General features: G+C 70.6%; 370 protein-coding genes, 3 tRNA genes, 1 other RNA gene and 1 pseudogene (1 of these 375 only partly in view). 166 read left to right on the forward strand and 209 right to left on the reverse strand.

Annotation, left to right across the window (positions count from 1 at the left end; genetic code table 11):
• Positions 1-113: 113 nt before the first annotated feature.
• Genes NR792_RS11965 through NR792_RS11975 form a run of 3 tightly spaced genes read right to left on the reverse strand, consistent with a single transcriptional unit; the run spans position 114 to position 2,962 of the window.
• Positions 114-1,775, reverse strand: a complete 1,662-nt coding sequence (locus NR792_RS11965) for a DUF6178 family protein (protein ID WP_375760179.1) — start codon at positions 1,773-1,775, stop codon at positions 114-116.
• Between the two features lie 39 nt (positions 1,776-1,814).
• Positions 1,815-2,435, reverse strand: a complete 621-nt coding sequence (gene yihA / locus NR792_RS11970; protein WP_375760180.1) for a ribosome biogenesis GTP-binding protein YihA/YsxC — start codon at positions 2,433-2,435, stop codon at positions 1,815-1,817.
• Between the two features lie 11 nt (positions 2,436-2,446).
• Positions 2,447-2,962: a multiheme c-type cytochrome gene (locus tag NR792_RS11975; RefSeq protein ID WP_120525928.1), complete on the reverse strand. Its 516-nt coding sequence runs from the start codon at positions 2,960-2,962 to the stop codon at positions 2,447-2,449.
• A gap of 135 nt (positions 2,963-3,097) precedes the next feature.
• Between NR792_RS11975 and NR792_RS11980 the strand changes: the two genes are divergently transcribed.
• From NR792_RS11980 to NR792_RS12005, 6 genes are all read left to right on the forward strand, one after another.
• A complete protein-coding gene (locus NR792_RS11980) occupies positions 3,098-3,580 on the forward strand; it encodes a hypothetical protein (RefSeq protein ID WP_375760181.1) in 483 nt (160 codons plus the stop codon).
• A 3-nt stretch (positions 3,581-3,583) separates the two neighbouring features.
• Positions 3,584-4,180, forward strand: a complete 597-nt coding sequence (gene coaE, locus NR792_RS11985; protein WP_375760182.1) for a dephospho-CoA kinase — start codon at positions 3,584-3,586, stop codon at positions 4,178-4,180.
• 23 nt (positions 4,181-4,203) lie between these two features.
• On the forward strand, positions 4,204-5,373 hold the full coding sequence (locus tag NR792_RS11990) for an SDR family oxidoreductase (RefSeq protein ID WP_375760183.1): 1,170 nt from the start codon (positions 4,204-4,206) through the stop codon (positions 5,371-5,373).
• 544 nt (positions 5,374-5,917) lie between these two features.
• The gene (locus NR792_RS11995) at positions 5,918-10,780 is read left to right on the forward strand and encodes a myxosortase-dependent M36 family metallopeptidase (RefSeq protein WP_375760184.1); all 4,863 of its coding nucleotides are present in this window, start codon (positions 5,918-5,920) and stop codon (positions 10,778-10,780) included.
• Between the two features lie 99 nt (positions 10,781-10,879).
• Positions 10,880-11,275: a MaoC family dehydratase gene (locus NR792_RS12000; RefSeq protein ID WP_375760185.1), complete on the forward strand. Its 396-nt coding sequence runs from the start codon at positions 10,880-10,882 to the stop codon at positions 11,273-11,275.
• 2 nt (positions 11,276-11,277) lie between these two features.
• Positions 11,278-11,760: a MaoC family dehydratase N-terminal domain-containing protein gene (locus NR792_RS12005; RefSeq protein ID WP_375760186.1), complete on the forward strand. Its 483-nt coding sequence runs from the start codon at positions 11,278-11,280 to the stop codon at positions 11,758-11,760.
• Positions 11,761-11,778: 18 nt separating this feature from the next.
• Here the strand turns inward: NR792_RS12005 and NR792_RS12010 are convergent, their stop codons facing one another.
• The 11 genes from NR792_RS12010 to trmFO all read right to left on the reverse strand — a co-directional run bounded on the left by NR792_RS12010 (position 11,779) and on the right by trmFO (position 25,870).
• Positions 11,779-12,555: a hypothetical protein gene (locus tag NR792_RS12010; protein ID WP_375760187.1), complete on the reverse strand. Its 777-nt coding sequence runs from the start codon at positions 12,553-12,555 to the stop codon at positions 11,779-11,781.
• A 3-nt stretch (positions 12,556-12,558) separates the two neighbouring features.
• Positions 12,559-14,406: a molecular chaperone DnaK gene (dnaK, locus tag NR792_RS12015; RefSeq protein ID WP_375760188.1), complete on the reverse strand. Its 1,848-nt coding sequence runs from the start codon at positions 14,404-14,406 to the stop codon at positions 12,559-12,561.
• Between the two features lie 18 nt (positions 14,407-14,424).
• Positions 14,425-15,744: a tetratricopeptide repeat protein gene (locus tag NR792_RS12020; protein WP_375760189.1), complete on the reverse strand. Its 1,320-nt coding sequence runs from the start codon at positions 15,742-15,744 to the stop codon at positions 14,425-14,427.
• Between the two features lie 93 nt (positions 15,745-15,837).
• Entirely contained in the window at positions 15,838-17,067 is a 1,230-nt protein-coding gene (locus NR792_RS12025; protein WP_375760190.1) for an aspartate aminotransferase family protein, read from the reverse strand.
• 58 nt (positions 17,068-17,125) lie between these two features.
• Complete coding sequence (gene hslU, locus NR792_RS12030; protein ID WP_375760191.1) at positions 17,126-18,523, reverse strand: ATP-dependent protease ATPase subunit HslU; 1,398 nt, start codon at positions 18,521-18,523, stop codon at positions 17,126-17,128.
• A 12-nt stretch (positions 18,524-18,535) separates the two neighbouring features.
• Entirely contained in the window at positions 18,536-19,063 is a 528-nt protein-coding gene (gene hslV, locus NR792_RS12035) for an ATP-dependent protease subunit HslV (RefSeq protein WP_120527843.1), read from the reverse strand.
• 80 nt (positions 19,064-19,143) lie between these two features.
• Positions 19,144-19,533, reverse strand: coding sequence for a DUF1801 domain-containing protein (locus tag NR792_RS12040; RefSeq protein WP_375760192.1), 390 nt, complete (start codon positions 19,531-19,533; stop codon positions 19,144-19,146).
• 8 nt (positions 19,534-19,541) lie between these two features.
• Positions 19,542-20,444, reverse strand: coding sequence for a tyrosine recombinase XerC (locus NR792_RS12045; protein ID WP_375760193.1), 903 nt, complete (start codon positions 20,442-20,444; stop codon positions 19,542-19,544).
• Between the two features lie 62 nt (positions 20,445-20,506).
• On the reverse strand, positions 20,507-22,783 hold the full coding sequence (locus NR792_RS12050; RefSeq protein ID WP_375760194.1) for a kinesin: 2,277 nt from the start codon (positions 22,781-22,783) through the stop codon (positions 20,507-20,509).
• A 103-nt stretch (positions 22,784-22,886) separates the two neighbouring features.
• Positions 22,887-24,509, reverse strand: coding sequence for a gliding motility protein (locus NR792_RS12055; RefSeq protein WP_375760195.1), 1,623 nt, complete (start codon positions 24,507-24,509; stop codon positions 22,887-22,889).
• Positions 24,506-25,870, reverse strand: a complete 1,365-nt coding sequence (gene trmFO / locus NR792_RS12060; protein ID WP_375760196.1) for a methylenetetrahydrofolate--tRNA-(uracil(54)-C(5))-methyltransferase (FADH(2)-oxidizing) TrmFO — start codon at positions 25,868-25,870, stop codon at positions 24,506-24,508. The genes NR792_RS12055 and trmFO overlap by 4 nt, the downstream gene beginning before the upstream one ends.
• 231 nt (positions 25,871-26,101) lie before the next feature.
• Here trmFO and NR792_RS12065 point away from each other — a divergent pair, with 231 nt between their 5' ends.
• Positions 26,102-26,494, forward strand: a complete 393-nt coding sequence (locus tag NR792_RS12065) for a TraR/DksA family transcriptional regulator (RefSeq protein ID WP_375760197.1) — start codon at positions 26,102-26,104, stop codon at positions 26,492-26,494.
• Positions 26,495-26,558: 64 nt separating this feature from the next.
• On the opposite strand, the gene NR792_RS12070 is transcribed toward NR792_RS12065, so the two are convergent.
• The 8 genes from NR792_RS12070 to pgeF all read right to left on the reverse strand — a co-directional run bounded on the left by NR792_RS12070 (position 26,559) and on the right by pgeF (position 35,448).
• Positions 26,559-27,134, reverse strand: coding sequence for an ExbD/TolR family protein (locus tag NR792_RS12070; RefSeq protein ID WP_375760198.1), 576 nt, complete (start codon positions 27,132-27,134; stop codon positions 26,559-26,561).
• Positions 27,135-27,136: 2 nt separating this feature from the next.
• Positions 27,137-27,664, reverse strand: coding sequence for an ExbD/TolR family protein (locus NR792_RS12075; RefSeq protein WP_375760199.1), 528 nt, complete (start codon positions 27,662-27,664; stop codon positions 27,137-27,139).
• Positions 27,665-27,692: 28 nt separating this feature from the next.
• The gene (locus NR792_RS12080; RefSeq protein ID WP_375760200.1) at positions 27,693-28,448 is read right to left on the reverse strand and encodes a MotA/TolQ/ExbB proton channel family protein; all 756 of its coding nucleotides are present in this window, start codon (positions 28,446-28,448) and stop codon (positions 27,693-27,695) included.
• Between the two features lie 166 nt (positions 28,449-28,614).
• Entirely contained in the window at positions 28,615-31,209 is a 2,595-nt protein-coding gene (topA, locus tag NR792_RS12085) for a type I DNA topoisomerase (protein WP_375760201.1), read from the reverse strand.
• Positions 31,210-31,232: 23 nt separating this feature from the next.
• Complete coding sequence (locus NR792_RS12090; RefSeq protein ID WP_375760202.1) at positions 31,233-32,363, reverse strand: DNA-processing protein DprA; 1,131 nt, start codon at positions 32,361-32,363, stop codon at positions 31,233-31,235.
• A 142-nt stretch (positions 32,364-32,505) separates the two neighbouring features.
• Complete coding sequence (locus tag NR792_RS12095; protein ID WP_375760203.1) at positions 32,506-33,723, reverse strand: LysM peptidoglycan-binding domain-containing protein; 1,218 nt, start codon at positions 33,721-33,723, stop codon at positions 32,506-32,508.
• A 26-nt stretch (positions 33,724-33,749) separates the two neighbouring features.
• Positions 33,750-34,607 (reverse strand): tol-pal system YbgF family protein, encoded by an 858-nt coding sequence (locus NR792_RS12100; RefSeq protein WP_375760204.1) that lies wholly within the window; start codon positions 34,605-34,607, stop codon positions 33,750-33,752.
• An 82-nt stretch (positions 34,608-34,689) separates the two neighbouring features.
• On the reverse strand, positions 34,690-35,448 hold the full coding sequence (gene pgeF, locus NR792_RS12105; protein WP_375760205.1) for a peptidoglycan editing factor PgeF: 759 nt from the start codon (positions 35,446-35,448) through the stop codon (positions 34,690-34,692).
• A 228-nt stretch (positions 35,449-35,676) separates the two neighbouring features.
• On the opposite strand from pgeF, the gene NR792_RS12110 reads away from it, so the two are divergent.
• Positions 35,677-37,602 (forward strand): diguanylate cyclase, encoded by a 1,926-nt coding sequence (locus tag NR792_RS12110; RefSeq protein ID WP_375760206.1) that lies wholly within the window; start codon positions 35,677-35,679, stop codon positions 37,600-37,602.
• A 36-nt stretch (positions 37,603-37,638) separates the two neighbouring features.
• Here the strand turns inward: NR792_RS12110 and NR792_RS12115 are convergent, their stop codons facing one another.
• From NR792_RS12115 to NR792_RS12130, 4 genes are all read right to left on the reverse strand, one after another.
• A complete protein-coding gene (locus NR792_RS12115; protein WP_375760207.1) occupies positions 37,639-38,232 on the reverse strand; it encodes an SGNH/GDSL hydrolase family protein in 594 nt (197 codons plus the stop codon).
• Between the two features lie 63 nt (positions 38,233-38,295).
• Positions 38,296-39,792 carry a trypsin-like peptidase domain-containing protein gene (locus NR792_RS12120; RefSeq protein ID WP_375760208.1) on the reverse strand — a complete coding sequence of 499 codons (1,497 nt, stop codon included), beginning with the start codon at positions 39,790-39,792 and terminating at the stop codon, positions 38,296-38,298.
• A gap of 102 nt (positions 39,793-39,894) precedes the next feature.
• Positions 39,895-41,484, reverse strand: a complete 1,590-nt coding sequence (locus NR792_RS12125) for a glycoside hydrolase family 57 protein (protein WP_375760209.1) — start codon at positions 41,482-41,484, stop codon at positions 39,895-39,897.
• A gap of 26 nt (positions 41,485-41,510) precedes the next feature.
• A complete protein-coding gene (locus tag NR792_RS12130) occupies positions 41,511-43,958 on the reverse strand; it encodes a DUF4912 domain-containing protein (protein WP_375760210.1) in 2,448 nt (815 codons plus the stop codon).
• A 135-nt stretch (positions 43,959-44,093) separates the two neighbouring features.
• On the opposite strand from NR792_RS12130, the gene NR792_RS12135 reads away from it, so the two are divergent.
• Both NR792_RS12135 and NR792_RS12140 read left to right on the forward strand, forming a co-directional pair.
• Positions 44,094-46,907, forward strand: coding sequence for a glycosyltransferase (locus tag NR792_RS12135; RefSeq protein ID WP_375760211.1), 2,814 nt, complete (start codon positions 44,094-44,096; stop codon positions 46,905-46,907).
• Positions 46,908-47,006: 99 nt separating this feature from the next.
• Positions 47,007-51,593, forward strand: coding sequence for a response regulator (locus NR792_RS12140; RefSeq protein WP_375760212.1), 4,587 nt, complete (start codon positions 47,007-47,009; stop codon positions 51,591-51,593).
• A 126-nt stretch (positions 51,594-51,719) separates the two neighbouring features.
• Here the strand turns inward: NR792_RS12140 and NR792_RS12145 are convergent, their stop codons facing one another.
• Entirely contained in the window at positions 51,720-51,947 is a 228-nt protein-coding gene (locus NR792_RS12145; protein ID WP_375760213.1) for a hypothetical protein, read from the reverse strand.
• Between the two features lie 191 nt (positions 51,948-52,138).
• Between NR792_RS12145 and NR792_RS12150 the strand changes: the two genes are divergently transcribed.
• The 7 genes from NR792_RS12150 (at position 52,139) to NR792_RS12180 (ending at position 59,647) form a co-directional block, all read left to right on the forward strand.
• Positions 52,139-53,080 (forward strand): AAA family ATPase, encoded by a 942-nt coding sequence (locus NR792_RS12150; RefSeq protein ID WP_375760214.1) that lies wholly within the window; start codon positions 52,139-52,141, stop codon positions 53,078-53,080.
• Positions 53,081-53,203: 123 nt separating this feature from the next.
• Positions 53,204-54,154 (forward strand): branched-chain amino acid transaminase, encoded by a 951-nt coding sequence (locus NR792_RS12155; RefSeq protein WP_375760215.1) that lies wholly within the window; start codon positions 53,204-53,206, stop codon positions 54,152-54,154.
• Between the two features lie 59 nt (positions 54,155-54,213).
• Positions 54,214-55,551 (forward strand): AAA family ATPase, encoded by a 1,338-nt coding sequence (locus NR792_RS12160; RefSeq protein WP_375760216.1) that lies wholly within the window; start codon positions 54,214-54,216, stop codon positions 55,549-55,551.
• Positions 55,552-55,672: 121 nt separating this feature from the next.
• Positions 55,673-56,512: a Fic family protein gene (locus NR792_RS12165; RefSeq protein ID WP_375760217.1), complete on the forward strand. Its 840-nt coding sequence runs from the start codon at positions 55,673-55,675 to the stop codon at positions 56,510-56,512.
• Between the two features lie 27 nt (positions 56,513-56,539).
• Positions 56,540-57,373, forward strand: coding sequence for a deoxyribonuclease IV (locus tag NR792_RS12170; protein WP_375760218.1), 834 nt, complete (start codon positions 56,540-56,542; stop codon positions 57,371-57,373).
• A 13-nt stretch (positions 57,374-57,386) separates the two neighbouring features.
• Positions 57,387-58,508 carry a bifunctional oligoribonuclease/PAP phosphatase NrnA gene (locus tag NR792_RS12175; protein ID WP_375760219.1) on the forward strand — a complete coding sequence of 374 codons (1,122 nt, stop codon included), beginning with the start codon at positions 57,387-57,389 and terminating at the stop codon, positions 58,506-58,508.
• Positions 58,505-59,647, forward strand: a complete 1,143-nt coding sequence (locus tag NR792_RS12180; RefSeq protein WP_375760220.1) for a cysteine desulfurase family protein — start codon at positions 58,505-58,507, stop codon at positions 59,645-59,647. Before NR792_RS12175 ends, NR792_RS12180 begins: the two co-directional genes overlap by 4 nt.
• On the opposite strand, the gene NR792_RS12185 is transcribed toward NR792_RS12180, so the two are convergent.
• From NR792_RS12185 to NR792_RS12195, 3 genes are all read right to left on the reverse strand, one after another.
• Positions 59,648-59,821 (reverse strand): hypothetical protein, encoded by a 174-nt coding sequence (locus NR792_RS12185; RefSeq protein ID WP_375760221.1) that lies wholly within the window; start codon positions 59,819-59,821, stop codon positions 59,648-59,650.
• Between the two features lie 108 nt (positions 59,822-59,929).
• On the reverse strand, positions 59,930-60,925 hold the full coding sequence (locus tag NR792_RS12190; protein WP_375760222.1) for a serine/threonine-protein kinase: 996 nt from the start codon (positions 60,923-60,925) through the stop codon (positions 59,930-59,932).
• Entirely contained in the window at positions 60,922-61,914 is a 993-nt protein-coding gene (locus NR792_RS12195) for a type IV pilus biogenesis/stability protein PilW (protein ID WP_375760223.1), read from the reverse strand. The genes NR792_RS12190 and NR792_RS12195 overlap by 4 nt, the downstream gene beginning before the upstream one ends.
• A gap of 159 nt (positions 61,915-62,073) precedes the next feature.
• Between NR792_RS12195 and ssrS the strand changes: the two genes are divergently transcribed.
• The 3 genes from ssrS (at position 62,074) to tyrS (ending at position 64,275) form a co-directional block, all read left to right on the forward strand.
• Positions 62,074-62,266, forward strand: a non-coding RNA gene (gene ssrS / locus NR792_RS12200) — 6S RNA.
• A gap of 19 nt (positions 62,267-62,285) precedes the next feature.
• Entirely contained in the window at positions 62,286-62,918 is a 633-nt protein-coding gene (locus tag NR792_RS12205) for a 5-formyltetrahydrofolate cyclo-ligase (RefSeq protein ID WP_120526503.1), read from the forward strand.
• Between the two features lie 94 nt (positions 62,919-63,012).
• Positions 63,013-64,275, forward strand: coding sequence for a tyrosine--tRNA ligase (tyrS, locus tag NR792_RS12210; protein ID WP_375760224.1), 1,263 nt, complete (start codon positions 63,013-63,015; stop codon positions 64,273-64,275).
• 27 nt (positions 64,276-64,302) lie between these two features.
• On the opposite strand, the gene NR792_RS12215 is transcribed toward tyrS, so the two are convergent.
• Positions 64,303-65,127 (reverse strand): SDR family NAD(P)-dependent oxidoreductase, encoded by an 825-nt coding sequence (locus tag NR792_RS12215; protein ID WP_375760225.1) that lies wholly within the window; start codon positions 65,125-65,127, stop codon positions 64,303-64,305.
• Positions 65,128-65,213: 86 nt separating this feature from the next.
• Between NR792_RS12215 and NR792_RS12220 the strand changes: the two genes are divergently transcribed.
• Positions 65,214-66,359, forward strand: a complete 1,146-nt coding sequence (locus NR792_RS12220) for an EndoU domain-containing protein (protein ID WP_375760226.1) — start codon at positions 65,214-65,216, stop codon at positions 66,357-66,359.
• Positions 66,360-66,406: 47 nt separating this feature from the next.
• Here NR792_RS12220 and NR792_RS12225 read toward each other — a convergent pair whose 3' ends face one another.
• Both NR792_RS12225 and NR792_RS12230 read right to left on the reverse strand, forming a co-directional pair.
• On the reverse strand, positions 66,407-72,460 hold the full coding sequence (locus NR792_RS12225) for an alpha-2-macroglobulin (protein WP_375760227.1): 6,054 nt from the start codon (positions 72,458-72,460) through the stop codon (positions 66,407-66,409).
• Positions 72,461-72,511: 51 nt separating this feature from the next.
• Positions 72,512-73,150 (reverse strand): SAM-dependent methyltransferase, encoded by a 639-nt coding sequence (locus tag NR792_RS12230; protein WP_375760228.1) that lies wholly within the window; start codon positions 73,148-73,150, stop codon positions 72,512-72,514.
• A gap of 79 nt (positions 73,151-73,229) precedes the next feature.
• Between NR792_RS12230 and NR792_RS12235 the strand changes: the two genes are divergently transcribed.
• Positions 73,230-73,637, forward strand: a complete 408-nt coding sequence (locus NR792_RS12235; RefSeq protein WP_375760229.1) for a hypothetical protein — start codon at positions 73,230-73,232, stop codon at positions 73,635-73,637.
• A gap of 46 nt (positions 73,638-73,683) precedes the next feature.
• Positions 73,684-73,971 (forward strand): hypothetical protein, encoded by a 288-nt coding sequence (locus NR792_RS12240; protein ID WP_223742259.1) that lies wholly within the window; start codon positions 73,684-73,686, stop codon positions 73,969-73,971.
• Here the strand turns inward: NR792_RS12240 and NR792_RS12245 are convergent, their stop codons facing one another.
• Positions 73,972-75,111, reverse strand: coding sequence for an acyl-CoA dehydrogenase family protein (locus NR792_RS12245; protein ID WP_375760230.1), 1,140 nt, complete (start codon positions 75,109-75,111; stop codon positions 73,972-73,974).
• 333 nt (positions 75,112-75,444) lie between these two features.
• Between NR792_RS12245 and NR792_RS12250 the strand changes: the two genes are divergently transcribed.
• The 4 genes from NR792_RS12250 to NR792_RS12265 are packed head-to-tail and all read left to right on the forward strand — an operon-like array spanning position 75,445 to position 81,462.
• Positions 75,445-76,545, forward strand: a complete 1,101-nt coding sequence (locus tag NR792_RS12250) for an efflux RND transporter periplasmic adaptor subunit (protein ID WP_375760231.1) — start codon at positions 75,445-75,447, stop codon at positions 76,543-76,545.
• A gap of 35 nt (positions 76,546-76,580) precedes the next feature.
• The gene (locus NR792_RS12255; RefSeq protein ID WP_375760232.1) at positions 76,581-79,733 is read left to right on the forward strand and encodes an efflux RND transporter permease subunit; all 3,153 of its coding nucleotides are present in this window, start codon (positions 76,581-76,583) and stop codon (positions 79,731-79,733) included.
• Positions 79,733-80,296 carry a MarR family winged helix-turn-helix transcriptional regulator gene (locus tag NR792_RS12260; protein ID WP_375760233.1) on the forward strand — a complete coding sequence of 188 codons (564 nt, stop codon included), beginning with the start codon at positions 79,733-79,735 and terminating at the stop codon, positions 80,294-80,296. The genes NR792_RS12255 and NR792_RS12260 overlap by 1 nt, the downstream gene beginning before the upstream one ends.
• Before the next feature lie 53 nt (positions 80,297-80,349).
• Complete coding sequence (locus NR792_RS12265; RefSeq protein ID WP_375760234.1) at positions 80,350-81,462, forward strand: hypothetical protein; 1,113 nt, start codon at positions 80,350-80,352, stop codon at positions 81,460-81,462.
• 22 nt (positions 81,463-81,484) lie between these two features.
• Here NR792_RS12265 and NR792_RS12270 read toward each other — a convergent pair whose 3' ends face one another.
• The 9 genes from NR792_RS12270 to NR792_RS12310 form a co-directional block, all read right to left on the reverse strand.
• Positions 81,485-83,236 (reverse strand): AMP-binding protein, encoded by a 1,752-nt coding sequence (locus NR792_RS12270; RefSeq protein WP_375760235.1) that lies wholly within the window; start codon positions 83,234-83,236, stop codon positions 81,485-81,487.
• 25 nt (positions 83,237-83,261) lie between these two features.
• Positions 83,262-84,179, reverse strand: coding sequence for an alpha/beta fold hydrolase (locus NR792_RS12275; RefSeq protein ID WP_375760236.1), 918 nt, complete (start codon positions 84,177-84,179; stop codon positions 83,262-83,264).
• On the reverse strand, positions 84,176-84,625 hold the full coding sequence (locus tag NR792_RS12280) for an acyl-CoA thioesterase (RefSeq protein WP_375760237.1): 450 nt from the start codon (positions 84,623-84,625) through the stop codon (positions 84,176-84,178). The genes NR792_RS12275 and NR792_RS12280 overlap by 4 nt, the downstream gene beginning before the upstream one ends.
• Before the next feature lie 39 nt (positions 84,626-84,664).
• A complete protein-coding gene (locus NR792_RS12285) occupies positions 84,665-85,030 on the reverse strand; it encodes a holo-ACP synthase (RefSeq protein WP_375761605.1) in 366 nt (121 codons plus the stop codon).
• A complete protein-coding gene (locus NR792_RS12290) occupies positions 85,030-85,989 on the reverse strand; it encodes a ferritin-like domain-containing protein (RefSeq protein ID WP_375760238.1) in 960 nt (319 codons plus the stop codon). Before NR792_RS12290 ends, NR792_RS12285 begins: the two co-directional genes overlap by 1 nt.
• Complete coding sequence (locus tag NR792_RS12295) at positions 85,986-86,282, reverse strand: hypothetical protein (RefSeq protein WP_375760239.1); 297 nt, start codon at positions 86,280-86,282, stop codon at positions 85,986-85,988. The genes NR792_RS12290 and NR792_RS12295 overlap by 4 nt, the downstream gene beginning before the upstream one ends.
• A gap of 147 nt (positions 86,283-86,429) precedes the next feature.
• Entirely contained in the window at positions 86,430-87,608 is a 1,179-nt protein-coding gene (locus NR792_RS12300) for a CaiB/BaiF CoA transferase family protein (protein WP_375760240.1), read from the reverse strand.
• 92 nt (positions 87,609-87,700) lie between these two features.
• Positions 87,701-88,030, reverse strand: a complete 330-nt coding sequence (locus NR792_RS12305) for an SCP2 sterol-binding domain-containing protein (RefSeq protein ID WP_375760241.1) — start codon at positions 88,028-88,030, stop codon at positions 87,701-87,703.
• A 98-nt stretch (positions 88,031-88,128) separates the two neighbouring features.
• Complete coding sequence (locus NR792_RS12310) at positions 88,129-88,491, reverse strand: response regulator (RefSeq protein WP_375760242.1); 363 nt, start codon at positions 88,489-88,491, stop codon at positions 88,129-88,131.
• 220 nt (positions 88,492-88,711) lie between these two features.
• Here NR792_RS12310 and NR792_RS12315 point away from each other — a divergent pair, with 220 nt between their 5' ends.
• Entirely contained in the window at positions 88,712-89,764 is a 1,053-nt protein-coding gene (locus NR792_RS12315) for a sensor histidine kinase (protein ID WP_375761606.1), read from the forward strand.
• Positions 89,765-89,842: 78 nt separating this feature from the next.
• Positions 89,843-90,079, forward strand: a complete 237-nt coding sequence (locus tag NR792_RS12320; protein WP_375760243.1) for a twin-arginine translocase TatA/TatE family subunit — start codon at positions 89,843-89,845, stop codon at positions 90,077-90,079.
• Between the two features lie 170 nt (positions 90,080-90,249).
• Here NR792_RS12320 and NR792_RS12325 read toward each other — a convergent pair whose 3' ends face one another.
• From NR792_RS12325 to folE, 5 genes are all read right to left on the reverse strand, one after another.
• Positions 90,250-92,121, reverse strand: a complete 1,872-nt coding sequence (locus NR792_RS12325) for an AMP-dependent synthetase/ligase (protein ID WP_375760244.1) — start codon at positions 92,119-92,121, stop codon at positions 90,250-90,252.
• Positions 92,118-92,858, reverse strand: a complete 741-nt coding sequence (locus NR792_RS12330) for a tetratricopeptide repeat protein (protein WP_375760245.1) — start codon at positions 92,856-92,858, stop codon at positions 92,118-92,120. Before NR792_RS12330 ends, NR792_RS12325 begins: the two co-directional genes overlap by 4 nt.
• A gap of 143 nt (positions 92,859-93,001) precedes the next feature.
• Complete coding sequence (locus NR792_RS12335) at positions 93,002-93,742, reverse strand: RNA polymerase sigma factor RpoD/SigA (RefSeq protein ID WP_375760246.1); 741 nt, start codon at positions 93,740-93,742, stop codon at positions 93,002-93,004.
• Between the two features lie 228 nt (positions 93,743-93,970).
• The gene (locus tag NR792_RS12340) at positions 93,971-95,398 is read right to left on the reverse strand and encodes an FAD-binding oxidoreductase (RefSeq protein ID WP_375760247.1); all 1,428 of its coding nucleotides are present in this window, start codon (positions 95,396-95,398) and stop codon (positions 93,971-93,973) included.
• A complete protein-coding gene (gene folE, locus NR792_RS12345; protein ID WP_375761607.1) occupies positions 95,395-95,964 on the reverse strand; it encodes a GTP cyclohydrolase I in 570 nt (189 codons plus the stop codon). Before folE ends, NR792_RS12340 begins: the two co-directional genes overlap by 4 nt.
• A 341-nt stretch (positions 95,965-96,305) precedes the next feature.
• On the opposite strand from folE, the gene NR792_RS12350 reads away from it, so the two are divergent.
• From NR792_RS12350 to NR792_RS12375, 6 genes are all read left to right on the forward strand, one after another.
• Positions 96,306-96,725, forward strand: coding sequence for a hypothetical protein (locus tag NR792_RS12350; RefSeq protein ID WP_375760248.1), 420 nt, complete (start codon positions 96,306-96,308; stop codon positions 96,723-96,725).
• A 103-nt stretch (positions 96,726-96,828) separates the two neighbouring features.
• Positions 96,829-98,202 carry a zinc-regulated TonB-dependent outer membrane receptor gene (locus NR792_RS12355; protein WP_375760249.1) on the forward strand — a complete coding sequence of 458 codons (1,374 nt, stop codon included), beginning with the start codon at positions 96,829-96,831 and terminating at the stop codon, positions 98,200-98,202.
• Between the two features lie 22 nt (positions 98,203-98,224).
• Positions 98,225-99,148 (forward strand): metal ABC transporter substrate-binding protein, encoded by a 924-nt coding sequence (locus NR792_RS12360; RefSeq protein WP_375760250.1) that lies wholly within the window; start codon positions 98,225-98,227, stop codon positions 99,146-99,148.
• Between the two features lie 4 nt (positions 99,149-99,152).
• A complete protein-coding gene (locus tag NR792_RS12365) occupies positions 99,153-100,025 on the forward strand; it encodes a hypothetical protein (RefSeq protein ID WP_375760251.1) in 873 nt (290 codons plus the stop codon).
• 13 nt (positions 100,026-100,038) lie between these two features.
• Positions 100,039-100,833 (forward strand): metal ABC transporter ATP-binding protein, encoded by a 795-nt coding sequence (locus NR792_RS12370; protein WP_375761608.1) that lies wholly within the window; start codon positions 100,039-100,041, stop codon positions 100,831-100,833.
• Positions 100,814-101,686 carry a metal ABC transporter permease gene (locus NR792_RS12375; protein WP_375760252.1) on the forward strand — a complete coding sequence of 291 codons (873 nt, stop codon included), beginning with the start codon at positions 100,814-100,816 and terminating at the stop codon, positions 101,684-101,686. The genes NR792_RS12370 and NR792_RS12375 overlap by 20 nt, the downstream gene beginning before the upstream one ends.
• A gap of 26 nt (positions 101,687-101,712) precedes the next feature.
• On the opposite strand, the gene NR792_RS12380 is transcribed toward NR792_RS12375, so the two are convergent.
• The 6 genes from NR792_RS12380 to NR792_RS12405 all read right to left on the reverse strand — a co-directional run bounded on the left by NR792_RS12380 (position 101,713) and on the right by NR792_RS12405 (position 106,355).
• Positions 101,713-102,261, reverse strand: a complete 549-nt coding sequence (locus NR792_RS12380) for an isochorismatase family protein (RefSeq protein ID WP_375760253.1) — start codon at positions 102,259-102,261, stop codon at positions 101,713-101,715.
• A gap of 73 nt (positions 102,262-102,334) precedes the next feature.
• Positions 102,335-104,074: a hypothetical protein gene (locus NR792_RS12385; RefSeq protein ID WP_375760254.1), complete on the reverse strand. Its 1,740-nt coding sequence runs from the start codon at positions 104,072-104,074 to the stop codon at positions 102,335-102,337.
• Between the two features lie 10 nt (positions 104,075-104,084).
• Complete coding sequence (locus tag NR792_RS12390) at positions 104,085-104,696, reverse strand: hypothetical protein (RefSeq protein ID WP_375760255.1); 612 nt, start codon at positions 104,694-104,696, stop codon at positions 104,085-104,087.
• An 18-nt stretch (positions 104,697-104,714) separates the two neighbouring features.
• On the reverse strand, positions 104,715-105,098 hold the full coding sequence (locus tag NR792_RS12395) for a hypothetical protein (protein ID WP_375760256.1): 384 nt from the start codon (positions 105,096-105,098) through the stop codon (positions 104,715-104,717).
• 38 nt (positions 105,099-105,136) lie between these two features.
• Positions 105,137-105,631, reverse strand: coding sequence for a hypothetical protein (locus tag NR792_RS12400; protein ID WP_375760257.1), 495 nt, complete (start codon positions 105,629-105,631; stop codon positions 105,137-105,139).
• Positions 105,632-105,917: 286 nt separating this feature from the next.
• Entirely contained in the window at positions 105,918-106,355 is a 438-nt protein-coding gene (locus tag NR792_RS12405; RefSeq protein WP_375760258.1) for a hypothetical protein, read from the reverse strand.
• A gap of 180 nt (positions 106,356-106,535) precedes the next feature.
• Here NR792_RS12405 and NR792_RS12410 point away from each other — a divergent pair, with 180 nt between their 5' ends.
• Entirely contained in the window at positions 106,536-107,993 is a 1,458-nt protein-coding gene (locus tag NR792_RS12410) for a hypothetical protein (protein ID WP_375761609.1), read from the forward strand.
• A 74-nt stretch (positions 107,994-108,067) separates the two neighbouring features.
• Entirely contained in the window at positions 108,068-108,784 is a 717-nt protein-coding gene (locus NR792_RS12415; protein WP_375760259.1) for a Bax inhibitor-1/YccA family protein, read from the forward strand.
• A gap of 61 nt (positions 108,785-108,845) precedes the next feature.
• Here the strand turns inward: NR792_RS12415 and NR792_RS12420 are convergent, their stop codons facing one another.
• Positions 108,846-109,181, reverse strand: a complete 336-nt coding sequence (locus tag NR792_RS12420; RefSeq protein ID WP_120530529.1) for a ferredoxin — start codon at positions 109,179-109,181, stop codon at positions 108,846-108,848.
• Between the two features lie 581 nt (positions 109,182-109,762).
• Here NR792_RS12420 and NR792_RS12425 point away from each other — a divergent pair.
• On the forward strand, positions 109,763-112,570 hold the full coding sequence (locus NR792_RS12425) for a vitamin B12-dependent ribonucleotide reductase (RefSeq protein WP_375760260.1): 2,808 nt from the start codon (positions 109,763-109,765) through the stop codon (positions 112,568-112,570).
• Between the two features lie 72 nt (positions 112,571-112,642).
• Here the strand turns inward: NR792_RS12425 and NR792_RS12430 are convergent, their stop codons facing one another.
• The 3 genes from NR792_RS12430 to NR792_RS12440 form a co-directional block, all read right to left on the reverse strand.
• Positions 112,643-116,827 carry a hypothetical protein gene (locus NR792_RS12430; RefSeq protein ID WP_375760261.1) on the reverse strand — a complete coding sequence of 1,395 codons (4,185 nt, stop codon included), beginning with the start codon at positions 116,825-116,827 and terminating at the stop codon, positions 112,643-112,645.
• 100 nt (positions 116,828-116,927) lie between these two features.
• Positions 116,928-118,322: an undecaprenyl-phosphate glucose phosphotransferase gene (locus NR792_RS12435; protein ID WP_375760262.1), complete on the reverse strand. Its 1,395-nt coding sequence runs from the start codon at positions 118,320-118,322 to the stop codon at positions 116,928-116,930.
• A 220-nt stretch (positions 118,323-118,542) separates the two neighbouring features.
• The gene (locus tag NR792_RS12440; protein ID WP_375760263.1) at positions 118,543-119,673 is read right to left on the reverse strand and encodes a glycosyltransferase; all 1,131 of its coding nucleotides are present in this window, start codon (positions 119,671-119,673) and stop codon (positions 118,543-118,545) included.
• Between the two features lie 95 nt (positions 119,674-119,768).
• Between NR792_RS12440 and NR792_RS12445 the strand changes: the two genes are divergently transcribed.
• From NR792_RS12445 to NR792_RS12460, 4 genes are all read left to right on the forward strand, one after another.
• A complete protein-coding gene (locus tag NR792_RS12445; RefSeq protein ID WP_375761610.1) occupies positions 119,769-120,827 on the forward strand; it encodes a glycosyltransferase family 4 protein in 1,059 nt (352 codons plus the stop codon).
• The gene (locus tag NR792_RS12450) at positions 120,824-121,081 is read left to right on the forward strand and encodes a hypothetical protein (protein WP_375760264.1); all 258 of its coding nucleotides are present in this window, start codon (positions 120,824-120,826) and stop codon (positions 121,079-121,081) included. The genes NR792_RS12445 and NR792_RS12450 overlap by 4 nt, the downstream gene beginning before the upstream one ends.
• Positions 121,082-121,089: 8 nt before the next feature.
• On the forward strand, positions 121,090-123,384 hold the full coding sequence (locus NR792_RS12455; protein ID WP_375760265.1) for a patatin-like phospholipase family protein: 2,295 nt from the start codon (positions 121,090-121,092) through the stop codon (positions 123,382-123,384).
• 70 nt (positions 123,385-123,454) lie between these two features.
• Positions 123,455-124,549: a hypothetical protein gene (locus NR792_RS12460; protein ID WP_375760266.1), complete on the forward strand. Its 1,095-nt coding sequence runs from the start codon at positions 123,455-123,457 to the stop codon at positions 124,547-124,549.
• A 207-nt stretch (positions 124,550-124,756) separates the two neighbouring features.
• Here NR792_RS12460 and NR792_RS12465 read toward each other — a convergent pair whose 3' ends face one another.
• Complete coding sequence (locus NR792_RS12465) at positions 124,757-125,542, reverse strand: hypothetical protein (protein WP_375760267.1); 786 nt, start codon at positions 125,540-125,542, stop codon at positions 124,757-124,759.
• A gap of 188 nt (positions 125,543-125,730) precedes the next feature.
• Between NR792_RS12465 and NR792_RS12470 the strand changes: the two genes are divergently transcribed.
• Positions 125,731-127,128 (forward strand): hypothetical protein, encoded by a 1,398-nt coding sequence (locus NR792_RS12470; RefSeq protein ID WP_375760268.1) that lies wholly within the window; start codon positions 125,731-125,733, stop codon positions 127,126-127,128.
• 111 nt (positions 127,129-127,239) lie between these two features.
• Here NR792_RS12470 and NR792_RS12475 read toward each other — a convergent pair whose 3' ends face one another.
• From NR792_RS12475 to NR792_RS12485, 3 genes are all read right to left on the reverse strand, one after another.
• Positions 127,240-128,097: a GNAT family N-acetyltransferase gene (locus NR792_RS12475; RefSeq protein WP_375760269.1), complete on the reverse strand. Its 858-nt coding sequence runs from the start codon at positions 128,095-128,097 to the stop codon at positions 127,240-127,242.
• A 30-nt stretch (positions 128,098-128,127) separates the two neighbouring features.
• On the reverse strand, positions 128,128-128,814 hold the full coding sequence (locus NR792_RS12480; RefSeq protein ID WP_375760270.1) for a DUF3472 domain-containing protein: 687 nt from the start codon (positions 128,812-128,814) through the stop codon (positions 128,128-128,130).
• A 166-nt stretch (positions 128,815-128,980) separates the two neighbouring features.
• Positions 128,981-130,258, reverse strand: coding sequence for an O-antigen ligase family protein (locus tag NR792_RS12485; protein ID WP_375760271.1), 1,278 nt, complete (start codon positions 130,256-130,258; stop codon positions 128,981-128,983).
• 163 nt (positions 130,259-130,421) lie between these two features.
• Here NR792_RS12485 and NR792_RS12490 point away from each other — a divergent pair, with 163 nt between their 5' ends.
• From NR792_RS12490 to NR792_RS12500, 3 genes are all read left to right on the forward strand, one after another.
• Entirely contained in the window at positions 130,422-131,891 is a 1,470-nt protein-coding gene (locus NR792_RS12490) for an MDR family MFS transporter (RefSeq protein ID WP_375760272.1), read from the forward strand.
• A gap of 165 nt (positions 131,892-132,056) precedes the next feature.
• On the forward strand, positions 132,057-134,417 hold the full coding sequence (locus NR792_RS12495; protein ID WP_375760273.1) for a phosphoketolase: 2,361 nt from the start codon (positions 132,057-132,059) through the stop codon (positions 134,415-134,417).
• Entirely contained in the window at positions 134,414-135,589 is a 1,176-nt protein-coding gene (locus tag NR792_RS12500; protein ID WP_375760274.1) for an acetate/propionate family kinase, read from the forward strand. The genes NR792_RS12495 and NR792_RS12500 overlap by 4 nt, the downstream gene beginning before the upstream one ends.
• A gap of 93 nt (positions 135,590-135,682) precedes the next feature.
• On the opposite strand, the gene NR792_RS12505 is transcribed toward NR792_RS12500, so the two are convergent.
• From NR792_RS12505 to NR792_RS12560, 12 genes are all read right to left on the reverse strand, one after another.
• The gene (locus NR792_RS12505) at positions 135,683-136,801 is read right to left on the reverse strand and encodes an LptF/LptG family permease (RefSeq protein WP_375760275.1); all 1,119 of its coding nucleotides are present in this window, start codon (positions 136,799-136,801) and stop codon (positions 135,683-135,685) included.
• Positions 136,798-137,910, reverse strand: coding sequence for an LptF/LptG family permease (locus NR792_RS12510; protein ID WP_375760276.1), 1,113 nt, complete (start codon positions 137,908-137,910; stop codon positions 136,798-136,800). The genes NR792_RS12505 and NR792_RS12510 overlap by 4 nt, the downstream gene beginning before the upstream one ends.
• On the reverse strand, positions 137,907-139,166 hold the full coding sequence (purD, locus tag NR792_RS12515; protein ID WP_375760277.1) for a phosphoribosylamine--glycine ligase: 1,260 nt from the start codon (positions 139,164-139,166) through the stop codon (positions 137,907-137,909). Before purD ends, NR792_RS12510 begins: the two co-directional genes overlap by 4 nt.
• A 1-nt stretch (position 139,167) precedes the next feature.
• On the reverse strand, positions 139,168-142,212 hold the full coding sequence (locus tag NR792_RS12520) for a zinc-ribbon domain-containing protein (RefSeq protein ID WP_375760278.1): 3,045 nt from the start codon (positions 142,210-142,212) through the stop codon (positions 139,168-139,170).
• 4 nt (positions 142,213-142,216) lie between these two features.
• Positions 142,217-143,761: a bifunctional phosphoribosylaminoimidazolecarboxamide formyltransferase/IMP cyclohydrolase gene (gene purH, locus NR792_RS12525; RefSeq protein WP_375760279.1), complete on the reverse strand. Its 1,545-nt coding sequence runs from the start codon at positions 143,759-143,761 to the stop codon at positions 142,217-142,219.
• A gap of 106 nt (positions 143,762-143,867) precedes the next feature.
• On the reverse strand, positions 143,868-144,359 hold the full coding sequence (locus tag NR792_RS12530; RefSeq protein WP_120525520.1) for a sigma factor-like helix-turn-helix DNA-binding protein: 492 nt from the start codon (positions 144,357-144,359) through the stop codon (positions 143,868-143,870).
• A 57-nt stretch (positions 144,360-144,416) separates the two neighbouring features.
• Positions 144,417-144,941, reverse strand: a complete 525-nt coding sequence (locus NR792_RS12535) for a MerR family transcriptional regulator (protein WP_120525521.1) — start codon at positions 144,939-144,941, stop codon at positions 144,417-144,419.
• Positions 144,942-145,092: 151 nt separating this feature from the next.
• The gene (locus NR792_RS12540; RefSeq protein WP_375760280.1) at positions 145,093-147,063 is read right to left on the reverse strand and encodes a serine/threonine protein kinase; all 1,971 of its coding nucleotides are present in this window, start codon (positions 147,061-147,063) and stop codon (positions 145,093-145,095) included.
• Positions 147,064-147,071: 8 nt separating this feature from the next.
• Positions 147,072-149,966, reverse strand: coding sequence for a protein kinase (locus NR792_RS12545; RefSeq protein ID WP_375760281.1), 2,895 nt, complete (start codon positions 149,964-149,966; stop codon positions 147,072-147,074).
• 101 nt (positions 149,967-150,067) lie between these two features.
• Positions 150,068-150,376, reverse strand: a complete 309-nt coding sequence (locus NR792_RS12550) for a hypothetical protein (protein ID WP_375760282.1) — start codon at positions 150,374-150,376, stop codon at positions 150,068-150,070.
• A gap of 205 nt (positions 150,377-150,581) precedes the next feature.
• Positions 150,582-153,536: a choice-of-anchor D domain-containing protein gene (locus NR792_RS12555; RefSeq protein ID WP_375760283.1), complete on the reverse strand. Its 2,955-nt coding sequence runs from the start codon at positions 153,534-153,536 to the stop codon at positions 150,582-150,584.
• Between the two features lie 208 nt (positions 153,537-153,744).
• Positions 153,745-154,398: a CDP-alcohol phosphatidyltransferase family protein gene (locus tag NR792_RS12560; protein WP_375760284.1), complete on the reverse strand. Its 654-nt coding sequence runs from the start codon at positions 154,396-154,398 to the stop codon at positions 153,745-153,747.
• Between the two features lie 140 nt (positions 154,399-154,538).
• Here NR792_RS12560 and NR792_RS12565 point away from each other — a divergent pair, with 140 nt between their 5' ends.
• Positions 154,539-157,121: an acylase gene (locus NR792_RS12565; RefSeq protein ID WP_375760285.1), complete on the forward strand. Its 2,583-nt coding sequence runs from the start codon at positions 154,539-154,541 to the stop codon at positions 157,119-157,121.
• A 370-nt stretch (positions 157,122-157,491) separates the two neighbouring features.
• Entirely contained in the window at positions 157,492-157,944 is a 453-nt protein-coding gene (locus NR792_RS12570; RefSeq protein ID WP_375760286.1) for a DofA protein, read from the forward strand.
• A gap of 68 nt (positions 157,945-158,012) precedes the next feature.
• Here the strand turns inward: NR792_RS12570 and NR792_RS12575 are convergent, their stop codons facing one another.
• On the reverse strand, positions 158,013-158,846 hold the full coding sequence (locus tag NR792_RS12575; protein WP_375760287.1) for a ThiF family adenylyltransferase: 834 nt from the start codon (positions 158,844-158,846) through the stop codon (positions 158,013-158,015).
• Positions 158,847-158,858: 12 nt separating this feature from the next.
• The gene (locus tag NR792_RS12580) at positions 158,859-159,575 is read right to left on the reverse strand and encodes a class I SAM-dependent methyltransferase (protein ID WP_375760288.1); all 717 of its coding nucleotides are present in this window, start codon (positions 159,573-159,575) and stop codon (positions 158,859-158,861) included.
• Between the two features lie 439 nt (positions 159,576-160,014).
• Between NR792_RS12580 and NR792_RS12585 the strand changes: the two genes are divergently transcribed.
• The gene (locus NR792_RS12585; RefSeq protein ID WP_375760289.1) at positions 160,015-161,391 is read left to right on the forward strand and encodes a hypothetical protein; all 1,377 of its coding nucleotides are present in this window, start codon (positions 160,015-160,017) and stop codon (positions 161,389-161,391) included.
• Positions 161,392-161,425: 34 nt separating this feature from the next.
• Here the strand turns inward: NR792_RS12585 and NR792_RS12590 are convergent, their stop codons facing one another.
• The gene (locus NR792_RS12590; protein WP_375760290.1) at positions 161,426-163,219 is read right to left on the reverse strand and encodes a sigma 54-interacting transcriptional regulator; all 1,794 of its coding nucleotides are present in this window, start codon (positions 163,217-163,219) and stop codon (positions 161,426-161,428) included.
• A 617-nt stretch (positions 163,220-163,836) separates the two neighbouring features.
• Between NR792_RS12590 and NR792_RS12595 the strand changes: the two genes are divergently transcribed.
• Both NR792_RS12595 and NR792_RS12600 read left to right on the forward strand, forming a co-directional pair.
• Positions 163,837-165,057 (forward strand): heparin lyase I family protein, encoded by a 1,221-nt coding sequence (locus NR792_RS12595; protein ID WP_375760291.1) that lies wholly within the window; start codon positions 163,837-163,839, stop codon positions 165,055-165,057.
• A gap of 79 nt (positions 165,058-165,136) precedes the next feature.
• Complete coding sequence (locus tag NR792_RS12600; protein WP_375760292.1) at positions 165,137-165,706, forward strand: hypothetical protein; 570 nt, start codon at positions 165,137-165,139, stop codon at positions 165,704-165,706.
• Positions 165,707-165,713: 7 nt separating this feature from the next.
• Here the strand turns inward: NR792_RS12600 and tesB are convergent, their stop codons facing one another.
• A complete protein-coding gene (tesB, locus tag NR792_RS12605; protein ID WP_375760293.1) occupies positions 165,714-166,583 on the reverse strand; it encodes an acyl-CoA thioesterase II in 870 nt (289 codons plus the stop codon).
• 106 nt (positions 166,584-166,689) lie between these two features.
• Between tesB and NR792_RS12610 the strand changes: the two genes are divergently transcribed.
• Entirely contained in the window at positions 166,690-168,201 is a 1,512-nt protein-coding gene (locus NR792_RS12610) for an ArnT family glycosyltransferase (protein ID WP_375760294.1), read from the forward strand.
• A gap of 160 nt (positions 168,202-168,361) precedes the next feature.
• On the forward strand, positions 168,362-171,925 hold the full coding sequence (locus NR792_RS12615) for an endopeptidase (RefSeq protein ID WP_375760295.1): 3,564 nt from the start codon (positions 168,362-168,364) through the stop codon (positions 171,923-171,925).
• 78 nt (positions 171,926-172,003) lie between these two features.
• Here NR792_RS12615 and NR792_RS12620 read toward each other — a convergent pair whose 3' ends face one another.
• Complete coding sequence (locus tag NR792_RS12620; RefSeq protein ID WP_375760296.1) at positions 172,004-172,405, reverse strand: VOC family protein; 402 nt, start codon at positions 172,403-172,405, stop codon at positions 172,004-172,006.
• A 221-nt stretch (positions 172,406-172,626) separates the two neighbouring features.
• On the opposite strand from NR792_RS12620, the gene NR792_RS12625 reads away from it, so the two are divergent.
• Positions 172,627-172,968, forward strand: coding sequence for a hypothetical protein (locus tag NR792_RS12625; protein ID WP_375760297.1), 342 nt, complete (start codon positions 172,627-172,629; stop codon positions 172,966-172,968).
• A 297-nt stretch (positions 172,969-173,265) separates the two neighbouring features.
• Entirely contained in the window at positions 173,266-175,311 is a 2,046-nt protein-coding gene (locus NR792_RS12630) for a M20/M25/M40 family metallo-hydrolase (RefSeq protein WP_375760298.1), read from the forward strand.
• Positions 175,312-175,382: 71 nt separating this feature from the next.
• On the opposite strand, the gene NR792_RS12635 is transcribed toward NR792_RS12630, so the two are convergent.
• Positions 175,383-178,382: an ATP-binding protein gene (locus NR792_RS12635; RefSeq protein WP_375760299.1), complete on the reverse strand. Its 3,000-nt coding sequence runs from the start codon at positions 178,380-178,382 to the stop codon at positions 175,383-175,385.
• A gap of 236 nt (positions 178,383-178,618) precedes the next feature.
• Here NR792_RS12635 and NR792_RS12640 point away from each other — a divergent pair, with 236 nt between their 5' ends.
• The 12 genes from NR792_RS12640 to NR792_RS12695 all read left to right on the forward strand — a co-directional run bounded on the left by NR792_RS12640 (position 178,619) and on the right by NR792_RS12695 (position 193,255).
• On the forward strand, positions 178,619-179,686 hold the full coding sequence (locus NR792_RS12640; RefSeq protein ID WP_375760300.1) for a putative zinc-binding metallopeptidase: 1,068 nt from the start codon (positions 178,619-178,621) through the stop codon (positions 179,684-179,686).
• 2 nt (positions 179,687-179,688) lie between these two features.
• Positions 179,689-180,726, forward strand: a complete 1,038-nt coding sequence (locus tag NR792_RS12645) for an ATP-grasp domain-containing protein (protein ID WP_375760301.1) — start codon at positions 179,689-179,691, stop codon at positions 180,724-180,726.
• Between the two features lie 103 nt (positions 180,727-180,829).
• Positions 180,830-183,061: an FUSC family protein gene (locus tag NR792_RS12650; protein WP_375760302.1), complete on the forward strand. Its 2,232-nt coding sequence runs from the start codon at positions 180,830-180,832 to the stop codon at positions 183,059-183,061.
• Between the two features lie 53 nt (positions 183,062-183,114).
• Complete coding sequence (locus NR792_RS12655) at positions 183,115-185,007, forward strand: RICIN domain-containing protein (protein WP_375760303.1); 1,893 nt, start codon at positions 183,115-183,117, stop codon at positions 185,005-185,007.
• 181 nt (positions 185,008-185,188) lie between these two features.
• Positions 185,189-186,313: a hybrid sensor histidine kinase/response regulator gene (locus NR792_RS12660; RefSeq protein ID WP_375760304.1), complete on the forward strand. Its 1,125-nt coding sequence runs from the start codon at positions 185,189-185,191 to the stop codon at positions 186,311-186,313.
• A 23-nt stretch (positions 186,314-186,336) separates the two neighbouring features.
• Positions 186,337-187,962: an RAD55 family ATPase gene (locus tag NR792_RS12665; RefSeq protein WP_375760305.1), complete on the forward strand. Its 1,626-nt coding sequence runs from the start codon at positions 186,337-186,339 to the stop codon at positions 187,960-187,962.
• Positions 187,959-188,315, forward strand: coding sequence for a response regulator (locus tag NR792_RS12670; RefSeq protein ID WP_375760306.1), 357 nt, complete (start codon positions 187,959-187,961; stop codon positions 188,313-188,315). Before NR792_RS12665 ends, NR792_RS12670 begins: the two co-directional genes overlap by 4 nt.
• 119 nt (positions 188,316-188,434) lie before the next feature.
• Positions 188,435-189,817 carry an MATE family efflux transporter gene (locus tag NR792_RS12675; protein ID WP_375760307.1) on the forward strand — a complete coding sequence of 461 codons (1,383 nt, stop codon included), beginning with the start codon at positions 188,435-188,437 and terminating at the stop codon, positions 189,815-189,817.
• Positions 189,818-189,979: 162 nt separating this feature from the next.
• A complete protein-coding gene (locus NR792_RS12680) occupies positions 189,980-191,203 on the forward strand; it encodes a glutathione-independent formaldehyde dehydrogenase (protein ID WP_375760308.1) in 1,224 nt (407 codons plus the stop codon).
• Between the two features lie 59 nt (positions 191,204-191,262).
• Positions 191,263-191,646 carry a two-component system response regulator gene (locus NR792_RS12685; protein ID WP_375760309.1) on the forward strand — a complete coding sequence of 128 codons (384 nt, stop codon included), beginning with the start codon at positions 191,263-191,265 and terminating at the stop codon, positions 191,644-191,646.
• A 111-nt stretch (positions 191,647-191,757) separates the two neighbouring features.
• On the forward strand, positions 191,758-192,786 hold the full coding sequence (locus NR792_RS12690; RefSeq protein WP_375760310.1) for a hypothetical protein: 1,029 nt from the start codon (positions 191,758-191,760) through the stop codon (positions 192,784-192,786).
• Positions 192,787-192,862: 76 nt separating this feature from the next.
• Complete coding sequence (locus NR792_RS12695) at positions 192,863-193,255, forward strand: hypothetical protein (RefSeq protein WP_375760311.1); 393 nt, start codon at positions 192,863-192,865, stop codon at positions 193,253-193,255.
• Between the two features lie 66 nt (positions 193,256-193,321).
• On the opposite strand, the gene NR792_RS12700 is transcribed toward NR792_RS12695, so the two are convergent.
• The gene (locus NR792_RS12700) at positions 193,322-194,884 is read right to left on the reverse strand and encodes a carboxylesterase/lipase family protein (protein ID WP_375760312.1); all 1,563 of its coding nucleotides are present in this window, start codon (positions 194,882-194,884) and stop codon (positions 193,322-193,324) included.
• Positions 194,885-195,379: 495 nt separating this feature from the next.
• Here NR792_RS12700 and NR792_RS12705 point away from each other — a divergent pair, with 495 nt between their 5' ends.
• From NR792_RS12705 to NR792_RS12715, 3 genes are all read left to right on the forward strand, one after another.
• Entirely contained in the window at positions 195,380-197,563 is a 2,184-nt protein-coding gene (locus NR792_RS12705; RefSeq protein WP_375760313.1) for a methyl-accepting chemotaxis protein, read from the forward strand.
• A gap of 33 nt (positions 197,564-197,596) precedes the next feature.
• On the forward strand, positions 197,597-197,815 hold the full coding sequence (locus NR792_RS12710; protein WP_120529436.1) for a hypothetical protein: 219 nt from the start codon (positions 197,597-197,599) through the stop codon (positions 197,813-197,815).
• A gap of 276 nt (positions 197,816-198,091) precedes the next feature.
• Positions 198,092-198,730: a hemolysin III family protein gene (locus NR792_RS12715; protein WP_375760314.1), complete on the forward strand. Its 639-nt coding sequence runs from the start codon at positions 198,092-198,094 to the stop codon at positions 198,728-198,730.
• On the opposite strand, the gene NR792_RS12720 is transcribed toward NR792_RS12715, so the two are convergent.
• Entirely contained in the window at positions 198,727-199,743 is a 1,017-nt protein-coding gene (locus NR792_RS12720) for an SDR family oxidoreductase (protein ID WP_375760315.1), read from the reverse strand. The genes NR792_RS12715 and NR792_RS12720 overlap by 4 nt on opposite strands.
• 294 nt (positions 199,744-200,037) lie before the next feature.
• On the opposite strand from NR792_RS12720, the gene NR792_RS12725 reads away from it, so the two are divergent.
• Both NR792_RS12725 and NR792_RS12730 read left to right on the forward strand, forming a co-directional pair.
• Entirely contained in the window at positions 200,038-200,796 is a 759-nt protein-coding gene (locus tag NR792_RS12725) for an SRPBCC family protein (protein ID WP_375760316.1), read from the forward strand.
• A 20-nt stretch (positions 200,797-200,816) separates the two neighbouring features.
• Complete coding sequence (locus NR792_RS12730; protein ID WP_375760317.1) at positions 200,817-201,986, forward strand: zinc-dependent alcohol dehydrogenase; 1,170 nt, start codon at positions 200,817-200,819, stop codon at positions 201,984-201,986.
• A gap of 10 nt (positions 201,987-201,996) precedes the next feature.
• Here NR792_RS12730 and NR792_RS12735 read toward each other — a convergent pair whose 3' ends face one another.
• Entirely contained in the window at positions 201,997-202,332 is a 336-nt protein-coding gene (locus tag NR792_RS12735) for a hypothetical protein (RefSeq protein ID WP_375760318.1), read from the reverse strand.
• A 261-nt stretch (positions 202,333-202,593) separates the two neighbouring features.
• Here NR792_RS12735 and NR792_RS12740 point away from each other — a divergent pair, with 261 nt between their 5' ends.
• The gene (locus NR792_RS12740) at positions 202,594-203,019 is read left to right on the forward strand and encodes an OsmC family protein (protein ID WP_375760319.1); all 426 of its coding nucleotides are present in this window, start codon (positions 202,594-202,596) and stop codon (positions 203,017-203,019) included.
• 19 nt (positions 203,020-203,038) lie between these two features.
• Here NR792_RS12740 and NR792_RS12745 read toward each other — a convergent pair whose 3' ends face one another.
• Positions 203,039-203,302 carry a hypothetical protein gene (locus tag NR792_RS12745; protein ID WP_375760320.1) on the reverse strand — a complete coding sequence of 88 codons (264 nt, stop codon included), beginning with the start codon at positions 203,300-203,302 and terminating at the stop codon, positions 203,039-203,041.
• A 104-nt stretch (positions 203,303-203,406) separates the two neighbouring features.
• Here NR792_RS12745 and NR792_RS12750 point away from each other — a divergent pair, with 104 nt between their 5' ends.
• The 6 genes from NR792_RS12750 to NR792_RS12775 all read left to right on the forward strand — a co-directional run bounded on the left by NR792_RS12750 (position 203,407) and on the right by NR792_RS12775 (position 208,842).
• Complete coding sequence (locus tag NR792_RS12750) at positions 203,407-203,982, forward strand: RNA polymerase sigma factor (RefSeq protein ID WP_375760321.1); 576 nt, start codon at positions 203,407-203,409, stop codon at positions 203,980-203,982.
• 3 nt (positions 203,983-203,985) lie between these two features.
• Positions 203,986-204,783 carry a hypothetical protein gene (locus tag NR792_RS12755; RefSeq protein ID WP_375760322.1) on the forward strand — a complete coding sequence of 266 codons (798 nt, stop codon included), beginning with the start codon at positions 203,986-203,988 and terminating at the stop codon, positions 204,781-204,783.
• On the forward strand, positions 204,780-206,426 hold the full coding sequence (locus NR792_RS12760) for a caspase domain-containing protein (protein ID WP_375760323.1): 1,647 nt from the start codon (positions 204,780-204,782) through the stop codon (positions 206,424-206,426). The genes NR792_RS12755 and NR792_RS12760 overlap by 4 nt, the downstream gene beginning before the upstream one ends.
• Positions 206,426-207,154: a carboxypeptidase-like regulatory domain-containing protein gene (locus NR792_RS12765; protein WP_375760324.1), complete on the forward strand. Its 729-nt coding sequence runs from the start codon at positions 206,426-206,428 to the stop codon at positions 207,152-207,154. The genes NR792_RS12760 and NR792_RS12765 overlap by 1 nt, the downstream gene beginning before the upstream one ends.
• A 170-nt stretch (positions 207,155-207,324) precedes the next feature.
• A complete protein-coding gene (locus tag NR792_RS12770; RefSeq protein ID WP_375760325.1) occupies positions 207,325-207,837 on the forward strand; it encodes a hypothetical protein in 513 nt (170 codons plus the stop codon).
• Between the two features lie 75 nt (positions 207,838-207,912).
• A complete protein-coding gene (locus NR792_RS12775) occupies positions 207,913-208,842 on the forward strand; it encodes a DUF4382 domain-containing protein (protein WP_375760326.1) in 930 nt (309 codons plus the stop codon).
• 12 nt (positions 208,843-208,854) lie between these two features.
• On the opposite strand, the gene NR792_RS12780 is transcribed toward NR792_RS12775, so the two are convergent.
• Positions 208,855-209,403: a YceI family protein gene (locus NR792_RS12780; protein ID WP_338261230.1), complete on the reverse strand. Its 549-nt coding sequence runs from the start codon at positions 209,401-209,403 to the stop codon at positions 208,855-208,857.
• A gap of 148 nt (positions 209,404-209,551) precedes the next feature.
• Between NR792_RS12780 and NR792_RS12785 the strand changes: the two genes are divergently transcribed.
• Positions 209,552-210,457 (forward strand): LysR substrate-binding domain-containing protein, encoded by a 906-nt coding sequence (locus tag NR792_RS12785; RefSeq protein WP_375760327.1) that lies wholly within the window; start codon positions 209,552-209,554, stop codon positions 210,455-210,457.
• Positions 210,458-210,565: 108 nt separating this feature from the next.
• On the forward strand, positions 210,566-211,261 hold the full coding sequence (locus NR792_RS12790) for a pirin family protein (RefSeq protein ID WP_375760328.1): 696 nt from the start codon (positions 210,566-210,568) through the stop codon (positions 211,259-211,261).
• Between the two features lie 69 nt (positions 211,262-211,330).
• Here the strand turns inward: NR792_RS12790 and NR792_RS12795 are convergent, their stop codons facing one another.
• The 9 genes from NR792_RS12795 to NR792_RS12835 form a co-directional block, all read right to left on the reverse strand.
• Positions 211,331-212,863 carry a fibronectin type III domain-containing protein gene (locus NR792_RS12795; protein ID WP_375760329.1) on the reverse strand — a complete coding sequence of 511 codons (1,533 nt, stop codon included), beginning with the start codon at positions 212,861-212,863 and terminating at the stop codon, positions 211,331-211,333.
• A 42-nt stretch (positions 212,864-212,905) separates the two neighbouring features.
• Positions 212,906-213,448, reverse strand: coding sequence for a DUF2378 family protein (locus tag NR792_RS12800; RefSeq protein ID WP_375760330.1), 543 nt, complete (start codon positions 213,446-213,448; stop codon positions 212,906-212,908).
• A 149-nt stretch (positions 213,449-213,597) separates the two neighbouring features.
• Positions 213,598-214,140 carry a DUF2378 family protein gene (locus NR792_RS12805; RefSeq protein ID WP_375760331.1) on the reverse strand — a complete coding sequence of 181 codons (543 nt, stop codon included), beginning with the start codon at positions 214,138-214,140 and terminating at the stop codon, positions 213,598-213,600.
• 173 nt (positions 214,141-214,313) lie between these two features.
• On the reverse strand, positions 214,314-215,150 hold the full coding sequence (locus NR792_RS12810; protein WP_375760332.1) for a metallophosphoesterase: 837 nt from the start codon (positions 215,148-215,150) through the stop codon (positions 214,314-214,316).
• A gap of 168 nt (positions 215,151-215,318) precedes the next feature.
• Entirely contained in the window at positions 215,319-218,576 is a 3,258-nt protein-coding gene (locus NR792_RS12815; RefSeq protein WP_375760333.1) for a lantibiotic dehydratase, read from the reverse strand.
• 136 nt (positions 218,577-218,712) lie between these two features.
• Entirely contained in the window at positions 218,713-218,895 is a 183-nt protein-coding gene (locus NR792_RS12820) for a hypothetical protein (protein WP_375760334.1), read from the reverse strand.
• Positions 218,896-219,218: 323 nt separating this feature from the next.
• Positions 219,219-219,401: a hypothetical protein gene (locus NR792_RS12825; protein ID WP_375760335.1), complete on the reverse strand. Its 183-nt coding sequence runs from the start codon at positions 219,399-219,401 to the stop codon at positions 219,219-219,221.
• 113 nt (positions 219,402-219,514) lie between these two features.
• The gene (locus NR792_RS12830; protein ID WP_375760336.1) at positions 219,515-220,420 is read right to left on the reverse strand and encodes an MsnO8 family LLM class oxidoreductase; all 906 of its coding nucleotides are present in this window, start codon (positions 220,418-220,420) and stop codon (positions 219,515-219,517) included.
• A 3-nt stretch (positions 220,421-220,423) separates the two neighbouring features.
• A complete protein-coding gene (locus NR792_RS12835; protein ID WP_375760337.1) occupies positions 220,424-221,692 on the reverse strand; it encodes a lanthionine synthetase C family protein in 1,269 nt (422 codons plus the stop codon).
• A gap of 199 nt (positions 221,693-221,891) precedes the next feature.
• Here NR792_RS12835 and NR792_RS12840 point away from each other — a divergent pair, with 199 nt between their 5' ends.
• Positions 221,892-222,785, forward strand: coding sequence for an efflux RND transporter periplasmic adaptor subunit (locus NR792_RS12840; RefSeq protein ID WP_375760338.1), 894 nt, complete (start codon positions 221,892-221,894; stop codon positions 222,783-222,785).
• A 90-nt stretch (positions 222,786-222,875) separates the two neighbouring features.
• Here NR792_RS12840 and NR792_RS12845 read toward each other — a convergent pair whose 3' ends face one another.
• The 12 genes from NR792_RS12845 to NR792_RS12900 all read right to left on the reverse strand — a co-directional run bounded on the left by NR792_RS12845 (position 222,876) and on the right by NR792_RS12900 (position 242,557).
• Positions 222,876-224,276: an MBL fold metallo-hydrolase gene (locus NR792_RS12845; RefSeq protein WP_375760339.1), complete on the reverse strand. Its 1,401-nt coding sequence runs from the start codon at positions 224,274-224,276 to the stop codon at positions 222,876-222,878.
• 4 nt (positions 224,277-224,280) lie between these two features.
• Entirely contained in the window at positions 224,281-226,494 is a 2,214-nt protein-coding gene (locus tag NR792_RS12850) for a peptidase domain-containing ABC transporter (protein WP_375760340.1), read from the reverse strand.
• Positions 226,487-227,434: an efflux RND transporter periplasmic adaptor subunit gene (locus NR792_RS12855; protein WP_375760341.1), complete on the reverse strand. Its 948-nt coding sequence runs from the start codon at positions 227,432-227,434 to the stop codon at positions 226,487-226,489. Before NR792_RS12855 ends, NR792_RS12850 begins: the two co-directional genes overlap by 8 nt.
• A 366-nt stretch (positions 227,435-227,800) precedes the next feature.
• A complete protein-coding gene (locus NR792_RS12860) occupies positions 227,801-228,514 on the reverse strand; it encodes an immunity 52 family protein (RefSeq protein ID WP_375760342.1) in 714 nt (237 codons plus the stop codon).
• Between the two features lie 12 nt (positions 228,515-228,526).
• On the reverse strand, positions 228,527-229,801 hold the full coding sequence (locus tag NR792_RS12865; protein WP_375760343.1) for a Tox-REase-5 domain-containing protein: 1,275 nt from the start codon (positions 229,799-229,801) through the stop codon (positions 228,527-228,529).
• Between the two features lie 516 nt (positions 229,802-230,317).
• A complete protein-coding gene (locus NR792_RS12870) occupies positions 230,318-235,291 on the reverse strand; it encodes a DEAD/DEAH box helicase (RefSeq protein ID WP_375760344.1) in 4,974 nt (1,657 codons plus the stop codon).
• A gap of 567 nt (positions 235,292-235,858) precedes the next feature.
• A tRNA-Leu gene (locus tag NR792_RS12875) sits at positions 235,859-235,940 on the reverse strand.
• Between the two features lie 85 nt (positions 235,941-236,025).
• A complete protein-coding gene (gene secG / locus NR792_RS12880) occupies positions 236,026-236,430 on the reverse strand; it encodes a preprotein translocase subunit SecG (protein ID WP_375760345.1) in 405 nt (134 codons plus the stop codon).
• An 84-nt stretch (positions 236,431-236,514) separates the two neighbouring features.
• Positions 236,515-237,276 carry a triose-phosphate isomerase gene (gene tpiA, locus NR792_RS12885; protein ID WP_338278787.1) on the reverse strand — a complete coding sequence of 254 codons (762 nt, stop codon included), beginning with the start codon at positions 237,274-237,276 and terminating at the stop codon, positions 236,515-236,517.
• 39 nt (positions 237,277-237,315) lie between these two features.
• A complete protein-coding gene (locus NR792_RS12890; protein ID WP_375760346.1) occupies positions 237,316-238,509 on the reverse strand; it encodes a phosphoglycerate kinase in 1,194 nt (397 codons plus the stop codon).
• 57 nt (positions 238,510-238,566) lie between these two features.
• On the reverse strand, positions 238,567-239,580 hold the full coding sequence (gene gap, locus NR792_RS12895; protein ID WP_375760347.1) for a type I glyceraldehyde-3-phosphate dehydrogenase: 1,014 nt from the start codon (positions 239,578-239,580) through the stop codon (positions 238,567-238,569).
• A gap of 97 nt (positions 239,581-239,677) precedes the next feature.
• On the reverse strand, positions 239,678-242,557 hold the full coding sequence (locus tag NR792_RS12900; RefSeq protein ID WP_375760348.1) for an N-acetylmuramoyl-L-alanine amidase: 2,880 nt from the start codon (positions 242,555-242,557) through the stop codon (positions 239,678-239,680).
• Between the two features lie 80 nt (positions 242,558-242,637).
• On the opposite strand from NR792_RS12900, the gene NR792_RS12905 reads away from it, so the two are divergent.
• The gene (locus NR792_RS12905; RefSeq protein ID WP_375760349.1) at positions 242,638-243,282 is read left to right on the forward strand and encodes a diacylglycerol kinase family protein; all 645 of its coding nucleotides are present in this window, start codon (positions 242,638-242,640) and stop codon (positions 243,280-243,282) included.
• 120 nt (positions 243,283-243,402) lie between these two features.
• Here NR792_RS12905 and NR792_RS12910 read toward each other — a convergent pair whose 3' ends face one another.
• The gene (locus tag NR792_RS12910; RefSeq protein WP_375760350.1) at positions 243,403-243,618 is read right to left on the reverse strand and encodes a hypothetical protein; all 216 of its coding nucleotides are present in this window, start codon (positions 243,616-243,618) and stop codon (positions 243,403-243,405) included.
• Between the two features lie 331 nt (positions 243,619-243,949).
• On the opposite strand from NR792_RS12910, the gene NR792_RS12915 reads away from it, so the two are divergent.
• From NR792_RS12915 to NR792_RS12935, 5 genes are all read left to right on the forward strand, one after another.
• On the forward strand, positions 243,950-245,545 hold the full coding sequence (locus NR792_RS12915) for an NAD(P)/FAD-dependent oxidoreductase (RefSeq protein WP_375760351.1): 1,596 nt from the start codon (positions 243,950-243,952) through the stop codon (positions 245,543-245,545).
• A gap of 46 nt (positions 245,546-245,591) precedes the next feature.
• Positions 245,592-245,966: a hypothetical protein gene (locus tag NR792_RS12920; protein ID WP_375760352.1), complete on the forward strand. Its 375-nt coding sequence runs from the start codon at positions 245,592-245,594 to the stop codon at positions 245,964-245,966.
• Positions 245,967-246,093: 127 nt separating this feature from the next.
• On the forward strand, positions 246,094-247,233 hold the full coding sequence (locus tag NR792_RS12925) for a class I SAM-dependent rRNA methyltransferase (protein ID WP_375761611.1): 1,140 nt from the start codon (positions 246,094-246,096) through the stop codon (positions 247,231-247,233).
• A 54-nt stretch (positions 247,234-247,287) separates the two neighbouring features.
• Positions 247,288-248,787, forward strand: coding sequence for an HD domain-containing protein (locus NR792_RS12930; protein ID WP_375760353.1), 1,500 nt, complete (start codon positions 247,288-247,290; stop codon positions 248,785-248,787).
• Between the two features lie 5 nt (positions 248,788-248,792).
• The gene (locus NR792_RS12935; RefSeq protein ID WP_375760354.1) at positions 248,793-250,757 is read left to right on the forward strand and encodes an HD domain-containing phosphohydrolase; all 1,965 of its coding nucleotides are present in this window, start codon (positions 248,793-248,795) and stop codon (positions 250,755-250,757) included.
• Here the strand turns inward: NR792_RS12935 and NR792_RS12940 are convergent.
• The 3 genes from NR792_RS12940 to metG all read right to left on the reverse strand — a co-directional run bounded on the left by NR792_RS12940 (position 250,744) and on the right by metG (position 254,700).
• Positions 250,744-251,520, reverse strand: coding sequence for a TatD family hydrolase (locus tag NR792_RS12940; protein WP_375760355.1), 777 nt, complete (start codon positions 251,518-251,520; stop codon positions 250,744-250,746). The two genes, NR792_RS12935 and NR792_RS12940, sit on opposite strands and share 14 nt — an antisense overlap.
• The gene (locus NR792_RS12945) at positions 251,517-252,491 is read right to left on the reverse strand and encodes a HEAT repeat domain-containing protein (protein WP_375760356.1); all 975 of its coding nucleotides are present in this window, start codon (positions 252,489-252,491) and stop codon (positions 251,517-251,519) included. The genes NR792_RS12940 and NR792_RS12945 overlap by 4 nt, the downstream gene beginning before the upstream one ends.
• A 79-nt stretch (positions 252,492-252,570) precedes the next feature.
• Complete coding sequence (metG, locus tag NR792_RS12950; RefSeq protein WP_375760357.1) at positions 252,571-254,700, reverse strand: methionine--tRNA ligase; 2,130 nt, start codon at positions 254,698-254,700, stop codon at positions 252,571-252,573.
• 110 nt (positions 254,701-254,810) lie between these two features.
• Here metG and NR792_RS12955 point away from each other — a divergent pair, with 110 nt between their 5' ends.
• Complete coding sequence (locus NR792_RS12955) at positions 254,811-255,605, forward strand: NRDE family protein (protein WP_375760358.1); 795 nt, start codon at positions 254,811-254,813, stop codon at positions 255,603-255,605.
• A gap of 19 nt (positions 255,606-255,624) precedes the next feature.
• On the opposite strand, the gene NR792_RS12960 is transcribed toward NR792_RS12955, so the two are convergent.
• The 5 genes from NR792_RS12960 to holB all read right to left on the reverse strand — a co-directional run bounded on the left by NR792_RS12960 (position 255,625) and on the right by holB (position 261,760).
• Positions 255,625-256,539 carry a patatin-like phospholipase family protein gene (locus tag NR792_RS12960; RefSeq protein WP_375760359.1) on the reverse strand — a complete coding sequence of 305 codons (915 nt, stop codon included), beginning with the start codon at positions 256,537-256,539 and terminating at the stop codon, positions 255,625-255,627.
• Between the two features lie 164 nt (positions 256,540-256,703).
• Positions 256,704-258,602, reverse strand: coding sequence for a M4 family metallopeptidase (locus tag NR792_RS12965; protein WP_375760360.1), 1,899 nt, complete (start codon positions 258,600-258,602; stop codon positions 256,704-256,706).
• Between the two features lie 335 nt (positions 258,603-258,937).
• Complete coding sequence (locus tag NR792_RS12970) at positions 258,938-259,387, reverse strand: hypothetical protein (RefSeq protein WP_375760361.1); 450 nt, start codon at positions 259,385-259,387, stop codon at positions 258,938-258,940.
• Between the two features lie 25 nt (positions 259,388-259,412).
• Complete coding sequence (gene holA, locus NR792_RS12975) at positions 259,413-260,729, reverse strand: DNA polymerase III subunit delta (protein WP_375760362.1); 1,317 nt, start codon at positions 260,727-260,729, stop codon at positions 259,413-259,415.
• Positions 260,726-261,760: a DNA polymerase III subunit delta' gene (gene holB / locus NR792_RS12980; RefSeq protein WP_375760363.1), complete on the reverse strand. Its 1,035-nt coding sequence runs from the start codon at positions 261,758-261,760 to the stop codon at positions 260,726-260,728. The genes holA and holB overlap by 4 nt, the downstream gene beginning before the upstream one ends.
• 83 nt (positions 261,761-261,843) lie before the next feature.
• Between holB and NR792_RS12985 the strand changes: the two genes are divergently transcribed.
• The 8 genes from NR792_RS12985 (at position 261,844) to nadE (ending at position 270,560) form a co-directional block, all read left to right on the forward strand.
• Positions 261,844-263,334, forward strand: coding sequence for a cyclic nucleotide-binding domain-containing protein (locus NR792_RS12985; RefSeq protein WP_375760364.1), 1,491 nt, complete (start codon positions 261,844-261,846; stop codon positions 263,332-263,334).
• 133 nt (positions 263,335-263,467) lie between these two features.
• Positions 263,468-264,334 carry a hypothetical protein gene (locus tag NR792_RS12990; RefSeq protein WP_375760365.1) on the forward strand — a complete coding sequence of 289 codons (867 nt, stop codon included), beginning with the start codon at positions 263,468-263,470 and terminating at the stop codon, positions 264,332-264,334.
• Between the two features lie 3 nt (positions 264,335-264,337).
• Positions 264,338-264,880 (forward strand): acyltransferase, encoded by a 543-nt coding sequence (locus NR792_RS12995; protein WP_375760366.1) that lies wholly within the window; start codon positions 264,338-264,340, stop codon positions 264,878-264,880.
• Complete coding sequence (locus tag NR792_RS13000; RefSeq protein WP_375760367.1) at positions 264,877-265,473, forward strand: acyltransferase; 597 nt, start codon at positions 264,877-264,879, stop codon at positions 265,471-265,473. Before NR792_RS12995 ends, NR792_RS13000 begins: the two co-directional genes overlap by 4 nt.
• A 103-nt stretch (positions 265,474-265,576) precedes the next feature.
• Positions 265,577-265,825, forward strand: coding sequence for an acyl carrier protein (locus tag NR792_RS13005; RefSeq protein WP_375760368.1), 249 nt, complete (start codon positions 265,577-265,579; stop codon positions 265,823-265,825).
• A gap of 7 nt (positions 265,826-265,832) precedes the next feature.
• Positions 265,833-267,803, forward strand: a complete 1,971-nt coding sequence (gene asnB, locus NR792_RS13010; protein ID WP_375760369.1) for an asparagine synthase (glutamine-hydrolyzing) — start codon at positions 265,833-265,835, stop codon at positions 267,801-267,803.
• Between the two features lie 160 nt (positions 267,804-267,963).
• Complete coding sequence (locus NR792_RS13015; RefSeq protein WP_375760370.1) at positions 267,964-269,562, forward strand: class I adenylate-forming enzyme family protein; 1,599 nt, start codon at positions 267,964-267,966, stop codon at positions 269,560-269,562.
• 2 nt (positions 269,563-269,564) lie between these two features.
• Positions 269,565-270,560 (forward strand): NAD(+) synthase, encoded by a 996-nt coding sequence (nadE, locus tag NR792_RS13020; RefSeq protein WP_375761612.1) that lies wholly within the window; start codon positions 269,565-269,567, stop codon positions 270,558-270,560.
• 7 nt (positions 270,561-270,567) lie between these two features.
• Here nadE and NR792_RS13025 read toward each other — a convergent pair whose 3' ends face one another.
• Positions 270,568-271,617, reverse strand: coding sequence for a lipase secretion chaperone (locus NR792_RS13025; RefSeq protein WP_375760371.1), 1,050 nt, complete (start codon positions 271,615-271,617; stop codon positions 270,568-270,570).
• A 20-nt stretch (positions 271,618-271,637) separates the two neighbouring features.
• The gene (locus NR792_RS13030) at positions 271,638-272,564 is read right to left on the reverse strand and encodes a lipase family alpha/beta hydrolase (RefSeq protein WP_375760372.1); all 927 of its coding nucleotides are present in this window, start codon (positions 272,562-272,564) and stop codon (positions 271,638-271,640) included.
• Positions 272,565-272,754: 190 nt separating this feature from the next.
• Between NR792_RS13030 and NR792_RS13035 the strand changes: the two genes are divergently transcribed.
• A complete protein-coding gene (locus NR792_RS13035; protein ID WP_375760373.1) occupies positions 272,755-273,540 on the forward strand; it encodes a hypothetical protein in 786 nt (261 codons plus the stop codon).
• Positions 273,541-273,552: 12 nt separating this feature from the next.
• Here NR792_RS13035 and NR792_RS13040 read toward each other — a convergent pair whose 3' ends face one another.
• Positions 273,553-274,305: a pyridoxal-phosphate dependent enzyme gene (locus NR792_RS13040; RefSeq protein ID WP_375760374.1), complete on the reverse strand. Its 753-nt coding sequence runs from the start codon at positions 274,303-274,305 to the stop codon at positions 273,553-273,555.
• Between the two features lie 142 nt (positions 274,306-274,447).
• Here NR792_RS13040 and NR792_RS13045 point away from each other — a divergent pair, with 142 nt between their 5' ends.
• The gene (locus tag NR792_RS13045) at positions 274,448-275,476 is read left to right on the forward strand and encodes a lipoate--protein ligase (protein WP_375760375.1); all 1,029 of its coding nucleotides are present in this window, start codon (positions 274,448-274,450) and stop codon (positions 275,474-275,476) included.
• A 25-nt stretch (positions 275,477-275,501) separates the two neighbouring features.
• Here NR792_RS13045 and NR792_RS13050 read toward each other — a convergent pair whose 3' ends face one another.
• Positions 275,502-276,827 carry a hypothetical protein gene (locus NR792_RS13050; protein ID WP_375760376.1) on the reverse strand — a complete coding sequence of 442 codons (1,326 nt, stop codon included), beginning with the start codon at positions 276,825-276,827 and terminating at the stop codon, positions 275,502-275,504.
• A gap of 116 nt (positions 276,828-276,943) precedes the next feature.
• Here NR792_RS13050 and NR792_RS13055 point away from each other — a divergent pair, with 116 nt between their 5' ends.
• The 5 genes from NR792_RS13055 to NR792_RS13075 all read left to right on the forward strand — a co-directional run bounded on the left by NR792_RS13055 (position 276,944) and on the right by NR792_RS13075 (position 282,420).
• Complete coding sequence (locus tag NR792_RS13055) at positions 276,944-278,773, forward strand: sensor histidine kinase (RefSeq protein ID WP_375760377.1); 1,830 nt, start codon at positions 276,944-276,946, stop codon at positions 278,771-278,773.
• Positions 278,770-279,495 (forward strand): response regulator transcription factor, encoded by a 726-nt coding sequence (locus tag NR792_RS13060; RefSeq protein ID WP_375760378.1) that lies wholly within the window; start codon positions 278,770-278,772, stop codon positions 279,493-279,495. The genes NR792_RS13055 and NR792_RS13060 overlap by 4 nt, the downstream gene beginning before the upstream one ends.
• A gap of 117 nt (positions 279,496-279,612) precedes the next feature.
• Positions 279,613-280,374: an energy transducer TonB gene (locus tag NR792_RS13065; RefSeq protein WP_375760379.1), complete on the forward strand. Its 762-nt coding sequence runs from the start codon at positions 279,613-279,615 to the stop codon at positions 280,372-280,374.
• 191 nt (positions 280,375-280,565) lie between these two features.
• On the forward strand, positions 280,566-282,053 hold the full coding sequence (locus NR792_RS13070; RefSeq protein ID WP_375760380.1) for a phytoene desaturase family protein: 1,488 nt from the start codon (positions 280,566-280,568) through the stop codon (positions 282,051-282,053).
• A gap of 112 nt (positions 282,054-282,165) precedes the next feature.
• Positions 282,166-282,420 carry a hypothetical protein gene (locus NR792_RS13075; protein WP_375760381.1) on the forward strand — a complete coding sequence of 85 codons (255 nt, stop codon included), beginning with the start codon at positions 282,166-282,168 and terminating at the stop codon, positions 282,418-282,420.
• A gap of 14 nt (positions 282,421-282,434) precedes the next feature.
• On the opposite strand, the gene eutB is transcribed toward NR792_RS13075, so the two are convergent.
• The 7 genes from eutB to NR792_RS13110 all read right to left on the reverse strand — a co-directional run bounded on the left by eutB (position 282,435) and on the right by NR792_RS13110 (position 291,453).
• Positions 282,435-284,690 carry an ethanolamine ammonia-lyase subunit EutB gene (gene eutB / locus NR792_RS13080; RefSeq protein WP_375760382.1) on the reverse strand — a complete coding sequence of 752 codons (2,256 nt, stop codon included), beginning with the start codon at positions 284,688-284,690 and terminating at the stop codon, positions 282,435-282,437.
• 126 nt (positions 284,691-284,816) lie between these two features.
• Complete coding sequence (locus NR792_RS13085; protein ID WP_375760383.1) at positions 284,817-286,193, reverse strand: hypothetical protein; 1,377 nt, start codon at positions 286,191-286,193, stop codon at positions 284,817-284,819.
• Between the two features lie 53 nt (positions 286,194-286,246).
• Positions 286,247-287,401, reverse strand: a complete 1,155-nt coding sequence (locus NR792_RS13090; RefSeq protein WP_375760384.1) for a hypothetical protein — start codon at positions 287,399-287,401, stop codon at positions 286,247-286,249.
• Positions 287,398-289,353, reverse strand: coding sequence for an ATP-binding protein (locus NR792_RS13095; RefSeq protein ID WP_375760385.1), 1,956 nt, complete (start codon positions 289,351-289,353; stop codon positions 287,398-287,400). Before NR792_RS13095 ends, NR792_RS13090 begins: the two co-directional genes overlap by 4 nt.
• 77 nt (positions 289,354-289,430) lie before the next feature.
• Positions 289,431-290,360, reverse strand: a complete 930-nt coding sequence (locus tag NR792_RS13100; RefSeq protein WP_375760386.1) for a TIGR02757 family protein — start codon at positions 290,358-290,360, stop codon at positions 289,431-289,433.
• 58 nt (positions 290,361-290,418) lie between these two features.
• Entirely contained in the window at positions 290,419-290,886 is a 468-nt protein-coding gene (locus tag NR792_RS13105; RefSeq protein ID WP_208752328.1) for a molybdenum cofactor biosynthesis protein B, read from the reverse strand.
• Positions 290,887-291,138: 252 nt separating this feature from the next.
• The gene (locus tag NR792_RS13110) at positions 291,139-291,453 is read right to left on the reverse strand and encodes a Rieske 2Fe-2S domain-containing protein (RefSeq protein ID WP_120526926.1); all 315 of its coding nucleotides are present in this window, start codon (positions 291,451-291,453) and stop codon (positions 291,139-291,141) included.
• A 66-nt stretch (positions 291,454-291,519) separates the two neighbouring features.
• Here NR792_RS13110 and polX point away from each other — a divergent pair, with 66 nt between their 5' ends.
• Genes polX through mrtX form a run of 3 tightly spaced genes read left to right on the forward strand, consistent with a single transcriptional unit; the run spans position 291,520 to position 294,633 of the window.
• The gene (polX, locus tag NR792_RS13115) at positions 291,520-293,280 is read left to right on the forward strand and encodes a DNA polymerase/3'-5' exonuclease PolX (RefSeq protein ID WP_375760387.1); all 1,761 of its coding nucleotides are present in this window, start codon (positions 291,520-291,522) and stop codon (positions 293,278-293,280) included.
• Positions 293,281-293,299: 19 nt separating this feature from the next.
• Positions 293,300-293,911: a serine protease gene (locus NR792_RS13120; RefSeq protein WP_375760388.1), complete on the forward strand. Its 612-nt coding sequence runs from the start codon at positions 293,300-293,302 to the stop codon at positions 293,909-293,911.
• Positions 293,908-294,633, forward strand: coding sequence for a myxosortase MrtX (gene mrtX, locus NR792_RS13125; RefSeq protein WP_375760389.1), 726 nt, complete (start codon positions 293,908-293,910; stop codon positions 294,631-294,633). The genes NR792_RS13120 and mrtX overlap by 4 nt, the downstream gene beginning before the upstream one ends.
• A 7-nt stretch (positions 294,634-294,640) precedes the next feature.
• On the opposite strand, the gene NR792_RS13130 is transcribed toward mrtX, so the two are convergent.
• Positions 294,641-295,474, reverse strand: coding sequence for a class II glutamine amidotransferase (locus tag NR792_RS13130; RefSeq protein ID WP_375760390.1), 834 nt, complete (start codon positions 295,472-295,474; stop codon positions 294,641-294,643).
• 213 nt (positions 295,475-295,687) lie between these two features.
• On the opposite strand from NR792_RS13130, the gene dnaK (NR792_RS13135) reads away from it, so the two are divergent.
• The 3 genes from dnaK (NR792_RS13135) to NR792_RS13145 all read left to right on the forward strand — a co-directional run bounded on the left by dnaK (NR792_RS13135) (position 295,688) and on the right by NR792_RS13145 (position 300,760).
• Positions 295,688-297,295 (forward strand): molecular chaperone DnaK, encoded by a 1,608-nt coding sequence (gene dnaK / locus NR792_RS13135; RefSeq protein ID WP_375760391.1) that lies wholly within the window; start codon positions 295,688-295,690, stop codon positions 297,293-297,295.
• A 1,338-nt stretch (positions 297,296-298,633) separates the two neighbouring features.
• Positions 298,634-299,974 (forward strand): DnaJ domain-containing protein, encoded by a 1,341-nt coding sequence (locus NR792_RS13140; protein WP_375760392.1) that lies wholly within the window; start codon positions 298,634-298,636, stop codon positions 299,972-299,974.
• A gap of 21 nt (positions 299,975-299,995) precedes the next feature.
• Positions 299,996-300,760, forward strand: coding sequence for a CvpA family protein (locus NR792_RS13145; RefSeq protein WP_375760393.1), 765 nt, complete (start codon positions 299,996-299,998; stop codon positions 300,758-300,760).
• On the opposite strand, the gene clpX is transcribed toward NR792_RS13145, so the two are convergent.
• Positions 300,750-301,826, reverse strand: a complete 1,077-nt coding sequence (gene clpX / locus NR792_RS13150) for an ATP-dependent Clp protease ATP-binding subunit ClpX (protein ID WP_375760394.1) — start codon at positions 301,824-301,826, stop codon at positions 300,750-300,752. The genes NR792_RS13145 and clpX overlap by 11 nt on opposite strands.
• Positions 301,827-302,062: 236 nt before the next feature.
• Here clpX and speA point away from each other — a divergent pair, with 236 nt between their 5' ends.
• Complete coding sequence (gene speA, locus NR792_RS13155) at positions 302,063-304,069, forward strand: biosynthetic arginine decarboxylase (RefSeq protein WP_207056084.1); 2,007 nt, start codon at positions 302,063-302,065, stop codon at positions 304,067-304,069.
• Between the two features lie 13 nt (positions 304,070-304,082).
• Here the strand turns inward: speA and NR792_RS13160 are convergent, their stop codons facing one another.
• The 3 genes from NR792_RS13160 to NR792_RS13170 form a co-directional block, all read right to left on the reverse strand.
• Entirely contained in the window at positions 304,083-304,610 is a 528-nt protein-coding gene (locus tag NR792_RS13160; protein ID WP_375760395.1) for a hypothetical protein, read from the reverse strand.
• Positions 304,611-304,733: 123 nt separating this feature from the next.
• Positions 304,734-305,162 (reverse strand): OsmC family protein, encoded by a 429-nt coding sequence (locus tag NR792_RS13165; protein ID WP_375760396.1) that lies wholly within the window; start codon positions 305,160-305,162, stop codon positions 304,734-304,736.
• 44 nt (positions 305,163-305,206) lie between these two features.
• Positions 305,207-306,430: a deoxyhypusine synthase family protein gene (locus NR792_RS13170; protein WP_207056078.1), complete on the reverse strand. Its 1,224-nt coding sequence runs from the start codon at positions 306,428-306,430 to the stop codon at positions 305,207-305,209.
• A 196-nt stretch (positions 306,431-306,626) separates the two neighbouring features.
• Here NR792_RS13170 and NR792_RS13175 point away from each other — a divergent pair, with 196 nt between their 5' ends.
• Positions 306,627-307,457: a PHP domain-containing protein gene (locus tag NR792_RS13175; RefSeq protein WP_375760397.1), complete on the forward strand. Its 831-nt coding sequence runs from the start codon at positions 306,627-306,629 to the stop codon at positions 307,455-307,457.
• Position 307,458: 1 nt separating this feature from the next.
• On the opposite strand, the gene NR792_RS13180 is transcribed toward NR792_RS13175, so the two are convergent.
• The gene (locus NR792_RS13180) at positions 307,459-309,003 is read right to left on the reverse strand and encodes a methyl-accepting chemotaxis protein (RefSeq protein WP_375760398.1); all 1,545 of its coding nucleotides are present in this window, start codon (positions 309,001-309,003) and stop codon (positions 307,459-307,461) included.
• Between the two features lie 258 nt (positions 309,004-309,261).
• On the opposite strand from NR792_RS13180, the gene NR792_RS13185 reads away from it, so the two are divergent.
• Together NR792_RS13185 and NR792_RS13190 are read left to right on the forward strand one after the other, a co-directional pair.
• Positions 309,262-309,630, forward strand: a complete 369-nt coding sequence (locus NR792_RS13185) for an NADH-quinone oxidoreductase subunit A (protein ID WP_014398096.1) — start codon at positions 309,262-309,264, stop codon at positions 309,628-309,630.
• Positions 309,631-309,639: 9 nt separating this feature from the next.
• A complete protein-coding gene (locus NR792_RS13190) occupies positions 309,640-310,203 on the forward strand; it encodes an NADH-quinone oxidoreductase subunit B (RefSeq protein WP_120528387.1) in 564 nt (187 codons plus the stop codon).
• 83 nt (positions 310,204-310,286) lie between these two features.
• On the opposite strand, the gene NR792_RS13195 is transcribed toward NR792_RS13190, so the two are convergent.
• Together NR792_RS13195 and NR792_RS13200 are read right to left on the reverse strand one after the other, a co-directional pair.
• Complete coding sequence (locus NR792_RS13195) at positions 310,287-310,763, reverse strand: PaaI family thioesterase (RefSeq protein ID WP_375760399.1); 477 nt, start codon at positions 310,761-310,763, stop codon at positions 310,287-310,289.
• Entirely contained in the window at positions 310,750-312,828 is a 2,079-nt protein-coding gene (locus NR792_RS13200; RefSeq protein ID WP_375760400.1) for a sulfatase-like hydrolase/transferase, read from the reverse strand. Before NR792_RS13200 ends, NR792_RS13195 begins: the two co-directional genes overlap by 14 nt.
• A 157-nt stretch (positions 312,829-312,985) precedes the next feature.
• Here NR792_RS13200 and NR792_RS13205 point away from each other — a divergent pair, with 157 nt between their 5' ends.
• The 8 genes from NR792_RS13205 (at position 312,986) to NR792_RS13240 (ending at position 321,968) form a co-directional block, all read left to right on the forward strand.
• Positions 312,986-314,260: an adenylate/guanylate cyclase domain-containing protein gene (locus NR792_RS13205; protein ID WP_375760401.1), complete on the forward strand. Its 1,275-nt coding sequence runs from the start codon at positions 312,986-312,988 to the stop codon at positions 314,258-314,260.
• Positions 314,261-314,433: 173 nt separating this feature from the next.
• Positions 314,434-314,952 carry an NADH-quinone oxidoreductase subunit C gene (locus NR792_RS13210; protein WP_120527536.1) on the forward strand — a complete coding sequence of 173 codons (519 nt, stop codon included), beginning with the start codon at positions 314,434-314,436 and terminating at the stop codon, positions 314,950-314,952.
• A gap of 13 nt (positions 314,953-314,965) precedes the next feature.
• A complete protein-coding gene (gene nuoD, locus NR792_RS13215; RefSeq protein WP_375760402.1) occupies positions 314,966-316,225 on the forward strand; it encodes an NADH dehydrogenase (quinone) subunit D in 1,260 nt (419 codons plus the stop codon).
• Positions 316,222-318,111, forward strand: coding sequence for a 2Fe-2S iron-sulfur cluster-binding protein (locus tag NR792_RS13220; protein WP_375760403.1), 1,890 nt, complete (start codon positions 316,222-316,224; stop codon positions 318,109-318,111). Before nuoD ends, NR792_RS13220 begins: the two co-directional genes overlap by 4 nt.
• Before the next feature lie 2 nt (positions 318,112-318,113).
• Positions 318,114-319,556: an NADH-quinone oxidoreductase subunit H gene (locus tag NR792_RS13225; RefSeq protein WP_375760404.1), complete on the forward strand. Its 1,443-nt coding sequence runs from the start codon at positions 318,114-318,116 to the stop codon at positions 319,554-319,556.
• Between the two features lie 27 nt (positions 319,557-319,583).
• Positions 319,584-320,348 (forward strand): NuoI/complex I 23 kDa subunit family protein, encoded by a 765-nt coding sequence (locus NR792_RS13230; protein ID WP_375760405.1) that lies wholly within the window; start codon positions 319,584-319,586, stop codon positions 320,346-320,348.
• 172 nt (positions 320,349-320,520) lie between these two features.
• Positions 320,521-320,883 carry a ferredoxin gene (locus NR792_RS13235; protein WP_375760406.1) on the forward strand — a complete coding sequence of 121 codons (363 nt, stop codon included), beginning with the start codon at positions 320,521-320,523 and terminating at the stop codon, positions 320,881-320,883.
• A 17-nt stretch (positions 320,884-320,900) separates the two neighbouring features.
• Positions 320,901-321,968, forward strand: coding sequence for an alpha/beta hydrolase family protein (locus NR792_RS13240; RefSeq protein ID WP_375760407.1), 1,068 nt, complete (start codon positions 320,901-320,903; stop codon positions 321,966-321,968).
• Positions 321,969-321,988: 20 nt separating this feature from the next.
• Here NR792_RS13240 and NR792_RS13245 read toward each other — a convergent pair whose 3' ends face one another.
• Positions 321,989-324,595 carry a CHASE2 domain-containing protein gene (locus tag NR792_RS13245; RefSeq protein ID WP_375760408.1) on the reverse strand — a complete coding sequence of 869 codons (2,607 nt, stop codon included), beginning with the start codon at positions 324,593-324,595 and terminating at the stop codon, positions 321,989-321,991.
• 108 nt (positions 324,596-324,703) lie between these two features.
• On the opposite strand from NR792_RS13245, the gene NR792_RS13250 reads away from it, so the two are divergent.
• Positions 324,704-325,570, forward strand: coding sequence for a hypothetical protein (locus NR792_RS13250; protein ID WP_375760409.1), 867 nt, complete (start codon positions 324,704-324,706; stop codon positions 325,568-325,570).
• Positions 325,571-325,576: 6 nt separating this feature from the next.
• On the opposite strand, the gene NR792_RS13255 is transcribed toward NR792_RS13250, so the two are convergent.
• The 9 genes from NR792_RS13255 to NR792_RS13295 form a co-directional block, all read right to left on the reverse strand.
• Positions 325,577-326,524: a hypothetical protein gene (locus NR792_RS13255; RefSeq protein WP_375760410.1), complete on the reverse strand. Its 948-nt coding sequence runs from the start codon at positions 326,522-326,524 to the stop codon at positions 325,577-325,579.
• A gap of 100 nt (positions 326,525-326,624) precedes the next feature.
• Positions 326,625-328,724 (reverse strand): MopE-related protein, encoded by a 2,100-nt coding sequence (locus NR792_RS13260; RefSeq protein ID WP_375760411.1) that lies wholly within the window; start codon positions 328,722-328,724, stop codon positions 326,625-326,627.
• Positions 328,725-328,829: 105 nt separating this feature from the next.
• Positions 328,830-329,138 (reverse strand): hypothetical protein, encoded by a 309-nt coding sequence (locus NR792_RS13265; protein ID WP_375760412.1) that lies wholly within the window; start codon positions 329,136-329,138, stop codon positions 328,830-328,832.
• Positions 329,139-329,191: 53 nt separating this feature from the next.
• Positions 329,192-329,572 (reverse strand): hypothetical protein, encoded by a 381-nt coding sequence (locus NR792_RS13270; RefSeq protein ID WP_375760413.1) that lies wholly within the window; start codon positions 329,570-329,572, stop codon positions 329,192-329,194.
• Positions 329,573-329,599: 27 nt separating this feature from the next.
• Positions 329,600-329,794, reverse strand: a complete 195-nt coding sequence (locus NR792_RS13275; RefSeq protein WP_120527523.1) for a hypothetical protein — start codon at positions 329,792-329,794, stop codon at positions 329,600-329,602.
• A 54-nt stretch (positions 329,795-329,848) separates the two neighbouring features.
• Positions 329,849-330,079 carry a DUF3618 domain-containing protein gene (locus tag NR792_RS13280; protein WP_207056058.1) on the reverse strand — a complete coding sequence of 77 codons (231 nt, stop codon included), beginning with the start codon at positions 330,077-330,079 and terminating at the stop codon, positions 329,849-329,851.
• Entirely contained in the window at positions 330,069-330,542 is a 474-nt protein-coding gene (locus tag NR792_RS13285) for a phage holin family protein (RefSeq protein ID WP_375760414.1), read from the reverse strand. Before NR792_RS13285 ends, NR792_RS13280 begins: the two co-directional genes overlap by 11 nt.
• A 166-nt stretch (positions 330,543-330,708) precedes the next feature.
• Positions 330,709-331,473: an endonuclease/exonuclease/phosphatase family protein gene (locus NR792_RS13290; RefSeq protein WP_375760415.1), complete on the reverse strand. Its 765-nt coding sequence runs from the start codon at positions 331,471-331,473 to the stop codon at positions 330,709-330,711.
• Positions 331,474-331,489: 16 nt separating this feature from the next.
• Positions 331,490-332,002 carry a hypothetical protein gene (locus tag NR792_RS13295; protein WP_375760416.1) on the reverse strand — a complete coding sequence of 171 codons (513 nt, stop codon included), beginning with the start codon at positions 332,000-332,002 and terminating at the stop codon, positions 331,490-331,492.
• Positions 332,003-332,317: 315 nt separating this feature from the next.
• Here NR792_RS13295 and NR792_RS13300 point away from each other — a divergent pair, with 315 nt between their 5' ends.
• On the forward strand, positions 332,318-333,376 hold the full coding sequence (locus NR792_RS13300) for a peptidoglycan DD-metalloendopeptidase family protein (RefSeq protein ID WP_375760417.1): 1,059 nt from the start codon (positions 332,318-332,320) through the stop codon (positions 333,374-333,376).
• Between the two features lie 38 nt (positions 333,377-333,414).
• Here the strand turns inward: NR792_RS13300 and NR792_RS13305 are convergent, their stop codons facing one another.
• The 10 genes from NR792_RS13305 to NR792_RS13350 all read right to left on the reverse strand — a co-directional run bounded on the left by NR792_RS13305 (position 333,415) and on the right by NR792_RS13350 (position 346,549).
• Complete coding sequence (locus NR792_RS13305) at positions 333,415-334,191, reverse strand: TetR/AcrR family transcriptional regulator (RefSeq protein WP_375760418.1); 777 nt, start codon at positions 334,189-334,191, stop codon at positions 333,415-333,417.
• A gap of 153 nt (positions 334,192-334,344) precedes the next feature.
• Positions 334,345-334,695 (reverse strand): helix-turn-helix domain-containing protein, encoded by a 351-nt coding sequence (locus tag NR792_RS13310; RefSeq protein ID WP_014398120.1) that lies wholly within the window; start codon positions 334,693-334,695, stop codon positions 334,345-334,347.
• 64 nt (positions 334,696-334,759) lie between these two features.
• On the reverse strand, positions 334,760-337,459 hold the full coding sequence (locus tag NR792_RS13315; RefSeq protein WP_375760419.1) for an LPS-assembly protein LptD: 2,700 nt from the start codon (positions 337,457-337,459) through the stop codon (positions 334,760-334,762).
• 51 nt (positions 337,460-337,510) lie between these two features.
• The gene (locus tag NR792_RS13320; RefSeq protein ID WP_375760420.1) at positions 337,511-339,037 is read right to left on the reverse strand and encodes an AMIN domain-containing protein; all 1,527 of its coding nucleotides are present in this window, start codon (positions 339,035-339,037) and stop codon (positions 337,511-337,513) included.
• A 98-nt stretch (positions 339,038-339,135) separates the two neighbouring features.
• A complete protein-coding gene (locus tag NR792_RS13325; protein ID WP_375760421.1) occupies positions 339,136-340,407 on the reverse strand; it encodes an alpha/beta hydrolase in 1,272 nt (423 codons plus the stop codon).
• Positions 340,408-340,416: 9 nt separating this feature from the next.
• The gene (locus tag NR792_RS13330) at positions 340,417-341,742 is read right to left on the reverse strand and encodes a bifunctional folylpolyglutamate synthase/dihydrofolate synthase (RefSeq protein WP_375760422.1); all 1,326 of its coding nucleotides are present in this window, start codon (positions 341,740-341,742) and stop codon (positions 340,417-340,419) included.
• Positions 341,743-341,761: 19 nt separating this feature from the next.
• Complete coding sequence (gene accD, locus NR792_RS13335) at positions 341,762-342,613, reverse strand: acetyl-CoA carboxylase, carboxyltransferase subunit beta (RefSeq protein WP_375760423.1); 852 nt, start codon at positions 342,611-342,613, stop codon at positions 341,762-341,764.
• 72 nt (positions 342,614-342,685) lie between these two features.
• A complete protein-coding gene (locus NR792_RS13340; RefSeq protein WP_120527169.1) occupies positions 342,686-343,441 on the reverse strand; it encodes an MBL fold metallo-hydrolase in 756 nt (251 codons plus the stop codon).
• Position 343,442: 1 nt separating this feature from the next.
• Positions 343,443-344,093 (reverse strand): Crp/Fnr family transcriptional regulator, encoded by a 651-nt coding sequence (locus NR792_RS13345; protein WP_375760424.1) that lies wholly within the window; start codon positions 344,091-344,093, stop codon positions 343,443-343,445.
• 89 nt (positions 344,094-344,182) lie between these two features.
• Positions 344,183-346,549, reverse strand: coding sequence for a CHASE2 domain-containing protein (locus NR792_RS13350; RefSeq protein WP_375760425.1), 2,367 nt, complete (start codon positions 346,547-346,549; stop codon positions 344,183-344,185).
• A gap of 85 nt (positions 346,550-346,634) precedes the next feature.
• Here NR792_RS13350 and purM point away from each other — a divergent pair, with 85 nt between their 5' ends.
• The 3 genes from purM to NR792_RS13365 are packed head-to-tail and all read left to right on the forward strand — an operon-like array spanning position 346,635 to position 348,975.
• Positions 346,635-347,672: a phosphoribosylformylglycinamidine cyclo-ligase gene (gene purM, locus NR792_RS13355; RefSeq protein WP_207056035.1), complete on the forward strand. Its 1,038-nt coding sequence runs from the start codon at positions 346,635-346,637 to the stop codon at positions 347,670-347,672.
• On the forward strand, positions 347,669-348,334 hold the full coding sequence (gene purN, locus NR792_RS13360; RefSeq protein WP_375760426.1) for a phosphoribosylglycinamide formyltransferase: 666 nt from the start codon (positions 347,669-347,671) through the stop codon (positions 348,332-348,334). The genes purM and purN overlap by 4 nt, the downstream gene beginning before the upstream one ends.
• On the forward strand, positions 348,331-348,975 hold the full coding sequence (locus NR792_RS13365; protein ID WP_375760427.1) for a DUF523 domain-containing protein: 645 nt from the start codon (positions 348,331-348,333) through the stop codon (positions 348,973-348,975). Before purN ends, NR792_RS13365 begins: the two co-directional genes overlap by 4 nt.
• A gap of 24 nt (positions 348,976-348,999) precedes the next feature.
• Here the strand turns inward: NR792_RS13365 and NR792_RS13370 are convergent, their stop codons facing one another.
• On the reverse strand, positions 349,000-350,073 hold the full coding sequence (locus tag NR792_RS13370; protein WP_375760428.1) for an enoyl-CoA hydratase/isomerase family protein: 1,074 nt from the start codon (positions 350,071-350,073) through the stop codon (positions 349,000-349,002).
• A gap of 83 nt (positions 350,074-350,156) precedes the next feature.
• Here NR792_RS13370 and NR792_RS13375 point away from each other — a divergent pair, with 83 nt between their 5' ends.
• The 6 genes from NR792_RS13375 (at position 350,157) to NR792_RS13400 (ending at position 356,167) form a co-directional block, all read left to right on the forward strand.
• Positions 350,157-350,846 (forward strand): HAD family hydrolase, encoded by a 690-nt coding sequence (locus tag NR792_RS13375; protein ID WP_375760429.1) that lies wholly within the window; start codon positions 350,157-350,159, stop codon positions 350,844-350,846.
• 97 nt (positions 350,847-350,943) lie between these two features.
• Complete coding sequence (locus NR792_RS13380) at positions 350,944-352,452, forward strand: NAD(P)-binding protein (RefSeq protein WP_375760430.1); 1,509 nt, start codon at positions 350,944-350,946, stop codon at positions 352,450-352,452.
• Between the two features lie 105 nt (positions 352,453-352,557).
• Positions 352,558-352,749, forward strand: a complete 192-nt coding sequence (gene rpmB, locus NR792_RS13385) for a 50S ribosomal protein L28 (protein WP_014398134.1) — start codon at positions 352,558-352,560, stop codon at positions 352,747-352,749.
• Positions 352,750-352,772: 23 nt separating this feature from the next.
• Positions 352,773-353,720 carry an N-acetylmuramic acid 6-phosphate etherase gene (gene murQ, locus NR792_RS13390; protein ID WP_375760431.1) on the forward strand — a complete coding sequence of 316 codons (948 nt, stop codon included), beginning with the start codon at positions 352,773-352,775 and terminating at the stop codon, positions 353,718-353,720.
• Between the two features lie 141 nt (positions 353,721-353,861).
• On the forward strand, positions 353,862-355,025 hold the full coding sequence (locus tag NR792_RS13395) for an anhydro-N-acetylmuramic acid kinase (RefSeq protein ID WP_375760432.1): 1,164 nt from the start codon (positions 353,862-353,864) through the stop codon (positions 355,023-355,025).
• On the forward strand, positions 355,022-356,167 hold the full coding sequence (locus NR792_RS13400) for an ATP/GTP-binding protein (RefSeq protein WP_375760433.1): 1,146 nt from the start codon (positions 355,022-355,024) through the stop codon (positions 356,165-356,167). The genes NR792_RS13395 and NR792_RS13400 overlap by 4 nt, the downstream gene beginning before the upstream one ends.
• A gap of 47 nt (positions 356,168-356,214) precedes the next feature.
• On the opposite strand, the gene NR792_RS13405 is transcribed toward NR792_RS13400, so the two are convergent.
• Entirely contained in the window at positions 356,215-357,300 is a 1,086-nt protein-coding gene (locus NR792_RS13405) for a DUF4388 domain-containing protein (RefSeq protein ID WP_375760434.1), read from the reverse strand.
• Positions 357,301-357,332: 32 nt separating this feature from the next.
• On the opposite strand from NR792_RS13405, the gene NR792_RS13410 reads away from it, so the two are divergent.
• The 3 genes from NR792_RS13410 to NR792_RS13420 are packed head-to-tail and all read left to right on the forward strand — an operon-like array spanning position 357,333 to position 362,382.
• Positions 357,333-358,268 (forward strand): metalloenzyme, encoded by a 936-nt coding sequence (locus tag NR792_RS13410; protein WP_375760435.1) that lies wholly within the window; start codon positions 357,333-357,335, stop codon positions 358,266-358,268.
• Positions 358,269-358,279: 11 nt separating this feature from the next.
• Positions 358,280-359,251 carry a hypothetical protein gene (locus tag NR792_RS13415; RefSeq protein ID WP_375760436.1) on the forward strand — a complete coding sequence of 324 codons (972 nt, stop codon included), beginning with the start codon at positions 358,280-358,282 and terminating at the stop codon, positions 359,249-359,251.
• Positions 359,252-359,289: 38 nt separating this feature from the next.
• Positions 359,290-362,382: an alpha amylase C-terminal domain-containing protein gene (locus NR792_RS13420; RefSeq protein ID WP_375760437.1), complete on the forward strand. Its 3,093-nt coding sequence runs from the start codon at positions 359,290-359,292 to the stop codon at positions 362,380-362,382.
• Here the strand turns inward: NR792_RS13420 and NR792_RS13425 are convergent.
• The 3 genes from NR792_RS13425 to NR792_RS13435 form a co-directional block, all read right to left on the reverse strand.
• Positions 362,379-364,064 carry a TldD/PmbA family protein gene (locus tag NR792_RS13425; protein ID WP_375761613.1) on the reverse strand — a complete coding sequence of 562 codons (1,686 nt, stop codon included), beginning with the start codon at positions 364,062-364,064 and terminating at the stop codon, positions 362,379-362,381. The two genes, NR792_RS13420 and NR792_RS13425, sit on opposite strands and share 4 nt — an antisense overlap.
• A 152-nt stretch (positions 364,065-364,216) precedes the next feature.
• Positions 364,217-365,536, reverse strand: a complete 1,320-nt coding sequence (locus tag NR792_RS13430; RefSeq protein ID WP_375761614.1) for a nucleotide sugar dehydrogenase — start codon at positions 365,534-365,536, stop codon at positions 364,217-364,219.
• Positions 365,537-365,608: 72 nt separating this feature from the next.
• Complete coding sequence (locus NR792_RS13435) at positions 365,609-367,684, reverse strand: alginate lyase family protein (protein ID WP_375760438.1); 2,076 nt, start codon at positions 367,682-367,684, stop codon at positions 365,609-365,611.
• A gap of 280 nt (positions 367,685-367,964) precedes the next feature.
• Between NR792_RS13435 and NR792_RS13440 the strand changes: the two genes are divergently transcribed.
• Positions 367,965-368,915, forward strand: a complete 951-nt coding sequence (locus tag NR792_RS13440) for a histidine kinase dimerization/phospho-acceptor domain-containing protein (protein WP_375760439.1) — start codon at positions 367,965-367,967, stop codon at positions 368,913-368,915.
• Between the two features lie 64 nt (positions 368,916-368,979).
• Here NR792_RS13440 and NR792_RS13445 read toward each other — a convergent pair whose 3' ends face one another.
• Positions 368,980-369,318: a hypothetical protein gene (locus NR792_RS13445; protein ID WP_375760440.1), complete on the reverse strand. Its 339-nt coding sequence runs from the start codon at positions 369,316-369,318 to the stop codon at positions 368,980-368,982.
• Here NR792_RS13445 and NR792_RS13450 point away from each other — a divergent pair.
• Together NR792_RS13450 and NR792_RS13455 are read left to right on the forward strand one after the other, a co-directional pair.
• A complete protein-coding gene (locus NR792_RS13450; RefSeq protein WP_375760441.1) occupies positions 369,281-369,679 on the forward strand; it encodes a hypothetical protein in 399 nt (132 codons plus the stop codon). The genes NR792_RS13445 and NR792_RS13450 overlap by 38 nt on opposite strands.
• On the forward strand, positions 369,676-369,882 hold the full coding sequence (locus tag NR792_RS13455) for a hypothetical protein (RefSeq protein WP_375760442.1): 207 nt from the start codon (positions 369,676-369,678) through the stop codon (positions 369,880-369,882). Before NR792_RS13450 ends, NR792_RS13455 begins: the two co-directional genes overlap by 4 nt.
• Before the next feature lie 91 nt (positions 369,883-369,973).
• On the opposite strand, the gene NR792_RS13460 is transcribed toward NR792_RS13455, so the two are convergent.
• Genes NR792_RS13460 through NR792_RS13485 form a run of 6 tightly spaced genes read right to left on the reverse strand, consistent with a single transcriptional unit; the run spans position 369,974 to position 377,255 of the window.
• On the reverse strand, positions 369,974-372,517 hold the full coding sequence (locus NR792_RS13460) for a response regulator (protein ID WP_375760443.1): 2,544 nt from the start codon (positions 372,515-372,517) through the stop codon (positions 369,974-369,976).
• A gap of 16 nt (positions 372,518-372,533) precedes the next feature.
• Positions 372,534-373,115 (reverse strand): chemotaxis protein CheW, encoded by a 582-nt coding sequence (locus NR792_RS13465; RefSeq protein ID WP_375760444.1) that lies wholly within the window; start codon positions 373,113-373,115, stop codon positions 372,534-372,536.
• A gap of 11 nt (positions 373,116-373,126) precedes the next feature.
• Positions 373,127-373,540 (reverse strand): two-component system response regulator, encoded by a 414-nt coding sequence (locus NR792_RS13470; protein ID WP_120526595.1) that lies wholly within the window; start codon positions 373,538-373,540, stop codon positions 373,127-373,129.
• A complete protein-coding gene (locus NR792_RS13475) occupies positions 373,537-375,123 on the reverse strand; it encodes a methyl-accepting chemotaxis protein (protein ID WP_375760445.1) in 1,587 nt (528 codons plus the stop codon). Before NR792_RS13475 ends, NR792_RS13470 begins: the two co-directional genes overlap by 4 nt.
• Before the next feature lie 60 nt (positions 375,124-375,183).
• Positions 375,184-376,695, reverse strand: a complete 1,512-nt coding sequence (locus tag NR792_RS13480) for a CheR family methyltransferase (protein ID WP_375760446.1) — start codon at positions 376,693-376,695, stop codon at positions 375,184-375,186.
• Positions 376,692-377,255, reverse strand: coding sequence for a chemotaxis protein CheW (locus tag NR792_RS13485; RefSeq protein WP_375760447.1), 564 nt, complete (start codon positions 377,253-377,255; stop codon positions 376,692-376,694). Before NR792_RS13485 ends, NR792_RS13480 begins: the two co-directional genes overlap by 4 nt.
• A 251-nt stretch (positions 377,256-377,506) precedes the next feature.
• On the opposite strand from NR792_RS13485, the gene NR792_RS13490 reads away from it, so the two are divergent.
• Positions 377,507-379,567: a TonB family protein gene (locus NR792_RS13490; RefSeq protein WP_375760448.1), complete on the forward strand. Its 2,061-nt coding sequence runs from the start codon at positions 377,507-377,509 to the stop codon at positions 379,565-379,567.
• A 34-nt stretch (positions 379,568-379,601) separates the two neighbouring features.
• Here the strand turns inward: NR792_RS13490 and NR792_RS13495 are convergent, their stop codons facing one another.
• From NR792_RS13495 to NR792_RS13510, 4 genes are read right to left on the reverse strand one after another with little or no spacing between them, the layout of a single operon-like run.
• The gene (locus NR792_RS13495) at positions 379,602-380,321 is read right to left on the reverse strand and encodes an HAD family hydrolase (protein ID WP_375760449.1); all 720 of its coding nucleotides are present in this window, start codon (positions 380,319-380,321) and stop codon (positions 379,602-379,604) included.
• 9 nt (positions 380,322-380,330) lie between these two features.
• The gene (locus NR792_RS13500; RefSeq protein WP_375760450.1) at positions 380,331-381,296 is read right to left on the reverse strand and encodes a myxosortase-dependent metalloprotease, MXAN_2677/MXAN_2678 family; all 966 of its coding nucleotides are present in this window, start codon (positions 381,294-381,296) and stop codon (positions 380,331-380,333) included.
• Positions 381,293-382,204: a myxosortase-dependent metalloprotease, MXAN_2677/MXAN_2678 family gene (locus tag NR792_RS13505; protein ID WP_375760451.1), complete on the reverse strand. Its 912-nt coding sequence runs from the start codon at positions 382,202-382,204 to the stop codon at positions 381,293-381,295. Before NR792_RS13505 ends, NR792_RS13500 begins: the two co-directional genes overlap by 4 nt.
• Entirely contained in the window at positions 382,204-382,785 is a 582-nt protein-coding gene (locus NR792_RS13510) for a hypothetical protein (protein ID WP_375760452.1), read from the reverse strand. The genes NR792_RS13505 and NR792_RS13510 overlap by 1 nt, the downstream gene beginning before the upstream one ends.
• A gap of 88 nt (positions 382,786-382,873) precedes the next feature.
• On the opposite strand from NR792_RS13510, the gene gltX reads away from it, so the two are divergent.
• The 4 genes from gltX to NR792_RS13530 all read left to right on the forward strand — a co-directional run bounded on the left by gltX (position 382,874) and on the right by NR792_RS13530 (position 385,072).
• On the forward strand, positions 382,874-384,325 hold the full coding sequence (gene gltX, locus NR792_RS13515) for a glutamate--tRNA ligase (RefSeq protein WP_375760453.1): 1,452 nt from the start codon (positions 382,874-382,876) through the stop codon (positions 384,323-384,325).
• 46 nt (positions 384,326-384,371) lie between these two features.
• Positions 384,372-384,782 (forward strand): hypothetical protein, encoded by a 411-nt coding sequence (locus NR792_RS13520; RefSeq protein ID WP_375760454.1) that lies wholly within the window; start codon positions 384,372-384,374, stop codon positions 384,780-384,782.
• A 66-nt stretch (positions 384,783-384,848) separates the two neighbouring features.
• Positions 384,849-384,919 (forward strand) — tRNA-Gln (locus tag NR792_RS13525).
• 81 nt (positions 384,920-385,000) lie between these two features.
• Positions 385,001-385,072, forward strand: a tRNA-Glu gene (locus NR792_RS13530).
• Between the two features lie 152 nt (positions 385,073-385,224).
• Here the strand turns inward: NR792_RS13530 and NR792_RS13535 are convergent.
• Entirely contained in the window at positions 385,225-386,193 is a 969-nt protein-coding gene (locus NR792_RS13535) for a response regulator (protein ID WP_375760455.1), read from the reverse strand.
• 72 nt (positions 386,194-386,265) lie between these two features.
• On the opposite strand from NR792_RS13535, the gene NR792_RS13540 reads away from it, so the two are divergent.
• Positions 386,266-386,838 (forward strand): hypothetical protein, encoded by a 573-nt coding sequence (locus tag NR792_RS13540; protein WP_375760456.1) that lies wholly within the window; start codon positions 386,266-386,268, stop codon positions 386,836-386,838.
• Here the strand turns inward: NR792_RS13540 and NR792_RS13545 are convergent.
• Both NR792_RS13545 and NR792_RS13550 read right to left on the reverse strand, forming a co-directional pair.
• Positions 386,816-387,973, reverse strand: coding sequence for a sensor histidine kinase (locus tag NR792_RS13545; RefSeq protein WP_375760457.1), 1,158 nt, complete (start codon positions 387,971-387,973; stop codon positions 386,816-386,818). The genes NR792_RS13540 and NR792_RS13545 overlap by 23 nt on opposite strands.
• A gap of 148 nt (positions 387,974-388,121) precedes the next feature.
• Entirely contained in the window at positions 388,122-388,382 is a 261-nt protein-coding gene (locus tag NR792_RS13550) for a DUF2795 domain-containing protein (RefSeq protein WP_375760458.1), read from the reverse strand.
• Between the two features lie 196 nt (positions 388,383-388,578).
• Here NR792_RS13550 and NR792_RS13555 point away from each other — a divergent pair, with 196 nt between their 5' ends.
• Positions 388,579-388,785, forward strand: coding sequence for a hypothetical protein (locus NR792_RS13555; RefSeq protein WP_375760459.1), 207 nt, complete (start codon positions 388,579-388,581; stop codon positions 388,783-388,785).
• Between the two features lie 64 nt (positions 388,786-388,849).
• Here NR792_RS13555 and NR792_RS13560 read toward each other — a convergent pair whose 3' ends face one another.
• From NR792_RS13560 to NR792_RS13590, 7 genes are all read right to left on the reverse strand, one after another.
• Positions 388,850-390,490 carry a pyruvate dehydrogenase complex dihydrolipoamide acetyltransferase gene (locus NR792_RS13560; protein WP_375760460.1) on the reverse strand — a complete coding sequence of 547 codons (1,641 nt, stop codon included), beginning with the start codon at positions 390,488-390,490 and terminating at the stop codon, positions 388,850-388,852.
• Positions 390,491-390,496: 6 nt separating this feature from the next.
• The gene (locus NR792_RS13565; RefSeq protein ID WP_014398167.1) at positions 390,497-391,483 is read right to left on the reverse strand and encodes a pyruvate dehydrogenase complex E1 component subunit beta; all 987 of its coding nucleotides are present in this window, start codon (positions 391,481-391,483) and stop codon (positions 390,497-390,499) included.
• Positions 391,484-391,537: 54 nt separating this feature from the next.
• Entirely contained in the window at positions 391,538-392,665 is a 1,128-nt protein-coding gene (pdhA, locus tag NR792_RS13570) for a pyruvate dehydrogenase (acetyl-transferring) E1 component subunit alpha (RefSeq protein ID WP_120529933.1), read from the reverse strand.
• A 132-nt stretch (positions 392,666-392,797) separates the two neighbouring features.
• On the reverse strand, positions 392,798-393,565 hold the full coding sequence (locus NR792_RS13575; protein ID WP_375760461.1) for a hypothetical protein: 768 nt from the start codon (positions 393,563-393,565) through the stop codon (positions 392,798-392,800).
• A gap of 45 nt (positions 393,566-393,610) precedes the next feature.
• Positions 393,611-395,206: a hypothetical protein gene (locus NR792_RS13580; RefSeq protein WP_375760462.1), complete on the reverse strand. Its 1,596-nt coding sequence runs from the start codon at positions 395,204-395,206 to the stop codon at positions 393,611-393,613.
• Between the two features lie 100 nt (positions 395,207-395,306).
• Complete coding sequence (locus tag NR792_RS13585) at positions 395,307-396,776, reverse strand: MFS transporter (RefSeq protein ID WP_375760463.1); 1,470 nt, start codon at positions 396,774-396,776, stop codon at positions 395,307-395,309.
• A gap of 82 nt (positions 396,777-396,858) precedes the next feature.
• Positions 396,859-397,539: an NUDIX hydrolase gene (locus tag NR792_RS13590; protein WP_375760464.1), complete on the reverse strand. Its 681-nt coding sequence runs from the start codon at positions 397,537-397,539 to the stop codon at positions 396,859-396,861.
• 187 nt (positions 397,540-397,726) lie between these two features.
• On the opposite strand from NR792_RS13590, the gene NR792_RS13595 reads away from it, so the two are divergent.
• The 3 genes from NR792_RS13595 (at position 397,727) to NR792_RS13605 (ending at position 403,677) form a co-directional block, all read left to right on the forward strand.
• Positions 397,727-400,066, forward strand: coding sequence for a bifunctional metallophosphatase/5'-nucleotidase (locus NR792_RS13595; RefSeq protein ID WP_375760465.1), 2,340 nt, complete (start codon positions 397,727-397,729; stop codon positions 400,064-400,066).
• Positions 400,066-402,048: a hypothetical protein gene (locus NR792_RS13600; RefSeq protein WP_375760466.1), complete on the forward strand. Its 1,983-nt coding sequence runs from the start codon at positions 400,066-400,068 to the stop codon at positions 402,046-402,048. The genes NR792_RS13595 and NR792_RS13600 overlap by 1 nt, the downstream gene beginning before the upstream one ends.
• A gap of 96 nt (positions 402,049-402,144) precedes the next feature.
• Complete coding sequence (locus NR792_RS13605; protein WP_375760467.1) at positions 402,145-403,677, forward strand: hypothetical protein; 1,533 nt, start codon at positions 402,145-402,147, stop codon at positions 403,675-403,677.
• 67 nt (positions 403,678-403,744) lie between these two features.
• On the opposite strand, the gene NR792_RS13610 is transcribed toward NR792_RS13605, so the two are convergent.
• The 7 genes from NR792_RS13610 to NR792_RS13640 all read right to left on the reverse strand — a co-directional run bounded on the left by NR792_RS13610 (position 403,745) and on the right by NR792_RS13640 (position 411,772).
• A complete protein-coding gene (locus NR792_RS13610; protein ID WP_375760468.1) occupies positions 403,745-405,583 on the reverse strand; it encodes a GspE/PulE family protein in 1,839 nt (612 codons plus the stop codon).
• Entirely contained in the window at positions 405,580-407,346 is a 1,767-nt protein-coding gene (locus tag NR792_RS13615) for an MYXO-CTERM sorting domain-containing protein (RefSeq protein ID WP_375760469.1), read from the reverse strand. The genes NR792_RS13610 and NR792_RS13615 overlap by 4 nt, the downstream gene beginning before the upstream one ends.
• A gap of 71 nt (positions 407,347-407,417) precedes the next feature.
• Positions 407,418-408,179 (reverse strand): uroporphyrinogen-III synthase, encoded by a 762-nt coding sequence (locus NR792_RS13620; RefSeq protein WP_375760470.1) that lies wholly within the window; start codon positions 408,177-408,179, stop codon positions 407,418-407,420.
• Positions 408,180-408,189: 10 nt separating this feature from the next.
• The gene (gene hemC / locus NR792_RS13625; protein ID WP_375760471.1) at positions 408,190-409,131 is read right to left on the reverse strand and encodes a hydroxymethylbilane synthase; all 942 of its coding nucleotides are present in this window, start codon (positions 409,129-409,131) and stop codon (positions 408,190-408,192) included.
• Entirely contained in the window at positions 409,128-410,471 is a 1,344-nt protein-coding gene (hemA, locus tag NR792_RS13630) for a glutamyl-tRNA reductase (RefSeq protein WP_375760472.1), read from the reverse strand. The genes hemC and hemA overlap by 4 nt, the downstream gene beginning before the upstream one ends.
• A gap of 2 nt (positions 410,472-410,473) precedes the next feature.
• A complete protein-coding gene (locus NR792_RS13635) occupies positions 410,474-411,286 on the reverse strand; it encodes an inner membrane protein YpjD (RefSeq protein WP_375760473.1) in 813 nt (270 codons plus the stop codon).
• 45 nt (positions 411,287-411,331) lie between these two features.
• Positions 411,332-411,772, reverse strand: coding sequence for a hypothetical protein (locus NR792_RS13640; RefSeq protein ID WP_375760474.1), 441 nt, complete (start codon positions 411,770-411,772; stop codon positions 411,332-411,334).
• 110 nt (positions 411,773-411,882) lie between these two features.
• Here NR792_RS13640 and trxA point away from each other — a divergent pair, with 110 nt between their 5' ends.
• Together trxA and NR792_RS13650 are read left to right on the forward strand one after the other, a co-directional pair.
• Positions 411,883-412,209, forward strand: coding sequence for a thioredoxin (gene trxA, locus NR792_RS13645; RefSeq protein ID WP_375760475.1), 327 nt, complete (start codon positions 411,883-411,885; stop codon positions 412,207-412,209).
• Between the two features lie 437 nt (positions 412,210-412,646).
• Positions 412,647-412,988 (forward strand): hypothetical protein, encoded by a 342-nt coding sequence (locus NR792_RS13650; RefSeq protein WP_375760476.1) that lies wholly within the window; start codon positions 412,647-412,649, stop codon positions 412,986-412,988.
• A gap of 18 nt (positions 412,989-413,006) precedes the next feature.
• Here the strand turns inward: NR792_RS13650 and NR792_RS13655 are convergent, their stop codons facing one another.
• Genes NR792_RS13655 through mreC form a run of 5 tightly spaced genes read right to left on the reverse strand, consistent with a single transcriptional unit; the run spans position 413,007 to position 418,217 of the window.
• Positions 413,007-413,642, reverse strand: a complete 636-nt coding sequence (locus NR792_RS13655) for a PilZ domain-containing protein (RefSeq protein WP_375761615.1) — start codon at positions 413,640-413,642, stop codon at positions 413,007-413,009.
• Between the two features lie 22 nt (positions 413,643-413,664).
• A complete protein-coding gene (gene rodA / locus NR792_RS13660; protein ID WP_375761616.1) occupies positions 413,665-414,792 on the reverse strand; it encodes a rod shape-determining protein RodA in 1,128 nt (375 codons plus the stop codon).
• A 7-nt stretch (positions 414,793-414,799) separates the two neighbouring features.
• Complete coding sequence (gene mrdA, locus NR792_RS13665; protein WP_375760477.1) at positions 414,800-416,860, reverse strand: penicillin-binding protein 2; 2,061 nt, start codon at positions 416,858-416,860, stop codon at positions 414,800-414,802.
• On the reverse strand, positions 416,857-417,357 hold the full coding sequence (locus NR792_RS13670) for a hypothetical protein (protein ID WP_374261540.1): 501 nt from the start codon (positions 417,355-417,357) through the stop codon (positions 416,857-416,859). The genes mrdA and NR792_RS13670 overlap by 4 nt, the downstream gene beginning before the upstream one ends.
• Positions 417,354-418,217, reverse strand: coding sequence for a rod shape-determining protein MreC (gene mreC / locus NR792_RS13675; protein WP_375760478.1), 864 nt, complete (start codon positions 418,215-418,217; stop codon positions 417,354-417,356). The genes NR792_RS13670 and mreC overlap by 4 nt, the downstream gene beginning before the upstream one ends.
• A gap of 230 nt (positions 418,218-418,447) precedes the next feature.
• On the opposite strand from mreC, the gene NR792_RS13680 reads away from it, so the two are divergent.
• Positions 418,448-420,025, forward strand: a complete 1,578-nt coding sequence (locus tag NR792_RS13680; RefSeq protein WP_375760479.1) for a SurA N-terminal domain-containing protein — start codon at positions 418,448-418,450, stop codon at positions 420,023-420,025.
• On the opposite strand, the gene NR792_RS13685 is transcribed toward NR792_RS13680, so the two are convergent.
• On the reverse strand, positions 420,026-421,126 hold the full coding sequence (locus NR792_RS13685; RefSeq protein ID WP_375760480.1) for a GGDEF domain-containing protein: 1,101 nt from the start codon (positions 421,124-421,126) through the stop codon (positions 420,026-420,028). It abuts the gene before it with no gap.
• Positions 421,127-421,190: 64 nt separating this feature from the next.
• Between NR792_RS13685 and NR792_RS13690 the strand changes: the two genes are divergently transcribed.
• Both NR792_RS13690 and NR792_RS13695 read left to right on the forward strand, forming a co-directional pair.
• Complete coding sequence (locus tag NR792_RS13690; RefSeq protein WP_375760481.1) at positions 421,191-421,784, forward strand: Maf family protein; 594 nt, start codon at positions 421,191-421,193, stop codon at positions 421,782-421,784.
• A complete protein-coding gene (locus NR792_RS13695; RefSeq protein WP_375760482.1) occupies positions 421,781-422,452 on the forward strand; it encodes a YggS family pyridoxal phosphate-dependent enzyme in 672 nt (223 codons plus the stop codon). The genes NR792_RS13690 and NR792_RS13695 overlap by 4 nt, the downstream gene beginning before the upstream one ends.
• A gap of 31 nt (positions 422,453-422,483) precedes the next feature.
• On the opposite strand, the gene NR792_RS13700 is transcribed toward NR792_RS13695, so the two are convergent.
• Positions 422,484-422,705: a hypothetical protein gene (locus NR792_RS13700; protein WP_375760483.1), complete on the reverse strand. Its 222-nt coding sequence runs from the start codon at positions 422,703-422,705 to the stop codon at positions 422,484-422,486.
• A 292-nt stretch (positions 422,706-422,997) separates the two neighbouring features.
• Between NR792_RS13700 and NR792_RS13705 the strand changes: the two genes are divergently transcribed.
• The 3 genes from NR792_RS13705 to NR792_RS13715 are packed head-to-tail and all read left to right on the forward strand — an operon-like array spanning position 422,998 to position 426,536.
• A complete protein-coding gene (locus NR792_RS13705; RefSeq protein WP_375760484.1) occupies positions 422,998-423,804 on the forward strand; it encodes a DUF3108 domain-containing protein in 807 nt (268 codons plus the stop codon).
• Between the two features lie 34 nt (positions 423,805-423,838).
• Entirely contained in the window at positions 423,839-425,524 is a 1,686-nt protein-coding gene (locus NR792_RS13710) for a DUF4091 domain-containing protein (RefSeq protein WP_375760485.1), read from the forward strand.
• 25 nt (positions 425,525-425,549) lie between these two features.
• A complete protein-coding gene (locus NR792_RS13715; RefSeq protein WP_375760486.1) occupies positions 425,550-426,536 on the forward strand; it encodes a DUF3108 domain-containing protein in 987 nt (328 codons plus the stop codon).
• Positions 426,537-426,596: 60 nt separating this feature from the next.
• On the opposite strand, the gene NR792_RS13720 is transcribed toward NR792_RS13715, so the two are convergent.
• The 7 genes from NR792_RS13720 to cysS form a co-directional block, all read right to left on the reverse strand.
• Positions 426,597-426,947, reverse strand: a complete 351-nt coding sequence (locus tag NR792_RS13720) for a hypothetical protein (RefSeq protein ID WP_375760487.1) — start codon at positions 426,945-426,947, stop codon at positions 426,597-426,599.
• A 202-nt stretch (positions 426,948-427,149) separates the two neighbouring features.
• The gene (locus tag NR792_RS13725; RefSeq protein WP_375760488.1) at positions 427,150-428,766 is read right to left on the reverse strand and encodes a hypothetical protein; all 1,617 of its coding nucleotides are present in this window, start codon (positions 428,764-428,766) and stop codon (positions 427,150-427,152) included.
• A gap of 60 nt (positions 428,767-428,826) precedes the next feature.
• On the reverse strand, positions 428,827-429,345 hold the full coding sequence (locus NR792_RS13730; protein ID WP_120527258.1) for a DUF507 family protein: 519 nt from the start codon (positions 429,343-429,345) through the stop codon (positions 428,827-428,829).
• Positions 429,346-429,483: 138 nt separating this feature from the next.
• The gene (gene uvrC, locus NR792_RS13735; RefSeq protein WP_375760489.1) at positions 429,484-431,424 is read right to left on the reverse strand and encodes an excinuclease ABC subunit UvrC; all 1,941 of its coding nucleotides are present in this window, start codon (positions 431,422-431,424) and stop codon (positions 429,484-429,486) included.
• 8 nt (positions 431,425-431,432) lie between these two features.
• Complete coding sequence (gene uvrB, locus NR792_RS13740) at positions 431,433-433,589, reverse strand: excinuclease ABC subunit UvrB (RefSeq protein WP_375760490.1); 2,157 nt, start codon at positions 433,587-433,589, stop codon at positions 431,433-431,435.
• A gap of 79 nt (positions 433,590-433,668) precedes the next feature.
• A complete protein-coding gene (locus tag NR792_RS13745) occupies positions 433,669-435,345 on the reverse strand; it encodes a M28 family metallopeptidase (protein WP_375760491.1) in 1,677 nt (558 codons plus the stop codon).
• Between the two features lie 45 nt (positions 435,346-435,390).
• A complete protein-coding gene (gene cysS / locus NR792_RS13750) occupies positions 435,391-436,860 on the reverse strand; it encodes a cysteine--tRNA ligase (protein ID WP_375760492.1) in 1,470 nt (489 codons plus the stop codon).
• Between the two features lie 128 nt (positions 436,861-436,988).
• Here cysS and NR792_RS13755 point away from each other — a divergent pair, with 128 nt between their 5' ends.
• Positions 436,989-438,656 (forward strand): FHA domain-containing protein, encoded by a 1,668-nt coding sequence (locus NR792_RS13755; RefSeq protein ID WP_375760493.1) that lies wholly within the window; start codon positions 436,989-436,991, stop codon positions 438,654-438,656.
• A 260-nt stretch (positions 438,657-438,916) separates the two neighbouring features.
• Here the strand turns inward: NR792_RS13755 and NR792_RS13760 are convergent, their stop codons facing one another.
• Positions 438,917-439,411, reverse strand: coding sequence for a CarD family transcriptional regulator (locus NR792_RS13760; protein WP_014398206.1), 495 nt, complete (start codon positions 439,409-439,411; stop codon positions 438,917-438,919).
• A gap of 338 nt (positions 439,412-439,749) precedes the next feature.
• Between NR792_RS13760 and NR792_RS13765 the strand changes: the two genes are divergently transcribed.
• Together NR792_RS13765 and NR792_RS13770 are read left to right on the forward strand one after the other, a co-directional pair.
• On the forward strand, positions 439,750-442,062 hold the full coding sequence (locus NR792_RS13765; protein WP_375760494.1) for a DNA internalization-related competence protein ComEC/Rec2: 2,313 nt from the start codon (positions 439,750-439,752) through the stop codon (positions 442,060-442,062).
• A complete protein-coding gene (locus NR792_RS13770; protein ID WP_207055954.1) occupies positions 442,062-442,322 on the forward strand; it encodes a hypothetical protein in 261 nt (86 codons plus the stop codon). The genes NR792_RS13765 and NR792_RS13770 overlap by 1 nt, the downstream gene beginning before the upstream one ends.
• Positions 442,323-442,331: 9 nt before the next feature.
• Here NR792_RS13770 and NR792_RS13775 read toward each other — a convergent pair whose 3' ends face one another.
• Positions 442,332-443,537 (reverse strand): carbohydrate-binding family 9-like protein, encoded by a 1,206-nt coding sequence (locus NR792_RS13775; RefSeq protein WP_375760495.1) that lies wholly within the window; start codon positions 443,535-443,537, stop codon positions 442,332-442,334.
• A 186-nt stretch (positions 443,538-443,723) separates the two neighbouring features.
• Between NR792_RS13775 and NR792_RS13780 the strand changes: the two genes are divergently transcribed.
• Positions 443,724-444,359, forward strand: a complete 636-nt coding sequence (locus NR792_RS13780; RefSeq protein WP_375760496.1) for an outer membrane beta-barrel protein — start codon at positions 443,724-443,726, stop codon at positions 444,357-444,359.
• A 127-nt stretch (positions 444,360-444,486) separates the two neighbouring features.
• Positions 444,487-445,323 (forward strand): FHA domain-containing protein, encoded by an 837-nt coding sequence (locus NR792_RS13785; RefSeq protein WP_375760497.1) that lies wholly within the window; start codon positions 444,487-444,489, stop codon positions 445,321-445,323.
• 10 nt (positions 445,324-445,333) lie between these two features.
• Here the strand turns inward: NR792_RS13785 and NR792_RS13790 are convergent, their stop codons facing one another.
• The 6 genes from NR792_RS13790 to NR792_RS13815 all read right to left on the reverse strand — a co-directional run bounded on the left by NR792_RS13790 (position 445,334) and on the right by NR792_RS13815 (position 456,455).
• Positions 445,334-445,774, reverse strand: a complete 441-nt coding sequence (locus NR792_RS13790; RefSeq protein ID WP_375760498.1) for a PH domain-containing protein — start codon at positions 445,772-445,774, stop codon at positions 445,334-445,336.
• A gap of 63 nt (positions 445,775-445,837) precedes the next feature.
• Positions 445,838-446,743, reverse strand: a complete 906-nt coding sequence (locus tag NR792_RS13795; RefSeq protein WP_375760499.1) for a tetratricopeptide repeat protein — start codon at positions 446,741-446,743, stop codon at positions 445,838-445,840.
• Positions 446,744-446,799: 56 nt separating this feature from the next.
• Complete coding sequence (locus NR792_RS13800; protein ID WP_375760500.1) at positions 446,800-448,110, reverse strand: adenylosuccinate synthase; 1,311 nt, start codon at positions 448,108-448,110, stop codon at positions 446,800-446,802.
• A 12-nt stretch (positions 448,111-448,122) separates the two neighbouring features.
• Positions 448,123-451,791, reverse strand: a complete 3,669-nt coding sequence (locus NR792_RS13805) for a UvrD-helicase domain-containing protein (protein ID WP_375760501.1) — start codon at positions 451,789-451,791, stop codon at positions 448,123-448,125.
• Positions 451,788-455,033 carry a PD-(D/E)XK nuclease family protein gene (locus tag NR792_RS13810; RefSeq protein WP_375760502.1) on the reverse strand — a complete coding sequence of 1,082 codons (3,246 nt, stop codon included), beginning with the start codon at positions 455,031-455,033 and terminating at the stop codon, positions 451,788-451,790. Before NR792_RS13810 ends, NR792_RS13805 begins: the two co-directional genes overlap by 4 nt.
• Positions 455,034-455,558: 525 nt before the next feature.
• Positions 455,559-456,455 carry an alpha/beta fold hydrolase gene (locus NR792_RS13815; RefSeq protein WP_375760503.1) on the reverse strand — a complete coding sequence of 299 codons (897 nt, stop codon included), beginning with the start codon at positions 456,453-456,455 and terminating at the stop codon, positions 455,559-455,561.
• A 258-nt stretch (positions 456,456-456,713) separates the two neighbouring features.
• Here NR792_RS13815 and NR792_RS13820 point away from each other — a divergent pair.
• From NR792_RS13820 to NR792_RS13835, 4 genes and pseudogenes are all read left to right on the forward strand, one after another.
• Positions 456,714-457,088 (forward strand): annotated as a pseudogene (locus NR792_RS13820) (LysR family transcriptional regulator); the annotation flags it as partial.
• Positions 457,089-457,155: 67 nt separating this feature from the next.
• A complete protein-coding gene (locus NR792_RS13825) occupies positions 457,156-457,623 on the forward strand; it encodes a LysR substrate-binding domain-containing protein (RefSeq protein ID WP_375761617.1) in 468 nt (155 codons plus the stop codon).
• Positions 457,624-457,680: 57 nt separating this feature from the next.
• A complete protein-coding gene (locus tag NR792_RS13830) occupies positions 457,681-458,577 on the forward strand; it encodes a phosphatase PAP2 family protein (protein WP_375760504.1) in 897 nt (298 codons plus the stop codon).
• 161 nt (positions 458,578-458,738) lie between these two features.
• Positions 458,739-461,373: the 5' portion of a response regulator gene (locus tag NR792_RS13835; protein ID WP_375760505.1), read on the forward strand. It continues 848 nt past the right edge of the window; only the first 2,635 of its 3,483 coding nucleotides appear in the window; its start codon is at positions 458,739-458,741; its stop codon lies beyond the right edge, outside the window.

The following is a 461,373-nucleotide window of genomic DNA, read 5'->3' on the forward strand; positions in this document are numbered from 1 at the left end:
GCGGGCGAGGGGCAAAGCAGCGCGCGTGCCAGGGGATGGCAGCGAAAGAGGCCTGTGTCTTCGGGCGGTTGCGAGGCCGCCCTGGACCGCCGGGCCGGGCAAGGCTGAAAAAGCTACGGGACCGGCGCGCTCTCCATCGGTAGGACCGCGGAGGCGATCACATCCAAGCGCCCCTCGCGCAGCCACGCCGGGCCCAGCTCCGACAGCAGCCGCGCCAGCGTGCTGTTCACCACCCGACGCAGCTCCTCGCGAGCCGCTTCCGGCACCGCGGGGGACAGCGCCGCCACCGCGCGCTCCGCCGCGCTCGCCCTGAGGCGCGGGGACTCCGGGGGGCCCTCGAAGAGGCGCTGCCCCAGCTCCGCCGTGCGCCCCAGCGGCACGGGCCGCACGTCCACGCGCTCCTCCAGCACGGCCATGGACACGCCCGCCGCCCACAGCCGCTCCACGCCCAGCACGTCCAGCGACACGCCGAAGCGCGCCAGCACGGTGCGCGCCGCGTCCTCGTTGCCGCCCAGCAGCGCGCCCAGCGCCGCCACCTGGCCTTCCGCGCGCGCGAGCAGCACCTCCGAGCCGGCCACCTCCCGGAGCGAGCGGAACGGCACGGCCTCCGCGCCAGGGACGCGCAGGGCCCTGCGGGGACGCTTGCGGCGGAGGGCCTCCAGCGCGGCGGCCTCCTCCGGGAGCACCAGCGGCACGTCGTCCAGCTTCACGAAGGGCGCCTTGAAGAGGCGGTCCGCGCGGTACTTGAGCTGGAGCGTCAGCGTGAAGCCCACCTGGAAGACGCGGCGCAGGGGCGTGTCGCGCAGCACCTCCGGCGCCTTCGCGGGGTCCGCGCCCGTCAGGTGCTCCAGGCCCAGCGACAGGTAGTCGCGCACCCACTCGCCCACGCGGCGCACGGCGTCCAGGTCGCCCGGGTCGCCCAGCTCCGCGACGAGCACCGCGTTGGCCACCTCCCGCAGCTCGTCCTCCGCGTTCATCCGCTCCACGTCGGACAGGTCGCGGAAGGCCGCCTCCAGGTAGTCCACGTGGCCGCCCGCGGCGGTGAGCGCGGGCGTCCCGGCCCCCTTGGGGCGCGGCGGCACGTCCACGCGGCTGAAGAGCGTCAGGGCGTCCTCCAGCGAGGGGAAGCCCAGGTCGGACAGGCGCGCGCGGCGGAACTGGAACGCGGTCTCCTCCAGCTCGGAGGGAATCTCCCAGCGCACGGCCTCGAAGAGGCGCACGGCTTCGAAGGGGTTCTCCGCGATGAGGTCGTTGAGGAGCGCGCGCATGGCGGACATCTCCACGCCCTCCACCTTGATCTCCACCAGGTAGCGCCCTTCCGGGGTCTCCAGCGTCATGCCCTGCGGGTTGACGTCCGGGTTCTCCTCCAGGTCGTGGACGACGGTGAACTCCTTGAGGAGCGTCTCCACCACCTCCAGGTCCACCGCGTGCACCTTGCGCAGGAAGTCCTCCTGCTCGTCCCCGCGCGCGGCGCGCAGCCAGGTGAGCACCGCGTGCGGCTCCAGCTTGTCCTTCGCCCAGCCGCCCAGGTCCACGAAGGTGCGGAACTGCGCGGGGGAGGCCAGCTGCACGAGCTCCGTCGTGTCCGCCAGCCCCACCTCCTGGATGGTGACGTAGAGGTCCTCCGCCGGCAGTGAGCGCACCAGCGCGGCCGTGTCCTCCGCGTCGAAGAGCGCCGCCACCCGCTGGCGTGGGGACAGGCGCATCAACCGCTGACGCTCCTCGCGGGGCGCGAGGGGCGAACCACCACCATTCGTCTTGCCGTTCTGGGACACGCCGGGGGTGCTACCACAGCGCGCCCGGCCCCGGCAGCCTCAGACGCGGGTGGCCTTGCCGAAGGTGTCCAGCAGCGTGCCCCACACCTCCTCCACGCCCAGCTTCTCCGTGGAGGAGAACGGGATGACCGCCTCGCGGGGCAGCTCCAGCTGCTCCGCCAGCTTGTGCAGCCGGGGCTTGCGCTGCGCCTTCGTCAGCCGGTCCACCTTGGTGGCCACGACGAGGATGCGGCGGTTGTGCTCCTGGAGGTAGTCCAGCGTCTGCATGTCCTCCGGCGTCGGGCCCACTTCCGCGTCGATGATGCTCACCACCACCTCCAGCCGGTGCCGGTTCTTGAGGTAGGTGGTGATCATCTCCTGCCACTGGGCCTTGTCCGCCTTGCTCGCCTTGGCGAAGCCGTAGCCGGGCAGGTCCGCCAGGCGCACCGTGTGGCGCACGCCGTCGCGGTCCAGGTCCACGTCGAAGAAGTTGAGCGTGCGGGTGCGCCCCGGCGTGTTGGACACGCGCACCAGCTTCCGCCGGTTCGTCAGGGCGTTGATCATGGACGACTTGCCGACGTTGGAGCGGCCGACGAAGGCCACCTCCGCGGCGTGGTCCGTGGGCAGGCCCTTGAGCTCCACGGCGGTGGTGACGAAGCGGGCGTCGATAATCTTGATCAAGCGGGGGTCACTTACTTCTTCGCCGTGGCGGGAGCCGGCGTCGTGGGGGCAGGGGTCGCGTCCGCGCGGGTCTGCTTGCGGGCACGTTCGGCGGACCAGTGGTCGATGGCCTTCAGCGCTTCCTTGAAGTCGAACGGACGCAGGGACGGCGACGAGGCGTCATGGCAGGTGCGGCACTGCTTCTCCGACGGGTCCACCAGGCCCACCAGCCGCGCCAGCTCCGGGTCCTTCATCACGTAGGACGGAGAGTAGTACTGCCCGCCGCCGTGGCACGTCTCGCAGGTGACGGCCGACAGCTGCTGCTCCGCCTGGTCCGGCGCGTGGCAGGACAGGCAGCGCGCGTCCTTCTTCTGCCCTTCCGCCAGCGTCTCCGTGGCGCGGGCGTGCTTGGACTTCATCCACGCGTCGTACGCCTCCGGGTGGCAGCCCTTGCAGCTGTCGGGACCCGTGAAGTCCGCGGCGCCAGCGAGGCCACCACACACGGCGAGCAGGAGGGCGGAAAAGACCCGGAAGGCACGAGAAGACATGCCTTGAGCACGTAGCAGAGGCCCCTGGAGGGGGCAAGGCGTCTCGTTCGTGATTGAATACCGGGTGGACAGGTGCGTGGCTTGAGGTAACGGACCTTGAGACGTGCCTGCCTGATCCGCTAGGGAGGAGTCGAGATGCGGACCCCCGTGATTGCCGTCCTGTTCGCCGTTGCCGTCGCTGTCGTCTCCCTGCCTGCTTCCGCCAAGCCGTGGCAGGGCATCGAGCCCGGGTCCTCCAAGAAGGAGGACGTGGTGAAGAAGTTCGGGGAGCCGTCCCGGACCATGAGCCAGGACGGCAAGGAGATATTGGCCTACTTCGCCAAGGAGGCCATCAAGGGCACCACCCAGGCCCAGTTCAAGGTGGACCCGGCCACCCAGCTGGTGGAGCGCATCGACGTGTTCCCCGCGCCCGTCATCGAGAAGGACACCATCGAGAACAGCTACGGCCCCGCGTGCCCGGCCGGCGCCATGCCCGCCACGCCCTGCTACCTGCGCAAGCTCACGGACGACTTCCGCACCTACTTCCTCTACGTGAAGCTGGGCGTGGCCATCTTCTTCAACGAGGACGGCAAGACGGTGCAGTCCTTCGTCTTCACCACGCCCAAGGCCGCGAAGTAGCCCGTGCACGTCTTCGGCCTGACGGGCGGCATCGCCTCCGGCAAGAGCACGGTGAGCCGGATGCTGCGGGAGCTGGGCGCGCGCGTGCTGGACGCGGACGTGCTCGCCCGGGAGGTGGTGGAGCCCGGCACGCCCGGCCTCCAGCGCATCTCGGAGCGCTTCCCCGGCGTGGTGGGCCCCGACGGCCGCCTGGACCGGGTGAAGCTGGGCGCGCACATCTTCGCGGACCCCGCGGAGAGGGCCGCCCTCAACGCCATCGTGCACCCGGAGGTGCGCGCCCTCTTCCTCCAGAAGCTCCAGGCGCTGGAGGCCGAAGGCGTCACCCACGCCGTCTACGACGTGCCGCTGCTGATTGAAACCGGGCTGCACGCGGCGATGGCGGGCGTGGCCGTGGTGTGGGTGCCGCGCGAGGTGCAGAAGGCGCGGCTGATGGCGCGCGACGGGCTGGACGCGGCCCAGGCGGAAGCCCGCCTCCAGGCGCAGATGGCGCTGGATGACAAGCGCGCGCACGCGACGTGGGTCATCGACAACAGCGGCGCTCCAGAGGCCACCCGCCCGCAGGTGGAGGCGGTGTGGCGGGCGATGCTCGCGCACGGCTGACGGGCGGTTATGCTGCGCCGCGCATGAGCGAGACGTCGAAGACGCGGCACGACAGGCCTGGCACCTACTTCATCACCGGCTACCCGGGGTTCATCGGCAAGCGGCTGGTGGAGCACATCGCGCGGGAGGACCCGAAAGGGCACATCTACGCGCTCGTGCAGCCCAAGGCCTTCAAGGAGGCGCAGGCGCTCGCGGCGAAGGTGCAGGGCGCGCGCGTGGAGCTGCTCACCGGTGACGCGGTGGACATGCACCTGGGCCTGTCCGGCGAGGAGTACCAGCGCCTGTGCGAACAGGTGACGGACATCTTCCACCTGGCCGCGGTGTCACAGCTGGGCGTGCCCAAGGAGACCGCGTGGCGGGTGAACGTGGACGGCACGCGCAACCTGCTGGAGCTGGCGCGCGACTGCGAGAACCTCTCCCGCTTCAACTACTTCTCCACCTGCTACGTGTCCGGCGACCGCGTGGGCGTCATCGCCGAGGACGAGCTGGACCGGGGCCAGTCCTTCCGCAACGCGTACGAGGAGACGAAGTTCCAGGCGGAGCGGCTGGTGCAGCGCGCGGCGGCCACCCTCCCCGTCACCATCTTCCGGCCCTCCAGCGTGGTGGGCGACTCGCGCACGGGAGAAATCGACCGCTTCGAGGGCCCCTACTACCTGGGCATCCTGCTCGTCACCTCCCCGCTGGTGGTGCCGCTGCCCCTGCCGGGCAACGGCGTCGCGCCGCTCAACGTCGTGCCGGTGGACTTCGTGGTGGAGGCCGTGTGGCGGCTGTCGCGTGACGCACGCGCCCAGGGGCGCACCTTCCACCTGGTGGACCCCAACCCCATGAGCGCGCGGCGCGTGTACGAGCTCATCGCGGAGAAGGCCCACAAGCGGCTGCCGCGCTTCAACCTGTCCGCGCGCGCCGCGGACGTGATGCTGCGGCTGCCCGTGCTGGAGAAGCTGGCGCGGCCCCAGCGCGCCGCCATCAGCTACGTGAACCACCTGGCCATCTACAACTGTCACAACACGCTGGAGCTGCTCGACGGCACCGGCGTGCGCTGCCCGCCGCTGTCGTCGTATCTGGATCAGCTCGTCGCCTACGTGCGTGAGCAATACAAGCAGCGCAAGGAAGGCGCGGAGGTGGAGGATCCGCTCGACCACGGACCGCTGCCTTCACAAGACGAAGTATCAGCGCCCCGCTCGCGCCGCTGAGCAGGGTTTGAACCCGGGCGCAAGGTGCGGCGCGGCGCCCGTCGCGCGCTCGCGCCCGCCCGGCTGCTACGGCTTATTCCAGACTGACAATTGTTACTGGGTTGCTAACGCAAAGTTGCAGGGGCCCCCTCTTTTCAACGAAACAGTGTCCTGGTTAGCATGCGCTCCCACTGAACCTGGCGCGGTGAACACAACCGTGGCCGGAAGAGTGGGTTGGAGCGCAGCGCTTGCCGGTGACCGTTGACAGTCGATTCGAGTGGGCCCTCCCGGGTTCGGGTGTGGCGCCACGGCTGTCCGGCCTGTCGAAGCGCTTCTCACCCACGCTGTTCGTGTTTCACGTCCAGCCATTCCACGCGGGTCCCCGCCTTCGCGTCGTCCATGCGACCTCTGGCGTTGGGAAGCGTTCCCTATCGGGCTGTCGTCCATCCACGGCCCACCATCCGTAAGGCGAGGCCCGCCGCCCCCGGCGGTCCTCTCCTCGTGCAGTCGTCGTCTCTCGCAGTCCCCTCGTCCGGAAGTTCATCACCCCCAAGAAGGAAGGCGCATGCGTCTCAGGGAAAAGCTGTTGACCAGCCTGCTGCTGGTGCCCGTCGCGGGTACCAGTGCGTGGGCCAAGGAGCGGTCGAACTTCGACGCGTTCCTGGAGCAGCGGGAGTCCCGCCCGCTGTCCGTGGATTCCGCCGCGGCGGCGTCGCGCGGTCTGCGCATCGAGCAGACCGAGCAGCGGCTCGGCGTGCCCACGTTCGCGTGGGCGGCCCAGGACGGTGCGCAGTCCAAGTCGGTCATCCGCTCCGGCATGACGGCGGAAGCCGCGGCGCGCGCGCACCTGAAGACCGTGGCGGACAGCTACCGGCTGACCAGCACGGACGTGGCGGGCGCCACGCTGCGCTCGGTGCATGACACGGGCAAGGGCGCGGTCGTCGCCACGTTCCACCAGACGGTGAACGGCATCCCGGTCTTCCGCAACGAGGTCAAGGTCATCATGGGCCGCGACCAGCGCCTGGTGGCCGTGAGCGGCTACCTGGCCCCGTCCGAGCTCACGCAGGTCGCCCGCGCCAAGTCCCGCACCGGCGCCTTCCGCCTGGGTGCCGCGGACGCGGTCTCGTCCGCGTTCAAGGACCTGACGGGCTCCAGCGCGCCGGCGGCGTCGTTCGTCAACGCCGGCACGAAGGGGGACCACACCTTCTTCTCGCTGAGCCCCTCCGCGAAGGCCGCGCTGCCGCAGGACCTGGTCTCCCCCGCTCGCGCCCGCCAGGTGTTCTTCACGATGGCGGACGGGCTGGAGCCCGCCTGGTACGTGGAGGTCAACGCCGGCCCCAAGGCCGCGCGCTCCAGCGACTACTACGGCTACGTCATCTCCGCGTCCACCGGCCAGGTGCTCTTCCGCAACAACCTGACCGCGGACGTGGCCGCCGAGCCCTTCACGTACAAGGTCTACGCGGACGCGGCGGCGCCGTACGTGCCCGAGGACGGTCCCCAGGGCAACGACATGACGCCCCACCCCACGGGCCTCCCGGACGATTCGCAGGGTCCGCTGGGCCGCGCGGCGAAGGACATCAAGATCACGAACGTGCCGTTCGCCCTCAATGACCCGTGGCTGCCCAACAACGCCACGGTGACCACGGGCAACAACGTGGACGCGTACGCGGACCTGGAGCTGCCGGACGGCTACCAGCCTGGCTCCAAGGACATCCGGCCGACGGTCACCTCGGAGCGGACCTTCGGGTACGTCTACGACACCTCCCTGGCCCCGGACGCGAACGCCACGCAGGCCAAGGCGGCGGTGGTCAACCTCTTCTACGTCAACAACTTCCTGCACGACTGGTTCTACGACGCCGGCTTCGACGAGGCCTCGGGCAACGCCCAGTCCGTCAACTACGGCCGTGGCGGCGTGGAGGGAGACCCCATCCACGCGCAGGGCCTGGACAGCAGCGGCCGCAACAACGCGAACATGAGCACGCCGTCCGACGGTGCTTCGCCGCGCATGCAGATGTTCATCTTCGATGGTACGCCGGAGCTCTCCGTGAAGTCCCCGGAGGCCATCAAGGGCATCTACGAGGCGGCCTCGGCCAGCTACGGCTCCAAGTACTACGACGTCACGGGGGACATCCAGAATCCCCCGGACACGAACGCGCTCGGCTGCGACCCGTTCCCCGCGAACTACTTCAAGGGGAAGGTTGCCCTCATCGATCGCGGCTCGTGCAACTTCGTCGTGAAGTCGTACAACGCCCAGAAGGCGGGCGCGCTCGCCACCATCATTGGCAACAACACTGCTGGCAGCCCCATCCCCCTGGGCGGCAACGGCGTGGACGACGCGTTCATGGAGACGCCGTCGCTGATGATCACCCAGCCCGCGGCGGCGGCCTGGCGGGCGCAGCTGGCGAACGGCGCGGTCACCGTGACGCTGCGCAAGTTCGCCAAGGACGACCACGACGGCACGCTGGACAACGCGGTCATCGCGCACGAGTGGGGCCACTACATCTCCAACCGCCTCATCGGCAACGCGGCCGGCCTGTCGAACAACCAGGGCCGCTCCATGGGCGAGGGCTGGGGTGACTTCACCGCCCAGCTGATGCAGGTGCGCGACGAGGATCGCAACAAGGCCGGCAACAACCAGTTCCAGGGCGTCTACGGTGACGCGGGCTGGGCCAGCAGCAGCAGCAGCAAGCAGGGCTACTACTACGGCCTGCGCCGGCTGCCCTACACGACGGACCTGACCAAGAACGCGCTGTCGCTGCGGCACATCTCCAACGGCATCGAGCTGCCCGAAAACGCGAACGTGAGCGAATCCGACCTGCTGGGCGCACGCAACAGCGAGGTCCACAACGCCGGTGAGATCTGGGCCTCCATGCTGTGGGAGTGCTACGTGAGCCTCCTCAACGCCTACCCGTTCCAGGAGGCCCAGGACCGGATGAAGCGCTACCTCGTCGCCTCGTACAAGGCGACGCCGAACGCGCCCACCTTCCTGGAGGCGCGCGACGCCCTCCTCGCGGTGGCCCAGGCCGGCGATCCGGCCGACTACAGCCGCTTCGTGGCGGCCTTCGCCAAGCGCGGTGCGGGCTTCGGCGCCAAGGTGCCGGACCGCAACTCGTGGGACCACTTCGGCGTGGTGGAGAGCGCGGTCACGGGCAACACGATCGAGGTCACCGACGTGCGGCTGGATGACAGCCGGTCCGGCTGCGACAAGGACGGCGTGCTCGACGTGGGCGAGGAGGGCCTGCTGCACCTGACCGTGCGCAACGTGGGCGGCGGCGCGCTGGGGTCCTTCACGGGCACCCTCAGCTCCACCAGCACCACCGCGACGGTGGCCTTCTCGGGTGGCCAGACGGCGACCGTGACCGTGCCGGCGCTGGCGCGCGGCGCGGAGGCGAAGCTCACCGTGCCGGTGTCCCTGACGGCCGTGTCCGGAGCGGGTGCCACCGCCGGGCTGAAGATCGTCTTCGACGAGGCCAGCCTCCCCGAGGCGGCGAAGACGGTGGTGTTCAATCCGCGCGTCAACTACGACGACGTGCCGACGTCCGGCACGACGGAGTACTTCAAGTCCGGCCTGAGCGCGTGGACGGTGTCGGAGAACTTCAACGCGGGCGGTGACTGGAAGGTCATCCAGGAGGATACCGACAGCATCGCGCACGCTGACGACGCCAACGCCCCGGGTGAGATGACGCTCACGAGCCCCTGGCTGACGCTGAGCGCCACGGAGGGCTTCTCCTTCACCTACTACTTCCGCCACTCCTTCGAGACGGACTACACGGCGGCCGCGACTCCGTTCGACGGCGCCACCGTGGAGTACAGCACCAACGGCGTGTCGTGGGCGAACCTGAACACGCTCACCGCGAAGGTGCCGACCGTCGCGCCGAAGTACCACACGGTCGCCATCTCCACGGGCGGCGGCAACCCCATCGAGGGGCAGCGCGCCTACGCCCGCGCGTCGGCCGGGTTCCCCGGCTTCAACGTGGAGAAGTTCGACTTCAAGGACTTCTTCCAGAAGCAGGGCATCATGCGCGTCCAGCTGCGCATCCGCGTGGGTTCTGACGCGGGCCAGGGCGCGTACGGCATCGACATCGCGGAGCCCAAGTTCACGGGCGTGACCCCGGTGTTCTCGTCGCAGGTGGATCAGCCGGCGACCGCGGGCGAGTGCAACCAGCGTCCGGTGGCGCACGCCGGCGTCCCGCAGGTGGTGCCCGAGTTCACGACCGTGAACGGCCAGGTGCAGCGCACCACGGTGACCCTCGACGGCACGGGCAGCTTCGACCCGGACGCCGCTTCGGGTGACGCGCTCACGTACCAGTGGACGCAGGTGGGCGGCCAGGCTCCGGTGACGCTGACCGGCGCCACCACCGCCACGCCGACCTTCGTGACGGACGTCGCCTTCACCCAGTACCTCACCTTCCAGCTGGTGGTGACGGACGCGCAGGGCAAGACGAGCCTCCCGAAGACGGTCGACATCGGCGTGAACAACATGAACCGCGCGCCGGTCGTCGTCGCCACCGCGACGGAGTCGGTGAACGAGGGCGGGACGGCGGAGCTGGACGCCTCCGGCTCCACGGATCCGGACGGCCAGGCGCTCACCTACTCCTGGGCGCAGACCGCCGGTGACGTCACGGCGACGCTGACCAACGCCACCGCGGCCAAGGCCACGTTCACGGCCCCGGAGGTGACGGAGGACACGCAGCTGACCTTCACGGTCACGGTGTCCGACGGCACGGCCTCCACCAAGAAGTCCGTGGCGGTGACGGTGAAGAACGTCAACCGTCCGCCGGTGGTGGACGCGGGCGCGGATCAGGAAGTGGCGGCCCGTGCGGAGGTGACGCTGTCCGGCACCGCCACGGACGCCGAGGGTGACGCCATCACCTACGCCTGGACCCAGGTGAGCGGCACGCCGGTGACGCTGTCCGGGGCCGACACGGCCACCGCGAAGTTCACCGCCCCCAACGTGGTCGCGGACGAGGAGCTGTCGTTCCGCCTCACCGTGACGGCCGGTGGCGAGTCCGCCTCCGACCTGGTCAACGTGAAGGTCAGCGTGGACAACCGCGCCCCCACGGTGTCCGGCACCACCAGCACCGCGACCGAGGGCGACAAGGTGAGCATCACCACCAACGCCAAGGATCCGGACGGTGACGCGCTCACCTACGCGTGGACCCAGACGGGCGGCCCGTCCGTGAGCCTCACGGGCGCCAGCACGGCCAGGCTGGAGTTCACCGCGCCGGACGTGAAGTCCGACACGGACCTCACCTTCAGCCTCACGGTCACGGACACCCACGGCGCGTCCGCGGGCCCTGCGACCTACACGGTGAAGGTGAAGAACAAGGGCGGCGGCTGCTCGTCCACGGGCGGCTCCGCGGGCGGCATGGCGCCGCTGATGGCGCTGTTCGCGGCGATGGCGCTCGCGCGCCGTCGCAAGGCGTAAGCCGGCGCTTCGTCCTGAAGCCCTGAAGTGACGGGGGCGGTCCTCACGGCAAGTGGGGGCCGCCCCTTCTTCGTTTCCTGCGGTAGGCTCGCGCGCCTCATGGCACGCACGTTCCAGGTGGGAGACACCTTCACCCACGTCCGCCAATGCGACCGGCTGCGGCCGGTGTATTACGCGGGCGCTTCCGGGGACTACAACCCCATCCACATCGACCCGGAGGTGGGACGACAGGCCGGCTTCAACGGCGTCATCCTCCAGGGGCTCTGCACGCTGGGCTGGGCCGTGGAGGCCGTGGCCGTCTTCGTGGGAGACCCGGGCCTGGTGCGCCGCGTGAAGGTGCGCTTCTCCCGGCCGGTGCTCCCTGAAGACACCGTCACCTTCCAGGGCCGCGTCACCGCCGTCGCGGACGGCCGGCTGACGACGGAAGTCACCGCCACCAACCAGCGCGGCGAGCCCGTCCTCCGGGGCGCCGTCGTCGAAACCTCGCTCGGATAGCCATGGCCCTGGACCCCAAGTTCGTCGGCCGTGCCTACGGCCCCTTCACCTACGAGATTGGCCGGGAGAAGCTGCGCGAGTTCTCCCTCATCCTCGGCGGCTCCGTGCCCTCCGCGGGCACCTTCGGCGAGCCCCCGGAGCACGTGAGCCCCCTGCTCTATTCACAGGAGGCGGCGCAGGCCGGGCCCTACGGCGACGTCATCGCCTTCCCCAGCTTCGCGGTGGTGTTCGCCATCCGCCCCTTCAGCGCCGCCATCGCGGACCCGGAGCTGGGCGTGGACCGCGTGCGGCTGGTGCACGGGGAGCAGGAGCTGGAGTTCCTGGGCGTGATGCGCCCCGGGGACGTGCTCACCACCACGGGCCAGATTACGGAGCTGTACCGCAAGGCCGGGATGGACTTCCTCGTCGTCACCACGGAGACGCGCAACGCGAAGGGCGAGCCGGTGGTGCGCGGCGTCTGGACGGCCGTCATCCGCCCCGCGTGACACGAAGCAGCGCGGCGCCTACTCGCCGGGGGCGATGATGCCCTCGTCGAGCAGCTGCGCGAGGATGCGCGCGGTGTCCAGGCGCGACATGCCCGACAGCGCGAAGAGGTCGTCGAAGCTCACCGCGCCGTCAATCTGGGCGAGCACGAAGCCCGCGCGGTGGTCCAGGTTGAGCCAGATGATGTCGTCCGGCTGCAACCGCACGCGCGGCATGCGGTTCAGGTCCCCCAGCCGGGCCTCCAGCATGGACACCAGGATGCGCTCGCTGCGGTCCCGCAGCGCCTCCACGCGCGGGTTCTCCGGCGCCAGCGACTGCGCCCGGCGCAAGAGCTCCACCGCGCCGGAGTGATCATCCAGCGCCAGCAGGTCCTCCGCGCCCCGCAGCAGGCTCTCCACCTCCGAGCCCTCCGGCAGCCCGCCCGCCGGGGTGAAGGTGTCCGGCAGCCCGTACTCCTGCGTGCGGTGCGCCTCCGCGATGAGGTCCAGCGCGTCGCCGCGCATCCCCGTGCCCTCGGGCAGGTTCACGGACTCGCGCAAGGGGGCCTCCACGGGGCCCGGCGTGGAGGGACCGGCCCAGGCGCCCCAGTCCACCTCCTGGTCGGGGTTCGCCAGGTTCCACGCGGTGTCGCCGCCCTGCTCCCCCGGGCCGTCCCGCCCCAGCAGCCGGCGCGCGCGCGCGTTGCCGGGGTCCAGCTCCAGGGCCCTCGCGAACAGCTTCTCCGCGCCGGCCATGTCGCCACTCAGTCGCAACAGCAACCCGGCTTCGACCAGCGCCTTGGCCCGGAGCGCGTTCATGGGCTACCTCCCCGGCGTTCCGCGCGGTCCCGCCGAGCGCAACAGCGGCAGGCTCTGGGCCAGGGCCTCGCAGGCCCGCGTGAGCGCGCCCACGTCCTCCGCGCCGCGCGCCTGGCGCGCATGGTCCAGGGCCGCTTCCGCGCGGGCGACGACGTCCGGTGACAGGCCTCCGGCCCCGGGCATGAGCCGCACGCGGGAGAGCGCGTCCACCAGGTCCCGGGCCAGGGTGTCCAGCTCCACGCGCTTGGACTTCAGTTCCTCCGTGTTGCGCGCCGCCACCAGCCAGTCGCGCTGCTCCTCCATGATGCGGCGCAGCTCTTCCTCGGTGAGGCCGCTGGAGGCGGTGACGGTGATGGACTGGCGCAGGCCCGTGTCGCGGTCGCGCGCGGACACCGACACGATGCCCTCCGCGTTGATGTCGAACGTCACCTCGATTTCCACCTGTCCGCGCGGCGCCTCGCGCAGGCCGGTGAGGAGGAACTCGCCCAGGAGCTCGTTGTGGTGGGCCAGCTCGTGCTCGCCCTGGAGCACCATGATCTTCACCGTGCGCTGGAAGTCCTTGGAGGTGGCGAACACCTCCGTGGCGGACGTGGGCACGGTGGTGTTGCGCGGAATCAGCCTGCGCACGTAGCCGCCCGCGATGGCCACGCCCATGCTCTGCGGCGTGACGTCCAAAAGGAGCAGCTCGCTCTCCTGCCCCACCAGCGCGTGCGCCTGGATGGCGGCGCCCAGGGCGACGACCTCCTCGGCGTGCACGCCCTTGCAGGGCTCGCGGCGGAAGTACTGGCGCACCTGTTCGATGATGCGGGGCATGCGCGACATGCCCCCCACGAGGATGACCTCCTTCAGCTCCGAGGGGCGCACCTTCGCCTCGCCCAGGACCTCCGAGGTGATGCCCACCAGGCGCTCGCCCAGGTCCGCGGTGAGCTCCTCCAGCTTCTCGCGGGTGAGCGTGGACTGCAGGTGCAGCGCGGCGCCTCCGCCCGGCGGCGTGCAGATGAAGGGCAGGTGCACCTGCGTCTCCTTCACCGACGACAGCTCCACCTTCGCCTTCTCCGCGGCGTCCTTCAGCCGCTGCAGCGCCATGCGGTCCTTGCGCAGGTCGATGCCGTGCTCCTTGGCGAAGCTGAACACCATCCACTCGATGATGCGGTGGTCCCAGTCCTCGCCGCCGAGGAAGGTGTCCCCGCCGGTGGCCACCACGTCGAAGATGCCGTTGTTGATCTCCAGCACCGACACGTCGAAGGTGCCGCCGCCCAGGTCCAGCACGGCGATCTTCCCGTTCACCGTGCGCCCGAAGCCGTAGGCCAGCGCCGCCGCGGTGGGCTCGTTGATGATGCGAAGCACCTCCAGCCCCGCGATGCGGCCCGCGTCCTTGGTGGCCTGGCGCTGCCCGTCGTTGAAGTAGGCCGGCACGGTGATGACGGCCTGGGTGACGGGCCGGCCGAAGTGCGCCTCCGCGTCCGCCTTCAGCTCCGCCAGGATCATGGCGCTGACCTCCGGCACGGCGAGGTCGCGGCCCGCCAGCCGGATGCGCACGTCGTCGTGCTGGCCGCACACCACCTGGTACGTGAGCGCGCGCATCGCGTCCTGGACCGGGTGCGAGGAGAACTTGCGGCCGATGAGGCGCTTCGCCGCGGACACCGTCTCCTGCGGGTTGGTGATGGCCTGCCGCTTGGCGATGCCGCCCACCAGCCGCTTGCCGTTCTTCGACACCGCCACCACGGACGGGGTGAGGGGCTGGCCGGTGCGGTTCTTGATGATGATGGGCTGACCGTCCTGCACCGTGGCGACGAGGCTGTTCGTCGTCCCCAGGTCGATGCCGATCAGCGGTTCGGGCTCAGCAGCCATGGGGACGCGTGCACCTCATCACGTGAACGTCCAGCGCAGCTTCTTGAGGCCAGCGCGAGCGTCTGCGTTGTCCGGATCCAGGCGCACGACCTCCTCGAAGTGGTGCTTGGCCTGCTTCTTCTGCCCCGCAACCAGGAGCAGCTGGGCCAGCAGGAGCTGGTAGTCCGCCCTGCCCGGCTTCAGCTCCACCGCGCGCTGCGCGAGCTTCAGCACCTCCTGCGGGTCCTGCGCCAGCTCCCGCCCCACGCGCGCCGCCTGGAAGGCCGCCTCCGGGTTGTCCGCGTTGAGCGACACGGCCAGCCGGTAGGCCGCCTGCGCGCCGGCGAAGTCGCCGCGCATCTCCAGCTCCTGGCCGCGCGTCACCTCCGTCTGCGCGCGGTGCAGGTCGTGCTTGCGGCGAGCCTCCACCAGCAGCTGCGCGACCTCGCGGTTCTTCGGGTCCAGGCCCAGCACGTGGTTGAAGTCCTGGTAGGCCCGCTCGAAGTCCCCGCGCGCGGTGGCCGCCTTGCCCCGGGCAATGAGCTCCGTGAGCTTGTGGCTGCGCGCCATGTACGGGTGGCGCGCGAGGCGGGCCTGGCGCTCGGCGCGGCGGGCCTCGGACTCCGGATCATCCGCGGGCGCGGCGGCGGGAGGCGGCACCGCGGCGAAGGCCCCCGACGGCGGACGCGCGCCCGTGGAGGAAGGCTGCGTCACCGCGGCGAAGGTGCCGGACGGCGCGCGCGGGGCCGGAGCGGCTGGCGGCGGGGTGACGGGAGCGCGCGCGGCCGGGGGCGCGGCGGCGGGAGCGCGCGGCGGCTCCTGGCGGCTGAGGGCGTTGTGGGCGTCGGTGAGGCGCTTGAAGATGCGCTCCAGCCGGGCGCGGAAGCTGCCCAGGTTCTTGCCGAAGTAGCGGTCCGGGTGGAAGCGGCGGGAGGCGTTGTAATAGGCCTGCTTCACCTCCTGGGGGCTGGCGCCCCGGGCCACGCCCAGCACCGTGTGGTGGTCCATCCCGTCCAGCGAGCGCTCCATCTCGATGATGTCGCGCTTCTGTTCAGGGTCGAGGTCCACCTCCTCCGCCATGGCGGCGTCCACCACCGGGGCGGCGGGAGGCGCGCGCTGCACCACCCGGGCGGGCACGATGGCCCCCTTGGCGCGCAGCGACAGCAGCACGGCGATGGTGCGCGCCTCGCCCAGCGAGGAGCGGGACAGGACGGCGTCGATGCGCTCGACGCGGCCCACCAGCGCCAGCACCGAGCCCTCCTCCGGGCTGAGCTGGAGTCGGGCCGGGTCCAGGTGGGGCACCGTCGCGATGTGGTCGGTCCTGCCCCCCAGGCCGACGATGGGGTTGGGCGCGCTCAAGGTGTCACGTTCCGCGGGCTGGCGAATCCCCGAGTGTAGGTGTCCGGGAAGAGGGGCGTCAAACTTCCCGGGTCCGAGGGGCCCCTCCCCCTTTTACAGCGTGGAGAGGACACGCTGGAGGATGCCCAGCGCTTCGTCCAGTTCCTTCTGGGAGATGATGAGGGGCGGGGCGAAGCGCAGCGTGGTGTCCCCGGCGGCGTTCACCAGCAGGCCGGCCTCGCGCAGCTTCGCGATGACGGGGGCGACCTCCCGGTCCAGCTCGACGCCCAGGAGCAGCCCCTGACCGCGCACGGCCTGGATGCGGCCTTCGGGCAGCGAGGCCTGGAGCGCGCGCGCTCCGGCGAGGAAGTGCTCCCCCTTCGCCTGCACGTCCGCCAGGAAGCCGGGCTGGCGCAAGAGCCGCATCACCACATTGCCCGCGGCGGCGGACACCAGGTTGCCGCCGAAGGTGGAGCCGTGGGTGCCCGGGGAGAGGCTCACCGCCAGCTCCTCGCGGCACAGCATGGCGCCGATGGGCAGCCCGTTGCCCAGCGCCTTGGCCAGGCTGATGGCGTCCGGCCGGATGCCGTGGTGCATGAAGCCGAAGGGCTGGCCGGTGCGGCCCATGCCCGTCTGGACCTCGTCCACGAGCAGCAGCAGGCCCCGCTCGTCACAGAGGGCGCGCAGGCCCTGGAAGAAGCCCGGGGGCGCCAGGCGCACGCCGCCCTCGCCCTGGATGGGCTCCACCAGGATGGCGGCGGTGTTGGGGCCGACGGCGCGGCGGACCGCGTCCACGTCACCGTAGGGCAGGTGCCGGAAGCCCTGGGGCAGCGGCTCGAAGCCGGCGTGGTACTTCGGCTGGCCGGTGGCGGTGACGGTGGCCAGCGTGCGGCCGTGGAAGCCCTTCTCGAAGGAGAGGATCTCGAAGCGCTCCGGCGTGCCGCGGTCCTTCATCACCTTGCGCGTCAGCTTGATGAGGGCCTCGTTGGCCTCCGCGCCGGAGTTGCAGAAGAACGCGCGCGGCAGCCCGGCCCAGGCGGTGAGCTGCTCGGCCAGGTCTATCTGCGGCTGCGAGTAGAAGGCGTTGGAGACGTGCCACAGCGTGTCCAGCTGCGCCTTGGCCGCCGCGACCACCTCCGGGTGGCAGTGGCCCAGGGCGCAGACGGCGATGCCGCCGATGCAGTCCAGGTAGCCGTTGCCATCCGCGTCCCACACCCGGGTGCCCTGCCCTCGCACCAGCGCGATGGGTTGCTGCTTGTAGTTCTGCAGCAGGTGCTGCTTCGCCTTCTGGATGAGGGGCGCGTTGCCAGGGGCGGAGGCGGGGGACGGCGGCGGTTGCGACAAGGTGGTGTACCTCTCTCTTCGGATGACGAGGTGGGCCAACGCGGCGGACCCTAGCGCGCTAGAGGATGTAGCGCGACAAGTCCTCGTCCTGGACGATGGCGCCCAGCCGCTCGCGCACGTAGGCGGCGTCCACCTGGAAGTCGCGAGGGCCCAGCTCGCTGGCCGTGAAGGACACCTCGTCCAGCAGGCGCTCCAGCACGGTGTGCAGCCGCCGGGCGCCGATGTTCTGCGTGCGCTCGTTGGCCTGCTGGGCGATGCGGGCGATCTCCGCCACCGCGTCGTCGGTGAAGGACAGGCGCACGCCCTCCGTGGCGAGCAGCGCGGTGTACTGGCGCATGAGCGAGTTCTTGGGCTCGCGCAGGATGCGCACCAGGTCCTCGCCGGACAGCGCCTCCAGCTCCACCCGGATGGGGAAGCGGCCCTGGAGCTCCGGGATGAGGTCCGACGGCTTGGAGACGTGGAACGCGCCCGCGGCGATGAAGAGCATGTGGTCCGTCTTCACCTGGCCGTACTTCGTGTTGACGGCCGAGCCCTCCACGATGGGCAGGATGTCGCGCTGGACGCCTTCGCGCGAGACGTCCGGGCCCCCGCCGCCCTTGCCGCCCTCGCGGCTGGCGATCTTGTCAATCTCGTCGATGAAGACGATGCCGCTGGACTCGGCGCGCGCCACGGCCTCGCGCTGGACGCGGTCCGGGTCCACCAGCTTCTGCGCCTCCTCCGCGCGCAGCACCTGGAGCGCCTCCGGCACGCGCAGCTTGCGCTTCCGGGTGTTCTTCATGCCCGGCATGTTCTTGAAGAGGTCCTGGAGGTTGACGCCGATCTCCTCCATGCCCTGGCCGCTGAAGTTGCGCATGAAGGTGGGCGAGCTCTCGCTGGTCTCCACCTCCACGGTCTGATCATCCAGCGTGCCGGCGCGCAGCTGGGCGCGCAGCTTCTCCCGCTCGCTGTCGCCCAGCGGCGAGGGCGCGGGGGTGGGCGGGGGCGAGAAGCCGAACGGCGGCGACGTCGTCGTGCGCGCCTGCCCGCCGTTCTTGATGAGGTCCATCAAGCGGTCCTCGGCCAGCTCCTCCGCGCGCGGCTTGACCTTCTCCGTCTCCTCCTCGCGCACCAGCGCGATGGCCGCCTCCACCAGGTCGCGGATCATCGACTCGACGTCGCGGCCCACGTAGCCCACTTCCGTGAACTTGCTGGCCTCCACCTTCACGAACGGGGCCTGGGACAGCTTCGCCAGGCGGCGGGCGATCTCCGTCTTCCCCACGCCGGTGGGGCCAATCATGATGATGTTCTTCGGGTAGATCTCATCCCGCAGGTCGTCCGGCACCTGCTGGCGGCGCCACCGGTTGCGCAGCGCGATGGCGACGGCGCGCTTGGCGTCGTTCTGCCCGACGATGTAGCGGTCCAGCTCGCTGACGACCTCGCGAGGCGTGAAGGCGGACAACTTGCGCGATTCGGCCAAGGGGCGGTCCTCTCAGAGCTCTTCGTAGGTGACGTTGGAGTTCGTGTAGACGCAGATGTCCGCGGCGATGGCCATGGCCTGCGTGCAGATGTCCCGCGCGGACAGCTGCGAGTGCGCCTGGAGGGCGCGCGCGGCGGCCAGCGCGTAGTGGCCGCCGGAGCCCACGGCGGCGATGCCGTGGTCCGGTTCGATGATGTCGCCCGCGCCGGAGAGGATGAAGGTCTTCTCCTTGTCCGCGACGATGAGCAGCGCCTCCAGGCGGCGGAGGAAGCGGTCGGTGCGCCAGTCCTTCCCCAGCTCCACGCAGGCACGGGCCAGGTTCTTCTGGTGCTCCTTGAACTTGGCCTCGAAGCGCTCGAAGAGCGTGAACGCGTCCGCGGTGCTGCCCGCGAAGCCGGCGATGACCTGACCGTCGCCGATGCGGCGCACCTTGCGCGCCGTGTTCTTCATGATGGTCTTGTCGAGACTGACCTGACCGTCGCCCGCGATGACGACCTTCCCTTCGCGGCGGACGCAGAGGATGGTGGTGCCGTGGAACATGACCGGGGGTTTAACAAGCCGGACCGCTCCGGACTTGGAAAAACCGCCCGGCTGTCCGCTCCCTCACCCTGGGGACGCGCTCAGGTCGCGGTCGCCTTCATCCAGCGGCCCACCAGCTTCACCAGGGCGGCCTTCTTCGCCTTCACGGTCTTCGCGTCTGGCAGCGTCACGACGCCCCGGTCCGGCGCCAGCCACTCCACCAGCCCCGAGTCGTCCTCGAAGGCGAAGCCCTTCGTGTCCTTCACCTTCGCGCCCCGGTGGAGGATGACCTGGAAGATGCCCTTGGGGGCCAGGCGGAACGTGACGCGGTCATCGCCCGAGTGGACGAAGCTGGGCGCCTTCCACTTGATGCGCTCGGTGATGCTGGCGTCGGAGGCCAGGATGGCCGTGCGCACGGCGGCAATCTCCGCCTTCAGCGGGTGCTCGAGCTCGGCCATGAACTGTTCGACTTCGTCAGCGCGGTTCGTCATGCCCTGCCTCACGCGCGCGGGTGCGCGGCGTCGTAGACCTCTTGCAGCTGTTCGAAGGTCACGTGGGTGTACTTCTGCGTGGTGGACAGGCTCGCGTGGCCCAGCAGCTCCTGGATGCTGCGGATGTCCGCGCCGCCGCCCAGGAGGTGCGTGGCGAACGAGTGGCGCATCGCGTGCGGGCTCACCTTGCGCGCCAGGGCCAGCTTGAGCACGTACGCGTCCAGGTGCCGCGCGATGCTCCGGGGCGTGAGGCGCCCGCCGCGGAAGTTGAGGAACAGCGCCTGCGGATCCTGCCCGTCATGCACCTTCGCCAGCAGCTCGCCGCGCCGCTTCAGGTACGCCTCCAGGGACTGGATGGCCTTCGCGTTGAGCGGCACCAGCCGCTCCTTGCTGCCCTTGCCCATCACCCGGACGATGCGGCTGCCGCGCTCCACGCCCAGGAGGTCCAGGCCGCACAGCTCGCTGATGCGCAGGCCGCCGCCATACAGCATCTCCAGGATGGCCTTGTCGCGAAGCCCCAGCACGGTGTCCACGTCCGGCATGTCGAGGATGGCGAAGACCTCCTCCACTGGCAGCACCTTGGGCAGCGACTTCGGAAGCTTCGGGCTCTTCACCAGCTTGGCGGGGCTGGCGGACAGGAGCTTCTGCCGCACGAGGTACTTGTAGAACGACTTGATGCTGGCCAGCCGCCGCGCGCGGCTGGAGGGCGCGTGGTCCACGCTGAGCGTGCCCAGGTAGCCGCGGATGGCCGCGTGCGAGCCCGCCAGCAGCGACAGCTTCATCCGCTCCACGAGGTAGCGCTCGTAGTCCACCAGGTCGATGAGGTAGTTGCGCACCGTGTGAGGGGATGCGCCCTTCTCGCCTTCGAGGTGGTCCTTGAACTGCGCCAGCAGCGGGGACAGGGTCGACATGGTCGGGGAAGCCTAGGGGCCTCCCCGAGCCTCGCAAGATTCGCGTCGCTCCGCGAGCCCGCCTACTTCGCGGGCGCCGGAGCGGGCGTGACGGGCACCACGGGAACGGCCCCCGCCGGCAGCTCGGTGGGCACCAGCTTGGGCAGGAGCACGCGGCAGGCGTCCTCGGACAGCCAGTGGTACGTGCACAGCCACTCCGTGACGGGCACGCGCACCTGCCAGCCCAGCACGAAGAGGATGAGCAGCGTGAGGCCCAGGCGGGCCCCCAGCGACATGCGCTCGGCCTCGTCGTCGTCCTGCGTGTGGCGCAGCGCCCCGCGCACCAGGTCCACGTGGTCCACGCGCGCGCCCTTGGGCAGCTTCGGCTTGCGGGTGATGAGCGTCGCCACGCCCCGGGTGAGCATCAGCCGGTCGTTGAGCGCCCAGCCGGAGCCCTCCAGCAGCAGCGCCAGGTTGCGCCGGCGCAGCTTCAGCCACCCGAGCAACCCCGCGGGCGCCATCACCACGATGGCCAGGATGGTGGCCGCGGTGATGACGTCCACCAGCGTGAGCGACTTCACCTGCGTGAGGATGAACGCCAGCGACGACCCCAGCGCCGCGAACGCGATGCCGCCCGCCGCGAGCACGCCCGCGATGCCGCCACCCGCCGGAGCCGCCGAGGGCGCCGCACCCGCGGGAGCCGGGGCCGGAGCTGAAGAGGGCGGAGGCGCGGTCACCGTCTGCTTGTAGCCGGACTCCAGCGAGGCATCGAAGTCCTTCTCACCGGAAGCGGCCAGCCCCTCCACCTTGCTGGTGATGAACGCGCCGATGCGCATGAACGGCATGGTCATCGACTCCCAGAGCGACACGGGCTGGCGGACGACCTGCGTGACGATGGCGTCGCTCTCCTTGCCGTCCACGTCGTAGAACACGCCGCGCTTGCCCACGACGAGCTCCGTGCTGCGCCCGGCGGTGACGGGCACCGCCACCTCGTAGGCATCCGCCGCGTCCCGGGGCATCACCTTCACGTAGAGGATGCAGGTGGTCCCCTGCCCCGTCAGCGCCGAGTGCGCCGCGCGGTCCGTCACCAGCACGGACAGCGTGTACTTGCGCCCCGCCAGGATGAGCGTGCCCTTCTCCATCAGCGCCCGCCGCTTGGGCAGGTACAGGCTGGGCATGCTGATGAAGTTGTTGGAGAACACCAGCAGCCAGCGCTGGTACAGCACCAGCCGCTCCAGCTCCGCGATGACGTCCAGCGTGGGCTTGAGCGACAGGTCCTCGCGGCTCACCGCTTCAATCGCGTCCAGGTCCTCGTCGGACACCGCGCCCAGCGTGTCCGCCACCGCGTGCAGCGCGCTCGCGTCGCGCTTCGCCTGCCAGCCGAGGATGGCCTCCGCCTTCGCGGACAGCTCGCGCCAGGCCGTGTCCGTCAGCTTCACGCCGTCGCCCAGGAGCGGCGTCGCCACCTCCTGGTGGAAGGCCTCCAGCTTCTCGTAGCCGGCGCCGCGGTACAGCCGCGCCCACACCAGCACGCCAGAAGGATCCGGCGGCGCGATGGGCAGCTCGTTCGCGGCCTTGCCCATGGCGCCCAGGTCGCCCAGCGCGCCCTCCACGCGGTCCGCGCGCAGGCGCAGGCTGGCGGCGGCCTCCGGCTGCGCGGCCACCAGCCGGCACTGCACGAAGTAGCCCTCCAGGAGCGGCGCCACGTCGTGGACGCGCTTCGCCTGCTCCAGGCTCGCCGTGCCCCAGGTGAACACGGCGTCCCGGCCGCCCAGGTGCGTGAGCAGCGCCGCGCGCTCCTCGCGGAAGCGCTTCACCAGGCCCACGTCCACGCCCGCCAGGCCCGCGCGGTTCGTCAGCGGCGGGAAGGCCGCGATGATGGACTGGGCCAGGGGCCGCAGCCGCTCCGGCAGCGACACCGGCGCGATGATGCCGTCGCCGTTCTTGCCCGCGTCGCGCAGCGCCTTGTCGCTGGTGCGCAGCTGCTCCAGCGACAGGCGCGTGGTGTCCGGCGCGTTGAGCGTGCGCAGCACCAGCTCCGCCGCGCCCTTGAGGTTGGATGCCGTGTCGGAGAGCGCCGCCAGCTCCAGCACGTCGCTGCCCGCGTCCGCGCCCTTGCGGTCCTTCAGCCGCGCCGCCGTCCAGTCCACCGCGGCGCGCAGCTCCTCCACCCGGATGCGGCGGTTGCCGTCCGCGTCCATCAGCGCGAGGAAGCGCGGATCACACGCGATGCCCTCCATGGGGCACGCGAGCGCCATCCACTGCGTGGCGGGAATCCTCACCGCTTCGGTGAGGGTGTTGAAGTCGGGGATGTCGACCTGGAGCGAGCCGCCATAGCGGCGATAGACGAGCTGTGCCATTCAGCGCGCGAAGACAGCACACCCCGTCCGGGTGTGCACGCCTCAACGTCCGGCCACTCCCGGGAAGGAAGGCCTCGCGGCCCTCCCTTCCCTGGGTCAGCCCCTACTGCGCGGCGGCGACGGCGCTGTACACGCCGGGGTTCTGCCCCTGGCCGATGATGTAGACGGCCCGCGCGTCGTCCTTGCCCGCGAAGTACACGGGCACCTGCACGCCCTGGTCGAGCGTCTTGCGCGCCCCCGACTTCACGTCGTACACGGCCACGTCGTAGGTGTCCGAGTCCATGCGCGCGTACGTCGCGAGCACGCGAGCGCCGTCCTCGGAGATCTTGTAGCTGAAGATGCCCTGCAGCCACGTCTTCGCCTCGGCCTGCTTCTCGCCCAGGGCCACGGCCTTGAAGTCACACGCGCGGCCGTTGCGGATGCAGTTGGTGCGGAACACCACCGCGCTGTTGTTCGGCGCGAAGCCGTAGCCGAACACGCCCGGCTGCACCTTCTCCGCCTTCTCCTGGCCCAGCGCGTACAGCATCAGGTCCACGGAGAACACCGGCTTCACGAAGCGCGACAGGAACGCCACGTAGCGGCTGTCCGAGCCCCACACGAAGTTGGGCACCCGGTCCCCCACGCGCTTGGGCGCGCCGTCCGGCAGCGACGCCACCGCGAGGAAGCCCGCGCGCGACGGCTGGTCGTACTTCTCCAGGAAGGCCACCGCCTTGGAGTCCGGCGCGAACGCCATCTCCTCCACGGCCTCGCCCACCTTGCGCCCCGGGCCTCCGGACGCCGGGCCCACGTGCAGGTCCCCCAGCTGCTCCGGCTTGCCGTTCTCCGTGCGCGCCAGCCACTGGCCATCCGGCGAGAAGCCGAAGTTCTTCGTGCCCGTCGCCAGCTTCGTGCCCTTCAGCGCGGGCACGTCCGCGAGGTACAGGTCATACATCCCGCGCACGGCCTCGCTGCGCACCTGGTAGGCCACGTGCTTGCCGTCGGAGGACACCTGGTAGTCGCCCACCTGATCCGCCAGCTTGCGCGGCGGCTCGTTGGAGCCCACCGTCACCGCCGCCAGTCCGCCCGCCGCCGACAGCCGGCGCTTGAAGAGCAGCGTCTTGCCGTCCGGCGTGAACTGCGCGGTGCTCACCTCGCCCGCCACGTCCTGGAACGGCCCCTGCGGCAGCTTGCCCAGCTTCAGCGTGCCCGCGTCCACGAAGGCCACGTGCAGGCCATCCGGGGACGGCAAGAGGTAGCTCACCGCCGTGCCCAGCTTCACCGGCTCCGCGGCCATGTCCGCGAGCGACAGCACGTTCAGCTCGCCGGACTGCGAGGCCGGGTTGTAGCCCGTCACGTACAGGAGGTGCTTCGAGTCCTGGGAGAACAGCAGGCTGCCCGGCACGTTCGTCACGCCGTCGCCCAGCGCGCGCACGTTGCCGCCCGTCACCGGCACGACGTACAGCGAGCCCACCAGCATCTGCGGCGGAATGCCGTCCAGCCGGGGCTTCTGCCCGTTGAGCAGGAACGAGGCGTACTGCCCGTCCGGCGACAGGCGCAGGTCCGCCGCGCGCCCCGGCACGAGCAACTGCCCCTGCCCGCCCACCACCGAGGTGCCCTTCGCCGCGCTGCGGACCGTGTCGCCCTGCGCGGCGCTGCGCTGGGAGGGCGGCGCGTTGTTGTCCTCGCCCTTCTTGCACCCCGACAACGCCAGCAGGGCCAGCAGGCCCACCATCCCAGGTCGCTTCATGCGCTCGTCTGTCCTTCCGTCTGGGCGACAACGCCCGCGAGTGGCAGCCAGGCCGCCAGGTCCTGCTTCGCCCGCGCCGAGTAGGCCGCGCGCTTGTCCGCCTTCTTCATCCGTCCCGACAGGGGCGGGAACAGGCCGTAGATGACGTTGGTGGGCTGGTGCGGATGATCCGGCGGGTGCGCTTCCCCGGTGAGGTGCCGGTACAGCGACCCCAGCGCCGTCGTCGCCGGGGGCGGCACGAACGGGGTGCCCGTCAGCCGCGCGTGCACCGCCAGCGCCACCATGTAGCCGCACGCCGCGCTCTCCACGTAGCCCTCCACGCCCGTCACCTGTCCCGCGAAGAACACCCGCCGCTCCGTCTTCAACGACAGGTCCTCCGCCAGCAGGCGGGGCGAGTCGATGAACGTGTTGCGGTGGATCTGCCCCATCCGCAGGAACTCCGCATTCTGCAGGCCCGGGATGCACGTGCTGAAGATGCGCTTCTGTTCACCCCACGTCAGACGCGTCTGGAAGCCCACCATGTTCCAGGCCGTGCCCGCCCGGTCCTCCATGCGCAGCTGCACCACCGCGTACGGGTCCGTCCCCGTGCGCGGGTCCTTCAGCCCCACCGGCTTGAGCGGCCCGAAGGCCAGCGTGTCGTCTCCGCGCTCCGCCATCACCTCGATGGGCAGACACCCTTCGAAGTACTTCGGTTCCTCGAAGCTGTGCGGCACCACCTTCTGGCCGGCCTTCACCTCGTGGACGAAGCGGTAGTACTCGTCCTTCGTCATGGGCAGGTTGAGGTAGTCATCCCCGCCGCCCTTGCCGTAGCGGCTCTGGCGGAAGGCGATCTCCATGTCGATGGAGTCCCCGGACAGGATGGGCGCGATGGAGTCGTAGAAGTAGAGCTTCGTGCCCACGTGGCGCTCCAGGTCCGCCGTGAGCGCCTCCGAGGTCAGCGGCCCCGTCGCCACCACCACCACGCCATCCTCCGGCAGCTTCTCCACCTCACCGCCCAGGAGCTCCACGCCCGCGCCGGACACGAGCCGGGTGGTGATCTCGCGCGAGAAGCCCTCGCGCTCCACCGCCAGCGCGTCGCCCGCGGGCACGCGGTGCAGGTCCGCGCTGGAGAGCACCAGCGAGCCCAGCGCGCGCAGCTCCGCGTGCAAGAGGCCAATGGCGCTCTCCGGGTTGTCCGAGCGCAGCGAGTTGCTGCACACCAGCTCCGCGAGGGTGTCCGACTTGTGCGCGGGGGAGCGCTTCTGCGGCTTCATCTCCCGCAGCACCACCGGCACGCCGCGCCGCGCCAGCTGGAACGCGCACTCCGTCCCCGCCAGGCCGCCGCCAATCACCGTCACCCGCTGCTGCTTCACGTCCGACATGCATGCCTCCGGGCCCCCTCGTACCGGGTGCCCAAAGGGCCCTGTTAGCAGAGAGGCCACGCCCTTTCACGTCCGCCCGCCTGCCCTGCGTCCCACCATGCGTGCGGAATGGGAGGCGAGGTTTCCCCACCCCGGATCCAACCCTAGGTTTCTCGCGGTCTTCGCTCGGGACGAGGAAGCGTCCGGGCGAGCGCCCTTCAACCGCGAATCCGGGATGGGAGTGACGCAGCCATGAGCCGAACCCAAGACTTGCTGAAGATCCGAGGCCTGCTGCAGGAGCGCCGCAGGACGACCGAGACCGCCCAGGCGGGCGCCCGCCGCGAGCTGGCCGCGCTGAAGGATCAGGAGCGGGACCCCGAGTACGAGGAACAGGCGCAGGCGGAGCTGGCGGACTACACGTTGTCCACGCTGATTGAAGCGCAGCGCCGGGAGATCATGCTCATCGACGCCGCCCTGAGCCGCATGGACAACGACGTGTTCGGCGAGTGCGTGGACTGCGGCAACGAAATCTCCCTGGACCGGCTGGAGGCCATGCCCTTCGCCATCCGCTGCGAGGAGGACGCCGCCCTGCACGAGCAGGAGACGCGCGAGGCCGCGCGCCACACGGGCAGCCTGTCCCTCTAGAGCGAAGCCGTCAAAGCCCTCCCCCGTGCGTCCATCCCGCGCGGGGGAGTCGTGTGTCCGGCGGCTACTCGCTGTCGCGCTGGAGCACGATGAAGCGGTAGTTCTGCAGCTCGTTCTCGCCCGCCGTGTAGAGCACCGTGAGCAGCAGGTCGTACGGGACCATCTTGTCCGCGATGACCGACAGCTCGTGGGTGAAGGGCGCCGCCGGGTTGCGCTCTTCGATGTACTTGAGCTTCTGCACTTCCTTCTTCAGCTGCGCGTCCAGCCCCGCCACCAGGCGCCCCTGCAGCTGGGACTCCGGGATGCGGCCGTCCTTCAGCCGCACCACCTCTTTGTCCCCCACCAGGATGTTCTTGGGGGTGATGGTGATGGCCACCGTGTCCTTGGGCGTGGCGCGCGTGGAGGACACCGGCGGCCGGACGTCTTCCGACGCGGTGATGGCCGCCGAGGACGACGCGAAGGACTTCAGGAGGAACACCAGGATGATGGTCATCATGTCCATCATCGCGGTGATGTTGAGCTCCTTCACCTCGCTGGCGGCCTCGCGCTCCTTGCGCTTCTTGCGCGTGAGGGCCCGGCGGTAGCGCATGCGCGCGAGCTGCTCGGCTTCTTCGGCGGACAGGGGCGCGGTTTCGGCCATGGCTAGAGGACGCCCAGGGTGACGTCGGGGAAGAGCAGCTTGCGCTCGGCGACGGTGCCCGGCGTCTCACGCAGGGCGTCCATCGTCTGGATCAGCGCCTCGTAGGGGATGTCCGGATCCGCCGCGACAATGACCTTCGTCTCCCGCGGGAAGGCGGCCTTGAGCTTCACCATCCGCTCGGTGAGCGCCGCGTAGTCGTGCGTGCCGTCCGCGCGCACCGGCACCGTGGGCGCCCCACCCTCCGCGGGCGCGGCCTCCGGGCTGTCGCCCCGGACGAAGAGCCCCTTGTGGGAGATCAGCACGGACAGGTTCAGCTTGGGGGCGTCCGCGTCCCCCTGCCCCGCGCCCGCCGTGGCGCCGTAGCTGGGCGCGTTCACGTTGAGCGCGCCAAAGGCGGTGAGGCCGGTGATGGACAGCAGCATGAAGATGATGAGGTTCATGAGGATGTCGAGGTACGGGACGATGTTCAGCTCGCCCCCCTCTTCCTCTTCCCTCGGCTTCAGCTTGCGGCGCGAGTAGTGGAACGCCATGGCGGGTCCGGTGCCCTTGCGGCGGCGCTTACGACGCGGCGCGGACGTCGGAGTCCGCGGGGACGACTTCCAGCGAGCCCCGGCGCGACAGCAGGTTCTCCAGCTTCAGCGCGTTGAGCTCCACCAGCTCCACCATGTTCTTGGCGTAGTTGCTGAAGAACAGGTGCGCCACGATGCAGAGCACCGCGATGGAGAGGCCGAAGCCCGTGTTGTACATGGCCTCCGAGATGCCGTTGGAGAGCAGCGCCTGCTTCTGCTCCGCCGGCACGTTGCCCAGCGCGCGGAAGGTGCCGATGAGGCCCACGATGGTGCCCACCAGGCCCACCAGCGTCGCGATGTTCGCGAGCGACCACAGCCACTGCACGCGGCGCGAGACGTGCGGCGTGTACTCCGCCAGCGCCTCCTCCACCGCCTTGGCCACCTCCAGCTCACCGCGGTTCGCGTTGATGAGCCCCGCGCGGATGACGCGGGCCAGGGGCGAGCGCGGCGCCATGCCGCAGAACTTCACCGCGCGGTCCAGGTTGCCGCCGCGGACCATCTTGTGGACCTGCTCGATGAACGCCGTCGCGTTCAGGCGGTAGCGGAAGAGCAGCGTCACCGCGCGCTCGCCGATGACGGCCACGGACGCGGCCAGCCAGAACAGGTTCACGAACATGAACGGGCCGCCGGCCTTGAACGCGCCGACGATGAAGTCCCCCAGGCCTCCAGAAGAAGCATGGCCCGCCGCGGCGGGGGCGGCCTCGGCCACCACCACGCGCAGCAACTCGTTCAGGGAGGGAATCATCGCGGGACCGCGTCCTTTCGCTGCCCCCCGCGCGCACCCCTGCCGCCAAGCGGGCAGGAGGCTGCGATCACGGGCCGGGAGCAATCCGGACTTCTAGGGCTTCGCCCGCGAGGGTGTCAAGCCAGGGGGCCGAGCGTACCCCCCTGGAATGACTGGGCTTTTGCGCTCAGGCTTCCACGGTGGGCGTGGGAGCAGGCGCGGCCTCCACGGAAGCCCCCGGAATGGCTGGCTCCACCACCTCGCGGCGGTAGTCGCACTCCTTGTTCGGGCAGGCGATGTAGGCGCCATCCCGCTTGGAGAACTTCTGGAGGAGGTAGGGCGACGCGCACTGCGGGCAGGCTTCCGCGAGCGGCCGGTCCCACGCGGCGAACTTGCATTCCGGGTACCGGTTGCAGCCGAAGAAGATCTTCCCGCGTCCGCTGCGGCGCTCGGTGAGGTAGCCCACCTTGCACTCCGGGCAGTTGACGCCGATGGAGATGGGCTTGGACGTCTTGCAGTCCGGGTAGCCCGAGCACGCCATGAAGCGCCCGAACCGGCCGCGCTTGATCACCATGGGCTTGCCGCACTTCTCGCACTTCTCGTCCGTGGTCTCCTCCTCCACGATGACGATCTTGCCTTCGGCGTCCCGCTTGAAGTCCTTGGTGTTCTTGCAGTCGGGGTAGTTCGAGCACGCGAGGAAGTGACCCATCTTCCCGAACTTGATGACGAACGGGTTGCCGCACTTCTCGCAGGCGATGTCGGTCTTGATCTCCTCGCGCTTGACGTCGCGCATCTCCGCTTCGGCCTTCTCCAGGGTCTCCTTGAAGGGCCCGTAGAAGTCGTGCAGCACCGTCTTCCAGGACGCGCCGCCGTCGGAGATCTGGTCCAGCTTCTCCTCCATGCTGGCCGTGAAGGACACGTCCAGCTCATGGGGGAAGTGCTTCACCAGGAGCTCGTTGGTCATCTGGCCCAGGTCCGTGGGACGGAAGCGGCTCTCCAGCTTCTCCACGTACTTCTTGTCCTGGATGTTGGAGAGGATGGCCGCGTACGTGGACGGACGCCCGATGCCGCGCTCCTCCAGCTCCTTCACCAGCGTGGCCTCGCTGAAGCGCGGGGGCGGCTGGGTGAAGTGCTGCTCGTTGAGCAGCTTGTCCAGCGTCAGCACCTCGCCCTCGTTGAGCGGGGGCAGCTCGCCCACCACGTCCTCGGCGCCCTCTTCACCGGCGGCCTTGGCCTTGTCGCGCTCGGACTCCTCTTCCGGCGTGAGGCCGGCGCCGTAGACGCCCAGGTAGCCGGGGAACTTCAGGGTGCTGCCGGACGCGCGGAAGGTGGCGCGGCCCGCGGTGATGTCCGCGGCCGTCTGGTCATACACGGCGGGCTTCATCTGGCACGCGACGAAGCGGTTCCAGATGAGCTCGTAGAGCCGGAACATGTCCAGCTCGTCCATGGCGTCGAAGAAGGGACGCACGCGCTCGGGCGGGTACTCCAGGGACGTGGGCCGGATGGCCTCGTGCGCGTCCTGGGCGCTCTTGCGGCTCTTGTAGACCATGGGCTCCGGCGGCAGGTAGTCCGCGCCGTACTTCTGGCCAATGAACTCGCGCACCTGCGTCACGGCGTCGTCGGACAGACGCGTGGAGTCCGTGCGCATGTACGTGATGAGCGCCGTCTGGCCCTCCTCACCCAGCGGCACGCCTTCGTACAGCTTCTGCGCCAGCGTCATCGTCTTCTTTGCGGTGAAGTGCAGCCGGTTCGCCGCCTCCTGCTGGAGCTTGGAGGTGATGAAGGGCGCGGGCGCGTTGCGGCGCCGCTCCTTGCGGTCCACCTTCGTCACGGTGAAGGGGGAGTCCTTCAGCTCCGCGACGAGCGCGTCCGTGGTGGCGCGGTCCTTGAGCTCCACCTTCTTGCCGTCCACGCGGGACAGCTTCGCCTTGAAGGGCGGCGGCCCCTGCGGGCCCTGCACCAGCGCGTCCAGCGTCCAGTACTCCTCCGGCTGGAAGGCCTTGATCTCCGCCTCGCGCTCCACGATCAGGCGCACCGCGACGGACTGCACGCGGCCGGCGGACAGGCCGCGGCGGATCTTCTTCCAGAGCAACGGCGAGATTTGATAGCCGACGAGCCGGTCGAGGATGCGGCGGGTCTGCTGCGAGTCGTAGTTGTCCTGGTTGAGCTCACGCGGCTGCGCGATGGCGTCCTGCACGGCGCGCTTGGTGATCTCGTTGAAGGTCACCCGGAGCGAGTCCGGGTGGCCCAGCTCCTCCTTGATGTGCCAGGCGATGGCCTCGCCCTCGCGGTCGGGGTCCGTCGCCAGGAAGACGCGGTCCACCGTCTTGGCCATCTTCTTCAGCTCGTTGAGGACCTTCTCCTTGCCCTTGATGACCGTGTACTCGGGCTTGAAGTCGTCCTCCACGTCGACGCCAATCTTGCTCTTGGGCAGGTCCTTCACGTGCCCCACGGACGCCTTCACCGTGTAGCCGGAGCCCAGGTACTTCTTGATGGTCTTCGCCTTGGCGGGAGACTCCACCACCACCAGGTAGTGCGGGCCCTTGCCACGACGCTCGGGCACTTCTTCTTCCGCGTCCGCATCCGCGTCCACGGTGGGCAGTTCGTCGCCGTCCGCGCCACGGCGGCGGGCCGCCGTCTTCTTCTTGGCGGTGGTCTTCTTCGCCGCCGTCTTCTTCTTGGCGGCCTTCTTGGCCGCCGGCTTCTTCGAGGCCGCCTTCTTGGGCGTCTCCTCCGCCGTCGCGTCCGTCTGCGCCGCCTGTGTCTTCTTCCGCGTGGCCATGGCTCTCCTACCTCGAACTGCCTCTAAACCTTCTCGTACCGTTTACCCGGGTGCTGGACCACCAGCCCCGACAATTCCAACTCCACCAGGGCGCTCGTGAGCGCCGCGGGCGACAGCGGGCTTGCGGCGAGCACCTCGTCGAACGAACGGGGAACCCGGTCCAACAGCCCATAGGCCCCGCGCGCTTCCACCGACAGCGCCTCCCACCACCCGGCATCCCGCCCCGCTGGCACCGCACGGACCGGATGAACGCCCACCACCGCACAGATCGTTTCAGCGGACGTGCATGCGCGGGCCCGCCCGTCCGCCAGCAGGGCGTTGCAGCCCGCCGCGGCCGGCTGCCAGACGTCCCCGGGCAGCGCGAACACCGGCCGGCCCTGCACCCGCGCGGCCTCCGCCGTGTACAGGCTCCCGGAGCCCTCCCCGGCCCGCATCACCAGCACCGCGTCCGACGCGCCAGCGATGAGCCGGTTGCGCCGGGGGAAGGTCGTCGTGCTCGCCCGGACCCCGGGCGGCAGCTCGCTGAAGTACACCCCGCCCCGCTCGAGGAAGTGGGGCAGCAGCCGGGCCTGGGCGGGGTCCAACGCGTCCAGCGCGGAGCCCAGGAAGGCCCACGTCTCCCCGCCCACGTCCAGCGCGCCCCAGTGGCACGCCCGGTCCACGCCCTCCGCCGCGCCCGACACCACCCCCACCCCGGCCTCCGCCACCCTCCGGGCGAAGGTGCGCGCGAACGGCAGGAAGCCCTGGTCCGGGTGGCGGCTGCCCACCATGGCCAGCCTGCGCCGGGGAGGCCCCGGGTCTCCCAGGTGGAACAGCAGCGGCGGCGCGTCCTCCACCCCCACCAGCCGGGCGGGATAGGCCGGCGAGCCCGCGAAGGCCACCTGGAGTCCCGCCCGGGCACAGGCCTCTTCCGTCCGGGACGCCAGGGTGTCCAGCGATGCGACGGCGGCCAGCCGCTGGCGGACGGTGGAAGGCACCGGCACGTCGGCCACCCAGTCCCGCACGGGTGTGGACGCAAGTCGGGCCAGCGCTCCCCCGGCGAACGCACGCACGCCGGCCAGCGTCCGGGGCCCCAGGCCGGCAATGGCCCAGAGCGCCAGGGTGGCGCGCTGCTCGTCCCAGGGTGGGTTGATGTCCGTCGCTGTGTCCGCCATGCCGTCCCCGCCTGTTTCCCACCTATATAGAGGTGGTCCCGGGAGGGGCGTGACACATAACACCGGAACTTCGGGGGTCAAGCGACCCGCCCTTCCCGGGCGGGCCGGAATGCAGCATTCCTGCCGTTCGCCGCCTGCGTCCTCAGCGGCTGGCGGTGGGCGTTCCGTCCTTGCGCATGGTGGCGCGGTCGCCGGCGGAGACCTCCACCAGGGAGCGGGTCAGCAGGCAGTTGGAGGTGCGCTCACGCACTTCGGTGACCATGCACTGGGCCACGGCCTCCCAGGGGTAGGCCTTCTGGCCCTTGCCGGCGTCTCCCATCTTGTAGTCGCTGCGGCCGAGCACATCCAGGCTCGGGTCGCCGCGGCGCTCGATGGTGAAGGTGTTGCCCACCTGCACGCCGTCCGCGGTGCCGCGGTCCACGACGACGAAGTTGTGCTCGCCCAGCAGCGTCTGGCCCGGCGTCATCGGCGTGAGCACGTAGCCGGGGATCTCCTTGCTGTTGGGCTTGGGGGCGACGCGCTCCGACAGCTTCTCGCTGGAGGGGCCCACCAGGTCCCCGCGGGAGATGGGGTCCCACGTCTCCGTGATGCGCGCGGTCACCACGTCGTTGTTGATGGCGACGACCTGCACCGTGCCCAGGAGCTCCGTGAGGTAGCCCGTGCGCGCGTTCGTCACCGGGTGCTTCACCTCTTCCACGGTGTGGAAGATGACGTAGCGGTCGCCCAGCTTGGCGGCGCCGCGCTTCTTGAAGGACAGGTAGACCTTCTCCGGGGCGGAGAGCATCAGCGCCTCGGAGGCCGAGCCGTCGATGCGGCCCGCCTCGTCCAGCTCGCGCGTCGTCACGAAGCCCTTGGTCGTCACCGGGCGCGCGTTGGCGGGGTCGTAGCCGATCTTGCCGACCACGGACACCAGGCTGCCGCCGCTCACGTCCGTGGGCGCCGCCACGTCGTCGGAGGGCAGGTCGCCCCCTTCCACGCGCGCGGGGACCTCCTCGCCGCCGGGGAAGAACTTCACGTTGTTGCCCGGGTAGATCCAGTGCGGGTTGGCGATCTGCGGGTTGTAGGACCAGACCTTGGGCCAGTACCAGGGGCTGCCCAGGTAGCGTTGGGACAGGTCCCACAGCGTGTCGCCGGTCTCCACGGTGTGCACCTGGCCGGGCGCGCTCTCACGGCCCTGCGGGGCGCCGGGCGGGAGCGTGACGGAGGTGGGGCGCTGCTCCACGTCGTCGGAGATGTCCTGCCCTTCCGTCTCCGTGGAGGCCGGCTGGGGTTCCTCCTCCTGCGCGTCCTGGGCGAAAGCCGTCCATGCCGGCGCGACGGTGAGGGGCACGAGCAGGGAGGCGAGGATCCGGGAGCGCATCGGACGACGTCCTTTCACAAAAGGTCTCAAGGCGAGAGCGCGGCGAGCCGCTGCTCCGCCTGCGTGGCGGCGGCCGTCCCCGGGAACTGGGTGACGACGCGGGTATAGAGGGCACGGGCATCCACGGCCTGGTTCAGCCGCACCCGGCACTCCGCGAGCCGGAGCATGCCGTCCTGGACGGCATCCCCAGCGGGGTAGTTCTTGATGAGCTTTTCGAACGTCTTCGCCGCGCCGGCCGCGTCCTTGAGCCCCATCTGGCCCAGGCCGCTGAAGTACAGGGCGTTGTCGGCGCGGGGGTGGCGCGGGTTCTCCGCCGCGAAGCGCGTGAGCGTCTCCACGCCGCCCTCCACGTTGCCGGTGCGCAGCATGGCCACCGCGCGCTCGTACTCGGCGTCGAGGATGTCCGGATCCTTCTCCGGCGGCTCCATGCGAGTGGGAGTCGCGGAGCCCGTCGAGCCCGAGGAGCCCTCCACCGGGGAGATGAACATCTCCATCTGATCCGGATCCGGCTCCACCACCGCCACCGCCGTGTTGATGCGCGGCGCGGGGTCCTTCTTCGGCTTGAGCCGCACCACCGTCAACTCCGCCGGGGCCATGCCCAGCGCCTCGCCGCCTTCAGGCGAAGCGGCCTCCGGCTTCGCGCTGGCGGCGGTGGCCGGGGACGCGGTGGGGGCCGGGGAGACGGAGCGGGCGCGGGAGACGGCGTCGCGGTTCTCCAGCCGCTCCAGGCGCTCCACGAGCGACGCCTGGGCGGCGCGCAGCGTGCGCACCTCCGCCTCCAGCCGGCCCACTTCCGTCTGGGAAGCGGCGGTGGTGGCGCAGGCGGTCGGCGCGGACAGCGCGACAGCGGCAAACAGGCGGAAGAGGAAGGGACGCACCGGCACGAGCCTGGACGGAGGGGATTCCAGGTCGAGGATAGGAAGGCCGGTCGGAGACCGTCAAGAAAACGACCCTGACGGGCCTCCGCTAGAAGCGATGCAGCACGAAGTTGAGGTGACGTCCGGTGCGTCCCGCGTCCCGCCGGTGGGAGAAGAACCGGTCGCGCTCACACGCCGTACAGGCCTGTAGCACGTCCACGTGCTCCGGCTTGAGGCCCGCCTTCAAGAGGGAGGACTTCACCGCGCGTGGCAGGTCCAGGTGCGGCTTGTCCCCCGCGCGGACGACGTCCGGACCGAAGCGCGCGCGGAAGCGGTCCCCCAGCTCCGGCGACACCTCGTAGCAGCACGCCTGGATGCAGGGGCCCACCGCCGCCAGCAGGTCCTCCGGCCGGCTGCCCCGCGCCACCAGCGTCTCCACCGTGCGGGCGCTGATCTCCAGGTCCGTGCCCTTCCATCCGGAGTGCACCGCCGCCACGCGCCGGCCGCGTGGATCAACAATCAGCACCGGCACGCAGTCCGCGGTGCCCACCGCCACCCAGCTCCCCTCCCCTTCCGTCCACAGGGCGTCGGCCTCGCCCAGCGTCGGGCGCAGCACCTCGTCGGCTTCGCCGCGCGCCTCCAGCACCGTGTCGCCATGCACCTGCGACACCCGGCAGAGCGCGCCCAGCTTCGCGCCCGCGGCCTGGGCCAGGCGGCGGTGGTTCTCCTCCACGCGCGAGCGCTCGTCGCCCACGGAGAAGCCCAGGTTCAGGGACGCGTAGGGCCCTTCGGACACCCCACCCGCGCGAGTGGCGAAGCCGTGCGGCACCGGCAGCAGCGCGGACGTGAGGAACTGGGGCGTGGACATGGGCGTACTTCCTAACCCCGGGCGGACTTCCGGGCGCGGTCTTCAGGAGGGCGTCCACCGTGCCATGGGTGCAGCCCCTGAAAACAGGAACACGCTGGGGAACCACACTCCAGGTTCAATATTTCGACGCCAATGCGTTTGACAGGGCGTGTCATGCCCCTGACAATTTTCAACACTCCAGCACTCGCGGACAGAACGCGAAGGCCCGGAGCACACTGCGCCCCGCACATGGCCCTCGGTTCCGAGACGATTGGCAGGAAGCTCTTGTGGAGCATCGCCCTGCCCGGGTTGGTGGTGGCGCTCCTGGGCGTGGGTCACTTCTCACGCGAGGCACGACAGGCGGTGCGCGAAGGCACGCACCTGGAGGCGCTCGCGCTGGCGGAGTCCGTCGCCTCCACCTTCACGCTGCCGCAGGCGCCGGGCGCGGCTCCGCATGGCGCGGTGGCGGACGTGCTGTCGTCGGACACGCGGCTGTTCCGCTCCGTGGAGGACCTGCGGGTGCTGACGCCGGACGGGCGCATCCGCTGGAGCCGGCGGCCGGCCGAGCAGGGCCATCCGCACCCGGAGGCCGCGCGGCTGTCCGCGACGGGGCCGGAGACGGCGCGCTCCAGCGCGCACGGCACGGAGGTGGTGCGGCCCCTGGGCGGCCCGGAGTGCTCCGGCTGTCACACCGGCGAGGCCGCGCAGCGCATGGGCGTGCTCCAGGTGCGCCTGGGCGAGCCCGCGCTGCACCGCCAGCTCCAGACGGTGTTCCAGGACGCGCTGGGCGCGATGGTGTTCTTCGTGGGCATCCTGGCGCTCGTCACCTGGCTGTCGCTGCGCTTCGTGCTCACCGCGCCGCTCAAGCGGCTGAGCGAGGCCATGGGGCGCGCGGCGGACGGCGACCTGCTGGTGCGCGCCGAAGCGCGGGGCACGGATGAGATTTCGCGGCTGGGCGCGGCCTTCAACCAGATGCTCGCGCGGCTCACCTCCATGAAGGTGGAGGAGATCGACACGCACCGCGACCTCCAGCTGGTGAAGGAGAAGCTGGCGCTGAAGGACGAGCTGGAGGAGCGCCTGCGGGAGCTGTCGCTGCTGTACGACGTGGCGCGCTCGCTCAACACCACGCTGGAGCTGGACGAGCTCCTGTCGCGCATCACGCGCATGGTGGTGGAGCGGCTGCACATCCCCGACTTCTCCATCATGCTCCTCAACGAGGAGGGCCTGCTGGAGGTGAAGCACGCGTGGCCGCAGGGCCGGGGCCTGGAGGGCCACACCTTCGCCGTGGGCGAGGGCGCATGCGGCCGGGCCGCCCAGACGCGCAAGGCGGTGTACCTGCCGGACCTGTCGGACGGCACCAGCATCTTCGCGCGGCGCGGCCTGCGCGGCGGCTCCGAGCAGGGCACGCTCCTGGCCGTGCCCATCGTGCACGCGGAGACCCTGCTGGGCGTCATCAACTTCCAGCGCCCGGAGACGGCGAGCATCTCCGCGGAGGAGATCGAGCTCTTCACCGCCGTGGCGGACCAGGCCGCGACGGCGGTGACGAACGCGCGCCTGCACGCGGAGACGGTGAAGCTCACGCTGACGGACTCGCTCACGGGCGTGCCCAACCGCCGCCACCTCTTCCAGCGGCTGGACCTGGAGCTGGCGCGGGCCCAGCGCTTCGGCGTGCCGCTGGCCCTGCTGATGGTGGACGTGGACCACTTCAAGCGGCTCAACGACCTGGCCGGCCACCGCGCCGGAGACGAGACGCTGCGCCGGGTCTCCGACGTGCTGCGCACGCGCGCGCGCAAGGTGGACACGCTGGGGCGCTACGGCGGCGAGGAGTTCGTGCTGCTCCTGCCGCAGGTGTCCAAGGCCACGGCGGTGGAGGTCGCGGAGACGCTGCGCCGCGCGGTGGCGGACGCCGTCACGCTCAACCGTCCGGGGCTGCCCGGTGGGCACGTCACGGTGTCCATCGGCGTCTCGCACTTCCCCACGGACGCGACGTCGCAGGACATGCTGGTGGACTGCGCGGACTCGGCGCTCTATTGCAGCAAGCGGACGGGGCGCAACCGGGTGACGGCCTTCGAGCCCGGCATGGAGGTGCACCCCGGCCGCGAGCGCAGCATCACCGCGCCGCCCACGGACGCGCCCACCACGCCTCCCGCGCCCCCGGGCATCGCGAAGGCCTGAGCGCAGGGCTTGGGAAGCGCCCTGCCCCGCTGACGCCTACCGCTGCACGAGCGTGCGGACCACCGGCAGCATCAGGTCCGCCCACTCGTCGTAGCCCGCCGAGGACGGGTGGAAGCCGTCCGAGCAGAAGAAGTCCGGCCGCCGGGGGATCATCTCGCGGCTGGCCTCGTAGAGGTCCACCAGGTGCAGGCCGTGCGCGCGGGCCACCGAGGCGATGGCTTCGTTGAACGGCTCGATGCGCCCTTCGTACAGCGCGCTGGGCACCATCTTCGCGATGGGCGCGAGCGCCATGTCCGCGATGTTCACCACGACCATGGACGCGCCGGTCTGCTTCAGCCGCCGGGCGATGCGGTCCAGGTCGTCCTGGAACTCCGCCACCTCGGTGCCTCGCCAGATGTCGTTGGTGCCCACGCCCAGGGTGATGAGCGTGGGCTGCAACGCGATGACGCGCTTGAGGGCGTTGTTGACGACGTCGCGCACGCGCGCGCCGCTCTGCCCCAGGTTGGTATGGCCCACGGGGAGGCCGCCCTGCCGGAGGCGGGAGGCGAGCCGGTCGGGATAGCCCCCGCCCTGTGACGCCCCCACCCCCACCGCCGTGCTGTCACCCAACGAGACGTAGTTGATGCTCATCGACGTTCGTCCACCCCCGTGTTCAAGCCGCTGTCGTGAATCCAGAAGCCCTGCCGTCCGGCCTCAGGGCACCGTCAGCGCGCGCAGCAGGCGCCCGCCGCCGGGACCGGCCACGCGCAAGAGCAGCGTGCTGCCCTTGGGCGCGGCGCGGATGGCGGCGGCCAGCTCCTTCGCGCTGGCGATGGGCTTGCGGTTCGCCTCCACCACCAGCATGCCCGGGGCCAGCTGCGCGCGGTCCGCGGGCGAGCCCGGGACGATGTCGGTGATGAGCGCGCCGGCGCGCTCGGTGAAGCCCGCCTGGGACGCCGTGCGGGCATCCAGGTCCTGGAGGGACACGCCCACGCGGCGCGAGCTGTCCTGCTCGTCGGCGGCCTCCGGCTTCTTCTTGGTCAGCCCCTCCAGGTCCGGCCGGGTGCCCATCGTCACCTTGACGTCCTGCTTCTTGCCGTCGCGGTAGAGGCTCAGCGTCGTGACGCTGTTGGGCTTCTTGAGCGCCACGGTGCGGGTGAGCTCGCTGTCGGAGCGCACGGGCTTGCCGTCCACGGCCACCACCACGTCGTCCGCCTTGAGCCCGGCCTTCGCCGCGGGGGAGCCGGGGTTGATCTGCGTGAGGATGGCGCCCTCGCTCACCGGCAGCTTCAGCGCCTGCCCCAGCTCGCGCGTGAGCGGCTGGATGCCCACGCCCAGCCAGCCGCGCGTGACGGAGCCCTCCTTCTCCAGCTGCGGCAGGAGCGCCTTGATGAGGTTGCTGGGCACGGAGAAGCCGATGCCCGTGCCGCCGCCGACGATGGCGGTGTTGATGCCCACCACCTCGCCCTTCATGTTGAAGAGCGGGCCGCCGGAGTTGCCGGGGTTGATGGCCGCGTCCGTCTGCAGGAAGTCGTCGTACACGCTGGCGCCAATCTCCCGGGCGCGCGCGGACAGGATGCCCACGCTCACGCTGGAGGCCAGGCCGAACGGGTTGCCGATGGCCAGCACCCAGTCACCGACGCGCACGGCGTCGGAGTCCCCCAGCTTCACCGAGGGGAGCTGATCCACCTTCTCCTTCACCTTCACCACGGCCACGTCGGTGAGCGGGTCGCGCCCCACCACCTCGCCCGTGAACGAACGGCCGTCGTCCAGGCGGATGGTGATGGTGACCGCGTCCTCGATGACGTGGTTGTTGGTGAGCACCAGGCCCTTGGGGTCGATGATGAAGCCGGACCCGGCGCCCTGGCGGATCTGCTCGCGATCGCCGCGGCCGCGGCCCCGCCCGTTGCCCCCGAAGAAGCGGTCGAAGAGGGGGTTGTCCTCCATGCCCTCGGGCACTTCGGGACGGGCCTGCACGTCCACGTTCACCACGGCGGACTTCACCGACTCCACCAGCGGCGCCAGCGAGGCCAGCGACTGGGCCTCACGCGTCGCGGGCTGGAGGTTGCCGGCCTGCCCGGAGGCCGCCTGCTGCGTCTTGGGCGCGGACGGCTGGGGAGCGGGGGCCTGCGCGAGCGCGAGCGTGGGTGACACCAGCACCAGCACGGCGGCCACGAGCTTGCGACGGAACGGAGGGAGCGTGTGGGTCATGGGTTCCTTCAACCTAAAGCGGAAACGAAGCCCCGCAACCGGAACGACATTGCCCGGTGGCGCCAGGTGAACGCCCGGCCCGGCCGCCTGTTCCCGGAGCGTTCAAACGGGCCGGTAGACGCGGTAGTCCAGCTCGGGGAACAGGTTGTCGCGGGCCTCCACGTGGGATAGCCAGGCCTCGTCGACGGTGCCGGCGCGCACCTGGTCGTGCAGGCGGAGGAAGCGCTGCAGGTGCTCCTTCGTGCGGCGCACGGCGTAGTCCACCATGGTGCCGGTCTTCATGATGAAGGCCCAGTCGGAGGACTGCGCGAGGAGCAGCTCGCGCGCGGCCTGGTTCAGGGCCCGGCGCTTGAGGGACGACGCGTCCGGGAAGTCCCGGGCCAGCTCCACCATCTGCCGCGCGGCGTGGTTCAAGTGCCGGTAGATCCAGTCGTTGGTCCCGTCCAGCCACATGTTCGCGTAGCCGCCCGCGCCCCAGGACGACATGGGCGGCGTGGCCACCTGGTTCTCCGGGTGCTCGCGCAGGTCGTCCAGCGGGCTGATGAGCTGGAAGCGGCTGGGGTTGCGCGCGGCCTGGCGGATGAGCGCGTCGATGAAGTGGGGACCCTCGAACCACCAGTGGCCGAAGAGCTCCGCGTCATACGGCGCGACGACCACGGGCTTGCGGCCGCCCATGCGCGACGCGAGGTATTCGAACTGGCGCTCGCGGTTGAAGAGGAAGTTGCCCGCGTGGACCCAGGCGCGCTCGCGGGCCGCGGCCGGGTTGTAGGGCTGCTTGTCGTTCGTCTTGCCGGTGATGCGGAAGTACTTGAAGCCCGTGTTCTTGCGGTCGCCGGTGGGCTGGATGAAGGGCCGGATGTAGTCCAGGTCCAGGTCCCAGCCGATGTCCCGGTAGAACTCGCGGTAGACGGGGTCGCCGGGGTAGCCGTGCTCGGTGCTCCACACCTGCTGGCTGCTCTCCGGATCTCTCGCGAAGGCGGCGACGCCGGGCTCCGTGAAGACGGGCGCGTAGGGGCCGTGCAGCGGACGGGGCGTGGCGTCCGTGAGCGCGTGCGTGTCGACGAAGAAGTAGCGGATGCGCTCGGCGGAGAGGACGCGCTCCAGGCCCGGGTAGTAGCCGCACTCGGCCAGCCAGATGCCGGCGGGGTCGCGGCCGAAGTTCTGGCGGTAGTGGTTCGCCGCGACGGTGACCTGGGCGCGCACGGCCTCCGGCGTCTGCTGCATCAGCGGCAGGAAGCCGTGGGTCGCGTTGCAGGTGAGGATGTCCAGGTGGCCCGCGTCCTGGAGCCTGCGGAACGCGGCCACGAGGTCGCGCTTGTAGTGGTTGTGGTACGCGAGGCGCAGCGATTCGAAGTGGTCGCGGTGGAAGACGGCCAGCGGGTGGAAGGTGGCGTCGTCGCGGGTGCGGTGCACCTCGCGGGCGCCCAGCTCGCAGAGCAGGTCCAGCCGCCGGGCGTAGCGCTCACGCAAGAGGTCGTCGTTGAGCATCGACACCAGCGTGGGCGAGAGCGTCATCGTCACCCGGAAGGGGACGCGGTCCTCGACCAGCGTGTCGAACACGCGCAGGAGCGGCAGGTACGTCTCGGAGATGGCCTCGTAGAGCCAGTCCTCCTCGAGGAAGTCCTCGTACTCAGGGTGGCGGACGAACGGCAGGTGCGCGTGAAGGACCAGCGCGAGGGAGCCCAGGCTCATAGGTCGGTCGGAGAAGCCGTGCGGGTTCACTTACGTCCACGGCGTGAGGGCCGGGACTTGGAGGAGGACTTGGAGTCCGGAGACTTGGGCTCCGAAGGGTTCTTGGCCGCCTTCGGAGGCGCGGCGGAGGAAGCGGGCTCGGAGGCCTTGGAGGCGGCTGGCGTCGAGGGTGCTTCGGCCTTGGCGGGAGCCTCGGCCTTCGCGGGCACAGGACTCGCCGGAGGCACGGAGGCCGGTGCGGCCCTTCGCGCTGCCTCGGCGGCCTCACGGGCCCGGTCGAGCGCGCGCTGTTCGGACGCGGTGGGGCCGCGCGCCACGCTCAAGGCCCATGGGTCCTTGGGAGGCTCGGGCTCCGAGGGCCGCCACGAATCCGTGGAGCCCGCCGCCGGAGCAGGTGCACCGGAGGAGAACGAAGTCTCGGCGCCCGCCGGAGTCGGAGTCGCCACGGCGTCGGGACGCGACACCGGCAGGTCCCGCGCTTCCAGCACCTCGCCCTGCGACGAGGTCGCGGCCACCTGCGCGCGCGGCTCCTCCAGATAGCGAGCGTCCGAAGCCCCGGCCGCTCGTGGCACCGTCAGGTACTGCTGATCCGACGCACCCGTCGCGCGATCCACGGACAGGTAACGCTGATCCGAAGCGCCCGCCGCCCGGGGCACGGTGAGGTACTTCTGATCCGAGGCCCCCGTCACACGATCCGCGGACAGGTAGCGTTGATCCGAAGCCCCCGCGGCCCGGGACACGGTCAGGTACTGCTGGTCCGAAGCGCCCGCTTCCCGGGACACGGTCAGGTACTGCTGGTCCGAAGCTCCCGCCGCGCGCGGCACGGTCAGGTACCGCTGATCCGAAGCCCCCGGTGCACGCGGCACCTCCAGATACCCCTGCCCTGCCGCCCCCTCCACGTACCGCTGGTCCGAAGCGCCCGGCGCGCGCGGCACCTCCAGATAGCGGTACTCCGACACGCCGCCCGGAAGCACCTTCTGCCCGTACCGCTGATCCGAAGCGCCCGGCGCACGCGGCACCTCCAGATACTGGGGCCCCGCCACCTCCCCGCCCTGCCCGTAACGCTGGTCCGAAGCCCCCGGAGCCCGCTCCACGGACAGATAGCGCTGATCCGAAGCGCCAGGTGCGCGCGACGGGGCCAGCACCGCGCCCTCACCGAGCGTCGCCTCCCCCATGCGCGCGTAACGCTGATCCGAAGCGCCAGGCGCACGCGGCGCGCTCTCCAGATAGGCCTCTTCCGCGTAGCGCTGGTCCGAAGCCCCCGGGACACGCGGCGCATCGACATAGGCCTCGTCGCGCTCGCGGTGGACCTCCGGCACGTCCACCATGCCCGCGCTGCCCGGCAGCTTCACCCGGCGCCAGGTCACGTACTCGCGCTCCTCCACCCGGGGGACGCGCGCGGTCGCCGCCGAGGGAACCCCCTCCGGGCGCAGCCGGTCCACCACGGGAGGCGGCGGCATGCGCAGGAACCGGATGGACGTGTCCTCCGAAGGCCCGGCGGGCGGCAGCGTGGCCCGATTGGACGAATGTCCGATGCGGCGCGAGCGGCCATCCGAACCGACGAAGTGCGCCTCCACCCGGTACGTGCGCCCGGGCGTCATGCCCTGCAGGTAGAAGCTGCGCGACTCCAGCGCGAAGTCCACCTCGCGCGACACGCCCTCGCCGTCGAACACCTTCATCACGGCGCGCGGCGACGGCAGGTCGTCCAGCGCCCGGTTGCGGCTCGCGTCGCTGAAGTCCCAGAAGACGAAGAGCGTGTGCGGATCCCGCGCGAGCAGCACCATCGCGTCGTCCTGGTAGTCCAGGGGCAGCATGCCCAGGTGCTCGTCCCGCTCGGGCGACGCATCCGCGGGAGGCAGGCGCGGCGCCTGCTCCTCCAATAGGTGGTGGCGGCGCGCTTCCTTCTCCCCCGCCATCTTCGTCACGAAGAACCCCTCGACCAGGGGCTCGGCGGCATGCGGGGGCTCGCTCGCGGGCGCGGGCTTCGCGGCGGCGGGCACGTCCCCCTTGGGCGCGCTCGACGGGCGCGGCGTCGGCGCATCCGGAGCCAGGGGCTGCGTGTCCTCGTCGTCCGGGTCGCGGCGCGCCTTGCCCCGGGCGGGGAACGTCACCACCCGCGCGGGGCGCGTCTTGGGGCCACCGGGCTCCGTGATGGGCTCCTCGGAAAGTTCCCGTGCCTGTGATGCGGCGGAGCCCTCAGGCGAAGGCAGGGGCACGGTCTCGGGGGCCGGTTCGGGGACGGGACGTGAATCCGCCCGGCCGGAATCCAGCGCCCGCTCCTCGCCGCCCACGTCACCGGAGCCGCGCCGGGACGTCGCCAGCCCGGCCATGCGCGCGAGCCGCCCCAGGGCGGGAATGCGCTCGGTCAGCGAGGTGACGAACTCCCGCCCGCGGGACGCGCCAGCCCCATCCCGGAGGTATTTCCGGGCCAGCTGCCGCAGGTAGCTCACGGTGACGCCCTTCCGCTCATCCATGGACACCTCGCCTCGTTATGACGCGGCATACAGGGGGTCAACGCATCCGTCACGGGATGTGTTGTTCCGCCGACCCCCTTCAACTTCGTTCACGCCCGATGACACCTCACCCCTGTCCAAGTATCCTGCGGCCGCTTGAGTGACCTGCCCAGACTTCTCCTGTGCAGCTTCGATGTCATCCCCGGCCCGTCTGGCTCCTCACGCCGACTGACCGAGTATCTGAAGGCGTTGCCTGATCGCTTCTCCGTGGTGGTGCTGTCGGCGAAGACGCCCGACCACTCCCATATCGAGAAGTACCAGGGCGCCCGGCTGCTCCGCGTCCCGGTAGGCTCCGGGGACCTGGCGTCGCGCATCCAGTCCTTTGAACGGGCCGTGCGCCGGCAGCTCGAGAGCGAGGACTACGCCCTCGCCCACTTCACGGACCCCTTCGGCGGCTACGCGCTCTGCGAGCTGAAGGCGGACTACGGCTACCGCCTCATCTATGAGGCGCAGACGTTCCCCTCGCAGGAGCTGCGCTACACCCATCCGCAGACGGACGGGGACCGCCGCTTCCTGTCGAAGATCCGCCGCCAGGAGCTGTTCTGCCTGATGAACGCGGACCTCGTCGTCACCGGCTCCCAGACGACGCGCGCGTACATCCAGGGGCTGGGCGCGGCGGAGGACCAGCTGCGCACGATTCGCGCGCCGGTGGACCTGAAGCCGTACGACCCGGAGGTGCTCGGCGCCCCGGACGGTTCGCCCCTGCGGATGATGTACCTGGGCAGCCACGTGGGCTGGCAGGGCCTGCCCACCCTGCTGCGCGCCACCGCGCTCGCGTCCCAGCAGGTGGACGTGCGCCTGACGCTGGTGGGCGCGCACCACCCGGACTGGAAGCCCCACCTGGAGGACCTGGTCAACGACCTGGGCATCAAGGAGAAGGTCGACTTCCAGCCGCCCGTCGCGCACGACGACCTGGTGAAGGTGCTGGCGCTGGCGGACGTGGGCGTGCTGCCGCTGGACGACTCGGAGCGCAACCGGCTCCAGGGCGGACCGCTGGCCAAGGTCTCCGAGTACCTGGCCGCCGGCCGGCCGGTCATCGCCGCGGACCTGCCCGTCACCCGCGAGCTGATTCCGAAGGACGCGGCCGTCTTCTTCCCCCCGGGCGACAGCCGCGCCCTCTCCGAGCGCATCCTGGACCTGGCGCGCGACGTGCCCCGCCGCGTGGCGCTGGGGAAGGCCGGGCGTGCGTTCGCGGAGAAGGTGCTGGACGCGGGCCTCATCCGGGGCCAGCTGCTGGACCTCTACGACTCGCTCCTGGAGAAGCGCGGCCACGTCCCGGTGGAGGCCGCCAGCGAGCCGCCCGACGTCACGATGACGGGCACGCCCACGAACCGGCTCGCGAACCTGGGCATGCCGGAGGCGTCCAAGCCCGCGCCGGCCCCCAAGCCGCCCGCGCAGGCCGCGCCCGAAGAAGCCGCCGCGCCCCCCGCGAAGGAAGGCGCGGAGGACCCGCCCGTGGTGATGGGCATGGCCCTGGACGACGGGATGGACACCCGGCTGGTCAAGACCGAGCCGGACATGCGGCCCGACGAAGTCCCCATGGTCATGGGCCTGCCGCTCCGGGAGTCCACCGCGCCCGCGGGTGAGGAGGCCGCGTCCCCGCAGGAGCCCGCGGCCGCATCCAAGCCGGCCGACGACACCGCGAGGACCGCTGGCCCCACGAAGCAGGAGCAGGAACCCCTGGGAGGCCGAGGCTCGGAGCCGACTCCGCCCACCGAGATGGTGACGAGCCCCTCCGCGAAGCCCCTGGCCATCGCCATGGCCATGAAGGAGGCCGCCAGGGACGACGCCGGGGCTTCCGACCCGCGGGAGGGCGCCTCTGCCGAGGATGCCTCCTCCTCTGGAGCGACGGCGGTCGTGCGCCGGCCGGCCTCCCCTGAAGAGGAGGAGCGCGCCCCCACCCCGGTGGTCCGCCGCCCCCCGTCGCCGGAGGACGAGTCCCCCGCGGCCACGCCCATCGTGCGCCGGCCCACGTCCCTCACGGAGGACGAGGAGCGGGCCCCCACGCCCGTCGTGCGCAGGGCCGGGGTCATGCGTGAGGAGGAGGAGTCCCCCGCGCCCACGCCCATCGTGCGCCGCCCCTCCGTCCTGACCGAGGACTTCCCGGAGCCGCCGGCCCCCACCCCCATCGTGCCCATGCGCTCCCTGCTCAACGGGGCGCGGAGCACGGGCTCCGGCCGGGCGCAGCGTCCACAGGAACCGGCCCCGACGGAACCTCCCCGCCTCTTCCCCACCCCTCCCATGGCCGACGCGGACAAACCGCCCATCCGTGGCGGCCTCGCCGCTGATCCGGGCCGGCCCGCCTCCTCCCGTCCCCCGGTGCTCACGGAGTCCGACAAGCCGCCCATCCGTGGGGGGGCCCTCTCCGACGCGGAGAAGCCGCCCATCCGAGGGGGCTCCGTCTCCGAAGCGGAACGCCCGCCGCAGCTGCCGCCCCGCGCCGCCGCGCCGCCGCCCGTTCCGCGCCAGGGGCCGCCCCGGCTGAGCCCCACGCCGCCCGTGTTGAAGCCGTCCTCGGCCGCGTCCCCGGACGACGAGCCGGAGGAGATCGCCGCCGACGAGGCCCAGTCCCTGGACGACGACGCCGGGCATACGCCGGCCCGCGCCAGCGCGGCCCTGGACGAGGCGGAGGAGATCGGCAGCGACGAGGTCCACGACGCGGACTCGCTGGACATGGAGGCCGCGGACGCGGTGGAGGCCGTGGACGAGGGGCCTCCGCCCGCGCCGCCCGACTCCGCCCTCAACCCGTGGTTCGCGCAGCTCGCGCACGGCTACTGCCCCCCCGAGGGCGCCCGCTTCGCCCGGCACACCCCGCCCACCAACTTCCCCGGGCGGGATCCGGACTCGGACGCGTCCCCCGGGTCGGGGCCCCCTGTCGGACAGGGAGCGGTTCGCGGCAAGAACTCGTGAGGCAGCCGACCGAGCGCTGCTCGGAAACTTCCCAAGCCTTGTGCGCGCCCGATAGGATGTGGCGGTTTTCACTGCACTTTTTGCTGGGTGAAGGGCTTCATGGAGCGTCGCGTCCTCATCGTCGAAAGCCAGAACGACTTCGCACTCAGCATGGCCTCCGTGCTCAAGAGCGCGGGCTACAACACGGCCATGGCCACCACTGCGTCAGACGCGCAGCGGGAGCTGGAGAAGCGCCGACCGGACCTCGTGGTCGTGCGCGCGGAGCTGCCGGACCAGTCCGGCTTCGCCCTCTGTGGGCAGATCAAGAAGGGCAAGTGGGGCCAGAACCTGAAGGTCCTCCTGCTCTCCTCGGACTCCGGCGTGGAGGGTCTGAACAAACACCGTGAGACGCCCGCCGCCGCGGACGGCTACCTCGTCATCCCGTTCGAGATGGGCGAGCTCGCCTCCATGAGCGCGGGCATCGTGCCGCCCGGCTCCGACGAGACGGACGCGGACCTGGACGCCGCGCTCTCTGGCGCACCGCGTGAGGCCCCGCCGCCCATGCCCGGCGTGCGCACGGGCGCCCCGCCCAAGCTGCCCAAGCGCGAGCGCCGCAGCGCGATGACGGACGAGGACAAGGCCTTCATGGACCGGGCCTTCACGTCCATCGCGGACCGCAAGGCGGAGCTCCTGGCGGAGTCGCGCCAGTTGAAGCGCCCGCCCCCGCGCCGCGAGCTGATGGGCACGCCCGAGGGCAAGATTCAAATCCTCCGGGACGAGCTGAAGACGCGTGAAGCCCAGCTCGCGCGCCTGTCCGAAATCTGGAGCGTCCGCGAGCGCGAGCTGCTCTCCGTCGAGGACCGCCTCCACGAGAAGGACGTGGAGCTGCAGGGCCTGAAGATGCAGGTGGACGACCTGCTCAGGCGCTTCAACGACGCGCAGCAGTCCATCGTCCAGAAGGAGCGCGAGCACGGCGCCACCGTCGACGACCTGCTCCTCCAGAAGTTCTCCTCGGAGAAGGACCTCATCGAGGTCGTCGCCTCCAAGGAGAAGGACATCAACGTCCTGCGCAAGGAGGTCAACCTCCGCGACGAGGAGCTGTCCCGGCGCGGCGCGGACCTGGAGAACTGGCGCAACGAGTTCGACAAGCTGGAGAAGCACCTCGGCGTCGTCACGCTGGAGTTCGAGGTCAAGGAGCAGAAGCTCCAGGACACCGTCCGCGCCAACGAGACGGAAATCCTCCAGCTGCGCGAGCGCGGCGACCAGTTCGAGTCCGAGCTGTCCCGCACCGTCAGCGAGCGCGACCAGCGCTACGCGGAGCTCGACGGCGAGCTGCAGGCCCTCCAGGAGCGGCTGACCCAGACCGAGCAGGAGCGCGACGCCACCGTGCGCGGCCTGGAGGCCCGGGCCACCACCGCGGAGGAGCACGCCAGCCGCTCGGACGCGGAGATCGAGCGCCTCAACGCCGAGCGCGCCGCCCTGGAGCAGCGCCTCACGCAGCAGGTGGCGGACCTGGAGTCCGACATCGCGCGCGTCACCGGCGAGCGCGACCAGCTCCGGCTGGACAAGGACGCCCTCGAAGCGGACCTCACGCAGCGCGTGGAGGAGCGGGACACGAAGATCTCCGCGCTCGACCGCGAGCTGCAGGAGACCATCGCCCGCAACGAGAACAGCGAGGCGGAGCTCAACGCCACCATCCAGCAGCACCGCGAGCGCATCGGTGAGCTGGAGGGCGAAGTCGAGGCCGTCAAGACGCACCTGGAGGACCGCGAGAACGAGCTGAACGGCGAGCTCCAGGCGCTCCAGCAGGCCAAGGACGCGCTGGAGCAGGACCTCACCAGCCAGCTGGAGGACCTGCGCGCGGCGAAGGACGCCCTGGAGGCGGACCTCAACGGCCAGATTCAAGCGCTCACCGAGCAGCTGGACGCGGCCCAGCGCCAGGGCGAACAGCTCTCCGCGCGCGTGGCCTCGCTCGAGGACACCGTCGCCCAGCGCGACGGCACCATCGAGGGCCTGCAGACCGACGTCGCGGACCGCGACGCGCGCATCTCCGAGCTGACCGGAAACCTGGAGGCCACCAGCCAGCAGCTCACCGAGACGCAGGGCACGCTCTCCAGCACGGAAGCCACCCTCGCGGAGACGCGCGGCGAGCTGGAAGCCACCAGCCAGCAGCTCTCCGAGACGCAGAACACGCTCTCCAGCACCGAGGGCACGCTGGCGGAGACGCGCGGCGAGCTGGAAGCCACCAGCCAGACCCTCGCGGACACCCAGTCCCGGCTCGCCCAGACGGAGGAGACGCTCTCCACCACGCGCGGTGAGCTGGAGGCCACCAGCCAGACGCTGGCCACCACCGAGGCGACGCTCGCGCAGACGCAGGACACGCTGGCGCGCACGGAAGGCACGCTCGCCGACACGCAGGGCACCCTCGCCAGCACCGAAGGCACGCTGGCGGAGACCCGCGGCGAGCTGGAGGCCACCAGCCAGACCCTCGCGGACACCCAGTCCCGGCTCGCGCAGACGGAGGAGACGCTCTCCACCACGCGCGGTGAGCTGGAGGCCACCAGCCAGACGCTGGCGGACACGCAGGCCACGCTCTCCAGCACGGAGGGCACGCTCGCGGAGACGCGCGGTGAGCTGGAGGCCACCAGCCAGACGCTGACGGAGACCCAGTCCAAGCTCGCGCAGACGGAAGGGACGCTCGCGTCCACCCTGAGCGAGCTGGAGGTCACCAGCACGACCCTCGCGCGCACCGAGGCGACCCTCGCGGACACGCAGGGCACGCTGGCGCGCACGGAGGGCACGCTCGCCGACACGCAGGCGACGCTGTCCAGCACGGAAGGCACGCTCGCGGAGACGCGCGGTGAGCTGGAGGCCACCAGCCAGACGCTGACGCAGACCCAGGAGACCCTGGAGACGACGCGCGGCGACCTGGCGAAGGTGACCTCGCACCGCGACGAGCTGGACGCGGAGCTCAACGAGACGCGCGACATCCTGCAGCAGACCAACGGCCTCCTCGCCCGCACCACCGAGGAGCGCGACGCGCGCATCGCGGAGCTGCAGGCGCTCCATCAGGCCAAGGACGCGCTGGAGCAGGACCTCACCGGCCAGATTGGCCAGCTGCGCGCGGACCTGTCCGAGACGCAGGGGCTCTACGACGCGGAGCGCACCGCCCACGCGGCGCTCGCGGAGGAGACCACCGCGCGCATCAACGCCCTCACCGGCGAGCGCGACAACCTGTTCGCGGAGCTCAACGCCACGTCGCAGCAGCTGGCCGACACGCAGGGCCAGCTCGCCAGCACCCGCGACGCGCTGGCCCGCGAGGAGCAGGCCCACGCGCAGTCCCGCCAGGCCGCCGCCAGCGCCCAGGCGGAGCTCACGCGCCAGCTCACCGAGGCCCAGGCCAACGGCGAGGACCTGGCCGAACAGCTCATCGTCACCAAGCACGAGCTGGGCACGCGCGTGTCGGAAGTCACGCAGCTGTCCTCCACGCTCGCGCAGACGGAGGACGCGCGGCACAACCTGGAGGACCGCCTCCAGACGCTCACCCACGAGTCGCAGCGCCGTGAGGAGCTCCTCCAGAACGAGGTCGACACCAAGGGCAAGGAGCTGTCGGACACGCTCCGCAAGCTCACGCACGTGACGCAGGAGAAGATGCGTCAGGCGGAGGTGCTCAACCGCGAGGTCTCCACCCGCACGGAGCAGGTCAAGCAGCTGGAAGGCCAGCTGGAGGCCCGGGCCGCCGAGGCGAAGAAGCAGGCGGACGCGCTCAACCAGCAGCTCGCGAACGTCTCCGGCGAGCTGGACGGCGCGCGCAAGGCCATCGCGGACCGCGACTCGCAGCTGCAGCAGGCCGCGCAGCAGCAGAAGAAGCTCACCAGCGAGCGCGACGGACTGGCCGGCCAGCTCCAGCAGGCCCAGGCCCAGGCCCAAGCGCAGGCCCAGCAGGCGCAGGCCGCCGCCGCCGAGGCGAAGAAGCAGGCCGACGACCTGTCCTCGAAGCTCGCGAAGGCGGAGCAGCGCATCGCGCAGCTCTCCCAGGAGGCCCAGAAGTTCGCCGCCGACACGGAGGCGAAGCTCAAGGAGGCCCAGGCCCAGCTGCAGGCCCGCACCAAGAAGGCCCAGGACCTGGAGCTGGCGCTGGAGAACGCCCAGAGCACCCGCGCCCGCGCGGAGAAGGACCTCAACGCCCGCGTCGCCGCGGCGGAGACCAAGGCCAACGAGGCGGCCGCGAAGCTCGCCAACGCGCAGAAGGAGCGCAAGGACCTGGAGGCCCGTCAGGCCAAGGAGCTGGAGGACCTCAACGCCAAGCAGAAGGCGGAGCTCGAGCGCCGCGAGTCCATCAAGGCCCAGGAGGTCGCCCGCCTCCAGACGTCCGTCCAGGAGAAGAGCAAGGCGCTCAAGGTCGCGGAGCTGGAGCTGGCCCGCTACAAGAGCAAGGCCCCCGCCGCCGCCGCGCCCGCCGCGAAGGGCGCCAAGGCCACCGAGGACGAGCACCTGGCCGCCACCGTCCAGGCGAACCCGGTCATCCCGGCCGCCGCCAAGCCCCCGGCGAAGGCCGCCGCCAGGCCCGCCGCGAAGAAGGCCGCCGCGGCCCCCGTCCCCGTGGACGAGGAGGCCCCGGAGCGCACCATGGTGATGCAGCTGCCCACCGCCCCCGAAGGCGGCGAGGACGACTGGACGGCGCTCGTCGACGAGCTCGACAAGTAGCCTCCGCCCCCGCCCTCCCCTCTCCCGGGAGGGCGCGTCCGCGGAAAGCAGCCGGAAACGACAAGGGCCCGCGCACTCCCAGGGAGTGCCGGGCCCTTCGTCCCTCTCAAGACGGGTGCTGCCGGCTTAAAGCGCCGTGGCCGCCCGCGCCTCACGGATGAGGTCCCGGAAGTGCAGCGCGCCCACCACGTCCCGCACCACTGACACCGGCCGCCCCTCTTCCCGGGCCAGCGCCTGCGCCTGCCGCCAGCGCTCCAGCAACGTCCGCGTCGCGATGTACGCCAGCACGAGGGGGAAGCCCCCCGGCATCACCACCACCAGCACCGCCATCGCCAGCTTCAGCCACGCCCACATGACCCGCGACCTCGTTCGTCCTGAGATTCGCCCGCATAGATGCACGGTGCATGCCCACGGTGCGAAAATATTTACGCACTCTGATTCCGCGGGGTTACAGCTCCCAAGGCCCTCAAGAGTGCGGACGGCGCCCCCACAACCCTGGCATTTTTGCCGCAGTCGGCGGGAAACCGTCGGTTAAGTTGACGGGTGTGAGCCCCCCTCAACTGACTCCGGAGATTCGCTCGTTCACCAGCGTGGAGGACGCGGCGCGTCGCCTGGAGGCGGTGGGCTACCTGTCGTCTCCCGAGATCGCCACCGCCGTGTTCCTGGCGGACCGGATGGGCAAGCCCATCCTGGTGGAGGGCCCGGCGGGGGTGGGCAAGACGGAGCTGGCCAAGGCCCTGGCGCAGGCGCTGGACCGGACCTTCCTCCGCCTCCAGTGCTACGAGGGCCTGGACGAGGCGAAGGCCCTCTACGAGTGGGAGTACGCCAAGCAGCTGCTCTACACGCAGCTGCTCAAGGACAAGATTGGCGAGCTGACGCAGGGCACGTCCACGCTGGCGGAGGCCGCGGACCGGCTCGCGTCCGGCGACGCGGTGTTCTTCTCCGAGCGCTTCCTCCTCCCCCGCCCCATCCTCCAGGCCCAGCTGTCGGACACGCCGGCCCTGCTGCTGGTGGACGAAATCGACAAGGCGGATCCGGAGTTCGAGGCCTTCCTGCTGGAGGTCCTCTCTGACAACGCTGTCACGGTGCCGGAGCTGGGCACCATCCGGGCGAAGCACGTCCCCCGCGTCATCCTCACCAGCAACAACGCCCGCGAGCTGTCCGACGCGCTCAAGCGCCGCTGCCTGCACCTGCACATCGACTTCCCGGACCGCGAGCGCGAGCTGAAAATCGTCCGCTCGCGCCTGCCGGAGGTCCCCCAGGTGCTGGCCGAGCAGGTGGTGGAGGCCGTGGCCGCCATCCGCGCGTTGGATTTGAAGAAGGCCCCGTCCATCAGCGAGACGCTGGACTGGGCGCAGAGCCTGGCGCTGCTCAACGCCGAAGCGCTGAGCTCGGACGTCGTCGCCGCCACGCTCAACCTCGTCCTCAAATACGAGGGCGACATCGAGAAGGCCCGCGCCAACCTGCCCACCATCGCCCAGGCCTGACGCAGGGCGCCGCGCGGGAAGCGTCATGGAACGCCATTCGTTGGCGTTTCACGCTTTGAGTCCCCAGGGTGCCTGGGTACAAGGCCCAGGCCGTCCCACCCCTAGCCCGAGAGGAACTTCCCGATGAGCTCGACCTCATCCACCGTGCTGCGCGCCGAACACATCTGGCTCGATGGGAAGCTGATGAAATGGGACGAGGGCAACGTGCACGTGATGACGCACGCCCTCCACTACGGCCTGGGCGTCTTCGAGGGCATCCGCGCCTACAAGACCCACGATGGCCGGCTCGCCGTCTTCCGGCTGCGCGAGCACATCCGCCGCCTGCTCGACTCCGCGCACATCATCATGCTGCAGATGCCCTACAGCGAAGACGAGCTGGTGGAGGCCACGCTGGAGCTCCTGCGCAAGCAGAAGGCACAGTTCGCCAACGGCGCCTACCTGCGCCCGGTGGCCTTCATGGGCGACGGCGCCATGGGCCTGGGCGCGGTGAACCCCACCCGCGTGGGCATCACCGCCTGGGACTGGGGCGCGTACCTGGGCGACAAGGGCATCAAGGAAGGCATCCGCGCCAAGGTCAGCTCCTTCACGCGCAACCACGTGAACGTGAACATGGTGCGCGGCAAGATCACCGGCCAGTACGTCAACTCCATCCTCGCCAAGCGCGAGGCGGTGCTCGCCGGCTACGACGAGGCCATCCTCCTGGACATCAGCGGCTTCGTCGCGGAGGCCTCCGGCGAGAACATCTTCATGGTGAACAAGAAGGGCGTCATCAAGACCCCGCCCCTCTCGTCCCCCGTGCTGGACGGCATCACCCGCGACACGGTGCTGAAGCTGCTGCGCGACGCCGGCCACACCACCATCGAGGAAGTCACGGTCACCCGTGACGCCCTCTACATCGCCAACGAGGTCTTCTTCACCGGCACCGCCGCGGAGATCACCCCCGTGCGCGAGGTGGACAACCGCCAGATTGGCGACGGCAAGCCCGGCCCCATCAGCCGGTTCGTCCAGGACATGTACTTCCGCGTCGTGCGGGGCCAGGAAGCCCGCTATGCGGACTGGCTGACCTACGTTTGAGGACAGTCGGCGGACGTGAAGTCCCGGCGGACGGGGGAATCGGGTAGAACCCGTACCCGATGCCTCCCGCCGGCTACGCGTACGAAGACAATCCGTTCAAGCTGGAGAACCCGTCCGTCCTCGACATCGCTCCCTCGGAGCCGAAGTCGCTGGAGGACACGGGCCTGAGGATGGGTCTGCTCGCGGACCTGGGCCTCAAGTTCCTCTACTACGCCGGCACCGGGACGGGCGTGGCCATCGCGGAGAGCATGTGCCTGCCCTGGTCCGGCGTGGTGGAGCACGTGGTGGACTTCCTCGCCGCGGAGAAGCTCGTGGACCTGCGCGGCGGCAAGGGCTTTGGCCGCGCCTCCGTGGAGTTCGCCCTCACGGAGAAGGGCCGCGAGTACGCGCGTGACGCCCTCACCCGCTCCACCTACGTGGGCCCCGCCCCGGTCCCCATCGAGCAGTACAACGCCCTCATCAGCAGCCAGACGGAGGAGACGCCCGTCGTGGGCCAGGAGGACCTGGTCGCCGCCCTGGGCCACCTCACCGTCCCCGCGGAGCTGATGGACAAGCTGGGCCCGGCCGTGAACTCCGGCCGCTCCCTCTTCCTCTACGGCCCACCGGGCAACGGCAAGACGAGCCTCGCGGAGGCCATCTCGCACATGTTCGGCGGCGAGGTCTTCGTCCCGCACTGCCTCGAGATCGACAACCAGATCATCAAGGTCTTCGACCGGATCATCCACACGCCCGTGTCGCTGGAGATCGGCCGCGACGCCAACGGCCGCCGGCAGACCTTCGAGATGGACAAGCGCTGGTCGCTCTGCCGGCGCCCCGCGGTGGTGGTGGGCGGCGAGCTGACGCTGGAGACGCTGGATCTCATCTACTCGGAGAGCACCCGCTTCTACGAGGCGCCGTTCCAGGTGAAGGCCAACGGCGGCATGCTCCTCATCGACGACTTCGGCCGCCAGAAGGTCCACCCCACGGACCTGCTCAACCGCTGGATTGTCCCCCTGGAGAAGCGGGTGGACTTCCTCACCCTGCACACCGGCAAGAAGTTCGAGATTCCGTTCGATCAGCTCCTCGTCTTCTCCACCAACCTGGACCCCAAGGAGCTGGTGGACGAGGCCTTCCTGCGGCGCATCAAGTACAAGATTGAAGTGGGCAACCCGGACGAGGAGTCCTACCGGGAGATCTTCCGCCGGGTGTGCGAGGCGGCGGGCATCCCCTACGTGGACCAGGCCATCACCTACCTGGTGGAGCACTACTACAAGCCGCGCAGCATGGAGATGCGCTCCTGCCACCCCCGCGACCTCGTGTCGCTCATCCGGGACGCGGCCCGATACCGGCAAATCCCGCCAGCCCTTTCAAAAGACCTGCTCGACCAGGCGTGCGAGGTGTTCCTGGTGAATCTCTAGTCGGGTTTTATTTGTTCCAACCGCGCGGAATTTCTAGACTCCGCGTGCCGTTGTACCTCCCGGCGCAGCCTCTTGAGAATCAGCGCCCGGGGCGGGCCGGAGCGAGAAGGAGCCGCAGTCCGTGAAGGAACGCTACCAGGACATCGACGAGAAGAACGAGCAGCTGCGCGAGTACCTTGAGATCTACAAGGACAAGCAGCCCGCGCGTGAGTTCCTCGACCGCTTCGAGATGTCGTGGATCTACCACGACGCCGCGCTCGAAGGCGTCGTGTACACGCACCAGGAGCTGATGGCCGCGCTCTTCCCGGAGCGCACCGCGGCGGAAGCCTCCATGATCCCGGTGGTGCTGGAGATCCGCAACCACAAGGCGGTGGCGGACTACATCCGCGAGGAGGCCGCGGGCGCGAAGAAGCAGTCGCAGCTCACGCTCACCACCATCAAGCGGATGCACGACCTCTTCCTGGGCAACACGCCGGAAGCCCTGGCCGAGCGTGCGCGCATGGAGCGCCGCGAGCGCACGGAGAAGGAGCTGGCCAAGGAGCGTGACCGCGCGGGACTGCGCAAGGACATGCCCCTGCACCGCACCTACTTCCACGACATCACCCAGCCCGCGAAGATCCAGGCGCGGCTGGAGAAGCTCGTGGACCACACCGCCAGCGCGGAGTTCCGCGAGTTCCACCCCATCAAGCAGGCGGCGGTGGTGCAGCACGAGTTCCTGCAGATCTTCCCCTTCACCGAGCACAGCGGGAAGGTGGGGCGCATGTGCAGCAACCTCATCCTGCTGCGCAACGGCTACATGCCCGCGGTCATCCACTCCATCGACCGGCAGCGCTACTACGAGTCCTTCCGCGCGCCCGTGGCCACGTTCCGCACGGTGCTGATGGACGCGATGGAGAACTCGCTCGACAACGGCGTGAAGTACTTCCGCGACCTGGGTCGCAAGTACAAGACCGTCGAGTAGCGGCAGAAGAGAGACGAAGTCGAAGCCGTGCGCATCGGGGCTCATGAATCCATCGCTGGCGGCGTGAGCCAGGCCTTCCAGCGAGCCGAAGCGCACGGCGCCCGCGCCCTGCAGATCTTCACGAAGAACGCGCGGGGCTGGAGCGCCCCCGCGCTGACGGACGCGGAAGCCCAGGCCTTCCGCGCCGAGGCCCGCCGCACGGGCCTCCCCGTCATCGCCCACGGCAGCTACCTGGTGAACCTTGCCGGCGAAGTGCCGGAGGCGCGCGAGAAGTCGCTCGCGTGCGTCACCGAGGAGCTCACCCGCTGCGAGCGCCTGGGCATCCCGCTGCTCATCCTCCACCCCGGCTCGCACCCGGATGAAGCGCGCGGCCTCAAGCGCATCGCCGAAGCGCTGGACGAGGTGCACCGCCGCTGCCCCGGCTTCCAGGCCCGCGTCTGCCTGGAGGTGACCGCGGGCCAGGGCAACGCGCTGGGCTGGCGCTTCGAGCACCTCGAGGAGCTGCTCTGCCGCGTCGCGGACGAGGCGCGGCTGGCGGTGTGCCTGGACACGTGCCACCTGTTCGCGGCGGGCTACGACCTGCGGACGCCCAGGGGCTACGCGGCGGTAATGGACGAGTGCGACCGCCGGGTGGGCCTGGACCGCGTGCGCGCCTTCCACCTCAACGACTGTAAGAAAGACCTGGGTTGCCGGGTGGACCGCCACGAGGAACCTGGCAAGGGAGCAATCGGACTGACGGCCTTCCGCTGCCTCATGAAGGATGCGCGGTTCGTCGACACCATTGGGGTGCTGGAAACACCCTTTCCGGAACGTTATGGGGAGAACATCCGACTTCTCGAATCCCTGTGCCGGAGGAAGTAAAAGAAGAGTCCCCATGCCTTTGACCCCGTCCCTCCAAAGCCGCCGCGCCCAGCTTCCCGCCGGGAGCGAGCTCACGGAGCCTCCGCCAGCGCGTCTGGCGAAGCTGCCGGCCGCCGACAAGCTGGGCCGCTTGCTCCAGGTGGCCAAGGGCCATCGCCGGGCGCTCATCCTGACGCACGACAACCCGGACCCCGACTCCATGGCGGCGGCGGTGTCGCTCGCCCACCTGCTGGAGCGCAAGGCCGGCATCGAGGCCCAGGTGGGCTACGGCGGCATCATCGGACGCGCGGAGAACGTCGCGTTCGTGCGCGTGCTGCGGCTGCCGGTGTCGCACGTGTCGCAGCTCGACTTCAGCCAGTACGACCTCTTCGGCCTGGTGGACACGCAGCCGCCGGTGCGCAACCACTCGCTGCCGGCGCGCTACCGCGCGGACCTGGTGGTGGACCATCACCCGCTGCGCGAGGAGAGCCTGCTGGCCCCCTTCGCGGACGTGGGCGGCGACTTCGGCGCCACCTCCACGATGCTGGTGGAGTACCTGCGCGCCGCCCGGCTGGAGCCGTCCGTGGAGATCGCCACCGCGCTCTTCTACGGCATCAAGGCGGACACGCGGGACCTGGGCCGTGAGACGACCCAGACGGACGTGGACAGCTACCTGTGGCTGTTCCCCCGCTGTGACAAGCAGCTGCTGGGACAGATTGAGCACCCGGAGCTGCCCGCGCGCTTCTTCCAGCTGTTCCACACGTCCATCGAGAAGGCGAAGGTCTACGGCACCGCCATCATCACCGACCTGGAGGAGGTCTACTCCCCGGACATGGTGGCGGAGGTCGCGGAGCGGATGATGTACCTCGAAGGGATGAAGTGGTCCCTGGCGTACGGCACGTTCCGCAACCAGCTCTTCCTGAGCCTGCGGGTGAAGGACCGGCGCATGAACGCGGGCCGCCTCATCCGCGAGCTGTGTGACGACCTGGGCGGCTCCTCCGGCGGCCACGGCAGCATGGCGGGCGCGCGGCTGCCGCTGTCCGGCAGCGCGAACAAGCGCAAGGCGCTCAAGCGCGAGGTGGTGTCGCGCTTCCTCGAGGCCTTCGGCGTCGCCGAGGAGCGGCCGAAGTCGCTGCTGTCCGCGCAGGACACGTGATCTACCTGGATTACAACGCCGCCGCGCCGGTGCGCGCGGAGGTGGGCGCGTTGCTGGCCCGGGCCTTCACGGAAGGCGGCTTCGGCAACGCGTCCAGCGTGCACGGCGGAGGGCGCGAGGCCCGCGCCCGGCTGGATGCGGCACGGGCGAAGGTGGCGCGCGTGCTCGGCTGCGAGCCGAAGGAGATCACCTTCACCGCGTCAGGCAGCGAAGCGGATGCGCTCGCGCTGGTGGGCGCCTACGCGGCCCGGCCCGTGAAGGACCGCCGCCGCGTGGTGTCCACCACGGTGGAGCACCCGTCGGCGCTGGGGGCGCTCACGCAGCTGGAGAAGGACGGCGCCCAGGTGGTGCGGCTCTCCCCCGCTTCCGACGGCCGCGTGCCGTTGGAGGCGGTGCTGGAAGCGCTCACGCCGGACACCGCGCTGTGTTCGTTGATGTGGGCCAACAACGAGACGGGCGTGCTGCAGCCGGTGGCGGAGGCCGCGCGCGCGTGCCGTCAGCGCGGCATCCTCTTCCACACGGACGCCGTGCAGGCCGCGGGCAAGGTGCCGCTCTCCCTGCGCGAAGTGGACGCGGACCTCCTCTCCCTCTCCGCGCACAAGTTCGGCGGCCCGCAGGGCGTGGGCGTGCTCGTGGTGCGCAAGGGCGTGGACGTGCGGGCGCTGACGCCCGGGCACCAGGAAGGAGGCCGGCGAGGAGGCACGCAGAACGTGCCCTACGCGGAGGCCCTCGCCCTGGCCCTGGAGCTGGCCACGGCGGAGCAGTCCCAAGCCGCCGCGAGGGTCGCGGCCCTCCGTGACACCTTCGAGCAGCAGGTGCTCCAGCGGCTGCCCGGCGTGACGGTGAACGGAGCCCAGGCCCCCCGGGTGCCCAACACCAGCAACCTGCGCTTCGACGGCGTGGAGGGCGAAGCGCTGCTGATGGCGCTGGACCTGGAGGACATCCGCGTCTCGTCGGGAGCGGCCTGCGCGTCCGGCACGCTGTCCCCGTCCCACGTGCTGCGCGCCATGGGCCTCTCGCCCGCGCAGGCGCGCGGAAGCCTGCGCTTCAGCCTGGGCCCCTCGACCACGAGCGCCGAAGTGGAGCGCGTGGTGGAAGCGCTGTGCACGCACGTCCCCCTCGTGCGCGCGCTGGGCTGATCACCACTTCTGCTCGGGCAGGTTCTTCTCGCGCACCTCCGGGTCGGGCTGTCCGTAGCCGGGCATCCCCTCCTTGGCCTCGTCGGCCTTGGGCGGAAGTCGCTCGTCACCGTGCCGCGTCTCGCGGGCGGGCCGGTCCTGCTCGGGCTGCTGCTGCTTTCGCTCGGTCGCCATGGATTCCTCCCGGTGCATGTTCGCGGGAGGAAAGGTCATCATCCGGGGCATGCGCCGCAGCGGGCTCCACCGTCCGGGAGCCCGCGTGCCGGGGCCCTGCCCGCCCGGCTACCCGTTGCCGTCGGAAGAGGAGCCGTTGGGCGGAGCGCCCCGGTACACGGGCATCTCGTCCGTGGTGCCGAAGAGGCCGCGCACCACCGCCGCGATGGCCAGGGGGGTGCCCACGCGCTCGTCGAAGTGCGGCGACAGGGCCTTCGCGTACTCTTCCGCGGACGGGAAGCGGTCCTCGGGGTTCTCCGCGAACGCTCTCGCCAGCACCGCGTCCAGCGCCTCCGGGATGTCCGGCCGCACCGAGCTCAGGAGCCGGTACTTGCGCGACAGGATGCCCGCGAAGACCTCTTCCGGCGTCGTGCCCACGAAGGGCCGGCCCAGCGTGAGCAGCTCATAGAGCACCACGCTCGCGGCCCACAGGTCCGCCTCCGGGGTGACGGCGCCCTGCAGCGACTCCGGGGACAGGTAGTACGGCTTGCCCAGCACCTCGCCGCCCTGGAGCTTCCCGTCCACCAGCACGCGCGACACGCCGAAGTCGCCCAGCTTGATCTCCCCCACCCGGGAGATGAACAGGTTGGACGGGGACACGTCGCAGTGGACGATGCCCAGCGGCTTGCCGTCCGGCCCGGTGGCGGTGTGCGCGTACGCGAGCGCCTCCAGCAGCACCTTCGCCAGGTACACCGCGAAGTCGACGGGGAGCGGAATCCCGCGCGCCTTGCACCGGCGCAGGATGTGGCCCAGGTCGCGCCCGTCCACCAGGTCCATCACCAGGAAGGACACGTCGTCCAGCATCCCGGCGTCCAGCACCTTCACGATGTTCGGGTGGTCCAGCTGGCGCGACAGCTGCGCCTCGCGGCGGAAGAGGTCCACCGACGCCGGGTCGCGGGTGAGCGCGGGCAGCAGCCGCTTGAGCGCGACCGTCCAGCCTTCGTAGGGACCGGAGCGCACGCGCGCGCGGTACACCTCGGCCATGCCGCCCTTGCCCAACAGCGACAGGATTTCGTAGTTGCCGAAGACCCGGACGGGCTTCGACACGGAGTTCGGCGCGTTCACGGGCTGGCGCTGCCAGCTCCTTGCGGCTCACGGCCCTGGACCCGCTTGCGGCCGCGGGCCTGCTTCAACAGCAACTCGTACTCCGCTCCCTCATTGGCGAACTGCTGGAGCTCGCGCTCCACCAGCGCGTTGTTCTCAGGCGCGGACCATCCACCCTGCACCGCCTGGCGCAGCGCGAGCTGGGCGAACCCCGACTCCTGCGCCGCCCGCTTCACGCACGCCGTCCAGAAGAAGGCCTCCGCCCGCGCCGCGCCGCTGCCCACGTTGCGCGCCTGCTCCAGGTACTTGAGCGCCTCCGGGTGCTGCTTGCGCAGGTAGTGCGCCACGCCCATGCCCGTCAGCGCCCAGGCGTTGTTCTTCTCCTTCTCCTGGGCCAGCACCAGCTGGAACTGCTGCGAGGCGGCGATGGGGTTCTGGGCCAATAGGGACTGCCCCTGCTTCAGGGTCGCCGCCACGTCCAGCGGCTCCAGCCGGCGCTGCGCCGCCACCTGCGCGGCGCCACCGGACGGCGGCGGCGGGGCGGGGGCCTGCGCCTGACGCTGCTCGGTCGCCGGCGCCGCCGCGGGCGTCAGGGCCGCGCCCTGCTCGGTCGCCCGCAGCACCAGCATCCCGTTCCGGGGCAGGGCCGGGGACTCGCAGCCGCCCTCCAGCTTCACCACGCCCGCCAGCGCGCGCTCCTCCACGTTGTAGACGAGCATCAGCGGGAAGCTCCGGGACGGGGTGCAGGTGTCGCCCGTCTGACAGAGCGTGATCTCCCCCAGGAAGACGTTGCCCTGGAAGTCTCCGGTGAGGATCTGCTCGGCGACCGGGCGCTGGCAGGGCCCCCCGGCCGGCGCGGTGCCGGTCAGATGTTCCCCGTCCGAGCGCAACTCGATGGGGCCGAAGGCATCTCCCTGGTAGGTACTGTTCAGCTGCGGACCCGCCCAGGCGAATCCGGAGGCGAGGCAGGCTACCGCCGCGAGAGCCAATGTTGGGGTCGGGGGCGACATGTCGGGGACCCGGGCATCATAGAAGTCCACGGGGCGGCTTGTAAACGCGCGAGGACGGCTTGACCGCACGCTTCTCCATCCTTATCATTTTCCCAGAACGCCCTGGGATTTTCCCAGTGATTCTAAGGACTTGTAGCGAGATTTGAGCAGTAAAAGGTCTGTTCCCTGCGGGGTGCGTGATGCCCAGCAGAAATTCGAACCGATACGTCCATTCCGGGGTCCGTTTCGGTCGCCATGTGCAAGCCCTCCCCCTTCACCGGGGATGAGGGAAGCCTGCGGTGACATGATTTCGGTCCCCACCTGGCTTCTAAGGGTTCAATGGACGCTGGACACACGGCTCGGCGGGGGACTCTTTCTTTGGAGCGGCGGCGGTGAGCGAGACGGCGGCGGATACGGTGGCGGCGGCGGCGGAAAAGAAGGTCACGCTTCGTGAGGAACTGACGGCGCGCCGCAAGGCGATGACCAACGACCTCATCGACGAGCGGGGCCTCAAGGTCCAGTCTCGATTCCTGGCTTCGCCCTACTATCAGAAGGCACGGACGGTGGCCCTCTACGCCCCCATCCGGGGCGAGGTGCCCACCCGGGACATCCTCATCGCGGCGCTGCAGGACGAGAAGATCGTCTGCTACCCGCTGTCCCACGTGCATGGGCGCATCCTGGCCTTCCGGGCCATCAAGTCGGAGAGCGAGCTGGAGCCGGGACGCCTGGGCGTCCGTGAGCCCACGAACTCCTCGGACCTGATTGCGGTGGATCAGATCGACCTGTTCGTGGTGCCCGGTCTGGGCTTCAGCCCGGACGGCAAGCGGCTGGGGCGCGGCGGTGGCTACTACGACGCCACCCTCAAGGCGGCCAGCTCGCGCAGCCGCCGGGTGGGTCTGGCCTTCAACGACCAGATCGTCCAGGCGCTGCCCACGACGAGTGACGACGTGGACATGGACCAGATCGTCACGGAGAGCCAGACGCTGCGCGGCCTGTGCCGCAGCTTCGACTTCCTGGACACCTGAGTCGTCAGGCTGACGACCGGACCTTCACGGGTGGGGCGGACTGGAGAAGTCCCGCCCTGCCCGTTGTCTTTTTTGGGCTAGTGTCCGCGGCGCCATGAACCCGGACGCACTGCGCAAGGCGACCCCCGAAGAGCAGTTCGAAGAAGTCACTCGCGGCACCGTGGACCTCCACGTGCCGGAGGACCTGAAGAAGAAGCTCCAGCGCTCCTATGAGAAGGGCAAGCCGCTGGTCATCAAGGCGGGCTTCGACCCCAGCCGTCCCGACCTGCACCTGGGCCACACGCTGCTGCTCACGCGCATGCGGCGCTTCCAGGAGTTCGGCCACACGGTGGTGTTCCTCATCGGTGACTTCACCGCCCTCATCGGCGACCCCTCCGGGAAGAACGCGGCCCGTCCGCCGCTCACCCGCGAGCAGGTGAAGGTCAACTCGGAGACGTACAAGCAGCAGGTCTTCAAGGTCCTGGACCCGGACAAGACGGTGGTGAAGTTCAACTCGGAGTGGCTCGACGCGCTGGGCACCGAGGGGATGATCCGCCTGGCGGCGCGCTACTCCGTGCAGCGCATGCTGGAGCGCGACGACTTCAAGAAGCGCTACAAGGAGAACACCTCCATCGCCATCCACGAGTTCCTCTACCCGCTCCTGCAGGGCTACGACTCCGTGGCGCTGAAGGCGGACGTGGAGCTGGGCGCGACGGATCAGCTCTTCAACCTGCTCGTCGGCCGGCAGCTGATGAAGGAAGAGGGCATGGAGCCGCAGGTCATCATGACCGGCCCCATCCTGGAGGGCCTGGACGCGAAGCTGGTGGACGGCGTCATCACCGGCCCCAAGATGTCCAAGAGCCTGGACAACTACGTGGGCATCGACGAGCCGGCGGACAGCATCTTCGGCAAGTTGATGAGCATCACCGACGACCTGATGTGGCGGTACTACAAGCTCCTCTCCTCCATGCCGCTCAAGCAGGTGCTGGAGCTGGAGGAGAAGACGAAGTCCGGCGCCGCGCACCCCAAGGCCGCGAAGGTCGCCTTCGCGCAGGAGATGGCCGCGCGCTTCCAGGGCGAGGAGGCCGGCCGCAAGGCGGCGGAGGACTTCGAGAAGCGCTTCGCCAAGAAGGAGCTGTCAGCGGACGAGCTGCCCCTCGTGGAGGTGTCGCTCGCGGGCGCGGAGAAGCTGCTGGTGACGAAGCTGCTGCCGGAGACGAAGCTCGTGGCCTCCGCCACGGAGGCGCGCAAGCTGATGACCCAGGGCGGCGTCCGGGTGAACGGAGAGAAGGTCACCGACCCCAAGGCGGAGCTGGGGGCCGGCGAGTACACCGTGCAGGTCGGCAAGCTGAAGGCGGCGCGGGTGAAGGTGGCCTGAGGCCGTGGTGCACCGCCCGCGCTGACGTCACGGCGCGGGCGGCTCCTTCGGCAGCGCGCCTTCGTACAGCGCGGCCGAGCGCCCCATCAGGAAGCCGTGGGGCAGGAGCTTCATCATCGTCGCGAGGAAGCGGTTGAGGACGCCGGGCACGGAGAGCTCGCGGCGGTGCACGAACGCCTCCACGGCGGTGCGCGCGCAGGCCTCCGCGGACATGATGCCCACGTCGCCCGCCTTGAACTTCCGGTCCAGGCCGGACACCGACAGCATCTCCGTGGCGATGCCGCCGGGCGCGAAGACGGTGACGGACACGCCCGCCTTGCGCAGCTCATAGGCCAGGCCGCGCCCGTAGCTGATGACGAACGACTTCGTCGCCGCGTAGGCCGTCTGGTACGGCAGCGGCGCGAAGCCCGCGGTGCTGGCGACGAGCATCAGCGCGCCTCCCCCGCCCCGCTTCGCGAAGTGCGCCCCGAAGCGCTGGGCCATGCGCACCACGCTGGTGATGTTGGTGGCCAGCATCGCGTCGAAGGACTCGGGCTGCTGCTCCAGCGCGTGGCCGAAGTAGGTGACGCCGGCGTTGAGGATGACGCCGTCGACGGTGCGGCCCGCCGTGGCGGTCTCGAAGACGCGCTCGGCATCGCCGGGCCGGGTGAGGTCCGCGGACAGGGGCAGCACCTGCACGCCGTGCGCGGACTCCAGCTCCGCCTTGAGCGCGGTGAGCCGGTCCTCGCGCCGGGCGACGGCGATGATGTGGGCGCCATGCTCCCTGGCGAGCAGGCGGGCCATCTCCAGCCCCAGGCCGGACGACGCGCCGGTAATGAGCACCCAGCGGCCTCGGAAATTCATCGGTTTCATGTCGGGCGCTCTTATTTCGCGGCGCGGCGCCGGGCGCAACCGGGGAACAGCGGGCTTGCGGCACCCCTGTTAGAGTCCCGCGCACCATGCGCCTCTCCGGGTCGCTCGCCTGTTTCTTCCTGGCCATTTCCATGGCCCCCTCCGCCGCCCTCGCGGGCAGCGGCGTCTTCGTCACCGAAGAGTCCGTGGACGCGGTGGAGCAACCCGAGTCCTCCAAGGTCGTCTTCGCCGTGGAGCCGGGCGTGTCCTATCCGCTCGTGAAGAAGGGCGGCCCCGACCGCGCGTGGTGCAAGCTCCAGGGACCGAAGGCCGAGGGCTGGGTGCTCTGCGATGGCACGCCCACGGACGCCGTCCAGAAGGCGCCCAGCGCGGACGCGCTCGTGCGCGCGGACCGTGAGAACACGCGCCAGCAGCAGGCGGCCCGGGGCGGCACCGCCTCCGCAGCCGCGAGCAGCGCCGAGGCCTCCGACGACGAGGAGACCACCGTGGCGGTCCGTGCGCCCGCGGGCCGCGCGGCGGCTCCGCCTCCGGCTCCGGACGATGCGGCGGCTTGCGCGAGCACCTGTGACCAGCCGCCCCTCTTCGCCAAGGCGCCCGCGCTGTCCGCGCTGGACCGCGAGGTGCTGGACCTGTGCCCCGCGCGTCCCGACGCGAGCGTGAGCGCCGGGGACGTGCAGCGCTTCTTCGCGAAGCACTACGACGACGCCCGGGTGCAGCGCGCGCTGTCCGCGGCGGGCCGGCCGGGTGCGCGACAGGCGAACATCGAGTGGCTCACGAGCCTCTGGGTGAGCACCGGCCCGCGCAACGCGTTCACGCACGTCTTCTGCGGCGATGACTGGCAGCGCGGCCCGATTGGCGGCCTCCACTTCCTGCCTCGCTACGCGCAGCTCGAAGCGGAAGGGAAGGTCTGCTACCAGGGCCCGGCCAAGGGCGAGGAAGCGGTGCGGGGCGAGCAGTACCTCATCCGCTTCAAGGGCCTGGCGCCCTGGTCGTGCGGCGTGAAGCGGATGGGCGGATTCTCGACGTCGCAGGACGCGGTCTCCATCGCCGCCATCGGAACCCGCGCGTTCGCGCGCTGCTGTGCGCGCGGCGGGGCGAAGAAGGAAGGCGGCGTGTACTCGGCGCCGGACATCGGTGGCGGCAACTGGCGCATCTGGTGCGGCACGCGCAACGGCACCTACGGCATCGCCACGCTGCACCCCACCGAGGAAGCCGCCACCTGCGCGGAGTAGGAAACCCGCGTCCATGAAGGACACGGGCCCCCTGCCCCGCTGACGGCCTACGGTGCCCGGTCCACCGTGAGCACCGTGCCGGTGGAGTACGCGGTGAACTCCGGCGCGTACATGGACTGCACCGTCGCCGGGCCCACGCGGAAGGTGCCCGCGAGGTTCGCGCGCAGCCGGTACTTGAACGTGTACTCGCCCACGGGCAGCGCCTCGAAGAAGAAGTTCGTCCCCGAGTCGCGCGTCTCCTCGTACCAGACGATGCCCAGGTCCCACTTGTGGCGGGACTGCGCGTTCTCCGGCTCCAGGCCCGCGGCGCGTGGGTCGCGCAGGTGCACGTACTCCGCCGCGTGCTTCAGGCGCAGGGACAGCTGCACCTCCACCTCGTCACCGGGCCGCAGCGTCGCGCCATCCGACAGCGGGCGCAGCAGCGTCTGGGTGCCCTCGCGGATCCGCACGAAGTAGCGGCGCGACACCTGGAAGAAGTCCCCGCGCTCCTCCTTCGGCAGCTCCTCCGTGGAGAAGTGCCACGTCGCGGACGCGATGGCGAAGCCCGGCGTCGTCTTCTCCACCACCGTGGTCGCCGTGTCCGCGTTCACCTCCCGCCCGGTGAGGACCACCTGGTTCTTCTTCCCCGTGTACACGTCGGGCGAGAAGGACATGGGCACCACCTTCGAGCCCACCGTCACCTTCAGCTCCTCGCGCACGGACAGCGAGCCCTCCGCCTCCATGTAGTTCACCAGCGCGTAGAGCGCCTCCGCCGTGGCGCGCGTGGACTTCCAGTGGCCCAGCTTCTTGTCCAGGAGCAGCCACAGCGCCAGGCCCGAGCGGCGGGGGTCCTTCGGGCGCAGCTCCGACAGCGTGCGCAGCGCGAAGGCGTGCGTCTCCGTGGTGTCGTTGTACCAGAGCCAGCCGCGGTCCTCGGGCGCCCAGGACGTGCCCTGGTCCTGCGTCGTCTTCGCGGAGTCCATCACGCTGTCCCAGACCTTCAGCGCGTCCTTGTTGCGCTTCGCCCGGTTCAGCGTGAGCGCCAGGTACCCCTTGAGGTACGGCGAGTGCTTCTTCCAGTGCTTGTAGGAGAAGTCGAGCATGCGCTGCCGCTCGGCCGCCGTGAGCGCCTCGCCCGTGTAGCGCGCGTCCGGATACGCCGACGCCACGAAGTTGAGGAACGTGAGGAACTCCCAGCCCAGGTCCTTCTTCATCAGCCGGTTCGAGTAGTCGCTCCGGAAGTGCGTGGCCAGGTAGCCCCACGCTGGCTCCGTCATGGCGGGTGACACCTCCACCCCGTGCTCCATGGCGCGCGACAGGCCATGCAGGATGTAGAGCGTCATGTACGGCGACGACGGGCCGCCCGGCCACCAGGGGAAGCCACCGTCCGCGTTCTGCGCCTTGCGCAGCTTCTCCTGCGACGACTCGCGCTGCGCCTGCGCCACCTTCGGGTCCAGCACGCGCAGGAGCGCGTCGTTGGACTCCGCTCCGCCCTTCGCCTCGTTGAGCCAGGGCGTCTCCTCCAGCGCCATCTTCCGGTTCGGGTCCACGTCGTCAAAGGTCTCGAAGCGCGTGCTCCGCTGGCTCAGGTCCCTGGCCACCTTCGCCACCGCCGGGTACTTGTCGAAGAGGCTGGAGACGATGCCGGTGGACACGAAGCGGTTGAGCGTCTGCTCCGTGCACTCATAGGGGTAGTCCACCAGGTACGGCAGCGCCTGGAGCACGGAGTAGAACAGCTGCGCGTCCACCGTCACGACGAGCTGCTCGTTCACCCGCGTGGGGTCGTTCGCGCTCTTCAGGTCCTCGAACGTCAGCGTCCTGCGGTCCTGGTCGCGCAGCGTCACGGTGCGCGACTGGGCCAGGTGCATGCGGCCGGGCAGCACCGGCACGGGCCGCAGCTCACCGTCGCTGAAGGCCCCCGCCTTGGCGACGACACGGAAGGCCACCGGCCCCACGCGCGCGGGCGCGGTGAGGGGGAAGCGCAGGTGCGTGCCCTTCCCCGCCGCCACCGTGAAGGCCTGCGTGGCCGTCTTCACGCCGAAGTCCGCGAGCAGGCTCTTCTGCGTGTCCGGATCCACGATGTCGAGCGTGAGCTGCCCCTGCTGCGTCTGCGCCCCCGCGTTGTTCACCACGACCTCCAGCTCCGCGCGATCTCCCTCGCGCAGGAAGCGCGGCAGGTAGGGGCGTACCATCAGCTCCTTCACGCTGCGGGTGGAGCGCTGCGCGGAGCCGCCTCGCAGGTCTCGCGTGAGCGCGTGCACCCAGACGTCCCAGGCCGTCACCGAGTCCGGCACCGTGAACTCCAGCACCGCGGCGCCGTCCGGTCCGGTGAGCAGCTGCGGAATCCAGAACGCGGTCTCCGCGAAGTTGGAGCGCAGCGGTTCCTCCGACGCTCCCGGTTCCGGGGCGCCGGGGGCTCCCTTGATGATCTGGATGATCTCACGCCGCTTCTGCTCCAGCACCGGTCTTCCCGACGCGGAGCGGGACGGAGCGGGCGGCGGGGGCGGAGGAGGCGCTGCGTCCGCCGATTCCCGCTGCACGGCCCCGGGCTTCGCGGCCATGACACGGCGGCGCTCGCCGAAGTAGCGGCGGTTGCGGTAGCCCGGGCCGCCCAGCCCGTAACCCTCCCCGAACTTCAGCGTGTCTCCGGAAGGTTCTGGCGGGGAGGTCCGGCGCTGGTCGAGCTCGTCGAAGAGCCAGTCCCCGCCGAAGCTGCCCCCGGACGACCGGAAGTCCACGTACACCGTCTGCTGCGGGTACAGCTGCGCCACCTGCGGCGGCGTGTGCGGCCCGAAGACGTTCAGCGACTGATCGTACATGTACGCCAGCAGCTCCGCGGCCCCCGCCTCCAGCTTCGCGCCCTTCGGTCCCTTCACCGTCACGCGGAAGGTCTCCTTCGCGCCGGGCCGCAGCGTGTCGCGGAACGTGGCGAACTCCAGGCTCAGCTCCTTGTCGTCGAAGGGCACGGCCACCGTCTGCTGGAAGCTCATCGACTGCCAGTCACGCACCAGCGTGAGCACCACCGTGAAGCCGCCGCGCAGGGCCTCCGTCACGGGGAGCTCCACCACCGCGCGCCCCTGCCCCGCCGTCAGCTGGCGCTGCTCGACGCGCTGGCGGCCCTGGTACACGTCCATCACCAGCGGCTGGCCCTCGAAGCCGGAGGCCACCAGCAGCCGCGCCACCTCGCCCACGCGCACGGAGGTGCGCTCCGCCTCCAGCACCGCCGGCAACCCCGCCGGAGCCCGGGCGCCCGCCACCAGGAAGTCCCGCTGCGCGAGGGCCTTCTGGCCGAACGCATCCGTCGTCTCGTAGCGCAGGCGGTACGCCCCCGCGCGCAGCGCCGGCAGCTTCACCGTGGCGACGCCGTCCGCGCCATGCGTCACCGCCGCCTGCGCGACCTCCGCGCCGTCGTCCCAGCGCCGCAGCGTCTGCTCCACGTCGAAGGCCGTCTCCCAGCGCGGCTTGAGCACGTCACCCGGCGTGGGCGACGTCTCCTTGCGCTCCTGGGCGTCCGCGTCCAGGGGACGGGGCTTCTCCACCGACACCTCCGAGGGCAGCAGCGGGCGCCCGGGGGCCTTCAAGGCGATGAGCCGCCAGCGCCCCGGGCCGGCCTGCGGAGCGCCATCCAGGTTCGAGCGGACGAGCCGCACCTCCGACGGGAAGTCCTCGCGCACGAAGCCCACGTCGGACTCCACGCGGCCCTCCACCGACACGAAGCCCAGGCGGAAGGAGCGGCTCGCGGAGCGCGTCTCGCCGCCCTCGTCCGTCAGGTCCGCCTCCACGCGGTAGCGCCACGACATGCCCTGCGCCTTCGCGAGCCGCTCGTCCGCCTCCGGGGTGAACGCCACGGTGAAGCCACCGTCCTCGCCCACCGTGGCCGTACCGGAGGCCACCAGCTCCGACGTGGCCGCGATGCGCTCCCAGAACCACCAGGGCGGCAGCACCGGCTCACGCGACACGCGCCACTTCACCGCGCCGCGCGTCACCGGCAGGCCGAAGTAGTAGCGCGCCTCGCCCTGGAACGTGGCGCGCCGGTTGAGCCGCAGCGCCTCGGGGGCGTCCTTCAGCGTCACCTCGAAGGTGGGCCGCTTGTACTCCTCCACGCGCACGCTGGCGTAGCCGTGGGGGCTCGTCCGCACGGTCCACTGGCCCAGGGGCCGTCCCGCGGGCAGGTCGAACTCGCCGGCCACCGAGCCGAACGTGTTGGTGCGCGCCTCGCGTTTGGCGACCTCCTGGCCGTTGGGGTCCATGAGCGACACCGTCACCGGCGAATCCGCGAGGACGCGGTACCGCTTCGACGCCTCCTCCGGGTGGTAGGCCACCACCTTCCAAAGCAGCTTCTGCTGGGGGCGGTAGACGGCGCGGTCCGTGTAGATGAGCGCCTGGTCCTGCGGCGTGGAGGTGTAGGACGGAGACAGGTACACCGAGCCCGGGAACACCATCGCGCCCCGGCCCCGGCCCACCACCAGCATCATGTTCTCGTAGCGGTCGGAGTCCGCGCCCTCCACCCGCAGGTCACCGTTCGCGTCGGTGCGGCGGCTGACGATGCCGAAGCGGCGCGTGCGGTAGTCCGGCTTCACCAGCCGCACCTCCACCTGCGGCGCACCCGCCCCCGTGGCGCCGTCCACCACGCGCAGCTCCACCTGGTTGGAGTGGGCCTTGCGCACCGTCACCGCCCAGGGCGACACGGACATCGGCAGGGAGACGAGCTTGCTGTGCTTCTTCGCGAAGTCCTCGCGCGTGGACAGCACGATGATGTACGTGCCCGGCTTGAGCGGCGGCGGGGTCACGAAGGTCTGGTGCCGCTGGAAGTCGGGCGTGGGCGGCAGCGCCGTGCTCCACGCGGCGTCCGGCTTGCGCGCCGCGACCAGGCGCAGCACCTCGTCACCCGCGGCGAGCAGCGACAGGTCCGCGTCCGGCTTCGCGAGCCGCGCCTCCACGTCCAGCGCGTACGCCCGGAAGTACACCGTGCCCAGGTTGCGGTGCTGCACCGCGAGGGAGCGCCGGCCCGGCCCGTCCACCTGCATCACCGAGGCGTACACCTCCGGCGCCTCCAGCCTCGCCACCAGCGCCGCGCACTGCGCGCCTCCCACCGACTTCGGCCACGCCTCCGCGCCCGCCTTCGCCAGCGCGTGCGCGGTGATGGCGCGGCCCGCCCGCTCCTCCAGCTCCGCGAGCTGGCGCTGCCCCGTGGACCACCACGGCACGTCCCGGAAGCCCTTCAGGTGCGCGGCCAGGTGCTCCCGGATGCGCCGCTGATCCGCGGCGTCCGTGAACGACCGCGTCAGGACCTCGTAGCGCCGCAGCCGCGCCTCCAGCGCCGCCTCGCGCCGGCCCGCCGCCAGGTGCCACGCCTCCAGGTCCCCCAGCACCGCCGCCACCTTCGTCAGCGGATGCGCGGACGGGTCCTTCAGCTCCACCTTCGGCGTGCCCTCCAGGAGCGCGCCCAGGTCCAGCCGGTACACCCCCTGCTCCTGCTCCGGGCGCCACAGGTCCGTGGCCTCCAGCGACGCCACCCACAGGTACGTCACCGCGTCGCGGATCGTGGAGCGGATGCCCTCCGGGTACGTGTTGGGCTGGAGGTACTCGGACAGCGCCTTCACCGGCTCGGTGCCGAACTTCTGGCGCTGCTCCCAGACGGCGGCGTACGCGCGCTGGAGCTCCGCCGTCAGCTGATCCTTCGTCCACGCCTTCAGGTCCACCGGCCCGGAGGACACCACCTGCTCGCGCCGGCCAATCTCGTAGCCGTACTCGCGCACGTAGTTCGCGAGCACCGCCGCGTAGAACAGCTGGAGCGTGGCCTGCTGCCGCGGCCCCTCCGGCCAGGGCTGCTCCTTCAGGAAGCGCACCGTCGTCTCGTAGCCGTGAAGCCGCGTGCGCAGCTGCACCGTGCGGATCAGCGCGCGCGTCCACTCGTCCGCGTCCCCCTGGGCCTTCGCCGCGGCGAGCCGGGCCTCGGCCCCCTGCGCGGCGGACTCCACCTTGTCCTCATCGACGAGCGCGTCGATGGCCTTCCACGTCGGGGGCGCCTTCGCGGGGGCCGCCACGGACACGGAGGACAGCAGGAGACACAACAGGCACGACACGACGGCCAGAATGCGCGGGCGCGGAGGAGAAGACATAGGGGCGGCACTCTAGACGCCGCCCGCGCCCCTGGCGTTCCCTTCGCTGTTTCAGGGAGTGGCGGCGGGCCCCCGGCGCCGCAGCCCCACCACGTAGACCTCCATGCTGGCGCCGCGCGTGGCCTCCGGCCGGACGATCTTCACCTCCTCGAAGTGCTGGCGCACCTCGTCACGGAAGGCCTCGAAGTCGCCGCCCATGAAGACCTTGGCCACGAACGTGCCCCCGGGCTTGCCGCGCGCCGCGGCCACCTCCAGCGCCTTGCCCGCCAGCCGCAGGCTGCGCGCCTCGTCCGTGCCCTTGATGCCGGACGTCTTGGGCGCCATGTCGGAGATGACCGCGTCGTAGGGCCCGTCGTACATCGCGGCCAGCTTCGCGTCGAAGTCGTCCGCGAGCACGTCCAGCACCGCCGTCGTCACCCACTTCTGGGAGAACGGCCGGATGGCCACGATGTCCACGCCGATGACGCGCCCGTGCATGCCCACCGCGTCCGCCAGGATCTGGAGGAAGCCGCCCGGCGCCGCGCCCAGGTCCAGCACCGCCGCGCCCTTCTTCACGGACGTAGGAAAGCGCTTGAGGATCTCGTCGACCTTGAAGGCCGAGCGCGCTCTCAGTCCCTCTTGCTTGGCTTTCTGGAAATAGTGGTCTTTAGGACGGTAGGGCTTGCCCATGTCAGAAGCCGTCCCTAGCATCCGCTACTGTCTTCGGAAAGCCGGAGCAGTCGCGGCCTGTTCATTGGCCGCGCCATCGGATATCCGGAGGGTTGGTGGCATGGGCACCCGGAGCGTGACAGCGGCCTTGTGCATCTCCCTGTTCTTCGCGGGCGGGGCTGCGTTCTGCTACGCGCGGGCGGAAGGCCTCCAGGCGGAGGGGCGCTGGCTGATGGCCCGGGGCAGCGCCCAGGCCACCGACTTCGCCCAGAAGCTGGACGGCTCCTCCGTGGATGCCCAGCTCAAGACGTTCAAGGAACGCCGCGGCGTGATGGAGCAGGCCCACCGCTGGCAGCGCGGCATGCTGCTGGGCATCATGGCCGCCGTCCTGTCCGCCCTGTCCGCCTACGTCCTCTTCCTCCTCAAGCGGCTGGACGACCAGCTCCTGGACGCCACCGGCGAGCTGCGCCGGCCCCAGGAAGCCTCCTCCCTGCCCGCCCCGGCGTTCGCGCCCAGCGTCCAGCGCTAGGAGTCTGGCAGGATGCGCCCCGTTGTTGTCTGACGGGGAGGACGCCATGCCCGGCTGCGCGCACTGCGGACGCACGCTCGACATCATCGCGAATCAAGTCGGCCGGCGCGACACGTGCCCCGGCTGTGAGGAGGACCTGCGCTCGTGCCGCAACTGCCGGCACTTCGACGAGTCCGTGGCCAAGGCCTGCAAGGAGCCCTTCGCGGAGGTGCCCCGCGACAAGGACGAGGCCAACTTCTGCGAGCTCTTCCAGCTGGGCGAGGGCGGCCTGCACCAGAAGGACTCCCGCGACGCGATGCTCAGCGCCGCGGAGGCCCTCTTCGGCAGGAAGTAGCTAGAAGCCGTACAGCTTGGAGATGATCTCCTTCATCACCTCGGAGGTGCCGCCGCCGATGGTGATGAGCCGCACGTCGCGCCACATGCGCGCGATGGGCGTCTCCTCGATGTAGCCCATGCCGCCGAAGAACTGCTGGCAGTCGTAGGCCACGCGCTGGGCCAGGTCCCCGGCGAAGAGCTTCGCCATGGAGATCTCCTTCACCGGGTTCTCCTTCCGGTCGTAGAGGTCCACCGCGTGGTAGTTGAGCCGCCGCGCCGCCTCCACCGCCGTCAGGTGCTCCACGAACTTGTGGCGCCACACCTGGAACTTGATCAGCGGCCGGCCGAACGCCTCGCGCTCGTTGCCGTACTGGAGCGCGTCCTCCAGCATCCGGTCCATGCCGCCCACCGTGGTGATGGCGCCCACCAGGCGCTCACCCTGGAAGTTGGTCATGATGTGGTAGAAGCCCTGGTTCTCCTCGCCCAGCACGTAGCGCGCGGGGATGCGGCAGTCCTCGAAGTAGAGGATGGCCGTGTCCGAGGACAGGTTGCCCACCTTGTCCAGCTTCTTGGAGACGCCGAACCCCTTCACGTCCGTGGGGAACGTCACCAGCGAGATGCCGCCGTAGCCCTCCTCCCCCGTGCGCACCGCCAGCGTGATGAAGTCCGCGCGCGTGCCGTTGGTGATCCACATCTTGGAGCCGTTGATGACGTAGTCGTCACCGTCGCGGCGCGCCGTCGTCTTGATGCTCGCCACGTCGGAGCCGCAGCCCGGCTCGCTCACGCCCAGCGCCGCGATTTTCTCGCCCTTGAGCGCGGGCTCCAGGAACTCGCGCTTCTGCTCGTCGGTGCCAATCTCGTTGATGATGGGCGTGGCCATCTGGCTCTGCACCAGGAGCGCCATGTTCACGCCCGCGTTGCGGCTGCGCGACAGCTCCTCCGCGAACGCCGTCACGTACCAGTAGTCCAGGCCGCTGCCGCCGTACTTCGGGTCGTGGTTGATGCCCAGGAAGCCCAGCTCGCCGCACTTCTTGAACAGCTCGCGGGGGAAGATGCCCGCCCGGTCCCAGTCCAGGCCATGGGGCGCCATCTCCTTCTCCACGAAGGCACGCACCGACCTGCGAAACGCCTCGTGCTCCTCGGTGAACGGGTTGAGCATCGCGAGTCCTCGGGGGTTGTCCCGCTGTGGGTTGATTCGCGAGTCAATAGCAGGCGCCCACCGTCAGCCACAAGCGACGCCCCCCGTCCCTGCCGCCCGCGACGCCCGCCTCCCTGGTGACGCAGCGCACGGGTGACGGTGTTGTGAAGAAGTCTTGAGGGCCGGGGGGCAGGCAGCCAAGCCCGCAGGATGACTGGGGAGTGGATAGTCCGCACTCCGGAGTATCCTCTTGACAGATAATCGAGTGTCGGTAATTTCTAGCCCACAAAGAAATTAGCCGGAGCAGGTGCCAGGGCGGGTGTCCCGCCGGCGAACCGGCAGGAGTTCGGACGCGTGAATCAGCGAATCTTGGCTGCCGTGGTGGCCGTGGCGGTGTCGACGGCGGGGTGCTCGAAGGCGGGCGCGGAGAAGGCGCAGCTGCCGACGCAGCAAGAGGGCTCCACCGCACTGGGAGTCAAGGCGATCACGCCGGCCACGGAGCTGGAGCAGAACGTGACGCGCGTCACCGGCCAGGTGCGCTCCAAGCAGGAGGCCGTCCTGGGTCCCCAGGCGACGGGCACGCTGGCGAAGGTGAACGTCCGGGTGGGCGACAAGGTGAAGAAGGGCGACGTGCTGGCGCAGCTGGACACGTCCAACGTGAGCATCGCGGTGGACCAGGCGAAGGCGGCCAAGGACATGGCGGACGCCGCGCTGCAGCTGGCCTCCAGCAACCTGGAGCGCATGCGCAAGGTGGCCGAGTCCGGCGGCGTCGCGGCCAACACCCTGGAGCAGGCGGAGATCGGCCAGAAGCAGGCCGCGGCCCAGGCGGCCCAGGCCGGCGCGGCGTACCGGCTGGCGGTGGAGAACCTGCGGGACCACTCCATCATCGCGCCCTTCAACGGCATCATCACCGCGCGCACGAAGAACGTGGGTGACTCGGTGGCGATGACGCCCTCCACCCCGGTGTTCTCCATCGTGGACGCGGACGGGCTGGAGATCCGGATGCTGGTGCCGGAGTCCGTCATCGACAACGTGGCGCCGGGCACCGTGACGCCGGGCACCGTGAACCCCAGCGGCATGCGCTTCGAGGCGAAGGTGGCCAACGTGGGCGCCGTCATCGACGCGCAGAGCCGCACCGTGGAGGTGCTGGCGGACGTGACGGGCACCCCGGAGCGCCCGCTGCGCCCCGGCGCGCTGGTGGAGATGGACTTCTCCAAGGCCGCGGGGGACGCGGGCAACGGCCTGTTCCTGCCGGCGCAGGCGGTCAGCAGCAAGGGCCAGGACGGCTTCGTGTGGGTGGTGCAGGACGGCACCGTGCGCAAGCGCGACGTGCGCGTGCAGCGGGTGCTGCCGGGCTACGTGAAGGTGCTGCAGGGCCTGACGGCGGAGGAGCGCGTGCTCGCCGACGCCTCGTTGGACGTCAAGGAGGGAACCGCAGTGCGCGTGGCGCAGTAGCGGTTCCCCCTCTCCTCTTCTTTCTGGGTATCTGAATGCTCAAGACCTTCATTTCACGGCCCATCTTCACCGCCATGCTGATGCTGGCGGTGGTGGTGTTCGGCCTGTTCGCCTATCCGAAGATCGGCGTGGACCAGTTCCCCGACGTCGACTTCCCCGTCGTCACCGTGACGACCGTCCTCCCGGGCGCGGACCCGGAGTCCATGGAGAAGAACGTCTCCGACCCGCTGGAGGAGGCGCTCAACACGCTCAACGGCGTGGACACGCTCAAGTCCATCAACCTGGAGAGCGTTTCGCAGATCGTCGTGCAGTTCAAGCTGTCCACCAAGGTGGACGTCGCGGCGCAGGACGTGCGCGACCGCGTCCAGGCCACGCTGAGCAAGCTGCCGGATGAGGTGGAGACGCCCGTCGTCGAGAAGTTCGACATCGGCGCCGCCCCCATCATCACGCTGGCGCTCGCGGGCGCCCTGCCGGTGGAGGAGCTGACGCGCGTCGCGGACGACATCGTGAAGCCGGCGCTCCAGCGCAACCCGGGCGTGGGCAGCATCGACATCGTCGGTGGCCGTGAGCGGGAGATCCAGCTCGTGGTGGACCCGAACCGGCTGCGCGGCTTTGGCCTGGCCATCAGCGACGTCAGCCAGGCGCTCAAGGCCCAGAGCCTGGACGTCCCCGGCGGCCGCAGCATGGACAGCGGCCGTGAGCGCGTGGTGCGCCTCACCTCCGAAGCCAAGAGCGTGGAGGACATCCGCAACATCATCATCACCAGCACGGGCGGCGCGCCGGTGCGCGTGCGCGACATCGCGGAGGTGGTGGACGGTCCCGCCGAGCAGCGCTCCGGCGCGAAGAGCGGCGAGCGCAGCGCGGTGGCGCTGGTGGTGCGCAAGCAGTCCGGCTCCAACACGGTGCAGGTGGCGGACCTGGTTCAGGAGTCGCTGGCGGAGATCAACAAGACGCTGCCCGCCGGCGTCCAGGTGGAGACGGTGACGGACAACGCGCGGTTCATCCGCTCGTCCATCCACGCGGTGCAGGAGGACCTCATCCTGGGCGGCGTGCTCGCGGTGCTCATCGTGCTCGTGTTCCTGCGCAACCTGCGCTCCACCATCGTGGCGGCCATCGCGCTGCCGGTGTCCGTGGTGGGTACGTTCGCGGTGATGGCGGCGCTGGGCTTCACCTTCAACATGATCACGATGCTCGCGCTGACCCTGTCCATCGGTCTGCTCATCGACGACGCCATCGTGGTCATCGAGAACATCGTCCGTCACATGGAAGAGGGCGCCTCGCCCATGCAGGCCGCGCTGGAGGGCGCCGGACAGATTGCCCTCGCGGTGCTCGCGGTGACGCTGGCCATCGTGGCGGTGTTCATCCCGGTGGCCTTCATGGACGGCATGATCGGCAAGTTCTTCTACCAGTTCGGCGTCACGGTGGCGGTGGCCACGCTCATCTCCTACGTGGTGTCCATGACGCTCACGCCGATGCTGTCCTCGCGCCTCCTGCGTGAGCACGGCCACCCGACGGGCATCTCCGCCAAGGTGGAGAAGGTGCTGGTGGGCATGGAGACCGGCTACCGGAAGATCCTGGGTGGCATCCTGCGGCACCGCCTCATCACGATGATCGTCGCGGTGGGCGTCCTCGTCCTCACCTTCGGCATGATGCGGTTCCTCAAGTTCACGTTCATCCCGGAGCAGGACAACGGCAACATCAAGCTCACGGTGGAGCTGCCCATCGGGTCCACCATCCAGGAGACCCAGGCGCAGCTGGACACCTTCGCGACCCAGGTCCAGGCGCTGCCGGGCATCGCGTCCACGTTCACCACGGCGGGCGGCGGCGTGCAGGAGGAGGTCCACAAGGGTGAGGTCCTCATCAACCTGAAGCCGGTGAGCGAGCGTGAGTTCAAGCAGAGCGACCTGAAGGCCTACCTGCGCCAGACCATCAAGGCGCCCCCGGGCGTCGTGGTGGCCGTGCAGGACGTGGCCGCGGTGTCGGGTGGTGGCGCGCGGTCGCAGCAGGTGCAGTTCAACCTGCGCGGCGACAACTGGAAGGAGCTGACGGAGTCCGCGGAGAAGATGCGCCAGGCGATGCTCAAGAACCCGGGCCTCACCGACGTGGACATGACGTACCGCTCCGGCAAGCCGCAGTACGACGTGCAGGTGGACCGCGACCGCGCGGCCACGCTGGGCGTGCCGGCCGCGTCCCTGGGCGCCACCCTGCGCGCCTACCTGGGCCGGGACAAGGTGCTGGACTACCGCGAGGGCGGTGAGACGTACGAGGTGAAGCTGCGCCTGCCGCCGGCGACGCTGGCCTCCGCGGACGCGCTCGGTCAGCTGGCCGTGCGCGCGCCGTCCGGGCAGCTGGTGGAGCTGCGCAACCTGGGCCGCATCGTCCCCGCGGAAGGGCCGGTGCAGATCGACCGTCAGGCGCAGCGGCGGCAGATCACCATGCTGGCGAACCTCAAGGAGGGCTACGCGCTCTCCGACGCCATCACCTACATGCAGGGCTACGCTTCCACGGAGCTGCCCAAGAGCGTCGTGGGCGAGCTGGAAGGCAACGCGAAGGAGCTGGGCAAGTCGGTGGCCGCGTTCGGCACGGCGCTGCTTTTGGGCATCATCCTCATCTACATGATCCTCGCGGCGCAGTTCGAAAGCCTCATCCACCCGTTCACGATCATGCTGTCGCTGCCCTTCGCCTTCATCGGGGCCATTGGCGGCCTGCTCCTCACCGGCCAGTACATGTCCATGTTCGCCCTCATCGGCGTCATCATGCTCATGGGTCTGGTGGTGAAGAACGGCATCCTCCTGGTGGACTTCACGCTGCAGGTCCGTGAGAAGGGCCGCACGGCGCACGAGGCGCTCCTCGAGGCCGCCCCGGTCCGTCTGCGCCCCATCCTGATGACGACCATCGCGATGATCGCCGGCATGATCCCGGTGGCCATCGCGAAGGGCGACGGCGCGGAGACGCGCGCGCCCATGGCCATCACCATCATCGGCGGCCTCATCACCTCCACGTTCCTCACGCTGGGCGTGGTGCCGGTGGTGTACTCGCTGATGGATCAGCTGGCCGCGCGCTTCAAGCGCAAGAAGGGCAGTGACGCGGGCTTCGCGGGGGGCTCGGGCACGGAGCATGGCCCCGTCAACCAGGACCGCGAGCGGGAAGCCGCCGCGGCCGCCGCGGCGCGGGTGGAGACGGCTTGATGCGTCGCCCCACCTCCATCACCTCCCCCTCGGAGTCCGAAGCGCGCTCCGAGGGGAAGGACGAGGCCGCCGAAGAAAAGGCCGCGATGGAGCGCCTGCTCCAGGAAGGGGATCAGTCCACGCCGGACTCACGCCGCTTCATGGGGCTCATCCGGGAGCTGGCCCACTTCCGCTCCCTGAGGGATCCGCTGGCGAGCCTCTGCGACGACATGCGGCTGACCCCCACCCAGGTGCACGCGCTTGGGTGGCTGGGCATGGATGGCCCCATCCAGGTGGGAGTGCTGGCGCAGCGCATCGGCATCACCAAGAAGACCATCACCGGGGTGGTGGACCGCCTGGAGGACATGGGCATGGTGGAGCGCGGCCGGGACGCGGAGGACCGCCGCGCCGTCACCGCGAAGCTCACCGACCGGGGGTGTGAAATCTACAAGGTCATCCAGCTGATGACGGACGCAGGCATCCGCCGCCTGATGGGCCTGCTCCCCGAGGACGACCGCGAGGCGCTGTTCGGCATCATCGAACGGATGCTCGCCCGCATGAAGGCCAGCGCCCCGCCGCGCTGAAGAGGGCACGGCAGGTGCGTGGAGGGGCGCGGGCTGCGACACTGCCCGCGCCCATGCTCCCCTCCTTCGTGGCCCTGCTCGGGCTTGGCCTGAGCGCCGCTCCCCCACCCTCCCCCGCCGCCCCTTCCGCGTCCGCGGTGCTCCACGCGCAGTGCCGCGTGCACGCGGCGGACCCGTCCCGTCCCTGGGCGCTCGCGCACGGCATGGACCTGGACGGGAAGGCCTTCCGCGCACGCGACGGCCGCCCCGCCTCGGACGCCATCGTCGCGGGCTTCCTGCGCCGCGACGCCCCGGACGCGGGGGCCTCGGCCCGCTACTTCTTCGACGCCTTCACCCCGGACGGCACGCCCGTGGAGCCGCACCCGGCGCTCCAGGTGAAGACCTTCGTGCTCGCGGGATACCCTCGCTCGCACACGTTCCGCACGGCGTGGGGCAAGGTGACGCTGCGCGAGCTGGTGGCGTCGCTCCAGCACGACTTCCGTCCCGCGCTCGCCGCCTCACCGGAGGGGGCGTGGGCGCTGGACGCGCTGTCGCACGTGCTGGAGCCCGGGGGCTCGTTCGTCAACGGCGCGGGGGAGACGGTGCGCATCGACGCGGTCATGGACACCGCGCTCTCCACGCTGGAGGCCGCGAACGCGGAGCTGGCCCGGGGCCTGAAGGCGGGCCTTCCCCAGGTGCCCAAGAACAAGCAGGGCATCTACGCGCACCCGTGTGGCGGGCTCCACTTCTTCCAGGCCGTCGCGGGCTGGGCGCGCTTCCCCGCCGTGCGCAAGGCGTGGGGCTCGCGGCTGGACGCGCAGGTGGACGTGCTGGTGTACCGGCTGGGGTCGGAGACGCGGCAGTACGAGGCCGCGCTCACCGCCGCGCCCGCGTACCGCGTCCCGGTGCTGGTGCAGATGATGAAGTTCCACGGCCACTTCCTGGAGGCGCTGGGGCGCTACCGGGACGAGACGGGCTGGAAGCCCACGCCCGCGCAGGCCCGCGCGGTGGCGGCGGCGAAGGCCGCGCTGGAGAGCGCCACGCTCCGGCTGGAGGCCACGGGCGCCTTCCGCGACACCGGGGCCCTGGCCCGGACGCAGCCCCAGCTCGCCCTGGACCTGGTGGGCGACGCGTGCCACGCGGCGCGCGGCTGGGACCTGTGGGCCCCCTCCGCGAAGCCCCGGTGAGCCGCGAACGTCGACCCGAGCTTCAGGGCCCGTCCTGACGCTGTCCGCCCGGCCGCAGGCGCTGGAGGCCCGCGGAGAGCGCGGCCTTCCCGGAGGCCATCCACCGGCGGCCCCGCTGCCGCGCGACCATCACCGAGCCCAGCACGAGCCGCTGGGCGCGCATCTGGAGCAGGTCCGCGCGCAGCTCCATGGGCGTCACGGTGCGGATGCGGCCCTGCTCGTAGGCCTCCGTGATGGCGCGGCGCTGGAGCTTGCCGCTGCTCGTCTTCTGGAGCTGGCCGTAGCGGATGAAGAGGACGTCCTCTTGCGCGAGCGTGACGCCCACCGTCTCCAGCACCGACTGGCAGACCTGCTTGCGGCTGTCCTCCAGGCGCTCCAGCGCGGACGGGTGGTTCACCTCCGCCAGCACCACGAGGCGCCCCTTCACCTGGATGACGGCGGTGCGGCCCGGGCGGATGAAGGCCAGCCGCTCCACGGCCTGCTCGAAGTCCGCGGAGAAGAAGCTCTGGCCGTTCACCTTGATGCGGTCGTTGATCCGCCCGGTGATGAAGAGCTCGCCGCCCTGCTGGAAGCCCAGGTCGCCCGTGGCGTAGAAGCCCTCCTCGCCGCGCAGGGGCCGGTCGTCCAGGAAGTACGACGGCGCGAGGCTGCCGCCGCGCAGCTCGATCTCGCCCATCTCGCCCTCGCCGCACACGCGGCCGTCCTCCGCGCGCAGCCGCACCTCGAACTCCGTCAGTGGCTGGCCCACGGAGATGGCGGGCTGGCCATTGGGCGCCGTGATGACGCGCACCGTGCGGCCCGGCGGCACGCTCGCGACCAGCAGCACCGTCTCCGCCATGCCGTAGCAGGGCATGAACACGTCGCGCCGGAGGCCGCACGGCGCGAGGATGTCCAGGAACTGCTCCAGGTTGGGGATGTTGATGGGCTCGCTGCCCAGGTAGATGCTGCGCACGCGCGACAGGTCCAGCCGCTTCAGGTCGTCCGCGTCCGCCGACTTGAGCGTCTTGAGCGCGTAGTCGATGGCGAAGTTGGGGATGACGGAGCCCATCACCTTCTCGGAGGAGATGAGCTCCAGCCAGCCCAGCGGATCCATCAGGAACGAGGCGGGCTGCGACAGGAGCAGGTCATTGCCCACCGCGATGCAGGTGAGCAGCCCGCCGATGAGCCCCATGTCGTGGTACAGCGGCAGCCAGCTCGTCACCCGGTCCTCGGACGTGCGGCCGTCGTGCCGGGTGATCATCCGCAGGTTCGCGGCCAGGTTCTCCTGGGTGATGGGCACGCCCTTGGGGAACGACGTGGACCCGGACGAGAACTGCACGAACGCCAGCTCACCGGGCGCCACCTCGCGCAGCTTCGCGCCCGCGCGCTTCGCCCCCGCGGGCGGCAGCGACAGCCGCTCCAGGGGCAGCTCCAGCCCGGCCAGGCTCGGCGCGTCCAGCACGAGCGAGGCGCCGTAGCGCTCCCGGATGCGCGCGAGGAAGTCCCGGTAGGGCCCCTTCGGCGTGCTCAGGATGTACGGCTTCACGGACAGGGGCACCGCGCCCAGCTCCATCAGCCCCAGGAACGAGAAGATGACGGCCGTGGAGGTTTCGAACGGCAGCACCACGCGCGTGCCCGGCGCGATGCCGCGCGCGCGGAAGTGCTCCGCCGCCCCGGCCACCCGGGAGGCGAACTCCCGGTAGGGCACGAACTCCGGCGGTCCGACGAAGTCGTCGTAGAGAAACAGACCGCGTCGCGGATCCACCGCCTCCAGCCGCTGGATGATGTCGAGCATGCGGACCTCCCCTCCTCGTGGTTCTTCAGTGCGCGGGCGCCACCTGGCGCATCCACGCGAGTACGCGGGGCAACACCTCGGCGCGGGCGCGCTCTCCGCGCACCACGTCGAAGTGGCCCGCCTCCCAGCTGAGCCCCTGCGCGCGTCCCAGGACGGCCAGCTCCTTGCGAGCACTGCCCAGGTGGGCCACCAGCTTCTGCGCGCGCGGGGGCGACGCGTGGAACATGTCCGCCGCGCCCACGCCCGCGAACACCGGCAGCGTCACCCGGCCCAGCGCGCTCCAGTAGTCCGTCGCGCCGTCCGCGCTGCGGAACGCGCCCGTGGGCGCCCAGTCCGTGAACTGCCGCATCACGCCCGCGGGTTCGTCCCAGGGTCCCTGCTTCAGCGCCTTCGCGGGGAAGCGCCCCAGCACTCCCGCCACCGCGGAGGAGAAGCCCAGCTGGAAGCGCTTCTTGAACCCGCCGTCGGTGTAGTCGTTCACCGCCGAGGACAGCGTGCACACGCCGGTCAGCGACGCCTGGAGCGAGGGGTCCACCCCCAGCGCCGCCAGCGCCGCGTAGCCCGCCATGCTGTGGGCCAGCAGGAACAGCGGCCCGGGGTGGCGCGAGCGCACGGCCCGCACCAGGTCCGGGAGGTCGTGGCGCACGTACGTGTCGAAGCTCCAGTCGTACGCCCGCTTCGCGGGCCAGCGGCTCCTGCCATGGCCGCGCAGGGACGCGACGTAGGCCACGCAGCCCTCGTCCACGAAGTAGCGCGCCGGTCCGTCACCCTGCCCGCCCAGGAAGAAGCGGCCGTCGGAGAACAGACCCGGGACGAAGAGGATGCCGGGCGCGGAAGGAGGCGTCGCGGACGTGCGCGCCTCCACGACGTGCAGCGCGTGCTCCTGGGACGTGGGGACCCAGAACTCCTGCGAGGCGAACTCCGGCTTCGCGTTCGTGCTCATGGGCGCGGTTCCCCGGCGGCGGTGGCCACCGGGACGCGCGCGGCGTCCAGGAACTGCTGCAGCGACGCGAGCGACCGGGCCCGCGCGTCCAGGAAGGCCACGCTCACCAGGGCCTCCACCGCCAGCGGCCCGTCCGCCGCCAGGAACACGCGCTGCCGGAAGCGCGCGCGGTAGTTGAGGCCGTCCGCCTCCAGCTCGTCCGCGGCGGGCGACTCCAGCTCCGTGTGCACCACCACGTCCCCGGGGGGAATCTCCCGGCGGTAGTCCACCTCCACGCGTGACACCACGGCCACCACCGGCCCGCCGCGCGTCAGCCCCTGCCGCTCCAGCCAGGCCCAGCGGCCGGCCTCCAGGTACTCCAGCGTGGTGGCGTTGTTCACGTGCCCCAGGACGTCCAGGTCGTTGGGACGCACGCGCAACGTGAGGGAGGACTCTTCGAAGTGCACGGGGGATGTCCTTCTGGCTGCCGGGGGGTGGCAGCGACTTCAGGGGGACGGAGCGCGCGTCACGAGGACCACGGACGAGACGAACCCTCCGCTATGCGACAGCGATACAGCGACCTGCAGGCCCTCGCGCGTCAGGTGCGCCGCGAGCGTGCCGTGGAACCGGAAGCGCGGCGCGCGCCGCGCGTCGTGGACGAGCTCCGCGTCCGTCCAGAACCAGCCGTCCACGGCGGGCAGCGCCTTGAAGAGGGCCTCCTTCGCGCTGAAGCCCGCCGCCAGGCTCTCCACCGGGTTCGCCGCGCGCTCGAAGTGGGCGAGCTCCGCGGCGGTGAAGAACACGTCCGGCTCCCGAAGGGCCCGTGCGGCCTCCAGCTCCGTGACGGCCTGGAGGTCGTGGCCCAGGCCCATCAACACCCGACGAGGTCCATCCAGGTGTCCTCCACCTCCTCGCGCGACGTCACCGTGATGCCGGTGATGCGCTTGAGGGCGTGGAAGATGAGCTGCTCCTTCTTGCGCAGCGCGTCCGGCGCGTAGAAGCCCTCGCGGTGCTCCAGCTGGTCCCACCAGTTGACGTGGGTGTCGCGGGATTCCACGCGCTCGCGCTTGCTGCCGTGCACCTCGCCGCCGTCGCGCAGGAACAGGTGCGCCACGGCGAAGGCCTCCTTCGCCTTGTACGCGCCGCTGTCCACCAGCGCCTTCGCGAAGGCGATGAAGTAGTTCATGTGCTGCACTTCGTCCGCCGCCACCTGCTTGAACAGCGCGCGCAGGCCCGGGTCCTGGACCATCTGCGAGCACTGGCCGTAGTCCACCGCCGCCACCACTTCGGAGATGGACAGCAGCGTGAGCGTGCGCAGCATGTCGTCGTCGGGGAACACCTTGCGGAACTCGATGAAGGTGGCGTCGGTGATGGGCTCCAGCCGCAGCACCGTGGACAGGCGGTTGAACGCCGTCTCGTGGTGCGCCTCCTCCTCGTTCCAGTAGCGGCTCCACGTGCCGCACGCCTGCATGATGGCGGCGACCGTGGGGTCCTTCTCCTGCCACCGGCGGCACTCCACGTCCGCCAGCCGCTCCAGCCGGTCCGCGCCCGGCTTCGTCGTCAGCTCCGCGCGCCCCGCGTTCCACACCAGGTGCCGGTCGGCTTCACCAATGTGCGTGAAGTCCACCGCGGAGAGCAGCTCCACCACGCTCCAGCGCCGCGATTCATGCAGCCGCTGCTGCTCCCAGGTGATGTCCACCAGCGACAGGCCGCGCTGCGTGAGGGCTTCGTACAGCTCCGCCATGATGGCCGGACGGCCTTCGGACGGGGTGACGCGGGGGGAGGTGACGGTCGCTTCTTCGTGCTCAAGGCTTCGCGCCAGGACACTCATGCCGACTTCCGCTCCGGGTTCGTGACTTCGCCCATGAACACCGACAGGACCTTCGACACGGGGGTATCCAGGGACAGCGCGGGCAGGCGCACCCGCAGTCCAAAGTCCTTGCGCAGCCCGTTGGACGTACGGGCAAAGGCTTCCATCAAGTCCACGCTGTTGGTCATGCGCTCGGAGCGCGTGATGAGCGCCGAGAGGGTCAGGTCTTCGGAGAACAGCTCGGCCTCCGTGAGACCCACGTTTTCCGCGAACTTCCTTCGGATGTATGACTCGAGCTCCTGCGCGTCGGGCACGGGGGACCTTCCTTCCCAGGGCTTGAAAGTCGATTTCCCAGTCAGAAAACAGGAAAGATCTAACTGTGGCTCCAGAGCTGTCAATCAGCAACGGGTCACTTTGGATCCGCGTGCGAAGCCGCCTTCGCGGGTCGTTTCACGCGTCATTCATGCAATCAGGCGCGAGATTTCCTCAGCGGTGAAACCCGCGTCCTCCAGGATGACGCGCGAGTGCTGTCCCAGCGTGGGCGGTGGACGCAGTGCGACGTCGCCCATGCGCAGCGGCGTGAGCAGGTGCGTGACGCGGATGCCGCGCTGCGCGTCCTCCGCCTCCACGAAGAGGCCGCGCGCGCGCAGCTGCGGATCCGCCATCACCTCGTCCCCTTCCGCCACCGGCTCCACGCAGAACTCCGCGCCGGAGAGCTGCTCGCGCCAGTGCGCCAGGGGCTGGGACTCGAAGATGCGGGTGAGCTCCGCCTTCACGCGGGCGCTGGCTTCACCGCCGGTATACGCGTCGTCCAGGAGCTCCGGGCGGCCCAGCTTCGCGCAGAGCGCGCCGAAGAACTTGGGCTCCAGCGCGCCCACCGCGAGCCAGCGGTCGTCCGCGGTGCGGTACAGGCCGTAGCTGGGGTAGCCGCCATTGAGCGCCTCGCTGCCGCGCGCAAGCGGCGTGCCTTCCGCGCCCATGAACAGGCGCGAGGCCAGGTGCAGGTGGAGGAACGCCAGCGCGCCGTCCGTCATGGACACGTCCACGAAGCGGCCCACGCCGGTGCGCTCGCGCTCGTGCAGCGCGGCCAGGATGCCCACCACCGCGAAGAGGCTCCCCCCGCCGATGTCCGCCATCTGCACGCCCGGGAACGCGGGCGCGCCGCCGGCCTGCCCGCCGTAGCCCAAGAGCCCCGCGCGGGCCACGTAGTTGAGGTCGTGCCCCGCCTTGAGCCGGTCCGGCCCCGTCTGGCCGTAACCGGAGATGGCGCAGTAGATGAGCCGCGGGTTCTTCTGGCGCAGCACCGCTTCACCCACGCCCAGCTTGTCCATGACGCCGGGGCGGAAGCTCTCCACCAGCACGTCGTAGTGGGACACGAGCCGCAAGAGCGCGTCGCGCCCCTGCGGCGCCTTGAGGTTCAGCGTGAGCGAGCGCTTGTTGCGGTGCAGCCCGTAGTAGAGCGCGCCCTCGCCGTCGCGGTGCGGCGGCATGTGGCGGGTGGCGTCCCCCACGTCCGGGTCCTCCACGGTGTCCACGGTGGCGCCCAGGTCCGCCAGCACCAGCGTCGCGTACGGGCCGGGCAACAGGCGCGACAGATCCAGCACCCGCAGGCCCGCGAGGGGGGAAGACGACTCAGGCATGGAAGGGGGCTCCAGGGGGAGGTGGAGACATGCGGACGGCGCGTCCCCGCGAGGGTGACGCGCCGTCGGTACGACACGCTACGAAAGAGGCTTCAGCCCAGCAGCTTCGCCAGCTTCATGGCGAGGCCCATGTCCATCGGCTTGAACTTGAGCTTGCCCTGCATGGCGGCCATCTGAGCGTTCAGCTTGCCCTCGCGGATCTTCACGAAGTCGTCGTTGCTGACGGTGACCGTCATCTTCGACGCGCCGTTGAGACCCTCGGACACCCAGCCCTCGGGCTTGGTGGTGTCCAGCGTCCACTTGCCGCCACCCTCACCGGAGACGTCGAAGTGGATGATGGCGTTGATCTCCTTCGCCAGCTCCGGCTTCTCCTGCAGCTTGCCGGGGATCTGCGTCTCGATGATGTCCTTCGCGGTCGCCATGACTCGCTCCTTGTTTTCAGCGTTGATTGGTGAATCAAGCCTGCGCGGACCGTAGTGTCGCCCCACCGTCGGGTCAAGGGCGGCGCCCCGCGGCACCCTCAGACGCGCGAGGTGTCCACCGGGGGGCTGAGTGACTGTCGCACCATCGACAGCAGGTCGTTGAGCTCGAAGGGCTTGGCCAGGTGGCCCATGGCGCCAATGTCCTTCGCCTTGCTGCCGACGTTGCGGTCCGCGCTGAGGACGATGATGGGGATGCCCGCGAAGTCCGGCTTCTGGCGCATGCGCTGGGCGAACTCCCAGCCGTCCATCACCGGCATCATCAGGTCCAACAGGATGAGGTGGGGAGGGTCCGGCTCCAGGCGCTCCAGGGCCTCCTTGCCGTTGCGGGCCCGGCGGATCTCGAAGCCCTCGGCTTCGAGGATCTCCGAGAGGGCCTCCAGGATGTCGGGATCATCGTCCACGACCAGGACTACGGGTGCGCCAGTGTGCTGTGCGTTGAGCGAGGTCAGAGGTGTCTCCTCGATACCGCTACCAAGGGGCGATCATCCACCATCAGCGGCCCTCCTGGCGCAAGAAATTAAGGGCGCTCCGCACGGAGCGGGAGCCCGTTGCAAAACCGACAGTCACTGCCCACCCTTCCGATGATTCGAGGCACGGACAGGGGAGGTCCGCGTGACGTGGATGGGGGAGACACCTGGGGGCAACGAGGCGGCGCCGGGGCTCGCGCTGCTGCCCCGCCAGGGGACGCCACGCCTGCTCGGTCCCCTGCTCCTGGACTACCTGGGGCTGGAGGCCCTGCCTCCCGCGCCGGGCGCGGCGGGCATCGCCGGGCTGATGGCCGCCGCGGGCTTCCGCCGGCGCGAAGGTGAACGCAACCTGTGGGAGCGCGAGGACCGCACCCTGCTGGTGGGCGAGGAGCCGCTGGAGGACGGCGGACGGCTGGTGTGGGCGCTGCCGGTGCCCTGGGGCGCGGGCCAGGCCTCGTCGTCCCAGACGTCCGGGGCCTCGACGACCGGCGAGCGCGTGGCGGACCGCGTGCGCTACCTGTCGCTCGCGTCGCATGACCTGCGCGGGTCGCTGGCCAACATCCGCTCGTACGCGGCGCTGCTGCTCAACGGGCGCATCCCGCTGGAGCCCAAGGCGCAGCGCGGGCTGGAGACCATCCTGCGCAACGCGGACCGGGCGCTCTCCTTCGCCCAGGACTTCTTCGACTCCAGCCGCGCGGACCTGGGCGCGCTCGCGTGTGAGCGCGAGCGCCAGCCGCTCTTGCCCATCCTGGACGCCGCGGTGGAGCGCACGCAGGCCGCCGCCTCCGCCGCCAGCGTGGGGCTGGTGCTGGACGAGCTGCCGGAGCTGCCCGACGTGGAGGTGGACGCGGGCCGCATCCAGCACGCGGTGGAGGCCTTCGTGCACCACCTGCTGGGCCGCGCGCAGCCGGGCGAGTCGCTCCACGTGCGCGCCGCGCGCCTGGGCCATCAGGTGCGGGTGGAGGTGCGCCGCGACGGCGCGGCCGTTCCGGAAGAGGACATCTCCGCCGTCTTCCAGTGCGAGGAGCGCGCCTTCCGCGAGCGCAAGCTGGAGGATCCGCTGCGCGTCTTCCTGGCCCGGCAGGAGGTGGAGGCCCACGGCGGCCAGGTGGGTGCCCAGGCGGACGTGGGCGGCACCACCCTCTTCCTCACGCTGCCGGTGTCGTTGTCGGAAGAACTCGGGCATCCAGCGGGCTGGCAGGCGTGAGCCCTGGCCGCCGGAGTTGCTAGCGCGACCCACCTCCCACCGGTATGCTCCCCCGCGCATTTCGCGAGGAGCGAAGCCATGGGTTTGAAGCTTCCTGAGATTCTTCTGATTTTCGCGGCGCTGCTGCTGCTGTTCGGCGGCTCGCGGTTGCCGCAGCTCGGCTCGTCCCTGGGCAGCGCGCTCCGCAACTTCAAGCGCGGCTTCTCCAGCGACGAGGACAAGGACGACGCCAGCGACAAGAAGCCCGGCACCCTGTCCGCGTCCACCACCGTGGACAAGGACGTCGCCGCCAAGTCGCCCAGCCACAACGCCTGACGCCGTCCGGGTGGGCCTGCTTCCGCGCCCATCCCCCTGACATCGCGCCGGTCGCCCCTGACGCCCGTACCGTGGACCGCTCGCAAGCGGCGACGGACGGGCGTCGGGCGTTTGAGGCGGCCGTGCTCCCCGCGACCCTTGAGTCACGGGGAGCTGCGGCGTGGGGGACGTCAGTCCCCGCCGCCCTTGCCGCTCGCGTACATGCCGTCGATGAGCTTCATGTACTTCTGGCTGGCGACCTTGCGCTTCACCTTGAGGGTGGGCGTGAGCTCGCCGGACTCCTGGGTGAAGTCCGCCTTCATCACCTCGAACTTCTTGATGGTGGAGTACGGAGGAATCTCCGCGTTCACCTTCTTGAAGATCTCGGCGATGGCCTCGCGGATCTCCGGACGCTGGGAGTTCTGCTCGTAGCTGCCCACCGCGACGCCCTTGTCCTCCAGCAGCTTGCGCGCCGGCTCCTCCGACACGGTCACGAGCGCGACGAGGTACGGCTGCTTGTCGCCGTACACCATGGCCTGGCTGATGAGCGGGAAGGTCTTGAGCGTGTTCTCGATGTTCTGCGGCGCCACGTTCTTGCCGCCCGCGGTGACGATGATGTCCTTCTTGCGGTCGGTGATGCGCAGGTAGTTGTCGGAGTCCACCTCGCCGATGTCACCGGTGTGGAACCAGCCGTCCGGATCCAGCACCTCCGCGGTGGCGGCGGGGTTCTTGTAGTAGCCCTTCATCACGCAGGGGCCACGCACCAGGATTTCACCGTCCGCGGCGATCTTGATCTCCGTGCCCGGCACCGGCGGGCCCACGGTGCCGATCTTGATCTTCTCCACGCGGTTGGCGTTGCACGGAGCGCTCGTCTCCGTGAGGCCGTAGCCCTCCAGCACCTTGAGCTCGAGCAGGTCGAAGAAGTAGGCGATCTTCCGGGACAGCGGCGCGCCGCCGGAGATGAAGATGCGCATGTTGCCGCCGAGCTTCTCGTCCAGGGTCTTGCGCACCTTGGAGAACACCAGCTTCTTCGCCAGGCTGAACTGGAGCGAGCTGTACTCGCGGCCCTGGCCCTTGGCCTCGGCGTACTCGTCGAAGAGGCCGAAGGCCCACTTGAAGAGCTTGCCCTTCACGCCGGGCGCGGCGGAGCCGTTGGCCACGACGTTGTTGTAGACCTTCTCGAACACGCGCGGCACGGACGGCAGCACCGTGGGGCGCGTCTCCGCCAGGTTCGCGAGCAGCTTGTCCACCGACTCCGCGATGATCAGCCGGAAGCCCATGGACAGCCACGCGGCCTTCACCACCTGGGCGAACACGTGCGCCAGGGGCAGGAAGAGCATGACGGAGTCGTCCGGCTTCATCATGCCCATGGCCTGGGTGGCCTTCGCTTCGTAGGCCCAGTTGCCGTGGGTGAGGATGACGCCCTTCGGGTCGCCCGTGGTGCCGGAGGTGTAGACGAGCATGTTGGTGTCGTCCAACTTCACCTGCGACACGCGCTCGGTGAACGCGGACTCGGCGGCCTGGGGCTGGCCCTTGCCGGAGGCCACCATGTCCGCGAGCGACATCTCCTTGTCGCCGGAGACGGGGCCCTCGAAGACGACGATCTTCTGCAGCGTGGGGATGTCCCCCAGCTTGGAGCGCACGCGGGACAGGCGGCCCGCCTGCTTGGCGTCCTTCTCGTCGTTGTCGACGAGCAGCAGCTTCGTCTCCGAGTGGTTCAGGACGTAGCGGCACTCATCCGGCGTGTTGGAGCCATAGATGGGCACCGTGATGGCCTGGGCCGCGCTGATGGCCAGGTCCGCGATGATCCACTGCAAGCTGGTATTGGCGAAGATGGCGACCCGGTCCCCGGGCTGGACGCCCTGGGCGATGAGGCCCGCCGCCTGCGCCTTCACGTCCTCCAATACCTGCGCGAACGTGACGTCCTGCCAGCGCCCGTCCTTCTTGTGGGTGACGCCTACCTTGGAGGCGTTCTGGGCCCGCTGGACAAGCAACTGGACGAGGTTCTGCTCCTGCGTCCCGCTCGCCGCGGGAGCCGTCGTGACCTGACTCTCTGCCCTCACTTGAGCTCCTCCTGGATGTCGGCATCCACCTTCTTGGCCCACTGCTGCACCCGTTGCCCCTCCGCGGGGTTGTACGCGGTGCTTCCCTGCTTGACCTTCTCGATGGCCGCGCCCGCTTCCTTCGCCTTGCCGTCCTTCAGCAGCGTCTCGGCCAGGTAGTAGTGCGCGCGCAGCGACTGCGGAAACTTGGCGATGGCCTTCTGGTAGTACTCCGCGGACTTGCCCAGGTCGCGCTTCGGCCAGGGCAGCTCGTAGAAGTATCGCCCCTTCACCAACCAGGGACCGCCGTACTCGTACGTGGGGTCGAGTTTCAGCGCGGTGTCCAGGCGCTCGTTGAACTTGCCCTCCAGGCCGTCACCCAGCGCCTTCATGATGCCCACGGCCTGCGAGTAGGAACCGATGCCGCAGGCGGCGAAGTAGTAGCCCTCCACGCGCGCGGGCTGGAGCTTCGCGGCCTTGTCCCCGGCCTCCCACGTCTGCTTGCCCAGGACCATCTTGAGCTTCTTCTCCGTGGCGCCGTCCGCCTGCCACTGGAGGATGCGGGCCTTGCGCCACGCGAGGTCGAAGTCGTCCGGCGTGGCCTTCAGCGCGTCCGACAGCCCCGTCTCCAACACCTTCACGGATTCCGCGTCGCCACGTTTCGCGTACAACGCGTCGAGTTGGTCGAGCAGCGCGGGATCCGCGGCGTTCGCCGGCAGAGCCCAAAGCACCCAAAGGGCAAGCAATTTCAAGCGCATCGAAATGGCTTAGCACGCACGCTTGCCTACCATCAACCGAACGCGCTAGACGCGGCGCGGCAAAAAAGAAGACGGGGCCAGCAAGGTGCGAACACCCCGCCAGACCCCGTCACCGGTGCAACAGTTGCTGCGGTCCTGCCGCTTCAGGCCGCGTCGGCCGTGGCGGTGTGCTCCTCGTTCTCGTTGAACGCGATGAGGTAGCGCTCCAGGAAGTTCTTCGTCTTCAGCTCCACCTGGCGCACGCGCTCGCGCGACACGCCCCAGCGCTGGCCCAGCTCCTCCAGCGTCAGCGGCTTGTCCTGCGTGAGGCGCTCCTGGAGGATGTCCCAGCCCAGGTCGCCAATGCGCTTGCGCACCTTGGCCAGGGCCTCCTGGATTTCGGTGTCCTGCTCGCGGGAGAGGAACGACTCCTGCGGGGAAGGACCGCCGTCCTCGATGCGGTCGAGGAAGGTCGTCTCACCCTCCTCGTCGATGGTGGCGTCCAGCGAGAAGTCCACCATGCTGCCGCGCTCCGCCTCACCGCCGCGCACCTGGCTGCGGTTGTCCTTCAGGTAGCGGGTGATGTAGGCGCGGATCCACCACACGGCATAGGTGGCGAAGCGCACGTTCTTCTTCGGGTCGAAGTGCTCGATGGCCTTCATGAGGCCGACGTTGCCTTCCTGGATGAGGTCGTCCAGGCGGGCCCCGCGGTTGGCGAACTTCTTCGCCACGGCGACCACGAAAGCGAGGTTGGAGCTGGCGAGCGTCTGTCGGGCGCTCTCGTCACCCTTGCGGGCCTGGCGGGCCAGCTCGTACTCCTGTTCACGCGTGAGCTGCTGGTGCCCGCCCAGGTGACGCAGGTAATGCGAAAGGCCCTCTGCCGCGTACTTCGTCGAGTTGGCCATGATTTCCCGTCCTTCCGTTCGTAACTGCCGGACGCGATGAATCCCCCGACGAACCGCGTCCACCTGTCACTAGGACGCGCAACGACGGAAAGGGTTTCTCATTCCTTCCAAGAAGGGCATTTCGCCCGCTTACCCTTGTCAAAAGCCCGTCACGCCCTCGCCCTTTCGGGCTTTTAAGAGCGCGATGTGACGGGTGGGACAGCACCTACGTTTCCGGCCACGAAGCTTTCAACGCTTGGGCGCGGGGAAGATTTTCTCGGGGTTGAGCAGGCCTGATGGATCAAAAAAGGTCTTCAGGCGGCGCTGCAGCTCCAGCAGCGCGGGAGCCTGCTCCAGCGCCAGATATTCCCGCTTCGCATGTCCCACGCCGTGTTCACCGGTGATGGTGCCGCCCAGCTCCACGGTGAGCATCAGCATGCGGCGCAGCGCCTCGTCGACGAGGGGGCGCTGGGCGGGGCCGTCGTAGAGGATGTTGGCGTGCAGGTTGCCGTCGCCCGCGTGGCCATACGTGGCCACGGTGAGCCCCAGCTCCGCGCCCATCTTCTTCAGCCGCTCGATGATTTCGGGAATTTTCGAGCGGGGCACCACGATGTCCTCGGAAATCTTGGCCGGCTTGAGCGCGCGCAGGGCCGGGGAAATCACGCGCCGCGCGGCCCACAGCTTCTCGCGCTGGGACTCGTCCTGCGCCACCAGGGTCTGCGTGGCCCCGTGCTGATTGCAGCGGTCCCCCAACAGTTGGAGCTCCGCGAGGACGCCTTCGGGGGTGTTGCCGTCGACCTCGGCGATGAGGGCCGCGCCCGCGCCCGGGGGGAACTGGAAGCTGCCCCGGTGCACGATGGCCTGGACGGCGACCTCGTCGATGAGCTCCAGGCAGCGCGGCAGGATGCCGGCGGCGAGCACCGCGGAGACGCCGCGCGCCGCCTCCAGGACGGAGGGGAACACCACCAGCGCGGTCATCACCTGGCGGGGCAGCGGAATGAGCTGCACCGTGATTTCGGTGGCCACGCCGAGCGTGCCCTCGGAGCCGACGAACAGCCCCACCAGGTCATAGCCGGCCACGCCCTTGATGGTGCGCCGGCCCACGCGCAGCACCTCGCCATCCGGCATCACCCACTCCAGCCCGATGACGTAGTCGCGCGTGACGCCGTACTTCAGGGCGCGCGGGCCGCCGGCGTTCTCCGCCACGTTGCCGCCCAGGGTGCAGAACTCCCAGGAGTTCGGGTCGGGCGGATAGAAGAGGCCCTGGGCCTCCACCGCCTTCATCAGGTCGCCCGTCACCACGCCGGGCTCCACCACCGCGGTGAGGTCCTCCGTGGAGATGGAGCGGATCCGGTTCATGCGCTCCAGGCTCACCGCCATGCCGCCCCTCAGGGGCAGCGAACCGCCGCTCTTGCCGCTGCGCGCGCCGCAGGGGGTGAAGGGCACGCCGTGCGCCTGGCAGGCCTTGAAGATGGCGGACACCTGCGCGGTGGTCTCCGGGAGGAGGACGGCGTCGGGCCGGTAGACGCCGCTGTCGGACTCGTCGCGCGCGTAGGCATCGAGCGTGTCCGCGTCCCGCCTCACCTGGCCTTCGGACAGCACGCCCGCCAGGGCCTCCAGCACCTCCGCCACGCGCTCGGGCGCCACCCGCTCGAAGCGTTGGGAGGCGGGGTTCATCTGCCGGCCCCCGTGCGTGCGCCCAGCCGGGCCCACAGCTCGCGGCGCAGGGGGCCGTCGCGGCGCAGGCGCCCTTCATAGGCCTCCGCGTGGGTGACGGCGTCGCGCTGGTGGTCGGCCCTCAGCCGCAGACACGCCTGCTCCGCCTCCAGGATGCAGGCCGTCGCGGGGCTGTCGAGCACGCGGGCGAGCGAGCGCGCCACCTGCCGGGCCAGGTCCTCCTGGAGGATGAGCCGGTGCGCGAAGGAGTCCACCAGCGCCCCGATGCGCCCGAAGCCCACCACGCGTGAACCCGGCACGTAGGCCACGTGCGCGCGGCCGGTGAAGGGCAGCAGGTGGTGCGGGCACATGGAGTGGAAGCGCAGGTCCGTCACCACCACCAGCTCCCCGGAGGAGTCCGCGGGCGCGGGGTAGGTCTTCCCGAGCACCTCCTCGGGCGTGCGGCCGTAGCCGTCGAGGAAGCCGTTCGCCCACACGTCGGCCACGCGCGTCGGCGTGTCCACCAGGTTCACGTCCTGGAGGTCGAGCCCCGCGGCGGTGAGGAAGTCGCGGACCGCCCGGGCCATGGCGGCGGGATCGGGGCGCACGGCGCGAGGGGCCGGGGCCTTGGCGGCGGGGGCGCGGCGGCGGGGGCGGGAGGGAGGCACGGGCGGCGGAACTCCTGGCGCGGGGACGGTGACGGTGGAGCGCACCCAACCTAACCGATGCGGCCAGGAGGGACGTCCGGAATGAAAACAACGTTCCCTTGTCATCGTGTTCGACGGCGGCCCGCGCAACGCAAGGTTCGCGCACCGGCGTTGAATCGCCGCACTGCTTCATCGTCCGTGCCGGGGTACCCCGGGGACGGACGCACCCTGCCTGCCTTGACACTCCCGGGGGGCGACAGTAAGCCAGCCGGGACCCTCTGATGCTCTCGCGCGCCCACACCCTTGCCCGCCTCACCGCGCTGCTGCTCGTCGCGCTCTGGGGTGCCCAGCCGCTGGGTCTGGCGCTGCACGTGGAGCAGCACGCGCACCGGTTCTGTCCGCAGCACCAGACGTTCGAAGAGGACGCACGGCGCGCGAACCCAGCGCTGTCCCGCTTCACCGAGCGCGCCCCCATCATCGCGTCCGTTCCGCCCGCGGTGGCGGATGCGACGGGCCTCAACCACGAGACGTGCCCGCTGCTCACGGCCGCCCCGCAGGCGGAGGCCCTCCAGGGCGCCGCCGTCGCCTCCGCCTCGGCGTGCGTGGAGAGCAACCACCCGGCCACCGCGCCGCCCCGCTCGTTCGCGCCGCTCGCCGTCCTCGACATCGCGCCCAAGGCCTCGCCTCCCACGCACGCGTAGTGCCCCGCGTGTCGTGTCGTGAAGCAGGTCATCAGGTCGACGGTCGTCGTGGGGCGCGCATGCGCGTGCTCCCCGATGGGCCGGTTCCGAGGAGCCATCACCCGTGTCATCCCTTCCGCGCAGGCCTCCCCGCGCCCTCGCCGTCGTGCTCGCCGCGCAGCTGTCCGCGACCGCCGCCTGGGCCCAGCAGCCATCCCCCCCCGCCACCGCGTCTCCGCCCCCTTCCGGGTCCCCTGCCCCGGCCCAGGCCGCGCCCGCCGAGGACGCGCCCGCGCTGAGCCCGGAGGAGATGGAGGAGCTTCAGAGGGCGCTGGACGCGGATGCGAGCCAGAAGGCGCGTCCGTCCGGTGACACGTCCCCGGCGTCCCCCACCGCGACGAACGACTCCGGCGTGACGCCGCTCAAGCTGCCCAACGCCATCTCCGGCGGCACGAACTTCCTCAACCTGAGCTTCATCCTGGACATGGCCCTGGCGGCCTTCTCCAGCAAGGAGCCCCTGCAGGGCGGCGCGCACGACCCGACGAAGAACGGCTTCAACCTCCAGCAGCTGGAGCTGTCCATCGGCTCCGTGGTCGACCCCTACTTCCGCTTCGACAGCAACATCGTCTTCAGCCAGTTCGGCGTCGAAATCGAGGAGGCGTACGTCACCACGCTGGACCTGCCCGCGAACCTCCAGGTGCGCGCGGGCCAGTTCCTCACCCGCTTCGGCCGGATCAACGCCACGCACCCGCACGCGTGGGACTTCGTGGATCAGCCCTTCGTCATGAGCCGCTACTTCGGCGCGGAGGGCAACCGTGGCCTGGGCGTGGAGGGCTCCTGGCTCACGCCCCTTCCCTGGTACGTGGAGGTCATTGGCAGCGCCACCGACGCCGCGGGCGAGGCCACCGCGCGCAGCTTCTTCGGCGCCTCCGCCGAGCGCGTGCTGTCGCCGCTGGACTTCCAGCTCACCGGCGCGCTGAAGCAGTTCTTCCCGCTGTCGGACGACCTGTCGCTCCTGTGGGGGCTGTCCGCCGCCACGGGCCCCAACCCCACGGGCTACCGCAACCACACCAGCATCTACGGCACGGACGTCTACCTGAAGTTCCGGCCCATCACGACGCAGAGCTCCCAGCAGCTGGTGCTCCAGGCGGAGGTGCTCTACCGCCGCCGGCAGGTGCCGGGGGACATGCTGTCGGACTGGGGCGGCTACGCGCAGACGGTGTGGCGCTTCTCCAACCGCTGGGCCACGGGCGTGCGCTACGAGTTCGGCACGGCCGCGAAGACGCAGGAGGGGCGCGTCGCGAATGATCCGCTCGACCCCGAGTGGATCTCCGACCGGCAGCGCATCACCGCGTCGCTGACGTACTGGCCCACGGAGTTCTCCCGCCTGCGCCTGCAGGCCGCCACGGACCGCGTGGGCTGGCGCGAGTCGCCGGACTACTCGGCCTTCCTCGCCCTTGAAGTCGTGACCGGCGCCCACGGTGCCCATGCGTTCTGACCTCAGCTTCCGGAGCCCTTCCATGCGTTCCCTTCGCCTGTTCGCGGCCGTGTGCGCCGCCGTCGTCAGCCTCACCGCCGTTCCCGCCCGCGCGGACCTGAAGGTCGTCACCACCCTCCCGGACCTGGCCGCGCTGGCCAAGGCCATGGGCGGGGACAAGGTGGACGTCACCGCGCTCGCGCTGCCCACGCAGGACCCGCACTTCGTGGACGCCAAGCCCAGCCTGACGCTGGCCATCAACCGCGCGGACCTGCTCATCGTCGCGGGCCTGGACCTGGAGATCGGCTGGTTGCCCACGCTGCAGACCGGCGCGCGCAACAACCGCATCCTGACGGGCAACACGGGCTACCTGGACGCGTCGCGGTACGTGAACCTCCTGGAGGTGCCCACGACGCAGGTGGACCGCAGCCAGGGCGACGTGCACCCCGGCGGCAACCCGCACTACCTCTATGATCCGCGGCAGGCCCTGCGGGTCGCGGGCGCCATCGAAGAGCGCATGTCGCAGCTGGATGCGAAGAACGCCGCCACCTACAAGGCCAACCTCGCGAAGTTCACCCAGGAGCTGAAGGCGGCCCAGGCGGGCTGGGAGAAGCGGCTCGCGGGCCTCAAGGGCGTGCCCGTCATCGCGTTCCACCGCACGACGGCGTACCTGCAGGACTGGCTGGGCTTCAAGACGCTCGAGTTCCTGGAGCCCAAGCCGGGCATCCCCCCGAACGCGGCCCACGTCGCGCGGGTGGTGGTGCTGTCCCGGACGAACAAGGTGAAGCTGGTCCTCAAGGAGGACTACTACGCGGACAACAACGCGCAGTTCGTCGCGTCCAAGATTCCCGCCCCGGTCGTCACCCTGCCCGGAGGCACGGACTTCCGCGCGGGCCAGACGTACGTGCAGCGCATGGAGCTGATGGTGGGCCGGCTGGAGCAGGGCCTCGCCGGAAAGGCGCAGTGAGCCCATGAAGCGCACTTCTTCCCGCTTCTCCTCCAAGGCGTGGCTGCTCCCCCTCACGCTTGCGTCCGGGTGCGCGTTCGACGCGGGCGAGGGCTTCGCGGTGCTGGAGCCCTCCGTGGAGGCCGCGTACACGCCGCTGCCCCGCCGCGACGCGGGTGACGGCTACCAGGCGCTCGCCTCCGACTTCCAGCTGCGCATGGACAGCGGCGCGGTGAGCCTGGGCAGCATCGACCTGCTGGCCCGCTCCGGCGGCGGGGGCTCCACGACGTTCGACCCGTCCTCTCCACCGCCGGGCTACTCGCTGTGCCACAACGGGCACTGCCACAGCGACTCCGGGGCGCTCGTGGACTACGAGGACATCCAGGCGGAGCTGGGCGGGGGTGGCAGCACCACCGTCACGGTGGCCAACCTCCCGGTGGACGCGGAGCTGGACCTGCTGTCACCCGCGGCGCGCGACCTCACCTGCGAGCCCGGCTGTGAGCTGGGGAAGACGACGCTGTCGCGCGGGCGCTGGGCCCTCACGGGCCTGCGGATGACGGGCAGCGTGCGCGATGGCCGCGTCCCTGCGCGCTTCGCGGGCGCCCTGCCCTTCCGCTTCACCGCGACGGTGACGGGCGCGGAGGCCACACCGGTGGCGGTGCTCAACGGCGACCTGGACGTGCCCTCCGACCGTGAGAGCGAGCCGCGAGTGGCGCTGGGCCTGAAGCTGGAGCTGACGCCCACGCTCTTCGACGCGGTGGACTGGTCCGCCGCGACAGTCGGCCCCGACGGCGTGGTGGACCTGGACGCGCCCGCGAACGCGGCGGTGCGCGCCGCGCTCCTGGAGAAGGTGGCCGGGCTGAGCCCTACCGCGGAGGTGAGCCGTGGCTCACGGTGATCACGAGACGGAGCTGGACCGGGGACACCGCGCCGCGGTGCCAGCGGAGCCGGGCGAGCCGCTGCTGAAGTGCGAGCAGCTGGTCATCGGCTACGGGGGCAAGGACATCCTGCCGCCCATGGACCTGGTGGTGCGCCGCCGCCAGTTCGTGGCGGTGGTGGGCCGCAACGGCTCCGGCAAGAGCACCTGGTTCAAGACGCTGCTGGGGCTCATCCCCCCGGTGTCCGGCCGCATCACCCTGGGCGCGCCGCACATCCGCAGCGCGTACGTGCCGCAGATGTCGTCCATCGACTCGCTGCTGCCCGTGCACGCGCGGGAGCTGACCGGCTGGGGGCGGCTGTCCGGGTGGAACTTCCTGCGCCCCTTCCCCAGCAAGACGGACCGGCAGAAGGTGGAGGCGGCGCTCGACACGGCGGGCGCGCGTGGCATCGCGAAGCGGCCCTTCCGCGACCTGTCCGGCGGCGAGAAGCAGCGCGCGCTGCTGGCGCGGGTCATCGCCACCGAGGCGGACGTGGTGCTGCTGGATGAGCCCACCGCCGCGATGGACGCGGTGGCGGAGAAGCAGACGATGCTGCGGCTGTGCGCGCTCGCGCACGACCGGGGGCTGGGCGTGGTGGTGGTGAGCCACGACCTGTCCGTCGCCGCCGAGCACGCCGACGTCATCCTCTTCGTGGACCGCGAGCACCGCTGCTTCGTCATGGGCGATGCCCGCACCGTGTTCTGCCACCCCGCCTTCCGCCGCCAGTACGGCGACGACTACTGCCACAGCGCGCCCCAGGGACCCCACCGTGGAAACAACCCTGCTTGAGCCCTCGAAGTGGGAACAGTTCCAGGCGGGATGGGAGCTCTTCAGAGACCCCATCCTCTGCGCGCTCATCGCCGGGTGCGTGCTGGGCTTCCTCAGCGTCTACGTCGTGCTGCGGCGCATGGTGTTCGTCAGCGCGGCGGTGACGAACACCGCGGGCCTGGGCGTGGCGCTGGCCTTCTTCGCGGAGATCCACCTGGGCGTGCACGTGGATCCGCTGGTGGGCGCGGTGCTGCTGTCGGTGGCGGCCACGCTGCTGCTGATGATCGAGCCCGCCCGGCTGCGGCTGTCGCGGGAGAGCCTGCTGGGGTGCGCGTTCGCTTTCGCGGGCGGCGCGGCCATCCTGGTGGGGGACCGCATCGCGCAGGAGGCGCACGACATCCAGGGCATCCTCTTCGGCACCGCGGTGCTGGTGACGCCGGATCAGCTCCTGGCGGTGGAGGTGGCGGGCGGGGTGCTGATGCTGCTGCACCTGTGGTGGTTCCGGGGCATCGCCTTCGTGAGCTTCGACCGCATCGGCGCCACCGTGCAGGGGCTGCCGGTGAAGCTGCTGGACACGGTGCTGATGGTGTCCATCGGCATCATGGTGGGCGTGTGCGCGCGGGCCCTGGGCGCCCTGCCCGTCTTCGCGTTCTCCACGCTGTCGGCCATCGCCGCGCTGGTGCTGGACCTGCGGCTGCCGTGGACGTTCTTCACGGCGACCGTGCTGGGCGGCATCGCGGGCGCGGGCGGCTACCTGGTCGCGTACTTCTACGACTTCCCGGTGGGCGGCTCGCAGACCGTCCTGTCCGGGGTCCTGGTGCTGCTGATGATGCTCGTGCGCCTGGTGCAGGTGCCCTTCAAGCGCAGGGCCTGAGCACCCGCTCCACCTTCGTCCCTTCTTCAGCGGACGGCGGCGGACACCTTCTTGAACTCGGGTGTGCCCGCGCGGCCCAGCATGTCGAACAGGGCCGACTCCACGGTGAGGATGCGCGCGCCCGCGTCGCGGCACAGCTCCAGCCCCACGCGGCGGTCCTCCTCCGAGCGGGACAGCACGGCGTCCGCGAGGAGGCACGGCTCCCGGCCGCTGTCCGCCAGGTCGCGCGCCGTCTGGAAGACGCAGATGTGCGTCTCCATGCCGGTGATGAGCACCTGCTTGCGGTCCCCCAGCACGGAGAGCACGTCCGGCGTGGCGGCGGAGAACTCCAGCTTCTCCAGCGGCTTGAAGTCCCCCAGGCGCAGCTTGAGCAGCGAGTGCGTGCGGCCCAGCCCCTGCGGATACTGCTCCGTGACGACGACGGGAAGGCCCAGCGCCCGCGCGCCTTCGACGGCGGCGCCGGTGCGCGCGAGCATGCGGTCCAGGGCGTCGCGGTCCATCGCGGCGCACAGGCGCTCCTGGATGTCGACGACGAGCAGCACGGCCTGCTCGGGCTTCAGGCGGAACGACGGCATGGGCGGCTCCTTGGAGGATGGCCCCTAGTGACACGAACGCCGCGCCTCCCGTCAAGCGCGGCGGCGTGCGCGCTCAGCCGCCGTGAACGGTCCAGGTCGCTTGCCCGCCCCGGGGTGCGGACGCGGTGTCCACCGGTGCGTCGGGCACCCTGCGGAGCGCGGCGCGGCCCCGGCCCCGGTGGGCCGCGAAGCCCCGCGCGCGTTGCAGGCCCGGCAGGTGCGGATCCGCGTCGCGCCACAGGTCCAGCACCACGGCGAAGTCCTGGGCTGCCTCGGACATGCACTCGCAGGCGACGTGGGCCTCCGCGACCAGCAGCATGCAGTGGCCACAGCCGGGCCGCTCCCCTGCCCGCTCCAGCGCCAGCTCCAGGGCCTTCTCCTCGCGGCCGGAGCGCAGGCGCACGCGGGCCAGCGTCTCACGGGGCGGGCGGCAGAAGAGCGCGGGCCCCACGGGGCGCAGGCGGCGCTCCAGGCGCAGCGCCCGCGTGAGCGCGGCCTCCGCGCGGCCGGAGTCTCCCCGGCGCGCATCCAGCGTGCCCCGCAGCTCCTGAGCGGCCACCTCCACCGTGCGCGCCACGTCGCGGGGGCACAGGGCGCGGCCCTCGGAACGCGGCGCCTCCGCCAGGGAGAGCACCAGCGCGTCCAGGCTTCCGCACGCGCGCTCCGCGTCGCCCAGCCGCCCCGTCTCCAGGGCACAGACGCCTCGCGCGTACAGGCGCACGGCGTCGCGCAGGCCGGCTTCCGCGACGGTGGCCTGGTCCCCCAGCTCCATGGGGACCTCCGCCGCCGCGCGGCTGAAGCCGAAGCGCAGGTGCGCGGCGATGAGCGTGGTGGCCGCGAAGAGCACCGCCTGCGGCTGGCCTCCCGAGGACTCCACGCGCTGGCGCAGCTTGCGGGCCCAGAGCTGCGCGCCCCGGTACTGCCCCACTTCCACGCAGCCTTCGCTGAGCAGGCGCAGGGCGGTGTCCGCGCTCGGCGCCACCTCCAGCGGCAGCGACTCCCGCGCGAGGTACGCGTCATCCGCCGTCACCGCGGCCTCCAGGATGCGGTTCGCCTCCGCCGCCCGGCCCATGCGCAAGAGCAGCCGTCCGGCGGCGAGCAGCGCGGGGCTCCCGGCGGGCACGAGCGACGGCAGCAGCTCCGCGCTCTCCAGCGCCGTCTCCGGCCGGGCGCTGGGCAGCCACGCCTGCACCCAGGCCACGTGCACGCCCGCGTGGTGCGGGTGCGTGCGCAGCAGGTCGCTCAGGAGCAGCTGCGCATAGGGCTGTCCCTGCCCGGGGCGCCCGTCGGACTCGTACCCGTCCAGCAGGAAGCCCGCGAGCAGCAGGCGCGGCTCCGGCTCCTGGGGGAAGCGGTCGATGAGGCACTCCATCTCGCGCACGAAGGCGTGCCGGCCATTGGCGGGCCCCTTGTCCGCGAGGAGGCTGGCGGCGACGACCAGCCGCTGCTCCACGTCGGTGGCGCCCTCCGCCAGCGTCAGCGCCTTGCGGATGGCCTCCGCGCGGTCCGCGGTGAAGCGCTGCCCCACGCCGCGGGCGAGCGCGAGCCCCCACCACGCCATGGCGAGCGACGGATCCTGACGCGCGGCCTCCGCGAAGGCGCGCCGGGCCTCCAGCGCCCAGCCCAGGTGCAAGAGGCGCAGGCCTTGATCGAAGTACGCCTGTGCCAGGGGAACCCGCGTCGTCACGGGCAGGTGGGCACTTCCCAATCCGTCCTGGAGCGGCGGCGTGGGAAGGGCTTCGTCCGGCAGGTCCTCCCACGCGAGGTGGGAATGGACGGACGGGGCATCGGCTCGGAAAAGACGTGCCAGCATGGTGTCCTCCTCACGCTCCGGTCAGCGGAGCGACATGGTGTTGCACCGAGGCGTCGGTCGCGCGCACGCGCGCGGCCAGCCGCCTCCAGGCGGTGGACAGCTCCTCCGCGGGGATGGGGGACGCCTTGCGCCGCGCCGCCAGGCACTCGCGCCGCCAGGCCAGGCCCACGTCGCGGGCCACCCACGCCTCGTACTCCGCGAGCCAGTCCGCCAGCAGCGCGAGCCCCGCCCGCGCCGCCCTGCGCTCCGGCCCGGTGGCCGCGTCCCGCCGGACGCCCACGTCCTCCACGCGGAAGGCCTTGCCGCGCGCGCCCTCCACCCACCGGGGCATGAAGCCGTCGCGCGGCACGAAGATGGCGGCGCCGCACGCCTCGCACAGCGCTCCGAAGCCCCACAGCGTGAGGCGCCCCCCGTCCTCAAGCCGCCCCTGGTATGCGCTCTGTCCCTCCACGCCCGGCGGACGCGCCTCGCGCACCAGGCCGTGCCGGAGCAGCACGTTGCCGTCCGGGCAGCGCACGTCCTGGCCCAGGCACCACATGGCCACGTCGAACAGACGGTCGCCGTCGCGGCGCACGTCGCAGGGAAGCAGGGAACCCGAACCACCAGAAGAGACCTTGGACATGGGGCGCCTCGGGCTTCGCTAGGAAGCGGCCTTCTTCACGGTGGGACCCACGCGCGCGGGCACGTCGCCGAAGAGCGCCTTCGCGTCCACGGCACTGCCGCCGCCCTTGCTGAGCACCGCGTTGACGGCGCGCACCAGCTTGGCGCGCACGCGCGGGGACAGCGGCTTGTCCTCGCGCGCCGCGGTGAGCTGCTGCTCGCTCAGGCCCCGGCCGCTGCGCGGCTTGCCCAGGCCCAGCTCCGCGTACGGCTTCTGCTGCTGCTCCTTGTCACGGCGGCGCGTGGAGCGCTTGCGCTTGAGGACGCGGTCCTCCGCCGTGTGCGCTTCGAGCTGCTGAGAGCGGCGCAGCAGCGCGGAGGGGGAGATCTTCTGACTGTCGAGGAACTGCTGGAAGGCACCCATGGCGGGCTCCTGTGGAAAGGGGGGGTGGAAACCGGTGGCTACTCGTGGTCGTGGTCGTGCTCGCCCGACTCCTCGATGACGAGCGACACCGAGGAGAGGGTCGACGGGCCGAAGGTGAGCGTGTGCGTGCCCACGGTGAGCGGCACGACGTAGCGGCCCTGGATGTCCGTGCAGAGCGTGGAGCTGGTGGCGCTCTCCTCGAACTCCACCGCCGCGCCGCTGCTGTTGGTGACCTTCACCGGCACCGGGGCGCTGGCATAGAGGACGTAGTCCGTGGCCTCGGCGACGGCGAAGGACACCGCGCCGCCCTTGCCTCCCGCGACATCCACCAGCGCGATGTCGTAGCGCTTGTGGTCGTTGCTCACGGCCGGGCCCGGGCCGCTGACGGCGGCGGTGACGGCGGAGGCAGGGCCTTCCTGCAGGTGCTCGCAGCCCTCCTCGTCGACGTGGCCTTCCTCTTCGTCGTCGCCACCGCAACCGGCGGCGAGGAGGGCGGTGGACAGCAGCAGGGCGGACAGAAGCTTCTTCTTCATGATGGGGACTCCAGGGACACAGGGGGATGGACTGCGGGAACTCCAGCCACCCGGGCCGCACGCACACCCCTCCCGGAAGGAGGGAGCGCGAAGGACCGGGCGGGACTGGAAGGAGGGACCGCGGCACGAAGCGCGCCTGGCGTGCACGGCCAGGAGCGTTCCGCGCGCGTGCGGCGGATCCGTTCAGGGAACGGGAACGCGCACGACCCGGGCTCCGGTGGCCACGACGCATCCCCATCCCAGGACACACCCGGGGCGCAGGGACGGCGGGCTTCGACGGCGGAGACTAGACGCGCGGCGGCGACGACTTGGGCGCGAGCCTCAGCAGCTCAACGGGTGCCGCGTGGAAGCGGAACACCGCCAGCGCCGGGCTGGAGCGCGTGGAGACCGCGGCCACGACAGGCGCGGACTCGGCCGGAGGCAGGGCCTCGCGGCGGAAGAAGGCATGGTGGCAGTGGGCCTCCGTGCCGTGGGGCGTGGCCTTCGACACCGGCGCCTGTGCCACGCGCGAATCGTCGAAGGAGAGCGCCTCCTCCGACGGCCCGCCGTGCGAGGCGTCGCTCACGTGCATCACGTCCCCATGCTCCAGGCACGTGGTGTGCTGCACGAGCGCGAAGTGGAGCACGCTGCCCACGTACACCAGCACGCACACGAGCACCCACGGCAGCGCCAGCAGGCGCGGCAGGGAGCGACGGGTGCTGAGGTGGCGTCGGAGGCGGCTCACGTCCACTCGGTCTCGGAAAGTAACTGAGTTGTTTTAAGCGACCTCCCCGCCCCGTGCAAGCAGGGACGCGGCGGCTGCGGCCCGGAGGGCAAGGTGGCGGGCCCCGGGAACAGCGGCCCGTGCCGCGGGTTGTGGACCCACGAGCCCCTGGGGCCGTAGGTTCCGCGCGTGCACGAGCTCATGGATGTCCTGCGCAGGCAGGCACACTATTTCGGACCGGAGCTGGCGAAGACCGCCTACCAGCGCGGCCTCGCGGTGACGAAGCCGGATGGCAGCACCCAGCCCATCCCCATCACCGCCACGCCCGTCATCCTGGACGCGGAGGAGATCAAACGCCGCGCGCTGCTGTCCGCGAAGCTGGCCTCCGCCACGATGAAGATGGCGCGCGCCATGCTGGGCGGCCCGGACGCGGAAGTCCTGCTGGGCGCGCTGTCCCCGCTGGAGCGCCGCCTGGCGCAGGCCACCTGGGAGGCGAGCCGCAAGCTCGTCACCACGCGCGTGGACTACTTCGTGTCCGGAGGCCGGCCCTGGGCGCTGGAGGTGAACGCCACCATCCCGGCCATGCAGGGCTATTCGGACATCGCGGCGCGCACCTTCATCGAGGTCGTCGCGCGGCACGTGCGCTATCCGGAGAAGGCGCTCGCGTCGCTGCTCACCCTCAACGGCAACAACGCGCTGGCGCTCTACCGCGCGCTGCTGGACGGCTACGCGGCGGAGCGTGACGGGAAGATGCCGGACACGGTGGCGCTGCTGTGCCGCAAGAACGACGCGCAGGTGACGGAGCTGCGCTGGCTGTGCGAGCGCTTCCGCGAGTTCGGCGCGGACGCGGACATCGTGCACCCGGAGGACGTGTCCGGGGACGACGCCTTCACGGTGAACGGCAAGAAGTACGACCTGGTCTACCGCCACCTCTTCGTGCGCCGGCTGGAGCAGAACCCCGCGCCGTGGGTGGAGGACTTCCTGGGCGTCGTTCCCGGGAAGAAGGCCGTGTTCCTGAACCCGCCCGCCTCGCAGGTGGAGGTGAAGACCACGTTCGCGCTCCTGTCGCAGGCGGTGACGGACGCGGCGCTCGCCCAGACCGCGGGCCTCACGCCCGAGGAGCTGGAGGCGGTGCGCGCGGCGGTGCCGTGGACGCGCCCCTTCCGCCACGGCCCCGGTGTGGGCCCCGACGGCGCGCCGGTGGACGACCTCGTGGCGCTCGTGGCCCAGGAGCCCGCGCGCTTCGTGCTCAAGCGCGCGTGGGACTACGGCGGCAAGGCCGTCTTCCTGGGCCGCTCCGTGGGCACCGTGCCCTACGAGGAGCGCGTGAAGGGCGCCTTCGGCGAGTCCAAGACGTGGGCGGAGCTGTGCGAGCGCGCCGCCACGGACCCGCAGGGCGGCGGCTACGTGGTCCAGGAGGTGGTGGACACACAGCCGGAAGACCACCTGCTCTGTGGGCAGAACAGCGTGCTGCCGACCTCCTTCTTCGTCGACTACTCGGCATACGCCTCCGTGGGGCTCGCGAAGCAGCCCGCGTGGGGTGGCGTTTGCCGGGGGTCCATGTCGGAGATCGTCAACATCGTGGGCGGCGGGGGCGTCCTGCCGCTCATCACGACGGAAGTGGCGTCAAAGCTTTTGCTGGCCTGGAAGGCCCTTTAAGGCGTCCTCCAAGGATCCTCGTTAGACAGAGGCAGGGCGCGCAGCGGTGCCCGGCCTGAAAGGAAACGGAACACATGGCGTGGGAATCATCAGGTGGTTGGCAGAGCGGGCAGGCGGCCGGGGTGGACGACGTCCTGGTGCAGGAGTCGCAGCGCGCGTTCATGTCGCGCGTGCACGGCTGGATGTTCGCGGGCCTGGCGCTCACCGGCGTGATGGCGATGGTGACGCTGGCCAATGAGACGCTGCTCCGCATGGCGGTGCAGAACCGCATGGTCCTGTTCCTGGTGCAGCTGGGCGTGGTGTTCGGCCTGTCCATCCTGGCGCCCCGGCTGTCCGGCCCGGTGGCCGCGGTCATGTTCGCGGGCTACGCGGCGCTCACCGGCGTGACGATGTCGGTCATCTTCCTCATCTACACGGCCAGCTCCATCGGTCAGGTGTTCTTCATCACCGCCGCGACCTACGGCGCGATGGCCGTCTACGGCACCGTCACGAAGAAGGACCTGAGCAGCTGGGGCACGTTCCTCTTCATGGGGCTCATCGGCATCCTCATCGCCAGCCTGGTGAACTTCTTCGTCAAGAGCAGCGCCGTGTCGTTCGTCACCGCCTGCGCGGGCGTGCTCGTGTTCGCGGGCCTCACCGCGTACGACGTCCAGAAGCTGCGCGAGTACCACGCGGGCGCGGGCTTCAAGAGCCTGACCGCGGTGAGCATCGTGGGCGCGCTCACCCTCTACCTGGACTTCATCAACCTGTTCCTGTCGCTGCTGCGCCTGCTGGGCAACCGCCGCGACTAGCTCCAGGCGGTAGGGGCCAACAGGCTTTCCCCAAGGCGGGGCGCGAGGCGGGCAACCGCCTTCAGCGCTCCGCCTTCTTGTTGAAGGGCATCAGCAGCCGCTCCACGGGGCGGCCCTGCACCAGGTGCTCCTCCACGATGGTGGGCACGTCCTCCACCTTCACGCCGCCGTACCAGGTGCCCTCCGGGTAGACGACCACGGAGACGCCGAACGCGCACGTGTCCACGCAGCCCGCCGCGTTGGCGCGCATGCTGCGCTTGAGCCCGCGCTTGTCGAGCTCCTCCTTGAAGGCGGCCCGCACCTCCTCCCCTCCCTTGGTGGCGCAGCACCCCTTGGGGTGTCCGTCCGGGCGGCGGTTGGTGCAGACGAAGACGTGGCGTTCGAAGGGAGGCGGCATGGTTCGCCTCCTAACGCGGGCGAGCGTCGAAATCGATGCCGCCGTTCAGCAGGCGACCGTCCAGGCCCGCCCCACCCGGCCCGTTTGTCGCGTGGGCCCGGGAGCGCTCCTACGCTCGGCACACGGACTGACAGCAAACATCCGCGAGTGATCACAAGCGCTTGGAGAGGCCCCCTTCCCCCGCTGACCGATTTTGCATGGTCATGACGATACATTGCCAGCCACGGCTGCCATTGCCACCGGGAGAAGGGTTATTAGATCAGCCTTGGGCGCAGATCAGCCGGTGTCGAAATGCGTACCAAATGAAGTGTGTAAGCAGGATTCTGACACTAGATATAGGGGCGTGGGTGATGTTGACGGACCCCACCAGCGATCATATGGATCCGCCCGCCCGGCAGGTGGGCAGTCAGGCCCGGGCCCGGATTCCAGGGGTGTGTCCCCTCGTTTCCGCCCGTCCCCGACCTTCTCAACGCTGCCGTCCCTGTGCCTGGAACTGATCAACGGATCCCCTGGGATTCTGCGGCGTTGGCCATTTTGCAAATTTTGCATCATCACTCTCAGTGAATCTGGAGGTGGGCGTCATGGAGAAGGAACTGAGTGGGAAGCCGGTGGTGGGTGGCAGGGAGCCGCGGCGCGGAGGCCGTGCGAAGGGCAAGGCGGCGACGGCCTCCACGGGGCTGACCGTGGAGCGGTTCTTCACGACGCCCGGGGTGGATCCGGCGGACGAGCTGGCCTGGGAGTACCGCAGCGCGAGCATCAAGGGCGAGGACGGCAAGGTCGTCTTCGACCAGAAGGACATCGAGGTCCCCAAGTCCTGGTCGATGCTGGCGACGAACGTCGTGGCGTCGAAGTACTTCCGGGGCACGCCCGGCACGCCGGAGCGTGAGACGAGCGTGCGCAAGCTGGTGGCGCGCGTGGTGGACACCCTCACCCGCTGGGGTGAGGAGGGGCACTACTTCGCGTCGGCGGTGGACCGCGAGGCGTTCCACGCGGAGCTGACGCACCTGCTGTTGCGCCAGAAGGCGGCCTTCAACTCGCCCGTCTGGTTCAACGTGGGCGTGGAGGAGCACCCGCAGTGTTCGGCGTGCTTCATCAACAGCGTGGACGACAACATGGAGTCCATCCTGGGGCTGGCGCGCACGGAGGGCATGCTCTTCAAGTACGGCAGCGGCACGGGCTCCAACCTGTCCAGCATCCGCGGCAGCAAGGAGCTGCTGGCGGGCGGCGGCACCGCGTCCGGTCCGGTGTCGTTCATGCGCGGCTTCGACGCGTTCGCGGGCGTCATCAAGAGCGGCGGCAAGACGCGGCGCGCGGCGAAGATGGTCATCCTCAACGCCGAGCACCCGGACATCCTCGAGTTCATCCGCTGCAAGTCGAACGAGGAGAAGAAGGCCTGGGCGCTGATTGAGGCAGGCTACGACCCGTCCTTCAACGGCGAGGCCTACGGGTCGGTGTTCTTCCAGAACTCCAACAACTCCGTGCGCGTCACCGACGACTTCATGAAGGCGGTGGTGAACGACGGCCCGTGGCAGACGCGCGCCGTGCGCGACGGCCAGGTGATGGAGACGTACAAGGCCCGCGAGCTGTTCCGTGAAATCGCGGAGGCGGCGCACCTGTGCGGCGACCCGGGCCTCCAGTACGACACCACGGTGAACGCGTGGCACACGTGCTCCGGCACGGCGCGCATCAACGCGTCCAACCCCTGCTCCGAGTACATGTTCCTGGATGACTCGGCCTGCAACCTGGCGTCGCTGAACCTGATGCACTTCCGCACGCTGGAGGGTGGCTTCGACGTGGCCGCCTTCAAGCACGCGGTGTCCGTGGTGCTGCTGGCGCAGGAGATCATCGTCGGCTTCAGCCGCTACCCCACCGAGCGCATCGCGAAGAACAGCCACGACTACCGCCCGCTGGGCCTGGGGTACGCGAACCTGGGCGCGCTGCTCATGGCGTCCGGCCTGCCGTACGACTCCCCCGCGGGCCGCAACCTGGCGGGCGCCATCACCTCCCTCATGTGCGGCGAGGCGTACGCCACGAGCGCGCGCATCGCGGAGAAGCAGGGCGCGTTCGCGGGCTACGGCAACAACGCGGAGCCCATGCTCGGCGTCATCCGCAAGCACCGCAAGGCGGCGTACCAGCTGCCGGCGGACGGCGTGAGCGCGGAGCTGCACCAGGCCCAGAAGGAGGCGTGGGACGACGCGCTGGCGCGCGGCATGGAGCACGGCTACCGCAACAGCCAGGTGACGGTGCTGGCGCCCACGGGGACCATCGGCTTCATGATGGACTGCGACACCACCGGCATCGAGCCGGACATCGCGCTCATCAAGTACAAGAAGCTGGTGGGCGGCGGCATGCTGAAGATCGTCAACCAGACGGTCCCGCTGGCGCTGGAGAAGCTGGGCTACCCCCAGACGCAGGCGCAGGACATCATCGCGTACCTGGACAAGCACGACACCATCGAGGGAGCTCCGCACCTGAAGCCGGAGCACCTGCCGGTGTTCGACTGCGCGTTCAAGCCATCCAGGGGCCAGCGCAGCATCCACTGGATGGGCCACATCGAGATGATGGCCGCGGCGCAGCCGTTCCTCTCCGGCGCCATCTCCAAGACGGTGAACCTGCCCAATGACGCCACGGTGGAGGACATCGAGAAGGCGTACATCGAGGCGTGGCGCAGCGGCCTGAAGGCCGTCGCGGTGTACCGCGACGGGTGCAAGCGCACGCAGCCGCTCAACACGTCGCAGGACAAGGCCCCGGAGGCGAAGCGCGCGGTGGCCGCCGAGCCCACCCCCGCCGTCATGCCCGAGCCCAAGGCGCTCCGCCGCCGGCTGCCGGACGAGCGGCAGTCCATCACGCACAAGTTCTCCATCGGTGGCCACGAGGGCTACCTGACGGTGGGCATGTACGAGGACGGCAAGCCCGGTGAGCTCTTCGTCGTCATGGCGAAGGAGGGCTCGGTGGTGAGCGGCCTGATGGACAGCTTCGCTACCAGCGTGTCGCTGGCGCTCCAGTACGGCGTGCCGCTGCAGGTGCTGGCGGACAAGTTCTGCCACACGCGCTACGAGCCGAGCGGCTTCACGGGCAACCCGGCCATCCCCATCGCCAAGTCCATCACCGACTACATCTTCCGGTGGCTGTCGCTGAAGTTCCTGCCCACGGAGCCCTGCGCGGACGACGTGGAGGTGACGCCAGTGGAGGAGGCCCGTCCGGAGCCGGTGACGCAGGCGGCGGTGCCGGCCCAGGCGGCGACGCTGCAGCTGTCCGCGATGAACTCGCGCAGCACGTACCTGAACCAGGCGGACGCCCCGCCCTGCCACCAGTGCGGCGCCATCACCGTGCGCAGCGGCGCCTGCTACAAGTGCGCGAACTGCGGCACGACCAGCGGCTGCAGCTGAAGCCCGCCGCGGTCGCGGGTTGAAGTGAGGTGAAGGGCTCCGGCGCTCTCAAGCTCCGGGGCCCTTCGTGCTTCAGGGGAAGCGGTGGAGGCGCGTGCAGATCTCCACCGCGCGGTCCGCGATGCGGCCCAGCTCCTCCAGCATGGCGACGTCCAGGGGCGCGGGGCCGTGCTCGGCGACGAAGAAGGCCACGGGCTGCCCGCGCGAGTGGAGCGGGAAGACGAGCAGGTGGTGCTCGGACTCGCCGCACAGCGCGGAGAAGATGGCCTCGTCCTGGGGGCCCTGCGGGGCGCTGAAGACGCTGGGGCTGGGGCCGTTCAGCGCGGAGGTGAAGAGGGACGGCGTGTCCAGGTCCACCTTGAGCGCGGAGACCTCCGGACGGTCGCTGCCCGGGCCCCAGGCGCGGCCCACGCGAGCGAGACCGAAGCTGTCACCCAGCAGGAAGGCCCGGCGGAAGCGGCCCGCGCTGTAGGCCAGCAGCACCTTGCCGACCATGCCCTGCGAGTCCGCGGTGTCGAGCGCGGAGAGCACCTGCTCGGCGGTGACGGCGGGGCCGTCCACGGGCGTGTCGGTGGACGCGCTGGCGGCGGCGAGCAGGGCCTGGGCGGGGTCGATGTTCGCGACGGCCTGCGGCTGCCACGGCTGCTGCATGAACTCCCACGCGGAGGCCAGGGCCACGCCGTCCTCGGGGGTGGTGGGCGCGGCGGCGGGGACGTCCAGGTCCACGACGCGGTCGGCCCAGGTGGTCTCCGGGCTGTGGCCCACGGGGCCCTCCCCTTCCCCATTGCCCTGCCAGCCCACGAACTCCCACGTGGAGGCGAGCTGCATGGGCTCTTCCGTGGAGGTGGGCAGGTCGTCGAGGGCGATGGGCGTCCGGTCGCGGACCGGCGCTGGGGGCGCGGCCACGAGGCGCGGCTTCGGCGGGGCCGTGGGCGCCTCCGCTTCCGTGAGGGTCGCGTGGGAGGCCGGCTCGGGCGTGGGCTCCGGGACGGGCCTGGGGGCGGGCTCGGAGCTGGAGACGAGGGCGACCTCGAACTCGGGAGGGATTTCGGCTCGGCGCTCCTCGGTGGGCGCGGGGCTGGGGACCTCCTCCGGAGAGGGTTCGGGGGCCACGGCGTCGGCCTTCGGGGCAGCGGCGACCTGCCAGGACTCGGCGGTCTCGGGAGGCGTGACGGAGGGCTGGGGCGAGTCCCCCGCCAGGCTGAATTCGAGCGCGTCCGCTTCGGCGTCCGGCGCGACCGGTGCGGCAATGACAGACGCCGCCGGCGGCTCCACGGGCTCCAGCCGCGCAGGTTGATCCACTTCAGGCGAAGGCGCCGTGGAGACGGACGGACTCTCCGGCTTCGCGGCTTCGACAGCGGCGGGAGTCTCCGGGAGGTCCTCGAACTCGATCGACTCTGACAGCCCGTCGGACTTCGGAGCATCCGCGATGGACGGTGTGGAGACGGCCTCCGGCGGAGGGGCTTCCTTCGATTCAGCCGTGGGCGTTGGGGCTTCGGGAGCCGCGGCCAAGACCGGCTCCGCCTCGGGAGTCGAGGGCGGCTCGGCGGACATCAGGTCCACGTCTTCGAGGACGTCCGTGGCCTCGGGTGCCTTTGCCTCTTCGTGCGGCTCGGCGGACATCACGTCCACGTCTTCGAGGACGTCCATGGCCTTGGTGGCCTTTGCCTCTTCGTGCGGCTCGGCGGACATCACGTCCACGTCTTCGAGGACGTCCGTGGCTTCGGCAGCGGCGGTCTTGGACGGCTCCGCCGACACGGCATCCACGTCTTCGAGGATGTCGTCGTCGGAGAGATCATCCCCGGTCAGGACCGCTGAGGGCTCGGGGGCCTTCTCGGCAGCGGCTGCGACAGGCGCGGAGTCGAACGACTCGGGGCTCAGGCTGAGGTCGGCGTCTTCGACGAACTCGGCATCCAGCACCAGTTCGGACAGCGATGCCGTCTGGGTGGGCCGAGCGGTGGCAGCCTCAGCCTTCGCATTCGACGGTGCGTCCGCGGAGACGGTGGGAGCCGCCGGCTTCGCGGAAGGGGTGTCCGAGAATGCATCCGCCCACGCTCCTCCGAGATCCGGCACCCCTGCACTGGCGGCCGGGGCGTCCGAGATTGCGATGGCTTTGGTGACCCCTGACGGGCGTCGGGCCACAGGGGGCTGGGCTCCACCTGAAGACAGCTCGGCAGGCGCCTCGTCCCTCGCAATCCCTACCGGAGCCGTCTCCTCGATGGATTCGGACGAAGCCTGGGCGTCTGGAGTGAGGCCCACGGGGGTGGTCGTTCCACCCGCCGGGCCTTGAGGCGCGACGGCCGGAGCACTGGCGTGAGAGGCATTCGCCGTCTCGACCGGGCCATCAGCCATGACGGGCGGAACGTTCCCGGGAGCGGCCGGCACAGGGCCAGACGGCCCCTGGACAGACGCGAGCGACGGGCTTCCCGCCGCCCCCGGAGCCATCGCAGCGGGGTTGCCCGGCGGAGGCGCGGCGACGGGACCCGCGGCGCTTGGGCGCGGCGGCGAAACGGACGCCGGCACACCCGGAGGAGGCACGGTGCCCGTGGTGCCAGCGGCAACCGAGGGCACGGTTCCAGACGGAGGCCTTTGGCGCGGTGGAGCTCCAGGCGGAGGTGGCTGGCCTCCCGCGACCCCAGGCCTTCCCTGCGCGGCATTCGGAGGTGCGGCGCCCGGTACACCGGGAGGCCCCATGGGACGCGCGCCCGCGGGTGCTCCGACACCAGGAACTCCAGGAGCGGTCGGAGGACGCTGCCCCGGAGGCACGGGCCCCGCGCCAGCAGGAGCCATCATCGCGGGCCCGGGCATGCCCGGAGCGGGCCGAGGCGGCGCGCCCGGAGGCATGCCGGGCGCTCCCGGCGGAGGTCCTGCCCGGACCATCCCCGGCGGCATCGGCGCGCCCGGAGGGCCCACCGGACGCGGTCCCTGAGCCCCTGGCGCTCCCGGCGCGGCGGGACGCATGCCCGGAGGCGGCGTCTTCGGCACGGTGGGGATCCCCGTCGCGGAAGGCCGAGTCCCCGGCGGCACCGGCCCACCCCGCCCGATCATCCCAGGAGGCTGCGCTCCCGGAGCCCCCGGAGGAGGCGCCACGCGCGCAGGCGCTCCGGCTCCAGGAGGCCCACCCGCGGCAGCCACCATCGGCGCGCCCCCCTGCGGAGGCACACCCGTGACAGCGCCCATCGGCGCGGCCCCATGCGGAGGCACGCTCGAAGCAGCCACCATCGGCACGGCCCCATGCGGAGGCACGCTCGAAGCAGCCACCATCGGCGCGGCCCCATGCGGAGGCACGCCCGAAGCAGCCACACCCGGCCCCTGCGAAGTCAGGCCCGAAGCAGCCACACCCGGCCCCTGCGAAGGCAGGCCCGGAGCAGCCGCCCCCACTGGAGACACCCCCGGAACCACGGGCACGCCAATCCCAGACGGTGGCCCCCCACCCTGCCGGGCCACCATGCCCGGGGGCTGCGGCGACATGGTCAACCGGGGCGGCCCGGCCGGAGGACTCCCACCGGGCCGGGCCATCTCCACGACCGGCGGAGCCCGCACCGGCTCGCCCATCACGATGTCCGGAAGCTCCTCGCCAACGATGGCCGCTTCGGCCAGGTCCGCTTCGGCCTCCTGATCCTCCGACTCGTCGCTGAGGAACTGTCCCGGCGCGAGCCCGCCGAACATCCCCGCCACCTCGGGCTCCGCGCGCACGGGCGCGGGCGGAGGCGGCACGGCCGGCGGCGGAACGACGACCGGCGCCGCGGAGAAGGAGGCCACCGACGGCATGGACACCGAGCGGCGCGCGGGCACGGGGATGGCCGCCTTCAGCGGACGCGTCGGCCGGTCGATGCCGTAGCGCAGGTTCTGGTAGTGGAACAGCCGCAGCTCCGGCACCACGTACGGCACGATGCGCATGCCCGTGATGAACCCGAGCGCATCCGTGGTCTGCAGGTCCAGCGGGTTGGCCATCGCGACCTTCAGCCGCCGGCCCTCCACCGCGAGCGGGAACGCCTGGTGCTTCTCCGCCTGATCCGCCGTGAGCAGCTTCAGCGTCGCGTCGGTGACGGCGTCGAAGTCCGCCTCCATCGCGACGGGCAGCCGGGACAGCTCGCCCAGCACCATGCCCACCGTCTCGATGTCGAGGAACCCCAGCTCCACGAGCCGGGAGCCCAGCCGGCCTCCGTGCACGAGCTGTGCGCTCATGCCCTGGTCGAGCTGCGCCTGCGTCAGGAGGCCCTTGCGGACCAGCGTCAATCCCAGCTTGTCGCCCATGTCGGCCCGCAGTCTAGACGGCTTCGCGGTGCCAATGAGAGGGTGTGCGCGAATACGACCTGCGCGCCCGTCCCGCCTGCCTGCCTGCCCTGGCCCGGCTTCAGTACGCGTTCTTCGACAGGAAGCCCCCCAGCGCGGTGCGCAGGAGGATCTTCAGGTCCATCAGGAGCGACCAGTTCTCGATGTAGTACAGGTCGTACTCGATGCGCTTCTGGATGGACGTCTGGCCGCGCAGGCCGTTGATCTGCGCCCAGCCGGTGATGCCCGCCTTCACCTTGTGGCGCAGGTGGTAGCGCGGAATCTGGCGCTTGAACTCCTCGATGAAGACGGGCCGCTCCGGACGCGGGCCCACGAGGCTCATGTCGCCCCGGAGCACGTTGAAGAACTGCGGCAGCTCATCCAGCGAGTACTTGCGCAGGAACGTCCCCACCGGCGTGCGGCGCGCATCCACCGCGCTCGCCATGGTGGCCCCCTGCGCTTCGGCATCCACGCGCATGGTGCGGAACTTGAGGATGGAGAAGGTCCGCCCGTCCATGCCCATCCGCTCCTGGCGGTAGAGGATGGGGCCCTTGCTCGTGAGGCGCACCAGCAGGGCCGTGAGCACCATCGTCGGCGCGCTGACCGCGATGGCCAGCAGCGAGAACAGGATGTCGAACGCGCGCTTGGCCACGCGGCTCCAGCCGTCCATGGGGTCGCCCTGGAGGCTGATGATGGGCAGGCCGCCGAACTCCTCCAGGCCGCCGTACAGGGTGATGTACTGGTACAGGTCCGGCACCACCTTGACGTCCACGGTGCGCAGCGCCAGCTGCTCCATCAGCGGCTTCACCCGCGCCTGGTCCTCCAGCGGCACGGCGATGATGACCTGATCCACCGGGTGGGCATCCAGGTAGGCCTCCACCTGGCCCACGTGGCCCACCACGCGCACGCCGCCCACCCACTGGCCGACCTTCTCCTCCTTCAGCGACAGCACGCCCGTCACGCGGAAGCCCAGCTCGCGGTGGCTCTCCACCGTCTCGATGGTGCGCAGCCCCAGCTCCTCCTCGCCGATGACGAGGATGGACTTGAGGTTGTAGCCGCGCCGGCGCACCTCGCTGAGCAGGTGGCGCATGATCATGCGCGACAGCGCGATGAGCGTGAAGGCGTAGACGACGAAGATGGCCAGCGTGAGGCGCGAGTAGCGCTCGCGGATGAAGTACGTCACCGCCACCAGGACGAGCGTCGCGGTGATGGTGGCCTTGAAGAGCTCGAACAGCTCCCCCATGTGCGAGCGCGCGCGGTTGGTCGCGTACAGCCGTGCCCGCTGGAACGTCACCGGGAAGATGACGAGCACCATCACCAGGGAGACGAACGTCTCGGCCGGGGGCGGGATGCCCTCGGTGATGGGGAACACGCCGCTGAAGCGGGTGAAGTACGCGAGCACGAACGCCACCGCGAGCATCCCCGCGTCGGCGGCGACCTTGATGGACGTGTAGAAGCGCTGCAGGCGACCGAACACCGCGATGACTCCTGTCGGGGGAGACGAAGACCGTCCGTCGGATGCAAGACACGCACCCCTTGCCCCGCTCACCGTCAGGTGCCCGGGCCCCTCCCCCGCCGCGGCGTCCTACCACGGGTTTTCCCGTGAATCCAACCGGTTGGACCGCAGGGCAGCCGACACACTCCGACATGCCGGGCAGGCAGGCCTCGGGAAAGTGGGGACGGGGCGGACAGCGCTGTCACACTGCTGGGGAGGGCCTGGACAGCCCCAAGAGGGCGTCCACTTCCGCCTGGATGGCCTGCTGGAAGCGGGCGCGGCCGAAGCGCTCGGCCTGGGCGCGGGCGTCCTCGGGGCGGAAGGAGGCCTCCCACGCGTCGAACTGGCGCACGGCGGCGGCGAGGGACGCGGGGGTCTGCTCCGGGAAGAAGAGGCCCGTCTTCGGCGTGACGGTCTCCAGGGCGCCGCCCTTGCCGAAGGCGATGACGGGGCGTCCGGTGGCCTGGGCCTCCAGGGGGGTGATGCCGAAGTCCTCCTCGGGGGTGAAGAGGAGCGCGCGGGCGTCGCGGTAGAGGGACGGGAGCGCGCTGTCGGGCACGTTGCCGAGGAAGCGGATGTGGGGCGGAAGCGGACCGGACGTGAGGCGCGAGGCCTCCTGTCCCGTGCCCACGACCCACAGCGGGGTGTCCAGGGTGCGGAAGGCCTCCAGGGCGACGTCCAGGCGCTTGTACGGAGCGAAGGCGCCGAGCCACAGGAAGTAGCCGCCCTGCCCTCCCCTTTCGAGCGGCACCTGCGTGAAGCGGTCGAGCTCCACGGGGGGCGGGACGACGGAGGCCTCGCGGCCCCAGAAGCGGCGGATCTTCCCGGCGATGTGCTGGGAGTTGGCGACGATGCGGTCCACGCCGTCGGTGGAGGCGCGGTCCCAGTGCTGGAGGTAGGGGCGCACGGCGAGGGCGGCGGCGCGGACGGGGAGGCGCGTGCGGCCGGGGCCGAAGTACTCGTCGAACAGGTCCCACATGTACCGCATGGGAGCGTGGACGTAGCTCAGGTGGGGCACGCCGGGAGGGGCGTGGATGCCCTTGGCGACGCAGTGGCTGGAGGACAGGACCAGGTCGTAGTCGCCGGTGATGCGCAGGGCTTCGATGGCGCGGGGGAACAGCGGCAGGAAGTGCCGGTAGCGCGAGTGGATGCCGGGGATGTGCTGGAGGAACGACGTGGTGATGCGCCGGTCCTCGATGCGCGCGGGCTGGCTGCCCGGCTGGTGGATGAGGGTGTAGAGGTCCGCGCTGGGGAACAGTTCGCAGAGGGCGTCGAGGACGCGCTCTCCGCCGCGGTGGGTGACGAGCCAGTCGTGGACGAGGGCGACCTTCACGGGTGGGCCTTCTAGCACTGGATGCGCGGCGGTGCGGGTGGAAGGCCGCGTGTGGTAGGCCAGGGAGCGTGCCTTCTGTCCTCCTCGACCTGAGAATGGTGCGCGGTCAGCTCCACGGCATCGCGAGGTACGCGCTGGAGCTGGCGCGCCGCCTGCCCTCCCTGGCCCCGGACCTGGAGTTCTCCGCCCTGGTCCCGGCGAAGGGCCTGCCGGACGACCTGGGAGAACTGACGCCGAAGATTCCGCTCCACCGTTCCAGGGCCGGGTACCTGTCCCCGACCGAGCAGCCCCTGCTGGCGTACGAGCTGACGAAGCTGAAGCCGGACCTGTTCCACGCGACGTCGTTCTCGTTGCCGCTGTTCTGGCCGGGCCGGCTGGTGGCCACGTTGCACGACGCGAACCACCTGGCGCTGGCGGACCAGTACACGCCGGTGCAGGCGATTTATTACAAGGCCGTGGTGGGGCCCCGGGCGCGTCTGGCGTCCGCGTTGATCACCGTGTCTGACTTCTCCCGGGAGGAACTGGGGAAGTACCTGAAGATGTCGCCGTACCGGTTCCAGGTGATCCACAACGGTGTGGATTCACGGTTTGAACCACCCACGGCGCGCGAAGCGCAGGCATTCCGCGAGCGGCATGAGTTGCCGGAGCGGTACGTCGCGGTCGTAGGCAATGCCAAGCCGTTCAAGAACCTGGCGATGCTGGCGAAGTTCGCGGAGGAGTTGCCGGTGCCGCTGGTGCTGCTCGCGGGCAAGGGCGCGGTGGCGCATGAGACGGGCCTTCACGAGAACGTCATCGACCTGGAGCAACTGCCCGAGTCGGAGATGCCGCTGTTCTACGGCGCCGCCACGGCGCTGCTCCTGCCGTCGAAGTACGAGGGATTTGGATTGCCTGCGCTAGAAGCCATGGCGTCTGGATGTCCCGTCATCGCCGCGGATGCGACAGCACTTCCGGAAGTCGTGGGCGATGCGGCGCTGCGAGTCCCGCCCGACGATGCGAAGTCCTGGCATGAAACAACGCTACGGATTCTCAGGGACGAAAACCTGCGCCGGAGCTTGATTGAGCTGGGCAGGGAACGTGCGGCCCGATTCACCTGGGACCGATGTGCTCAGCAGACCCTCGGCGTCTTCAGGCGAGCACTGCAAGGAAGGCCATGACTCTTCGTCGTAAAGGCACTCGGCGTATCGTCGTCGGGAGCAGGTCCTACCGCTGGACTGTAGCTCCGAACGATGAGCCCGGGCTCGGCATCGTCGTGGAGCAGGAGTCAGGGCAGGGTCAGCGCATGGTGACCTGGGTAGAGCACGGAACGGTCATCTCTCCGGGCCTCGTCAAGGAGGTCATCGACCACGCGCTCGATGCAGACTGGCGCCCCGAGCAACCCGGCGTCGAGCGGGTCTTCCGGCGCGAATGAAACGCTCCATGATCAACCCGGCGAAGTCACGCATCCGTGGCCTGATGACCTGCATGCTGCTCCTGGTTGCTTCGACCGGGAGTGCCCAGGTCCTCCCTGCCCTCCAGTCCGCAGCGCCGAAGGCCGTGTCGCTCACCGTGAGCGGCGGCGTGTCCCTGGGAACGTATGAGGCAGGACTCCTGTATTACTCGGGGACGTCGTCGCAGGGAGAGCGCGCGGTGGACCTGCGGCTCGTGACAGGCGCATCCGCGGGGAGCCTCAACGCGCTGCTGGCGGTGATGGCCACCTGTGGCGTGGATGCCCCCACGCCGGGCCAATCCCTGTTCTGGGATATTTGGGTCCCCATTGGCTTCAACGACCTGTTCGTCCCGTCCTCGACGCAGCCGCTCGGAGTCTTCTCCCGTGATGCACTGGAACGCCGCGCTGGCCACATTGAACAGGCTTGGAACCGGGGTCTGGAGTCGTCCTGCGACGTGGTGCTCGGAGTCTCGACGACGCGCCTCTCGCCTCGCGCCCTAAAGGCTGCGAATGGACGGCTCGACCTGCCGCGACTTGAAGAGAAGTTCGCCATTCGAATCCAGGGCCGTGGGGCGGGACGTCCTCCTCGCGCGACGAACTACACGACTCGCGAGGGCCGCCGGCTGGAGTTGATGCTGGAGACCGACGAGCAGGGGGAAATCCCCTTCGCGCATCTGCGCGAGCTTCTCCTCGCGTCCATGTCCTTTCCCATCGCGTTTCCGCCCCAGCCGCTGCGCACCTGCGCACCGACCGCCTCCACGAAGCCTGGGGTGTGCCTGCCAGCGGATGCACGGCGGGAGCTCTTCATCGACGGCGGCGTCTTCGACAACACCCCGCTCCGTCTGGCCGTGGGGCTCGCTCGCGATGGTCTGCGCGAAACAGCGGATGGCAAACTGGAGTGGCGCCCGGTTCCCCAGCCCGACGTGCGCACGACGCCCCCGGGCATCGCGTTCGCCTTCATCGACCCGGACGCCACCGAGTACCCGGTGACGCCCCCTACCCAGGCGGAGGCCGGTCCCACCTCCCTGCCCGCCACACTCGCGGAGCTCCTGGCCACCTTCGTGGACACAGCGCGTTCGAAGGAACTGGCCATGCTCCTGGAGGAGGAGCCGGAAATCGCCAAGCGCCTCACCTTGCCGCGCCGACACTTCCCCGCGGCTGGTGCGCCCCTGTTCGCGTTCCTGGGCTTCTTCGAAACCAGCTTCCGCGTCTTTGATTTCTACCTGGGCATGTACGACGCCCGCCGGATGATGGATGACGCGTTCCGGGAAGGGCGGACGCCTTCGGAAAAGCCTCGCGCGACGACGATGGATGGCCTTGGCGGATGGCAGCCTTTCGCTTGCATGAGCGCCGTCTATGACGCCTCACCGGGCGCGGAGGAGCTGTGTCAGGGCGAAGCGCTGGCGGACTTTCGGGCGCTTTTGCAGATGTCCCTGGATCAGCTCTACGACGCCTGCAGCAAGCCCGAGGTGACAGCCCCTGCTGGCGCCTGGCGCAACACACACTGTGATCGCGCGCTCGCGGGACAGCCACCGCCCAGGGTCCCCGGCCTCCAGCCTGGCGAATGGCCGAAATGGAAGCAGGGCGAAAACGAATCCGAGCTGGCGTACTCAATGCGGCTGCTCGGGGCCTATGGCTTCAGCTTCCGTGACCTTGGTGTGCCGAAGGGCCGGGGGGATCTCGCGGTCCTGCGGATCCGGCATGCACTCGGAGCTGCCGCCCTTCGGCTCGCGGAGGCGCAGCCCCCTTCCGATAAGCCCACGGTCCGTTTCGCCAGCAAGCTCGCGGTGGACAGCATCAGCTATGAGCCCCAGCGTCTGTCGCTGCACGTCACGATGGGCCCTACCGAGAGCGAGGTGGGCTTGAGCGTCGGGGCCTCCGCGCTGCCGCTGTCGTCCGGACTCCGGTTCGCGGGTGCGCTCGGGTTCCGGGGACTCGAGGACGTCCTCTCCTCCGGCAGCAGCAGCGACCCCTTCGGCGTGGCCCTCACGGGAGGACTGGAGTTCCAGCCCCGCGCGGAGCAGACCTTCCTCTCACAAAGCCGGCTTGCGCTTCGCGCTGGCTGGTTGTTCAGCGCGAACGATGGCTACGGGACGAACGTCTGCACGGACGGAGGCGCCAGCCACGTGACCGCGTGCTCACGGCCTGTTGTCCAGGCGCTCGTGGGCATCACCTTCCTGGAGTTCCTCCGAGCCCAGGTCGTCGGTGAGTGGTTCCCCGGAAGCAGCTCCCGGAAGACGCTCTGGTCCGTGGCCCCGGGCATCGGCCTGGAGCTTGGACTCTGACAACTCCCCGCGAATGAGCAGAATGGCGCCCCCTGCGATCCGTGACGCAGGGTGAAAGTCACGTACATTCATGCTCTCCATTCGCTCCATCGCTCTCTCTTGTGTCGTCGTGCTCGGATTCTTCGCAGCGTGCAATGACGATTCCCCTTCCCCTGACGAGACTCCCGACGCGTCCGTGCCCGACGCGTCAGTGGAGCTGTGCCCCACCGAAGGCACCACGCAGTGCGGCGACTCCTGCGTGAACACCGACACCGATCCGGCACATTGTGGAGTGTGCGGCCAGGCCTGCATGGCCATCGAGGCCTGTCAGAGCGGCCTCTGCGTCGCGGTCTGTCGGATCGGCGGTGAGCAGTTCGCGGTCGGGGCAGTGAACGCGGCGAATGCCTGCGAGGTCTGCGCGCCCGTGACGTCCGCGACCACGTGGACCCCGCTCGCGGAAGGGACGGCGTGCGGCTCGGGACAGATCTGCTCAGCCGGCGCGTGCAGCCCGAAGTGCTTCATCGACGGCGCGTTCTACGCCGAGGGTACGCCGAACCCGGTGAATGACTGTGAAGTGTGCGCGCCAGTGACGTCGACGACGACCTGGACGCCTCGCGCGAGCGTTCCGTTGCTGGTCGGAGGCAGCGACATCGCAGAGCAGGGATGGGCGCAGGTCGCGCAGACGCCGAACACCCTCACGTACGGTGAGGACTACGTGCGCCTCGCGACGTCGACGACCAGCAGCGGCCGAACGAGCGGGCAGTTGCTCATTACGCGGGCGAACGCGTTCGACGCAGCGAAGCCATTCAAGCTCCGCGTGACGATGCAGGTCGAGTCGGCGAACCCCCACAACCAGCTCGACAGCGGCGCGGCCATCCTGGGGAGCTTCACCTCGCCGTTCGGCAACTCCACGGATCGCTCGCAGATGATCTACCTGGACAGCGCGGCGATTGGCTGGGCGGATGACACGCAGTCCTCGGCGTTCTCCGTGACCGATGGCGCGTATCACGTCTACGAACTCGCGGTGAATGCCGACAACGTGGCGACGGTGAGCGTCGACGGTGTCGCGAAGCTCACGCGGAACAACTTCGCGGCGACCGGAAACATCGCCATCGGCGACCAGACCAACGACCCGAACGTCGACGGAGCCATGCGGATCAAGTCGGTCGAGCGGGTCTGCCCCTGATACTTCCAAAGTCGCGGGCGGTCTGCGTGAAGTGCCAGCTATCGACCATCAACAGAATGGCAAGGCTGAGGATCAAGACATTTGCGCGGTTGGCAGCCTTGCATTGACAGGAACGTCTGGACGTCAAGAATCGCCAGGCTGCCCATTCTTGCGGACTGCGAGCGGGCTGTCAGTCCCAAGGAGGATGACAGCGGAGACTTCCGACACTCAAGTGAAGTACGTACTGAAGTCCAGATCCCGGATGTTACCGGGATTCACCTGAGGCAGGCCTGCTGCGAGGCGTATCCTTTCAGCAATCGGATCTTCGTATTTGAGAGCGACTCCCTTGCTAGCGAGTCGCTGCTTCGCGGTCTTGAGGACGGCAGCGCAAGTCGTGCAGGCGACCTTGCACCCGAAAACGTGGACGCCCTTGAAGAGTGCTCGTGAGTAGCACTTGTGCAGGGCAGCCAGCAGCTTCTGCTCCGCATGCATGTTGCCATGGGGTCTGTCGCTGCCCGTATAGGCGCCCTTGATGAAGACGATCCCCCTGACTGGGGGCGGCTTGCTCGATGAAAGGCTGTAGCTGACATTGTTTGCCGTCCGTTCCGGCAAGGGAGTGACCGCTGGCTTCTCGTCCGGAATCGCTCCATCCAGGCTTGCGAGGTCGTAGAGGTATTTCTGCTTCCCGGATGGGAGGTTCTGTCGGGTGAGCTTCCCTGCATGATGCTTCAAGACCAGGGTCTGGTAGGCATCGACATGGGCAACCAGCGCATCATGCGTATCAATACCCAGCGTGTCCAGCAGCTCCTGCTGTGCATCTGTGTCGCCGTCGTCGTTATTGGCGATCCATAGGGTTCCTGGCATGGCCAGGCATTGGGTTTCCTCGTGATTGCCACTGGGCCGGGTGATCTTCGTCGGAGTGTCGATGAGGCATGACAGGAACCCATTGCTCTCGTCCAGGCAAGAAGCCGCCAGATTGAGGTACAGGGCAAGCTGCTCGCTGCGGTATGCCATTGAACGCCTCCTGGTGGGAAGATGGGCGCTCAATATCCAGCCACGTGACTCGCGAGGCAAGGCCTCTGCACTACTCGGGAAGTCCTCGCAATCTGGGTCCCATTGACCTCACCGACCTTCAGAGTCGGCTCCGAGGTGCGTGGAGGTCAGACGATGCACGGCCTGCCGGGGAAGATTAAGCTAGAGCCATGCCACTCATCCCGGATGAACTGTATTACCTCAACGACAACGTCGTAGCATCCACAAGCCTGCTCCCCCCAACAAAAAATATTACATTAACCAAGGGCAAAACCCTCACGGTCGTTGACGTCATGAAAAAACACTTCACCGTCAGCAGCAACGGCCAAAAATGCTACGTCAAATCTGATTACGAGTCGTGCTTCGTCTTGGCGCGCACCATGACTCCCTTTCTGGAAATCACGTCAGCCGTCCAAGACTACGGCGGACAGCAAGCACGCAAGGCGAAACCGTTCGCTACCGGACCCGCCGGGCAAATGAAGCGGCCCGACTTCGTGCCCGTTCCAACACCCGATACTCGCGCCTTCGATTACAAGCCCAATTCGAAAACGACCGGCAATGAGCGAGTCGCGCAAATCGAAAAGCGAATCGACAGCAACTTGATGTATGACTTCGAGACGATCTCGCCCATGACGGGGGATCGCGTCCAGACGTCAGGAACCTATTGCAGCTACTGCCACGAGTGGTTTCAAACATACACCCTCGACAGCGACCATGTGATCACCTCGAAGGAAATTGGGGAGTGGTTCCAGAATATCGAATCCCTTCTCAACAAGAACGAACATGCCTACAAGAAGAAGATCCAAGACTCCCTGGCGGGTAATTTTGACGGCGCCAGGTTCGACTCCTTGTTCTTCAAGGCGAGTGATGGCGTTTGGCATGGCAGCGCACAGGGCGCGCTCTTGTTCTTCAACAACGTCTCCAACCTGGTATTGACCTGCAAGACCTGCAATCAGCTCTTGAAGAACGACAAGAAGGGACGCGAGCATCTCTCGCAGAGCTTCATCTTCGGCCCGAAGTTCGATGAGCAGAACCCCATGGGCATCGAAAACTCAGTTTCTCTTCAGGATGGGACCGGGCTGGGGGATGCAGTTGAAAAATTCAATCAACTCAAGCGCAACAGGCGGTCCATAGACGCTCACCTCAACATCTTTATTTCCAACACAAAACGAACCAACCGGGCAAGGGAGATGCTTCACGCTGACGTGGTCGGCAACAAGACCGTGGCGAAAGGCAAACGCAAGAAAGAGGAGCATCTTACCCAGCTCTTCTCCATCGCCGACGATAGATACCCAAGCGATGAGGATGATGACTCTCTCGACGACCTGCTCATCAAGAACTACCAGACGACCCTGGAATTATCCCAGAACAACAAGACAGCCGACATTGATCAATTAAGACTGCGCGCCATCAAGCGGCAGGCGAGAATTCGGCAACTTGAGACTGCAAAAGCAGAATTAGAGAAAAAACTCAGCGTGCTGAACGACAAATACCAGACGCTCCGAGAGAGATGCAAAGATCTCGAACGGACGAAATATGAAAAACAACAAAAAAAGATCAAGCCATGATTCGACCATGCCGCTCCCCCAAAGCCAGCAAGAGCCCGGGGACCACTCCGTGCATGCGCTCGGCCAGAAACTGACCTTCGATAGGTGCTACAAGGAGTTCCCAGCCAACCTTTACGTGTGTCCCAGCACGGGGAACCGGTGGGCCTCCTGCGGGAGACGCAGGTTGCGCACGAAGAGGTCCGCTTCCGTGTCCTCACCGGCGACCACCGCATCCGGCCAGTAGCGCTCCGGGGTGAAGCCGAAGCTGATGGACCGGATGGGCTGGTCAATCAACCGGGGGATCCAGGCGCGCAGGTCGAAGGGCTCCCGGGCGAAGACATCGTCCAGGTAGAGCGTGCCTCCCTCGACTCCCGCGAACACCCAGGCGTCCGTTCCCAGCTGGCGCAGCGGCCTCGCGAAGCCATTGGCCACGTGCCAGCTCGCCACTGTCGCGTAGCCCCTGGCTCCGAAGCGCTCCGTGGAGGGCAATCCCTCGCTGGAGAGCGCGGCGAGTCCTGCGCGCACGGCCGCGTCCTCCAGATTGAGCGTGGGCACGGGTGGTCCTTCAGGCACGGCGTCGTACGTGGCCGCGAACAGCGTCTGCAGTTGTGGCTGGAACCCGAAGCGCGGGTAGAACTGGCGCACCTTGGGGTTGGCGAAGAGCAGCACGGGCGCATCCCCACACGCGTCCAGCGCGGCGTTCATGACCACCCGTGCCAGTCCTCGCCCTCGATGTGACGGCAGACACCCCACGGCGCCCAGTTGGTAGGCGGTCGCCTCGCGCCCCTCCAACAGCAGGCGCATCCGCATCACGGAGGCATTGGCCACCACGCGTCCGGCCTCCATCAGCGCGAACGCACGGTAGTCGTCGTTCCACTCCCCCCATGCGCGCCAACGGCGGAAGTCCGCACGGCGGAACACCTGGGGCACGTAGTCACAGAGCAACTCCTGTGACTCCCACTCACGTGCCCCGATCTCGGTGACAGCCATGGGCTCCATCACACGCCTCCGGTCCGCGGCTCACCAGCCGTTGTAGTGCCGCATCCACTCACCATACACGCTGACGTCCGACGCGCACGGCCCCTGACCCGTCGTGTTGTAGGGCGGCGGCGCGGTGAGCGTCCCGGCGTTCCCCTTCGGCGGCGCGAAGTAGACCGTGGACGACGTGAGCTGCGTGCAGTTCTCCGTGCCGGGGCCGTACCACTCCACCCAGTTGATGATGGAGCCGCTCAGCCAGTTGCGGCCCCACGGCACGCGGATCCGGCCAACGACGGTCTCCGTCTGGGTGCTGTCATTGATGATGACGCCCAGCCACCACTCCCCTTCCGCGTCCGCCCCGTTCTGCCAGACGCGGACGCGGTAGTACTGCCCGGCCACCCAGTTGAAGGGCACCAGGGTCTGGTACCCCACCCCTTCGTGCGAGAACGGCTGACAGATGGCGCCAGCCACGTTCGAGCACGTCGCGCCATTGGCTCCCCAGATGGAGAACACGGCGCGCTTCCCGTTGGGGTCCGTCTGGATGCCGATGTACCCCGCGTCGCCTCCCGTCTTGAAGGCGAACTGCGCGGCATAGAAGTACCAGGGGGCGACGTGGGTCGCGTCCGCGGCCGGGTCGTTCGACGGGAAGATGGTCAGGTCGAAGTTGTAGAGGCCCTGGGCCGGCACATTCTGCACGTCCCAGTAGGAATACGTCTGGTTGACCTTCACCAGGGACTGCGAGGTGGTCGCCAGCGTCTCTGTCTCAGCCCGCGGCTCAGTCCCTCCACAGGCAAGGAGGGAACCCACACAGAAGGGAGTCAGCACTCGAAGGAATCGGGTCATGGCGCCGCTCTCTGGCCAGTCCACCCACGTCCGTCAAGGCATTCCTTTCCAACTACCCGGGTTTTACTGATTCCTGACTGTCCTGGCCGTACCCGCACAGCCCCAGGCCCCAGATGAGCATGAACGACAGGTGCACGCTGGGGTGGAACGGCAGGTAGTGCACCAGGGCCAGGACGTGGAAGCCCACGAAGGACAGCAGGGCTCCCGTGGCCGGAATCGAACCCGCGCGATGCCTTCGCACCAGCGCCCGGGCCAGGAGCCCGTGCATCGCCGCCAGCAACACCAGCCCCACGAGCCCCGTCTCCGCCCAGGCCGTCAGCCAGAGGTTGTGGGAGTCCGTGGCCAGCAGGTCCGTGATGCCCGTCTCCGCCTGCGTCGCCAGGGCCGCGGGTTTGTGATTGCCGAAGCCCACACCTACCAGCGGATGCTCGCGCACCAGACGCCAGCCCACGGACATCGCCAGCGAGCGCTCTCCGCTGCCGAAGAGGTTGTCCACCGCCTTGCCGAACCGCTCCCGCCACGCGGGCGTCAGCAGGACCGCGATCACCAGCGCCACTGCCACCCCGAGCCCCGCCCTCCTCGCTGTCCCCCGCAGCAACAGCAGCAGCGCCAGCACGCACACGCCCAGCGCCGCGCCCAACGCCGCGCGCGCGAACGCGGCGTAGATGGACAGCAGCAGCCCCAGCACCATCACTCCCGCCAGCACCCGCCGCCGCGTCACCTTCGAGCGGCCAATCACCGCCAGCGCGGGCCCCAGCACCGCGATCGCTCCGTGCGCGAACCTGAGCCGGTGGAAGAAGAAGCCTCCCGCCGCGTACCTCGGGTGCTCCTCCGTGCCGAAGTTCTCGTGCAGGCGCGCCAGGTTCAGCTTCGTGAACTTCGGCGGCTCCCAGGGCCACGGCACGCGGTGCTGGAAGAACCCCAGGGCCGCCGCCGTGAGCCAGCCTCCCGCGATGAGGCCTCCCAGCATCAACCAGGGCACTCCCAGCGTCCCGATGCACGCGACCGCCGCTCCCGCCACCGTGTCCAGCGCCTGGCCGTACCTCGCGCCCCTGGGCCACTTCGTCGCGGCCCCCGTCATCAGCGCCACCGCCGGGGAGAGGAGCTGCCAGACACACAGGGCGACGCTCGCCAGCACGAACGCCCTGACGTCCTTCTCCAGCCTCAGCCGCTTCGTCACCGCCAGGGCCAGGGCCAGCGCCGTGGCCAGGATGGCTCCGGCCTGGAGCACCGCCTCCGCCAGCACCAGCCCCAGCGCGTAGAGCCCCAACACCGCGGCGACCGCCGTCCGCCAGCGCCCTGAATCGATCGTCTTGGTATCCGTGACCATGCCGTGCGCGCGGGACCCTATCCCACCTCGCGAGCCCCCGCGCTCGCGGACTGGACCTGGAATCCCCGACGATGGCGCCCATCGCTACATTTCACGCGCTTGACGTTGGCGGTCCGGACGGGCACGCGTTACCCAGGGGCCTTTCCCGGGTCCCCCTTCCGCCATGCGCACCACCCACCGACCGTTCACCACCCTGGCTCTGGCGCTGTCCCTCTTCGTGGCCGCGCTGGAGATGACCGTCGTCTCCACCGCCATGCCCACGGTGGTCAGCGACCTGGGCGGCATCCAGCACTACGCGTGGGTCTTCACCGCGTACATGCTGTCGTCCACCATCACCGTCCCCATCTACGGGAAGCTCGCCGACCTCTACGGCCGCAAGCCCATCATCCTCTTCGGCTCCGCCCTGTTCCTGCTGTCCTCCATCGCGTGCGGCCTCTCCACGTCGATGAACATGCTCATCGCCTTCCGCGTGCTTCAGGGACTGGGCGCCGGGGCCATGCAGCCCATCGCCATCACCATCATCGGGGACATCTACACGCTGGAGCAGCGCGGGAAGGTCCAGGGCGCCTTCAGCGCCGTGTGGGGCATCGCCGGCCTCGCGGGCCCGCTCACCGGTGGCCTCATCGTGAAGTACCTCACGTGGCACTGGATCTTCTTCATCAACATCCCCATCGGCATCGCGTCCATGGTGCTGCTCGTCGCGTTCTTCCACGAGCAGGTCCAGCGCAAGGCCCGGGCGCAGCTCGACTACGCGGGCGCGGCGCTCCTGTCCGCGGGCGTCGTGGCGCTGCTGTTCGGGGTGCAGGGCTCCGGGCGGTCGCTGCTCGGTCTTCCCATCGCCGCCGTGCTGCTCACCGCGTTCGTGTTCGTGGAGCTTCGCGCCGCGGAGCCCATCATCCCGATGAGCATCTTCAAGATTCCCACCATCGCCATCTCGAACCTGGCCGGCGCCCTCTTCTCCGCCGCCCAGTTCGGCGCGACCACCTACGTGCCCCTGTACGTGCAGGGCGTGCTCGGCGGATCGGCCACCATGGCGGGCGGGATGATCACCCCCATGATTGTCGGCTGGCCGCTGGCGAGCCTCATCGGCGGCAGGCTCATGGTCCGCACCGGCTTCCGGCCGCTCATCGTCGGCGGCCTGGGCCTGGCGGCGATTGGCACCGCGCTGATGGCGTTCCTGCTCAAGCCGGGGGCGTCCATGTTCGTGCCGCAGATCGCCATGGGGTTGTTTGGCATTGGCCTGGGCTTCGCCGCCATGGCGACCATGGTGGCCGTGCAGACGACCGTGGGCTGGGAGCTTCGCGGCGTGGCCACGGCCAGCAGCATGTTCTTCCGCACCATCGGGGGCTCCCTGGGCGTGGGCGTCATGGGCGGCGTGCTGGTGTCGCAGCTCATGAAGGACCCGAACGTCCCCGTGAGCGCGGCCACGGAGCTGCTCGGCCCCGAGCACGGGCGCGGCCTGGCTCCCGCCATCCTCGAATCGCTTGGCAGTGCGCTGAACACGGGCCTGTCCATCAACTTCTGGATCATGTGCTCGGCGATGATCGCCGCGTTCATCGCGGGCCTGTTCTTCCCCAAGGTGAAGCGCATCACCACGCCGGTGAACATGTCCGACGTGCCCGCCTCCCACTGACGCCGGGGGCGTGCGGAGCGTCGCGGGTCCTGTCCAGGGACGACGGGGCTCCCGGCGGCATGTCATGCGTCTGTCATTGTGCCGAGGATTCACGTTGCGCGGCGCGTGCGGGCTGGAGTCTGGTCCTCCCGGGGGTTGCACGACGTTCACCTCGGGAGATGAAAGATGGCGGGTCCGCTGAGTGACGAGGAGCTTGGGAAGATTGACGCCTACTGGCGCGCGGCGAACTACCTGTCCGTCGGGCAGATCTACCTCAAGGACAACCCGCTGCTGGAGCGGCCCCTCACGCGCGAGGACATCAAGCCGCGCCTGCTGGGGCACTTCGGCACCACACCCGGCCTCAACTTCATCTATGTCCACCTGAACCGCATCATCCGGAACCACCGGGCCAACATGATGTATCTCATTGGCCCCGGTCACGGCGCGCCCGGCATCATCGCCAACACGTTCCTCGAAGGCTCCTACACGGAGCTGTATCCCAACATCGAGCGCAACCGCGACGGCATGAAGCGCCTGTTCCGCCAGTTCTCCTGGCCCTACGGCGTCCCCAGCCACGACGCGCCGGAGGTCCCCGGCTCCATCAGCGAGGGCGGCGAGCTGGGCTACTCGCTGCTCCACGCGTACGGCGCCGTGCTGGACAACCCGGACCTCATCGTCCCCTGCGTCGTCGGCGACGGCGAGGCGGAGACCGGCGCGCTCGCCGCGAGCTGGCACTCCAACAAGTTCATCAACCCCATCACCGACGGCGCGGTGCTGCCCATCCTGCACCTCAACGGGTACAAGATCGCCAACCCCACGGTGCTCGCGCGCATTGACGCCGACGAGCTGGAGGCCCTCTTCAAGGGCTACGGCTACACGCCCTACGTGCTGGAGGGCGACGACCCGAAGGACATGCACCAGCGGATGGCGGAGGTGCTCGACACGCTCTACGCCGAAATCACGCGCATCCAGCGCCACGCCCGCGAGAAGAACGACCCCACGCGCCCGCGCTGGCCCATGCTCGTGCTGCGCACCCCCAAGGGGTGGACGGGCCCGAAGGTGGTGGACGGCAAGCCGGTGGAGGGCACCTGGCGCTCCCACCAGGTGCCGCTGGAGGAGGTGCGCGACAACCCGGAGCACCTGAAGATCCTGGAGGCGTGGCTCCACAGCTACCGCCCGCGCGAGCTGTTCGACGCGAACGGCACCTTCCGCGAGGAGCTGGCGGACATCGCGCCCAAGGGCCGGCTGCGCATGGGCGTCAACGTGCACTCGAACGGAGGGCAGCTGCTGGTGCCGCTCGCGCTGCCGGGCTTCCGCGACTACGCCATCGACCCGGGCGTGCCCGGCTCCAGGCAGGTCAGCCCCACCAGGGTGCTGGGCGGCTACCTGCGGGACGTGATGCGGCTCAACCTGGCGACGAAGAACTTCCGCATGTTCGCCCCGGACGAGAACGCGTCCAACCGGCTCCAGGACGTCTACGCCGTCAGCGGCAAGAGCTGGGACGCGAAGCAGGAGCCCACGGACGAGCACCTCTCCGCCGACGGCCGCGTGATGGAGGTCCTGAGCGAGCACCTCTGCCAGGGCTGGCTGGAGGGCTACCTGCTCACCGGACGCCACGGCTTCTTCTCCTGCTACGAGGCGTTCATCCACATCATCGACTCGATGTTCAACCAGCACGCCAAGTGGATCAAGAGCGCCAGGGAGCTGCCGTGGCGCAAGCCCATCGCGTCGCTGAACTACCTGCTCAGCTCGCACGTGTGGCGGCAGGACCACAACGGGTTCTCCCACCAGGACCCGGGCTTCATCGACCACGTGGCGAACAAGAAGGCGGACACGGTGCGCATCTACCTGCCGCCGGACGCGAACACGCTCTTGTCGGTGGCGGACCACTGCCTGCGCTCGAAGAACTACGTGAACCTCATCATCGCGGGGAAGCAGCTCGCGCCGGTGTGGCTGGACATGGAGAGCGCCGTGCGCCACTGCTCGGCGGGCATTGGGGCCTGGGACTGGGCCGGCAATGATGACGGCGACCCGGACGTGGTGATGGCGTGCGCGGGCGACGTGCCGACGATGGAGACGCTGGCCGCGGTGACGCTGCTGCGCACGTGGGCCCCGGAGCTCAAGGTGCGCGTGGTCAACGTGGTGGATGTCTTCACCCTCGCGCCCGTGCACGTCCATCCGCATGGGCTCAACGAGGAGGACTTCAACCGCCTGTTCACCACGGACAAGCCCGTGGTGTTCGCGTTCCATGGCTACCCGACGCTCGTGCACAAGCTCACGTACAACCGGGCGAACCACGGCAACATCCACGTGCACGGGTTCAAGGAAGAGGGCACCACGACGACGCCGTTCGACATGACGGTGCTCAACGACATGGACCGCTTCACCCTGGCGCTGAGCGCCATCCGGCACTCGAAGGCCGCGAGGCACCGGCTGGACGACGCGGAGCAGCGCTTCTCCGAGGTGCGCCAGCGGCACAAGCTCTACGTGTCGGAGCACGGCGAGGACATGCCCGAGGTGGCGGACTGGAAGTGGACCGCGCGATGAGCGACCCGGGCGCGGTGCTGGTCATCAACAGCGGCTCTTCGTCGCTGAAGTTCGGCCTCTACGTCGAGCAGGACGGACAGGAGGCGGTGCTGTTCAAGGGCAGCGCGAGCCACATTGGCGCGGAGCAGGGCCGGCTCGTCGTGAAGGACGGCGCGGGGAAGCAGGTGCGCGCGCTGGACGTGCGCCATCCGTCGCAGGAGGACGCCCTCCGCGAGGCCGTGCGGCACCTGAGGGAGCTGGGCGGAGAGACGCCCCGGGCCATCGGGCACCGGGTGGTGCATGGCGGTCCCCACCTGCGCCAGCACCAAGCGCTGACGCCGGAGGTGATGAAGGCGCTGGAAGCGGCGACGCACTTCGCACCGCTGCACATTCCCGCCGCGCTCCAGCTCATCCGGGCCACGGAGCGCCAGTGCCCGGGCGTGCCGCAGTTCGTCTGCTTCGACACGGCCTTCCACGCGACGCTGCCCCAGGTCGCTTCGACGTTCCCCCTGCCCCGCTCCGTGCGGGACCAGGGCGTGCAGCGGTATGGCTTTCATGGCCTGTCGTATGAGTCCATCGTCGCGAGGCTTGCGCCCCAGGTGCCCGCGCGCACCGTGGTGGCGCACCTGGGCAATGGCGCGAGCCTCGTGGCGCTCGAGCAGGGGCGCTCCGTCGATACGTCGATGGGGTTCACGCCCACGGGAGGCATTCCCAGCGGCACCCGCACCGGTGACCTGGATCCGGGCGTGCTGCTGTTCCTGCTGCGCTCGGGCGGGCTGGACGCGGATGCGCTGGAGACGTTGGTGAACAAGGACTCCGGGCTCCGGGGCTTGTCGGAGGGGACCAGCGACATGCAGGCCCTCACGCGGGACGCGGAGGCGGGCAGCGCGGCGGCGGCGCTGGCGCTGGACGTCTTCACGCGCGGCATCGCGAAGACGGTGGGCGCCTACGCGGCGGTGCTCGGCGGACTGGACCTGCTCGTGTTCACGGGGGGCATCGGGGAGAACAGCGCCCGGGTGCGCCAGGACGTGTGCGCGAGGCTGGGCCACCTGGGCATCCGGCTGGATGCGCAGCGGAACGAGGCGAGCGCGGAGGTCATCACGACCGAGGCATCACCGTGTCCGGTGCGCGTGCTGCCGAGCGACGAGGAGCTTCAGCTCGCCCGGCATACGCGCCGGCTCCTTCGCGGGTGAGGGCGCCTCCACCTTCCGCGGCGCACGGCACGAACCTGTCCGACTGTCGGACAGGTTTCGACCGTGCCGGCCCCGGGCAGGTGCCTCCGGGGCTCAGGCCTGCCGCGTCACGCTCCGGCGCGGCAGGTGCAGCAGGCCCTCGCGGCGCAGCCACAGGGCCGCCGCGACAATCGTCAGCAGCGTCGTGGGCATCCAGGCCGCCACGGCGGGCGCCAGGCGCTCGGTGAGCACCAGCGTGCGGGACACCACCATCAGGCCCCACATCGCCACCGCGATGAGCAATCCCTCCACCACCGCCGCCGTCAGGTGTCCCCGCCGGTTCGTCCGCAGCGCCAGGCCCACCGCGAGCAGCGCCGCCGGCAGCCCCGCCAGCGGGTACGCGAAGCGGTTGTGCCACGCGAGCTGGAAGGCCTTCGTCGCGAGCCCCACCTCTTCTCGCGCGACAATCTGCTCGCCCAGCTCTCCCAGGCGCATCTGCTCCGGCCGGCCCGGACGGATGCGGAACGTCGTCGCGCCCACGCCCAGCTCGTACTCCGCGGTGGGCTGCTGCGTCACCGACGTGCGCCCGTCCTCCGTGAACGTGCGCTCCACCACGTCCGTCAGCTCCCAGCGCGTGCCCTCCAGCGAGCGCATCCGCCCCGCGTCCACGCGGCGGCGCAGCTTGAACTCCGGCGTCAGCGTGAAGATGGAGACGTTCTCGAAGCCCTCCTGCGCGTTGCCACCCCGGAGGAAGAAGATGGCGTCGCCGCGCCGGAACCACTGCTTCGGCGTGTAGTACATCCGCCAGTCGCCCCACCGGTTGAAGCGCTGCGTGGTGATTTCATCCACGCGCCGGCCCGCCCTCGCGGCCACCGTCTCGTCGAACGCCACCAGCCCCACGCACGCCACCAGCGCGCACAGGCCCACCGGCAGGTACAGCGCCGCAGGCCCGAAGGTGAGCGCCCGCAGCGCCGTCACCTCGCCCTTCTTGCGCAGCGCGGACACCGTCGTGCCCGCCGCCAGCAGCAGCGCCGCCGGGCCCAGCTGCTGCACCGTCACCAGCGCCTTGTAGCCGTAGAGCTTGAGCACGTCCCACACCCAGCCCTCGCCCCCGTAGGCCTTCGCGCGGTCCACGAAGTCCACCACCAGGAACACCGCCACCACGCCCGCCAGGATGCCCAGCGTGTAGCGCACGTACGAGCGGACCACGTACCCGAAGAGGGTGCCCCTCATCGCACCGTCCCCGAGCGCGTCACGCGGTACAGCGCGAACGCCCCCACCGCCATGAAGAGCACGTTCGCCAGCTGCCCCGCGACGAGCACCGGCAGCTGCCCCTTCTGGCCCATCTGCTCGAAGGCGCGGCTGAGCAGGTAGTAGAGGACGTAGCCGCCCAGCGTCAGCAGGTAGCCCCACGCGCGGCCTGACTGCCTGCGGCCAATCGCCAGCGGCGTGCCCAGCAGCGCGAACGCCATCGGCGCCACCGCGTTGCCCAGCCGGCTGTGCAGCGCCATCAGGAAGGGGCGTGCATCCTCTCTCCGCTCCTCCGCGTCCTTCGCCGCGGCCAGCAGCTCCACCGGCGTCAGCTCCTCCTTCGGCGAGCGGAACCGGTTGCGCCGCGACAACGACCCGCCCAACCCCACGTTGATCTCCGCCTTGTCGAAGGCGACGACGCTCGCATCCACCGAGGAGCGGTTGGCGCGGTGCACCTCGCCCTCCTTCAGCTCGATGCGCAGCGCCTCGCCCCGCTCGGACGTGCCCACGCTGCCCTTGTGCGCCAGCACCAGCAGCGGCGAGCTGGGGTCGCGGTCGTCGTGCAGGAGCACGTTCGTCCACCCGCCGCCCTTGGGCGCCACCTTCTGCGCGTACAGCGTCAGGTCACTCAGGTCCTCGTAGAAGACGCCGGACTTCACGTCGCCCGCGACGTTCTTCTGGATGACCTCGCCCACCAGCTCCTTCACGCCCGTGAGGCCCCACGGCTCCACCGTGGACGTGAGCAGCACCATGAACGCGCTCAGCGCGATGCCCACGCCCAGCGGCGCCGCCAGCAGCTGGAGCGGGCTGATGCCCAGCGCCTGCAGCGACGTGAGCTCCCGGTCCTCACCCAACCGCCCCAGCCCCAGCAGGATGGCCAGCAGGAACGCGATGGGCAGCGCCATCACCAGGAAGTGCGGCGCCAGGTACGCGATGAGCCGCCCCAGGTCGCTCAGCGTCACCGCCGAGCCCAGCAGCACGTCCGTGCCGCGCAGGAACTGCATCACGAACAGCAGCAGGAACATGAACGCCACCCAGACGCCCAGGGGGACGAGCAGCTCCTTGAGCAGGTAGCGCGCCAGCAGCTTCACGGCCGCGCCCGCAGCCCCCGCGCGCCAATGTCCCGGCGGAAGTGCTTGCCCTCGAAGCGCACGGCGTCCGCGGCCGACAGGGCCCGCTCGCGCGCCGTGGCCAGGCTGTCGCCCCGAGCGCACACCGTCAGCACCCGGCCGCCCGCCGTCACCAGCGCGCCGTCCTGCTTCGCCACGCCCGCCAGGAACACCGGCGCGTTGGACGGCACCGCGTCCAGCCCTTCGATGCGTGCGCCCTTCTTCGGCGCGTCCGGATAGCCCTCCGCCGCCAGCACCACGCCCACCGACGCGCCCGGGAACTGCTTCAGCGGCCGGGGCTCCAGCGCGCCCCTCGCGCAGGCGTCCAGCAGCGGCAGCAGGTCCTCGTCCACCTGCATCATCAGGACCTGCGTCTCCGGGTCCCCGAAGCGCGCGTTGAACTCCAGCACCTTCGGGCCGGACGCCGTGAGCATCAGCCCCGCGTACAGCACCCCGCGCAGGGGCGTGCCGCGCTTCTTCAGCACCGCCAGCGTCGGCGCGATGACCTGCTCGCCCACCTTCGCCAGCTCTGCCGGCGTGAGGAACGGCGCCGGGCAGTACGCGCCCATGCCGCCGGTGTTGGGGCCCGTGTCGCCCTCGCCCACGCGCTTGTGGTCCTGCGACAGCGGCAGGAGCACGTAGCGCTCGCCGTCGCACAGGGCCATCAGCGAGACCTCCTCGCCCTCCAGCAGCTCCTCCAGCACCATCCGCTGGCCCGCCTGCCCCAGCTGGGCCACGGCGCGCACGGCGTCGCGCGCGGACTTCGCGTCCGGCGCGACGATGACGCCCTTGCCCGCGGCCAGGCCGTCCGCCTTCACCACGATGCGGCCCTGCGCGACGGCGTACGCCTCCGCCTCCGCCGCGTCGGTGAAGACGCGGAAGGCCGCGGTGGGCACGCCCGCCTCCTCCATCACTTCCTTGGCGAAGGCCTTGGAGCCCTCGATGCGCGCGGCCGCCGCGACGGGGCCGAAGCACGGGATGTCCACCTGCGCCAGCGCGTCCGCGACGCCCGCGACGAGCGGCGCCTCCGGGCCCACCACCACCAGGTCCACGCCCTCGCGGCGCGCCAGCGACACCACCGCCTCCGGCGAGTCCGCCTGCAGGGGCACGTTGGTGCCCCACCGCGCCGTGCCCGGGTTGCCCGGGCCCACCAGGAGCCGAGAGAGACGGGGACTCTGGGCCAGCTTCCACGCGAGCGCGTGCTCGCGGCCGCCCGACCCCAGCAACAAGACCTTCACGTCAACCTCGCTCGTCGAGTTTGAAGAGCAGCTTCTTCGCCGGGAAGTAGGACGGGTCCAGCCCCACCACCTTCTCCAGCACCGCGCGCGCTTCCTTCGGCTTCGACTTCACCAGCAGCTCCGCCAGCTTCGTCTGCGCGGACAGCATCTTCGGCGCCACGTCCAGGGCGGACTGCAGCGTGCGCATGGCCACCGCCACGTCCCCGGCCTCCGCCTGCGCGAGCCCCAGCGACAGGCGCGCCACCGGCAGGCCCCGCTCCAGCCCCACCGCGCGCTCCGCCAGCCCGCGCGCCTGCGGCCCCTTCGCGTCCAGCGCGATGAGCGCGCGGTACGCCTGGGCGCTGCCGCTGTTCGCGTTCGCCTCCACCACGGATTGCAGCAGCCGCTCCGCGGTCTGCCGGTCCCCCTGGTGGAAGCGCACCAGGGCCTCGTAGAGCAGGGGCTGCACGTCCTCCGGACGGTCGCCCAGCGCCTTCACCACGTTCTCCACGCCCCGGAGCGTGTCGTCCGGCCGCAGCCAGAAGCGCGACAGCGCGGGCCGGGGCGCCAGCCGCAGCGGATCCCACTCGCGCGCCTCCAGCACCGGGTAGAACAGGCGGAAGGCCTCGTCGCGCTTCTTCGCGCTCGCCGCCGCCACGCCCTCCAGGAGCTTCGCGTCCATGCGGCGGTCGTCCAGCCGCACCGCCTGCTGGAAGCGCTCCTGGGCCCCGGCCACGTCGCCTTCCAGCAGGTGCATCCGCCCTTCCAGCACCTTCTCCAGCGCGGCGTCCTCCAGCCGGCCCTGGAAGCCCTTCAGGTGCTCGCGGGCCGCGGCCACGTCCTGCTGCTCCAGCGCCACCAGGAAGCCCTGCAGGTGGGCCGCCGGCATCGCCGGCACCGCCTTCAGCGCTTCCGTCACCGCCCGCATCGCTTCGCGCGCGTTGCCCGCGGTGCGCTCCGCCGCGGCCAGGTGGCTCCAGATTTCAGAGGCGTCGCGCGGGCCGTAGCGGGTCGCGTTCTTCGTCAGGTCCTTCAGCGCGCGCACCGCGTCGCGCGCGTTGCCCTCCGCCTGGTAGCGCAGCACCGCCAGCGCCAGCGAGGCGCGCACGTCGCCCGCCTTCGCCTTCAGCCGGTCCTCGTACAGCTTGCGCGCGCGGCCCGTCTCGCCGACCTCCACGTAGATGCGGGCGGCGGCCTCCAGGCTGTTCCAGTCCTGCGGATCCAGCTCCATCCGGCGCGAGAGCTGCTTCAGCGCCAGCCCGTACTGGCCGGCCTGCTCGTGGGCGAGCGCGCTGTAGTAGTCCACGCGCTTGAGGTTCGGCGCCAGCTTCCGCGCGGCGTCGAACTCCTGGTTCGCCAGCGCGCGCGACGTGGCCACCTGCGAGCGCCCCAGCACCAGGTGCGCCTCCGCCTTGTGGGCGTCGCTGGCCTCCGGCCGAGCCAGCACCGCCGTGGCGAGCTGCGCCGCCTGCTCCAGGTTGCCCGGCTGACGCGAGCGCGCCAGCAGCAGGTTCGCGTGCGCCACGAGCAGCGCGGGCGTCCTCCCGGCCGTGCCCTCCGCGGCCTGGATGAGCTCGCGCGCCTCCTGGAAGGAGTTGTCGTCCATGCCCGGACCGCGCCCGAGCGCCAGCGCCTGCACGTACCCGGCGATGGCATCCGTGCTGCGGGGGTTGAGCAGCAGCGCCTGCTGGAAGGACTCCTCCGCTTCCGTGTAGGCGATGCGCTGGTCCAGCTCGAGCTGCTTCTGGCCCGCGGCCAGGTGCTCCTCGCTGGTGCCCTCCAGCTCCAGGAACTGGAGCTTCCACCGGCCCACCGCGGCCAGCACCTCCGGAGGCACCGCGGCCGGAGCGGCGGGCTTCGCGTCCCGGGCCGCCTGTTCCTGCTGGGGCTTGTACACGAGGAAGTAGCCCGCCGCGCCGCCGCCCCCGAGGAGCGCCAGCACCAGCAGGCCCACGAGCACGGAACGGCTGCCCCCGCCACTGCCGCCGCGCTGGGCGCTGCGGACCGGAGCGGCCGTGATGTGCGAGGTGCGCGCGGGCTTCACCGAGCTCACGCGCGAGTCCGGCGACAGCGCCGTGGCCCCCGCGGACCGGAGCTCGCCCCCGGACAGCTCGTCCCCGGACGAGGCGGAGGCGGGGTCCAGGTTGCTCATCATCGGCAGCTCCAGGTCCCCGCTCGCGGGCGGAGGCGCCGCCACCTGGGGCGCCACCACCACGGACTCCCGGGCGGCCGTGGGAGCCCGCTGCTTGCAGTCCTCGCAGATGCCCAGGGCCTGGTCGAAGGAGTCCGTCAGGGCCTTGCCGCACGAGCGGCAGCTCGTGCTCGCCTCCGGCTTCGCGGCGGGCGCGGCGGCCTGCGCCGGAGCGCGGGCGGACATGCGGCCCAGCGACATGCCCCCGGCGGCGGGCGTGGAGGAGGCCCGGGCGGGCGCCTGAGGGGCGGCCCCTTCCGGCTCCAGGCCCCCGGGCGCCGGCCCGAGGAAGTCGAGCAGCGGGTCGTCCGGAACTTTCGGAGCGGACGGCGCCGCGACACCGGGCGCGTCGGGCACCGGCGGTCCGGGCTTCGCGGCAGGGCTCGCCTTCGGAGAGGACGGCGCAGCGGACGGGCCCAGGTTGGCGAACGGGTCCGAGGGAAGGCTCGCGGGGGCGCGCGACGCGGGCGGGCCCAGGTCCGCGAACGGGTCCACGCTCCCTGGCGGCCCCAGCTCCGGCATCTCACCGAAGTCCCCGAAGAGGTCCGACGCCGCGGGCGCCTTCGGTGCGGCTGGAGCCTCTGGAGGCCTCGCCGCGGCGGGCACGTTCCGGGGCGCCGCCTGCGCCGGAGCGGCGGCCGGATGGCTCCGGGGCTCACGCGCGACGGGAGGCGCCGGGGCGGCCGCGGGCGGCTGCGGCTCGGCGGCGGGAGGCGCGGCCCCTTCAGCGGGGGCCGTCACGGACGCGGCCGAGGCCTCCCGCTTCACGAGCTGGAGGTGACGGCAGCGGGGACACTGCGCGCGGACGCCCTTGGTCGTGATCAACCGGTCGTCGATCGCGTAGGCCGCCGCGCATTTCTGGCAGACGATGCGCATGAAGTTAGTGGCGGAAGTGTCGCACTCCCGTCACCACCATGGCCATCCCATGTTCATCCGCCGCGGCGATCACCTCCGGGTCCCGGACGGAACCGCCCGGCTGGATGACCGCCGTCGCCCCCGCCCGGGCCGCCTCGTCCAGGCCGTCCCGGAAGGGGAAGAAGGCGTCCGAGGCCACGGCGCTGCCCTTGAGGGCCTCGCCACCGCGCGTCATCGCGATGCGCACGGAGTCCACCCGGTTCGTCTGCCCGCCGCCCTGGGCCAGGAGCTGCGACGGCGCCGCGAAGACGATGGCGTTGCTCTTCACGTGCTTGCACACCTTCCAGGCGAAGCGCAGGGCCTGCTCCTCCTCCGGCGTGGGGGCGCGCTTGGACACCACCTTCCACTCCAGGGGCGGCTCCACCGCGTCGCGGTCCATCAGCAGCATGCCCCCGGACACGCTGCGCGCGTCCACCTGGGGCCGCGGCTTCACCGTGGGGGACGCCAGCGCGGGGCCCGCCTCCAGGAGGCGCAGGTTCTTCTTGCCCGCCAGCACCTGGAGCGCCACCGCCGAGTACGACGGCGCGATGACCGCCTCCAGGAACGTCTCCGCCATGGCCTTCGCCGTGGCCTCGTCCACCTCGCGGTTGAAGGCGACGATGCCGCCGAAGGCGCTCACCTCGTCCACCGCGCGGGCGGTGCGGTAGGCCTTCTCCAGCACGTCGTCCACCGCCACGCCGCACGGGGTGTTGTGCTTGATGACCACCGCGCAGGGCTTCTCCGGGAACTCCAAAACGAGCCCCAGGGCCGCGTCCAGGTCCAGGATGTTGTTGTACGAGAGCTCCTTGCCCTGGAGCACCCTGGCGAAGGCGACGGACGGCTCCTTCGGCGCGGCGTATTCCTTGTAGAAGGCGCCGCGCTGGTGCGGGTTCTCCCCGTAGCGCAGCCCCTGCACCTTCTGGAACGCGAGCGACAGCTCCTGCGGGAAGGGCTCCTGGGCCTCGCCGGACAGCCACCCGGAGATGGACGCGTCGTAGGCCGCCGTGTGCGCGAACGCCTTGCGCATCAGCCGGCGCCGCGTCTCCAGGCCCACGGACTTCTGGCCTTCAAGCTCCGCGAGCACCGGCGCGTAGTCGTCCGGGTCCACCACGATGGCCACGTGCTTGAAGTTCTTCGCGGACGCGCGGACCATCGCCGGCCCGCCGATGTCGATGTTCTCGATGACGTCGTCCTCGCCCGCGCCGGACGCCACCGTCTGGCGGAACGGGTAGAGGTTCACCACCACCAGCGAGATGGGCTCGATGCCGTGCTGGGCCATCTGCGCCCGGTCGCTGTCCAGGTCGGGCCGGCCGAGGATGCCGCCGTGGATGCGGGGGTGGAGCGTCTTCACGCGGCCGCCCAGGATTTCGGGGCTCTGCGTGTGCTCGGACACCTGGGTGGCGGGGACGCCGGCGGCCTTCAGGGCCTCCAGGGTGCCGCCGGTGGAGAGCAGCCGGTAGCCCAGCCGCACCAGGCCCTGGGCAAAGGGAACCAGACCGCGCTTGTCGGAAACGCTCAGGAGAGCCAGCACGTGTGCGCCTCGCAATGGGTGGGGGTGGCGCGGGTCCTAGCAACCACCCCCTGGGGTGTCAACGCAACACGTCACCCCAGGCCCGGCGCGAAACAGTGCCCTGCCCTCAAGGCTTGCGAGCGGACACGGGAGGCTCGGCCTCCGTGGCCTCGCGCAGCTTCATGAGGCCGCGCGTCTCCACCTGGCGGATGCGCTCGCGGGTGAGGTTCATGATCTCCCCCACCTCCTCCAGGGTGATGCCGCCCTTCTCCGCCACGTCCAGGGCGCAGGTGTGCTCCAGCTCGGTGATTTCCTTGTCCGGGAAGTTGAGCTTGATGGAGCCCGTCTCCGGGTTCACGTCCAGGTAGAGGTTGTGCTTGCAGGACACGAAGAGGCACGGGCGCGGGCCGTTGATGCAGTCGGCGCGGGTGCGCGGCCGCTGCTCGTCCACGAGCTTGAGGGTCTCCGTCTCCTCGGGGTCCAGCTGACCGGCCAGCCGGCGCCGGCGCAGGTCGCGCGCCATCTCCTTGCGCGACATCGTCTTGGAGCGCCGGCGTTCCGCGGGCTGCTCCTCCTCATTCCCCCCCTCGCCCTCCTGCAGCTGCTTCACTTCCGACATGTTTCGTCCTCCAGATGTGTGGAGTCTACCCGGTTCAACAGGACCCTGGGGGGCATCCTATTGTGGCCGGAGCGTTTCGTCTTCGCGCGCCGTGACGGCGCTGCCCAACCGGGCGACATCCCGGACCAGATCCTGCGCCCGTTGCCTGAGCGTTGCCAACTGGGCTTCGAGTGACCTCCTGCGTTCTCCTCCCAGGGGCCGTCCCCCCAGCTCCTCCTGGAACCCGTCCAGCACCTCCGACAGGTCCCTCTGGAGCTGGTCGATGTGGTTGCGGTGGAACACGAAGGAGCGGCGGATGTCCTCCAGGGTGTGTCCTTCGGCCATCATCTTCTTGATGACGTTGATGCGCCGCACCGCTTCCACCGGGTAGAGCCCCAGGCTGCCCTGGTGCTTCCCCTTGCGGCCCACACGGCGGCTGCGGGGGAGCAGACCGGCCTGGACGTACTTCCGGAACGTCGCCTCCGAGAGCCTCACGCCCCGGGGCCGGAAGATTTCCAGGATCGCGTTCGCGGGCAGACCTCCCGCGTTCTCGCGCTCGATGCGCTCAAGTTCGTCGGGCGCGAGCAGGTCCATCGATTCCATTGAATAGAGGCTACTGAATGGAAGCCATAGGTGCCAGATTCGCGCGTCGGTCGTCAAGGAGGACGAGCAGCCGGGCAGGCGGACGTCGTCCGGCCGACGCTCCGCGCCGGCTTCCGGTGGCTTCAGGGGCTGGGAGGGGAACGGCGGGGCTTCAGCGGCCGCGGGGCGCGCGGAACTCCTGCGTCACGGTGCGGTTGGCCGGGACGACGACGGTGAACGACTTGTCGCCGGACGGGTGATGGAAGGTCAGCGTGTAGGTGCCGGCCGGCACCTTGTAGGTCGCGCGGCCCTGCACGTCTCCCAGGCGCTTCGAGCCCAGGTAGACGGTGGCGTACGGGTTGGCCTTCACCTGGAGCAGGCCCGTGGCCTTCGCCGGGTCCTCGGCGGCCGCTGCCGTGGCGGTGTCCGCCGTGGGCTTCGTGGCGGGGGCGGCCGGTTCGGCGGAGGGAGGCGGGGCCAGGGCGGCTTCGCGGCGCTGCCCTTCGAGCTCCGCGTCGATGGCCTCCGTGGCCGGCGCACGGGCGGGGTCGGCCGGAGGGGTCGTGACGGCGGCCGGAGGCGGGGTCGCCGCCGGGGCGGTGGCCTGGGCTGGAGGCGGGCTCCCCTGCCCCGCGTCCCGGGCGCCGGTCTGGGAGCGGGCCACGGCGAGGACGCCCATGACGCCCGCGAGCCCCACCGCGGCGGCCCCGGCCCACAGCGCGCGCTTGCGGTTCGGCGCGACGGGCGGTCCGGGTTCGGTGGCGGAGACGGTCTCGACCTCGCGGCCGCTGGCGTTGTCGGGGGCTGGGGCCGCGACGCGGCGCGCGGAGGCGGTGGCGGCCTTGCCGGAGGAGGACTCCTCGGCCTTCCGGGACGCGGTTGCGGCGGCGGGGACCTCGCGGGACTCGGAGCGCGTGCCGTGCGGCGCGAGCGGCGCTTCCCGTCCCAGCGACTGCAACGGCATCAGCGGCGTGGGCTGCGGGGGACGTCCGTTCGCGGCGTCGGCGGCGCGGTCGTCATGCGACAGCACCAACGTCGTCCCATGGCGGTCCTCGTCCGGCGAGCCGCTCCGCTTCGCTCCCGAGGCGTGCTCACGCGACGGCATCACCGCCGTGGGCTCGCGGGGCGGCGGCTCGGCTCCGGCCACCAGCAGCGCGCCGTCCTCCAGCGCCGTGCGCTCCGGGAGCGCGGGCAGCGCCTGGTTGCTGGCCGCGATGGGGAACAGCGTCCGGACGAACGCGCCCACGTCGGTGTCATCGACGGAGCGGGCGTGGTTCAACACGCACTGCGCCAGCGCGCGCTCCAGCTCCCCCGCCGTCTGGAAGCGCTTGGACAGGTCGCGCTCCAGCGCGCGGCAGATGGCGGCGTCCAGGTCCGGCGGCACGTCCGGGTTGAGCCGCGCGGGCGGCACGATGGTGCTCTCCTGCACCGCGCGCAGGACGGCGATCTCCGAGTCGCCCTGGAACAGCCGGCCGCCCGTGAGCAACTCCCACAGCACCACGCCCAGCGCGAAGACGTCGGTGCGCACGTCCACGCTCTCGCCCCGGGCCTGCTCGGGCGACATGTACGCGAACTTGCCCTTGAGCACGCCGGGGTTCGTGAGCTTGTTGCCCGCCTTCGCGATGCCGAAGTCCGTGAGCTTCACCGCGCCGTCGTAGGACACGAGCACGTTGTGCGGCGTGACGTCCCGGTGCACCAGGTTCAGCAGCTCGCCGTTCACCCGCAGGCGGTGGGCGTAGTGCAGGCCCCGCGCGACCTCCGCGCCGATGTGCGCCACCAGCATGGGCGGCATCGGCGTCATCGCCTCCTTGCTCCGCTTGCGCAGCTCCCACAGCGAGCAGCCGCGCACGTACTCCATCGCCAGGTAGTAGGTGTCCTCGTGCTTGTCGAAGTCGAAGATCTGCACCACGTTGGCGTGGTTGAGCCGCGAGGCCAGCCGCGCCTCCGCGATGAACATCTGCACGAAGTCCGGGTCGCTCGCGAGGAACGCCCGCACGCGCTTGATGACGACTTCCTTCTCGAAGCCCTCCGGCCCGCGCGCGGTGCACAGGAAGATCTCCGCCATGCCCCCTTCGGCGAGCTTGCGGCGCACGACGTACTTGCCGACGTGGGTTCCTGCCTCGAGCGTCACGGAAGGGTCCAAGGCCGCGCCTACTCGAACTTGACCGTCACCACGTTGAGGTCGATGGGACGCACCTCGATGCGGCGGCTGACGGTGCGCTTCAGCTCGGGGTTGGTGAACTTGCAGTCATACGAACCCACGTGCAGCTGCACCGGCTGGAACGGCGTCTCGCCCAGCTTGCGGCCGTTGCACGCCACCTCCGCCCACGGCGTCACCACGAAGCTCACCGACGCGGTCCGCTCCACGGCGCGGGGGGACTCGCGCACGTCCGCGGCGGGCACCACCGAGGCCGCGCTGGCGATGGGGGCCTTCACCACCGGCGCGGGAGCCTGGGCGCGAGGCGTCTCCTGGGCCTGCTTCGCCTCGGGGGCCGCGCTGTCCGGCGCGCGGGGAGCAGCCACGCCGGAAGGTCCGACTCCGGGCTCCGGCGTCGAGGAGGCCGGGGGAGCCGACGAGGGCGGCTCCGTGCCGGGCTTTGCGGACGACGGCATTGGCACGAGCTTCAGCGGTCCCACGTCGAGCCGGCCGGACGGCGGGATGACGATCTGCGTGCGCAGCTCCCGGTAGCCTTCCTTCACCAGGACGACCCAGTAGCGGCCGGGCTTCACCGTCGGCAGCGTCAGCGGCGTGCGCTCGGGGAGCACGCGGTCCTCGAACACGACGCGCGCGCCCACGGGCTCGGACTCCACGCGGACGCCGCTCGCGCCGGGCCCCAGGCTCCAGACAATGCCGACGCCCACCAGGAGCGCGACGAGCAGGATGGCGCCATACAGGAGTCCGCGGCGCTTCGCAGGCTCCGCCGCGGACTGCTCGGTGACCGTGCCGGTGCGGGCCGGCGGCACCCAGGCGTTCGGCATGGGCGCGCGGGACGCGGAGCGCGGCGCGGTGGACGCGGTCATCTCGATGGTCGCGTGGGGCGCGGGCACCGGGCTCCGGTGCCCACCGGACGGCGCCGGCATGCCCGTGCGGGAGACGGGAATCTCCGAGCGCGGCACGGCGCGCATGTCCTGCGTGGGGCCTTCGTCCACGTCGGCGCGGGAGACGGCGCGCATGTCCAGGGTCGAGTCGTCCTCGTCCTCCCGGGCCTGCGCCGCCAGGAGGCGCTGATCCAACGTGGGCGCGTCCTCTTCGACCTGGAACCCGCCGGAGAGCTTCCCCTGCGTGTCCACCATCGCGAGCGTGGGGGCGTCCTCTTCGACCTGGAACCCGCCGGAGAGCTTCCCCTGCGTGTCCACCATCGCGAGCGTGGGACCGTCCTCCTCCTCCGTCACCGTCGGGAGGGAGGGCTCCTCCAGACGGACCGGCCGGATGCTCCGCGAGGGCGGTGATTCCAACGCCCTTCGGGCACCGGTGGTCCCCCGGGGCTCCGGACGGGCGTCGGCGGCGCGAGCATCGACCCGGGGGTCGACGTTGCGGATCTCCGAGCGAGGCTCGGGGCGACCGTCGACGTTGCGGATTTCAGAGCGAGGCTCCGGACGACCGTCGGCGCCGCGGCCGTCAGGGTGCCGACCCTCGGCGCGCCCGTCCAAGTGCGCATCCGGGTGCCGGCCATCACCGCGTGCCTCCGCGCGAGCGGCACCGCGTCCGTCCAGCCGAGCATCCGCCCGGGCGTCCGCGCGAGGCTCCGCATGACGGCCCTCCGCGCGCGGGTCCACGTTGCGACCTTCCGCACGCGCCTCCACACCACGAGGCTCCGCGCCACGGGCCTCCGCGTTGCGCGCTTCCACCCGCGCCTCCGCGTTGCGGCCTTCCGGACGGGTGTCCGGGCCGCGGATCTCGGAGCGCCCGCCTTCCGCCTCCGCGTCCTCGCGGCGCGCCTCCACCTTCCCGCTGGGACGGTTCGCCCGGGGCGGACGCAGCGTGGTGGTGGGCTCGTTCTCCGTGCGCCCCGGCGGCGTCGCGGGCCGCATCACCGAACGGCGCGGCGCGGGCGACGGCGGAGACACGCCCGCCTCGTCGTCCGTCACCTGCACTTCACCGGAGCGCGCCTCCTCCGAAAGCCGGTCCGCGAACAGCTCCCGCATGAACGCGGCTAGGTCCGCCGTCGTGCCGCACGGCTGCGGCTGCGAAGCCAGCCACCCCTCCAGCGCCCGCTGCAGCTCCTGCGCGTGCTGGTAGCGCGCGTCCGGCTCCTTCGCGAGCGCCTTGAGCACGATGGCGTCCAGTTCCACCGGCACCCGGGGCGCCACCTGCGACGGCACCGGCACGTGGCACTCCGCCACCGCCGACAGGGTCAGCATGTCGCTGGGACGCTTGAACAGCCGTCCCCCCGTCAGCAGCTCATGCAGCACGACCCCAAGCGCGAACACGTCCGAGCGCCGGTCCACGCGCTGCCCCGCGGCCTGCTCCGGCGACATGTATGAATACTTGCCCTTGAGCACCCCGGAGCGCGTCACGGTGGCCTGGTCCGCCGCCTTCGCGATGCCGAAGTCCACCACCTTCACGCCACCGTCGAACGTCACCAGGATGTTCTGCGGCGACACGTCCCGGTGCACGATGTCCAGCGGGCGCCCCGCCGCATCCGTCTTCTTGTGCGCGTAGTCCAGCCCCGCGCACGCCTCCAAGAGGATGCGGCACACCAGCGGCACCGGCAGCGGACGCCCCGCCGTCTCCGAGCGCTTCCAGAGCCGGCGCGCGTCCACGCCATGGATGTACTCCATGGCGATGAAGAACGTGTCCCCCTCCGCCCCCAGGTCGTAGATCTGCACCACGTTGGGGTGCGCCAGCCGGGCCGCGATCCGCGCCTCGTCCAGGAACATCCGGACGAACTCGTCGTTCTCCGACAGGTGCGGGAGGATCCGCTTCAACACCAGCAGCTTGTCCGGAGCATCCGAACCCGGCCGGCGCGCGAGGTAGATCTGCGCCATGCCGCCCGTGGCGAGGCGCTTCAGGAGCTGGTAGCTGCCGTAGGTTTCGATGGACACGGCCGGACGCGTGGAGGCGGACCCCAAGCGTAAGCGGCCGGGCCAGGGGAATCAAACATCGAATCCCCTTGGGTTTTTCCCGGTTCCACCCGCCGTGCGCCCTAGCGGCGGACGGCCCGGACCTCCCGGGTCTCCCGCATCAGCGCTTCCAGTTCGTCCAGGTGCCGCTTGAGCACCGGCATCAGCACCGGCGCCGCGTCCACCCGGTCGAACAGGTCCAGCACCCGGTCCACCTTGCGCTCGATCTCCTGCGCCCTCACGGTGCTGATGCGCTTGAGCAGCAGGTCCGCGCCGGCCTCCATCAGGACCCGCGCCACCGCGTTGCGGTCCGCCAGCGGCTCCTGCCTGCGCTGCCCCTCCCCACGGATGACCCGCAGTCCCGGCGCACCGGCGCGCGGAGAGGACTTCATGGGCTCATCAGGGGTCCAGGTGCTCACAGCGCCTCCAGGGCAACAGCGTGCAGACGCTCCGCAGGGTACACACCGAGGGAGCGCCTCCAATTTTCTGGTCATCCGCACAGGCAGATGCAGTGCTGTAGCACCGGGGTCTGACACCCCCGTTCGGGGCCGGATGGCCGGCCCGTCACGGGGTCCACACCCACAGCTCTTCCACCGTTCAGTCGTTGGCGCAGGCGCGGCGGTAGGTGATGGCCACCTTGGAGCCGGGCGCCGGCACCGTGGTGAACACGACGCTGTTGGACGCCGCGTCGTAGGTCCACCCGCTGGTGGTGGCGGTGCCGTTGACGGCCACCACCACCGTGCCCGCGTCGGGCTCCTCGCTCAGCGGGAAGCGGTCCTGCGCGCTGAACGCCTTGTTGGCCACCTGCCGGAGGAGCGGCGCGTAGTCACCGGCGCAGACGTTGAGCACCTCGCCGCCCGTCTGGGCCGCCGCGTCCGCGTACCGGGTGCCGGTGCCGCCCGCCGTGGCGCAGGACGTCTTGGTGGGCGCGATGGCGAAGAACGTGGCCCGCTGCGGCTGGTTCTCACCCTTGCGCGCTTGTGCCCACTGCACGTACGTGGAGACCGCGTCCGGCGAGTGGTCGTCCTCGTCGCCCACGAACACCACCACCAGCGCCGCGGAGTCGCGCAGGAAGCCCGCGTTGCCGTCGTTGGCCAGGGCCGTGCGCGGATCATCCACGTTGTTCACCAGCGGCGAGGTGAGCGCGCGGCGCATCGCTTCAAAGCCCTGCTCCACCTGGGCGCACTGGCCCACCTGCACGTTCTGCTGGAGCACCTGCGCCACGTCGGGCGTGGCCAGCGTGAGGATGCGCTGACGGCTGTTGTCCGCCGGGAAGAAGCGGCCGGCCTCGCCCCCCAGCGCGCCGCCCGGGCACGCGCCGGACACCGCGGAGATGCCCGTCGTCGTCACCGCCATGTTCACGTCCACCGCCTTGTTGCGCGCGGCGTCCACGAAGGACGGGATGGCGGACACGAGCTTCGGGTGCTCCTCCACCATGGACGCCGTGTTGTCCACGACGAACAGCACGTCCACCTTGCTCACGTCCTGCTGCACGAAGGTGTCCGTCTTCTCCGTCTTCTTCGACGACTCACCGATGAGCGGCACCATCAGCGGGATGGGCAGGTCGCTGGAGTCCACGTAGAGCGGCGACAGGTTCATGCCCGTCACCTGCGCCAGGTAATCCACGCCCACCGTGAAGGACTCGCCCGGCTGAAGCTGGAACGCGGGCGGCGCCGGGTTGTCCAGCAGCTCGAACTCCGTGTCCGTCGTGCCCGGCCCGATGAAGACGTTGGACACCGTGATGGGCGTGGTGCACGCGTTGAGGTAGTTCACCTCGCGCGGCGCCGGGCGGCAGTCCTTGCGGCCCAGGCCGAAGTCCAGGTACCAGGGCGACGCGACCAGGCACGTCTCCTGCGAGTTCGCCAGCAGCGGCACCTGCCGCACCGGCGTCACCGGGTTGTACTGCTCCACCTGCAGCTCACCCGTGAAGCCGCCGCCGGTGAAGGGCGCCTGGAAGGCCACCTGGAAGCTGAACCAGTCGCCCGGGTAGACGATGCCGCCGAAGAGCTCGCCGCCGGGCATCTTGAACACGCCGCCGCCGTCGTTGACGATGCGGATGTTCTTCACGGGGCACAGGTCCGTGCCCTTGTTCTCCAGCTTCACGCCCAGCACCGCGCCGCGGCCCGGCGGGATGGTGCCGAAGTCCACCAACTGCGGCGTCACCGTCAAATCACACGGCGCGTGCGCCTTCGCGCTGCCGAAGAAGTCCAGCTGCACGGTGGCCGCGGAGAACGCGCTCGTGGTCATCACCAGCGCGCCGGACGCGCTGCCCTCGCGCATGGGCTCGTAGAAGACCTCCAGGTTCAGCTCGCCGTTGGCCGGCAGGGTGAACGGCAGCGTGATGGGCTTGTGGTTGAACTGGAGCTGGGCGCCCGTGGCGTCCGGCGTCCAGTCCAGCGTGTTGATGGTGAGCGGCCCCGCGTTGTCCGTGCCGCAGTTCTTCACGTTCACCACGACGCGCACCTTGGAGCCCAGCGGCTGCTCGCCGAAGTCGTGCATCATCGGCGACACGCAGAGCTCGGACGCGCCGCCGAAGCCGCGCAGCGGCACGGGCAGCGTGGGGTGGCGCTTGCTCACCACGGAGTAGACGGCGCGGTCCGTCGCCGCGCCCATGTGGCCGGGGCTGTAGCGGATTTCGAAGGCGCGCACCTCGCCGGGCTGGAGCACCAGCGGCAGGCCCGTGTTGGCCTGGCTGAAGGACGCGTCCGTGCCGTCCAGCATGAGCGACGTCACCGTCACCGGCTCCGTGCTGATGTTGCGCAGGCTGGAGGCCTTGATGGCGTCGCGGTCCACCGGCACCGCGCCGAAGTCCACCACCTCCGGCTCCGCCACCACCGCGCGGTCCAGCGCCTCCGCCGTCAGCTGCACCGGCACGTCCGCGCACCCGTTGCAGGGGGAGATGGCCAGGGCGATCTGCTTCCTGCCCACGCGCACCGGGTTGAAGGTGACGGGCAGCTCCACGCGCTCGCCCGGGTTCACCGTCAGCGGCGCCGCGACGAACTCATCCTTGTCCGCGCCCACCAGCTTGGGCGTCACCATCACCGGCAGCTCGGTGGGGTTGTCCAGCGTCACGCCCAGCGTCTTGGTGGAGTCCGCTTCAATGCGGCCGAAGTCCAGCGCGCGCGGCGTCACCCGGGCCCACGCGTCCACGCCGGCGCCGTTGAGCGGAATGCGCATCAGCGGCTCGATGCGCGTGTCCGAGCGCACCACCAGCACCGCGGGCAGCCCGCCCTGCGCCAGCGGCGAGAAGCGCACCTTCAGCGTGCACTCGCTGCCCGGCACCAGGCTGTGCGGACCCTCATGGGTGAACTCCGCCTTGTAGGCGCCTTCCGGCCCCTCCACCCAGGCTTCGTCCACCGTGATGCGCGCGCGGCCCACGTTGCGCAGCGTCACCGTGGATTCACGAGCGTCGAAGATGGCGACCCGCGCGAAGTCGACGCCGCCTGGCGTCGCCGTCAGCCGGCCATCCGCGAGCGACGAACGCTCCCGGTCCGCGCATCCCGACAGCAGCCCCACCACCACCAGCCCCAGCAGGCCCCAGCGCCCCGTCATGGCACCCACCCTTCCCTCCCGCCTCGCCCAAAAGCCTTGAAGCCGCGCAACCGGGCCACACCTTCCGTGTGTGGCCCTCGCGGATCAGGTGGCGAAGCTAGGCACCCACCCCGGGACTGCCAACCGCCTCACCGTGGGAAAAACAGTGGAACTGCCCTCCAGAACGTCCACTGGAGGGCACCTCCCGCGCCCACGGCGGCGGAGGACTTCAGAATTTCGGAATCCGCAACGTCTTGCTGATCATCGCGCTGCCGCTGGCCACGTAGAGCAGCGCCAGCGGATGGAGCTGGAGCGGCCCCAGGTTCCACACCCCGCCCCACAGCGCGTCGCCAATGCGGCCCTGCCAGGTGGCCGCCGCCAGCACCATCACCAGCACCAGGCTGGTGGGGATGGGGGTGCCCTCGAAGTACTTCACCTTGCCGGTGCCGTCGGACAGCTCCGCGGAGGTGACGTTGAAGCGCGCCAGGCGGCTGATGCCGCACGCGACGAAGTAGAGCAGTGCCGCCACGTCCAGGTTGCCGCGCAGGCCCACCGCGAACGCCAGCGCCGCGGGTGCCATGCCAAAGGAGATGACGTCCGCCAGCGAGTCCAGGTCCGCGCCCAGCGGCGACTTGCGGAAGCGCCACCGCGCGATGCGGCCGTCCGCCACGTCCATCGCCAGCGCCACCGGCATCAGGCAGAACGCCACCCACAGCCAGCGCATGTTGCCCGTCGCCAGCGCCTGCATGGCCGCGAGGATGGCCCCCGCGCCGGAGAAGCCGTTGCCGAGCGTGACGAAGTCCGCCAGCACGAAGGTGCGAATCATGGAGAAGTGGCGGCGCTGGCGGCGGGCCGCGGGCGGCGACGAGGGCTCGGGCGTCATGGCCCCCGTGTAACACACGGCGTCTTTCCGGCTTTCCCAAACCCACGACGCAACGCATCCGCACGTTCCTGCTCCGTGGAAAAGTCAAATCCCAGAAACATTGACCGGCGAATCGCCACCTTCCTAGTCTCCGGGCCGCCATGCCCGAGCACATCCCCGATAATCTTCCTCCTCGCGGAGGGTTCCGTGCTGTCCGGACCCGCCGTCTTTCTTTCTCCCTTCTCGCCTCCCTGGCGCTGGTCGCCACCAGCACCGGATGTGACGACGAGGATCCGAAGCCCACGGATCCGCCCCCCGCCGCCCCGAAGTACACGGCGAAGATCAAGCGCACCTCCTTTGGCATCCCGCACATCACCGCGGACAACTACGGCAGCCTGGGCTTTGGCCAGGGCTATGCCTTCGCGCAGGACCACGTCTGCACGCTGGCGGACCAGGTCCTGAAGGTGCGCAGCGAGCGCGCGCGCTTCCTGGGCCAGGGCACCGGCAACAGGAACGTGGGCTCCGACCTGGCGTACCTGGCCATGGACGTGATGGGGCGCGCGCAGACGGCCTTCCCCACGCTGTCCCAGGAAGTGCAGGACATGCTCACCGGCTACGCGGCCGGCTACAACAAGTACCTGGAGGACACGGCCCCGGAGGCCCGTCCCGCCGAGTGCGCCAACGCGCCCTGGGTGCGCCCCATCACCCCGGTGGACCTGCTGGCGTACAACACGGACCTGACGCTCGTCGCGGGCATCAACGCGCTGGCGCTCACCCTCCCGTCCGCCACGCCCCCCACCGTGAGCGCGCAGTCCGTGGACCCGAAGCAGGCCGCGCTGCGTCCCCAGCCGCCCTCGCTGGAAGAGCTCCAGAAGCTGAAGAACGCGGACTTCGGCAGCAACGGCTGGGCCATTGGCGGTGAGCGCACCGACAACGGCAAGGGCATGGTGATGGCCAACCCGCACTTCCCCTGGGAAGGCGAGCTGCGCCTGTGGGAGAGCCACCTGACCGTGCCGGGCCAGATGAACGTCTACGGCGTGGGCCTCATGGGCGTGCCGGCGGTGCTCATCGGCTTCAATGAGAACCTGGGCTGGACGCACACGTTCTCCTCCGGCCAGCGCGCGACCATCTACCAGCTGCAGCTCGTGGAGGGGAAGCCGACCGTCTACAAGTACGGCAACGAAGAGCGCGCCATGATCTCCAAGACCTTCACCATCCTGGTGAAGCTGCCGGAGGGGTCGCTGACGAACTACTCGCAGACCCTCTACTTCAGCCACTACGGCCCGATGATGGCCATCCCGGACTCGTCCCTGCCGGCGGGCGTCCCCGCGGGCACGCTCGGCTGGAACACCCGGACGGCGCTCACGCTGCGCGACGCGAACATCGAGAACACCAAGTTCCTGGACCAGTTCCACGGCATGAACAAGGCCAAATCCCTGACCGAGTTCAAGGACGTCTACGCCACCCAGCAGGGCCTGCCCTGGGTGAACACGATGTACGCCGACAAGGAGGGCAACGCCTGGTACACGGACGCCACGCCCACGCCCAACCTCACCCCGGACGCGTACAAGAAGTGGGTCACCGAGGCGACCACGCCCGGCCTCACCGTCCCCTACCTCGTCTACCAGGCCCTGGGCTTCGTGGCGCTCAACGGCAGCGACCCGGCCAATGAGTGGCAGGTGGTGCCGGGCTCGCGCAGCCCCGGCCTCGTGCCCTTCGCGGACGTGCCGAAGCTGGACCGCAAGGACTTCGTCTTCAACGCGAACGACAGCTACTGGCTGGCCAACCCCGCCGCGCCCATCACCGGGAAGTCCCCGCTGCACGGCTTCGAGGGCGTGCCCCAGTCTCCGCGCACGCGCATGAACGCCAAGGTCCTCACGGAGGTCTCCGAGACCGGCGCCTCCGGCCCGGACGGCAAGTTCACCTTCGAGGAGCTGAAGACGGCCGTGTTCAGCAACCGCAGCAGCCTCGAGGAGCTGGTGCGCGCGGGGCTCGTGGAGCGCTGCACGGGCAAGACGACGGCGACCTTCAAGGACGCCGCCGGCAAGGACAACGTCGTGGACATCAGCCAGGCGTGCGCGGTGCTGCGCGACTGGAGCGGCCGCTACGACGTGGAGCAGAAGGGCGCCTTCGTGTTCCGCGAGTTCCTGGGCGCCTACACCGGCGCGCAGCTGCTCAACGCGGGCGCGCTGTTCTCCGTCCCCTTCGACCCGGCCAACCCCATCGCCACGCCCAACACCCTGACGGCGGCTCCGGCCACGGGTGACGACCCGGTGCTCGCGAAGCTGGCGCAGGCCGTCTTCACCATCAACCGCTCCGGCAACACGGTGGACAAGACGCTGGGCCAGGTGCAGTTCACCACCCGCACCGGCACCCCCATCCCCCTGCAGGGCGGCATGCACCGCGAGGGCGTCACCAACGTCCTGTCCTACGGCGTCGCCAAGACGACGCTGTTCGACTTCTCCCAGCCCCACACGGCCGCGTTCAACAGCGCCACCCTGCTGGCGAAGGAGGGCTACCCCATCAACAACGGCAGCAGCTTCGTCATGGCGCTCCAGTTCACCGACGCGGGCCCCAACGCCAACGCCGTGCTGACCTACAGCCAGTCCGGCGACCGGGCCTCGCCGCACTACGCGGACCAGACCCAGCTGTTCTCGCAGAAGAAGTGGCGCCCCATCCTCTTCACGGACGCCCAGATTGCCGGCGACGCGAACCTGGTGGAGACCACCGTCTCCGGCGGGTAGTCCCCACCGTCTGACGGCCTGAGGCCGCTTGAAGGCCCTGGGAGCCACCGTGCTCCCGGGGCCTTCTTGTTTTCATGGGGAGTCGTCGTTGAAAGATGTCATGGACAGCGGAATGGGCAGACAGGGCCGGCGGCCCTGGCGTCTGGGTTCAGCATCCACCAGCGGACATCCAAGGGGGCCCGCGAGGCGAACACACAGTCCGTGACGCCGTCAGGCGTTAGCGGATGTGTCGTCTCAGCAATGTCAGCCTTCAGGGCTAGTTTCTTGACCGCCGCTGAAGAGCAGGATGTCCCCCAGGCCCAGGGAGACAGCCCGGACGCGTACCGACCGGGACGGCCGCTGGGTCCGACACGAAGGAGTCGCGAACGCCATGGCACTTCCGGTCTACAAGACAGACGTCATCGACAAGGTGTTCTTCCTGCGCTGGGACGCTCCACCGACGCCGGAAGAGATTCAAGCGGTGTTCCAGAAGATGCAGGCCGCCTACCAGCAGCACCAGCAGCAGCAGCTGGTGCTCGTCACCATCGCGGGAGCGAAGTCCGCGGTCCCCAACAGCGAGCAGCGCCGGCACCTGTCCAACATGCTGTCGGACGCGCGGGCGCTGTTCTCGGAGATCCACGTCATCATCGAAGGCAACGAGCTGCAGCACAACCTCCAGCGCGTCATCGTGTCGGGGATGCTCATCGTCACGCGCACGTATGACGACCAGTTCATCCGCGTGCACAAGAACGCGGACGGGGCGGCGGGCTTCATTGCCCGGCGGCTGGGCGTGGATGGCACGCAGGTGGTGAACGAAGCGCGGTCACGCGGCGTGGTGATGTAGGTCCCCGGGGGGATTCGGGGGCCCTGTCAGAGGGCCCCCGGCCCCGGAGTGCAGCGCGCGGGCTTTTTTCAGCCCCGGGCGCCCTGCCCCACCGGCCGGCCCGGACGGGCGGCGCTGACGGAGCCGCGCACGTAGCGGTGGTCGAAGAGGTCCACGTAGAGGTACTCGGGCCAGGACACCATCGCGCGAGCCCCCAGCATCACGCCCCGCATGATTTCACTCACCATCAGCCCCGCGGCGGTGGTGGCGCCAATCACGCACGTGGGGGCGTGGCCCTTTCCCTGGTAGCAGGCGTCCATGTACTCCTGGAGCATGTAGCTGCCCAGGTGCGGGATGATCTTCGGCAGGTCGATGCGGCCGTCCGGGAGGATGAAGAGCTCCTCGTAGAGCGGCGCGTCCGGCTGGAAGACGTGGAGCGCGGCGCCAAAGCCCAGCATCAGCCCGGTCATGATGGGGATGCCCAGCTGCCGGCACGTCTGGTGGAGCGACTCCTTGGCGCGCGCGCCCGCGATGTCGATGACCTCCACCACGTAGTCCACGGGCGGCAGGCCGCCCAGGCCCTTGAGCACGTCCGCCACGTTGGCGTCGGTGATGCCCTCCTTCACCTTGTGCACGCGCAGGTCCGGGTGGATGTCCCGGCACATGCGCTCCACCACGTCCACCTTGTGCTGGCCCAGGGTGCTTTCGAAGCAGCCAATCTGCCGGTTGATGTTGTGGCGTTCATAGACGTCGAAGTCCGCGAGCGTCAGGCAGCCGAAGCCCAGCCGCGCCAGGTCCACCGCGCACTGGCCGCCGGCGCCGCCCACGCCCGCGACGAGCACGTGGGTGGTGGCGAGCTTGTCCATGGTCTGCGGGTGGAGGACGCCCAGGTTGCGCTGGAAACGGGGGTTCACGTTCGTCATTGGAGGGGCTCCCTACTTGCGCATGCAGACGTAGAAGTTCTCGCCGTAGTAGTCGTCACCGTCGGCCACCAGCGCCTCGCTGAAGCCCACCTTCTCCAAGAGGCGCACCGCCTGGTCCGTGTCCAGGAAGGTGACCATCTCGTTGGGGTCCGTGGTGAGGCGCTGGGCACAGGTGCGGTGGTGGTTCACCGCGCGCTGGAGGGCCTCCGTCCACCGCCCCTGGGCCTCCCACTCCCGGATGGAGTTCTTCAGCACCTTCTCCAGGTCCGGCCGGGGGCGCTTGTTGCTCGTCATGCACAGCACGCCGCCGGGCTTCAGGTGCGTCCAGGCCTCGCGCAGCACGGCCTCCGGGTCGCGCACGTAGAAGAGGACGTTGTTCATCACCACCGCGTCCGCGCCCTCCTCCACCTCCACGGGGAACTGCGTCACGTCCCCCGGCAGCAGCGTCCAGCGGGCACGCACCGCCTCCGGCTCCCGGGCGCGGCGGCGCACCGCCAGCGCGAGCATGGCCTCGTTGTTGTCGAAGCCGACGACGCGCTGCCCCCGGCGCACCAGCGGCTCGCTCACCAGCCCCGTGCCGCACCCCGCGTCGATGACGTAGGCCCGATCCCGGGTGTCGCGGAGGAGCTTCTCGCGCTGCCGCTGGTAGCACGGCAGCTCGGGGATCATCTGGTCGTAGCTGTGCGCGAAGTCGTTCCAGATGTTGTCGACAAAGACGGTCTCGGGCATGGGTCCTCCCCCTCGCGGGGAGTCAGGGTGTGGCCTGGTGTTGTCCCCCGTCCCACCCCCTTGCGGCGATTGCCCCGCCGTCTTCCCCTATCATCCAGGACTTGCCTGTTTCAGATGTATGTGTTGGATTGAGTGAACAAATACACCCTGGCGGGCCGGAGGGGTGTCCGTTCACTCGGAAAGGTCCCGCGCCATCCGTGGTGCGCATGTCTCAGCATTGAAGCACGCCCGGTGATGCGTGTTTTTCACTCGGAGCGCGCCGGAAGCGGCTCCTGGTGGACATCACCGTTGAAGCCTGCCCTGCGGGGCAGAACCAATAAAATCAATGGCTTGGCCCCTGGCGCGGAAGGTGCTCCTGGGGAGGCCTGCATCGGAAGCGCGGGATGTCAGGGCCGTGCGCTTCTCTGCGTGGGGGACCCTCATGCGAGTCGAGGTCGGTATGCGTAGGACGTGGAGCCTGTGGGTGATGCTGGCGCTGTTCGTGGTGCTGCGCGCGAATCCGGGGGAAGCGCGCGAAGTGACGCTGCAGGCGGAGCAGTGGACGCGCTCGCTGGTGGCGGCGGGGTTGACCGCGTCCAGCATGACGCGCGAGGCGCTGGGCGGCGGGCTGGCGCACTACACGTGGAAGGTGCGGGTGGGGACGGGGAAGTACGACGCCGTCACGGTGCACCGGGTGGTGCGCGAGGCCCGTGCGTGGATTCCGGCGCGCAGCCGCCGGGCGGTGTTCATGGTGCACGGGGACCTGTGGGGCTTCGTGCCCGCGTTCCTCACCAACACGTGCGTGTCCACGATGCCGGAGGACCGCTCGCTGGCGGCGTACCTGGCGAGCCAGGACGTGGACGTGTGGGGCCTGGACCTGCGGTGGGTGGGCGTGCCGGAGACGGAGACGGACTTCCAGTTCATGGAGGGCTGGAGCCTGCGGACGCACGTGAAGGACCTGGGCACGGGCCTGGCGCTGGCGGACGTCGTGCGGCGGCTGTCCGGCAACGGCAACAATGACCGGATGTTCCTCCTGGGCTGGAGCCGGGGCGCCACCATCGGGTACGCGTACCTGGACGCGGAGTCGCAGCGTCCGCGCGGCCAGCGCCGGGTGGACGGCTTCGTGCCCATGGACATGGTGCTGCGCTTCGCGCCGGAGGCGGCGGAGCAGCGTCAGTGGGCGTGTGACCGGTACCAGGTGCTCCAGGCCGCCCGCGACGAGGGGCGCACGGAGGGCGGCCTGCTGGGGCCCGCGCCGGGCACGCCGGTGCGGCTCATCGGCCAGCTGGCGGCCCAGGCGCCCAACTCGCCCTCCCCGCTGGCGGCGCCGGGGCTCGTGGGGGGGCCCACGCCCACCAACCGGCAGTTCGCCGTCATCGCGGCCGGCAAGACCGCGGCCCTCTTCGCGCCGCTCCAGCCGCTGACGCCGGGCTACCACCTGGCGGGCAGCGTCACGGACGTCGCGGGCCTGCCCGTCAAGACGGCCTTCACGCCGGAGCCCACCCTGTTCGACTACCTCCAGCTGGCGCTGCCCTACCAGAGCCTCAACGAGGTGGTGGAGACGGAGGCGCAGCTGTGCGGCCTGGACGTGCCCTACGACGACCACCTGCAGGACGTGAAGGTGCCGGTGCTGTACGTGGGCGCGGCGGGCGGCGTGGGGCACTACGGCGAGTACTCCACGCGCCTCCTGGGCAGCACGGACGTCACCCGCATCATCGTGCGCAGCCGGCCGGAGTCGGAGCGCGCGCTGGACTTCGGGCACGCGGACCTGTTCCTCGCCCGGGACGCGCGCGTGCGCGTGTGGCAGCCCATCCTCCAGTGGATGCAGGCGCACTGACGGGGGCCGGACGCCCGGCACCGGACGGCGGGGGCTACTCCGCCTTCCACAGCCCGTGGCGCCGGGCCCTGCGGCCCAGCGTCACGGGGTCCATGCCCAGGGCCACGGCCGCGCGGCGCAGGACGCCGCCGTGGCGCTCCAGGGCCTCGCGGATGAGGTCGCGCTCCACCTGGTGGAGCCGGGCCCGGAGCGAGCCGTCCCCCGTGGGGTCCGCGCGGGGCACGGCGTTGTTGAGGAGCGCGGGCGGCAGGAGGCGCCGGGTGAGCATCTCCCCGGGCCGGGACAGCAGCACCGCCCGCTCCACCACGTTGCGCAGCTCGCGCACGTTGCCCGGCCAGCCGTAGCCGTGCAGCACTTCGTCCGCGTCCGGCGCCACGCCCGTGGCGGAGCGCTTGAGGGTGCGGTTGAACTGCTCCACGAACGCGCGCGCCAGCTCCGGGATGTCCTCCGGGCGCTCGCGCAGGGGCGGGATGTCGATGGTGAAGCTGTTGAGCCGGTAGAAGAGGTCCGCGCGGAAGCGGCCGGCGCGCACCTCCTCGCCCAGGTCCCGGTTGCTCGCGGCCACCACGCGCACGTCCACGTGGCGCACCTGGGTGCCGCCCACCGGGCGGATGTCGCCCGTCTCCAGCACGCGCAGGAGCTTCGCCTGGAGGTTGGGCGTGGTGTTCTCAATCTCGTCCAGGAAGATGGTGCCGCCGTTGGCCAGGACGAAGAGGCCCGGGTGGTCCGACACCGCGCCGGTGAAGGCGCCCTTCACGTGGCCGAACAGCTCGCTCTCCAGCAGCGTCTCCGTGAGCGCGCCGCAGTCCTGCACGACGAGCGGCAGGTCCCCCCGGCCGGAGAGCCGGTGGAGGATGCGCGCCAGCACCTCCTTGCCGGTGCCCGTCTCGCCCTGCAGCAGCACCGCCACCCGGTGGGGGGCCACCAGGCGCACCATCTCCATCACCCGCTGCATGGGCGGGCTGCGAAAGCCCACGTCCTCGCCGTGGCGGCCCGGGCCGCCCACCGGGGCCTGGGCCAGGGCGCGCTCGCGCATGAGGTTGCGCTCCAGCTCCAGCGCCATGCGCCACTGCTCGGTGCGAAAGCCGTGCTCGCGCCCCGCCTGGAGCACCGCCTCGCGCACGGTGTCCGGGTCCGGCCACGGCCCCAGGGCCCGGTAGATGCGGCCGGTGTTGAAGAGGGCCACCAGCCGCTCCGGGGCCGCCGGGGCGCAGTAGACGATGCGCGAGGCCAGGTCGCTGGGTGGCCCCGCCCCCGTGGGGTCCACCTCCGCGCGCAGCTCCGCCAGGGACTCCACCAGCGCGAGCGCCCGCGACTCGTCCTGGCCGCACACCAGGAGCGCCGCCATGTCCCCGCGCGTGAGCAGCGCGTGCACGTCCTCCGCGGTCCCCGCGAAGTGCGGCGTGGCCACGCCGTCCAGGGCCTGGCGCACCGCGCGGCACTCGTCCTCCGAGGCGAAGGCGGCCACCACCTGCAGGTGGGACGTGGCCAGGTAGCGCGCCAGCTTCACGCCGTCCGCCGCGTCGAAGGCGCCGAAGCTGATGCCCAGCGCCGCGACGGTGCCCCCGCCGCTCGCGGTGTCGTGGCGCCAGCGCACCACGCCGTGCACGCGCAGGTGGGCGCCCGTGTCCGGCAGCGAGAAGGCCATCTCCACCGGCTCGTTCTCGTGCGGGCCCTCCGACGGCCGGCGCGGCGTGGCGATGAGCCCGATGCCCGTCTCGCTGATGTTCACGGACCAGCAGCCATGCAGCGCCGGCTGGGTCACCACCTTCACGTACAGCGGCTTGCGCTCGCTCCGAGGCACCTGCTCGGACGCGGGGCGCGTCATGGGGTGCGTCACTCGACCGGCCTCATGGCCGCGGCGCGGCGGGCTTCCTGGAGGTCCACGGACATTTCAGGGGGTTCTGCCTGATTCTTCCGTCATCGCAAGTCGGCGGCAAAGGGGGTGTCCCCCGCCCACGTCGCAACTGGACACGGGTCCGAAATGCCCTGCCCGGAACGCGGAGTGCGCGTCCCCACACCGCACCACAACCCGCGCCGCGAAACAGCCCGCGCTCCGGCGGTACGCCTCCCACGCGACGGGCCGTATCGCCCCTGCCGGTGGGTTGAAGGATTCCAACCGGGACGTCTGAAATTGATGTCTGTCTTTTGGGGATGAACCTGCCCAGCATGCAAGCGGGCTCACCGTCGCTTGTGTTCGAAATAAAACTTCGCTATTCCGATTGTCACCTTGGAGCACGGCAGCCTTTCCTGCGCTGCCGGATGGAGCACTCAAAAACACGTCTCACTGTCTTTCTCCTCCCGTTGACACGGCCCTGTCGCACAGGTCCGGGAGCACGAGAGGGGACTGCCCCGCCGTAAAGCCAGACATTCCCCGGCCATGCCCCGTCTCCTGTCTTTGGAGCATGGCTCTTCACTGCCTGTCCTTTCCCCCTGGGCCACCCCTTGAAGAAAACCCTCCTCCTGGTTGAAACGTTGTTCGTCCTGGGCGCTGTCGGCTGTGGCGCTCCGGACGGTTCCCTTCCGGACGCGGACCGCCCGCCGGCGCTCGAGTCGTCCGGCGAGGACCTCTCCACCACGGGCTGCACGCAGCTCACCCCCGCGAGCGTGAAGGCCAGCGGCGACGACGGCACCGGCAGCGTCGCGGCGAACACGCTGGATGACCAGCTCACCACGCGCTGGAGCAGCCTGGGCAAGGGCCAGTGGATTGACTACGACCTGGGCTCCACCAAGGGCGTGGGCGCGATGGCGGTGGCCTGGCACCAGGGCAACACGCGGGTGAACACGTTCACCATCTCCGTGTCGCCGGACGGCTACACCTACACGCAGGTGTACAGCGGCAAGAGCCAGGGCACGACGACCGCGGCGGAGACGTACGCCTTCACGCCGGTGAGCGCGCGCCGCATCCGCGTCACCGTTCAGGGCAACACCCTCAACGACTGGGCCAGCATCGCGGAGGCGCGCCCGTGCTCCGGCACGACGCCGACCCCCGCCCCCAGCGGCATCGTGTGGCGCGGCGACTTCGAGTCCGGCGACCGCAGCCAGTGGGACGGCACGCAGATGATGTCGGCGGACCGGCTGCAGGTGATTCCGTCGCCGGTGCGCGAGGGCGGCTACGCGCTCAAGGCCACGGTGAAGCAGGGCGACGACCCCATCAACTCCAGCGGCAACCGCAATGAAATCTTCAAGCAGACGAAGGAGCCGGCGGGCTCCGAGTACTGGTACCGCTGGAGCACGCGCTTCGCGTCGGACTTCCCCAGCGTGAACACCTGGCAGCTCTTCACCCAGTGGCACCACGACGGCTGCTGCGGCTCTCCGCCGGTGGAGTTCTACGTGTACGGCGAGGAGATGCGGCTGAACATCGGCGGCTCCCCGGGCGTCATCGTCTGGCGGACGCCCCTGGTGCGCAACGCGTGGCATGACTTCGTCTTCCACGTGAAGTGGTCGCCCAACGCCACCGTGGGCTTCGTGGAGCTGTACTACAATGGCAACCTGGTGCTGCCCAAGCGCTACATCGCGACGCAGTACTCCGGGCAGCTCAACTACCTGAAGATTGGCCTGTACCGGAACGACACCATCGCCCCGGTGGGCGTCGTCTACCACGACGGCTGGGTGATGGGCCGGACGCAGGCGGACGTGCTGAACGCCAACTACCAGCTGAAGTGAGACACCGGCCGCGTGCCCCGGTAGTCGCCGGGGCACGCCCCGGGATAGGCTTTCAGCGCCCATCCCGAGGAGCCGTCCCATGCGCCTGTGCGCCGCGCTGACCGCCGTAGCCCTGCTGGCGTCCTGCACCACGACCTATGCCATTCCCAAGCCGGAGCTGGCGCGGCTGGATGGCTTCAAGGACGACAACGCGGCGCTGCTGAAGGAGCTGGGCGACGTGATGCTCAACCGCCCCAACGACCGCGGGCGCACGGTGCTGGACGTGGAGGGCAAGGCGCACCACTTCACCTCGGACACGCCGCTGGCGCTGGCGCGGGGCTCCGCCCAGGCGGACGCGGAGTTCCAGCGCTTCATCGAGGTGGGCGTGGACGCGGACCGCTTCCGGGGCGTGCCGCTGGAGGGCTCCTCCTCCAGCGCCTCCGCGCCCGCGCTCGTGGTGCCGCTGACGGAGGTGGACCACGCCCGGCTGCGCGAGTTCAGCCTGGGCAAGACGCTGCTCCTGACGGGCACCATCGGCGCGGTGGTGCTGGGCTCGCTGGTGGCGGTGAGCATGCTCTTCGAGCCCACCACGGGCTCGGACGACGACGACCGCGGCGGCGTCATCGACCTGGGCCCCCGGCCCCGGGCCCTCCCGGGCGCGCGCTTCTAGGCTCCCGCTAGCGCGCGTCCGTGCGCTGGCGCAGCAGGCCCTCCTGGGCCACGGAGGCCACGAGCCGTCCGTCGCGGGTGAAGACATGCCCGCGCGCGAGGCCGCGGGCGTTGCCGGCCCAGGGGCTCTCGATGGTGTAGAGCAGCCAGTCGTTGACCTTCAGGTCGCCGTGGAACCACAGCGCGTGGTCCAGGCTGGCCATCTGGAAGCCCGGCTTGAGGAACGTCAGCGCGTGGGGCTGGAGCGCGGTGCCCAGCAGGTTGAAGTCGCTGGCGTAGGCGAGCACGTAGCGGTGCACCTGGGGCTCGTCGGGCATGGCGCCGTCGGCGCGGAACCAGACGTGCTTCACGGGCGGCTCGGCGGTGGGCTCGAAGGGGTCCACGTACGTCACCGGGCGCATCTCGATGGGCTTGGCGGAGAGGAACTTCTCCCGGTGCCGCTCCGACATCCGGCCCGCGTGGCGCCCCAGGAGCTCCAGGTCCGTGGGCAGCGACTCCGGGGGCGGCACGTCCGGCATGGTGGCCTGGTGCGTGAAGCCCGGCTCGTCGCCCTGGAAGGACGCCATCAGCGTGAAGATGGGCTGGCCCTTCTGGATGGCCACCACGCGGCGGGTGGTGAAGCTGCCGCCGTCGCGCACGCGGTCCACGGTGTAGACGACGGGCAGGCCCGCGTCCCCGGGGCGCAGGAAGTAGCCGTGCAGCGAGTGCACCGTGCGCGCGGCCTCCACCGTCTGGCTGGCGGCGGACACGGCCTGCCCCAGCACCTGCCCTCCGAAGAGCTGGCGGAAGCCCAGGTCCTGGCTGGCGCCGCGGAAGAGGTTCTCCTCGATGGGCTCCAGCTTCAGGAGCCCCAACAGCTCGTCCAGCACCCGGCTCATGCACGTCCTCCCGTTTTGACGCACCCGGTCCATACCCCAGCCCCCGGCCGGAGCGCGCGGGCCAATGTAGAGTGCGGCGCCTTTCTCCCCGGAAGGAGCCGAGCCCATGGCCCCGCGTTCCCTGCCAGACGTCTTCCGGCGGCACCCGGCGGCCTGGGGCATGGCGGCCACGTTCGCCGCCAGCCTGCTCCTGCGCGCGCTGTACCTGGCGGGTTCGCCGGACCGGGACTGGCCCTTCTCCGTCTTCTTCGCGGGCGACGCGCGCTTCTTCCACACCGCCGCGGTGGACCTGGCGCGGGGCCGCGAGGGCCCGGCCGCCCTGCCCTACCACCCGCCCCTGTTCCCCGCGCTGCTGGGGGCCCTCTACCGGGTGCTGGGGGTGCCCCAGGGCAGCGCGCTGCCGTACAAGCTGGCGCTCGCCTGCCTGGGCGCGGCCACGGTGGCCTTCTGCCAGGGCTTCTGGCGGCGCCTGCTGGGAACGGGCTGGAGCCTGGTGGCGGCGGGCCTGTACGCCACGAGCTTCGGGTGGCTGGTGCTGTCCACCACGTACAGCAATGAAACACTGTCCGCGCTGTGGCTGTGTTTCACCTGCGCGCTGGGCCTGCGCGTGGGCGGCCGGGCGCCGTCGTGGGCCGAGGTGCTGGGATTGGGCGCGGTGATGGGGTTGGGGACGCTCACCCGCGCGGAGCACCTGGGGCTGTGGCCGTTCCTGCTCGTGTCTGCGTGGACCGCGCGCGAGCGGGCCTCCTGGCCCTGGGCCTGGAAGCCGTGGGCCCTGCGCTGGGGCGCGGCGGTGGGCGTGTCCCTGCTGCTGCTCGTGCCCTCCGCCCTGCGCAACCTGGACACGATGCGCGAATTGAACGCGCGCGCGCCGCACCTGGAGCCGCTGCCGGAGTGGGTGCCCGTCACGGTGTACGGGCCGCTCAACTTCGCGATGGCGAACCACGCGGGCGCCACCGGCGGCTTCACGCCCGCGCTCATCAACCAGGGCGGCAACAACGGCCAGCTGGATGCTTCCCGCCCGGAGCACCGGCGCCTGCTGCTGCACGGCTACGCGGAAGGGCTGCGCTGGATGGTGGACGCGCCCGGAGACGCGGCCCGGCTCCTGGGGACGAAGCTGGACCTGTGGCTGGACGGGCTGCGCCTGGGCGTCGGCGTGTCGGACGTGCCCGGGGGCCTCACCGGCGAGCGCGCCCCGGTGGACGTGTTCGTTCCGGACGCGGCGTGGCTCAAGTGGCCGCTCGCGGCGCTGCTCCTCGCCGGGATGCTGCTGTCGCTCAAGCCCGCGCACGCGCCCTTCCGGCTGCTGTCGCTGGTGGTGCTGCACCGGGTGCTCGTCACGCTCGCCTTCTTCGGCTACGCGCGCGGGCTGCTCGTCGTCTTCCCCGCGCTCCTGCCCCTGCTGGTGCTGCCGCTGAAGGCCCTGGGCGAGCGCCACGCGGCCGTGGCCCGGAGGCTGCCCGCGCTCGCCGGGGCGCTGCTGCTGCTCCTGTGGGCGGAGGCCGCGCTCGTCGCCACGCGCGACCCGCCCCGCCGCTTCATGGCCAGCGGCACCACCGACGCCGTGAACGGCAAGCTCATCCAGGACGACCGCGTCCGGCTCTGGCCCCAGCCCTGAAGTGAACACTCCAAGGCCCTGATTCCACTCTGTTTCTTGAAATTCACAGATACTCAGGAATAACCGCAATTCATTTTTAAAAAGGGCCTGACCTAAGCAGGAGGCGCTCCGCCCCGGAGCCCGCCGGACCCGTCCGGCGGCATCACCCGAGGAGACGTGCATGCGCCCCCTGCGGTCCGCGTTGTGTTGTCTAGCCCTCTTGGTGTCGTCCACGACGTACGCATTCCAACCCTCCCAGCCCGCGCAGCAAGGCGCGGTGGCGAAGAAGGCCTTCTTCAAGCCGGAGCTGTACCTGCCCATCCAGAACGTGCCGCTGGAGAAGGCGCGCACGTTGATGCCGCGCGCGGGCGCGGACCGGTGGACGAAGTTCCTCACCCGCACGGGCGGCAGCGTGCAGGTGTACCTGGATCCGCTGTCCGGCATGCCCACGGGCATCCAGGGCAGCTTCCCGCTGCTCCCCGGTGACGGCTTCCGCAACAACGTCAGCCTGGACGACGTGCGCCAGGGGCTGGGCCGCTCCGTGGGCAGCGTGGATGAGTCCGTGGTGGGCGAGCTCGTCTTCAAGTTCGTCGCGGACAACCAGGACGCGATTGGCGTGGACCTGCTGCAGCTGGGCGCGCCGCGCGTGACGCAGGTGTCGGAGTCGCTGTGGCAGGTGCACATCCCGCAGGTGGTGAACGGCGTGCCGGTGCGGCACGGCCGGCTGGCGGCCACCATCAGCCACGGCAACCTCATCCTCCTGGGCACGGAGGCGTGGGCCAACGTGGGCATCGACCTGAAGCCCCGCTTCAGCGCGTCGCAGGCGCTGAGCGCGGGCAGCACGTTCCTGGGCCAGACGCTGTCGCCCACCAGCCTGTGGCAGCAGCCCACGCTGGAGGTGGCGCCCTTCGCGCGCGCGGACGCGGCGTTCGGCCAGGGCTATGGCCACGCGCTGGTGTGGAGCTACGGCTTCTCCAACGCCGGTGAGCACGAGCGCTGGAAGGTGACGGTGGACGCGAACTCCGGCGAGGTGCTCGCCGTGGAGGACGACAACCACTACTTCGACGCCCAGGTGAAGGGCGGCGTGTACCCGTCCACCAACATCGGCACCTGCACGTCGAAGGAGACGTGCGGCACCATGCAGCCCAACACGCCCATGCCGTGGGCGAACACGGGCTTCGCGTCGCCCAACAACTTCACCGACGGCGCGGGCATCTACAACTACAGCGCCGGCACCCTCAACACGACGCTGTCCGGCAAGTACGTGAAGATCGCCGACAGCTGCGGCGCCATCAACGTCAGCTCCGCCACGGGCAGCCTGGACCTGGGCGGCGTGAACAACGACCACGACTGCACCGTGCCCGCGGGCACGTCCCCGGGCAACACGCCGGCCGCGCGCTCCAGCTTCTACGAGCTGAACAAGATCAAGGAGGTGGCCCGCGGCTGGCTGCCCAGCAACACCTGGCTGCAGGGCCAGCTCACGTCCAACGTGAACCTGAACAGCACCTGCAACGCCTTCTGGAACGGCAGCAGCGTCAACTTCTACAAGTCCGGTGGCGGCTGCCGGAACACCGGTGAGATTGGCGCGGTGTTCGACCACGAGTGGGGCCACGGCATGGACAACTACGACGCCAACGGCTCGCTCTCCAACTCCAGCGAGGGCTACGCGGACATCGCGGGCATCCTGCGCCTGCAGACCTCCTGCGTGGGCTACGGCTTCTTCCAGACGACGAACACGGGCTGCGGCCTCACGCCGGACGGCACGGGCTACAACCAGCAGGAGGCGCAGGTGGCGGGCCAGTCGTGGTGCAACACGCGCTGCTCGGGCGTGCGCGACGCGGACTGGGCGGCGAGCGTGCCGAACATCCCGGCCACCCCGCAGAACTTCACCTGCAAGATGTGCTCGTCCGGCTCCGGCCCGTGCAGCAAGCAGGTGCACTGCGCCGCGTCCCCCGTGCGCCAGGCGGCGTGGGACCTGGTGACGCGCGACCTCACGGCGGCGCCCTTCAACTACAACTCCAACGACGCGTTCCTCCTGGGCAACAAGCTCTTCTACCAGGGCTCCGGCAACATCGGCACGTGGCACGCCTGCAACTGCACCGCCGGCACGTCCGACGGCTGCGGCGCGACGAACGGCTACATGCAGTGGCTGGCCGCGGACGACGACAACGGCAACCTGGCGGACGGCACGCCGCACATGACGGCCATCTACGCCGCGTACAACCGCCACAACATCGCCTGCTCCACGCCCGCGCCCACCAACGGCGGCTGCGCTTCAGGCCCCACGGCGGCCCCCACCACCACGGCCACCCCGGGCGACAGCCAGGTGAGCCTGTCGTGGACCGCTTCCGCGGGCGCCAACCAGTACTGGGTGATGAAGACGGAGGGCTTCGCGGGCTGTGACTTCGGCAAGGCGCGCGTGGCCACCGTCACCGGCACCAGCTACACGGACGCGGAGGTCGCCAACGGCCGCCAGTACTGCTACTCGGTCGTGCCCGCGAGCAGCAACGCGTGCTTCGGCCAGGCGTCCACCTGCACCTGCACCACGCCCACCTGCGCGGCGCCCGGCGCGCCCACGCTGTCCACCCCCGCCTCCGGCGCCACCGGCGTGGAGCTGCTCGCGGTGCTGGACTGGGCGGACGTCACGGGCGTGTCCGGCTACGAGGTCCAGGTGGCCACCGACAGCGCCTTCACCAACGTGGTGCGCAGCGCCAACTCGCTCGTCGCCAGCACCTGGACGGTGGCCCCGGGCCTGACGGCCAGCACGGCCTACTACTGGCGCGTGCGGGCGCTCAACTCGTGCGGCGGCACCAGCGCCTGGAGCGCGGCGCGCAGCTTCACCACGCGCGGCTGCGTCAACCTGGCGGCCCCCACCCTGTCCTCGCCCGCCAGCGGCGCCACCGGCGTCGCCCTGGCCCCGGCGCTGGACTGGTCCAACGTGACGAGCGCGGCCGGCTACGACGTGCAGGTGGCCACCGACAGCGCGTTCACCAACGTGGTGCGCAGCGCCACCGGCCTGTCCTCCAGCGCGTGGAACGTGACGCCGGGCCTGTCCAACCTGACGGCGTACTACTGGCGCGCGCGGGCCACCGACAGCTGCGGCGCGAGCGCGTACAGCCCCGCGTTCAGCTTCACCACCACCAACGTGTGCACGCCCACCGTGGCCACGTACAACTCCAGCCTGCGCACCCCGGCCTGCGGCTCCGTGTGCGGCTGCGACACCGGCCCCACGCTGGTCAACGGCCGCGGCACCCTGTCCGGCGGCGTGGAGCCCAACCAGCCCAACACCCTGGGCGGCACCTGCGCGGACGGCTCCACCGGCAGCTACCACTCGGATGAGAGCATCGACCGCATCGTGCTCAAGACGGTGGACCAGGGCATCATCACCCCGGGCAAGCAGCTCACCGTGGACGTGACGGTGTGGTGCTACGGCACCAGCGACCAGCTGGACCTGTACTACACGACGAACACCGCCACGCCGGCGTGGACGGCCATCACCACCGCCCAGGCCTGCACCGCGGTGGGGCTGAAGACGTTCTCCTTCCCCGTCACCGTGGGCAGCACCACCGGCAACCACGCGGTGCGCGCGCAGTTCCGCTTCAGCAGCTCCCCGACCAGCGCGTGCGTGGCGGGCAGCTACAACGACCGTGACGACCTGGTCTTCAACGTCGCGTCCGCCGTGGCCGCCAACCCCACCGCCCCGTCCGCGAAGCAGGTGCGGGGCCGGGCCCTGACGGCGCGCTAGCCGTCCCGCCGTCCCGCCGTCCCCATGGGGGCTCCCGGGTGTCATCCCGGGGGCCCCCGTGCCTTTTCGGCGCGGCGCTCACCAGGTGTAGACGACGGACGGCGCCGAGCGCTTCGCGGGCCCGTGGTGGACCATCTCGATGTTGTTGCCGTCCGGGTCCAGCACGAAGGCCGCGTAGTACCCGGGATGATACGAGCGCTCCCCGGGGGCCCCGTTGTCACGGCCGCCCGCGGCCACCGCCGCCTGGTGGAAGCGGTGCACCATCTCCCGGTCCTTCGCCTGGAAGGCCAGGTGCACGCGCGCCGTGGGCTCGCGGTCGTTGCTGAGGAAGAGCTCGTCCGCGGCGAGGTGCCGCTCGCTCTCGTTGAAGACCGGGATGCCCAGCACCTCCAGCACCGCGCGGTAGAAGCGCTTGCTCGCCTCCAGGTCCCGGACCTGGAGATGGACGTGGTCGAACATGCGGCCGTGGTGCAGTTCCATGGTCTGCCCTCCGTGATTTGGCTGCTGCGTGTCTGTCCAACAACCAGCGGACCGGCGACCATCAGAACGGCAATTCATGCATGTCAAGGCGCATGCGCCCGGGAAGTCGTGAAAGCGGCAGCAACCCTCCACAAAAGCGTGAGCACACTGCGGCGAGGCGACTCAGCTTCATGCGATAGTCCGCGCCACTTCGCAGTTCTTGCCTTCAGGAGGGTGCCGCGATGTTCCTCGAAATCATCGTCCTGCCCCGTGAAGAGCGGTCCCCGAAGCGGCGCACGGCCAAGGCGTCCAAGGCCCCCGGTGCCCCCCAGGCGCCCAGGGCTCCGGACACGCGGGGCCGGACGGAGCTGGCCCAGGAGTGGCTCGCGGAGGGCAAGGCCTTCCACGGCGCCGTCCTGGAGTTCATCAAGGCCCAGCACCTGCTGGGCGCGGTGAAGTGGATGAGCGAGCCGGGCCTCCTGCCCCAGGTGACGCTCGTCGCCTCGGACCGCGTGCTGGAGAAGCTCCAGGCGGAACCCCGGTTCGCGGCCGGCCGCTCGCTGTCCATGAACCTGCAGACCTGAGCGTCGCGCCGCCCCCCTCGCGGCGACCTCCCCCTCCCCTCCTCCTCTTCCCGCCCCCTGTCCGTGACGCCGCGTGAGCCCCTCCGAGGTGCGTCCAGGCGTGGCCGGGGTGCGTCATCCTTGGCGGTAAAAACTGTCTCATCTTGTTTCACACTCTTGTCCGCCTTGACGGACTCGGCGTGAATTCCACAGGATGCGCCCCCAACCCACGAGGTCTGGACACCTGGTCCGGACCGGACGTGGGGGGTCCCCGCCGTGCCCCGCCAGCGCGCCCCTCGCCTGGAATCGGAGCGGAACATGCGTTTGAAGAGATTGGCTCCCGTCGTCGTGTCGCTGTGCTGCGCCACCGCCTCCGCCGAGTCGCGTGACAAGGAGGTCTACATCACCATCGGTTCGGAGGCGGTGACGACGGTGCGCTCCGGGTTCCGCACGCCGGGCAGCGCGCCCACGCTGGTGCGCGAGGCGAACGGGGTGAGCGTGCTCAAGCTCACCGAGTCGCAGCTGGGCGACGTGTCCGCCATCATGCACGCGCAGTATCACCGCTGCGCGGGCTTCATGGCGCACGACACGCAGGAGGAGGCGCTCGCGCAGCTTGCCCCCGCGCAGCCCACGCAGTCGCTGGTGAGCTACACGCTGGACAACGGGCCGGTGGTCAACGCGCTGCTCTCCGAGCTCCAGGAGGCCAGCCTCCGGACCACCATCACCCAGCTGGCCAGCTACACCAACCGCTACTACAACAACTCCACGGGCGGCACGCAGGCGGCCACCTGGCTGCGGAACACCTGGGAGGGCTACGCCAACGGGCGCACCGACGTGCAGGTGCAGCTGTACACCCACTCGAGCTGGACCCAGCCGTCCGTCATCGCCACCATCCAGGGCGCCGTCTTTCCGGACGAGGTGGTGGTGATTGGCGGCCACCTGGACTCCATCAACCTGAACTCGTCCAGCCCCTCCACCGCGTTGGCGCCGGGCGCGGATGACGACGCCTCCGGTGTCGCCACGCTGTCGGAGGTGTTCCGCGTGGCGATGGCGAAGGGCTACAAGCCGGCGCGCACGGTGAAGTTCATGGCGTACGCGGCCGAGGAGGTGGGCCTGCTGGGTTCGAAGGCCATCGCGCAGGCGCACAAGACCGCGAACACCAACGTGGTGGGCGTGCTCCAGCTGGACATGACCAACTACCGCGGCTCCACGGTGGAGGTGTCGCTCGTCACGGACAACACCAACGCGGCGCAGAACGCGTTCCTGGGCAACCTCATCGACACGTATACGGGCTACTCGCGCGCCAACATCCAGTGCGGCTACGGGTGCTCGGACCATGCGGCGTGGCACGCCCAGGGCTACGCGACGTCCATGCCGTTCGAGGCGCGGTACGACCTGAATCAGTCAAACCCGTACATCCACTCGGCCAGTGACACGCTGGCCAACAGCACGGACGGCACCACCGGGGGCACCGCCAACCACGCGCTGAAGTTCGCGCGCATCGCCGCGGCGTACCTGGCGGAGCTGGGCAAGGGCACCCTCCCGGGCCAGCCCACGGACACCCAGCCCCCCACGGTGTCGCTCACCGCGCCGGCGAGCGGCGCGACGGTGAACGGCACCACCAGCCTCACCGCGACGGCCACGGACAACGTGGGCGTCAGCCGGGTGGAGTTCCTGGTGGACGGCGTGGTGAAGGGCTCCGTCTTCGCCTCGCCGTACAGCCTCGCGTGGGACAGCCGCACGGTGGCCAACGGCAGCCACACGGTGGCGGCGAAGGCGTACGACAGCTCGGGCAACAGCGCCACCACGACGGCGCGGACGGTGACGGTGGCCAACGTGTCCACGTCCGGCACCTACGACACCACGCTCCGGACGGTGCGCTGCGGCGCGGCGGCCGCCACCTGCGACAGCGGCACGCTCTTCAACGGCCGCGGCTCCATGGGCCCGGAGAGGAACGCGCCCAACACGCTGCGCGGCACCTGCGGCGACGGCAGCCAGGGCACCTACAAGAGCGATGAGTCCGTGGAGGCCGTCAAGGTGTCCACCGTGGACGGCTCCAACTTCGCCGCGGGCAAGCAGGTGAAGGTGGAGGCCTCGGTCTGGGCCTACGCCAGCCCGTCGTCGGACCGGCTGGACCTGTACTACACGGCCAACGCCACCGCGACGACGCCCGTCTGGACGCTGCTCACCACCATCACCCCGACGGTCGCGGGCGCCCAGACGCTGTCGGCCACGTACACGCTGCCCGCCGGCGCCAACCAGGCCGTGCGCGCGCAGTTCCGCTACGGCACCGGCAGCCCGTCCAGCGCGTGCGTGTCCAACAGCTACAACGACCGCGACGACCTGGTGTTCGCCGTCCAGTGAGCCTCACGGCGGTGACGTGACGTGACACGGGAGGGGATCCGGGGCTGTCACCCGGGTCCCCTTCGTGTTTCTCAGGCCGCCTGGAGCCCTTCGATGGGCAGCTCCACCACGAACGTGGAGCCCAGGCCCGGCTTGCTGTCCACGGTGATGCGGCCGCCGTGCGCCTCCACCACCTGCCGGGCGATCCACAGCCCCAGGCCCAGGCCGCCGTAGTTGCGCGTGGGCACCGCGCGCTCGAAGCGCTCGAAGATGCGCGCACGGTCCTCCTCGCTGATGCCGATGCCCTGGTCGCGCACGGTGAGGCGCGCGGTGCCGTCCTCGGCCGCCACGCGCACGGAGATGGGGCGGCCCTCGCCGTACTTCGCCGCGTTGGACAGCAGGTGCGTCACCACCTGGTCGATGCGCAGCCTGTCGTAGCGGCCCACCAGCGGAGTGCCCGCGTCCAGCGTCACCGTCACGCCCATGCGCTCCACCTCCTCGCGCAGCCGGGCCACCGCCTTGCCCACCACCGCGGTGAGGTCCACGTCGTTCAGCTCCAGCGCCAGCCGCCCCGTGGTGAGCTGCGACACGTCCAGCAGCGTCTCCATCAGCGCGTGCAGCCGCTGCACCTGCCGGCCGGCGGACTCCAGCGGGCTCCGGGCGCGGCCCAGCGCTTCGTCCCCCAGGCTGCGCTCCACCCGCTCCAGGTGGAGGCGGAAGGCGGCCAGCGGCGTCTTGAGCTCGTGGCTCGCCACCGCGAGGAAGTCGTCCCGGGCCTGGAGGCTCTCGCGCAGCGACCGGGCGAGCAGCTCCTGGCGGATGACCTCCCGGCGCATGCCCGACAGCTCCAGCATGGAGCGCACGCGCGCCACCAGCTCCCGGGCGCTGAAGGGCTTCACCAGGTAGTCGTCCGCGCCCGCCTCCAGCCCCTCCACCGCGGCCTCCTCACCGGCGCGGGCGGACAGCATCACCACGGGCACGGCGCGCGTGGACGGCAGCTCGCGCAGGGCGCGCAAGAGGCCGAAGCCGCCCAGCCGGGGCATCATCACGTCCGTCAGCACCAGGTCCGGCGCGTGCGCGCGCGCGGCCTCCAGCGCGGCCTGCCCGTCCGTCGCCAGCGTCACGTCGAACGACGGCGACAGCACGCGCTCCACGTACTCGCGCATGTCCGCGTTGTCGTCCGCCACCAGCACGTGCGCCCGCGGCGGCTCCCGGCCCGCGCCCTCCCCTGCCGCGGGCCTTGGCCCCGCTTCATGCGCGAGCGACGGGAGCTCCACGTCCGTCCAGCGCTCGGCCTCCTGGAGGAAGGGGCGCACGCCCACGGCGGTGGACTCCTGCTGGCGCGGGGCGAGGAGGCGGTCCACGGGCAGGTGCGCGTGGCCCCGGGGGACGCGGACGGTGAAGGTGCTGCCCCGCCCCTCCTCGCTCTCCACGGTCACGTCGCCGCCGTGCAGCACCACCAGCTCGCGCACCAGCGCCAGGCCGATGCCGGTGCCCTCGTGGGTGCGGCTTCGCGCGTTGCGCACGCGGTGGAAGCGCTCGAAGAGGTGGGGCAGCTCCGCCGCGGGGATGCCCGTGCCCGTGTCGCAGACGCGCAGGAGGACGTCGTGGCCCCGGACCTCCTGCCGCACGGTGATGCCGCCCTCGAACGTGAACTTGAGGGCGTTGGAGAGCAGGTTGAAGACAACCTTCTCCCACATCTGCCGGTCCACGTGGACGGGCTCCGGCAACGGCTCGCAGTCCACGCGGAAGGACAGGCCGGTGCGCTCGATGGCGGAGCGGAAGTGGCCGGTGAGGTCCTTCGTGAAGGCGGCCAGGTCCGTGGGCTCGAAGCTGGAGTCGATGCGGCCCGCCTCCAGCCGGCTGAAGTCCAGGAGCGCGTTCACCAGCCGCAGCAGGCGGCCCGCGTTGCGGTGGACGAGCTCCAGGTCCTTGCGCGCGGCCTCCGTCACCGGCACCTGCGCGAGCACGTCCTCCAGCGGCCCCAGCATCAGCGTGAGCGGCGTGCGGAACTCGTGGGAGATGTTGTGGAAGAAGGCCGTCTTCGCCCGGTCCAGCTCCGCCAGCGCCTCCGCCCGCTGGCGCTCCTCCTCGTACGCCCGCGCGTTGCGCAGCGCCACCGCCACCTGCGCGCTCAAGAGCTCGAAGAAGGAGGCATAGCCCTCGTCGAGGGCGCGGTTGGGGGACAGCGCGGTGACGAGCACCCCCAGCGGCGCGGCGGTGCCCGCGCCCGTGAGCGGCTGGAAGAGGAGCGTCCCCACCGAGTCCCCGAACGGTCCGCCCTGGAGGGCCAGGAGCGCCTCCAGCCCGTCGCGCCGCACCCGCTCGCCCTCGAGCGCGCGCAGGTACGGGGCCGCGTCCCGGAAGCCAGCGTCCAGCACGACGGTCTCCGGGCTGAGCGGGCCGCCGCGCGCAAGGCCCACGGCCCCGCTCAGCGTCAGCGTCCGGCCGTCCTCCGCGCGCAGGTAGAGGAGCGCGCACGGCACGTCCAGGGGATGGTCCGCCAGCGCGTTCACCAGGTCGCCGCACGTCTTCGCCACGCTGCGCGTGTCCGACGCCTGGGCGGACAGGTCGCGCAACAGCCGCATGCGCCGCTCGCTCAGGACCTGCGGCGTCACCTCCGCGCACACCGCGAGCATGCCGCCGATGGCGCCCGTGTCGTCGTAGGCGGGCGCGTGGCTGACGTCGAAGTAGGACTCCTCGCGGTAGCCGCTGCGGTTGAGCAGCAGCCGGAGCGCGGGCACCCAGCTGGCGACGCCCGTCGTCATGGCCTCCCGCACCAGCGGCTCCAGCGAGTCCCACGCCTCCGCCAGCGTGGCGCGGATGTCCGTGCCCAGCGCGGCCGGGTGCTTGTCGCCAATCACCAGCGAATAGGCGTCGTTGTAGAACTGGGTGAGCTGGGGGCCCCAGGTGAGGATCATGGGGTAGCGCGACCCGAGCAGCGTCTTCACGAGCATCTTGAGGCTCGTGGGCCAGGAGGCCACGGGCCCCACCGGCGACGCGTCCCAGTCGTGCGCGCGCACCAGCGCGTGCATCTGGCTGCCTCCGGTGAAGAGGCTCTCTGGAGTCTGGGGCGGAACGTCCTGGCTCATCTCGGGCGCGGCTCCTGGGCTCAGCGAGCCATGTCCCTATGTCGGCTCCCAGTCGGTTCCCACTGGAAAATGGGCATTCGTCCGGAGCGGAGCACCCGGCCCTCCGCATGCTCGCAGTCCCCGCGGCGCATGGCGGAAGCCCCTTCAAGCCTTTCGTCCGTGCGCCCGGCCGGCCGCCTGCTGGAGCCCGGCTGGCGGGCTGTCCATCCCCGGCCGCGCGTCTTACCTCCGTAGGGATGATGCCCTCTCCCCAGGCCGAATCCCGGGTGCTGCGCGAGAAACATCCCACCGAAGGCGCCGAGCGTGGCCGGCTCTCCCCCCGGCGTGAAGCGCTCCTCCAGGCGCGCATCAAGGACCTGTCGCTGCGGCTGGGGGGCACGCCGCTGGAGCGCTACATCGCGCAGCTCCATGCCGAGCTGGAGGCGAAGGGGTTGTCCTTCAAGCCCCAGTGCTACCTGTCCGACGAGTGGGGCTGTCCCTCCGGCGTGCCCGTCATCGGGCTGCCCTTCTACCTGGCGGATCCGGACCTCTTGTCCATCGAGGCGGAGCTGGGGGGCAGCGCGGAGACGGAAGCGGAGATCCTCATGTACCTGCGCCACGAGGCGGGCCACGCGTTCAACTACGCGTACCGCCTCTACGACACGGACGAGTGGCGCCGCGTCTTCGGCGACTGGGGGCGGCCGTACCAGGACGACTACAAGCCGCGGCCCTTCTCGCGCCGGTACGTCTTCCACATCTCCGGCTGGTACGCGCAGAAGCACCCGGACGAGGACTTCGCGGAGACCTTCGCCGTGTGGCTCACGCCGGGCAGCGACTGGGCGAAGCGCTACCAGGGCTGGGGCGCGCTCAAGAAGCTCCACTACGTGGAGGACATCGCGAAGCGCCTGGGCCGCACGACGCCGCCCGTGCAGCTGGCCGAGCCGGACTTCACCACCGAGGAGATGGAGGGCACCGTCCAGGACCACTACCGCCAGCGCGAGCTGGACGAGAAGGTGGACGTGGAGCTGAGAAACGCCTTCGACCACGCGCTGGAGGACATCTTCTGGGGCCCGGGCGAGGCGCCCGTGAGCGCCGCGACGCTGGTGCAGGCCGAGCGCCAGCGCCTGCTGTCCACCGTGGGCCACTACGCGGGGGTGAGCCGGGGCGTGGTGCGCGCGCTCGTGGACCACCTGGCCGAGCGCACCACCGCGCTGAACCTCACCCTGCACCCGGACGACAGCCGCGAGGCGGCGATGCAGCTCGCGTCGCTCGTCACCGTCCTGGCGATGAACTACCTGCACACCGACCGCTTCTTCGAGGACTGACCATGCCCCTGAAGTCCCTTCGCATCGCCGTCCTCCACTACCAGGCCAAGGACGACCCGCCCGACCCCGTGGTGAAGCAGGTGAGCGCGGCCCTGCGCGCGGCCGGCCACGAGCCCCTGGACCTGCGCGTGGACGAGAGCGTCTCCGACCTGGTGCGCCAGCTCACCCGCGCCCGCGCGGACCTGGTGTTCAACCTCTGCGAGACGTTCGCGGAGGACTACCGGCTGGAGGTCAACGTCGCGGCGGTGCTGGAGCTGGCGCGCGTGCCCTTCACGGGCTCCGGCACCGCGGGCCTGCTGCTCGCGCAGGACAAGGTCCTCACCAAGCAGCTGCTCCAGTTCCACGGCGTGCTCACGCCCCGCTTCGCCACCTTCGACGGCATCTCCTTCCAGGCGAACGGCGACCTGTCCTTCCCGCTGGTGGTGAAGCCCGCGCGCTCGGACGCCTCCCTGGGGCTTGGCGTCGAGAAGGACATGGAGGGGCTCGCGAGGCGGGTGAAGAAGATCCGCGAGGAGTACGACGACGAGGCGCTGGCGGAGGAGTTCATCGAGGGGCGCGAGCTGTACGTCGGCGTGGTGGGCGACGCGGCGAAGCCGGAGGTGCTGCCGGTGGTGGAGCTGGACTTCGGCTCGCGGTGGAACCGCAAGCGGATGAAGATCGCCAACCGCGAGGTGAAGTTCGGTCCGGAGACGCCGGGCAGCCCGCACCTGGTGCTGCCCACGGACCTGTCGGATGAGCTGCGGGGCCGCATCGGCCGCGCGGCCATCACGGCGTTCCGCGCGCTCAAGCTGCGCGACTACGCGCGCATCGACTTCCGCGTGTCCAGCCGCACCAACGAGCCCTACCTCCTGGAGGTGAACCCCAACCCCTACCTGGAGACGCAGTGCGAGGTGGCCATGGGGGCGAAGCAGCTGGGCATCAGCTACGAGGCGCTCGTGCAGCGCATCGTGGAGACCGCGGCCCGGCGTCACGGCCTGGGGGGGGCGACCAGGCTCACGCACGGTGCGCCCGCCCGGGACGCGGCGCCCGCCCCGCACTGAGGCGAAGGCCCGGCGCGCGGCGGCCTGTCCCGCCAGCGACGCCCTCCGGCCCCGGGCCCGGATTCCGGTGGCCCGGCCGGAGGCGTTGGCCTATGGGGGACGGGTGATTCGCCGTCAGTTGCTGGACCATGCCAGGGCCGTGGCCCGCTTCGCGCCCGTGCGGCCCGCGGTGAAGGCGGGCCTCCGGGCCGCGCTCGCGTTCTTCGTCCCCACCGTCGTGGGCACCGCGCTGAACCTGCCCGGCGCCCTGTGGCTCGCGGTGGGCGGCTTCAACACGTCCTTCGTGGACAAGGGCGGCTCCTACCACGCCCGCTTCCGCGCCATGGGCGGCACGGCGCTGGCGGGGGCGGTGTCCGCGGTGCTGGGCGGCCTGGCGGGAATGCACCCTGTCCTGGCCATTCCCGCCACGCTGCTGTGGGTGACGGCGTTCAGCTTCGCGGGCGTGTACGGCGCCGCGGCGAACCTCACCGGCAACATCGCCGCCACCACCTTCGTCATCGCCCTGGGGCTGCCCGCGTCCGACGCGCTGTCCGCGCTGGAGTCCGGGCTGGCGGTGCTGGGCGGCTCCGCGTGGGCCATGGTGCTGTCGCTGGTGCTCTGGCCCATCCGCCCGTACCGGCCCGCGCGCAAGGCGGTGGCGGCGTGCTTCGGCGCGGTGGCGGACTACGCGGAAGGGCTGTCGCGCACGGTGCAGGGCGCGCGCGAGGACGCGTGGCAGGCTCTCATCCAGGAGCAGCACGGGCGCATCCGCGAGCACCTGGAGGTGGCGCGCACCACGCTGGCGGCCACGCGCCAGGGCCGGGGCGAGCGCGGCCGGGGCGAGCGGCTGCTGGTGCTGCTGGAGTCCGCGGACGCGATGTTCATGGGGCTCATCGCCCTGGGTGAGCAGCTGGAGAGCCTGGGCCCGCCGGTGAGCGGCCCCGTGGGAGACCCGCGCGCGGCGGTGGCCGTGGCGCTGCTGGACTGCGCGAACACGGCGCGGGACCTGGTGCGGCTGGTGGAGCAGGAGGGCCGCAGCCGCAGGCCCCAGCCGGAGTGGGACGGACGCGCGCTGCGCGACGCGCTGGGCGACCTGGACGCGCGCGGGCTCATCACGCGCCTGGAGCGGGCGCGGCTGTCGGACCTCGCGCGGCTGCTCACGGAGCTGCGCGAGCGCGCGGACGTGGCGCTGGACACCGCGTGCCGGCTGCCCGGGCCGCCCCCGGAGGCCCCGCCTCCCGCGCGCGAGCTGGCGGAGGAGTCCCACGCGTCCCTGCTGGACCCCGTGCGCGCGCACCTCACGCTGGGCTCGGAGGTGCTGCGGCACGCGCTGCGCGTGGGCATCACCACCACGGCGGCGGTGTGGATCGCCAGCGTCTTCCGGCCGAACCACGGCTACTGGGTGACCATCACCGTGCTCACCATCATGCAGCCGTACACCGGGCCCACCTTCCTCAAGGCGCTCCAGCGCGTGCTGGGGACCGTGGTGGGCGGCCTGCTCGCCATCGCCGTCGCGTCGTGGCTCCAGAACCCGTACGCGATGATGGGCCTGCTGTTCTGCACCGCGGCCCTGTGCGTGAGCCTCATCCCGCTCAACTACGGGCTGTTCACCGTCTTCGCCACGCTCACCTTCGTGCTGCTGGCGGAGCTGGGCAGCGGGGACTGGACGCTGGCCCCGGTGCGCATCGTCAACACGCTCATCGGCGGCGCGCTGGCGCTCGCGGGCACCTTCTTCCTGTGGCAGCGCTCGGAGGAGGAGCGCTTCCCCGCGCAGCTGGCGGAGGCGCTGCGCGCGGACCGCGAGTTCTTCGACGTGCTGGCCCGCGCGTGGCAGCGGGGCGAGCCCGCGGACGCGGCGGCGCTCACGGCGGCCCGCCGCAAGCTGGGGCTGGCCACCATCAACGCGGAGACGTCCTTCCAGCGCCTGCTCAACGAGCCGCGCTGGCGCACGGAGGCGGTGGAGCCGCTGATGACGCTGCTCGCCTTCACGCGGAGGTTCGCCGCCGTCTGCACCCTGCTCGCGTCGCGGCGCTCCGTGCCCTCCACCCCGGCGGTGCGGGAGGCCCTGTCCCGCTACTCGCGGGCCGTGGACTCCGGCATGGAGGACCTGGCGGACGCGGTGCTTCACGGCCGCCAGCCCAGGCCCCTGCCCTCCTTCGACGCGCTCATCGGCTGGAACGTCCCCACCCCGGACGGGCCCGGCGCCGCGATGGGCGCCGAGGCGCCCCTGCTCCAGTCCCAGCTCGAACGGCTCGCGCGGCAGCTCCGCGTGCTCCACACCGCCGCCACCCGCCGCCTGGAGGCCCCGCCCCCCGCGACGCCCGAGGCACGGCCATCCACGATTAACGGGCCTTAACGGAACAACTTGAATAGACTGCTGGGCCCTCTCTTGGCTGTCTGGAGCCCCGCATGTCCCCCTGGTGGTCCCGTGTCCCCCTGCATGGCCTGCTGCTGGCCGCCTCCGCCCTCCTGCCGCCCGCCGCGAGCGCGGCGAACGAAACCGTGCGGGTGTGGCTGACGACGACGTCGGGCAGCGCGCTGGCGAAGAAGCTCAACCCGGAAGCGAACAAGGTCTTCGGCGCGGAAGCCGGCAGCGCGACGGCCATCGACGTGAACGACGGCGTGACGTACCAGACCGTCGACGGGTTCGGGGGCGCGCTCACGGATGCGTCCGCGTGGCTCATCTTCAACTCGCCGCAGCGCACGGCCATCATGAACGACCTGTTCAGCGTGAGCGCGGGCGCGGGCCAGAGCGCCATCCGCCTGCCCATGGGCGCGTCGGACTTCTCTCGCAACAACTACACGTACGACGACACCTGCTGTGACCTGAACGACTTCTCCGTGGGCCACGACACGGCGTACATCCTGCCGCTGCTCCAGCAGGCGCGCGCCATCAACCCGGAGGTGAAGGTGTTCGCGCTGCCGTGGAGTGCGCCCGCGTGGATGAAGTTCAACAACTCGCTCACCGGCGGCGGATACCTGCGCAACGACCTGTACGGCCTGTACGCGAACTACTTCGTGCGCTTCGTGCAGGCCTACCAGGCGAACGGCGTGCCCATCCACGCGCTGAGCCCCCAGAACGAGCCGCACAACGCCAACGGCAGCTACCCGACGATGCAGATGGAGTCCAACGACCAGTCCGTCTTCACGGCCCAGCACCTGCGCCCCGCGCTCAACGCCGCGGGCTTCAACGGCGTGAAGCTGCTGGCGTGGGACCACAACTGGTACGACGGCTCGGGCCCCGCGGGCTACCCGCATGAGGTGATGGCCTACAACGGCGGGCAGGCGCAGAGCGCCGTCGCGGGCGTGGCCTACCACTGCTACGAGAGCCCCGAGGGCAGCTACAGCGTCCAGTCCGCCTTCCGCGACGCGTACCCCGCCAAGGAGGTGCACTTCACGGAGTGCACCGGCGGCTTCTGGGCCACCAACGCCGCCGCGAACCTGGAGTGGGCGCTGCAGAACAACCTCTTCGGGCCGCTGCGCCACTGGTCGCGCACGTCCTTCTACTGGAACCTCGCGCTGGACCCCAACCACGGGCCGCGCGTGGGCGGCTGCGCGGACTGCCGGGGCATGTTCACGGTGAACAACGCCAACGGCACGTACACGCGCAACGAGGAGTACTACGCGTGGGCGCACCTGGCCAAGGTGGTGCGGCCGGGCGCGGTGCGCCTGGGCGCGACGTCGCTGGGCAACAACAACATCGAGACGCTCGCCTTCAGGAACCCGGACGGCTCGCGCGCGCTGGTCGCGCTGAACTCCAACGACGGCGCCACGCTGTCCTTCAAGGTCCGCTGGGGCGGCCAGGCCTTCGAGTACACGCTGCCGCCGCGCTCGGTGGCGTCCTTCCAGTGGGGCGGGACGCCCGGCCCCCAGGGCCCGTGGTACCGGCTCATCAACAAGGCCACGGGCAAGTGCGTGGACATCGTGGGCCCGTCCGCGGCGGACGGCACCGGGCTGCACCAGTGGACGTGCCACACGGGCGCAAGCCAGCAGTGGGCACTGGTGGCCACCGACAGCGGCTATTCGCGGCTGGTGTCGCGCTACAGCGGCAAGGCGGTGGACGTGGCGGACGTCAGCGCCGCGGACGGCGCGCGCGTGCACCAGTGGTCGTGGGTGGGCGGCGCGAACCAGCAGTTCAAGCCGGTGGCCACCTCCGGGGGCTACACCCGCTTCGAGGCCCGCCACAGCGGCAAGGTGCTGGATGTGAGCAACTGCTGGACGAGCGGTGACGGCGCCGCCCTCCAGCAGTGGGCCTGGTCCAACAACGACTGCCAGCAGTTCCGCCTGGAAGCCATGCCCTGATCAGGGCACCGTCCACGGGACGCGCCCGGCGCCCTGGCTGGGGAAAGGCGGACGTCTCCAGCGCCTGAACCGTCCGGCGGACAACACCCGCCCGGGCGCCCCGCATACTCCGTCGGCTCTTTTTGGACGCGAGTGGTTCCATTCACCGCACGTGCCTCCACCTTCCGGGGGCACAGGGCCCGTGAACTCCTCCCATCCACCAGACTCCCGGGGTGCCCGTCCGGCACTCACGGTCCTCAACGTCAACGACGACCCGGCGACGCTGTACCTGCTGAGCCTCACGCTGAAGCAGGGCGGCTACCAGGTGCTCGAGGCCACCGGCGGACGCGAGGCGCTGCGGCTTGCCCAGGGGCGGCCCGACCTGGTGCTGCTGGACGTGCACATGCCGGACATCGACGGGTACGAGGTGTGCCGCCGCCTGCGCGCGAGCGAAGCGACGCACGACCTGCTCATCGCCCACCTGTCGTCCGTGTCCGTGCGGCGCGAGGACCGCGTGCGGGGGCTCGCCCAGGGCGCGGACGCGTACTGGACGCGCCCCCTGGCGGAGGACGAGCTGCTCGCGAACATCGAAGCGCTCCTGCGCCTCCAGGCCCGCGCCCGGGACGCCGTGCGCGCGCGCGACCGGTTCCTCAGCATCGCCGCGCATGAGCTGAAGACGCCCCTCACCGTGCTGCGCCTCAACCTGGAGCGCGCGGTGGAGATGGTGGTGGGCGACACGGAAGCGCACGGCCCCATGGAGAAGCGCCTCACCCCGGCGGTGCGCCAGCTCACGCGGCTGCAGAACCTGGTGGACAGCCTGCTGGACGTGTCGCGCCTGTCCACCCAGGACATCGCCCTGCAGGTGGAGACCGTGGACCTCTCCCAGCTGGTGCGCGACCAGGTGGAGCGCTTCCAGGCTCCGGCCCGCAGCGCGAGCGTGGACCTGGAGGCCGTCCTTCCCGACGCGCCCGTCACGCTCTTTGGCGACCCGCGCATGCTGGAGCAGGCCGTGGGCCACCTGCTGTCCAACGCCGTCAAGTTCGGCCAGGGCCGGCCCGCGAAGGCGCGCCTGTCCACGCACGAGGGCCAGGCGGTGCTCGCGGTGGAGGACCAGGGCGTGGGCATCGCGCCGGAGGACCACGCGCGCATCTTCCGCCGCTTCGAGCGCGTGCAGTCCGAGGGCCGCTTCGAGGGGCTGGGCCTGGGGCTCTACCTGGCCCATGAAATCGCCGCCGCGCATGACGGCACGCTGACCGTGAAGAGCGCCCTGGGCCAGGGCGCGTGTTTCGAGCTGAGGCTCCCCTTGCATCGCACCCAGCGGTACTGACGTCTTTAAGAGGAGAAGGATTCGTGTCGAACAGCGAAGACGCGGGCCGGAGCAACACGTCCGACGAAGGAAAGAGCCCGGCGAAGCGGCTCGTCACCAACGTGCCCCGGCTGGACTTCATCACCAAGGGCGGCCTCATCCAGGGCTCGTCCTACGCCATCATCGGCCCACCGGGATCCGGCAAGACGGTGCTGGCCAACCAGATCGCCTTCCAGCACGTGAAGAACGGCGGCAAGGCGCTCTACGTGACGCTGCTGTCGGAGTCGCACGGGCGCATGCTGGAGAACCTGTCGCAGATGACGTTCTACGACGCCAGCGTCATCCCGGACCGGCTCCAGTACCTGAGCGGCTACCGCGACCTGGAGCGCGACGGGCTCAAGGGCCTGCTGGAGCTCCTGCGCAAGAACGCCCAGGCCCACGGCACCACGCTGCTCATCATCGACGGCATGGACGCGGCGAAGGAGTTCGCCCGCACGGACCTGAGCTTCAAGCGCTTCCTGCAGGACCTGCAGACCTTCAGCAGCATCCTGGGCTGCACCACGCTGCTGCTCGCCCCGCACCACGAGGGGGAGATCCACCCGGAGAACACCGCGGTGGACGGCATCTTCGAGCTGTCCCTCTGGCTGCACGGCCCCCGCGCGGTGCGCGAGCTCATCGCCATCAAGTTCCGGGGCGGGCCGTCGCTGCTGGGCCGCCACGAGGTGGAGATCTCCAACCAGGGCATGGTCATCCACCCGCGCACGGAGGTGCAGTTCGCGCACCCCGCCGCGGAGGGGCGCGAGGACCGCATCCGCATGTCCTTCGGCATCCCCCGCCTGGACGAGGCCCTTCATGGCGGCGTGCTGTCCGGCTCCACCACGCTGCTGCTGGGCGCGCCCGGCACGGGCAAGACGCTCCTGGGGCTGCACTTCCTCCTGCAGGGCGCGCGCGAGGGCCAGCCGGGCGTCTACTTCGGCTTCTTCGAGACGCCCCCCCGCCTCATTGAAAAGGCGGAGGGCACCGGCATGGGGGACCTGAAGAAGTACGTGGACGAGGGCCTGATTGAAATCCAGTGGCAGCCGCCGCTGGAGCACAACCTGGACTCGCTGGCGGAGAAGCTGCTGGAGCGCATCGACGAGCGGAAGGTGGACCGCCTGCGCCTGTTCATCGACGGCGTGTCCGGCTTCCGCTCCGCCGCCGTGTACCCGGACCGCATGGGCCGCTTCTTCTCCGCGCTCACCCACCAGCTGCGGATGATGGACGTCACCACGCTGTACTCGGATGAGACGCCCCTGTTCAGCCCCGGCGTGGAGATGCCCCAGCCGGAGGCCGCGTCCACCGTGGAGAACGTCATCCTGGTGCGCTACGTGGAGCTGCGCTCGCAGCTCTACCGCCTGCTCTCCATCATGAAGATGCGCGAGAGCGCCTACGACAGCGCCATCCGCGAGTTCTCCATCAGCGGGGAGGGCATCCGGGTCGCGGACACCTTCGAGAGCGCGGAGAGCATCCTCACCGGACATGCGCGCCTGTCCGGCGGCGAGTCCTCCGGGCCCGACCGCGTGAAGGCCCCCCTGGGCGCGCGCAGGAAGCAGGGCCGCAAGACGGCGGCGAAGAAGAAGCCGGCCGCGAAGAAGGCCCCGGCGGGCGCGTCCCGGCGGAGGCGGTCATGAAGACCGTGCTCGTCGTGGACGATGAGCAGGACATCGCGGAGGCCATCCAGGCCATCCTGGAGGAGGAGCAGCTGCGCGTCGTCATCTGCGGCAACGGCCGCGAGGCGCTGGCCAAACTCAAGGAAGAGAAGCCCGACCTGGCCATCATCGACGTGATGATGCCGGTGATGAACGGCTACGAGACCATCGACGCCATCCGCAAGGACGCAAGCCACCGCTTCCCCATCCTCGTCATGAGCGCCATCCAGCCGCCGAAGGCCAAGGCCGAGGAGCAGAAGTGGGACGGCTTCCTCAAGAAGCCCTTCTCCCTGCGAGACCTGGTGGACACCGTGGCCCGCCTGACGTCGTCGTAGGTCCGGCTCTCACTTTTTCAGCGCAAAGCACCCGCGGCGGGCAGGCAGCCGGCGCGGGTGCAGCCGGTTGAAATTGAAAAAGCGCGCGCGCACAGTGGGGCCTCTGACGCGACGCATCCATGCCCACTGAAGTCGAGCCGCAGTCCCCGCCAGAGCCCGGCCTGTTCCGGCTCACCTGGCCCATCTTCTTCGAAATCTTCCTCTTCATGCTGATGGGCACGGCGGACACGCTGATGCTCAGCGGTGTGTCCGACGCCGCCGTCTCCGCGGTGGGCGTCGTCAACCAGTACGTCTTCATCTGCATCCTGGTGATGGAGGTCGTGAGCCACGGCGCGTCCATCGTCGTGTCCCAGTACCTGGGCGCGAAGCGCGGCGCGGAAGCCGCGCGCATCGCGGCGCAGGCCATCACGATGAACTTCCTCTTGGGGCTCGCGGTGAGCGGCGGGCTGCTCCTGTCCGCGGACGCCATCCTGGGGCGGATGAACCTGGAGCCCCAGACGCTTTCGTACGCCAGCACCTACTGGCACATCGCGGGCGGCTTCCTGTTCCTGCAGGCGCTCATCAACGTCTTCTCCAGCCTCATCCGCACGTACGGCTTCACGCGCCAGTCCATGTACGTGGCCCTGGGCATGAACGTGGTGCACGTGGTGGGCAACTGGGTGCTCATCTTCGGGCACTTCGGCATGCCGGCGCACGGCGTGGCGGGCGCGGCCATGTCCACCGTCTTCAGCCGCGCGATGGCGGTGGGCGTCTTCGCGTGGATGCTCTGGCGGGTGATGGACGTGCGCATGCGGCCCGGGAACTTCGTGGCGCTGACGCGCGAGTACGTGCGGAAGATTCTGCGCGTGGGCGTGCCGTCCGCGGTGGAGCAGATGACGTACCACGCGTGCCAGACGGTGTTCCTGTACTACGTGACGTACCTGGGCCCGGTGGCGCTCGCGTCGCGGCAGTACGCCAACGCCATGTCCCAGTACGTGTTCCTGTGCAGCCTGGCCATCGGCATGGGCACGTCCATCATCGTCGGGAGGCTCGTCGGCGCGAAGCGCTCACAGGACGCGTACGCGCGCGTGCTCAAGAGCCTCAAGTGGAGCATCGGCATCACGGTGGCGGTGGACGTGACGGCCATCCTCTTCCGAGAGCCGCTCATCCGCCTCTTCACCCACGACGGCGACATCCTGCGGATGACCTCGCAGGTGCTGGTGCTGAGCCTGCTGTTGGAGACGGGCCGCTCGTTCAACCTGGTGCTGGTGAACGCGCTGCGCGCCGCGGGCGACGCCACCTTCCCGGTCATCATGGGGGTGCTCTCCATGGTCTGCATGAGCCTGCCCCTGGGCTACTACCTCGTGTTCCACCTGCACCTGGGCCTGGCGGGCGTGTGGCTGGCGGTGGCCGCGGATGAGTGGACGCGCGGCCTGGCCATGTGGCTGCGCTGGCGCAGCCGCGCGTGGGAGCGCCAGTCGCTGGTGTCCCCGGCGGAGGCGCCGGGGGTGCTGGCGCACTGAGCTTCACGGCATTCCCCGGGCGGACGCGGGGGCCTGGACGCGCGCCCGCCCCGCACGCCTGCACGGGGCGTCCGGGCGTGCGCTTTCCCCCAGCCGCTTCCCGTGGCCGCGCCGCGTCCCACTTTTGGTGGGCCGTGTCTTGGTCCAACCCGGGAGAGGCCCATGCTCGCCGTCGTCTACAAGCAGAACAGCCAGGTGCAGGTGGAGGAGGTGGAGGACCCGAAGCTGGAGGCGCCCACGGACTGCGTCATCCGCGTCACCTCCGCCGGCATCTGTGGCAGCGACCTGCACATGTACGAGGGCCGCACCGCGTCCAAGGCCGGCCAGGTGTTCGGCCATGAGAACATGGGCGTCGTGGAGCAGGTGGGCCCCGGCGTGGTGAGCATCAAGAAGGGCGACCGCGTGGTGCTGCCCTTCAACATCGCCTGCGGCACCTGCTTCGACTGTGTGCGCGGCCGCACGGAGGCCTGCCTCGTCGCCAACCCGGAGGCGCCGCACGCGGGCTACGGCTACGCGGGCATGGGCCCGTACCGGGGCGGACAGGCGGAGCTGCTCCGGGTGCCCTGGGCGGACTTCAACTGCCTGAAGGTGCCCGGGCAGCCGGGCGACGAGCTGGAGGACGACTTCCTCCTCCTGTCCGACGTCTTCCCCACCGCCTACCACGGCACGGAGCTGGCGAACGTGCGGCCCGGGGCCACGGTGGCCGTCTTCGGCGCGGGGCCCGTGGGCCTGCTCGCCGGCTACTGCGCGCTGTTGCGCGGCGCCTCGGAGGTCTACGTGGTGGACAGCGTCCCGGAGCGCCTGGCCAAGGTGAAGGAGATGGGCGCCATCCCCATCGACTTCACGAAGGGCGACCCGGTGAAGCAGATCCTGGACCTGCGCCGCGGCAACCCGCTCATCATGGGCGCGCTGCGCCCCGGTGAGGAGAAGGCCCTGGGCGTGATGTGCGGCATCGACGCCGTGGGCTACCAGTCGCGCGACATCCAGGGCGCGGACGCGCACGGCGGCCGGGAGAAGCCCACCCAGGTGCTGGAGCAGCTGGTGGAGCTGGTGAACCCCACGGGCCACATCGGCGTCGTGGGCGTCTACCTGGCCCCGGACCCCGGCGCGAGGGACGAGGACGCGAAGCAGGGCATCTACCCGCTGCCCTGGGCCAAGGTGTTCGACAAGGGCATCACCGTGGGCACCGGCCAGACGCCGGTGAAGCGCTACAACCACTTCCTGCGCGACCTCATCATCGCGGGCCGCGCGAAGCCGAGCATGATCGTCAGCCACCGCCTGCCGCTGCGGGACGCGCCGGACGCCTACCAGAAGTTCGACGCTCGCAAGGACGGCTACACCAAGGTCATCCTCAAGCCCCAGCTCAGCCCCAAGGCCCGCGCCTAGCCATGGCCCCCGAGGCCCCGGGGTGTGCACGCCCCGGGGGTTTGGAGGTATAAGGTTTGATGGTGGATGCCCTGGACAAACCCTCGACCTTGCTGGTGGTCGAGAGCTACGACGACCTGCGCGAGGCCCTGGCGGCCCTCCTGGTGCTGGAGGGCTACACGGTGCTGTCCGTGGCCACGGCCAAGCAGGCGCTGGACGTGCTGTCCCGGCTCCCCCGCATCCCCTCCCTGGTGCTGCTCAGCCTGATGCTGCGCAACCCGGAGGACCAGCGCTTCCTCTCCCGGCTGCGGAACCTGGACCTGACGTCGCGGCTGCCGGTGCTGGCGCTCACGGCGGACCCGGACCTCCAGGCGGCCCCGGCCGGCACGGTGGGCCTGTTGGGCAAGCCGGTGCGCACGGAGGTGCTCCTGGCCGCCGTGGACCGCTACCGGACCCGGCACTGAGGGGCCCACTCCCGGCGCCGATGTAGGCATGGAAACGCCGCAACTCCGGGTGCCAAGGGTCGATAATCCATCAACGTCCACCGTCTCGGTGGTTCGAGGGGGAGACCCGACATGACCAGAATCGGCGAGTCCATTGGCAGCGCCATCGCGGCGCGAGTGAAGCAGGCCCTGACCCCGGAGGTCCGCCCGCCCCCGCCGCCCCCTGCCCCGGCCGTCGTCGCGCGGCAGACGTCCGACACCTTCGAGTCCGCTCCGGCCACCCGTCGTGGCGGCCCCGCGCTGGGGGGCGCCACGCCCACGGCCACGCCCACCCCGGTGGGGACGGCCGGCACGACGGTGCAGACGAACGGCGGCACGGTGGCGGACTACCAGGTGGGTCCTCCGCGGCGTCCGGACATCCACCACGACAACGGCTTCCTGCAGAACCCCAACGACCCCAACGACCCGAACCCCATCCCCACGGAGAGCCCGGGCCTGGGCGACTACGCGGCGCGGGCCGAGTGGGAGCTGAAGCTCACCGCCGCGCGCGCCGCCCAGGGCATCCCGGGCGTGCCGCACAACAACATCCCGGACGGCCTGGACACGTACGACCACTTCCTGCACGGCAACGGCGCGGACCGGCACTTCGACTACGAGCGCTTCGTCAGCACGGACCCCGCCGGCCAGGCGGTGCTCACCAACTCCACGCGCGACACGCAGCAGGCGGCGGAGGCCACCTACAACCAGATGATCGCCCAGGACCCGTCGCTGGCCGGCAAGCCGGTGACGTTCCAGATCACCGGCTCGCAGATTGGCGTGGGCTCCAGTGAGCAGTTCCCCTACCCGGAGACGGAGAACTGGCAGAAGGCCATTGGCGGCCACTCCATCTGGAACAGCGCGACGGTGACGGTGTACCCGCCGGAGACGCCGGGCGGGAAGCCCCGCTTCGAGATGGACATGACGCTCCACGCGGAGGACCGCTACAACTTCAACCCGGGCCAGGCGGACATCAACACCGGCACGCCGGACGCGGCCAACGGCCGGCTGGAGCGCACGGGCCTGGGGCACCAGTACACCAACTACGGCACGCTCCAGCGCCACGTGACGTGGGACCAGGGGAGCCCCGAGAATGCGACGTCGCGTCCCATCGGTGGCCGGTAGGCGCACGCTGGCTACCACCCTGCTCCTGGGGTGTGTTTCGCTGGCCTGCGACAAGCCCTCAGGGGGGAGTGCATCCATGACGACACAGACGGCCGCGCCGGCGGCGAAGACGGGAACGGACCTGGAGACGCTGGAGAAGACCGTGACGCTGCCGCGCCGCCCCCAGGCGGTGCAGTGGCGCCAGTCCGCGCGCGGCGTCCCGGGCGGACTGGGCCCCACGGACACGCAGTTCCTCGCGGTGCTGGAGTACCCGGCGGCCGAAGGCCAGGCCCTCCAGGCCGCGCTGAAGCCCACGCGGCTGACGGTGAAGGTGGACGACGGCGGCTGGCTGCCGGCGGCCACCCGTGACGCCCTGAAGGGCGCCACCGCCTACGACGCGGCGCCCTTCTTCAAGGGCTCCCTGCGCCAGGGCACCGTGTTCCAGCTGCCGGACTCCAGCACCTTCGTGCTGGTGCTCTTCAGCAGCTAGGCCGCACGAAGCAGGAAACCACCCGGGGCCCGGCCGCGAACGCCGGGCCCCTTTCTTTTTCGCGCGCTACGGCGTCCCTTCAGGCCGGGACTTCTTCTGCGGCATGGCGCCGTGCCGGGCGGCGTGCGGCGGGCTGGCCGTGTCCGCCGTGTCGGCGTCCGCGCCGCTGATGATGGCGCTCGCCAGCAGGAAGGCGTTGAGGCGCAGCTGCATGAAGTTGGTTTCCACCTTCGGCGGCTGCTGCATGCGCAGGGTGCGGTCCTCGCCCTGCTGGTGCCGGGGCCACTCGGTGGCGGACGCGGGCGCTCCCGTGCGGGCGAACTGGAGCATCCAGCCGCTCACCTGGCGTGAGTACGCGCGGTCCTCGTCGGTGACGACGTCCTGCGTGGGCGGGCAGCGGGCCACGGTGTCCAGGAAGTACGGCACGTCCGAGCCGTGCGGGACGCCGTTGGGGTGCGTCGGGCGCAGCGCGGTGGCGGTGTAGTCGAAGTAGAAGCGCCACGCGTCGGAGACCTTGTGGTGCAGGTCCGCGATCTGCCGGGGGATGAGCGTGAAGAGGATGTCGCGGCACACCTGCCGGGCCAGCTCCTCGTCGGGCTTCACGCCCGGGTAGAGCAGGCCGATGGGCACGTTCTGGTCGCGCAGCGCCTGGAGGATCTCCATGGGGTCGCGCCGCATGTCGTGCACGACGCTCACGTCGTCACTGGTGCTGCCCAGGATGAGCGGCACGCGCGCCTGCTGCTGCGCCTTGAAGGTGGACAGGATGGACTGGGGCATCACCGAGTCGCCGCACACGGCCACCGGCGCCAGCGAGTGCTCCGGCGGCTGCTGCCAGAAGGCGTCCGCGGGCAGCTTGCGCAGGCGCTCCGGCGTCGCGTCCGCGTCCGCCACGCCCATGCCGCGGATGAGCGCCTCGCCCTTGAGGAGCGCCTTCTCCAGGGGCATCTCGTCCAGGCCGTACACGCTCATCGCCACGCCCCGGTGGAAGAGGGGCTTCGCGGCCTCCATGCAGAAGAGGGACAGCACGCTCTTGGCGCCCGCGGACTGGCCGATGAGGGTGACGTTGCCCGCGTCCCCGCCGAACCTCTCGATGTTGCGGTTCACCCACTGGAGCGCGGCGAGCTGATCCAACAGGCCGAAGTTGGCCGCGCCGCCGCCCGGTTCCCGCTGGAGCGCCGGGTGGGCCAGGAAGCCCAGGTGGCCCAGGCGGTAGTTCAACGTGACGAGGATGGCGTCCCGGGACGCCATGGGCACGCCGTTGTACGGAGGCAGGCCGCTCGCGCCAATCACATACGCGCCGCCGTGGATCCACACGATGACGGGCAGCTTCGCCTGCGCATCCACGCGGGGCGTCCAGACGTTGAGGTAGAGGCAGTCCTCGCCCATGGGGACCGGGTCGCCGCCACCGCCCGCGATGCAGGCCTCGCGAGACTGGAGCGAGGAATTGCCAGGCTTCGAAGCCTGGCGGATGTGCTTCCACGGCATGACCGGAGCGGGCGGGCGCCAGCGCAGCTCGCCCACCGGAGGCTGGGCGTATGGAATGCCCTTGAAGGCATACACCCCTTCCTCGACGACGCCTTGGAGCTGTCCTTCGACGGTGCTGACGACAGGAGCGGACTGCTGGACCATGTTTGGAACCCCCCACGAAGCCCGGCACGCCTTAAACCGGGCGGAAGCGAAGTAGAGGGTTGGCCCATGCGAGTCAATGCGGCGGGACCCAAAGACAATCACGCGTCCGCAACGTGACGCCCGCCCCAGACTCCGGAGCATCAGGGCAATGCCCTAACGATTTCCCGCATCGCCCGGCCGCATCCGGGCGTGCTCGAACCACGCGGACCGCGCGCGGGTGAAGAGGCGCATGGGACCAGGGAGCCTCCAGGCAGCCCGGATCCACGCCGGGCCCTCGGAGGCTCGCCCTCCTTCACTCCCAGAGGAGGATTGGACCCTCAGGGTAGGCACTGCGGGTACGACTCGCGCGCGCCACGCCTGCTGATCATTCCGTGTTTTGCGTTGCTGTCCGGATAAATCCCGGCGCGCGTGCACGTGCTGCCCGGAGGCACGGCGGGCGAGGCATCAGGGACCCATTTTACATTGCCCCCCCTGGCGCTGGAGCATGTGTCACGAATGTGTCGCTCCCGCGTCTTTGCTCTCGACTTGAAGTCCCAGCCCACGTCCTTCCGCGGCCCCCGGAAGACCCACCGCGCCTCGCGGCTCGCGGCCGTGGTGTCCGTGCTGCTGACGTTCCTCGTGTTCGCGCCCGCCGCGCACGCGGAGCCGGCCCGGCTGGCGGCGGCGCTGCCGGCGCTCGACGGGTGGCGCTACCGCTGGGGGGACTCGCCGCTGGGGCCTGACGGCGTTCCCACGTGGGCGACGGAGCCGGAGGGCGCGGAGGGCTGGCAGCCCGTGGACGCGCTCCAGGAGCCGCCGGGCCGCGGAACGAACACCTTCCTCTGGCTGAGCATCCCCCTGCCCCAGGGCCCCTGGCTGGCGCCCGCCCTCTTCCTGGGCAACGTCGCCAACGCCTTCGAGGTCTACGCGGGCGGCCAGCGCGTCTACGCCAGCGGAGTGGTGAACCCCTCCGGAAACGAGTCGATGGAGAACCTGGCCTGGCACCTGGTGCCCGTGCCGCCCGCCTCGCTGGGCCACCCCGTGCTGCTGCGCATCCAGGCCCATGGCCCCGGCATCGGCGTCACCCGCGACGCGAAGGTGGGCTCGCACCCGCGGCTGCTCGCGGCGATGACCCGCATGGGCCTCGCGCCCTTCGTCATGGGGACGCTGCTGTTCTCTGTCGGCGTGGTGGCGCTGGGCGCCGCCCTCCTGCGCCGCCAGTGGCGCCTGCTCGCGTCGCTGACCGTGTTCGCCATGGGCTCCGGCGCGCTGCTGCTCGGCTCGAGCGGCCTGTTCGTGGCGCTCTGGGACGGGGCGGTCCTCAGCAGCGTCCTCACGCTGGTGGGCTCGTACGCCATCGTCCCCAGCCTGGCCTGGTTCATCTCCGATACCATTGGCGCGGACCGGCTGCGCTGGTTCCGCTGGGGCGCGGCCTTCGTCTCCGTCCTGGCCCTCGTCCAGTCGGTCATCGCGGTGGTGAGCCTGAGCACCGCGTGGCGGCTGTTGCCCGCCTTCGCGCTCTACTCGCTGCCCGGGCTGCTGGTCTGCGTGGGCGTCGCGGTGGTCCAGGCCCTGAAGGGGGACCGGGACGCGCGCATCTTCGTCGCGGGCCTGGGCGGGCTCACGTTCGTGTCCGTGCTCGCCACGCTGCCGGTGGTGGGCCTGATGGAGACCGCCGACAGCCAGATGCACTGGGGCTTCTTCACCGTCACCCTGTCGCTCGTGGCCATCGTGGCGCGCCGCTCGTCGGAGGTGGTGCGCTCGCTGGCGGAGTACACGCACCAGCTGGAGGCGCGCCGCAAGGACGTGCGCCTGCTGGCCCAGGGCATGGGCCAGGGCGCGGACGAGCTGGCCGCCGTCGTGCAGCAGCTGCACACCTCCAGCGAGGAGCAGACGGTGGGCATCAGCCGTCAGGCGGCCGCGCTGCGGGAGCTGGAGCAGACGGTGGAGGAGATCCGCCAGGGCTCGCACCTGACGGCGGACAAGGCGCGCCTGCTCGCGGCGTCCGCGGAGAGCGCGGAGGCGGTGGGACGCCAGGGCGGCGAGGCCCTGGAGCGCACGCTGACGGACCTGGCCGCCATCCGCACGGAGGTGTCGGAGATGGCCGCGCGCATCCTCGCGCTCGACGAGCGCACCCGCGAGGTGTCCGGCATCGTCGATGACGTGAAGACGCTGGCGGACCAGTCCAACATGCTGGCCATCAACGCCGCCATCGAGGCGGTGCGCAACGGCGACAGCGGCAAGGGCTTTGGCGTGGTGGCCAAGGAGATGCGCCGGCTGGCGGACCAGTCCATCCGCGCCACCGAGCGCATCCGCGACGTGCTCGACGGCGTGAGCATGAGCATGCGAGAGGCCGCGCAGATGAGCGAGCAGGGCCAGGGGCGCGTGCAGGTGAGCCTGGACGCGGTCCGCAGCTCCGGCGAGCAGCTGCAGAAGCTGGCGGGCATCATCAGCGACACCAGCGGCAGCGTGCGGCAGATCACCCAGGCCGTGGCCCAGCAGGACTCGGGCACCCATCAGATTGCCCAGGCCATCCAGGAGCTGTCCGGCCAGATGCAGCGCACGCTGGCGGCGGTGGAGGAGACGCGCACCGTCACCCGCTCCGTGCAGACGCTGGCGGAGGTCATGTCCGGGGCCGCGAGCAAGGCGCTGCGCTCCGGCACGCTCTCGGATGACCAGCAGAAGCCCGTGGCCGCGTGAAGCCCGGGCCCGGCCCGGCTACACTGCCGGGCCATGGTGCCGCTGACCGACCATTCCGGACTGCCGCCCGAGCGCAGAGCCGCCCTGGAGCGGCAGCTCGCGCCGCTCACCCTGCTGCAGGACGTGGTGCGCTGGGGCTTCGCGAGCACCCCGCCGCGCGACGTGGCGGCCGTGGTGGTCCAGGACGAGTTCACCCACGACGTGGTGCTGCCCTGGGAAGAGGCGCGCTACCTCGTCTTCGACACCACGTGACTGGGCGGGGTCACCTCGGTCTCCGTGTGGGACCACTGCCCTACCGCCGATGAGCTCCTGGACGCGCGGCTGCGCGCCGGGTGGACGCCCACGCCGACGAGCACCGTCGACGGGGACGTCATCCTGGGCCACGCCGCGTGCCGGGTGCCGCCCGGGGCCGCGCCCTGACGTCCCGAGGACACTCCGCCGGGGCGATGCGTGGAGAACGCGACGTCCCGGGCGCGGGGGCGCGAGGACGCTGACGAAGCCGTGACGTGCCGGAAGTACGAGCACCGCATGGAAGAGAGTGTGAAGCCCCGGTTGCGCGGCCTGTCGCACGTCATCGCGTTCGTGGCGGCGCTGGTGGGGTGCGTGCGGATGGCGCTGGTCCCGGTGCAGGGCGCGCAGTACGTGGCGAACCTGGTGTTCGGCGGCAGCCTGGTCCTGATGTTCGGCGTGAGCGGGGGCTACCACTGGCCCACGTGGAGCGCCGCGACGTACCAGCGCATCCGCCGGTTCGACCACGCGGCCATCTTCATCCTCATCGCGGGCAGCTTCACGCCCATGGCGACGCTGGCCCCCATGGGCGGCTGGAGCCAGCGGCTGCTCTGGGGGATGTGGGGCGCGGCGCTGACGGGCGCCACGCTCACGCTCGCGGGCATCTCCGCGTCACGGGGGCTGCGCTCCGGGCTCTACGTGGCCCTGGGCTGCGTGGCGGCCCCGGTGATGTGGCACCTGCCGGGGGTGATGGGCCCCGGCCGCGTGGGGTGGCTCTTCTTCGGGGCCGTGCTCTACGCCGTGGGCGCGGTGGTGTACGCGCGCCGCTGGCCCGACCCCATCCCCCACGTGTTCGGCTACCACGAGGTCTTCCACATCATGGTCGTCGCCGCGGCCGCCACGCACTACGCCGTGCTGATGGACTTCGTGGGGCGCTAGGGATTGCCGCGTCCGCCGGACGCGCCGTAGATCTGCCCGGTGGTGTAGCTGGCCTGGGCGCTGGCGAGCTCCACGTACACGGAGGCGAGCTCCGCCGGCTGGCCGGGGCGGCCCATGGGCGTGTTCTCCCCGAACTTGACCAGGTTCTCCTGCGTCTGGCCTCCGCTCACCTGGAGCGGCGTCCAGAACGGGCCCGGCGCGACGCCGTTCACCCGGATGCCCTGCTTCGCCAGCTGCTTCGCCAGGGCCTTGGTGAAGATCATGATGCCGCCCTTGGTCATCGCGTAGTCGAGCAGGTTCTCCGACGGGTCATACGCGTTCACGGACGTGGTGTTGATGATGGCGGAGCCCGGCTTGAGGTGCGGCACGGCGGCCTTGGTGATCCAGAACATCGCGTAGAGGTTCGTCTTCACCGTCCAGTCGAACTGCTCGGCCGTGATGTCCAGGATGGAGTCCTGCGTCGCCTGCTTCGCGGCGTTGTTGACCAGGATGTCCAGGCCGCCCAGCTTCGCCACCGCGTCCGCCACCAGCTTCTTGCAGACGGCCTCCGTCCGGATGTCCCCGGGCAGCGCCACCGCCTTGCGCCCTTCCGCCTTGATGAGCGCCACCACCTCCTGCGCGTCCGGCTCCTCCGCCGGCAGGTAGTTGATGGCCACGTCCGCGCCCTCGCGCGCGTAGGCAATGGCGGCGGCGCGGCCGATGCCGGAGTCGCCGCCGGTGATGAGCGCCTTGCGTCCCGCGAGCCGGCCCGAGCCCTTGTAGCTCTTCTCACCGTGGTCCGGCCGGGGGTTCATCTTGCTCGCCAGGCCCGGCCAGGGCTGCGACTGCTTCTCGAACGGCGGCTTCGGGTGCAGGGTGACGGGGTTCCGCAACGGCTGCGCGGGAGCGGCGGCCACCCCGGCATCCGGAGCCGCGACCGCCGGCGTCGTGGCGAACACGGCGGCGATTCCCGTCGCCAGGCCGCCCACGACCTGACGGCGTGAAGGCGCGTTGCTGTTGTCATCCGATTCCATTGACTGGCTCCAGGCTTGAGGGAAGGCGTGCGACCTAAGCGGGTCCGGGAGCCTTGGGGAAAAGACCTTCACGTCAACGGACCGGTGGGCGACAACCGGGCCTGTGCCGTGGAGAGGGATTGTCGGACACCACACGCCGCGTCGGCCGTGCGGCTGCTTCGCTCCTTCACTCACTGAGGAACGCCGGACCGCCAGTTCCCACGTCCCTGTCCCAGGCGCGGTTGTCCCTGGGCCTTCCGGCCCAAAGCTTCGCGGGGAGTGCCCGGCGCGCGTGCGGCCGGGCCGGGAGGAACCATGGCGAGTTCGCGAACGATGGCCCCGCGGGAAGCCCCGCCCCGGGAGGCCTCTTCCCAGGAGGACGTCCTCCCGGGACGATGGAGCCAGGCCGCTTCGACGGTGGTCGCGGGAACGCTGATGTCCCTGGGACTGAGACGCCGCTCGCTCGGGGGCACGATGATGGCCCTGGCCAGCGGCGCCCTGCTCTACCAGGGTCTGCACTCCCGGAAGCGTGCCACGGGGGCCAGGACGGCAGGCCGCGCACCGGCGAGCAAGGAAGCACGACGCGGACACGGCATCGAGGTGGAGCGCACCCTCACCGTGGGCCGTCCGGCGGAGGTGCTGTACCGCTTGTGGCGTGAGCCCTCCACGCTGAGCCTTCTGATGGCGGACTTCGCGGTCGTCAGGCCCACGGCCGGCGACGGAAGGCACTGGGAGATCCAGGAGCCGCTGGGGCGCAAGGTGAGCTTTGACTCGCACGTCGTGGAGGACCGCTCGCCGGAGTTCATCCGCTGGGAGTCCACGGAGGACAGCCCCGTGGAGACCCAGGGCTGGGTGCGCTTCACGCCCGCTCCGGCGAACTGGGGCACGGAGGTGACGCTGCACCTGGCCTTCGTGCCCCCGGGCGGAGCACTGGTTGAGGCGCTCGCGAACCGGATGCGCGCCATTCCCACCATGCGGGTGATGAAGGCGCTGCGCCGGTTCAAGAGCCTGGCGGAGACCGGAGAGATTCCCACGCTGGACCACAACCCCTCCGCTCGCGTGAGCGCGGACTGACCCTTGAGGAGCACGAAGCCATGCGAGCCCTTTGCTGGAATGGAGTGAACGACCTGCGCGTGGAGACCGTCCCCGACCCGGAGATCGTCAACCCGCACGACGCCATCCTGCGCGTCACGATGTCGACGACGTGCGGCTCCGACCTGCACTTCATCGACGGCTACCTCCCGACGATGAAGGCGGGAGACATCATCGGCCATGAGTTCATGGGCGAGGTCGTGGAGGTGGGGCGCGACGTGAAGAAGGTGAAGAAGGGGGACCGGGTGGTGGTGCCCTCGTTCATCGTCTGCGGCAACTGCTGGTACTGCGACCACCAGCTCTGGTCGCTGTGTGACAACACCAACCCCAAGCCCGAGTACCAGCAGGTGGCGTTCGGCTACCCCACGGCCGGCATCTACGGCTACACGCATGCCTTCGGCGGCTACGCGGGCGCGCATGCCCAGTTCGTCCGGGTGCCCCACGCCGACCACGACTGCTTCCGGGTGCCGGAGGGCCTGCGCGACGAACAGGTCCTGTTCCTCTCCGACGCGGCCCCCACGGGCTACATGGGCGCGGACTTCTGCGGCATCCAGCCGGGCTCCACCATCGCCGTGTGGGGCGCGGGCGTCGTGGGGCTGATGGCCATCCGCAGCGCGTACCTCATGGGCGCCGAGCGCGTCATCGCCGTGGACCGCTTCCCGGAGCGGCTGGCCATGGCGGAGAAGTTCGTGGGCGCGGAGGCGCTCGACTACAGCCAGGTGGAGAGCGTGGTGGACGTGCTGCGGGAGATGACCGGAGGCCGCGGGCCGGATGCGTGCATCGACGCGGTGGGCATGGAGGCCCACGGCACCGGGCCGGGCTACGCGTATGACCGGGCCAAGCAGGCGCTGCACCTGCACTCGGACCGGGGGCAGGCCCTGCGTGAGGCCATCCTCGCCTGCCGCAAGGGCGGCACGCTGTCCGTGCTGGGCGTGTATGGCCTGATGGATTCGTTCCCCCTGGGCGCCATCATCAACAAGGGCCTCACCCTGCGCACCGCGCAGCAGCACGGGCAGAAGTACCTGCCCCGCCTGCTGGAGCACGTGGCGAAGGGCGAGCTGGATCCCTCGTTCCTCGCCACGCACCGCTTCTCACTGGAGGACGCGCCCAAGGGCTACGAGCTGTTCAAGAAGAAGGAGGACGGCTGCGTGCGGGCCGTGTTCACTTCTTGAGCGGCAATGCCTAGCAGTGGGTGCAGACCGGCCGGATGTACTTCCACGTGCCGCAGCCATTGTCGCCGCAGCACGTCTGGTAGAGCGAACCGCTGAGGCCACGGGCGCCGTTCTGCCAGCTGCCGTCGCCGCCCACCTCGCTACACGCGGCGCAGGTCGAGGACCAGTTGACCTGCTCCGCCAGGTACTCGCCGATGGCACAGTCAGGCGTCTTGCCGATGCCCTGCTCCACCTGCGAGGCCTCACCGTCGGACGGCGACGCGTCCAGCTCCGACGCCGGGCCACAGGCGGAGAGGAGGCCGACGGAGAAGGTCGTCAAGACCAGGGCGCGGATCATGTTGCGCATGCGGGAGGCTCCAGATGCCGGAGGCGGAAATGCCTCTCAGACCCCGCAGTCCCGCAGAAAGTGGATTCCCACGCAACCCCGGTGGAGGACCTGGAACCGTCCAGAACCCAGGCCTTCGAGCGAGCGAGCGTCCAGTCCACGGCAGAACCCGCCCCGGCCCCGGCGACAGGTCCGCCGCGAGGTGGCGAGCGCCCTACCCTTGCCGCGCGGAAAAAAACGCACCGGACGCGGCACGCCGCCGCGCGCAGGGAGACGAACGCCATGGGTATCAGCAAGGGCAGTGCGCAGTGGGACGGTGGGCTGAAGGACGGCAAGGGCTCGATGAAGCCGGGCCACGCCGCGGAGGTGCCCTTCTCGCTCGGCACCCGCTTCGAGGGTCAGCAGGGCAGCAACCCGGAGGAGCTCATCGGCGCGGCGCTCTCCGGGTGCTTCTCCATGGCCCTGTCGCTGGGGCTGGAGAAGGCGGGCCTCAAGCCCACGCGCATCCAGACCCACGCGGACGTGCACCTGGACAAGCAGGGCGAGGGCTTCGCCATCACCACCATCGCGCTGAGCACCGAGGCCACCGTCCCCGGCGCCGACGACGCCCGGTTCCAGCAGATCGCCGAGGAGACCAAGAAGGGCTGCCCCGTCTCCAAGGCGCTCGCGGGCGTGAACATCACGCTGAAGGCGAAGCTCGCGACCTGAGCCGCCCCCCGCGCCGGCCTCAGCCGCCGGCGCACGCGTCACGGCAGTCCTGCCGGCACGCGACGACCTCGGGCGTGTTGCCCACGCAGGTCGCGTAGCACTGGGACAGGCACGGCGTGAGCTCATGCTCCGCCGGGCCGCCAGGGTCCTCTCCCGCCGGCTCCTGCGCGTCCCCCGGGCTGGCCCCTTCCGAAGGGCGGTCCGGCGAAGGGGCGTCCGCGGGGCCACAGGCTGACGCCAGGAGCCATCCCACCGAGGCCAGCGTCACCAGGTACCGCCGCATGGGTTCTCCTCTCGCCGGATGAGAAAGTTCTCACTCTAGCCGCGAGTCCGGGTGGAAGAATGCAGGCCCGTGGCCGATTCGTGCCCAGGAGGTCTTCTTCGCAGGTGGCTGAGACGGACGACGTCACGGACGCGGTTCGGCGCGCGACGCAGGGGGAGTCGTCCGCCTTCAGCGAGCTTTACCGTCGCACGCGCCCTCTGGTGGCCCGCCTGGTCGCGGGTTTCGGCACGTTGGGTCCCGACGAGGCGGAGGACGTCCTCCAGGAGTCCTACGTGCGGGCGTTCCGGGGGCTGCCTCAACTGAAGTCGCCGGGGGCCTTCACGCCCTGGCTGCTGACCATCGCGCGCAACCGGGCGCGCACGCGGCTGGAGCGCCGCAGCCTGCTCCAGCGAATGGAGGAGGAACGGGTGGACCCGACACCGGAGACGGTGCCGGCCCTGCCACCCACGCTCCAGGTGGAGCGGGACATCGAGGTGGTACGGCAGCTCATCGCGGAGCTGCCCGAAGGCGAGGAGAAGAAGACCGTGCAGCTCTTCTACATCGAGGGTCAGCTCTCCGCGCGGGAGATCGCCGAACAGCTCGGCGTGGGCAAGAGCACGGTCACCATGCGGCTGGAGCGGTTTCGTGGGCGCATCAAGCGCGAGCTCCTCCAGCGGGTGCTCGCCGGACGGTGGGAGTGAGCCATGAGACACCTGGATGCCAGCGCGATGTCCGAGCTCGCGGCGCGCGACCCCCAGGCCGTGGCCTGGTTCCGCGAACACCTGGCCTCGCCCTGCGAGGTCTGTGAGACGTTCCTCGCCACGCACTCTGATCCGCTCGACGGGCGCACGGACGCCCTGCTCCTCGCGCTCGCTCCCGCCAGCAAGGCCGCGGAGGAAGGCGCCACCGTCGTCCCGCTGCGCACCCTGCCCCGCTCCCGCCGCTTCGCCCCGCCGCCCGGCCGGTACTGGGGCTGGATGGCCGGCGCGCTCGCGGCCTCCGTGCTGATGGTGGTGCTGGTGCCGATCGTGAAGGGCCCCGGCCGGAGCGCCAACGAATGGACGGGGGAGAAGGGCCCGGGACGGCGCATCTCCCTGGAGCTGGCCGTGGTCGCCCGGGGCACCGACGGCGGCCTGCGCCGGCTGGACCCCGGGGCGGACGTCACCCACGACGAGGTGCTGCTCCTGCGCTACCACGCGACGGAGTCCGGCACCGCGCTGCTCTACCAGCAGCGGGGGCACGAGGCCCCGGAGCTGCTGGGCCGCTTCCCCCTGGACGCGGGGACGCACGACCTGGAGGGGACGGACGGCCTCGCGGGCGTGAGCCTGGAGTCGGACGAAGGCCCGCTGTCGCTGGCGCTGGTCGCCTTCGCGCCAGGTGAGTCCGCGTCGGAGCAGGACGCACTCGCCGCCCTCGAGGCGGACGGCAGCCCGGATGCACGCCCGGGCACCGTGGTGAGGTTCGACGTGCGGGTCCAATCCGGTCAGACTCTGGCCCCGTGAAGCGCCTCCTTCCCCTGCTGCTCGTCCTCCTCTGCGCCTGTGCGGGCCCATCCGCCACGGCCGGAGACAAGGGCGGGCTCGTGCCGCTGCGGCTCGACGCGGCGGACCTTTCGCGCGCGTACACGCCCCGGCGGCTCGCGCTGCTCGTGGGCGTGTCGTCGTTCGACGATCCCCAGTGGCGCGCCCTGCGCTTCTCCTCCAAGGACGCCACCGACCTCGCGGCGGCGCTGAAGGACCCCGCGCGGGGCCACTTCGACCAGGTGCGCGTCCTCACGCGTCCGGAGGAGACGACCCGCGACGCCATCCTCGCGGCGCTGCGGCAGCTGCGGCGTGAAGCCACCCGGCCCGACGACGTGGTGATGGTGTACCTGTCCGCGCACGGCACGCTCGCGCGCGACGGCAAGGGCGAGCTGACGCGCTACCTGGTCACCCGCGACGCGTCCTTCCGCGCGATTCCGCAGACGGCGCTCTCCATGGACGCGCTGAAGGCGGAGTTCGAGCAGTTGCCCAGCCGGCGGCGGCTGCTGGTGCTGGCCACCTGCCACAGCGGCAGCGGCAAGTCGCTGTTGCCCAGGGAGCTGGAGGTGGAGCTGGCCGGCATCAAGTCCGGCTTCTACGCGCGGCCGCTGGAGGAGTCCTCCCGCGCCTCCATGGTGTTCGCCGCCAGCGACTGGGGCGAGACGGCGCGCGAGGACGAGGGCCTGCGCAACGACATCTACACGTACTTCCTCATCGAGGGCCTGGGTGGCGCCGCGGACCGCAACGCGGACGGCGCCGTCACCGCCACGGAGGCCCACGACCATGCGCGCCGCCGCACCTTCGCCTTCACCGAAGGCCGGCAGCGGCCGTCCGCGGAGATTCTCGAGGTGGGCGCGGATCCGGTCATCCTCGCCGGCCGCATCGACCGCACGGGCCAGCCGGAGCTGTTCTCCTACAACCCGCGCCTGGACGGCTTCCTGCTCAAGGTGGACGGCGAGCCGCGCCTGGAGCTGCCGGGCGGCGCCGCGGTGGGCCCGGGCCGCCGCACGGTGGAGCTCACCAAGGGTGACGCCGTCCTCGTGCGGCGCGAGGTGGACGTGGCCCGAGGCGAGCGCCTGCCCCTGGAGCGCCTGCTGGCGGACGCCATCCCGCGGCGCGCGCTGTCGCTCGTGGGCGGCATGATGTCCTTCACGGACGGCCAGAGCCGGCGCGAGCTGCTGCCCGCCGCGCCCCAGGTGGGCGTCGTGCTGCGGCTGGAGGACCTTCCGCTCCAGGACCTGGGCCTGCTCGTGGACGTGGGGCTGGGCCATGGACGCCAGAAGCTCCAGATGGCGCCGGGCAGCGAGGTGCCCTTCGGCTACACCACGCTCACGCTGGGCGCGGCGGTGCCGTACCTCTGGCGCTGGGAGCGGCTGACGCTGTTCGCGGGCCCCCGTGTGGCCGCGCTGTACCTGGGCAGGTCTTTCGACGTGGAGGCCTTCTCCGGTGGCCAGCGCTACTTCACCGTCAGCCCCGGTGTGGTGGGTGGACTGGCGTGGCGTCTGGGCGAGCGGTTGGAGCTCACCGCCCAGGGTCACGGGATGTTGACGTACGTGGTGGTGGACGGGCAGGGACAGGCCGTGGGCTTCATCGGCGGAAACGCCGGCGTGGGGTACCGCTTCTGATGCGTCGCCAATGCCTGCTCTTGACCCTGTCGTCGCTCGGCCTGGGCCTGGGCCTGGGCGCGTGCGGCAACCTGGACAACGAGCCCTTCCGCGCGGGCACCGTGCGCGGCCGGCTCACGGAGTTCGATCCCTCCGTCGCGCTGGTGTCCGTCGTGGGCGCGCCCGGCGTGCGCAGCGGCGTGGACGCGCAGGGCCGCTTCGCGCTGGAGGACGTGCCCGCGGGACCCGCGGAGCTCTTCGTCCTGGCCACCGCGGACAAGGCCGCGCGCGTGCCGCTCACCGTGCAGGGCGGCCAGTCCGTGGACGTCCCGGACGTGGCGCCCCGGCCCGCGGGCACCTTCTTCGTGAAGATCCACGCCCGGGGCAACCTGAAGGTGGCGGGAGCACACGCGTCCGTGGACGGCACGCCCATCGAAGCCTCCGGGCTCGACGACCAGGCCCCCCGCCATGTGGGGCCGCTGCCGGAAGGCTGCTACGGCGTCAGCGTCTCCGCGCCCCGCTTCCTCACCACGGCCCTCCAGGGCTGTGTGGATGCGGGCAAGCAGACGGTGCTGAACGTGGAGCTCGTCCCGGAGGAGTCCTACGTCCAGGAGGGCTGCGCGCGGACGGGCTGCAACAGTGAGAGTCATTGCGCGTCCGACGGCTGTTGCGTGCAGTGCCTGGAAGACAGCCATTGCGTGTCGCCGCTCGGGTGCAGGGCTTTCCGCTGTGAAGAGAGTCTTCCGTAAAGCAACGCATTTGAAGACGCGGGGTGCCCGCGCGCTTCGCCACCCGTATGAAACTGTATCCGCGGTACGAGGGCCTGTGGCCATCCCGCGAGCAGCCGGGTCTTCCTGACAACGAGGCACTCCCGCTAACCCAGGGGCCCCCCACCGCCTCGTCTCACAGGAGGATGACCATGCGTATCCCGACCGCTCCCTCTTCCGCGGCATGGATGGTGTTGTGCGCGACGCTGCTGTCCATGGGCTGCGGCGGCCCCACGTCGTTGGAGGATCCGTCGCTCGCCACGGGCGATGACAACCTCGGTGGCGCCGCGGGTGAGGTGCCCCTGGCGGATGGTGGCACCGCGCCTGGGGACGGACGCATCACCCTCTGCCACATCCCCCCGGGCAATCCCGCCAACGCGCACACTATCACGGTGGGCGCGCCCGCTGGGGCGGCGCACCTGCGCCACGGCGACCGGCTGGGCGCCTGCGACGGCGAGACGCCCACGGATGGCGGCACCTCCGAGCCCGACGGCGGCAGCTCCGAGCCCGACGGTGGCAGCACCACGGACGGCGGCTCGGGCGGCGACGTCGACGCCGGTCCCGTGTGCATCCCCCAGGGCGGCGAGTGCTCCACCGAGGGCGAAGTGAGCTGCTGCGAGTCGCTGGCCTGCCAGGAAGGGCAGTGCTTGCCGATCATCGGCTGAGAAGGCGCCGTGGCCACCCCGTGCCTGGGCGGGTCTTCCCAGGCGTTCATTCCTGATTCACCCAAAGGCTTCCCCATGACCACCCTGCGACACCTGACCTCTTCCCTGCTCCTGGCCACGGGGCTGCTGTTCCTCGCGGCCTGCGGCGATGGCAATTCCCGCGTCACCCTGAAGCTCACCGACGCCCCGGGCGACGGCATCGAGAAGGCCGTGGTGACCATCTCCAAGGTCTACCTGAAGGGCAGCGTGGACGGAGACGAGGACGGCAAGGGCGACGTGGTGCTCCTGAGCGAGCCCGTCACCACCGACCTGCTCACGCTGGCCAACGACACCGCGGACCTGGTGAAGGACGCGGAGGTTCCGGCGGGCACGTACAAGGAGCTGCGCTTCGTCATCACCGGGGGCTACATCCAGGTGAAGCAGGACGGCGCGACCCGCATCTTCGCCACCTCGCGCGACTACGCGGGCCTGCCCGAGGGCGCCCAGGTGGACGGCGACCTGCACATGCCGAGCGCCAGCAGCTCCGGCCTCAAGGTGAAGTTCGACAAGGACGCGGACGTCACCATCACCAGCGATGACGAGCAGAAGGTCATCCTGGTGGACTTCGACGTCGCGCAGAGCTTCGGCAAGGAGGCCGGCAACTCCAACCGGTGGGTGATGCGTCCCATCATCAAGGGCGCGGACCTCCAGTTCTCCGGCAACGTGGAGGTCTCGCTGGAGGCGGGCAGCGTGTCCCTGCCCTTGGGTCCCACGCAGCTGGGCCTCTTCTCCGCGGTGCTCATCAACGCCGACGGCAGCCGTGAGCCGCTGGCCTTCACCGCCAGCACGGCCACCCGCTACGTGGCGAACTTCAAGTTCCTGCTGCCGGGCACCTACCAGGTGGACCTGGTGGGCCCGGAGGGCGTGACGTTCAGCACGGACATCACGCGCCCGGCGACCGCCACGGTCGGCTCAGGCGCGGAAGCCAACGTCGACTTCGTCCTGACGTCCTTCGACGTCGAGTAGTGCTTCTCAGGTTCAGGCCGCCTTCTCGCCCGGCTGCGCCTGGGCGGCCTGGACCTCGAGGGCGATTTCAATCTTCTCGCCCACCAGCACGCCGCCCGCCTCCAGCGCCTGGTTCCACGTCAGGCCGAAGTCGCTGCGGTTGATGGTCGTCTTCGCCTCGAACGCGGCCTTGGTGTTGCCCCACGGGTCCTTGGCGATGCCCAGCTGCTCGGCCTCCAGGACGACCTCGCGGCTGATGCCGCGGATGGTGAGCTGGCCCGTGACCTTCAGGTGCTTGCCGGAGGGCTCCACCTTCGTGCTCTGGAAGGTGAGCGCCGGGAACTTCGCCACGTCGAAGAAGTCCGGCGAGCGCAGGTGGTTGTCGCGCTGCTCGACGCCGGTGTGGATGCTCGCCGCCTCGATGGAGACGGAGACCGAGGACGCCGCCGGGTTCGCGTCATCCAGGGTGAGGGTGCCGCCGAACTTCGTGAAGTTGCCGCGCACCTTCGCCACCACCATGTGGCGGACGCTGAAGTGGATGCCCGTGTGCGTGGTGTCGATGTTCCAGAGGGTGGTGGCCATGGTCGTCGTCCTTGTCGTGAGCGCCGCGTTGGCGGCGGTGTGTTTCAACGAGGCGTAAGGTAGCGGCCCCCCACGTTCCGGATTAGACGGGACGGACAGGAAGCACTGTTCCACCGCTGGAACAGTGCCCTTCGCATGGGGCACGGCCATGGACCTCAACGAACTCCTCGTCTTCGCCCGGGTGGTCCAGGCGGGCAGCTTCACGGCGGCGGCGAAGGCGCTGCGCATGCCCAAGTCCACCGTCAGCCGGAAGGTGTCCGAGCTGGAGGAGCGCGTGGGCGCCCAGCTGCTCCAGCGCACCACGCGCACGCTGCACCTGACGGAAGTCGGCCGCGCGTACTACGCGCACTGCGAGCGCATCGTCGCGGAAGCGGAAGCCGCGGAGCTGGCGGTGACCCGCATGCAGGCGGGCCCGCAGGGACTGCTGCGCGTGACGACGCCCCTGTCCGTCCACTTCCTCGCGCCCATGGTGGCGCGCTTCATGGAGCTGTACCCGGACGTGCAGGTGGAGCTGCTCTGCACGGACCGCGCGGTGGACCTGATGGAGGAGGGCTTCGACCTGGCGGTGCGCGCCGGGCGGCTGCCGGACTCGTCGCTGATGGCGCGGCGGCTGGGGGACATCGAGTGGCTGGTCGTGGCCTCACCGGAGTACCTCCAGGCGAAGGGCGCGCCGCGCACGCCTTCGGACCTGGCGAAGCACGACTGCCTCTTCTTCGGCACGGCGCTGCAGGGGAACGTCTGGACGCTGCATGCGGGGGGACGGTCGGTCGAGGTGAAGGTCTCCGGGCGGCTGGTGATCAACGAGCCGGACATGCTGCGCGCGGTGACGGTGGTGGGCGCCGGGGTGGCGCTCATCCCCGGCCAGCAATGCGTGGAGGACCTGGAGTCCGGCCGGCTCCAGCGCGTGTTGCCGGACTGGAGCTCCGCGGGCGCGCCGGTGCACGCCGTCTACCCGCCCACGCGCCACCACGTGCCCAAGGTGATGGCCTTCGTGGAGGTGCTGCGCGAGCACTGGCCCCAGCTGCAGGGAGCGCTCAAGCGCGCGAAACGCTGAGACAGTGACGGCGTTTCGTTCCGCGGATGGAACGATGTGTCCCGAGGTTCGAGTCTGGCCAGGTGGCGTTCCGGAGCGCATGTTGTGTCTCGAAAGGAAGCACACACCATGATGAACCTTCGGCCCTCTGAAGCGCGCGGACATGCCAACCACGGCTGGCTGGACTCGCATCACACCTTCTCGTTCGCGAGCTACTACGACCCTGACAACATGGGCTTCCGCGCCCTGCGCGTCATCAACGAGGACCGCGTGCAGTCCGGCGAGGGCTTCGACACGCACCCGCACCGGGACATGGAGATCATCACCTACCCGCTCAGCGGTGCCATCGCGCACCGGGACAGCACGGGAGGCCAGGGGCTCCTGCGCGCCGGAGAGGTTCAGCGCATGACGGCCGGCACGGGCGTGCTGCACAGCGAGATGAACGGCTCCAACGAGGACGTCCACTTCCTGCAGATCTGGATCATCCCGGACAGGAAGGGCCTGAAGCCCGAGTATGAGCAGAAGTTCTTCCCGGAGAAGGACCGGCAGGGACGCTGGCGCGTGGTGGCCAGCCCCGACGCGCGAGACGGCAGCCTCACCGTGCACCAGGACGTGCTGCTCAACAGCACGCTGCTGAGCCCGGGCGAGAAGGCGGAGTACACGCTGCCCAAGGGGCGTCACGCCTGGGTGCAGATTGCCCGCGGCACGGGCACGCTCAATGGCGTGACCGTGAAGGCCGGTGACGGAGTGGCCGTCTCCGACGAGTCGAGCCTCGTGCTCACCGCCTCCGAGCCGCTGGAGGCCCTGCTGTTCGACCTGGCCTGATGCGCCGGGCACGAAGAAGGCCCCCGGATCCCTGAGTGGACCCGGGGGCCTTGTCGTTTCCAGCGTTCTTTACGGCGTGAAGGACGTGGGGTTGGGCACGGGCGGGATGGTGACGGCCTGGCCATACACCAGCGTGTTGCCCGTCACGGTGCCGGTGGCGTTGAGCTTGCTTGAATCCAGCAGCGTCCCGCGGAGCCCTTCCGCGTTGAACGTGCACGGGGACGAGGACGAGCAGTCATAGGCCACGAGCTTCGCGGCATTGCTGGAGTACACGGCGACGTCCTTCGCCGTGGTGGTGCCGGTGTGCATGAAGAAGTGGCCGTCGCGCGGCTGGTAGCTGCTGGAGCTCTCGACGCGCGGGCCCGGCGTGGCGGACTGCCACAGGCGGAAGTTGCGCTTGCACTCGGCCGCGACGGTGGTGCGGATGAGCATGTTGCGCACCTTGGTGTCGACGCAGCCGTCCTCGTTGCCGCGGAAGTAGCTGTCCTCCAGGACGACGTCGCTCGCGGAGCTCTCCCCGTCGATGCCGTCGCCTTGCGTGTAGCCCGTCTGCATGCCGGTGACGTTCATCACCGTGGCCCGGCGCAGGGTGACGCGGTTCGTGGTGTCGTAGAGGGCGATGCCCACGGGGTAGTCACTCCCCTGCCCGCCAATCTGGTCCGGCTCCATGTCGATGTAGACGTCCTCCACGAGCGACTGGTTGGTGCCGGACGCGAGGAAGATGCCGCCGCGCGTGAACTGGAGGATCATCGCGTTCCGGATGGTCAGGTCGGTGAAGGCGGTGGTGCTGGAGCGCTCCACGTCCACGCAGGTGGCCACGTTCTCCGCGCGGAACTGACTGAGCGTCACGTGCGCCACGGGCGACACGGCCTTGAAGCTGAAGCACGTGCCCACGTGGCGGAACTCCAGGTTGTGGAACACGAGGTTGCTGGCCTTCACGGTGAAGGCCACGGGCCCCGTCTTGGCGCGAGTGGAGGCCTCGAAGGTGGACTGGAAGACGGGCCGCCCCTCCACGCCCTTGATGGTGACAGGCGCGCCCAGGGCGCCGCCCTGGGACACGGTGGTGCCGGTGCCGTAGGTGCCGCCATGGATGCACACCAGGCCGCCAGGGCCCACGGCCTGGATGAACGCGTTGAGGTGGGCCAGGGTGCCCGCGCTCTGCGCCGTCAGGCCGTCCTTCGTCCCCGCGCCGGTGACGGTGATGTGGCGGACGGAGGAGCCGGAGCACTCGTCCGCGGTGGGCGTGGCGTACAGGCCGTTCGAGTACGTGGACGTCGTCTCCGCAGTGGAGCCCTTGATGCGCACGCGGAATTCGTACCGCGTGCCGTTGGAGAGGCCCGTGACGGCGTAGGTGGTGTTGGTGCCCGCGCCCCGGTACGCCCAGCTGCCGTCGCCCACGCGGAAGCGGACCTGGTAGCCCTGGGTGCCCGTGGGGCCCGCGGTCCACTTGAGCGTCACCTGCCCGTCGCCGGGCACGGCTTCGAGCAGCGTCGGGGCGCTGAGCGCCTGGGAGACCTCGCCGGTCTCATCGGCCTCCAAAGTGGACGAGTCCTGGGGACCGCAGGCCAGCGCCCCCAGGAGGGCGCCGGTGAAACACAACACACGGTATCGAGGGAGTAGTGATTTCATGGACTCCCCGGTTTATCAGGGAGTCCACCGGATGCGGTAGGAGCAGGCGTGGCCGTCGAAGTCGAACGGCTCCACGCTCAGGTTCCGAGCTCCGGCCTTGGTGAGGCCGGCCTCGATGATGCCGCGCAGGTAGCCCGGGTTCCCGTTGCACTCGCTGACGCGGAGGACGTGGTGCGCGGGTCCCTGGGTGACGAGCTCCGTCTTCAGGTAGTTGTTCACCGTCGCGAAGCTCTCCTGGATGCGGATGACGACGCGCTCCGGGCCGAAGATGGGCCACATCGCGACGAGCGCCTTGCCCAGCAGCGTCTGCTCCACGCCCTGGATGAGCCCGACGCCCAGCCGCCGGAAGCCCTCGTCCGTGTCGACGTCGGGATGGAGGTGCTGCGCGGTGATGCGCAGCGCCTCCGCGAAGACGAGCCGGGGTGTGCTGCGGGGGATGGGAGCCCCCAGGTCCAGTCCGGCCTGTTTCAACTTGTCCTTCAGCTGGGGCGTGAGCCGGCTGCCGATGGAGCGAAAGAGCCCTTCAATCGTGTGGCGATAGACGACCTGCTCGGCCATGGATCCGTCCGGGGGTTCGGATGTGATTGCGCAATGCCATCACGAATCCACGAAGGCTCACCAGCCCCTTACGTAACTCCAATCAAATCCGTCTGTCTTTCCCGGACACCGGAACTGCGCGGGTCTTCAGGATTTGCCCGGCTCCAGGCTCAGCCGCCCCAGCGGACGCGATAGGAGCAGGCGTGGCCGTCGAAGTCGAAGGGCTCCACGCGCAGGTTCTTCGCGCCGGCCCTGGCAAGTCCCGCTTCGATGAGGCCGCGCAGGTAGCCCGGGTTCCCGTTGCACTCGTTGACGCGGATGATGTGGTGGCCGGGGCCCTGGGTGAGCAGCTCCGACCGCATGTAGTTGTTCACGGTGGAGAAGCTCTCCTGGATGCGCACCACCACGCGCTCCGGGCCGAAGATGGGCCACATGGACACGAGCGACTTGCCGAGCACGGTCTGCTCCATGCCCTGGATGATGCAGACGCCGAGGCGCCGGTAGCCCTCGCTCACGTCCAGCTCCGGGTACAGGTGCGCCACGGTGACCCGCAGGGCTTCCGCGAAGATGGGCCGGGAGGTGTTGCGAGGCGACTGCGCGTCCAGGTCCAGGCCCACGGCCAACAGCTTCGCCCGGAGCTCCGGAGTGAGCCGATCACCGATGGCGCGGAACACGCCCTCCACGGTGTGGCGATAGACGATCTCTTCTTCCACGAATCACCCCGGCAACGGCCCGGCGGTCCCATTCCGCCGTGTCGCACAGCAGTATACACATCCTCCCCGTGAACCCGAAAGCCCCCTGCCCTCCGACCCAGGTCTGAGACGTCCCCATGTTTCACGGCTGGCCGTGATGATTACTTAGTCTTGTATTGCACGACCTGGATGACTCAGCGGGTCCGGGTGACCTCCGAGATCCCCTTCGCGGAGACGTGGAACACAGCGAAGGACTCGGGCCCCTGGCGCACGCTGGCGAGACAGGCCACGTCCGACACCTGGCCGGACGGATGCGGGATGGCGGAGCGATACGCCCGGTGCATGTGGCCACAGAGGACCCAGCGGGGCCGGAGCGCCTGCACGAGCATGCGGGCGTAGTCGTTGCCCACGGTGTCGTGGCTCACGCTGCGGCGCTGGTGCTCGAACGCGCCCGCGTCCTCGGCCGCGATCAGCCCGGAAGGCCAGTCGTGCAGCAGGAGGACGTCGACGTTCCGCAGGGCCATGGCGCGATCCACGTCCTCCTCGTTGAAGTACGCGAAGGCCTTGTGCGGCACGGCCTGGGAGTTCGAGAGAGACGGACGAGCGGCCTGAAACGCATCCTCGCGATAAATGCCTGAGAGCCCGGCGACGCGAAGTCCTCGCAGTTCGACCTGACCGACACGTCCCAGGTAATGACAGCCGGGAGCGACCTCGAAGCCGTGAGGGGCATTGGCATCCAGGAAGCCATAGGGCTCATGGTTTCCGCCAATGAAATACACCGGCCAGGGGAAGCGCATCTGGCGGCGGTGGTAGACGGGGAAGTCGCCCAGGTGTTTGTATTTGGCGGGCGCCGCCATGGTGGCCAGGTCCGCGTCGTCGCGGTGGGGCTCGAAGTCCCCCACCTGGAGCACGAACGCCAGGGGCTTGCCCGTCCGCGCGGACCAGCCCTCCAGCAGCCGCACCATGGCGTGCATCTGGCCGTGCACGTCTCCCACGGCCGCGAAGTACCACCCGTCTTCACTCCCACCCATTACCGCCTCCTGGCGCGCCGGACAGCCAGGGACCGGCGCCGCCGTCGACGGCTCGACGCCGAAGCTCCTGACAGCGAGGGCTGCTGGCGTTCGTGGCAGCAATCCATCGCGAGGACTTCACGCACACGCTCCCCGGGCAGGGACCGGGCCGGGGAGGATGTGCCTGTCTCAGCCCCGGGCCAGGCGCGAGCGGTACAGCCGCGCGAGGAAGTCGTACAGGACGAGCTCATGGGCCCGCGCGTCGTCCGGCAGCACGCGGTTGACGTGCATGTGCATCAGGCTCGTGGCCAGCGCCTCCACGGGGAGGGTGAGCCGGCCTTCGCGCTCGGCGGCCTGGAGCTCACGGCCCACGGGGACAAGCCGCTCGCTGCGTTGCTGGAGCACCGTGAGCCCTTCTTGCCACGGGCCCTCGGTGGCGGGCGTCGCGTCCAGCAGCGCGTCCAGCTTCGGGCGCTCGGCGCGGAAGCGCGCGCTCAGCTGCGTCTCCAGCACCTTGCCCATCTTGAACTCGGACGCGAAGCCATCCCGTGCCCGCTCGGCCACCCGGGCCTTCGCGTCCAGCGGCAACCCCAGGTCCGAGAGCAGCAGGTCCAGCCCCTTCAGCACCAGCCGCCAGCGCAGGTCCGCGCCCGCATCGCCCTCGCACGTGCGCAGCAGGTCCAGCGTCGCGTCGCTGTCCACGGAGAAGAACGCCTCCGACAGGACGACGCCCACCGGCCCGGCGTAGCGCTCCACCTCGCGCTCGTAGGTGTCCAGCTGCAGCTTCCAGCCCGTGCCCTCGTCCAGCAGGTCCGCGCACGCCGAGCGCAGCACCGGCCACACCTGGGACTCCAGCCGCGCGGGCTCGCCGTGGAAGCGCAGCCGCAGGTGGAAGTCCGGGTCGCCGTAGCGGATGAAGAACCAGCGGTCCACCGCGCCCGACGCCAGCACCTGCCGCACGGTGTCGCCCAGCCCGCCGCGCAGCAGCCGGTCGGCCGTCGCCGTGCCCGTGTAGAGCTTGAGGTACAGCCACTCGGAGCCCGGGGGAAACCGCCGCGCCACGGGCGCCGGCGGGGCGGGAGGCGGCGCGGGCCGCGGCGGCGCCACCGGGGACGGCTCGCGCACGAAGGGCACCACCACCTCGTGCACGTAGCGCCCATCGCCGCCCTCCACGCACAGCCCCTCCGGCCCGGGGTACAGCTCCTCCAGCGCCGCGAGCGGGCGCTCCTTGATGGTGTGGACGAGCGTCTCCACGGACAGGACGTTGTCCAGGTCCACCGGGAGCTGGTTGTCCCCGTCGCGCAGACACACCCAGCGCGGCAGTCTCGCCTCCTGGCGGTAGCGCTGCACCGCATCGAACCGCTCGGCGCCTCGCAGCTTCCCCCAGGTCTGGAGCAGCGGGAGGGGCAGGTTCCAGCAGGCCGGCGCCAGCACCGTCCGCCCGTACCGCACGCGCGGCAGGAAGGACGCGGCTTCCAGCGGGCCCCAGCGAAAGCGCATGCCCCGCTCGCCGCCCTCGCTCTGCATCATGCAGAGGAAGCGGTAGAGGCTCAGTCCGTAGCCGACGTAGTTGTGCGCGTTCGTCAGCCGGGGAACCACCTCCCGCCCCAGCCGCTCCGAGCGCAGCACCAGCCGGTGGCCCTCCAGCGACAGGCGCAGGTCCGCGACGTCGATGCGATCCTCCTCGGGCACGCCGGACTGTCCCAGGAAGACGAGATCATGGCGCCGCAGCGCGGGCCGGCTGATGACGTTGCCCATGCGGCCCTGGGGCAGGTGGACGATCTCCGCGAAGACGGCGTCCGGGCGCAGGGCCTCCTCGGCCCGCAGGTGCTCGCGCACCCGCGCCTCCAGCTCCGGGTCTCCATGGCAGAAGCGGCCCAGATACACGGCCCCCGCCACGTGGATGTTCTCGAAGAGGATGCGGAAGTCTCCGCGGTCCACCGCCTCCGCGGAGTCGGCGATGAGGGTGCTCACCACGCCAAAGGCATCCGGCAGCCGCCTGGGCGTCTCCGCCTCCATGGCCCGCAGGTCCTCGTCCGTCAGCACCAGCTCCCGGGCATGCGCCTGGCTCACCTCCTGGAGCCGGCGCAGCAGGTGCCGCGCCCGGGAGTCCAGGCCGGCCGGGTCCGCGCCGCGAGGGGAGCGGAAGCCCAGGCCCTTCACGAGCGGGCCCGTGCCACCGCCGGGCCGGGTATCGGCCACGAAGCCGATGCCCCGCTCCTCGTCCAGGGCCTCCAGCAGCGGCACCGAGCGTCCCTCGTAGCGCGCCGCGAACCGTTCCCGGAAGCGCACCAGCGGGTCCTGCTCGCTCCGCTCGGGGGTGATGCGGCGAAGGACCTCCACGGCGCGCAGCAGCTCGGAGGCCACGCGCGGCGGGAGCGAGAGGTCCGCGCCCGGACGCACCGAGTCCACCTGGAACAGGCGCGGCAGCTCCACCGGAACAGGCAGCGCCTCCAGGGTGCGCGCCACATGCCGGTACGACGCCGGGGGCGCGCCCGGCGGGGCGGCATCCAGGTCGGCCAGGAGGGACTGGACGGCGGACAGCCGCTCCCGCACCGGCGTGAGCGCGGGGATGCCCTCGGCGCCCGCCAGGAGGAAGGGCACGGGCTCCGGCCCCGTCAGGTTCGGCGCCCACGTGGGCACCAGGAGCTGCGCCTCCACCAGGTCCACGGTGTACTGCCGCGCGTCCTCCAGCGGGATCTCCGCGTCCTGCGCCACCAGCGCCTGGGCCAGCGCCTCCAGCGTCGCGCCCGCCCGGGCCCGCTCCAGCGTGGCGTCCAGGTAGGGCGTGGGTTCCATGGCCACCAGCCCGTAGCTGCGCTCCCGCCCGCGCTGCCGCATCTCCAGGTAGCGGAGCTCCGTGGGCGTGCGGTACAGGCTGGTGTTGGGCACGTAGCGCAGCGCGCGCATCACCTCGGGCTCGCGCCGCACGTGCTCCACCAGCGCGCAGACGTAGTCCATGTCCAGGCGCGTGTGCTTGCGGACGGCGGAGCGCTCCGGCACGCGCAGCCGCGCCTTGTCGCGCAGGCTGCCCACGGAGTGCGCCGCGAACAGGCCGAAGGGGGTCGCGCGCCCGGCCATCCGCGACAGGTAGCGCACCAGGCCGCGCTCCACCTTCTGGCCCCAGTCCGAGTCCGGGGACTCCAGCCAGACGGGGATGCTCTCCTCGAGGCCGGGCGAGGCGAGGAAGAGGGCCTCCCGCACCACCGGCTCCTCCACCCACCCGCGCAGGCGCTCACGCAGCCGCGCGCGCTCCCTGGTGAGTGCGTCCGCGCGCTGGCCCTCCGGGAGCCCCCAGGCGCTCAGGTCCTGGCCCCAGTCGACGAGCGTGTCGAAGGGAAGCAGCGGCGTGCGCAAAGCGAAGAAGCCGGAGGCTGCGTGGGTGGGGGACTTGGAGGGCGGGCGCGAGTTGTTCGTGGACATGGGCGGCTGGGAAGTGAGCGTCACCCAAGGCGAGGCCCGGAGAATCGGGAGCAGCGGACGGACAAAAGGCCGGAAGGATGGCGCGTGCCACCCCTCCGGCCCCAGGCACGACCGACAACCGCGTGCGATGACGCCGCGGTGTCGTTGCGGACAAGCAGGCCTAGTTGGCCTGTTCCTGGGTGTAGTCGCAGCAGTTGTTCGAGACCCAGACGATCGTACCGCCCACGACCTGGTCGAGCACGCCCACCTGCGAGTCGTTCAGCTCGCGCAGCGTCTCCTTCTTCAGCGACAGCTTCAGCTTCAGCGACTTGGCGTCCTGCTTCTGCGACTTGGCGTTGGACATGAAGCCCTCCTGGGGGGTGAAGCCACGGTCGGCTCCCGGATTGCTCCGGGGGCCTTCCTCCGTGGGAGGCCGACGATAAAGGGGCGCCGCACTGTTTGAAACATGCGGTGCGCTCAATCTGCTTCAGCCGGGGCTCGCGTTGAACGAAAGGCTCTCGGAGAGAAGTTCGCAGCACTCCCAGCGCGTGGCGATATCCGGGGCCTGATCCAGGAAGCGGAAAGATGAAGAGCCGGAAGGATGGCGCGTGTGCCACCCCTCCGGCCCCAGGCACGACCGACGACCGCGTGCGATGACGCCACGGCGTCATTGCGGACGAGCGGGGCCTAGTTGGCCTGTTCCGCGGTCCCCTCGCAGCACCTCGCCGAGACGAACACGATCGTACCGCCCACGACCTGGTCGAGCACACCCACCTGCGAGTCGTTCAGCTCACGCAGCGTCTCCTTCTTCAGCGACAGCTTCAGCTTCAGCGACGTGGTGTCCTGCTTCTGCGACTTGGTGTTGGACATGAAGCTCTCCTGGTGGGTGAATCCACGGCCGGCTCCCGGATTGCTCCGGGGGCCTTCCTCCGTGGGAGGCTGACGATAAAGGGGCGCCGCACTGTTTGAAACATGCAGTGCGCTCAATCTGCTTCAGCCGGGCTCGCGTTGAGCGAAAGGCTCTCGGAGAGAAGTTCGTAGCACTCCCAGCGCGTGGCGATATCCGGGGCCTGATCCAGGAAGACAAGCTCCTGGGTGCCGTAGCGATGGGCGAGCGCCTCGAGCTGCTCCCGGCACTGCCGCGGATCTCCGATGACAGGGGCGACGTCGCCGGTCTTGATGCCGGAAGCCCCTGCCCGCCGCCGCGCCTCCGCCTCCGTCGGCGCGCACAGGCCCGTCACCGCGAGGACGGCCTGGGGCTGGGGCTGCTCGGGCCGGGGGCGGAACTCGGAGCGGTAGATATCGAGAACGCTGGGGTCGTCCCGGCTCGACACGTGCGCCAGCGAGTGGCCGTAGCAGGTGCCGTGCTGGGCCGCCAGGCGCGCGGTGAAGGGCCGCGCCGCGCCCAGCAGCCAGACGGGAGGCGCGCCCGGCGGGTGGAATGCGAGGGGGGACTCGCCCCGGAGCAACTCCAGCAACTGCACCACGCGCCGCGGGTACTCCTCGCTCACCTCCTCGAGCGAACGCGTGTCGCAGCGCATGGCCTCCATGACGGACGGCTCGGCCCCTCCCGCGCCCACGCCCAGGTCGATGCGCTCCGGGAAGAACGTCTCCATCAGCCGGAACGCCTTCGCCACCCGCATCGGGCTGTGCAGCTTCAGCAGGATGCCCGCGACCCCCACGCGAATGCGCTCCGTGCTGCCGGCGATGAGCGCCGCCAGCATGTCCGGCGCGTGGTGGGCGGCGGTGGGCTCGTGGTGCTCGGCCAGCCAGTACCGCGAGAAGCCCAGGGCCTCGGCGTGCTGGGCCAGCTCCACCGACTCGTAGAGGGCCGCACGGGGTGTGGCGCCCGCACGGAGGGAGCAGAAGTCGAGGATGCCCAGCCGCATGGTTCAGGCCTCCGTCTTCGCGGGCGGCCGTGGCCGGAGGGACATCAGGAGGCACTCGTCCCAGTCCGGCTCCTGGTCGGTGGCACCCGCCAGCAGCGCGAGCGCGATGCCCGCGGCGCCGAACTGGAGGTTGTCGTCGGGCCGCTCCGGCTTCTGCTCGAAGCAGTAGCCCCCGGGGCCCTGCCCGGGCTGGCGCAGCGCCAGGGTGTGCTCGAACCAGCGCACCGCGGCCTCCTCGAAGACGGGGCGCCGCGTGGCGTGGAAGAGGCGCAGGAACAGCAGGGCCGTGCCGGCCGTGCCGCAGCACAGGTTCGCGCTGCGCCTGGGCACGAAGGGCGGCCGCTCCAACCCCTTCCGTGCCACGGCTTCCGCCCACGCGAGCGCGCGGGCCTGCCAGCCCGCGTGTCCCCACGCCCGCGCCGCCCACCACAGCACGGCGGTGATGCCGGGCGTGCCCACGCACCAGCTGAAGCGTGCGTCCACGACGGGCTCGTCGCCGTGCAGGTAGTGGGGGAAGCCCGGGTGCTCTTCGGGGCCCGCGAGGCTCGCCATCCACGCGAAGCCGCCCTCGAGCAGCGCCCCTACCCGCTCCCGCGCGATGCCGTGCGCATGGAGCGCGCCCAGGAGGGCCAGCCCGCCCGGAATACCGTGCGCCACGCCCAGCGTGTACACGCCCCGGGGGAAGGCCTGGGGGTCGTCATAGAGGCGCAGGTAGTCCGGAGGCATGGGCCAGCGGAGGCCCTGCGCGGTGGGCTCGGCGGTCTCCTCCAGGAGGGTCACCATGCGCTCCAGCGGCCGGTGCGTGGACGGGTGGTGCGAACGCTCGAGCGCGTAAAGCCCCAGGCCCGCCAGCCCGGCGCGGAGGTCGCAGGGGTGGGGCCAGGGGCGCAGCTCCAGCTCCTGGGCAATCGCCTCGTCCACCGGCCCGCACACCTCCTCCACGTCCAGGTCGGGGTGGCGCGCAGACAGATGGGCGGCCACCCAACCCAGCCCGGCCAGGCCTCCGTGAAGGCCGACCTTCGTCCGCTCGGCGCGGAGGAACCCTTCCGCGGAGAGCTGCAGGTGCTGCCCCACCTTGTCGAGATGGTCGGTGTCCAGCGCCCGGCCCGCGGCCTCGAAGAAGAGGGCAAGCCCCGCGTGTCCCTTCGCAAGGTCCGGCGGTCTGCGCACGAGCGGCGCCTGGGCCATGTCCTGGACGATGGCCTCGGCCGCCTCCAGGGCGCGGGCCTGCGTGGGGCCGGAGAGCACGGGCTTCCAGGCGTCGCTGCTCATGGATGTCGATCCTCGATGGAGGCCCCGGGCCCGCGCTCGCGGCGGGGCCGCGCGAAAGCCGCGCATTCTTCCCGGCATCCCGGGCCCGTACAACCGACCCTCCGAGCACCGCGCGCCCCAGGGAAGGTGTGCCGGGCGGGGCCGTGGGCTACAGTCCGCGAGGACGACGCACCTTCAAGACCGCAGGGTGGAGAAGCACGTGACGGGGAGTGGAAGGGCATGGGCATGGGTCACCACGGGCGTGGTGCTCCTGGGTCCGGTCGGTGCGCGGGCGTCGGCTCCCGCGGAGGCGCAGGAGCCGGCACGGGTGCTGACGGCGCCCCGGCCGCTGCTGGGCGTCGTGGTGGCCAGCCAGGTGCTGGACGTCGTCTCCGAGGTGGAAGGCCGGCTGAGCGAGGTGAAGGCGCGCCTGGGAGACCGGGTGGAGGCGGGCCAGGTGCTGGCCACGCTGGACCCGGAGCCGCTGAAGCTGGAGCTGAGCGCGCGCCAGGCCAACGCCCAGGCCGCGGAGGCCGAGCACGCGCGGGCGTCCCTCCTGCTCACCCAGGCGAAGCAGAAGCTGCAGCGTGAGCAGCGCATCCGCGCGTACTCGGCCGCCGAGGCCCTGGAGGCGGCGGAGAGCGCCGTGGCGCTGGCGGAGGCCGACAGCGCGTTGGCCCAGGCTCGCCTGTCGGAGGCGCGGACGCGGCTGGCTCAGGCCGAGCGCGACGTGGCCCAGGCGCGCATCCGCGCCCCCTTCACCGGCATCATCACCGAGCAGTACCTCACGCCGGGCATGCGCGTGGGCCGCGCCACGCCGCTCTTGCGTGTGGTGAGTGACGACCTGCGGCTGCGCTTCGCCGTCCCGGAGACGCTGGCCCCCTCCGTGCGCCCCGGCGTCCCCGTGCGGGTGCGCCTGGCCGCGGTGGACGCGGAACTGGAGGGCACGGTGGAGCGCGTCGCTCCGGAGGTGGACCCGGCCTCGCGGCACCAGAAGGCGGAGGCCGTGCTCACCGTCCCGGACGCGCTGCGAGCCCGACTCTCCAGCGGCCTGCTGGCGGAGGTGTTCCTCCAACCTCCCGCCGAGGTGCGGACCCGCGGCACTCACCGCTGAGGCGCCGGGCCTTCAGGGCTCGAGCTCGCATTCAAGCAGCCTGCCGCCGAGACGCGGACGCGCGGCCCCCAACGCTGAGACGTCAGGCCTTCAGCGCTCGGGCCCGCGCTCCAGCACGAGCCGGCCCCGCGCGAAGCGCGCCACGTCGCCGGGCTTCCAGTCCACCACCTCGGTGGTGGCGCCGCGCCGTGCCAGTTGCTCGCGCACCCGCGCGTTGCAGGCCGCCTCGGAAGGCTCGCCTTCACCCCACCCCACGTCGGAGATGGCGCGGCCCACGCCCTCGAAGCCGTTGGCGTAGGGCAGGAAGTAGCGCGCCCCGGCGAGCGCGCACAACTCCGCCACTCCTGCGGGACCGGCAGTGGAGCTACGCAGCCGCCCGGCCTGATGATCCGCGTAGAGCCCGCGCAGCCGCGCCCAGGGCAGCGCGGCCCAGTAGTGGCTCAGGCCCCCGAAGAAGGGAGCGAGGAACTCCCGCTGGCACGCCAGCACCACGTCCACCGGCCCGTGCGCCTCGCGCGAGCGCGCGACCGCCTCCGCCATGCGGCCCGCCGGGTCGTCCCCGGAGTCCACCAGCACCAGGCACGAGAAGTCCCCGGTGTCGAAGCGGTAGCAGTTTCCCCAGCTGCGCAGGCCTTCCGGGAGCGGCGGCCCGTCCGGCGCGGGCTGCTCGCCGTGGAAGGGCAGCACGTCCACCCGGAGGTCGCCCACGCGCCGGGACTCCCCCCAGGCTGGAGCCTGGACGGCCTGCCCGCATGCGTCCAGCACGTGGGAGAAGTCCTGCGGGGTGAGCAGGTTGACGCGGGGCACGCGGGGCACGAGCACGGGGGTGTCCCGTCGGGGCAGGTGGGCCAGCAGCGACGGCACATGCCAGTGGTCCGTGTGGCCGTGGGTGAGGGCCACCGCGCCCAGGGCCTCCGGGGCCAGGTTGCCCGGCACCGAGCCGATATGCGGCAGCCGGCGCTGGAGGGAAATGGGATCCACCAGCACCGACGTCGTCCGCGAGCACACGAGCAGGCTGGCATGTTCGCGGCGGTAGAGGCCCGGTCCGGACGGCTCCGGCCAGGGCGCCTCGGGTGGAGTGGCGCGGAAGAGCGCGTCCTCGAAGTCCTCCGCGTCGAAGGGCCAGGCCGCGCGCACCTCGTCCAGGGTGTCCGCGCGCGCGACCGCGCGCAGGAAGTCCGCGACGACGGGCACGGCCTCCGGCTCCAGCCGGGTGCTCCAGCGCGACTCGCCCTGCTGAAGCACCCACCACCAGGGGCCGGGCTCAGGGAACAGCACCCCGTCGTCCACCAGCGGCCCGCCGTCCTCCACGGCCCCGGGCCGCAGCAGGGGCCGCCTCAGCCGCGCGTTGGCGTCCTCCAGCAGGCGCCGCGAGGCCTCGGGCTCGAAGCCCCGCCGCAGCAGCTCCTGGAGCAGCTCCGTGAAGGGCAGCCCCCCTTCGTCCCCGGGCAGCGGGGTGAGGTCCACGACGACGTCCGGAGCGAAGCGCATGCCCTCAGCCCACCGCTTTCCGAGGGCCCTCCTGGGCGGAGACCAGCTCGAAGTACTCGCCCCGGCGCTCCATCAGCTCCGCGTGCGTGCCCCGCTCCACCAGCCGGCCTCCGTTCATCACCAGGACGAGGTCCGCATCACGCACGGTGCTCAGCCGGTGGGCAATCACCACGCGGGTGCAGCGCAGCTTCGCGATGGCGTCCTGCACCGCGCGCTCCGTCTTCGCGTCCAGCGCGTTGGTGGCCTCGTCCAGCAGGAGGACGGCGGGGTTGCCCACCAGGGCACGCGCCAGCGCCATGCGCTGCCGCTGGCCCCCGGACAGCGATGAGCCCATCTCGCTCAGCACCGTCTCGTAGCCCATGGGCATGGCGGAGATGTCGTCGTGCAGCTGGGCATGCTTCGCCGCCTCCTGCACGGTCTCCAGCGGCAGCAGCGGGTCCGCGTAGGCGATGTTGCGGCGGATGTCCCCGCGGAACAGCGACGGGTTCTGCAGCACCACGCCCATCTGCCGGCGCACCTCCTTCAGGTCCATCTCCGCCAGCGGCACGCCGTCGAAGCGGATGGAGCCGGACGAGGGCAGGTACAGCCCCAAGAGCAGGTGCGCCAGGCTGGACTTGCCGGCCCCGGACGCGCCGACGATGGCCACGAACTGGCCCGGCTCGATGGTGACGGACACGTCCTGCACCACCAGCGGCGAGTGCAGCCCGTAGCGGAACGACACGTTCTCCACCTGGATTCGCCCCTGGAGCGAGTGGGCGCGGTGGCGCGTCCCGGGCGGCTGCTCGGTGGGGGCCTGCAGCACGTCGTCCACGCGGGCCAGGTAGCTGCGCACCAGCTGGAGCTGGAAGGCCGTCGTCACCAGGTTGGAGATGGGCAGCAGGAAGCCCGCCGCCAGGGCGTTGAGCGCCAGCATCTCCCCCATCGTGAGCTGGCCTTCCATGACGAGCATGGCGCCGGTGCCCAGCACCACCAGCGGGGACGCCATGCGCAGCGTGCTGGTGAGGGACTCGGTGAGGGCCTCCAGCCGTCCGCGCTCCAGCGACACGTTGAGCACGTCCACGTAGAGGCTGGACCAGTGCTGCACGGCCTTGTCCTCCAGCCCCAGGGCCTTGAGCGTCTGGATGCCGGAGAACATCTCCACCTGGTAGTTCTGCGCGGACGCGCTGACCTCCAGGTTCTTCGCCATCAGCTCCCGCTGGCGGCGGCTGGCGAAGACGAACACCAGCACCTGGAGCAGCGCCAGGCCGGACACCAGCGCGCCGATCCGCGGACTGCCAGCCAGCAGCAGGCCCAGGTAGAGCAGCACCATGCTGCCGTCCAGCAGCGTGGAGAGCACGCCCGACGTCAGCATCTCCCGCACGGTGGCGTTGCTGTTCAGGCGGTTCATCAGGTCGCCCGCCGAGCGCAGCTGGAAGAAGGAGAACGGCAGGTGGACCAGGTGGTCCAGGAACCCGAGCGTCAGCCGCGCGTCCAGGTGCGTGCGCAGCTGCAAGAGCAGGTGCGCGCGGACGAACGAGGACAGGAACTGGAAGCCCACCAGCGCCGCCATGCCCGCGGCCAGCGTGGCCAAAAGCGGCGTGTCCCCGCTGGGCACCACCCGGTCCACCACCGCGCCCGTCAGCGAGGGCAAGGCGAGGGCGAAGAGCTGCAAGAGCAGCGACATCACCGCCACCCGCAGCAGGGCGGGACGCTCCTGGAGCAGCAGGTGCAGGTAGCGGCGCGAGCCCTGGCGGGGCGCGGACGTCTCGAAGGTCTCCGAGGGCTCGAAGAGCAGCGCCACGCCGGTGAAGGCCTTGCGGAACTGCTCCAGCGGCACGCGGCGCCGGCCGAAGGACGGGTCCACCACGTCCACGCCCTGGCGCGCCAGCCGCTCGAAGACGACGAAGTGGCGGAACTCCCAGTGCAGCACCGCGCCAGGCTCCAGCAGGTGGAGCTGGTCCATGTCCACCTGCACCGCGCGGCTGACCAGCCCGAAGCGGCGGCCCGTCTCCAGCAGCGTGCGCGCGCTGATGCCCCGGGTGGTCAGCCCGGTGGCGGCGTGCACTTCGTCCAGCCCCACGTGCCGGCCCCAGTAGCCCAGCACCATGGCCAGACACGCCGCGCCGCAGTCCGCCGCCGCGACCTGCGCCACGTAGGGAATGCGCCGGCGGCCCAGCCGGTCGCCCAGTCGGCCCAGCGCGGGAAAGCGCTCGAAGAACGAAGGAGTGGGCTCAGCCACGGCGCTTCCCGAGCAGCTCCAGGACCGGCAGCAGGGTCAACCACCCATTGCGTGCGCGGACCTTCACCCAGGCCTGGCCGGGCATGCCGGTGAAGTAGGCGTAGGTGTCGTCGCCCGTGTGGAAGGTCCCGGAGGGCAGCTTCGCCTCCACCAGTACCAGCGGGCCATCCATCACGGTGAGTGCGTCCTTGAGGCCGGGGCCCAGCAGGCGCCGCACCTCGGCCGGGCCCACCAGGTCATCGCTGACGGAGGCCACCTCCAGCATCTGATAGGCATAGGGGAAGCCGGTGAGCTCCAGCCGCAGCGGCTGGCCCGGGTGCAGGAGCGGGCGGTACTGGCCAGGCAGGAGCGCCACCGCCCACGTCTCCGCGCCGTCGCGCACCAGCGAAGCCACCACCTCGCCCGGCTGGAGGAACTGCTGATCGCGCACGCGCACCTCGCCGACGCGGCCGTCGCACGGGGCCTTCAGCACGCGCTCGGACATGCGGGCCTCGCTCAGCTCGAGCTGGGCGCGCAGGCCCGCCAGCGCCTGCCGAGTCCCCGGGTTGGCCGGCTCCAGGAGCCACGCGGCGAGCTGCGAGCGGAACTCCTGATCCACTCGCTCCCGCTCGGCCACCTCGCCGCTCGCGTACAGTTCCACCAGCGGCTGGCCCGCGTGGACGCGCTCGCCGCGGCGCACCAGCACCCGGCTGACGCGGCCGCCTTCCGTGGAGGTGACCTCCTCCAGTCCCTTGACGCGCACCAACACCGGGCCGCGCGCGTAGTCGTTGATTTCAACGAGGGACAGGCCCACGCCGCCCACGACCACCAGCCCCACCAGGACCCACCACGTCGCGTGAATCCACCCCGGCATCAGCCGCAGCAGCCCGCCACGGGCCTCGGGGCGCGCATGGCGATCCAGGGCCTCCTGCCGGAAGACGGTGTTCGGTGACTCGCTCATGGCTGCTTCATCCGCCGCGAACGATACCGGCTGGATCCGCCGCCACAAAGCAGGGGGTTCCAGGCCGTTGGCGGGCCGGAAGCCAGCCCTGGCCCCGAGTCTTTCGACTCTTTCGACTCGGAGGCTCTTGTTCGAAGGGCCCAGGACGGGATTCGAACCCGGCAAATCACGTCATGCCCGGTGCCACCGGGTGAATCCTCGCCAGGGAAACCAAGCGCTTGAGCGGGCGAGCGGTGCATCTCGTCGAGGCAGGTCGTTGTAGCTCTGTAGCAGCACCCGTCATGGCTCGCCCGGCGACCCAAGGCCACGTCCCACTACGATAGGCAGGGCCTTTATCAACCGATCAAGCCCCCCTGTGCCGGTGTTCTAGACCTGGGGCTGGATCGGCTTCAACAGTCCCGCCCGGTTGAGCAGATCTTGAACCTGCTCGGCGAGCGCGAGGTGCTCCGGCTTGCTGACCGTGAAGCGCTCGGGACACATGACGATGAGCGTCCCCTTGTCCTCGATCCACTCGGTACGCACCGGAGAGGGCAGCGGGGGCACCGCACCCAACCGGCGAGACAGGTACGTGACCCAGCCCACGAACGTGCCCGGCACCGCGAACTCCGACACCCTGTCTCGATGTGCCGTGGACGTGGCGACACCCCATTCAGGGTCCCAAGCCAAAGCCGCTGCGCGGAGCGTCTGCGAAAGAACGGGCGCGGTGAGAATACGCTCTCTGGCTTCACCTCCTGCCGGAAGGTCCATCACGCAGAGATCCCCCAGGAGTTCCGAGGTGGATCCACAGGCGAGCCTGACGCCAGTGCTTGCACCATCAGGCTCTCCGTTCCATGCAGAGAAAGAAACGCTAGCCTCATCATTCCGGTACTTCTTCCCGAAGAGCTTGAGAAGCGACTCCTCATCCGGCACGACGGGGTGCCTGAGTGCAGCGGCACGAGACCCGGCTTTCTCGAACCATCGGTTGAACGTAGGTTCGGCAGGCCCCAGGAGGCGGAAGAAGACTTCGGCACGTCGAGCGTATGACTCGACCGACTCAACCCGCCCCGGCCAGTACGCCCCTACGTAATATTTCTCGTTCATCTGGCCTGTTGCCTATGGATACGGCGGGGTGAAGACAACCTTGATTGTGCCAAGCCCTTCGTTCCTGAACAGGTCTCTCACGGCGTCAGCGACTTCGCGCTCCGCGAAATGCCAATGGATCGGCGTGCCCTTGGCCGCTTTGAATTGTCGCTTTGCTTGCTCAAGCATTCCGTCGGCGCCTCGGAACCAGGTTCTGAAACTCCCATCCTTGAGGAACCTGGAGTAGCCCGGCCCCTTTGTTTCAAGGAGCACCCCCATCTTGAAACCGTCGAATTTCACCTCGTGGACCGTGTAGACCGTTCCTGCCGGTGCCCCGGTGACCTGGGCCTGGTACTTGCGAGACGCCTCGCTCATGCTTTCGCTGGCACTCCCCCACCTCCCAGGGCCTTGCTCCTCTGGGGCCGAGGGTTGACCCGAAGCCGCGCCGCTCCGATGAAGGATGATGGCCGCCCCGGGCCCTCCACTCAACACCGACGCCGCGCGACCCACCGGCACCGTGACGCGCTCGAAGACCAGCGCACCCTCCACTGAAAGCGAGAGCACCGGCACCGTGGCTTCGACGCCGGCAGCCAGGCCCGTCAACGTCCGCGTCGTGGCCGACGCCGCACCCCAGGTCACGATGAAGCTCGTCGCGAGCCGCGCCACCTCGCGGATCTGCTCGCCCTGCGTCATGTACCGGAAGCGCGCCCAGTACGCAGGCGACGACGCGATGAGAGCAGCCACGCCGTCCGGCAGGCGGCTCAGCGCCTCAATGCTGTCCATGGGGCGGGAGAGGGTCTGCCCCAGCGCGTGGTACAGCTCCACGAAGGCATCCTGCGCACCATCCAGAGAGCGACCGATGACATCCGCGTCGCTGTACACCTCGGCCAGGGGCCGCCAGTCCGAAGCCTGGAGTTGGGCATCGACTTGCCGGAAGACACCGCCCCTGCCGCTGTAGAAGCGCCCCAGCTCAAAGCCGTGCGCGCGAAACGCGCCGTCCTTCCATTCGACGGGTGCCACCTTCTGCTGCGTTTTTCCATTGAGGGCCCACGCGAGGTAGCCATCCGGCCGGAGGACGGCCACCCGCTCCCGGGAAAAGCGCTCCACCCGGCGCAGCAGTTCCTCCCGCGAAACTTCGCCGCCCTCCAGCACCTCACGCAGCAGGAAGCCCGCCGCCATGCGAGGAGGGAAATTGCCCAGCGTCACGGCTTTCCGCATCAGCTGCCCCAGCAGCCGCGCGGCTTGCGTAGGTGTCAGCCCACCAACGGACAGGGGCCGCGCGTCCTGGGCCTCCAGTCCTGCGTCCACGAGGAGCCTCTCCCAGGCGTCTTCCCTCGTGTTCCGGTGAGCGAGGCTGCCGCCCACGGCCCCTGCCATTCCTCGCAGACCCGTACCCGCCGCTTCCTCCCGGACATTCCGGTGGTGCGCCATCCGCGCTCGCTCCCCAAAAGTCGCGAAGGAGGTTCGCGACGAGGCTCGAATGGGAGGCACCTCCTCACGCGGCGACTGATCCAACGCCGGCGCGGCGGCTGGGCGCTCCGTGTAGCTCAGGCTCGCGCTTGGACGAGGCGTTGGCGACACCGAGACGCAACCTGTCGCCAACACTGTGAGGGCCAGCAGCAGGACGTCAGCGCGCATTGTCCACCCCCATGCCCAAGGAGGCGAAGGCTCCCGCCCAGAGCGTGCTGTCCTTCTCCGGGAACAGCAGTGTGCCACCCGTTCCCATCGCGTAGAGCCTCCCGCCCAGGAAGCGCCAGCGCAGCTCCTCAGGAAGAAGACCACTGTTCCCCGAATCCCGAAGGCCGCTGGAAGCGCCAGTTTGTTTCAGGCAACCGAGGCGCTCGTTCCAATTGAAGAAGCACCTTCGTCAAGAATCTCCAACCCAGGGAGTGCCTTGACGATCTTCATCGTCTCAAGGCTCACAGTGATGACTCGCAGTAGCAGAGATAGCGGATAACGCGGATCTCTGACAGCCTCGTTCGCCCAGGCGTTCGCGTCCTTCACGATGCCACTCGCCTTGTCGGTGGTAATGCCCTGGCGCTCCATCACCCACTCAATCGCTGACTTGCCGTTCACGACGTACTCGTAAGCCTCCAGCGGGATGTCGCGAACAGTGACGAAGTCGTTGTAGTGGATGACGCTTTTGTCCTTGCCCTTACCAAACTTCATCTTCTCTACGCGGTAGCTCTCGCCAGTGGGCTTGGCGGGGCCGTCGATACGAACTGGGTACTCCCCGACCTGCTCAAACCCAACGTGGAGGTCGCCGAGCGTGCGGCCGGCGCGACTGAATGTCCAGAAGTCACCGGCCTTCTGCACGCGCGGGATACGTGGAAGCTCCTTGCCAAGGTTGTCGGCATAGCGCTCGCGGTACTCGGAGGAGTGTAGGATTCCGTAGACGTAATAAAAAATATCTTCCTTCGTGATGGCCTCGCCCGGACAGGCAGCTTGGAAGTGGGCAAGGCCCGCATCGGTGATTCCGTCGCGCAGCATAGGGCCCACCGCTTTCTTCTTTGGAGCAGGAAAGAGGGACGTGCCGAAGTCGGAATCCGAGTCTAACTCGTCGCTGTCGTATATATATAACGGGAAGAACTGTGATCCGACCATGTCAGCAGCATGCAGGCTTGGTACGACGTCGGTCATTATGACTGAAAACCCAGCGCGAGACTCCCCTGAAGACACACCGATTACCCGGTTCGTGGCGTGGGCAACCGGGAATAGACGCGGGATTTGCAGCACCCTCTCATTCAATTTTCGATCAAAATAAAGCCATTCCTTTAGAAACGGGCGATACAAGCTGGGTACAATTCTTGACTCATCGAATGCGAGGTGCGCTCCTCGGGTCAGCTCGGTCTTAAGGTTTACGGTCCAGCCAATCTTCGTTGGATCTGTGTTGATGAAGCTGTCGACGAGCTTCGCCCGAGCCTTCCTGTCGAGGCCCTTATGCGCGGCATCGAAGCGAGCGACCTCGGCGTTGTAGAACGCGATCATGCGCTTCATTTGCTCGGTCAATCGCACTTTTGACGGATTGCGCGCCCATGCATCACGGTTGGTGTTCACACCGAGGGAGTATGTGTCGAACAGAGCGGGCTCTGCTGCACTCTTGTCGCCCAAGATGAGGTGCTTGGTGAAGTCCGCATCTCGCTGCTTCAGCCAGTCTCCATGAGAATCGGGAATGATCCGCACCCACCTCCCAGCAGTCGCAATACCTGCGATGCTGCCGAAGTTCGCAACGGCGTCGAGTTTCTGCTCCCCGGTGAGGTAGTCGCCGACGTCGTAGAAGTGGATGCGACCACGCTCCTTCGCGTCAGGGTTCTTCACCAGCAGAGAAATGGCCACCGGCGCGCGGCTGCCCATGCCGAATACGTTGCCGGCCTCCTTTCGGCGGCGCTCTCCGGACGTGCGCGCGTTGCCGCGCAGGTGAAAGACATAGAGGCTGCTGAATTCCTCGCACAAGCACCTTCGCAGTCCGTCAGTAATGTTCGCCTCAATGAAGCTCGCGTTCGTGACGAAGCCGACGATACCTCTTTCACCTACACGGTCGCTCGCCCAACGGATTGCACGAATGTAGCTATCGTAGAGGCCCTTCGCCAGCTTTCCCTCTGACCGTGCTACGTATGTATTGGCAATTTTCTGATCGAGCGATGGGTAAGCGATGTTTGCGTTGTTGTCGTTTTCGCTGTCTTGGCCGACCGAGTAAGGTGGGTTTCCGACGACTACACGGATGTCCAACTTCTTCTGACGCCTCCGTCGTGCGCTGTTGTCGACCAGAACGTGCGAGATGAGGTCGTCTTTCTCGTAGAGTTGGAATGTGTCAGTCAGACAAATGCCCTCGAAGGGCGTGTATTGCCCGCCAATAATCCCGTGGTAACTTGCCTCAATGTTGATAGCCGCAATGTAATAGGCGAGCAGGACGATCTCGTTCGCATGGATCTCCCTGGCATACTTCCGCGGCAATTCGTCTCTGGAGATGATCCCGCTCTGAAGGAGGCGGGTGATGAACGTGCCGGTGCCGGCAAAAGGATCAATGACATGCACGCCCTCGCTGCCGAGCGTCTGCCCGAATTCCGTACTGAGAAGATGATCGACGCTCTTCAGGATGAAGTCGACAATTTCGACCGGCGTGTAGACAATTCCTAGCCGCTCCGACATCTTCGGAAACGCATTGCGGAAGAATTTGTCGTATAGCTCAACGACGATCTTCTGCTTGCCCTGGGCGCTATCGATTCCCTCAGCGCGCATCTTCACGGACTCGTAGAACGCCTCCAGCGTGCTCGCTTCCTTCTCAAGGCGATGCTCCTGGAGTGCGTCGAGGACGCCCTGCATTGCACGGGACATCGAGTTCTCGGCGGCGAAGCTGTGACCCGAGAAGAGAGCTTCGAAGACCGGCTTCGTCACGAGATGTTGCGCCAACATCTCGATAATCTCGTCCCGTGTAATGCTGTCGTTCAGGTCGTCGCGCAGCTCCTCTGCGAGCCGTTCGAATGCCTCACGTTCACGCGTGTTCTTGACGTCCTCAAGGATGCCGGTGATTCGGTCGATGTGCGTGCGGGCAATCTTCGCGATGTCCTTCGCCCAGTCCTCCCAGTGGTGGCGATTGCCGACCTTCTGGACGAGCTTGGCGTAGATTGCATGCTCGATTTCACCAATCTCGAACTCAAGTTCATCCTGTACTGGGTACTTGATCGGGCTCTCTGCGACGCCAATGCTGTGCCCGGCCTTCGCGGCCCTCTTCGCGGCCTTCTTCTTATCGTCGGCGTTCTTCGCTCCCGATCGCTTCGCGATCTTGTCTGTAATCGCGATGACCTCCATCTTCGTGGGGTCCTTCGCCTCGAGATCAAGCTTGTTGATCATCGCGTCGAAGCGGTCGTCATGAGACCGCAAGGCTTGAAGGACCTGCCACACGACCTTGTACGTCTGGCTGTCGTTCAGGGCGTCATGCGGCTCGACCCCCGCCGGGATGACGACGGGGAGAACGATGTACCCGCGCTTCTTGCTGCTGTCGGCAGGTTTCCTCATTACGCGCCCGACCGACTGCACGACGTCCACCTGCGAGTTGCGGGGCGTGAGGAAGAGAACGGCATCAAGGGCCGGAACGTCGACGCCCTCCGAGAGGCACCGCACGTTGCTCAAGATGCGGCACGTGTCCTCGGGCGTCTCCGCCTTGAGCCAGTTGATCTTCGCCTCCTTCTCGGAGGCGTTCATGCTACCGTCCACATGCGCGGCCTCACACCGCAGATGCGTCGACGCAGCATCATCGCTGGGTGCCGTTCCGCTCTCCTGGTAGGCCTCGACAACTGCCTGGAACATCTCGGCGATGTTTTTAGATCCGACCTTGTGGACCTTTGCTCCCCTCTGGCGCTCGATGACTTGGCAGAAGGCGACCGCCCGCTTCATCGGGGCATGGTCGTCTGTGAGGTTCTCTTCGAGACCATGCTTCGAGAGCGCCTTCCAGCAGCCTACGATTTTCGCGGCGTCGTCGACTCGCAGCTCGTTGTTCGAGTCCTTCAATAGATTCTGTATTCTGCGGCTGACGTGCGACTCCTCGATGGCAAGTACTATGACCTTGTAATCAACGAGCAGGCCTCGTTTCACCGCCTCTGAAAACGTGAGGACGTGAAGTTCCGCTCCATACAGCCTCTCGTCATCCATCGAGCATAGGGCGACGTTGTCCCGTTCGGCAGTGGCCTTGGCTGTGTCGCCATAAATCCGCGGGGTCGCCGTCATATACAGGCGCTTGTTCCCGCGGATGTATTTGTCGTCGTGAACCCTGATGAAGTGGCTCTCCTCCTCGTCCTCGAACTTGGCGCCAGTCGTGCGGTGCGCCTCGTCGCAAATAATGAGGTCGAACTTGGGAAGTCCGTGCTCCTTCTGAGCCTCATGAAGCACATCAATGGAGTGGTAGGTCGAGAACACGACGCTCATGTGTTTGACGTCATGGCGCTTCTTCATTTCCGTCGCGAGCCGCGAGGCACTCGTGGTCGCCGGATACTGGAGTTCGTGAACAAGCGTCTGGACGACGTCGTCGCCCTTGCTGCGCTTCTTTCCCACGTCCGAATCGGAGCAGACAGCGAAGCTCTGGAGGCGCATTTGGCTCTCCTGTGTCCATTCGGTGAGGGTCTGCGACAGGAGTGCAAGACTCGGGACGAGGAACAATACGCGTTTGCCTTCTCCGGCAATTTGCTCGGCAATCTTCAGGCTGGTGAATGTCTTGCCCGTGCCGCACGCCATGATGAGCTTGCCGCGGTCGTGTTCTTTGAGCCCGGCGGACACCGCATTCAGGGCTGTCTTTTGGTGCGGAAGGAGTTGCTTCTTCGCCCTGAGAACCAGCTGCTTTCGCGGGGCGAACTGCGTCCAGTCAATAGAGCTGTTCTCAAGAGTGGCTAGATCGATTTTCGTTACCGGAATGTGCTGGTTGCGGAGTGCATCCTCTGCGTGTTCGCTCCACAGGTCCGTTGTGCTGATGATGATCCGGTGCGTAAACGGCTTCTTGCCTGCTGCCGTGAAGAAGCTGTCGATGTCGCCCTTCTGGATGCGGTAGTCGGACGCGTACAGCTTGCACTGGATGGCGTGGACCTCGTCCGTGAAGGTCTCGGCCACCAAGTCGATCCCCACGTCGCGCTTGTCGTGTTTGTGGCGCTCGGCCCAGGCAGCGTAGGTCTCAACACTGCGGTACAGCTCTCGGTACGCGGGTTCGTTCTTGAGGTACGCGACTGTCAGCTCTTCGAAGTAGGTCCCACGCTCACGGGGAGTGACGGCGGTGGCACGGAACTGGCCGAGGATCTTCTGGAGAGCGCTCACGAACGGGTCCTGTTCAAAGCTGGTCAGCGCGGCCGCGTGGCCGCCGCAATTAGAGGTTCGGCGCAAGTGGCCACGGTTGTCCAGATTGACCGCAGAACGAGCACTCGTTGCCGAAGTGCCACGACCTTCACTCGCAGAGCCAAACTCGGCGGGACTTGCTGCACAAGCAAGCAGCCTGATTGAGACCAACCTCGTGCCTCATCAATCCGGTGCGGCACAGGCATGAGCCTTCCGGAGGACCGGCGCGGCCTCTACGCACTCCGTTTCCTCATCAGCATGCGCATCAGAAAGGGGTTAGCTCCGCAGAGGAATGCTGGGACACCTTGGCCCGGTCCTCGGCCTACGAAGCCGGCGGGCCGCAACACTCGCCGACATCCATCAGACTGGCCCTGGCGGCAGGAGTGAACCGGGACAAGCTCGCCGCGAAGGCGGCGAAGCCGAGGTCGAACTCCAGCCTCCGTCGACGCTGCCGGCAGGAGGCGCGCCCACCGGACAAGCCCCAGAGGCAACGGTCCCAGAAACGACAAGAGCCCCCGAGTCTTTCGACTCGGAGGCTCTTGTTCGGAGTGCCCAGGGCGGGATTCGAACCCGCACACCTTTCGGCGCCACCCCCTCAAGATGGTGTGTCTACCAGTTCCACCACCTGGGCGTTTCGGCGGGGTCCATCTACCGGACCCCGTGGATTCACGCAACAACCAATTCAACCGTCGCGTGAATCCGATGCTTCCTGACGACTACTGCGCGGGCGTCGTCGGCGCGGGAGCCTGCTGGCCCTCCGCCGGCGGCGTCGCGGAACGCTCCTGCTCCACCGCTCCCGGTGCCGCCGGAGCCGGCGTCGTGGCTCCCGGGGTCGCCGGGGCCGTAGCCGCCTTGTTGGGCGTCGCCACGGAACCTCCCGCGGCCACCGAACCGCGCAGGCCCACGAAGGACAGGCCCAGCGAGGTCAGGAAGAACAAGGCGGCGCAGATGCCCGTCAGCTTGCTCAGGAAGGTCACCGCGCCGCGCCCACCGAAGGCGCTCGTCGCGGCACCGCCACCGAGGGCGGAACCCATGCCGGCGTCCTTCCCCGGCTGCAACAAGATGACGAAGATCATGAACACGCAGAGCAGGACGTGCACGATCGTGAAGAAGGTCAGCATGGGTGTTCCAAACGCTCCGTGAAAAGAGGGCGCAACCTACACAAAGTGGTCAACGGGTGACAACTTCTAACGGGGATAACGGCCTCAGCCAGCCGCCTTCACGATGGCCACGAAGTCCGCCGCCTTGAGGCTCGCTCCCCCCACGAGCGCCCCGTCCACGTCCGGCTGACCCAGCAATTCCGCCGCGTTATCCGGCTTCACGCTCCCGCCGTACTGGATGCGCACCCGCTCGGCCGTCCCCTCGTCGTACATCCGGGTCAGCAGCCCCCGGATGGCCGCGTGGACCTCCTGCGCCTGCGCCGTGGTCGCCGTCCGGCCCGTCCCAATGGCCCACACCGGCTCGTACGCCAGCACGAACGTCGCCACGTCCGCCCCGGAGAAGCCCTCCAGCGCGCCCCGCACCTGGCGCTCCACCACCGTGAGCGTCTGGTTGGACTCGCGCTCGGCCAGCGTCTCGCCCACGCAGACGATGGGCGTCATGCCGGCGGCCTTCACCGCCTTCGCCCGCTTGTTCACCGTGGCGTCCGTCTCCCCGAAGAACTGCCGGCGCTCCGAGTGCCCCACGATGACGTAGGCACACCCCAGCTCCGCCAGCATCGGCGCGCTGACTTCGCCCGTGAAGGCGCCCGAGGACTCCCAGTGGCAGTTCTGCGCCGCCAGCTGGAGGGGCGCTCCCTCCAGCGCGATGTGCAGGGGCTGCAACGCCACGAACGGAGGCGCGATGGCCACCTCCACCTTGTCGCCCAGCGCCGCCACCGCGCCGCGAAGCTCCCGCACCAGCGCGAGCGCTTCCGGCACCGTCTTGTTCATCTTCCAGTTGCCAGCGACGATCTTCCGACGAGCCATCGTGGTGTCTCCCCCGGTGCGTACCGCGTGGGTGGTGCCCTACTTCGTCTCCAGTGCCTTGATGCCGGGCAGCTCCCGGCCCTCCAGGAACTCCAGCGACGCCCCGCCGCCCGTGGACACGTGGCTCATCTTGTCCGCGTAGCCCATCTGCTCCACCGCCGCCGCGCTGTCGCCGCCGCCAATCACCGTGATGGCGTCCTTGTTGATGGACATCGCCGCGGCCACCGAGCGGGTGCCCTCCGCGAACTTCGCCACCTCGAAGAGGCCCATGGGGCCGTTCCACACCACTGTCTTCGCGTCGCGGATGCGCTGCGTGAACATCGCGCGCGTCTTGGGGCCGATGTCCAGGCCCATCATGTCCGCAGGGACGACCTGATCCGGCGTCTCCTTCACCGGCCCCTTGCCCTCCAGGTCCGCGCACACGATGTGGTCGATGGGCAGCACCAGCGGCGTCTTCAGGCGCTTCGCCGTGTCCAGCAGCTTCGCCGCCAGCGCCAGCTTGTCACCCTCCTCCACCCGGCTCTTGCCCACTTCAATGCCCTGCGCCTTCAGGAAGGTGTACGCCATGGCGCCGCCCACGAGCAGCGCGTCCACCTTGGGCAGCAGGCTCTCGATGACCTTGATCTTGTCGCTCACCTTGGAGCCGCCCAGGATGGCCACGAAGGGCTTCTGCGGATTGCGCAGGACCTTGTCGCCCAGGTACTCGATCTCCTTGCGCATCAGGAAGCCGGCGGCCTTCTCCTTCACGAAGGGCACCATGCCGGCCGTGGACGCGTGCGCGCGGTGCGCCGTGCCGAACGCGTCGTTGACGTAGACGTCCGCCAGCGCCGCCAGCTCGCGCGAGAAGGCCTCGTCGTTCGCCTCCTCCTCCTTGTGGAAGCGCAGGTTCTCCAGGAGGAGCACCTGCCCCGCCTTCAAGTCGTTCACCTGCTTCTTCACGTTGTCACCCACGCAGTCGTCCGCGTGGATGACCTCGTGCTTGCCGCCTAGCAGCTCCGCCAGCTTCTCGCCGACGGGCACCGTGGACAGCTTGGGGTCCGCCCCCTTGGGCCGACCGAGGTGGGACGCCAGGATGACCTTGCCGCCCATCTCCAGCGCGCGCCGGATGGTGGGGAGCGCTTCACGGATGCGGGTGTCGTCGGTGATGCGGCGCCCCTCCAGCGGGACGTTGAAGTCCACGCGGATGAAGACGCGCTTGCCGGTCAACTGCAGGTCATCGATGTAGCGGATCATCTTGGGTGTCCCTTGTGCCTGTCTCGGTCAGCCTGGGGTGCCGGATACGGCGCGGCTTTAAGCCACGCCCTTGGACACGAGGAACTTCGCCGTGTCGACCATGCGGTTGGAGAAGCCCCACTCGTTGTCGTACCAGGCCATGACCTTGAGCAGGTTGTCGCCCATCACGAAGCAGTTGGTGGCGTCGAAGATGGCCGAGTGCGGGTTGCCGTTGTAGTCCACGGACACCGTCTGCGCGTCGCTGAACTCCAGCACGCCCTTGAGCGGGCCGTTGGCGGCGGCCTTCATCGCGGCGATGACCTCTTCCGCCGTGACCTTCTTGGTGGTGTTCACCGTCAGGTCCACCAGGGACACGTTCGGGGTGGGGACGCGCACGGAGATGCCGTGCATCTTGCCCTTGAGGGACGGGATGACCTCACCGATGGACTTCGCGGCGCCGGTGCTGGTGGGGATCATGGAGAGCGCGGCGGCGCGGGCGCGGCGCATGTCCTCGTGGGTGAGGTCCAGGATGCGCTGGTCGTTGGTGTAGCTGTGCACCGTCGTCATCAGGCCCTTCTCGATGCCGAAGCTGTCCACCAGCACCTTGGCGATGGGCGCCAGGCAGTTGGTGGTGCACGAGGCGTTGGACACGATGTGGTGCTTGGCCGGGTCGTACTCGTGGTGGTTGATGCCGTACGCGATGGTCATGTCCGGGCCCTTGGCCGGCGCGGAGATGATGACCTTCTTGGCGCCCGCGGCCAGGTGCTTGGCGGCGGCGTCGCGCGCGGTGAAGCGGCCGGTGCACTCCAGCACCACGTCCACGTTCATGTTCTTCCAGGGCAGCACGGAGGGGTCCTTCTCCGCGGTGACGGCGATCTCCTTGCCGTTCACGACGATGCCCTTGTCCGTGTGACTGACCTCGCCCGGCCACGTGCGGTGCACGGAGTCGTACTTGAACAGGTGGGCCAGCGCCGACGGCTTGTCGAGGTCGTTGATGGCGACGATCTCGAGGTCTTCCTTGCGGCTGAGCGCGGCGCGCAGGATGCAGCGACCGATACGACCGAAGCCGTTGATGGCGAGCTTGATGGCCATGGTGTTTTCCGTCTCCTGGAAGGGGTGGGCCTTCGCGGCCCACCGTCATGAGTCTCGTAAAGAAGGCGGGCGACCGTAGGCAGGCGCCCCCGCCGAGTCAACGCTTCGCGTGGGCTGCTTTCGAGCGCGCACGTCGGAGCTGAACAATCACCCCGACCAACACCCAGAGCCCGGAGGCCGTTCCCGCCCCGGCCCCGCACCCGCAGCCGCTGTCTCCCTTGGGGGAATAGTCACTCGGGAGCGCCGGAACGACCGTCGGTTCCGGCGGCGGTTCCTCCGGCGGCGGCTTCACGGGCGGATGCGGATCCACCTCGCGCACCGCCACGCAGGACGACAGCGGCCGGGGGCTCACCGCGGGGGGCACGTCCGCGGTGGGCAGCGCCGGCGCCTGGGCGAGGATTCCCGAGCGCACCAGGAACTCGCCCACCAGCCGCGACCGTTCGCGATTGGACGCAAGGCCCTCGAACGGGAAGCCCAGCACCAGCACCTGGCCCGCGGGCGCCGTGCCCGACAGGACCGCCGCGCCCAGGCCCGCGGTGGGGTAGCGCAGCACGTCCGTCCCCGGGGTGGTGGGCACCAGGACGTCCGTCACCCCCACGGGGTAGGCCCCGAGCGTCCCGTCGTCCAGCGGCGTGACCGGCAGGTCCCGGAAGATGCCGCCCGAGGAGCCCTCCACCCGGCCGAGGGCCGAGCCGACTCCGAAGGAGGCCTGGAGGATGTCCGAGAGGAACGCCTTGTCTTCCGCGCTGCCCTGCGAGAGCGAGAACACCGTGCGGCTGCCCGACAGCATCAGATTCCCGCCGCCGGTGACGAACGCGCGCAGGGTGTCCTGTTCAGTGCGCGTCAGCCCCGCGCCCCCCACGCCGCCGCGCCCGGTGGACCAGTCCACCAGCTGGTAGCCCGTGGGCGCCACCAGCCCCGCCGCCACCGCGTTGCCCGTCGCGCTGTCGAACGCCACCGCCGCCTGCGCGAACGCCGCGCCGTGCTGGCGCAGGTAGCTGCCGTCGTTCATCGCTTCAAGGTAGACGCGCAGCGGCGCCTCCAGGTCGTACGGCGTCTCCAGCTCCTCGCCGCACGCGACCGTCGCGTCCAGCCGCTCGTACGCGTTGATCAGCAGCACGGGCGGCGTGTTCCCCGCGCGCACACCCACCGTGGCGGACGGGAAGGACTCGCCTCCCGCGTTCACCGCGGCGACGCGGAAGTAGCGCAGCGTGCCGGCCGACAGCGTGACGGTGGCCGACGTGCCCTGGACCTCCGAGCCCTCGTCCCAGCCGAAGCCGTCCGCGCTCTGGTACAGCCGGTAGGCGGTGGGCGCGTCGCGGCCCTCCTCCGAGGCCACCTGCGGGGGCACGGTCCACTTCACCTCCACCGAGCCCGGCGTCGCGTTGCGCGCCACCACCGCGCCCGGGGTCTCCGGCGGCAGTTGCACCGCCACGCCGTCACGGGTCGCGAAGTACTTGATCAACCCCTGCACGATGGCGCGCGCGGCCACGTGGCGGAAACGAGCCTCCTTGAGGTTCCCCGCGTCCGTCGTGTTGTCGTGATACGCCATCTCCAGGAGCACGGCGGGCGTCTCCGGGTTGTGCGTGGGGTTCACCTCGCCCAGGTTCGCCGAGCGCAGGCCGCGCACCCGCCAGGCCGGATCCACCTCGCGCTTCAGGTCCGTCTCAAGCTGCGACAGGAGCGCCCGCCCCAGCACGTCGCTGCCCGCCACGCCCGTGAAGTTGAGCGTGCCGTCCACCGGGTTGGGCCCGTAGACGTAGGCCTCCGTGCCCCGCACCGTGCCGGTCGTGCCCGCGTTGGTGTGCCACGCGACGTAGACGGCGTCCTCGCCCTCCTCGTGCAGCCATGCGGCGAAGCGCGGCCGGGACGTCACGTCCGCGTTGCGCTCGTTCAGCAGCGTGTTGGACCCCGACGGCGCATACACGCTGAAGGGCGCCCCGCTGTACTGCACGTGGTAGCGCCCGCTCTCCTCGAAGCGGGGACGCAGCAGCGGCCCCACCACCCCGTCGCCCATCAGGCCCCGGCCACCGCCCACGCGCACCGCGTCCACGGACAGCGTCGCACCCGGGCCCTGCGCCGAGTCGTTCTCCAGCACCACCGCGCCCGACTCCGGGTGCTTGCCCGCCTTGAAGTAGAAGCGCCCCAGGAGCACCCACGTCCCGCCGTGGCGCTGCTGGTTCACGCGGAAGTGGCTCTCCCCGCCCGCGTGCTTCACCACGTAGTGCGCGTCCGTCGCCCGCGTGGGGTCGGAGCCGTAGGAGACGTAGACGTTGTAGGCCGCGTCCGCGGGCACGTCCGGGGTCCACGTCGCCCTCGCGGTGGAGGTGGCCGCCGTGTCCAGCGTGCGCGTGGTGCCCAGGGTGAAGGGCTCCACGCCGTTGCCCATGGGCACGGGCGGCGGGGCCCAGCCCTTCTGCGTGGAGGCGTGGAAGCGCGCCGAGTCTCCGCCTTCCTCGTAGCCCGTGCCGCCGTTGTCCACGGTGGCGAGGAGCGGGTTCAGGTCCGACTCGCGCACCGTCACCACCGTGGCGCCCGCGGCCATCAGCATGGGCTGCAGCTCCTGCGACACCACCTCCGCGGAGATGAAGTCCTCCACCACGCCCCAGGTGTTGGGCCGCTGCGTCGCCCAGCGCTTCAGCCCGTCGGCGCGATAGAAGCCGTGGCCCGGGCTCAGGTAGATGACCTTGCCGGACAGCGCTCCCTCGCCCAGCCGGGTCTGCGGCACGCCCGCCGTCTTCAGGTGGGACTTCGCGGCGCGGGCTTCGCGGCGCACCACCGCGGGCGCGTCCGGCGCCAGGCGGCGCTGCTCGTGGGCCCGGGGGGCCGGAGCTGGCAGGTATTGAACACCCGGCGGCTCGAGCCCCAGGTCGTCCCCCTCGAAGGCTTCAGGGGTGTCCTGCGCTTGAGCGAGGACGGAGGTGCACAGCAGGGTCAGCGCCAGCGTGCGCGACCAGGACGGAAGGAACGTTCGCATCACGCGACCGACCTTACCCGTTCACTCCCCCGCTTCAATCGAACCCGTGGGTGCTAGCCTGCCCACCCCTTCACCTTCCGATGACCGTTCCTGCACCCTCCCGTCCCCAGTTTCCCTCCCGCCGCAGCAACGGACTGTTCGCCTCGTTCGGACATGCGTGGGCGGGCCTCATCCACACCGTGGCCTGGCAGCGCAACATGCGCATCCACCTCATCTCCGGCGTGCTGGTGGGGCTGGTGGGCAGTGGCATCCCGCTGGGGCTCGCGGAGAAGGTGACGCTCATCTTCTGCGTGCTGCTCATCTTCTTCGCGGAGATCCTCAACAGCGCGCTGGAGCAGCTGGTGGACCTGGCCGTGCAGCAGTTCGACGAGAAGGCCCGGCTCACCAAGGACGCGGCGGCCGCGGGCGTGCTCGTGCTCGCGGGCGGCACCGTCGTCATCTTCGCCGCCATCCTGATCAACTACTGGGAGACCGTGCGCACCAGCACCGACGCCATCTTCCGGCAGGTCGCGCTGGGCCTGCCGCTGGCCGGCTGCGCCACGGTGCTCGTGCTGCCCCAGCCCCGGCCCGCCGCCGTGGACGTGCTCGCGTTCCTGCTGGCGCTGGGGCTGCTCGCGCTGACGGTGCCCACGTCCGCGAGCCTCGTCTTCACCGCGCTCACCGCCGCGCTGCTCGTCATCGCCGCCGCGGCGGCCCGCGAGCGCAGGCGCCATCCGCAGCCCTGATGGGCCGGAGCTCGACACCGCGTTGAAGGGTTCGCCCCCCGCCACCTCGCGGGTGGGGCGCCCGGAACCGGTCCGGAGCCCGCACACCCGCGGAGGGTTGCTGCCGTGAAGTCTAAAGGGCTACGCGCGCTGCTGAAAGCCCGCTCCGGCGTCGGAGGCAGGTGTCGCCTGGGCGGCAGCGGCGACCGCCTTGTCGCCTTCCTTCAGGTCGGTCGTCACGAGCTCCAGCAACTCCGTGGCGATGCCGATGACCTGGTGCGGCGTGTAACCGCTTGCGCGCAGCTGGTTGAAAAACGTGCGCGCGAGGATGCGGGTGCCCTTCTGGTCGGTGCTCACGGGAATTGCCTCCGGATTCGGCGCCACGTGTCCAGGCGCCGCGTCTGCTTGGGAGTCCGGTCTTCAACCTCCGTGCCAGTCGTTCTCTTCCAAACGGATTCTTCAGCAGTCCTCAGGGGTTAAAGCCCGGAACTTGACGGCACGGAACGTGGAAGGTGCGAAGGGGGTTACGCACCCGGACGTCCGCCCCGCCTGGAACGCGGTTCCGGGTGCATCAGCGGGTACGCACCCACCCCGCCCCCCTCCAAAGGGCCATCCCGTCTTTTCAAGTGCTTGCATTCCCTCCGGGGGGTGGAGCACATACGCGCCCCCATCGAGGAGTCAGAACACAATGGCGTACCGGGTGAACAACATCGGGCTGTGGCTGGACGAGCCGGAGGAGCTGCTCGGCCAGCGCGCCGCGGAGAAGCTGGGGGTCACCCGGAGTGACCTCGCCTCCGTGCGGGTGGTGCGCTCGGTGCTGGATGCGCGCAAGAAGGGCAGCCCGCGCTACATCTACACGCTGGAGGTGGAGCTGGCCCCGGGCCGCAAGGCGCCGCGCCTGCCCCCGGACGTGAGCGAGGCCCCGCCCCCGCCGGAGCTGCCGCCGCGCGTGAAGGAGCCGGAGAAGCTGCCGCTCATCATCGGCACGGGGCCCGCGGGGCTGTTCTGCGCGCTGGGCCTGCTGGAGCGCGGCGTGCGCAGCATCCTGCTGGAGCGCGGCAAGGAGGTCGTCACGCGCCGCAAGGACGTGGCGAAGCTCATGCGCGACGGGTCGCTGGACCGCGAGAGCAACATGAACTTCGGCGAGGGCGGCGCCGGCGCGTACACGGACGGCAAGCTGTCCACGCGCATCAACCACCCCATGGTGCGCAAGGTGATTGAAGCCTTCGCGAAGTACGGCGCGCCGGATCACATCCTCATCGAGGGCAAGCCGCACATCGGCTCCGACCTGTTGCCGGGCGCCGTGGCGAAGCTGCGCGAGGAGCTCATCGCGGGCGGCTGCCAGGTGTACTTCGAGCAGCGCGTGGACGACCTGCTCTACCGCGACGGCCGTATCGCCGGCGTGAAGATGGCGGACGGGCGCACGCTGGAGAGCGACCGCGTCATCCTGGCGCCGGGCAACTCCGCGCGCGAGCTGTACGAGCGCTTCGCCGCTGACGGCCGCGTGAGCGTGGAGGCCAAGCCCTTCGCGCTGGGCTTCCGCGCGGAGCACCCGCAGTCGCTCATCAACGGCATCCAGTACGGCTCCGCCGCGAAGCACTCGAAGCTGCCGCCCGCGGACTACAAGCTGGCGGAGAACCTGGACGTGGACGGCGAGGTGCGCGGCGTCTACTCGTTCTGCATGTGCCCCGGCGGCATCGTGGTGCCCACGCCCACCGAAGAGGGGCTGCAGTGCACCAACGGCATGAGCAACTCGCGGCGCAACGCGAAGTACGCCAACGCGGGCATCGTCGTGTCGGTGTCCGTGGCGGACTTCGCGCGCGAGGGCTTCCACGGGCCGCTGGCGGGCCTGGAGTTCCAGCGCCACTGGGAGTCGGAGGCGTACAAGCTGGGCGGGGGCCGCTTCTTCGCGCCCGCGCAGACGATTCCGGACTACCTGGCCGGCCGCGTGAAGAAGGACCCGGGGGACACCAGCTACCGCCCGGGCCTGGCGCACACGGACCTGAACCAGCTCTTCCCGGAGCGGCTGACGCAGTCAATCAAGGCGGCGCTGCGCACGTTCGACCGGAAGATGAAGGGCTTCATCAGCGACGAGGGGAAGCTCATCGGCATCGAGAGCCGGACGTCCTCGCCGGTGCGCATCACCCGGGGTGACGACCTGCAGTCCGTGTCCATGCGCGGCCTGTACCCGGTGGGCGAGGGCTGCGGCTACGCGGGCGGTATCGTGTCCTCCGCCATTGATGGACTGCGCGCCGCTGAGCAGATTGCCACCGAGCTGGCTTGAGGTCCCCTGCCCTTCCGGGCGAGGGTGGCCTGGGAGGGATGGACCCATGGCGTATCGCGTGCGCACCCCGGATGGTGAGCTGATGTTCCCCTCGCTGGGCGACATCGAGCGCGCCTATGTGCAGGGGCTGGTGGACGCCGACGACGAGGTGCGCGAGGACGGCGCGGAGAAGTGGCGCAAGGCGTCCTCGCTGCCGGTGCTCGCCCGGGCGAAGAAGCCCCAGGCCGGAGGCACGTCCAAGCGCGCCCAGACGCTCACGGTGGTGGGCGCGGTGGCGGTGGGGCTGCTCGCGCTCGTGCTGCTGTTCACGGGCACGAACTGGAACATCCGCATCATGGGCATCGCGCTGGCCCTGGTGGTCAGCGGAATGCTCACGCGGGTGACCTTCAAGGCCTACAAGCGGCCACCGCCCGTCCTCTAGCGCCGCTCGCTCCCCTGCCCTCCAGGGCAGCGGCACGGCCCTCGCCGCCAGCAGGCCCCACACGGCCCATGTTTGGCGGAAGGCACCCCAAGGGGTGCCCTCCATCGCGCTGGAGGAGGACCGCACCTTGCTCAGCACCTACCTGTCCCGAGAAGCCGCTCGCAAGCTTCGCCATGGCGCGCCCTGGCTGCGCCGCGAGGACATCGTCTCCATCGAGGGCGAACCGCAGCCGGGCACGCCCATGCAGCTCAAGGACGAGGACGGGCAGCTGCTGGGCCTGGGGGACGTGGACCTCCAGGCCTCCTACGCCGTGCGCCGCCTGGGCCTGCCGGACGAGTCCGTGGAGGGGCTCATCCCCCGCCACGTGCGCCATGCCTTCGAGCGGCGCGCCCGGCTGGTGGACGACCCGCGCTTCTGCCGCATCGTCAACGACGACGGGGACGGGCTGCCGGGCCTCATCGTGGACCGGTATGATCAGCACTTCGTCGTCCAGACGCTCACCCGCTCCATGGACGCGCGGCAGGAGGAGATCACCCGCACGCTGGGAGAGGTGACGGGGGCGGCCTCCGTGCTGCTGCGCAACGACACCTCCCGGCGCAAGGCCCTGGGCCTGCCCGCGCAGCGCCCGCACGTGATGTACGGCACGCCGCCGCGCTGGTGCCGCCTCTTGGAGATGGGCGCGCGCTTCACCGTGGACCTCACCTACGGCAAGGGCACCGGCTACGGGTACGACCACCGCGAGCTGCGCCGCTTCCTGGGACGCACCGGCAACGGGGACCGGGTGCTGGACGTGGCGTGCAACGTGGGCGGCCTCTTCGTCCACGCGGGGCGCCACGGGGCGAAGCAGATTCTCGCCTTCGACGGCAACGCGGACTCAGCGGACCTGGCGCGCGAGAACGCGGAGGCCAACGGCCTGCTCGGCCGGGTGACGGTGGAACAGGGCGAGCCGCTGGCCGTGCTCCGGGCCCTCAAAGAGACCTTCGACCTGGTGCTGCTGGACACGCTGGGCGTGGCGTCCGAGGACGACTTCATCGAACAGGTGCGCCTGGGCCTGAGGCGCACCCGACATGGGGGGCGGCTGCTGGTGGTCGGTTATCACCCACCGCTGGGGTTGGGTTCGTTCACCGAGTGCGTGGCCACGGCCTGCGAGCAGGAGGCGCGCATCGCATTCCGGCTGGTACGGATGGGATTGCCGCCGGACCACCCGGCGCCGGTCGGCTCCCCGGGGGCCGAGTACCTGGAGGCGGTGGCGCTCGAGGTGAGCTGAGCGCGTGTTGTTTCGCCCTCGACGGGCCTCCTCGGTGTTAGTGTCCGCGCCGCGATGACAACCGAAAACGAGTCCCAGGCCGCGACCTCTTCCACCCCGGAGGCTTCCGTCGAGACCGTCCGCAAGGTGTACGCGGCGGACCTGCGCGAGAAGGATCGCGTCAACACCGTCTTCCGCGTCACCAAGAAGGAGAAGGTGAACGCGCGCAGCGGCAAGGTGTTCCTGTCGCTGTCCCTGGCCGACAAGAGCGGCACGGTGGACGCGCGCGTGTTCGACAAGGTGGACGCGCTCGAACCCGTCTTCCAGAGCGGTGACTACGTCCTCGTGCAGGGCAGCGTCATCGTCTTCCACGGCCGCACCCAGGTCGTCGTGGAGGCCGTGGAGCGGCTGGATCCGGAACCGCTCGACCCCAAGGAGTTCGAGCCGCCCCCCGCCCCGCCCGCCGAGGCGAAGTCCCCCGAGTCCAAGGCCGGCGACGGCAAGCCCGCGGCCGAGGCGAAGTCCCACGAGCCCAAGGCCGGCGAAGCGAAGTCTGGCGACGGCAAGCCCGAGCGCCACGAGGGCGGCGGTGGACCGCGCGCGGTGGGGCAGATCCGCGAGCTCATCACCGAGCGCGTCAACGACCCGTTCGTGAAGCAGCTGCTGCTGGCGCTCCTGGACGACGCGCAGGTGTCCACGGCGCTGCCGGTGGCGCCCGCGGCGAAGGGCGTGCACCACGCGTGGCGCGGCGGGCTGGCCGAGCACGTCCTGTCGGTGATGCGCCTGACGCTGCGCGTGTCGGACCACTACCCCATGGCGGACCGCGACCTGCTCCTGGCCGGCGCGTTCCTGCACGACGTGATGAAGGCCGGCGACGGCGCGTCCGACAAGGGCTTCGACACCTCCGACGAGGGCCGGCTGGTGGGCCACGCGGTGCTGGCGGCGCAGAAGATCCGCGAGAAGACCCTGGGCATCCCGGGCTTCCCGCCGCTCCTGGAGCAGCACCTGACGCACCTGGCGATCTCCCAGCAGGGGCCGGCCGGCGCCCCCGGCGCGAAGGTGCCGGTGACGCTGGAGGCGCAGATCGTCGACACGCTCAGCTCGCTCGACGCGCGCATCTCCTCGTGGGTGGAGGCCATGCAGCGCGACCCGAACGAGCGCTGGACGGATCACCTGCGCGCGTACGACCGCTCGCTCTGGAAGGGCTTCGTGCCCACCGGCCGCGGCCGGGCTCCGGTGGAGGGTGGCCGCCGCAAGCACCGCGAGGAGAAGCGCAAGGCGCGCGCCGACAAGGGCGCTCCCGCCCAGGCCGGCGAGGGCACCGCCGCCCCCGCCACCCAGGAGGCCCGTCCGGAGCGTCCGCCGCGGCCTCCGCGCGAGCCCCGCGCCGAGCGTCCGCCGCGCGAGGAGCGTGGCCCCCGCGAGGAGCGCCCGCCGCGTCCGCCGCGCGAGGACCGTCCTCCGCGCGACCCCAAGAGCCTGCCCGGCGAGCTGACCTTCAAGCCGTTCAGCGCGCTGGCGCCGCCCGCGCCCGCGAAGTCCGGTGATGAGGGTGGTGGCTCCTCGGAGGGCTGAAGTCCATGGCGAAGCGGCTGGGAGAGCGGTTGATTGAGGCCGGCCTCGTGACACCCGGGGCCGTGGAGCAGGGGCTGGAGCACCAGAAGATCACCGGCCACAAGCTGGGGGACTGTCTGGTGGAGCTGGGCCTGCTCCAGGAGGCCGCGCTGCTGCGGCTCCTGGCCAATGAGTTCCAGACCCGCTTCGTCACCGCGGACAAGCTGGCCAAGGCCCGCATCGACACGAAGGTGCTGGACAAGCTGCCGGTGCGGCTGGCGGAGGCGCAGAACGTGCTCCCGCTGGCCATCGACCCGGAGCGCAAGCTGCTCTCGGTGGTGGCCGCCGAGCCGCAGAACAAGTCGCTGCTCGACGAGATCGCCCTCGTCACCGGCATGTCGGAGGTCTACGCGTACATCGGCCTGCGCAGCGCCATCTCCGCGGCCATCCGCAAGCACTACTACGGCGACCCCACGGCGTTCACCACGCTGCTGGAGGGGCCCAGCGCCTCCAACGGCCCCCGCCGTCCGGACACGCCCTCCAACACGCACGTGGGCGCGGAGCCCGGCCGCGGCGGCACCTCCACCGGCAGGAGCCCCAGCCTGAGCATGCGGCTGGAGACGGACGCGCGGATGCGGCTGCAGCGCGCCGGCAGCGGCACCAACGTGGCGCGCATCTCCACGCAGCGGCGCGAGCCGGGCGGCCCGCGCGGGCTCATCAGCGACACGGACTACGTGGAGACGCTGAGCCTGATGGTGGGCCTGCTGGAGCAGGACCGGCCCCGGCACCGGGGACACTCCGCGCAGCTGGCGCGGCAGGCGGGCATCGTCGGCCAGCGCATGGGCATGCCCCACAAGGAGCTGGCGGCGCTGTCCATCGCCGCGTACCTGCACGACCTGGGCAAGCCGCCGGAGCGGCACTACTCGCTGGCCAGCAACGCGGCCAACCCGGAGTGGAAGGCCCAGGCGAAGGCGTGCTGCCGCGCGCCCACGAAGCTCTTCGAGACGGTGCACCTGCCCGCGCAGGTGAACACCATCCTCGCGCAGCTGTACGAGGCCTGGGACGGCTCCGGGACGCCCCAGGGCGCCAAGGGCGAGGACATCACCCTGGGCGCGCGCATCCTGGCGGCGGTGGACAGCTTCCTGGAGCTGACCAAGAACCCGGGCAACGCGTTTGGCCGCGTCTTCCCCAAGCAGCAGGCGCTGGAGCACCTCAAGCAGAACGCGGGCGTGCTCTACGACCCGGTGGTGGCGGACATCGTCGGCCAGCTCCAGAGCGGTGCGCTGCTGGTGCACCGGCTGGCCAGCGAGGGCCGGCAGGTGCTCATCGCGGAGCCGGACGAGGCCACGCGCGGCGAGCTGCTGGAGGCCGTGCTCAAGCAGGAGCTGGTGGCGCACGCGCTGTCCACGCTGGACGGCGCGCTGGACGGCCTGGCGCGGCAGGACTGCGACGTGCTGGTGGTGAGCCTGCGGCTGGGCCAGCAGGAGGTGATGGACCTGCTGGAGGCCGTGCGCTCCACGCCGGAGAGCGCGGGCCTGCCCATCGCCGTGGTGGGCGAGCCGGATGCCCAGGCGCGCGAGCGGCTGCTCATGGCGGGCGCGACGGCGGTGCTGTCTCCCAGCGACAAGGCGGAGGTCGCCCGCACGGTGCTCTCCCTCTTCCAGGACCGGGTGCAGCACAACGGCCCGGGCCGGGTGGTGCGCGGCAGCTTCGACGAGCTGCCCCCGAGGGAGCTGTTGCGCACGCTGGGCGGCGGCAAGAAGAGCGGGAAGCTCCAGCTGCGGCACCACACGCTGGAGGGCTCGCTGCACCTGGAGCGCGGGCGCGTGGTGCACGCGGCGTTCGGCGGCCACGCGGGAGAGCCCGCGCTGCAGGCCCTGCTGAAGATGAAGCAGGCGGACTTCGTCTACGACCCGGACGCGCTGCTCCTGGACATGCCGCAGTTGGATCAGGACCTGGAGGCCCTGGCCAACGCGCTCAGCCCAGGGTGAGGTTGAAGAGGCGGGCCGCGTTCGCCGTGGTGACGCGGGCCACCTCCTCCAGCGAGACGCCCTTCAGCTCCGCCACCTTCTTCGCCGTCTCCAGCACGTGCGCGGGCTCGTTCTTGCGGCCGCGGTGGGGCACCGGCGCGAGGAAGGGGCTGTCCGTCTCCACCATCAGGCGCTCCAGCGGCGCGAAGCGCACCGCGTCCTGGAGGGCCTCCGTCTTCTTGTACGTCACCACGCCCGACAGCGAGATGTAGAAGCCCCGGTCCAGGTACTTGCGGGCCGCGGCCGTGTCGCCGGTGAAGCAGTGGATGACGCCGTTCGTGACGTCCTCCGCCGCCAGGGCCGCCTCGCAGTCCTCATGCGCGTCGCGCACGTGCACCACCAGCGGCTTGGACAGGCGCTTCGCGAGCGCGCACTGGCGCCGGAAGACGGTGGCCTGCACCTCGCGCGGCGAGTGGTCGTAGTAGTAGTCCAGCCCGGCCTCGCCCACGGCGCGCAGCTCCGGGCGGGCGCAGGTGCGCTCCAGCATCTCGAAGTCGGCTTCGGTGGCGCGGGCGGCCTCGTGCGGGTGGATGCCCAGCGTGGGCGACAGGAAGTCCGGGTGCCGGGCGGCGACCTCCAGCGCGTGGCCCCAGTCACCGGGGCCGTGGAACTGGCCCACCAGCACCGCGTGCACGATGCCCGCGGCGCGGGCGCGCTCCAGCACCGGCGCCACGTCCGCGTAGTCCTTCGGCTCCAGGTGGCAGTGCGCATCAACCAGCTTCATGGGTTCTCCCGAAACAAGTCTTCCAGCTCCGTCCGCGCCTCTTCCGAGGCGAAGGTGGACACGGCGGCGCGCACGCGCTCCAGTCCCTCCGCCACGCCCAGGCGCCAGAGGCCATCCGCCGCGTCCAGCCGGTCGTCCTCCGGCGCGCTCCGGTCCTCCAGCACGGCGAGCAGCCAGGGCAGCGCCCGGGCATCCCCCAGCCGGCCCAGCCCGCGCGCGGCGGCCCCCCGGCACGGGTCCTTCGTGTCCGCGAGGATGTCCTTCAGCCGCTCCAGCGCGCCGGGGACCTTCAGCTCGCCGCACAGCTCCACCGCCAACGCCCGGTCCGCGCTCCACTTCTTGCGCGTGCGCTGCATCAGCCAGTCCGCGCCCTCCGGGTCCCCCAGCTTCAGCAGCACGCCCGCGGCCTGCGTCTTGTCGAACGCGGGCAGCAGCCACTTGCCGAAGAGGCGCTTCACCGCCGGCAGCGCCCGCGCGTCCTCCAGCTCCGCCAGCGCGCCCAGCGCCCGGAAGCGCAGCGTGTCCACGTCCAGCGCGGCCACAAGCACGTCCAGGCCCGCGGGGTGCTTGAGGGAGGCGATGCCGCGCGCGGCCTCGAAGCGGACCTCCGGGGTCGGGTCCTCCAGCATGCCGGCCAGGGCTCCGCGCGCGTGCGGCAGCGCCAGGTCCGCGAGCCGCCCGGTGGCCTCCAGGCGCACGCGGGTGTCCTCGTCGCGCAGCCGGGGCAGGAGCATGTCCGGGAGCTGCTCCGGCGGCAGGATGACGGACGCGAGGCTCACGCCCGAGCGGCGCACCTCCGGCTGCGCATCCGCGAGCAGGCGCACGAGCACCTCCGCGAACGCGTCGGCGTGCGTGGGCTCCTCGGAGGCCAGGTGGAACAGCAGGTCCGCCGCCTCCGCCCGGCTCGCCGGACGCTTCTCACGCTCCAGGGTCAACAGGGCGCGGTCCCGCTCGGCACGCCAGTCCGCCACGTCTCGTCACCTCGCTCGCCAGGTGGCGGAAGTGCCACCCGGCGTGTCCTTGATGCCACCGCCAGGGCGTTCCCTGGCGCTACTTCACGTCGGCGCCGGGCGGCACGTCGCCCGGCTCCAGCAGGGACAGGTCCTTGCCGCCCGAGCCCGCCGTCAGGAGCATGCCGCGCGACTCGATACCCTTGAGCTTGCGGGGCTTGAGGTTCGCCACCACCACCACGCGCCGGCCCGCCAGCGCCTCCGGAGCCGGGTACGCCTCCGCGATGCCGGACACGATGGTGCGCGGCGTGCCCTCGCCCAGGTCCACGTCCAGCTTGAGCAGCTTGTCCGCGTTCTTCACCTTCTCCGCGGCCACGATGCGCCCCGCCTTCAGCACCACCTTGGCGAAGTCCGCGTACTCGATGTCGGCCGCGGGCGCGCCCTCCGCCGCCCCCGCTCCAGGGGACGCCTGCGTGGTGGGCTGGCCTTCCGGACTCTTCGCTTCCACGGGCTTCTTCTCCGTCTTCTTGTCCTTGCCACCGGCCTTCGCGGGCTCGGCGGCCGGCGTCCCCGCGGGGACCTTGATGATGGCGTTGACGCGCTCCTCCTCCAGCCGGGGCAGCAGCGGCTCCGGCGTGCCCAGCGGACGGGTGCGATCCAGCAGCGGGTACTTCGCGGTGGCGAGCGCCTGGAACGTCAGCGGCTCCGCCCCCAGCTGCGTGAACAGCTTCTCCGACACGCGCGGCGTCACCGGCGCCAGCAGCGCGCCCACCAGGTACGCCACGTCCGCCGCGTCCGACAGGTCCGCCCGCGCGGCCTCCGCGTCCTTCTTCACCAGCGCCCACGGCGCGGCCGTCTGCAGGAACGCGTTCGCGGTGGAGGCAATCTCGGTAATCACCTTGATGGCGTGGCGGTACTCCAGCTTCTCGAACGCCTCGCGCACCTCCGGCACGCGCGCCAGCGCGTCCTCCACCAGCTTGCGCCCCGCCCCTTCCGCGCGGCCCGGCGCGAGCTTCTTCTCCAGCGGCCCGGCCAGGAGCGACAGCGCGCGGTTGGCCAGGTTGCCCACGTTGTTGACGAGCTCGCCGTTCACCCGCAGGCGGAAGTCCTTGAGGTTGAGGTCCAGGTCCTCCACGCCCGCGCCCAGGTTGGCCGCGTAGAAGTAGCGCAGGTAGCTGGGGTCCAGGAGGTCCAGGTAGTCCCGCGCGGCCACCATGGTGCCGCGGCTCTTGCTCATCTTCTCCCCGTTCACCGTCAGGTGCCCGTGCACCTTGATCTCATTGGGGATGTGGAACCCCGCGACCTTCAGCACCGCGGGCCAGAACAGCGCGTGGAAGTAGACGATGTCCTTGCCGATGAAGTGGACGATGCGCGTGGGCGCGTCCTTGCCCCAGTACGCGAGCGCGTCCGGGACGCGGCCGGACTCCTTCGCCCACTTCTCCGTCGTGGCGATGTACCCGATGGGCGCGTCCAGCCAGACGTAGAAGAACTTGTCCGTCTCACCGGGGATCGCGAAGCCGAAGTACGGCCCGTCGCGGCTGATGTCCCAGTCCGCCAGGCCCTTCTCGAAGAAGCCCTGGAGCTGGGTGGCCAGGCCCGGGTGGATGAAGCCGGGGCGCTTGAGCACCTCCTGCAGGAAGTCCGCGTGGCGCGACAGCTTGAAGAACAGGTGCACGGAGTTGCGGCGCACCGGCGGCGTGCCACACAGCGCGCAGCGCGGGTCGATGAGGTCCGTGGGGTTGTACGTCTTGCCGCACTTCTCGCACGCGTCGCCGTACTGATCCGTCGACCTGCAGTTGGGACAGGTGCCCCGGATGAAGCGGTCCGGCAGGAAGCGCTTGTCCTTCTCGCAGTACGTCTGCTCGATGTCGCGGCGGTCGATGTCGCCCGCGTCCTTCAAGCGCCCGTAGATGAGCTCCGCGTAGTGGCGGTTCTCCGGCGAGTTGGTGGAGTGGAAGTAGTCGAAGCGGATGTCGAAGTCGCGGAAGTCGCGCTGGTGCTCGTCGTGGAAGCGCGCGACGAACTGCTCCGGCGGGATGCCCTGCTTCGCGGCGTTGATTTCAATGGGCGTGCCGTGGGTGTCGTCCGCGCAGAAATAGACGACGTCCTGGCCGCACGAGCGCAGGAAGCGGACGTAGATGTCCGTCTGGATGTACTCGACGGCGTGGCCGAGGTGGACGGCGCCGTTCGCGTACGGAAGGGCGCTGGTGACGAGGGTTCTCTCCGCCATGGGACTCTCCTGAGGGCGGCGGACCATAGCCGCTCGGGGATACGAGGTCATCGCCAACATGCACGCCGACAGGTGCATGGCACGAAGGTGGATGTTATCGACCGGACGCCATGTGCACCGTGCTCATCCTCCGGAATGTCCACCCCGAGTGGCCGCTGGTCCTCGCCGCCAACCGGGATGAGCTCCTCGCGCGCCCCGCCCACGGGCCGAAGGTCCTCTCCGAGTCCCCACGCGTGGTGGGCGGCCAGGACGTGGAGCGCGGCGGAACGTGGATGGGGGTCACCCACGAGGGAGTCGTCGTCGCCCTGACGAACCAGCGCGGCGCGCGGAGCCTGGGCCTGGCCCCCCGCTCCCGGGGCGAGGTCGTCTTGCGAGCCCTCCAGGCGGGCTCGGTGGAGGCCATCGAGCGCTACCTCGGCACCCTGCCCGCCCCGGAGTTCCTCCCCTTCAACCTGCTCTACGGGGACGCCCGCACCCTGCGGGTGGCCTACGCGCGGCCGGGCCACGCCCACCTGCTGCACGAGGACGTCCCGGCCGGCGTGCACGTGCTCCCCAACGACAGCCTGGACAACCTGGCGCTGCCCAAGGTGCGGCGGGCGCACGCGCTGGCCGAAGGCGTGGCGAAGCGCCCGTGGCCGGAGCTGGTGACGGGGCTCCAGGCGGCCCTGGCGGACCACGCCCTGCCGCCCCGGGAGGCCGCGACGGGAGCGCTCGCGGAGAACGACCTGCCCGCGGACTTCCTCCAGCAGCTCCAGGCGCTGTGCATCCACACGGAAGGCTACGGGACGCGCTCGTCCGCCATCGTCGCGCTCGGGCCCGGCCACGTGGGGCACTACCTGGCCACGGACATCGCGCCCTGTCAGGGCGGCTGGCGGGACGTGACGGGCCTGCTCCGCGCGCCCTGAAGCGCCCCGCGGCTCTTTCTCAGTCCAGCCGCGCCCGCATCACCGCGTCGTGGCCCGCGTCGTAGGTGGCCTCGAAGGCGGGGCCCCGGCCGGTGAAGGCCTCTGGCGGGGGCATGGCCACGTCCACGCGGACCTCCCGCACGTCGCAGCCCAGGTCGGAGCGGTAGAAGGCCGGCTCGCCCGTGACGTTGATGGCGATGAGCCGCGCGCCCGGGAACAGCTGACACGCGTCATGGACGGGCGTGGCGGACACGCGGTCCGCGCCCGGGTCGATGCGCTCCAGCGTCGCGTCCTCGAACAGGAGCGGGTTGGCGGCGCTCGCGGCGACGGCCTCCGACAGCGGGCCGCGCGTCACGGTGACCCGCCGGATGCCGCCATTCCAGGGCGCCTGGTGGAAGGTGGCGAAGGGCACGGGCAGCTCCTCCACGCGCGCCCCCGCGTAGAAGCGCTCCAGCACGTGGGTGAAGCGCTCGTGGCTCAAGCGGGGCACCGAGGCCGCGCCGCCCGCCGCGCCCAGCGCTCCCGCCGCCACGGCCGGCCCCAGCGCGCCGCCCGACATCAGCACCGCCAGCAGGCCCACGGCCGCGCCCACCGCGCCGCGCGCCGTGGCCGTCCGGCGCGTCTCGTCTTCATAGGCCGCGAAGAAGGCCCGGTAGCGCTGGCGCAGGTTGTTCCCGGGCGCGGAGGCATAGAGCCCGCCCACCACCGCGCCCATGCTGTTGCCCACCACGCAGTCAATGGGGACGCCCCGGGCGACCAGCGCGTCCAGCGCGCCCACGTGCGCGAGCCCCTTGGTGCCGCCCACCGACAGCACCACGCAGGTGCGCGAAGCGCGCGTGCTCCGGTGGCACGACAGCGCCCCCGAAGCCACCACCACCAGCAACACCAGCCCCAGCCGCCCCATGCATCCTCCCGTGCGCGAAGTCGGGGGCACCCTACCCCGTTCCAGCGCGGAGGGCCTCGAGCGGGCCGCTCGGCCGCCTGGCTCCCAAGGGAAGCCCGCCAAAAAACACGACCGCCCCCGGGACAGGAGCCCCGGAGGCGGAAGGTGACCTTCACGAGGCCCGGCGTGGACTCACGCCGGACCGGTGCGAGGGACTAGTACGTGGCCTTGAGGGACGTGCCGCTGTACGACGAGTAGCCGCGCAGCATGATGTACATCTTGCCCGCCGCGGTCTTCGCCGCCGCGTTGCACGTCTCGTTGTTGCCAGACAGGTACGGACGGCAGTCGTACGAGGTCGTCGTCGGGGCGGAGCCGAACTTGATGTACATGTCCGCGTCGCCCGTGCCGCCGCTCAGCACGTAGCTGGACGCCTTCGCGGCCGGCAGGTCGATGCAGTACATCGTGTTGGAGCTGGCCGCGCCGGACAGGCCCGTCTTCGCGACGCCGTTGGTCAGCGCGATGCAGGTGGTCGGCTGGGTCGTGCCACCCACGCCCACCGCTTCCCAGGCGGCCGTCACGGCAGCCTGCGTGGCGGCGTCATAGCCCAGCGCCGCGGCGGCCTGGACGGTCCACGTCTTCGCCTGCGCGAACGTGGTGCTCGCCGTGAAGAGGTTGGTGTTGGCGTAGTACCAGATGCGGGCGGCCTTCTCGACGCCGATGGCCGGCACGTTGATGGTGCTGCGGCCGCGCGGGTGCAGGCCACCCTTGGAGAGCAGCGCGAACGCCAGGTTGGGCACGCCGGAGCTGTAGTGCACGTCCGTGCTGGACGTCACGTTGGCCGCCCAGTCCTTGGACACGCCGTCCTTCGCCGGGTCGTCCATGTAGCGCAAGGCGTCGTTCGCCGTGCCCGGCGTCCAGACGTCCTCGCCCACCATCCAGATGGCCGCCGCCGTGCTCCAGCCGTTGACGCGGCTCTCGCAGACGGCGCCGAAGGTGTCGGACATCGCCTCGTTGAGGCCGCCGGACTGGCCGGAGTACGTGAGGTTGGACTCGTACTCCGTCACCGCGTGGGTCAGCTCGTGGACGGTGACGTCCGCGTCCTTGCCCAGCTCGATGGAGTTCACGCCGTCGCCGTCGCCGTACACCATCTGGGTGCCGTCCCAGTAGGCGTTCACGTAGTTGCGGCTGTAGTGCACCGTGCTGATGAGCGCCGCGCCCGCGTTGTTCAGCGAGTCGCGGTTGAACAGCACCTTGTAGCAGTCGTAGGTGTAGCCCAGCATGTCGTAGTTGACGTCGACGTGCGAGTCACCGGTGGCCGCCTGGCCCTCGCTGCGCTTGAGCGTGCCCGGGGTGCTGGTGCCGTTGTTCGCGCTGTACACCTTGCGGTTGAGCGCCGTGTGGATCTCCGGCACGCGCAGCAGCGTGGCGCCGTTGAGCGCGTCCACGTAGACGCGGTCGCGCAGCGGCATCAGGCTGCTCTCGCCCGTGACCTTCACCTCGTACGCGAGGCGCAGGCGGCCGTCCTGCTCGGTCTTCACGTACACCAGGCGCGCACCGCTCGCGGCCAGGCCCGTGCCCTGCGTGTCGCGCAGCGCCATCGTCTCGGCGGCCTCCGCGGCGACCAGCGGACGCGCGGACACGGCACCACCGGAGCGAGCGGAGCCGTTCGCGCCGAAGATGGCGCCGGAGCGGTCCACGTGCACCACCAGCTCCTCGCCCACCACCGGCAGACCGTTCAGCGTCTGCGCGTAGCGGATGTGCGAGGTGCCCTTCTCGTCCACGGTGATCTTGCGAACCTGCAGGTCGGACGCGTTCAGGCGGAACAGCGACGCGATGGAGGGCAGCGACCCGGCGATGGACGTGTGCACGTCCGCGGCGGCGAAGCCCGTCAGCGGGCGGTCCGCCTGGCCCAGGCGGCCCTGGATGGTGTGCGGCGTCCCATCGTCGTTGGTGCCGACGATCTGGGCGCCCGGAATCACGCTCAGGGCGTTCTGCACTTCGGCGACTTCATCCGGCTTCTGCTGCCCGTCCTGCGTGTTGGAGTCCATCTCACCGACGCCGCAAGCGACGAGGGGGAAGGCAAGCAGGGCTGAAACGAAACGAGTGCGAACCAAGGTACGGCCTCCTGCCCGGCGCAAGGGGGTGGTCGCCGGGCAGCGCTCCTTTCAGCATTCTTCAGGCCAACTCATTAAGTCCGCGAAATGCCTCGCAGTACGGGAAGGCATTGAAAAGCGGCTGGCACATCAGCGCCCAGTTCATCTTCTGTAATGTGGAAGCAAACGTTACGTGAGTTCCGCAACCGCCCGTTCTCACTGGGGATTTCGGCGCACACGGGCCCCTGTCCTGAACCGTGACAGCGCACACCGGGTGTGTCCTCTATTCGGGCAATCCACGGCTGACGGCTTTTTCTTGGAGAGCAAACCAAGACCGCGAATTCGCGCGCCGTGCGTCAGCGCCACACGCCCAGCAGCACCCGCGCGCGGCCTTCCATGGGGAGCTCCGCCTCCTCCACCGTGGCGAAGCCGGCGTCACGGGCCACGTCGGCCAGGTGCCGCATCCACGGCTTGTAGGGCATCCCGTTGTCGGAGCAGCAGGGAACGACGGCGAAGCCCAGCCCGTGGCGCGCGGCGTACTCGATGATGATCCGCGTGGCGCCGTCCGGGTGCATGCCCACGACGAGCTCCGCCTCGCACGGCTCCTCCAGCGTGAAGGGCCGCTGGGCGTACTTCACGGGCAGGTGCTTGTGGCGCAGGTCGAAGGTGGTGACGGTGCGCCCGCGCTGGGTGAGGGACTCGTTCAGCTTCCCCATGCCGCCGGCGACGTCATAGACGCGCTGGGCCTGGGGAAAGCGCGTGACGAGCAGGTCCGCGAAGAGGTCGAAGCGTCGCTTGTCCGCCATGGCGGCTCCTTCACCCCGGGCCCGTTCAGGCGCGGGTGCACACCGTCCACAACAGCCGTTCAATCACGAGCTTCCCGCTGGCGGAGGACTTCAGGGCCAGGTCCGCGTCCGCGCATGCCACCAGGGCGTTGAGCAGCTCGCGGCGCTCGTAGCGCGCGGCGGCCTGCATGCCGAACGCGAGCGCCCACGCGTTGGGCGTCTTGCGCCTGGTGGCCTTCAGCTCCTGCTCCAGCTTCGGGAGGATGCGCGCCTCCACGTCCCGGCCGGTGCGCGGCGGCTGCCCACCGGCGTACTTCTCCAGCCAGGCGTGGTTCTCCAGGAGCGAGCGGACGATGGATGCCACCGCGCCCAACAGCTGCAGCGCGTGCGTGCCCTGCCCCATCGCGTCCTCGGCGTAGGAGAGCGCGTCGCGCAGCTCGCGCTTCTGGAGCGCCTCCGTCAGTTCGAAGAACTCCTCCTCGCGCGCGTGGTGCACCAGCAGCGCCACGTGCTGGGCCTCGATGGTGGGGCCCTCCGCGTAGACGGCCAGCTTCTCCAGCTCCGACTGGAGCAGCCGGATGTTGCCGCCGATGCGCTCCTTCAGCCCCTCCAGCGCGCCCGGCCCCAGCTTCTTCTTGAAGGGGACGAGGAACTCCTTCGCGATCTCGCTGAGGTCCAGGTCCTTGTGGCGCGCGGCCACCTTGCGCTCGAAGAGGCGGCCCTTGTCCTGCGCGAACTTGAGCAGCGGGCTGCGCGAGTCCACGTCCGAGGCCGCCAGCACCAGCGCGTGCCCCGGCGGCACGCCCTTCTGGAGCAGCTCCAGCAGCGCGGACGCGTCCCCCTCCGGGGCGCTGATGCGCTCGTCGCGGCAGAAGGCCGCCGCCTCCTGGAGGAAGACCAGGTCGGCCTCGGCCAGGTCCACGTTCAGCTCGTCCTTCCACTGCTCCACCGTGGGGGCGCCGGGCACGCGGGGGTCCAGCTGCTCCACGCCCCAGCCCGCGCGGCCCGCGAGCGCCAGCAGCCGCCGGGCGCCCTCCTTGCGCTTGCCCGACTTCCACGCGTCGCGCGCCTTGGCCAGCGCGTCGCCCTTGCCCTTCTTGGGCGCGAGGAACTCCGGGTCGCGCACCAGCACCACCTTGCGCCCGGGGAACAGCGGCAGCGTGGCCAATTCCTGCGCCACCTCGCGCGGGGAGGCCGCGTCCAGCACCGCGAGGTTGAGCCCCATGGCGGCGTCCGGCACCAGCGTCTTCACCAGCTCGTCGGCGCCCTTCCTGACCAGGAACTCCTCGCCCCACAGGAGGTACAGCGGCCACACCTTGCCGCCCTTCACCTCCGCCAGCACCTCGTCCATGTCCGCGCTCATCGGCCCTCCACGCACAGTTCGATGAGCAGCCGCTCCAGCTGCAGCCGGGGCGCGCCGTTGCGCGAGCCGATGGCCGTGCGCGCGGACTCCAGCAGCGCATGCCGCCGGTGCAGCGCGGCCTCCGGCGTGCGCTTCGCCGCCTCTTCCGCCAGGGCCCTCAGGTCCCGGTTCGCCATCGCGTCCTGCGCCCCCGCCTTCGCGAGCGACACGTCCCGCGTCCACAGGATGAGCAGCTCCAGCGCCGTGTCCGCGTCCTCGCGCGAGCCGCCGTGGGCCTCCGCGAAGCGCAGGAGGGCCGGGATGTCGTCGCCGCTCAGGCCTTCGAAGGCGGTGAGGACGTCCTTGCGCTCCTTCAGCGCGTCCACGTCCAGCGCGAGCGCGCGGCCCAGGCTGCCGCCGGACATCACCGCGGCCAGGGCGGCGGTGTCCGCGTCCAGCTTGCGCTCCTGTTGCACGTGCCGTGCGACCAGGTCCACCGGCAGCGGACCGAAGTACACCTTGCTGCACCGGCTGCGGATGGTGGGCAAGAGCCGGTCCATGGCGCTCGCCACCAGGATGAGGGTGGTCTCCGAGGGCGGCTCCTCCAGCGTCTTGAGGAACGCGTTCTGCGCCTGGACGTTCATCTGCTCCGCGCTGACCAGGATGGCCACCTTGCGCTTGGACTCCAGTCCGCGCAGCGCCAGGCGCTCCTGGAGCTGCCGTATCTGCTCCACGCGCAGCTCGCGGCTGGGCGTGCCGGTGAAGTCGGAGCGGCCGGCGAGTCCTCGCGACACGCGCTCGTCGTCCGGCATCACCCAGGTGACGTCCGGGTGCAGGCCCTTGGTGATGCGCACGCAGCTGGTGCACTTGCCGCAGCCCACCTCCGGGGCCTCCGGGCACGTGAGGGCCTGGGCCAGCCCCACCGCGGCCAGCTCCTTGCCCACCCCCTCCGGCCCCGCGAACAGGTAGGCGTGATGCACCGAGCCAGACCGCAGGGCGGACTGGAGCGCATCCATCGCGCGGGGCTGTCCCTGCACCGAGGCAAGCGTCATGGGGGGCGTGTATCTCCGCTCGGAGGGCACCCGTCAACCGCCACCTTGACCCGTGCGCGCGCGGCCGGTCTGATTCGCCGGGCGTGCTGAACTTCCTCGAAGGCCACCTCCCCCTGCTGGCGGGCTCCGTCCTGACGGTGCTCCTGCTGAGCGTCCAGCGCACCACGCGTGACCCCGACCTGCGCGACGACCTGCGCGGCGCGGTCCGGATGCTGGTCGCCTTCCTGGTGCTGCGCCTGGCGGAGCGCTTCCTGCCGGAGGCCACCACGCCGCCGGGCCTGTACAAGTTCGTGCACGTGGGCTGGATGCTCACGTTCGCCTACGGCGTCATCCGGGCCGGGGTGGCGCTCGCGCTGAAGCTGGTGCGGCTGCGCTCGCCGGTGACGACGCCGAAGATTCTGCGCGACGTCATCGACTTCACGCTGTACGCGCTCGCCACCGTCCCCATCCTCCAGAGCCAGCTCAACCTGGACCTGACGGGGCTGGTCGCGTCCACCGCCGTGCTGACGGTGGTCATCGGCCTGGCGCTCCAGGAGACGCTGGGCAACCTCTTCGCGGGCCTGTCCTTGCAGCTGGACCGGCCCTTCGAGGTGGGCGACTTCATCCGCATTGGCGAGCACACCGGGCGGGTGGTGCACATCGGGTGGCGCTCCATCCGCATCGCCAACTTCCGGCGCGAGGTCATCACCCTGCCCAACAGCATGGTGGGCAAGGAGCACGTGAAGAACTTCACCCAGCACCGCGAGCCCGTGGGCATCGAGGTGCAGGTGGGCGTGTCGCTGGACGCGCCGCCCAACCAGGTGAAGCAGGCGCTGCTGGACGTGGTCCGGGAGATTCCCCAGATCCTGGTGCAGCCGCCGCCCCTGGCGCGCACGGTGACCTTCACGGACTCCAACGCGCAGTACATGGTGCGCGTGTTCCTCAACGACTTCGCGCTGTCGGACAGCGTGAAGGAGGAGCTGCACACGCGGCTGTGGTACCGGCTGCGCCGCGAGGGCCTGGAGCTGCCCCACGCCCAGCGCACGGTGACCCTGCGCCGCGATTCGGCCCACCGCCGCCGCGAGCTGGCCGACGACACCGTGCGTGAACTGCTGCGCCAGGTGGACCTGTTCGCGCCGCTGGGCCCTGAGGAGCTGGAGCGCCTGCGGTGCGAGGTGGTGGTGCGCCGCTTCGGCCGCAACGAGCGCATCATCCAGGAGGGCGACGAGGGCGGGACCTTCTACGTCGTGGCCTCCGGCGAGGTCAGCGTGCGCGCCGGCACGCTCCAGTCCGAAATCACGCGGCTGGGGCCGGGCCACTACATCGGGGAGATGTCGCTGCTCACCGGGGAGCGCCGCGCCGCCACCGTCGTGGCGCTCGAGGACTCCGTGCTGCTGGAGCTGGACCGGCCCACCTTCGCGCGCCTGTTCTCCGACTATCCGGGTCTTGCCCGGCAGCTCTCCGCGCTCCTCGCGCAGCGCCGCACCCAGCTGCGCGCCGTGGCCCAGGCCTCCGGCGGCGGCCCGGACCACTCGCCCGAGGCGGGCCGCATCCTCGGGAGGCTGCGGGCGCTCTTCGGACTGACGCACGAGTAGCGGTTTTCCTCCATCCGGCTCCGGGGCAGTCACGACCCTCTGTCCTGGAGTCCAGGTGGCCTGGAAGGCATGCATCCAGCCACGCCGGCAGGGGCTTTGACGCTCGGAGCCCGAAAGGTCTAAAGGTTCACATATGCGAGTCATTCGTGGCTTTCCCGCGCGCTTCGGTGCCCTGCTCCTTCCGGGTGCACTGCTGATGGCCCTGCCCCAGAGCGCGGCGGCCACGGAACAGGTAAAGCCAGACGCGACGCTCGCGGGACTGGAGCGGCTGTCCCAGCGCCGGGTGTTCTTCGGCCACCAGTCGGTGGGCGGCAACATCCTGGACGGCGTGCGCGGCCTGCGGCCTTCGCCGGCCCCCGCCATCGTGGAGGTGAAGGACGCGAGCGCGACGATTCCCCAGGGCTCGCTGGCGCACGCGTTGGTGGGCCAGAACGAGCAGCCGGAGACGAAGCTCGCGCACTTCGAGCAGCTGCTGGACGGCGGCGTCGCGAAGCAGGTGGACGTGGCGCTGATGAAGTTCTGCTACATCGACTTCAACACCGGCACGGACGCGAAGGCCCTCTTCGAGAAGTACCGCGTCACGCTCGCGGGGCTGAAGTCGCGCCACCCGGGCGTCACCTTCGTGCACGTCACCGCGCCGCTGACCACGGTGCAGCGCGGGGCGAAGGCGTGGTTCAACGAGCTGCGCGGGCGCCCCGTCTTCGGTGTCGGGGAGAACGTGTCGCGCGAGGCCTTCAACGCGCTGATGCGGCAGACCTACGGCGGCAAGGAGCCGCTGTTCGACCTGGCGGCGCTGGAGTCGTCACAGGCGGACGGCACCCGGGAGACGTACGAGGTCAACGGCCGCGCCTATCCCGCGCTGGTGCCGGCGTATTCAGATGACGGCGCCCACCTCAACGCGCAGGGACAGGCGCGCGTGGCCTCGGCGCTCGTCGCCTTCCTGGCGGCCCTGCCGGAGACGCCGCGCGAGGCGCCCACCTCCGCGAAGGCCGGTCCCTGAGCCATGCGCGTTCCGTTGATGATGATGCTCGGCCTGGGGCCGACCGTCGCGCGTTTGAAGCTGCGGCGCTGTGAGGCCGTGGGTGCCACCCCCACCGTCTGGGGCCGTGTCTGGATTCACGGCGAGGGGGAGATCCAGGTCGGCGATCGCGTATTGTTCGACGCGCGGATGGCGCCCATCGAGCTGCATGCTCAGCGGGGGGGACGCATCGTGATTGAAGACGACGTGACCATCGAGGGGGGCAGCTCCATTGAAGCGCAGTCGCTCGTGACACTGGGCGCGCGCAGCCGCCTGGGCATGTGGTGCAAGCTGATGGACAACATGTATCACCCCGTCCGCGGCAACCGGCACGAGCGGCCGCAGTCGGTGCCGCTGGTGGTGGAGGAAGGCGTCACGGTGGGCAGCCGCTCCATCCTGCTGCCGGGCGCGCACCTGCAGAAGAACGCGAGCGTGGCGTCCGGCACGGTCATCTCCCGCCGCATCCCGCCGGGCGTGACGGTGGGCGGCTCTCCGGCCCGCGTGCTGCGGCGCGAGGTGGCGCGATGAAGCCGGCCATCCCTTCCCGCGAAGAGGCGCTCCAGCTGGCGCGCGCGGGCATGCAGATGGTGCGCACGGAGGTGTTCCCCCGCGCCGAGCGCATGGTGGCCGTCGCGCGGGCGCGCTGGCTGTTCCGCGCCTTCCGCACCGGCCGGGGCGTGGCGGCGTATGGCCCGGTGGCCGCGCGCAACGACGGCCACGCGGAGTTCGGCGACAAGCTGACGTTCCTGGGCGGCATGCTGCCCACGTCGGTGGTCTGCTACGAGCACGCGCGGCTGCTGGTAGGCGACGAGACCCAGTTCAACTACGGCGCGTCCGTGGAGGCCTGGGAGTCGGTGCAGATTGGCGCCCGGTGCATGTTCGCGTCCTTCGTGCGCGTGAGCGACCGGGACGGCCAGCGCATCTCCCCCATCATCATCGAGGACGACGTCTGGGTGGCCCACGGCGCCATCCTGCTGCCGGGCGTGCGCATTGGCGCGCGGTCGGTGGTGTCCGCCGGCAGCATCGTTTCACAGGACGTGCCCCCGGACTCGCTCGCCATGGGCAACCCGGCGCGCAGCATGAGCCTGGACCTGGTGGCCCGCGACGCCACGGGCACCTGACGGGCCCGCTCTTCCTCTCCGCCCGGCGCTCAGCAAAGCGCGCCGGGCGCGTTCTTTTCCGCATCGCCCTTCCACACCCCGCCTTGAAAGACAGGACCTCTCCATGAGCACGCGTGACACGCTTCGCACCTTCATCATCGACACCTTCTTCGTGGACGACTTCGCGGACGACGACTCGTTCCTGCGCAAGGGCCTCATCGACTCCACGGGCATGATGGAGCTGGTGGCGTTCATCGAGACGGAGTTCCACATCAAGCTCGACGACAAGGAGCTGGTGCCGGAGAACCTGGACTCGCTGGCGCGCGTGGTGGCCTTCGTGGACCGCAAGCAGTCGCTGGCGAAGGCGAGCTGAGACGCCCATGTGCGGCATCGCGGGGTTCACCTTCCCGGCGGGTGACGCCGCGGGTCCGGCGCTTCACGCCGGCCGGCTGCGCCGCATGACCGCCAGCATCAAGCACCGGGGGCCGGACGCGCAGCGGGCCCTGCTCCTGGACGGCGCCGCGCTGGGGCACGCGCGGCTGTCCATCGTCGACCTGGCCTCCGGCCACCAGCCGATGCGCGACGAGGCCACCGGCCTCACCGTGGTCTTCAACGGGGAGATCTTCAACCACGTGGAGCTGCGCGAGCAGCTGTCGGGGGCGTATGCCTTCCGCACGCGCTCCGACACGGAGGTCATCCTCGCGGCGTTCCTCACGTGGGGCATCGACTGCGTGCGCCGCTTCGAGGGCCAGTGGGCGTTCGCGCTGTGGGATCCGCGCGACCGCACGCTGTGGATGTCGCGCGACCGCGTGGGCATCTGCCCGCTGTTCTACGCGCACCTGCCGGAAGGGCACCTGGCGTTCGCGTCGGAGGCAAAGGCGCTCTTCGCCGGGGGGCTGGTGACGCCCGCACTGGACGCGCGGGGGCTCAAGCAGACGTTCCAGCTCTGGGCGCCGGTGGCGCCGCGCACTTCCTTCGAGGGCGTGTCGCTCTTGCCGCCCGCGCATGTCGCGAAGTGGCGCGACGGGGCGCTGACGCTCCAGCGCTACTGGGACCTGGACTTCGGCGTGACGCCGGACGCGGCGGACGCGCCCCGGCTGCTGGAGGAGCTGGGCGCGGTGCTGGACCGGGCGGTGCGGCTGCGGCTGCGCGCGGACGTGCCGGTGGCGGCGTACCTGTCGGGCGGACTGGACTCCAGCCTCCTGTGCTCGCTGGCGCAGGAGCAGCTGGGGGGCACGCTGCGGACGTTCTCCGTGGGCTTCGCGCACGCGCGGTTCGACGAGCGCACGCACCAGGCGACGGTGGCGGAGCAGCTGCGCACCGAGCACCGCGTGGTGGAGATGCGCGACGGGGACATTGGCGCGCTGGTGCCGGGCGTCATCTTCCACGCGGAGCAGGCGATGATGCGCTCCGCGCCCGCGCCGTTCCTGCGGCTCTCCGGGTGGGTGCGCGACCAGGGCATCAAGGTGGTGCTGACGGGCGAAGGGTCGGACGAGATGTTCCTCGGCTACGACCTCTTCAAGGAGACGCAGGTGCGCCAGTTCTGGGCGCGCCAGCCGGCGTCGAAGTACCGGCCGCTGCTGCTGCGCCGGCTGTACCCGACGCTGTCGGTGAGCCAGCAGAGCGTGGAGCTCCTGCGCGAGTTCTTCGGCACGGGCCTGGAGACGCCGGACGCGCTGGGGTTCTCGCACCTGGTGCGGTGGGGCAACAGCGGCCGCATCCTGCGCTTCCTCGCGCCGGAGTTCGCCGCGAAGGTGGCGGACGAGGATCCGGTGGCGTCGGTGCTCGCGACGGTGCCGGAGGCGGTGGCGAAGTGGAGGCCGCTGGCGCGCGCGCAGTACCTGGAGGCGCGCACGCTGCTGTCCGGCTATCTGCTGTCCGCGCAGGGCGACCGCATGCTCCTGGGCAACGCGGTGGAGGGGCGCTTCCCGTTCCTGGACACGGGCGTGATGGAGTTCGCCGCGCGGGTGCCGGAGCGGCTGCGGCTGCGAGGCCTGGACGAAAAGCACCTGCTCAAGCGCTTCTCGAAGGGCCGGGTGCCAGCGTCCATCCTGGAGCGCAGCAAGTTCCCGTATCGCGCCCCCATCGCGGGAGCGCTGGTGGGCCCGGATGCGCCGGCCTGGGCGAAAGAGCTGCTGGCCCCGGAGGCGGTGTCGGCGACGGGCGTCTTCGACGCGCGCAAGGTGGAGCGGCTGGTCGCGAAGCTGCGCGCGCCGAACTCCGCGGAGAGCGAAGCGGACACCATGGCCCTGTTCGCCGTGGCGTCCACGCAGTTGCTGGCGCACCACTTCCTGAAGCCGAAGCCCGTCGCCCAGGCGGACGTGGACGCGGTGCAGTTGGAGGCGGCGTGAGCGCGCCCTCAGACACCCTGGTGGCAAGCGCGCACGCGCCGCGTCTGGCGCCGCGTGCGGAGTTGCATGGTGCGGCGGGACAGCGTGGCGCTGGAAGCAACGTGAGCGTCATGGCCTCTTGCGCGTTCGTGCGGCACTCGACTGCACAGCGGGAGACGGAATGAGCGCGCACGCGGACACCGCGCCTTCGTGGGTGCGTGCCCACGCGGCTGCGACACCGGATGCCCCGGCGGTGGATTCTCCCTGGGCGCGGCTCACCTACGCCCAGCTCGAAGCACGGATGCTCGCGCTCGCGGGACAGCTGCGCGCTTCGGGTGTCGAGCCCGGGGCTCGGGTCCTCATCGCCCTGCCCCTGGGCTGCGCGGCGGCGGTCGCGGGGCTCGCGGTGCAGGCCCTGGGGGCTTGCTCCGTGGAGCTGGACCGCGAGACGGGCGCGGATTCGCTGGCCAGCATCCTCGCGCAGACGGGTGCCCGCCATGCGGTCATCTTCGGTCAGGACGCACGGCGCTGGACGGGCCGCTCGCAGCTGGGCCACTTCTTCGTCGTGCACGGCTCCCGTCCCCCGGAGCGCATGCTCGGGCTGCTGAAGCCCGCCTCCTGCGCGTGGATCCAGGAAGACGGCGCGGTGGATCCGGAGGCCTCTTCGGAGCCGCCGGCCGCCCTGCCCTCCCTGCCTCCGGAGGCTCCCGCGTCCATCGTCTACACGTCCGGCAGCACGGGCACGCCCCGAGGCGTCGTGCAGACGTTCGCCAACATCGCGGCCAACACGCGCTCCATCGTGGAGTACCTGGGCCTCACGCCGCGCGACCGCGCCATGCTCATCCTTCCCCTGCACTACTGCTACGGGAAGAGCGTGCTCCAGACGCACCTGCTCGCGGGCGGCTCCGTGTTCCTGGATCCGCGCTTCATGTACCCGCAGGTCGTGCTGGAGGCCATGGCCACCGAGGCGTGCACCGGCTTCGCGGGCGTGCCCCTCACCTTCGAATTGCTGCGCCGCCAGGCCGCTCCGGACTCGCTCGCGAAGCTCCAGCTGCGCTACCTCACCCAGGCCGGCGGCGGCATGTCCCCGGACACCGTGCGCTGGACGCGCGAGGCCTTCCACCCGGCGGAGCTGTTCGTCATGTACGGCCAGACGGAGGCCACCGCGCGGCTCTCCTACCTGCCGCCCTCGCGCGCCAACGACAAGGCGGGCTCCATTGGCCAGGGCATCCCCGGCGTCACGCTGGCCGTGGTCGCGGACGACGGCACGCCGCTGCCCGACGGTGAGGTGGGCCAGCTCGTGGCGAAGGGCGCCAACGTCACCCCGGGCTACCTCAACGCTCCCGACGACACCGCCGCCATCCTCCACGACGGCTGGCTGTGGACGGGCGACCTCGCGTGGCGCGACGCGGACGGCTTCTTCTTCCTCGTCGGCCGCGCGAAGGAGATCCTCAAGGTGGGTGGCCACCGGGTGAGCCCCGCGGAGATGGAGCACGTCCTCGCGCGCCACCCGGCCGTGCTGGAGGTCGCCGTGGTGGGCGTGCCGGACGACCTGGGCGGCGAGGCCGCGTGCGCCGCCGTGGTCCTCCAGCCCGGCGCCACCGCGAAGGAGGACGACCTCCGCCGCTTCTGCCGCGAAGCGCTCCCGGCGCACAAGGTGCCGCGCCACGTGCTGTTCACCGAAGCGCTCCCCCGCGGGCCCACCGGCAAGGTGCTCAAGGCCGACCTGCGCACGCGCGTGCTGTCTTCACTCTCTTCCCCTGAATCGAGGTCGCCGTGACGATGAAGTTCTCCAAGCAGGTGCTGGAACTGGACTGGGAGGCCAAGGCCGCGTCGCTGTCCGACGGGCTCAAGGAGGCCGTCCTCAAGAAGCTGCGCAAGCGCGGGCTCGTCGTCGCCGTCTCCGGCGGCATCGACTCCGCGTGCGTCGCCGCGCTGGCGGTGCGGGCGCTGGGGCCGGACCGCGTCTTCGGCCTGCTGCTGCCGGAGCGCGACTCCAGCGGCCTGTCCTCGAAGCTGGGCCGCGAGCTCTGCGAGAAGCTGGGCATCCAGTACACGCTGCACGACATCGCGCCCGTGCTGGAGGCCGCCGGGTGCTATTCGCAGCGCGACGCGGCCGTGCGCTCCGTGTTCCCCGCGTTCCAGCCGGACATGAAGTGGAAGATCGTCATGCACGGCGACCGGCTCAACACGGACGCCCTCAACGTCTTCTACGTGGTGGTGCAGGTGGACGGGCAGGAGCAGCGCTTCCGCCTCACGCCCCAGGCCTACGTGCAGATTGTCGCCGCCACCAACTTCAAGCAGCGCGTGCGCAAGATGATGGAGTACTTCCACGCGGACCGGCTGAACTTCGCCGCGTCCGGCACGCCCAACCGGCTGGAGTATGACCAGGGCTTCTTCGTGAAGCTGGGCGACGGCTCCGCGGACGTGAAGCCCATCGCCAGCCTCTACAAGACGCAGACGTACAAGCTGGCGCGGCACCTGGGCGTCATCGACGGCATCCTCAACCGCGAGCCCACCACGGACACGTTCAGCCTGGAACAGTCACAGGAGGACTTCTACTTCTCCGTGCACTACTCGCAGCTGGACCTCATCCTCTGGGCGAAGAACCACGGCATCACGCCCGACGAGGTCTCCCCGGAGATGGGCCTCACGCCCCAGCAGATCCAGCGCGTCTACGACGACATCGACCAGAAGCGCCGCACCACCGCGTACCTCCACGCGCAGCCGCTGCTGCTCGAAGAGGTCAGCGAGCTGAAGCCCTTCAAGATCTCCTGAAGCGCCCTCACCCGCCTCCGGAGCCGGAGGCCGCGTCGATGGCGTCCGCGGCCTCCACCCGGAGGCGCTCCTCCGGGGTGAACGAGTCGAACAGCAGCCGCTGCACCGCGGCCTGACGCCGGGCGGGGTCCGGCTCGCTCTGGCCCAGCGCCTCGCGCTTCGCGCGGAAGTCCGCCAGCCGCTGCTTCCACTGCGCGCGCTCCGCGTCCAGCGCCTCCAGCCGCTCGGTGGCCTCCGGGCCCACGGTGGACAGCCGGTGCTGGTGCAGGTCCTCCGCCGTCGCGCCCGCCGCCAGCAGCTCCTGCTCCACGGCCCGCTGCCGCAACGGCCGCACGGCCTCCTCACGGCTGGCGCGCACGTCCGGGGGAAGCCGCTCCTCCAGCTCGGCCATGCGCCGCTCGCGCTCCTCCTTCGTCAGCGACGCGTCCTTCTGCAGCTTCAGCCGCTCCACGGCGACGGCGTCCACCGCCTCCTCCTGCCCGAAGAGGCCGTCGGCCGCGCCGCCCAGGTGCTCCCGGCGCAGCTTGCGCAGGGCCTCCAGGCGCTCGGCGGTGTCCATGGGGGCCGCGGCGCCCTTCGACGCCAGACCCCGGGCCGCTTCCAGATAGGACAGGTAGTCATCCAGCACCTGCACCGCTTCATCCATGGCGGCCGGGGGCAGCTTCTTCGCCCGCAGCGCCGCGAGGATGCGCTCGCGGATGAGCGACGCGGGCTCCTCGCCGGTGGCGGAGAGGTAGTAGTCGAAGAAGCGGCGCAGGTCCGCGCTCGGCACCAGGTGCCCGGACGCGTCCACGAGCACGGCGCCGTCCTCCTCCGTGTCCTGGAGCGAGCCCGGCAGCGGCGGCAGCGGCGCTTCGGGAGCCGGCGTCGCCGTCACGGCGGCACCGGGAACGCCGGGGGACGCCGCGCGCGGCACGGTGCCTCGCGCGACGGGGACGGCGGACGGCGGTCCAGCGGGTCCGGGCGCGTCCTCCGCCCGGACCTTCCACCACGAGAAGACGCCGGCACCCAGGAGGGCGCACAGCGCGACCACGAGAATGACGGCGCGGCTCTTCATGGCGGGGCGCTCCAACGGGCTTACAGGCCCGCGGTCTTCAGGCGGTTGGCCTGGTTGCGGAACACGGACACCGGGTTGGTGAAGAACGCGGTGAGGCCCAGCACCTGGTTCACCTCGTCCAGGTGGTTCATGTCGTAGTTGTCGCGGATGACCGTGCCGAAGCGCGAGCTGCAGCGGCCCACGAGGCCGTCGTTGGCCCCGCTGTAGAAGAAGGACGACAGCTTCATGGCGTAGTCAGACGCGTCCAGCAGGTTGGTGAAGGGGTCCGTGCCGGACCAGGAGTAGTAGCGCTGGCCCTGCGCGCCCGTCGCCGCGCCGCTGCCGCAGGACGTGGTGGGGACGCCCGCGGGGAACTTCGCGGTGAACGCGGAGGTGCCCGTCTTGCTCAGCGCCGCCAGCGCGCCAATCGCGTCCTGCGGCTGCGTGTGGCCGGACAGCAGCCCCAGCACGGTGCCCAGGCTGTTGGCGAAGTACGCCAGCACGCCCTCCGTGAACGACCCGCCCTGGAGGTTGTTGCGCAGGTAGTCCGCCAGGTCCGCGCCCTTGTGCGGCGAGCCCACCGTCGTCACGGACGCCACCAGGTCCGGCCGCACCGCCGCCACGTAGCGCACGTCCAGGCCGCCGTGGCTGTGGCCAATCAGGTTCACCTTCTTCGCGCCCGAGCGCGCGAGCACGTCCTGCACCTGCGCCAGCAGCGCCTCGCCACGCGCCTCCGTCGAATTGAACTGCGGAACGTGCGTGATGTAGACCTTCGCCCCGCCCGACTTCAGCGACGACTCGATGCCGTAGAAGTAGTCGAGCACCCCGAACAGCGAATCAAAACCCGCCATGCCGTGCGCCAGCACGATGGGGTACTTCGTCTGCGTGTACGTATCCGCGCGGGCAGGCTGCGCCCAGAGGGCAAGAACCGCGACAGTCAGAACGAGGGTCCGGACGGCGTTTCGCATACAGGCTCCTGATGGGGGAGTGCGGATCATCGAAGGGATTGACCCGCGAATCAGCCCATAAGGCGAGCCCCTGATAAAAAGCAAGCCGACCTCAGGATTCACTGGAAAGCGTGTCAGCTCCGAGTCACGCCAGCCTTTAACGCCCCGCGTCGGACTGGCAGCATGCGGGCCCTTCCAGAGGAGCACGCCCTTGGACACCGCCGCCTATCAGGCCTTCACCACGGAACTGACGCGCAGGGCTGACGCGGACGGCCGTTTCCGGGGGCTCGTGGCGCTGGGCTCGATGGCGGCGCGCGACTACGCGCCGGATGACTTCAGCGACCACGACTTCTTCGTCGTCGCGTGGCCCGGGCACGCTGAAACATTGAGACAGGAGCGCGGCTGGCTGCCTCGCGCGGAGGACGTGGCCCTGGTGTTCCGCGAGACGGCGCACGGCCTCAAGGTCGTGTACCGGGACGGGCACCTGCTGGAGTTCGCGGTGTTCGACCTGGAGGAGCTGTCGTTCGCGCGCGTCAACCGCTACCGCGTGCTGCTGGACAAGGGCGGCGTGACGGAGCGCATGGACGCGCGTGCGCGGGACACCGCCCTGGAGCTCCAGCGCACGGCACCGGACGACGCGTGGCTGTTCGGGCAATGGCTCACCCAGGTGCTGGTGGGTATGGGACGCCACGCGCGCGGCGAGGGGCTCAGCGGCCGCGCGCGGCTGGACGAAGCGGTGCGCCTGTTCTGCCTGCTGCTCGCGCGCCACGTCCCCGCGCCCCAGGCGTCGCTGCTGGACGGGCTGGATCCGGTGCGGCGCGTGGAGCGCGTGTATCCGGAGACCGGCGGCGAGCTGGCGCGCGCCCTGGAAGGCGACTCACCGGCCTTGGCGCGCACGCTCCTGCGGCTCGCGGAGCGCGAGCTGTCCCACGTGCCCGCCTTCCCGCGCGACGGAGTGGCCGCCGTGCGGGCGCGGCTCGAAGCGCTGCGCCGGTAGGCGTGCGGCACCTCAGGCCCGGGCGGCGTCCTGTTCCCGGGCGTTGTGCGCGATGACGAGCACCCGCTCCGGGTGCGGCTGCGCGCGGGCCCATTCCAGGAGCGCGGTGAAGGGGTCCGGCGCGGGCGCGGCCGTGGCCAGGGGCATGCGCGGCTGGTGTTCGAAGAACAGGTCCTCCGCCCCCAGGTTCTGGGCCTCCCACGTGCGCCAGCCCGGCAGCGGCTTGCCCGGCGCGGGCTGCAGGCCGGTGACGCTGAAGCCCCCGGCTGTGAAGACGCGCATCAGGCCCACCAACGTCGCGCCCGTGCCAAAGCCACACACCACGTGCCGCACCGTGGGGAAGCGCTCACGCACCTGCGCGCGCAAGCCCGCCGCCCAGGCCTCCACGCACGGCACCAGGGCCCGGTTGGTGAGCTGCCGGGGCCAGCACCAGCCGTCGCGCTCCAGGGCCATGGCCTGGTGGAACATGTCCGCCATCGAGTCCGCCTGGCGCACCTGCCCCTGGAAGCCGTGGGCGCGCAGGTACGCCTCGCCCGCCGCGTCCGTCACGGCCACCGTGGGCAGGCCCCGCTCGCGGCCCAGGACGTCCAGCGCGAGCGCGCTCGAGGCACCGGACAGCTCCACCAGCCCGCGCGAGCCCGGCGGCATCGCGGCCAGGTAGCGCGCGAAGGTGAGGTACTTGAGGCTGCCCGACGGCTGCGCCCCACCCCACAGCACCACCGGCCCGCCCGCACGCGGACGTGACAGGGAAAACACTCCACGCATGGTCGCCCCCTGGCGCGAACCGCCTTCCGCGCCCGACACGCCCGGGAGTCTTCCGGTGGGGTGGCCCGCGAGGCCATCGCCCCCGGGACGGGGTGGATGTCTCCCGGTGGACGGCACGCGAGCCCGGTTATGCTCCGCGCCCATGTCTCAAGCCCCGCGCGTCCGCATCCTCCTGTCGGAGACCTACAACCCCTGGTTCAACCTCGCGACCGAGGACTGGATCTTCCGCGAGCTGGACCCCGCCACCCAGACGCTCTTCCTCTGGCGCAACGACAACACCGTCGTCATCGGCCGCAACCAGAACCCGTGGTCCGAGTGCAACCTCACGCGCATGGAGGAGGACCAGGTCTTCCTCGCGCGGCGCACCAGCGGCGGCGGCGCGGTGTTCCACGACCTGGGCAACACCTGCTTCACGTTCCTGTCCGCGAAGGAGGGCTACAACAAGACGGCGAACATCACCATCCTGCTGGACGCGCTGTCGCGGCTGGGCGTGACGGCGCAGGCGTCCGGGCGCAACGACCTGGTGATTCCGCTGGAGGACGGCCCCCGGAAGATCAGCGGCAGCGCGTACCGCGAGACGAAGGACCGCGCCTTCCACCACGGCACCTTCCTCATCCACGCCAACCTGTCGCGGCTGGCCAACTACCTCACGCCGCACCCGAAGAAGCTGGAGTCCAAGGGCAGCGCGTCGGTGCGCTCGCGCGTGATGAACATCCGCGACCTCCAGCCGGAGGCGTCGCATGAGGCGCTGGTGAAGGCGATGATGGGCGCCTTCTGCGACTTCCACGGCGGCACCGCGGAGCCGGAGCTCTTGGAGCCCTCGTTCCTGGAGAGCCAGCCGTCGCTCAAGCGCACCTTCGAGCACTACGCGTCGTGGGACTGGCGCTTCGGCAACGCGCCCCGCTTCAGCCACCAGATGGTGGAGTACCTGTCGTGGGGCTTCTTCGAGGTCCACGTCGACGCGGAGAACGGACACGTCACCCGCGCGCAGGTCTTCTCGGATGCGCTCTACCCGGACCTTGTGCAGGACCTGCAGACGGCGCTCGCCGGCAAGCCCCACAGCCGCAACGGGATGCAGCAGGCCGTCGCCGAGGTCCGCGCCCGTCACCCCTCGCAGGAGCGCGAGCTGGGAGAGCTGGAGACGTGGCTGATGGGCCAGGTCGAGGTCTGACCCGGCCCATCCGCCGTCACTTCCTTCAGCGGTGGCCGCCGCCGGAGCCACCGCTCCAACCGCCGCCGTTCCCGCCGCCGCTGTTGCCACCGCCCCGGCTGGAGCCGTGGGACGAACCGCCGCCACGGCCGGAGCCGCCGCCCCAGCCCCCACCGCCGCCGCCACCGCCCCGGCTGGAGGAGCCGCCGCTGGTCTGGTGGACGCTGCCGGAGCTGCCGCCACCCCAACCGCCGCTGCCGCTGGACGAGGAGCGCCCGCCGCCGCCCGAGGACGGACGCCCGCCGCCGCTGGAACCGCCGCCCCACCCGCTGGAGCCGCCGCTGGACTGGTGCGCGCCGCTGCTCGACCCGCGCCCGCCCGGAGGAGGACTCCGGGTGCCGCTCCAGCCGCCGCTGTTGCCGTTGTTGCCGTGGTTCGACGAGTGGACCCCGCTGCCGCTCTGCGGACGGTAGGGACCGGGACGGCTGTTGCCGCGGCCTCCGTACGACGAGCCGTTGTAGCGACCGGGCGACGCGTCATGCACGCGCGGGCCATACCGGTACGGGCCCGGGCGGGAGGAGTAGTGGTAGCCCGGGCGGTAGCGGCTGTGCCCGTAGCCGTAGTAGCGCCACGACACGCCCGGGTAGCGGTACCACGAGCGCAGGAAGTAGTGCGGGCGGCCGAAGGACACCGAGATGTGCGCGTGGCGGTAGACCGGGACGGTGACGCGCACCGAGCCGTTCCACCCCCAGCCTCCGCCCACGAACACCCACGACGGACCGCGGCGGACCCAGCGCGGCGACACGAACACCAGGCCCGGACGCGGCGGCTCCATCCAGGTGCCGGAGACCCACTCGTAGCCGTTGGTGCCCCAGTACCAGTAGCCCGGAGCCCACGTGTAGGCCGGGGCCGGCGCGGGGGGCGGCGTCTCCACGCGCAGGGCCGGGGGCGCCTGGGTCGCCGTCACGTCCTCGCTGGCGACCTCCACGGGGATCTCCACCTCGGTGGAGCCCTCCTGCGCCCAGCCGCCGGACACCCAGCGCCAGACGTCGCCGTCCTGCGCCCAGTAGCCGTTGACGTACTGGTAGCCGGGCATGCGCTCCACCCAGCCGCCGGACTTGAACTGCCAGCTGTCGCCGTCCCAGTACCAGTGCCCGGACGTCCACACCGCGCCGGCGAAGGGCCGGGGGGTCGGCGACTCGGCGGGCAGGTCGGGGGGCGGAGAGGGCGCGATGGGCCCGGAATCATCCGCGTTGGACTGCTGGACGTACGCGTCATCCCCCCAGTCATCCGCGGCGACCGGCGAGGTCTGCGCGAACGCACCCTGGGTGGCCAGACCGACAATCACACCAACCCACCATCGAGAACCCATGACTCCGTCTCCGATCTCCAGACCCCCGAGGGGACGCGGGCCTCCCACACTTTATTCACCCTGGAGGCTCCAGGCCCGCAATCCTGTCGACACTGCTACAGTCCGGCGGGACGCGAATGCTGCGCCGACTCCTCCCCACATTGCTCGCCCTGGGTTGTGGACTGCTGGCCCTCGGATGGGGGCTGGTGAGCCTCCAGCGCATCTTCACCCAGGAGCGCGAGGACGCCCGGGCCCAGGTGCGCTCGCGGCGGGTCGCGCTGGAGCAGCTTGCGGAGGAGTCGCTGCGCACCGCGCTCGCGCAGCGGATGAAGACCCACCTGCCGAAGCTCAACGCGGCCGTGGGGGACCCGCTGCTGCCCGCGGAGGGCTACTACCTGCTCTTCCGCGGCCACCAGTTCCTGCCGCGCGTGGACTGGCCCCGGGAAGGCACGGACGCCCCCGCCCAGGCCACCTACACGCTGCTGGCGCACGCGCTGGAGGACGGCACCGCCCCGGCCCCCTTCCAGGAGCGGCTCTCGCGGCTGCGCTGGGCGGAGGCCGCCCTGGTCTCCGGCAACGAGGCGCGCACGGACGCGGCGGTGGAGTCGCTCTTACGCTACCACGCGGCGCACCCGCTGCCGCCGGATCAGGAGCTGCCCTTCACCCTCCTGATGGTGGAGTACCTCCAACGCGGAGGGGACACGCCGCCCCTCATCCGGGCGCTGGTGCGCGAGGGCCTTCCGGAGGAGCTGGGCGGCATGGCGCGGGACGCGGGCCTGCAACGCAACCTGCTGCGCGCCCGGCCCCAGCTCACGCGGCCGGACTTCGACTTCCTCCAGGCGCGCATCGTGGCGCTGAGTCAGGCGCTGGTGGAGCCCCATGACGCCTTCGTGGCCCGCGTGCAGGAGGCCGGCGCGGGCGCGCTGGTGCTGCCGGAGCCGCTGGACGGCCCCACGCTGCTGGCCGAGCAGTGGTACGTGGAGCCCGCGGCCGAGCAGGTGCACGGGCTGGCCGTGGACATGGCCGCGCTGCTCGCGGAGCTGACCCAGGAGCTGCAGGGGCGCAACCTCATCCCCAAGGACGGCCAGGTGCGGCTGGGGCCCGGCGGCGTCGCGCGCCCCCTGAAGCATCCGGGGCTGGAGGTGGCCACGCCCGGGTGGGCCGCCGCGGAGGCGGACATCGAGGCCCGCTACGGCCTGAAGACGCTGCTCGTCGCGGCGTGCGGCGCGCTCGCGTCCGCCATCGCGGCGCTGGCGGTGGTGGCCCAGCAGCGCAAGTACCGCTTCGTGGAGCTCAAGAGCGACTTCGTCTCCACCGTGTCGCACGAGCTGCGCACGCCGCTCGCGTCCATCCGCCTGCTGGGCGAGACGCTGGAGCGCCGGCTGGGCCAGAGCCCGGAGGCCGGGGACTACCCCACCCGCATCGTGCGAGCGGCGGAGGGCCTGCACTTCCTGGTGGAGAACATCCTGTCCTTCAACCGCATCGACAAGGGGAGATGGGCGCTGAGGCCCGCGCACGTGCGGCTGGAGGAAGCGGTGGGCACGCTGCGCGAGGACCTGCAGGACGCCGTCACGGTGCCGGTGGAGATCCGCTCGGAGGTGGACGACGTGGAGCTGGACGCGGACGCGTCGCTCGTCCGGATGCTCTTCGCCAACCTGGGCCGCAACGCCTGCCTCTACAACCAGCGCAGCCCCGTGGTGCTGACCGTGCGCGCCTATCCGCAGCCGGGCTTTGGCGCCACGGTGCTCTTCAGCGACAACGGCGTGGGCATCCCCCCGGAGGAATGGGAGCGCGTGTTCCAGGACTTCTACCGGCTGACAACCCCCGGACCGGAGGTGCATGGAAGTGGCCTGGGGCTGGCGCTGTGCCGCAGAATCATGGGCCTGCACCAGGGCAGCATCCAGGTGGCCTCCTCCAGTCCTGAAGGCACGACCTTCGCCCTGACCTTTCCCGAGACGCGCCGATGACGACGCAGACGCCGCCCCCCTCCACCCGCCCTTCCATCCTCATCGTCGAGGACGACGCGAACCTGCGCATGGGCCTGCGCGACAACCTGCGCGACGAGGGCTACGACGTGACGGACGCCCCGTCCGCGAAGGACGCCGCCCCGCACCTGCAGTCGCGGGCGTTCGACCTGCTCATCCTGGACGTGATGCTGCCGGGCGAGGACGGCTACAGCTTCTGCCGCCGCCTGCGCGCGGAAGGGGTGAAGAGCATGGTGCTGATGCTCACCGCCCGCTCGCTGGAGGACGACCTGGTGCGCGGCTTCGAGGCTGGCGCGCAGGACTACCTCACCAAGCCCTACCGCCTGCGCGAGCTGCTCGCGCGCGTGCAGGCGCTGGTGCGCCGGGCAGGCACGGCGCCACCGCAGGTGCTGACCTTTGGCGCCTTCACGCTGGACCTGGGCCGCCGCGCGGTGCTGCGGGCGGACGGCAGCGAGGTGGACCTGACGCGCACGGAGTTCGACCTGCTGGCGTTCCTCCTGCGCCACCGCGACCGCGCGCTGCCGCGCGGAGAGATTCTGGACGCGGTCTGGGGCCGCGACGTCGTGGTGGATCCGCGCACGGTGGACAACTTCGTGTCGAACCTGAAGAAGAAGCTCGGGTGGACGAGCACGTCGGGCTTCACCATCCACACGCTGCGCGGCGTGGGCTACCGCATGGAGGTCCTGAGCGGCGGACCGTCATGACAAAATCATGACCGACACATGGAGTGCTGTCGGCCTTTCGGCTGGTGGGACTTCGTACCTTGCATCTTGTGGGGACGGGACGCCTGGAGCGTCCGCTCCAACCAGGAGGCGGGTCAGATGTTTGAGTCGGTCATCGAACGGCGGGGAGTGCGCTCGGGACGGTTCGGCACGGGCGCGTGGGTGTCCATCACTGTGCACGCGGGGCTCCTGGGCCTGGTGTTCTTCATCTCCGGCCGCGTGCCCGAGACCATCGAGCCGCCAATCGCGGACCTCGTCTACCGCCCGCCCGCCATCCGGAAGGGCGTGAAGCAGACGGCGCAGCCGAAGCCGGCCACCGCCGCTCCGGCACCGAAGCCCAAGCCGCGCACGGACCGAGTCCCGCTGCACCCCAAGCCGCTGCCCGCAGATCCGCCGGAGGCAAAGCCGGATCCGGAGCCGACGACGATCGCGGACGCGGCGGCCACGACCGACGCGACGGGCACGGGCGAGTCCGGGCCGGTGGGCGACCCGGACGGGGATCCGAACAGCGACAGCCCCATCGGCGCGGTGGGCGTGCCGGTGATCCCGACCGCGCCCACGGGCACGGAGGTGCTGCCCTTCCAGGGCGGGATGACGCCGCCCCGGATGCTGAGCGGTTCGCACTTCAGCTACACGCTCGAGGCGCGGCGCGCGGGCGTGGAGGGGATGATCATCGCGAAGTGCGTCATCACCACGGAAGGCCAGGTGCGCGACTGCCGCATCATCAAGGGCCTGCCGTTCATGGATGACGCGGTCCTGGAGTCCCTCTACTCGCGGACGTATCAGCCGCTGACCTTCCAGGGCCGTCCGGTGAACGTGTCGTACACGTTCAACATCCGGCTGAAGATGCCCTTGCCCTAGCGGCGGGGCCGGGTGTCCGCCAGTGGAAGCGCCAGGACGCCCGGCTCCCCTTCGGGAGAGGAAAAGCATCGCGGCGGGACCGCAGGCCCGTTAGGAAAGTCCCGTCGCGCCTGGCCATGTGCGCGATACCGGCACCGGAAGGAGCGGGCCTCCCCCGGCCCGCTTCCGGTGCCGGTCCCTTTTCAAGCGCAATGGCGGACACCTGGTACGACGCGGTGGTGGTGGGTGCGGGCTTCGGCGGCCTGGGCACCGCATTGGAGTTGTGCCGCAAGGGCGCCCGGGTGGCGCTGTGCGAAGGGCTCAACTACCCGGGTGGCTGCGCGAGCACCTTCCGGCGCGGCGGCTACGCCTTCGAGTCCGGCGCCACGCTGTTCTCCGGCTTCGGCGAGCAGCAGCTCTTCGGCCGGTGGATCCGCGAGCACGCGCTGGACGTGACGGTGGACTGGCTGGATCCCCTGGTGGAGCTGCGGACTCCGGGGCTGCGGCTGCCGGTGCACCGCGACCGGGAGCGGCTCATCGCGGAGCTCTGCGCGCTTCCTGGAGCACCCGTACAGGGCGTGCGGCGCTTCTTCGCGTTGCAGGCCCAGGTGGCCGGTGCGCTGTGGCCGCTGTTCGATGACCCGGACCTGCTGCCGCCGCTGAGCCTGCAGACGCTGCTGCGGCACGCGGGGCGCACGTGGTCCTACGCGCCGCTGATGCGGTGGCTGGGCCGTCCGCTGGGCGCGGTGCTCGCGCAGCATGGGCTGGAGGGCTTCACGCCGCTGCGCACGTACCTGGATGCGCTCTGTCAGATCACCGTGCAGTGCTCCGCCGCGGAGGCGGAGACCCCGTTCGCGTTCGCGGCGATGGACTACTACTGGCGCGGCACGGGGCATGTCCGGGGCGGCATCGGCCGGCTGGCGACGGCACTGACCAAGGCCATCACGGACCGGGGCGGTGACGTGCTCCTGGCGAACCGGGTGCGCGCGGTGACGCCCGTGGACGGAGGCTGGAAGGTGACGGCGCGCAGGGGTGAGCTGCTCGCCCGGCACGTGGTGGCCAACGTGTTGCCGCAAGGACTGCGCACGCTGCTGGATGCGCGGGTGGGGCAGCTCCCCAAGCTGGATGCGCTGGCGGAGCGCGTGGACGGTGGCTGGGGCGCGGCGATGCTGTACCTGGTGGTGCGGCCACCCGAAGGCGACTCCGGCGGCGCGCACCACTTCGACATGGTGCGCGACGAGCAGGCCCCCTTCATCGAAGGCAACCACCTCTTCGCCTCCGTGAGTGGGGCGGCGGACGAGGGGCGTGCGCGGCCGGGCCAGCGCACGGTGACGGTGTCCACGCACGTTCCACTGAAGAAGCTCGCGGCCATGACGCCGGAGGAGCAGGCGTCCTACTTCGCCGGGCTCCATGCTCGGATGCGCGAGAACCTGGACACGCTGCTTCCGGAGTGGATGGCCAACGTCGTGCACGTCATGACGGCGTCCCCTCGCACGTTCCAGCGCTTCACGCTGCGCGAGGCAGGCGCGGTGGGCGGCGTGCCCCGGCGCGCGGGTCTGGACAACTACCGCATCCTGGGACCTTTCCAGGCCCGGCGCGGCCTGTGGCTCGTGGGCGACTCCGTGTTCCCGGGCCAGAGCACCCTGGCCACCGCGGTGGGTGGTGTTCGCACCGCCGCGAGCATCGCCGCGACGCGCTAGAGCATTGCATTACAACCCAACCCGTTATCCACCGCTTCACTGGAATCCTCGATACCGGGTTCAAGCGCGGTCGTGGGCCGCGTATGGTTTGTGTCCCCCTCACGGAGGACACATGCGCACGTTCCTGATTGGCGGTCTGTTGGCGATGGCGGTGGGCTGCGGCGGTCCCATGGAGCAGGAAGAGGCGCAGCCGGAGCTGGCCTCGCAGGAGGCTCCGCTGCCCGACTGCCTCAACACCGACAACATGATCACGTACTTCAACGACGCGTCCCACTCGATCATCGTCGGGCAGCGCGGGTGCTACTGCGGCAGCTGGGTGAACTGGGGCCAGGTGTCCACGAGCTACTGGGAGAACACCAGCTGCTAGGCGCACGTTGAGGTTCAGCCCGTGGCCACCGTGTCCCCGGCGCTCGGGGGCATGGTGCGCGCGGTGTCCGCCAGCTCCTCCAGGATGCGCACGGCTTCGCGGGCGGCGTCCTCGGGACGCACGCTCGTGTCGGAGATGCCCGCGATGAGCCGCGTGCGGTCGTGGTCCACCGCGCCCTGCTGCGCCCAGGTGCTCGCGGCCGGCGCCGTCAGGTACGCCGAATAGGCGTGGTGTCCGGAGCCGGGGCGCTCTCCAATCACATGCACCAGGGCCCGGGGCCTCGGGTCGTTCTCGGCTCCGAAGAGCAGCCGCCCCACCTGGTAGCCCGCGCGCACGCGGCCGTGCTTCACCACCAGCACCTCGGGCGCCACGCTCCAGCCCTGCGCCGCCAGCTCCGCGCGCAGCGTGTCCAGGAACGGCGGCAGGTGGCCCGCGTCCATCAGCGAGCGCGGATCCAGGCCGTCCGAGATGACGACCTGCGCGTCCCACCGTCCGCCGTGCCGGTCGCGCAGCGCGCGCACCGTGGCCTCCGACGTCTCGTCCAGCGACTCGCCCGACGGCGGATGCAGGATGTAGTCGCGCCGGTCCTCGGAGCACGTCCGCAGCCGCACCGCGCCCGGCAGGGACTCCACCGCCGCGTCGGACAGCTCCGACCACAACCCCACCTTGGCGTCCTCGTACAGCCGCCGCAGGTCCTTCTCCAGCGGGGGCTCCAGCGTCCAGGTCTCCTTGCCGTGCCCCACCGCCAGCGGCACGCTCCGGGCGCGCACCTGGGCCATCCGCGTCTCCGCCTCCGCGCGCAGCTCCGCCTCCGGACGCGTGTCGCCCTTGGCCCGGCGGTAGTGCACGTAGACGTGGGCGGGGTCACCGAAGTGCTTCGTGGGCCGGCCGTCGGCGTCGATGACGCCCAGGCGCTGGAAGAACGCCCACATCCGGTCATCCACCCTCAGGCCGTGCCGCTCGCGCAGCCGCACGTGGTCCTGGAAGGACGTGGTGAGGTAGCTGAGCATCGGATCATTCCGCGTGGGCAGCGCCATCAGGTACGCGGGCCCGGCTTCCGCGAGCTGATCCTGGCACCAGCCCAGGTCATCCAGCGTCACGTCCATGTGCAGCGTGGAGCACACGTCCAGGCCCAGCGTGAGGCCGTGCAGCTTGCCCATCACGATGTCTTCCAGGCAGCAGCGCACCAGCTGCTCGCGCGTGCGGAACACCTCCGGCCCGATGAAGCCCGCCACGTCGTTGACGTGCACCCACGGCGCCGCCTCACGCCCCGCGCCGGCCTGCGCGATGGCCACCCGGCGCTTCAGGGCCCGCGCGAAGCCGTACTTGCGCGACTCGTGGATGAGCATGTCCGTGCCGTGGTGATGCCCGTTCGTCGCGTCCGCGCCCTGCCCCGTCTCGAAGTACAGGCCCCAGCGTCCGGTGCGCGCCGCCGTGTGCGCGACCATCTTCTCCAGCGTCACGTCGAAGGTGCGGTTGGCGGCCTCGTTCCCACCCAGGCTCTGGAACCAGATGCCCGTGGTGCCCGGTTGCAGCGCCTCCACCTGCGCCTGCACGTCGATGTGCGCGAGCACGCAGTGGGGCATCACCTCCTCCAGCCCGAACGTCGTCAGCACGTCGTGCAGCGCGGACTCCACCGCGGCCACCGACGCGACGTCCGACGACACCGGGTTGGTGCCCAGCACCACGTCGCCCACCGCGAAGGACCACCCGTTGAAGACCTGCCAGCGGATGTCCTCCGGATGATCCGTGGGCGAGTTGGGCTGCAACCGCGCGCCCAGGTAGCCCTTCGCGCCCACGCGGCTGCCCGGCAACGGATGGAAGATGCGCCCACCCACCGCCTTCAGCTCCGCGTCGGTCATCAGCTTCACGACGCACGCGATGACGTCGCTGGGGAGCCCGTCGATGACGGCGTGCACCTCCGCCTCGGGCGCGGTGAGCAGGAAGCCCTTGAGCCGTCCCAGCGTCCAGTCCGCCACGCGCTTCCAGCGCGCGGAGTCCCACGCCTCCAGGTTGAAGATGTGCAGCCGGTCCTCGAACGGAGGATGCGCGTGCACGTCGTCCAGCCGCGTGCGCGACAGCAGGGTCCGCGCCGTCTCCCGCGAAGCCTCGTCCTCCGCCGCGACACCGATGGCCGCGTCGCCTTCCTTGAACGCGTTCGCAGCGCCCAGGAGCTGCTGATACAGGCGCGCGTCGAAGCCGCCCGTCAGGCGCTGCACGTAGTCGAAGACATCTTCGTGGGGGAGGACGTCGGGAAGACAGACGCTCATGGGGCGAGAGGTTTAACCGGCGGTGGCGCCGCGCCACCATCCCCCGAAGGCGCTGTCACCTGTGCAACGCCCGGACGCCTGCTCACCACGATGCTTGGAGTTGCAATCGTTAGCAGGCAAAGAGCCTCAGCCACCGTCCCTGCCCGGCACGCAGCCCGCTGGAGGCTTCCAGGTGAGCAGCGCGTCCACCCGCGCATCCTGCACCCGGGACACCCCTTCCGGCGCATCGAGCCTGTTGACGCCGGGCTCGCGCGTGAAGTCCAGCTCCCTGACGGGGACGGGCGCCGCCGGGCAGCCTTCCTGGAACGTGGCCTCCGCGTCCTTCATGAGCACGTTCGCGTGGTCCTCGCCGGGAGCCCACGAATAGGGGAACGTGAACTGGCCTGACAGGAGCTCCGCGCCTCCCGGAGGAAACCAGTTCCAGCTCAGGCGCGTCTGCGCCGTGGAGCCTCCGAAGACCCCACCGGCGACCCCGCCCAGGTGTCCTTCATCGGTCTTGGGCCACTCGACGCGGAGGCCCTTCGGCACCGGGATGCGCACGGCCTCCACCTGCACGCCGTCCTTCACTTCGGGCTCCAGCAGCAACATCCACATCAGCTCGCGGATCCGCTCCGGTGACACGCGCCCCACCCTCACACCGGACTGGCGTGCGGCGTCCGTTCCCGCCGCGTCCACCTTGCCGTCGGACCTCAACGCCAGATTGGAGCAACTGCGCGAGCGGTACGCGGTCCCCGTCGCCAGATGGTAGGCGTCGAGCTGATCACAGAAGTCGTAGTGCCCCCGGCGGCCCCGAATCACCAGCCAGCCGTCGGCCGGCACGCGGATGCGTCCCAGCGGCAGCACCGTCTGGACATTCCGCGCCTGCGGGTTGATCGCGAGGCATCCTCGCCACGCCTTGTAGCGAAGCCGCGCTGGCTGCTTCCGGGCTTCCTTCATGCAGTCGGGCGGAGGCGGTGGATCCTCGTCGAACGTACCGGGGCGGCGGTTCTCCAGCCGGAAGGCCTTCTCCGCCCGTGCGCGCCAGGCTTCGGTCGCCGCGCCGCACGCACCGGCCTTCAAGGGACACAGCAGGGGGGCCAGCCGATGCGTCGGCGAAGCTTCTCGCGCCAGCACGTCGCGAAGGTCCGGAGGAATCACGACGGTCCGCGCCCCGACACGGCCCAGCTCCAGCTGCGACGTGAAGTACGCCTTGCCCCCGTCGCGCCACCACGTCTTCAACGCGAGCGCGGGCACGGCGTCTTCCTCGTCCCAGCTCAGCGGCTCCCGGCCCTCCTCCTCACGAGCGATGCCGAAGCAGCGGTGGCTCAGCAGGAGCATGAGGCCCGTCCGCGCCTCCTCCACGTCCCCGTCCTCCGGGAGCGCCTCCATCCGCGCATTGAACGCGGCCAACTCCGCGTTCGCCGCGTTCCAATCCGAAGCGCCCGGCGGACACGGGACGAGCTGCGAAGGCGCGGCCGCCAACAGCCAACCCAACCCGAAAGACACCACGAGGGACACGGACATGTCCGCCATGGCATCCGCTCACGGGCTCGGCCGTCAAGTCGCGGGGTGGCGAACTACTCGCCGAGGAGGGCCGACCAGAAGCGCACCATCTTCAGGGACTCCATCACGCTGGCCTGCCGGTCCATCTCCGCGTGGGTGATCAACGGCGTGGGCCGCAGGTGCACGTGCGTGTGCGGCTTCAGCGCTCGGGCCAGCAGCGTGGACTCGATGGCGGGGATGACGGAGTCGTCCGTCCCGTGCAGCAGGTACACCGGCGCCCGTGGCGCGGGCGAGCGCTCCGGCGACAGCGAGGGGTCTCCGGCGAAGCCCTTCACGAAGGGCAGCAACCGGGGCCCCAGCGCGGCCACGTCGCGCGTGTTCACCTGGTGCAGCAGCGTGGCGGCGGGCTCCGGCAACGCGGCCTCCATCGCGCGCGCCTCCGCGAACGCGGCCTCCGCCTGCTTGCTGTCCACGAGCGTCAGGTGCGACGCGTGCATGAACTTCAGGACGCCCTGGCGCAGCGCCTCCACCTGCTCCGGCGGCACCAGCCGGTCCGCGACGTTCAGCAGGATGACGACCACGCCGTAGTCATGGGGCCTGCGCTTCACGCCGTCCGCCTGCACGCCCGTGCACAGGAACGACAGCACGCGAGACAGCTCCCCGTGTCCCCCGAAGGACAGCACCGCGGCCACCCGGTCGCGCAGCGCGGGGCGGCCCGCCGCGACGACGGACAGGCCTCCGGAGAAGCTGATGCCGAAGAGGTCCACCTCTCCCTCGGGCGCCAGCGCTCCCGGGCCCAGCGCCCAGAGGGCCGTGTCCTCGATGACGTCCGGCAGGCGCGGCGTGATTTCGTAGCGCAGCAGGTCCGGCGGCTCCGGCGTGAGCACCGGCTGTCCGCCCATGGCCAGGTCCTCCGCCAGCTTCACCAGCCGGGGCTCGTCGATGCCGGCCGCGTGCACGCCGGACGTGAGCACGATGAGCCGGCCCTTGCGTTGATCCGGTTGGTAGAGCCGCCCGCGCACCGGCCCGTGGCGCGTGGGCACGCTCAGGTCCGTGACGGTGAAGGCCCCGGTGCCGTGGCGGGCCAGGGAATCCACCACGGCGCCGTGCAGGCCCGCCGCGCGCAGCACGAAGGACAGCCCTCGCAGCTCGGGGGGCACCAGGAGGACGACCGCGAGCAGCAGGGCCGCCAGCACGGCCCCCAGCGTCCAGCGCGTCCGCGGCTTCATTGCATCAGGGTTTCGACGAAGGTGCACAGCTGGTCGCGCTCGAAGGGCTTCTCCAGCAGCTCCCGCGCGCGACGGCCCACGAACTCACGGGCCTGCGGGTTCACCCCGCCCGTCATCAGGCCGGTGCGCGGCGCCAGCTCCGGCGCCAGCCGCTCCAGCTCCACCAGGAAGTCCATGCCGCTCATGCCCGGCATCATCAGGTCGCAGAGGATGGCGTCGAACTTCTCGCCGTGCGACAGCCGCCGCAGCGCCTCGCGCGCGTCCTGGATGACGTGCACCTCGTAGAGGTTGCGCAAGAGCCGGCTCACCGCGCTGCCCACCGCCGGCTCGTCGTCGATGAGCAGCAGCCTGCGCAGGTTGCGCGTCGCGCGCACCGTCTGCGAGGGCTCCTCCGCCGGAGCCGCGACCGCCTGCGCGGGCCGGAGGGCCTCGGGCGGCAGGCTGAGCGCCGGCAGCTCCACGCGGAAGAGGCTGCCCTGGCCCTGCTCGCTGGCGACCTCGATGTGGCCCCCCATCGCGTGCACCAGCGTGAGGCAGATGGACAGGCCCAGGCCCGTGCCGCCCTTGGGCGAGCGCGTGGTGAAGAACGGATCGAAGATGCGCTGGCGCACCTCCGCGGGCATCCCCGCCCCGTTGTCCTCCACCTCGATGAGCACGTGGCCCTCGCGGCCCGGGCGCAGGCGCAGCCGCAGCTGGTTCTCCTGCGGAGGCCGCTCGCCGAAGGCCTGGAGCGCGTTCATCAGCAGATGGGTGACGACCTGGGCCAGCCGGCCCTCGTTGCCGTGCACCGCCGCCACCGGCTCCAGCTCGCAGGTCAGGTGCGCGCGGTGCTGGAGCTCGTCGCGCATCAGCTTGACCGCGCCCTCCACCGCGCGCCGCACGTCCACCGGCCCGTGCTGCTCCTCCTCCGTGCGCGAGAACGTCCGCAGGTCGCGCACGATGGAGCGCACGCGCCCCGCGCCCTCCAGCGCCTCGGCCACCACCTGCCGCAGCTCCTCCAGCTGCTCGGTGGGCACCGGCACCACCGGCTGGGCCACGCGCTCCCAGAGGTAGGCCAGGTTGGAGGTCACGTAGGAGAGCGGGTTGTTGATTTCATGCGCGACGCCCGCGGCCAGCGTGCCCACGGACGTCATCCGCTCCGCCAGCCGCCGCTGCGCCTCCAGGCGGGTGCGCTCGGTGACGTCGCGCACGAGCCCCACGAGGAAGCGCTCGCCGTTGGGCAGCGCGTACGCGGCCCGCTGCGTGAGCACCTCGCGCGAGCGGCCCTTGGAGTCGGTGAAGGCGCCCTCGTCCTCCACCGTCTGCCCGGTGGTGAAGGCGCGCTCGTCCTGACGCCACGACGCCTCCGCTTCATGCGGCGGCGCCTGCGGAGAGGTGATGGTGCCGCGCAGCGCTTCGGCGGGCAGGTCCAGCAGGCGGCAGTAGGCGGCGTTCATCGCCACCAGCCGGTGCTCGCGGTCCTTGATGAACAGCGGCTCCGGCACCGCGTCCAGCGCGCCCTGGAACATGTCGCGGGCCCGCCTGAGCGCCTGCGCGTCCCCGTCCGAGGACCTGCGCCGGAGCGCCACCAGCCGCGCGCCCCAGCGCGTGCCGGGCGGGGCCACGCACTCATCCGCGCCCGCGCTGATCAGCGTCTCCGCCTCCTCGCCGTCGCGCGTCGTCAGCACCACCAGCCACGTGCGCGTCTGCAGCCGCCGCGCGTGCGCCCACTGGCAGCGCGCCTTCACGGCCTCCAGCGGGCCGCCGTGGTCCCACAGGACGAGGAGTCCCTCGGGCAGCGGCTCCGGCGGAGACTCGACGCGGAGGACGCGACACGCGCGCCCTTCGGCCGTGGCGCACAAGTCGCGCTCCACGTCCTGGGCCACCGTGGCTGGGACCGCCACCAGCATTGCGTGCACCGCGTCGCTCCTCGCGCCCCACGGGATTCTTCCGCCCGCGTTGCCCGTCAGCATTGCAGCCTTGACCCCACCAACCCGTCAACGCGGGGCCTCGCGGACTGCCCGTAGCCCATTTCCGGGTCCGGTGGGACTCAGATTTGCACGGAACCTCGTGCCACCACGCGGGGCCCTACCTTGCAGGAAGGTAGGAGCGCACACCGCGCGCAGTGCTGGGGCACCGTCTTCGCCGGGCACGCACCACTCATGCCGTAGTGGCACAAAGCAAAGTCGTAGCGGACGGGGTCTTCCGGATCGAGCGCCCGCAGGGACGCCGTCACCTCCTCCGCCGTGCGCCAGGTGAGGTCCGTGCGCTTCGTGAGCCCCAGGTGCAGCGCCATGCGTCCGATGTGCGTGTCCAATGGGACCAGCAGTGCTGATGCAGGCACCTGCTTCCAGATGCCGAAGTCCACCGCGTCCGGTCCGCGCACCATCCAGCGCAGGTACAGGTTGAGGCGCTTCGCCGCGCCCGGCCCCAGCGGCGACGGCAGCAGGTGGTGCAGGCCGCGCTCCGGCCCCATCGCCTCGCGGAGCGCCTCCATGGGCACGTCCCGCAGCGCGGCGGTGAAGGCCGCGAGCGCGCCGTGGAGCGTGCCGCTCGCCCTCCAGCCCTGGACGAACAGGGCCTCCAGGCTGCCGTGCTCGCGCAGCGCGCGGCCCATGCCCAGCAGCAGCACCGCGAGGTCGGTGCCCACGTTGAAGCGGTACACGAAGCCCGTGAGGAGCGCCTTCGCTCCCGCCACGTCCAGCGCGCGCACGAAGGCCGCGGGCGAGGGGCCCATCTGCCTCAGGAGCGCGTCCACCTTCGGGCGGAAGAGGTCCGCGCGCCCGTACGCCAGCGCCGCCGCGAGCAGCGCGCTGACCTCCACGTCGCGCGGGTCCGTGTAGCGGTGGGGGAACTCCACCGGGTCGAACCCGATGCGTGCCTTCGCGTCGGTGGAGGCCAGGAAGGCATCCAGGCGGGGGCGCAGCCGCTCGGCCGCCTGGATGCTCAACCCTGTGTGCGTGGCACGGCGCTTCTTCATCTCGCGGACTCCCACGTGGTCGGTAGGAACACGGCGAAAGGGCCGCGCCCTTCCAGTCCTAACGCGTGAGCTCGCGCACCGCGTGGCCCAGCTCCGGGAGGATGAGCGCGTCCAGCGCCAGCCGCACCGCCTGCGGCGAGCCCGGCAGCGCGAAGAGGATCATCCCCTGGTAGGTGCCCGCCGTGGCGCGCGACATCATCGCGGGGCTGCCGATGCGCTGGTACGACAGCATCCGGAACAGCTCGCCGAAGCCGGGCAGCTCCTTCTCGAAGAGCGCGCGAAGCGTCTCCACCGTGCAGTCGCGCCGGCCAATGCCCGTGCCGCCCGTGAAGAGCACCGCGCGGGCCCCCGCCGCCTGCGCCTGCGCGAGCGCGCCGCGGATGGCCTCCGGATCATCCTTCACCACCGTGTGACCGGCGACGGTGTGCCCCGCGGCGGCCAGCCCCTCGCGCAGGTCCTTCCCGCTGCCGTCGTGCGCCTCGTCCCGGCTGTCCGAGCACGTCACCACGTACGCGCTGACATGCACCGGCGCGCGCGCCTTGTGCTCCGCCGCCACCGCCGAGCCCTCGTGCGAATGCCCGTGGTCATGGCCGTGCGAGTGACCGTGGTCATGGCCGTGCGAGTGGTCATGGTCGTGGTCGTGCGAGTGGCCGTGACCGTGGTCGTGCGAATGCCCGTGGTGGTGGTGGCCGTGGCCATGACCGTGGTCATGGTCGTGATCGTGTCCGTCGTGTCCCATGGTGGACGCTCCTGAAGGCGGAAGGTGGCGGTGCGAAGGTCAGGCGTCGGGAAGGTCGACGACGAGGTTTCCGTCCTCGACCGTGAGCTGCACCGTCGGCTGGTCGTCACAGACGCCGGGAGAGGTGGCGTTCTGGCCCGTGTCCATGTCGAAGCCGACTTCGTGGCAGGGGCACACGACCATGTTGTCCTCGATGCGCCCGCCCGACAGCAGGCAGCCGGCGTGGTTGCACCAGTCATCGAGGCCCTTGTAGCGGCCGTGGATCTTCGCGATGCAGACGTTGCGCTTGCCCACTTCGTAGCCCCGCATCTCCCTCTCGGCGAAGTCCGCGGGTCCCAGCTTGATCTTCGTCATTGCGTTCCTTTTCCCACAACGCGTCCGGGCCTGCACCCCCGTTCCCCCGGCATTAATTTCCCGACCGTGACTCCCGACGTGACACCCTCCACCGCCGTGCTCACCGACAAGGCGGCCGTCGCCCAGCTCCTCCGGGACATGTCCCTCCTGCTCCAGCTCCAGGGCCAGAGCGGCTTTCGCGTCCGCGCCTACGACATCGCCGCGGACCGCATCGCGAACCTGCCGCAGGAGCTGGGCGCCATCGTCACCGAGGGCCGCCTGCAGGAGCTCCAGGGCATCGGCCCGGGGCTCGCCGACAAGCTCACCGAGCTGGTGACGACCGGCCGCATGAGCGCCTTCGAGGAGCTGAAGGCCCGGTTCCCCGCCGGCCTGCTGGAGCTGATGAAGCTGCCGGACGTGGGCCCGAAGAAGGTGGCGGCCCTGTGGAGCGAGCTGAAGGTCGGCAGCGTCGAGGACCTGGAGCGTGCCTGCAAGGACGGCCGCGTGCGGGAGCTCAAGGGCTTTGGCCCCAAGAGCGAGGCGAAGCTCCTGGACGGCATCGCGGTGTACCGGCGCGCACGCGGCGAGCGGAAGCTGCTGGGTGACGCGCTGCCCATCGCGGAAGGGCTGCTGGAGCGGATCCGCCAGGCCCCCGGCGTGGTGCGCGCCAGCCTGGGCGGCAGCGTGCGCCGTCGCGCGGAGACGGTGTCGGACGTGGACCTCATCGCCTCCGCGCCGGACGCGGGGCCGGTGCTGGACGCGCTCGCGAACGCGCCGGGCGTGGCCACGGTGCTGGGCAAGGGCGACAGCAAGTGCTCCGTGCGCATGGTGCAGGGCGACCTCCAGGTGGACCTGCGCGTGCTGCCGGACGAGGACTTCGCCACCGCGCTGCACCACTTCACCGGCTCCAAGGCGCACCACATCCGGCTGCGCAACCTGGGCCACGAGAAGGGCCTGAAGATTTCCGAGTGGGGCGTGCACCGCGAGGACGGCACCAAGGTCCCCGTCCCGGACGAGGCGACGCTGTACCGGCTGCTGGACATGCAGGAGGTGCCGCCGGAGCTGCGCGAGGACAACGGCGAGTTCGAGGCTGCGCGGGCCGGCAAGCTGCCGGAGGACCTGGTGACGCTCGAGGACGTGCAGGGCGCGGTGCACGCGCACAGCACCTGGTCCGACGGCCGCAACACGCTGGAGGAGATGGCGCGCGCGGCGCAGGCGCTGGGGCTCAAGTACCTCACCGTCACCGAGCACAGCGAGGCGGCCATCCACGCGGGCGGCCTGAAGGTGGATGACCTCAAGCGGCAGTGGGAGGAGATCGACCGCGTGAACGCGGCGGTGCCCGGCGTGCGGCTGCTCAAGGGCATCGAGGTGGACATCCTGGAGTCGGGGGCGCTGGACTACGCGGACAGCGTGCTGGAGCAGCTGGAGGTCGTCATCGCCTCCATCCACGTGCGCCACTCCATGGACGAGGACCAGATGACGCGCCGGGTGCTGGCCGCGCTGGACAACCCGCACCTGCACATCCTGGGACACCCCACCGGGCGCCTCCTCCCGAGCCGCGAGCCGTACGCGCTGCGCATGCAGGAGGTGCTGGAGCGCGCCCGCGAGCGCGGCGTCGCGGTGGAGATCAACGGCAAGCCGGCGCGCCTGGACCTCAAGGCCGAGTACGTGCGGCAGGCCGTGGGACTCGGGGTGAAGCTGGTGGTGAGCTGCGACGCGCACCGGCAGGAGGACCTGAAGAACCTGGCCTACGCGGTGGCCACGGCGCGCCGGGGCTGGGCGAGGAAGAAGGACATCCTCAACACCCGGTCCGCCGAGAGCTTCCTCGCCGCCCTGCGGGAGCGCTGATAGGCTCGCGGGCGCGAAGATGTTCCGCCCGCTCGTCCTCATCCCCGCCCTCCTCTGCTTCCTCCTGGCCCTGCCCACGCGGGCCGGCGCGGAGGCCCGTCCGTCGCGCGCCGACCTCCAGCGCGTGCTGGAGCTGCACGCCCGCTCGTCGGTGCGCGTGCGCGGCCCCCAGCACGCGGGCCCCGGCATCATCGTGGGCGCGGACGGCCAGGTGCTCACCGCCGTGTCGCTCGTGGGCCCGGAGTCCGCCCAGGTGGAGCACGCGGGCAATGCGCTGACGGCGCGCGTGGTGCTCTGCAGCACCGCCCTCCAGGTCGCGGTGGTGGCGGGCCCCCAGGGCGCGTGGCCCGCGGCGCCGGTGCGGCTGGTGCCGGAGGGGCTCGCGGGCCGCTGGGTGGTGGGCGTCATGCCCGCGCGCAAGAAGGGCCAGCGGGACACGCCCAGGGCCACGCTGGCGAAGGCCGCGCCCGCGCCGTTCTTCGACGTGGACCTCACGCTCGCGCCGGGCAGCCCGCTGTATGACGGGGATGGGCGGCTCGTCGGCGTCGTCGTCGAGCGCCGGGGCCGTGGCGCGCGGGCCCTGCCCCTGTCCGCGGTGAAGGCGGAGCTCGCCTCGGCGGACACGCCATGAGCCGCCCCGCGGGGCCGCCCTTCCGCATGAGCGCGGTGCAGGAGGCGGTGGGCCTCTGGGCGCTGGGCTTCCTGGGCATCGTCGTGGCGTTCGTCCTCGCCGGGGGCAGCAGCGTGCCCAAGCTGGTGGCCACGGTGGGCTTCCTCTACCTGCCGCTCATCCCCATGCGCTGGCGCGACGAGGACTACCGCGACTACGGCCTCAGCTTGCGCGCGTGGAAGCAGGACGTGCGCCTGTTCCTGGTGATGTCCGCCATCGTGGGGCCGCTGTTCTTCGCGGGCTTCGCCGGCTTCGTGCAGGTGGTGCCGCACCTGCCGCCCGGGCTCGCGCGGCACCTGACGCCCATCATCGGCGAGGGCCACTTCCAGCCGCGCCTGCCCCCGCGCTTCGGCGAGTGGGTGATTGATCAGCTCTTCGTCGTGGCCCTGCCGGAGGAGTTCTTCTACCGGGGCTACCTCCAGGCCCGCCTGCGCGACGCGTGGCCGCAGGGGCGCGTGGTGCTGGGCGCGCGGCTGGGGCGCGCCTTCTGGGTGACCGCGCTCCTCTTCGCGCTGGGCCACCTGGCCATCTTCCAGACGTGGCGGCTGGCGGTGTTCTTCCCCGCCCTCCTCTTCGGCTGGATGCGCGAGCGCACCGGCACGATTGTCGGCTGCTCCCTCTTCCACGCCGCCTGCAACCTCTACGTGCGCTTCCTGGAGGAGTCGTTCTTCGGCGGCCCGTAGCGGCCGTTCAGGCGGGCGGCAGGTGCTGGACCTGGAGGTCCGCGCCCACCACCAGCGTCGTGCCCTGCGGCAGCTCCACCCAGCCCTGCGTGCGCGTGACGTGGCTGGCCACCACGACCGTGCGGCGGCGGCGGTGCGCGCTCACCTCCGGATGCGTCTCCGGCGTGTCCGCGGTCACGCCGCAGTGGGCGCACTCCACGCTGCCCTCCAGGCGCGTGTAGTACAGCGGGGCCTCGCCGCGGTGGGTGGCGAGCAGCACGGCGCCATTCGTGGCCACCAGGTTCAGCGGCGGCGTGCGCACCTGCCCGGCCCGGACGAACGCGGCCTCCACCTCGCGCACCGTGTCGCGCAGCACGCGGCCGGCGACAGCGGGCTCCAGGCGCGGATCATCCGTGCGCCCCAGCTCGCGCAGGTGCGTGAGGAAGAGGGCGAAGAGGAGCTCGCTGTCGGTGGGGCCCCGCACCTGCCGCTGGAGGTGCTCCGGCACGCGCGACAGCAGCGGTGCGCGCAGGGGCTCGAAGTCCGGCAATGGCCCCTGGTGGGCGAACAACCAGTGGCGGGCCCGGAAGGGCTGCGTGTTCTCCTCGGGCGACAGGCCGAGCGGCAGCCGTCCCGCGTGGAAGAGCACCGCCTCCGATTCGTGGGGAGGCCCCAGGTCATCCAGCGTGAGGTCCCGGTCCGGCGCCAGGCGGCGCAGGAGCACCTCCTCCTGGGCATAGGAGCCCACCCCCAGGGCGTTGGCCCGGGCATCCGGGCGGAGGACGACCTGCCGCGTCAGCCGGTGCAGCTCGCACCGGAGGAGGTTGGGATCCGACGACAGGGCGGCGAGGATGGCGGACATGGTGACTCCCCCCTTCACCCAAGGGATAAGGTCCAGGGACCCGGGGTTCAGCGCCGCCAACCCGCTCCCCTGCTCTGGCGCTAAGCCCTTGAAATGGCTGGCATTTAATCAGTCATTGAATTGACACCTCACCACGTGGCGCCTAACCTCCGGGCGCTTCCCGACTGCCCTCTTCCCAGAGGGACCGGGGTGCAGGTCTTCACCGGAGACGGAATGGCGGACGACATCGCAATCGGCATCGACCTGGGCACGTCCTATTCGTGCGTGTCCGTCGTCCACGAGGGTCAGCCCACGGTCATCCCCAACGAGTGGGGCGAGACGACCCATGCCTCGTGCGTGTCCTTCCTGGAGGAAGGGTCCGTGCTGGTGGGCAACGCGGCGAAGAAGAACATCATCACCAGCCCCGAGAACACGGTGTACTCGGCCAAGCGGCTCATCGGCCGGTACTACTTCTCCGACGAGGTGAAGAAGGCGCAGGCGGTGATGCCGTACCGCATCGTCGAGGGCGACAACAACTCGGTGCGCATCGGCGTGCGGGACCGCAGCTATTCGCTGCCGGAGATCTCCGCGCTGGTGCTCAAGGAGATGAAGGCCGTCGCGGAGACGTACCTGGGCCGCGAGGTGCACAAGGCGGTCATCACCGTCCCGGCGTACTTCAACGACAACCAGCGCCAGGCGACGAAGGACGCGGGCCGCATCGCGGGCCTGGAGGTGCTGCGCATCCTCAACGAGCCCACGGCGGCGGCGCTCGCGTATGGCTTTGGCCGGGACGTCAACCAGCGCGTCGTCGTCTACGACCTGGGCGGCGGCACGTTCGACGTGTCCATCCTGGAGATCGGCAAGGACGTCTTCGAGGTGCTCGCGACGGCGGGCGACACGTACCTGGGCGGCGACGACTTCGACGACCGCATCATGACGTGGATGGCGGACGACTTCCTCAGCCGCACGCGGCTGGACCTGCGGCAGAACAAGTACTGCCTGCAGATGCTGAAGGACGCGGCGGAGAAGGCGAAGATCGACGTGGGCCAGAACGGCACCGCGGAGATCCTCTGCCAGGGCATCTGCCAGGACGCCAACGGCAACGTGATGGACCTGCGCAACACGCTCAACCAGGACCAGTTCAACCGGATGGTGATGGACCTGGTGCAGCGCACGTTCAAGGTCTGCGACGAGGCGCTGCAGAGCGCGCGGCTGACGGCGGCGGACATCGACGCGGTCATCCTGGTGGGCGGGCCCACGCGGCTGCCCATCATCCGCAACTCGGTGAAGCACTACTTCCAGCGGGAGCCGCTGGAGGGCATCAACCCGGACCAGGTCGTGGCCATGGGCGCCGCGCTCCAGTCGCACGCGCTGTTGGACAGCAAGACGGAGACGTTCCTGGTGGACGTCACGCCGCTGACGCTGCGGATTGGGACCGTGGGTGGGTACACGGAGAAGATCATCGACAAGAACACGCCGGTGCCCATCGACCGGTCGAAGACCTTCACCACCAGCCGCGACGGGCAGGAGAAGGTGAAGATCCGCGTGTACCAGGGTGAGTCCAACCGCGCCGAGGAGTGCGAGATGCTGGGCGAGTTCGAGTTCTCGGGCTTCCGCATCGGGTATCGCGGCGAGGTGAAGATCGAAGTGACGTTCGAGATCAACACGGACGGTCTGGTGAACGTGTCCGCGTGCGACGTGGAGACGGGCCAGAAGACGTCCACGTCCATCACCCTGTCGTCCGGCATGACGGAGGCGGACATCCAGCAGTCGATCCAGTCGAACCGCAACACGCGGCTCGCGGGCCACAACGCCAGCGACCTCCCCGCCGTGGCCAACTAGGCACCGCCGATGTCCGAGCCTTCCGATCCGAACGCTGGCGCACCGCCAGGGCCCGCCGCGCCCCAGGCCCCCGCGCGTCCGGCGCTGCCCCGCGTGACGGCCTCCGTGCCCCCGTCCGTCCCGCCCACGGCGCCCCGGCCTCCCGCCGCGGCCCCGCCGCCCCCGGGGACGGCTCCGGCCGCGAGAGCGACTCCGCCCCCTGTGACGCCCCCGCTGGCTCCGGCGGCGGCACGGCCCGCGTCGGGTCAGGTGCCGGCGGTGGCTCCCGCGGCAAGGCCCGCGTCCGGGCAGGTGCCCTCGGTGGCTCCGGCGACGGCACAGGGTCCTTCGGCGGGGGGCGTTCCCGCGGCACGGCCCGCGTCCGGGCAGGTGCCTTCGGTCACGGCACCGGCGGCACGGCCTGCTTCAGGCCAGGTCCCATCGGTGACTCCGGCTGCGGCACAGGTTCCTTCGGCGGGTGGCGTTCCGCCCGTGACGGCGCAACCTGCGTCGTCCAGCGGTGTTCCTCCCGTCACGCCCGCGAGTGGAGCGCCTCCGCGTCCCACGCCCGCGGGCCTCGCGCCCATGGGGGCCGCGCCCCGTGGGGCACCTCCGGGCAGCGCACCGGTGGGCACTCCCGCCGCTTCACGGCCCACGGTGTCCGGGGTTCCGTCCGTCGGCGTCGCGTCGTCCGCGCCTCCTGCGACGACCGCGCAGACCCGTCCCACCGTCACGGCGATTCCGGCCGTCGGCGCGGTGACTCCGCCGCAGGCTCCGGCGGCGCCAGCCAGTGCTCGCCCCACGGGCACGGCGACTCCGACCATCGGATCAGTCGCTCCGCCTCAAGCACCGGCAGCAACCACCGAAGGCGCCCGACCCACGGGCACGGCGACTCCAACCGTCGGATCAGTCGCTCCGCCTCAAGCACCGGCTGCAACCACCGAAGGTGCCCGACCCACCGCCACGGGGGTCCCGGCTGTCGGCGCCATTGCTCCGCCCCAGGCACCGGCGACGCCCGCCGCTGCGCGCCCTACCGCTACCGCGATTCCGACCGTCGGCACGGTGGCTCCACCGCAGGCACCGGCAACGCCCGCCGCTGCGCGCCCGACCGTCGCGGGGGTTCCGGCCGTCGGCACGGTGACTCCAGCAACGCCCGCTGCTGCGCGCCCGACCGTCGCGGGGGTTCCGGCCGTCGGCACGGTGACTCCAGCAACGCCCGCTGCTGCGCGCCTCACCGCCACGGGGGTTCCGGCTGTCGGCACGGTGGCTCCGGCAACGCCCGCCGCTGCTCGCCCCACCGTCTCCGCGATTCCAGCGGTCGGCGCGGTGGCCCCGCCCCAGGCTCCAGCAGTGCCCGCCGTGGCACGCCCCACCACCGCGACGCCTGCGGTGGGCGCTGTGACTCCGCCCCAGGCTCCGGCAGTGCCCGCCGCCGCGCGTCCCACCACCGCGACGCCCGCGGTGGGAGCGGTGGCTCCGCCCCAGGCTCCAGCGGTCCCCACCGGCGCACGGCCGACCACCGCGACGCCTGCGGTGGGCGCGGTGACGCCTCCCGGGGCCCCCGCGTCGATGCCTCGCATCGCGCCGGTCGTTCCTCCCACCGCGAGCGCTTCGCCCGCGATGCCTCCCGCCATGCCGCCGGCGATGCCTCCAGCGGTGCCCGGCGTCGCGGCCATGCCGACACCGCCGCCCGTGGCCCGCGCGCCCTCGGCCGTGCCGACCATGCAGCCCCTGAGCCCCGTGATTCCGCCCGTGGCTCCCGCGGCCCGGCCGCCCTCGGTGCCCACCATCGCCCCCGCGGGCGCCCGGCCTCCCGCCGCGACCCCGGCCCCGGTGCCTCCCGCCGCACGCCCCATCCCCACCGTGGGCCCGGTGACGCCGCCTCCCGTCGCGCCCCGGATCAGCCCGCCCACCGTCGGGACGCCGCCGCCGGTGCTCGCCGTCGGGCACGTCGTCCCGCCCATCGCTCCCGGGCTCCCCGCGCCGCCGCGCCCTGGCAACCGGCCCACCACGTCCCTGCCCGCCGTGGCACCCGCCGGCTCCGCCCGTCCGCTGACGCCGCCACCGGTGGCCCCGCCGCGTCCTCCCGCCGCCAGCGTGCCCCCGCCGCCTCCGTCCTCCGAGGGCCCGGCCCTCAGTCCGGAACAGCTCGTGGACCTGGAGTCCCGCTGCGCGAAGCTCGACCAGATGGACTACTTCGAGCTGCTCAGCCTGGAGCGCACCGCCGCGCCTGGCGACATCAAGAAGGCCTTCTACCGGGAGAGCCGCGTCTACCACCCGGACCGCTTCTTCCAGCTGGAGTCCAAGGCCCTCAAGGACCAGGTGAACGAGCTCTACAAGCGCGTCACCGAGGCCTATTACGTCCTGCGCGACGACACCAAGCGCAAGAAGTACCTCACGGACATCGCCGGCCCGGACCGCGCGCAGAAGCTGCGCTTCACCGACGCCTCCGAGTCCGAGACCAAGGCCGCCGCGAAGAAGGAACAGGAAGAGCAGATCGGCACCCATCCCAAGGGCCGCCAGTTCTACGCGCAGGCGCAGAAGGACCTGGAGTCCGGCAACCCGTCCGCCGCCGAGCGCAACCTCAAGATGGCGCTCACCTACGAGCCCTCCAACGCCCGCTACAAGGAAGCCCTCGCGGAAGCCCAGAAGCAGACCGCGGACAAGTCCAAGGGCGACTCCTCGTTCAAGATCCGCTAGCGGCCCCAGGAGCCCACCGACATGGTCATCGACCTCATCCTCCTGGGCATGGTGCTGTTCTTCGGCATCCTCGGCGCCCTCTCCGGCGCCGCCCGGCAGGTGGCCAACTCCGTGGGGCTCGCGGCGGGCTACTTCGTCTCGCGCAAGCTCGCGCCCCTCGCTGGCCCCAAGCTCGCCGTCGCGCTGGGCTCGCCGCTGCTCGTGGGCACGCTCTTCGGCACGGTGCTCCTCTTCGTCGTGACGTGGCTCACCGTGCGCTACGCCCTGGGCGCGCTGCTCCTGCGCTTCCTCTCCGGCAAGGACCCGGAGGAGCGCGGCATGGACCGCACGCTGGGCTTCATCCTCGGCGGGGGGAAGATGGCCGCGCTCTTCTGGGTCTGCCTGAGCGCGCTTACCTTCATGGAGCAGCACGTCGTCGTCGCCGGCAAGCGCCTGGGCGTGGCCCCGAAGGACTCCATGGCCTTCGACCTGTCCCGCCGCTTCAACCTCTTCGAGCTGACCCAGTTCGCCCCGCTGGAGGACCTGGTCCGCGTGGCCCAGGCCACCCACGACCCCGCCAAGGCGAAGAAGCTCCAGGACGACCCGGCCTTCAAGGCCCTGCGCAAGGACCCGCGCTTCCAGGTCGCGCTGAACCACCAGGACCTGCAGGACGCGCTGGAGCGCGGCGACACGCGGGCCCTCCTGCGCAACGACGTGGTGCTCCAGCTCATCCAGGATCCGCAGGCGGCGGCACGGCTGGGCGCCGCCGCCCGGGCCTCCGAGAAGCCGGCTCCCGCTAAGCGTTGAGCTCCACGTCGTCCAGGCTCGCGAGCCGGGCCTTCACGAACTCCGCGTCCACCGCCACCTGACGGTGCCGCCGCTCCGGCGCCTCGAACATGACGTCCGACATCACGTGCTCCAGGATGGAGCGCAGGCCGCGCGCGCCCAACCCGCGCGACATGGAGTAGCGCACCACCTCCCGCAGGCCGCTCTCCGGGAACTCCAGCTCAATCTCATCCAGCGACAGCAGCTCCTTGAACTCGCGGGTGATGGCATCCGGCGGCTCGGTGAGCACGCGCAAGAGGTCGGACTCGCCCAGCCGCTCCAGCTGCACCATCACCGGCATGCGGCCCAGGAACTCCGCCATCATCCCGAAGTCCACCAGCTGCTTCGTGGAGATGCGCTTCTCCTTGCGCTTCGCCGTGAGCGCGTCCGCGCCGAAGCCCATGGCCCGGCCGCCCTCGTCGCCGAAGTCGTGCAGGTCGCTGAACGTGCCCGCGCAGATGAAGAGGATGTCGCGCGTGTCCACCTGCACGAAGTCGCTCTTGTTCCACGCCTGCGTCACGTTCATGGGCACGTGCACCTCGCGCCCCTCCAGCAGCTTCAAGAGCGACTGCTGCACGCCCTCACCGCCGATGTCGCGGCTGCCCGCGCCGTTGCGCGCGCCCTGGGTGCGGCGGGCAATCTTGTCCACCTCGTCGATGAAGATGATGCCCCGCTGGGTGTCCTCCACGGAGTGGTTCGCCTTGAAGAGCAGGTCGGACACCATCACCTCCACGTCCTTCCCGTAGTAGCCCGCCTCCGTGTACTCGGTGGCGTCCACGGTGGTGAACGGGACGTGGAGGATCTCCGCCAGGTTGCGCGCGATGTGCGTCTTGCCGCTGCCCGTGGGACCGATGAGCAGGATGTTGGACTTCTTGATGAGGGACTGCCGGCGCATCCGCCGCGCCTGGATGCGCTTGAGGTGGTTGTGCGCGGCGATGGCCACCGCCCGCTTCGCTGCTTCCTGTCCGATGACGTAGCGATCCAGCCGTTCGAAGATCTCCCGCGGGGTCAGTGGCGCTGCCTCTTCCCTGCGTGCGGACGACTCCATGTACCCTCCCCTTCTCTCCACTCGGCCTCCCTGCGCTGCCTAGGAGGAAGGGTAGGAATTGGATGCTGACCGGCCCACCAGGGCCAGCACCCCGAATGGGGCCCCTGCCCGCCTGCCTGCTCCTCGAACAGGCGGCTATTGAATGCCCGGGACGTTTCCGATAGTCCGGCCCCCCTCCCGTGTTCATGGGAGTTTCCACCCCCCGCCGCGCGCTCCACCGGAGGCACGAAACAACGATGGCCGCTCCCTCCCCTCAGCACCGCTGGACCCTGGCCGATGCCCACGAGCTGTACGGCATCCGCAACTGGGGCTCGCCCTACTTCGGCATCAACGACAAGGGCCACGTGTGCGTCCACCCGGACGGGCCCGCCGCTCCGAGCATGGACCTCAAGGAGCTGGTGGACGAGGTCCGCCGCCGGGGCATCGGCCTGCCGCTGCTCCTGCGCTTCACGGACGTGCTGCGCCACCGCGTGGTGCACCTGAACAACGCGTTCAAGAAGGCCATCGCGGATCAGGGCTACAAGGGCCTGTACCGGGGCGTGTACCCCATCAAGGTGAACCAGCACCGCTACGTGGTGGAGACCATCATCGAGGCGGGCAAGGAGCACACCTACGGCCTGGAGGCCGGCAGCAAGCCGGAGCTGCTCGCGGTGATGGCGCTGCTGGACAGCGAGGACGCGCTCGTCATCTGCAACGGCTACAAGGACGAGGAGTACATCGAGACGGCGCTCTTCTACTCGCGCCTGGGCCGCAACGTCATCCTGGTGGTGGAGAAGCCCAGCGAGCTGCCCCTCATCGCGGAGGTGGCGCGCCGCACCGGCATCACCCCGCGGCTGGGCATGCGCGTGAAGCTGTCCACGCGCGGCGCCGGCAAGTGGGAGGCGTCCGGAGGTGACCGCTCCAAGTTCGGCCTGTCCTCGTCGGAGCTGATGAACTGCATCAGCTTCATGAAGGACGCGGGCCTGCTCGCCTCCTTCGAGCTGCTTCACTTCCACCTGGGCAGCCAGATCTCCAACATCCGCAACGTGAAGAACGCGCTGCGCGAGGTGGGCTGCTTCTACGTGGAGGTGGCCCGCCAGGGCGCGCCCTTGAAGTACCTGGACGTGGGCGGCGGCCTGGGCGTGGACTACGACGGCTCCCAGACGAACTTCGCGTCCTCCATGAACTACACGACGGAGGAGTACGCCAACGACGTCGTCTTCGGCGTGATGGAGGCCTGCGACCGCGCGGGCGTGCCGCACCCCACGCTCGTCTCCGAGTCCGGCCGCGCCGTCGTCGCGCACCACGCGGTGCTGGTGGTGGACGTGCTGGGCACCAGCGAGTTCGACCCGTCCCAGACGCCCGACAAGGTGGACGACAAGGCGCCCTCCGTGGTGCGCAACCTCTATTCGACGTTCCGCGAGGTCACGAACAAGAACGTCATCGAGGCCTTCCACGACGCGCAGGACGCCAAGGAGGAGAGCCTCCAGCTGTTCTCCCTGGGCCACCTGTCGCTGGAGCAGCGCGTGGCCGCGGAGAACCTCTACTGGGCCATCTGCCACAAGATTTTGCGCGTGGCGCGCGAGGCCGGGGAGATTCCGGAGGAGCTGGAGTCGCTGGAGAAGCAGCTGTCGGACACGTACTTCTGCAACTTCTCCGTGTTCCAGTCGCTGCCGGACTCGTGGGCCATTGATCAGCTCTTCCCGATGATGCCCATCCACCGCCTGGCGGAGAAGCCGACCCGGCGCGCGACGCTGGCGGACATCACCTGCGACTCGGACGGGAAGATCGAGCACTTCATCGACAAGCGCGAGGTGAAGGACGCGCTGGAGCTGCACGCGCTCAACAGCGACGACTACTACCTGGGCATCTTCCTCGTCGGCGCGTACCAGGAGATCCTGGGCGACCTGCACAACCTCTTCGGGGACACGCACACGGTGCAAGTGTCGCTGGCTCCGGGCGGCGGCTACCTGATTGATCACGTCGTCGCCGGGGACACGGTGACGGAAGTGCTCAACTACGTGAGCTACAACAAGGACGACCTCGTCGCGAAGCTGCGCAAGTTCACGGAGCTGGCGCTGCGCCAGGGGCGCATCACCCTGGACGAGTCGCGCAACCTCCTGCGCGTCTACGAGGACGGCCTGTCCGGCTACACGTACCTGGAGCGCGAGGTGGACGCGACGTTCACCTCCGCCAGCCAGCTGCGCCTGCTGCCCGGGCCGGAGAACGGGGCGCGCAACCCCGTCTCCCCCTCGGGGACCTGAAGGCCCTGACGAATCACGCCTCCGTCGGGACCGGTGCCTGTTCGCCGGTCTCGACGGACGTGTCGCTGAACGCGGCCTGCGTCGCGCGCAGCCGCAGCGTCTGGAGCGTCTCCAGCTGCCCGTCGGCGCGGTCCGCGAGGAACCCGAAGTCGAACCGCGCCAGGCGCGGATCCTTCGCGGCCACCAGCGCCAGGCTCCGCCACAGGGACACGCGCCCGTGGGAGCCCACGCACAGCCCCTCCAGTTCCACCAGCCGGCTCAGGGGTGAGTAGCGCAAGAGCGAGCCGTTGAGCTTCAGCCGCGACAGCTTCTCCGTGATCCACGCGCCGCCGACCTTGAGCGGATCCACCCGCACCTCCAGGGCGGACATCACCGCCAGCAGCGTGGCGCGGTCCTGCTCCAGCAGGGGGACGAGCGTGCCCAGGTACTGGCCCACGGGGTTGCTGCGGTTCTCGCGCTCGGTCCGCTTCGCGAGGTCCACGCCCACGGTGGAGCCCAGCAGATGGTCGTTGAGGTAGATGCCCAGTCGCTTCACGTTCATGTCGAGTGCCCCTCCCCCGAGGCATCAAACGGACTTCACGAGGGTGGGCACGGCGGCCGCTTGTCGCATGCAGCCAGCGGGGCTCGGAGGGCAGACGGCCATCCGAGCCCCGGCACGGCCGCTTCAGTCCGGATAGCCGAACGACGCCGTCACCTTCACGTCCGGGTGGAGGCTGCGCGCCACGGGACACTCGTGGGCGATCTTCTCCAGCATCGCGCGGTGCTCCTGGGTGAGGCCGGACGGCATCAGGATGGACAGCACCAGCTCCCCAATCTTGCGCGGCGGCGGGGTCATCCGCTTCTCCACCGTCGCGCGCACCTCGCCCAGGGTGATGCCCTCCTTGCCGGCCATCAGGTGCATGGTCGTCACGACACAGGACGCCAGCGCCGTGGCCACCAGGTCCGTGGGGGAGAAGCTGCCGCCGGTGCCGCCGTTGTCCTTCGGCGCCTCCGTGGGCAGCGTCGCGCCGGACGGGCCGTGCGTGACCTGCGTCTTCAGCTGGGGGGCACTCACCAGGGACATCACCACACCCGTCGCGGGCTGCTGACTCATCACCGTCTCCTTTGGGACTTGAGGCCTGGGAAAGGACTGCGCTCTCAACGCACGAAGCTGTCGTGGGCCTTCGCGTCCTCTTCGGAGGAGGGCTCGGCGTCCTCGACGCTCCAGTCCAGCGTCTTCATCAGCGACTTGCTGCGCTTCTTGACGTCCGCGTCCAGGAACTTCACCGCGTCGCCCATCTTGTCCATCAGGCGCATGGGCTTGCGCTTGTTCTTGGGTTCGCTGAACAGCGCGTGCGTGAGCCACGGGAACACCGCCGTCACGTCGCAGTGCACGTACATGGAGCCCGTCTCCACCGCCTCCACGGACACCTTGCCCCAGGTGTGGCCCTCACCGGCCGGGCAGCTGGACAAGGCGCCGTTGTCCACCGGGTCCACGCAGAACTGCACGTCGATGTCGAAGCCCGACGTGGGGACGTTCAAAATCTGGTCGAGCAGCGGCTCGCCCTGGAGCGTGTAGTTCTTGGGCACGCCGCCGCCCAGGATCCAGATGGCCAGCTTCCCGCTGCCATGGTGGCGGCAGTAGTGCTGCATGGCGGCCATGGAATAGACGTCGTCGTTGATGTCGAGCTCGAACTTGAACTCGTCCCCCAAGAGGCGCTTGAGCTTCACGACGTTGAGGAAGATGGAGCCGTCCTGCACGGCGCCCACCCAGATGGGCACGCCGTGCTTGTAGCAGGTGGACAGGAGCGACGGCTGCTTCACGCCCAGCTGCTTCTCGATGCCGTGGATGGCCTTGCCCAGGAGGTAGTGGAACTCCGGCGTGGTCATCTTCTTCTGGAACTCCGGCTGGCGGAGGATGGCGGAGAAGAGGCGGTCGGTGTCGAGCAGCGCCTCCTCCCAGAAGCCCAGGTCGTAGATGCGGATGATGCGCGCCAGGCGGTACTGGAGGTCGCCTGCGTTGGGGTTCACCTCGCGGATGCCGTGGCCGATGATGCGGTGGGCGTCGTGGTAGAGGTTGGCGCCCGTGGTGGTGATGGCGGAGATGATGCCCTTCTCCACCAGGGGGATGAGGCAGGACTGGTGCAGGCCCGCGGGCGTCATGGCGCCCGACAGCGTGAGGAAGATGGACGCGTCCTGCTGCACGGACTGCTGCATCAGCTCGAACGCGGTGCGCTCCTGCCGGCCCACGTAGGCGCTGAACGCGTGCGCGAGCAGCTCCGCCGGCTTCTCCTTGCCGGTGATGGGGCGCGGATCCGCCTTGCGCGCGTTCGCGTAGGCGGCGCGAAGGGAGGACTTCTTCGGGGTCGGGGTCTTGGCCATGGCGCGGCGATCTAACACCGCCCGCCTGCCAAGGGGAGGCCCGCCTTCAGCCCTGCCCCTCCCCAAGGGGTCGCCACCCGACAGGAAGAAACCCCGTGCCGTGCGGATTCACACAGGGCCCGCTCTTCCGGCCCCTTCCCATGGGGACATGGCGTAAGAGTGCCCGCCTCGCCGCCCTCCGGAGGGTCCCCCAGCCGTGATCGACCTGCATTCGCACACCACCGCCAGTGACGGCCAGTACCCGCCCTCGGAGCTGGTGGCGCGCGCCGCCGCCGCGGGGGTCACCGTCCTGGCGGTGACGGACCACGACACGGTGGCGGGCCTCCAGGAGGCAAGGCAGGCGGCTCAGGCCCACGGCCTGGAGCTCGTGCCCGGCATCGAGCTGTCCGCCTTCGTGTACGGCAAGGAGGCCCACATCCTGGGCCACTTCCTGCGCCCGGAGGACCCGGACCTCGCGCGCTTCGCGGACCGGCTGCGGGACGAGCGCACCCGGCGCATGGAGGCGATGGTGGCCCGCCTGCGCAACCTGGGCTTCCCGGTGCGCATGGAGCAGGTGCGCAAGGTGGCCGGGGACGCGCAGCTGGGGCGGCCCCACCTGGCGCGGGTGCTGGTGGACCAGGGCTGGTGCCTGGACATGAAGGCCGCGTTCGACCGCTTCCTGGGCACGGGCCGCGCGGCGTGGGTGGAGCGCTTCAAGCTGGACGGCGCGGAGGCCATCCGGCTCATCCGCAACGCGGGCGGCACCGCGACGCTCGCCCACCCCGGCTCCTCCAAGATGGAGCGCCCGGAGATTCAAGCGCTGGCGAAGGCCGGGCTGTCCGGCCTGGAGGTGCTCAGCGTGGACCACAACCCCACCGTGCGGCAGAAGTACCTGGCGCTCGCGGCGGAGTTCGACCTGGTGCCCACCTTCGGCAGCGACTTCCACGGCGAGGCGGTGGCGCCCGACCACCGCCTGGGCGTCGCGGCCATGCCCCTGGAGCTGTTCCAGAAGCTGCGTGCCCGCGCGCCGTCGTCGCAGCCGGTCTGAATCAGGACCGAGGCTGGGCCTTGAAGCGGCTCGTGACGGCGGTGAGCCCCTCGGCCACGGACTGGAGGTCCTGGGCGATGCGCGTGGTGCGGCCGGTGGCGTCCACGCCCTGCTTCACCAGGTCCGCCACGTTGCGAGCCCCCTGCACGGCCTGCTCGCTGGACTGACGCTGCTGGCGGGTGGCGATGGTGATTTGCCGCGCCGCCTCGCTGGTGCCGCGCGCCAGCTCCACGATGCGCAGGAAGACGGCGGAGGCCTGCTCGGCCACCTCCACGCCGCGGTCGCTCGTCGCCATGCCCACGCGGGCCTTGGACGCGGCCTCCTCGCCGGAGTCCTGCACCTTCTCCACGATGCGGGCGATGTCGCGCGCGGACACGGACACGTTCTCCGCCAGCTTGCGCATCTCCGCGGCCACCAGGGAGAAGCCCCGGCCCACGTCGCCCGCCTTGGTGCCCTCCAGCGCCGCGTTGAGCGCCAGCAGGTCGCTGCGCTCCGCCACCTGGTTGATGACCTGGGCGATCTTGGAGACCTGCTGCAGGTCCTTGTTCAGCCCCACGATGGCGTCCGCCACGCCCTTGGACTCCGTGCGGATGTCGCTGATGCCGCCCACCACCTGGGCCACCACCGCCATGGCCTCCGCGACGGCGTCATGGGTGCGCCGCGCGCTGGACTCCACCACCTCCGTGGAGGAGGAGATCTGCTCGGCGGTGCGGGAGAGCTCCTCGAACGTGGCGGCGATCTGCTGCGCGTACGCGGCCTGCTGGCTGATGACGTGCTCCTGATCCGCGGAGGCGCCCATCAGGCCACGGGACGCGCTGGACAGCTGCTCGGTGCGCGTGACGAGCTCCATCACCGTGGCGCGCAGGGTGCCCAGCATCTCGTTGAAGGAGGTGGCCATCTGCCGCACCTCACCGGCGGCGGACACGTCCAGCTCGCCCCGGAACACGTCGCCCCGGGCCACCTCGCGCGCCACCTGCGTGACGCGCGACACGGGGTCCGCGATGGCACGGCTGATGATGACCGCCAGCCCCAGGCCCAGCACCGCGGCGCCCAGGTAGCCCATGAGCGAGTAGCCCTCCGTCGCCGCCAGCGCGGCCTTCACCTCGTGCGTGCCGAAGCCCGCGCGGTACACGCGGCCGTCGCTCTCGCAGCGCACCACGACCTGGTCCGTCAGCCGCGCCACCGTGCACGCCCCCGGCTTGACCTCCTTCGGCACGGTGGGCCCTTCCGGCACCTGGCCGCGCACGGCCACCACCGTGCCGTCCGCGCGGGTCAGCTCCTGGAAGTTGAGCGTGAAGCCCCCGGACTCCACCTGGGAGAACACCTCGTCGCGCCGCGCGCGGGCGTCCGGGGCGCTGTCCGGCAGCGCGAGCGAGGGGTGGCGGACCACCAGCGTCCCCAACGTCACGGCCCGCCCGGCCAGGACCTCCATGCCCGCGGCCTGCTGCCGGGCGGGGAAGTACACCCCGGTGAAGAACACCACCGCGAGGCACGGGATCAGCACCGCGATCGCCACCTGCATCCGCAAGGTCAGCCGGCCCCACATGTCGACGACTCCCCAGGCGATGAGCGGAAACAACGGGACAGCCCGCTGACGCTAGGCGTGCGCTCCCCACAGCGTCAAACCGGCCCCGGGGTGATCCACCGCCCGTGTCCGGGCAGGCGTCCGGGCGGCGTGGGCCCGGCGGATGAGGGCGGCTGATGGGCCCGGCATTTCGGCCGTCTTCTCAAGGGGTTGGCGCGCCCTGGGCGGGGGTATTTCCCTTTGACACGACGCCAGCGGTGTCGTTAGGGTCCGCGCCCGATGACTACACCCCTCGCACCGTACCTGCCGATGGCGGTGGTGCTCCTGCTGGCCGGCGTCCTCGGGATGATCATCCCCCAGGTCACCACCCGGCTGGGCCCCAAGCGCCCGAGCAGCACCAAGTCGGCCCCCTTCGAAGCAGGCTCCGAGTCGAGCGGTCCCGCTCGCCAGCGCTTCGCCGTGAAGTTCTACGTCATCGCGCTGCTCTTCATCGTGTTCGACGTGGAAGCGGTGTTCCTGTACCCCTGGGCGGTGAACTTCCAGGCGCTCGGCTGGTTCGGCTACGTGGAGATGCTGGTTTTCGCGTCGACCCTGGTCGTGGGCCTTATCTATGTCTGGAAGAAGGGCGCTCTCGACTGGGAGAGCTGAGACAATTCCATGGCTGACACCGACATCGCTCCGATCATGACCACCCGCCGGGAGGAGGCCACGGGCTTCTTCCAGAAGCTGGTGTCCAAGGGCCTGGGCTGGGCCCGCAAGTACTCGCTGTTCACCTACCCGTACGCCACCGCGTGCTGCGGCATGGAGTACATGTCCGTGGCCGCCAGCCGGCACGACATCTCGCGCTTCGGCGCGGAGTTCCCCCGCTTCTCGCCGCGCCAGGCGGACCTGCTGATGGTGGTGGGCACCATCAACCTGAAGCAGGCCCCCATCCTCAAGCGCGTCTACGAGCAGATGACCGAGCCCAAGTGGGTCGTGGCCTTCGGCGTGTGCGCGTCCTCGGGCGGCTTCTACGACAACTACGCGGTGCTCCAGGGCATCGACCGCATCATCCCGGTGGACGTCTACATCCCCGGCTGCCCGCCGCGTCCGGAGCAGGTGCTGGACGGCCTGATGCTGCTGCAGGACAAGATCGGCAACCAGGTGCACCGGCTGCGTGACCCCGGCCAGCCCAACGAGACCGCGGCGCACCACGCCCGCATGCTCGAAGCCGGCAAGTAGTCACACCGCTCCTGCTTCACCCCACGGGCCCCGCGCCGCCTCTCACGAAGAGGCCGGTGACGGGGCCCGAGGCGTTCCCGGGCCTACCAGCGGTGGTACGCGGGGTGGCCTTCCTTCACCGCGACGAAGGTGCCCCGGCAGGTGGCCGTCACCTTGCCGTTGGCGGTGAGGGTGCCCTCCACGACGACGCGGTCCCCCTGGATGTCCACGGGCTTCGCGGACAGGTGCACGGGGCCGCTCATGGGCGTGGGGCGCTTGAGCACGATGGCGTAGTCAGCGGTGACGGTGCACGGCGGGGTGGCCGCGCCCTGCGCCTTCATCAGGTGGTACGCCGCCGTCCAGTTGCAGTGGCAGTCCAGCAGCGCGCCGATGATGCCGCCGTTGAGCACGCCCGGGAACGCCTGGTGGTGCTCCTCGGGCGTCCAGTCCGCGACGACGAGGTCACCCTCCACGCGGCTGCGGATGCGCAGCCCCTTCGGGTTGGCCGGGCCACACCCGAAGCAGGCGTTGTGGGGGGCGTACGTCTCCTGGAGGCCGGGGGCTGTTTCAGTCGTCGACATGGCCGGCGACTCTACGTGAGGCCGCCTCCGGCGCGCGCTCCCGAGCGTCATCCAGCCAGTCCGCCAGCGCTCGCGCGTCCGCCCCTTCACAGTCCCCCGTGCAGGTGCGCCGCACGCTGCCGTCCGCCTGCGGCCGGTCCACCACCCAGCGCTGGCCGTCGAAGGCGCCGGTGTCCTTCTCGCGCAGCACCGCCGCGTCCGCGTCGTCGCCCATCTCCACCACGCCGTCCGGGCGCAGGCGGTACGCGTCGAAGGTGCGCGGCGCGCCCGGCCAGTGGCCCGGGTCGAAGACCTCCGGGCTCACGTGCGTGTAGCCCGTCTCCGCGTACAGCGGCGCGTGCGGACGCGCCTCTCCGCGCAAGAGCGGCCCGAGCGACGCGCCGTCCGCCTCCGGCAGCGCGGACAGGCCGGACAGCTCCAGCAGCGTGGGGCCCACGTCCACCAGCCGCGCCAGCGCGTCCACCTGGGCGGGGCCCATGCCACGGCCGCCGGGCGGCTTCACCGCGAGCAGGATGCGGTTCTCCTCGTCGCCCAGCCGCGCGCCGTGCACGGACGTCGCGCCCGCCAGGTCCGGCCGGTCCGCGTGGAAGCTCTCGCCGTGGTCGGACATCAGCACGATGGTCGCGTCGTCGTAGCGCCCGGAGGCCCGCAGCGCGTCCAGCAGCGTCCCCACCTGCGCGTCCGCCTGCGCGAGCAGTTCGTCGTAGAGCCCTTCCGCGCCCTCGCGGTTCCACGCGCCCTTCGCGCCCGGCGCCACCGGGGCGAAGTGCATGCGCAGCCGGCGCTCCAGCGGCTCGGACGCGGACACGTAGCGGCGATAGAACGGATACACGGGGTCGCCCGGGAAGTGCGCCGCCGTGGCGTGGAAGGCGAAGAGCAGCGGCCCCTCCCCTGCCTCCGCCAGCAGCCCGTCCGACAGCCGCCGCGCATAGCCCATGGGGTCATGGATGCCGGCCAGCGCGCGGTTGTCGATGAACTCGGGCACCCACGCGGCGCCCGCCGGGTTGTCCGCGAAGAGGCCCAGCGCCCGGTAGCGCAGCTTCTCCAGCGCGAAGTTGAGCGCGCCGCGCGGAGGCTGCCAGCGCGTGGCGAAGCCGGAGGCCGGCCCCTCGAAGTGGAAGCGCGAGCAGTCCGTGGCGAACACCGTGCGCCATCCGGCGTCCGCGAAGCGCTGCGCGAAGGTGGGCGCCAGCACGAGCCGCGCGTCGGACGTCAGCGGGTAGCGCACGCCCGTGCGGTACGGCCACCGCGCCGTGAGCAGCGAGCGCCACGCGGGCTCCGTCTGCGCCACCGGCGTGTACGCGCGGGTGAAGAGCGTGGCGTCCTGGAGGAAGCGCTCGACGTGGGGCGCCACCCCGTGCCCCGTCGCGCCCAGCCGGTCCGGCCGGAACGCGTCGATGCCGATGAGCACCACCAGCGGCTGCCGCACGGAAGGCCCCGGGCGCCGCACCGTCAGCGCCACCGCCAGCACCACGACGACGCCCACCACCACCGCCCCGGAGACGCGCTCCACCCGCCGGGCCTCGGGGCCACCGGAGGCCACGAGCCGGCGCAGGCCCTGAACCCCGCGCACCGCCAGCACGGCCAGATGGACCGCCACCCACGCCCCGGCCGCCGCGCGCGCCTGCCAGGGCTCGCCGTGATCCACCAGCCACGCCAGCACCGGCCGCACCGCCGGCAGGTCGTCGAAGAGCGCGGGCCTCGCCAGCGCCCGGTCCCAGGCCCAGAGCAGCAGCAGCGCCACCCAGTGGGGCACCGTCACCGCCAGCGACAGCCGCCCGCCCCGCCGCGTCCAGGCCCGGGCCAGCACCGCCGCGGCGAGCCCCAAGAGCCCGCCCGCGACGACGTACACGGCGGCCACGCGCAGGATGACGCCGGGCAGCAGCGGCCGGACCGCCGCCGCCAGCGCCGCGTAGGGGCCATCCAGCGGGATGTCCACGCCCACCACGCCCGCCTTGAGCAGCCAGGCCGTCTCGGCGGCGAAGAGCAACAACCCCAGCAGGGCGCCCAGGGCCAGACGCCCCGAAGCGGCACGGAGGAAGGAGGCGACGGACCGCACGGACATGCCTCCAGCGTCTACCCCGGCCGGGCATGGAGGCGCCAACTCTGTGTACCACCGGGCTTCCGGGGAGTCCTCGACGTGCGCCGGGTGCACGGTCCGTGCAAGATGCCCCCGGACCGTTCCTGACCGATGCCTCCCTCGGCCCGGGAGGCCCACCCCCATGTCCTCCAGCGCCACGCCCAGCGACACCCTGCAGGAGTCCGTGCGCCGCGCGCTCGACGTGGAGCGCCAGTCCAATGGACGGCACCTGGCGTGGGTCCGGCTGGGCGCGGTGGGCGTGCTGTTCACCATGGCCGTGTACCTGGGCCGGGTGCGCGGGCTGCACGACTGGGACGTGTACCTGGCGCCCTTCGCGCTGTACCTCGTGTGCACCACCGTCGTGGCCGTGGCGGTGACGGCCTCCACGCGCATCGCCCGCTGGGCGTCGCTGTCCGTCGCGTTCGTGGACGTGCCCGCCGTCTACTGGCTCCAGCACCTGGCGCTGCCGGTGTCCCCCTCTCCGGGCGGCGTGGCCGGCTTCACGCTGGGCATCTTCGCGGCGCTGGTCCTCCTGTCCGCGCTGAGCCTGCGCCGGCCCGTCACCCAGCTCGTCACGCTCATCGCCATCCTCGCGGAGGTGGCGCTCCAGCGGGAGGCCTCCATCGGCGGGGGTGCCCAGGTGGCCGGCGCGGTGATGCTGGCCATGACGGCCGCGGGCGCGTCCCGGCTCCTCCAGCGCATCCGCCTGCTGTCCGCCGCCGTCACCCAGGAGGAGCTCCAGCGCGCCCGCCTGGGCCGCTACTTCTCCCCCGCCGTCGCCGAGCGCCTCCAGGACATGGACTCCCCCGCCGCGGAGCTGCGCGAGGTGTCCGTGCTCTTCGCGGACGTGCGCGACTTCACCTCGCTGAGCGAACGGCTGCCCCCCGAGGAGGTGGTCACCATCCTCAACGAGTACTACGGCCGCATGGTCGAGGTGGTGTTCCGCCACGGCGGGACGCTCGACAAGTTCATCGGGGACGCACTGATGGTGTACTTCGGCGCTCCGCTGCCGGACGCCCACCACGCCCGGAGCGCCACCCGGTGCGCGCTGGACATGGTGCGCGAGCTGGAGGCCGTCAACGCCGAGCGCGCCGCCCGGGGTCAGCCCGGCCTGCGCATGGGCGTGGGTGTCCACTCCGGGCCGGTGGTGCTAGGCAACATCGGCTCGCCGTTCCGGCGCCTGGAGTACACGGCCATTGGCGACACGGTGAACCTGGCCAACCGCATCGAGCGGCTGACCAAGGGCTTCGGGGTGCCGGTGCTCGTCTCCCAGGCGACCCGCGAGCAGGCGGGTGAGGCCTTCCGCTGGGCCCCCGCCCCCACCGCGCTCGTCGCGGGCAAGAGCCAGCCGGTGGTGACCTTCGTCCCCCTGCCCTCCGAGGACGCTCCGGTGCTGGGTCCGGACGTGGCGGCCTGAGCTTTCCGGCCCCCGTGCCCAGGCAGGCAGGGGGCGGAGCGCGATGCCGGGCTACTGGACCACCTAAGTGGCCTACATGGTTGAGGGTTTACGTTGACGCCTCACGCGAACGGTCCTTATAAAGCCGCGGTTTCCTCTGTCGTAGATCGAGGCCCCCCTTGAGCATTTTCGCGTTGGACCGGGTCGCCGCCCAGTTTCCCGAGGCGGTCGCGGAGCGCTATGTCGACCGCGCTGGCGGAGCCTGGGCCGTCATCCATGCGGAGTGGCTGCCGAAAGTCGCCACCTTCCTGAAGATGGACCCCGAGCTGGACTTCAAGCTGTTCGGCTCCGCGGACGCCGTGGACCGCCTGCACCTGGCGGAGAGTGATCCGCGCTTCGAGGTCGTCTACTTCCTCTATTCGCTCAAGCGGAAGGAGCACGTGCGCCTGAAGGTGCGCGTGACGGAGACCCGCCCGGAAGTCCCCTCCCTCACGCCGCTGTACCGCGGCGCCAACTGGTGGGAGCGGCTGGTGTTCGACTTCTACGGCATCCGCTTCACGGACCACCCGGACCTGCGCCGCATCCTCCTGTACGACGAGTTCCAGGGCCACCCCCTGCGCAAGGACTACGCGCTGCGCGACCGCCAGCCGCTGATCCCCGAGCGCCCCATCAAGGACATCTTCCGCGGCCCCGGCACCAGCGGCGTCGCCTGATCGAGACCTCCCCATGTCCGACAGCCACAACATCGACGCGCAGAAGCCCCACAACCCCGACACCGACGGGTTCGCCCACGAGGAGTCGGAGCTCGAGTCGCACCTCGAAGCGAAGCACATGGTCATCAACATGGGCCCCTCCCACCCGGCCACGCACGGCACCGTGCGGCTGAAGGTGGCGCTCGAGGGCGAGACCATCGTCAAGATCGACCCGGAGATCGGCTTCCTCCACCGCGGCTTCCAGAAGAGCTGCGAGAACGTCACCTGGACGCAGTGCCTGCCGTACACGGACCGGCTCAACTACCTGTCCGCGATGATGAACAACTTCGGGTTCCTCAACGCCGTGGAGAAGCTCATCGGCCTGGAGATCCCGGAGCGCGCCCAGTACATCCGCGTCATCGGCAGCGAGCTGCACCGGCTGACGGACCACCTGACGTGCGTGGGCGCCACCGGCCTGGAGATGGGCGGCTTCGCGCCGTTCCTCTACGGCATGGAGGCCCGCGAGCTCATCCAGGACCGCGTCACGGAGCTCACCGGCGCGCGCCTCACCACCAGCTTCGGCCGCGTGGGTGGCATCAACCGCGACCTGCCCGAGGGCTGGTCGGAGAAGGTCCTCAAGACGCTGGACCGCACCGAAGAGCTGCTCGTGGAGATGGACGGGCTGCTCACGCGCAACCGCATCTTCGTGGACCGCACCAAGGGCACCGGCATCATCACCGCCGAGGACGCCATCGACTACGGGTGGACGGGCCCCGCGCTGCGCGCGTGCGGCGTGGACCACGACCTGCGCAAGGTGCAGCCGTACTGGGTCTACGACCGCTTCGACTTCGACGTGGTGGTGGGCCAGCACGGCGACAACTACGACCGCTACCTCGTGCGCCTGGAGGAGATGCGGCAGTCCATCAAGATCCTCCGGCAGGCCCTGGCCACCATCCCCGCCGGCCCCATCATCGTGGACGACTGGCGCATCGCGCTGCCGCCCAAGCCGGAGGTGTACGGCACCATCGAAGGCGTGATGGCGCACTTCAAGCTGGTGATGGAGGGCATCCAGGTGCCCCCCGGTGAAGTCTATGACGCCACCGAGGCCTCCAACGGAGAGCTCGGCTGGTACCTGGTGAGCGACGGCCGCGGCCGTCCGTACAAGGTCCACGTGCGCGCCCCGGGCTTCCCGGTGCTGTCGGCGCTGCCGCACATCATCCAGGGCAAGATGCTCGCGGACCTCGTTCCCACCTTTGACACCATCAACATGATCGGCGGCGAGGTCGAGCAGTGAGCGACAACGACACGAAGAAGCCCACCGGTGACGCGCAGACGCCCCCCAAGGGCGCGCCCACCGACACGCCCGCGGCCAAGATTGGCCCGGAGCCGTCCAACCCGCCCGCCGGCGCGAAGCTGGACTCCCCGCCCGCGGCGCACAGCGGCCCCACCGGCACGCCTCCGCCCAAGCCGGCGGCGCCCGCCGGCGGCCCTCCGCCCAAGCCGCAGCCCAAGAACCCGGGCTTCGTGACGGCGGTCATCGACGGCCGGGAAGTCGTGGTGAAGCCGGGGACCAACATGATCGAGGCGGCCAAGACGGTCGGCTCGGAGATCCCCTACTACTGCTACCACCCGCGCCTCTCCATCGCGGCCAACTGCCGCATCTGCCTCATCGAGGCGTCCAACGCGCCCAAGCTCGTCCCCGCCTGCCAGACGCCCATGGCCGAGGGTCAGGTCATCAAGACCACGACCCCCAAGGTCAAGGAGCAGCAGCGCGCGGTGATGGAGTTCCTGCTGCTCAACCACCCGGTCGACTGCTCCATCTGCGACCAGGCCGGTGAGTGCAAGCTGCAGGACTACTACATGAAGTACAACTACAAGCCCTCGCGCCTGGAGGGCAGCAAGGCCCTCAAGCACAAGCGCAAGGTGCTGGGGCCCCGCGTGGTGCTGGACCAGGAGCGCTGCATCATCTGCACGCGCTGCGTCCGCTTCATGAACGAGATCCCGAAGGAGCCGCAGCTGGGCGTCTTCGGCCGCGGCAGCCACGAGCGCATCGACGTGTTCCCGGGCAACGAGTTGGACAGCAACTACTCGCTCAACACCGTGGACGTGTGCCCGGTGGGCGCGCTGCTCTCCCGCGACTTCCGCTTCAAGGCGCGCGCCTGGTTCCTGTCCGCCACGCCGTCCGTCTGCACGGGCTGCTCGCGCGGCTGCAACATCTACGGCGACTGGATGTCCCAGGACACCTACCGCTACCGGCCGCGTGAGAACGAGGCCATCAACAAGAGCTGGATGTGCGACCAGGGCCGCCTGTCGTACAAGGACCTGAACGTGGGCCGCGTGCTCACCGCCCGCGTGGGCCGCGGGCTCCAGGCTCCCGGCACGGTGCAGCCGGCCGTCGGGCGCAAGGACGCGGTGGCCGGCGCGGCCAAGGCGCTCAAGCCGCTCGCGGGCTCCAAGCAGCTCGCGGTGCTGGCCTCACCGGTCGCGTCCAACGAGGACCTGCTCGCGGGCCTGACGTTCGCGAAGACGGTGCTGGGCGTGACGTCCGTGTTCGTGGGCGGCCGGCCGCAGGGCAAGGCCGACCACTACCTGATGACGGCGGACAAGAACCCCAACCGCCAGGGCCTGACGCTCATCGCCAAGGGCCTGGGGCTGACGCTCAAGGGCTTCGAGGAGCTCACCCCCGCCATCAACGCGGGCCAGGTGAAGGCGCTCTACGCGGTGGGCACGGAAGTCCCCGTGGACGCGGCCGCCTTCGCGGAAGCCGCCGCGAAGCTGGAGGTGTTCGTCGCCCAGGCGCAGAACGAGTCCCCGGTGACGGCGCAGGCCACGGTGCTGCTGCCGGCCGCCGCGCACATCGAGGACGAGGGCACGTTCACGCAAGCGGACGGCATCACCCAGCGCTTCCGCAAGGCGTACCCCTCCAAGGGTGACGCGGTGCCGCACTGGAAGTGGGCCACGGAGCTGACGCGTGAGCTGGGCGGCGAGGCCGCCGCGGCGTCCGCGCGCGACGTGTGGCGGGCGCTCTCGGGCAAGGTGTCCGAGTTCGCCGAGTTCAACTGGGACAAGGCCTCTCCGCCGGACCGGGAGAAGCCGGGCATCAATCCGCTGCCGTCGGGGGCCGACGGCCGTCCGCCGGGCTACCGTGAGTTCGGCGCGCCGCGCGTGAGGGGCATCTGACCATGAGCCGCATCCTGACCATGCTGTTCGCCATGGCCTTCATCGTCTTCGCCGTCGCTGGCGGAGTGGCCTCGGCGTATCTGGTGGGCTACCTGGCGGAGGAGTACCTCTTCGAGGGTGCCAGCCGCCTGACGAACATCATCTTCCTGATGCTCGTCTTCGTGATGATCACCGCGACGCTGCTCACGCTGGCGGAGCGCAAGTGGTCCGCGTTCATGCAGGACCGCGTGGGCCCCAACCGCGCGCGCCTGGCCATCCCGGGCCTGTCCAACCGCTCCCTGGGCGGCATCCCGCACATCATCACCGACGTGCTGAAGATGCTGACCAAGGAGGACTTCGTCCCCGGCACCGCCAACCGCTTCCTGTTCAACCTGGGCCCCATCCTCGCCTTCGCGCCGGTGTTCGCGCTGTTCGCGGTGGTGCCGGCCGGCCCCACGGTGAACGTGTTCGGCAAGACCGTGGACATGGTCGTCGCCACGCCGGACTTCGGCATGCTGTACCTGCTGGCCATCGCGTCGCTCGCCGTCTACGGCACGTCGCTGGCCGGCTGGTCCTCCAACAACAAGTTCGCGCTCTTGGGCGGCGTGCGCGCCTCCGCGCAGATGATCTCCTACGAGGTCGCGCTGGGCCTGTCGCTCGTCGGCCTGTTCCTCGCCTTCTCCTCCGTGCAGCTGCCCACGCTGGTGGGTGACGTGGGCAACGCGCTCGTGTCCGGCACCGGCCAGGCGAAGTACCTGTGGCGCACCGACGGCGGCTTCGACCTGGGCCTGCCGGCGTGGGGCGTCTTCATCCAGCCCCTGGGCTTCATCGCCTTCTTCGTGGCGTCCTTCGCGGAGACCAAGCGCGCCCCGTTCGACGCTCCGGAAGGCGAGTCCGAAATCATCGGCTACTTCGTGGAGTACTCCGGCATGAAGTTCGGCATGTTCATGATCTCCGAGTTCGTGGAGGTCGTGGTGCTGGCCGGCGTGACGGCGTCGCTCTTCTTCGGCGGTCACCACCTGCCCTTCGGCGGCGAGTGGCTGGCGGCGCAGCCCTTCTTCCAGGAGCACGGCTGGGTGTACGGCACGCTGCTGGGCACGGTGTTCTGGATCAAGGTCATCCTGCTCATCTGGGTGCAGCTGGTGATCCGCTGGACCTTCCCGCGCTTCCGTTACGATCAGATCCAGAACCTGGGCTGGAAGATCCTCCTGCCGGTGGGCCTGGCCAACGTGTTCATCAGCGGCGCGCTGGTGCTGTGGGATCCGTCCCTCCGCGCGCTGGGCGTGGTGGGCCTGCTGGAGATCGGCTTCTTTGTCGCCCTGACGATGACCACGGGTGCGAAGGCGGCGGGCGCGCACGACGCGGCGCACGGCCACGGTCACGACGCCCACGGCCACGGCCACGATGCGCACGGCCTGCCGGCGCACGCGGACCCCCACTCCCACTCCCCGGCGGGCGCGCACTAGCGCGGTCCGGAAGCGAGACAAGACACCATGGCGTTCAATGCTTCCCAGGATCCGCGCACGGACGTCCGCGAGCGGATGTACATCCCGGAGCTGCTGCGCGGTCTGGCCATCACGACCAAGCACTTCTTCCGCAACATGTTCGGCACGCGCGACACCAACCCCCAGGTGGTGGACCGCACGGGCACGAGCCTGATGACCACGGTGGAGTACCCGGAAGAGAAGCCCATCTATCCGGAGGGCTACCGCGGTCTGCACCGGCTGGTGCCGCGCGAGGACGGCAAGCCGCGCTGCGTGGCCTGCTACATGTGCGCGACCATCTGCCCCGCGCAGTGCATCTACATCGAGGCGGGGGAGTACGAGCGCGAGGGCACCGACTCCGAGTCGGCGGTCATCGAGAAGTACCCCACCCAGTTCGTCATCGACGAGCTGCGCTGCATCGTGTGTGGCCTGTGCGTGGAGGCGTGCCCGAAGGACGCCATCCGCATGGACACGTACATGCACACGCCGTCCGAGTACAACCGGCAGAACTTCGTCTACGACATCCCGAAGCTGCTCAAGGGCCCGGCCGTGTCGCACCCGTCCGACCCCTGGAACAAGCGCGACAGCTCCACGGAGCCGCACCACGTCCACAAGGAGGCGCACACGCGCATCGGCGAGGGACACGAGGGCCACGACGCCCATGGCCACGCGAAGCAGCTGGGCGCGGGCCACGCCGCCCACGGCAAGCCGGGCGCCGGGCACGCGGTGGTGACGCAGCAGGGTCCCATCCAGGTGACGAAGTTCATCAAGTAGTCCCGTCCTTCCGCGCCACGGGGGGCGGCCTTCCCGCCCCTCCGCACGCAAGCCCGGCCCGCCCTCTTCCCGCTGTCAGGGGAAGGGCGGGCCGAAGCCTTTTCTGGGGGCATGTGGTGATGCTGCAGCTCTTCAATGCGCATGGTGCCGGCCTGGCACGGGGAGCCCCGCCGTGAAGCGCTACCGGATGTCGGTGTGCAAGGGCGCCAGCTGCCGCGAGGGCGGCTCGGACGCGGTGCACGTGGCGGCGCGCGAGGCGCTGGCGGAGAAGGGGCTGCAGTCCCGCTGCGAGCTGTACCGGGGCGGCTGCTACGGCTTCTGCCACATGGGGCCCAACGTGGTGGTGCGCGAGGACACGGGCCGCAAGCGCGACCCGCTGTCCCCGGAGGACTACCAGCTCATGGGGTGGCCCGGAGAGGTGTACTACTCCGGGATGACGGCGGAGAAGATGCGCCGCGTGGTGGCCGAGCACATCCAGGACGACGTGCCGGTGCGCGAGCTGTTCGGCCAGCCGGACTCCGGCGACGACGACTGATGCGCTGGAGGTGGTCCGTGCGCCGTGCCCTCCCCTCCTCCCTCTTCCTGCCCGGCCTCGTGGGCCTGCTGGCGCTGGGGGCGTGTTCGCGGCCCGTGGCCCCGGCTCCCGCGCGGGTCCTGGGCGCGCATGCGGACGCGGACAGCCCCCGCGTCGTGGGAGCGGCGCTCGTCCGGGACGGCGACTCCCGCGAGGCGTTGCTGCGGCGCCATCCCCGCGTCGAACCCGATGCGGCGCTGCAAGCAACCCTGGCGGCCATCCTCGCGGACTCCGGGCAGCGCCTGCGCTGGAGCGCCGCGCCCGTGGAGGACCTGGCGTGTGACAACGGCGACGTGCGCTTCCGGATCCAGGTGCGGGTGCCGCCCGCGTGCCAGGAGCGAGGGTGTCCCGTGCTCGCCTTCTACACCACGGGCTGTCCCCGGCCGGAGTACCACTGGCGCCCGGAGTTCTTCCTCCGTGCGGGCTTCATCTACGCGGAGCCCGCGGTGAGGGGAACCCGCTGCTCCGAGGACTGGGCCCGCGCGGACAACGGGCCGCTGCGCGTGGCGGCCGCCACGGACCTGGAAGCCGCCAGCCGCTGCCTGCGCCAGCGCCTCACCCGCGACGGGGTGGTGCCCAAGCTGGGCATCCTCGGGTGGAGCTACGGGGGCAACCAGACGCTGGTGGGCATGACGCGCTTCGCGGGCAGCTACGACGCGGGCTTCGCCCTGGCCGCCAAGACGGACCTGGCCTCCTTCCTCGCGCGGACTTCGCCGGAGCTGCGCGGCTCGCGGGCAGAGGAGTACGGCGATCCTGAGAAGGACGCGGAGCGGCTCCGCGCCATCTCGCCCGTGACGTGGGTGGACCGGGTGGAGGCGCCCATCGCCCTGATGCTCGGCGCGAGGGACCCCAAGGTGTCGCTGTCGGACGCGGACGTCTTCGTGCGCGCGCTCCAGGCCCGGGGCCAGGACGCGTCGCTGATGATCGTCCCCGAGCATGCGCACCTCACGGAGCGCCCGGAGGAGATCGCCTTCGAGCACGCCCACATCCTCCAGTTCTTCACCGCGCGCTTCGGCGTGCCCCTGCGGGTCGAGACGCGGCCCTGAAGTGAAGGGCCGCCCGGAGGTCAGCGCGCGTCCGTGCTGCGCCGGCCCCAGCGGATGACGCCGTCCCAGTCCGCGGGCGGTGGCGTCTGGATGAGGCGCTGGCAGCGCTGGACGTAGACGCGGGCCACCGGGTCGCCGTGCTCCACGGTGCAGCGGCGGAACAGCTCCTGGGCCACCAGGAAGTCGCGCGCGTAGTAGGCGATGAGGGCCTTCTCGTAGAGGGCCATGCCCGCCTGCTTCTCCGGGGAGAACTCGCCCCGGCGGCCCAGCAGCTCGTGCACGCGCACGGGCTGGGCCTGGTCGCGCAGCAGCACGCGGTCCACCTCACGGAAGACGTAGGCGTCGCTGGCGAGCTGGGCGGTGGCCTGCCCCACCAGCACCTGGGTGCCGTACTGCTTGTTGGCTGCCTCCAGCCGGCCAGCCATGCCCACCGCGTCGCCCATGACGGTGTAGTGGGACTTGAGCTCGCTGCCCATGTCGCCCACCAGCAGGTCGCCCGTGTCGATGCCGGCGCGCACCGCCAGCCGGTGGCCGAACTGCTTCTCCCAGAGGGGCTGCTTCTGCGCGAGCACCGCCTGGAGCTTCAGCGCGGCCTCGCAGGCCAGGTGCGCGTGGCGGTCCGTGCGCACGGGCGCGCCCCAGAAGGCCATCACCGAGTCGCCGATGTACTTGTCCACCTGCCCCACCGTGGCGCGCACCACCGCGGTCATCTCCGTGAGGAAGGTGTTGAGCAGCGGCACCAGCTGCTCCGGCGGCAGCGCCTGCGACAGGCGGGTGAAGCCCTCGATGTCGCAGAGGTACACCGTCATCTGCCGGCGCTCCGGCTTCATCAGGCTCACGTCGCGCGCCACCAGCCGCGCCACCTCCGGGCTCACGTAGCGGCCCAGCGCGCTGTGCACGAAGTCGCGCACGTCCTGCTCGGTGCGGAAGGCGTAGAGCGTCGTCACCAGGAACGCGAGCCCGCCGGACCACAGCGGCCCGGCCACGGCAATCCACAGCTTGTCGTGGACGAAGACGTACCCCGCCGCGCCCACGTAGCCCGCCCCCGCGGCCACGGCCACGCAGACGAAGAGAAAGGCGCCGCCCACGGAGCGCAAGAGCCAGCTGAAGGACAGCGCCAGGAACGCGCCGATGAACGCCAGCCCCATGGTGGCGAGCATGTCCACCTTCGGCGGCGCGCGGGTGATGCCGTCCGACGCGAGGATGTTGGCGAGCGCCTGGCCCAGCACGGCGCCGTTGGCGATGCCCGGGCCGATGGGCGTCACCCGGCGCTCGGGCGCGTAGCTGCTGGTGTTGGTGAGGATGACGGCGCGGCCGTCCAGGTCATGGTCGAAGCGGGCGGGCCGCGCCTCCTGCGTGTCGAAGAGGTTGAGCAGCACGTTCCACGCGCGGATGGAGCGGGCGAGCGGGCCGCGCGCGCCCCGGGTGGCGGACGGGGCCTCCCAGCGCAGCAGGCTGTAGCCGGCCGCGTCCATGGGCACGGAGTACTTGTCTCCAATGTGCAGGCGCCCGTCCGCGTACCGCAGCTTCTGCGTGCCCGCGAGCCGCATGGCGGCGGCCAGGGGCAGCGAGGGCAGCACGTAGCGCTCGCCGCCGCGAGGGCTGTACGCGACGAGGTGGGGCACGCCGCGCACCACGCCGTCCGGGTCCGCGGGCAGCGTGGTGGCGCCGTAGCCGCTGGCCGGGCTGAGCAGCGGCGTCACCGGGTGCTGGAGCTGACGCACCTCCAGGAGCTTCTCGGGGTCCAGCCCCTGCACCTGCACGGAGGCCAGGGCGAGGAACAGGTCCGAGGGCGCCACGCGGAAGGCATCGTCCGCGGCGCGGCGCTCCTGGATGGACGCGGCGGTGGTGCCCAGCTGTTCGCCCAGGCTGCGGCCCTCGCCCTCGTCCGCGACGCCGGCCCAGACCTCCAGGCCCTTGCCGGCGGGGATGAGGAACGCGGGGCGCTGGAGGGCGAGCACGGACTGGGCGCGGGCACGGGCCTCGGAGACGCCGGGGTAGCTGCCCAGGCGGACCCTGTAAGGCCACAGGCGGCCGGTGGGGGGCAGCGTGCGGGTGCCCTCGGCGCCCCAGCGGAAGGCGAGCACGGAGTGGCCGGGGTCCTGGTCCAGCAGGGCCCGGAGCGCGTCGTCGTCCTGGGACAGGGCGCCCCGGCCGGTGCGCGTGGGGGTGACGCAGGCGCGGGGGCTGAGCTCCGGGTAGGCGAAGTCCAGCATCACCACGGAGGCGCCCTCCTCCATCAGCCGGTGGACCATGCCGCCCATGACCTGGCGCGGCCACGGGTACGCGGCGATCTCCGCGCGGGGGCCCTGCTGGGCCTCGGCGAGCGTGTCGTCGTCGATGGAGACGAGCACCACGCGGTCGGAGCGCTCGGAGACCTCGCCGAGCTGGCGGATGCGCCAGTCGTAGAAGACGCGCTCGCCGCCGTCGAGCCAGTGGGAGATGCCGTCGATGAAGCCGGAGGGCGACAGCAGGGGGGCGGGCGTGTCCTCCGGTCGCGCGGGGCCCGTGACGCGTTGGGAGACGAGCAGGCCCAGCAGGCAGCCGAACAGGGCCGCCATGACGAGCGAGAAGCCGAGCCGGTGGAGGAAGCGGCGGCCGGAGGAGTGGATGCGGAGGCGTTGCACGAGCGGCGTGCAGGATACCCCGCCGGGGCCCCGCGCCTATGGGTCAACACGCGCGGTATGGTTGGCCGCTGTCAGCTGTCCATCCGTGCCCTGCGCAAGAGAGTGCCCATGAAACGCCTGTTGCTGTCCGCCCTCGCCACCGTGTCCGTGCTGTCGCCGCTCGCCTGCGACCTGGAGAAGACGACCCACCAGCTCACGGCGGACCACGTGATGGTGGGCACCCTGCTCGCGACGCCGCAGGTGGACGTGTCCGCGTCCGCGCTGGCGGGCTACGACGCGGGGACCTACGGCGGGCCGGACGGAGGGGACGTGGTGTCCTTCCCCGGGCAGACGGCGGCGTTCGTGTTCTTCGGGACGACGAAGGGGGAGAACGCGCAGCCGGAGGGGCTGAGCGGGGCCACGGTGACGTTGCGCGCGGGGAGCGCGGCGGGCGTCCCGCTCAACGGCCAGGGTGGCGGCAGCTACGGCGTGACGAGCGACTCCACGGACGACCTGAAGTACACGTCCGGTGCGACGTACTCATTCTTCGCCGAGCAGGGCGGGACGAAGTACGAGGCGCGGGTGGAGGACTCGCCCACGAAGGAGGCCATCGAGGCGTTCCACCCGGCCGAGGGCTTCGTGCGGATCAACGCGAACACGGCGTTCGCGTTTGACCGGCCGGCGCCTCCGCCGAACCAGGACCGCACGCTGGGCTTCGTGACGGTGGTGCCGCTGGCTGCGAACGGGGAGAAAGGCCAGTCCACCTATTCGAACGTGCCGACGACGCCGGTGGAGTTCCTCCAGCTGGCGGCGACGCCCGCGACGTTCCGAGATGCGCGCGTGACGATTCCCGCCACGGCGTTCCCGAACCCGAAGCAGACCTACCTGGTCATCTTCCAGGCCGTGCGCATGGGCGGCCCGGAGTCCGACAACCTCTTCCTGGGCAGCGTCGTCCTGGCGGGCACCGCGGAAGTGGGCATCGTGCGGACGAACTGAGCGCGTCTACCCGGCCTCGATGTCCAGGCCGATGCGCTCCTCGAGTTTGAGGCGCAGGAGGTGGCCCGCGAAGCGTTCCGACTCTTCGCGGGTGAGGATGCTGCGGAAGTCCGGCCCGTCCGCGATCTCCACCTCCATCACCGCACCGCGCTGGAGGAGGCGGAAGAAGTCCTCCCCTCCCCCGGGCCTGGGCACGCGCAGGGGGATGAAGCCCTTGAGCGGCAGGACGTCCGCGCTGGCGTCGATGACGCGCAGGAGGCCCGGCGCGTCCGGGCGGATGGCGTCGGAGGGGATGGACTCTTCCGCGTAGAGCGGCGCGGGCGGGAGGGACAGGTCCTCGGTGGAGTCGTCGAAGAGGAAGCCGTAGCGGGAGGGCACCCGCTGCGTGAGGAGGTAGCAGAGCAGGACGGCCTCATCCGGCTGCACGCGCGCGACGTGAAGGATGGAGCGTTCAGCCCCCACGCGGCGCAGGAGCAGCGTGAGGTGCGGCCGGCTGCGCTGGAGGTAGCGCTGGACGCGGTCCAGGAGCGTGGCGCGGACCTCCGTGAACGCGGCCTGGTAGCGGGCTTCGCTCTCCGCTTCGCGCCGGGAGACGGCGTCACGGGCCTTGGCGAGCTTGGCTTCCGCGTCGCGGAGGAAGTCGCTGGCGGCGCCCTGCTGCTGGAGGCCCGGAGCTGTTGAACCGGTGTCCATGCCCGCGGCACGGACGGCGCCCAGGAGGAACGAGCCCTGCTGCGTGAGCCGGACCTGTTCCTCCCGGAACTGGATGACGGAGGCGGCGTGCTCGCGCTTCAGTTCCGCCCAGGCGTCGTAGGCGGCCTCCAGTGTTTCGAGCGCGCGCAGTTGCCCCAGCGCGCCCTCGGGCCCGGAGGCCCACGGCGTGTCTGTGTTTCGCACGGGAAGTGACGTGGAGGCATCCACGGCGGGAACATCCACGGGAGTGTCGTGACGCATCGACCGCGCATCATGCTTCGGCGCGTCCGGCGGCGGGGAATGTTTCGGGGGGCCCTTCTTCGCAGCGCTCACGGTGCGTGCTCCCGGTGCAGGGGCCAATTCACTGCGGCCACGCGGGATAATGGAAGACGATCCCCGGGTAACCCACAATCCAGATGTCCTCTGGGTTAGTGCCCTCGATATCATAGACAGGGCCTACGAACGGCTGGGAGGTCCACTGCCGCCCGTTGTACCTATACACTTTACCCTTATCACTGAGCACATAAATGGCGTTCTTCCCGAACGCGAGCACGTCGGTAAGGTTCTCGCCAGAGGGGGACCCGAGGCGGCTCCAAGACGCGCCATTCCAGGCGAGGAGCGTGCCTTCATGTCCCACCGCGTAGGCCAACCGGGAATTGACCACCCGGACGTCAACCAAAGGCGGCGACGCGGGGACCGTGGTATCAGCTATCCAATTCGTGGCGTCCTTGGAATACCTGTAGATTACTCCTGCATCACCGCCGCCTACCGCGAACATCGTATCCAGGGACTGACCGTGCAGACTGCGGAGCGGCCCCTGCCCCACAACCCGGGTAACAATGTACGGAGGAGTTCCACCGTCAACCTGGAACACACCCGAGACAGACGCATCCGGTGAATTCGAGTCTGTTGAGACACCGTGGAGGTCCGCCGCGAAGCCTGAGGCAAACCCATGGATCGCGCTGCCATAGGAAGCCGATCCCACCAGCAACCGTCGAGTGCCACAACCGCCGGCATTGCTGTGATACATGATGAGCCCTGTATCATTGCCCATCATGAACGCATAGCCGTTCGGATGAGCCCAAACACTCAAGATATCAGATGGCGTGGAGGTGGAAGTACATGCGTCGTTCATCAACGTAAACGCGGTTTCACCCGGCCTCTTGACCGCTCGAGCCGCTTGCGAGCCCACGATCCAGACTCCGCCGTCGGGATATTGGGACACGCCATACCACCGCACTCCTCCGTCTCCGATGTTCTGCCCACTCCAACGAGGGCTGCCCTGTGCGCAGGTCCCTTCGTCCACCGTTCCGTCGCAGTTGTTGTCCTGCGAGTCACACAGTTCGCGCTCGCCTTGATGGATGAAAGGATTTCCGTCGTCACAATCACCGCTTTGGGACACGAAGGTCTCATTGGGCGGAGCGCAGGCCACGACCCCTGCATCCGTTTGACCGAAGGAATCCTCGTCGTCGTCTGGATACCAAGTGGGGAAAGTGGCGGGGAGCTGACAAAGCGTGCCGGTTCCTGTCGCATCACAAGCGCGGGCCCCATGACAGCCGCTGCCGTTGTCTACGCAGGATGTACCCACGAAGAAGCCTTCGTCCCTATCTCCATTGCAATTGTCATCCAGCCCGTTGCAGCGCTCGGGTACTCCCGGGTACACGCCTGCATTCGTATCAAGACAGTCATCATGGGGAGCGGTGGTTGGCAGTCGGTTTGGGGGCAATGCGCTCGAACACACTGTCACCTGACCCTTGCTTAAATCACCGTGTCCGTCGTGATCTTCGTCAACCCAGGCGAACTGCGCAGCCGGGGTTGAGCAGATGGTTGCCCCACCTTGGCCACATGCAATGACGCCTGTGCACTCGTTGCTGGCGATGCACGGCTCGCCCTCATGCATCCCCTCGTCACTCACTCCATCACAGTTGTCATCCTGGCGGTTGCAGAGTTCCGCCGCTCCGGGATTCACCTCCGCGCGCGTGTCGTTGCAATCCGTGCCGCCCGACCCCGCGCTGACGTAGCCATCCCCGTCTGCATCCGTGGCCCTCAGTGAGAACGCCAGGTCGGAGACGTCCCCTTCACGCAATACGAATCCCAACTGCTGATTCGCCACGGCTGCCCCATCACAGCCTTGCTCGAATGCATCGACCAACACCGTGCCCTGCAGTCCCCAGTCCTTTGGTGGAGAGAACCCCTGCGTCAGCGGCCTGCCCGCCCGCGCCATTCCCCTGTACGGGACCGTCATCGTGAGCACTGCGTCGCGTTCGGCCTCGCGCGCTGTGATCCGCAGACACCCGGGCTCGAATCCCTGTGCATCCACCCGGATGCGCAACATGCCGCAGTCTTCATCCCCCACCGCGCAGAACCCCTTCTCCCTCCAGAGGTCCTCCAGCGACGGCACGGTGCACCGCACCAGGGCCAACCCCAACAATGACACCCACAGCACGCGGAAACGGGACATGGCCGGAAATCCTACGCCATTCCCCTCTCACCCCGCGCAAACACGAAGGCCCCTCCCCACTCGCGCGGGAAGAGGCCCTCTGTGCACTTCACGCACGCCCTGGAATCAGGTCGTCCGCTGGCCCGGCGGCACCGTGGAGCCCGCGCCCTGCTGGGTGTCCCCACCGCGCGCGTTGTTGATGGCCGTCGCCAGCTTGTCCTGGCCACCCTGGATGCGCTGGCGCAGGTCGCCGCGCAGCTCCGTGCCCGGCTTGTCCGCGAGCAGCATGCCCACGCCCACGCCCACCAGCACGCCGGCCGCGAAGATGCCCAGCGCCGGCAGCGCAGACTCCGCCGTCGTGCGGCGCGTCTCCAGGCCGAGGAGGTCCAGCACGTCGTCCCTGTCCAGCTTCTTCAAGTCCTTCAGGCTCAGCATGTCCGACTCCGTGAGATGACTTCGGGGGAAAGACGCGGGTTGCCGCTCGAATCCTAGACGCTGCCCGAGGGCGGCGTGCCACGACCCGTCTGGTAGCCCTGGAAGGCGGACTCCGCCATGCCCAGGAGCTCATCCTTCACGAAGGGCAGCGCGGCCAGCCGCACGCCCAGCTTGAGGATGCGCCCGGTCAGCGGCGTGAAGAGGCCACCGCCCAACACGTAGCCCACGCCCACGGCGATGGCCAGCGTGCCATAGGGGTTGCGCTCCACGCGCCCCTTCAGGTCCAGCGACTGCCCCAGGTCCGCCACCGCGGTGCGCGCGTTGTCGATGAACTGCTGCGCGTCGGAGCCCAGCTGATCCACGCGCTGGCCGAAGCCCGCGTCCTCACCGTGCGCCGCCGTGCCGTTGCCCGTCGTTCCCGAATAGTTGCTCATGTCCGTGCTCCCTTTCCAGGAAACGGGTTAGCGAGAGGCGATGCGGCCCACGATGAAACCCACGGCGATGGCGCCCAGGAGGCACGTGCCGGGGTTGGCCTTGATGAACCCGACGACCTGACGGTTCAGGTCCACCAGGTTCTGCCGCGCCTCGTCCATGTTCGGCAGCTGCTCCTGAAGGTGCCGCGCCCGGTCTGCCATCTGCTGCGGATTGATTTCCATGGAAGCCCTCTGCTGTGCGTTCGTGATTCCGATTGCGTCTTGAAGTCTTTGCACTCAGCCCCGCCGGCGCTCGTCCGAGCGCCGCGAGCCCACCAGGTAGCCCACGAGGAAGGCGCCGCCCACGCAGGCGTAGGGATGCTTGCGCACCCACTGACGCCAGTCGGTAACCTCCGCCACCTCCACCCGGAGCGCGCTCACCGACGTGGCCAGGTCGGCCCGGGTGCGCTCGATTTCCTCGCGAAGCGCCGCGCTCGTGCGCGGCAGGTGTCCATTGCTAGCGGCCATCCCGCGGCTCCTTGAAAGCCATTCCCGTCGTGTCCTTCAGCGTGTTCACCCCGGGCGCCGCCGGCACCTGCGGGCGGGCCGTGGTGAGCACCGCCATGCTGCGCGACAGCTCGCTCACGCTGTCATCCATCATCTGGCGCGTCTTCATCCGCTTCACCGCGCGAAGGATGCCCAGGCCGCCTCCCACCAGGTTCGCCGCGCCCACGATGGCGAGCGCTCCGGCCCACCCCGTGAACGGGGCGAGCACGGCCGCCAGCGCCCCGCAGACGAAGGCGTAACCCACGAGGAGGAAGGGCACGAACACGGCGATGCTCGCCACGTCCAGGCCCATGGCCTTCGCGTCCTCCGCCAGCTCCACACGCGCCAGCTGGAGGTGCTGCGTCACCAACCGACTGAAGCCGTCCGCCATGCGCCCGACGAGCGCGGCGACGCCGCGATCCGTCTGTTCACTGCCCACGTGCATGCGCTCTCCGGCCGACGCTCACGTCCCTGTGCGCGTGGGCGCCAACCTAGGCACCCCACCTCCCCGCGACAACCGCGCCGCGAGGAAATTGTCCGGCGTTCGCCAGCGTCGGCCACTCAACGCGAGAAACCCCCGGACAGGGGTGAGCCTAGCGCAAGCGCTCGCCCTAGCCGATCAGCTGCACCGGAGGCGCGACGGGAGGCTGCACGGAGATGGGGGCCTCGAAGCGCATCACCAGCGGCAGGTGGTCCGACGCCACACGGCTCAAGGGCGAGCGGTGCGGCGTCACCGACACCGGCCGCACGCCCGAGTCCACGTAGATGCGATCCAACCGGAACAGGGGCAGCCGCGTGGGGTACGTGCGCGCGGCGGCGCCCAATTCGAACGCGGCGTCGTGGATGGCCTCGCGCACCAGCGAGGACACCGGCCCGTTGCCCCAGGAGTTGAAATCCCCACACACCACCATGGGGTCCTTGCGGGCCGCGTCGCGGAGCAGGTCGGCGGACAGCAGGAGCGACTCCTGCCGCCGCCGTTCACTCACGGACAGGCCCAGGTGGAGGCAGAAGACGTGCAGCTGCTGGCTGTCGCCCAGGTCCAGGTCGCAGCGCAGCGCGCCCCGTGGCTCACGGCCCTGCACGCTCAGGTCGTAGTTCTTCGACTTGAGCACCGGCAGCCGGCTGAGGATGGCGTTGCCATAGCGGCGGCCGTTGCGGACCACGTTGGGGCCGAAGGCCATGTGCATCCCGAGCATCCGCGCCAGGTGCTCGGGCTGGTCCTCCCGGGGCGTCTTGCCCCGGAAGTCCCCCACCTCCTGCAGGGCGATGATGTCCGCGTTCACCTCGCGGAGCACCGCGCCCACGCGCTCCAGGTCGAAAGCTCCGTCCACGCCGATGCCGGAGTGGATGTTGTAGGAGACCAGGGTCAGCTCCACGCTCGGTCCGCCCTCCCTAGGCCGGGATGATGCGGCGGGCCGCCAGCCGCGCCGCTTCCAGGGGCAGGGTCGCCAGCCGCTGCACGGCGGACGCGACGTCGCCCACGCCGGTCTGGATGGCCTTGAGCTGCCGGCGCGCCTCGTCGAGCAGGTCCGGCAGACGGCCCTGCGGCGGACGCTCCTGGGTGGGCGGCAGGGCGCCGATGGGCGCCGTCGTCCCGATGATGGGCGACGCGGCCGCCTTGCGCTGCTTCTTCGCGGCGCCGCTCACCTTCGACACCGGGCCGTGGGAGAACTTGGCGTCCGCCTCCGGGCGGGCCAGCTCCTCCAGCTGGAGCTCCATCTTGCGCGCCATGAGGATTTCTTCCGTCTGCGCGTGGCTCTTGCCGTAGTGGATGCCCTCGTGGTTGTCCACGGTCACCCGCGACGACTGGGCCAGCTGTTCCTTGTCGCGCTGACGCAGGCTGCGCTTCTGGACCGGCAGCGTCTTGGGAACCTGGAAGTGGTCGAAGCTGTAGGAGCGAGGCATGCGCGCCCTCCCTTTCGAAGTCGATGCGATGCGTTGATGTGGGAAAGCTAGGGAGCCCCTCGCCGTCCGGAACTCCTTGACGCGCGAGGAAGCGGCACGCCTGCCTGCCGCGCGTCCGGCCAGGAACACCGTTTCGCCTCCAGGGGCACCCAAGTACCGACAATGTCACGCATCCGGCGCTCGCCCCCGTGAGGGGCGGCCAGCCGTCAAGCAGATGGCATCCAGGCGAGCCCTTCCGGGCAGAGAAGCAGACAGCCAACACGCCCGACGCCGGTCCGGGAAGGTTCCGCGCGTGCGTGGTGTAAAGAACCGCCCATGCCCGCCCGGACCCCTGCCCCCTCCCGCGTCCTCGTCCTCGCCCTGCTCGCCACCGGGTCTCCGGCGCTCGCCGCCACGCCCGCCGCGTCCTCCGCCGTGGTGACCGGCAGCGTGCCGGGCGCCCCGGCCGCGTCCGGCCCCCGTGCCCCCGGCGCGCCCACGCCGGGCGCCGTGGTCCAGGGAGAGCTGGCGCCGCTGAAGGTGAAGCCCGTGGACGGGCCGCGCCTGTCGCTCCAGCCCACCCACCCGAAGCCGGGCGACCCGGTGCTGGTGACGGTGAGCGGCGCGTCCGCGCTCCCCACGGGGACGCTCGCGGGCCGGCCCCTGCGCTTCTTCGCGTGGAACGACGGCTACGCGGCCCTCACCAGCCTCCCGGTGGAGCAGGCGGAGGGCAGCGTGCCGGTGGACGTCACGGCCTCCGGGCGCGGCCTGCCGGTGCTGCTGTCCGGCGTGCTCAACGTGGGCGCGCCGGGCTTCCGCGAGCGCGAGCTGCGCGTGGCCAACAAGTACGTGTCGCCGCCCAAGGCGGTGAAGGCGCGCATGGAGGCGGACCGAAAGGCGTTCGCCGCGGCGTTCGCGCAGCCCTTCCAGGCGCCGCTGTTCGGCCAGAACTTCGCATGGCCGCGCGAGGCCACCGTGACGGCGCCCTTCGGCGACCGCCGCTCGTTCAACGGCAAGCTGCAGACGCAGCACTTCGGCGTGGACCTGGACGGCGCCACGGGCTCGCCGGTGGTCGCCGCCAACGACGGCACGGTGGTGCTGGTGCGCGACAACTACGCGTCCGGGAACACCGTGCTCCTGCACCACGGCGCGGGGCTCTACACCGCGTACTTCCACCTGTCGCGCATCGACGTGAAGGACGGCGCGACGGTGAAGCAGGGCGACGCGCTGGGACGGGTGGGCAGCACCGGCCGCGTCACCGGCCCGCACCTGCACTGGGGCGTGAAGGCGGATGACCGGTGGGTGGATGGCCAGACGCTGCTCAAGCTGGACTTCACCGGCGCCCCGGAAGCTCCGGGCATGGCCACCAACGCGCCCGGCCTGGGCAACCCGTAGCGCGCCGCGCGGTCCCCAGGTTTGGGGGCCCGCGAGGCTCAGCCGCGCTTGGGGGCCCGGGCCTTCGGCGCGGCCTTCTCCCGCTTCTGCGGGGGCACGTCCGGAGGGGCCTCGGCCTTCGGGAGCTCGTGCTTCACCGGCTCGGACTTCGAGGGCTCGTGCTTCGCGGGCTCGGCCTTGAGGGACGCGCCCTCCAGCAGCACGCCGTGGAGGAAGGAGTCGGCGATCTGCGCCTTGGCGCGCTCGAGCATCGCCGCGTCGCGCGCGTCCGCGAGCCCCACGACGAACGCGGTGAGCCCCATTTCAATGGAGCCGAAGAGCAGCGCGGACGCGAGCAGCGGATCCACGTCCGGGCGCAGCTCCCCCGCCTCCTTCGCGTGGGTGAACATCTGCGCGCTCAGGCGGATGACGTCCACGAAGGCCGTCTGCCGGTTGATGCGGGCGCCGGCCGGTGAGCGGGCAATCTCCAGGATGAGCACCTTCACCGCGCGGGGGTCCACGCGGTAGGCCTCGAAGGCCACGTCCGCGATGCGGCGGACCTTCTCCACCAGCGGCCCCTCGCTTTCGGCGACGGCGCGCGCGCGGGAGATGAAGCCGCTCCAGCCCGTCTCGAAGACGGTCTCCAGCAGCTCGTCCTTGTTCTTGAAGTAGTGGTAGACGAGCCCGTACGCGACGCCCGCCTCCTTGGCGACGTCCGCGATGCGGCAGCCGTGGTAGCCCTTGCGGGCGAACACGTCGATGGCGGCCCGCAGGATGGTGCGGCGACGCTCGCTCTCCCGCGTCCCGTTCTCTGGCGCCGTCTTCTGCTGGCCCACGCGTCCTCCCACGGCTGGTTGATTCGAGAATCAGCCAACCACGCTACGGACGCGGGGCCCCGGGGTCAATCCTTACGTGGGGCCCTCCGCCACGCCGAGGGGGAGGCGGGCGGAAGGGGTACGCACGGGGAAGGTCCCTCCCCGGGAGGGGTCTCAGGCCGCCGAGCCGTTGAACATCACGCGGGCCACGCCGAGCAGGCGGTCCACGTCGCGCGCGTTGAGGCCACGGGCGCGGGCGAAGTCAGACAGGGGACGCAGCAGGTCCTCCGTCTGGGCAGGGGTCTGCTCGGTGCCCGTGAAGAGCTCACCGAGGCTGACGCTGAGGGCGTTGGAAAGCGCCGCCAGGGTCTCGACGTGGGGAACACGCTCACCGCGCTCGATCATCGACAGGAAGGACACGCTGATCTGCGCACGCTCCGCGAGCTCCTCCTGCGTCCATCGCTCCGGGCGCTGCGTGCGAAGCTCGCGAATGCGCTGGCCAATTCTTTTTCCGAGATCCGACACGAAAGACTTCTCCTCTGGGGGATGTTTCGAGGTGAGTGCAACGCTCGCGTACGGCGGGTGATTCCTACCCTCCCGACCCGAAGGACCCGAAACCGGCCACACTCAGATTAATGCCGGCGAATTCCGGCGACTGATTGCGCCGCAGGATCACCACCCCCTCGATGCGCCAGCAGTCACAGGCGGGTCCGTAGGACACGCCGAAGGTCTGCTGTGCAAGGGGCTGACTTTCCTGGGTATTCAGATCCTTATAAAGCGGTTGCACCAACGCTTCGTATCGCAATCCGAGCCCGAATCCGAGTTTGATTCGCGTACCGGCAGTGAGAGCCTGTGCCCGTTCGGTCGGAGAGGGGTCGAGCTGATCGTTGTGCGACGGTAGGCGACGAGGTGCGTCTCCCACCAGCATGTCCACGCCCCGCCGCACGAAGTCGGGTCCCTGCGCCAAGGGATCCAACCCACGGTCGATGGACAATTGTTTCACGGCCAGCAGGTCGTCGTAGCGAGCGTACAGCGCATTGCCCCTGCCGTTGTCGATGGTGAAGTCCGCGGACAGCTGCGTGATGTCGAGCGTCGTCGGATCCATGCGCACGAGCGCGCCCGCCGTGAGGACGCCGGCGCTGGCGGACAGGCGCGCGAACGTGTCGCGCAGCACGCTGCCCTGCACCGTGTCCCGGCCCGCCACGGGCGCGACGCGGGACAGGTCGAAGCCCTGACCGATGCGCAGGCGCAGCGGTTCGCGGGTGGTGGGCCCCTTGCGGACGCGCAGCGTCTGGTCCACGGCGACCACGGCGTGGAGGAAGCCGCGCACGCGGCCATCGGACTGGAGCGGCACCGCGGAGTCCCACTCGTCGTAGAGGAGCGGCAGCGTGCCGGAGCCGTTGGACTTCAGGGCGGTGAGCCCCGTGCCCCAGCCGCCGGGCACGTAGCGCAGGCTCACTGACGGGGCCAGCGTGTGGCGGTAGAGCGTGTCGCCGTCCGTGAAGGTGCGCGCCAGCTGCGAGTCCAGCACCAGGTCCGCCAGCGGGTAGCCGCGCGCGGTGGTGCGGCCGGAGACCTCGCCCACGGACACGTCCTGGCGCAGCCCCACGGAGGGCGTCAGCCGGCCCCACGTGCCCAGCCCGTAGGACGTGGACAGGCGCGGGGCCAGGGACACGCGGTCGCGGCCCTCGCGCTCCATGGGGTCGAAGCGGCCATTGCCCTCCAGCAGGTCCTTGGGCAGCGCGAAGTAGTTGAACTCCAGCGGGTAGCCCTCCGGGCGGAACAGGCGCAGGGGCGCGAAGCTCGCGTCGAAGCCGTCGTCCGCGTAGCCGTTGCTGCGCAGGGGCGCCAGCCGGCTGTACTCCACGTGGAGCCCGCCCATCACGCGCCCGCCGAAGAGGGGCCGCTCGGGCAGGGCCAGGGTGAGTCCCGGGAAGCGCTGGAACGTCGTCGGGCCGTGGGGCTCGGTGGTGACGTTGTCCTCCGTGGCCTCGGCGGGGATGGTGTTCGTCTGGAAGAAGCGGAAGGGGTAGCGCAGGTCCTGGCGCAGCGACACGTCCAGCCCCAGGTAGCGGTCGTCCTTGCGTTGGTACACGACGGCGGTGCTGCGCAGGTAGTTGGTGTTCTGCACCAGCAGGTCGGCGGTGAGGTCGCGCGTGTAGAAGCCGTCCGACACGAAGTACGCGTCGACGCGGTCATGCCAGCCGTCGCCCAGGTCCTGCGTGTGCTGCCAGGACGCCTCGCCGCGCACGCCCCGCTTCTCGTCGACGATCTCCGAGGTGTAGTCGCGCTTGCCGTCCGGATCCACCTCCCGGTAGACGCGCAGGAAGTCCAGGGAGGTGGGGTGCAGCCGGGGCCGCAGGTCGTAGAGGAAGCCCAGCGTGGCCCTTCCCCGCGTCTGGTTGCTGGGGACGTAGCGGAACTCGGTGAGCAGCCGCGGGCCCTTCACGCCGTTGGGGCGCGGCTCGCGGATGGTCGTCCCCTCCCGCTGGGAGAAGAAGGGGTTCGTGATGTCGCCGCTGCCCGTGATGATGCCCGGCGTGAACGTCAGGTCGTAGCTCTCCCCCAGCGTGACGAAGACGGGCACGTCCAGCGCGAAGCCGTTGAGGGCGGAGTTGGACGGGCGGGGGATGAGCAGGCCGGAGCGGCGCTCGGCCAGGGGCAGGTACAGCCACGGCAGCGCGAACACCGGCACCGAGCGCACGTACACCACGGGCCAGGTGAGGATGGCGCGCTCGCCCATCTTCACGTTGGCCTCCTTCGCCTCCACGCGCCAACCAGGCTCACCGGGGCCGCACTGGCACGGGGTGAAGGCCAGGCCGTCCACGGAGAAGGCCGTCTCCCCCGTGCGGCGGATGCGCGTGCCGCTCATGAGGACGGGGGTCTCCCCCAGCTTGCGCAGCTCGTCCGGCGTCTTGGCGGCCTGGAGCGCTTCGGGGGTGACGCCCTTCTTCTGCATGAAGAGGCCGCCCTTCACGTTGGCCTCGTTGGAGCGCAGGTCCACGCGCACGTCGTCCGCGATGGCGGCCATCAGGCCGCTGACGAACATCACGTTGCCGGTGGCGGTGGCCACCTGGGTGGCCTCGCTGTACGTCACTTCGTCCGCGCGCAGCACGTTGGGGCCGCTGCGCAGCTCGCAGTGGCCCCGGGCGGTGAGGACGTCGTTCTCGTAGACGACGTAGTCGGCCGCCAGCTCGACGACCTCGCCGGTGGGCAGCTCCACCTGCGTGGCCAGCGGAATCTGGGCCGACACCCAGAGCGTCAGGACGACCGGGGCAAGGAAGCTCATTCGGGAGGCGTGGGCGGTGGGCGCCGTGCCGGCAACGGCGCCCTGCCCGTCCTACCGGCCCGGGCGCGGGAAGTCGAGGGTGATGAGGCCGCCTTCCTGGCGTGTCTCATAACGAACCCCCTGCTTCAGCTGGATGACGACGCGCACCGTCTGGCCCGCCCCGGAGAAGGCCTCCACCCGCGACACGGCCGACGGGAAGAAGTGCGTGTCCAGGGGCAGCGTGTTGTTGGACTCCACCACGCGCGTGTTCTCCAGCTCCAGGACCACCTGGTTGCCGGAGCCGCTCACCGAGTAGCGCACCGGCTCGTTGGTGCGCACGAACACGCGGGAGCTGTCCGGCTGCTGCTGGAAGCCCACCAGCGTCATCGTCTTGCGGCGTGACGACACCGCGCCCCCGCCGCTCTCGCGCGACTCGGCCGCGGCGCTGCCCTGGCTGGGACGGGCGCGGGACTCGCGGGCCGCCACGGTCTGCTGCTGGCGGCGCTCGCGGGCCTCCGCCGCCTGCTGGCGCTTCGCCTCGGCGGCGGCCTCGCGGGCCGACTGCTGCTCCTCGCGGCGGGCCTGCGCGGCGGCGCGGCGCTCCTCGTCCTTCTGGCGCCGCTCGTCGGCGGCGGCCTGCGCGGCGGCCTTCTTCTGCTCCGCGGCCGTCCTGGCGGCGGCCTGGCGCTCCTCGGCGGCGGCCTGGGCCGCGGCCCGCTTCTCCTCGGCGGCGGCCTGCGCGGCGGCCCGCTTCTCCTCGGCGGCCGTCTTCGCCTCCTCCTCGCGCTGACGCTTCTGGTCGGCGGCGGCCTGGGCGGTGGCGCGGCGCTCGTCCTCGGCGCGCTTCGCGGCGGCCTGGGCCTCCTCCTCCTGGCGCTTGCGCTCCGCGACGGCGGCCTCCTCGGACTTGCGGCGCTCCTCGTCCTGGCGCTGCGCGGCGACCCGGGCCTCCTCCTGACGCTTGAGCTCCGCGTCCGAATCCGCCTTGGCGCGGGCGGCGGCCTCGGCGGCGGCCTTCTCCTGGGCCTCGCGCTCCGCCCGGGCGGCGTCAGCGGCGGCCTTCACGGCCTTCTCCTGCGCCTCGCGGTCCGACGCGGCGGCGCGGGCCGCGTCCTGGGCGCTGGCCCCGGCGGGCGTGTTGGCCGCGGCGGTGGTGCCCTGCGCCGGCGTCCCCTGCCCTTCCGCGGGCGTGGCCTGCGCGACGGCCGTGCCGCCCCCGCTGCCCAGGACCTTCACCACCAGCCGGGTGCCGGACGACTGGATGTCCGTCTCCACCTCGCGCTCGTAGCCGATGAGGATGCGCGCGATGGACGCGGACTCCGTGCCGTACGTGGCGGTGCGGATGCCGGTGACGGTGCCGTTGCCCACCGGCTGCTCCTCCGCCACGCCCTGGAAGACGGCGCCGGACACGTCGATGACGAGCCGGGGCGGATCCGTCATGGTGAAGCTGTTGAAGTCCGGCTTCTTGCTGCCGGTGATCTCCACCGTCCCGCCGCTCACGGAGATGGCCGTGATGGTGTTGAGGTCCGCCGGCTGCTGCGCCAGCGCCACCAGCGGCACGAGCCACAATCCGAGCAGCGACACCGCGAAGCCCTTCATCGACCACTCCCGTGACATGCGTCAGAAAACAGACGCGCGCGAAATTATCACGCGCCCGGGAGGCACCAACTTTTCAGGCTGACCGGAACGTCCGCGCTTCAACGCAAGCGCGGCAGGGCCGGCGAGCGCGTGCGGTGCGTGCGCGTGTACTCGATGAGGTTCTTGATGTCGTAGCAGATCTGCCGGATGTCGTGCCCCATCGTCAGCTCGACGTGGCTGTTGCCCTTCACCGGCCGCCACAGCAGGTACTCGCTCTTCGCGGCGCGGTACACGCTGCGCGTGGACTCCACGGACGCCAGCGGATCCAGGTCCCCGAAGATGATGGCCATGGGAATCTCAATCTTCCCGAAGCCGCGCTTGAAGTCGTAGTCCGTGCGGTAGCAGACCATCTCGCCCCGGCGGATCCACCGGGCGAACTGCTCAATCACCTTGCGCGGCTCGCGCTCGCCGCCCTCGCGCAGGAGCCAGCGGATGTCGTCGCGGCTGACACGCTCCGTGTTGATGAGCCGGTTCAGCTTGCGTGTGAAGCGCTGATACAGCGCGGACTCGTCCGCCTGCGCCAGCTGCCGCTCCACCCACTTGAGCACCACGTCCACCGGCACCGCGTTGAACACGAGCGGCTTGGACGCGTCCGGCTCCAGGCGCTTCTGGAGCGAGGGGCTGAAGGCGCCCGCCCCCTTCGCCAGCAGCGAGCGGGTGAGCGACGCCGCGCGGCGGTTGAGGTTCAGCCCGCCCAGCGTCAGGTCCACGGCGCCCGCGACCAGCGGTGAGCCGTGCGCCAGCGCGCGCAGGAGCATGAAGCCGCGGCCCAGGTCCGCGGGCGACCCGATGGTGATGAGCCCCTCGAAGTCGTCGTGGATGCCGGCGTAGCCGTAGCCCAGCATGCCGCCCATGGAGTGGCCGCAGTAGAAGACGCGCTCGCGCCGGGTGATGCGCTTGACGCCGGAGACGGCCGCCGGCAGGTCGTAGAGGAAGTAGCTGTCCAGGTCCCAGCCGTAGTCCAGGTCCTGCGGCAGCGGGCGCTTGAAGCGCTCGGCGCGCTCCTTCTGGAAGGCGATGGAGCTCTTGCCGTGCCCGCGCAGCTCCAGGATGTGGATGTCCACGCCGAAGAAGAGCAGGTTCTTGACGAACTGGCCGCTCGTCCACGTGTGCCGGTTCTGGGAGAAGCCGTGCACCAGCAGCAGCGGCTCACCGAACAGCGGCTGCGCGAACGCCTGTTTCACCGGCCGGTAGCGCGTGATGACGAGCGACCAGCCGTCCGCCGTCTCCACCACGTAGTTCGTCTTGGAGTAGAGCGCCCGGAAATCGACCTCATCGACGGTGGGCATCGGAGGTCCCGGAAGCGCTGATCTCCAGTCCGGCAGGCGCATGTCGCAAAGTTACTGCTGCTGCTGCATCGCGCCAAGGCTTCGGTCGACCAATCGCTTCACGGCGCCTACCAGGAACAATGAGCCTGTCGCCAGGACGAGGCCGTCCGGACGACCCACTGCATCGGCCCTCGCTCCGGCAAGGGCCTCCTCCAGGGAGGCGTGCGAGACGACCCGTGAACACAAAACCCGTGCTTCAGCGATGTATCGCTCCGGAGCGAGCGAGCGTGGCGTGTCCAGCGGCGTGAGGTGCACGGAGGCCGCCAGCGGAAACAGGGCCTGCATCATCGGTCCCCGGTCCTTGTCCGCAACCACCCCGAAGACGAGGTGCAGCGGCCTGCCCGCGTAGAGGGCCCGCAGCGCCTCCAGCAGCACCGCCACGCCCGCCGGGTTGTGCGCGCCATCCACCACCACCAGGGGATCCCGCGCCAGCTCCTCCAGCCGCCCCGGCCAGCGCGCGGTGGCCAGGCCCTCGCGCGCGGCCTCCGGGGTCACCGCCACGCCCCGGGCCCGGAGGGCCTCCAGGCAGGCCAGGGCCACCGCCGCGTTCTGGTGCTGATAGGGACCGCGCAGCGCGAGCGTGAGGCCGTCGAGCGACCAGCCGGTGCCCCGATACGACAGCGTCCCATTGGACCCGGGGACGATGCCGAAGTCGCGACCCTCGACCTGGACGGGCACGGCGAGCTGCTCCGCGCGGCGCAGGAGCGCGTCCAGGGCCTCCGGCTCCTGCTTCGAGAGCACCACCGGGACACCGGCCTTGAAGATGCCGGCCTTCTCCCCGGCGATCTCCCGGAGCGAGTGGCCCAGGTACTCCATGTGGTCGAAGGACACGGGGGTGACGCACGTGACGACCGGGCTCGCGGCGCTGGTGGCGTCCAGCCGGCCGCCCAGCCCCGTCTCCAGCACGGCCACGTCCACGCGCTCGCGGGAGAAGTGCCAGAGCGCGACCACGGTGCCGAACTCGAAGTACGTCATCGGCTCCGTCAGCGCGGAGGGGTAGCGCTCCAGCACCTCCAGGATGCGCTGTCCGAAGACGTCGTCCGGGATGTCCGCGCCGGACACGCGGATCCGCTCATTCACGCGCACCAGGTGCGGGGACGTGTAGAGCCCCACGCGGTGGCTGGCGGCCTCCAGCGCGCGCGCCACGAAGGCGCAGGTGCTGCCCTTGCCGTTGGTGCCGGCGACGTGCAGCGCCGGGTAGTCGCGCTCCGGATGGTCGAGCGCGGCGAGCGCGTCCTTCACCCGCTCCAGCCCCAGCTTGATGCCGGAGGGGTTGAGCGCCTGGAAGAAGCGCAGGGCCTCTTCCGGAGTCCGGGGGGCGGCGCGTGGGGCGTCCATGGGGTGGAGGCCCGCCGCCCTACCCCAGCATGCCCAGGAGCTGGCCCAGCTTCCCGCGCAGCTCCTTGCGGTGGACGATGGCGTCGATCATCCCGTGGTCCAGCAGGAACTCCGAGCGCTGGAAGCCCTCCGGCAGCTTCTGGCGGATGGTCTGCTCGATGACGCGCGGGCCGGCGAAGCCGATGAGGGCCTTGGGCTCCGCGAGGATGATGTCGCCCAGCCAGGAGAAGGACGCGGCCACGCCGCCCGTCGTGGGGTTGAGCATCACGGAGATGTACGGCTTGCCGCTGGTGCGGAAGCGGGCAATGGCCGCGGACGTCTTCGCCATCTGCATGAGGGAGAAGATGCCCTCCTGCATGCGCGCGCCGCCGGAGGCGGAGAACACCACCGCGGGGCACTTGAGCTCGAAGGCGCGCTCGAACACGCGCGTGACCTTCTCACCGACGACGGAGCCCATGGAGCCGCCCATGAACTCGAAGACGAAGCTGCCGATGGAGACGGGGTGGCCCTCGATGCGGCCCACGCCGGAGATGAACGCGTCGTTCTCCCCCAGGTTCTTGCGCGTGGACTTCAGCCGGTCCTTGTACTTCTTGGAGTCGGTGAAGCCGAGCGGGTCCTGGGGCTCCAACTCCTTGTCGAACTCCTCGAAGGAGTCCGGGTCCAGCGTGGCGGCGAGGCGCGCGCGAGCCGTCCAGGCGTGGTGGTGCTCGCAGTGCATGCACACCATCCAGTTCTTCTCGAGCTCCTGGCGGTAGATGATTTCGTCGCACTGCTCGCACTTGGCCCAGAGGCCCTGCATGCGGGAGGGCTGGGGCTCGGCGGCGGGCTCGGAGTCGACGGCGATGCGGGGCTTCTTGGAGAACCAGGCCATGAGGCCCGGGGGTTAATCCGGCCGCCGCGAGCCGTCAATACCTCCGTACGGCGCGCCGCGGCACGACCGGCCCTAGAACTGGAACGTCTCCCCCAGCTCCAGGACGTTCACGGGCAGCGGGGCCAGCTCCTTCTTGAGCTGGGTCACGAAGGCGGGCTTCAGGTGGTAGAGCATCACCTGGGCGCCGTTGCGGTCGAACTTGCGCAGCTCCGACCCCACGGTGGCGGGCGTCAGGTGGCCGGAGATGTCCGCCAGGGCCTGGAGGCTGTTGGGGAAGCTGGCCTCCAGCAGCAGCGCCTTGAGGTTCTTCGTGGCGTTGAGCGCCTTCCACAGCTTGTCCGTGGGGCCGGTGTCGCCGCTCATGGCGAGCGACGACTTGCCGTCGCTGATGATGAAGGCGCACGACTCCACGGGGTGGCTCACCGGCACGCTCTTCACGGTGTAGGGGCCTACCTGGAAGGTGCTGCCGGCGCGGAAGGTCTTGATGGCGAGGACGGGCTTGTGGCGCGTGGGGATGCGCGTGAAGTCCGGCCACAGCGAGTTGTTGAACATGTTCTCGCGCAGCGCCTTGGCGCACTCGCGGGAGGCATGGATGGTGACGGGCCTGTCGCGCCGGCCGATGACGAGGTCGGCGAGCAGCGGCAGGTCCTTCACGTGGTCGAAGTGGCTGTGGCCGACGAGCACGTCGTCCACCTTGCAGAGCTGCTCCAGCGAGAGCGTCCCGGTGAGTGCGCCCGCGTCGAGCGCGAGCACGTCGTCCACGAGGAAGCAGGTGCTCCTGCACGTGGGAAGCTCGCCGCCGTGGCACCCGAGGACTTGCAGCTTCACGCTAGAGGTCTCCGAACTTCCACTTCATCTCGAGGTAGTTGAGGAAGTCATGCAGCCGGGCCGTGTCATACACGGTGACCCTGTCACCGCTGCGCTCGATGAGGCCCGCGCGCTCCAGGCGCTCCAGCATGCTGCGCACGGCGGGCTCGCCCACGCCGATCTGCCGGGGCATCTCCCGCACGGCGAAGTCCACCTCCACGCCCTCCTCCAGCGGCCGGCCGCGCGTCTGGCAGGCCTGGAGGATCTGGTGCACGACGCGGCTCGCCGGGTCGCCGTGGAGCAGGTTCTCAATCTGGGCGTCCGCCTCGGAGAGGCGCTCGGCCAGCTTCTTGATCATCCGCACGGCGATCTCCGCGTTGCCGCGGATCATCGCCTCGAAGGTCTTGGGGTCGATGACGAGCAGCTTCGCGTCGTCATGCACGACGGCGGAGGCGTTCCGGGGCTTGTTGGAGATGATGGCCATCTCGCCGAAGAACTCGCCCGGGCCCAGCACCGCGAGCACCTTCTCCACGTCGCGCACGCGCTTGGAGATGGCGATCTTCCCGGACTGGATGACGAACATCTCCTTGCCGATCTCTCCCTCGCGGAAGAGCTCGGTGCCCTTGGGGAACTCCTTGCCAAAACGTTGAAAGAGGGTTTCCTCGGCGCCCATCTGGCCCGCGAGTCAATCAGCCCCCATCCCACCGGTCAAATATCCCAGACCGATATCGCTCCGGCGCCCGAGGTTCGGGGCCCGTGGCCCTACTTGGTGGTGGCGGTGAAGACGCCGGCCCAGTCCTCCGGGGGCGGTTGGAGCCGGTGCGCGGCGACGGCCTCCAGGTAGCGCCGCGAGGCGGAGTCGTCCGGCCAGCAGGCGAGCACCTCCTGGAAGCGCGCCTGGGCCCCGTCCCAGTCCCGGGCGCTGAAGCGCGCGACGGCGTCCTCGAAGGTGGCCAGGGGCCGGGCGTCTCCGGGTGACGGAGGACCGAGCGCGCGCAGCTCGTAGAGGCCCACGGGTTCGCGCTTCCCCTTGACGCGCACGGCGCCCAGGCGGCGGGCGGTGACGTGGTCCTTCACCAGCGCGTGGGTGTGCTCGGAAATGAGGATGCGGGTGCCGTACTCCTTGTTGAGCCCTTCCAGGCGGGAGGCGAGGTTCACCGCGTCGCCCATCACGGTGTAGTTGAAGCGGTCGTGGGTGCCCATGTGGCCCACGTTCATGAAGCCGGTGTGGATGCCCACGCCAATGTCCACCTCCGGCTGGCCCGCCGCGCGCCAGCGGGCGTTGAGGGCCTGGAGCGTGTCCAGGAACGCGAGCGCCGCGCGGCAGGAGCGCAGCGCGTGGTCCGGTTGATCCACCGGCGCGCCCCAGAAGCACATGATGGCGTCGCCGATGTACTTGTCGAGCGTGCCCCCGTGCTGGAAGACGACGTCCGTCATGGGCGTGAGGTACTCGTTGACCAGCGCCACCAGCCGCTCCGGGGGCAGCCGCTCCGACAGCGTGGTGAAGCCCCGGATGTCGGAGAAGAGGACGGTGAGTTCCTTGCGCTCGCCGCCCAGCTTCAGCCGCTCCGGGTGGGCGAGCACCTGCTCCATCACGCTCGCGTCCAGGTAGTGCTGGAACGCGTGGCGCAGGCGGGCCTTCTCCTGATCCACCGTGAGGTAGCTCAGGAACAGCAGGCCCACGGCCGTGATCAGCAGCGACGTCACGGGGAGGACGGTGGCCACCTGGACGCCCGCGCCGAAGAGGAGCTGATCCACGCCCAGGTACGCGAGCACGAGGAGCACCGCGGCGCCCAGCATCCACGCCATGCGCACGCGGGTCACCAGCCGGGCCAGCAGCCACGCCGCCGCGAGCATGAAGGCCGCCTCCAGCCGCCACGCGAACGCGGGCCGCACCAGGAAGTCCTGGCGGAGGATGTTGGACAGCATGGCGGCGTGCACGAAGACGCCGGGCTCCAGCTCGTGGAACGGCGTCACGCGCTGATCGAAGTTGCCGGTGAGCGTGAGCCCCACCAGCACGGCCTTGCCGCGCACGGCCGCCGGGTCGAAGCGGCCGTCCACCACGTCCCCCAGGCTCAGCGTGGGGAACACGCCGGAGTCTCCGGGGTAGTTGATCAGCAGGAACGGCTCGGACTCCGGCAGCGGGACGAAGCGGTGCGCGTGGTGCTGCCTCCGCAAGCGCAGGCCCACGAGCCGGTCCGTGTCGGGGTCCAGCATGGGCTCCACCTGCGCGCCCAGGTACGCCGCGGCCACCTGCACGTCGAGCGACGGCAGGAAGCCTCCCTCCCCTTCCAGCTTCGCCAACGGCGGAAGGCGCCGGAGCGTGCCGTCCGCGTCGGGCACGGCGCTGAAGAAGCCCAGGCGGGAGCTGGCGCGGGCCAGCTCCGGCAGCGGCAGCTGGGCGGAGGCATTGCGCCACCCGGGCACGGCGGTGAAGTCGCGCGCGATGGAGGCGCCCGGCGTGAGGGGGCTGAAGAAGCCGCGCAGCAGGTGCGGGGCGAGGAGCGGGGCGCGCTCGGCCTGCTGCTTCGCGAAGAGGTCCCGGTCCGAAGACGGATAGACGATGACGCCCTGCACGGCCCGGGGCGTGCGCGCGAGCGCGGCGGCCAGCGCGGCGTCGCCGGTGTCCGAGGCACGGGCGGCCCAGGTCCTGCGCCACTCGGCGAGCGCGGGGGCGGCGGTGAAGGCCCCGGGGGACTCCTGGAGGACGCGGTCCAGGGTGCGCACGGCTTCCGCTCGCACCTGGGAGGCCGCGCTGGGGTCCGCGTCGGCGAAGACCATGTCCAGGCCGATGGCGACGGCGCCCGCGTCGCGCAGGTGGTCCAGGGCCACGGCCACCTGCTCCCGGGGCCAGGGCCAGCGGCCGTGGGTCTGGACGCTCTTCTCATCCACGGCGACCACCACGACGTCGGGATGAGGCGCCCGCATGCCCCGCAGTCGGAACTGACCGTCCGTGACCCGACCTTCCAGGACGTGGAGGCCGCGGATCAGCAGGGGGACCCGGGGAGCCCCGTCCGCCATCAGGCCGATGGCGGGCGTCCGCTCCACCCAGGCGTGGAGGCCACAGAGGAGCGCGGCCAGTCCCAGGGCGAGCAGCGAGAAGCGGTGGCGCGACAGGACGGTCCTCATGCCGGGGGGCATGGTAGCCGCAAACCCGACACGTCCGCGCCGAGGCCCGAGACAGAGGCCCCCGGGAGGGGTACAAGGCCGGCCCGTGGGAACGACCTACAAGCAGTCCGGAGTAGACATCGAGGCCGGCGACGCGTTCGTCGAGAAGATCAAGCCCCATGCCGCGCGCACCACGCGCCCCGAGGTGTTGGCCGGGGTGGGTGGTTTCGGCGGCCTGTTCGCACTGCCGCCCGGCAAGTACCAGGCGCCGGTGCTGGTGGCGGGCACCGACGGCGTGGGCACCAAGTTGAAGGTGGCCTTCCTGGCGGGACGCCACGACACGGTGGGCATCGACCTGGTCGCCATGTCCGTGAACGACATCCTCACCTGTGGCGCGGAGCCGCTCTTCTTCCTGGACTACTTCGCCACGGGGAAGCTGGAGGTGGACGCCGCGGCGGAGGTGGTCAAGGGCATCGCGCTGGGCTGCGAGCAGGCGGGGTGCGCACTGCTGGGCGGAGAGACGGCGGAGATGCCGGGCTTCTACGCGCGGGGCGAGTACGACGTCGCGGGCTTCTGCGTGGGCGTGGTGGAGCGCTCCGCCATCATCGACGGCAAGACGGTGAAGCCGGGCGACGCGCTCATCGGCCTCACGTCGTCGGGCCTGCACAGCAACGGCTACTCGCTGGCGCGCAAGGTGCTGCTGGACGACGCGAAGCTGCCCCTGGACATGACGCCGCCGGGGCTGGACCGGCCGCTGGGTGACGCGCTCCTGGAGCCCACGCGCATCTACGTGAAGGACGCGCTCGCGCTGTGCCAGGCCGTGAAGGTGAAGGGCATGGCGCACATCACCGGCAGCGGCATCCCGGGCAACCTGCCCCGGTGCCTGCCGGACGGGACGCGCGCGGTGCTGACCGAGTCCTCGTGGAAGAAGCCGGCCATCTTCGACCTCATCGCGAAGACGGGCGGCGTCGCGCGCGACGAGATGTTCAGCACGTTCAACATGGGCCTGGGCCTCATCGTCGTGGTGGCGAAGGAGGACGTGGCGAAGGCGCTGGAGGTCCTGCGCGCCCGGGGTGTGGAGGCGTCCGAGGTGGGCCGGGTGGAAGCGGGCCAGGGCGAGGCCACGGCGGTCATCGACCCATGAGCGCGCGGCGGGCGCGGCTGGGGGTGCTCGTCAGCGGCGGCGGGAGCAACCTGCAGGCGCTGCTCGACGCGGCCGGGCAGGCGGACTACCCGGCCGAGGTGGCGTGCGTGCTGTCCAACGTGCCCACGGCGTTCGCGCTGGAGCGCGCCCGGAGGGCGGGCGTGCGCGCGGAGGTGGTGGACCACAAGGGCTTCGGGTCGAAGGCGGACTTCGAGGCGGCGGTGCTCGGCGTGCTGGCCGACGCGGGCGTGGAGTGGGTGTGTCTGGCCGGCTTCATGCGGCTGGTGAGCGCGGACTTCCTCAAGCGCTTCCCGGGGCGCGTGCTGAACATCCACCCTTCCCTGCTGCCCGCGTTCCCGGGCCTGCATGCGCAGCGGCAGGCGCTGGAGCGCGGCGTGAAGGTGGCCGGCTGCACGGTGCACTACGTGGACGCGGGCACGGACACGGGCCCCATCATCGCGCAGGCCGCGGTGCCCGTGCTGCCGGAGGATGACGAGGCGAGCCTGAGCGCGCGCATCCTCGCGGAGGAGCACCGGCTGTATCCGCTGGCCGTGCGGCTGGCGGTGACGGGCGCGGTGACGCTGGATGGGACGCGCACGAAGGTGGCTGCGCGGGTGACGGGAGACGCTGGAGCCCTGCGCAGCCCGGGTGCCCCGAAGTGACGAAGGCGCAGGGCCCGGGTCCCGAGGCGAGCGCGCAGCAGGCCGGCCATGTGCCCCAGCCCGGGGCTGCTTCGCGGCCTCCCGGCTCCGATGCACCGGCTTCTCCCCAGGCCGTTCCAAGAGGCCTGGCGGAGCGTGCTCCGACGTCCGGAGACGATGCCGAGGCCCGGGAAGCTCGACGGGCGGCCCTGCGTGAAGCCCCCACGGTGCTGGTCAGCGCGTGCCTGCTGGGCGAGGCGTGCCGCTACGACGGACGTTCGCAGCGTTCAGAGCGCGTGCTCGCGGCGCTGGAGGGCAAGGCGGTCATCCCCATCTGCCCGGAGGCCGCCGCGGGCCTGGGCATTCCACGGCCTCCCGTGGACCTCGCCGGTGGAACGGGCGTGGACGTCTGGGCCGGCCGTGCGCGGGCCCTCACGCGGGAGACGCGCGAGGACCGCACCGCCGCGTTCCAGGATGGCGCCCGGCAGGCCCTGGAGGCCGCGCGTCGGTTCGACGTCACGGTGGCGCTGCTGAAGGAGAAGAGCCCCTCGTGCGGCAGCCAGCGCGTCTACGAGTCCGGCGTGCTGCGCCCCGGTGAAGGCATCACCACCGCGCTGCTGCGCGCGGACGGGCGCACCGTCGTGAGTGACGAGGACCTGTAGCGGCCTCGCCGGTCCGCCATCGGATCAGCGCGACGCGGGCAGCTCCAGCTCGTCTCCTGGCCGGGGCGCGAAGCAGGCCTCCACCTCCGCGTCCGTCACCTCCGCGAGCGTGGCCGGGCTCCAGCGCGGCTTCTGATCCTTGTCCACCAGCACCGCGCGGATCCCTTCCTTGAAGTCTGGCCGCGCGGTCAGCGCCTGGCTCAGCCGGTACTCCATGCGCGCCGTCGCGTCGTAGTCCTGACCGCGTCCGATGCGAAGCTGCCGCAGCGTCACCCGGAGGCTCGTGGGCGACATGCGCAGCAGCGTCGCGCGGGTCTCCTCCGCCCACGGCGTGCCCTCGCGCTCCAGCGCCGCGAGGATGTCCTCCACGCGGTTCCCCTGGAAGCACCGCGCGATGACGTCCGCCCGCGCCGCGAGCCCCGAAGCCCCCGGCTCCTGATGGAAGCCCTGGAGCACACGCGCCGCCACGTCGCGCCCCGGCCCGCTCCAGTCCGCGGCCACCAGCGCGGCCAGCACGTCCTCCAGCCGCGAGGACTCAACCCGGTGCGTCGCGTACCCCAGCCACAGCGCATCCGCCGCGTCACACCGCGCGCCGGTGAGCCCCAGGTACGTCCCCGTCTCGCCGGGGAAGCGCGGCAGGAACCAGCCTCCGCCCACGTCCGGGAAGATGCCGATGGCCGTCTCCGGCATCGCGAGCACCAGCTTCTCCGTCACCGCCCGGAAGGCCCCGTGCACGGACAGTCCCAGCCCACCGCCCATGCAGATGCCGTCCACCAGCGCGATGAACGGCTTCGGGAAGTGGTGGATCCGGTGGTTGAGCGCGTACTCCGCGAGGAAGAACTCGCGCGACAGCGACGTGCCCTCGTCCTGCCGTGCGACCGAACCAGCCACCGCGCGCACGTCCCCTCCCGCGCAGAACGCCTTGCCCCCCGCGCCGCGGATCACCACTGCCTTCACGGACGGATCCGCCGCCCATGTGTCCAGTTGGGGATGCAGCGCCCGGCACATCTCCAGCGAGAGCGCGTTGAGCGCCTTCGGTCGGTTGAGGGTGACCAGGCCCACGGCGCCCCGCGTCTCCAGCAGCACGTCCTCGCTCATGCCGTGGGGGATATCAGCCCGGAAGGGGCTCGCACGCGAGATTCGGGGGTGACATGGCGGCCAGAATCGGTATTGGGAAGAACATGACTTCCGCAGCCGCCCCCCTGCTCGCCGCCGTCTTCGACATGGATGGCACGCTCGTCGACAACATGGACTTCCACAACCGCGCCTGGGTGACGCTCGCCCGGAAGCTCGGGCTGGAAGGCCTGACGGCGGAACGTTTCCAGAACGAGTTCGCGGGCAAGAAGAACGAGGAGATCCTCCCGCAGCTGCTGGGCCGCAACCTCTCCGTCGCGGAGCTGGACGCGCTCGCCGAGGAGAAGGAGTCCCACTACCGCGCCATCTACCGGCCCTATCTGGCGCTGCACCGGGGCGCGGAGGGCTTCCTGCACCGCCTGCGCGACGCGCGCCTGCCCATGGCCGTGGCCACCGCCGCCCCGCAGGACAACCGCGAGCTGGTGCTGGACGGGCTCTCCGTGCGGTCGCTCTTCACCAGCATCGTCGGCGCCGAACAGGTGACGCGTGGCAAGCCCGCGCCGGACATCTTCCTCGCGGCGGCGAGGGCGCTGCAGGTGCCCCCCGAGTCGTGCCTGGCCTTCGAGGACGCCATCAACGGCGTGCTGTCCGCGCGCGCCGCCGGCATGGTCACCGTGGGCATCACCACCACCACGACCGCGGAGGCGCTGAAGAAGGCGGGGGCCCACTACACCGCCCCGGACTTCGACACGCTGCCCCCGGAGCTGCTCGCGCGCCTGTTCAGCTCCAGGGTCTGAAGGGGGCCCGCCCGCCCCACCCCGGGTCCGGCCTCCCCGGCAAGCGGGGCGCCAAAAGGGCGCCAGACGCGGTGACGTTGTGTAGTGTTCGGCGGCCATGTCGACGTCCGCCGCCAAACTCAAGCTCCCCTCGGGCCCGTCCCGGCACGTGTACGACGTCATCGTGCTGGGCAGCCAGGTCGGAGGCGCGCTCGCCGCCGCGCTCCTGGCGAAGCGCAACCACCGCGTGTTGCTGGTGGAGCACGACGGCATGGGGCCCGGCTACGAGCACGACGGCTTCGTGCTGCCCTACGCCCCCTTCGTCGCGCCGCCCCTCAAGGCGATGCCCGCGGTGGAGGAGGCCCTCAACGAGCTGGGGCTGTCCACCGCCATCGGCCGCGCGCTGCGCCCCCACGCCCCGGAGCTCCAGCTGGTGCTGCCCAGGAACCGGGTGGACCTGTCCGGGGACGCCGCCCGCCGCCGCGCGGAGCTGACGCGTGAGTTCGGCGAGGCCGGCGAGGGCATCCAGGGCGCGCTCACCGGCAGCGCCGCGCAGCACGAGGCCACCGACGCCTTCTTCAAGGAAGGCCCCCAGCTGCCGCCCGACGGCTTCTTCGAGGGCTGGAAGCTCAAGGGGCAGATCAAGGAACACCCGGCCCTGGAGGCCACGCCCCGGCTGGCGGGCGAGGATCCGGCGCTGTCGCTGGTGCGCGGCCTGCTGCCCTTCCTGGTCCACCTGGAGAAGCCCTCCGCGCCCCTGGCGCACACGCGGGCCCTGTCCCAGGTGCTCACCGCGCCGTCCACCTACCCCGGCGGCATGGACGCCCTGCGCGACGTGCTCACCCGGCGGCTGACGGAGCTGGGCGGCGACGTGCTGGGCCGCGACAACCCGGCGGGCTTCATCGTCGAGGAGCTGGCGTTCGACGGCAGCAAGTTCTCCGGCGTGAAGCTGGTGCGCTCGGACACGCTCTACCGCGCGTCGTGCCTGGTGACGGCCACGGACTCCGGGGCGCTGCGCCGGCTGGTGACGGACAAGAAGCACAACCGCGGCCTGCTGGAGCACCTGGACCAGTCCAACATCAAGTCGCTGCTCTTCAGCGTGAACTGGGTGGTGCCGGAGGCGGCGCTCCCGCGCGGCATGGGCGAGCTGGTGCTCGTGGACACCCAGGACCCGGAGCTGGGCCCGCTGCTCGTGCAGCAGCACCCGGCGCGCACGGGGGGCAAGGACGTGGAGGGCGTGCGCGTGGTGTGCGCGGGCGCCTTCGTCCCGGCCACCGCGCGCGAAGAGGGCGAGGAGCACCTCCGGGCCCTGGCCGCGCGCATCGACGAGCACCTGGACCGGCTGATGCCCTTCACGAAGCAGCACCGCGCGCTGCGCTCGGTCCCCTACCTGGACGCCGGGGGAGTGCGCGGCAGCCGGCTCATGCCCCACCCGCTCTACAGCTTCGAAACGGAAGCCTTCCTGGGCGTCACGGGGTTGAAGCAGCGCACGCCCGCGAAGAACGTGATCCTGGCGGGCCGCGAGGTGTTGCCCGGCCTGGGCCTGGAGGGCGAGCTGCTCGCGGGCATGCGCGCCGCGCGGCTGGTGCAGGACATGTTGAAGAAGAAGGATCCGCTCAAGGGATAGGCCCTCGGGTCGGATCCGGCTGGATTTCCGGCCTGTTTCTGGTAGGGTCCGCCGCTCTTTTATGGGCTGTCGTTGAACGCCCCAGATTTCAAGGAGTTAGCAGTCATGGCGTGGAAGTGCGACCTCTGTGGGAAGCGTCCGCTGGTGGGTAACAACGTCAGCCACGCGAACAACAAGACCAAGAAGCGGACCCTGCCGAACCTGCAGAAGGTCCGGGCGAACGTGAGCGGCAGCATCGAGCGCGTGCTGGCCTGCACCCGCTGCATCAAGGCCGGCAAGGTGACCAAGGCCGCCTGAAGTCCGGGAGCCTTCCGGTGGGCATGACGCGCGCTCGAAAGTCCGCGCTTCCGCCCACCGAACGGCTCCATCCCCGTGCGGATGACCTGGACCTCCTCCCTGTCGAGGCGGTCGTCCGACGGTTGCATCAAGAAGACCTGATCGCGCTCCGCGCGGTCCGTGAGGCGTTGCCGTCCATCGCGACGGCGGCCCGGACCGTGGCGGAAGCGTTACACGCTGGCGGCCGGCTGCTCTACGTGGGCGCGGGCACCAGCGGACGGCTCGGCGTGCTCGACGCGAGCGAGTGTCCCCCCACCTTCGGTGTCCCCGCGACGCGGGTCCAGGCGGCCATCGCTGGCGGCCGGAAGGCCCTGACGCGCGCCGTGGAGGGCGCCGAGGACGACGTCGGCGCGGGAGCCCGGGCGGTGCGGACCTTCCGGGCGACAGCGCGGGACGTGGTGTGCGGCATCACCGCCTCCGCCTCCACGCCGTATGTCCGGGGCGCGCTGGACGCGGCCCGCGAGCGTGGGGCGCGCACGGTGCTGGTGTGCTGCAACCCGCCCGGGCCGCTCATGCGCGCGGACACGGTGGTGCTGGCGCGCACGGGGCCGGAGGTGGTGGCGGGCTCCACGCGGCTGAAGGCGGGCACGGCGACGAAGCTCGTGCTCAACGCCATCACCACCGCGGCGTTCGTGTCGCTGGGCCACGTGTACCGGGGACGCATGGTGGACGTGCGTGCGACGAACGCGAAGCTGCGGGCCCGCGCGGTGCGCATGGTGGCGGAGCTGACGGACCTGCCTCCGGCGCGGGCAGCGGCACTGCTCGAAGCCGCGGGGGACAACGTGAAGCTGGCGCTGGCCATGCACTTCACGGAGCTTCCGGCGGCCCAGGCGCGGCGCCGCTTGAAGGACGCGGGCCTGCGAGGGCTCGAGCGCCCGGCGAAGGCCCGAGCGGCTTCGGTGAGAAAGCCGCGCCCGCGCACCCGGCCCTGACGCGGCGCGGTCCAGGACGAGGGCCCGAGGACTGCCGGAACCCGAACAGGGAGCATTCCGAAGAGCGTCATTCCCAGACACACGGGGTGCCCGCCGGGCGGGGGTCCGGCGAGCGTGGGTGCCGGGCTTTAGACTTGGAGCATGCGCCCCGCCACGCCACCCTCCCCCTCCCTGCCGCCCCGGCTGTGCGTGGGCGTGCTGTCCGGCACCAGCGTGGACGCGGCGGACGCGGCCCTGTGCCGCGTGGAGGGCACGGGCGCGGACGTGACGCTCCAGCTGATCGCGCACGTCTCACGCCCCTTCTCCCCGGACCTCGTCGCGCGGGTCCTGGGGCCGCAGGACGCCCGGAGCCTCTGCGCCCTCAACTTCGAGCTGGGGGAGCGCTTCGCCGAGGCCGTCCTCGCCGTCATCGCGCGCGCGGGCGTGAAGCCCGAGGACATCCACGTCGTCGGCTCGCACGGCCAGACGATGGCCCACCTGCCCCCGGACCTGTCCCCCATCGCCTCCACGCTCCAGATTGGCGAAGCGGACGTCATCGCCGAGCGCACCGGCCTGCCCGTCGTCAGCGACTTCCGCACGCGCGACATGGCCGTGGGCGGCCAGGGCGCCCCGCTGGTGCCCTACCTGGACTGGGCCGTCTTCCGGAACCGCGAGCGGCCGGACGCCACGCGCGCGTTCCTCAACCTGGGCGGCATCGCCAACGTGAGCGTCGTGGGCGAGCACCTGGACGACACGCTCGCGTTCGACACCGGCCCCGCGAACATGGTGCTGGACGGCCTGGCGCGCAGGGTGACGCAGGGACAGCTCGGGTGCGACCGGGACGGGAGCCTGTCCTCCCGGGGCCAGGTGATTCCAGGGCTCCTGGAGGAGCTGCTCGCGCACCCGTTCCTCGCCCGTCCCCCACCGCGCAGCGCGGGTCGCGAGGGCTTCGGCGAGGCGCTGGTGGACCGGCTCTGGAAGGCGGCCCCGGAGCGGCCCCACGACCTGATGGCCACCGCGCGCGCCTTCACCGTGGAGGCCACCGCGCGCGCCTTCGAGACCTGGGTGCACCCCCGCTTCCCCCGGCTGGAGGCGGTGTATGCCTCCGGGGGTGGGACGCGGAACCCGGTGCTCATGGCGGACCTGCGGGCGCGGCTGGCCCCGGTGCCGCTGGAGCGGCTGGACGTGCTGGGCTTCCCGGAGGAGGCGAAGGAGGCGGCCCTCTTCGCCCTGCTCGCGGCCGAGCACCGGGCCGGGACGCCCGCGAATGTTCGCCCCGCAACTGGCGCGAGGCGCCGAGTCGTTCTAGGTAAGCTGACACCGTGAGCAGCGTGAACCTGATGGCCCGCGAAGTGGCCGCGAAGATCGTCTTCTACGGCCCCGGCCTGTCGGGGAAGACGACGACCCTGCGAAAGGTCTACGAGACCGTTCGCCCGGCCCACCGCGGCGAGATGATGTCCATCGCCACCGAGGGCGACCGGACGCTCTTCTTCGACTTCCTGCCCGTGAAGGTGGAGCGCGTGGGCGACTGCTCCGTGCGCCTGGCCCTCTACACCGTGCCCGGACAGGTCTTCTACAACGCCACCCGCAAGCTGGTGCTCCAGGGCGCGGACGGCGTGGTGTTCGTGGCGGACTCGCAGGCGGAGGCCATGGACGCCAACCGCGAGTCCCTGGCCAACCTGGAGGAGAACCTCCTGGAGAACGGCATCCGGCTGGACCGCTTCCCGCTGGTGATGCAGTGGAACAAGCGGGACCTGGACAACGTCCTCTCCGTGGAGGAGCTGCGCCGGGAGCTCAACCCGCGCGGCGTCCCCGACTTCGAGTCGGCCGCCACCAGCGGCCGCGGCGTGATGGACACGCTCAAGACCATCACCCGGCTGGTCATCAAGGACCTGCGCGCCAAGCGCATCGTCCCGCCGCCCCGCCCCGCGCCGCCCGCGCCCGGCAGCGCCCCCGCGGGCCTGGAGGCGCAGCTCGCGCAGCACCTGCACCACCGCCAGCCTCCGGCCGCGACGCCGGCCGCCTCCACGGGCTCCACCGCCGCCGCCATCTCCGCCACGCCCGTGCCCCGCACGCTGACGGCGCCCGCCCCGCCCCGCGTGGAGCCCGCCGCCGTGCCCGTCGTCTCCGCGAACACGGGCAGCAAGGTGCTGGGGCCCACCAGCGCGCTGGCTCCCGGGGACCTCTTCGACCACGCCCGGGCCGCGGAGGCCGCCTTCATCGCCGGGGACTACACCACCTGCGTCACCGCCTGCACCGACGCCGTCCGGCGCGCGATGGCGTTCGCGGGTGAGGGCTCCCTGGCCCAGCAGGCCTTCCTGCTGCACGTGGATGGTTCGGACCTGCTGCGCCTGCAGGGCCTGTCCACGCTGCCGCAGCTGCGCGTGGACGACGCCGCCTTCGCGCTCTACGTCCTGATGCAGGTCTTCGTGCGGCTCAACGCCGTGGGGCTTCCGACCGCCGGGTGACGGTACGGCCGGGGCACGGCTCGCAGGCCGTGCCCACCGGCTTCACCTCAGCGCGGATACGAGAGCTGCAACAAGCCCATGCGGTGCAGCTTCGCCAGCGTCTTGAGCGTCTCCAGCTCGCGCGCGGGGCTGGCCAGCACCAGCGTGGACACGTCCCACGTCCCGCTGATGAGCCCGGCGATCTGCCGCTCCTCCGGCTTGAGCATCACCATCGTCTGCGGGGATTGGATGAGCTGCGGCACCACCAGCGGCGGCAGGTCCGCGTAGAGCGCGGCCACGTGCTCGCGCTGCACCAGGCGCGCGAACTCGCGCACGCGCCGGTCCGCCGGGTCGCTGGCCAGCAGCGACGCGCACACGATGCCGGCCGCGTCGTACTGGCCCTCGCGCATCAGCACCGCGCCCTTCTCCAGCATCTCCGCCACCGGATCCGCTTCCACCTGCGGCGCGCCGTCCACCTCCACCAGCTTCGCGCGCAACAGCTCGTGCACCCGGCGCGTCACCGACGAGCGCGACACGCCCATGGACAGCCGCAGCCGCCCCAGGTTCTGCGGCGTCGTCGTCAGCGCCAGGATGATCCGGTGCATCAGGGGCTGGCTGGGGCTGGGCGGCGCCAGCGCCTTCACGCTCAGCGCGTCGATGGGCAGCGCCTTGTCCACGTCCCCCTGCTCGTCCACCCAGCGCAGGGATTCGAAGAGCAGCTCGCGGATGCTCATGTCGGACGGCACCCAGTCCTCACCGGTGCGGTCCGCGTCCTCCGTCCAGTGGAACGTGCCCTGCCCCGCGATGGTCAGGTCCGTCATCGCCGCGAACAGCTCCTCGCGGCCCAGGTCCCTCACCCAGCGCGCCTGCACGCCGTGCGCGTCGAAGGCCGCGTCCACGTCCGGCGTGCGCGCCAGCTCGTCGAAGGCCGCCAGCACGCGCGTGCCCGTGGCCAGCTTCGGCAGCGACAGCAGGCGGGCCACCCGGCCGCGCAGCCCTTCGCTCGCGGTGGCGCCCACCTGGCCGGACAGGAGGAACAACTTGCGCTCGCCCGCCTCCCACGACAGCTGCAACGTCCCCGTCTTGCGGGAGCTGTCCAGCCATTGAAGGAACTCGGGGAGCGGGTAGCTGAAGAGGTCGCCGTGGATGGCCATGCGTGTCGGATTCGAGGATACAGTCCCAAGCCGTGCGCGTCGCGGTCCTGTTCATCGATGGGGTGGGCATCGGACGGAAGGACCCGGCCGTGAACCCGCTCGCGGACCGCGACCACCTCCTGGCCTGGTTCCAGGACGCCCCCACCCCCGTCCTGCCCCACGGCGGTGTGGGCCTTGCGGTGGACCCCACCTTCGGCGTGCCCGGCCGGCCCCAGTCCGCCTCCAACCAGACGGCCATCCTCACCGGCGACCCCGCCCCCGTCCTCGTGGGCGGCCATGTGCTGGGCTACCCCAACACCGCCCTGAGGGATCTGCTCGCGGAGCGCTCCATCGTGCGGCGCCTCAAGGCCGCGGGCCGCACCGCTACCTTCGCCAACGCGTACCCCGCGCCGTACCTGGACGCGCTCGGCGTCCCCCGGCGCCCGTCCACGTCCCCGCCGGAGTTCACCCTGTCGGAACGCGCCGCGCGCAAGGTGCGCCCCTCCGCCGCGAAGCTCGCCTTCGCCGCGGGCCAGGAACTCCTGCGCACGCTGGACGACGCGCGGGCGGATGACGGGCTCACCCACGACATCACCGGCGCCAACGCACGCGCGCACGGACTGGACGTGCCCTACCGCACGCCGGGCGAAGCCGCGGCCCTCTTCTGGCGCATCGCGGGCCAGGCGGACTTCACCTTCTTCGAGCACTACCTCGCCGACGAGGCCGGCCACGCGCAGGACTTCACGGCCGCTCGCCTGGCGCTCGACACCTTCGACGCCTTCCTGCGCGCCGTCGCCGCCACGCGCCCACACGACGCGCGCGTGTTGGTGTGCAGTGACCACGGCAACGTGGAGGACCTGTCGGTTCGAGGACATACCGTGCACGCGGTGCCCATGCTCTACTTCGGCCCCAGCGCTCCGGAGGTAGCGTCGTTCTCCACCGTCGCGGACGTGGGCCGCGCCGTGGTGCGCTGGCTCGGCGCCAACTGAAGGGACGTGGGATGAGGGTGGGCGGTACCGGACGATGGAGCCTGCTGCCCGCCCTGCTCGCGACGACGGTCCTCCTTTCCGCGTGCGCCTCCGTGCCCCAGAAGGCCGTCAACCCCGCCGCCACGCTGGCGCTGCCCGGCGGTGAGTTCCGCTTCGCGCACGCCCAGAAGGACGCCCAGGCCGCGGACATGGTCCGCCTGGCGGTGAAGCACGCCGGGCCCCGCCTGGCCCGCTGGGGCACCTTCCACGAGCCCGTCACCCTGGTCATCCACCCCAACCACGCCGCCCTGGAGCGCGCCGCCCGCCGGCCCGGCTACGCCTTCCTGCGCGCCTGGGCCCGCTATGAGCAGGTGGAGGTCCAGAGCCCCCGCACGTGGACGAGCGCCGGCGCCACGCAGAAGCAGGTGGACGAGCTGCTCCTGCACGAGCTCACCCACAGCCTCATGTGGCAGGCGTCCGCCTCCGTGTCGGACTGGACGAAGAAGGGCATCCCCCTGTGGTTCAGCGAGGGCATGGCCTCGTACACCGCCGGCCAGGGCTACCGCGTCCCCAGCCTGGAGGACCTGGCCCGCTTCCTCCACGACTCCCCCCAGGCGGATCCGCTCGCCGGCGCCGAGTCCCTCTACGAGACCGAGAACGCCACCGTGTACGGCGCCGCCCACCACGCCTTCACCTTCCTCATGGAGCGCTACGGCGAGGCGCGCATCCGGGGCGTCCTCACCGCCATGCGCCGGGGCCAGGACTTCACCGGCGGCTTCCAGGAGTCCATCGGCCTGCCCGTGGATGCCTTCCTGCGCGACTTCCGCCGCTACGTGTACCTGCGCGGCTTCAAGGGGGGCCGGTTGACCCCACCACCGGCCCGTCCTCGCCCCGAAGGGCGCGGAATTCCTCGGAATCCATCGGTTCCGCCGTCATCTGCCCCACATTCGCCCACTCCCGCGCCACCGGACACAACTCCGGGGGCCCCAAGTCCGACAAGTTGAGCAAGCCCGCTATGCGTGGGCCGCCGGAGGTCTCCCCCGTGACTGATTCGAAAATCAACCGCCCGAAAATCTCCTCGTCCCCCACCTCGGGTTCCTCCTCCGTTGATCCCGCGAAGCTGGCCGCGCAGCAGAAGGCCGCCGCCGCGAAGGCCGCCGCCGCGAAGCGCAACCAGTCCGGCTTCGAGTCCGCTCCGGCCACGGGCGCGCGCACCCCGGTGGCCGGCACCGGCAACCTGGCCCGCTCCGCCAACGCGAGCGCGCTCCTGGGCGCCGCGCCCACCTCCGCCGTGAAGAACAGCGCGACGGTGGCGAACCCGACGACGCGCACCATCACCTTCACCTACGACGCGGGCCCGCACGCGAAGCTCACCAACCCGAAGCTCAAGGGCAGCTGGGACGCGGACGGCCGCTTCGACGCGCAGTGGTCCTCCGGCGGCATCCCCATGAAGCCGCTGGGCAACGGCAAGTACGAGGCCACGGTGAAGGTGGCGGACGACGGCCTCGCGCGCAACTGGGAGTGGGGCGTCAGCGTGGACGGCCCGTCCGGCAAGGACCAGTGGGCGGTGATGGGCGAGGGCAACCTCAAGCTGGACCTGTCCAAGCCCACCGCGTCCTACTCGCCCACGACGTACCACTCCATGGGCGCGCAGCGCTCCGGCCAGGACGTGTCCTTCAAGTTCTGGGCGCCGGACGCGCGCGCCGTGCAGGTGAAGGTGACAGACAAGCAGGGCCGCGAGCAGCGCATCCCCATGGCGCGCGACGAGGGCGGCAACTGGAGCGCGCAGGCCAAGGGCGCGTGGGCGCGGATGGAGGGCAAGGCCTACGTCTACGAGGTGGTGGACTCCACCGGCGCCGTGAGTGACCGGCCGGACCCCTACGCGCGCCGGATGATGGGCGAGCAGCGCGGTCTGGACCGGCTCTACCTGGACCCCACGCGCGGCAAGGAGGTGGACCGCTACTTCACCGGCGCCACCGGCCTGATGCGCTTCGACGTGGACGACGCCGGGGACGCGGACAGCGCGTACCTGGTCCTCAAGGACGGCGACGGCAACCCGCTCAACAAGGCGCAGCTGCAGGAGCGGCTGGGCAAGTTCGACGACACGCTCATCGACAAGCTGCGCGGCGGGAAGTTCAACGACTTCTGGTCGCGCAACGTCACCGACGACGGCCGCATCAAGATGACGAACCAGGGCGGCGCGTGGACCGCGCTCGTCAACGACCCGGAGAAGCTGGCGGGCCTGCGCTACGAGTTCCAGGTGTTCGACAAGGACGCCCAGGGCAAGCTGCACCTGCGCGACGACGTGAACCACGACGGCAAGCTCTCCGACACGGAGCGCCTGGCGTCGTCGGAGAACGACCCGTGGAGCGACCTCATCACCACGGGCAGCGGCGTGTCCTTCCGCGGCTCCGTGCTCACCGACCCCACGAAGTTCCAGTTCAAGAACGACGACGTCCCGCGTGAGAAGGACCCGTCGAAGTGGGTGGTGTACCAGCTGCACGCGGGCAGCTTCCTGGGTGAGGCGGGCAACTCCAACCGCTCCACCATGGAGGACCTGATCAAGAAGCTGGATTACTTCAAGGAGCTGGGCGTCACCACGCTGGAGCTGCTGCCCACCAACGAGGTGGAGGGCGCGCGCAACTGGGGCTACCTGGGCGTCAACAGCCTGGCCTCGGAGAGCTCCCTGGGCTTCGAGGACGAGACGGGCCAGTGGGTGGAGGGGGATGAGGCCCTCAAGCGCTTCATCGACGCGGCCCACGGCAAGGGCCTCAACGTGGTGTCGGACGTCGTCTACAACCACGTCTTCGGCGACCACAACGGCCTGTGGAACGTGGGCGGCCCCAGCAACCCCTACTTCAACTGGTCCAAGGAGCCCGGCAAGTTCGAGCAGCGCGACACGCCGTGGGGCGCCGTGCCCGCGTACAACACGCCGCAGGTGAAGCAGCTCTTCGTGGACCACGCCGTGCAGCAGGTGGCGGAGCTGAAGTTCGACGGCCTGCGCTTCGACTTCACGGAGCCCATCAAGGGCACGGGCGGCAAGGACGGCTGGGAGATGCTCCGGGAGATCAACCGCCAGGTGCACTTCCTCAACCCGGACGTGTGGACCGTGGCGGAGCAGTTCGACTACGAGCCGGACATCTCGCGCCCCGCGAAGCCGGACGGCACGGGCGGCGGCTTCGACGCGCAGTGGTACACGGAGTTCCAGCACCGGCTGGTGCGCGACAACAGCAAGCCGGGCCTGGTGCAGGCCGCCGCGCGCGGGATGAAGACGGACGTGGACGCGTTCGTGAACCTGATGACGAACCCGCGCGGCCTGGACGGCTGGAAGCACGCGCTGTCCATCATCTCCAACCACGACGAGGTGGGGAACGCCGAGCGCACCCTGGACACCGCGGAGGGAGAGAACCCCACCGACTTCCCGGACAACTGGGCGCGCGGCGCCGCCCGCTTCGCCGCCGGCATCGGCATGGCCGGCCCCGGCATCCCCATGTTCTTCCAGGGTGACGAGTTCGGCGCCCAGAACTCCTTCAAGTGGGGCAACCCGTCCACCTGGGACAGCGACTGGAGCTGGCAGGACGTGGGCAAGGGCGTGGACTTCGGCAAGGTGACGTTCAACGACACCACCAAGGCCACCTACGAGCGCCTCTTCGAGCTGTCCCCGGACGCGCGCGCGAAGGACAGCGCGTACAAGGCCTTCTCCGCGGACGACAAGAAGCTGTTCGCGGAAGTGGCCGCCCTGCCCGCCTCCGAGCGCAGGGACGCGATGCTGGACGTCACCCGCCGGCAGTCCTTCGCCTTCTACAAGGACGCCATCGGCCTGCGGAACAGCAGCAACGCCTTCAGCGCGGCGGCGGAGGTCAAGCGCGTCTACACCCACAACGACGACAGCGTGATGGCCTTCACGCGCAAGTCGGGCAACGAGGAGTTCCTCGTGGTGGGCAGCCTCAACAAGAAGAACCTGGAGGGCTACTCGCTGCCGCTGCCCCCGGGGCAGTGGAAGGAAGTGCTGAACAGCGACGCCGCGGTGTACGGCGGCGGCAACTTCGGCAACTACGGCGCCACGCTCAACGGCGGGAACACCCCGGTGAACATCCCCGCCGGCGGCTACGTGGTGATGAAGAAGGTCGGCTAGCGCTTCGCGTCCGCACCGGCCGCCTGCTTCGACGAGGCGGCCGGGCTGGGCAGCAGCGGCGGCCGGTCCTTGCCCTCCATGGTGCGCTGCAGCTCCAGCTCCTGGAGCAGCACCGCGGGCGCCACGGTGGACACGGGCACGTTGCCGCTCTCCGCGCCGCAGAAGCCGTTGAACACCCCCAGCTTCTGGCCCGTGGCGAGGATGCGGTTCACCGACGACAGCGGCGTGCCGACGATCTCCACGCCGCGAACCAGCGTCTCCTCGCCCGTCTTCACGTCCACGCGGTACACCATGCGCGGTACGCCCTTGAAGGCCTGGTAGCCGTAGCTGGACGTGTTGGTGTTGCCGCCGGTGATGTCGCGGATGATGAGCCCGTACGGCTTGCCCTGCCGCTTCGCCTCCGCGATGAGCAGCTTCTTCAGCTCCGCGTCGCTCACCTGCTTCGTGCTGTCCACGATGAGGTTCGCCATGCGCGCCACCGGCTGGAGCGTGCCCTGCCCGCGCCCGTGGCCGTTGGACTTCGGGAAGCCCTCCACCGGGTGGCGGCTCATCAGGTAGCCCTTGAGCACGCCCTTCTCCACCAGGCTCACCGGCTGCCCCTTCACGCCCTCCTCGTCGTAGAGGTAGTAGCCGTTGAGCGGCTCGCCGTTCACCTCGCGCCTGGACGGATCATCCCGCAGCGACAGGAAGGCCGGGAGGATCTGCTTGCCCTCCTGCCCCTTGAACGTCTTGCCGTCGGTGTCGCCGTCCTGCCGGTCCGCCTCCAGCCGGTGGCCCAGCGTCTCGTGGAAGAGCACGCCCGCGGCCTCCGGCGCCAGGATGGCGGGGCCCGCGTACGGCGTGATGGCCGGCGCCTGCCGGAGCGCGAGCAATTCGTCGATGACCTTCCGAGCCGCCGCGTGGACCTTGGCCTCGTCCGGCATCCCCGCTTCCGTGGGCAGGTAGAAGCTGCGCGAGTTGTCCAAGAGCTGCCCGTCCGGCGCGCGCGTCACCGCGGAGACGTGGAGCGCGTAGAGCGTCTCCTCCGTGATGAGGCGCGTGCCTTCCGAGGACACGAACAGCCGCGTGGCCTTGTCCGCGGTGATGCGGACTTCGGAGTCGAACAGCTCCGGGTGCGCGTTGAAGCGCGCGGACACCTCGCGCGCCAGCTTGCGCCACTTCTCGCGGTCGAACGGGAAGGCCACCGGCGGCTGCACGTAGGTGGCCGGCGTCTCCTTGGAGAAGGACGCGGGGCGCTTGGGGTCCTCCACCGTGTAGACGTCCTCGCCCTTCTTCTTCAGGTACTGGAAGAGCGCGGCCTTGTACTTCTCGTCGGTGACGAGCCACAGCGCCGTGCGCAGCGCGAGCGGCGAGTCGTCCTGCGGCCCGTCCTTGCGCGCGGTGAAGCTGGAGCCCTTGCTGGTGCTGAAGCCGAAGTCCAACGAGTCCGCCACGGAGCTGTCGTACTCGTAGCTGCCCACGCGCACGTCCACGCCCAGCTTGCGCTCGCGGTAGTCGTCGTCCTGGAACAGCGCCCCGTAGCGCGCGATGATCAACCGCGACTGGTAGTCCTTCACGCCGTAGCTCAGGAAGTACGGCGCCTCATGGCCGGTCACCTTGAGCTGTTGCTGGTTGCGCTGGAGCTCCGCGCCCATCGCGTCCAGCAGCTGGGCACGAGGGTCGGACGCGGGAGCCGCGCCCATCAGGAGGGACGCGGCCACGAACAGCGGGAACAGGGGACGGGATTCGCCAGGCACGGCCGCGCACTGTAGCGAAAAACAGGCGAGGGCCCTCCCCCCACGCGCCTGGCGTGAAGCGAGGACCCTCCTGCCCGCATGCCCTGGTGGCTACAGGCTTACGCCTTGACGATCTTCTCGCGGCCCTGGGTGACGGCCTTGGTCGCGTTGCGCGTGTCGACGACGATGTTCGAGCGCTGGACCAGCTCGTTGTAGTCGATGTGCGAGTGGTCCGTGAGGATCATCACCGCGTCGTACTGGTTGAGCGTCTCCGGGTCGAGCGGGACGGACTTCATCTCCATGTTGAAGCCGTGGCCCTTGTGCAGCTCCTTCACGAACGGGTCGTGGTAGGCGATCTCCGCGCCCTTCTCCTTGAGGAGCGTCATCACGCGCAGCGACGGGGACTCACGGTGGTCGTCGATGTCCTTCTTGTACGCCGCGCCGATGCAGAGGACCTTCGCGCCGTTGAGGACCTTCTTGTTCTGGTTGAGCGCCTCCATCGTGCGCTGCACCACGTAGTAGGGCATCTGCCAGTTCACCTCACCGGCCAGCTCGATGAACTTGGTGTGGAACTCGAACTCGCGAGCCTTCCACGTCAGGTAGAACGGGTCGATGGGGATGCAGTGCCCGCCCAGGCCGGGGCCCGGGTAGAACGGCTGGAAGCCGAAGGGCTTGGTGCTGGCGGCCTGGATGACCTCCCACACGTCCACGTTCATGCGGTCGCAGAGCATCTTCATCTCGTTGACCATGGCGATGTTCACGCAGCGGTAGATGTTCTCCAGCAGCTTGGCCAGCTCCGCCACGCGCGTGGAGGACACCGGCACGACTTCCTTCAGCGCGCTGCCATAGAGGGCGACCGCCACCTCGAGGCACGCGGGCGAGTAGCCGCCGACGACCTTCGGAATCGTCTTGGTGTTGAAGCCCTTGTTGCCCGGGTCCTCGCGCTCGGGGCTGAAGGCCAGGAAGAAGTCCACGCCCGCCTTGAGGCCGTTCTTCTCCAGCAGCGGCTTGAGGACTTCCTCCGTGGTGCCCGGGTAGGTGGTGGACTCCAGGATGAAGAGCTGGCCGGGGCGCACGTACGGCGCCAGGGCCTCGCCCGTCTGGATGATGAAGGTCATGTCCGGCTCACGCGACGCGGTCAGCGGCGTGGGCACGCAGATGACCACGCAGTCCAGCTCGCGGGCCTTGGCGAAGTCGTTGGTCGCCTTGAGCTTGCCGGCGTTGGTGAGCTCCGCCAGCGGCGCGCTGGGGATGTGCTTGATGTAGCTCTCACCCTTGGCGATCTTGTCGATCTTGCGCTGGTCGACGTCCAGCCCCGTGACCGGGAAGCCCGCTTCCGCGAAGGCCATGCCCAGCGGAAGACCGACGTACCCGAGACCCACCACGCCCACCTTCGCTTCCCGATTCTGAATCCGACCCAGCAACGGGTTGCCAACCATCACGCGCATTGTCGTTACTCCCCAGCAGTTGACGTGCGGCCTCGCCGGCTCACACGTCCCGACCCACACCAATCACCTGAAGACGAACACCCACCCCAACCATGCCGGAGGCGTCAGCTGCCTCCGGAACTCCACCGACACCGCCGGCACCACGCGCCCGTACCCGGGCGAGTAGCAGGACGGCACGAGCGAGGTCTCCAACCCCCGCCCGAAGAGCACCCAACCCACGGGCGCCTCCGCCGGTCCAATCTCCAGGGCCCGCGCATCGAAGGCCTCCGGCCCCTCCTGCACGCGCCCCGCCCGCGCCACCACTTCCGCCGCGGGCTCGCACCACCGCGCCTGCCCATCGGGCAGATGCAAACGTCCGACCACCTCGTGACGGCCCGTTCCGACGAGCCGGTCCCCCACGGCCAGCGCACGCACGTGCCGGTCGAGGAAGAAGGTCCTCTCAATCCCTACCGGAGCCGGCAGGTGGCGGTAGCCGTCGTGGCGCACCACCAGCCGGTCATGCTTCGCGCCGGGCTGGAAGGCCACGACGCGAGCCCGGGCATCCTCCGGCAGCGCGAAGAGCCGCGCCGGATCCATCGGGGCCTGCTCGGCCCCATCCACCTGAAGCGTGTTGTGCGCCGCGGTGCTCCGCATCGCGTTGCGCAGCGCCGGATCCCGCGTGTACGAACCCGTGCCGGGGTCGACGATGACGGGACGGCCATCGAGGTGAAGCTCGAAGGAAAGCTTGTCGTTGTGGCTGTGTCCTCCGACGCCCCGCTGCCCCTGCTTTCCGGCCGAGACGGTGAGCACGACACCTTCACCGCGCAAGATGTGGAAGCCACCTTCCGCAAAGCTTACCGACGTGGGCGCGGCGGCCGCGGGCAGCGCGTTGAAGCGCACGAGGCCCGCGTTGCCCAGGAGCCACGCCGCCTCGTCCGGGAACACGCCGCCGCCCAGCCCCGCGTCGTTGAAGAGCGCCGCGCCCAGCCCCGCGAGGTAGCCATGGTCGCCGTCCTCACGGTCCTGGAACGGGAACACGCGGCCGCTGTCGTTGTCGCCAATCTGCGGCGCCAGGCCAGACTCCGAGGACCAGGCGCGGGCCGCGACGAACATCAATCGCAGACGCGCTTCGTACGCGGGCCCCAGCGACACGCCCGCGCCGCGAGCGATGAGGAAGGCCAGCGTGAACAGCTCCACCGACAGGCGGTGGTAGGGAATGGAGCCCTCGAAGGACGTGCCCTCGGGATGGACCTGCGCCTCCATCTGCGTGCGCAGGCCGTTGGCCGCGAGCGCCACCTGGCGGGGCGCGCCGGGCAGCTCCGGGAAGAGCAGCCCCACCACCGCCAGCCCCACGTAGTTGGAGACCAGGTGGTTGTTGGGCACCGCGCTGGTGTCCTCCAGGTGGGCCTCCACCCAAGCGCAGTGCTCCGCGAGCGCGCCCAGCACGGGCACCAGGAACTCCGGACGGCGCACCTCCGGCCGGTCCGCGAACATCGCCAGCGCCTGCGCCAGGTTCGCCGCGCGCAAGGAAATCTCCATGGCGCAGGTCCAGTGGACGCCCATGCCCACGGGGTTCGCCTGCAGGAAGTCCAGCGTCTGCGACACGAAGGCCGTGGCGAAGCGCGAGCGCTCCGCTTCGGTGTCCGCCACCCACGCGCCCTGGGCCAGGGTCACCACGCTGTCCAGCCGGCCCAGCACCCACGGGTACTTCGGATCCATGCCCGTCACGTGCAGCGGCATGCGCTCCACGGGGTCCACCGGATAGTGCCGGCCGCTCACCGGCTCCAGGGACCAGTCCACCGGCTTGCCTTCACCGAAGGACACCGGCGTGCCGAAGACGTCCCACTCCTGACGGAGCGCCCGCGCGGCGCGCTCCAGCGTGCGCGCCTTCGCGCCCGGAAGCTTCTCGATGGCGGCGCGAGCGGACTCGCGCTGCGACAGCTCGCACCAGGCCCGCGAGGTGCGGTGATCCAGCGCCAGCGTGACCAGGTCCTCGGCGCGGGTGGCGCCGAAGGACTCCAGCAGTTGCGCCTCGTCAATCTGCTCGCGGCGGCTGTAGAGCGCCTTGCGAGCGACGCCCTGGACCCGGCGGACCGCGCTCTTCGCGAGCGCCCCAGGCGCCATCCGAGCCATCGTCGCGTAGTAATCGAGAGTACCCATCCGCCCCTTCCCGCCCAGCCTGACGTGGGCAGGTGATAGCAAGCGGCTGGCCAAAACCTTTTCCCAGTGAGAGCAAGGGGTTGGCGCGAGGCACCTGCCCGTACGGCGGTAAAAATGTCCGCTCGACCCGATCACGGTGGGTAAAGGATTGCTGCCTGACGTGGAAAGGAAGTGCTCCACGTTGGAGCCGTTGCGCCTCCATGGAGGCATGGCCATTCCTTGGCGCGTGCGGGCTGGGGCTTGGATGGGGCGGCGCATCGAGGACGACCTCGATGCCAGGATGGAAACGACGCTGACGGCGGTGGCCGAGCAGGCGCTGCGCGGAGGAACGCGCGCGGGCCTGGAGGCTCTGCTGAAGGCGTCCTTGCGGCTGACCGGCGCGACCGGCGCGGCCCTCTATGAAGGACGCGTGTGCGTGATGAAGGTGGGGAACGTCCCCGCCCGTCGCGCGGATGCAGCGAAGCGGCCCTCCGTGTTGGAGCTCTGGCCCGCGCCGCTGACGACGTCGCAGCGGAGCGTGGTGGCGCGCTTCAGCGCGTTCGCCCCGGCGCTGCTCGCCGCTCACGCGCGCGAGGTGGCCCAGGGCGCGCGGCAGGCCCGGCTGCTGGAAGCGAAGCAGCGCCTGGAGCGCACCGTGGCGGCGCAGGACAAGCGGCGCTCGCGCGCGGCGCACGACCTGCGCACGCCTCTCATGGTCATCAAGGGCTACGTGGACATGATGATCAAGGGCACCGGGGGACCGCTGGGCGCGCAGGCGCAGCGCTACCTGGAGCGGATCGCCAAGGTCGCCGCGGATCAGAAGGACCTCATCGACCGGCGCCTGGCGCCGTCCGTGCCGGGCCTGGACGACCTGCGCCCCGTGCTGGAGCGCGCCTTCGCGCCCGTGAAGGGGAGGGGACGCGCCGCCCCCACGCTGACGCTGCCCGGGGAGCGCACCGTCCCGGTGCGGGGCGCCCGGGCGGACTGGGAGCTGCTGGCGCGCACCCTGGCCAAGGGCACCACGGGCGCCGTGGCCGTGGACGTCCACCTGGGCCCGGCCCTGGAGGCCCCCCACTGGCTCCTGCGCGTCCAGGCCTGCCCTGGCGCGGCCCTGACGGCCCGCAGCGAGGCCGTGCTGCGGCAGCTCGTGGGACGCCTGGGGGGCACGCTGAGCGTGGCCGTGGAGCCCCGGCTGGACATCACCCTCGTGCTACCAGGGGATGACGCCTTTCCCGTACCCGCCCACCGCTAAGGGGTATGAGAAAGCAGGAGACGTCGGGATGGCGCGCGAAAGGTAGGCAGAGGTCGCAACTCGCCTACCCATCGATGCGATAAAAGGGAAAGCGGTTTTCCTTCCTGCCCCCGAAGGTCTCCCCCATGAAGCTCAACCGAAGCTCGAGCGTGCGCTCCACGAAGTCCGAGTCAGCGCTGCCCAGCACGCCGCCGCCGCGCCGTAACTCCGTGGATTCGAAGCCCAACACGACGACGTCGTCCGCGACGCCGACGAAGCCTGGCCGGTCGAACTCGGCGCCGCCGACGGCCCAGCGGCCGCCGAGCGACGTGTCCACCGGCAGCCCGTCGCGCACCCGCCCGCGCAATCCGGAAGGCGCGGCGAGCGTGAACAACGCGCAGGCGAGCGGCGCGAAGAAGCCCACGACGAACAGCGAGATCCGCGCCTGGTACAAGCAGCAGATCGCCGGCATCCCCGCGAACGACGCGAAGCTCAAGGCGCAGGGCGCGTCGCTGGAGGACCGCGCGAAGGCGGCCCATGAAATCCGCCACAAGGCCCGCGTGGACGCGCGTCAGTTCATGGGCACGTTTGAATCCGCGATGCTCAAGGCGCGCGACTTCTTCAAGTACGGCCGGCTGGACGGCCCCTCGTTCGACCAGCTCGTCGGTGAGGCCAAGAAGAGTGGCTTGAGCGAGGCGCAGGCGTACGACAAGATCATCAACAGCTCGCAGCGCACCAACCAGGCCGTGGACAACATCTACGCCAAGCCGCAGGCAAAGCTATGACCGCTGATCAACTGCTGAAGCAGAAGCTGGAATGGGTGAAGACGTCGGACCCGCTCCACCCGCTGCGCACCAAGGCGGAGGGCAAGGAGCTGCGCCTGCGCATCGGCGACTTCCCCGAGGAGTCCATGTACACGCTGCTCGTCGACGACCAGGAGGTCACCGAGTTCGACGACTGGCCCAAGGCGTGGGTCCGCCCGCGCTGAAGAGCGCATCCCCGCTGGAACGAAAAGACGCCCTGTCCCTCGCTCCAGGCGAAGGACGGGGCGTCGTCGTTTCAGACCACCCTGCCCCGCGTCAGGCCGCGGAGCTGGGCAGCAGCTGACGCACGAGCTCCAGGAGCTTGCCGCGCTCCACCTCGCGCTTGACCAGGTAGCCGTCCGCGCCCGCCTCCAGGCCGGCCGCGCGGTCCTCGTTGCTGTCCAGCGACGTGACCAGGATGATGGGCGTGCGCCGGAACATGGGGTGGCCCTTGATCCGCCGCGCCAGGCCCACGCCGTCCAGCCGGGGCATCTGCCAGTCGCTGACCACCAGGTGGCAGTGCACGCGCTCCAGCACCTGCCACGCCTCCTCGCCGTCCGACGCCGTCACCACCGGGTAGCCGGCGATCTCCAGCAGGGACTTCATCGCGAAGCGCGTGGTGAGCGAGTCGTCGCATACCAAAATGCGCGGCATCTTGGATTCGCCCACGGCCGCGCGCGTGTCCGGCTTGGCCGCGCGCAAGAGCTCCGGCGCGTTGAGCACCGGCACCACGCGGCCGTCGTCCAGCACCGCCGCGCCGGCCAGGTGCGTGACGTCCCGCAGGTGCTTGCCCAGCGAGCGGACCACCAGCTCCTGCTGCCCCACCACCTCGTCGATGGCGTACAGCACGCGCTCCTCGCCCAGGGACAGCAGCACCGCGGTCTGCCGCCGGCCCGACTCCAGCGCGAGCGGCATGCGCGGCAGCCCGATGGCCTCCGCGAGCGACAGGAACGTGAGCTGCTCGCCGTCCAGCCGCGCCACCACGCGCCCCGCCACCGTGCCCACGTCGTCCGCGTCCAGGCGCAGCACGCGCTTCACGGTGTCGGAGGGAATGGCGGTGACGGCAGTGCCGGTGCGCACCAGCAGGCCCAGCGCCGCCGCCAGCGTCAGCGGCAGGTCCACGATGAAGCGCGTGCCCTTGCCCGGCGTGTACTCCACGTCCGCGCTGCCCTGCAGCCGCTGCGCGGTGGCCAGCACCACGTCCAGCCCTACGCCACGCCCCGACGTGGACGTGACCTCGTCCCGCGTGGAGAAGCCCGGCTGGAAGATGAGCCGCGCGGCCTGCGTGTCCGACAGCTTGTCCGCGGCCTCCTGGTTCATCAGGCCCCGGCGCACCGCCGTCGCGCGCACGCGCACGGGGTCCAGGCCCGCGCCGTCATCCTCCACGATGACGCCGATGCGCGTGCCCCGCGCCTCCACCCGCACCGACAGCCGCCCCGTCTCCGGCTTGCCCGCCGCCTTGCGCGCCGCGGGCATCTCCAGCCCGTGGTCGATGGCGTTGCGCACCAGGTGCACCAGCGGGTCCTTCAGCGCGTCCACGATGCGCCGGTCCAGCCGCACGTCGGTGCCGCCCAGCTCCAGCGTCACCTCCTTGCCCAGCCGGGACGCCGTCTCGCGCACCGTGCGCCGCAGGGGCTCCAGCACCTGCGAGGCCGGCACCATGCGCAGGTCGCGCAGGTCGTCGCGGATGACCTGCGCCACCAGCGACTGCTGCTCGCCGTCGCGGTGCGCCTCCTTCGCGTGCTCCAAGAGGCGCTTCTGCATCGTGCGCATCAGGCCCACGCCCGTGCGCAGCGGCTCCAGCGCGGGCCCGCCGCCGGCCATGGCCAGCTGCGACGCGGCGCGCTCCAGGTGCAGCAGCACTTCGTGCGCCTGATCCGTCAGCGAGCGGAAGCCCTCCGTGCGCCGGCCCTGCTGCGACCGCCCGGACACCAGGTGCTCCACCTGGAGCGCCAGCGAGTCCAGCGTCTTCACCGACACGCGCACCGCGCGGTCCACCGTGCCGCTTCGGCCCTCGGGCGCGGCCGTCGCGCGCGCCGCGGGCTTCGCGGCGGGGGCCGGAGCCGGCTTCACGGGCTCGGCCTCCCGGACCGCCCCGGCGTCCTCCACCACGCCCAGCGCCATGCGCAGGTCCACCAGCGCGCCCGCCACCTCCGACGCCGCCTGTCCCGCCGCGTCCCCGCCCTCCTCCATGCGCGTGAAGCCCAGCGCCGCGGCCTCCGCCAGCGCCGCCACCTGGTCCGCCTGGACGGCCTCCGCGCTGTGGCGCAGGGCGTGCGCCTGGTCCACCGCCGCGCGCACCGCGCCCGCCCGGTCCTCCACCTTGGGGGACACCAGCTGGCTCAGCGCCGCCTCCAGCGCGACCAGCGCCTTCAGCCCGTCCTCGCCCAGCGGGCCCGCGCTTGCGGCTTCGTCGGAGGTGGGAGCGGCCGTGTCCTCATGGCCCAGGGCCTTGAGCAGCGCGGACACGCCCTCCACCACGGGCTGTTCACCCGCGTCGCCTCGGTTGAGGGCGTTCTCGATGGCGGACAGGCCCCGCAGCATCGCCTCCACGGAGCCCCGGGAGATGGGCTGGTCCACGTCCACGTGGGACAGCCCGTCCTCGATGGCGTGGACGATGCGTTCGATGTCGTCCAGCCCCAGGCTCGCCGCGGAGCCCTTGAGGCTGTGCACCACGCGCTTGAGCGACGGCAGCAGGTCCGGCTCGCGAGCGCTGGCCGGCTGCTCCAGCCCCAGCACCTTCGACCCGATGGCCTGAATCTGCTCGCGCGTCTCCGCGGCGAACACCGGCCAGATGCTGCGCAGCAACTGCGGATCCATGAAGCCTCAGTCCCCTCTAGCCGCGCCGTGCGGCCGCCGGGTTGCCCAGCTGTGTGAGGTCCAGCACCGTGAGCCGGTCCGGCGTCAGGAACAGGAACGGGCCCGGCGGCGGCTGGGACAGCTCCGCGCGCGGCAACTCCAGCCGTCCGTCCACGACCTCCGCCGCCAGCCCGAACGCTTCGTCCTCCACTTCCACCACCACGACCTTGCTCAGGTCGGACATGCCCCCGCCCTCCAGCCCCAACAGCTGCCGCAGGTCCAGCACCGGCACGATGCGCGAGCGCGACAGGAGCGCTCCCAGCACGTGGCGCGGCGCCCCGGGCAGCGAGCACATCCCGCGCGACTCCAGCACGTGGTCCACGAAGTCGATCTTCACCGCGTAGCGCTCGCCGCCCACCTGGAAGGCGAGCACCGTGACGACCTCCTGGCGCACCTCGTGGCGCGAGTTCGCCAGCGCCACCGCGCGCTGGTGCAGCACCTCGCGCCGCCGGTGGGCGCTCACCACCGTGGCGCCTTCCAGCAGCATCTGGGCCGCGTCGAGCGAGGCCTTCAGCTCGTCGAAGTCGATGGGCAGCAGCTTGCGGTCTTCGTTGGCCATGGGCGGGCGTGTCAGTACTTCGTGGCCGGCAGCTTGAGGATGTCCCGCACCTTGGAGCGCAGGTCGTCCACGGACACCGGCTTGTTGAGGAAGGCGCTCGCGCCGACCAGCTTCCCCTTCTGCCGGCTCGCGTCATCCTTCAGCGACGTGAGCAGCATGAAGGGCGTGTCGTGCAGCTTCGAGTCCGCCCGGATGGCCGCGCACAGCGCGAAGCCGTCCATCTCCGGCATCTGCACGTCGGAGATGATGAGGTCCGGCTTCTGCTCGCGCGCCCGCTTGAGTCCCACCGCGCCGTTGGGCGCGTCCATGAAGTCCAGCCCCCACCCCATCAGGTAGACCTGCAGGAGGTTGGTGATGGTCTTCGTGTCCTCCACGATCAGCACCTTCGCTGCCTTGCGTGCCCCACCCGTCACGTTGCTGTTCATAGCTGGTACCTGCCTACAAGTTCAGAGAAGCGCTTCGACAAGATGGAGAGGTTGCCGGCCACCTGTTCAATCCGCCGGGTGCCCTCCACCGAATCACTCATGGCGGACGTCAATTCGCCCATCGCCGTGGCGATCTGCTCCACGCCAATGGTCTGCTGCCGCGTGTTGCCCGCGATCTGCCGCGCCGCCCCCGACGACTCGCGGATGACCTCCGACAGGCCCAGGATGGTGGAACCCGCGCCGCGCGCAAGCTCCATCGCCGCCTGGGCGCGCCGGCTGCCCTCGTCCGTGGTCGTGACGGCCACGCGAGTGCCCTTCTGCACCTCCCCCAGGAGCACGCGCACCTGGTCGGCCGCCATGCGGGACTGCTCCGCCAGCGTGCGCATCTCCGTGGCCACCACCGCGAAGCCGCGGCCGTGCTCGCCCGCCTTCGCCGCCTCGATGGAGGCGTTGAGGGCCAGCAGGTTGGACTGCTCGGCCACGTCCTTCACCTGCCCGATGATGTCGCTGATCTGCAGCGTGCGCTCGTTCAGGTCGGTGATGGCCAGGGCAATGGCCTTCACCTGTTCCCCCAGCTTCTCCATGCCCTCCACGCTCTCCGTGACGACCTTCTGGCCCTGCGCGCTCAGCGACTCCGACTTCTGCGTCTGCGCGATGACCGCGTCCGCGTAGGAGGTCGCCTGCTTGGAGGTCTGGGCGATCTCCGCCACCGTGGTGCTCGTCTCGTTGATGGCGGACGCCTGCTGGTGCGCCATCGCGGACTGCTGCGTGGACGTGGCCAGCACGCCCGCCGCCTCGTGCTCCAGGTCCGTGGCCGCGCCGCGCAGGTCGTGCAGCAGGTGCACCAGCGCGTCCGCCATGGTGGCGAAGCTGCGCGCCAGTTCGCCAATCTCGTCCGTGCCGGTGGTGTCGATCTGCTGGCGCAGGTCCCCCGCCGCGATGCCCACCGCCGCGCGGGCCAGCCGCTCCAGCGGGACAATGAAGAGGCTGGCCATGCCGGCCGCCGCCAGCAGGCCCAGCACCAGCACCAGCAGGCCCAGGCCGGCGGTGCGCCAGGTGCTGGAGGACAGCGACTCCGCCAGCGCCTCGCGGTCCAGCGCCAGCTGCACGGTGCCCACGCGCTTGGGCGTGCCGCCCGGCGGGCCGAAGAGGATGGGCGCCGTCGTCTCCACCACGGGCAGCGTGCCCGAGGTGAGGAGGCGGTCCACCACGCCGTCGCCGTCCGCGGGCTCCACGGCGGCGGCGGTCGCGAAGTGCTCGTGCGCGGAGCGCGCCAGCACCTTGCCGCTCGGGTCGCGGATGACGATGTACGCGATGTCCGGGACGCTCTTGAGGGCCACGTCGGCACCCGCCTGGAGCATGGCCGCGTCGCCCGCCGCCGCGGACGGGGCCACGGCGAACGCCATGCCGATGCCCACCGCGCGCGCGCGCTTGGTCAGCTCATCCAGCAGGCCGTCGCTCATCTGCATCCAGAACGCGAAGGTCAGGATGCCGACCAGCACGATGCCGAAGATGCCCGTGCCCCCGAGGATCTTCGTCCGCAGGCTGAGCCTGGTCGAATCCGCCCCTTGAGGCGACGCCATCTTCAAACCTTTCGCTTCCACGTTGTCCCCACCTCACGTGTACCGGCGCGCCCCAAGGGGTCAGCGCGCGCCCTGCCAGCCCATCTGCGAAGGACGGGGAGCCAGCGCCTGCCGCAAGCCCCCCGCCGTCATCGTCGTCTCCACGCCTCGCAGCGGGTGCTCGTCATCCAATCCATCCAGCGCGCGCAGCGCGTTCTGCCGCGCCCGCTCCGCATCCTCACGCCGGTCCAGGCGGCTGTAGAGCGCCACCAGCGTCGCATGTCCCAGCGCCAGCTGCGGCTCCAGGTACAGCGCCTTGCGCACCGCCTCCACCGCCGCGTACAGGTCGTTGCGCGACTCGGCCACCATCGCCAGCAGCAGGTACGCCTCCGGGGACAGCGCCCGGGCCGCCTCGCGCGCCAGGGCCTCCGCTTCCTCGAAGTGGCCCGCGTGCGCCGCCTCCAGCGCCCGCGTCAGCAGGCCCGCGTCCTGGGCCGCGCGCGCGGCGGGCGTGGGGGCCAAAGCCCGAGGCGCCTCCGGAGCCGGGGCTGGAGCCGGAGCCGGCCGGGGCGTCCGCGCCACGTAGGCCGGCATGGGCGCGGGCGTGGGACGGAGGGGCTCCACCCGCAGGCTGCCCGGCACCGGAGTGGAACGGCGGGGCTCCAGCCGCAGGCTGCCCGGCACCGGCGTCTCGCGGCGGAGCGCGGCGGCGGAGAAGGCCCCCGGCGTGTCCTGGCGCGGGGACGCGGCCGCGGACTCGCCGGCGACCCACGGATCCAGGGGCACGCGCAGGACGGGGGTGCCGTCCACGTCCAGCGTCTCCAGCCCCATCCCGTTGGTGAGCGGCACCTCCGCGGGCGACACGAAGAGCAGCCCGCCCGGCGCGAGCGCGCCCACCAGCCGGCTCAGCACCGCGCGCACCAGTTCCGGCGTGAAGTAGATGAGGACGTTGCGGCAGAAGATGGCGTGGAAGCCCATGGACGGCACGGCGTCCGTGGCCAGGTTGTGGCGGCGGAAGTCCACCGTGCGCACGACCTCCTGGGCGACGGTGTGCTGCACGTCCTGTCCGGATGCGCTGGGCTGCGTCGCGAGGAAGCGCTTCTCCAGCTCCGGCTCGATGCGCCTGAGCGACCAGGGGCTGTACACCCCGGCCTTCGCGCGCTGCAGGGCCCGGCCGGACACGTCCGTCGCCAGCACGCGGAAGCGCCCGCCGTTCCCCAGCCCCGCGGCCATCAGCGCCATGGCGATGCTGTAGGGCTCCTCGCCGCTCGCGCAGCCCGCGCTCCAGACGTGGAACGGGGCGCCCTGGTGCAGCCGGGCCCGCGCCACCAGCGCGCGCAGGTGCTCCGGGTGGCGGAAGAAGTAGGTCTCGCCGATGACGGCGTGCTCGATGAACGCCTCCACCGACGTCGGCTCGCGCATCAGCAGCTGGCGCAGGAAGGCCGCTCCGGACAGGTTGCGCGCCAGCGCGGCGCGGGCCAGCGCGGGCTCCAACGAGCGGCGCAGGCTGCTCGCGAGCGTCAGGCCGCAGGCGCTCTGGAGCACCTCCTCGACCTTCGCGAGCGTTGCGTCGTCGAGAAGCCCGTCGCTCACAGGCCCTCCGTGCCGTTCAGGAGCGCGCTCGTGCGGAGCAGCGGACGCAGCCCCTCCGGCGTGCGGCACAGCCCGGCCATCAGCCCGGTGCCGTCCCAGGGCATCTTCTCCTCGCCGCCCGGCGTGCCGTCCACCAGCACCGGCGTCTCCACCAGGTCCTTCACCCGGTCCACCAGCAGCGCCACCATGCGGCCCGCGTCCACCACCACCAGCAGCGAGTCCAGATCCGGCGTGCGCTTCACGCCCATCAGGCGCGCCACGTCCACCACCACCGCCGGGCTGCCGCGGTAGACGAAGGAGCCGGACACGTGCACCGGCGCGCCGGGCAGCGGATCCAATGCCACCAGCCGCACCACCTCCTGCACCTGCTTGGCGGGCACGAGCGCGGTCGTGTTGCCTGCCTCCACGGTCAGGTAGAGACCGGGCAGGCGCACCTCGCCCTGCAACGAGACGAGCTCCTGGCGCAGCTGGTTCTGCTCCGCCTCCAGCGCGCTCAGGCGCTGTTGCACGGAGACCCGGCGCACCTGGGGGGGAACGGGGACTCTGGGGGTTTCAGCCATCGAAGATGAACTCCGCCCGCCGCATGGCAGGCAGGAAGAAAAACCGTAATCCGGGAGCGCGGTCCAAAGCAATGCGGGCTTGCCCGAAGGTCACGACTCACATCCCCCCCTGCGACCGCGGGTCGTGGTTGCCCCGACGTGGTGGATTCCGGACCCCCTCGGCGTGCGCCACACCGGCGAGTTGTGCTTGGATGAGGGTGCGCTGCTTTTGCCGGAGAAACCATGCTTCACGCCGCTTCTAGGGGACACGAATGATCAAGAGCGATTCCCCGAGCCCTGAGGCCCCGGGAACGGATCCGCTCATCGGCCGGACGTTGAACGGCCGCTTCAGCATTCTGGAGCCCCTGGGCGTCGGTGGAATGGGCAAGGTGTACCGTGCCCTCCAGGCCCCCCTGGAGCGCGTCGTCGCGCTCAAGGTGCTCAACCCCAACTTCCCGAGCAGCCGCGACCCCGGCTTCCAGAAGCGCTTCCTGCGCGAGGCGTCGCTGACGTCGAAGCTGCGGCACCCCAACACCGTCACCGTCATCGACTACGGGCAGACGGACGACGGCATCTACTACATCGCGATGGAGTACCTGGAGGGGCGCACGCTCCAGCAGGTGCTGGGCCAGGCGGGCCCGCTGCCCTGGGCGCGCGCGGTGTCGGTGGCGCAGCAGGTGTGCCGCTCGCTGCGCGAGGCGCACGCGCTGGGCATCATCCACCGCGACCTGAAGCCCGCGAACATCATGATCCTCAACGAGGCGGATCAGGACCTGGTGAAGGTCCTGGACTTCGGCCTCGTGAAGTCCGTGGCGCCGCAGCAGGACGGGCCGGTCAGCCCCGAAATCACCCAGAACGGCACGTTCCTGGGCTCGCCGCAGTACATGGCGCCGGAGCAGGCGCGCAACGTGGCGGACGCCCGGAGCGACGTGTACTCGCTGGGCATCATGCTGTTCCAGATGCTGATGGGCCGGCCGCCCTTCATCGCGCGCGACCACATCGAGCTCATCTTCGCCCACTACAAGGAGCCGCCCCCCACCTTCCAGGCCGTGCGCCCGGACCTCGCGGTGCCGCCAGAGATCGAGATGGTGGTGCGCCGCTGCATGGAGAAGGATCCGGCGCGGCGCTTCCAGACGATGGACGAATTGCTGGAGGGCCTGCGCGAGGCGCACATGGCCGCGGGCGGCAACAGCGGCGTGTTCCGCCGGCTGGGCGGCGCGACGACCACGGGGCCCTACCCCTCTCCGCCGACGACGGGCCCCTACGCGTCCCCGCTGTTCGCCAACGTGGGCAACGCGGAGCCCGCGGACGGCGGGCTCGCGGTGGACATCAGCGTGGACGTGCCGCCGGACGTGCAGCGCGCCCGCCAGCGCACGCTCATGATGGGCGCCCTGGGCGGCGTGATGGTGGCGGGGCTCGTGGGCATCACGCTGTTCTTCCTGCGCGGCAGCCCGGAGGAGAAGGCCGCGCAGCCGGCGGCCCAGGCCACGGCGCCCACCCCGACGGCGCCGGTGGCGGAAGCCCCCACGTCGCCGCCCGCGCCGGGCAAGGTGCGCTTCCGGCTGATGAGCCAGCCGTCCGGCGCGCGCGTCTACTACAAGGGCAAGGAGAAGGGCGTGACGCCCTTCGTGATGGAGCTGCCGCTGGGCAACGAGGGCAGCATCACCGCGGAGCTGACGTTCGCGCTGGAGGGCTACCAGACGGAGACCCTCATCACGGGCGGCTCCGGCGAGGTGGTGCTCTCCCAGAAGCTGACCAAGCGCCGGGGCGGCGGTGAGCGCCCGAGCCGCGTGGACCTGGCCAGCGCCTCCACCCCCGAGGACTTCGAGAACGTCGCCCCGGCGACGCCGGGCGGACTGGCGGCGCCGGTGATGATGCAGGCGAACCCGACCACCGCCGCCGCGGTGGTCCCCGCCACGACGACGGACAAGGCGCTGGGCGCGCTGGGCTCGTCGGCCGCCGCCCCCGTGAGCGCGGCCGGCAGCCTCGCGGTGCCGTCGCTGACGACCGGCGCGCTCGCGCCCGTCAACCCGAACGCCGTCATCCCCTTCAACGACGCCATGGACCGGCCGACGCTGCTGGAGGAGGGCCGCGACATCGCCTACACGCGCGAGGCGCTCGCCATCAAGGCGGAGGGGCTCGTGGCGGTGCGCTGCACCATCACCAACAAGGGCCGCGTGGAGAACTGCCGCGTCCTGAAGATGGTGCAGCACATGGAGAAGGCGGTGCTCGACTCGCTCCAGTCCCGCGTCTACAAGCCCATCCAGTACCAGGGCCGTCCGGTGAACGTGGACTACACCTTCACCATGCGGCTCGTGTCCCCGCGCCGCTGAAGAAGAAGCGCGTGACGTCCCTCCTCCGTGCCCCTCAGGGGCCGGTGGAGGGCACGAGCGGCGGCGACGGTGGGACGGACGGGGTGGCGCCTCCAGGAGGCACGCCCCAGTCCACCACCGGCCAGCCCCGCCGCCGGGCTTCCCGGCGCAGCCGGTGGTCCGGGTTCACCACCACCGGGCGCCCCACCACCTCCAGCACCGGCAGGTCCGAGTACGAGTCCGTGTAGAAGGCGCACGCGGACAGCGGCACTCCGGCCTCCCTCGCTGTGGCCTCCGCGTAGGACCGCTTGCCCACGCCGAAGCAGACCTCCCCCAGCGTGCGCCCGGTGTGCAGCCCCGCGGCGTCCACCTCGAAGCGGTTGCACAGCACGCCGTCCAGGCGCAGCTCGCGCGCCACCAGGTCGGACAGGTAGCCCGAGGACGACGTCAGCAGCACCAGCCGGTCCCCCGCCTCGCGGTGGGCCTCCAGCGCGGCCAGGGCCCCGGGGCGGTACTGGCCGCGCACGGCCTCCGCGTAGAAGTCCGCGGAGCGCGCCTCCAGGTCCTTCGCGTCGGAGCCGGTGAGCAGGGCCGTGGCGCGCAGGAGCACGTCCTGCATGGCCACGAAGCCCAGGTGGTAGCGGGCCAGCAGCAGGCTGGCGCGCAGGGCCTCCCAGCGGGAGATGTGGCCCAGGGCCAGCTCGCGGCGCACCCAGAGCGACGCGGAGTTGGCGGCGAGCAGCGTCCTGTCCAGGTCGAAGAAGGCGACGGCCACGGCCACATTCTAACCGCGCGTCCCGCCCGGGGCAGCGCCAGGGGGGCCGGCCGGCGGGGCCGCTGGACGCCTGCCCCTGCGGATCAGCGCCACGCCCCAGAGCAGCACGGCGGCCAGGCCCGGCCCTCCGGCGGAAGCGCCGCAGCCGGTGCCCTTCCCGTCCGCCACGAGCTTCAGGCCCGGGTCCTCCGGGATGCGGCACTGGGTGGGCGGCAGGCCGCGCGGATAGGCGGAGCAGAAGCCGGCCGCGGAGCCCGCGTCGATGACCCGCTTGGACGTCTCACCCTGCGAGGCGGTGGCCTCCATGGTGGAGCCCGCGGAGAAGACGTGGTCCAACCCGACGACGTGGCCAATCTCGTGCGTCATCGTGTTCTGCACGTCCGTGGCGACGCAGTCGGTGGACGGGGCGGCCGAGCACGGCGGCCCGTTCACGGTGGTGAACAGGAAGCTGGGGCCGTAGTCCGTCTCCGCCGCGTTGAGCTCGATGTCCGAGTCCACGACGGAGCCGTCCTTGAAGCTGAACGAGGACGTGGTGAGCCCGATGGTGGCGCCCCCGTGCGCCCAGCACTGGTAGACGTTGCCGCACGTCTCCTCCTGCCAGCACGCATCGTCCGGCGGGGCGACGTCCTGGCAGTTGCGCTCGCGGAAGGTGACGACGTTGTAGTTGTCGAAGGGGTGCTCCTCGTCGTAGCCGACCGCGATGGAGCGCTTCCAGTCCTCGCCGCGGATGAAGCGGAAGTCGCTGCACGTCGCGGACAGCGCCCGCCACCCGTCGAAGGCCGCCTCGATGGCGGCGATCTCCGTGTCCCCGGGCGTGCGCGTGCTGCCGGCCGCGTCCAGGTGGTAGACGTAGTCACGCCCCGGCCACACCAGGCACAGCGGCCGGCCCGGCACGAGCGTGCGCTTGTAGTCCTGCTGCGCGCCCGCTGCTCCCGCGCACAGCAGCACTCCCAGGAGCAGCAGGCGACAGCTCACCGCGCACCCCGCCGGCGGCGAAGCAGCAGCGAGGCGGCGGCCAGCAGCGGCAGCGCGGCCAGCCCGCCCGTCGCCGCGGTGCAGCCATCCCCGTCGCCATCTCCGTCGCCGTCCCCATCCCCGTTCCCATTGCCGTTCCCGCCCGGCACCGGGAAGCAGGGCTGGCTGGCGCTGCCCTTGGGGTACGCGACGCACACGAAGTTGCGCGAACCGGAGTCGATGTTGCGCTTGGACGTCTCCCCCGGCGGCGCGCTGGGGTTCATCGTGGAGCCCGTCGCCAGCGTGTGGTCCAGGCCGACGAGGTGGCCCACCTCGTGGGTGGCCGTGTTCTGCACGTCCGTGTCCACGCAGTCCGGCGTCGCCACGATGCCGCACGGCCCGCCGTTGCCGGTGGTGAAGTTGAAGCGCGCGGCGTTGAAGGAGATGTCCGAGTCGTAGACGATGCCCGTGCGCTCGTCGTACGTGGTGAGCGTGATGGCGATGGTGCCGTCGCTGTCATCCCAGCAGTCGTACGTGTTCGCGCACGTGTCCTGGGTGAAGCAGGCGTTGTTGGCGTCCACGACGTCGCGGCAGGCGCGGCCCCGGAAGAGGATGAGGTTGATGTTGTCGCCGGAGCGGTTGTAGCCCACCGTCCGGGAGTCCACGCGCGGGCCCTCCACCAGCGACAGGTTGCCGCAGCTGCTGAAGACGTCCTGCCAGCTCTGGAACGAGCGGGTGATGGCGTCGAACTCCGTGTGGTTCGTCACCTTCGGGTTGCCCACGGAGCTCTGCTGCCAGTTGACGCGCGACTGCGTCCAGTACAGGCACTGCGTGGTCTCGTCCCCGGGGGACACCCGGCTGCGCACGTACGGCGCGGAGCTCTGTCCCATCACCGCCGCCAGCACCACCCACGACGCGAGCGCGCCCATCACTTCGTCCCCTTCTTCGCGGGCGCCGCCTGCTGCGCCTGGACCGCCGCGCGCACGGACGCCTTCAGCTCCTCCAGCGTCACCGGCTTCGCGTTGGACACCGTCTCCTGGCGCGTCTTCGGATCAATCAGCACCGCGTCCCCGGTGGACGCCGGGACCGCCATCGCGCCCGGGCCGGCGCGCTGCACCTGGTACTTGCCCTGCGCCATGCCGGAGAGCTGGAACGCGGACGCGCCGCGCTTCTCCAGGAAGACGACGACCTCTTCCCCTTCGGAGAAGGACGCCAGGCCGCTCACGACCTGGCCGATGTCCCCCACCCGGCCCCCCGGCTGGGTGACGAGCACCGTGCCGCCGGGCTGCCCCTTGAGGGCCTCCGTCACTTGAATCTCCACATCGGTGACGATGCGGTGCTTGTCCCCACTCCAGCGGCTCTGCACGCGCCGGACGACGCCCTGCACCACCGTGTCCGACGTCTGTGCCATCTGGGGCAGGTCCGCCCGCAGCATCGTGGTGGCCCCCACCGGCAGCCCTCCGAGCAGGGTGGCCAGCACCACCGTGCGAACCGCGTGTCGAATCGACATGGAAAGTCTCCTTGCCCGCGCAGCCTAACCCCAAGCGGGCGGCTTGCGTTGACCCTCGTGCACCCGTCCTGCTATCGCGCGCCTGCTCATGGCTCCGTCAAAACCCCGCGTCCGCTTCGCTCCGTCACCTACTGGATACCTCCACATCGGAGGCGCCCGGACGGCGCTCTTCAACTACCTCTACGCGAAGCGCTACGGCGGCACCTTCGTCCTGCGCATGGAAGATACGGACCAGGAGCGCTCCACGCCGGAGTCCGTGAAGGCCATCCTGGATGGACTGAACTGGCTGGGCCTGGACTGGGATGAAGGCCCCGGCAAGGAGGACCCGAAGTACGGTCCCTATTTCCAGACGCAGCGCCTGGACACGTACCGCAAGCACGCGGACCAGCTCATCGCGGAAGGCAAGGCCTTCCGGTGCTACTGCACCCGCGAGGAGATCACCCAGCGCCGCGAGGCCGTGGAGAAGCAGAAGGGCCAGGGCTCCTACAAGTACGAGGGCACCTGCCACGACCTGAAGGCGCCGCCCCCGGGCAAGACGCTGCAGGACGCCGTCATCCGCTTCCGCATGCCCGCGGGTGAAGGCACCGTGTCGTTCGACGACAAGGTGCTGGGCACCATCACCAAGGCGTACTCGGACCTGGATGACTGGGTGATGATGCGCGCGGACGGCATCCCCCTCTACAACTACGGCTGCGTCATCGACGACCACCTGATGGAGATCGACCTGGTGGCGCGCGGCCAGGAGCACGTCAACTCCACGTTCCCGCAGCTGATGCTCTACCAGGCCCTGGGCTGGACGCCGCCGGCCTTCGCGCACCTGCCGCTCATCCTGGGGCCGGACCGGGAGAAGCTCTCCAAGCGCAAGCACCCGGAAGCGGACGTGATGCTGCACAAGCGCACGGGCATCATGCCGGAGGCGCTGCTCAACTTCGTCATCCGCCTGGGCTGGAGCCACGGCAACGACGAGGTCATCACCCGCGAGCAGATGGTGGAGTGGTTCGACTTCGACGGCGTGGGCAGCACGTCCGGCGTGTGGAACCCGGAGAAGCTCCAGTGGCTCAACCAGCAGTGGTTCAAGCTCTTGCCCCCGGCCGTGGTCGCGGAGCGGCTGGTCCCCTTCCTGGAGGCCCGCGGCTTCCAGGCGAAGGGCGATTCTCGTCTGGAGCCGCTGGTGCTCGCGCTGCGCGAGCGCTCGCGCACCCTGGACGAGATGGCGAACACCGCGTCCATCTACTTCAAGAGCGGCGTCACCCTGGATGAGAAGGCCGCCGCCAAGCACCTGAGCGGGGACTCGCTCCACCTGCTGCGCCAGGCCCGCGAGAAGCTGGCCGCCCTGCCCGCGTGGACGGTGGAGCCGCTGGACGGCGTGGTGAAGACGGTGAGCGAGGCCGCCCAGGTGGGCATGGGCAAGGTGGCCCAGCCCCTGCGCGTCGCCATCACCGGCAACACCACCAGCCCCGGCATCGGTGAGACGCTGCTGCTCGTGGGGCGCGAGGAAGCCCTCCAGCGCATCGACGCGGCGCTGGCTCGCGGGACGTGAGATTGGCGGTGGACGCGGGCATCGCCGGGCCCTATCTTGGCCGGCGATGACGCGACCGCTTGACAGCCTGAGACCGCATTTCTATAAGGCGCGCCCGCTCGGGGCGGTGCTGCTCGCCCTCTGGGCAACGGCCTCTGGCGCCGAGCTGGTGAACGGCGCCCAGATTCCGGATGGTGCCCAGAAGGTGGGCGAGAACCGGTACCGGGCTTCGCGCGACTTCGAGGCGACGCTCGACTACTACAAGAACGTCTACCCGACCTCGAGCTACCCGAGGCGGTCAGTCGTCAACCAGCCGGGCGTCAAGGCCGTGCACATCTCCAACCCCTCCGGGAAGAACTTCGAGGGGCTGAATATTTACGAAGCGAACGACGAGGTTCGCATCTATGTCGTCCCGCTGCAGGGGGCGGCGAAGCCGGCGAAGAAGAACGAAGGCAAGCCGGTCAGGAAAACGAAGTAGTTGAAGTCAGCAGCAGAAGTCGGTAGTAGAAGCGCCCGCAACACGCAGCCGCGGCACGCAGCGCCTTGGGGAATCGTCTAACGGCAGGACAGCAGACTCTGACTCTGCTTATCTAGGTTCGAATCCTAGTTCCCCAGCTGAAAATCTCCGGTTGACTGGTCAGAACGGAGAATGTAGGAAGCAGCAGCAGAAACGAAGCGGTTGTAGGGAAGCAAGCCGGCCCTGTCGTCTAGTGGTTAGGACGGAGCCCTCTCACGGCTCAAACTCGGGTTCGAATCCCGGCAGGGTCACACTGAGACGCCCACCTTCGGAAACGAAGGTGGGCGTTTCGCTTTGCGGGCCTTGCTCTGGCGCCGGGCCCTGCCCTTCCGCCCCCTGCCTCCGGTGGTGGCCGCGCCCGTGCCCCTGGACGCGGCCCGGAAGCGCGGGCGCTCCCTCCCCTTCAGTTCGTGGTCGCGATGCTCTGGCGGAAGGTGTCCAGCGCGGCGGTGAGCCGCTGCTGGGCGCGCTGGATGCCCCGGCGCATCAGCAGCATGCGCACCTTCTCCGGCAGGACGCGGGTGGCGTTGGCCTGGCCGTAGCCCACCAGGTCCATGCGCAGGGTGATGGCCTCCAGCAGGTCGCTCAGGTCCGCGTCGGCGCCGGCCAGCAGCACCACGTCCGGGGAGCGGCCCTGGAGCCGCTCCGCCAGCGTGTGCCACTGCGGGTCTCCGGTCTCCACCACCACCACGTCCGCGCTCTCCAGCTGGGGCGAGTACGGCGGCAGCTCCACCACCTCGAAGTCCGCTTCCCGCAGCACCTTCACGGCTTCCGCGCTGCCCACCACCGCGACGCTGCCGGTGTGGCCCATGCGCACCGCCTGCTCGTAGTTGCGCAGCTCCGTCTCCAGCGCTTCGTGCGCGGGCTCCGGGGCGTCCCGGCCCGCGTCCAGCAGCGCCGCGGCCTGACGGGCCATCTCCCGGGCACCGTCGCGCGTGCGCACCCGCTCCGAGCGGCGCTCCAGCGCGGCGCGCACCTTGGCGCGCAGCACGCGCAGGTCATCGAAGGGCTTGACGATGTAGTCGCTGGCGCCGGCGGCGAACGCGGCGATGACGGACTCGGAGCTGGCGTAGGCGGTGATCATCACCGCCTCCAGCGCGGGCTGCATCCGCCGCGCCTCCGCGATGAGCTCCACCCCGCCCATGCCGGGCAGGTTCTTGTCCGTCACCAGCACGTCGAAGCGCTGGTCCTTCAACAGGACGAGCGCCTCTTCGGCGCTGCCCACGGGGGAGACGATGAGGTCCGCCTCGCGCGCCAACAAGCGCACGCAGATGTCGAGCACCACCGGCTCGTCATCCACCAGCAGCACCTTCGAGGCGAGCGTCCCCCGCCCTTCCCCTTCACCTTCGCCGGTCTCGAACGGGAGATCCATGAATTGGGAGGATCGCACAGCTCACGTCCAACTTCGAGGGTGGGAAACAGGCGCGCCCACTATGCTCGCCGAGTGAGCTTCGAAGACGCGCTCCGGGAGAACCGGGTGCCCCCACGGCTGGGCGACGTGCGGCTGTTCTACGACGGGGGCCGGCTGGTGGGTGAGTCCCTGCCGCCGGCCTGGACGCTGCGGCTGTTGCCCACCCTCCTCGTGGCCCTGGCCGCGGTGTGCACGGGGGTGGGGCTGCTCCTGCTCGTCCTGGACAAGGCCCGCACGCCCGGCGCCGCGACCCTGCTGCTGGTGCTGGCGGGGGGGCTGGTGGGCGGCGCGCTGGTGATGGAGGCGCGGCTGCGGCGGCGGCGCTTCGTGCTGCACTTCAAGACGGAGTCCCTGCGGCTGGAGACGCTCGCCTGGGCCCCCGGCGCGGCGCGCACGGAGACGCTCCCCTTCGACGACGTGCGCGCGGTGCACATCCTCCAGCCGCCGAAGGGCGGATACGCACTGGTGGTGGAGTACGGCCCGGAAGCCGCGCCCCGGCGCGCACTCCTGGTGCGGGACGTGCGGCCGCAGGAGAGCGACACCCTCTACCGGGTGTGGCGGCTGCTGCACAACGCCTTCGGGCTCAAGGGAGCGGGGCTCGCTTGAAGGTGAGCTCGATTTCGGTGCCCTCGCCCGGCGTGGACGACAGGCGGAGCTGACCGCCGAACTGGGTCACCAGCTCGCGGCAGATGGACAGGCCCAGCCCCGTGCCGATGCCCACGGGCTTGGTGGTGAAGAGCGGCTGGAACACCTTCTCCTGGAGCGCCACCGGGATGCCGCAGCCGTTGTCCGACACGGTCAGCATCACGTCCTCGTCGCGCGCCGCCCACCGCACGTCGATGCGGCCCGGACGGTCCGTGCCCTCCATGGCCTGCGCCGCGTTGACGATGAGGTTGAGCAGCACCTGGCACAGCTTCACCGGCCCGAAGACGATGCGGATGGGCTCGCCGCTGCTGGTGAGCCGCGCCCGGTCGCGGACCTCCGCTCGCGCCAGCTTCACCGCGAAGGAGACGACTTCCGCCACGTCCGCGGTGGCCTCCATGTCCTCGCCCCGCGCCTGCGCGCGCAGGCCCAGCGCCACCCCGCGCAGGTGGCTGGCGCCCTCGGACAGGTCCTTGATGAGCGACGGCAGGTCCTCGATGGTGGAGGACACCTCCGCGTCCGGATCCGTCGCCAGGTGGCGCGACACGTACTGCACCACGCGCTCCATGTCGCGCTGGAGCGAGGACACGTTCTGCGTGAGGTAGCCCACCGGGCCCATGAGCTCGTGCGCGATGCCCGCGGTCACCTGCCCCAGCGTGGCCAGACGCTCGGACTTCATCATCCGGCCTTCGACTTCGCGGATGCGCAGCTCCAGCCGGGCAATCTTGAGCGCGTCCTCCAGCGCCGCCAGCAGCTCCGCGCGGTCCCACGGCTTGACGAAGTAGCGCGTCACCTGGCCGCGGTTCACCGCGTCGATGACGGCCTGCATGTCCGCGTACGCCGTCACCAGCATGCGCTTGGCGTCCGGCGCGATGGTGCGCGCCTTCTCCAGGAGCTCCACGCCCGTCATCCCCGGCATGCGCTGGTCCGACAGCACCACGCCAATCTCCCCGCGCCGCTGCTCCAGCAGCGCCAGGGCCTCGTTGGGGGACGAGCACCGGAAGATGCGAAACCGCTGCCCGAAGTTGGCGTCGAACACCCTCAGGTTGAGGGCGTCGTCGTCCACGTACAGCACGGCGGGCAGGTCCGAGGCGTTCATGGAGCTCCTCCAGACCATGGCTTCCTCATCCGGAAGACAGGCTGGTCGCGCCGAAGATAACGCGCACGTCCGACCGCGCGCCTGGGGGTACCTTGTACCCAGGCCGTAAGCGAACGTCGCAAACAGCACGTCACCTCGGACTGAGGCGTCAGACGGAGGCGTTCCCGAGCGCGAGCGCCACCGTGTCCACGGAAGGGAAACGGCCGCGGGGCAGCGTCCCCAGGAGCGACACCACGTGCGGCGGCGCCTCGTTCTCACGCGCCACCCAGACCAACTGCTCCGCGGTGAGCGGGAACACCGCGCCGCGCAGCGCCTGCTGCAGCGAGTGCGCCAGGGACACCACCGGAGTCAGGGGGGCCGGAGACCGCTCCACCTCCTGCAGTCCAAGTCCCAGGCGCTCGCGAGTCATGTCGTCGTTCATTGAGTGAGAAGTTAAGCAGCGAACCGCTCCGGCTGCCGACCTTTTTTCGCCGTCCGAAGGGAGTCAGGCAGGCAGGCGCTCTGCTCCTCCATCCCACCGGGTGGCCGCGCAGGTGTGGGCATCCCACCGTACCGCCACGGAAGTTCCATCCACGCCCCCGTTTTCCGGGGAGGAGTGACGCACCATGGCGGACAAGAAGAACGAGGACGTGAAGCCCGTGAAGCACGTGCAGGCCACCCGCCCGGACCCGTGGCCCGGCATCCAGGGCCGCAGCCAGGAGCACGAGGAGGACCTGGAGACGGGCACGAAGCGCGCGGACCAGGCGGACGTCACCGAGGCGCAGCGCAAGCTGGAGAAGGACGTCGAGTCGGACGAGCCGACGCGGGAGTAGCCCAGGCCGGGCTTTCGCCCCCGTGCGTGTCGCACGGGGGCGAAGCCAGCGGACCGCTCGACCGCTAGAACAGCAACCGCGAGGGGTGCTCCAGGAGCCCCTTCAGCTCGCGGAGGTACTCCGCGCCGGTGGCCCCGTCGATGACGCGGTGGTCACCCGACAGCGTCACCGTCATCATCTTGCGCACCGCCAGCTGGCCGTCACGCACCACGGCCTTCTCCGCCACGGCGCCCACCGCGATGATGGCGGACTGGGGCGGGTTGATGACGGCGATGAACTGGTCGATGCCGTACATGCCCAGGTTGCTCACCGTGAGCGAGCCGCCGTTGTACTCGGCCGGCTTCAGGGCGCGCTTGCGGGCGCGCTCCGCCATGTCGCGGGACTCGGCGGAGATGGCCTGCAGGCCCTTCAAGTCCGCGTCGCGGATGATGGGCGTGATGAGGCCGTCCTCGATGGCGACCGCGATGCCCACGTCCACGGTGCCGTAGTGCAGCACCTGGTCGCCCTGGAGCGACACGTTCATCTTCGGTGAACGCCGCAGCGCGATGGCCGCCGCCTTCACGATGATGTCGTTGACGGACACCTTGAGGTCCAGCGCCTTGGCCTCCTCGCGGATCTTCACCGCGGCGTCCATCTCCACTTCCACCGTGAGGTAGAAGTGCGGCACGCCGGGCTTCACTTCCGACATGCGCTGGCCAATGACCTTGCGCATGGAGGACATGGGCACCGCCTGCGGCTCCGGACGCGTGCCGAAGGCGCGAACCTCCGGCGGGGCTCCGGCCTTCTTCGCCGCCGGCGCCTGCGCGGGAGCCTTCGCCAGGCCCTGGCCCAGCGCCTGCTCCACGTCGCGCTTCACCACGCGGCCCAGCGGACCCGTGCCGCGCACCTGGCTGATGTCCAGCCCGCGCTCCTGGGCCATGCGCTTCGCCAGCGGGCTGGCGCGCAGCCGGCCGCCCGCGCCGGAGGCCTGCGGAGCCTGGGGCTCGCGGCGCAGCGGAACGACCTGTCCCCCGGCGGGCGCGGACGGAGCCGCGGCGGCGGGAGCCTGGGCAGGCGCCTTGGGAGCGGCCGCCGGAGCGGACGCGCCGGCCTTGGCGCCCTTGGGCGTGAGGAACGCGATGGGCGCGCCGACCTTGGCCATGTCGCCCGCCTGCACGCTGATGCGCGCGAGCGTGCCGTCGTCGTACGCCTCCACCTCGAGGTTGGACTTGTCCGTCTCCACCTCGGCGATGGCGTCTCCGGAGGAGACCTTGTCCCCCTCCTTCTTCAGCCACTTGACGATCTTCCCCTCCGTCATCGTCGGAGAGAGGGAGGGCATCAGGATGGCAATCCCCTCGCCCGCGCCGCTGGCGGCGGGAGCCGGGGCCTGCTCGGGAGGCTTCGGGGCGGCGGCGGGAGCGGCGGCCTTGGGGGCCTCCGTCTTCTGCGGCGCGGGGGCAGCAGCAGCCCCGCCCGTGGCCTTCTCACCCTTGGCGCCGAGGAAGCCGATGGGCGAACCCACCGTGGCGACCTCGCCCTCGGGCACGGCGATTTCAATGAGGTAGCCGTCGTCGAAGGCTTCCACCTCGAGGTTGGACTTGTCCGTCTCCACCTCGGCGATGGCGTCTCCGGAGGAGACCTTGTCTCCCACCTTCTTCAGCCACTTGACGATCTTCCCCTCCTTCATCGTCGGGGAAAGGCTGGGCATCTGAATGGGCGTCGCCATACGCGGTCAGGCTCCCTCGCGGTACAGGACCTTCTTGATGGCGGCGATGATCTTGGGCGCGTCCGGCTGGGTCGCGTTCTCCAGGTTCGCCGCATAGGACATGTTCACATCCAACCCGGTGACGCGCACGACGGGCGCGTCCAGGTCGTCGAACGCCTGGGACTGGATGAGGTCCACCACGGACGCGCCGACACCGGCCAGCGCCCAGCCCTCCTCGCAGATGACCGCACGGTTCGTCTTGCGCACGCTCGCGAGGATGGCCTCCTCGTCCAGGGGGCGCAGGGTGCGCAGGTCCAGCACCTCCACGCTGATGCCTTCCTTCGCCAGGGCCTCCGCGGCCTCCATGCAGAAGTAGTACATCCGGCTCCAGGTGATGAGCGTGACGTCCGTGCCCTCACGCTTCACGTCCGCCTTGCCCAGGGGAACGATGTGCTCGCCCTCCGGCACCTCGCCCTTGATGGCGTAGAGGCGCTCGCCCTCGAACATGACCACCGGGTTCTCGTCCCGGATGGCGCTCTTGAGCATGCCCTTGGCGTCCGCCGGGGTCGCCGGGGCAATCACCTTCAGGCCGGGGAAGTGCGCGTAGTTGGCCTCCAGCGCCTGGCTGTGCTGGCTGGAGAGCCGGCCGCCCGCGCCACCCGGGCCGCGGAACACGATGGGGCAGCGCAGCTGGCCGCCGCTCATGTGGCGCAGCTTGGCCGCGTTGTTGACGATCTGGTCCATCGCCAGGATGGCGAAGTTCCAGGTCATCATCTCCACCACCGGGCGCAGGCCCACCGCCGCCGCGCCCACGGACAGGCCCGTGAAGCCCAGCTCGCTGATGGGCGCGTCGATGATGCGCGCGCTCCCGAACTTGTCCAGCAGGCCCTGGGACACCTTGAACGCGCCGTTGTAGCGGCCCACTTCCTCGCCAATGAGGAACACATTGGCGTCGCGCTCCATCTCCTCGGCGAGCGCCTGGTTCAACGCTTCGCGATACATCAACTCGGGCATCGTCGGCTCCGAACTCGAATCTCGAAAGGGTTGTGGCTTGGGGAGGCGTGAGCGCTAGCGGCTCAGGCCCGCCTTCTTGTCCGCCTGCTCGGCCTCGGCGCGGGGCTCCAGGTCCCAGGTCACCTTCAGCTCCTGGCCCGACGGGTACTTCGGCCAGTTGGTGACCTTCACGCCCAGCACGCGCTCGCGCGGGCGCACGTCCTCCTCGCCCGGCTCCACGATGGTGTCGCGCCACAGCTCGTCCACGCTGGGCTCGGGCGACTCGTCGGCGAACTTCACCGCCGCGTCCACCGCGCGCTTCTCCTCCTCCTCGATGGCCTCGAAGTCCGCGTCGGTGAGCTTGAAGCCCTGCTTCATCGCGAACTCGCGCAGCTTGGGGATGGGGTCGTTCTTGCGCTCGTCCTCCACCTCCTGCTTGGTGCGGTAGTTCGCCGGGTCCGCCATGGAGTGGCCGCGGAAGCGGTACGTGTTCGCCTCCATCAGCACGGGGCCCTTGCCCGCGCGGCAGTACTCGGCGGCGTCCTTCACCGCCTCGTACATCTTGAGGACGTCCATGCCGTCCACGGCCTCACCGCGCATGCCGTACGCGGACGCGCGCTTGTGGATCTCCGGCACCGCGGACGTGCGCGCGATGGCCGTGCCCATGCCGTAGCGGTTGTTCTCGCAGATGTAGATGACCGGCAGCTTCCACTTCTGCGCCATGTTGAAGGTTTCGTGGAAGGCGCCCTGGTTGGCGGCCGCGTCGCCGAAGAAGCACACCGTGACGCGGTCTTCGTTGCGGTAGCGGCTGGCGAAGGCCATGCCCGCCGCGAGCGGAATCTGCCCGCCGACGATGCCGTAGCCCCCGTAGAAGTGGTGCTCGATGTCGAAGATGTGCATCGAGCCGCCCTTGCCCTTGCTGTAGCCGGAGCCCCGGCCGAACAGCTCCGCCATGATCATCCCGGCGTCGCTGCCACGCGCCAGCGGCTGGCCGTGGTCGCGGTAGGCGGACAGCATGTAGTCATCCGGGCGGATGGCCTCGTTGCAGCCCACCGCCACGGCTTCCTGGCCGATGTAGAGGTGACAGAAGCCGGCGATCTTCCCCAGCGTGTACTGCTGGCCGGCCCGCTCCTCGAAGCGGCGCAGGAGGTACATCTTCCGGTACATCGTCAACAACAAGTCCTTCGAGTACGCGCTGGCCACCGCGGCATGCCTCCGTCTGGGCCGCCCCTGGGGACCCGAGGGGGAAAGGGCGGCGAACGCCGTGCGCCTCTTAGCGCGCGGCAAAGGGACTTCCAAAGCCTTTCAGAAACCGTCGTCCATCACGCCTTTCTTTCAGGCGCGGTGCGTCACGTCCTCCAAGGCGAAATGCGGCACCGACACGATGCCATCCTTCAACTCCACGGCCCTTCCCGAGTGGTCCGTGGCCAGGTGGATGACCGTCGCCTCCGGGAAGCGGTGGCGGTAGTCATTGGCGTGCGTGGGTTCATTGTCGAACGCAGCCACCACGGTGCCCATGCGGCCCAGGCGCGCGTGCGCCTCGCGCTTGAACGCGTCGTCGTCCTCCGTGAGCGTGGGCTTCATGACGAGGTGCACGCGCCCGTCCGTCCCCGGGGGCGTCACCATCCCACAGCGCGCCAGGCACGCCACGGTGCCCTCGCGCATCGCCTCGTGGCGGCCGGTGAGGTAGACGACCTGCGCGCCCGTGGCGGCCACCGCCTGGGTGAAGGCCGCCGCCCCCTCGATGGCCTCGTCGGAGACGCAGTAGGCGCTGGTGAAGAAGCGCTCCTGCCAGAAGGCCCTCGCGTCCGCGTAGCGCTGCTCGACTTCCGCGTCCGCCATGCCGCACGCCCGCATGGCGGCGCGCATGTCCCAGCCGGTGTCCCAGTGGCGGGGCTCGCACACGGAGAGCAGGCCCAGCGACCGGGCGTCGCCGTACTCGCGCAGGATGCGCGCCTGGCGGGGCCGGTTGTCGAAGAGGGTGGAGTCCAGGTCGAACGCCAGGACCGCCTGGGGGCCGAGCGAGCGGGCCTTCTCCAGGATGCCCTTCAGCGTGTCGCGCCAGTCCGGCCGCACGCGTTGCTTGAGGTCTTCAAAAGCCATGGACGCCGGAAGATACATGCCCCCGGCGCCGGGCTGGCCATCAAATCACGCGCCCGCGCGCCACGCGGCCGGCTGGACGGGCACCGACCCCGCGGGCTCCGCTGACGCCGCCTGCGCCGGCGCCAGGGCTTCAGGGGCCCGGACGAAGTTCTGCATGCGCTGGATGCCGTTGCGGTCCAGCACCAGGCGCACCAGCTGCGCGGATTCCTTGCGCACGCCCGCCTCCATGACCGTGAAGCGGAACACCAGGTCCACCGGATAGCGCTTCGCGCCCCGGATGTGGCCCACGGAGAAGTCCTCCAGGTCCACGTACTCCAGCGCGAACTCCGGCTCGTCCATGTCGCGCAGGAAGCGCCCCACGTGCAGCCGCAGGATGTCCGTCACGCCGGTGAGGCCGCGCTCGGAGCGGGGCAGCAGGCGCGCGTCCAGCACGATGCGCTTCTGGTAGCGGATGACGGCCTCTGACAGCTCCCCCTGGGACACGGTGAGGAAGTCGTCGTGCAGCCGCAGGGAGGACACCGCCTGCGGCACCTTCACCGCCGCGCCGTAGTCCACGCGCTCCTCGCAGATGCCGATGGCGCGCGCCGTGACGGGGTCCACCAGGTCCGTGGTCCGGTCGTACAGGTGCGTGGCGGCCACGCGGCTGAACATGCGCCGCAGGCCTTCCTTGATGCGGTCCTTCATCATGTAGCCGACCACGGCCACCAGGAAGAAGTTGAGGCTCACCTGCGTGAAGCGCACCTGCGCCCAGAGCGCCACGGACGTGGCGAACGCCATGGCCACGCCCGCCGCGATGGCGAACAGCACCTCCTCCCAGCCCTGCCGCCGCTGACGCCGGCGCGAGGACAGGAAGAGCACGTTCATGCAGAACTTCTTCAGGAACCCCAGCCGCTGCATGTACTCCTCGTTGTCCCCGGTGGGGCTCAACACGGAGCGCAGCCGGTGCTCCTTGCGGTAGGACTCCTCGCGCAGCACCGCCTCCATCAGCCCCTTGCGCAAGGGCAGCCACGGCCCCGTGCGCGGCAGCGCGTCCATGTCCGCCACCGCGCGGCGGAAGAACTGCTCCACCAGCAGGCTCACGTACTCGTCCACCAGCCGCAGCGACGCGCGCGTCTTCTCCTGGAGCTTCGCCTCCCCGGTGGCGCGCAGCCACGCGCGGAAGCGCTCCAGCACCACGGGCACGGACTCCCCCGCCTGCCGGACCACCGACTCCAGGTCCACCCTTCCCGCCTCGCCGGCCTTCGCGTCACAGCGCGTCTCCACCGTGGTGGCGAACCGGCGCAGCGCGCCGCGCAGCACGCACGAGAAGAGCTTCGCCTGGTAGACGACGTCCGCCTCCGGCGCCAGCCCCGTGCGCTGCCACGCCTCCAGCTTCACCAGCGGCGAGCCCTCCGACGACAGGAGCTCCCCGAGCCCCATCACCGGCGTCTTGAAGCGCACGTAGTTGTGGATGTCCGCGTAGAAGTCCGCGCGCGGGTACGTCTCCGCGTCGATGTTCAGGCTCGACGGCAGGAAGAGGTAGGCCTCCACCAGGTAGCGCGTCTCGTCCGCGCCCGTGGGCTGGTACTCGAGCTTGATCTCGAACTGCTTGCGGTCGTGGACGTCGAACCGGCTGTGGAGTGCTTCAGGGGCCTGGGACACAAACTCCAGTCTACGTCACAGGCCTGTCACACGGGAGCCACCCCCACCTGGGTACAGGGGCGCGTCCGGGGCGGTACACCCGGAGCGCTCCCGTGGGGCCTCAACCGTTGGTGCCCGTACGAGACGTCCCGCCCGGCACGGCGCCCGGGACGACGTCGCCCACCGGCAGGGGCGCGGCCTTGGGCTGGGGCTTCGCGTTCCACACCCGCGACGCCAGCACCAGGCCCAGCACGGCCAGGGGCAGCATGGCCAGGGGCCACGGCTTCCAGTTGGCCGGGTCCTTCATGGCGTCACCCGTGGGAAGAATCTTCCCGTAGACGAGCGCGTGGATGGCGGTGCCCGCGTACACCGCGCCGTCGATGATGCCCACCACGATGCCCGCGTTCTTCTTGCCGCCGAAGTCCATGGTGGCCGTGCCGGACAGCATGCCGTGCACGCCGATGACGCACAGGGACATGAACACCACGGACCAGCCGGCCCCGGCCGTTCCCAGGAGGAACACCGCGCCCACCGCGCCCAGGAGCAGGCCCGCGTAGAGCACCGCGGACACGGGGCCCCGGCGCGAGTCGAAGATGCGGTCGCTGATGACGCCCGCGAACATGCCGCCCAGGATGCCCGCGACGCACGACAGCATGCCCCAGTTGGAGGCCACGAAGCCGCCGGACTCCCCCACCGCCTTGGCGTACTTGGGGAACCACTGCATCACCGCGTTGCGCAGGAAGCCGCTGCAGAACTCCACGCCCAGGATGATGAGGATGACGCGGTTGCTCAAGAGCTTGCCGAAGAGCTGGGGCACGCTGAGCGCCGGGCCCGTCTCCCCGCTGGACGCATCCGCCGTGTCGAAGTCCGGGTGGCCCGTCTGGGACGGCGTGTCGCGGATGACGAAGGAGTCCAGCACCAGGAAGCCCAGGAGCATCGCCGCGGGCACGAAGAAGACCCACCACACCGGCGCCGCGTCCGCGATGAAGCGGCACCAGTCGAACGCGAAGTACAGGCCCAGCGAGATGAGGATGCCGAAGACGCCGCCCAGCTGGCCGCGCTCCCGCACGTGGAACCACGACGCGTTCACCTTGACGATGGAGACCGCGCCGAAGCTCTGGAAGTACATGTTCACGCTGTAGAGGAACGCGAGCCACGCCACCACGCCGCCCGGCGGGGCCCAGCCGTTCTTCAGCACCGCGTACACCAGCCCGCCCATGGCGATGTTCGCCGCCGCGGAGCCGCCCGCGGACAGGAGGATGGTGAAGCGGCCGCCCAGCTTGTCCGTCAGCGGGCCGTTGAGGAGGAAGGCCGCGCCGTACGTGAGCGTCCCCCAGAAGAAGATGGTCGCGAAGTCCGCGTTGGACGTCTGGGCGCCCATGGCGCTCGTCGCCACGTTGACGTTGTAGCGCCCCATGTAGAGGAACGCGTACGTCAGGCCCAGGGGGAACCAGTTGAAGAAGCGGCGGCGGCGGAACGCATCGCTGTGCCCCAGCTCCACCTTCGGGAGCCGCGAGAGCACCAGGCCAATGGCCCCGAGCAGGATGACGATGGGCAACAGCTGGGCCAGCCACGGGGGCAGCGACGACATGCGACGAACCTCGCCTGGAGGAGGAAACGGAACGGGGCCGCACCCTACCCCGTCCCTCCTCACCCCGGAAACAGCAAGCCGCTCAGGCGAGCCGGGCGAGCAGCCGCGTGAGGGACACCTCCGTCTTCGCGTCCGCGATGTCCCCGCGCCGGCACGCCTCCAGCACCGCGGAGAGCGGCCGCCACTGCAGGTGGATGCCCTCCTCCAAGGGAGAGCCGTCCCCCTCCACCTCGCCCTGCTCCACGCCGGTGACGTCCACCGCGGCCGGGAAGACCTTCTCCGACAGGATGCCCGGCGCGAGGAAGAACGCGCCGCCCAGCAGCTGGATGTCCTCCGGCCGCACCGTGTAGCCCGCCTCCTCCTTCACCTCCTCCGCCGCGCGGCGGCGGAGGCCCTCCTCGCCCTTGTCGGACGGCTCCAGGAGGCCCGCGACGATCTCCTCCACGCGCAGATAGCTCACCGTGTCAGGGACTGTCATGGACGCGGTCTGCTCGCGGCGGAAGTACGCCGCGGGGCGCAGGTTCATCCGCGTCAGGACTTCCACGTTTCCGTCCGACGCACGGCGGTAGATGAGCACCGACACCGCATCCAACCGGGGACGGTCCACCACATCCACGCGGTACACCGGAGAGGAGGACCCGTCCGCGCGCCGGTTGCGGCAGCGCAGCCGACGCACCCGGAGGAAACCCTCGTCGCAACGCGCCGTGGCGGAGAAATCCTCGATGATCTCGATGTCAGTCACATTGGAACTGCTGGGACGCATGTCTGCCTGCTCTCCTGGTACCCTGGTAGGTGGAGGTGCCACGGTGGCGTTGCTTGCCCGTGCACCCTTGATCCCGTAGGTTGCGCCGTCCTCAAGTCGTCACTCCCTACGAATCACGGATCCGTCACGAATGTGTCGCGCACTGCTCGGCCTCTTCTGCGCCTGCGCCCTGGCTCTCGCCTCGTGCATGCCTGTGCTGGAAGGCCAGGACTACCACCTCGAGGGTCAGGAGGTGCGGCTTACCCTCCTTCATACCTCTGACATCCACTCGCGGCTCGTGCCGTATGACTTCACACCGCTGAAGACGGACCAGGACCTGGAGCTCATCCCAGAGGCCGGTCCCTTCGGCGGCGCCACGCGCATCGCGTCCATCCTCAAGCGCGAGCGCAAGAAGGGCGACCGCGTCCTGCACCTGGACTCCGGTGACTGCTTCCAGGGCGCGCCCATCTTCAACGTGAACACGGGCGAGGCGGAGTTCCGCTTCCTGTCCGAGTCCCGGCTGGACGCCGCCGTGGTGGGCAACCACGAGTTCGACGCGGGCGCCCTCAACTTCGTCCAGAAGGCGCGCAACTTCGCCAACTTCCCGCTGCTGGCCGCCAACTACTTCTGGGACGACCCGAAGGCGACGGGCACCAACGGCGCCGCCATGGTGACCGCCCCCTACACCATCCGCACGGTGAAGGGCCTGCGGGTGGGCGTCATCGGCATGGCGAACATCTCCTCGCTCAACTCCATCGTGGAGGGCGGCAACAGCCTGCAGGTGACGCCGCTGGAGCAGAACGAGGCCGCGCGCTCCTACGTGGAGCTCCTGCGCCCGGTGACGGACCTGATTGTCATCGTCAGCCACCTGGGCCTCACCGAGGACCAGGATCTCATCCAGGGCTACGAGGCGTACTATGAGTACGGCCGCGCGAAGCCCTTCATCGAGCGCTCGCACGACGCGTGGAAGGTGCTGGAGTGGTTCGGTCCTGAAGGCAACGACAAGTCGGTGGTGCGCGTGCACATCGCGGGCGTCAGCGGCATGGACGTGATCATGGGCGGCCACCTGCACGTGGTGCTCAACCCGCCGCAGCTGGTGACGGACCCCAGCGGCCGCAAGGTCGTGCTGTCGCACTCGGGCGCGTTCGCCAAGTACGTGGGCCGCCTGGAGCTGGTCGTGAAGATGCCCTCGCAGCAGGGCGAGGCCGAGGGCGCGGAGGTCATCAGCCAGGACTACCACGCGTTCCCGGTGGACGGCCTCTGGTGCAACGAGGCGATGCGCAAGTACCGCTTCGACGACAACATCTTCTGGGATCCGGGCAAGTTCATCGAGGCGCCGGGCGTGCGCGACGCCATCGCGGAGTGCGCCCGCCTGGAGGACGCGCCGACGACGGACCTGCTCGTCCCGTACCTGCTGGGCATGGACGTGAAGCTGCAGCTCACCTCCATCTTCTCCTACGCCCCCCTCGACGTGCAGCGGCGCAACAACTCCAACGGCGGTGACTCGCCGCTGGGCAACATCGCCGCGGACTCCATGCGCAAGCGCAACCGCGTGGAGGCGGAGATGGCGCTGACCAACTCGCTGGGCATCCGCGACAACCTCTACGCGGGCGTCGTCACGCAGGAGTCGATGTTCAACGTGTTCCCGTTCGAGAACACCATCAACATCATGTACCTGTCCGGCGTGGAGATGCAGGAGATGTTCGACTTCGTCACCGAGCGCTCCGCGGAGCGCGGGTGCGTGAGCCAGGCGCAGATCTCCGGCGCCCGCTTCACCATGGACTGCGCCCAGGTGCAGCTCAACGACCTGCGCATCGCGTGCACCCCGGCCACGGTGGCCACGGACTGCCCCCAGGAGAACCGCGAGGGCCACGCGCCGTGGCAGTGCCTGGAGGACACCGCCGGTTCGCGCTGCTGGGCGCACCCGGGCATCGACATCCAGATCAACGGCCGGCCGCTGGACACCAACGGCACGTACAAGGTCGCGGTGAACGACTACATCGCCAAGGGCGGCTCCGGCTTCACGGTGCTCAAGCGCAACACCACGCGCATCGAGACGGGCATCAGCCTGCGCGACTCGCTCATCGGCTACATGCAGGGCTTCTGCAGCTGCAAGGACCTGCTCGAGGGCAAGGAGACGTCCAGCAACGGCACGCGCTGCGGCTCGCTCGTCAACGGCCAGTGGACGGTGGATGAGAAGACGCTGAACTCGTGCAAGGTGTCGGACGCCTTCGAGAAGGCGCTCGACAAGACCGTGGGCAGCTGCTCCTGCCGGGACCTGCTCAAGGTGCCCGCGGACGCCACCGAGCAGCAGAAGGCCATGGCCCAGTGCGGCCTGCCGGACATGACGAAGGAGGCGGCCGTGGCGGAGTGCGCGCTGCCGCAGGGCCCCTACACCGGCCGCTGCACCTGCCGGGACCTGCTGACGGGGGGCAACCCCACGTGCGGCAACATGACGAGCCAGCTGCGGTCGTTCTGTGAGAAGCCCACAGCCATGCCCATCGCGAGTGCCATCGAGGATGGCCGCATCGGGCGGAGGGTGAAGTGATGAAGCGACTCTTCCTGCTGTCCACGCTGGCCCTCGGGGCCGGCTGCTACACGAAGGAATCCGAGACGCCCACCGGGCTCACCTCGTTCCGCGTGGAGGTGACCAGCATCACCACCGGTGATGCGCCCGGCACGCTGCTGCCGGTGGTGAACGCGTGCGCCGCGCAGTACGGCAACGACCAGGCGGCGGTGCCGCCCACGGTGCGCGGCACGGCGGACTGCCCCTACACCCTGCCCCGCTCGGACGTGGACATCGGCCTGTCCATCACCGCGCTGGACGGCAGCGGCGGGGAGATGACGTCCTTCAACGGGCCGGTGTCCTTCCGGGTCATCCCGGGAGACCTCACCGGTGACTACGGCAAGCGCTGGGCCCAGCTCACCAACGGCAAGGGCACCGGCAGCGTGCGCGTGGCCCACCTGTACGGCGAGACGCACGTCTGGGTGGAGGACCAGGACCTGGAGCTGGACTACGCCGACGGCGGCGTCGTGGGCGACCTGGCCCAGCTGCCCCAGGAGCCGGAGGTCCGCACGCTGGCGACGGGGCTGAGCAAGGGCATCCGGTTCGAGGAGCCCGCCCTCTCCACCATCAACATGCCGGAAGGCGGCTCGGAGACGAGCGTCTTCATCAAGCAGTTCATGCGCGTGGGCCGCAACCCGGAGGCCGGCGAGCCGCTGACGCAGAACTGCGACCCGTCCGACCCCAACAACGGCAAGCAGATGATGCTGCTGGTGACGGGCACGGACTCCAGCGGCTTCTACGTCACGGACATGACGGCCTGCCGCGTGCTGGAGAAGAGCGTCCCCGGCGCGAACATCCAGACCGCGGAGCCGGACGGCTACAACCCCGGCCGCTTCAACAGCATCTACATCTACAACTACTCCTTCCCGGAAGGGCTGGACTCCGGCGACCTGCTCTGGACGCTGTCCGGCACGGTGGCCGAGTTCACCAACACCACGCAGATGAGCTTCCCCGCGTGGACGCTGCGCGAGAACGTGCGCCTGCTGCCCCAGGACCAGTGGAAGAAGTACCTGGACCAGGTGCCGCCGGTGGAGGTGAGCGGCCGGCTGTGCGGCTACAGCGGGTCGCCGTACCTGGACGACATCCTGTGCGGCTACAGCTACAAGAACTACAAGATGGAGAGCCTGGAGTCGTCGCTGGTGAAGCTGCGCCGGGTGAAGTTCCCCAAGGTGTTCCGCAACTGCGACGCCAACGGCAACAACGAGATGCCCATGTTCTGCCCGGCGGGCAGCGGCGCGTCCCGCTCCTGGCAGAACTGCTTCGCGGAGCCGCCGGATGATCCGGACCTGCCGGAGCGCCAGTGCATCATCGACTGCACGCTGGGCATTGGCGAGTACGCCGGCACCATCTGCGCGGAGAAGACGACGTACACGAACTTCGGTCAGTTCGTGGTGGAGATGAACGCCACCGGCCCCGCGTCCCTGGGCATGGACGAGTCCGTTCCCAACCGCATCATGAGCGTCACGGTGGGCAACACGTCCGTGCGCCCCTCGAAGATGCTGCCCGAGGGCTACCGGCTGAACATCCTCTGCAACCAGCCGGTGCGCGCGCGCTTCGGCGGAGACAACGTCACGGTGGACCAGACGGGCACGCTCATCGCGGCGAACACCCGCTTCGAGTACACCCTGCAGGGCTCCGAGGTGACGGTCGCGCTGGTGCGTGACGCCACCGCCACGGCCAACGCCAGCTGCAAGGTCGCGCCGGACACGCGCTCGCGCATCAGCCTGCAGATCAAGGACGCGGTGCCGGACCTGAACCCGGACTGCAACGAGAACGACGCCGACGCGGCGAAGGCGCTCCAGTGCCGGCAGCTGCGCGCGGCCACCTTCGACGTCGTGGGCCACCTGAAGCACGTGGGTCCCGCGCGTCCGCGCTGGAACGTCCTGCCGAGAGATCAGGACGACCTGTGCTGCTATCCCGGGCCCGGGATGGAGTGCCCGAAGCCCATCAAGCCGTGCCCGTAGTCGCCATTCATCTTTGAGCAGTCGCATTGAGCGCCCCGGCGGTATGCCGGGGCGCAGGGAGGAGCGGTCTCCCCCGGACCGCTTCCTGGAGGGAATTTGAAAACGTTGCAGACGCTGGCCCTGACGGGCCTGACAGCCCTTTCCGCGCCCGCTTGGGCCGGGGACTTCGTGGACACCCGTTTGTCGTTCGTCTTCGCGGACGACAACGTGCTCGCTGGAGCGGGAGAGACGACTCCCAACAGCCCCAACGCACGCTTTGGCGCGGGCAACCAGAACACGCAGTTCTACGACAACTTCAACACCCGGTTCTCCGGCTTCGAGTCACTGTCGAACGTCGTGCTCTACAAGCGCATGCCGGCGTTCTTCGAGGGCCTCACCACGGAGGCGGCCCTCACGCTGCTGGTGCTGGAGCGCCCGTCCGGCGGTGTCGACATCCTGGACAACTCCAGCTACGTGCGCCTGAACTACCAGCCGCCGGGCTGGGGTGAGAAGGAAGGCATCTCGCTCACCGGCTTCCCGGTGTCCGCGGACCGCTTCCGTCTGGGCTACGCGTACCGCATCTCCTGGGGTGGCAGCCCCATCTTCACCAACCGCGCCACCGCGGCGGGTGTGCCGGGCGCCAAGTTCCAGGTGACGCGGGACCGCTGGTACGCGTACGTGGGCGGCAAGACGGCGCTGGTGCTCAACGACCTCATCCTGGAGCAGGAGACGCTCTACGGCGTGATGGCCGGCGCGGGCTGGGACATCCTGGAGACGCTGCGCGTGGAGGCCGGCGGCGGCTACTTCCAGAAGGGCATCGTCCCGGGCCTGGCGAACCAGTCCATCGAGGCGGGCGTCAACGCGGCCGGCGTATCCGGGCAGGTCGTCTACCACGTGGGCGTGCCGGTGGGCACGAGCGTGGACTTCCGGCTCTACAAGAACGACCCGGAAATCTACCAGCGCTTCTTCGCGCCGGAGACGTATCCGGGTGGCCTGTCGTACTCCCTCTCGCTGGAGGGCAGCTACCTCACGCAGACCCTGCAGGACCCGGACAAGTTCGGCGCCACCAAGCCCCAGGGCGCCGTGGCGCTCGCCTTCCAGGGGCGCGCGAAGCTGAACCGGTTCCGCTTCAACGCGCTCGCGCTGGTGCGCAGCCTGTCCTTCATCCAGTTCGACGTGCCGGGCTTCCCCCCGTTCCAGGACTTCCCCACGGGCACGGTGCTGAAGCCTGAAGTCTTCGGCGCGGTGGGCGTGGACTACAACATCGCGAGCCTGCACCTGACGCCGGGCTTCATCATCGGCGCGCAGCAGCCGGCGTCCTTCCGCAGCCCGGTGCCGCTCGTGGGCGGCAGCAACCCGCCCCCCAGCCTCACCGGCACGCGCACGGTGGTGGTGCGTGACGCCAACCAGCTGAGCATCCTGCCCAGCACCTGCGGCGGCTCCGGCGCCTGCGAGGCGGAGCTCATCTGGTCCGCGAAGGCCACGTTCCGCTGGGACCTGTCGGAGACGGTCGCGGCGGTCGGCGAGGTCTACTACACGTACGACACCAACCGGACCACGTTCGAGGACGACGTGACGGGCATCGCGCAGCCGAACTTCGAGAAGCCGCACGCGCTGGGCTTCAACACGCTGCTGCAGGCGCGCTTCTAGGCCGCCCTGCCCTCCTGGCTGTCACCCGCGGGGCCCGCCGTTTCCACACGGCGGGCCCTTCGTGTTTTCAGAAGGCGGACGTCATCCGCACCACCTCGTCGAAGGCGGTGAGGCCCTGCGCCAGCTTGCGCACGGCGGCCTCGCGCAGCGTGCGCATGCCGCTTCTGCGCGCGGCCTGCACCAGCTGCTCGTAGGGCGCCTCGCGGGCGATGAGCTCGCGCACCTCGCGGGTGGTGGAGACGATTTCGAAGACGCCGGTGCGGCCGGAGAAGCCGGTGCCGCGGCAGCGCACGCACCCCGCCCCCCTGGACAGCTTCACGCCGCCGGGCAACAGCGGCAGGGGCGCCTGGAGGGCCAGCAGCTCGTCCGGCGTGAGCACGGCTTCTTCCGCGCAGTGCACGCAGACGCGGCGCAGGAGGCGCTGGGCCATGACGCCCAGCAGGCTCTGCGCCAGGAGGAAGGCCGGCACGCCCAGGTCCTTCATGCGCGCCACCGCGCCCAGCGCGTCGTTGGTGTGCAGCGTGGAGAGCACCAGGTGGCCGGTGAGCGCGGCCTGGAGCGCGTTCTCCGCCGTCTCCGCGTCGCGGATTTCGCCCACCATGATGACGTCCGGGTCCTGGCGCAGGATGTGGCGCAGCGCCCCCGCGAAGTCCAGGCCCACCTTGGGCTGCACCTGCACCTGGTTGAAGGTGTCCCACACCATTTCGATGGGGTCCTCAATCGTGGTGACGTTGACGTCCGGCCCCGCCACCGCCTTGAGCGCGGAGTAGAGCGTCGTCGTCTTGCCGCTGCCCGTGGGGCCCGTCACCAGGATGAGGCCGTGGGGCTGATCGATCCACGACTCGAAGTGGCCCTTCTCGTCCGGCTCGAAGCCCAGCTGGGCGATGTCCTGCACCAGCGTCTCCGGGTCGAAGATGCGGATGACGACCTTCTCGCCGAAGGCGGTGGGCAGCGTGGAGACGCGCAGCTCCACCTCGCGGCCGTCGCGCTCCGTCTTGATGCGGCCGTCCTGGGGGCGGCGCTTCTCGGAGATGTCGATGCGCGCCAGCATCTTCACGCGCGACACGATGGGCGGGTGCACCTGCGCGGGCAGCGAGTACACCGGGTGCAGCACGCCGTCGATGCGCAGGCGCACCACGGCGGTGGCCCGCTTGGGTTCGATGTGGATGTCCGACGCGCGGTTGTCGAACGCGTAGCGCAAGAGGTAGTCCACCGCCTGCACCACCGGCCGGTCCGACGCCTCCAGCTCCTGCGTGCCGCTGAGCGACACCAGCTGCTCGAAGTTGGCGACCTGCGACTGCGAGTCGCTGAAGTCGTCCGCCGCCTTCGCCAGCGTCTTCTTGAAGCCGTAGATGTCCGCGATGGAGCGCAGGATGTCCGTCTTCGCGGACAGCACGGGCTCCACCGGCTCGCCGGTGAGGCGGTGGAAGGACTCGAAGAGCTCGCGGTCGAAGGGGTTGGCCACCGCCACGCGCAGCCGCCCCTGTTCGGTGCGCTCCAGGGGCAGCAGCACGTGCTTCTGCGCGTAGGGCCGGGACACGGTGCGGGTGGCCAGCGCCATGTCCATCTTCAGCGGGTCCAGCTTCCGGTAGGCCAGCCCCGAAGCGCGCGCGGCGGCCTCCGTGATGCGGTCCTCGTCCAGCACGCCCCGCCCTCCCGGCGCGGGAATCTGGAAGGCGGCCACCACCTCCACGGGCGACACGTCATAGCGGGCGGCGTCCTTGCCCGTCCCGCCCTGCGTCTTGAGGACGCGGGCGCGCGCGGCGGGCTCCCGCGCCAGCACCTCCTGCGCCTGCTGAGGGGTCAGCAGGCGCTGGGCCACCAGGGCTTCCAGCAGGAAGCCCAGGGTGAAGTCCGTGGCGCTGCGCGAGGGGCCGTTGCTTCCGGGGGGAGCCGCCTGGGTCAACCGTTCCTCCTTCTGCGGGTGGCCAGGAGCAACACCCCGAGCCCCACGAGGAATGCCGCGGACGTGGGGGCGCTCTGGCAGCCGCAACCGCCGGGGCTGTTCGTCGAGTCATCCGTGCCACCGTCCACCGGCGGGGGCGGCGGCGTGCCACCGTCACCGCACAGGGCGCAGGTGCCGCCGTCCGTCTGCGCGTAGGGGTCCTCGCACTTGCCGCCGTTGCCGCAGAACAGGCCGTTGGGGCAGTCCTGGTTGGTGCGGCAGGGGGCGATGCAGGCGGTCCCTTCCGCGAACGGCACGCACTGGAGCGGCGAGGAGCAGGTGCCCGCGCCGCAGTCGCGGAAGCAGAAGCGGTCATCGCCGGTGCCCGCCGGGCGGCAGGTGTTGCCGGGGCTGCACGTGCAGGTGGACACCGAGCACGGCTCCGCGCACACGCCCTGCGGGTTGCCGTTGAGCTTCAGGCACTGCTGGTTGGTGCCGCACTCCGAATCCTGGAGGCACGGGTCGCCGACGTTGCGCGTGCCCGTCTTCTGGGCCACGCAGGCGTGGTCGCACGAGCGGCAGGCGTAGTTGCCGCCGCAGTCGTTGCTGGTGGCGCAGTCCGCGACGCACACGTCGCCCCCGTTCTCAGGCAGCGTGGTGCAGGTATAGCCCTCGCGACAGTCGCCCTTGCCCGGGCGGCAGTTCTTCAGACAGCGCTTGCCCACGGAGCCCACCGTCGTGCACGTGGAGCCGGTGGGGCAGTCCGCGTTGGCGACGCAGGACTCCGTGCAGTAGCCCTCCGTCCACGCCGGGAAGGCGGTGGTCTTGTCCGCGTCCGTGAGGCAGCGCGAATCCGGCGCGCCGCACGTGGACGCGCTGGTGCAGGGGTTGCCCACCTTGGTGCCCGTGCCGAAGGGCTCTGGCAGACACGCGGACTGCGCGTTGGGGACGAGCGTGGACGCGACGCACTGGTAGGGCGCGGGACAGAAGCCCGGCGTGCCGGTGGGGCAGGCCTTGGAGCAGATCTTGAGATTCGCGCCCGTGGTGGTGGACCGGGTGGTGACGCAGGTGAGCCCCGCGCCGCACGCGGTGGTGTCACACGGCGAGCCCACCGCGCCCGTCTGGGGGTAGTGCTTGCAGAGCGCGCCCCTGTCGTAGGACGTCAGGGTGCGCCGCTGGAGGCCGGGGTCCAGCGAGAAGTACATCACCGCGTCCGTGTAGAAGAACGTGCTGCCCAGGCCCAGGCAGTGGCCCACCTCGCGCATCACCGCCGTCTGGATGTCGATGAAGCCCGCGGGCGTGGGGGAGAGCGTCGTGAACTTGTAGCTCACGGCGTTGAGGAAGATGTCGCACTGGTAGACGTAGCCGCTGTGGCGCAGCGGCACCGCGGCCGCCACGCTGTCACCGGCGTTGAGCACGTCCTTGAACTCCGTGCTGTTCGGGTCGGTGACCCAGATGGCGGAGACGCTGAAGCCGTCCAGCCGGTCGTTCACGTCCGGGATGGGGACGATGGTGGAGCGGCCCTTGTACGCGAAGGCGGGCCACGCGCAGTCCACGTCCTGCCAGGCCTGGAACGCCTTCTTCACCGCGTCTTCCACCAGGGACAGGTCATTGCCCGCGGGGGTGCCGTTGCGCGCGTCCAGGTAGTACGGGAACGGGTCCTGGCTGTTGTTGAGGACCCAGTGGTCCAGGAACTGGTAGTCCTCCTGCGTCTGGGCATGCGCTGTCGCGGCCAGCGCCAGCAGTCCAAGGAGGAAGACACTCCGCTGCGACCCACGAATCATCACCCGCACCTCGTCGCGTCACGTCCGCACGGGGCGCCTGCCTGGCGCCCGGACGTCACCGGGCGGACAGTCTACCCGTGAACGGCGCGGACGGTGGCATCCACCAGCGCTTCGGGCGTGGGGCGCTCGGCGACGGCGGCCACGGGGATGCCCAGCTGCGTCAGCGCCGTCGCCGTGGTGGGGCCGATGGCGACCACCTTCGCGGACGTCAGCGGCTCACGGCCCACGCCCTCCACGAAGGCCTCCGCGGTGCGCGGCGAGGCGAAGAGGACCACCTGGGGCGGGGCCTCGGCCAGCTGGGCCAGGGCCTCGGGTTCGACGGCGGCGGCCGCGCTGCGGTAGGCCGTCACGCGCGTGACGCGCACGCCCAGGTCGCGCAGGCCGTCCTCCAGCTCCCGCCGCCCCTCCTCCGCCGCCGGCAGGAGCACGTCGTCGTCCGGTCCCAGCACGTCTCGCAGCGCGGTGAAGAGGGCGGCGCCGGTGCCCTCGTGGGGTTCGGCCTCCACCTTCAGGCCATAGCCCTCCACGGCCCGGGCGGTGCGCGGCCCCACGGCGGCCAGCTTCACGCGGGACAGCCGGTCCAGCGTGCCCGCGAGCCGCAGGGCCTCCACGAAGGACTCCACGGCGGAGGGGCTGGCGAACACCACCCAGTGGTAGCGCTGCACGTGCTCCGCGGCGGACGCGAGCGGACGGGGGTCCTCCGGCGGGTGCAGCTCCAGCAGCGGCAGGCTGAGGACGTCCGCGCCCTCGTCCTCCAGCAGGAAGCACAGCTCCTCGGCCCGCTCACGGGGGCGCGTCACCAAGATTCGGATGCCATCCAGTCGCCGGTCCACGGCCGGCACTCTAGGCGCGGGACGCGCCGTCGCGGCGGCCGAAATCGCGCAGGATGTCTCCCGCCCCGCGCGACAGCAGCTCCTCCGCGAGCGCCTCGCCCAGCCGCTCCGCTTCCGGTACGGGGCCCTTCACCTCGCCCCGCACCACCAGCGAACCGTCGGGCCGGCCCACCAGGCCGCGCAGGTACACCTGGCCGCCCTCCACCGTGGCGTGGCCGGCCAGCGGCACCGTGCAGCCGCCCTCCAGCTTCGCCAGGAAGGCGCGCTCGGCCCGCACGGCGTCGCGCGTGAGGGCGTCCTCCAGGGGCGCGAGCAGCGCGCGCACGTCCGCGTCCGCCTCGCGGCACTGGATGGCCAGCACGCCCTGCCCCACCGCCGGCAGGCTGTCCGCCACCGGCACCACCTGGGTGATGTGGTGGTCCAGGCCCAGGCGCTTGAGCCCCGCCGCCGCGAGCATGGCGCCCGTGAGCTTCAACTCGCGCGTCTTCTGCAGGCGCGTCTGCACGTTGCCGCGCAGGGAGACGATCTCCAGGTCCGGACGGCGCGCGCGCAGGATGCAGCTGCGCCGCAGCGACGACGTGCCCACCTTCGCGCCCGCGGGCAGCATCGCCAGCGTGTGCCCGTCCGGGCTGCAGAACGCGTCGCGCGGGTCTTCGCGCGCCGGCACCGCCGCCAGGATCAGCCCTTCCGGGAACACCGACGTCATGTCCTTGAGGCTGTGCACGGCCACGTCCGCGCGGCCGTCGAGCAGGGCCTGCTCGATCTCCTTCACGAACAGGCCCTTGCCGCCCACCGCGGACAGCGGCGCGGACAGGAAGCGGTCGCCCTCGGTGGTCATCTTCACCAGGGTGACCTCCAGGCCGGGGGTGCGCTGGGTGAGCAGCGAGGCCACGTGATTCGCCTGCCACAGCGCCAGCGGGCTCTCCCGCGTCGCGATGCGCACGGTCTTCATCGCCGGCTCCCGGTGGCCACCACCGTGTTGCGCGCGTCCGTCGGGGGCACGGCGTCCTCTTCCGGAGCGGCGATGGCGGCGGCCTCCGCCTCCGTGAGACCGAACAGCTCGGCCGCGGCGCCCGCCAGCCGGTTGCCCTCACCCTGGGGCCCCACGGCGCGCAGGCGCGCGGTGGGCTCATGCAGCAGCTTGTTCACGATGGCGCGTCCCATGGCCTCGATGCTCTTCTTCTGCTTGTCGGTGAGGCCGTCGCCCAGGCCCAGCAGCGTGCGCTCCACCTCCGCGCGGGCAATGGCCTCCGCGCGCTGACGCAGGCGGGCCAGCACGGGCATCCCGTCGCGCAGCGCGCGCTCCCGGGCGAAGCGCGCCACCTCCTGCGCCACCAGCCCGCCCGCCTTGTGCGCCTCTTCCGCGCGCGCGGCGGTGTTGTCCGCGACGAACTTCTGGATGTCGTCCACGTCGTACGCGTGCACCCAGTCCAGCGTCCCCACCGCCGGGTCGATGTCGCGCGGCACCGCCAGGTCCACCATGAACAGCGGCCGTCCCTTGCGGGCCTTGCCCAGCGCGCCCACGTTGTCGCGCGTGAAGAGGGGCACCGGCGACGCGGTGCTCGTCACCACCACGTCCGCGGCGGCGAGCAGCGTGAAGAGCTCCTCGAAGGGCCGCGCCACCCCGCCCACCTCCGCCACCAGCGCTTCCGCGCGGGCGAGGGTGCGGTTGGTCACGATGAGCTTCCCGGCGCCCGCGTTCTTCAGGTGCCGCGCCGCCAACTCGCCCATCTCCCCCGCGCCCACCACCAGCACCGTCTTGTCCTTGAGCCCGTCGAACACCTTGCTCGCCAGCTGCACGGCCGCGGACGCCATGGACGTCGCCGCGCGCCCCACCGCCGTCTCCGTGCGCACGCGCTTGGCGCAGCCGAACGCCGCCGCGCACGCGCGCGTCAATTCCCCGCGCACCGCGCCCGCGCCCTGGCCCCGCTCGAAGGCGTCCTTCACCTGCCCCAGGATCTGCGCCTCGCCCAGCACCATGGAGTCCAGGCTGGACGCCACGCGGAACAGGTGCACGAGCGCCGCCTCGCCCTGGTGTTCATACAGGTGCTCCAGCGCCTCCGCGCCGCCCAGGGAGTGCAGCGTCTCCCGCGCGCGCTCCCGCGCCATCTCCGCGCTGGGGGCCGCCAGGTAGACCTCCACGCGGTTGCACGTGGACACCCAGAGCGCTTCGACAGGCGCCTGGGCCAGGCGCTGCAACACTTCCGTCTGCCGGGCTTCGGGCAATGCCAACCGCTCGCGGACGCCCAGGGGCGCGGTGCGGTGGGACACGCCAATGCAGATGAGTTCCATGGCTACGGCATCCCCGGGCCAGCGGCCGACAGGTCGTAGGACGACAGGAAGGAGACCAGCACCAGGCAGAAGCCGGCCATGGTGAGCAGCGCCACCCGCCGGCCACGCCAGCCAGCGAAGATGCGTGCGTTGACGAGCGCGGCGAAGACCCCCCAGGCGACGAACGTCGCCACCTGCTTCTTGTCCAGGTTCCAGGCGAGCCCCGGCACCGTGGTGACGAACAGGGCCCCCGTCGCCAGCGTGAGCGACAGCGCGATGAAGCCCCACACGACGAGCCGCCGGTTGAGCGTGTCCAGGAACTCCAGGGACGGCAGCCGGGAGAAGAGCAGCCCGAAGTGCTTGGCCTTCACCTCCCGCTCCATCAGCACGTACATGACGCCCACCCCGGCCGCCACGCCGAAGGCCGTCATGCCCAGGAGCGCGATGGTGACGTGCACCGGCAACAGCGGCTGGCGCACGGCCGCGGGCAGCGGCGCGGGGCCGCCATGCATCAACATGCCGATGAGCAGCACCGCCACCGCCAGCGGCGTGAGGAACGCGCCGATGACGGGCTTGCGGTAGCGCATGTCCAGCGCCAGGAACAGCGCCAGCAGCAGGAAGGCGAAGGTGGACATGCCCTGCGCGGGGCCCACCAGCCGGCCTCCCTGCGCCCCCAACAGCTCGATGAGGGCAACGCAATGCATCAGCAGGCCCGTGCCCACCAGCACCCGGCCGGTGACGGCGAGCACCTGGGACTGACGGACCAGGAAGGCGAGGTAGACGAGCGCGGCCAGGCCGTAGGCGTGGCAGGCAAGCGAGACGAGCGTATGGCTCATGGCGGCAGGCTCATAACCCCGGCCGAGGAGGCATTCACTCCTGCCTCAGCCCATTTTATTGAGAATGAAGGCCGCCAGCAGGTCGGTCTCCGAATTGGGTTTGCGCTCGGGGGCGGGCGCACCCACCTCTGTCACATAGCCCGGAACGACTTCGTAGGCCGAGTCCCCGACCAGGATGGAGTCGGCCATCTGTTCGGCGCCCAGCCGGCCGAGCTGCTCCTCGGTCTTCACCCGTGACACCAGCTGATGGGTGTCCTCACCCGACACCAGCTGCACGACGTGGACGGCGGGCGTGAGCGGCCAGTCGCTCCCTCCGTCGGCGGAGACCACCAGGCGGCCCTCGCGCAGGTCTGCTTTGTCCGCCAGCGCCCACTCCTCGAGCTGGGCCTGGGACAGGAAGAGCTTCGTCACGCCCTCCAGCCTACACCAGCCTCCCGCCGGAGCGGGCCTGGAAATGGGGGTGCAACCCCCGGCGGCATGCCGCATCCGTCTCCACGGGGGCGGCCCGGCCTCCCCGCGCTGGAGGCTCCTCCTTCAGGCACGGGCGGCAGGCCCGGGGAGGCCGCCCCACCCAAGCAGAGACACCAGGAGACGACATGGCTGGCGACGTGATCAACATCGGTGATTCGGACTTCCAGAAGCAGGTCCTGGAAGCGCAACAACCCGTGCTCGTGGACTTCTGGGCCACGTGGTGCGCGCCCTGCCGCGCCATCGCGCCCTCCGTGGAGGCGCTGTCCGCCCAGTACAAGGGACAGGTGAGGTTCGCGAAGCTGGACATCGACATGAACCAGGACACACCCCAGAAGTACGGCATCCGCTCCCTGCCCACCCTGCTGCTCTTCAAGGGCGGCAAGGTCGTGGACCAGATTGTCGGCGCGGTGCCGAAGGCGCGCATCGAGGACGTGGTCCGGAAGAATCTCTGAGCCCCCGTGTTCCCGGTGAAGGGCCCGCCCTGGGCCCGCCCTTTCGTCCCCTCCCACCCGTGACGCGCCTGGCCTTCAGTGCCAGGGTTCGCGCCCGGTGAGAGGGGACGCTTTCGTCTGTGACCCTCAACCAGACACCCGGGCGTGACATGGCTCGGGGTTCGATATGTCTGTAGAAAGACAACTCACCGCGACGGTAAGGGCTTTCACTTACCGGGTGCCGCCTGCCCCCTGACGAAGACGTTTCTCTGTACTTGAGACAAACGCCTGACCGGCACGGCTGGACGATCCTCCCGTCATGTTTTGTTCAACAGACATTGAAATTGCATTACGAGTCAAACACGACCCCAACATGTCTTGTTGACAGAGTTCGCCACACCAGACAGAAGTCATGAGTACACGCCTGTCTTGATTGGCGAGTTTCAACAGGAGTTTTCATGGCACGCCTTCGCAAAGAATTGACTACGCAAGCACCGCTGACCCCTGCCCTGACGTCATGGGCGGAGGCGCTGGGTGATGCGATCGGCCGCGGCATGCTGCGCGCGCTGAACACGGGGATGCCGGGCATGGGCGCCGTCACGGCGTCGCCGGGCAACGGCGCGGTGATGGCGGGACGCCGTCGCGGCCGTCCCCCGAAGACGGTGGCGGGTGGGCCGGTGCCCATGGACCGCCGCTGCACGGTGAATGGCTGCACCCGCGAGCAGCGCTCCAAGGGCCTGTGTTCCGCGCACTACCAGGCCGAGCGCCGCAGGCAGCTGGCCACCGGCAAGCCGGCCTGAGGGCCGCGCACCGGAGCCCTACTCGCCGCGCCAGGGGTCTCCGGGCGTGGTGGCCTTGAGCAGCTCCCAGGCCGCCATCACGTCGATGACCCGCTCCAGCTCATTGGGCAGGGAGCGGGCGCGCTGGGACTTGAGGTAGTCCTCCGTGAAGGCACGCAGGCGCATGCCCAGGAAGAGCCGGGCGAGCGCCACCTCCGTCTGACCGGAGAAGTCCAGGAAGCGCAGGGCGAACCCGCTGCGGCCCTCCTCCTCCGGGCCGCGCTCCTCGCGGACGATCTCCGCGCGGGCCTCCACGGGCGCCGCCCCCTCCTCCAGCGCGAAGCGCGTGCGCACCACCGTGCCCATGGGCAGGAAGAAGGTGCTCGCGAGGAAGGCGCCGCTGACGCTCACGTTGACGGACACGAGGTTGGCGGAGAAGCGCCGGCCGCCCGCGCCGTCATCCACCCAGAGGTCGAAGTGCGTGGCCAGCCGCGCGCGCGGGAAGTGCCGGTGCTCCGGCTCCCCCTGGTTCATCTCGATGCGGGGCGCGGCACCGGGCACGGGCACGTTGCGGGAGGCCCCCACCGGCGGGACGAACGGCCGGGGTGTCTGCGCGCCCTCCGGCTCGCGGACCGCCGTGCCGGCCTTCACCGTCGTCGCACCCTTTCGCTGCACCGCCATCGGAAGCCTCCGGCCGTCAGAACATGTGACGGCGCATGCTGATGTTCACCAGCAGCCCGATGCACAACATCACCGACAGCATCGAGGAGCCGCCGTAGCTCATGAGGGGCAGCGTGATGCCCGTCACCGGCAACAGGCCAATGACCATGCCGATGTTTTCGAACACCTGCCAGAAAAGTGTGGCCACCACCCCCACCGCGACGAACGCTCCAAAACGGTCGCGCGCGTTGAAGCCCACGCCCAGCCCCAGAATGAAGATGCCTCCGTAGAGCAGGAGCAACAGGAGACAGGAGAAGAAGCCGTGCTCCTCGGCCCACACGGAGAAGATGAAATCCGTGTGCTGTTCCGGCAGGAAGCGCAGGCCTGTCTGGGTTCCCTCGCGCCAGCCCTTGCCGGTGAGCCCGCCGGAGCCCACGGCGATTTTTGATTGCGCGGCGTGGTAGCCGCTGCCGCGCAAATCCGCTTCGGGGTCCAACCATCCGGAGATGCGCTGGCTCTGGTGTTTCTTGAGGTGGTGGCGCACCACGGTGGTGCGCGGCTCGGGCATCTCCCGGACGTAGTCGTTCCAGATGATGAGGCCGCCCACCAGCACGCCCGCCACCAGCGTGGCGGCCAGGTACCAGCGCACCTTGCCGAAGAGGATGACGGTGCCGGAGGACAGGAAGATCATCAGCGCGGTGCCCAGGTCCGGCTGCACCAGCACCAGCGTGAAGGGCACCATCACCACCAGCACCGGCTTCCACAGCCGCACCAGGCCGTAGGACGGCTGATTGGGCTGGAAGTCGTCGTGGTAGACCTTGGCCAGCATCAGCACGACGCCAATCTTCATGAACTCCGCGGGCTGCAGGCGGAACGGGCCGATGGCGAACCAGCTCTCCGCGCCCTTGGCGGTGTGGCCCACCACGCGCAGCGCCAGCAGCGCCAGGATGTTGAGCACGTAGATGGGGAAGGCCATCCGCTGGATCCAGCGGTAGTCCACCAGGCACACCACCAGGACCGCGCTCAGGCCCACGGCGAGGTAGAGCGCCTGGCTGGTCCACACCGGCGCCATGGGGGGCCGGGACGCGGACGCCAGGTTCCAGATGCCCAGCGCGCACACGCCCAGCACGCACACGACGAGCCCCCACGGCACGTGGGGCATCATCCGGCGCTCAATCCGCAGTTGCACTGTCGTCTCCGGTTTCCGAGGGCGGCTGGATGGGCTCGCCCGGCTGGCTCACCCGCGCCGGGGGCACCACGGTGCGCGTGAGCGCCGCCGCATCCAGGCTGGGCGCCGGCGGCAAGGACGGCGTGTAGGGCTGGTTGGCGCGGGGCGGCGGGGACGTGGCGTCCTGCGCCTTCAGCTCGAAGTACTTCTTCATCACCGCCATGGCCGTGGGCGCCGCGTCCACGCCGCCGTGGCCGCCGTGCTCGTTGAGCACCACCACGGCCAGCTCCGGCTTGTCCGAGGGCGCGAAGCCGGCGAACCACGCGTGGTCGCGCTCGAAGTAGCTCATCTGGTGCGTCTTCAGGCGCACCGTGCCGATGCGCGCCACCTGCGCGGTGCCCGTCTTGGCCGCCACGAGGAAGTCCGGGGGCAGGCCCGACTTGAGCTTCGCGCGGTACGCGGTGCCGCCGGGCTCCTGCGCCACCGCCTCCAGGCCCTCCACGATGGCCTTCAGGTGCGCGGGGTTGATGTCCACCTTCGACACCACCTCCGGCTTGAACTCCTCCATCACCTGCCCGTCCAGGTTCTCCAGCCGCTGCACCATCTGCGGCTTGTAGAGCTTCCCGCCGTTGGCCACGGCCGCGTACACCAGCGCCAGCTGCAGGGGCGTCACGTTGTCGTCGCCCTGCCCGATGGCGCTGTTGAGCGCCATGCCCTTGGTGTAGCCGCCCGGTGAGGCTTTGTCGTGGTACGCGGTGGACGGCATGATGCCCGGCACCTCCGCCACCACGCCGATGCCGGTGGGGCGGCCCAGGCCCAGCGACTTGCCCATCTCCGCGATGGGGTCCAGGCCGATGGTGTCCGCCACCTTGTAGAACCACGCGTCGCACGACGCCTTCATGGCGCCCCGGCCGTCCAGGGGCCCGTGGCCGCTGTCCTTGTGGCAGCGCCACACGCGCGCGCCCAGCCGGTAGCCGCCGGAGCAGCTCACCACCGTCTCCGGACGGAACGCGCCGGACTTGAAGGCCGCCAGCTGCGTCACGACCTTGAACGTGGAGCCCGGGCTGTAGTGCTCCGCGGCCACGCGGTTGATCATCGGGTGGAGCGGGTCACGCGCCAGCGTGGCCATCTGCGACGGCGTCACGCGGCCCGTCAGGAGGTTGGGGTCGAAGCCGGGGCGGGACACCAGCGCGCGGATGAAGCCGGTGTTCACGTCGATGGCCACCACCGCGCCCGTCACGCCCGGGAACGCGCGCTCCGCCTCCTCCTGCAGCCGCATGTCGATGGAGAGCACCAGGTTGCTGCCGGCCGTGGGGGGAATGACGGCGTTCTCCCCCAGCTTGTCGTTGAGCTCTTCAATGGTCTGGCCGCGCGCGTTCACCACTTCCTTGCGCACGCCGTCCTGCCCGCGCAGCTTGGATTCGAAGTAGCGCTCCAGGCCGCGCCGGCCGATGTAGTCCCCCAGCGCGTACTTCGCGCCGTCCCCGTTGAGGCGCTCCAGCTCCTCCTGGGTGATTTCGTTCATGTAGCCCAGCACGTGCGACAGCACCGTGTCCGCGCGGTAGTTGCGGTGCGGCACGGGCACCACCTCCACGCCGTCCAGGATGTCGCGCCGGGCGTTGAGCCGGTCGTATTCATCCCGCGTGAGGTCCACGCGCACCGGCACCGGCTGGAAGGGCGCGTTGCGGCGGCTCACGCGCACCAGGTCTTCAATCTTCTTGCGCTGCTCGGGGTCCCACTGGAGCAGCTCCGCCAGGCGCGGAATCACCTGCTCGAAGCAGTCCGTGCAGAAGGCCGGCGTGACGAAGGCGTCGAAGGAGGGACGGCTGTCCACCAGGATGGTGCCGCGCGCGTCCTTGATGACGCCGCGGTCGGCGCGCAGGCGCACCTCCTTCACGAAGTTCGCCACGCTCTTGGCGGCGTACTCCTCATGACGGATGAGCTGGAGCCGGTACAGCTGGATGGCCAGCGCCACCATGCCCAGCGACATGGCCAGGCCCAGCCACAGGAAGCGGCGCTTCAGGTCCCGGCCCGGCGTGGTGTTGCCAATGGTCGGAGGCGTCAACGGAGCAACCCCGCCGGGCGCTCCTGCGCCACTTCAAACCGCTTGAACAGCGGGAAGAGCAGGAGCGCCGCCGCGCCCGTGAGCGCCAGTTGCACCGGCATGCCGGAGAGCAGCGGCGCCGTGGAGCCGTCCTTCACCGTGAGCCAGGTGAAGAACGTGGACAGCAGGCCGTGCCCCAGGTCCGCGCCCATGGCGAACAGCGCGAAGGCCACGGGCCCTCGCACGTCCACGAAGGACGCGACCAGCCGGCCCACGAGGAACGTGAACACGGCGAGGAACGTGAAGAGGCCCGTGGGCTGGCCGCTCATCAGGTCCAGGAGGTAGCCCACCGCGAAGGCGGAGCACGCCCCTTCCGTGAGGCTCGCCCGGAGCGCGAGGAAGGCCACCAGCACGACCGTGACGTCCACGCGGCCCAGCACCAGCCCCGCCTGCTGGACGAACACGGACTCCAGCGTGAGCAGCACCAGCGCCAGGATGACGGTGACAAGGAACTTCATTTCTGCGCGCCTTCCGCCGACGCCCCGCCAGAGGCCATCGCGCTGTACGGGCTGCCCACCACGAGCACCTCCTCCAACCGGCTGGTGTCCACCGCCGGCTGGATGTCCGCGCCCTGGAACATGCCGTGCTCCTTCTTCTCCAGCTGCGTCACCCGCCCCACCACCAGCCCCGGCGGATAGATGCCGTCCGTGCCGGAGGTGATGATGAGGTCGCCGTCCTCCACGTCCTCGGTGCGCAGCATGTTCTCCAGCGTCAGGGGGCCGTTGCCCGCGCCCGCCGCCGTGCCGCGCGCCCGCGAGCGCTGCACCCGCACCGCCACCCGGCTCTGCGGATCCGTCACCAGCGCCACGTCCGCGTAGCCGCCCGTGGACCGGATGACCTGCCCCACGATGCCGTCCGGCGTCACCACCGACATGCCCCGGAACACCCCGTCCTTCTCCCCGCTGCTGATCCGCACCGACAGGAGCTTCGCCACCGGGTTCACGCCCACCACCCGCGCCGGAATCTCCGGGCCGGGCGCGGCCTCCGCGTACGCCAGCAGCTTGCGCAGCCGGCCGTTCTCCGAGCGGGCCTCGCCCAGGGCCTGCACCGTCGCCCGCAGCTGGAGGTTCTCCAGCCGCAGCGCGTCATTGTCCTGACGCACGCCGCGCAGGTCCAGGTAGTTGCGCACCGCGGCCACGGCGCCGTCGATGCCGGCGGTGAGCCCCTGCTGCACGGGGGCCGTGAGCGCGATGACGCCCCGGTCGACGAAGTTCGGGTCGCGGCCGCGCCGCCCGCCCAGCAGGAAGGCGCCGAGCGGGTACAGCAGGAGGGCGGCCACGAGGAGGAAGCGGCGGTACCGCTTGAGAAGAGACAGCACGGACGGGGGCTTTCCCGGGGTGGGCGGACGGCGGTGGTGGAAGGGGGATGGGAGCGGGCTAAGCTGGCTGAATCGCTTGCATTTTCCGGTCTGTTGTCCTAGGCAGTCAAGGCCCGGATGAGGGGGTGTTGACACAGATGCATCCCCACCGGCCGGGCTACCAACAACACGGCGCCGCGAGACCTTCCGCAAGGTGAATCGCGGGCGCTTCCGACCGTGAAGTGACGACAATGGACGGTTTGAATCCCCGGAAGGTCTTCTCCCTCCTGTTCATCATCGGCATCGCCGTGGTGTTCACGCTCCAGTTCGGACCGGGCAGCAACGGGTTCGCCGACACGGGCAGCGCTGCTCCCACCGCCAGCGCCGTGGCGACGGTGAACGGCAAGGAGATCCCCCTGCGCGACTTCAGCATGGCCTGGTCGCGGCAGATGAACTTCCTGCGCTCGCAGGGCAACCCCATCCCGGAGTCGGTGGCCCGCCAGTTCGGCCTGGACAAGCAGGTGCTCGACCGGCTGGTGAACGCGGAGCTGCTCGCCCAGTCGGCGGAGCGCCACGGCATCACGCCCTCGGATGAGGAGCTGCGCAAGCTCATCCACGAGAACACGGACTTCCACACCAAGGAGGGCGCGTTCGACTTCGCCCGCTACCAGCAGGTGCTGCGCGACTTCTACCGCCGCACGCCGCAGGAGTACGAGCAGGAGCTGCGCCGCCAGATGGCCGCCCAGAAGATGATGGACGTGGTGCGCACGGGTGCCGTGGTGTCGGACGACGAGGTCCGCGCGCGCTACGAGAAGGAAGGCAACCAGGCGAAGCTGGTGTTCGCCCGCTTCCTGCCCACGATGTACGCGGACAAGGTCCCCGCGCCCACGGCCGCGCAGCTGGCGGAGTTCCAGAAGGGGCACGAGAAGGAGATCGCCGACTACTACTCGGCGAACGCCTTCGTCTACAACGTGCCGGAGCGCATCCACGCCCGCCAGATCCTGGTGAAGGTGGCCCCGGACGCGACGGCCGAGCAGAAGGCCCAGGCGAAGGCGAAGGCGGAAGGCCTGCGCAAGGAGCTGGAGGGCGGCAAGGACTTCGCCACCGTGGCCAAGGAGAGCAGCGACGACGACGCCACCAAGCTGAAGGGCGGCGACCTGGGCTGGGTGGAGCGCACCACGTGGGATCCGGCGCTGGCCAACGCGGCGTTCGCGCTGAAGGCCGGGGAAGTGACGCAGCCGGTGGAGTCCGCGCTGGGCGTGCACCTGGTGAAGGTGGAGGAGAAGAAGGAAGCCCAGAACAAGAAGCTGGAGGACGTGAAGGGTGAGATCGCCACCAGCCTCTACAAGCAGGAGCAGGCGAAGGGGCTGGCGAAGGCGGAGGCCGACAAGGCGCTGGCCGCGGCGAAGGCCGGCAAGTCCCTGAAGGAGCAGTTCCCGGTCCCCGCCGGCCAGCAGCCCGCGCTGCTGCGCTTCGAGGCGGAGACGAAGCCGGAGGCGGTGGAGACGGACAGCTTCACCGCGCAGGGTGACTCCGTGCCGCACCTGGGTCCGGCGCCGGGCCTGGTGAAGGCCACCTTCGAGGCCAAGGGCCCGGCGGTGCTGGACGAGGTCTTCACCGTGGGCGAGGCGAACGTCGTCGCGCAGGTGGTGGAGCGCGAGAAGCCGGACACCGCGGGCTTCGACAAGCGCAAGGAGGAGCTGCGCACCCAGGCCCGTCAGGCCAAGCAGATCGAGCTGACGGAGTCCTTCCTCAAGTCGCTGAAGAAGAGCGGCAACGTCGTCACCAACACCGAGGCCATCGACTCGGTGCTGGGCTCCGCGGGGTAGTCACCCGCCGGAGCGGGCGTAGGGGACCTCCATGGGGGTCCCCTCCGCCGAAGGGGCCTCGGCGACGGCGATGCCGTCCCGGCCCCGCCCCTTGGCCGCGTACATGGCGAAGTCCGCCGCGCGGATGAGGTCCGTGGAGGTGGTGGCATGGTCCGGGAAGGACGCCACCCCGACGCTCGCGGTGAGCGCCACGTCCAGCCCCTGCTCGCGCAGGAAGCGCTGGCCGCGGAACGCCTCGCAGATGCGCTGGGCGATGACCTGCGCCCCTTGCGTGTCCGTCTCAATCAACATCACCGCGAACTCGTCGCCGCCGTAGCGGAAGACGGCGTCCAGGTTGTGGCGGCCCAGGCTGATGAGCAGGTCCCCCACCTCCTTGAGCGTGGCGCTGCCCACCAGGTGCCCGTGCCGGTCGTTGATGGACTTGAAGTGGTCCAGGTCCAGGAACACGAGCGACAGCGGGTGGCGGAAGCGGGCCGAGCGCTTCACCTCCTGCTCCAGCTGCGCGCGCAGGTGCCGCGCGTTGAAGCAGCCGGTGTGCTCGTCCGTGATGGTGAGCTCCTGCACGCGGCGGAAGTTGCGCGCGTTCTCGATGGCGATGGCCGCGTAGTCCGCGATGGCGGACAGCGCGGTGAGGTCGTCATGCGTGAAGCCGGGCTCGGTGGGGCCGTTGACCAGCTCGATGACGCCCAGCACCCGTTCGCGCGCCACCAGCGGCACGGCGAGCAGCGAGCGGGTGTGGAAGGCGGAGGCCTCGTCGAAGCGGGGCGCGAAGCTGGAGTCGCCCGCCACGTCGTGGACGAGCCGCGCGACGCCGGAGGAGAACACCGCCCCGGCGATGCCCTCACCCGGGTTGAGCTGGAGGCCCTTGAGCGCCTCGGCGCCCTCCCCCACGGCGATCTCGAAGTAGAGCTTTCCGGTGCGCTCGTCCTGGAGGATGAGGGACCAGTTGCGCGGCCTGAGCAGCGCGCTGACCTTCTGCATCACCAGCGCGAGCACTTCGCGCAGCTCCAGCGTGGAGGTCAGCGCCTTGGCCATCTCGTTGTAGGCGGCCAGCTGCTCCACTGTCCGCTTCATGGCCGACAGGAGGTCCGCGGGGTTCATCGAGGTGCCCTCTGGAGCGCAAGTCTGCTAAGGCCCGCGAGCGCGAAACACCCCGCACCCGCCCATGGATCCAACCGCTCTCTTCGTTCTCGCCTCCGCCTCGCCCCGGCGCAAGGATTTATTGGCCCAACTGGGCCTTCGCTTCACCGTGGCGGCAGCGGATATCGATGAAACGCCGATGGCCGGAGAAATTGCGCGGAACTACGTGCACCGGCTGGCCGTGGAGAAGGCCCGCACGGTCGCCACCCGGCACCCGGACGCATGGGTCCTGGCCGCGGACACCACCGTGGCCCTGGGGTCCGAGCTGCTGGGCAAGCCCCGGGACGCGGCGGAGGCCCGGCGGATGCTCACCCGGCTGTCCGGCCAGGTCCACGAGGTCTTCACCGGCATCGCGGTGGCCGGCCGCGCGCAGGCCTCCGAGGTCGTGCGCACGCAGGTGACCTTCCGCACGCTCTCACAGGATGAGATTGCCTGGTACGCGGACACCGGCGAGCCCCTGGACAAGGCGGGCGCCTACGCCATCCAGGGCAAGGGCGGCTTCCTGGTGCAGGGCATCGACGGGAGTCCCTCGAACGTCATCGGCCTGCCGCTGGGAGAGACGCTGGCGCTGCTCACCCGCGCGGGCGTCCCCCTGCCCTGGACCGGAGGCCAGCGATGAGCGGCAGCGTGGCGGACAACCTGGCGCGGGTGCGCGAGCGCGTGGCCAGGGCCTGCGCGAGCGCGGGGCGGCCGGAGTCGTCGGTGACGCTGGTGGCGGTGTCCAAGCTCAAGCCCGCCGCGCTCATCCGCGAGGCCTACGCCGCGGGGCAGCGCGACTTCGGGGAGAACTACGCCCAGGAGCTGCGCGACAAGGCCGAGGAGCTCAAGGACCTGGAGGGCCTGCGCTGGCACGCCATCGGTTCGCTGCAGACGAACAAGGTGAAGTACGTGGCCCGCGTCGCGCACGCCTTCCACGCGCTGGAGCGGCTGGACGTCGCCGCGGAGCTGTCCAAGCGCAGAGCGGGCTCCTCACCCCTGCCCTGCTACGTGGAGCTCAACCTGGGCGGAGAGGACACCAAGCACGGGCTCACGCCGGACGCGCTGGGCGGCTTCCTCGCGCAGGTGCGTGAGCTGCCGAACCTCCAGGTGGTGGGGCTGATGGCGCTGCCGCCGCCCACGGACGACGTGGCGCGGATGCGCGAGGGCTTCGCGCGCCTGCGCGAGCTGGCGCAGGCCCATGCGCTGACGGCCCTGTCCATGGGCACCACCCACGACTTCGAGCAGGCCATCCTGGAAGGCGCCACCGCCGTGCGCGTGGGCACCGCCATCTTCGGCGAGCGGTCCTAGAGCCTGGGGGGCCTGACGCGTCCGCGCGGGCTCACAGCTCCCGGAAGCGCAGCCGTCCCTCCTGGTTGACCAGGGCCTTGAATTCGCAGCCACAGTAGTTGCAGCGCACCTCGTCCCCGTCGGTGAACGTGTCGTCCACGGGGTTGTTGGCGTTGCAGCCGGGGCAGTCGAATTCATCGAACACGCGGCTGCCGTTCCCCGCGCCCGCGTCCTTCGCGAAGTCGTCGTCGTCGAACTGGAAGTCGTTGGCCATGGGCCCGGACGCTAGCACCGGGCCCCCCGTCCGGGTGTGCCCTGCTGGGCATGCAGGCGGGCGCGGTGGACTGTCCGCCATTTGTCAGCGGCCCGTGCAGGCGTGTACCCCTGCGGGCCGCCTTTCCGTCCCCCGCCTGTCTTTTCCCGGCGTGTCTGGAGGGCGGCCGGACGGCTTTGAATGCTGTCCCACGGCCGTCCGTCCTGGAAATGTCCGGTGGTGGGGGCGGTTGCGCAGCACGGTTGGCTTGGGCGGGCCGGCCACCTAACTTGCAAGCAAGGGAGCACACCCGATGCGCAGTCTGTCCAACTGGGGGTTCACGGCCGCGGTGGTGGGACTCATGGGGTCCGCGCTGGCGCATGCCCAGGAGCCCAGCGGTACGGCGTTCGGCCCGGGTGAGCAGGCCCAGTACCGGGTGCGCTACCTGGGGCTGACGGCCGGCACGGCGACGGTGACGGTGGGCGCGCCCATGACGCAGTGGGGCCAGAGCGTGTGGCCCATCGTGTCCACGGCGAAGTCCGACGACCTGGTGGGCGTCTACCCCATCAAGAGCCGCTTCGTGTCGTACTGGGACGCGAGCGCCCAGCGGGTGACGGGCAGCGACCTGCATTCGGAGGAGAACCGCAAGCGCCGCCGCCAGCGCATCCAGCTGACGGCGGACGGCACCGGCGCGAAGGTCATCAAGCAGAAGGAGAGCGACCCGCCGCGCGAGTCCGACCACGCGCTGACCCAGGGCACCCTGGACGTGACGGGCGCGACGTTCGCGCTGCGCGGCCAGGAGCTGGCGGTGGGCCGCTCCTACGAGTACCCGGTGTTCACCGGCAGCAAGCAGTTCACCATGCGCGCCACGGTGGAGGGCCGGGAGACGGTGACGACGCCCGCGGGCGCGCGCGACACCTTCCGCGTGCGCGTGCACACCGAGTTCGGCGGCAAGCTGGAGTCCAAGCGCGACATGGTCGCGTACCTCAGCGCGGACTCCCACCACGTGCCGGTGCGCATCGAGGCGGACTTCGCGCTGGGCACCATCGTGGCGGAACTGACGGACTACAAGCCGGGCCGCGTGGTGACGGTGGCCCGGGCGGACAACTCGGGCGACTGAAGCGTCGTCCGCCAACCAGGGGAAGGCAGGGGGCATGGGCGTGGGTTGGGCATGGGCAGTGGCGGCGGTGCTTTCCGCCGCGCCGGGCGGCGTGCAGGTGGTGTCGCCGCTGGTGAAGGTGCGGCCGGACGCGACGCCGAAGGGCGCGAAGGAGGCCCGCCTCAGCGCGGCCCGGGGCGAGTGTGAAGGCACGCAGCTGGTGCTCCCCCAGGGCGTGACGCGGGTGACGATGCAGCCCCTGGCCCTCAAGGGGCCGGGTGCGCCGCTCACCGTGGACGCGTGGCGCGAGGTCTACCTCGACGTGAAGACGCCCTCCAACGGCGAGGGCAGGCCAGGGCCGTGGCCCGACGCGCTGGTGCCCCTGTCGGCGCCCGCCAATCCCAAGCACCCGACGGTCGTCTACGTGGAGGTCTGCGTTCCCGCGAAGCAGGCGCCGGGCACCTATACGGGGAGTCTGAGCGCGGCGGTGGACGGCAAGGACCTGCCGGCCGTTCCCTTCACGGTGGAGGTGCGGCCCTTCGACCTGCCCGCGACGTCGTCGCTGCCCAACAGCTTCGGCATCTCGCTGTACAGCATCGCGAAGGGGCACGGCATCCCGGCGGACTCACCGGAGGCGAAGGCGCTCCTGCGCGCGTACGGCAAGGCGCTCCTGAAGCACCGCGTGAGCGCGCACGGCATGGGCATGGACCCGCCGCCGGTGAAGTTCCAGGACGGCCGCGCGGTGCTGGACTGGACCGCGTACGACGCGGAGATGGGGCCCTTCCTGGACGGAAGCGTGCTGCCCTCCGGCGCGCGCTTCACGACGGCCGACGTGCGCGACAACCGCAAGGCCTCCACGGACGCGGAGAAGACGGCGTACTACCGCGCCTTCCAGAAGCACTTCGAGGACAAGGGCTGGAAGGCGCAGCTCTTCTTCTACGCCAAGGACGAACCCAAGGCGGCGGACGTGCCGCTGGTGAAGGCGCAGGCGAAGCGCGTGCGCGACGCGGGCGGCACCATCCCCGTGCTCGTCACCACGGCGTTGGACCCCGCGTTCCAGGGCTCGGTGGACATCCTCACGCCCATCATCAACTGCTTCTATCCGCGCACGGGGCCGCAGACGTGCCACTTCGTGGCGAACACCGCGACCGCGCGCACGCGGCTGCCACCGCGCGCGAAGGTGTGGTGGTACCAGAGCTGTATGTCCCACGGCTGCACGGGCGGCCCGCCCCCGGACAAGGCGCTGGACAAGGCGTACAGCGACTGGGCCTCGTACATGGTGGACCACCCCGCCCCGCTCAACCGCGCCATGGGCGCGATGGCCTTCGAGAGCGGCGTGGACGGCGAGCTCTATTTCGACACCGTCTTCGCCTACAACACGAAGAAGGACGTCTGGGCGGACCTCTTCGAGTTCGGCGGCAACGGCGACGGCACCCTCTTCTATCCGGGCACGCCCGCGAAGCTGGGCGGCACGGAGCACCAGCCCGTGGTGTCCCTGCGGCTGAAACACATCCGCGACGGCCTGGAGGACTACGAATACCTGCGCCTGCTCACGTCACTGGGCGACGGCGCCTTCGCCCGGACGGCGGCGAAGCGGCTGGCGAAGTCCGGGTACGAAATCTCCCGGGACCCGGCGGAGTGGGAAGCGGTGCGCAAGGAAGTGACCGAGCGCATCGTGAAGCGGCAGTCGGCTGAAGAAGCGAAGCGCTCCGGACGTCGGACTTCCGGGGGAACCCCGTAGTCACTCCCCCCTGGGAGGAAGCAGAATGAACGCCATGCGCAACCTCGTCGCGGCCTGCCTCGCCTTCAGCGCCCTCAGCGCCATCCCGGGTCAGGCCCAGGAGGCCCGGCCTCTCCCGCTCAGGTCCGTCCTGAGCCCCTCCACGAAGGTGCCCGCGGCGGACGCTCCCACGGACGCCGCGAAGCCCGCGGACTCAGCGGAGAACACCGGCGACGCGGCCGCCGCCGCCGCGCCCGGCGAGCCTGTCGTCGCGGTGAAGCCGTGCGACCAGGGCCTGCCCGCGCTGCGCCCGACGCTGGCCTTCAAGCCGGGGGAGTTGCTCGAGTTCGAAATGGACGCCATGGGCGCCAAGGCGGGCAAGCTCACCATGCGCGTGCAGCGCCCGGCCAACGGCGCGCTGCCGGTGCTGGTGGAGGCGCAGACGAACACGCTGTTCTCCAAGGTGCGCCGCGTGCGCGGCAGCGCGACCAGCTACCTGCACCCGAAGACGCTGCGCCCCTCGCGCTACACCGAGGAGGCCGTGGAGAACGAGCAGCGCCGCAAGGTGAACGTGGCCTTCGGCGCGCAGGACAAGAGCGTCAAGGTGGACTACCAGATTGGGGACCGCCCCAAGGGCCACTTCGACTACGCGTTCGACAAGGACGGCCTGGACGTCGCGGGCGCCATCTACCTCATCCGCCAGCTGCCGCTGAAGAAGGACCTGCCGGTCTGCTTCGACGTGTACGGCATCCGCCGCATGTGGCGCATGACGGCCACCGTGGTGGATCGCGAGCACGTGTCGCTGCCCCTGGGCGAGTTCGACGCGTGGCACCTGGCGGGCACCGCCGTGCGCCTGGACCGGCCGTCGCAGACGCGCGACGTGCACGTGTGGATTACCGACGACGAGCGCCGCCTCCCGCTGGCCGCCGTGGGCGCCATCGACCTGGGCGCCGTGCGCCTCACCCTGTCCGGCGTGAAGCGCCCCGGTGAGAAGCCCATGGAGGCCCAGGGCAAGGAAGACCTCAAGTGGTGACGCTGGGCTGAAGCCGCCGCACCGGCGCGCTTCCTTTCCGTCGCTGTCGCGGGACGGCCCTCAGCCGTTGCGGATCATCCCGGCGGCCTGCGACAGGCGGCGGCGCAGGTGCGTCACCGCCTCGTGCAGGTCCTCCAGGCGCTGGAGCACGTGCAGGTCCTCGCCCGCGTTCAGCAGGGCGACGGGCGTCAGCGTCTCGCGGTGGAGGGTCAGGAGCAGGTCGTGGAAGTGGGCCTGCACGTCGCCCAGGGCATCCAGGCCCTCGCGGAGGTCGTCCTCCACGAAGTCCAGGAGGACGCTGGCGTCCGCGCGAGCAGGCAGCGTCCGGGCCAGGCGCTCCACCGCCCCGCGAACGGGGTCGGTACGGCGCAACATCGCGGAGGGGGCGAGGGCTGCGACGGGAGAGGGCATGCCCGGGACGCTACAGGCCCGTAGCGTCCGGTCAATTTTCCCACTCCCGCCTTGGAGCAAGGCCCCAGGCCTTCGGACCCGCGCCGCACGAACCTGTCCGACTGTCGGACAGGTTTTGAAGCACCGCGCCCCGCCCCGCCTCGGTGATTGATTGGCGCCGCTCCCCGTCACAGGTGAGGGAGCGGCGGTGTTCCGATGCCCGTCAGCGCGCGGGGCCCGCCGCGCCGCCCGCGGGGGCCGGGACCGCGGCAGGCCCCGTGGCGGGCGCGGCGTTGGCCGGCGCCGGCGTGGCGGGCAGCGCGGTGCTGGGAGACGCGTTGAGCGGCGCGGGCGTCCCCAGCAGCGGCGGGGGCGTTCCCGTGTTCAGCGGCGCGGGCGTTCCCAGGATGGGCGAAGACGGCGTGCCGGAGGACTGCGTCAGCGGCGGCACCGTGGCGAGGATGCCCGGGCTCACCTGGCTGGTGCCCACGAAGGTGTTGAAGTCCGGCGCGGACACCTGCGGCGTGACGAAGCCGCCCACGGACACACCGCCCACCGTGGGCGGCGTGGCGAAGGTCCCCTGCCCCACCGTGCCGGTGGAGCCCGGCGGAGCGCCCGACACCACCGCCGGCGGATTGGTGGGCCCCGCCGGAGCGAACGCGCCGCTGAACGTCGGCGGCGCATCGGACGGCAACGCGCGCGCCGTGGGCGTGGTGATGGTCGTCGTCCCTGGCGCGCCCACGCCCGTGCCGGTGGCCCCGGCCGTGGCGCCCGTCGTCGCGCCCGTCGTGGTCGCGGGCCCCGTCGCCCCCGCCGTGGTGGCCGGTCCCGTCGCACCCGTCGTCGTCGCCGGCCCCGAGGCCCCCGTCGTGGTCGCCGGTCCCGTCGCGCCCGTCGTCGTCGCCGCCCCCGCGATACCGGTCGTGGAGGCGCCGCTCGTGATGCCCGTCGTTCCCGCCGTACCGCCAACGCCCGTCGTTCCCGCGGTCCCACTGCCGCCCGTGCCCTGCTGCGTCCCCTGGCCGAAGCGCGGCGCGGACACCGGCGCCACCGCCGCGGGGAACGCCGTGGGCGCCACGGGCGTCAGCGACGCGAGCGACGCGGGCAGCTCCCCCGTCGTGGGCACCACCGCCACCGACGGCACGCGCGCCCCCTCCACGTCGATGGCGACGTTGTCGAAGAGGAACTGGATGAACCCGCGCGGCTCGACCTGCGTCGGCAGGTTCCACACCACGACCACCAGCTCCGCGTCCCCGGGCCGCGCGTCACGCAGGAGCCGCTTCGTGTCGTCATCCGAGTACGTGCCCGCGTCCAGCGCCGCCGCATGAATCAGCGCCGAGTCCGTCACCAGCGTCCCGTTGCGCCACACGCTGCCAATGCCCCAGACGGCCATCGCCGCGTGCGCGCGCGTCGTGGCGCGCCAGCCAATGCCTGTTTCACCGTAGAGGGGGGTGCCCATCAGCACGCCGCCCTCAATCAGGTGCGGCGGTGGCGGAGGGAGCGGCCCGGCGGGCGCCCGCGACATCGCCTGTTTCGGAGGGAAGCCCGGCTGCGTCAGCTCCACGCGGTACTCCACGCCGCCCACACGCAGGTTCGCGGAGAGCTGCGCCTTGTCGCCAAAGGTCGCGTTCGCCAGGCCTACCCGGTCCTGCACGGAGAGGGACGCCTGTCCCGTGCCGCGCTCGGTCAGGTCACCGAATGGAAGCGTACCCTGGAAGAAGTAACCGTCCGGCCGCTCGGTCCTCGCGCTGGCCTCCCGGCCCTCGAACGTGAACCCGTCGCCCCCTGGCGCCGCCGCCAGGAATCCGGACAGCAAGATGCTCGTGATTGGACCCGCCATCGACGCTGCCTCCCTTGAAGTTGAAGGTAGGCAGCGGAGCGGGCCGTGGCACGCCCCGGGCTAAATCAGACCGCGGGCGCGGCGGATCTGCTCGACCGTCTTGTTGTACTCGATGTCGAAGGCGCTCGTGCCCTCCTGCAGGTGCTTCAGCCGCGAGCGGGCCTCCTTGTCGATCTCGTCGTCGACGTCCAGGTGCTTCTTCATGCCCTGGAACATCTTCTGACGCAGCACGTTGTCGGGGGAGTAGACCTCCTCGACGTTCCGGCTGATGAGGAGGAACTCAATCATCTGGTTGATGACGTACTCGATGCCCTCGTCCCCCATCTTGAAGCCGCGCACGTCCGCCATCTCGCGCTTCACCTGGTTGAACTTGGAGTAGTCATATCCCCGACGCTCCAGGGCCTCGCGCGTCGCCTGGTTCACACGCTCTTCGTTGGCGAGGTACTCGCGCATGATGGCGGAGAGATCCATCTCGGCGTCGGCCACGCGCATCGGCTCCACCTCGATGTCCCCGTCCTGCATGAGCTGCTGAATGGCCTCGCGCGAGATGATCGGGATCACCTTCGGATACAGCCTCATGTCGGTCCCTCGTCCTCTTCAAACGTGCTCGGATCTTCAACCGCTATAAATCAGCGCCGAGCATGGTCGCAATGAAAAACCCTAGGAACGTCGCGGGTTCCAGCGGCCAGTCCCCCCGGCGTCCGAAGCGGAACTTAATCATGCCGCACCGGGTGGCGACCCTCCATCCGCTTTTTCGTGCACGGGTTCGGAAGCATCATCCAGGGACGCCTCGCGCACGGGGTCCTCGGTGTCGTCCTCGGGGTCGCCGTGCAGGCCCGCGTGGACGCGCTCGGCCATCGCCGGGCCCACGACCTCGGCCAGCTCCTCGATGCTGGCGTCACCCACCCGCTTGAGAGAACCGAAGTGGCGCAGCAACATCTTCCGCCGGCCTTCACCCACGCCGGGAATGTCCTCCAGCGCCGAGCGCATGGCGCTCTTGCGCATGGACTTGCCCTGGAAGGTGATGGCGAAGCGGTGGGCTTCATCCCGCATGCGCGTGAGCATGAACATTTCCGCCGAGTTCTGGGGCAGGACGATGGGGTCCTTGCGGCCCAGCACGAAGATGCGCTCGGGGCTCTTCGCGCTCTCCGCGTCGCGGTCGAACACTTCCTGATCGCGGCTCTTGGCCAGGCCCACCACGTCCACGCCCTCCACGCCCAGGTCCTTCATGGCCGCGTGGGCGCTGGCGAGCTGGCCCTTGCCACCGTCGATGACGAGCAGGTCCGGCAGGTCGTTGTCCTCCAGCCCGCGCTTGAGCCGGCGGGTGATGACCTCGTACATGCTGGCGAAGTCGTCCTGCTTGTCCACCGTCTTGATCTTGTATTTGCGGTAGCGCGACTTGTCCGTCTCCCCGTCCGTCACGGCCACCTGCGACGCGACGATGGAGGAGCTCTGGAAGTGCGAGATGTCGTAGCACTCCATGCGGCGCGGGAAGTTGCGCAGGCCCAGCTTGGACTGGAGCCGTGACAGCACCGTGTCCGTCTCGTCCTTGGTGCGCTTGCGCTCCACGAACGCCTGCTCCGCGTTCTTCACCGCCATGTTCACCAGCTCATGCTTCTCCCCGCGCTTGGGGACGAAGACGCGCACGCGCTCGCCCTTGCGCTCCGTGAGCAGGGCCTCCAGGCCGTCGGTGCCGTCGCCGGGCTCCAGGGGCAAGAGCACCTCCTCCGGCACGAAGCCGCCCTGGTCGTAGTAGAGGTTCACGAACGAGGCGAGCAGCTCGTCGTCCGGGAACTCCTGGCTGCCGAAGGGGAAGGCCTGGCCGCCGTTGAGCCGGCCCTGCCGCACGTGCAGCACGTAGAACAGGATGCGGTCACCCTCGCGGAACAGGGCGAACACGTCCTGGTCCTTGAAGTCCGTGGTGGCCACCTTCTGGCGCTCCAGGCTGCGCTCGATGGCGAGCAGCTGGTCGCGCACGCGCGCGGCCTCCTCGAACTTCAGCTCCACCGCCGCGCGCTTCATGCGCAGGCGCAGGCCCTCGATGAGCTGCCCCGCCTTGCCCTCCAGGAACATGGCCACCTCGTCCACGCTCTTGCGGTAGTCCTCCGGGGACACCGGGTGGACGCACGGCGCGGGGCACCGTCCGATTTGATACAGCAGGCACGGCCGCTTGCGGTTGGCCAGGACGTGGTCCGTGCAGGTGCGCAGGCGGAAGAAGCGGTTGATGAGGCGCAGCGTTTCGCGGATGGCGCCCGCGCTGGAGTACGGGCCGAAGTAGCGCGCGCCGTCCTTCTCGTACTTGCGCACCACCTCCAGCCGGGGGAACGGCTGGGTGCGGTCCAGGCGCAGGGAGATGAACTGCTTGTCGTCCTTGAGCAGGACGTTGAAGCGCGGCTTGTGCTTCTTGATCAGCTCGTTCTCAAGAAGGAGGGCCTCCTTCTCGTTGTGGACGAGCACCGTCTCCAGGTCGCCCAGCATCGTGTCCAGCAGCGACACGAAGACGCGGGTGTCACCGGAGCGGTTGAAGTAGCTGCGCACGCGGCTGCGCAGGTTCACGGCCTTGCCCACGTAGATGATGGTCCCGCGCTTGTCCTTCATCAGGTACACGCCGGGCTCGGTGGGCAGTGCGTCCAGCTTCTCCTGCAGCCGGATGTCCATGATGGGTCCTAGCTCTTGCGCGACCGCGAACGGGGCGCGGGCTTCGCTGCTCCGGAGGAACCGCCACCCGACGCGGACGGACGCCCGCGCCCCCTGCCCTTCTTGGGCGTGGTCCCAGGCTGGTCCACCGCCTTGGGCGGCGCGCGCAAGAGCGAGCGCGAGGCGGGCTTGAGCCCCAGGTCCATGTCCTTGAGCAGCTGGACGCGGTCGCGGAACTCGGCGGCCTTTTCGAACTGCATCTCGTCCGCGGCCTTGAGCATGTCGGCGCTGAACTCCGCGATGAGGCGTTTGATCTCCTTGGGCTCCAGGAGGTCGTTCTCTCCTTCCGCCGCCATGGGCAGCGCGCCCGCGCCCGCGTCGTAGTCCGGGATGTTCTCCGTGAAGTCGGTGATGTTGCTCTTCACGGACCGCGGCGTGATGCCGTGCTCCAGGTTGTACGCGCGCTGGATGTCGCGGCGGCGGGTGGTCTCATCCATGGCGCGCTTCATGGAGTCGGTCATCTGATCCGAATACATGATGACGCGCCCGTTCACGTTGCGCGCCGCGCGGCCAATGGTCTGGATGAGCGACACGTGGCTGCGCAGGAAGCCCTCCTTGTCGGCGTCCAGGATGGCCACGAGCGACACCTCCGGGATGTCCAGGCCCTCGCGCAGGAGGTTGATGCCCACGAGCACGTCGAACTCGCCCCGGCGCAGGTCGCGGATGATGGCCATGCGCTGGATGGCGTCGATGTCCGAGTGCAGGTAGCGGACCTTCACGCCCACGTCGCTGTAGTACTCGGTGAGGTCCTCGGCCATGCGCTTGGTGAGCGTCGTCACCAGCACGCGCTCGTTGCGCGACACGCGCACGCGGACCTCTTCCAGCAGGTCGTCCACCTGGTTGCCCGCGGGGCGCGTCTCCACCTCCGGGTCGGTGAGGCCGGTGGGGCGGATGATCTGCTCCACCACCACGCCCTTGGACTTCTGCAGCTCGTACTCGGCGGGGGTCGCGGAGACGAAGACGACCTGGGGGACCATCTCCTCGAACTCGGTGAACTTCAGCGGCCGGTTGTCCAGCGCGCTGGGCATGCGGAAGCCGAAGTTGACCAGCGTCTCCTTGCGCGCGCGGTCGCCGCGGTACATGGCGCCAATCTGGGAGACCGTCTGGTGGCTCTCGTCGATGAGCACCAGCAGGTCGCGCGGGAAGTAGTCGATGAGGCACGGGGCCGCTTCGCCCGGCGCGCGCCCGGTGAAGTGGCGCGAGTAGTTCTCGATGCCGTTGCAGTAGCCGACCTGTTCAATCATCTCCAGGTCGAACATGGTGCGCTGCTCCAGCCGCTGCGCCTCCAGCAGCTTGCCCTCCGCCTTGAACTTCTGGAGCTGTTCGGCCAGCTCCTCGCGGATGGTGCGCATGGCGTTCTGGCGCGCGTCCGCGCCGGCGACGTAGTGGCTGGCGGGGAAGATGACGATCTTCTCCAGCGGGTTCAGCGTCTGACCGCGCAGCGGGTCGAACTCGGTGATGCGCTCCACCTCGTCGCCGAAGAAGCTGACGCGCACGGCGCGCTCCTCTTCGTACGCGGGGAACACCTCCACGGTGTCGCCCCGGGCGCGGAAGGTGCCTCGGTGGAAGTCCAGGTCGTTGCGCTCGTACTGGGCCTCCACCAGCTTGCGCATGAAGCCGTCGCGGCCCATCTCCTCGCCCACGTTGGCGCGGATGGCCAGGTCCACGTAGCTGCGCGCGGCGCCCAGGCCGTAGATGCAGGACACGCTGGCCACGATGATGACGTCGCTGCGGGTGCGCAGGCTGTGCGTCGCCGAGTGGCGCATCCGCTCGATGTTGTCGTTGATGGACGAGTCCTTCTCGATGAAGGTGTCCGTCGACGGGACGTAGGCCTCGGGCTGGTAGTAGTCGTAGTACGAGACGAAGTACTCGACGGCGTTGTTCGGGAAGAGCGCCTTGAACTCGCCGTACAGCTGCGCCGCCAGCGTCTTGTTGTGCGCGATGACCAGCGCGGGCCGTTTCACGTTGGCGACGAGGTTCGCCATCGTGAACGTCTTGCCTGAGCCGGTGACGCCCAGGAGGGTCTGGTAGCGGTCGCCGCGAAGCAGGCCCTCGGTCAATTCCCCGATGGCCCTTGGCTGGTCGCCCTGCGGCTTGTGCTCACTGACGAGTTCGAACTCCGGCATAGAGGACAGATCTAACATCCCCGCCGCCTGTGTACTGAACCTTCGTGCACGTCCGTCCGGCAATGGACGGGGCGCCCTCCTACTTCGCGGGCGGGGCCTTCAGTGCCTCCAGGGACTTCAGGCGGGCGGCCTCGAACTCGTCCCCCTTGTTCCACACCGGCATCTCCGGGGCCTTCGCCACCTGGGCGCCCACCAGGAAGAACAGGCGGGTGTCCTCCACGGCGCCGGACAGGTCCCACTCCGGGCGGACCTCGTCGGAGGGCTGGTGGTAGTGCTTCGCCTCCCACTGGCCGCGCTGCGCCTTGCCCCAGCCTTCCGGCCGGCCGATGAAGTCCATGCCGCTGCCGAAGTAGGCGGCCGGGATGCCCTGCCGCGCGAAGTTGAATTGATCCGACCGGTAGAAGAAGCCTCGGTCGGAGAGCTGATCCGCCTTCACCGTGCGCCCCTGCGTCTTCGCCATCGCGGTGACGAACGTGTCCAGCGAGGACTTGCCCAGGCCGATGACGGTGATGTCGCGGGTGCGGCCCAGCACGTTGCCGCCGTCCACGTTGATGTTCGCGGCGATGCGGCCCGGGGGCACCGGCGGATGGCTCGCGAGGTACGAGGAGCCCAGCAGGCCGTACTCCTCCGCGGCCACCGCGGCGAAGAGGATGGAGCGGCGCGGGGGCGTGGGCAGCGCGGTGAAGGCGCGCGCCACGGACAGCATCGCGGCCACGCCGGCCGCGTTGTCCAGCGCGCCGTTGTAGATGACGTCCTCGCCGGGCTTGCCGTCGTCCTTCTTGCCCAGGTGATCATGGTGCGCGCTGTAGAGCACCACTTCCTTCGCCAGCGTGGGGTCGCTGCCGGGCAGGAGGCCCAGCACGTTCGCGGTGGGCCGGCGGCGCACCTCGTTGGTGAGTCTCACGGACAGCGTCACGCCCAGCGGCACCGGGCGGAAGTCGCGCTTCTGGGCGGCGGCGCGCAGCGCTTCCAGGTCCTGCCCGGCCAGCTTCATCACCTGCTTCGTGGCGTCCTCGGTCGTCCAGGCCTTCACCTGGAGGCGGGGCACGTCGCCGGCGGGCAGCTCGAACTGCTCGCCGGTCCACGACGTGCGCACCACCTGCCACGGGTAGCCCGCGCTGGGCGTGGTGTGGATGATGATGGCGCCCGCCGCGCCCGTCTTCGCGGCCTGCTCGTATTTGTAGTCCCAGCGGCCGTACCAGAGGCGCGCCTTGCCCCCGAAGAGGCGCGGGTCGTCCTCCGGATCATTGTTGAGGATGACCAGCGTCTTGCCCTTCAGGTCCGCGCCCTTGAAGTCGTCCCACTGGTACTCCGGCGCGACGATGCCGTAGCCCACGAACACCAGCTCGGACGCGTCCAGCTTCGCCTCCGGGGCCTGCACGCCGGACACGGCGATGAAGTCCTCGCGCGGCTGGAGCTCCACGCGGCCCGCCTTCGCCTGGAAGGTCATGGGGCCGGGGTGGCTGTTGATGCCCATGAGGTCGAAGCGCTGGAGATAACTCCCGCCCTCCGCGCCCGGCTTGAGGCCCAGGCCCTCGAACTGCGTGGCGATGTACTCCTGCGCCAGCGCGTCACCGCGCGTGCCGGGGCCGCGGCCTTCCAGCAGGTCGCTCGCCAGGAAGCGCACGTGCGCGCGCAGGAGGTCCGCGGTGATGGCCTGTTCGGCCGTCTTCTCCTGCGGCGTGACGGTGGGCGTGGCCGCGGCAAGCGCGGACGCCGAGCACAGCGAAACGAACAGCGCGGGGAGGAGCCTCATGGGCCCGTGCGTAGCATGGCCGCACGGGCGCCCCCCAGCGGGTTTTCAGGCGGCGGGCGCCGCCACCTTCCAGGAGGTGCCAGCAGGCGTGTCCATGATGTCCACGCCCAGGGCCTTGAGGGCCCCGCGCACCTCGTCCGCCTTCGCGAAGTCCTTCGCGGCGCGCGCGGCGGTCCGCTCGGAGAGCAGCCGCTCCACCTCCGCCACGTCGATGCCGCGCTCGCGCACCGCCCGGTCCCGGCGGCGCAGCAGCCACGCGCCCGGGTCGTCCTCGAAGACGCCCAGGACGCGGGACATCTCGCGCACCTGCTCGCGCAGGGCCTGGAGCGTGCGGCCCACCAGCGGCTTGTCCTTCACGGGCGGCTTGTCGGTCAGCTCGTTCATCAGGCCGAAGAGGCCCGACAGCGCGCCCAGCGCGCCCGCGGTGTTGAAGTCGTCGTCCATGGCGGACTCGAACTCCGTGAGGAAGCGCGCGGGGTCGCCGTGCAGCGGGCCCTTGCCGAAGTCCTTGCCCGCCACGCGCTCGTCCACCTTGCGCAGCGTTTCGTAGAAGTACTCCATGCGCCCTTCGGCGTCCTGGAGCGCCTTCTCCCCGAAGTTGAGCGGGTGGCGGTAGTGCGTGGAGAGGAAGAAGAAGCGCAGGGCCTCCGGGTCCACCTTGGCGAGCGCGTCGCGCAGGCGCACCACGTTGCCCAGCGACTTGGACATCTTCGCGCCTTCCAGGTCCAGGAAGCCGCAGTGCATCCAGTACTTCGCCATCGTCTGGCCGGTGGCGGACTCGCTCTGGGCGATCTCGTTCTCGTGGTGGGGGAAGATGAGGTCCAACGCCCCGCCATGGATGTCGAAGGTGCGGCCCAGGAACTTCTCGCTCATCGCGGAGCACTCGATGTGCCAGCCCGGCCGGCCCTTGCCCCAGGGGCTGTCCCATGACGGCTCACCGGGCTTCGCCGCCTTCCAGAGCGCGAAGTCCAGGGCCTGGCGCTTGAGGTCTCCGGGCTGCACGCGCTCGCCCTGGCACAGGTCGTCCAGGTTGCGCTTGGACAGCTTCGCGTAGTCCTCGTCCTTGTCGACCTCGAAGTAGACGTCGCCCTTCGCCTCGTAGGCGTAGCCCTTGTCCACGAGCGTCTGGATGATGGCGACGATCTCCGGGATGGTCTCGCTCACGCGCGGGGACACGTCCGGTTCGCGCAGGTGCAGCGCGCGCGCGTCGTCGCGGAAGGCCTCCACGAAGCGCGACGCCAGCGCCACGGGCTCCTCGCCCGTCTCGTGCGCGGCCTTGATGATCTTGTCGTCGACGTCCGTGTAGTTGCGCACGTACGTGACCTTGAAGCCCCGGTAGCGCAGGTAACGGACCACCACGTCGAACGACGTGAAGGTGCGCGCGTTACCGATATGGATGTAGCTGTAGACCGTAGGCCCACAGACGTAGACCTTCACCTCGCCGGGCACGAGCGGCTCCAGCGGCTCCTTCTGCATGGACATCGTGTTGAAGAGCCGGATGGATGGGGGGGCCACGGTGGAAGGTCCTCCTTTGGGAACAGGGCGGGCGCGGCACTTGCGCAACGCGATACACACTCTAGGATCCCGGGTCCCACACAGGCCAGCACTTGGCGTTGGAAGCGTCGGATAGGGAGAATCGCCGCATGGCTCCGCCGAATCCGAAGCGCCCGCCGCGCCCTCCCCGCCCTCCCGGGCAGCAGGCGTCTTCGGACGACCCGGACGAGCTGCCCTTCGACGACGACGAGGTGTCCCCCCTGCAGGCGGATGATCCGCGTCCGCAGCGCGTGCCCCAGTATCCGGCGGGCCCGCGGAAGGTGAAGCGGCGCGGGCCGGGCGAGCGGTCGAAGTCCGACCGGGAGCTGTCGCCCCGGTACGACTGGGCGAAGGAGTACTCGGATCCGGGCGTGACGCCCGCGTTCGTGTACGTGGAGCGCGGGCCGGGCGCGGGCCAGCTCGTGCCCCTGCACCAGGGCTCCATCACGCTGGGACGCTCGTCTACGTCGGACCTGCGGCTCCAGCACGCGTCCATCAGCCGGCGCCATGCGCAGCTGACCCGGCGGGGCAATGTCTTCACCGTGCGCGACCTGGGCAGCCAGAACGGCACGTTCGTCAACCGCCTGCGCATCAAGGGCGAGGTGGAGGTCCGGCCCGGCGACGAGCTGAGCCTGGGCAACGCGACGTTGCGGCTTCGCGGTTCGGGGGCCGGACCGACGGTGAGCCGGACGTCGCTGGATCCGCTGCCTCGCACCGCGAAGCGTCCGCTGAGCGGCGTGGCCGTGGCGGTGGCGGCGGCCGTGGTGGGCTCCGCGGTGGCGGTGCTGATCAGCGTGGTGGCCATGCGGATGGCGGACGGGGCTCCCGCGCGGACCCCGGCGGAAGGCGCTCCGAGCACGGCTCCCGCGGAACCGGCCAACGACGCTCGCGACACCGGTGCGCAGACACCCGCGAAGGAAGCCAGCGCCGTGGGAACGGAGGCTCCCGCGCAGGAAGCCAGCGCCGTGGGTGCTCAGTCCCCCGCGAAGGAAGCCAGCACCGTGGGGGCGGAGGCTCCCGCGAAGGCCTCGGGCGTCGGTTCCCGGGAGGCCACCGCGCCGAGCGCGACGGACGTCGCCCGTGGACTGCGCGAGCACGCCATGCCGGGCGCGGGTGAAGGGACGACGCCCAGCGCGGCGGACGTTGCTCGCGGCGTGCATGCGAGCACGGGGTCCGCCAAGGTCCTCAGCGCTTCGGACATCGCACGAGGAGCGCACCCGGGACAGGCGTCCCCTGGTGCCGTGGAGATTGCTCGCGGCGCGCATGCGAGCACGGGGACCGCGAAGACGGGCGAACCGCATGCGGGCCAGGTCGTCGCCGCCTCCGGGCGGAAGGAGTCTCCCCCGGCCGAACCGTCAGGGCCTCCGGATGAGCGCCAGCGCGCGGACATCCTCTCGCGCTACGAGTCCGGGGATGTCTCCGGGGCGCTGGCCCAGGCACGGCGGGCGAACCTGGCCACGCTGGTGCAGCAGCTCCACCGCTTCCAGGCCGCTGAAGCCGCCGCCCGCGCCGCCCTGTCGCAGCAGGACCGGCCCCGGGCGCTCGATGCGCTCGGCGTCGCCGTGCGGTTGGACCAGGAGCTGTCCCAGGGCTGGAGCCGCCAGGGGGCCGGGCTCCGCCGCCAGCTGGCCGGGCTGTACGTGCGCACGGGCCAGGATGCCGTCCGGGCCCAGCGCTTCGCCGACGCCCGCGAGGCCTTCACCGCGGCCCTCCAGCACGACGCTGACAATGCCGAGGCCCGCGAACAGCTCGCTGCGCTTGCAGCGCAGGCGCCTTGAGCAAGGCCTGACTTGCGGCCCCAGCGCCAGGCTCGGCCCACTGGTCCGACTGTCGGACCCGTTCATCCGGGAGTGCCCCGGGAGGCCTGGCAGCCCAACTGGTCCGACTGTCGGACCAGTTCGTGCGGTGCGCCGCTGACGGAGAGGCCCTCGAGGCCCGGCCGCCAGGCCCCGAAAACACGACGCCCCGGATTCCATCGAGGGAACCCGGGGCGCGAGGTGCGAACGCGGCGGCATGGGGCCGCGCGTCATGCGGGGACTCAGGCGAGGTTGAAGATCTTCTTCAGGTCGGACTCGACCTCTTCCTCGGAGCAATCCTTGGCCAGCGACAGCTCCTTGATGAGCAGCGAGCGGGCCGTGTCGAGCATCTTGCGCTCGCCGAACGACAGGTCCTTGTCGCCCTTGAGCAGGTACAGGTCGCGGAGCACCTCGGCGATTTCAAAGACGGAGCCCGTCTTGATCTTCTCCATGTACTCGCGGTACCGGCGGTTCCACGTGGTGGAGTCGACGGAGATGTCCTTCTCGCGGAGGATGGAATAGACCTGCTTGACGTCCTCCTCGCTGATGATCTCCCGAAGGCCGACAGAACCGACCTTGTTGATGGGGATCATGATCCGCATCCCGTTCTCCAGGATGCGCAGCACGTAGAACGACTGGCGCTGCCCGGCGACCTCGGTGTGCTCGATGCCCATCACCTCACCGACGCCCTGGCCCGGATAAACCGCCTTGTCACCAGTCTTGAAGCTGGTCTGCACTAACTGCCTCCTTGGAGAAAGCTTCGACCCCGGCCTTCACGCCCGCCACTACTACCACAAACCACATCCACGGGCAACGAAATCGCCTTGACCACCCGATGACAGCCGCACTACGGTGTCCGGTTTTGTGTGCGGTGTCGCTCGGTGTGTGAGCGCCGCGTGACGACCGGGGCGGTGGGTGGGGGTGGGTGTTGGTTCGTTATGCGTGGCGCGACCTGGGTACGCGTCCGTTGTTCTTTCCAGCGCTGAGCCTCTTGCTCGGCGCCCTCTGGGCAACCGGAACAGAGAGCTCCGCCGGGGTATTTCTCCTCTGCGCGCTTTGTCTGGGACTGTCTGGAATGGCGCTCGGCCCGCTGCCTGGAGCGCATCTGGCGGTGCTGGGCGCGCTGGCCCTCACGGGCGCGGGGCTTTCCAGTCTCGAGGCCCGCGTCGAGGTGCCTCCTTCGTTGAGGAACGGGGGCAGCGCGGTCCTCGAAGGGGAATTGGAGCGCGTGGAGCGCTTCGACGGCGCCCTCCGCCTGCGGCTCGCGGTGTCCCGTGCCGGGCCCCTTCCGGAGCCTCCGGTGGAGGCGCGCTTCCGTGTGAGTCTTTCCGGGCGGGGGGAAGGTCTGGAATTGCAACCCGGGCAGCGTGTGCGGGTGGAGGCCCGGCTCGTGCCCGATGCGCCTCCCTCCAACCCGGGCGAGCGGGACTTCGCGTCAGCGCGGCGGAGGCAGGGCGTGGCCTTCACGGGAGGGTTCGTGCCGGGGCGGGTGCTGGCGCTCTCCCCTGCCCCTGCCTGGCGGCTCGCGCTGGAGGACGTGCGGGGACGGCTGACGACGGCGGTGCACGGTGTGGCGCCCTCCCCGGACGCGGCGGCCTTGTTCCTCACGCTGGCCGCCGGACAGCGCGCGGACCTGGACGCGGCCTGGGAGGACGCCTTCTCCCGGGCGGGGCTCGCGCACGTGCTCAGCGTCAGCGGGCTGCACGTGGCGGCGCTCGCGCTGATGACGCTGGCCTTGCTGCGGCGGGGGCTGGTGCGGCTGGGCGGGCGCTGGCGGACGCTGGAGGCGCGCCGGTGGGCGGCTCCGGCGGCGGTGCCCTTCGTCTGGGCCTACGTGCTCTTCACGGGCAACCAGGCTCCCGCGGTGCGCTCGGCGGTGATGGCCACGGCGGTGCTCCTGGGGCTGGCTTTGTGGCGGCGCGCGGATGGGCTCAATGGCTTGTCGCTCGCGGCGTTGGTGCTGGTGGCCTGGACGCCATCCAGCGTCGTGGACCTGTCGCTCCGCCTGTCATTCCTCGCCGTGCTGGGGCTGGTGCTGCTGTCGCCCGCGCTGCGCGAGGCCCTGCCCCTCACCCCGCCGGATCCGTCCGAGCCCCGGCTGCTGAGACGGTGGGCCGGACAGACTCGCGAGACCGTGGCGCAGACCCTGTGCGCCAGCGCCGCGGCGACGCTCGTGGGGCTGCCCGTGGTGGCGGCGGCGTTTGGCCGGGTGAGCCTGGCGGGGCTCGTGTCCAACATCGTCGCCCTGCCCCTGTGCGGCGTGCTCACCGGGCTCGCGGCCGGTGGCGCGGCCCTGTTCGTCGTGGCTCCGGTGGTGGCGACGCCGGTGCTGTGGGCCGGGGCCTGCGCTTCGGAGCTTCTTCTCATGCTGACGCGGGGCTTCGCGGCCGTGCCCTTCGCCGCGGTGGAAGTGCCGGGGCTGGGACCGTGGCTCGGGGCTGCGTACGCGGTGGGCTTGGGAGGCTGGGCGCTCGGCTCGGGACGCTGGCGATGGCTGGGCGCGCTCGTGCCGGGGGCGGTGCTGGGGGCCTTGCTGCTGCCCGTGCTCACTCCGGAGCCCGCGCTGCGGATCACCTTCCTGTCCGTGGGACAGGGGGACGCGGTGGTGCTGCGCTCCCAGGGGCACCATGCGCTGGTGGACGCGGGCGGCGTCCCGGAGGGTGCGGACACCGGGGAGCGGTTCGTCCTGCCCTTCCTCAAGGCCGAGGGCGTGTCGCGGCTGGACCTCGCGGTGCTCTCCCATCCGCATCCGGACCATGCGCTCGGGCTCATCTCGACCCTGGCGCAGGTGCCCACCGAACGGCTGTGGCTGTCCGCGGGGAGCGCGGAGGGGCCCCTGTCCCGGCGCATTGTCTCGGCCGCGAAGGGCGCCCTCGTGGAGGAGGTGCAGGTGGGGCAGCCCGCGTTCGCCCTGGGCGAAGCGACGCTGGAGGTGCTCGGGCCTCCGGTGGACCGGGAGTTGATGGAGGGCGCCAACGACCGGAGCGTCGTGCTGCGCGTGCGCCATGGCGACGTCACCGTGCTGCTGGCCGGCGACGTGGAGGCGGACGGCGAGGCCGCGCTCGAGGAGGCGCTGGGGCCGGTGACGGTGCTGAAGGTGCCGCACCATGGCTCGCGCACGTCCTCCACCACGTCGCTCCTGGAGCGCACAAGGCCGCGTCACGCGGTGTTCTGCGTGGGGCGGCGCAACCGCTTCGGCTTCCCCCATCCGGAGGTGGAGGCGCGCTACCGCGCCCTGGGCACCGAGTGCTGGCGCACGGACCAGGACGGCGCCATCACCCTGGAGAGCGACGGCCAGGACGTCCGGCTGGTTTCCTTCCTGCCGCATCCGGATTCCGCGCCCCGCCCCATTGCCGGGAGTGCGGGTCAAGCCCACCTTGAGAGGTGATGATCTCCGATGACCTTGATCTGCGGAAACTCACCGCCGACCTGAAGGCCCGACTTGGACCGGGCGAGCCCGTGGGCTACCTGCGCGGCAAGTCCCTCATGCGCGACCTGCTGCTCGACATGAGGGAGAACCGGTTCTCCGAGCTGGAAGCGGAGGAGCTCGTCGACACGCTGGAGTCCCGGGGCTTCGTACGCTTCCTGGGCGACCCGGCGGAGCGCTCCGTCGCGGATGCGCCGTGGGACATCTCGCCCCACGCCTGACGCGCCTGCCTACTGGAAGACGAGCCACGCGAAGCGCGGCAGGGCGTGGAAGTCACCGATGAAGAGAGGGGAGAAGGCCTGGCCTTCCACCTGCCGGCGGTCGTGGTGCTCCAACCGGTAGAGGTTGAAGCGCCAGCGGTCGCCCGGCTGGGGCGGGATGTGAGGCACCTCCGCGAGCCGGTTGAACGGGATGGCCATCTCCACCGTCCAGCCCTCGTCGCGGTCGGACGCGTCGTCCAGCGTGCCGCGCACCTTCACCGCCGTCTTCATCCCTGAGTCCCACGACCGGTCCATGCCCTGGCGCCGCGCGGGGAAGTACGCGTCGAAGATGACGTTGTGCGGGGACACCTGCAGCTCGTTGTACGTGCGCCCGTCCGCGTTCGCGTCGAGGAACACCTCCACGACCTCCTGCTCGTAGATGGAGTCGTCGCGGTTGCGCATCGTGCCCCAGAGGTCCGGGTCCTCCACGTCGAAGGCCACGTACAGGTTCGCGTCGTCGTAGACGAGGCGCGCCTGGGTGCGCAGGCGGACGGGCCGGCCGTCGAAGCTGCCCATGAGCGTCACCGGCTTCGCGCCCTTCCACGCCTCGTCATCCAGCGCGCCGTCGATGACCGGCGCCTTCTTCACGCGCGTGACGGTGTACTCCGGCAGCGAGGGAGGCTCGCCGCCCAGGAGCGGGCCGCGCACGCGGTTGTCGCCCTGGTGCACGCGCGGATCATCCACCGGGAGCCGCTCGTCGCCGCGCCAGAAGCCCAGCACCACGCGGGCGGGCGCGGACGGCATGGCGACGGTGTGCACGTCCTCCACCACCTTGCCCACGGGCCAGGTCTCCAGCGGCGCGGCGCCGTCCTGGAACTCGTGATCCGCGTTGGCCAGCATCTGGCCGCTGTCCGGATCCACCACGTGTACGAAGAAGTGGAAGCCCTGCGGTGGCGGGCGCACGGCCCGGAAGTAGTGCGCGAGCTGAACCGGCTGCCCCGGCGTGGGCCGCTCCGGCGTCACGCGCGAGCCCAGGTAGACGATGGCGCCGCCCGCGAAGGTGGCGCCGCTCCTGAAGGTCAGCCCCTCCGGCGCCGCGTCGAGCGTCCGCAACGTCGTGGGCGCGGGCAGCCTGGGCGCGCGGTGGGCGGGGCCCGCCTGCTCATCGCGGCACGCACCGGCGAGGAGCAGGACGGAGGACAGCAGCGGGACGAGGGCAAGGGAGCGGAGGCGCATCGAAGGCGCGGAGTCTACCCTTCCCCGTCTTCCCGGAAGCGTTCTTCCATGCCCGGGACAACGCCTTTCCTGTGCATGGGCAACCCGTCCGCAAGGGAGGGCGGCCGAGCCGGCGGGCCCCTGGGGCCCGGTTGGCATGGACCAAGGTACACCCCACTTTTCGGTCCACCACAGGGAGGGGAACACATGAGCAAGGGACTGTTGGCTGGTGCGGCGGCGGTGGCGGTTCTGGCGGCGGGCTCCGCGCAGGCGGCTTCGACGGAGCTGCGCAGGTCCGCGGACATGCGCGGCCTGACGTTCCTCGTGGGCGGCGGTGTGGAGGGCTACACCAGCGGGCTCCGAGACCAGATTGATCCAGGCCTGGCCTATGGCGTGACGGTGGCCATCAAGCCGACGAACGTGCTCGGCCTCGAGCTGGGCTACACGGGCGCCATCAGCGACTTCAACACCGGCAGCGTGCTGGCGACGAACGCCAACGGGCCGGACATCGTGCGCAACGGCGCGCAGGCCGCGGTGACGCTGGGCCTGTCGGCCACGGCCATCCAGCCGTACCTCATGGGCGGCGTGGGCCTGAGCCGCTACAACGTGCGCGCCCTCGCCCCGGGCTTCCAGGACGACACGGTGGGCAACGTGCCGGTGGGCGCGGGCCTGCGCCTGCACCTGGGCAGCTTCACCGCGGACGCGCGCGTGAACTACAACTTCCTGTTCGACCAGGAGTTCGCGCTCACCGTGCCGCCGTCCGACGTGGACCTGGGCAGCGACGAGACGTTCAGCAGCGGCGGCCGCTACATGGGCACCATCAACCTGGGTGCCACCTTCTAGTCAGAACCAGCGCCACCGCCGTCCCGGCCTCCGGACATGAGAGGCCGGGGATGGATGGGGCCTGGGGGCAACCTCGCGAAAACGCGGCGTCCGGGGGCAGGCGTGACGCTTGCTGCCGGGCGTTCGCATGCGCTTCGAATTCGAGCACCTGGGCACCCCCACCCCGTTCGAGCTGACCGAGGGCCACCACCTGCTGGGCGGCGGCCCCGAGGACCATGTCCACCTGGAGGGCCTTCCTCCAGGGCTGTTGACCCTGCGCATCGACTCCGGCCGGCTCATGGTGGAGGCGGTGCGCAGCTTCACCGTGAACGCGGTGCGCGTGCTGCCCGGCGTGTCGCGCCTGGTGGTGCCCGGTGAGGTGCTGGGCCTGCCGGAGGGCATGTGCCTGCGCGTGCTCGCCGAGCCCAGCGCCCCCGAGCGCGGCGTGGGCACGGTCGCGGTGCTCAAGGGCCTGCTGACGGACGCGGAAGCCCCGCCGTCTCGCGCGGCCACCCTCACCTGCCTCACCGGACTGGACGTGGGCCGCTGTCACGCGCTCGCGGAGGCGTGCACGGACATCGGCCGGGGCGACGGCGTGGCCCTGCGGCTGCGCGACCGGGCCGTGTCCCGGATGCACGCGCGGATCCGCCGCGAGGACTCGGGCTTCGTGCTGGAGGACCTGGGGACGCCCAACGGCGTGTTCCTCAATGGCGTGCGCCTGGAGGCCCCCGGGCCGCTGGCGGACGGGGACGTCGTGGAGCTGGGGCGCTCGCTGCTCCGCTTCCAGGCGGCGTTCGATGAGGCTTCAGCAGAGGCCCCGCCCGTGCCCCCGCCCGTGGCCGCCGAGGAGGCGCTGGCGGAAACGGGAACGCCGCGGCCTCCCGGAGGGAAGCCACGGCGGCGGGAGGGATGGCTCATCGCCGGGGCCGTCGCGCTGGCCCTGGGTGCCCTGCTCGTCGCCTCCGTGCTGGCGGCGACGGGTTGAAGCGGGCGCGCTACGCCGGCAGGGGTGAGAGGCCCGCGCGTTCCACCAGGAGCCGGGCCAGGTGCTGGTGGTGACGGAAGAAGCTGGTGAAGTGCACGAAGCCCTTGCTGCCCCGGATGGCGTAGACCGTCACCGGCCCGGGGAGGACGTCCAGCTTGCGGATGTCCGCGAAGGAGAAGCGCCGGGTGCGCACCATGCCGCGGCAGGTGATGCCCCGGGCGTCGACCTCGATGCGGGTGCGGCCGTAGTAGGCGACGGCCACCGCGAAGAAGACGACGAAGAAGGCCGCGGACAGGAACGTCTTCAGCGGCACCCCATCGAAATGGAACAGCCAGGCGAAGACGCCCAGCCATAACAGGCCTGCCGCCGCCATCAGCGCGGCGAGCACCTTGCGTGGGCGAAAGACCTGGTGCGGCTGCTTCCCCTCCACCGTCCGATCGCGTCCGTCCATGCCTTCAAAATAGTGGCCCGGACAGCCCCTCGGACGATGCCCGTCCGCCCACCAGCCAGGCGGTCAGCGCAGGCGCTCGGCCTTCTGGCGGGACTCCTCTTTCAGCTCGGGGCGCGCGTCCGCGGCGGTGGAGCGGGCGTAGCGCTCGTAGAGGTCGCGGGCCTCCAGGTTGCGGCCCAGCGCGCGGTACGCCTCCGCGAGTCCGTACAGCGGCGAGGCCGACTCCGGCTCCAGCTTCAGCGCGAACTGGTAGTCCGCCGCGGCCTCCGCGTAGCGCCGCAGCCCGATGTTGGCGCTGCCCCGCGCGATGTACGCCACGGTCAGGAGCGGCTCCTGCTGCAGGGCCTGCGTCAGCGTCTGGAGCGCGGGGGCGTAGGCGCGCTGGCTGATGTGCTGGACGCCCTGCTCGTAGGCGCGGCGCGCCTGGGCCCGCGTCGTGTCCGCCACGGGGCCCGAGCCCGGCGGCTGTCCCGCGGCCTGCGGCGACGCTCCGGCCTCCCCCTGCTTCACGCGCGCCCGGGTGATGTTGTCCTGCGCGCTCTGGCGGATGGCGGCGTCCTGGGTGAGGCGCGACGCGGCCTCCCACTCTTCAATGGCGCGCGCGTAGTAGCCGAGCACCGCCAGCGCGTTGCCCAGCTTGAAGCGGGCCTCCACGTGATCCGGGGCCGCGTGCTCCGCGTCGAGGAAGGCGAAGGCCGCCTCGCGGTAGCGCCGCTCGCGCATCAGCGCGTCCCCGTCGCGGATCCGCGTGGCCGCCAGCACCGCCTGCGACGTGCGCTGGGGCTGGCCTTCCGCGGGGCCGGGCTTCGTGTCGGTGGCCGGGCCCGGCGCGCGCGCGGCCGGGGTGGCGGGCTTCGCCTCGGAGGCCGGGGGCTGGGCAGTCGGGCCCTGCGCCCAGGCCGGCACCGCCAGCGTGCCGAGCCACACCACCGCCGAGACCCCGAGCTGGAACCTGCGCGTGCGAACCATGTCCCTCTCCCGTCCTGGCCCCCGGCGGGCCAGGACCACTTCGGCCTGCGTCCTTCCTAGCTGCGGAAGGGGTTCTGCAGGAGCACCGTCTCGCCGCGGTCGGCGCCCACGGAGACGCACACCACGGGCACGCCGCTGACCTCTTCCACGCGGCGCACGTAGCGCTTGGCGGCTTCCGGCAGCTCGTCGAAGGTGCGCACGCCGGCGATCTTCTCATCCCAGCCGGGCAGCGACTCGTAGATGGGCTTCACGCGCGCCAGGTCCTCGTAGTCACCGGGCAGCTCCGTGACGCGCTGGCCGTCCAGCTCGTACGCGTTGCAGATGCTGAGCGTCTTGATGCCGCTGAGCACGTCCAGCTTGGTGAGCGCCAGGCCCCAGAGGCCGTTGACGCGCACCGCGTAGCGCAGCACCACGCCGTCCAGCCAGCCGCAGCGGCGCGGGCGGCCCGTGGTGGCGCCGAACTCGTCGCCCACCTTGCGCAGCCGGTCTCCCAGCTCGTCGCTCAGCTCCGTGGGGAACGGGCCTCCGCCGACGCGCGTGGTGTACGCCTTGCTGATGCCCATGACCTTGTCGATGGCCGTGGGCCCCAGGCCCGAGCCCACCGCGGCGTTGCCCGCCACGCAGTTGGAGCTGGTGACGAACGGATAGGTGCCGTGGTCCACGTCCAAGAGCGTGCCCTGCGCGCCCTCGAAGAGGATGCGGGCGCCGCGGCGGACCTGCTCGGAGAGGAAGAGGGACACGTCGTGCACGTAGGGGCGCAGCCGCTCGCCCAGGGCGGAGAACTCCGCGTGCACTTGCGGCGTCTCCAGGCGCGGCACGTCCACGCCGGCCTGGGCGCAGAGGTCCTTGAGTTCCTCCAGCGCGGCGGGCAGGCGCTCGTCGATGCGGCGGCGCAGGCGCTCCGGGTGGAGCAGGTCGCGCACGCGGATGCCCCGGCGGGCGACCTTGTCTTCATAGGCCGGACCGATGCCCCGCCCCGTGGTGCCGATGGCGCTGCCGCCGCGGGCCTTCTCGCGGAAGCTGTCCAGCAGCTTGTGCCACGGGAAGATGACGTGGGCGTTGTCCGAGATGAGCAGCTGCGCGTCATCCTTGAGGAAGCCGCGCGGCTTGAGCGCGTCGATCTCCCCGACGAGGACGGCGGGATCCACCACCACCCCGTTGCCAATGACACACGTCTTGCCCGGGTGAAGGATGCCCGAGGGGATCAGGTGCAGGACGGTCTTCTGCCCCCCGACCACCAGCGTGTGGCCCGCGTTGTTGCCGCCCTGGAAACGGACGACCACCTGGGCGTGCTCGGTGAGAAGGTCGACGACCTTGCCCTTCCCCTCATCTCCCCACTGCGCTCCGATGACGACGACGTTCGGCATGGTGCCCGCCGCTTAGCACGCGGGAGGGGCCGGGTGACAGTGTTCCGCGAAGCCGCAGTGAAGCGTCTGGCAGGCCGCCTTGTCCCACCCCGGCCAGGTCCCGGTGGATTCCGCCTGGGCCAGGGCCCGGACGCCCTCGGCCAGCCGGCGCACCGCCCCGGCGTCGGCGGATCCGGCCGGGAGGAATTCCGGTTCCGGGGACGCGTCCCCCAGGAAGGCCACGCCCACCCGCACCGGCACCCCGTCCCGCACCATCCGGGCCGCCGCCAGGCGCAGGGCCGTCAGCTCATGGACACACGCGGCCGGGCCCAGGGGGTGGCGGGCGCCCGGGCGCAGGAGCACCGCCACGGCCTCGCCGTCCGGCGACTCCCAGAGCAGGTCCACCGCTCCTTCCACGCTGGCGCTGTCGTCCAGGTCCAGCACGAAGTCCAGGCCCCGGTGGATGGAGGACGCGGGCGCCGCCGCGAGCTGGCGCGCGAAGGTCGTGCCCAGGAAGCGTTCCGCGGTGGACAGCACGCCGCCCAGCTCGTCCTCCTCCGGATCCCGGCCCGCGGTCCGCAGCAGGTTCTCCAGGTGCGCGCGCCGCTCGGAGGCCTCCGCGTCCGGCCCCGCGAGCGACAGGTCGACCTCGCGTAACAAACGCGTCACGAGCTGATCCGGACGCTCCACGGGCAGCCAGCCGTCGGGCTCGACGAAGAGGGGCGCGGCGCGTGCCGGGGCCTCCCAGGGTTCGGATCCGACGGCGAGCCCCATCCGGTGGAGGTGGTGGTAGCGGCGCGGGCACGTGAGGAAGTCCTGGACCGCGCGCGCGGTGGCGACCGCCGGTGCGTCGGGGAACAGGGCGGCACCGGCGCCGAGCGCCTCGTCGGACATGCGCTCCAGCGCGGACTCGATGCGGATCCGCGCCTGTTCGAGCTGCTCCTCCGTGGGCGGCTCCGGATCCGCGGGCGGCGGCAGCTGCTCCACGTCCACGTCGAGGGCGAGCGCGCGCAGGTCCGGATCCGCGTCCAGCCGGCGGTCCACGCGGTGCCACCACGTATCGGTGCCCGCGCGCTTCTCCTCGCCGCCCGACAGCACGAGCAGGTCCTTCGCGCGCGTGAGGGCCACGTAGAGCAGCCGCAGGTACTCGGCGTCCTCGCGGGCCTTCAGCTCGGCGCGCACGGCCTCGAAGCGCTCGGAGGTGAAGGTGTCCAACGAGTCCGGCATCCAGGGCCGCAGGGCCAGGCCGAAGGAGCGCTCGAAGTACGCCCGGGCGGAGGTGGTGCGCCGGCGGCCGCCCATGCCGGGCACCACCACCACGGGCCACTCCAGGCCCTTGGCGCGGTGGATGGTGAGCAGCTGCACGGCGCGCGGATCCCCTTCGTCCAGGAGGTCCGCCTGTGCCTCGTTGGGGTCGGAGTCCGCCAGCTGGCGCAGCTCGCGCGCGAAGGCCACGCAGCCTCCCGTGCCGCGCTCGTCCCTGCGCGCCGCCAGCGACAGGAGCTTCTCCACGTTGGCGCTCGCCTGCTCCGCGTAGGGTGAGCCCGCCAGCGCTTCGCGATAGCCCGTCGCCTCCAGCGCGGCCTGCAGCAGGGCATGCACGCCCAGCCGGTCGCGCTCCCTTCGCAGCACGGGGATGAGCTCCAGGAAGCGCGCGAGCCGCGACTGCTCACGCGCGGACATGGCGGCGCGGACCTCCGGATCCACCAGCCGGGGCGAGCCGAGCGACAGCGGCAGGTCCCCCGCCAGCCGGAACAGCGACGCGTCCGACAGGCCCACCAGCGGCGAGCGCAGCACCGCGGCGAACGCCAGCGCGTCGTCCGCGTCCGCGAGCAGCGCCAGCAACGAGGCGAGGTCGCGCACCTCCTGCGCCCCGTAGAAGCCCCGGCCGCGCAGCACCCGGTGCGGCACGCCGTGGCGGATCAGCGCCTGCCGGTACTCCTCCAGGTGCGTGAAGGTCCGGAAGAGCATGGCGACATCGCCGCCGCGCGCGGGACGCAGGCCCTTCTTGTCCTCCGCCATCACCGTCGCGGGAGCTCCCGGCGCGAGCATCACCCGCAGCCTGCGGGCCACCGCGTCCGCTTCGTACTCGCGCAGCTCCGGAGCCGTGTCGGCCTCCGGCAACGTGAGCCGCTCCACCACGGGCCCTTCGGCCAGCTCCGGGCGCGTGGGGGACAGGTCGTCCGTCTCGGGCTCGTAGACGACCTCGAAGGGACGGGGCGTCGCCTCCTTCGCCACGAGCAGGCCGGCGAAGGCGCGGTTGAAGAACGACAGGACGCCCGGCAGCGAGCGGTAGTTGTTCTGGAGGAAGCCGCGCATGCCTCCCTCGGCTTCGATCTTGTCCGCCAGGACCTTGAACACGGACACGTCCGCGCCACGGAACTCGTAGATGGACTGCTTGCGGTCACCCACCGCGCACAGGAACGCGGGCTCCAGGGGCAGCGCGGCCACGAGGTCCGCGTCCGGCGCCAGCTCGCGCGGGCCCCCTTCGCGCTTCTCCGACAAGAGCAGCACCAGCTCCAGCTGGAGCCGGTTGGTGTCCTGGAACTCGTCCACCAGCAGCGCGCCCTGCCGCTCCTGCACCTGCTGACGGAACTCCGGATGGTCGCGCAGCAGGTCGCGCGCCTTCACCAGCAGCGAGGTGAAGTCGAACACGTTGCGCCGGGTCAGCTCCGCGTCGTGCCGGGCCTCCACCTGGCTCAAGAGGTCGCGGAAGGTCTCCTCGAAGGGCGCCGTGCGCCACGCGGCGTAGGCATCCTCCAGCCGCCGCACGGAGCCGTCGCTCTTGCCCTTCACCTTCCAGAGAAGCTCCTTCAGGCACGCGCCCGCGCCCTTGCGCAGGTTGGCCAGGTTGCGCGGCTCCGACAGCAGCACGTTGCGCAGCGTGGGGAAGTGACCCGGCTGCATGAACGTGTCCGGCATCATCCCCTTGAGCGGGGGCTCGCACGCGGACAGGAGGTTGCTCCACTCGCCCTTGGTGTCCTGGGCGCGGGCTTCCATGCACAGGCGGCGGCAATCCTCGATGAGCGCTTCGAGCTGCGCCTTGTCCGCCACGCCGTCGCCCACGCGCGCTGTCGCGGCCTTGAGGCCCTCCTCGCGCATCTTGCCGTAGACGTCCATCAGCGCGGCCACGAGGCCGTCGGAGAACCCGGAGCCGGAGAAGCCCAGCTCCGCGCACAGCTCGCGCACGCGGGCGTCGCCGCCCTCCAGCGCGTCCAGCACCACGCGCTCGGTGACGTCCTCCAGCAGGCCCGCGGCCTCCAGTTCGTCCAGCACCTCGAAGGCGGGATCGATGCCCACCGCGGGCGGCGCCCGGCGCAGCAGCTGACCGCAGAGCGAGTGGAACGTGCCCACCGTCGCGGCGCCCAGCTCCTCGCGCACCTTGCGCCACGCGTCCTGCGTTGGGAACGGGCGCTCCAGCCTCGCGAGCGACGCGCGCAGGTCCTTCTCCGCGTCGTGCGGGACGTCCCCCTGGGCCAGCGCGTCCAGGCGCTCGCGGACGCGCTTGCGCATCTCCGCGGCGGCCTTGTCCGTGAACGTGAGCATGCACAGGCGGGAGGGACGCAGCGGCTCCGCCTGCCGCGCTCCCGCGAACAGGTGCAGCGTCATCGTCACCAGGCTGTACGTCTTGCCCGCGCCGGCACCCGCCATCAGGGCCAGGTTCTTCTCCAGCGCGAGCATGTGGGGCGCGGTGTCGCTCATCCGCTCCCCTCGTCGGAGATGCGGCGCTCGGTGATGCGGCACACCGCTCGGTAGCCGCACTTGCCGCAGTCATTGGGCCGCGCCGGGAAGTCGCCCTTGCGCAAGCGCCGCACCAGGTCCTCCACCGCGTTGGGCAGGTTGAGGCCCGCGGCCTCCGCCACGCGCTGACGCACCTCCGGGTCGGTGGACAGCAGGTCCTCCAGCTCCGCCGGCGGCAGCACGGAGGACAGGTGGATGGCGTCGCCCGTGCGCAGCGAGAACCAGGCCGCGTTCTTCGCGCCCACGTGGCCGGCCACGCGCGCGGCATAGAGGTAGAGCGGGAGCTGGAAGTCGGAGCGCAGCAGGTTCTCCTTCAGCGTGCGCTTGTCCAGGCGGCCCGTCTTGTAGTCGATGACGCCCACTTCCGTGCCGGCCGTGTCCAGCCGGTCGATCTGCCCCTCGAAGACGATGGCGTCCTCCGCCACCATCAGCTTCACGTCGGCCCAGCGCTTGTCCTCCGCGGCCGGGCCGAAGCGCAGCTCGAAGCCCTCGGGCACGAGTGGGTCGAAGGGCAGGCCCCGCCGCTGATCCGTGAGGATGCGCCGGACCATCGCGTGGGCCTTCTCGCCCGCGAGCTTCCACAGCTCGTGGTGGCCCACGTGGTTCAACTCCGCGAAGTGACGGCTGGCCTTCTTGACCGCCTTCTCCAGCACGTCTTCGGGTATGTCCTCCGGCGCCTGCCCCAGGAGCTTCTTCTCCTTGAGCGCCTGGAACACCTCCTCCATCACGCGGTGCCAGAAGGTGCCGCGTCCCCGGGCGTCGAACTCCTCGCTGGCCACCACGGGCTCGGCCACCTTCAGGCCATATGCGATGAAGCCCTGGAAGCCGCAGTTGCCGAACTTCGACAGGGCGCTCGCGGACAGCGGGCGCTCCAGGCCGAAGTGGAACGTCTCGCGCAGCTTCTGCTCCAGCTGGGGCCCCTGCACGCCGCCGGTGAACTCGCCGGGCAGCTCGTCCTCGCGGCCGAAGAAGCGCAGGCGCGCGGCCTCCATGTGGGCCAGCTCGCGCGCGGTGCGGAACCAGTCGTCCGTGCCGAAGCGGTCCTTGAGCAGCTGTCCCGCGGGGTCGGGCTCCGTGACGCGCAAGGTGGGGAAGGACAGGCCCGCCAGTGCCTCCAGCGCCACGGTGCGCCGCAGCTCCGAGGGCGTGAGCACCTCGTCCAGCGGCAGCACGGGGGGCAGCGTGCGCGTGGCCCACGTGTGGCCGGTGAGCCTGCGCACCTCCTCCAGGAACGCGGACGGCACCTGCTCCTGTCCGCCCGAGGCCTTCACCGCGAACGAAAGGCTCAACGTGCCCTCCGCCGCCGCGAGCGCGCTGGCGAAGAGCAGCCGGTCCTCGGTGAGGCGCCAGGGCGCGCGGTCGTCGAACTCGCCGCCGGTGAGGCGGAACACGTCGCGGGTCAGGTGCTGGTTGAGCGCCACGCGCTCCGCGTCCCCCAGGAGCGGCGACGGCGCGTCACGCCCGGGGAGCCGGCCTTCCGTGAGCCCGGCGACGAAGAGGTGGCGGAAGGTGCGGCCCGGCACGTCGGCCAGGTCCAGCACCTCCACCGCGCCCGTGGAGGGGCCTCGCGCGGGCAGGTGCACGTCGCGCAGCGCGTCCGCGAGCCACCGGCCCAGCACGCGCCGGGTGATGCGGGGGCCTCCGCCCACGGCTCGCAGCGAGCGCAGCAGCGCTTCCATCCGCTGGCGGAAGGCCGCGAGCGCCGCATCGTCCCGGGCCCTCGCGTCCTCGATGCGCGCGCCCAGTGCGCCGGCCTCCTTCACCTCCATGGGGCCCGCGGAGTCGAGCAGGCCCAGCCGCTCCACCACCTTCCACCACGCGGCGACCGACTCCGCGGCCGGGGCCTCCTGGGGGATGTGGCGGCACTCGTCGATGAGCCGCATCACGCGGTCACGCAGCGCGCGCACGGCCATCACCTTGACCGCGTCCTCCTTGCGCTTGCCCCCCTGCGCGGCCATCCGGCGCGCGAGCCCATCCAGGCGCACGTCGTAGGCGCCCTTCCCTCGCGTCGCGCCCAGGCGGTCGTCCCGCGCGGCGGCGAGCGAGAAGAGGGTCGCGGGCGCATCCGGGCCTCCGCGCGACAGCGACGGCACGTAGCGGCTGGAGACGAGCTCCGTCACGCGCTCCGCCGGGAAGCCGTCCTCCGTCAGCACCGGCAGCTCCAGCGCCAGCCGCACCGGCCCCGCGAGCGCGAGCGGCTCACCCCAGGGCAGGCGCACCGGCACGCCCAGGTCCCCCAGCGCCTCCGCGAGCCAGCCCGCTTCCGGGCCCAGGTCGCGGTACGCGATGGCGATGTCGCCCGGCGCGCTGCCCGCGTCGATGAGCCGCCGCACGTCGCGGGCCACCACGCGGGCCTCCTCGCGCGCGGACGTCGCGTTCCACACGGCCAGTCCGTCCACCGCGCCCTTGAGCACGTCGCGCGCGGCGCGGGGGGAGAACAGGTGCCGGCCCAGGTCCGTGAAGGGGCGGCCCTCGAAGGTGACGTCCGCCTTGAAGAGGTCGACGTGGGGCATCGTCTCGCCCCGGTTCTCGAAGGCGCGGAACAGCGCCGCGAGCGCCGCGTCCGCCACCGGAGAGCCACCCACCGGCGTCTCCACGCGCAGCGACACGCGCCGTGCCTCGCACGCCGCGGCGAGGCCCATCAGCAGCTCCAGCTTCGACGGGCGCACGTCGTAGACGCCGTGGAGCACCAGTCCCGTCACGCCGTCCCAGCCCGTGGGCCAGGCGCCCCGGTCCAGCGCCTCGCGCGCGCCGCGAAGCACGTCCTCGCGGTCCGCGAGCCCCAGCTCCGCGAGGCGCTGTTCGTACAGGTGATAGAGCCGGGCGAGGACGCGCGCGCGGGTGCGGCGCTCTGGCGGCAGCACCTCCGCGGCGTCCTGGAGCTCGCGCGGGGAGAGCCGCCCGGCCTTCAGGTCCAGCAGCACGTCCGCGGCGGCGCGGGCGAAGGCGGGCTCGCGCACGTAGTCGCCGAACGGCGTGGGGCCCAGCGTGCCGCCCAGGCCCGCCACCACGGAGCGGGCCGTCATCGCGGGACAGGGCCGCCGGTTGAGCTCGCGCGCCCCACCCAGCGCGTGGACGAAGTCGTCCCACGTGAGCAGGTGGGTCCCCACGGCGATGCCCCGCGCACGCTTCTCCGCCCGCAGGGCAGCCTGACGGCGCGCGGCATCTGGGAAGACATGGAGTGTGCGGCCAGGGCGGGGCATGCGGGGCGAGGACTCTAGAACGGCCAGGGGCGCCGTTTTCATGCTCCTTTGAGGGCATTCCCACACCCTGGCCCGTTGTCCGCCCGCCTGCTGTCCTCGGAACCCGGGAAGTCCGAGGACGCGGGCCTTCCGCCCGACCTGGGACAGCTCCGTTCAGCCGGGACTCCCGAGCCAGGAACGACCCCTGCGGGGACTCCCCCGGCGGCGGCGTATCGCACGAACCTGTCCGACAGTCGGACAGGTTGTGGAACGACCGAGGCGGCCCCCCCTGGGCTGACGAACTCCCGCCGACGCTCCCGGTCGTCGGACCCGCGTCGTCGCGCACCGTGGCGTTGAGGGCTCCGCCGTCCGAGCCACGGAAACCTGTCCGACAAGCGGACAGGTTGGGGACAGCGAGACAGGGCCTCTACGCGGAGGCCTCCGCGCCATCCGAGCCGCGGAAACCTGTCCGACAAGCGGATAGGTTGGAGCCATGTCGGGCGGGGGCACCGCTTGGATGTCCGGGGGCAGCGCCGTGCCCGGCATTCAGCGCGCGGTGAGGAAGGCCTCCACCTCACGGGCGAGCAGCCCGGGTGCCGAGACGTGGGCCACGTGCCCCTGCCCCAGCAGCACGCGAAGGGATGCGTGCGGGAGCGCCTTCGCCAGGGCTTGGGCGGGTTCCGCGAGGAGCACATGGGGACTCTGGTCGCCCAGGAGCACGAGGGTCGCGGTGTCCACGGCGCCGAAGCGCTCCACGCCCAGCGGGAGGTCCGCGACCGCGCCGATTTCGCGCAGGAAGGTCTCCATCATGCCGAGCTGCTTCGCCCACTGCGGCGTCTGGCGGAAGGCTTCCAGTTGCTCCGGCGTGAGCATCCGGAAGATGTGGTGCTGCGCGGCCACGAGCGCCGCGTCCGGTCCCTCGCGCTTCCAGGTCGTCCGGACGAGTTCCACCGCTTCGCGCGCGATGCGCTGGGAGATGGGGAACGGGGGCTCATAGAGCACCAGCCGTGCCGGAGGCCGGCGCGTCGCCGCCTCCAGCGCGAGGATGCCCCCCAGCGAGTGGCCGAACAGCGAGGCACCGGGCCCGGCCTCCTGCATCAGCGCGAGCACGTCCTCCACCTCGCGCTCCAGCGCATACGCCGTCCCGTCCGCGCTGGAACCACGTCCACGCCGCTCCAGCACGAAGTGGGTGAAGTGGGGAGACAGCCGCGACGCGACGTCCCGCCAGTCGCCCCAGGTGCTGAGCGTGCCGTAGACCCAGACGAGCGCGGGTCCCTGCCCCTGCCGGAAGTAGGACAGCGAGGTGCCGTCCGCGGAGGTGAACCGGTGCTGGGTGAAGGCCTTCGGCTCGTGCTTGCTCGCTTCGTCCGAAGCCGCGCGCGGACCCGTGGCGGACGGAGTCGAGCACCCCGCGAGCATCAGCGCGGCTCCCGCACTCAACACGCCGCGACGCGAAACCGCGGACGGCCTTCCCGTGTCGCTGGCGGGTGGCAGGCGGTCCGGAGGTTCGGGCACCTGGGTCGATACAGCTCGGACAATCGATTCAGGGCCGTCGGATGGCGGTTCCTTCCAGGGCGTGGACATGGCGCGTGCTTCCTTTCGCCGGCATTCATGCGGTGGAAAGGGCGTGCGCGAAATGACGCTGTCTGCCATTTCACCCGAGACACCCGTGTCCTGAATCATGAAGCCCTGGAGGAACGCATGGAGAGCCTGTCCGCCATCGGCGTCTTCGCCCGTGTCGCGGAGACCGGGAGCTTCGCCTCCGCGGCCCGCGCGCTGGGCATCACCCCTTCCGCCGCGAGCAAGAGCGTGGCCCGGCTGGAGGAACGCCTGGGCACCCGCCTCTTCCAGCGCACCACTCGGCGCATGCACCTCACCGAACAGGGCGCCCGCTTCCACGAGCGCTGCGTGCGCGCCCTCACCGAGCTGCGCGACGCGGAGTCGGAGCTCGCCCACGCAGTGCGCACGCCCCGGGGCCGCGTGCGCGTCTCCGTGCCGGAGATGCTCGCCCTGCGGCTGATCATCCCCAACCTCCAGCGCTTCCGCCGCGAGTACCCGCACCTGGAGCTGGACCTGGACGTCAACGACCACGTGGCCGACATCGTCGGGGACGGACTGGACGCGGCGGTGCGCTGGCGGGGAGCTGACCGACTCGCGCCTCATGCGCAGGCGCCTGGGCCCCAAGCGCTTCATCCTCTGCGCCTCCCCCGCCTACCTCCAGGCGCACGGCACGCCGCGCTCGCTCGACGCGCTCCAGGAGCACGACTGCATCCGCTACCGCTTCGTGTCCACCGGCCGCGTGGAGTCCTGGGCCCTGCGCCAGCCCGCGGGCGCCCCCGCGCCTCGCATCCCGGAGACCTTCGTCTTCAACAACAGCGAGGCCGTCACCCACGCGGCCCGGGCGGGCTTCGGCATCGCCCAGTTCGTGGAGCTGATGATCCGCCCGGAGCTGGAGGCCGGCACGCTGCGCCCCTTCCTGCGTGAACACTCCCTGGAGCGCGGCGCGCTGTGGCTGGTGTGGCCCCAGGCCCGGCGCACCCCGCCCAAGGTGAAGGCCCTGGGCGACTTCCTGGCGCGGCTCGTCGAAGAGGACGAGGCCGGGGCGCGCTGATCCCACGTCACCCGGGTTGCCGTGAAGGGGCGGAGCGCCCTTATGCTCCGCGGCTCCATGCTTGCCTCCTACCGGACCTTCGCCACCTTCTGCCTGCTCCTGCTGGCGCCGCTGTCCCCCGCCGCCGCGCAGGACACCTCCGATGCACCGCGCGCGCTGCGCTTCAACTGGACCCGCGACGGCATCATCACCGGCACCGCGGGCGTGCTGTGGCTCTCCAGCGAGTCGGTCTTCAAGGACAACCTGGCCCCGGCGCAGTGCCGCTGGTGCGACCGCGCTCCGGACGGCACCGACCGGCTCAACCGCCTGGACCGCTGGGGCCGCGGCATCGCGGGCGACACGGAAGCCTCCCGCAAGCGCGCGGACACCTGGAGCAACATCGTCGGGTTCGCGGGCCTGCCGCTGGCCCTGCTGGGCACCCAGTACGCCGTGGGCCACAGCAGCGGCGCGTCCCGGGAGTTCTTCGCCCAGGACGCCACCATCATGGTGCAGAGCGCCGTCATCGCCTCCGTCGCCAACCAGGCGGTGAAGTTCGCCGTGGGCCGCGAGCGCCCCTTCGTCCACGTCCTCCCGGAGGAGGCCAAGGGCCTCACCGCGCACCCCACCGACAACAACCTGTCCTTCTACAGCGGCCACACCAACCTGGCCTTCTCCCTGGCCGTGTCCGCCGGCACCGTCGCCTCCCTGCGCGGCTACAAGCACCAGGGCATCATCTGGGGCGTGGGCCTGCCGCTCGCCGCGTCGGTGGGCCTGCTGCGCATGGGCGCGGACAAGCACTACCTCTCCGACGTGCTCACCGGCGCCTTGCTGGGCACCGCGTTCGGCATCGCCGTGCCCCTGCTCCTGCACGGCCGCGTGGACGATGACGCTCCGCCGGCCGCCACGCGGGCGTCTCAGGTGTCGCTCAACCCGGTGGTGGGCAGCCAGATGGTGGGCCTGTCAGGCGCCTTCTAGGCACGCCCGCATCCGGCCGCGCACAAGCCGACACTTCGGCCCTCACGGCTCCCGGACGTACCCACGCGCCATGGTACGCGATCCGTTCACCTTCGTCGGACGGGTCCTTCCGTGCGCTCCATCCTGACTGACCTTCCCGCGTGCGCTCCGGAGCGGTGCCCATGAGCCCGCCCCGCGTGAAGGACGCCCCGCGCGTCGAACGCTTCGGGCCCGCGCTGCCGCCTTCCACGTTCATGGGCTTCGCCGTGGCGGCGCTGGCCGTGCTCGCCATCGCCCTCCTCGCCTACCGCACGCTCCAGACGCGCGCGTCCACGGGCGTGCTGGTGACGCACACCTTCTCCGTGATGGCGAAGCTGGAGGAGCTGCTGTCCACCGTGAAGGACGCGGAGACGGGCCAGCGCGGCTTCCTGCTGACGGGTGGGGAGAGCTACCTGAGCCCCTACACCCTCGCGAAGAAGACGCTGCCCACGCACCTCGCGGAGCTTCGCGCCCTCGTCGCCGACAGCGCGGTGCAGCAGCAGCGGGTGGACCGGCTGGAGGGCGCCGTCACGGAGAAGCTGGCGGAGCTGCAGGAGACCGTGGACCTGCAGCTGCGGGGCGAAGGCCGGCAGGCCATCGCGGTGGTGAAGGAGGACCGCGGCCTCGACGCCATGCGCACCATCCGCGACACCGTGGACGAGATGAAGCTGGAGGAGCGCACGCTGCTCACGCGGCGCTACGCGGAGTTCCAGTCGTCCGCCAACCTGTCCCTCGCCGTCACCCTGAGCGGCTCCGGGGTGCTGTTCGCGCTGCTCGGCATCGCGGCGTACACCGCCGCGCGCGACTTCCGCGCCCGCGCCATCGAGTCCTGGCTCCAGGCCGGCCAGGCCGCGCTCGCCACGCGCATGCAGGGCGACCAGCGGCTGGACCGGCTGGGCGAGAACATCCTGCGCGTCCTCGCCGACACGCTGGACGCCCAGGTGGGGGCGCTCTACCTCGCGGACGCGACGAACCGCTTCCGCCGCGTCGCGGGCCACGCGCTGCCCCCGGACCTGGACGCGCGCAACGAGGACCTGGCCCCCGGTGAAGGCCTGGCCGGACAGGCCCTCAAGGACGGCCGCGCCGTCCACCTGCGCGACGTGCCCGAGGGCTACCTGCCCATCGCCTCCGGCCTGGCCCGGGGCCGCCCGCGCCACGTGCTCATCGCGCCCGCCCAGGTGGACGGCCAGGTCCACGCGGTGGTGGAGCTGGGCTTCCTGCACCCGGTGCACCCGTCGGACCTGGAGCTGCTCCAGCGGGTGTCGGAAGCCATCGGCGTCGCGGTGCGCGCCTCGCACGACCGCACCCGCCTGGAAGAGCTCCTGGCGGAGACGCAGCGCCAGGCCGAGGAGCTCCAGGCCCAGCAGGAGGAGCTGCGCGTCTCCAACGAGGAGATTGAAGAGCAGAGCCGCGTCCTCAAGGAGTCCCAGGCGCGGCTGATGACCCAGCAGGCGGAGCTGGAGCAGACCAACGCGCAGCTGGAGCAGCAGGCGCGCCTGCTGGAGACCCAGCGCGACAGCCTGGTCCTGGCGCAGGCCACCCTCACCCAGAAGGCCACGGAGCTGGAGCGCACCAGCCGCTACAAGAGCGAGTTCCTGGCCAACATGAGCCACGAGCTGCGCACACCGCTCAACAGCTCGCTCATCCTCGCGAAGCTGCTGGCGGACAACAAGGAGGGCAACCTCACCGCCGAGCAGGTGAAGTTCGCGCGGACCATCGGCGCCGCGGGCAACGACCTCCTGGCCCTCATCAACGACATCCTGGACCTGTCGCGCATCGAGGCGGGCAAGGTGGAGGCGCAGTGGGAGTCCGTGGGGCTCCAGGGCTTCGTGGAGAGCCTGTCCCGCACCTTCCAGCCCGTGGCCGACCAGAAGGGCCTGCGCTTCACCCTCACCGTCGCGCCGGACGTGCCCGCGACGCTGGAGACGGATCCGCAGCGGCTGGGACAGGTGCTCAAGAACCTGCTCGCCAACGCCTTCAAGTTCACGGAGGCCGGCGAGGTGGCCCTCGCCATCGCCACGCCGGACCCGGCGCGCGTGACCTTCAGCGTGCGCGACTCCGGCATCGGCATCCCGCGCGAGCTCCAGGGCCTCATCTTCGAGGCCTTCCGGCAGGCCGACGGCAGCACCCACCGCAAGTACGGCGGCACCGGCCTGGGCCTGTCCATCTCCCGCGACCTGGCGCGGCTCCTGGGCGGCGACGTCACCGTGAGCAGCGCGCCCGGCGAGGGCAGCACCTTCACCGTCACCCTCCCCCTGCGCCCCGGCGCTCCGGTGCCGGCGGGCCGCGAGGCGCTCCCCGCCCCCGTCCGGCCCGTGGCCCCGCGCGCCGAGCGACTGTCCGAGCCGCCGGCCGAGCTGCCGTCCGAGCCACTGGCGGCGCCACCGGCCCCACCGCCCGGCCTGGAGGACGACCGCGAGCGGCTCACGCCCGGCTCGCGCGTGCTGCTGGTGGTGGAGGACGACGCCCGGTTCGCGCTCGTCCTGCGCGACCAGGCCCGCGAGCTGGGCTTCCAGTGCGTCCTGGCCTCCACCGCCACGGACGGCCTGGCCGCCGCGCTCCGCCACACGCCGCACGCCATCATCCTGGACATGAACCTGCCGGACCACTCCGGCTTCACCGTGCTGGATCAGCTCAAGCGCAACCCGCGCACGCGCCACATCCCGGTGCACGTGCTGTCCGCCTCCGACCGGACACGCGAGGCGCTGGAGCTGGGCGCGGTGGGCTTCGCGCTCAAGCCCGTGCACCGCGAGCAGCTGCTGGACGTCTTCCGCACGC

It is taken from the genome of Corallococcus exercitus (assembly GCF_042231735.1).
GTDB classification, from domain to species: domain Bacteria; phylum Myxococcota; class Myxococcia; order Myxococcales; family Myxococcaceae; genus Corallococcus; species Corallococcus exercitus_B.

Bases quoted from the DNA above. Each gene is read 5' to 3' on its own strand.
- NR792_RS12690 (WP_375760310.1), top strand. From the start codon at position 191,758: ATGACCAGAATCGGCGAGTCCATTGGCAGCGCCATCGCGGCGCGAGTG.
- NR792_RS13695 (WP_375760482.1), top strand. From the start codon at position 421,781: ATGAGCGGCAGCGTGGCGGACAACCTGGCGCGGGTGCGCGAGCGCGTG.
- clpX (WP_375760394.1), bottom strand. From the start codon at position 301,826: ATGGAGTCGTCCGCACGCAGGGAAGAGGCAGCGCCACTGACCCCGCGG.
- NR792_RS13070 (WP_375760380.1), top strand. From the start codon at position 280,566: ATGGCGGACACCTGGTACGACGCGGTGGTGGTGGGTGCGGGCTTCGGC.
- NR792_RS13455 (WP_375760442.1), top strand. From the start codon at position 369,676: ATGACCGCTGATCAACTGCTGAAGCAGAAGCTGGAATGGGTGAAGACG.
- NR792_RS12600 (WP_375760292.1), top strand. From the start codon at position 165,137: ATGCGCCTGTGCGCCGCGCTGACCGCCGTAGCCCTGCTGGCGTCCTGC.
- NR792_RS12640 (WP_375760300.1), top strand. From the start codon at position 178,619: ATGATGCCCTCTCCCCAGGCCGAATCCCGGGTGCTGCGCGAGAAACAT.
- NR792_RS12905 (WP_375760349.1), top strand. From the start codon at position 242,638: ATGACCGTTCCTGCACCCTCCCGTCCCCAGTTTCCCTCCCGCCGCAGC.
- NR792_RS13715 (WP_375760486.1), top strand. From the start codon at position 425,550: ATGAACGCCATGCGCAACCTCGTCGCGGCCTGCCTCGCCTTCAGCGCC.
- NR792_RS12130 (WP_375760210.1), bottom strand. From the start codon at position 43,958: ATGGATGAGCGGAAGGGCGTCACCGTGAGCTACCTGCGGCAGCTGGCC.
- NR792_RS13280 (WP_207056058.1), bottom strand. From the start codon at position 330,079: ATGGCCGCTAGCAATGGACACCTGCCGCGCACGAGCGCGGCGCTTCGC.
- NR792_RS13595 (WP_375760465.1), top strand. From the start codon at position 397,727: ATGCCTGTGCTGGAAGGCCAGGACTACCACCTCGAGGGTCAGGAGGTG.
- NR792_RS12520 (WP_375760278.1), bottom strand. From the start codon at position 142,212: ATGCGCATCGTCTGCCAGAAATGCGCGGCGGCCTACGCGATCGACGAC.
- pgeF (WP_375760205.1), bottom strand. From the start codon at position 35,448: ATGTCCACGCCCCAGTTCCTCACGTCCGCGCTGCTGCCGGTGCCGCAC.
- NR792_RS12725 (WP_375760316.1), top strand. From the start codon at position 200,038: ATGGCGAGTTCGCGAACGATGGCCCCGCGGGAAGCCCCGCCCCGGGAG.
- NR792_RS13600 (WP_375760466.1), top strand. From the start codon at position 400,066: ATGAAGCGACTCTTCCTGCTGTCCACGCTGGCCCTCGGGGCCGGCTGC.
- NR792_RS12090 (WP_375760202.1), bottom strand. From the start codon at position 32,363: ATGGCGGACACAGCGACGGACATCAACCCACCCTGGGACGAGCAGCGC.
- NR792_RS12790 (WP_375760328.1), top strand. From the start codon at position 210,566: ATGATGAACCTTCGGCCCTCTGAAGCGCGCGGACATGCCAACCACGGC.
- NR792_RS13370 (WP_375760428.1), bottom strand. From the start codon at position 350,073: ATGAGCGAGGACGTGCTGCTGGAGACGCGGGGCGCCGTGGGCCTGGTC.
- NR792_RS13405 (WP_375760434.1), bottom strand. From the start codon at position 357,300: ATGGCCATCCACGGCGACCTCTTCAGCTACCCGCTCCCCGAGTTCCTT.
- NR792_RS12810 (WP_375760332.1), bottom strand. From the start codon at position 215,150: ATGGGTGGGAGTGAAGACGGGTGGTACTTCGCGGCCGTGGGAGACGTG.
- NR792_RS13680 (WP_375760479.1), top strand. From the start codon at position 418,448: ATGGACGGTTTGAATCCCCGGAAGGTCTTCTCCCTCCTGTTCATCATC.
- NR792_RS13710 (WP_375760485.1), top strand. From the start codon at position 423,839: ATGGGCGTGGGTTGGGCATGGGCAGTGGCGGCGGTGCTTTCCGCCGCG.
- NR792_RS12225 (WP_375760227.1), bottom strand. From the start codon at position 72,460: ATGTCTTCTCCTCCGCGCCCGCGCATTCTGGCCGTCGTGTCGTGCCTG.
- NR792_RS12070 (WP_375760198.1), bottom strand. From the start codon at position 27,134: ATGGCCGAAACCGCGCCCCTGTCCGCCGAAGAAGCCGAGCAGCTCGCG.
- NR792_RS12705 (WP_375760313.1), top strand. From the start codon at position 195,380: ATGTGTCGCTCCCGCGTCTTTGCTCTCGACTTGAAGTCCCAGCCCACG.
- NR792_RS12990 (WP_375760365.1), top strand. From the start codon at position 263,468: ATGCGAGTCATTCGTGGCTTTCCCGCGCGCTTCGGTGCCCTGCTCCTT.
- NR792_RS12350 (WP_375760248.1), top strand. From the start codon at position 96,306: ATGCTCTCGCGCGCCCACACCCTTGCCCGCCTCACCGCGCTGCTGCTC.
- NR792_RS13180 (WP_375760398.1), bottom strand. From the start codon at position 309,003: ATGTGGGGCCGGCTGACCTTGCGGATGCAGGTGGCGATCGCGGTGCTG.
- NR792_RS12565 (WP_375760285.1), top strand. From the start codon at position 154,539: ATGCCCGAGCACATCCCCGATAATCTTCCTCCTCGCGGAGGGTTCCGT.
- NR792_RS12645 (WP_375760301.1), top strand. From the start codon at position 179,689: ATGCCCCTGAAGTCCCTTCGCATCGCCGTCCTCCACTACCAGGCCAAG.
- NR792_RS13085 (WP_375760383.1), bottom strand. From the start codon at position 286,193: ATGTCCGTGTCCCTCGTGGTGTCTTTCGGGTTGGGTTGGCTGTTGGCG.
- NR792_RS12685 (WP_375760309.1), top strand. From the start codon at position 191,263: ATGGTGGATGCCCTGGACAAACCCTCGACCTTGCTGGTGGTCGAGAGC.
- NR792_RS12410 (WP_375761609.1), top strand. From the start codon at position 106,536: ATGGATGTCCTGCGCAGGCAGGCACACTATTTCGGACCGGAGCTGGCG.
- NR792_RS12570 (WP_375760286.1), top strand. From the start codon at position 157,492: ATGGCACTTCCGGTCTACAAGACAGACGTCATCGACAAGGTGTTCTTC.
- hslV (WP_120527843.1), bottom strand. From the start codon at position 19,063: ATGTTCCACGGCACCACCATCCTCTGCGTCCGCCGCGAAGGGAAGGTC.
- NR792_RS13265 (WP_375760412.1), bottom strand. From the start codon at position 329,138: ATGCTGAGCCTGAAGGACTTGAAGAAGCTGGACAGGGACGACGTGCTG.
- NR792_RS13505 (WP_375760451.1), bottom strand. From the start codon at position 382,204: ATGGGCGCGCTCGCGTCGTGGGTGGTGCTGGCGGCGGTGATGGGACAG.
- NR792_RS13470 (WP_120526595.1), bottom strand. From the start codon at position 373,540: ATGAACAGCAACGTGACGGGTGGGGCACGCAAGGCAGCGAAGGTGCTG.
- NR792_RS13255 (WP_375760410.1), bottom strand. From the start codon at position 326,524: ATGCGTCACGACACTCCCGTGGATGTTCCCGCCGTGGATGCCTCCACG.
- NR792_RS12555 (WP_375760283.1), bottom strand. From the start codon at position 153,536: ATGACGGGGCGCTGGGGCCTGCTGGGGCTGGTGGTGGTGGGGCTGCTG.
- NR792_RS12495 (WP_375760273.1), top strand. From the start codon at position 132,057: ATGGCGGGTCCGCTGAGTGACGAGGAGCTTGGGAAGATTGACGCCTAC.
- metG (WP_375760357.1), bottom strand. From the start codon at position 254,700: ATGGCGGAGAGAACCCTCGTCACCAGCGCCCTTCCGTACGCGAACGGC.
- NR792_RS12050 (WP_375760194.1), bottom strand. From the start codon at position 22,783: ATGGCACAGCTCGTCTATCGCCGCTATGGCGGCTCGCTCCAGGTCGAC.
- NR792_RS13465 (WP_375760444.1), bottom strand. From the start codon at position 373,115: ATGGCCAACGAAGACCGCAAGCTGCTGCCCATCGACTTCGACGAGCTG.
- rpmB (WP_014398134.1), top strand. From the start codon at position 352,558: ATGGCGTGGAAGTGCGACCTCTGTGGGAAGCGTCCGCTGGTGGGTAAC.
- NR792_RS13160 (WP_375760395.1), bottom strand. From the start codon at position 304,610: ATGAACGTGAAGCGACTGGGCATCTACCTCAACGACCATCTGCTGGGC.
- NR792_RS12305 (WP_375760241.1), bottom strand. From the start codon at position 88,030: ATGGCGACCGCGAAGGACATCATCGAGACGCAGATCCCCGGCAAGCTG.
- holB (WP_375760363.1), bottom strand. From the start codon at position 261,760: ATGACGCTTGCCTCGGTGCAGGGACAGCCCCGCGCGATGGATGCGCTC.
- NR792_RS12235 (WP_375760229.1), top strand. From the start codon at position 73,230: ATGGGCACCCGGAGCGTGACAGCGGCCTTGTGCATCTCCCTGTTCTTC.
- speA (WP_207056084.1), top strand. From the start codon at position 302,063: ATGGCCGCTCCCTCCCCTCAGCACCGCTGGACCCTGGCCGATGCCCAC.
- NR792_RS12635 (WP_375760299.1), bottom strand. From the start codon at position 178,382: ATGAGCCAGGACGTTCCGCCCCAGACTCCAGAGAGCCTCTTCACCGGA.
- NR792_RS13535 (WP_375760455.1), bottom strand. From the start codon at position 386,193: ATGGATCTCCCGTTCGAGACCGGCGAAGGTGAAGGGGAAGGGCGGGGG.
- NR792_RS12390 (WP_375760255.1), bottom strand. From the start codon at position 104,696: ATGTCCAAGGTCTCTTCTGGTGGTTCGGGTTCCCTGCTTCCCTGCGAC.
- NR792_RS13430 (WP_375761614.1), bottom strand. From the start codon at position 365,536: ATGGTTGGCAACCCGTTGCTGGGTCGGATTCAGAATCGGGAAGCGAAG.
- NR792_RS13440 (WP_375760439.1), top strand. From the start codon at position 367,965: ATGGAAACGACGCTGACGGCGGTGGCCGAGCAGGCGCTGCGCGGAGGA.
- dnaK (WP_375760391.1), top strand. From the start codon at position 295,688: ATGGCGGACGACATCGCAATCGGCATCGACCTGGGCACGTCCTATTCG.
- NR792_RS12670 (WP_375760306.1), top strand. From the start codon at position 187,959: ATGAAGACCGTGCTCGTCGTGGACGATGAGCAGGACATCGCGGAGGCC.
- NR792_RS12655 (WP_375760303.1), top strand. From the start codon at position 183,115: ATGTCCCCCTGGTGGTCCCGTGTCCCCCTGCATGGCCTGCTGCTGGCC.
- NR792_RS13785 (WP_375760497.1), top strand. From the start codon at position 444,487: ATGCGCTTCGAATTCGAGCACCTGGGCACCCCCACCCCGTTCGAGCTG.
- NR792_RS13345 (WP_375760424.1), bottom strand. From the start codon at position 344,093: ATGGGCGCCGAGGAAACCCTCTTTCAACGTTTTGGCAAGGAGTTCCCC.
- NR792_RS13720 (WP_375760487.1), bottom strand. From the start codon at position 426,947: ATGCCCTCTCCCGTCGCAGCCCTCGCCCCCTCCGCGATGTTGCGCCGT.
- NR792_RS13475 (WP_375760445.1), bottom strand. From the start codon at position 375,123: ATGGCGTCGCCTCAAGGGGCGGATTCGACCAGGCTCAGCCTGCGGACG.
- NR792_RS13770 (WP_207055954.1), top strand. From the start codon at position 442,062: ATGATCTCCGATGACCTTGATCTGCGGAAACTCACCGCCGACCTGAAG.
- NR792_RS13330 (WP_375760422.1), bottom strand. From the start codon at position 341,742: ATGGACGCCCCACGCGCCGCCCCCCGGACTCCGGAAGAGGCCCTGCGC.
- NR792_RS12585 (WP_375760289.1), top strand. From the start codon at position 160,015: ATGCGTAGGACGTGGAGCCTGTGGGTGATGCTGGCGCTGTTCGTGGTG.
- NR792_RS11995 (WP_375760184.1), top strand. From the start codon at position 5,918: ATGCGTCTCAGGGAAAAGCTGTTGACCAGCCTGCTGCTGGTGCCCGTC.
- NR792_RS12765 (WP_375760324.1), top strand. From the start codon at position 206,426: ATGCGTCGCCAATGCCTGCTCTTGACCCTGTCGTCGCTCGGCCTGGGC.
- NR792_RS13800 (WP_375760500.1), bottom strand. From the start codon at position 448,110: ATGCCGAACGTCGTCGTCATCGGAGCGCAGTGGGGAGATGAGGGGAAG.
- accD (WP_375760423.1), bottom strand. From the start codon at position 342,613: ATGGCCTGGTTCTCCAAGAAGCCCCGCATCGCCGTCGACTCCGAGCCC.
- NR792_RS12335 (WP_375760246.1), bottom strand. From the start codon at position 93,742: ATGGCCAACTCGACGAAGTACGCGGCAGAGGGCCTTTCGCATTACCTG.
- NR792_RS12075 (WP_375760199.1), bottom strand. From the start codon at position 27,664: ATGGCGTTCCACTACTCGCGCCGCAAGCTGAAGCCGAGGGAAGAGGAA.
- NR792_RS13765 (WP_375760494.1), top strand. From the start codon at position 439,750: ATGGCGCTCGGCCCGCTGCCTGGAGCGCATCTGGCGGTGCTGGGCGCG.
- rodA (WP_375761616.1), bottom strand. From the start codon at position 414,792: ATGATGCCCCACGTGCCGTGGGGGCTCGTCGTGTGCGTGCTGGGCGTG.
- NR792_RS12245 (WP_375760230.1), bottom strand. From the start codon at position 75,111: ATGCTCAACCCGTTCACCGAGGAGCACGAGGCGTTTCGCAGGTCGGTG.
- NR792_RS12230 (WP_375760228.1), bottom strand. From the start codon at position 73,150: ATGCTAGGGACGGCTTCTGACATGGGCAAGCCCTACCGTCCTAAAGAC.
- NR792_RS13650 (WP_375760476.1), top strand. From the start codon at position 412,647: ATGGCACGCCTTCGCAAAGAATTGACTACGCAAGCACCGCTGACCCCT.
- NR792_RS13725 (WP_375760488.1), bottom strand. From the start codon at position 428,766: ATGGCGGGTCCAATCACGAGCATCTTGCTGTCCGGATTCCTGGCGGCG.
- NR792_RS12935 (WP_375760354.1), top strand. From the start codon at position 248,793: ATGGCGAAGCGGCTGGGAGAGCGGTTGATTGAGGCCGGCCTCGTGACA.
- NR792_RS12475 (WP_375760269.1), bottom strand. From the start codon at position 128,097: ATGGCTGTCACCGAGATCGGGGCACGTGAGTGGGAGTCACAGGAGTTG.
- NR792_RS12970 (WP_375760361.1), bottom strand. From the start codon at position 259,387: ATGGCGGACAAGCGACGCTTCGACCTCTTCGCGGACCTGCTCGTCACG.
- NR792_RS13775 (WP_375760495.1), bottom strand. From the start codon at position 443,537: ATGCGCCTCCGCTCCCTTGCCCTCGTCCCGCTGCTGTCCTCCGTCCTG.
- NR792_RS12300 (WP_375760240.1), bottom strand. From the start codon at position 87,608: ATGCCTGAGTCGTCTTCCCCCCTCGCGGGCCTGCGGGTGCTGGATCTG.
- NR792_RS13315 (WP_375760419.1), bottom strand. From the start codon at position 337,459: ATGAGCTTCCTTGCCCCGGTCGTCCTGACGCTCTGGGTGTCGGCCCAG.
- NR792_RS12615 (WP_375760295.1), top strand. From the start codon at position 168,362: ATGCGCCCCCTGCGGTCCGCGTTGTGTTGTCTAGCCCTCTTGGTGTCG.
- NR792_RS13015 (WP_375760370.1), top strand. From the start codon at position 267,964: ATGAGCGCGCACGCGGACACCGCGCCTTCGTGGGTGCGTGCCCACGCG.
- NR792_RS13395 (WP_375760432.1), top strand. From the start codon at position 353,862: ATGCGCCCCGCCACGCCACCCTCCCCCTCCCTGCCGCCCCGGCTGTGC.
- folE (WP_375761607.1), bottom strand. From the start codon at position 95,964: ATGGCCCGGGCGGTCCGCGACTTCCTCACCGCCGCGGGGCTCGACCTC.
- NR792_RS12915 (WP_375760351.1), top strand. From the start codon at position 243,950: ATGGCGTACCGGGTGAACAACATCGGGCTGTGGCTGGACGAGCCGGAG.
- dnaK (WP_375760188.1), bottom strand. From the start codon at position 14,406: ATGGCTGCTGAGCCCGAACCGCTGATCGGCATCGACCTGGGGACGACG.
- NR792_RS12095 (WP_375760203.1), bottom strand. From the start codon at position 33,723: ATGCGCTCCCGGATCCTCGCCTCCCTGCTCGTGCCCCTCACCGTCGCG.
- NR792_RS13075 (WP_375760381.1), top strand. From the start codon at position 282,166: ATGCGCACGTTCCTGATTGGCGGTCTGTTGGCGATGGCGGTGGGCTGC.
- NR792_RS13380 (WP_375760430.1), top strand. From the start codon at position 350,944: ATGTCGACGTCCGCCGCCAAACTCAAGCTCCCCTCGGGCCCGTCCCGG.
- NR792_RS13585 (WP_375760463.1), bottom strand. From the start codon at position 396,776: ATGTCGTCGCTGCCCCCGTGGCTGGCCCAGCTGTTGCCCATCGTCATC.
- NR792_RS12045 (WP_375760193.1), bottom strand. From the start codon at position 20,444: ATGTCGACCCTGTCCCCGCTGCTGGCGCAGTTCAAGGACCACCTCGAA.
- NR792_RS12485 (WP_375760271.1), bottom strand. From the start codon at position 130,258: ATGGTCACGGATACCAAGACGATCGATTCAGGGCGCTGGCGGACGGCG.
- NR792_RS12145 (WP_375760213.1), bottom strand. From the start codon at position 51,947: ATGTGGGCGTGGCTGAAGCTGGCGATGGCGGTGCTGGTGGTGGTGATG.
- NR792_RS12680 (WP_375760308.1), top strand. From the start codon at position 189,980: ATGCTCGCCGTCGTCTACAAGCAGAACAGCCAGGTGCAGGTGGAGGAG.
- NR792_RS12500 (WP_375760274.1), top strand. From the start codon at position 134,414: ATGAGCGACCCGGGCGCGGTGCTGGTCATCAACAGCGGCTCTTCGTCG.
- NR792_RS13590 (WP_375760464.1), bottom strand. From the start codon at position 397,539: ATGCGTCCCAGCAGTTCCAATGTGACTGACATCGAGATCATCGAGGAT.
- NR792_RS12800 (WP_375760330.1), bottom strand. From the start codon at position 213,448: ATGGCCGAGCAGGTCGTCTATCGCCACACGATTGAAGGGCTCTTTCGC.
- NR792_RS12710 (WP_120529436.1), top strand. From the start codon at position 197,597: ATGGTGCCGCTGACCGACCATTCCGGACTGCCGCCCGAGCGCAGAGCC.
- NR792_RS12490 (WP_375760272.1), top strand. From the start codon at position 130,422: ATGCGCACCACCCACCGACCGTTCACCACCCTGGCTCTGGCGCTGTCC.
- NR792_RS12365 (WP_375760251.1), top strand. From the start codon at position 99,153: ATGAAGCGCACTTCTTCCCGCTTCTCCTCCAAGGCGTGGCTGCTCCCC.
- trmFO (WP_375760196.1), bottom strand. From the start codon at position 25,870: ATGTCGGACGTGAAGCAGCAGCGGGTGACGGTGATTGGCGGCGGCCTG.
- NR792_RS12340 (WP_375760247.1), bottom strand. From the start codon at position 95,398: ATGAACCCCGCCTCCCAACGCTTCGAGCGGGTGGCGCCCGAGCGCGTG.
- NR792_RS13230 (WP_375760405.1), top strand. From the start codon at position 319,584: ATGGCGTTCAATGCTTCCCAGGATCCGCGCACGGACGTCCGCGAGCGG.
- NR792_RS12730 (WP_375760317.1), top strand. From the start codon at position 200,817: ATGCGAGCCCTTTGCTGGAATGGAGTGAACGACCTGCGCGTGGAGACC.
- uvrC (WP_375760489.1), bottom strand. From the start codon at position 431,424: ATGGACATCCGGCTGCAGGAGAAGCTGGACGCACTGCCCACCGAGCCC.
- NR792_RS12780 (WP_338261230.1), bottom strand. From the start codon at position 209,403: ATGGCCACCACCCTCTGGAACATCGACACCACGCACACGGGCATCCAC.
- NR792_RS12445 (WP_375761610.1), top strand. From the start codon at position 119,769: ATGGTGCGCGGTCAGCTCCACGGCATCGCGAGGTACGCGCTGGAGCTG.
- NR792_RS13730 (WP_120527258.1), bottom strand. From the start codon at position 429,345: ATGAGGCTGTATCCGAAGGTGATCCCGATCATCTCGCGCGAGGCCATT.
- NR792_RS12115 (WP_375760207.1), bottom strand. From the start codon at position 38,232: ATGAGCATCAACTACGTCTCGTTGGGTGACAGCACGGCGGTGGGGGTG.
- topA (WP_375760201.1), bottom strand. From the start codon at position 31,209: ATGGCCACGCGGAAGAAGACACAGGCGGCGCAGACGGACGCGACGGCG.
- secG (WP_375760345.1), bottom strand. From the start codon at position 236,430: ATGCTGACCTTCTTCACGATCGTGCACGTCCTGCTCTGCGTGTTCATG.
- NR792_RS13100 (WP_375760386.1), bottom strand. From the start codon at position 290,360: ATGAAGAAGCGCCGTGCCACGCACACAGGGTTGAGCATCCAGGCGGCC.
- NR792_RS12385 (WP_375760254.1), bottom strand. From the start codon at position 104,074: ATGCTGGCACGTCTTTTCCGAGCCGATGCCCCGTCCGTCCATTCCCAC.
- NR792_RS12610 (WP_375760294.1), top strand. From the start codon at position 166,690: ATGGCCCCGCGTTCCCTGCCAGACGTCTTCCGGCGGCACCCGGCGGCC.
- NR792_RS13025 (WP_375760371.1), bottom strand. From the start codon at position 271,617: ATGAAGAGCCGCGCCGTCATTCTCGTGGTCGCGCTGTGCGCCCTCCTG.
- NR792_RS13120 (WP_375760388.1), top strand. From the start codon at position 293,300: ATGTTCCGCCCGCTCGTCCTCATCCCCGCCCTCCTCTGCTTCCTCCTG.
- NR792_RS13830 (WP_375760504.1), top strand. From the start codon at position 457,681: ATGCTTGCCTCCTACCGGACCTTCGCCACCTTCTGCCTGCTCCTGCTG.
- NR792_RS13615 (WP_375760469.1), bottom strand. From the start codon at position 407,346: ATGATTCGTGGGTCGCAGCGGAGTGTCTTCCTCCTTGGACTGCTGGCG.
- NR792_RS12720 (WP_375760315.1), bottom strand. From the start codon at position 199,743: ATGGAATCGGATGACAACAGCAACGCGCCTTCACGCCGTCAGGTCGTG.
- tyrS (WP_375760224.1), top strand. From the start codon at position 63,013: ATGAACCCGGACGCACTGCGCAAGGCGACCCCCGAAGAGCAGTTCGAA.
- NR792_RS13190 (WP_120528387.1), top strand. From the start codon at position 309,640: ATGGCTGACACCGACATCGCTCCGATCATGACCACCCGCCGGGAGGAG.
- NR792_RS12530 (WP_120525520.1), bottom strand. From the start codon at position 144,359: ATGTCGGAAGTGAAGCAGCTGCAGGAGGGCGAGGGGGGGAATGAGGAG.
- NR792_RS12185 (WP_375760221.1), bottom strand. From the start codon at position 59,821: ATGGCGACCGAGCGAAAGCAGCAGCAGCCCGAGCAGGACCGGCCCGCC.
- NR792_RS12535 (WP_120525521.1), bottom strand. From the start codon at position 144,941: ATGGAATCGATGGACCTGCTCGCGCCCGACGAACTTGAGCGCATCGAG.
- uvrB (WP_375760490.1), bottom strand. From the start codon at position 433,589: ATGCCGGAGTTCGAACTCGTCAGTGAGCACAAGCCGCAGGGCGACCAG.
- NR792_RS12745 (WP_375760320.1), bottom strand. From the start codon at position 203,302: ATGCGGCGGTACCTGGTGACGCTGGCCTCGGTGGGATGGCTCCTGGCG.
- NR792_RS12080 (WP_375760200.1), bottom strand. From the start codon at position 28,448: ATGATTCCCTCCCTGAACGAGTTGCTGCGCGTGGTGGTGGCCGAGGCC.
- NR792_RS13485 (WP_375760447.1), bottom strand. From the start codon at position 377,255: ATGGCTGAAACCCCCAGAGTCCCCGTTCCCCCCCAGGTGCGCCGGGTC.
- NR792_RS12820 (WP_375760334.1), bottom strand. From the start codon at position 218,895: ATGTCCAACGCCAAGTCGCAGAAGCAGGACGCCAAGTCGCTGAAGCTG.
- NR792_RS13490 (WP_375760448.1), top strand. From the start codon at position 377,507: ATGATCAAGAGCGATTCCCCGAGCCCTGAGGCCCCGGGAACGGATCCG.
- NR792_RS13755 (WP_375760493.1), top strand. From the start codon at position 436,989: ATGGCTCCGCCGAATCCGAAGCGCCCGCCGCGCCCTCCCCGCCCTCCC.
- NR792_RS12900 (WP_375760348.1), bottom strand. From the start codon at position 242,557: ATGCGAACGTTCCTTCCGTCCTGGTCGCGCACGCTGGCGCTGACCCTG.
- NR792_RS12425 (WP_375760260.1), top strand. From the start codon at position 109,763: ATGGAGAAGGAACTGAGTGGGAAGCCGGTGGTGGGTGGCAGGGAGCCG.
- NR792_RS12395 (WP_375760256.1), bottom strand. From the start codon at position 105,098: ATGGGTGCCTTCCAGCAGTTCCTCGACAGTCAGAAGATCTCCCCCTCC.
- NR792_RS13375 (WP_375760429.1), top strand. From the start codon at position 350,157: ATGACTTCCGCAGCCGCCCCCCTGCTCGCCGCCGTCTTCGACATGGAT.
- NR792_RS12195 (WP_375760223.1), bottom strand. From the start codon at position 61,914: ATGTCGCCCCCGACCCCAACATTGGCTCTCGCGGCGGTAGCCTGCCTC.
- NR792_RS12505 (WP_375760275.1), bottom strand. From the start codon at position 136,801: ATGAGGGGCACCCTCTTCGGGTACGTGGTCCGCTCGTACGTGCGCTAC.
- NR792_RS13555 (WP_375760459.1), top strand. From the start codon at position 388,579: ATGGCGGACAAGAAGAACGAGGACGTGAAGCCCGTGAAGCACGTGCAG.
- NR792_RS13790 (WP_375760498.1), bottom strand. From the start codon at position 445,774: ATGGACGGACGCGATCGGACGGTGGAGGGGAAGCAGCCGCACCAGGTC.
- NR792_RS12260 (WP_375760233.1), top strand. From the start codon at position 79,733: ATGCGTCGCCCCACCTCCATCACCTCCCCCTCGGAGTCCGAAGCGCGC.
- NR792_RS12560 (WP_375760284.1), bottom strand. From the start codon at position 154,398: ATGACGCCCGAGCCCTCGTCGCCGCCCGCGGCCCGCCGCCAGCGCCGC.
- NR792_RS12450 (WP_375760264.1), top strand. From the start codon at position 120,824: ATGACTCTTCGTCGTAAAGGCACTCGGCGTATCGTCGTCGGGAGCAGG.
- NR792_RS13565 (WP_014398167.1), bottom strand. From the start codon at position 391,483: ATGCCCGAGTTGATGTATCGCGAAGCGTTGAACCAGGCGCTCGCCGAG.
- NR792_RS13700 (WP_375760483.1), bottom strand. From the start codon at position 422,705: ATGGCCAACGACTTCCAGTTCGACGACGACGACTTCGCGAAGGACGCG.
- NR792_RS13275 (WP_120527523.1), bottom strand. From the start codon at position 329,794: ATGGAAATCAATCCGCAGCAGATGGCAGACCGGGCGCGGCACCTTCAG.
- NR792_RS13285 (WP_375760414.1), bottom strand. From the start codon at position 330,542: ATGCACGTGGGCAGTGAACAGACGGATCGCGGCGTCGCCGCGCTCGTC.
- NR792_RS13295 (WP_375760416.1), bottom strand. From the start codon at position 332,002: ATGCCTCGCTCCTACAGCTTCGACCACTTCCAGGTTCCCAAGACGCTG.
- NR792_RS12825 (WP_375760335.1), bottom strand. From the start codon at position 219,401: ATGTCCAACACCAAGTCGCAGAAGCAGGACACCACGTCGCTGAAGCTG.
- NR792_RS12285 (WP_375761605.1), bottom strand. From the start codon at position 85,030: ATGGGCCTGGGCCACGACCTCCAGGCCGTCACGGAGCTGGAGGCCGCA.
- gltX (WP_375760453.1), top strand. From the start codon at position 382,874: ATGGCTCCGTCAAAACCCCGCGTCCGCTTCGCTCCGTCACCTACTGGA.
- NR792_RS12270 (WP_375760235.1), bottom strand. From the start codon at position 83,236: ATGCTCGACATCATCCAGCGGCTGGAGGCGGTGGATCCGCGACGCGGT.
- gap (WP_375760347.1), bottom strand. From the start codon at position 239,580: ATGGCCATCAAGCTCGCCATCAACGGCTTCGGTCGTATCGGTCGCTGC.
- NR792_RS13690 (WP_375760481.1), top strand. From the start codon at position 421,191: ATGGATCCAACCGCTCTCTTCGTTCTCGCCTCCGCCTCGCCCCGGCGC.
- NR792_RS12175 (WP_375760219.1), top strand. From the start codon at position 57,387: ATGCCTTTGACCCCGTCCCTCCAAAGCCGCCGCGCCCAGCTTCCCGCC.
- NR792_RS13030 (WP_375760372.1), bottom strand. From the start codon at position 272,564: ATGCGAAACGCCGTCCGGACCCTCGTTCTGACTGTCGCGGTTCTTGCC.
- NR792_RS13325 (WP_375760421.1), bottom strand. From the start codon at position 340,407: ATGCGCCTGCCGGACTGGAGATCAGCGCTTCCGGGACCTCCGATGCCC.
- hemA (WP_375760472.1), bottom strand. From the start codon at position 410,471: ATGGAACTCATCTGCATTGGCGTGTCCCACCGCACCGCGCCCCTGGGC.
- holA (WP_375760362.1), bottom strand. From the start codon at position 260,729: ATGAGCGCGGACATGGACGAGGTGCTGGCGGAGGTGAAGGGCGGCAAG.
- NR792_RS13520 (WP_375760454.1), top strand. From the start codon at position 384,372: ATGACGCGACCGCTTGACAGCCTGAGACCGCATTTCTATAAGGCGCGC.
- NR792_RS12695 (WP_375760311.1), top strand. From the start codon at position 192,863: ATGACGACACAGACGGCCGCGCCGGCGGCGAAGACGGGAACGGACCTG.
- eutB (WP_375760382.1), bottom strand. From the start codon at position 284,690: ATGAGCGTCTGTCTTCCCGACGTCCTCCCCCACGAAGATGTCTTCGAC.
- NR792_RS13200 (WP_375760400.1), bottom strand. From the start codon at position 312,828: ATGTCCGTGCGGTCCGTCGCCTCCTTCCTCCGTGCCGCTTCGGGGCGT.
- NR792_RS12590 (WP_375760290.1), bottom strand. From the start codon at position 163,219: ATGACGCGCCCCGCGTCCGAGCAGGTGCCTCGGAGCGAGCGCAAGCCG.
- NR792_RS13055 (WP_375760377.1), top strand. From the start codon at position 276,944: ATGCTGCGCCGACTCCTCCCCACATTGCTCGCCCTGGGTTGTGGACTG.
- NR792_RS12770 (WP_375760325.1), top strand. From the start codon at position 207,325: ATGCGTATCCCGACCGCTCCCTCTTCCGCGGCATGGATGGTGTTGTGC.
- NR792_RS13810 (WP_375760502.1), bottom strand. From the start codon at position 455,033: ATGCCCCGCCCTGGCCGCACACTCCATGTCTTCCCAGATGCCGCGCGC.
- NR792_RS13185 (WP_014398096.1), top strand. From the start codon at position 309,262: ATGACTACACCCCTCGCACCGTACCTGCCGATGGCGGTGGTGCTCCTG.
- NR792_RS12715 (WP_375760314.1), top strand. From the start codon at position 198,092: ATGGAAGAGAGTGTGAAGCCCCGGTTGCGCGGCCTGTCGCACGTCATC.
- mrtX (WP_375760389.1), top strand. From the start codon at position 293,908: ATGAGCCGCCCCGCGGGGCCGCCCTTCCGCATGAGCGCGGTGCAGGAG.
- NR792_RS11980 (WP_375760181.1), top strand. From the start codon at position 3,098: ATGCGGACCCCCGTGATTGCCGTCCTGTTCGCCGTTGCCGTCGCTGTC.
- NR792_RS13780 (WP_375760496.1), top strand. From the start codon at position 443,724: ATGAGCAAGGGACTGTTGGCTGGTGCGGCGGCGGTGGCGGTTCTGGCG.
- NR792_RS13130 (WP_375760390.1), bottom strand. From the start codon at position 295,474: ATGTCCGCCATCCTCGCCGCCCTGTCGTCGGATCCCAACCTCCTCCGG.
- NR792_RS13510 (WP_375760452.1), bottom strand. From the start codon at position 382,785: ATGTCGATTCGACACGCGGTTCGCACGGTGGTGCTGGCCACCCTGCTC.
- NR792_RS12110 (WP_375760206.1), top strand. From the start codon at position 35,677: ATGGCCCTCGGTTCCGAGACGATTGGCAGGAAGCTCTTGTGGAGCATC.
- NR792_RS12415 (WP_375760259.1), top strand. From the start codon at position 108,068: ATGGCGTGGGAATCATCAGGTGGTTGGCAGAGCGGGCAGGCGGCCGGG.
- NR792_RS13300 (WP_375760417.1), top strand. From the start codon at position 332,318: ATGCCCGCCCGGACCCCTGCCCCCTCCCGCGTCCTCGTCCTCGCCCTG.
- tpiA (WP_338278787.1), bottom strand. From the start codon at position 237,276: ATGGCTCGTCGGAAGATCGTCGCTGGCAACTGGAAGATGAACAAGACG.
- NR792_RS12580 (WP_375760288.1), bottom strand. From the start codon at position 159,575: ATGCCCGAGACCGTCTTTGTCGACAACATCTGGAACGACTTCGCGCAC.
- NR792_RS13170 (WP_207056078.1), bottom strand. From the start codon at position 306,430: ATGGCCAAGACCCCGACCCCGAAGAAGTCCTCCCTTCGCGCCGCCTAC.
- NR792_RS13635 (WP_375760473.1), bottom strand. From the start codon at position 411,286: ATGAGCCATACGCTCGTCTCGCTTGCCTGCCACGCCTACGGCCTGGCC.
- NR792_RS13060 (WP_375760378.1), top strand. From the start codon at position 278,770: ATGACGACGCAGACGCCGCCCCCCTCCACCCGCCCTTCCATCCTCATC.
- NR792_RS13250 (WP_375760409.1), top strand. From the start codon at position 324,704: ATGAAACGCCTGTTGCTGTCCGCCCTCGCCACCGTGTCCGTGCTGTCG.
- NR792_RS12330 (WP_375760245.1), bottom strand. From the start codon at position 92,858: ATGCGCTTGAAATTGCTTGCCCTTTGGGTGCTTTGGGCTCTGCCGGCG.
- NR792_RS13225 (WP_375760404.1), top strand. From the start codon at position 318,114: ATGAGCCGCATCCTGACCATGCTGTTCGCCATGGCCTTCATCGTCTTC.
- nuoD (WP_375760402.1), top strand. From the start codon at position 314,966: ATGTCCGACAGCCACAACATCGACGCGCAGAAGCCCCACAACCCCGAC.
- NR792_RS12755 (WP_375760322.1), top strand. From the start codon at position 203,986: ATGAGACACCTGGATGCCAGCGCGATGTCCGAGCTCGCGGCGCGCGAC.
- NR792_RS12995 (WP_375760366.1), top strand. From the start codon at position 264,338: ATGCGCGTTCCGTTGATGATGATGCTCGGCCTGGGGCCGACCGTCGCG.
- NR792_RS13205 (WP_375760401.1), top strand. From the start codon at position 312,986: ATGTCCTCCAGCGCCACGCCCAGCGACACCCTGCAGGAGTCCGTGCGC.
- NR792_RS13705 (WP_375760484.1), top strand. From the start codon at position 422,998: ATGCGCAGTCTGTCCAACTGGGGGTTCACGGCCGCGGTGGTGGGACTC.
- NR792_RS12740 (WP_375760319.1), top strand. From the start codon at position 202,594: ATGGGTATCAGCAAGGGCAGTGCGCAGTGGGACGGTGGGCTGAAGGAC.
- NR792_RS12455 (WP_375760265.1), top strand. From the start codon at position 121,090: ATGATCAACCCGGCGAAGTCACGCATCCGTGGCCTGATGACCTGCATG.
- NR792_RS13350 (WP_375760425.1), bottom strand. From the start codon at position 346,549: ATGAGGACCGTCCTGTCGCGCCACCGCTTCTCGCTGCTCGCCCTGGGA.
- NR792_RS12630 (WP_375760298.1), top strand. From the start codon at position 173,266: ATGCGTTTGAAGAGATTGGCTCCCGTCGTCGTGTCGCTGTGCTGCGCC.
- NR792_RS12930 (WP_375760353.1), top strand. From the start codon at position 247,288: ATGACAACCGAAAACGAGTCCCAGGCCGCGACCTCTTCCACCCCGGAG.
- NR792_RS13545 (WP_375760457.1), bottom strand. From the start codon at position 387,973: ATGAACGCCTCGGACCTGCCCGCCGTGCTGTACGTGGACGACGACGCC.
- NR792_RS13685 (WP_375760480.1), bottom strand. From the start codon at position 421,126: ATGAACCCCGCGGACCTCCTGTCGGCCATGAAGCGGACAGTGGAGCAG.
- NR792_RS12955 (WP_375760358.1), top strand. From the start codon at position 254,811: ATGTGCACCGTGCTCATCCTCCGGAATGTCCACCCCGAGTGGCCGCTG.
- NR792_RS12920 (WP_375760352.1), top strand. From the start codon at position 245,592: ATGGCGTATCGCGTGCGCACCCCGGATGGTGAGCTGATGTTCCCCTCG.
- NR792_RS12380 (WP_375760253.1), bottom strand. From the start codon at position 102,261: ATGCCGTCGTTCCGCCTGAAGCCCGAGCAGGCCGTGCTGCTCGTCGTC.
- NR792_RS13045 (WP_375760375.1), top strand. From the start codon at position 274,448: ATGTCTCAAGCCCCGCGCGTCCGCATCCTCCTGTCGGAGACCTACAAC.
- NR792_RS13745 (WP_375760491.1), bottom strand. From the start codon at position 435,345: ATGAGGCTCCTCCCCGCGCTGTTCGTTTCGCTGTGCTCGGCGTCCGCG.
- NR792_RS12625 (WP_375760297.1), top strand. From the start codon at position 172,627: ATGTTCCTCGAAATCATCGTCCTGCCCCGTGAAGAGCGGTCCCCGAAG.
- NR792_RS12860 (WP_375760342.1), bottom strand. From the start codon at position 228,514: ATGAACGAGAAATATTACGTAGGGGCGTACTGGCCGGGGCGGGTTGAG.
- NR792_RS13415 (WP_375760436.1), top strand. From the start codon at position 358,280: ATGAGGGTGGGCGGTACCGGACGATGGAGCCTGCTGCCCGCCCTGCTC.
- NR792_RS13435 (WP_375760438.1), bottom strand. From the start codon at position 367,684: ATGGGTACTCTCGATTACTACGCGACGATGGCTCGGATGGCGCCTGGG.
- NR792_RS12845 (WP_375760339.1), bottom strand. From the start codon at position 224,276: ATGCGCTTCGCTCCGGACGTCGTCGTGGACCTCACCCCGCTGCCCGGG.
- NR792_RS13065 (WP_375760379.1), top strand. From the start codon at position 279,613: ATGTTTGAGTCGGTCATCGAACGGCGGGGAGTGCGCTCGGGACGGTTC.
- NR792_RS12240 (WP_223742259.1), top strand. From the start codon at position 73,684: ATGCCCGGCTGCGCGCACTGCGGACGCACGCTCGACATCATCGCGAAT.
- NR792_RS13110 (WP_120526926.1), bottom strand. From the start codon at position 291,453: ATGACGAAGATCAAGCTGGGACCCGCGGACTTCGCCGAGAGGGAGATG.
- NR792_RS12120 (WP_375760208.1), bottom strand. From the start codon at position 39,792: ATGACCCACACGCTCCCTCCGTTCCGTCGCAAGCTCGTGGCCGCCGTG.
- NR792_RS12700 (WP_375760312.1), bottom strand. From the start codon at position 194,884: ATGGTCCAGCAGTCCGCTCCTGTCGTCAGCACCGTCGAAGGACAGCTC.
- NR792_RS13560 (WP_375760460.1), bottom strand. From the start codon at position 390,490: ATGGCGACGCCCATTCAGATGCCCAGCCTTTCCCCGACGATGAAGGAG.
- NR792_RS13165 (WP_375760396.1), bottom strand. From the start codon at position 305,162: ATGAGTCAGCAGCCCGCGACGGGTGTGGTGATGTCCCTGGTGAGTGCC.
- NR792_RS13270 (WP_375760413.1), bottom strand. From the start codon at position 329,572: ATGAGCAACTATTCGGGAACGACGGGCAACGGCACGGCGGCGCACGGT.
- NR792_RS12400 (WP_375760257.1), bottom strand. From the start codon at position 105,631: ATGAAGAAGAAGCTTCTGTCCGCCCTGCTGCTGTCCACCGCCCTCCTC.
- purN (WP_375760426.1), top strand. From the start codon at position 347,669: ATGAGCGCGCGGCGGGCGCGGCTGGGGGTGCTCGTCAGCGGCGGCGGG.
- NR792_RS13145 (WP_375760393.1), top strand. From the start codon at position 299,996: ATGGTCATCGACCTCATCCTCCTGGGCATGGTGCTGTTCTTCGGCATC.
- NR792_RS12620 (WP_375760296.1), bottom strand. From the start codon at position 172,405: ATGGAACTGCACCACGGCCGCATGTTCGACCACGTCCATCTCCAGGTC.
- NR792_RS12055 (WP_375760195.1), bottom strand. From the start codon at position 24,509: ATGAAGCGACCTGGGATGGTGGGCCTGCTGGCCCTGCTGGCGTTGTCG.
- NR792_RS12835 (WP_375760337.1), bottom strand. From the start codon at position 221,692: ATGAGCAGCGACGCCTGGAAGCCCGTGCTCTCCGGCCCCACGCAGGCC.
- NR792_RS12735 (WP_375760318.1), bottom strand. From the start codon at position 202,332: ATGCGCAACATGATCCGCGCCCTGGTCTTGACGACCTTCTCCGTCGGC.
- NR792_RS12940 (WP_375760355.1), bottom strand. From the start codon at position 251,520: ATGAAGCTGGTTGATGCGCACTGCCACCTGGAGCCGAAGGACTACGCG.
- tesB (WP_375760293.1), bottom strand. From the start codon at position 166,583: ATGAGCCGGGTGCTGGACGAGCTGTTGGGGCTCCTGAAGCTGGAGCCC.
- NR792_RS12005 (WP_375760186.1), top strand. From the start codon at position 11,278: ATGGCCCTGGACCCCAAGTTCGTCGGCCGTGCCTACGGCCCCTTCACC.
- NR792_RS13640 (WP_375760474.1), bottom strand. From the start codon at position 411,772: ATGCGGCATGCCGCCGGGGGTTGCACCCCCATTTCCAGGCCCGCTCCG.
- NR792_RS13460 (WP_375760443.1), bottom strand. From the start codon at position 372,517: ATGGATCCGCAGTTGCTGCGCAGCATCTGGCCGGTGTTCGCCGCGGAG.
- NR792_RS12275 (WP_375760236.1), bottom strand. From the start codon at position 84,179: ATGAGCACGAACGCGAAGCCGGAGTTCGCCTCGCAGGAGTTCTGGGTC.
- NR792_RS13095 (WP_375760385.1), bottom strand. From the start codon at position 289,353: ATGCTGACGGGCAACGCGGGCGGAAGAATCCCGTGGGGCGCGAGGAGC.
- NR792_RS13005 (WP_375760368.1), top strand. From the start codon at position 265,577: ATGAGCACGCGTGACACGCTTCGCACCTTCATCATCGACACCTTCTTC.
- NR792_RS13320 (WP_375760420.1), bottom strand. From the start codon at position 339,037: ATGAAGGGCTTCGCGGTGTCGCTGCTCGGATTGTGGCTCGTGCCGCTG.
- NR792_RS12220 (WP_375760226.1), top strand. From the start codon at position 65,214: ATGCGCCTCTCCGGGTCGCTCGCCTGTTTCTTCCTGGCCATTTCCATG.
- NR792_RS12675 (WP_375760307.1), top strand. From the start codon at position 188,435: ATGCCCACTGAAGTCGAGCCGCAGTCCCCGCCAGAGCCCGGCCTGTTC.
- asnB (WP_375760369.1), top strand. From the start codon at position 265,833: ATGTGCGGCATCGCGGGGTTCACCTTCCCGGCGGGTGACGCCGCGGGT.
- NR792_RS12360 (WP_375760250.1), top strand. From the start codon at position 98,225: ATGCGTTCCCTTCGCCTGTTCGCGGCCGTGTGCGCCGCCGTCGTCAGC.
- NR792_RS12785 (WP_375760327.1), top strand. From the start codon at position 209,552: ATGGACCTCAACGAACTCCTCGTCTTCGCCCGGGTGGTCCAGGCGGGC.
- NR792_RS11975 (WP_120525928.1), bottom strand. From the start codon at position 2,962: ATGTCTTCTCGTGCCTTCCGGGTCTTTTCCGCCCTCCTGCTCGCCGTG.
- NR792_RS12160 (WP_375760216.1), top strand. From the start codon at position 54,214: ATGCCTCCCGCCGGCTACGCGTACGAAGACAATCCGTTCAAGCTGGAG.
- hemC (WP_375760471.1), bottom strand. From the start codon at position 409,131: ATGAAGACCGTGCGCATCGCGACGCGGGAGAGCCCGCTGGCGCTGTGG.
- murQ (WP_375760431.1), top strand. From the start codon at position 352,773: ATGACGCGCGCTCGAAAGTCCGCGCTTCCGCCCACCGAACGGCTCCAT.
- NR792_RS12040 (WP_375760192.1), bottom strand. From the start codon at position 19,533: ATGACGAACCGCGCTGACGAAGTCGAACAGTTCATGGCCGAGCTCGAG.
- NR792_RS12140 (WP_375760212.1), top strand. From the start codon at position 47,007: ATGGAGCGTCGCGTCCTCATCGTCGAAAGCCAGAACGACTTCGCACTC.
- NR792_RS13195 (WP_375760399.1), bottom strand. From the start codon at position 310,763: ATGTCGACGACTGAAACAGCCCCCGGCCTCCAGGAGACGTACGCCCCC.
- NR792_RS13805 (WP_375760501.1), bottom strand. From the start codon at position 451,791: ATGAGCGACACCGCGCCCCACATGCTCGCGCTGGAGAAGAACCTGGCC.
- NR792_RS13050 (WP_375760376.1), bottom strand. From the start codon at position 276,827: ATGGGTTCTCGATGGTGGGTTGGTGTGATTGTCGGTCTGGCCACCCAG.
- NR792_RS12465 (WP_375760267.1), bottom strand. From the start codon at position 125,542: ATGGCATACCGCAGCGAGCAGCTTGCCCTGTACCTCAATCTGGCGGCT.
- NR792_RS12775 (WP_375760326.1), top strand. From the start codon at position 207,913: ATGACCACCCTGCGACACCTGACCTCTTCCCTGCTCCTGGCCACGGGG.
- NR792_RS12320 (WP_375760243.1), top strand. From the start codon at position 89,843: ATGGGTTTGAAGCTTCCTGAGATTCTTCTGATTTTCGCGGCGCTGCTG.
- NR792_RS12470 (WP_375760268.1), top strand. From the start codon at position 125,731: ATGCCACTCATCCCGGATGAACTGTATTACCTCAACGACAACGTCGTA.
- NR792_RS13670 (WP_374261540.1), bottom strand. From the start codon at position 417,357: ATGAAGTTCCTTGTCACCGTCATCCTGGCGCTGGTGCTGCTCACGCTG.
- NR792_RS13795 (WP_375760499.1), bottom strand. From the start codon at position 446,743: ATGGTTCGCACGCGCAGGTTCCAGCTCGGGGTCTCGGCGGTGGTGTGG.
- NR792_RS13260 (WP_375760411.1), bottom strand. From the start codon at position 328,724: ATGTCCCGTTTCCGCGTGCTGTGGGTGTCATTGTTGGGGTTGGCCCTG.
- NR792_RS12460 (WP_375760266.1), top strand. From the start codon at position 123,455: ATGCTCTCCATTCGCTCCATCGCTCTCTCTTGTGTCGTCGTGCTCGGA.
- NR792_RS12855 (WP_375760341.1), bottom strand. From the start codon at position 227,434: ATGAGCGAGTCACCGAACACCGTCTTCCGGCAGGAGGCCCTGGATCGC.
- NR792_RS12265 (WP_375760234.1), top strand. From the start codon at position 80,350: ATGCTCCCCTCCTTCGTGGCCCTGCTCGGGCTTGGCCTGAGCGCCGCT.
- NR792_RS12830 (WP_375760336.1), bottom strand. From the start codon at position 220,420: ATGCGGCTGGGCATCCTCGACTTCTGCTCCCTCCGTGCGGGCGCCACA.
- NR792_RS11990 (WP_375760183.1), top strand. From the start codon at position 4,204: ATGAGCGAGACGTCGAAGACGCGGCACGACAGGCCTGGCACCTACTTC.
- nadE (WP_375761612.1), top strand. From the start codon at position 269,565: ATGAAGTTCTCCAAGCAGGTGCTGGAACTGGACTGGGAGGCCAAGGCC.
- NR792_RS13575 (WP_375760461.1), bottom strand. From the start codon at position 393,565: ATGGCTTTTGAAGACCTCAAGCAACGCGTGCGGCCGGACTGGCGCGAC.
- NR792_RS12010 (WP_375760187.1), bottom strand. From the start codon at position 12,555: ATGAACGCGCTCCGGGCCAAGGCGCTGGTCGAAGCCGGGTTGCTGTTG.
- NR792_RS12000 (WP_375760185.1), top strand. From the start codon at position 10,880: ATGGCACGCACGTTCCAGGTGGGAGACACCTTCACCCACGTCCGCCAA.
- NR792_RS13425 (WP_375761613.1), bottom strand. From the start codon at position 364,064: ATGGGCGCGGCTCCCGCGTCCGACCCTCGTGCCCAGCTGCTGGACGCG.
- NR792_RS13040 (WP_375760374.1), bottom strand. From the start codon at position 274,305: ATGCGTGGAGTGTTTTCCCTGTCACGTCCGCGTGCGGGCGGGCCGGTG.
- NR792_RS12065 (WP_375760197.1), top strand. From the start codon at position 26,102: ATGAGCCGAACCCAAGACTTGCTGAAGATCCGAGGCCTGCTGCAGGAG.
- trxA (WP_375760475.1), top strand. From the start codon at position 411,883: ATGGCTGGCGACGTGATCAACATCGGTGATTCGGACTTCCAGAAGCAG.
- NR792_RS12155 (WP_375760215.1), top strand. From the start codon at position 53,204: ATGAGCTCGACCTCATCCACCGTGCTGCGCGCCGAACACATCTGGCTC.
- NR792_RS13550 (WP_375760458.1), bottom strand. From the start codon at position 388,382: ATGACTCGCGAGCGCCTGGGACTTGGACTGCAGGAGGTGGAGCGGTCT.
- NR792_RS13090 (WP_375760384.1), bottom strand. From the start codon at position 287,401: ATGAAGCCGCGGACGCGCTGGACGCTGGGGGCCGTGCTGGCGGCCCTG.
- NR792_RS12290 (WP_375760238.1), bottom strand. From the start codon at position 85,989: ATGAGTGTCCTGGCGCGAAGCCTTGAGCACGAAGAAGCGACCGTCACC.
- NR792_RS12255 (WP_375760232.1), top strand. From the start codon at position 76,581: ATGCTCAAGACCTTCATTTCACGGCCCATCTTCACCGCCATGCTGATG.
- NR792_RS12215 (WP_375760225.1), bottom strand. From the start codon at position 65,127: ATGAAACCGATGAATTTCCGAGGCCGCTGGGTGCTCATTACCGGCGCG.
- NR792_RS12420 (WP_120530529.1), bottom strand. From the start codon at position 109,181: ATGCCGCCTCCCTTCGAACGCCACGTCTTCGTCTGCACCAACCGCCGC.
- NR792_RS12430 (WP_375760261.1), bottom strand. From the start codon at position 116,827: ATGGGCGACAAGCTGGGATTGACGCTGGTCCGCAAGGGCCTCCTGACG.
- NR792_RS12550 (WP_375760282.1), bottom strand. From the start codon at position 150,376: ATGAAGTCCTCTCCGCGCGCCGGTGCGCCGGGACTGCGGGTCATCCGT.
- NR792_RS12315 (WP_375761606.1), top strand. From the start codon at position 88,712: ATGGGGGAGACACCTGGGGGCAACGAGGCGGCGCCGGGGCTCGCGCTG.
- NR792_RS12575 (WP_375760287.1), bottom strand. From the start codon at position 158,846: ATGACGAACGTGAACCCCCGTTTCCAGCGCAACCTGGGCGTCCTCCAC.
- NR792_RS13000 (WP_375760367.1), top strand. From the start codon at position 264,877: ATGAAGCCGGCCATCCCTTCCCGCGAAGAGGCGCTCCAGCTGGCGCGC.
- NR792_RS12125 (WP_375760209.1), bottom strand. From the start codon at position 41,484: ATGAGCCTGGGCTCCCTCGCGCTGGTCCTTCACGCGCACCTGCCGTTC.
- NR792_RS12890 (WP_375760346.1), bottom strand. From the start codon at position 238,509: ATGATCCGCTACATCGATGACCTGCAGTTGACCGGCAAGCGCGTCTTC.